This window comes from Mycolicibacterium rutilum (assembly GCF_900108565.1).
In the GTDB taxonomy this organism is placed as follows: domain Bacteria; phylum Actinomycetota; class Actinomycetes; order Mycobacteriales; family Mycobacteriaceae; genus Mycobacterium; species Mycobacterium rutilum.
Window position 1 is genome coordinate 2,999,434 of sequence record NZ_LT629971.1, and the last position, 457,399, is coordinate 3,456,832.

Genomic DNA, 457,399 nt, shown 5'->3' on the forward strand with positions numbered 1-457,399 from the left:
GGCAATTCGTCGAAAGTGCCGTCCTTGGTTTCGCGTTCGCAGATCAGCACCTCGGTGGGCGTGTTCGCGTCGTCGACCTCGAGCACCTCGGCGTTGCCTGCGCCGCGCCGGTCGGTGTTGTCGGCCATGCCCGTCGGCGACGGTGGGTGATACAGCGCGAACACCTCGTCGTGCAGACCGCCGGATTCCAGTGCGCCGGTCAGTTTCACCCACCGCTGCTGTTTGCGCGCCCGCTTGGACGGCAGGTGCCAGTCCGTGACGACGGTCGCGGTCTCGGCGAGGAACACGTCGCTGGTGTCGCCCCATTCGTCGACGGGGTTGTTGAGCCGGTCGAAGTGCGCCCACCAGAACGGCTTGTCCTCGCGCCGGTGATAGCCGCGGGCGGCCGCGATCAGCGCCACCGCGGTCTGCTCGGCGGTGCGCGGTGCCACGCCGTCGCCGGCGAACGCCGCCAGCGTGCGGGCGAGGTCGTCGGCGTCGTCGACCACCTCGGCCGCGGCGACGGGTTGCGGCCCCAGCGGCGGGACGCTGGACTCGATGGCGATCTTGACCAGCCAGTCGCGCAGCCGGTGCGTCGAGCGGCAGTCGTAGCGGTTGTAGTCCTCGACCTGCTTGAGCAACGTTGCGGCGTCGTCATCGCGGCCCTCGGCGCGCAGTTCGCAGAACTGCCCGTACTGGGTGATCGACTCGGTGGCCGTGGTGACCTCGCCCTTGCGCAACTCGTTGCCCATGTAGAGCGGTTCGAGCGACTTGAGGCTGTAGTTCTCGGTGCCGACGCGAATCGTCTTGCGCACCAACGGATAGAGGTCGACCAGCACACCGCTGCGCAGCAGGTCGTCGACCTCGTCCTCGCCGACGCCGTAGCGGCCGGCCAACCGCAGCAGCGCCGTCTTCTCGTAGGGCGCGTAGTGGTAGACGTGCATCTTCGGATACTTCTTGCGGCGCTGCCGGACCAGCTTGAGGAAGTCGACGAGGGCTTGGCGTTCGCCGGCGCGGTCGTGCGCCCACAGCGGGCGGAACGTGCCGCCCGCCTCGAGCACGCCCCACAGGTACTCCAGGCCCCACTCGTGCCCGTTGACCGTCCACAGCGGATCGCCCTCGAAGTCGAAGAACAGGTCGCCCTTGTCGGGGTCGGGCAGCAGGTTCAGCGGTTGCGGGTCGATCACCTCGTACGGCGGCTTGCCGTCGACGCGCGGGCTGGTCTGCAGCCGCGCCTGGGCCGTCAGCGCGGTGACGGTGCGGGCCGGCAATTCGGGCACCGGGCCGTCGTGGCGGGCGAGGTCGGCGACGGTGGTGATGCCGGCGTCGATCAGCCGGGCGCGCTGGCTCACCCGCATCCCCGCCACCAGCAGCAGGTCGTCGGTGGCGCGGACCTGAGCCTCGCACTCGGGGCAGCGGAAACAGGCGCGCACGGATTCGTCGGCCCAGTCGACCGGTGTGCCCGAGGAGAAGTGGTCGTCGAGCAACCGCTGCAGCGCCTCGCGGCGCGGGCGGTACACCGCGAGCAGTTCGTCGATGCGGTAGTTGGCCGTCGCGCCGTCGCCGAGCACCAGCTCGACCTCGTCGGCGACCGGCACGCCGGCGGCGGTGAGGGTGTCGGCGTAGGCGGCCAGCTGCAGCAGCGCCTCGACCTTGACCGAGCGCGCGAGTTTCGTGTCGCGCAATCGGTAGTGGTCGCCGTCGAGGATCAGGAAGTCGGCGAAACCGGCGAACCGGCCGTCGAACATCGCGGCCTGGTAGATCACCGGGGCGCGGCGGTCGATCGCCCGCTTGGTCTGCTCGGCGGCGGCGGTCAACCCGTCGATCGTGTAGGCGGGCCGGCCGATGACGGTGATGTCGGCGGACTCGCGAAGGTTGTCGAGGTGGCGCTGTTCGTGCTCGTCGCCGAGCCCGGCGGTGCGGGCGAGCAGCTCGTCCTCGACGGCAATGGCCGGGCCGCGGCCGAGTTTCGCGTCGAACGAGCGCAGCAGCGCGTACTCGCAGCGGGCGGCGGCCGCGAGGTCGGATGCGCTGTAGACGACACGGGCCCCGTCTTGCTCGGAGGCGACGAACACGCTGCCACTGTAGGTGAGCCCGACGACACCCCATTCGAGGCGCGAACGTGGTGCCTCTCTATTTGTCAAGACGCCTTCTGGATGGTTGTTGGAGGTCGGCCGGTGATGCGTAGTTCATCGGCGTGCATGACTCGCCAGAGGTGGGCGGCGAGGTGTCGTTTGAGTGCGCGCGTGGCGTGGCGTGGTGGCTTTCCTTGGGCGATCTTCTTGTCGTAGAAGGCGCGGCCGGTGCTGGCGGGCATGCGGATCTGGACCATCGCGATGGTGTGGATCGCGCAGTTGAGTTGTCGGTCTCCGTAGCGGGACAGCCGGTGCTGGGAGGAGTCGGCGCTGGCGACTTGCACGGGTGCGGTGCCGGTGTAGTTCGCGTACGCCGCGGCCGAGGCGAACCTGGCGGCCGATCCGGTGCGGCCCAGGATGCGGGCCGCGAGGATGGGTCCGACGCCGTCGATCTGTTGCAACCTGGTGCCGTGCTCCTCGAGCAGGGCGCTCTCCTTGGCGGCGTTGGCGGCGAGTTGGTCGTCGAGACGACGCACGTCGGCGATGAGGTCTTTGGCCAGCTCCAGCCGAACCCGGTCGGTGCCAGTGCGGGGACGAAGTCCACGCAGCGCGGTGGTGGCCTTGGCGGGCGTCAGCGAGGTCGGCACGCCGCCGGCTATCAACTCGCGCAGTAGGGCATGCAACTGGTTGATGGTGCGGGTTCTGTGCTGGGACAGATTGACTCGACGCTCGTCTAGCAGCGCCAGGGAGTCGGTGGTGGTCTCGGAATGAACGGGGCGGGCATCGCCCTGCAGCGCGGCGACACTGGCCGCGGCGGCGGCATCGATGCGGTCGTTCTTGCGCCGGCCGCCGCGGGAGAGTTCCCGTACGCGCGCGGTCGCGGTGGCCGAAACGTCCAAGACGACCTCACCGCGTGCCAGCAGCCACAACGCCAAGTGGTGTCCGAGCCCGTCGGCGTTCTCGATCGCCCAGGTCCGTTCGGGCCAAACCTTCGCCCAGCCGATCAGGCGCTCGTAGTCGGCAACTGATGCCTCGATGCGCAGCGACCCCAGATCGGAGTTGGTGCTCGGGTCCAAGGCGGTGGCGGTGTGTGTCGACTTGTGCGGATCAACACCGATGACGATCATGGAGTGCGGGTTCCCTTCGCTGATGTGGGTGGGGAATCCGCGGCGGACAATCCGACTTCAAGTACCTCGCAAAGCAGCTTGTGGTCATGCATCTCTCGAGTCACGCCGCGAACGCAGACCGGAGGGGTGACACACCACGTTGGAGTCAACCCAAACCTCGGGTGACAGGGTTACCGCGAGTCATTCCCTCCGGTCTGCTACGGCACGCTAGGGGCTGCAATCCCGCTCACCACGCCGTGACACACATATAAGTCGGGTTACCCGCACGCGATCCGCCGCTCGAACGTGACACGAGCCCACACTCGGCACAACGCGGCCAACCCCCGTCATCCCCAACACCGCGCCCGTCCACAACCGGGGCCGTCACGGCCGTCGTGGCGGCGCCTTCTGTGGGAGCTCACGCCGACAGTCGCGGCATGCACACAGAACCCTTGCCGTTCATCGGCACCGAAGCGGTCGCGTCGGGACTGGCGACCAGGCGGACGCTGGTCAGCCGCCACGACATGATCTATCGCAACGTCTACCTGCCGAAGGGTGTCGAGCTGACAGCCGCATTGCGCGCGCAGGCGGCGTGGTTGTGGTCCGCGCGTAACGCCACACTCGCCGGGCTGTCGGCGGCCGCGCTGTACGAAACCCGATGGATCGACGCTACGTTGCCCGCCGAACTGATCCGAGCCGAGACCTGCGACGTCGACGCGATCCTGATCCACCGGGCGAAACTGCGCGACGACGAGGTGGGCGCCGTGCGCGGGATGCCGCTGACGACGCCGGCGCGCACGGCCTTCGACCTCGGGCGCCGACGCGGCCTCGAGCGAGCGGTCGTGCGCGTCGACGCGCTCGCCAACGCCACCGGCCTCAAGGCCTTCGAAGTCGAGGGTCTCGCCGATACCCGTCGCGGCGCCCGCGGCATCGTCCAGTTGCGGCGCGTAATGGACCTGATGGACGGCGGCGCCGAATCGCCGCAGGAGACGCGCACCCGGCTGCTGCTGGTCGCCGCCGGGTTTCCGCGCCCGCGAACGCAGATCCTCGTCGTCGACGCGCATGGGATGTTCGTGGGCCGCGTCGACATGGGCTGGGACGAGGTCAAGGTCGGCGTCGAGTACGACGGCCCGCAGCACTGGGACGATCCCGTTCAATACGCCCGCGATATCGATCGGCTCGCCGAACTGGCCGCCGCGGGATGGCTCATCATCCGGGTCAGCCGAGACCTGTTGCGCTACCGGTCGCACGTCGTCCTCGCTCGTGTGCGCGACGCCATGCGCGCACGGGGGTGGCCGCACGCGGACCGGATCCGGTTGGACGCCCAGATCGGGTGGCTCGATCCGCGCTGACGGCTCGCCGAGTGTGGGCTCGACGCACGCACAGCGCCCCGGAGGCGTGCGGGTAACCCACGTTCGGCCGCCAAAGCCACCAGAGAAGTCACCTACGGGGTGTTGCCGATCAGCTCGACGCCGTTGCCGTTCCACCGGAACTTCACCACGCTGTCGAGCCCGGGCATGCCGTTGGAGTAGCGCAGCGCGATCGTGTCGCCGGTGCTCACGGTTTCGTCGATCCCGTTGAAGCCGTAGGTGTCCGGCACCCCGCTGGGGATGAACTTGCCGAGGTGGAACATCACCGCGCGGGTGTTCGGGTTCTCGGCGTTGGTGTTGGCTCTGACGATGACGACCGACAGCGGCGCGCACTCGTTGTAGTTCCCGGCGACCGGTTCGGGATTCCAGGCCTGATTGCTGCGCGGATCGCGCGGCAACTCGGACACGGCCCTGGCGATCTCGGGGGCCGCGAGGTTGACGGCGCAGGGGTCGGCCACCGCCGCGGCGCTCGGTGGTGCGACGGTCGGCGGCGGTGGGGTTCCCGCGGCGGGCGGCGCCGGCGGCAGCGCGGCGTCGGGAGTCTTGGAGACGGTGGAGTCGCCGGACCCGCACCCGGCGATGAGGATCGCCGCGACCCCGATCACGCTGGAGAACCGAAGGGTGCGTTTCACTCGAGCCACCCTTGCAAATCCGACCCGGCCACGTCGCGCCGACACACCGCGGACGCCCGGCCGAGGCATGTCTTGCGTGCGTGGCGGGTGAGCGGCCCTGCGGGCACTAGACTCGGTTACCGATGACGTCCTCCGAGCCGGACCCTGGCACCGCCGATCTCACCTTTGATGACCTGCAGATACACCCTTCGGTGCTGCAGGCGGTCCGCGACGTCGGTTACGAAACGCCGTCGCCCATCCAGGCCGCGACCATTCCCGCGATGCTGGCCGGCTCCGACGTTGTCGGCCTCGCGCAGACCGGCACCGGCAAGACCGCCGCGTTCGCGATCCCGATCCTGTCCAAGATCGACACCGAGAGCCGGGCCACCCAGGCGCTGGTGCTGGCGCCCACCCGCGAGCTCGCACTGCAGGTCGCCGAGGCGTTCGGCCGCTACGGCGCCAAGCTCCGGGTCAACGTGCTGCCCATCTACGGCGGCTCGTCCTATGTGCCGCAGCTGTCCGGGCTCAAGCGCGGCGCGCAGGTGGTGGTCGGCACCCCCGGCCGCGTGATCGACCACCTCGAGAAGGGCAGCCTGGACCTGTCGCACCTGGACTACCTGGTGCTCGACGAGGCCGACGAGATGCTGCAGATGGGCTTCGCCGAGGACGTCGAGCGCATCCTGGCCGACACCCCCGAATATAAGCAGGTCGCGTTGTTCTCGGCGACCATGCCGCCGGCGATCAAGAAGATCACCGCCAAGTACCTGCACGACCCGGTCGAGGTGAAGGTCAAGTCCAAGACCCAGACCGCCGAGAACATCACCCAGCGCTATTTCCAGGTGTCGTATCCGCGCAAGATGGACGCGCTGACCCGGCTGCTCGAGGTGGAGCAGGGCGACGCGATGATCGTGTTCGTTCGCACCAAGCAGGCCACCGAGGAGGTCGCCGAGAAGCTGCGGGCCCGGGGCTTCGCGGCCGCCGCCATCAACGGCGACATCCCGCAGGCGGTCCGTGAACGCACGATCGCGCAGCTCAAGGACGGGACGATCGACATCCTCGTCGCCACCGACGTCGCCGCCCGCGGCCTCGACGTCGAGCGCATCTCGCATGTGGTGAACTTCGACATCCCGCACGACCCCGAGTCCTATGTGCACCGGATCGGGCGCACCGGACGCGCCGGCCGATCAGGCACCGCGCTGCTGTTCGTGACGCCGCGGGAACGTCATCTGCTCGGCGCGATCGAGCGCGTGACCCGGCAAAAACTCGTCGAATCCGAACTGCCGTCGGTCGAGGACGTCAACGAGAAGCGCGTCGCGAAGTTCCGCGACTCGATCACCGCCGCGCTGGACAAGCCGGGCATCGACCTGTTCCGCACGCTGATCGAGGGTTACGAACGCGACCACGACGTCCCGATGGCCGACATCGCCGCCGCGTTGGCGCTGCAGAGCCGCGACGGCGTCGAGTTCCTGATGACCGAGCCGCCGCCGGAGAAGCGCAAGGAGCGACGCGACAAGCGCGACGACGAGGACCGCGGGCCGCGTAAACCGCGCGAGCGGCGTAGCGATCTCGCGACCTACCGCATCGCGGTCGGCAAGCGGCACAAGGTCGCGCCGGGCGCGATCGTCGGGGCCATCGCCAACGAGGGCGGGCTGCATCGCAGCGACTTCGGCCACATCGCGATCAAGTTGGACTACTCGCTGGTCGAACTGCCGGCGAAGCTGCCGGGCAAGACGCTGAAGGCGTTGGAGAACACCAGGATTCAGGGCCAGCTGATCCACCTCGAACCCGACCGCGGGCCGAAGCCGCATCGGGGGAAGCACAAGTCGAAGTGACGCTGTCCGACCGGGACGTCGACACCGGCGGCGGGTTGGAGTCGGTCACCCCGGGGCGGGTCGCGTCACTGACAGGGATACGCGCGGTCGCCGCGCTGCTGGTGATGGCCACGCACGCGGCCTACACCGTCGGCAAGTACCCGCAGGGCTACGTCGGCCTGGTCTACTCGCGGATGGAGATCGGCGTGCCGATCTTCTTCGTGCTCAGTGGTTTTCTGCTGTTCTCGCCGTGGGTCGACGCCGCCGCGTCTTCTACCGCGGCCCCGTCGGTACGCCGCTACGCGTGGCACCGGGTGCGTCGCATCATGCCCGCCTACGTGGTGACCGTCGTCGCGGCCTACCTCGTCTACCACTTCCGCACCGCGGGCCCGAACCCCGGCCACACGTGGGAGGGGCTGTTCCGCAACCTGACACTGACCCAGATCTACACCGACAACTACCTGTATTCCTTTCTGCACCAGGGCTTGACGCAGATGTGGAGCCTGGCCGTCGAGGTGGCGTTCTACGTCGTGCTGCCGGTGCTGGCGTGGCTGCTGCTGGTGGTGTTGTGCCGGCGCCGGTGGCGGCCGGGCCTGCTGATCGCCGGCCTGCTCGCGTTGGCGGCGCTCACCCCCGGGTGGCTGATCCTGGTGCACACCACCGACTTTCTGACCGACGGTGCGCGGTTGTGGCTGCCGGGCTATCTCGCGTGGTTCATCGGCGGGATGCTGCTTGCCGCGCTCAAACCGCTCGGGGTGCGCGCGTACGCGATGGCGTGTGTGCCGCTCGCGGTCATCTGCTACTTCATCGTCTCGACGCCGATCGCGGGGGAGCCGACCACCTCGCCGGCCGGCATGAGCGAGGCGTTGGTCAAGGCCCTGTTCTACGCGGTGATCGCGACGCTGGCGGTGGCGCCGCTGGCGTTGGCGGACCGCGCGGGCCGGCCCGGCCTCTACAACCGGTTCCTGGCCAGCAGGCCGATGGTCTTCCTCGGCGAGATCTCCTACGAGATCTTCCTGATCCACCTCGTCACGATGGAGTTGGTGATGGTCGAGATCCTGAACTACCCGATCTACACCGGGTCGTTCCTGTGGTTGTTCGTGATCACCTTCGTGGTCACCGTGCCGCTGTCGTGGCTGCTGCACCGGTTCACCCGGGTGCGAAGCCGTTAGGGCCGACCAGCCCCGCACGAGATTAGGGTAGCCTAACCGGAACACGCGACACGGAGGGCAAGCTATGTCGGACAAGAAGCCAACGCGCGGTTTCCAGGGAGCGGTGCTCAAGCTGCTGCGCGCGGGCGACTATCAGCTCACGGTCACCGGCAGGCGCCAGATCAGCCCGCACTATCTGCGGCTGAGCTTCGCCGCCGGCGGCATGCTCGCCGACCGGCCGCTGCACCCGACGATGTGGATCCGCATGTGGTTCGCCGACGGCGACAAGCAGCACCAGCGCGGGTACACGCTCGTCGACCCCAACCCCGCCGCCGACACCGTCGACATCGAGTTCGCGTTGCACGACGGCATCGCGTCGAACTGGGCGCAGCAGGCACAGCCCGGCGACACCATCGAGGCGACCGTGCTCGGCAGCAATTTCACGCTGCCCGCACCCGCGCCGGCCGGATACGTGATCGTCGGCGACACCGCGTCGCTGCCCGCGATCAACTCGCTGCTGACCGCGATCGGCGACGCCCCCGCGCGGGTGTTCCTCGAGGCGGGCTACGACGACGACAAGCAGCTGCCGGTGGCCCGCAGCACCGACGTGGTGTGGGTGGACCGCAAGAACGCCGGCGAGGCGCTGGTGGACGCGGTGCGCGCGGCGTCGTTCGACGCCTCCGATCACTTCGGCTGGGTGGCGTGCGACAACCGCACCACCCGCGCGGTGGCCAAGCTGCTGCGCGAGGACTACAAGATCGCCAAGAAATCCATCAAGGCGCAGGCTTACTGGGTGGCCTGAGTCGTTCGATTAACCGGTGGCCTCGCGGGCACCGGGCAGCACGATCGGCACGACGAACTCCTCGAGCATCGAGCGCTCGTCGTCCTCGTCGTGCCCGGGAAACAGGAACAGCGACGTCATCACCCGCACCAGCCAGCGGGCGCGGTGTGCCACCAGGTCGGGTTCGTCGGGGCCCAGCGAGATCACGAACGCCTCGGTCAGCGCCCTGATCACCTGGGACTGTTCGGCCATCTCCGCGCCGATCGGCCGCTGCGTGGTCGCGAACCACGATGCCAGCGCAGGACTTTGACGCACGTTGCGCAGCGACGCCAGCATGCCCTCGATCAGCCGGTCGCGCGGATCGGTGACGGCGTTGATCTGCTCGGTCATCTCGCGGTAGAGCCGGTAGCTCTCACGGTGCACGTAGGCGGTGTAGAGCGCGTCGCGGTTCTCGAAGTAGCGGTACAGCGTCGCACGCGAACACCCTGCGGCGGAGGCAATCTCGTGCATCCCGACCGTCGCGGCCTCCTTCTGGGCGAACAGCTCGCCCGCGGCGTCGAGGATGCGGTCGGCCGCCACCTCGGTGCGCCGGGCGGCCAGCCAGTCGCCGGCCATCAGGCCTTCACCGTCAGCGGCACCGACAGCGGCCTGCGCACGTAGCTGCCGCCGGACCACACGATGCCGTCCTCGTCGACCTCGAAGTCGGGGATCCGGGTCATCAACTCGGTCAGCGCGACCCGCGACTGCATCCTCGCAGCCGCCGCGCCGAGGCAGTGGTGCGCGCCGTGGCTGAACGTCAGGATGTTGCGGGGCTTGCGGGTCACGTCGAGTTCGCTTGCGTCGTCGCCGAATTGACGTTCGTCGCGGTTGCCGGACCCGTAGAGGAACATCACCCGCCTGCCCTGCGGGATCGTGACGCCGGCGACCGTGACGTCGCGGGTGACGGTGCGGCCGAGCATCTGCACCGGCGAGGTCAGTCGCAGGAACTCGTCGACCGAGTCCGGGATCAGGTCCGGGTTGTCGGCCAGCAACCGGCGCTGGTCGGGTCGCTGGTGCAGCAATTGCACTGAGCCGCCGAGCATTCCGGTGGTGGTGTCGTTACCGCCGGTGACCATCGTGAACGTGAACGCGAGGATCGACAGCACGCCGGCGATGTCGCCGTCGGCGCCGACACCCGCGGCCACCAGGTGCGAGACCGTGTCGTCCTCCGGTTCGACGCGGCGGCGTTCGATCAGCGCGGTGAAGTACGCCATCATCTCACCGAGCTTGTCGCCCAACGTCTCCAGCGCGCCGCCGATGCCACCCTCGGCGGTGTTGGCCGCGACGATCGCGTCGGTCCACCCGTCGAACTGGCCGCGGTCGGACTCCGGCACGCCGAGGTAGTGCGCGACCACCATCGACGGCAGCGGCTTGAACAGTTCGGCGACGATGTCGCCGCCGCCCGCCGCGCGAATCCGCTCGATCCGCTCGACCACGTATTCGCGGACTTTCGGCTCGACGGCCTCGACCTGTCGCGGCGTGAAGCCCCGCGACACCAGCTTGCGGAACTCGGTGTGCACCGGCGGGTCCTGCATGACCATCGGCGGATTGTCCGACAGCCCGATCAGGTCGAGTTCGCCGTAGTTGACCGTCAGCCCCTGCGCAGACGAGAACGTCTCGTGGTCCCGCGCGGCCGCCCAGATGTCGCCGTGCCGCGACATCACGTAGTAATCGTGGTCAGGCCGGTCGTCGGGGATGACGTGGTGGACCGGGTCGTGGTCGCGCAGCGCCTGGTACATCGGCCAGGGATTCGCCCAGGTGTCGGCCTGCGCGAGCTGGAACCGGACCGGAGATCCGTGAGACAGAGCAGCTGTCATGTCTCATTCGTACGACATTTAGCAGAACTGTGTCAATAGCAACTGCCCCGCCCCTCCCGCGAGCAGACGCCAATTCCCCCGGAAACACCCCGAAAAGGGGGTTTTCACGTCTGCTCGGCAGCAGTCAGATCGCCGCGCCCGGGTTGAGGATGTTGTCCGGATCCAGCGCCTGCTTGATCCGCCGGTTGAGTTCCATCGCCTCCGGCCCGATCTGTCCCGCGAGCCAGGGCCGCTTGAGCCGGCCGACGCCGTGCTCGCCGGTGATCGTGCCGCCGAGGCTGACGGCCAGGTCCATGATCTCGCCGAAGGCACGGTGTGCGCGCTCGGTCATCGCCGGGTCGGCGGGGTCGTAGACGATCAGCGGGTGGGTGTTGCCGTCGCCGGCGTGCGCGATCACCGAGATCAGCAACTCGTGGTTGGCCGCGATCTTCTCGATGCCGGCGACCAGGTCTGCCAGCGCGGGCAGCGGCACGCCGACGTCCTCGAGCAGCAGCGACCCCTTCAGTTCCACCGCCGGGATGCAGAACCGGCGGGCCGCGACGAACGCTTCGCCCTCGTCGGGGTCCGACGTCGAAAACACTTCCTTGGCACCGTGTTCGGCGAACACGCCGGCCATGAACTCCGCGTCGTCGGCGCCGGAGTGCCCGCGGTCGTCGGACGCGGCGACCAGCATCGCGGCCGCGCTGCGGTCCAGACCCATCTTCAGCTTGTCCTCGACGGCGTTGATGGCGGCCGAGTCCATGAACTCCAGCATCGACGGCCGGATCTTCGCGGTGATCGCGACGACGGCTCGCGCGGCCGCCTCGACCGACTCGAAGCTCGCCACCACCGTGCACGCACCCGCTTGTGCGGGAAGCAGTTTCAGCGTCGCCTCGGTGACCACGCCGAGCGTGCCCTCGCTGCCGACGAACAACTTCGTCAGCGACAGGCCTGCGACGTCCTTGAGCCGCGGGCCGCCGAGCCGCACCGCCGTGCCGTCGGCGAGCACCACCTGCAGGCCGAGCACATAGTCGGTGGTGACGCCGTACTTCACACAGCACAACCCGCCGGCGTTGGTGGCGACATTGCCGCCGATGCTGCAGATCTCGAACGACGACGGGTCCGGCGGATACCACAGCCCGTACTCGGCGACCGCCTTCTTCACCTCGGCGTTGAGCAGGCCGGGCTGCACGACGGCGGTGCGCGTGACCGGGTCGACGGTGATGTCGCGCATCTTTTCCGTCGTCAACACGATCGCCCCGTCGAGCGCCGACGCGCCACCCGACAGCCCGGTGCCCATCCCGCGCGGCACCACCGCGACCTTGTTCACACTCGCCCACCGCAGCACCGCCTGTACGTGCTGGGTGGTGCGCGGTCGCACCACCGCCAAGGGTGTGCCCGCATTCGGGTCGAACGCACGGTCGTGCCGGTAGGACCCCAGAATGTCGGGATCAGTGACGACGCCGCCGTCGGGCAGCGCGGCGATCAGTTCGTCCAGGGCGGCGCTCACCAAGCCATGGTACGAGCAGGCGCGAAAATGCAGGTGAACGCAAATACCGCGGGTTATAGTTCGGCCGTGATCAGCGGGGATCCGCTGGCGGGACGTGACGGCGAACTGGCAACCATTCGCCGCGCGCTCAGCGGGGGAAACAAGTCCGGCGTCGTGATCGTCGGCGCGGCGGGGGTGGGCAAGACGCGGCTCGCCCGCGAGGTGTTGCACCTCGCCGAGCGCGCCGGTGAGCGCACCAGCTGGATCGTCGGCACCGAGTCGGCGAAGGCGCTGCCGCTCGGCGCGTTCACCGCGTTGATCAACGACGCCGGCGTCGACCCATGGCCGAATATCCGCCACCTCATCAAATCCTTTGTCGCGCAACAACGTCAGGGCCGGATGCTGATCGGCGTCGACGATGCGCACCTGCTCGACGGGTTGTCCGCGCACGTCGTGCACCAGCTCGCGCAGAGCCGCGCCACCAGGCTGCTGGTAACGCTGCGCGCGGGCGCCGAGGAACCCGACGCCATCACCGCGCTGTGGAAGGACGGGCTGCTGGCCCGGCTGGACCTGGCTCCGCTGTCGGTCGACGCGACCCGCGCGATGATCGAGGAGGCGCTCGGCGGGGCGGTCGACGCCCGCAGCGCGCGCCGGTTCTGGAACCTCACCGGCGGCAACGCGCTGTTCCTGCGCCAGCTCGTCCAGGATCAGATCGATGCGGGCCGGATGCGGCTGACGGCCGGGGTGTGGATGTGGGACGACGACGTCGCGGTGTCGCAGAGCATCAGCGACATGGTCGGCAGGCAGGTGCGCGGGCTGACCCCCGAGATCGCGCTCGTCGTCGACACGCTGTCGCAGTGCGAGCCGCTGGCGGTCGACGTGCTGTGCGACCTGGTCGACCGGGCCGACCTGGAAACCGCCGAGCAGATGCGGCTGGTGACCGTCGAACGCAGCGGCGGTGAGCTGGCCGCGCGGCTGGCGCATCCGCTGTTCGGCGAACTGCGGCGCGCCTCGGCCGGGGAGATGTACCTGTCGAAGATCCGGGGCCGGCTGGCCGAGCGGCTCGCCAAGGATCCGGACGCCGACATGCAGGCGACGGTGCGTCGCGGCCTGCTCGCGCTCGAGTCCGACCTGCCGCCCGACGGGCAGCTGTTCTTGCAGTCGGCGCAGCATGCGATGACACTGCTCGACCTCGACCTGGCCGACCGGTTCGCGACCGCGGCCGCCGAGGCCGGTGTGCCCGAGGCCGCGGAGGTCCGCGCGCTGAACCTGCTGCTGCTCGGCCGCGGGGAGCAGACCGAGGAGGTGCTGCGCGAGATCTCGAGCAGCGGTGGCGAGGGTGCGCGTCAGTGGTCGACGCTGCGCGCGACGAATCTGATCTGGATGCTCGGACGCCTCACCGACGCCGCGGCCGTCCTCGACGATTTGGCCGGCGGACCCGAGGCGCCCGCTGACCGGTTCGCGCGCCTGGCGGTCGAGGCCTGTGTGGACGCGGCGTCGGCGCGGTGCGCGACCGCTGCGGACAAGGCGCGCGAGGCACTGGATTCCGGGCAGCTCAGCGACTTTCACGCGATGATGGCGTCGGTGGCGTTGACGATGGCGCTCGGCGCGCTCGGCAGGGCCGACGCCCTCACCCCGGTCGCCGAGTCCGCGCTCGAGCGCGCGATGACGTCGTTTCAGGCGTCGCACATGAGGTTCTGGTACGCCAGCGTGTACGCGCGCGCCTGCCGGCTGACCGGGCACATCGACGAGTGCGTGGCGATGGCGCAGCGGCTGGCCGGATCGGCCCACGAGGTGCCGAGCCTGGCTTACGCCAACCTCGCGTCGCTACTGGGCGGTGCCGAACTGATGCGCGGCGACGTCCGCGCGGCGGTGCAGCTGCTGCACGAAGCGCTCGCCGGTGTGGAAAAGCACGGCGTCACAACGGGTCTGCGGCCGGCAACGTGTTTCGCGCTGGCCGAGGCGCACGCCAAGCTCGGCGAGGCCGAGGCCGCCAAGGAGGCGATCACCGAGGCGCAGTGCAGCGTCCCGCCCGGTTTTCTGTTCATGCAGACCGCGCACAGCATCGCCACCGGGTGGGCGCAGGTCGCCAACGGGTGCGTCGCCGACGCGGTCGCCACCGTGCTCGACGCGGCGGCGCAGGCCCGCGACCGCGACCAGCCCACCCACGAGCTCTGGTGTCTGCAGGTGGCCGCGCAGTGGGGCGACGCCTCCCGCGCGGCGCGGGCGCGCGAACTCGCCGACGAGCTGGACCTGCCGCTGGCCGATGCCGTTGCCCGCCATGCCGAATCGCTGGCCGCCGGTGACGGCGAGCGGCTACTGCTGGCCGCCGACGACTACCGGGCGATCGGCGACCGGGCCGCCGCCGCGGACGCCGCCGCCCAGGCCGCGGTCGCGTTCACCGGTGGACAACAACGCAAACGCGGCCTGTACGCCGCCGCGGTCGCCAAGGAACTGAGCGACGCATGCGGCGGCCTGTGCACCCCCGCGCTGCGGGCCCCGGCCAGCCAGCCGCTGACCGGTCGCCAGCGCGAGATCGTCGAGTTCGTGGTGGCCGGGCTGTCCAACCGCGAGATCGCCACCCGGTTGGTGATGTCGGTGCGCAGCGTCGAAGGCCACATCTACCGCGCGTGTCAGCGGGTCGGCGCGAACTCCCGCGAGGAGCTGGCCGCGATCGCGCGCCGCGGCCCCGGCAGCTGACCCGCCTACGGCGCGAAGGGGTGGTCGAGTTCGCGCAGCGCCGGCAGGAAGATCGACACCACACCGAGCAGCACCATCGGCAACGCCAGCGCGAGGAACGTCACGTGCAGCCCAGCGCTGTCGGCCAGCGGGCCCGCTACGACGAGCCCCAGCGGTCCCGCGGCGTAGGCCAGCGACCCCATCACGCCGACCACCCGGCCCCGCAGATGCTGCGGCGCCCGGGTCTGCATGACGTAGTTGTAGATCGGCGCGATCGGCCCGTAGACCAGGCCGACGACCGCGCTCAGCGCCAGGATCAGCGGCAGCGGAGGCAGGAACGCGATCACCGTCATCGCCCCGCCGAGCGTCAGCACCGCGGCCAGCATGGTGGCGCGTCGACTCAGGTAGTTCGATGACACCGCGTAGCCCAGCGCGCCCACCAGGCCGCCTACGCTCAGCGCCATCAGCACCCAGCCCAGCTGCGCCGGCTCGTCGCGGTCGGCGAAGTACTTCGGGAACAGCACCGATTCCATGGGCATGTACAGCCCGGTCGCTGCCAGGTCGACGATCGCCAGCGTGCGCAGCACCTTGGTGTCCCAGACGAACCGCAGGCCCTCGACGATGCCGGCCCACACCCGCTCCGGTAGCGCATCGCGGGCGGGCACACCCGCGCCTTCGAGCTGCAACACCGCGATCGCCGCGATCGACAACCCGAACGCCGACGCGGTCACCCACATCGTGTTGATCCCGCCCATCGTCGCGATGAGCAGACCGCCGATGCCGGGCCCCACGATGTAGGCGAGGTTGAACACCGCTTCGTAGACGCTGTTGGCGCGGTCCAGCGTCCAGCCGGCCCGCACGGTCGCCTCGGGCAGCATCGTCTCGCGGGCGGTCATGCCCGCCGGGTCGAAGAAGGCGCCCAGCGCCGCGAGCACCGCCAGCACCGCGACGTTGACGGCCTCGGCCCCGAATGTCAGCGCCAGCACCGGCACCGCGGCCACCGACAGCGCCGACAGGGCGTCGGAGATCATCGACACCCGCCGCCGCCCGAGATAGTCGACGGCGGCGCCCGCGATCAGCGTGGCGGCCAACAGCGGCAGCGTGCCCGCCATCGCCACGATCGACGCGTCCACCGCGGATCCGTTGCGCTGCAAGACCAGCCACGGGAACGCCACCAGCGAGATGCCGTTGCCGGCACCGGCCATCAGCGCGGCGAACAGGATCAACAGAAGGGGGCCGCGCCTGCTGTTCGTCATGGGTTATCGCGGCAGAATCTAACAGTGGCCGGGGCCGGCGGACACGCGAATTCTTCGCACCTGCACAGTGGTCGTGTGCAGTTGCCCCATCCGCGAACCGGAGTGCGGTTCGACTCACCGGTACCCGCTGGCGCGGGTTGGCCGGGCGATCCCGCCACCGCGCGCACCGCCGTGGCGGCGACGGCCGCTGCCGTCGTCAGCCTCGCCGAGGCCGCCCGCACGCTCGACGAGCTCGACGCCGAAGTCTCGGTGTGCCGCGCGTGCCCGCGCCTGGTGCAGTGGCGCGAGGAGGTGGCCGTCGTCAAGCGGAAGTCCTATGCCGGTGAACCGTATTGGGGCCGCCCGGCGACGGGCTGGGGCGCGGCGCGGCCGCGGGTGCTGATCGTCGGGTTGGCACCCGCCGCGCACGGCGCCAACCGCACGGGCCGGGTGTTCACCGGTGACCGCTCGGGCGACTTCCTCTACGCCGCGCTGCACCGGGTGGGGCTGGCCAACCAGTCGGTGTGCGTCGACGCCGCGGACGGTCTCGAGCTGCACGACACCCGAGTGGCCGCCGCGGTGCGGTGCGCGCCGCCGGGCAACGCCCCGACGCCGGCGGAGCGCGCCACCTGCGCACCCTGGCTCGACGCGGAGTGGCGGCTCACCAAGCCACACGTGCGGGTGGTCGTCGCGCTCGGCGGGTTCGCCTGGCGGGCGGCGCTGCAGATGCTGCGCTCGGGCGGGGTGACGGTGCCGGTGCCCGCGCCGAAGTTCGGGCACGGCGCCACCGCCGAACTCGACGGCGTCGCGCTGATCGGCTGCTATCACCCGAGCCAGCAGAACACGTTCACCGGGAAGCTGACCCCGCAGATGTTCGACGACGTGTTCGCGCAGGCTAAGGTGCGAGCGTTCGCCGAATAGTCGCGAACAGGGCGTCCGCGAGATCGGTCGACGCGTCGGTGTCGGCCTGCCCGACCGCCCACTCATCGAAGACTTGCAGGATGCGGAACACCAGCTCGGCCTGCAGGTCTTCGGGCAGATCGGTGCGGACGCCGCCGCACCCGCGACCCACCCGCAGCACCTGGCGCACCCAGTCACGCACCGCGTCGAGCACACCGCCGACGGCGGTCTTGGTGGGGGCGGGCAGGTAGAACATCCGCCCCAGGTCCTGGAACCGCTCGTGCTGCCGGGCGACGTTCAGCAGCGACGCGTAATACCGCTCCAGCCGTTCCCAGAAGTCACCGCCCGCGAATTCCTCAGGGGCGACGATCGGGAATTCCGTCTTGACGTCAGCGAGTAGATCGCCGACCACAAATTCGTACAATTCGGCCTTGGAGGACAGCACGTAGTAGAACGAGCTCTTGCTCATCTGGCACCGCTCGATGATGCGGTTCAGCGAAGCCAATTCATAACCAGAGCTGGTGAATTCGCCTACTGCCGCCTCGACGAGGCGACGTCGTCGTTCGGCGGACATCCGCGCCAGTCGTCCTGTGGGCACGGCTCACTCTATCGTGTGGACCGGGTGGTACACAGAATGGTAACGTCGCAATCATGTTCAGTCCGACAAGCCTCGAAATGCAATACGAACAGGCCGCCGCGGACGATTTCCGGATCCTGGTCGTCGGGGCGGGCGTTGCGGGGGTGACCGCCGCCCAACTGCTCCGGCGCGGCGGCCGGCACCCGGTGCTGATCGAACGCGCCGACGGTGTCTCGGCGCAGGGCTACATGCTCGCGCTCATGCCGATGGTGGACCCCGCGCTGGACGCCCTCGGCGTGCGGGAGGCTTATCGAAAAGCCGGCGTCGCGTTGACGCGCTACGCCGTGCACGGCCACACCGGGCGGCGGCTGCGGGTCGACTCCACCGAGACGCTGATGTCCCAGTTCGGTGACTACCGCGGTATCGCCCGTGGTCGCCTCCTCGACGTGCTGGCCGGGCCCCGGTGCCCGGTGACCTACGACGCCGTCGTCACCGGCATGGCTGAAACGGCAGACGGGGTGGACGTGGACATCGCGGTTGGCGGCACCGTGCGGCGGCTCGCCTTCGATCTTGTCGTGATCGCCGACGGGATGCACTCCGCGACAAGGGAGTTGGTCACGAACGGCGTCGAATGGGTCGACACCGGCTGGGGTGGTTGGGTGGTGTGGGCGGCCGAGGACGCCGACAGTGACCTCGGGTCGGAACTGTGGGGTGTCGGCGCCATCGTCGCGATGTACCCGGTGGCAGGCGCGCTCGGCGTTTTCCTCGGCGGCCCGCGCACGGAGACGGAGGCCGGGCCCGGCGCGTTCGTCGCCGCGCTGCGGCGCCGGCTCACGACGGTCGACGTCCGACTGGACCGTGCGATGGCGGCCGTGGCCGCCGATCCCGACCCGTACTACTGGGCGCTGACCGACTGTCGTGCGCCGCGGTGGACGACGGGACGGACCGTCCTGCTCGGCGACGCCGCCGCGGGTTTCCTCCCCACCGCGGGCGTCGGCGCCGGCATGGCGATCGAGTCGGCCTGGGTGCTCAGCCGAGTCCTGCGCCGTGCGGACCGCGGGCGGCTAGGCGAGCTGCTGGCCACCTACGAGAAGGTGCAGAGACCCCGTGTCGAGGCGGCGCAGGACAACTCGCGACGACTGGCCTCGATGATGTTCCGGCGGGGCCGGTTGCCGGCCGTGGCGCGTGAGCTCGCGATGCGGTGCGTCAGCGTCGAACGGGCGCTTCGCCCGATCCAGCAACTGCTGCGCGAGCAACCGGATCCCGACATCGACCTGGCGGGAACGTCCGCGCGAACCGATGCGTTGTGAATGCCATGCGCCTTTCTGTCCTCGACCTCGTACCCGTTCGCACCGACCAGTCCACCGGCGACGCGCTGGCGGCCTCGACGCAGCTGGCGCAGACCGCTGACCGGCTCGGATACACCCGGTACTGGGTCGCCGAGCACCACAACATGCCGTCGGTCGCGGCCACCAGCCCGCCGGTGGTGATCGCGCATCTGGCCGCGCACACCACGCAGCTGCGGCTGGGCTCCGGCGGTGTGATGCTGCCCAACCACGCGCCGCTGGCGGTGGCCGAGCAGTTCGCGTTGCTCGAGGCCGCCCATCCGGGCCGCATCGATCTGGGCATCGGCCGCGCGCCGGGCTCTGACCCGGTGACGTCGATGGCGCTGCGCGGCGCCGCGGGCCGCGACGACCGCGACATCGAGGCGTTCCCGGACTATCTCGACGACGTCGTCGCGCTGATGAGCGCGCGGGGTGTGCGGGTGCCCATCCCGAACCAGCGCTACATCCTCAAGGCCACGCCGGCCGCGGTGACCGAGCCGAAGCTGTGGCTGCTCGGCTCCTCGATGTACTCGGCCCACCTGGCCGCGGCGAAGGGGCTGCCGTACGTGTTCGCCCACCACTTCTCCGGCCAGGGCACCGCGGAGGCGCTGGAGGTCTACCGGTCCGAGTTCCGGCCCAGCGACCTGGCGCCCGAACCGGTGACGTTCCTGACCGTCAACGCCGTCGTCGCCGAAACCAACGCTGAGGCAACGGCTTTGGCGTTGCCCAATCTGCAGATGATGGCGCGGCTGCGGACGGGGCAGCCACTGGGGCCGCTCGACCTGGTCGAGGACGCCGAACGCCAGGAACTCGCTCCGCAGGCGCAGCGGATCGCCGAGGCCGCATTCGGGCGCGCGGTCGTCGGTGACCCGACCGAGGCCGCCGAGCAGGTGCGCGCACTGGCCGCGCAGTTCGGCGTCGACGAAGTCATGATCAACCCGGTCGCCTCCGCGCGCACGGGCACCGATCCGGCGACCGCGCCGGCCCGCGACAAGACGCTGGAACTGCTGGCCAAAGAGCTGTTCTAAGACGGCGTCAGCTTGACCACCGGGATCGTACGGGTGGTCCGCCTCTGGTACTCGATGTAGCGGTCCTTGTTGCCCTTCATGTTGTTGACCAGGCGCCACAGCCGCGGGAAGTCCGGGTCGTCCGGGAACACCGCCTGCGTGGTCACCGGGATGCGTTTCGGCCCGACGTTGATCTCGACGTTCGGGTTGGCCTTGAGGTTGTGGTACCAGCCCGGCGCCGTGGGTTCACCGCCCTTGGACGCCACCACCAGGTAGTCGTCGCCGTCCTGGGCGTAGCTGAGCGTATTGGCGCGCTGGGCACCGGTTTTCGCGCCGACGGTGTGCAGGATGAGCATCGGCGGACCGAACGGGATGGTGTGCCCGATCCGGCCGCCCGTCGCCTTGTGCACCCTGTCGTGCAGCAACAGCATCGGGTATCCGATGTACTTCTCCCACCACGGCATGCCCATGACGTCAGTCTTGCGCAGCGGTGTCGAGTTGCGCCAGCGCTTCCCGCAACAGGCGGCCGGACTCCTCCCGGTCGGGATCGCGACGCAGCAGCATGTTCTTGGCGAACGACAGCTTGTCGCCGCTGCGCCGCGGCAGCACGTGCAGATGGATGTGGAAGACGGTCTGGAATGCGGCCTTGCCATCGTTGATCACGATGTTGTTGCCGTCGGCGTGCAGACCGGAGATGCGTGCGGCCCGCGCGATGCGCTGGCCGATGCGGGTCATCGCGGCGACGGTCTCCGGCGGTGTGTCGGTCAGGTCGACGGTGTGCTTCTTGGGGATGACCAGGGTGTGGCCGCGGCTGAACGGACGGATGTCGAGGAGCGCGAGGTGGTCGTCGTCCTCGTAGATGCGGATGGCCGGCGCCTCTCCGGCGACGATGGCGCAGAAAACACACGACATTCCGCCACCGTAGCGGTCAGGTCGCGACGTTCTCCTTGGCCCACTCGCTCAGCCGTCGTTCCCGTTCCTCGGGCGAGACCTCCTCGACGCGCGTCATCACCGACCACCGCGTGCCGAACGGGTCGACGATGGAGGCGAACCGGTCACCGGTGACGAATGTCTGCACCGGTTCGCGGACGGTGGCCCCGGCCTCCTGTGCCCTGGCGACGACGGCGTCGACGTCGCCGCAGTACAGACCGATCGAGTACGTCGCGGGGCGGGCCGGATCGGGGGCGGCAATCTGATAGGCCTCCGCCGGATCGCCGACCTGCAGGCGTCCGCTGCCGAAGTCGAGTTCGGCGTGCGCGACGGTGCCGCCCGGGCCGTCCATCCGGTCGACGAGTTCGGCACCGAAAACCTCTGTGTAGAAATCGATTGCGGCCGCCGCACCGTCGATGCACAGGAACGGGGTCAGGCTGGTGTAGCCGGTGGGTATCGGTTGTGCGCTCATGGGCCCAGTCTGTTGCGCGCCCCGGCGCCCGGTATTGGAAAAACGCGACGGCGCCGCCCCGGGTAGGGGGCGACGCCGCCGGATTGCACGCGTCAGTTGTTGTTGCCACCCGTGCTGTTGTTGGAGTTGTTGCCGTTGTTGCTCGACGAGTTGTTCGTCGAGTTGTTGTTCGACTGGTTGCCGCCGGCGTTGGCGTTGGCGCTGCTGCGCGCACCGCCGCCGGTCGCGGCGCCGCCGTTGGCCGGGCCGCTGGTGGCCGAACCACTGCTGGTGGCGTTGCCGCCGCGGGTGATGTTGCCGTTGCTGTTGGCGGTGCCGCCGGTGCCGTCGCCGGCGTCCTGGTCGTTGTCGGCCTCGCCTCCGGTGGCCTCTCCGCCGGTGCCCGCCGCGTTGGCCGTGCTGCTGCCACCACCGGCGGTCGTCGAGCCGCCGCCGACGGTCTGCGCGCCGGTTCCGCCGCCGCCGGTGCCTGTGCCGTCGAGCGCACCGACGCCCGCACCGCCGACGCCGAGCTGCACGCCGGCGTCCACCGGGATCGCCACGCCGCCGGTCGAGACCGGTACCGCCGCGCCGGTGCCCCAACCGCCGAGCGCCAGACCGCCCAGCGCCGCACCGAGATTGGACCCGCCGACACCGATGCCGCCGAGCGCGGGGTTCAAGCCCAACGCCGCGCCCGCGACGGGCACGTCCACATCGGCGGCGAGGCTGGTGGCCGCTCCGCCGAGCGCGAGGCCGCCGAGTGTCGGCGCCGCGTTGATCGCGTTGCCGCCCGCGATGACCGGGCTGAGGATCGGCACGTTGAGCTGCCCGTTGGCGATGTTGCCGTTGGCGGCGCCGAACTGATTGGTGACGCCGTTGCCGTTGCTGCCGATCTGCAGGCTGTTGCCGTTGAGGATGCCGCTGAACCAGCCGCAGGCGAATCCCGAGTCGATGCAGTCGTCTTGAGCGGACGCGGTGGCGGCGTTGGCCAGCGCACCGAAGCCGATGGCGCAGCCGGCGATCGCGCTGACCGCCAGGGTGCGACTCAGCCTGCCGGACTCTCGTGACTTGCTAGTGTTCATTTCCGTTGGACTCCTTCACAATTGCTGTTCTTCCTTGGTCAGTGGGTTCGAAAAGGTAGGCAGTGCGACATCGCGCAACACTGCTGTCCGCTGTCACGTCATTGCCACCTCCCACGGCCCCCGTTCCATGACTTCAGTTGGCGGAGCCGTCGCTTCCGCCACCGTCGTTGCCGCCCGTGCTCTCGCCGCCGGGACTGCCGCCGCCGTCGCCGGGCCCGTCACCGTCGGGGGCGGCGCCTGCGCCCGGGCCGGTGGTGCCCGGCCCGTCGCCGCCGGCGGGCCCCCCGCTGCCGGTGCCCGGTCCTTCAGGGCTGGTGCCCTGGTCATCAGTGTTGAGGCGCGAGGTCGAAACGCCGCTCAGATGTGTGCCGGATCCACCTGTGTCGCTGCCGTTTTCGTCGTCGTCATCGGCTCCGGCGCGGCGGTTGGTCGCGCCTTCGTCGAGCGCGAGGCTCGTCGAGGCCGCGGTGGTCGTCTGCGCACTCAGCAACTCTTCGATCGGGTCGGGCGGGTTGGTGGTGGTGGTGCTCGTCGAGCCCGGGCCGATGTTGACCTGGTCGTTGGAGATGTTGCCCGAGCCGACAGAGACCTGATTGGAGTTGCCGTTGCCGTTGGTGCCGCCGACGACGGTGTTGCCGTTGCCCGACACGCCGTTCGAACTGTTGTTGCCGTTGCCGCTGGTGGTGTTGCTCGTCGCGGTGTTGTAGCTGATGTTCCCGCCGCCGAAGCTGAACTGCGGATTCCAGATGTTGGACACGAAGAACCCGAACTGCAGCGTGTTGCCGTTACCGCCGCCGAACAGGAACGTCCCGAACCATCCGCCCAGCGCGACCGTGGTGTGGCTGTAGTTGCCGTTGTTCATCGCGACGTTGGTCACCGCGGTGTTGTTGCTGATGTTGCCGCCGAAGATGCTGAACTGCGGATTGAAGATGTTCCCGGACAGCAGCGAGAACTGAACGGTGTTGCCGTTGCCCATCATTCCGCCGAGCCACGGCAACGGCCCGGAGCCGGTGCTCACCGTGGTGCTGCTGTTGTTGCCGTTGTTGATCGCGACGTTGGACACCGTCGTGTTGTTGCTGATGTTCGCACCGCCGAACAGGCTGAACTGCGGGTTGAAGATGTTGTAGGACAGGATGTTGATCTGGGTGGTGTTGCCGTTGCCGGTCGCGCCAGCAAGGTTGATCTGGGCGGACAACAACTGGTTGACGATGTTGTTGCCCATGTTCATCAGCACGTTGCCGATGGTTTTGTTGTTGCTCGTATTACCGCCGGTGAGGCCCAGCTGCGGGTCGAAGATGTTGCCCTCGAAGATGTTGATCCGAGTCGTGTTGGCCACGCCGTCGACCGTGCGGCCCGGCAGCAGGATCGACAGGGCATCCGCGGTCGGGGTGCTCAGGTCGTAGGCGGCGCCGATGCACATCGCCGCGCCGCCCGCGGCGATCGAACGCGTGAACCAGGACCGCGTCCGGCGGGTCCTGCGGTGGTGTCCCGACCGTTTACGCCGACGCCGGCCAGCGTCACCGAGTTCCGAGTTCATCGACGTCTCCCTCCTCGTCGCAGACTGGCCGTGCTGCTTGGGCAGGACAGTAGAACTTTGCTGATAGCTGTGTCAAGCATCACACTGGCACATTGGTGTCGCAGAAGGCGCATTTTTGGCAAATATACATCGGCGTTGATTCGCGGTCGCCGCAATCCGCGCAGCCGTCTAATGGCATGCTGCTACGTGCGCAGATATCGATACATCGCAGTATGGTCGCGCAGCGCGCGCAAACCAAAAGAATTGACTGCTGCGAAGATCGCAAATATTAGCGGTAACGATATTTCTGACTTGGGCTCTTGTAATTTTCGACCATGCTATTAACTGAAATCGCGGATTGTGCACGTGTGGGTCGCGTTGCGGTCCGTCGACGCGGGCAGCCGTGCGATCACAGCCGGGACGTGGCGTTACGCCGTGCGGAATCTCGCCCGTCGGTCCGCCGGGCGGCGCCGCCACGCCGGACGGTCAATGCGGAGGCGCATTCGCGCGGTTATTCGAGGCGGGCAATTAGACAGGAAGCGAAGCCTTTATCCGCCGACTCGGGCAGCGTCGCTGGCGACGTTGTCGGGGCCGCGTAGGGACGTGCTGCGCCCACGGGTCGAAATGGCCCAACAATGGCCGCTTTCGTAGCCTTTCGACCATGGACCCACACGACGTTTCGGCGGCGCCGATCCGCGGCGTCGTCGGACGCGCCACCAGCGCATCGAAGTTCGACCTGCAGCGGTGGACGCCCTCGGGCGGGTCGGCGACGTACGTGGACAACTTCTGGTCGGTGCGATGGGATCTGCGGGGCGCAGACCCGCACCGCAGCACGGTGATCACGTTCCCCTCGGTGCATCTCACCCGCGAGTGGGGCGACGGCGGCTCACGCCACGGCGCGCCGCTGCCGAACACCCTGGTGCACGGCGTGGTCGAGCGGGTTTTCCACACGACGATCGACGGCGTGGGCGCCGTGGTGGGCGCCAGATTCCGGCCCGGCGGCTTCACCGCGTGCTTCGGCCGCGACGCGTCGACGCTGACCGGTCGGGTGCTTCCGGCAGACGATGAGCTCATCGGTGCCGCAATCGAATTCGACGACGACATCGAATCGGCCGCCGCGACCCTCGATGACCTCATCGCCGCGCACCGCCCGCAGCAGGACCCGACGTACACCGCGCTGACCGCGCTGGTCGACCGGATCCGTGACGACGAGCGGCTGCAGAGGGTGGAACAGGTGATGCAGCTGTCCCCGTGGAGCACGCGCACCACGCAGCGCGTCTTTCGCCGCTACGTCGGCGTACCGGTCAAATGGGTGCTGTGCCGGTACCGGCTGCAGCAGGCGGCGCTGGACATCGAAACCGCGCCCGACATCGACTTCGCCGACCTCGCAGTCCGCCTCGGCTGGTACGACCAGGCGCATTTCATCAACGACTTCCGCGCGATGCTCGGGGAAACTCCCGGCGAATACGCAGCCAGATACCGGCCCTGAGCCGATACGCTGCGGCCGTGGACACCTGCGAGCTCGCGTTCGCCGGCGCCGCCGAGCAGGCGCGCCGACTCGCTGCGGGCGCGATCACGGCGCCGGATCTGCTCGAGTTGTATCTGGACCGCATCGCACGTCTCGACCCGCTGTTGCACGCGTACCGCGTCGTCGTCGCCGAGAGCGCCCGCCGTGAGGCCGCCGCCGCGCAGTCCCGGATCGACGCCGGTGAGCGGCTGCCGCTGCTCGGCGTGCCGATCGCGATCAAGGACAACGTCGACGTCGCCGGCGAGACGACCACATACGGCAGTTCTGCGCACGGCCCGGCGCCGGAGCGCGACGCCGAAGTGGTCCAACGTCTCCGGCAGGCCGGTGCGGTCGTGATCGGCAAGACCACCGTCCCGGAGATGCTGCTGTGGCCGTTCACGGAAACCATCACGTTCGGGGCGACACGTAACCCGTGGAACGTCGACTTCGCGCCGGGCGGTAGCAGCGGCGGAAGCGGTGCGGCGGTGGCCGCGGGGCTGGCGCCGATCGCGTTGGGATCCGACGGCATGGGATCGATCCGGATCCCGGCCACCTGGTGTGGTTTGTTCGGCCTCAAACCGCAACGTGACCGGGTGCCGATGGCGCCGCACGACGACGCCTGGAACGGGCTGAGCGTCAACGGGCCGATCACGCGGACGGTGGAGGACGCCGGCCTGTTCCTGGAGGCGGTGACGGGGGAGTCCGGGTTCGTCGATGCAGCCAAGAACGAACCGCGGCGCCTGCGAATCGCGTTGAGCGACAAGCTCCCTCCGCTGCTGATGGCACGGCTCGGCCGGGTGCAGCGAACCGCACTGGACGAGGCGGGCAGGCTGCTGCGCGATCTCGGCCACGACGTGGTCGTCCGCGATCCCGACTACCCGACGTCGGTGATGTTCGACCAGGCGCTGCCGCGGTACTTCAGAGGGTGCTATGACGACGTTCAGACGCTCGCGCATCCCGAACGCCTCGAAGCCCGCACGCGCAGCTTCGCACGGGTCGGCAAGATGATTTCTGATCGCCGGATGACGGCGATCCGTGCGGCGGAAAGCGTGACGGCCGAACGCATTCAGGCCATCTTCGATGACGTGGACGTCGTGGTGACACCGGGCACGGCCCGCGGCCCTTCGCGCATCGGCGGATATCAGCGCCGCGGGATGCTGTCGACGCTGCTCTCGGTGGCCTCGCGCGTCCCGTATCAGGCGCTGATCAACGTGACCGGGCAACCGGCCGCGGTCGTGCCGTGGGGATTCGACGGCAACGGGGTGCCGACGTCCGTGCAGTTGATCGGCAGGCCCTCCGATGAGGCGACGCTGCTGTCGCTGGCCGGTCAGATCGAGAAGGTCAGGCCGTGGGCGCACCGGCGCCCGCCGGTGTCCTGAACCGTCAGGGGCCCAGCGCTTCGCGCCACACCGCGAGCTTGTCGAGGTAGGGCATCGTTTGCGCCGGACTGGTGGACGGAAGCCGCCGATACGGCAGATTCGGTGCAGAAGCGACGAGACGGGAGAAGTTCCTCTCGGCCGCCGCACCGTTGAACACCACCTTCGCGATGCTCGGGTGTGCGGCGAAGAAGCCCTCGAAGTCGTTGGGCACCATGCTGTTCGGCTCCACCGCCGAATCGAGGCTGCCTTCGCGCCGGCAGGACCGCAGCACGTCCCACACTGCGATGCCGTGCCCGGTCACCGCCGCGCACCGCTCGAGGTACGGCGCGTCGGCGGCGAACCCGAATATCTCGCCGGCGATCCGCCAGAAAGCGTTGCGGGGGTTTCCGTAGTACTGCTGGGAGGCCAGCGACATCACGCTGGGCATATTGCCGAGGATCAACGTGTGCGGCCGAACGCCCACGATCGGCGGCAGTCCGTGCAGCACCGACGAACCCATGATGCGACTATCCCACGCGGTATACGTTGGGCCGATGGCCGACGACCCAGCCGACGACCTCGACATCGAGCAGTCGGGGTTGCTCGACGGGCTGGACGGCGAGGCGCGCGCCCAACGCGCAGCACTGATCCGTTGGCTGCTCGACAAGGGCATCACCGTCGACCAGATCCGCAACGCCTTCCTGCCCATGCTGCTCGGCGCCCGGCAGGCCCTCGGCGACGACGGCGTATACGTGTCGGCCCGCGAAACCAGCGAGAAGATCGGGATGGATCTCGGCCTGCTGCAACGCGTCCAGCGGGCGATGGGCCTGCCCGCCGTCGAGGATCCCGATGCCGCGGTCTACCTGCGTGCCGACGCCGAGGTCGCCACCTTCAGCCAGCAGTTCCTCGAATTCGGCATCGAACCCGAACAGCTCGTGCAGATCACGCGTGTGCTGACCGAGGGGTTGTCGAAGGCTGCGGAAGTCATGCGCTACGCGGCGCTGGCGACGGTGTTCAACCCGGGCGCGTCGGAACTCGAGATCGCCAGGAACGCCGAGGCACTCGTGCACGCTGCGTCCCCGATGCTCGGGCCGATGATCCAGGAGATGCTTCGCCTGCAGTTGCGGCACCTGATGGAGACCGAGGCGATCACCGCGTCCGAACGCGCCGACGGGCAGCGCCTGCCCGGCGCCCGACTGGTCACGATCGCGTTCGCCGACCTCGTCGGCTTCACCCGACTGGGTGAAGCGGTCCCGCCCGAGGATCTGGAGCGGCTGGCTCAGCGGTTGTCCGACCTCGCGTACGAGGTGTCGGTTCCGCCGGTCCGGTTCGTCAAGACCATCGGTGACGAGGTGATGCTGGTCAGCCCCGATCCGGTCCCGCTGCTGGACGCCGTGCTGCGGCTGGTCGAGCAGACCAACGACGACGAGGACTTCCCGCAGTTGCGGGTCGGGGTGGCGACGGGAATGGCGGTCAGCCGCACCGGAGACTGGTTCGGCAGTTCGGTCAACCTCGCCAGCCGCGTCACCGGGGCGGCCCGGCCCGGATCGGTTCTGGTGCCGGAGTCGACGCGAGAAGCCGTCGACGACGAGCGGTTCGCGTTCTCCTTCGCCGGCGCGCGCCGCCTCAAGAACATCAAGTCCGAGGTGAAGCTGTTCAGGGTCCGCCACGCCGACGGCTGAATTACCCTTCACCCATGAGCCGGGTCGTGAAGGTCGTGTGGGTCGGGCTGCTCGCCGGGTGGGCCGCGCTGCTGGGTGCGGGATCCGCGCATGCGCAGCCGCTGCCGCCGGCGTGCGGGTACACCTTGTCACCGCCGCAGGTGGTGCACACCGACGGGGTCGGCCGGGTCACGGCGACGGTGTCGTTCGGCGACTGTTTCGGTCCGTTCCGGCCCGCGATGAGTGTCGCCTGCGTGTACCTGGCCGGGCCCAGCTCGCAGGGACAGTGCACGCAGGCCCGCGGGCCGGGAGCCGCGCAGGTGTTCTTCGAGCCGTATCAGCCTGGCGCCACCTATATCTCGAGCGGGCGGGGCTGCGGCAAGGTGTTCGAGGACGCCCTGGAGCCCAACTGCCAGATGCTCGGTCCGATCAACGCGACGCTGTAGCCGAGAAGCGGCGCAGCCGAAGGCTGTTGCTCACCACGAAGACCGAGCTGAACGCCATCGCGGCGCCGGCGATCATCGGGTTGAGCAGTCCGGCGGCGGCCAGCGGCAGTGCGGCGACGTTGTAGGCGAACGCCCAGAACAGATTGCCCTTGATCGTCGACAATGTCCTGCGTGACAGGCGGATCGCGTCGGGCACCGCGTTGAGGTCGTCGCGCACCAACGTGACGTCGCTGGCTTCGATCGCCACGTCGGTGCCGCTGCCCATCGCCAGACCGAGGTCCGCCTGCGCCAGCGCCGCGGCGTCGTTGACGCCGTCGCCGACCATCGCCACCACCTTGCCGTCGGCCTGCAGACGCTTGACCGCGTCGACCTTGTCCTGCGGCAGCACCTCGGCCACCACGTCGTCGATGCCCACCTGCCCCGCGATGGTGCGTGCCGCCGCCTCGTTGTCGCCGGTGACCATCACCGGGCTCAGCCCGAGCGCGCGCAGGCGGGCGACGGCCTGCGCCGATGTCGGTTTGACGGTGTCGGACACCACCAGGACACCGCGGACCTCGTCATCCCAGCCGACCGCGACCGCTGTCCGGCCCTCCGACTCAGCTTGACGCAGTGCGCCTTCCAGTTGTTCGGGGAAGTCGTAGCCGGACAACAGCCGCCGGCGCCCGACAACGACCTCGCGGCCGTCGACGACGCCGCGCACACCGAGACCGCGTTCGTTGACGAAGTCCTCGACGACGGGCAGCTCGCCGACCTTGTCGCGGGCGCCCTGCACGATGGCCCGCGCGATCGGATGCTCCGACCCGTCCTCGACGGCGCCGGCGGCCCGCAGCACGTCGGCGGCTTCCGTACCGCCGGCGGTTACGACATCGACGAGCGTCATCGTGCCGGTGGTGATCGTGCCGGTCTTGTCCAACACGATGGTGTCGACGCGCCGGGTCGACTCCAGCACCTCGGGGCCCTTGATGAGGATGCCCAGCTGGGCGCCCCGGCCCGTGCCGACCATCAGCGCGGTCGGGGTCGCCAGCCCGAGCGCGCACGGGCACGCGATGATCAGAACCGCGACCGCCGCGGTGAACGCAGCGGCCACGGAACCCCCTGTGCCCAGCCAGAATCCGAGGGTGGCCACCGCGAGCGCGATCACGATCGGCACGAACACACCGGAGATCCGGTCGGCGAGGCGCTGCGCGGGCGCCTTGCCGTTCTGGGCTTCGGCGACGAGGCGCGCCATCTGGGCGATCTGGGTGTCGCTGCCGACGCGGTGGGCGCGCACGACGAGCCGCCCGTCGACGTTGACTGTCGCTCCGACCACCGCGTCTCCGGGTTCGACATCCACGGGCACGGGCTCGCCGGTCAGCATCGACGCGTCGACCGCGGATCGGCCGTCGACGACGACGCCGTCGGTGGCGATCTTCTCGCCGGGCCGGACCACGAACTCGTCGCCGACCACGAGCTGGTCGATCGGAATCCGTTGCTCGACACCGTCTCTGCGGACCATCACATCGCGAGCACCGAGTTCCAGCAGTGCTCGCAGCGCGGCGCCGGCGCGTCGTTTGGACCGCGCCTCGAAGTAGCGCCCGGCGAGGATGAACGTCGTCACCCCCGCGGCCACCTCGAAGTAGACGCTGCCCGAACCGTCGGTGCGCGACAGCGTCAACGAGAACGGATGCGTCATCCCGGGTGTGCCGGCGGTGCCCCAGAACAGCGCGTACACCGACCAACCCAGCGCCGCCAGCGTGCCCATCGAGATCAGCGTGTCCATCGTGGTGCTGCCGTGGCGCAGGTTCGTGAACGCGGCGCGGTGGAACGGCCAAGCGCCCCACACCACGACCGGTGCCGCCAGCGTCAGCGACAGCCACTGCCAGTTGGTGAACTGCAGCGCGGGGATCATCGCCATCGCGATCACCGGGACCGTCAACGCCAGCGAGACGAGCAGCCGCTGCCGCAGCGCCGCGGTGGGATCCGTTGTGGCGTCGTACTCTTCGGAGGTTACGGTGACGGGCAGGTGGGCCTCGTAACCCGCGTCGTGCACCGTGGCCACCAGTGCCTCGGGGGTCACGCCGTCGCCGTACTCCACGCGGGCCTTCTCGGTGGCGAAGTTGACCGTCGCGGTGACCCCGTCGATCTTGTTGAGCTTGCGTTCGATCCGGTTCGCGCACGAGGCGCACGTCATACCGTCGATCGACAGCTCGATGGTGTCAGTGGCCATGTCCGTCTCCGTGCGCGTCTTGGGTGGGCCCATCTTGGTCGGGCGCCGCCGAGCCCGGAACGGTCACCGTGAAGGCGGCGGTGCGGACCGTGTCGCGGTGCTGAAAGTCCAGGAACAGCCGGTAGTCCCCGGCGCTGGGGAAGGCGGTGCGGAATTGGATCGCGGGGCCGCTGCGCTCGGCCATCGGGTGCACGTGCAGATAGCCGAGGTCGGCGGCGCGGATCGCGACGAGATGCCCGTAGGCGCCGAGGTAGGGCTGCAGGTCCTCGACCGGGGCGCCGTCGCGTTCGACAGACAGGGTCAACGTCGACGCAGTGCCGGCGGGCGCGGTACCGCTGAGCGTCACCGAGTAGTCGTCGACTTCGGACACGACGGCCGGCGCGGGCAACGGCTGCGGCCGGTAGTCGCCGGCGACGTGCACGTTGGCGCCCAGCGTCACCGCGGGTCCGCCCGCCGGCACGAAATCGGCGTACACGCGGTAGTCGCCGGCGCGGCGGAAATCGACCGGGACCCGCCAGGTGCCCTGCTCGTCGAGGACCGGGTGCAGGTGCTGGAACACCGCCAGGTCGTTGCTGACCACGATCAGGTGCAGCAGCTTTTCGTGCGTCTCCGCGAAGCGGGTGACCGGCGCACCGTCGGCGCCGAGGATCCGGAACCGGAACGGCGCATTGTCCCGGGCACGCTGCAGCGGCTGTGCGAGGTCCAGCGTGTAGCCGTCCTCGGTCACCTGCAGGCCGCCCGGTTGCTCGGCGGCGGACGCATCGTGCGCAGCGGTCGAATGCCCCGCCGCGTCGCCGTCCGGGCCGAACGCGCGGCCGACCCACACGGACACCGCGAAGACCGCCGCCAGCGCGGCGACGAACGCGGTGATCCGGCTGCCGGTGTTCATCAGCCGGCCAAGCGGTAGCCCGCTTCTTCCACGGCGTTCTGGATGGCGCCGGTTTCGACCGGGGCCACACTGTCAATGGTCACCATGCCGGACGCGACGTCGACGTCGACCGCGGTCACGCCGCTGATCTCGCCGATCTCCTCGCGTACTGAGGCGGCGCAGTGGCCGCAGGTCATTCCGGTGACGGTGACGGTCGTGGTGGTGGTCATGCAGCCCAGCGTACAGATACCCCCTAGGGGTATTCAAGCGGGGTCGGGTCAGACCTTGCGGGCCGCCCCGACGAACAGCGCGCCGCCGGCACGGTGCTCCAGTGTGCCCGTGCCGTGCAGACCGTGGCGGCCCAGCTCGGCGGCGAACTCGTCGGCCTCGAACCGGTTCTCCCGCGGGTGGTCGGTGAGGGCCCGAAACGCCCACCATTCCAAGGCGTGCCGCGTAATCTCCTCGAACAGCAGCAGGCCGCCCGGCCGCAGCACCCGCGCGATCTCGCCGATGGCGCCCTGCCAGTCGGGCACATGGTGGATGATCCCGAAGTCGACCACCGCGTCGACCGATGCCGCCGGCTGAGAGATCGCGTTGACGTCGCCGACCGACAGCGACACCGGGCGTCCGTGCAGCCGCTTGCGGGCCAACTCGACCATCGAGTCGTCGAGATCGAACGCCGTCACCTGCTGCGCGCCGAGCCGGTCGAGGATCACTTCAGCGCCCACCCCGCGGCCGCAGCCGATCTCGAGGACATGTTGACCGGCCAGATCGCCGCCGGCCAGGCGGCGGAACCACGCGGCCTCCCGCCTGTGCTGGTGTGCGGCGCGCAACGGATTGTTCATCATCGCGCGCTCGACTGAGTTGAGTTTCATGGCATCGAACGGTACCCCGGTAGGGTATCCGCCGACAGGGCTACGTCCGGGCGGTCCGCGCCGACGTGGCAGCATCTGCGGGCATGCGTGTTCTCGCCCAACGGGTGACCTCGGCGGCCGTCACGGTGGACGGCGCGATCGTCGGCGCCATCCGTCCCGACGGCCAGGGCCTGCTCGCGCTCGTCGGCGTCACCCACGACGACGACCCCGCCAAGGCGCAGCGGATGGCCGAAAAGCTCTGGCAGCTCAGGATTCTCGACGACGAGAAGTCCGCATCGGATGTGTCGGCGCCGATCCTGGTGGTCAGCCAGTTCACGCTCTACGCCAACACCGCCAAAGGCCGCAGGCCGGCCTGGAACGCCGCCGCGCCGCGCGCCGTCGCCGAGCCGCTGGTGACCGCGTTCGCCGAGGCCCTGCGCGGTCTGGGCGCGCACGTGGAGACCGGGGTGTTCGGCGCGGACATGGAGGTCGAGCTCGTCAACGACGGTCCGGTGACCGTCCTGCTCGAGCTCTGATCACTGCGTCGCGACCGGCGGGGCGCCCTCGGAGGGTTGGACGATCACGAACCCCGGCCCGTAGAACGACACCTGCACCGCCTCCCCGGATCCGCGACCGATCAGCGCGCCGGCCTTGAAGCTCGTCTTGAGCTGGGTCTGCAGGTTCGCCGACCAGGCCACGACCGCGTTGGTGTCGGCGAATGTGGGCGCCTCGGCGGCGTTGAGCACGACCGGCGGTCCGTCAGTGGTCAGCGCCACCCAGCCGGTACCGCGCAGCGTGGTGTTGAACAGCCCGCCGGTGGCGATGCTGCCGCCCTTCACCCGCTCGATGTTCCAGTCCAGGCTCTGAGAGAACGCCAGCACGTTCTTGCCGCTGATCGACAACCCGGAGTTGGTCAGTTGCAGGAGGTGCACGTCGTAGGCGCGGTCGGCGAGGAAGACGTCGCCCTGGCCCTGACACCGCATCAGTGGGAGACCCTCGCCCGTCAGCGCCTTCTTGAGGAACTTCGACGCACCCCCGCCCTCGAATGCGAAGTCGACGTTGCCCTGGTAGGCCACCATCGAGCCTTGCCGGGCCATGAACGGTTCGCCGAGGCGCACGCGCAACAGCTTGGTGTTCTGATTCGCGATCGCCCTGGCTTCCTTCTCGCTGAACCGGCCGTCGACCAGATCACCGGTGATGCCGGCGAAACCGTCACCGGCCGGTTGCGGTTGGGCCTGGTGTGGCGGTGGCCCGGACTGCGGCAGAGCGGTCAGCGGCGCGCGGCCCATCTGCCCTTGGTGTGACACCTGATCCGTCCACTGCGTGCCGTCCCACCAGCGGTACTCGTAGCGGCCCTCGGGGTCGGGTCGCCAGCTTCCGTCGTTCGGTGCTGTCATGGCCTCCAAAGTAGGTCACGAACTGGCATTCTTGGGCCATGGCAAAGGAAATCGACCGGGTGCGCGCCCAGAGCGCCTTCGCGGTTCTCAAACAGCATCCGGGCATGGTGCTCTTCGTCGCCTCACCGGCACTGATCGCGATCGGCTTGGTGTGGTGGTTGGTCAGCCCGACGCTGGCGGTGCTGTTGCTGATCGGCGCGGTGCTGGCCGGCGGGGCGATGCTGTTGGTCCGCCGCTAGTTCCGGTTCTGCGGTGTCGGCCGCACGATGGTGTTCTGACCGGCCGCCAGCCACCACTGGCCGTCGCGACGCACCAGGACGTAGAGCGCCATCTCCGAGAACGGCGCCGGCTGCTCGATGGGAATCGGTGTGCCGTCGGCGTTCAGCGCGGTCCGACGCACCTGCGCGACCGCGACATCGGGCGTCGGCGCGCTGACCGCCACCTTCTCGTAGCGCGACCGGGGCCCGGCGACCGCCGCGGCGAACAACCGCCGGTGGATGGCGTGCAGCGTGTCGTAGCCCGCGACCGTCGCGCCGAAGGGACTGCCCCACAGCACATCATCGGCGAAATGGGCGTTGTAGAGCTCGGCGTCGCCGTCGTCGATGGCGGCCTGCAGTTCGGCGACGAACGCATCGACGGCCGCATGCGCGTCGCGCAGCCACTGGTCATTGTCGGACAGAGTCGGTCGGGTCATGACGGCGACGCTATGACCTCAAGGGCCGTTGAGGTCAAGAACCTGGTCTGCGCGCGGGACTGAACACACCCGCGGCGACGGCGGCCAGTGCCGCATCAGCGGCCCGCGTGGCGTCCCGGGTTGTCAACGGCTTTGTGGCGGTGAGGGACTGGTAGTACAGCGGCGCTGACACCTGACGGATGACGGCTTCGGCGTCGGTTCGCTCCGGCGCTTCACCGCGCACGACCGCGTCGTGGACGCAGTTTGCCCACTCGGCGACCCGGCGGTCGTAGAACACCGCCAGTGCTTGCGCGGTGGCGTCGTCGCTCGCCGCGGCGGCGATGATCGCCCGGAACAGCCGGCCCTCCCGCGGCGCGGACAGGGTCCGGCGCACCAGGGCCGCGTTGGCGCGGAGGTCCCCGCGCAGCGATCCGGTGTCGGCGCGCGGCACCGATCGCTCGGCCATGTCGCACAGCATGTCGGTGATCAGGGCCGGCACGCTGCCCCACCGCCGGTAAACGGTCGACGTGCCGACGCCCGCGCGCTCGGCGACCGCGGGCAGTTCGAGCCCGGCGAGCCCAGCGTCGATCAGCAGGTCCTCGGTGGCGCGCAGGACGGCCGCCCGCACCGCGGCTGTGCGGCCACCGGGGCGAGCCTTCACCATGCGGTCCAGCTTAACAGGAATATCTTCCCATTAAGCGCTGTTGTCCGGAGCGTTCATCCGGCGAGACAAGGGAGCGGTCATGGAATATCGGCACGTCGGCGCATCCGGCCTGAGAGTGTCCGAACTCGGCTTCGGGGCAGCGACTTTCGGCGGTGTCGGCGAGTTTTTCGGAGCGTGGGGGAAGACCGACGTCAACGGTGCCCGGCGCATTGTCGACATGTGCCTGCAGGCCGGCGTCACACTCTTCGACACCGCCGACGTCTACTCCGACGGCGCGTCCGAGGAGGTGCTCGGCGCCGCACTGCGTCCCCACCGCGACGACGTCGTCATCTCGACCAAGGCGGCGCTGCCCACCGGTGACGACGACTCGGGAACATCGCGGACGCGGTTGCTGCGCGCCGTCGACGCGGCGCTGCGCCGGCTGCAGACCGACCGTATCGACCTGTTCCAGCTGCACGGCTTCGACGCCTCGGTGCCGATCGACGAAGTCGTCTCGACGCTGGAAACCCTTGTCGCAGCGGGCAAGGTCCGCTACCTGGGCGCGTCGAACTTCAGTGGGTGGCAGTTGATGAAGTCGCTGGCGGTGGCCGATCGGCGCCAGGCGCCGCGCTACGTCGCACACCAGGTGTACTACTCGCTCGTCGGCCGCGACTACGAGTGGGAGCTGATGCCACTGGCCGCCGCGGAGGGTGTCGGGGCACTCGTCTGGAGTCCGCTGGGCTGGGGGCGGTTGACGGGCAGGATCCGGCGCGGCAGCCCGGTTCCGGACGGCAGCCGACTGCACGCCACGGCCGACGCCGGACCGCCGGTCGACGACGAGCGGCTGTTCTCGATCGTCGAGGTCCTCGACGACATCGCGGCGCGGACCGGCAGATCGGTGCCGCAGGCCGCACTGAACTGGTTGTTGCGCAGGCCCACCGTGGCGTCGGTGATCGTCGGCGCCCGCGACGAGCGCCAACTGGCGGAGAACCTCGGTGCGGTCGGCTGGCGGCTCGACGCCGAACACCTCGCCGCACTCGATGCGGTCAGCCGCGTCGAGGCGCCCTACCCGTATTTCCCGTATCACCGCCAGGAGGGGTTCGCGAGGCTGAGTCCGCCGATGGCGAACACGCTTCCTGCCGTGCGGTAAGGATGTAATCATGTAATCATGAGAAACCATCATCACGGTCGCCGCAGGCACGGCGGCTGGCAGGAAGCGGCACAGCCCGATGCCGGGGACGCGGCCGACTGGTTCGCCGGCCGGCTACCCGACGGCTGGTTCGTCGGCGACCCGATCGTCGTCGTCGACCGCGAGGAGATCACTGTGATCGGGCGACTGCCCGATCCCGAGGGCGGCGAGGAGAGCGAGGCGCGGGCATCCGGGAGGGTGGCGCGGTTCCGCGAGGAGACCCGGTCCGAGCGCATGCGCATCGCCGACGAAGCCGAGGCGCGGTACGGCCGTAAGGTCGCGTGGGGCGTCGAGATCGGCGCGCCGGGTCAGGACGCCGAACGGATCCTGTTCACGCATCTGGCAGTGCCGGTGATGACGCGGCTGCGGCAGCCCGAACGTCAGGTGCTCGACACCCTCGTCGACGCCGGTGTGGCGCGGTCCCGCTCGGACGCGCTGGCGTGGTCGGTGCGGCTGGTCGGCGAGCACGCCGAGGAGTGGCTCGACAAGTTGCGCCAGGCGATGCGCAACGTCGACGATCTGCGCGCCGAGGGTCCGAACCTCTAACCCACGCGTTCGACCCCGACGTAGCCCGAACTCAACGCGGTGGTCTGCGACAGCGGATCGATCGGTCCCGCGTCGATCAGCAGATTGCGGTTGACGCCGTAGGAGATCGGGTCCTGGCCGCCGCGCGGGTCGAAAACCCGTGAGCCCCAACCATGATCGACGATCACGACGCCTTCCCGGGGTGCCTCGCTGACGGTGGCGGGGAGTTCGACGGCGCCGACGGGGGAGAACACCCGGACCAGGTCGCCGTCGCTGACGCCGAGTGCGGCCGCGTCTTTGGGGTGGATGACCACGTCGTTGCCCTTCCCCGCCGGATGCAGCCCGGGCAGGTCGTTGAGCCACGAGTTCATCGAATGCCGGTGCCTGCGGTTGGCCAGCTGGAACGGGTAGTCGACCGGAGGCTGCGCGTGCGGTTCGGCGAGCAGTTCGCGGGCGCGCTCCACGAACTCCGGCGGGGCGGCGTGCACCTTCTTGTCGTCGGTGCGCAACGCCTCGCGGAAGTGCCCGAACTCGCGCGGGCCGAGCACCCAGCCGTGCCGGTGTGCCCGCACGTCGCGCCATTTGATCCTGCGGCCGTTGAACTTTCGTCCGGTCGCGACCACCAGCCGGTCGATCCAGTGCGGCCCGAACTCGACGGCGGGTCGCCGCGTCAGGCGGGCGGCGGCGCGCGTGGCCCTGATGAACCCGTTGAGCCCCTTGGCGCCGAACAGCGGTTTGTTCATCGCGATCGCCAGGTCGGTGAAGATCCGCCACTCCTGCCGCGCACCCGGCGGCGGGTCGACGGCCTTGGCGCCGTACTGCAGATACGGCTCGTCGTGCATGTTGCTGGTGAACGCGAGCAGGTCGTCACGCTCCAACCAGTGGGTCGCGGGCAGCAGCCAGTGCGCGTGCCGGTGGCTTTCGCGCTGCACGAAGTCGATGGCGACCAGCAGGTCGAGTTGGGCCAGTGCGGCGTCGAGCCTGGCCCCGTCCGGTCCGGAGACGACGGGGTTGCCGCAGTTGATCAGCATCGCGCGGATCTGGCCGCGGCCCGGCGTGGTGATCTCGTCGGGCAACTCGGACAGCGCGTGCGCGCCGGCGACCATCTCGCGGCCGGCGAGCCTGCTGTAGTGCGGTTTGGCCTTGACCATCGCCGACATCCGGATGGCGTCGACGTAGCCCGGCTCGTAGCGCCGGCCGCCGGGCCGGTCCATCCGCCCGGTGATCACGTTGAGCACGTGGCCCAGCCATTCGGCGACCGTGCCGGCCAGGTGCAGCGACACCCCGGTCCGGGTGACCACCATCGCCGCCCGCGCCGTCGCGAAGTCGCGGGCCACCCGCTCGATGCGCTCGCGGGCGATGTCGCAACGCGCGGCCAGGTCGTCGAGGTCGGCGTCGGCGACCAGCGACCGCAGATCGTCGACGCCGGTCGCGAGATCGGCGCAGTCCGAGGCGTGTTCGAGACCCTCGTCGAGGATGACCTTGACCATCGCCAGCAGCAGCGCCCAGTCCTGGCCCGGCCGCACCGCCAGGTGTTCGTCGGCCTTTTCGGCGGACTCGGTGCGCAGCGGGTCGACCACGACGATCGTCGCGCCCTGCTTCTGGCGGGCCAGCGCGCGGCGCCATCCGCCGGGCACCGTCTCCAGCCAGTTCCATGCGCTGACCGCCGGGTTCGTGCCGACCAGCAGGAAGTAGTCGCAGTTGTCGACGTCGGAGACCGGCGCCATCAGGATCGAGCCGTACATCGCCTGCGCGACAACGTGCATCGCGTTCTGGTCGACCGAGCCGACGAAGTAGCGGCTGTGGGTCCCGACGGCGTCGAGCCAGCCGTTCATGAAGATGATGTTCGACGACGAGAACCCCGCGGGATTGCCGTAGTACACGCCGACGGCATCCGGTCCGCCCGCCTCGATCGCCGCGGTCATCCGCGCGGCGATGTCCGCGATCGCCTCGTCCCACGTGGCTTCGACGTAGGTGTCGCCGACGCGGCGCATCGGGTTGAGGATGCGGCGGGGATGCTCGACGAGGCGGTTCGCGGTACGGCCCTTGGCGCAGAAGTCCTGCCAGGTGTGCGGGTTCTGCTTGTCGGCGGCGATCTTGGTGACGCGGTTGTTCTCGACGGTCACTTCCAGACCGCAGGACGCCAGGCAGTACCGGCAGAAGGTGTAGACCGTCTCGCTCACGTGGTCATCCTGCCGCACACGAACGCCTGCCTTGTCCGTTTCGCGGGCACTTTTCTGTTACGCCTGGGTCATCGCCCAGTAAGCGCCTCGCTTAGCGAGAAGTTCGGTGTGGCTTCCGCGTTCGACGATCCGGCCGGCGTCCATCACCACGATGACGTCGGCGTCGCGGATCGTCGAGAGCCGGTGCGCGATGATGAAACTCGTTCGGTCCCGGCGCAACTCGGCCATCGCCTGCGCGATCAGCAACTCGGTGCGGGTGTCAACCGAACTGGTCGCCTCGTCGAGGATCAGCAGCCGGGGCCGGGCCAGCACCGCGCGGGCGATCGTGATGAGCTGCTTCTCGCCTGCGCTGATGGCACCGCCGTCGTCGCCGACCACGGTCTGGTAGCCGTCGGGCAGCATGTGCACGAACCGGTCGACGTAAGCGGCCTTCGCGGCGGCGATCACCTCGTCCTCGCCGGCGTCCGGGCGGCCGTAGGCGATGTTGTCGTAGATGGTGCCGCCGAACAGCCAGGTGTCCTGCAGCACCATCCCGATCTGCGACCGCAGCGACTGGCGGCTCACCGTCGAGATGTCCACGCCGTCAACCAGAATCCGGCCGGCGTCGACGTCGTAGAACCGCATCAGCAGGTTCACCAGGGTCGTCTTGCCCGCGCCGGTCGGGCCGACGATCGCCACCGTGCTGCCCGGTTCGGCCACCAGCGACAGGTCCTCGATCACCGGTGTGTCCGGGTGGTAGCCGAAGGTGACGCGCTCGAACTCGACACGCCCGCCAATCTTGCGCGAACGGTGATTACCGCTCGAAATTTCCGCCGATTCTCGCGCGGTAATCACCGTTCGCGCCTCGGGGTCGGGGGTTTCCTCCTCCGCGTCGAGCAGGTCGAAGACCCGTTCGGCGCTGGCCACCCCGGACTGCAGCGTGTTGTACATCCCGGCGACCTGAGTGAGCGGCTGGTTGAACTGGCGAACGTACTGGATGAACGCCTGGATGCTGCCCAGCGTGATCTGCCCGGTGGCCACCTGCAGGCCACCGACGACGGCGACCGCGACGTAACTGAGGTTCCCGATGAACGTGGTGGCCGGCGAGACCAGCCCGGAGAAGAACTGCGCGCCGAAGCTCGCGCGGTAGACCTCGTCGTTGTACTCGCGGAACGCGTCGGTGGCCGCGGCCCGGTGACCGAACGTCTTGACGATCGTGAACCCGCTGTAGGTCTCCTCGATGTGCGCGTTGAGCCGGCCGGTGTTGGCCCACTGCGCGACGAACAACCGCTGCGAGCGACGCGCGATCACCCGCGTCGCCCACAGCGACAACGGCACCGTGACCACGGTCAGCAACGTCAGCAGCGGCGAGATCGTCAACATCATCACCAGGACCGCGAACACCGTCAGCACCGACGTCAACAGTTGACTGATCGTCATCGACAGCGACGTCTGGACGTTGTCGACGTCGTTGGTGACGCGGCTGAGCACCTCGCCGCGCTGCCGGGAGTCGAAGTAGGACAGCGGCATCCGGTACACCTTGTCCTCGACGTCGGCGCGCAACCGCACCATGGTGCGCTGCACCGCGACGTTGAGCAGCCGCGCCTGCAGCCACACCAGCAGCGCGGCGACCAGGTACAGCCCCAGCGCGAGCAGCAGCGTGCGCGCGACGGCGCCGAAGTCGACGCCCTCGCCGGGGACGACGTTCATTCCGCTCAGCAGATCGGCGAAGGTGGTGTCGCCGCGGGCGCGGGCCGCCTCGATCGCCTGCTCCTTGGTCACGCCCGCGGGCAGTTCGCGGCCGATCACCCCGTTGAACAGAAGATCGGTGGCGTGCCCGAGGATTCGCGGACCGATGACGCTGATCGCGATGCCGCAGACCCCGAGCAGGATGACCGCCGCGGTGAGCCCGCGTTCGGGCGTCAACCGTTTGACCAGCCGCAGCGCCGAACCGGTGAAATCCCGCGACCGCTGCGTGGGCCCCTGCACCATGCCGCGGATCGGCGGGCCCGCAGGCGCACTCACCGCGCCACCCCCAGCGACTGCGAGTCGGCGAACTCGGCGTACTGCGGGCAGCGGGCCATCAGGGTGTCGTGCGTGCCGGTGCCGACGACGCGGCCGTCGTCGATGACGACGATCTGATCCGCCCGCATCACCGTCGAAATGCGTTGCGAGACAATGATGACGGTGGAGTCGGCGGAGACGTCGCGCAGCGCTGAGCGGACCTTCGCGTCGGTGTGCACGTCGAGCGCGGAGAACGCGTCATCGAACAGGTACACCGCAGGCCGGCGGATCACGGCGCGCGCGATGGCCAGCCGCTGGCGCTGCCCGCCGGAGAAATTGGCGCCGCCCTGCGCGACGCGCATCGCCAGCCCGTCGGCATGCGCGCGCACGAAGTCGTCGGCCGCCGCGACCCGCAGCGCCTCCCACATCTCGTCGTCGGTCGCGTCGGCCTTCCCGTACCGCAGGTTGTCGGCGACGGTGCCGGAGAACAGGTATCCCCGCTGCGGTACCAGCCCGATCGCCGACCACAGCTGCTCGGGGTCGTAGTCGCGCACGTCGACCCCGTCGACGAGCACCGAACCCGTTGTCGCGTCGTACATCCGGCAGATCAGCGCGATCAGCGTCGACTTCCCCGATCCGGTCGAGCCGACGACGGCCGTCGTCGTACCGGGTCGTGCCGTGAACGAGACATCCTGCAGCACCGGCTGTTCCGCGCCGGGATAGCAGAACGTCGCGTTCTGCAGCTGCACCTGCCCGTCGATCCGGTCGGGACGCACGGGGTGGGCCGGGCTGGTGATCTGCGGGACGGTCGCGAACACCTCACTGATGCGTTCGGCGCACACCGACGCACGCGGGATGATGACCAGGATGAAGGTGGCCAGCAGCACGGCCATCAGGATCTGCATGAAGTAGGCCAGGAACGCGATCAGCGAGCCGACCTGCATCTGCCCGGCGTCGATACGCAGCCCGCCGAACCAGATCAGCGCCACGCTCGAGACGTTGATGACCAGCGTGGTGACCGGCAGCATCAGCGCCTGCCAGCGGCCGGCCTCCAGCGCGGTGTCGGCCAGCGCCTGATTGGCCTGCCCGAAGCGGGCCCGTTCGAACGGCTCCCTGGCGAACGCGCGGATCACCCGCAGCCCGGCGAGTTGTTCGCGCATCACCCGGTTGACGCCGTCGATCAGGCGCTGCATCCGGCGGAAGATCGGCAGCAGGTGGCGCACGATCCAGTAGTTGGCCAGCGCCAGCACCGGCACGCTGACCAGCAGCAGCCACGACAACCCGGCGTCCTGGTGCAGCGCCATCACGATGCCGCCGACCGACATGATCGGCGCGGTGATCAGCATCGTGCAGGTCAGCTGCACGAGCAGCTGGATCTGCTGAACGTCGTTGGTGGTGCGGGTGAGCAGCGAGGGCGCACCGAAGCGCGCGGTGTCCTCGGCGGAGAAGCCGGTGACGTGATGAAAGATCGCCGAGCGCAGGTCCCGGCCGAATCCCATGCCCGCGCGCGACCCGAAGTAGACCGCACCGATCGCGCACACCACCTGCAGGCCGGTCACCGCGAGCATCACGACGCCCAGTTCCACGATGCGGCGCAGGTCGCCGACCGCGACGCCGTCGTCGATGATCGCGGCGTTGACCGTCGGCAGGTACAGCGACGCCAGGGTGCTGATCACCTGAAGCGTGGCCACGATGGCGAGCAGGCCCCGGTAGGGCCGCGCATACTGTCGCAGCAGCGCCCAAAGCATCCCGCTACTGTCGCACACCGGGTCCGGACACCCGCGGTGAGCAACACCCCGGCGGCGCGAAAATCAGCAGGTCAACCGGCATGTCGGTGGTTGACGCTTTGACCTGCCGCTACAGTGCATGGCGTGACCCACAGGATGCGCGCGATCCGCTGCCTGGCCCTCGCGGCCGCGGCGGTCATCCCGCTGGCGGCATGCTCGGAATCCGCGCCGAGCGGCCCGCAGGTACCCGAAGACACGCCCGCGCCGTCGGAGAACATCGCGCACGGCCCGTTCTTCCCGGAGTGTGGTGGGATCAGCGACCAGGAGGTCATCAAGCAGACCGAGGTGCCCGGGCTGGTGAACACCGCCAAGACGTCGGTGGGCTGCCAGTGGCTGGCCGGCGGCAGCATCCTGGGCCCGCACTTCTCCTTCACCTGGTTCCGCGGCAGCCCCATCGGGCGCGAGCGCAAGACCGAGGAACTGTCGCGCACCAGCGTCGAGGACATCACCATCGAGGGACACAGCGGGTTCATCGCCGTCGGCGACGATCCGACGCTGGGCACCAATTTGTGCGAGATCGGCATCCAGTTCGACGACGACTTCATCGAGTGGTCGGTCAGCTATGCGCAGAAGCCGTTCCCGGATGCCTGTGAGGTCGCCAAGGAACTGACCCGTCAATCGATTGTGAACTCCGAATGACCCGCCGCCCGCTCACCCGCCGCCTCAGCGCGGGCATCGTCGCCGCGATGGCGGCGCTCGCGCTGCTCACCGGTTGCACGCAGACGGTCGAGGGCACCGCGGCGAAGTCCGGTTCCGGTGGCCCCGGACCGCGCAACGAGGACTCGCAGCGGCAGTATCCGAACCTGCTCAAAGAGTGCGAGGTGCTCACCGAGGACATCCTCGCCGAGACCGTGGGCGCCGATCCGCTCGACATCCAGAGCACGTTCGTCGGTGCGGTGTGCCGCTGGCAGGCCGCCAACCCGTCGGGCCTGGTCGACATCACCCGGTTCTGGTTCGAGCAGGGCAGCCTCGACAACGAGCGCGAGACCGCCGAGAAACTCAAGTACCAGATCGAGAACCGCTCGGTGGCCGGCATCGAGTCGATCGTGATGAAGCCCAACGACCCCAACGGCGCGTGCGGGGTGGCCAGCGACGCGGCCGGTGTCGTCGGGTGGTGGGTCAATCCGCAGGCGCCCGGGATCGACGCCTGCAAGATGGCGCTCAAGCTGATGGAGTTGACGCTGGCGACGCGCGCCTAGCGCGCCACGTGGAAGGCGACCAGCGCGGCACCGTCGAGTGCCCAACTCTCCCACGGCGTGTCGGCGCGCAGCACCGCGATCGCCGACGTCGGAAACTTCATCGAGATGTCTTCGGCGGCAACGCTGTTGCTGTGCTCCGCGGTGGCCAGACCGAGCGCCACCGCCGACATCGCCGGCTCGTGGCCGATCACCAGTAGCGTCCGGACGTCGCCGTCGAAGTGCCGCTGCGCGCCGTTGATCTCGTCGATCACCGTGCCAGGCGCGGCGTCGTAGAGGCGGTCGAGGTACGCGACGGGCGCGGCGACGCGGGTGCGGGCGAGCGTCTCGCGGGTGCGGGTCGCCGTCGAGCACAGCACCGCGTCGATCTGCGGGATGTGTGCGCGCAGCCAGTCGCCGGCCAACCCCGCCTCGCGCACCCCGCGCGGCGCCAGCGGACGGTCGTGGTCGGCGACGCCGGTCGGGTAGTCCGATTTGGCGTGCCGCAACAGCAGCAGCGTGCGCTCGCTCACCCCAGTAACGGTAGGCCATGCCGTGCGCCTCCCGGGACTTGTCGGAGCCCCGCCCTACACTCGCCATGCCCGGCAAACGAACAAGGGGAAGGGGACCGCTGAGATGCGATTCGTGCACACCGCCGACTGGCAACTCGGCATGACCCGCTACTTCCTCAATGGTGAGGCGCAGCCACGATATTCGGCCGCGCGCCGGGACGCGGTGGCCAAGCTCGGCGAGGTCGCAGCCGAGGCGGGCGCCGAGTTCGTCGTCGTCGCCGGCGACGTCTTCGAGCACAACCAACTCGCGCCGCGCGAAATCAGCCAGTCACTGGAGGCCATGCGCGGCATCGGGGTTCCGGTGTATCTGCTGCCGGGCAACCATGATCCGCTCGACGCGTCGTCGGTGTACACCAGCGCGCTGTTCACCGCGGAGCGCCCCGACAACGTGACGGTGCTCGACCGTCCCGGCGTGTACGCGGTGCGCCCCGGGATCGAACTGGTCGCGGCGCCGTGGACGTCGAAGGCGCCGTCGTCGGACCCGGTCGCCGGTGTGCTCGCCGACCTGCCTGCCGACGGCACCACCCGCGTCGTGGTCGGCCACGGCGCGGTGGACATTCACGTACCCGACAAGGACCGGCCGTCGCTGATCCGGCTCGCGGCGCTGGAGGCCGCGATCGCCCGCGGCGTCGTGCACTATGTGGCCTTGGGCGACAAGCACTCCCGCATGCAGGTCGGCGGGACTGGACGGGTGTGGTATTCCGGCTCGCCGGAAGTCACCAACTACGACGACATCGAGACCGACCCCGGTCACGTGCTGATCGTCGACGTCGACGAGGCGGACCCGGCGCACCCGGTCCGCGTCGAGCCGAAGTCCGTGGGCCGCTGGCGGTTCGTGACGCTGCGCCGCCCGGTCGACGACAGCCGCGACATCGCCGACCTCGACCTCAATCTCGACCTGATGCCGGACAAGGAACGCACGGTCGTGCGTCTCGTGCTGACCGGATCGCTGACGGTCACCGACAAGGCCGCGCTGGATGTCTGCCTGGACCGGTATGCGCGGCTGTTCGCGGCGCTGCGGGTGGACGAGAAGCAGACCGACATCGCGGTGCTGCCGGCCGACGGCGAGTTCGACGACCTCGGCATCGGCGGGTTCGCCGCGACCGCCGTCGACGAGTTGGTCGCCACCGCGCGCACCGACGGCGCCGAGGCCGACGACGCCCGCGCGGCGCTGGCGTTGTTGTTGCGGCTGGCGGATCGGGGTGTCGCATGAAGCTGCACCGGATGGTGCTGACCAACTACCGCGGCATCACGCATCGCGAGATCGAATTCCCCGACCACGGCGTCGTGGTGGTCAGCGGTGCCAACGAGATCGGCAAGTCCTCGATGATCGAGGCGCTCGACCTGCTGCTGCAGGCCAAGGACCGGTCGTCGAAGAAGGAGGTCAAGGAGGTCAAGCCGACGCACGCCGACGTGGGTGCCGAGGTGACCGCCGAGATCTCTACGGGCCCATACCGATTCGTGTACCGCAAGCGGTTCCACAAGCGCTGCGAGACGGAGCTGACGGTGCTGGCGCCGCACCGTGAGCAGCTGACCGGCGACGAGGCGCACGAGCGGGTCCTGACGATGCTCGACGAGACCGTCGACACCTGCCTGTGGCAGGCGCAGCGGGTGCTGCAGTCGTCGCCGACCGCGGTGGTCGACCTGTCCGGTTGCGACGCCCTCTCGCGGGCACTCGACGTGGCCGCCGGTGAGGCCGTCACGCTGTCGGGCGCCGAACCGCTGATCATCGACCGCGTCGAGGAGGAGTACCTGCGGTACTTCACCCGTACCGGCAGGGCGACGGGCGAATGGGCCGCCGCGAACACCCGGTTGCGGGCCGCCGAGGAAGCGGTTGCCGAGGCGGCAGCCGCGGTCGCGCAGGTCGACGAGGCGGTGCGCAGGCACGCCGCGCTGACCGAGGAACTGGCCGAGGTGGCCGCGCAGCGCGAAGCGGCCGCCGCCGCGCTCGAAACCGCTTCGGCGGCAGCGGAAGCGGTGGCCGCCGTGCGTCGCCAGCTCAAGGAAGCCGAACTGGTGGCGGTGGCCGCGCAGGCCAACCAGGACACGTCGCGTGCCGCCGTCGAGGAGCGCCGCCGGTTGCGCGCCGACATCGAGACCCGGGCTGCGGCCATCGAGGAACTCGACGCCGCGGCCGCCGCCGCCGCTGAGGAGCACGCCACCGCCGCCGAGGTGGCCGAGGCCGCCGAAGCCGCAGCCGAGCAGGCGCGAAAAGTGCTCGAGGACAGCCAGACCCGTGTCGAGGCGGCCCGCCACACGGTTCAGCAGTTGGCCGACCGCGACGAGGCCGACCGGATCGCGGCGCGGCTGGCGAAGATCGACGCGACCGACCGGGATCTGGCCCGAGCCGACGGTGAGCTCGCGACGATCACGCTGACCGCCGACGGCATGCGGGCCATCGAGACGACGAGTGCCGCGGTCGATGTCGCGCAGGGGCAGGTGGAATTCGCCGCGGCTCGGCTCGAGCTGATCGCGACCGCCGATGTCGAGGTCCGGGTCGGTGACGAGACCGTCACGCTGGCGGCGGGTCAGACGTGGTCCAAGAACGTCAGCGCCGCAACCGATATCGAGCTCCCGCAGCTGCTGACGGCGCGGCTGGTGCCCGGGACGCCGGCGTCCGACATGCAGGCCAAGCTGGATGCGGCGCAGGAGGCACTGGCGTCGGAGCTTCGCCGGTGCGGCGTCGCCGACGTGGTCGCGGCCCGGGAACTCGACCAGCGGCGCCGCGAGCTGGTGGCGCAGCGGGACCGGCTGCGGGCGACCAGCGAGGCGCTGACGGGCGACGAGTCCGCCGACCGGCTCCGCGCGCGGCTGGCGGAACTGACGGAGGCGCAGCCGCTGGCGGCCGAGTTGTTCGGCGCCGACGCCGACACCGCGCGCGCGGATCTGCAAGCCGCGACGGCCGCCCAGAAGCAGGCGATCGCCGACTGCGAGACGCACCGCAAGGTCGCCGAGGCCGCCGGCAGGCGGCTGACCGAGCGGCAGACCCAGGTGACGGTGCTGCGCGAAAAGCGTGCGGGCGCAACGACCGAACTGACACAGGCACGCGAGCGGCTCGAGGCGCAGCGGGCGGCGGTCAGCGATGACGAGCTGACGGTGAAGGCGCAGGCACACGCCGACGAGGCGGCCCGCGCGAGTGCAGTGGTCACCGCGCTGAGCGAGGAACTGGCCCGCACCGCGCCCGACGCGGTCGCCGCGGCGCTGGGGGAGGCCCAACGCCGGGCGGACGCGCTGGCGGTTCGACACCGCGAGAAGGCCGAGGCGCTGCGCGACGTGGGCACCCAGCTGACGGTGTATGGCACCGAGGGGCGCAAGGGCAGGCTCGACGAGGCCGAGACCGAGCGCGAGCACGCGCTCGCCGAGTACGGGCGCGTGCAGCGCAGGGCCCGGGCGGCTGAGCTGTTGCGGTCGGTGCTCACCCGGCACCGCGACGCCACCCGGATGCGCTACGTCGAACCGTTCCGCGGTGAGGTGCAGCGGTTGGGCCGATTGGTCTTCGGTGAGAGCTTCGAGGTCGAGGTGGACAGCTCGCTGCGGATCTGCAGCCGCACGCTCGCGGGGCGCACGGTGCCCTACGAGTCGCTGTCGGGCGGCGCCAAGGAGCAACTCGGCATCGTCGCGCGGCTGGCCAGCGCTGCGCTGGTGGCCAAGGAGGACAGCGTGCCGGTGGTCATCGACGACGCGCTCGGGTTCACCGACCCCGATCGGCTGGTCAAGATGGGGTCGGTGTTCAACGCGGTCGGCGGCGACGGACAGGTGATCGTGTTGACGTGCAGCCCGCAGCGCTACGCGGCCGTGGACGACGCGCACCACATCGAGCTGGTCGGCTGATCTTCGGCGAGCAGTCGCAAAGTGACCCAATTTTTGTGCTTTTCGGGTCAATTCGCGACTGCTCGGCCATCCCCAACCTCGGATTGATCCACAGATCCGCCCACTGCCCTGGGCGAAAACTGGCGCGTCGAACAGCCTCGACGGCATGTCCATCGATGAAGTCCTCGCTCTGCACCGCGGTCTGGCCACCCGCGAACAACTGTTGTCGACGATGTCGCGCAACAAGCTGGACGCATATGTGCGCAAGGGTGCGCTCGTCCGGGTGTGGCACAACGTCTACGCGTCAGCTGTCCCGGGTCTGAGCGGCCAACTGGCGGGACTCGACCTGATGACCGGCAAGTCGATCGTGGCGTGCATGGCCACCGCGGCCCAGATGTACGGCTTCGATACCGAGGCGGACGACCGGATCCACGTCCTCGATCCGGGTGTCCGCATGCGACCGTCGTCGCGTCTGATGGTGCATCAGCGGACGGGCGCACCCTTGCGCAAGGTCAACGATCGCCTGGTCACCGCACCAGCATGGACCGCGGTGGAGATAGCTCGGGAGTTATGGCGCCCCCGTGCTCTGGCCACGCTGGACGCCGCCCTTCATTGTGGAGCCTGCACGGTCGGTGAGCTGGACGCTGCGATCCGCGAGCAGAAAGGCCGTCGCGGCATCGTGCGGGTGCGGGACTTGTTGGCATACGTCGATGGTCGTTCGGAGTCGCCGATGGAAAGCGAGGCCCGGTTGGTGTTCATCGACGGTGGCCTGCCACGGCCCGAGGTTCAATACGAGATCGTTGACCGATGCGGCGATCTGTGGCGCGTCGATTTCGCCTGGCCCGACGCGATGGTCGTCGCGGAATACGAGAGCATGGAATGGCACGCCAGTCCCGAAGCGCTGCGGCACGATCGTAAGAAGTTCGCTCGGTTGCAGGAATGCGAATACACCGTGGTGCCCATCGTCGTGGATGACGTACGCCGTCGCCCCTCTGATCTCGTGGCCCGGATCTTCTCTCACCTTCACCGAGCCGAGCTGGCAAGTTAGTCCCGCAAGGGGGCCACTTCGGTCCTGCGAGCAGTCGCAAATTGACCTATTTCCCGGCTTTTTCGGGGCGTTTCGCGTCTGCTCGCGGACAGGAAACCTAGACTCCGGCCAATGGAAGCCGACTACATCGTCGTAGGGACCGGTTCGGCGGGTTCGGTGGTCGCGGGCCGGCTGGGCGCCGATCCGGCAGTCCGGGTCGTCGCGCTCGAAGCGGGTCCGCGCGACAAGAGCCAGTTCGTCCGCATTCCCGCCGGGTTCGCCAAGCTGTTCCGCAGCCCGATGGACTGGGACTACCTGACCGAACCGCAGAAAGAGCTCGACGGCCGCGAAATCTACTGGCCACGAGGGAAAATGGTCGGCGGCTCGTCGTCGATGAACGCGATGATGTGGGTCCGTGGCTTCGCCGCCGACTACGACGACTGGGGTGCAGCCGCAGGCGAGCAGTGGAACTACGCGCACCTCGAGCCGTATCTGCGTCGCATCGAGGCCGGGCCGCTGTCGATCACCGCCCAACGCAGCCCGCGCAGCTCGACCGCCAAGTGGCTGGCCGCCGCCGAACAGTGCGGATACCGCATCGAGAAACCGAATCAGGCTGCGCCCGAGGGATTCTGCGAAACCCTCGTCACGCAACGGCGCGGCGCCCGGTGGAGTGCGGCCGACGCCTACCTCAAACCCGCGCTCAAACGCCGCAACGTGACGCTCGAGACCGAGGCGCTCGCGACCAGGATCGTCTTCGACGGCCGCCGCGCCGTCGGCGTCGAGGTGGAGCAGGGCGGCACCCGTCGCATCATCACCGCTCGGCGCGAGGTGGTGCTGTGTGGCGGGGCGATCAACAGCCCGCAGCTGCTCATGCTCTCGGGTATCGGCGACGGCGACCGGCTGGCCGAGCACGGCATCCCCACGCTGGTGCATGCGCCGCAGGTCGGCGCCAACCTCGCCGACCACTTCATCGCCGCGCTCGGCTTCGACGTGCCGAACGACTCGCTGTTCGCCGCCGAGAAGCCGCTGCAGCTGCTGAACTATCTGGTGCGGCGTCGCGGCATGCTCACCTCCAACGTGGGGGAGGCCTACGGTTTCGTGCGCAGCCGCCCCGACCTCGAGCTGCCCGACCTCGAGCTGCTGTTCGCGCCCGCGCCGTTCTTCGAGGAAGGCATCGGCGATCCCTACGACAACCACGCCGTCGTGCTCGGCGCGATCCTGCTCAAGCCGTACAGCACCGGCACCATCGAACTGCGTTCGGCCGATCCGCACGACAAGCCGATCATCGACCCGCGCTACCTCACCGACCCCGGCGGCGCCGACCGCGCCGCGGTGATGGCCGGCCTGCGGATGTGCGCGACGATCGCCAAGGCACCGGCGCTCGAGGGCGTCATCGGCCGGATCGCGCGCCCCCTCGACGCCACCACCCTCGACGACCAGACCCTCGAGCGCGCGCTCGCCACCTTCTCGCACACCCTCTATCACCCCGTCGGCACCTGCCGGATGGGCCGCGACGACGCCAGCGTCGTCGACCCGGAACTGCGGGTCCGCGGCGTCGACGGTCTGCGGGTCGCGGACGCGTCGGTGATGCCGACGATCATCCGCGGCCACACCCACGCGCCGAGCGTGCTGATCGGCGAGAAGGCCGCAGACCTGCTGCTCGGCAGGTAAGTGCAAGATGAACACCATGGCCGATCGGGATCGTGACGAGACCGGGCGCCCCCGCAACACCCGCCCACGCGACGAACTGGGCCGGCCGCTGCCCCGCGGCAGCGCGGGCGTCGCCCGGATCCCCGACGATCTCGACCTGCCGCCTGCCGAATCCCTGGTCTACGCGCAGGACCTCCTCGACAAGGGGATGGCCTTTCACGCGCACGAGGTGCTCGAGGCCGCGTGGAAGAACGGCCCGCCGGACGAACGCGCCCTGTGGCAGGGCCTCGCTCAGCTGGCCGTCGGCGTCACCCACGTGCAGCGCGGCAACACCGCCGGTGCGATCGGGTTGTTGCGCCGCGCGTCGACCCGCCTCGCCGAGGCCCCCGCACAGCACCGCGTCGACATCGCGGGACTGCTCAGATACTCCGCGGCGCTGATCGACGATCTGGCGGCCGGCCGCGACGTCACGCCGGAGCGGCTCAAACCCCGGCTGACCGGCTAGTGTCCTGAGTCATTAATTCCGGTCGAGTTGTTAGACTGGGTTATGCCGACTCCCCATGCCGCCGAGATCGTGTTGACCGATGCTGAGCGAGTAGAGTTGGAGGGTTGGGCGCGGCGACGCCGCAGCGCCGGGGACTTGGCGATGCGCTCACGAATTGTGTTGGCCGCAGCTGATGGCGGTTCCAATACCGAGCTATCGCAACGACTCGGACTTGCGATCACCACGGTGCGGCGGTGGCGTAACCGGTTTGCCGTCGATCGTCTCGACGGTCTGCTCGACGAACCGCGCCCGGGACGGCCACGAGTAGTTGGCGACGAGCGGATCAAGGACCTGATCACCACGACGCTGGAGACCACTCCACCTAATGCCACCCACTGGTCGACGCGATCGATGGCCGAGCACCTGGGATTGAGTCAGTCGATGGTGTCGCGAGTGTGGCGGGCGTTCGGATTGACTCCGCACAAACAGGATTCGTGGAAGTTGTCCAAGGATCCTCAGTTCGTGGACAAGGTGCGCGACGTGGTCGGACTCTACCTCGATCCTCCCGAACGAGCCGTCGTGCTGTGCGTCGACGAGAAGACCCAGATCCAGGCCCTGAACCGGACTCAACCCGTGTTTCCCATGCTGCCGGGGACGCCGGCGCGGGCCAGCCACGACTACGTGCGCCACGGCACATCGACCCTGTACGCCGCTCTTGATCTGGCCACCGGCAAGGTCATCGGCTCACTACACGCGCGTCACCGCGCCCGCGAGTTCCTGGCATTCCTGAAGAAAATCGACGCCGAGGTACCTGACGATCTGGACTGCCATGTCGTACTCGACAACGTCTCAACGCACAAGACACCCGCGGTAAAGCGCTGGCTGACAAACCATCCCAGATTCGTCTTGCACTTCACGCCCACCAGTTCATCTTGGCTGAACTTGGTCGAGCGCTGGTTCGCCGAGTTGACCACCAAGAAACTACGTCGCGGCACTCACACATCAGTGCGCCAGCTCAACACCGACATCCGCGCATGGATCGACACCTGGAACGACAACCCACGCCCCTACGTCTGGACCAAAACCGCCGATCAAATCCTCACCAGCATCGGCAACTACTGCACCAGAATTAATGACTCAGGACACTAGCTGACCGACTGCAGCCGCTGCGGCGGCGCGAACGTCGCATCGCCCAGCCCGAGGTGGTCCCGCAACGTGTCGCCGGTGTACTCGGTGCGGAACAACCCGCGCCGCTGCAGCTCCGGCACCACCGAATCCACGAAATCGTTGAACGTGCCCGGACTTTGGGCCGCCGACACCATGAAACCGTCGGCCTCACCGGCGGTGAACGATGCCTCGATCTGATCGGCGACCTGCTCCGCGGTGCCGACGAACTGCGGCAGCAGCACCCCTTGCGCGTACCACTTGCCGATGTCGCGCAGCGTGAGGTTGTCGCGGTTGGCCACCCGCCGCGCGGTGTCGAACAACCCCTGCGTGCCGGTGACCTGGACGTCCTCGACCGGCGCATCCAGGTCGTAGCGGGAGAAGTCGTGGTCGGTGTGCACTGACAGCGTGATCAGTCCCGAGATCGGGTCGGCGAGCTCGTTGTGGAACGCCTGCTTCTCGCGGGCGATCGACTCCGTTTCGCCGATGAACGGGATGAACGCCGGGAAGATCAGCACCTTGTCCGGATCGCGACCGAAATCCGATGCGCGCGACTTGATGTCGTCGTAGTACGCGCGCCGGCCTTCGGGAGTGGGATCGATCTCGAAGATCGCCTCGGCCCACTTGGCCGCGAAGTCGCGGCCGGTGTTCGACGAGCCGGCCTGGATCAGCACCGGCCTGCCCTGCGGCGAGTGCGGGACGTTGAGCGGCCCGCGCGTCTTGAAGAACTGCCCGTCGTGGTCGACGGCGCGGATCCGTGTCGGATCGGCGAACACGCCGCCCTGCTTGTCCAGCACCAACGCGTCCGGGTCCCAGCTGGACCACAGTTCGAGCGTGGTGCGGACGAACTCGTCGGCCCGCTCGTAGCGGAACTCGTGGTCGAAGTGGTCGTCGTGCCCGAAGTTCTGCGCCTCGCTCTGGGTCAGCGAGGTGACGATGTTCCACGCCACCCGCCCGCGGGTGATGTGATCCAGGCTGGCGAAGATCCGCGCCAACTCGTACGGGTGAAAGAAGGTGGCGGACTTGGTGATCGCCACCCCGAGTTTGGACGTCACCGCGCCGATGCTGGCCGCGACGATCGACGGGTCCAGCGTCGCGGTGGCCTGGGTGCCGCGGCGCAGCGGCTCGGTGATGTCGTCGCCGAAGCGGATCGGCGCCGCGAGCAGGTCGGCGAAGAACACGAAGTCGAACTTGCCGCGCTCGAGGATCCGGCCGATCCGGTGGTAGTAGTCCGGCGTGGTGAACCCGGTGTCGCTGCCGGGATGGCGCCAGGCGGCATGCGAGTGGGTGACCTGCGAGGCGATCTGGAAACCGCCGTGGGTGGGGGTCAGAAGTAGGCGTTCGACGGGACCGGTGTGCCGTGCAGCAGGTGTTCGCCGATCACCTTCGCCTTGTAGACGACGGGGTTGTGCAGGGTGATCGTGCGGATGTTGCGCCAGTGCCGGTCGAGGTTGAGTTTGCGGCTGGCGGCGCTGGCCCCGCCGAGCTCCAGCAGCCTGGTGGCCGCCTCGGGCGCGACGTTGTCGAGGTGCACCTTGACCTTGGCGGCCTTGAGTTGCGCCTCGGTGGCCAGGTCGGCATCCGGTACGCCGTCGACCTCGGAAGCCGTTGCGGCGCCGATGGCTTCGGCGGCGTCGAGCACCGCGGCCCGCGCGACATAGGCCGTGCTGGCCAGGTCGCCGAGCAGCTTCTGGTACAGCGGGTCGTCGCTCGGCCGCTCGGTCACCGCGTGGCTGAAACTCCGCGACCGCGACCGCAGCAGCGCGATCCCGTCGTCGACGACCGACTGCAGAATGCCGGCCACCACCGCGTGGATGAACAACTGCAGCGACGCGTACTGCACGGTCGGCTCGGGTGCGGCGTCGTACGGGGAATCGCTGAGCACCTCGTCGGGCGCCACCGCCACATCGGTGAACACCGTGGTGCCGGTGCCGGTGCGCCGCTGGCCGAAGCCGTCCCAGTCGTCGATCAGCTGCACGCCCTCGCGGTCGGCGGGCACGATGACGGTGGCGACCGAGTCGTGGTCGGTGGTGGCCGTCACGGTGAGGTAGTCGGAGAACAGTGTGCCCGTGCTGTAGTACTTTTCGCCGTTGAGCCGGTACCCATCGGCTGCGTCGGGCAGCAGCCGCGTGTTGAACACCAGGCTGCCCACCGCCAGCGAACCCTTCTCGCTGAACGCATTACCGAAGATCTTGCCCGCGGCGACCTTGTCCAGCCACTGCTGTGACCGCGGGTCCGCGGACAGCCGCAGCCGCTCCTCGACGAACCAGAAGTGTGTGCGGAAGATGTGCGCGACGATGGGGTCGGCGTGCGCGACATCGATGACGCTTGCGAACAGCTGCGGCACCGTGAAGCCGGCCCCGCCGTCGGCCTCGGGGAGCCGCAGCGTGCCGAAGCCGGCTCGCTTCAGCGCCGCGACCTCGTCAAAGGGGTTCTCGTCGTTGAGGTCTCGTTCGCTGGCCCCGGCAGCGATCCGGGCGAGCAGTGCGGTCCATTCCGGTGATCCGGGCAGGACTCGTGTCGGGTGGTCGACGGTTGTCATGGCACCAGTTGTAGCGACGCCGGTGCCGGGAGGCACTGCTTTGACTCACGCCGAACCTAACGCCGGACTCAGGAGTTCATGAACCCGATCTTCGTGTAGTCCGCATCGGCCAGGCCGAACGCGCCGAAGTTCGCCAGCGCGCTTCGCACCGCCACGTTTCCGGTCGACTGGGTCAACGGCAGGCTGAACACCTCGTCGAACAGCAGCTTGTCCAACTCGTTGGCCGACGCGCGGGCCTTGGCCGGATCCAGTTCGCTGACGGTCTGCTCGATCTTCGCGTCGATCTCGGGGCTGCTGATCTTGCCGAAGTTGCTCTCGGCGCCGGTGCGGTAGATCTGCGTCAGGCTCGACAGCGGGAAAGCGTCGCCGCTCCAGGCGAATTGGGCGATGTCGAAGTTGCCCACCGTCACATAGTCGGTGAAGAAACCCGCCGCGGGGCGGATGTCCAGTTCCAGTTTGACGCCGATCTGGGCGAGGTTGTTCTGCGCGATCTGGCCGTACTGCCGGGTGCCGAGCGAGTCGAACAACACGTCGCGGATCACCAATTGGCGGCCGTCCTTCTCGCGGAACTGCCCGTTGAGCCGCCAACCGAGCGCGTCGAGTTCCTGTTTGGCCTTCTCGGGGTCGAACGCGACCGCGCCGCTGTTGTCCTGGTAGCCCTCCTGGCCGGCGACGTAGATGTGGTTGTTCAGCGGTGCCGGGTTGTCGGCGAGGCCGCGCTGGGTGACGTCGGCGATGGTCTTGCGGTCGATGCCCTTGGCGACCGCGCGCCGCAGCGCCGGGTCGGCCAGGATGGAGCCGGGCGCGCCGTTGAACGTGAAGTGGTACCACGCCAGCCCGGGTGCACGCCGGACGGTCACGCCGTCGGTGCGACGGGCGATCTGCATCTCGTCGAGCGTGGCCAGTCCGGTGGCGTCGATGGTGTTGTTCTGCAGCGCCGGGATGCGCGCGGCGTCGTCGAGGACGAGGTAGGTGATGCTGTCCAGCAGCGGCTGCTCACCCCACCATTTCGGGTTGCGGGTCAACGTGATTCGCTTCGCACCGCGGTCGATGTTGGAGACGATGAACGGTCCGGCCGACGGGCCGGGAGCGTTCAGCTGCGCCCGGTTGAACGCTTCGGGCGTCGCCGTCGAGGCCTTGGGCAACAGCATGGTGCTGCCGGCGAACATGCCGCGCCAGTCGGCCCACGGCTTGGCGAACGTGATGACGGCCTGGCGGTCGTCGACACCGCGCTCCACCTTGGCGACGCGGTCGCTGCCGTTGGTGGCGGCGATCGCGAAGTTCTTGTCCTTGCCGCTGGTCGCGTTGATCTGCGACTGCAGGTCCTCCCAGGTGATCGGTGTGCCGTCGCTCCACACCGCCTTGGGGTTGATCGTGTAGGTGACCACCTGCGGGTTGGTGCCGGTCAGTTCGACGCTGGTGAAGTAGTCGGTGTTGACGGTCGCCGACCCGTCGGCGGCGATGCGGAACGCGCGCGGCATCGTCGGCTTCATCAGCGAGTTGTTGTCGCCGGTGTTGCCGTCGATGTGCAGCGAGTTGAAGTTCGGCGGCAGTTCGTTGAGCGCCAGACGCAGGTTGCCGCCCTTCTTCAGGTTCCCGACGTCCTGCGGGTTGATGTCGTTGGTGGTGCCGACCTCTGCGGTCCCGCCGGCGGACGGCGCTTCCTCGGAGCCGCCGGAGCAGGCGGTCAGGGTCAGCGCGGCGATCATGGTCGCCGCGGCCAGGCGTCGGATCTTCATGACTCGGACTTTAGCTGCGCCGCACCTCGGGTTGCGGGACCGCGGCGAGCAACCGCCGGGTGTAGTCGTCGCGCGGGTCGCCGAACACCTGGTCCGCGTCGCCGTGTTCGACGACTTTGCCCTTGTGCATCACGACGACGCGGTGCGCGAGGTGGCGGACCACCGACAGGTCGTGCGAGACGAACAGATAGGACAGGTCGAAGCGCTGCTGCAGATCGAGCAGCAGGTTGATGATGCCCGCCTGGATCGACACGTCCAGCGCCGACACCGGTTCGTCGAGCGCCAGGATCTTCGGTTGCAGCGCCAACGCGCGGGCGATCCCGATCCGCTGCTTCTGGCCGCCGGAGAATTCGGCGGGGTAGCGGGCGGCGTCCCCGCGACCCAACCCGACGATGCCGAGCAGCTCGGCGACCCGGTCGTCGATGCGGCTTTTCTCGAAACCGTTGGCCTGCAACGGCTCTGCAAGCACTTCGAACACCGGCAGCCGCGGGTCGAGCGAGGCCACCGGGTCCTGGAACACCACCTGCAGATCGCCGCGCAGGGCGCGCCGCCCACGCCGGTCCAGCGCGGCCACGTCCTTGCCGAGCACCTCGATCGAGCCGGACTGCGGTGCGGTCAGACCGAGGATCTGATGCAGCGTCGTCGACTTGCCGGAACCGGATTCGCCGACGATGCCCAGCGTGCGGCCGCGGGGCAGGTCGAAGCTGACGCCGTCGACGGCGCGCACCTCTCCGACCCGGCGTCGGAACACCACACCCTTGGTCAGCTGGTAGGTCTTCACCAGGTCGCGGACCTTCAGCACGGCGGGCGCATCGTCGTCGGCCGGCGCGTCGGGCGGCGCGGTGGACACCCCGTAGATGTCGGCGGCGCTGCGGCCGGCGACGTGTTCGGTGCGGATGCAGGCGGCGCGGTGGTTCGGCCCCATCTCGAGCAGGTCGGGTTCGGCGGCCCGGCAGTCGTCGATGGCCAGTGGGCAGCGCGGCGCGAACGGGCACCCGGGCGGCAGCGCGGCCATCGACGGCGGCGCCCCGGGGATCGGCACCAGCCGCGCGCCCTGCGCCGCGTCGAGCCGCGGGACCGAGCCGAGCAGGCCGACGGTGTAGGGCATCCGCCGGTCGGCGTAGAGGGTCGGCACCGGCGCGACCTCCACGGCGCGGCCGGCGTACATCACCAGCGCGCGGTCAGCGAACTCGGCGACGACGCCGAGGTCGTGGGTGATGATCAGCACGCCCGCGCCCGTCACGTCGCGGGCGGTCTTGAGCACTTCGAGGATCTGCGCTTGCACGGTGACGTCGAGCGCGGTGGTCGGCTCGTCGCAGATCAGCAGGTCGGGGTCGTTGGCGATCGCGATGGCGATCACCACCCGCTGGCGTTCTCCGCCGGACAGCTCATGCGGGAAGGACTTGGCGCGGCGCTCGGGCTGCGCGATGCCGACCAGTTCGAGTAGTTCGACGGCGCGTGTGCGGGCCGCCTGCTTGCCGACCCCGCGCTGATGGATCTCGATCGCCTCGGCGATCTGGTCGCCGACGGTGTAGACCGGCGTCAGCGCCGACATCGGGTCCTGGAAGACGGTGCCGATCGCCTTGCCGCGGATCGCCGACATCCGCTGATCGGACAGCCCGACCAGTTCGTCGCCGTGCAGGCGGATGGACCCGGACACGTCGGCGTACTCGGGCAGCAGCCCGACGACGGCCATCGCGCTGGCGGACTTGCCCGCCCCCGACTCGCCGACCAACGCGACGACCTCGCCCTTGTCGACGGTGAAGTTCATGCCGCGCACCGCGTTGACCGGGGCGGCGTCGGTCGGGAACGCGACGGTCAGGTCGCGCACCTCGAGCAGGCTCATCGCGACCGCCTCCGGAGCCGCCGCGCACTGGGGTCCAGCGCGTCGCGCAGACCGTCACCGACGAGGTTGGCGCACAGGATGATCAGCACCAGCACGCCCGCCGGGAACAGGAACAACCACGGAAACGTCGTCGCCGACTTGGTGCCGTCGGCGATCAACGTGCCCAGCGACACGTCGGGCGGCTGGATGCCGAAACCCAGGAAGCTCAGCCCGGTTTCGGCCAGCACCGCGACGCCGACGTTGAGCGCGGTGTCGATGATGATGATCGACGCGACGTTGGGCAGGATGTGGCGGACGATGATGCGCGCGTCGCGCACCCCCATATACCGTGCGGCGGCGACGAATTCGCGGTCCCGCAGGCTCATCGTCATCCCGCGCACGATGCGGGAGCTGACCATCCAGCTGAAGATCGACAGCAGCACGATCATCCAGATGATGTCACCCTTGGTGCGCTGCACCACGATCGAGATCAGCAGGAAGCTCGGCACCACCAGCATCAGGTCGACCAGCCACATCAACACCGGGTCGCGCCAGTCGGTGAAGTAACCGGCGATCGTGCCGACCGTCGCGGCGATGATCGTGGAGATGAACGCGACGCACACCCCGATCAGCAACGATTTCTGCATGCCCCGCAGGGTTTGGGCGAGCAGGTCCTGGCCCAGCGCGTTGGTGCCGAACCAGTGCTGCGGGCTCGGCGGCTGCTGCAGCGCGTAGAAGTCCAGATCGCTGTAGCTGTACGGCAGCAACCCGGGCAGGGCGTAGCACCCCACGAACATCACCAGCAGCAGCGCCAGCGACACCACCGCGGGTTTGTTGCGCACGAAGCGGCGGAACACCAGCGTGCGCCGCGATGCGAAACCCGCGGTGCGGACGCCGGACTGGGCGCTGGTGGCCGACTGGGATTCGGTCATGACATCCGCACTCTCGGGTCCAGGGCGGCATAGACCACGTCGGACAGCAGCCCGGCCAACAGGATCATCACCGCCGACAGCACCGTGATCGCGGCGACGATGTTGATGTCCTGGCTACCGATGCCGGTGATGATCCATTCCCCGACGCCGTGCCAGCCGAAGATCTTCTCGGTGAACACCGCGCCGGTGACCAGCCCGGCGACGCTGTAGGCGAACAGCGTCGCCATCGGGATCAGCGCCGTGCGCAGTCCGTGCTTGAACAGCGCCTGGCGTCGCGTGAGTCCCTTGGCCCGCGCGGTGCGGATGAAGTCCTGCCCGAGCACGTCGAGCATCGCGTTGCGCTGATAGCGGCTGTAGATCGCGATCGAGCCCAGCGCCAGCGTCATCGACGGCAACACCAGATGCTGGACCCGGTCGACGAACTGGTTCCACGCGCCGCCGATCGCGTCGGGCGACGTCTCACCGGTGTACTCGAACAGCCGCACCCCCACCACGTTGTTCACCCCGAGCGCGGCCAGGATGAACAAGTTGGCCAGCACGAACGTCGGCGTGCTGATCACCAGCAGCGACAGCACGGTGACCACCCGGTCGCTGAGCCGGTACTGCCGGATCGCGCCCCACGCCCCGGCGACCACGCCGATCACGGTGCCCACCACCGAGCCGATGACCAGCAGCCGCAGGCTCACCCCGACCCGACGCCACAACTCCTCGCTGACCGGCTGCCCGCCGATCGTGACGCCGAAATCCCCGCGGACCGCGCCGGCCGCCCAGTGCGCGTACTGCTGCAGCACCGGCTGGTCGAGCCCGAGTTCGACGCGCTTGGCGTCGATGACGGCCTGCGGCGGGCGTGGGTTGCGGCTCTCCAGCGTCTCCAACGGATTGAACTGCCACGACGCGAGCAGGAACACCAGGAACGACGCCAGCGCCAGCAACACCAGGTAGTTCGCCAGCCGACGCGCCAGGAACCGCGTCATGCGATGGGTCCACGGCTCGGCTGCATGCGCACAGGTTAGGAGATGTCGGGGCGGACGGCCGGGAAGCGGCCGCCCGACGCGGCGCCGGGCCCGGCCCTGGCGAACTCGCAGCGGCCGTTCAGCGCGTTGCCAGACTCCGGGCGTTTCGTGGAGTGATCAACGGATTCCACCGGTGGCCGCGCCGAGGGGGCGACTGGGCAACCACGATTGGAGTACGAGGACATGGCACGTCACAGGGCAGAACCCACCCCGAGAAAGCCGGTCAGGACCGCCGCGGCGGTGATCGGCGGCTCGGGCCTGATCATCCTCGCGGCGCTGGGCGCGGCGGTCGGAGAGGGCTCCGACGGCGCATCGGTCGCAAAGTCGGACATGACCATCGGCGCGACCAGCACCCAGACCACGCCGTCGAATGTGCCCGCGGTCGGGGTCGCGGTCCCGACCATCAAGGGCCCGGCGCCGCTGCCGTCGGAGGAAGAGTCCGCCAAGTAACCACCGTTTCAGCTGCCGCCCGTTCGGTTACCCAGCAGCGGTACGGGTCGACGAAGACCCCAGAAGCGCTGTTCGATGGTCGGCGCCTCCGCTCGGTGCCGGCCACCTGAGACCGAATGGAGTGGTCACGGTGAATTCGAGCCGAATGAAACTGTTGTCGGCGTCTGTCGGCGCCAGCGCGCTGCTGGCCATGGGCGCATTCTCGGTCGCCTCGACGACCGCCGCGCAGGAGGAAGAGGAGCCGGTGCCGCCCGGCCCGGTGACAACGTCGGAGATCACCACCGGCGAGACCGTCACCGAGACGGCAGCACCCGAGGCGCCGGAGACGACGGCCGCTACGCCGCCGATCACCACGCCGCCCTCGACCATCACGACCGCCGAAGTCGGCTGAACGGGGCAGAGACGATGACAAACATGAAAATGATCGCCGGTGGGGTCGGTGTCGGCGCTGTGATCGCGATGGGCGCGTTGGGCGTGGTCCTCGCCGAGGCTCCGCAGCCGGCGTCGACGCAGATCGTCAGCCAGGACGAGGAACCGACGATGACGCTGCCCGAGACCACCACGTCGACCACCGCGCAGACGGAGGTCGAGACGCCGGTGGCCACCCCCGAGGTGACCGCCGAACCGGCGCCCACGCCGTAAGCGTCAGCGCCGTTCGATACTGACGCTGCTGGCCTGCGCCGTGTCGCCGGTGCGGGTGCCGCGGACCTGCACCTCGTCGTTGACCGCGACCGGTGCGTGGTCCGCGGGCAGCGTGTAGGTCTGGGTGAAGCCGTCGGCGCTGCGGATCGTGATCGACGTCGGTGAGGCCGCGGTGACCGTCCCCGTCTGACTCAGTGCGGTGACGAAGCCGGTCGCCGCGTCGCCGGTGACGAACTCGCCGTGCAACCCCGGGGCGGACATCGCAGCCGGTGGGCCGCCGCCGAACGCGCCGGGCGGGCCGCCGAAACCGGGCCCACCCTGGTGCAACGCCGCGCCGCTGTCGGTGGCGGCGTGGATCGCGGCGCCGCCGACACCGGCGATCACCGCCGCGACACCGACGGCGACGACGGTTTCGCGCCATCCCCAGCGGGGCTTGTCTGGATCAGGTGCTCCCCAGGTCGCTGTCATGGGGTCCACTGTGGACCGCGTCGATGTGTGCGGGCTGTGAGACGGGTCAGCGCTCGATGTGCGCGACGCATTCACAGCCCGCGCATAGAAAGCGCACAGGCTCGGCCCATCACGCCGCGAATAATGGAGTCGTGGCTCCCTCCCAATCTCCCGGCGTGAGCGAGCAGGACTCCGCGCGTGTGGTGATGCGCCGCGCCGACGGCAAGCCGATCCACGTGCTCGTCGTCGACGACGAACCCGTGCTCGCCGAATTGGTGTCGATGGCGCTGCGGTACGAGGGCTGGGAGATCGCCACCGCGGGCGACGGGGCGAGCGCGATCGCGTCGGCCAGGGAGACGCCGCCCGACGTCGTCGTGCTCGACGTGATGCTGCCCGACATGAGCGGGCTCGATGTGCTGCGCCGGCTGCGCGAACAGATCCCCGGACTGCCCCTGCTGCTGCTGACGGCCAAGGACTCGGTGGAGGACCGGATCGCCGGGTTGACCGCAGGCGGCGACGACTACGTCACCAAACCGTTCAGCATCGAAGAGGTGGTGCTGCGCCTGCGGGCGCTGTTGCGGCGGACCGGGGTGGCCAGCGAATCGGGCGGCACCAAGATCGTCGTCGGTGATCTGGTGCTCGACGAGGACAGCCACGAGGTGACCCGTGGGGGAGACCTGATCACGTTGACCGCCACCGAGTTCGAGTTGCTGCGGTTCATGATGCGCAACTCCAAGCGGGTGCTGAGCAAGGCGCAGATCCTCGACCGGGTGTGGAGTTACGACTTCGGCGGCCGTTCCAACATCGTCGAGCTGTACGTGTCGTATCTGCGCAAGAAGATTGACAGCGGCCGCGAGCCGATGATCCACACGTTGCGCGGCGCCGGATATGTCCTCAAACCCGCGCGCTGACGGCCCGCGGATCCGCTCGCCCCGGACGTGGTCGCTGCGGGCACGGCTGCTGGCGTCGCAGATCGTGCTGTTGGCACTGGTGTGCGCGGCCGTCGGCGTCGGTACCGAGCTTGCGCTGCAACACTTTTTGATGAACCAGCTCGACGACCGGTTGGCCGAGACGGTCAAACGCTCGGCGGGCCTGTTCGAGTTCGGGCCGCCGCCGCTGCCGCCGGATTTCGATGCGCCGCCCGGCTTCGAGCGGATGCTGCCGCCCGGTTTCGAGCACCGGCCGCCGCGGCGCGTGATCATCCGCGACGACCTCGGGCCGGGGCCGGCGTTCCTCAACGCGCCCGGGCAGGCCGCCCGCACGGTCGGCGCGGTGGTCTCGCGCGGCAGGACGGTGGACGCCGGTGTGATCACCGCCGATGGCACCCGCAGCGAAATCGACACGGCCGCAGCCGAACAGCTGGCCCGCATCGAACCGACCGACACGCCGGTCACCGTGGAGCTCGACGGGCTCGGCGACTACCGGGTGATCGCTCTGCCCGCGCGGCGGTCCCCGGGTGACGTGATCGTGACCGGGCTGCCCACCTCCGACGTCGACGACACGCTGCTCACCGTCGCGGTCATCTTCTGCATCGTGGGCGCGACGGTGCTGATCGCCGCGACGACGGCCGGGCTGTTCATCATTCGTCGTCAACTCGCCCCGCTGTCACGGGTTTCCGACGCCGCACGCCAGGTGGCCGATCTGGAGTTGGACCGCGGCGAGGTGCGGCTACCCACCCCGATCGTCAAGGTGGACCCCGCCGGCGCGCACACCGAGGTGGGGCAGCTGGGTTCGGCGCTGAACCGCATGCTCGACCGGATCGCGTCGGCGCTGTCGGCCCGGCACGCCAGCGAGACGCGGGTGCGCCAGTTCGTCGCCGACGCCAGCCATGAGCTGCGCACGCCGCTGGCCGCGATCCGCGGCTATACCGAACTCGCGCAACGCAAACGCGACGACGTGCCCGAGGACGTCGCGCACGCGATGAGCCGGGTCGAGTCCGAGACCGAACGGATGACGCAGCTGGTGGAGGACATGTTGCTGTTGGCCCGCCTCGACACCGGGCGGCCGCTCGAGCGCGAGCCGGTCGATCTGTCGCGGTTGATCGTCGACACCGTCAGCGACGCCCACATCGCGGGTCCGGAGCACAAGTGGTCGCTGGATCTTCCCGAGGAGCCGGTCGTCGTGATCGGTGACGAGGCGCGGCTGCACCAGGTGCTCGGCAACCTGCTCGCCAACGCGCGCACGCACACCCCGCCCGGCACCTCGGTGACGACATCGTTGACCGTCGGCGCCGATGGCGCGGTGGTGCTGACGGTCGCCGACGACGGACCCGGCATCCCGGCCTGGCTGCAGCCCGAGATCTTCGAGAGGTTCGCCCGCGGTGACTCGTCGCGGTCCCGCCGCGGCGGCAGCACCGGTCTGGGCCTGGCGATCGTCGCGGCCGTGGTGCGGGCGCACGCCGGGACCATCGAGGTGCACAGCGTTCCCGGCGACACCCGCTTCGTGGTGACGTTGCCGCGATGACCGTCACCATCTCCGGCGAGCAGACGCAAACTGACCCGAAAACCCGCGAAAAGTGGACAGTTCGCGTCTGCTCGCGAGCGGGATTGGTGGTCCTGCTCGCGGCGACCGCCGTGCTGTACGTGTGGAATCTCTCGGCGAGCGGATGGGCCAACGCGTTCTACTCGGCCGCGGTGCAAGCCGGGGCGAGTGACTGGACGGCGATGCTGTTCGGGTCCAGCGACGCGGCCAACGCGATCACCGTCGACAAGACCCCGGCGGCGCTGTGGGTGATGGACGCCTCGGTGCGGCTGTTCGGGCTCAACCCGTGGAGCGTGCTGGTGCCGCAGGCGCTCGAGGGCGTCGCGGCGGTGGCGCTGCTGTATGCGGCGGTCCGGCGGGCGGCCGGCCCGGGCGCCGCTCTGCTGGCCGGAGCCGTCCTGGCGCTGACTCCGGTGGCAGCGTTGATCTTTCGCTTCAACAACCCGGACGCGCTGCTGGTCCTGTTGCTGGTCGCCGCGGCGTACTGCGTGCAACGGGCCTGCGAAGAGGACGCGAGCCGGTGGTGGCTGATCGGTGCGGGCGTCGCGGTCGGCTTCGGTTTCCTGGCCAAGATGATGCAGGCGTTCCTGGTGCTGCCCGGATTCGTCGCCGCCTACGGGATGGCCGGCCACCCGCCGTGGGGCCGGCGGGTGCTCGACCTGCTGGGCGCCGCCGCGGCCGTCGTCGTCTCGGGCGGCTGGTATCTGCTGCTCGTCGAACTGTGGCCGGCGTCGTCGCGGCCCTACATCGGAGGTTCTCAGCACAACAGCATCCTCGAGCTGACGTTGGCCTACAACGGCTTCGGACGCCTCACCGGTGACGAGCCCGGCGGGCTGGGCAACCTCAACCACGACGTCGGCTGGGGCCGATTGTTCGGCGCGGGCATGGGCCTCGACATCGCGTGGCTGTTACCCGCCGCGGTGGTCTGCCTGGCGGCGGGTCTGGTGCTCACCGCGCGGCGGCCGCGGACGGATCCGACGCGGGCGGCTCTGATCCTGTGGGGCGGCTGGCTGATCGTGACCGCGGTGGTGTTCAGTTACGCCAACGGGATCCTGCATTCCTACTACACCGTCGCGCTCGCGCCCGCGTTGGCGGCCTGCGTCGGCATCGGCGCGAACCTGTTGTGGCGCAACCGCTTCGCCCTCGCCGCCCGCACCGCGATGGCCACCACGATGTTGGTCACAGTGCTGCTCGCGGCGGTGCTGCTCGGGCGCAACGCCGACTGGCAGCCATGGCTGCGGTGGGGCGTGGCCGTCGCCGGCGTCGGGGCCGCGGTGCTGCTGCTCGTCGTGCACCGGCTGGCCCGTCCCGTCGTCGGCTCAATCGCGGTGCTCGCGCTCGCCGCGTGTCTGGCGGCACCGACCGCGTATGCGGTCGCGACGGCGGCCGCACCCCACAGCGGCGCCATCCCGTCGGTGGGCCCGGCGCGCCACAGCGGCTTCACAGGCCCGGGCGGATTGCTCGACTCGCCGGAACCGGGCCCCGCGCTCACCGCCGCGCTGGCCCGCGACGCCGACCGCTACACCTGGGCGGCGGCGGTGGTCGGCTCCAACAACGCCGCGGGCTACCAACTGGCCGCCGGCGCGCCGGTGATGGCGGTCGGCGGGTTCAACGGAACCGACCCGGCCCCCACACTCGCCGAGTTCCAGGAGCTCGTCGCGCACCGCCGGATCCACTACTTCATCCGTTCGCACATGATGACCGGCCGCTGGGGCGCGCAGTCCAGCGGCAGCCGCGCGGCCGCCGACATCGCCGAGTACGTCGCGCGCCACTACACGCCGACGGTCATCGACGGCGTCACCGTGTACGACCTCACACCGCCGCCGACGAACTCATAGCTCAGACACAGGTTCGGCCAACGCGGGACACAACCGGCCCGTCGACGATGGGTGCATGACAGACATCGTCCTCGAACGGGAGACCAGCGAGCGGATGCGTTTCGAATCCCGGCCCAGCGCGGCGGTGGCCGCCCGCGAGGCGGGTGTACCGGTGCTCGACGTGGTGGTCCCGGTGTACAACGAACAGGCCGACCTGGGCGCGTCGGTGCACCGGCTGCACCGCCATCTGCAGGAGAACTTCCCGTTCCCCGCGCGCATCACGATCGCCGACAACGCCAGCGACGACGACACGCCGCGGGTGTCTGCCGAACTGGCCGCCGCGCTCAGCGACGTGCGGGTGGTGCGCCTTGACCAGAAGGGCCGCGGTCGGGCGCTGCACACGGTGTGGTCGCAGTCCGACGCGCAGGTGCTGGCGTACATGGACGTCGACCTGTCCACCGACCTCAACGCGTTGGCGCCGCTGGTGGCGTCGCTGATCAGCGGGCACTCCGACCTCGCCATCGGCACCCGATTGGGCCGCGGCGCGCGCGTCGTCCGCGGAACCAAACGCGAGGTGATCTCGCGCTGCTACAACCTGATCCTCAAATCAGCTCTGGCGACCGGCTTTTCGGATGCGCAGTGCGGGTTCAAGGCGATTCGCGCCGACGTCGCACAGCTGCTGCTGCCGCACGTCGCCGACACCGGCTGGTTCTTCGACACCGAACTGCTGGTGCTCGCCGAACGCAGCGGGCTGCGCATCCACGAGGTCCCGGTCGACTGGGTCGACGACCCCGACAGCCGCGTCGACATCGTCGCCACCGCGGTCGCCGACCTCAAGGGCATCGCCCGGCTGCTGCGCGGGTTCGCCGACGGCTCGATTCCGGTGCAGGTCATCGCCGCTCAGCTCGGATCGGCGAGCGAGCCGCCGCGATCGCTGTTCCGCCAGGTCGTGCGGTTCGGCACCGTCGGCGTCTTCTCCACCGCCGCCTACATCGTGCTGTTCATGCTGCTGCAGGGTTGGCTCGGCGCCCAGTTCGCCAACCTGATCGCGCTGCTGGTCACCGCCATCGGCAACACCGCCGCCAACCGGCGGTTCACGTTCGGGATCGGTGGGCTGCGGCACGCGACGCGACATCACGTCGAAGGTCTGCTCGTGTTCGGGGTCGCGCTCGCGATCACCAGCGGAGCGCTCGGGCTGCTGCACGTGTTCGTCGCCGAACCGCACCACCTGGTCGAGCTGACCGTGTTGGTGCTCGCCAATCTGGTGGCCACCGCCGCTCGGTTCGTGTTGTTGCGCGACTGGGTCTTTCACCCGCGCCGGACACGCTGACCTCCAACAGAAGGAACTCCTCGATGACTCTCACCGCCGACGTGCGTCCCGACGTCACCGACGCACCCGCGGCGCCATCCGGCCCGCCTAGCTCCCGCTGGGCGCGCCCGGCGCTGGCCGCGCTGCTGCTGGGCACCGCGGTGCTCTACCTGTGGGGCCTCGGCACCTCCGGATGGGCCAACGACTATTACGCGGCCGCCGCGCAGGCCGGCACCCAGGACTGGAAGGCGTGGCTGTTCGGATCCCTGGACGCGGGCAACGCGATCACCGTCGACAAGCCACCCGCCGCCCTGTGGGCGATGGCGCTGTCCGGGCGGGTGTTCGGCTTCAGCGCGTTCAGCATGCTGTTGCCGCAGGCGCTGATGGGTGTCGGAGCCGTCGCCTTGCTGTACGCGGCGGTGCGCCGGGTCAGCGGTCCGGGCGCGGGGCTGATCGCCGGTGCCGCGCTGGCGCTCACACCCGTTGCGGCGCTGATGTTCCGGTTCAACAACCCCGACGCGTTGCTGGTACTGCTGATGGTGGCCGCCGCGTACTGCGTGGTCCGCGCGACCGAGACCGCGAGCACCCGCTGGATGGCGTTGGCGGGCTGCGCGCTGGGTTTCGCGTTTCTGACCAAGATGCTGCAGGCGTTTCTCGTCGTCCCCGGTCTCGGGCTGGCGTTCCTGGTCGCCGCCCCGGTCGGGATGTGGCGGCGCATCGGCACATTGGCGGTCGGCGCGGCCGCGATGGTGGTGTCGGCCGGGTGGTACATCGCGCTGGTCGAACTCTGGCCGGCCGACTCGCGGCCCTACATCGGCGGCTCGACCGACAACAGCCTGCTGCAGCTTGCGCTCGGCTACAACGGAATCGAGCGGATCGCCGGTCATGGGGGCATGGGACCCGGTCCCGGCGGGGAGCGACCACTGTTCTTCGGCGGCGAACCCGGCATCGGCCGGATGTTCGGTCACTCGATGGGCACGCAGGCCTCCTGGCTGTTGCCGGCCGCGTTGATCGGGCTGCTGGCCGGATTGTGGTTCACCCGCCGGACCGCGCGGACCGCGACGGTGCGAGCCTCGCTGCTGATGTGGGGCGGCTGGCTGGTGGTGACCGGCGCCGTGTTCAGCTTCATGGACGGCACCATCCACCCCTACTACACCGTCGCGCTGGCGCCCGCGATCGCCGCGCTTGTCGGCATCTCGGTGCGGGAACTATGGCGCGGCAGGCAGTTCATCGCGCCGCGTGTGACGCTGGCGGCGATGTCGGCGACGACGGGGATCTGGGCGTTCATCCTGCTGGCCCGTACGCCGGACTGGTGGCCGGCGCTGCGCTGGATCGTGCTGGTGGGCTCGATCGTGGTGGCGTCCGTCCTGGCGGCCGGTGTGCACCGACTCGGGCGGTATGCGGTGGTATCCGCCTGTGCGGCAATGCTGTTCGGCGGCCTGGCGACCGCCGCTTACACGGTGGAGACGGCGGCGGGCAGTCACAACGGGCCGATGGCCGTCGCCGGCCCCCGCGGAGCGGACAGCTTCGGCGGTCCCGGCGCGCAACGGCCGCCCGGCGGCTTCGGCCCGGACGCCGAGAACCCGGCACTGGAGAACCTCCTCAAGGGAGCCGACAACCGCTGGGCCGCCGCGACCATCGCGTCGATGCGCGCGAGCAGCCTGGAACTCAAGACCGGCGCCTCGGTGATGGCGATCGGCGGGTTCTCCGGGCATGACGACTCACCCACGCTCGCGCAGTTCCAGCAGTACGTCGCCGACCACGAAGTGCGCTACTTCATCGTCGGCGGCCACGGCGGCCCACCCGGCCGGGCATCGAGCACCGCGGGCGACATCGCGGCGTGGGTGCAGAAGAACTTCGCCCCCATCGACGTCGGCGGAACCACGGTCTACGACCTCGACGCACCGGTCGGCGCGTGACCGTTCGAGAAAGGAACCCGTCATGACACTCAAGAAACTGATCGCAGGCGTCGTCATCGCCGGCGGCGTGGGCGCGGCGGCGCTCGGCTTGTCCACCGGGGTTGCCGCCGCCGAACCGGGCCACGGCGGCCCGCACGGACCCGGGCCGGCGTTCGTGCACGAGCGGCCCGGCATCCCGTTCGGCGACCGCGGCGGCTACGAACGCGCCGTGCACGACCACCGGCCGTTCCTGTACCAGGGACGATGGGTGAACCCGATCTTCGATCCGGTGCGGGCGGCCTGGGGCTTCTGGCTCGGCCCGGTCTGGATTCCGCTCTGACGATCCCTCATGACGGCCGCCCCGCCTCCCCTCGGCGGGGCGGCCGTCCCTATTCGATCGTCCTGATTTTTGTTGCGGCACAAACGGCACAGGGTTGGCTATGGTCGATCCATGTCCGTGACCGACGAGTACCTGAAGAACAACGAGGAATACGCGAAGACGTTCTCCGGTCCGCTGCCGCTGCCGCCGAGCAAGCACGTCGCGGTGGTGGCGTGCATGGACGCGCGACTCGACATCTACCGGATCCTGGGCCTCGGCGACGGCGAGGCACACGTCATCCGCAACGCGGGCGGCGTCATCACCGACGACGAGATCCGCTCGCTGGCCATCAGCCAGCGGCTGCTCGGCACCAAGGAGATCATCCTCATCCACCACACCGACTGCGGCATGCTGACGTTCACCGACGACGGGTTCAAGCAGCAGATCCAGGACGAGATCGGCATCAAACCCGAATGGGCCGCCGAGTCGTTCATCGACCTCGAGCAGGACGTGCGGCAGTCGCTGCGCCGCATCGAGGCCAGTCCGTTCGTTACCAAGCACGAGTCGCTGCGCGGCTTCATCTTCGACGTCGCGACGGGCCGGCTCACCGAAGTCACTTTGTAAACACTTTCGGCGAGCCTGGGACCGCTGGCGCCCCAGGAGCCACACGCGTCGCAGGTTCCCACGTTTTGCGGCTCACTTCTCGGACTTTGTCTGCACAACGTTGCTCGGTGTGACTCGCCGGGTTACCCGGCGGCGCGCGTTGACATCGTCGACGCCCCAGGTGTCTAATATCGGGTAATGATCGTAAATATGGTCATTTCTACCAACTTTACGAGGATACGATGACCAGCACCGAACAGGCCGCTCAGGCCAACGCGGGCCGCTATGAGCTCAGCCATCTGCGCTCGCTGGAGGCCGAGGCGATCCACATAATCCGGGAGGTGGCCGCGGAGTTCGAGCGCCCCGTGCTGCTGTTCTCCGGCGGCAAGGACTCCATCGTCATGCTGCATCTCGCGCTCAAGGCGTTCCGGCCGGGCCGGCTGCCGTTCCCGGTGATGCACGTCGACACCGGGCACAACTTCGACGAGGTGCTGCAGACCCGCGACGAGCTCGTCGAGGAGGCCGGCGTCCGGCTCGTGGTGGCCAAGGTGCAGGACGACATCGATGCCGGCCGCGTGGTCGAGACGATCCCGTCGCGCAACCCGCTGCAGACCGTGACGTTGTTGCGCGCGATCCGCGAGAACAAGTTCGACGCCGCGTTCGGCGGCGCCCGCCGCGACGAGGAGAAGGCCCGCGCCAAGGAGCGGGTGTTCTCGTTCCGCGACGAGTTCGGCCAGTGGGATCCCAAGGCGCAGCGGCCCGAGCTGTGGAACATCTACAACGGCCGGCACCACAAGGGTGAGCACATCCGGGTGTTCCCGCTGTCGAACTGGACCGAGTTCGACATCTGGTCCTACATCGGCGCCGAGAAGATCAAACTGCCGTCGATCTATTACGCTCACCGGCGCAAGGTGTTCGAGCGCGACGGCATGCTGCTGGCCGTGCACCGCTACCTGCAGCCCCGCAAGGACGAAGAGGTCATCGAGAAGACTGTGCGGTTCCGCACCGTCGGCGACGTGACCTGCACCGGTTGCGTGGAGTCCACTGCGGCAACGGTTTCCGAGGTGATCGCCGAGACCGCGGTGTCGCGGCTCACCGAACGCGGCGCCACCCGCGCCGACGACCGCATCTCCGAGGCCGGCATGGAAGACCGCAAGCGGGAGGGTTACTTCTGATGACCAGCACCTTAGACCGCACGGGCGCCACCACCCGGCCCGGCGCGACCCTGTTGCGCATCGCCACCGCCGGTTCCGTCGACGACGGTAAGTCGACCCTGATCGGTCGGCTGCTGTTCGACTCGAAGGCCGTCATGGAAGACCAGTTGGCTTCTGTGGAGCGCACTTCCAAGGAACGCGGGCACGACTACACCGACCTCGCGCTGGTCACCGACGGGTTGCGCGCCGAACGTGAGCAGGGCATCACGATCGACGTGGCCTACCGCTACTTCGCGACGTCCAAGCGCAAGTTCATCATCGCCGACACCCCCGGCCACATCCAGTACACCCGCAACATGGTCACCGGCACCTCGACGGCCCAGTTGGCGATCGTGCTGGTCGACGCGCGCCACGGCCTGCTCGAGCAGTCCCGACGCCACGCGTTCCTGGCGTCGCTGTTGGGCATTCAGCACATCGTGCTGGCGGTCAACAAGATGGACCTGATCGGCTGGGACCAGGAGCGGTTCGAGAAGATCCGCGAGGACTTCCACGATTTCGCCGCCCGCCTCGACATCCACGACGTCACCACGATCCCGCTGTCGGCGCTCAACGGCGACAATGTCGTCACCAAGTCCGCGAACACGCCGTGGTACGAGGGCCCGCCGCTGCTGAGCCACCTCGAAGAGGTCTACATCGCTGGCGACCGCAACCTCGTCGACGTCCGCTTCCCGGTCCAATACGTGATCCGCCCGCAGACCCTCGAGCACCACGACCACCGCAGCTATGCCGGCACGGTCGCCGGGGGTGTCATGAAGGTCGGCGACGACGTCATCGTGCTGCCGGCGGGCAAGACGTCGCGCATCTCCGCGATTGAAGGTCCATCGGGACCCGTCGAGGTGGCGTTCCCGCCGATGGCCGTCGCGATCAGCCTGGCCGACGACATCGACATCTCCCGTGGTGACCTGATCGCCCGGCCGAACAATCAGCCAAGGGTGACACAGGAATTCGACGCCACCGTCTGCTGGATGGCCGACGAGTCCGCGCTCGAGCCCGGCCGTGACTACCTGATCAAGCACACCACGCGCACCACCCGGGCGCGGGTAACCGCGCTGGACTACCGGCTCGACGTGAACACGCTGCACCGCGACAAGGAAGCCACCGCGCTCAAACTCAATGAGCTGGGCCGGGTCTCGTTGCGCACGCAGCAGCCGCTGTTGCTCGACGAGTACAGCCGTAACGCGGCGACGGGGTCGTTCATTCTGATCGACCCGAACACCAACGGCACGGTCGCCGCTGGGATGATCCTGCCCCAGGTCACCGCGCGGACGTCGAGCCCGAACACCGTGCGCCACGAGTCGCTGTGCAAAGCGGAGGACCGCCTCAGCAAGGGCCGGACCGTGTGGTTCACCGGGCTGTCGGGTTCGGGCAAGTCGTCGGTGGCGATGCTGGTCGAGCAGAAGCTGATCGAAAAGGGTGTGCCCGCTTACGTTCTCGACGGGGACAACCTGCGCCACGGACTCAACGCCGACCTCGGTTTCTCGATGGCCGACCGCGCGGAGAACCAGCGCAGGCTGGCGCACGTCGCGGCGATTCTCGCCGACTCGGGTCAGGTGGTGTTGGTGCCGGCGATCAGCCCGCTCGAAGAGCACCGCGCGCTCGCCCGCAAGGTCACCACCGAGGCGGGTCTGGACTTCTTCGAGGTGTTCTGCGACACCCCGCTGGAGGACTGCGAACGCCGGGATCCCAAGGGCCTCTACGCCAAAGCCCGTGCCGGCGAGATCACGCACTTCACCGGTATCGACAGCCCCTACCAGCGGCCCAAGAAGCCCGATCTGCGGCTGACCCCGGACCGCGACCCCGAGGAACTGGCTGATCTGGTGATCGAGCTGCTGGAAAGCAGGCGGTGAGCGATCACGACGTCGCCGCGCGGCTGGCGACGGACGCGGGAAAGTTGCTTCTGCAGGTCCGCGAGGAGCTGGCCGACGCCACCGCCAACGAGCGAAAGGCCGCCGGCGACAAGCGCTCCCACGACTTCCTGATGGAGGCGTTGGCGGCCGAGCGGCCGGACGACGCGGTGCTGTCCGAGGAGGGCGCCGACGACCCGGTCCGGCTGACGGCCGAGCGGGTGTGGATCGTCGACCCGCTCGACGGCACCCGGGAGTTCTCCGAACTCGGGCGTGAGGACTGGGCCGTGCATGTCGCGCTGTGGCAGAACGGCGAACTGGTCGCCGGGGCGGTGGCACTGCCCGCGCAGGGCGTCACGCTGGCCACCCCGACGGTCGCGCCGCCCCCGCCGCAACCCGGCAGTCCGCGGATCGTGGTGTCGCGCACCCGCCCGCCGGCCATTGCGCTCGCCGTGCGCGACGCGCTGAACGGCGAACTGGTCGAAATGGGTTCTGCGGGAGCCAAAGTCGCCTCGGTCGTGCAGGGCCACTCCGACGTCTACGTGCACGCCGGCGGGCAGTACGAGTGGGACTCGGCGGCGCCGGTCGCCGTCGCCCGCGCCGCGGGCTTGCACACCTCGCGCATCGACGGGTCCCCGCTGCGCTACAACCAGCGCGACTCGAAGCTGCCGGACCTGGTGGTGTGCCGACCGGAGCTGGCCGACGCGGTGCTCGCCGTCACGGCCTGACCGGCGGCTCGTCCCCGATTCCCGGACAGGCTTTCACGATCGCTTGAATCGCGTTGTCCAGACGCGTTTTGGCGCCGAAGTACTCCCTGCTGGGTGCAGCCGAAGCCGGCGCAAGCGTGCTGCGGCTGATCGCCTCCAACGCATCCGCGACCGTGTTCACCTCGGCGCGCAGCGCCGCCGATTCGATGGCGGCCGCACGGGTGCGGATCTCGGCGGCGTCCTCGGCTTCCGCGGCGGCAGCGGCCGGCCGGTCCAACGGCTCGTCGGTGACATCGGCCGGCAGTGTGCTGATCACCTCGCCCATCGCTCCCGCGAGCGGCCGCAGCGCATGCTCCGCCTTCTGGCAGTCGGGGGAGAGGTCCCCGTCCCCTCGCGTTAACAGCACCACGACGACACCGGCGATGACGAGCGCGGCCGCGACGCCGCCGATCAGGTACTTCACTCCTCGAGCCTAAATCGTGTGCGGTCGTATAGGTTTCTGCCATGGCCGAACACCCCACGCTGCGCGCGCTGAGCGGGCTGCCCGCCCAACCCGAGAGCCTCGCCTCCTCGGCGCTGGTCCTGATCGACTGCCAGAACACCTACACGCGCGGCGTCATGGAACTCGACGGCGTGCAGGCCGCGCTCGACGAGGCCGAACGCCTACTCGATCGGGCACGCACGGCCGGCATCCCGATCATCCACATCCAGCACGACGACGGGCCGGGCAGTCCGTTTGACATCCGCGACGACATCGGCGCCATCGTCGACCGCGTCGCGCCCCGCGGTGACGAGCCGGTCGTGGTGAAGAACTACCCGAACTCGTTCGTGGGCACCGACCTCGACGAGCGGCTCAAGGCCGTCGGCGCGCAGAACCTGGTGCTGGCCGGGTTCATGACGCACATGTGCGTCAATTCCACGGCGCGCGGCGCGTTCAACCTCGGCTACGCACCGACGGTGGTCGCCAAGGCGACGGCGACGCGCCCGTTGCCCGACCCCACCGGCGGCGAGCTTTCGGCCGCGGCGGTGCACACGGCCAGCCTGGCCGCGATCGCCGACCTGTTCGCCGTGGTCGTGCCCGACGCCGCCACCATCCCGGACTGACGCCGAAGCGGTGGCACAATCCGTGTCATGCGGATGTCGGCGAAGGCGGAGTACGCCGTTCGCGCGATGGTGCAACTGGCCGTCGCCGATGACGGGGCCCTGATCAAGACAGATGACCTGGCCAAGGCGCAGGGCATTCCGCCGCAGTTCCTCGTCGACATCCTGTCCGTGTTGCGCGCCGATCGCCTGGTCCGCAGCCACCGCGGCCGCGAGGGCGGCTACGAGTTGGGCCGGCCCGCCGAGCAGATCAGCATCGCCGACGTCCTGCGCTCCATCGACGGCCCGTTGGCCAGCGTGCGCGACATCGGGCTCGGCGACCTGCCGTACACGGGCCCGACGACCGCGCTGACCGACGTCTGGCGGGCGCTACGCGCAAGCATGCGATCGGTGCTGGAGGAGACCAGCCTCGCCGACGTCGCCGCGAACGCGTTGCCGCAGCATGTGCGCAAACTCGCCGATGACTACCGCGGGCAGGAGTCCAAGCGCGGTCACTCGCTGAACTAGCGGCTGCCGCGCGCTGCGATCCCGTCGAGCAGCATGCGCAGGCCGCGCTCGAAGTCCTCGGCGACCGGGGTGCGCACCGCAACCTGGGCTAGTGCCGCGATGTGCGGGTAGCTGTCACCGGCCACTGCGCCGATGCGGGTCGCGGCGTCGGGCGCATCGCGGCCGGTGGTCAACGGCCCGGCCAGTTCCGACTGCACCGCGCCGACGACGAAGCCCAACACCGCATGGAAGGCGGCCAGCCGGTCGGTGTCGGACAATCCGCCGCGTTCCAGCGCACCGACCAACGCATCGACAACTGCATATCCGGTCGCCGACGCCGTGCGCCGCGTCAGGACCAATGGGATCGCGGCGGGATGCGCGCGGATGCTGCGCCACATCGCATCGGCCAGCGCATAGACGTCCTCGACCCAGTCCGCGGTCGGTGCCGGCACCTCCATCTCCGCAACCACCGCGGCGACGACGAGTTCCTCCAACTCCGCCTTGTCGCGGACGTAGTTGTAGACCGTCATCGGCCCGGTGCCCAGCACCCCGGCCAACGCCCGCATGCTCAATGCGTCGGCACCGGACGTGTCGACGATTCCCAGCGCCGCGGCGGCGATCTCCTCCGTGGTAAACCGTGCGCGCACCGACCCTCCTTGACAAGTACAGCGTACGTAAAGCAGTGTAACTATACGTACACCGTACTTGTGTGAGGGAGCGTCCCATGACGACAACGATTCCGACCCATCGCGTGGACTTTCACATCGACGGCACGCGATGCGCGGCCTGGCTGACGCTGCCCGACGGCGACGGACCGCATCCGGGGATCGTGCTGGTGCACGGCCTCGGCGCGACGCACGACATGATGCTGGCGCAGTACGAGCAGCATTTCGCCGCCGCAGGCATCGCCACGCTGGCCTTCGACTACCGGCACACCGGTGAGTCGGACGGACAACCGCGCCAACACATCTCGGCGAACCGGCAACGAAATGACGTCATCGCCGCCGCGCGACACCTGGCCGCGCACCCGCAGATCGACGGCCGACGGATCGGGCTGTGGGGCACCAGCCTCGGCGCCATGAACGTCATCCGGGCCGCAGCCGTCCACGACGTGGCCGCCGCCGTGGTGCAGTGCCCGATCGTGCACGGACCGGCGGCCGCCCGCAGTCTCGGGCCGCGCGCGGCGCTGCGGCTTGTTCCCGCGATCACCGACGACCTCCTGCGCCGGATGGCCGGGCGGGCCCGCCGCCACCTCCCCATCGTCGGGCCACCGGACGGCTTCGCCCTGGTCACGGTGGCGGGCGCGGAAGCCGGCTGGAACTCGACGGTGCCGCCCGGCGGGCAGTTCGACAACCGGATCCTGGCCGCCGACGCGGTGACGATGGTGACCACGTCGGCGATCCGGGACGCGCGAAAGGTGAGGGCGCCGTTGCTGGTATGCGTGTGTGACCGGGAAACCCTGATGGACCCGGCGTACGCCGAACTGGTCGCGCGCCGAGCGCCCCGCGGACGCGCCCGCCACTACGCGGCGGACCACTTCGAGATCTACCACCCGCCGCAGGTGACGGCGGCGCTCGCCGACCAGACCGCGTTCCTGCAGGAGCATCTCGATGTCTGCGCGTGAGCGTCTGCGCGACAACGACATCCGCCTGGTCAGCGCGCTGGCCGATCTGCGCCCCGATGAATGGGCGCAGCCGAGCCTGTGCGACGCGTGGACCAATCACGAGGTGCTGGCGCACCTGGTGATCGGCTACCGCACCGGTATCGGTACGTTCGCGGCGACCCTCGTGCGGCACCAGGGTTCGTTCGACCGCGCCAACACCGCGCTGGCCAAAACGTTGGCTCAGCAGGCCGGGCCCGCCGACCTGCTCGACGAGCTGAGCCGCCTGATCGACCGCCCGCGCGGCCTGGGCCGGATCTTCCCGCCGCAGCTGCTGCTCGGCGACCACGTCACGCACGAACTCGACATCCTGTTTCCGCTCGGCCGGCCCCCGGGAACCCGCCGAGATGTGCTGGCCGCGGTGCTCAACACCCAGGTGACGGTGCCCAACCCGTTCGTTCCGGCATTCGCCAACAGCCGCCGAATCCGGTTGCGCGCCACCGACATCGCGTGGACCCACGGCGACGCGGGGCCGGTTGTTCAGGGTTGCGCCGCCGACCTGGTGTCGGTGCTCGGCAACCGGCCGCATGCGCTGCCCCGCTTGACCGGCGACGGTGTCGACGTGCTCGCGGCGAGGGTCAGTCCGCGCCCGAGCCGTACGGCCGGGTGAGGATTTCCAGGTAGTGGCCCGCCGGATCCTGGAAGTACACGCCCCGTCCGCCGTCGTTGTGGTTGATCTCCCCGGGCCTGCTGCCTCGGGGATCCGCCCAGTGCGGCACCCCGCGCTCGGTGATCCGGCCGTAGATGGCGGTGAACTCGTCTTCGGACACCAGGAACGCGTAGTGCTGCGGCCGGATGTCCTCGCCCTCGGCGACCTGCGCGTAATCCAGGCTCACACCGTGGTTGAGCTCGACGGCCAGGAACGGGCCGAACTCTCTGGCAGCGGGCAGACCGAACAACTCGGTGAAAAATCTCGCTGACTCAGCGCGGTCATGAGCCGCGACGATGGTGTGATTGAACGTGATAGCCATGAATTTCCGAGTCAACCACCGCCGCTATCGGACACGCAAGGTCAGCGCACCTCGTCGATGACGACGTCGCCGTTCTCGGAACGGGCCGTGACCGTCGCGTCGGCGGCGGCGCGGTCCGTCGTGCGCGGCACCCGCACCACGGTGGCGCCGCGCTCGGCGCCGGTGTCGGCGTTGACGACGTAGGACCCGCCGGCAGGCAATCCGACGATGACGTCGCCGTCTTCGCTGTTCACGTCGACGGTTCGCGGTGCGGCCTCGGCGAAATCGACCTTGACGTCGCCGCTGACGGTGGTGGCGGTGAACGCCTCGGTCACCGCGATCGGCTTGCGCGCCACCACTTCGCCGTTGACATTGTGGACCTCGACGCGGCGTGCCGACCCGCTCAGCAGCACCGCGCCGTCGTCGGTGCGGGCGATCAGCTGGTCGAGGTCGGCCTGCGCCATCACGACGCCCCTCTTCTGCTCGACGGTGACCGTCAGCCGACGGGCCAGATCCGGCGGCAACACCACGGTGATCTCACCGGCCCGGCTCCACTGCAGGAACTCCGAGGGCTCCCCGGTGATGGTCAACCGAGCCTCGTTGCGGTCGGAGGTCAGCTCCAGCGGATTGGCCCCTGCCCGTGTCGAATTCACCATCCGCAGGTCGGCGCGCGGTTCGGCGGCATCGCGGTCGGTGGTGAGCCGGACCGCCATCGGCACCTCCCCGGTGTCCACCACGAGGGCGCGCACGGACGGTGGCAGCGCCTTCGAATCGGTGATCACCCGGAAGTTGGTGATGCCCCACGCGAGCGCGCTCAGGCCCACGAGGGCCCCCGCCACCAGCGCGGCGGCCGCGACGATGAGCACTGCGCGGAACGCGGTCCGTCCGCCCGGGGAGAGCGGGGGCGGCGGGTTGGTCGGTGCCGGTGGTGGGGGAGCGAGGGTGGTCACGTGGGATTCCTTCCGCGAGTTCAGGATTCGAGGTAGCGCAGGACAGCCAGCACGCGACGGTTCTCGGTGTCGTCGGGAGCCAGGTCGAGCTTCGCGAAGATCGAGGCGATGTGTTTTTCGGCGGAGCCCACCGAGACGTGCAGGGCCGCCGCGATCGCCGAGTTGGTCTTGCCCTCGGCCATCAACTGCAGCACCTCCAGCTCCCGCGGGGTCAGCGCGTCGAGCGCGTTGCGGCGGTGCGAGCGCACGAGGATCTGCGACACCACCTCCGGATCGAGGACGGTCCCGCCGCCGCCGACCACCGTGACGGCGTCCAGGAAGGCGGGCACGTCGGCGACCCGGTCTTTGAGCAGATAGCCGAAACCCCTGGTGTCCGAGGCGATGAGGTCGGCGGCGTAGCGCTCTTCGACGTAGTGCGACAGCACCAGCACCGGCGACTCCGGGTTCTGGCTGCGCAGCAGCGCCGCGGCCCGGATGCCCTCGTCGGTGAAGGTGGGCGGCATCCGCACGTCGAGGATCGCCAGATCGGGGCGCGTCTCGTTGACCAACCGCAGCAGGTTCGTCGCGTCGGGCACACCGGCGACGACCTCGTGGCCGGCGTCGGTGAGGATGCGCTCGATGCCCGCCCGCAACAGCGCGGAGTCCTCGGCGATCACTATGCGCATGGCAGCACCGCGGTCACGACGGTGGGCCCGCTCAACGGGCTGGACACGGTGAACGTGCCGCGGGCGGCGCGCACGCGGTCCTCGAGGCCGCGCAGGCCGGTGGCCTCGTCGTCGGAGGTGATCCGGGCGCCGCCCGCGCCGTTGTCGAACACCGACACCGACAGCTGGTCGGAGGCGTCGTCGTAGCGCACGGTCACAATCGCCTGGGTGGCGCCGGAATGCTTGACGACGTTCGTCAACGCCTCGGCGACAACGAAATACGCGCATGCCTCGACCTCGTCGGGCAGCCGCCGCGGCAGCTGCACATCGAGTGTCGTCGGCACTCCCATGTGCTGCGAACGCTGCACCACCGACGACAGCGCGGCGTCCAGGCCGCGGTCGGACAGGATCGTCGGCGCGATGCCACGCACCACGTTGCGCAGTTCCACCAGGGCGCTCTTGGCGTCCTCGTGCGCCTCGGCGATCAGCGTCTTGGCCGCAGGCAGGTCGGTGTCCAACTTGGTCTGCGCCAACCCGATCGTCATCGCCAGGCTCACCAACCGCGGCTGCACGCTGTCGTGCAGATCGCGTTCGACCCGGTGGCGTTCGGTCTGCGCCGACGACACCGCACCCTCGCGCGCGTCGGCCAGCGCGCTGACCTGATGCTGCAGCGCGGCCGTCGACGACGGCGGCAACAGCCACCGGTCGATCGCCGCGTCGAGTACCGGCGCGACGATCAGGATCGCGGCCGCGGCGGCCACCGCCACCAGCGCCAGCAGCCACGCCACCGGCACGGGCAGGAAACTGAGCCCGGCGTCGTCGTCGCTCTGGTCGATCGCCATCGCCGCCGCCGGCCCGAGCACCGCGAACGCCAGCAGCGCGAACGTGATCCCCACGGCGAGCAGGTCGTAGACCATCCGCAAGTAGTGGTGGGCCAACGCTTTCCAGAACCGGACGCTGCTGACATCCAGCCACAGCTGGTGCAGCCAGCGCTGAAATCCGGTGTAGTGCGACAACCGACGCGGCGGCACCCCGATGCCCATGCCGAACACCGCCTCGCTGCGTAGGCGCTCGAGCCAGTCCACCCCGCGGACCAGATAGACGAACACCACCGACGCGAACGCAAAACCGATCACGCTGGGGATCGAGGAAATCCCGACGACGAACAGCGTCAGCGGGACCCAGAACCACACCGTGGCGATCGCGGCGCCGGTGATCATCGACGCCGTCGGCACCAGACCGAACGGGCGGCGGTGCGGCGGCGCGCTGCGCACGGGAGTCGCAGCGGCCTCCGTGGGAGGGTCGGTGACCGAAACTGTGCCCAAGACCATGCCTTCAACCTATGGATTCGCGGCGGCCCGCGACACACCGTTTCCCCGCCGGTTTGCCGGGGGAAAACCCCCGCGCGGTCAGTCGTCGTCGAGTTCGATGCGCGCCATCGGCGCGGTCGGGGTCTCGGCGACGGCCATCTTGGCGGCCGAGTCGGTGGGGATGACCCCGCGGGCGAGGGCCGCCAGCGCCGCCTCGGTGCCCACGTCGCGTCCGGCCCGCTCGCTCAACAGCCAGCGGACCTCCAGCAGGTCGCAGTAGGCCTGGATTGCTGAACCGGTGTTGCCGATCGCGGCGTGCGCGCGGTGCATCCCCGGGGTGGCGACCTCCATCACCCACAGCCGCGCCGCGGTCGACTCGTCGACGTCGTGGCCGGCCTCACGGCTCAGCAGGCTCTGGTAGGTCCGCAGATCGCCGAGCAGGATCTGGGCCTGCCCCTCACCGACATCGAGTCCGGTCAGCTCGCGCAGGTGCTGTGCGTGATAGCGCCGGTCGCCGACCGCGACCCGCAGCTGCAACTGCTCGGACTCGGTGCTCAACGGTGCCAGCGCGATCTCGTCGACGGCGAAGCCGAGGTCGTTGAGCCTGCGGATGGTGCCCTCGACGTGGTAGCGGTCGGCCAGCGCGAACACCGGTTCGGCGTGCAGGATCGCCCAAAGTTGTTCGTAGCGACCGCGAATGTCGAGGGCCTCTTCGATCATCGTGTCCTCGAGCTCGGAGCGGCCGAGCTGCTCGACGAGGTCGACCATTCCGGCGGCGACGTTTTCCACCAGGATGTCGATGTCGTGTTCGCGCTGGCCGTCCGACAGCGACGGGTGCACCTCGCTGGTCTCGGCGTCGACCAGCGACGCCTGCAGCACCTGGCCGTCGCGGCTGAACAGCGTGTTGGCCAGCGAGCAGTCTCCCCAGAACACGCCGTGGCGGTGCAACTCGACCATCAGGTTGGCCATCGCGTCGAACAACCGGGCGCGGTGCTTGGGCTGATCGGGCGGCAGCCGCTTGAACAACCGCCGGTACTGCCATGACCCGTCGAGATATCGGGTCACGAGGATCGCGGTGTCGAACTGCGGTTGGCGCACCAGCCCGGCGGGCCGCACCGCGGGCAGCCCCATGTCCTCGAGCCTGCGCAGCACCGCGTACTCCTTGTCCGCGATCCGCGGCGGCATGTCCTTGACCGCCCACAGGTGGCCGTCGGCCTCGACGAACTTGACCAGGTGGCGGCTCGGGCCGACGGCGATGTCGCGCAGCGGTACGTCGGGCACGGTCCACTCCGACAGCGGGCGTTCCCACGGCAGGGTCAGCAGTTCGGCCGTGGGTGCGCGCAGCCGAAACTCGGGCACGCCGGTGGGCATGCCGTTCATGCTGCCAGCCGTGCCAGAATCGCGGTCGTGCAACTCGGAATGACGATGCCGGTGATGGAGCCTGATCTCGACGCGGCCACGCTGCAATCCTGGGCGCGGCTCATCGACGGCGGGCCGTTCTCGTCGCTGTGCTGGGGTGAGCGCATCGCGTTCGACAACCCCGACTCGATGACCCTGCTCGGGTCGCTGGCCGCGTGGACCGACCGGGTCCGGTTGGTGACGACGGTTGTGGTGCCGCAACTGCACGATCCGGTGATGCTGGCCAAGGCGCTGGCGACCGGTGACATGCTCAGCGGCGGCCGGCTCACGGTCGGCCTCGGCGTCGGAGGCCGCGAGGAGGACTACCGCGCCGCCGGCGCGGACCCGGCCACCCAGACCATCCGGGGCATGGCCGAACGCGTCGCGGTGATGAAGCGGATCTGGGCCGGTGAGCGGGTCACCGAATCCGTCGTCCCGGTGGGACCGCCACCGGTGCAGGCCGGCGGGCCGCCGCTCCTGGTCGGCACGATCGGGCCCAAGACGCTGCGCAGCGCGGCCGGGTGGGCCGAGGGCCTGGCCGGAACCACGCTCGACCTCGACGTGCAGCGGCAGAACGAACTGTTCGACGTCGCCCGCACCGCGTGGGCCGAGGCGGGCAAGCCCGCACCGCACCTGGCGACGTCGTTCTGGTTCGCGATCGGCCAGGGCGACGAACCGCGCGACCAGGTGCACCGCCACCTGCGCCGCTACATGAACTGGATCCCCGGCGACATCGTGGACGCGATGGCGCCCACCACGGGCTGGGCGGGCACCGAGCGTCAGCTGCTCGACGTGCTGCGCCGCTTCGAGGACATCGGCACCGACGAAATCCACCTGATCCCAACCAGTTCCGACATCGACCAGGTGCGCCGCGTGGCCGACGTCGTCGCAGCCTTCGCGCCGTAACTCAGGTCAGCAGCCGGGCGTTCTCCTCGATGAGCTCGAGGAGCGTGCTCCACGCCGCCTTCGGGGTCCAGTCCTTGCGGAACAATCCCATGTTCGCGGCGTTCGGGTCCGCCTCGTCGTTGTCCTTGATGGTCTGGATGAACGCCGGGCCCGCCCACGACTGGTTGCGCCAGCTGCGCAGGAAGTCGGCGATGTAGGCGGCCTGGCTGTCCTCGGACACCAGGTGCGACGGCTGGCCGTACTCGGTGGCCCAGATCTTCTTGTTGCCATCGCCGTTGGCGACCATCAGCTTGTAGATCTCCTTGGCCTGCCACAGCGGTGCGTTGACCGTCGAGCCACCCTTGGAGAACTGCATGCCGTACAGGTACGGGTGGAAGGCGATGGCGTCGAAATAGCCTGCCGCACCGGCCGCGTACATCTCCTTGATGAACCGCACCGGGCTCATGGTGATGTTCAGGAAGTCGATGACCGAGGCGACGGAACCGGCGAGCACGACCGCGCTCGGGTCGGCGGCCTTGATCACCGGGTATGCGGCCTTGAGCAGTTCGGCGTATTGCGCCGGGTTCGGGCCGGGCGCCCAGAAGCCCCAGTAGTTCGGCTCGTTCCAGATCTCGTAGGCCGAGATCTTGCCCGCATACCGGGCGGCGACCTTGCCGGCGTACTCGGCGAACTCCTCCACCTTGGCCGGTCGGCCCGACAGCAGCGGCACATCTTTCACCGACGCCCACACCGGCGGAGAGTTCAGCACCGCGAGCACCTCGATGTTGCGCGCGGCGGCGCCGTTGACCATCCGGTCCACCGCACCCCAGGTCCACACGTCGTCGAGGAACTCGACGCTCATCCACGGCACCAGGATGCGGATGTTGGTGACACCGGCCTCCTTCAACAGGTCCAGGGCGCGGTCGGTGTCGGCCTGGTTGTAGAAGTACATCTCCTGCGCGGTCACCGCGATCGTCGTGGCACGCTGGTCCATGTTCGACGCCAGCGGCGGCGCGATCTCGACCCGGACGGTCACCGTGGTCTTCAACCCCAGCGCGTCGGTGACGTTGACCGTGAACGTGTCGGTGTCGACGCCGGCGGTCTTGGCGGCGGCGTAGCGGGCGTCGACGTTCGGCACGTAGGTGAACGACCCCGTCGCCGCGTCGACCTTCACCAGTCCCTTGGTCGGACCGGTACCGAGGACGAAGGTCGGCCCGTCGGCGGCGGGCACCGCGGTCACCTTCCCGATCACGGTCCCGATCGCCGCCGTCGGGTTCGACGCCTCGTATCCGTTGCCGGACTGCGCAAGTGCGGGCGTCACCGTCAGGTTGAGCGTGACCGTCGCGGTGCCGCCGTAGCCGTCGGTGACGGTGACGGTGACGGTGTCGACCTTGGCGGCGGCCTTGGCGCCCGCCGCGCCCGCCGCTTGCCGCGCGGCCGCGGTCGGCGCGTAGGTGAAGTTGCCGTTGGCGTCGATCGAGAAGACGCCCTTCTTGCCGGCGGTCGCCGTGTAGGTCAGCTTGTCGGCGTCCCCGTCGGTGAACTTGACCGTGCCGACCACTTCACCGGTCGTCTCGTCCAGCGACGAGTTGACCGTCGGCGCAGCGGGTTTGGCGTTGACCGGGGTGATCGTCACGCTGACCGTCTTCTCGACGACGCCGCCGTGCCCGTCGTCGACCTTGACGGTGAACGTGTCGGCCTTCGCGGTGGCCGGTGCACCGAGTTTGGCGGCGTCGTGGCGGGCCGCAGCGGTCGGGGTGTAGGTGAACTTCCCGGTGACCGCGTCGAGCACCAGCGTGCCCTTGGCCGGCGGGACGGTCGCGGTGTAGGTGCGGGCATCTTTGTCGCCGTCGCTGGCCGTCACGCTGCCGGCGATCGCGCCGGTCGTCGAGTTCGGCTTGCCGACAGACACTTTCACGACCGGTACGGCGTTGGTGGGGGAGATGTCCACGGTGACCGTGGCGAGGCTGGTTGCCCCCCTGCCATCGGCCACGGTCACCGTGAACGAGTCGGTGGTCAGCGCGCCCGCGCCGACGGCGGAGGCGGCGTGCCTGGCCTGGGCGGTGGGGGTGTAGGTGAATGTGCCGTCGGCCTTGACCGTTACCTTGCCCCTCGCCGGGCCGGAGGCCAGGCCGTACTTGAGTGGATCGCCGTCGGGATCCACCGCGCCGACGTGACCGCTGACCGCACCCGTCTTCGTCACCGGTGCGCCCAGTTGTGGTGCACCGGCTTCGGGCGCGCTGTTGATCGGGGGCAGCGCGACGGCGTAGATGCGGCCGGAGCCGGGGTCGGTGACGTAGAGCTTGGTGCCGTCGAGGCTGGCGACGGTCCGTGACGGCAGGGACATCTCGGCCAGCGACGGGCGCGTGCTGACGGTGCCGAGCAGTGCACCCGTTGCCGCATCGAGGGCGGACACCACGCCGGCGGAATCGGTGACCAGCAGCGTGCTGCCGTCCTTGCTGACCGTGACCGCCGCGGGGACACCGCTCACCGAGTGGCTCGCGACGATCGACGTGGTGGCGGTGTCGATCACGTGGACCTTGCCGTCGGCCGCGGTGACGTACAACCGCTTGCCGTCTGCGCCGAGCGCCAACGACCCTGTGCCGTCCGGCAATTCGAGCACGGCCGTCGCGGCCTTCGACGAGGCGCCCAGCACCGCGATCGAGCCGACCCCGTCGGCGTTGCGGCTGACGACGTAGATCCGGTCGTCTGGGCCGACGACGACGTCGGTCGGGCGCGACCCCGCCGGCAGTTTGACCGTCGACGACGAGAACCACTTCAGGTTGATCTTGGTGACCGTGCCGCCGGTGAGGCTGGTCGCATACAGCGTCGAGGCGGACGCATTGACGGTGATCGCGCTGGGGGCGGTGACCTTGAACGTCTTGACCACCTTGCCGTTGGCGGTGTTGATGATCTTGACCGTGTTGCCTTCGGAGCTCGACACGTACAGCCGGCTGCCATCGTGTTTGACGGCGACGCCGTCGGGGGAGGCGCCGACGGCGTAGGTGCGCACGACCGCATTGGTGGTCGTGTCGATCACGGTCACCGTGCCCGCGGCCTTGTTGGTGACGTAGGCGTAGTTACCGGCGACCGCGATGCTGTGGGCGTTGTCGACCGCGCCGAGGTCGGTGGTCTTGGAGATCGGATAGGCGGCCACCGGGATGTCGACGACGGTGGCCACGCTGGTGGTGCCGTCGGTGACGGTGATCGTCATCGCCACGGTGTCCGCCGCGGCGGTGGTGGCGGCGTCGAGGCGCTGCGAGGTCGTCGGCGTGTAGGTGAATTTCGCTGTCGCAGCGTCGAACACGAGCTTGCCCGCGGCGGGTGCGCCGGTCACGGTGTAGGACAGCGAGCCACCGGCGAAGCCGTCGGTGACGATCTGGCCGGTGACGGCCCCGGTGGCCGGCAGCGGCGCGTCCAGCGTGACGCCGACGGTCGGTGCCGCGCTGTCGGACACGGACGTGGTCAGCATCGCCGCCGTCCGCGCGGCCGTGGGTTCGACGGTGGCGTCGAGCTCTCGGCGCGCGGCGGCGAGCAGCAGCCAGCCGAGCGGGTTGGTGGCCGGATCGCCGGGAAACGCCGCGAGGATCCGCGACACCAGCGGTGTGACAAAGGCTTTGACGACCGCGTCGGCGAACGTCGGCGGCTCGGCGGGCGCGCTAGTGGTCGACGGCTGCGCGGCCGTGTCGCCGGTGTCGGCCGAATCGGTGATGACCACGCTCGCCGGCCCCGGCTCCACGACCGTCTCTGCCGCCGGCGCCGTCGACGCCTGCACGGTGTGCGCGGACACATGAGACGCGGGCGTCGTGCTCGTCGCCGGCTCGGTCCGGTCGCTGGTGTCCGACCCTTTGTCGGCCTGCGCGGGTGCGGCGACCTCCGGCAGAACCTCGGCATTCTCGACATCGTCGGCGGTGCCGCCGTGCGTGGAGGTGTTCGCACCACCCGAGCTGGAGACGGTCACGCCGGGCGCGACCTCGACGGTCTGCGAGGTCGGCGATGTCGGGTCGTCGTCCTGGTCCGACGGGGCCGTGTCGTCGCTCGTGGGGGTTCCGGTCGGTGCGGAGTTTTCGGAGGCGGGGCCGTCAGCGTTCGGCGCATCTGCGGCTTGGCTGTCGGTCGGCGACTCCGATTCGGTTGCCGTGGTCTCGGTGTCCGCCCACGCAATTCCGGCGGGCGAGGCGACCGCGAAGCCGACTCCCAACGCGACCGCGAGCGCACCTACTCGCCCGACGTAATTGCTGTATCCCATGCGCCGGGACCCCCATCGTTCAGTGTTAGCTGGGCAATTGCCCGCAAGAACTCCCCCCGCTTGCACTGGGTTCAGCGCACCGGGAATTGACATCAACGTAAATCAAATATGCGCTTGTCGCGGGCGGTTTGCAAATGATCTTGTCCGTGCTGTGAACAGGCGATTTGCGCCGCCGCCGAATGCGTCGGGGACGATCAGTGATGGCAAAACTGTTTGCCGCGGTAATGCGACATAAGCCTGGTTATTGCGCCGGACAAACGCGCCCGTGGCAAACTTCGATCTTGATCTTGCTGATTTCGGTTACTCGACGGAACGAAATGCGGGCCGACGCCGGAATGGCGTTGCCGAGCGGTCCGGGCAGCGGTGTCGGGACACCGACAGGCGCCTCGCTAGTCTCTGACCGTGGCTACGAACTGGTCGCCGAGCCGACTCGGCAATCTGAGCGGACAGCGAATCATCGTCACCGGCGCGACCAACGGCGTGGGCCTGGCGACCGCAACAGCGCTGGCTCGTGCCGGTGCCCATGTGGTGCTCGCGGTGCGCAACCTCGAACTCGGCGCGCAACGCGCGGCCGAAATGGGCGGAGACACCTCGGTGCTCAGACTCGATCTGGCCGATCAGTCGTCGGTGCGGGCGTTCCCGGAGCTGCTCGACGGCGACGTCGACATCCTGATCAACAACGCGGGCGTCGTCGCGCAGAAACGCGCGGAGACCGTCGACGGTTTCGAGAACACCCTCGGCACCAACTTCCTCGGGCCGTTCGCGCTGACCAACCTGCTGTTCCCCCGGGTCCGGTCGCAGATCATCAACGTCGGTTCCGACGCGCACAAGCGGGCCACGATCGACTTCGACGACCCCCACCTGCGCTGGGCCAAGTGGTCGGCGTTCCCGGCGTACGCCCGCTCCAAGCTCGCGGTGATGCTGTGGGGCCTCGAACTGGACCGCCGTCTCCGCGAGGCCGATTCACCGGTGCGCAGTTACCTGACCCACCCCGGCTGGGTGGCCTCCAACTTGTCCAACGTCTCTGAGAAGCCTGTGATGGCAGCGCTTCACACGGTGGTCAAGGCCTCGGCGATCGTGCTCGCCAACGACACCGACGCGGGTGCCGCGCCGACCCTGTACTGCATGACCGAGCCGATCCCGCCCGGCAGCTACGTGGGCATCGACAGCAGGCTGGGCCTGAAGGGCGCTCCGACGCTCAGCGGCAGGGCCGCGGCGGCGTGCGACTACGAGGACGCGCGCCGACTGTGGGAGTTCGCCGAGAAGGAAACGGGCACAAGCCTTCCGCTGTAGCTACAGCTCGCTCGGCGGTTGGTTCAGCCGCTCCTTGTTCTCCTCGATGATGGTCTCGACGACGCCGAGCGCCAGTTTCCTCGACCAGTCCCACCGCCACAGTCCGAGGGACTCCTCGACCGGGTTCTCGATCTCCGGCGGGAGGTCGCGGATGGTGTGGATGAACGCCGGACCCGCGTAATCCAGGTCGCGCCAGGCCTGCAGGAAGTCCGCGATGTAGTAGGCCTGGTTCACTTCGGACTCCACCGATGCCGGCTGACCGTATTCGGTGGCCCAGATTTTCTTGTTGCCGTCGCCGTGCGCGGTCATCAGGGCGCGCATCTCGTCGAGCTGGTTGATCGGTGAGCCCTGCAGCCAGGCGCCCGTCGAGAACGGCGTCGTGTAGTGGTACGGATGGTAGGACAGCGCGTCGAAGTAGCCGGCCGCGCCCGCCTCGTACATCTCCTTCAGGAAGCGCACCGAGTCGGTGGCCCAGTCGCCCTCGTCGAGGATGGCGCCGATCGAACCGGCGATGACCACCGCGTCCGGATCGATCTCCTTGATCACTGGATAGGCGGCCTGCAGCAGCTTGGTGTAGTCGGCGGCGTTCGGCTTCGGCTGCCAGAACATCTGGCCGTTGGGTTCGTTCCAGATCTCGTAGGCCCCCACCTCACCCTTGTACCGGGTCGCCACCATGCCGACGTACTCCGCGTACTCGGCCGGGTCGGCGGGGGAGCCGACGAGCGGATCGGTGCCGGGTGTCACGGCCCACTCCGGCGGATGGTTGAGCACGGCGAGGACCTTGATGCCGCGGTCCCGCGCGCCGTACACTAGTCGGTCGGTGCGGTCCCAGGTCCACACGTCGTCCTCGGGTTCCACCAGGAACCAGGGGATCAGGATCCGGATGGTGTCCACCCCGGATTCCTTCATGAGGTCCAGACCTGTGGCGAGGTCCTCGTCGGAGTACCACCAGAACTCGGGGGTGGCCACGGCCACCGTCGTCGCGCGCTGGTCGATCGCCGACGCCGCCGTGTCCGGCGGAGCGACCGCCACCACGACGGTCGTGGTCGTGGTGCCGCCGTAGCCGTCGCTGACGGTGACGGTGAAGGTGTCGGTTGCGTTGCTCGGCGAAGCTGCTGCCGCGTAACGGGATTCGACGTCCGGCACATAGGTGAACGCGCCTGTCGCCGCGTCGACCTTGACCACACCCCTCGTCGGGCCGGTCTCCACCGTGTAGGTGAGGGCGTCGCGCTCGGGGTCGACGACGGACACGACGCCGGTCACCGTGCCGATCGCCAGCGTCGGATCACTCACCGTCGCAGTGGGGTTCGTCGGGGCCGCGTTGACGTGCCCGTACGGCCGGATCGTCAGGTTGAGCTTGTAAGTCGCCGTACCGCCGTATCCGTCGGTGACGGTGACCGTGACGGTCTCCTGCTTGTTCCATGGTGCGGCCCACGGCGATGACGCGGCCCGGCGCGCGGCGTCGGTCGGCGTGTAGGCGAACCGACCGTCCTCGCCGACGACGAGCGTGCCCGTCTTCGGGGCGGACACGGAGTAGGTCAGCGTGTCGTTGTCGGCGTCGGTCGCGGACAACTTGCCGGTGACGACGCCGCTGTTCGGGTTGGCCCACACGTCGGCCGCCGTGACGCCGGTCGGCTTCGAGTTCAGCGGGCTGACCTTGACGGTCACCGTCACCGGAACGACGCCACCGTGCCCGTCGTCGACGGTGAGGGAGAACGTGTCCTGTGTGGCCGTCGCCGGGGCACCGGTTCTGGCTGCCTCGCGGCGCGCCTCCGCCGTCGGTGTGTACGTGAACGACCCGTTGGGCGCCAGCGTCAGCGTGCCCTTGGCGGGTCCGCTGGTCACCGCGTAGCTCAGCGCATCCTTGTCGCCGTCGCTGGCGGAGATCTTCCCGGTGACCACCCCGGTCGAACTGTTCGGATTGCCAACCGTTTTGGTGACCGTCGGGGTTTTGTTGGTCGCCGAGATGTCGATCTCGACGGTCGAGTAGGCCACGCCGCCGCGGCCGTCGGACACCGCCACGGTGAACGAATCGGTCTTCAGCGACTCGTCGGCGACGGCCGCCGCGTGGCGCGCCGCGGCGGTGGGTGTGTAGGTGAACGTGCCGTCGGTCTTGAGCGTGAGCTTGCCCTTGGTCGGGCCACTGGTGACCGCGTAGGTCAGCGGATCCTTGTCGACGTCGGCGGCCACGATCTTGCCCGTGACGGCGCCCGTCGTCGTGTTGGGTGCGTGCGTGGTCGGGGCAGCGGTGGTGGGGGCGGTGTTCGGGCCGATGAGCGACACCGCGTAGACGGTGCCGGCGTCGGAGTTGGTGATGTACAACTGTCGGCCGTCCGGGGTGGCGGCCATCCTCGACGCCGCTGACAGTGGGTCCACCTCCGGACGGGTCCAGAACATCCGCAGCAGCTCACCGGTTTTCGGTTCCACGGTCAGCACCCAGCCGCGCTGGTTGACCGCGGTGACCATGGTGCCGTCGCGGCTGACGGTCAGGCCGGTGATCGGGTCCTCGCCGATGGTGTTGTACGAGCCGAGCACCGCGCGGGAACCGGTGTCGTAGACGGTCAGTGTGCCGTCGGCCGCGCCGACGTAGAGGCGCTTGTTGTCCGGACTGATCGCGATACTCGTTGGGGAGGCGGGTGATTCGGCGAACGCGCTGGTCTGGGTCGAGAACCAGGCGTACCGCGTTACGGAGACCGAGCCGGTGCCGTCGGGCTTGGTGCCGATGACGTAGGCCGTGGCGCCGTCCGAGCCGACCACCAGGCCGGTCGGCTTTGTCCCGGCGGGTAGCTTCGCGACGGAGTCGATCGAGTTGAACGTCGTGTTGATCCGGGTGAGCGTGCCGGAGTCCGTTGCGACGTACAGCACGTCGCCGCGCGGACTGATCGCCATCGCTTTGGGGGAGGTGACGGCGATGGTCTTGACGACGGCGCCGGTCGCCGTGTTGAGCACGGTGACCGTGTTGTTTTCCGCGCTCGAGACGTACAGGCGGGTGCCGTCGGGCTTGATGGCCAGCGCGTCGGGCGTCGGACCGGCGGCCAGCGTGCCGACGACGGTGTTGTTCACCGTGTCGATGACCGTCACGGTGCCGGCGGCCCGGTTGGTCACGTAGGCGCGCGTCGCGGTGGTGACGACGGCCGTGGAGTCGTTGATGGGGCCGATGTCGGCCAGTTTCGCGATCGGCGCCTCGCCCACCGGGACGTCGATGACCTGCACGACGTTGTTGGTCCCGTCGGAGACCGTCACCGTCATCGCGACCGTGTCGAGCTCGGGTGTGGTGGCGGCCAGGATGCGCTGAGCGGTCGTCGGGGTGTACGTGAACGTCGCGGTCTTGGCGTTGAACGTCACGGTGCCGTCAGCGGGCGCCGACGTGAGCTTGTAGGTGAGCTTGTTGCCCTCGGGGTCAACGGCGACGATCGTGCCGGTGACGGCGCCCGTCGCGGCGGCCGGCGAGTCGAATTCGGTCGATACCGTGGGCGACTGGTTGGCCGCGGCGGCCGCGGTGGTTTCGCCGACGTCCCTGCGGGCGAAGGCCGCGAACAGCCACGCCAGCGGCGACGACGTCGGATTGTCCGACAGCGCACCGAAGAACGCCGAGATCGCCGGCGCCACAAGGGTGTTGAGCGCGGTGAAGATCGAGGGCGGGGGAGTCGGCGCTGGGACGGGCGCCTGTGCTTCTTGATTCTCCTGTTCCTGCTGATCCTCTTGGAGGAGCGTGGCGGCGACGAACTGCTCCGCCGGTGCCTCGACCGGCTGCTCGACGGGTTCGCCGGCCGACCGGAATTGCGAATCAGGCACGTCCGCAGGTGTCGCCGCGGCCGACGGGCCGGAGACCCGGTTGGCGTATGCAGGTTCGGTCGGTTCGGCGTTGAGCGCGTCGTTCTTGTCGTTCTTGTCGACCTTTGCCGCCGGTTCGTCTACCTGCTCAGGCTCGGGATCAGGCTCCACCGTCGGCGGCGTCGCATCGTCCGGGTCCGACTCCACCGCATCGTCGAGTTCCTCGACCGGGTCGGTTTCCGGTTCCGGCTCGGTCGACTCGTCGCCGGCGGCGGCTTCTGGCTTCGTGGGGGAATCGGCCGACTGGTCGGCGGACGGGTTCGAATCCGCCGCGCTGCCGTCCGTCGGCTCCGCCCACACGACGCCGGCAGGCGACCCCACCGCGAACCCGATCCCCAGCGCGACCGCGAGCGCCCCGACTCGACCGATGTAGCCGCTGTATCCCATCCCGTACCCCCATTAGCTCAGTAACGCACGATCGACAATATCTCAGACGATGCGTCAATAACTGAAGCTCAGGGTAAACGGTTCGCGATTGTCGTTAGACGCCGCCTACCTGCGAGAAGTTCACTTACGTGAAGGATCAAGCAAATTTGCCCACGTCAGGCACGTTTCCGCCGGTCGAGGCACTGCGGAAAGTAGCTAAGCGAAGAGGTTAGCGGGTGTGGGTCAGGCGGTGAGCGCGTCGGGCGATTCGGGCAGCACCTGCCCGCCGTCCACCGCGATCGCCTGGCCGGTGAGATACCCGGCCTCGTCGGAGGCGAGGAACGCGGCGAGGTAGCCGATGTCGGCAGGGGTGCCGAGCGCGCCGGCGGGGATCGCGCGCGCCATCCCGGCGAGGTAGTCGTCGCCGAGGTCGGCGAGTCCTTCGGTGAGGATGTTGCCCGGCAGGATCGCGTTGACGGTGATCGCGTGCGGCGCGAGTTCGATCGCGGCGGTGCGCATGAACCCCAACTGCGCCGCCTTCGATGCGCCGTAGTGCGACCAGCCGGGAAACCCGGTGATGGGCCCGGTGATCGACGACGTCAGGACCACGCGGCCCCGGCCCGATGCGATCAGCGCGGGCAGGCAGGACTGCACGGCGAAAACGGTGCCCTTGACGTTGGTGTCGAGTACCTCGGCGAGCTGCTGAGGCGTCATCGAGGCCAGCGGCGCCTCGGGGAAGATGCCGGCGTTGGCGCACAGAACGTCGATGCCACCGAAGGATTCGATGACGGCATCCGCCATCGCGCCGCACGACTCGGGGTCGCTGACGTCGGCCTGGACACCGATCACCTTGCCGTCGCCGAGACCGTCGAGCGCCGCCACCGCGTCGTCGAGGTCGCCGGCCGACCGGGCGGAGATTGCGACGTTCGCACCGGCTTCGACGAAGACCGCGGCGATGCCGCGGCCGATTCCCTTGCTGCCGCCGGTGACGACAACCGACCTACCCGTGAGCGAGAACACGGCTCAAGTGTCGGTCACCGGGCGCGTCTTCGCAGCGCAGCCGTTGTCGGCTCCGGTTGCCGGTCAGGTGTTGAGGCACCAGGATTGCGAAGCCATGGACTCCGGGCAAGCCCGCGCGCTGGCCGATCTTGACGCGATCGGCCAGGGCGCGCTGGTCGCCGCCGGCGAACTCACGGCCACTGAGCTGCTCGAGGCGGCGATCATCCGGCTCGAGGCGTCACGGCCACTCAACGCCGTCATCACCGATCTCTTTGACCGCGGCCGGGACCAGGCCGCGGCGCTGGATGCGTCGGGTTCCGCGCGGCGGGGTGCGTCGGGTCCGTTGGCCGGTGTGCCGTTTCTGCTCAAGGATCTCGGTGCCTCGCTCGCCGGGACACCGGAGGCGATGGGGTCGCGGGCGTTGCGCACCCACGTCGCGACGCAGACCGACTGGGTGGTGGAGCAGTACCTGTCGGCGGGCCTCGTCGTCTTCGGCAAGACGAACACCCCCGAGTGGGGTAACCACTGCACCACGGAGCCTTCGCTTTTCGGCCCGACGGTCAATCCCTGGTCGCCGACGGCCACACCGGGAGGTTCCAGCGGAGGTTCGGCCGCCGCGGTGGCCGCCGGCGTGGTGCCGGCCGCCTCGGGCGGTGACGGCACCGGTTCGATCCGGGTGCCTGCATCGTGTTGCGGGCTGGTCGGGCTCAAACCGCGCCGCGGCCGCAGCTCGTTCGCGCCGGGCGCGGGTCACGGCCTGGAGGGCCTCGTCAACGGGCACGCGCTCACGCGGACGGTGCGCGACAGCGCCGCCCTGCTCGACGTCATCGCGGGCAGCGCTGACGGAGACCCGTATGCCGCCCCGCCGCCACCGCGCACGTACTTGGATGCCGTCGCGGAAAGGCCCACGCGACAACGCATTCTGACGACCACCGCCTCACCGTTCCCCGGGCCGTCGACCGACCCGGCGGTGATCGCCGCCGTCGAGGAGACGGCAGGTCTGCTCGGCGAGCTCGGCCATGCTGTCGACTCCGGCGCTCCCACAGTCGATTCCGATGCGGTGACCGACGCGATCGCGGTGCTGCACACGGTCAGCAATGCCCAACTGCACGCGCTCGCCACCGACCACCTCGGTCGCGAACCGGCCGAGGACGAGTTCGAGGCGAGCACCTGGGTGATGGTGCGCGAGGGCTTCACCACGACGGGGCTGCAGTACGCGCAGGCCATCGCGGCGATCCACGCCCAGACCCGCCGGTTCGCTTCTGGAATGGCCGGTTACGACGTGCTGCTGGTCCCGACGCTGCTGACGGCGCCACCGCCCTACGCGCTGCTGGATCAGCCGCGCGGCACCACGCGGGCGTTCTTCGACGTCGAGTTCGCGACGACGGGGTGGACATCGCTGGCCAATGTCACGGGCCGGGCGGCGATCTCGCTACCGCTGGGGATTACCGATGACGGACTGCCGATCGGTGTGCAGTTGATGGCACGCGACGAGACCGTGCTGCTGCAACTCGCCGCACAATTGGAGGCGGCGGCGCCGTGGGCCGATCGCCGGCCGCCGTCCTGGAGTGGGGCCTAGACCACCACGGCGTTGGCGGGGACGAAGTTGTAGGTCACCGTGTATTCCGTGGCGTCCTCGGGTGTGGTGATGGTGTGGCTCTGCCCCAAACCGTCGGACCACCCGACGTACACGAGTTGCCCGCCGTCGGCTGCCTGCGGCGACGGCGCGCTGACCACGCGCTCGACGCCCACGACCGCGTCCTCGATGACGTGCGAGCCGACATACCGGACACCGTCGACGGTGAACGCCGCATCCGGATGGCTGGCGGTGAACGTCAACTCGACCGTGTTGGGATGAATGTCCTTGAAGGTGGTGGTGGACAGGCCGCTGCTGTCGGTGACCGTCAGCGACACCCGGTAGAAGGTGTTGCCGAGCTGGTCACGGGTGCGGGGGATGGTGACGCTGCCGCTGGTGCCGATGATGTTGTCGCGGAACGGATGTGTGTGCTCGGCATGGTGGAACACGACAGTCCACTTGTATGCCTCCGGCGGCAGGGCACCGTCTTCGAGGTCAAAACCTTCGGCTTCGAAGGTGATGGTGTCGCCGGCGTCGTACTTGGCGGGCAGCGTGTCCTTGATGGTGGCGGTGGGCGCTGTGCTGCCGACGACGACCCGCTGGGTCGCCGTGCTCGTCTTGTCGCCGTCGGTGACCGTCAGCGTCACGTTGTAGGCGGTGTAGGCGCCGGTGGTGTTGGTGAACTTGATCGTCGGGTTCACCTCCTCTGAGGTGCGTCCGTCGCCGAAGGTCCAGCGGTACTGCAGCTGATCACCGTCGGGGTCGGTCGACTGGTCGGCGGAGAAATTCACCGTCAGCTCGCTGCCAGCACCGGAGGTGGGCGAGGCGGTGATGACGGCCGTCGGGCCCCGGTTGCCGCCAGAGGGCCGGATCACCGACAGCTGACCGGGATAGATGTTGAGCTGGTAGATGTTTCCGTCCGGGCTCTGGTCGAGTTTGACGGTGGTGCCGGCCTTGCTGTCGAAGGTCCGCTCGCTGATCAGGCTGGTGAACTCCTGGTCGAACGTCAGCTCCTTGATCCACCCGACCGAGTAGTCGGCGATGTAGACCTTATTGCGGTACTCGTCGGGAAGCGTTGTGCCCGTGTAGACGAGGACGGCGGTGATGGAGCCGGCGTTGGCGGGCGGCGCGGAGTGCGGGTAAGCGTAGATCGGGTTGACGTACTCGCAGTCGTCGCACTCGCCTTCTTCGGACGGCCAGCCGTAGTTGCCGCCGGGGGTGACGACGTTGAGTTCCTCCCACTCTGCTTCACCGACATCGGCGACCAGCAGCTTGCCGTTCGGGGTGAACGTGAACCGGAACGGGTTGCGGAACCCGGTGGCGTAGATCTGCTTGATGGCACCGGGAGTGTTGAAGTACGGGTTGGTGCTCGGGGCTTCGCCGTTGCGGTCGAGGCGCAGGATCTTGCCGTGAATGTTACTCAGGTCCTGCGCGTTATCGCCCTCGGTGTTGTCGCCCACCGCCCAGTACAGGTATTCGCCCTGCGGGTCGAATTGGAGTTCACCGCCGTGGTGGAAGTTGTTACCCAGCTCGGTGGACACCAGCAGTTCCTGCTCGCTCTGGTATCCGAGGGTGTCGGGGTCGAGCCGCAGCTTCGACAGCCGGTCGAAGTTGTCCGCTCCGGTGTAGGCCACGTAGATGGTGTGATAGCCCTCGGCGCCGATCGTCCAGAACTGCGGGTCGACCTCGATGCCGACGAGGCCGCGTTCACCGTCGGCCGTCACGGTCGGCAGGGTGGTCAGGGTGGTGACTGTGCCGTCGGAGGGGTTGTAAACCTTGATGGTGCCGGACTTTTCGGTGATGAAGATACGGTCGACGGTGTCGCTGTCCCCGTCGGCGGGAAGGAACGCGAAGTCCGTCGGCTCGGTGAGGCCGCCGACGACGACCACACGTTCGAGTTCGTCGGGCAGCGAGAAGGATTCCTCGCACTGCGCGAGGAACTGGCCGATCTGAGCCGAGAACTGGCGTCCGAACGGAGAATTGCCGAAGTCAGCGACGGCCTGGGTGATCTGCTGGGTGACGCCGTGGAGGAACTGTGCAACCGGGGTGCGGCTGACGAACTCGACGACACGAGTGGTCTCTCTGCGGGCCCATTCCATCACGGCCGCGATGAGCGGGTTGCCCAGCGGTGACATCGGGCCGCCGGGGCCGGCCGTTCCGCCGCCTCCGGTGAATACCGACATCGCGGCGTTGACGAGCTTGATCGTGCCGCTGATGACGTTGCAGACGCACGTCGTCACGGCGTCGCGGACCTGCCGCACGACCTGGTCGGGCGTGGGCAGCCGGAACGGGACGACCGGAACGTGGGTGACCGAGACGGCCTGTTCTGCTTGGCTTTCGGCGTCGGTGGTACTGCGATGGGTGTTCGCGGCCAGCAGTGTGGTGTCCTGCGTCGCGGTGTCGTCGGCAGTTTCCTCTGGCGCGGGTGAGGTGTCGTCGTTTCTGACGGTGGCTTCGGGGAGCGCCTCGGTCGATGAATCGTCGGTGCTGTCGTCGGTGCTGTCGTTGTCGGTGACCTCGTCGCTGGGTTCCGGTTCCTGCTCGGGCTCTTCGGCTTCCTCGTTCTCGCCGGCCTCTTCGTCTTCGGTTTCGTCCGGGTCGGCGTCTTCCTCAGGCGCGGCGTCGACGTCCTCCTCGCCGCTTGTCGGCGTCTCGGATGGTGATTCGGACTCGGCATCCGGATCGGTGGCGGAGGTGGTGCCCGAGGACGGACCGGGGTCGTTGGAGTTCGTATCGGAGGATTCGGCCCCGGTCGAGGACGTCTGCTCGTCAGCCCACGCGATACCGGGACTGGTGGCGACGGCGCCCGTCACGCCGAGCGCGACAGCAAGTGCCCCCACTCGGCCGATGTATCTGGCGTAACCGGAAATGGCCATGTGCACCCCCATAATTGACTGGCTCGTCACGGCGAAACGATTCGCTGGCTAACTATGGCACTCAAATTCGCAGTGCACGGCAAAACCCGCTGATCTGCATGTTCATCGCATACTCATGGCAATGGCCAAAGTGATATTGAAATTTGCTGAACATCAAGTGCCGGGCGGTTTATCCATTAAAGGACGCCTGGATGGCTTGATGGATGGATTGCAGTGAATGGTCGCGAATGGTGGGCGCCCCGGTTACGCTCGGCGCGTCACCAGCGATCGGGGGTGCGACATGCGAGTCGCCCGGATACTGACTGCGCTTCTTCTTGCGACCGCGACACTCGCAACGGCGCAGCCCGCGGTCGCGCAACCGCTCGACCTGGCCGCGCGGCTCGACCATGTGATCGAGGAGCGGCTCGCCCAGATGGGCGCTCCCGGTGCGGTCGTGAGCCTGTCGATCCCGGGGGAGATCGAGTACCTGAAGGCGTTCGGGGTGGGCGACACCACCACCGGCGCGCCGATGGTGGTCGATGCGCACACCCGCATCGGAAGCGTCACCAAGACCTTCACCGGCACGGCGATTCTGCAACTTGTCGATCAGGGCCGGATCCGTCTGAGTGACCCGATCTCTCAATACGTCGAGGGCGTGCCGTCCGGGGACGTGATCACCTTGGACATGCTGGGCAGGATGCGTAGCGGCTTGGCCAACTACACCGATGTCGATGCGTTCGTCGACCGCCTCTACCGTGAGTCGCCGTTGGGACCGGATGCTTTCGCGACGACGCCGCGCGAGCTCGTCGACCTCGCGTTTGCCCAGCCGATGAACTTCGCGCCGGATTCCGATTACGAGTACTCCAATACCAACACGGTGCTGCTCGGCATGGTGATCGAGAAGGTGTCGGGAGTTCCGCTCGGACAGTTCCTGCAGGACAACATCTTCGGCCCTGCCGGACTCACGCAGACGAGTTATCCGGTCGACGGCTGGCTGCCGGCGCCGTATTCGCACGGGTACAACAAGTCGCCGGCCGAGGCGATCGTCGACACCACGTTGTGGAACCCGTCCTGGGCGGACGCGGCGGGCAAGATCGTGTCGAACGTCTACGACATGCGCATCTGGGCGAAAACGTTGGGCAGCGGCGCGCTGCTGAGACCGGAGACACAGACGCAACGGCTCAGCGGCGGCTCGTCGGTGGTTCCGGGCGTCGACTATGCGTTCGCGATCTTCAACGCCCAGGGCTGGCGGGGCCACAACGGTGACATCCCGGGCTACGCGACGGTCGCGGTCTATCTGCCCGAGCGCGACGCAACGCTGGTGGTGTCTGTGAACTCCGATGTGGCCGAACCACATTCGGCCGGCCAGATCGCCTTTGTCGTGACCGAGCTGGTGACGCCGGAGAACCTCTACGAGCTGGGCCCGCAACCGCCCGAAATGATCGACGAGCCCGACGCCTGACGCGCCTGACCCGCCTGACTACCGATGCGACGCGCACCCGTCGGCGCGCGACCACGCAGGTCGTGAACATCAAAGCTCACGAGTGACGACGTACCACCTCGTGCGGGAAGTGTTCAGCGACGGGCTCTGGCACGGGCTAATCGAACGCGACCTTCGCGTGAGCCGCTGCTCCCATTCTGGCGCGTAGCAGGTGTCATCCCGGCAACCGAGTGCTCATCGAAGAGCGCTTCTATGCGTGATGGGAAATCGATTGACCATCAGTAAGTCACCGCACGCGACTGGCGGCACTCTGACAGAAGGGCGGCCTGACGCATAATCGGCGGTCACCGGGCGTGACATCGGGGCGTCCGAGGTGCTGACTGCGTTGTTGCCTAGAGCGTCAAATCTTCGCTCACCGGACGACGTCCAAACGTTCGTTTATGCCATGCTTCGCGGGGTACGGACCTCGAGATGTCCACTTCGCTTCTGCTGGTCTCGGATCCGGGCGTCCCAGCGGCTTTGGCACAAGACCTCTCCTCGAGCCTGCGGGAGACGTTGGCCGATATCTCGGCATCAGACCGAGAATGGCTGATCTCGGCGCAGGAGGGTACATATCGACTGACCGAGCAGGCGACGTTTGCAGAGGTCATGCAGGGAGTCGACCCAGCAAACCAGCCGCAGGACATCGTGGTGTACCTGACTGACCTGCCCCGTCGTGACGGCACACTTCCGGTGGTGGCTGATATCAGCGTCCCTGGGCGTTTTGGTGTCGTATCCGTGGCGTGCATGGGCGGCCTGTTCATCCGGCGACGAGTGAGAGACACGGTCACGGGAGTCGTGGCCGAAATTGAGGATCAGCCGGATCGGCCAGCGCATGTCGGCAGGCTGAGGAGGACCGAGGACGAGCACAGTGTGCGCTATACGGCGCCGCCCCCGTTCGCGCGGCTGCGTCTACTCATTGGCATGGTCTATGCCAATCGCCCGTGGCGGTTAGCGGCTGGCCTCTCGCGTGTCATGATGGCAACCTTCGCCACTGGCGCGGTGAGTTTGGCGTATCCCACCATCTGGCAGCTCTCCGCGACGATGGGGCCGTGGCGACAAAGTGCGACAACGTTTCTCGCGACGGCGGCGATGGTGGGATGGCTGATCGTTAATCACGAACTATGGGAACGGCCGCGCGGAAGAATCGAACGGGAACGTGCCGCTCTTTACAATGCCTCGACCGTCATCACCTTGACCATCGGTGTAGTAGTCCTGCACCTGTCGTCGTTTGTGCTGCTATTGCTAACCGCGTGGTGGACGCTTCCGCCGACGCTGCTCGGGCAGAATCTCGGCCACGCGGTCGGCCCCTCGGATTATCTGAGGCTGGCATGGCTGGTGGCAGCAGTCGCAACATTGGGCGGTGCACTCGGATCTGGGCTGGAGGATGACAACGCCGTCAAGCAGGCAGCTTACGGAGCACGCCAACAACAGCGGTTTCGGTCCGAGCGCGTCTGAAAGAGGCGGCCAGCGCAGCGATACAGCAGGCCGGGGCACATGGAACTCTTTGTTCGGTCGGTAGGCAGCGTTGGTCTGCACGTGAGTGCCCCCGGCAGGATTCGAACCTGCGGCCTTCTGCTCCGGAGGCAGACGCTCTATCCCCTGAGCTACGGGGGCGCATGCATAACTTGCGCCGATGGGCCTGCACAGCCTAACGCATGGCGGCGACGGTCAACGGATTCGGGGGCTGACCACCCGAGACCATAGGATGGACCCTCGTGACCCCCGCCGATCTGGCCGACCTGCTCAAGACCACCGCTGCCGCGGTGCTGGCCGAGCATGGCCTCGACGCGTCCGCCCTGCCGGAGACGGTCACCGTCGAGCGCCCGCGCAACCCCGACCACGGCGACTACGCCACCAACCTCGCCCTTCAGCTGGGCAAGAAGGTCGGCGCAAACCCCCGTGAGCTGGCCGGATGGCTCGCCGCCGCGCTGGCTGAGCATCCCGGCATCTCCGCCGCCGACGTCGCCGGCCCCGGGTTCGTCAACCTGCGCCTCGAGGCGTCGGCGCAGAACGTCATCGTCACCGACGTGCTGGGCGCCGAGTCCGCCTACGGCCATTCCGACGCGCTGGCCGGGACCAACATCAACCTCGAGTTCGTCTCCGCCAACCCCACCGGCCCCATCCACATCGGCGGCACCCGCTGGGCCGCGGTCGGCGACGCGCTGGGCCGGCTGCTGTCCACCCAGGGTGCGGCCGTCACCCGCGAGTACTACTTCAACGACCACGGCGCCCAGATCGACCGGTTCACCAACTCGCTGATCGCGGCCGCCAAGGGCGAGCCCACCCCCGACGACGGCTACGCCGGCGACTACATCGCCGACATCGCCGCTCAGGTGCTCGCCAAGGACCCCGGCGCGCTCGCCCTGCCCGACGACGAGATGCGCGAGACCTTCCGCGCCATCGGCGTCGATCTGATGTTCACCCACATCAAGCAGTCCCTGCACGAGTTCGGCACCGACTTCGACGTCTACACCCACGAAGACTCGATGCACACCTCCGGGCGCGTCGATGAGGCCATCGCCCAACTGCGCGAGGCCGGCAGCATCTACGAGAAGGACGGCGCCGTCTGGCTGCGCACTACCGACTACGGCGACGACAAGGACCGCGTCGTCATCAAGAGCGACGGCGCACCGGCCTACGTCGCCGCCGACATCGCCTACTACCTCGACAAGCGAGCCCGCGGCTTCGACCTGTGCATCTACATGCTCGGCGCCGACCACCACGGCTACATCGCCCGGCTCAAAGCGGTCGCTTCGGCGCTGGGGGAGGACCCCGCCACTGTCGAGGTGCTCATCGGGCAGATGGTCAACCTGGTCCGCGACGGCCAACCCGTCCGGATGAGCAAGCGCGCCGGCACGGTCATCACCCTCGACGACCTCGTCGACGCGATCGGCGTCGACGCCGCCCGGTACTCGCTGATCCGCTCGTCGGTGGACAGCCCGATCGACATCGACCTCGCGCTGTGGTCCTCGGCGTCCAACGAGAACCCCGTCTACTACGTGCAATACGCCCACGCGCGGCTGTCCGCGCTGGCCCGCAACGCCGCCGACCTCGGCGTCACCGCCGACACCGCGAACCTGCAGCTGCTCACCCACGACAAGGAGGGCACGCTGATCCGCAACATCGGCGAGTTCCCGCGGGTGCTCAAAACCGCTGCGGCACTTCGCGAACCGCACCGCGTGTCGCGCTACCTCGAGGACCTCGCCGGTGACTACCATCGCTTCTACGACTCCTGCCGCGTGCTGCCGCAGGGCGACGAGGCGCCCAACGAACTGCACGGCGCGCGTCTGGCGCTGTGCCAGGCCACCCGCCAGGTGATCGCCAACGGTCTGGGCATCCTCGGCGTCTCCGCACCGGAGCGCATGTGATCGCCCATCCTGCCGGACCCCGGCACGCCGAAGAGGTGCACCACGCCGGTGCTCCGCCGCGCCCGCAGTCGTCCGACGAGGTGCTGCTGCTCGCCCCAAACGTATGGCCCCGCAGCACCGTTCGCGACGACGGCGGCGAGGTGTCGATCGGCGGCGTCAAGGTCTCCGACATCGCCGCCGAGTTCGGCACGCCGACGTTCGTGGTCGACGAGGACGACTTCCGGACGCGCTGCCGCGAGATCGCCGCGGCGTTCGGCGGCGGTGAGAACGTCCGCTACGCCGCCAAGGCGTTCATGTGCAAAGAGGTCGCCCGCTGGATCGCCGAGGAAGGCCTGTCGCTCGATGTGGCCAGCGGCGGCGAGATGGCCGTCGCGCTGGCCGGCGGGTTCCCCGCTGACCGGATCGCGTTGCACGGCAACAACAAATCGATCGACGAGCTGACCGCCGCCGTCAAGGCCGGCATCGAACACGTCGTCGTCGACTCGATGATCGAGATCGAGCGCCTCGATCGGATCGCCGGCGCCGCCGGAGTGGTGCAGGACGTGCTGATCCGCGTCACGGTCGGCGTCGAGGCCCACACCCACGAGTTCATCTCCACCGCCCACGAGGACCAGAAGTTCGGGCTGTCGCTGGCCTCCGGCGCCGCGATGGACGCGGTGCGCCGCGTCTTCGAGGCCGACCATCTGCGGCTGAAGGGTCTGCACAGCCACATCGGCTCGCAGATCTTCGACGTCGCGGGCTTCGAGATCGCCGCGCACCGGGTCATCGGGCTGCTGCGCGACGTCGTCGCCGAGTTCGGCGTCGACAAGACCGCGCAGATGTCGATCGTCGACCTCGGTGGCGGACTGGGCATTTCGTACCTCCCGCAGGACGACCCGCCGCCGATCGCCGACCTGGCGGCCAAGCTCACCAAGATCGTGCGCGACGAGTCCGCCGCCGTCGGCCTGCCCGCCCCGCGCCTGGTCGTCGAACCGGGCCGCGCCATCGCCGGCCCCGGCACGATCACGCTGTACCGCGTCGGCACCGTCAAGGACGTCGCGGTCAGCGCCACCGCGCACCGCCGGTACGTCAGCGTCGACGGCGGGATGAGCGACAACATCCGCACCTCGCTGTACGGCGCCGAATACGACGTACGGCTGATCTCCCGCGTCGCCGACGCCGAGCCGGCGCTCGCGCGTGTCGTCGGAAAGCATTGCGAGAGCGGCGACATCGTCGTGCGCGACACCTGGGTGCCCGACGACATCGAGCCCGGTGACCTGCTGGGCGTCGCGGCCACGGGCGCCTACTGCTATTCGATGTCGAGCCGTTACAACCTGATCGGTCGTCCCGCTGTGGTGGCCGTGCGCGACGGGGAAGCCCGTCTGATCCTGCGCCGGGAGACGGTCGACGATCTGCTGAGTTTGGAAGTGAGGTAGCAATGACGGACAAGCCGATCGGCGTAGCAGTCCTGGGTCTGGGAAACGTCGGCAGCCAGGTCGTGCGCATCATCGAGGAAAGCGCCGACGACCTCGCCGCCCGCATCGGCGCACCGCTGGTGCTGCGCGGTGTCGGTGTGCGTCGTGTCGCCGATGACCGCGGTGTGCCCGTCGGCATGCTGACCGACAACATCGAGGAACTCGTCTCCCGCGACGACGTCGACATCGTCGTCGAGTTGATGGGCCCCGTCGACCCGGCGCGCAAGGCGATCCTGGCCGCCCTCGAGCAGGGCAAGTCGGTGGTGACCGCCAACAAGGCGCTGATGGCGGTGTCGACCGGCGAACTCGCGCAAGCCGCCGAAAACGCCCACGTGGACCTGTATTTCGAGGCTGCCGTCGCCGGCGCGATCCCGGTGATCCGGCCGCTGACCCAGTCGCTGGCCGGCGACAGCGTGGTGCGCGTCGCGGGCATCGTCAACGGCACCACCAACTACATCCTCTCCGAGATGGCCAGCACCGGCGCGGACTACACCAGCGCACTGGCCGACGCCAGCGCGCTCGGATACGCCGAGGCCGACCCGACCGCCGACGTCGAGGGGTACGACGCCGCGGCCAAGGCGGCCATCCTCGCCTCGATCGCGTTCCACACCCGGGTCACCGCCGACGACGTCTACCGCGAAGGCATCACCAAGGTCAGCGCCCCCGACTTCGCTTCGGCCCGCGCGCTCGGCTGCACCATCAAGCTGCTGGCCATCTGCGAGCGGCTCACCAGCGACGAAGGTCAGCAACGGGTTTCGGCGCGCGTCTACCCGGCGCTGGTGCCGCTGGACCACCCGCTGGCCTCGGTCAACGGCGCGTTCAACGCGGTGGTCGTCGAGGCCGAGGCCGCCGGCCGGCTGATGTTCTACGGCCAGGGCGCCGGCGGCGCGCCGACGGCGTCCGCGGTGATGGGCGACCTCGTGATGGCGGCCCGCAACCGGGTCCAGGGCGGCCGTGGTCCGCGCGAGTCCAAGTACGCCAAACTGCCGATCGCGCCGATCGGGTTCATCCCCACCCGCTACTACGTCAACATGAACGTCGCCGACCGCCCCGGCGTGTTGTCCGCCGTGGCAGCCGAGTTCGCCAAGCGTGAGGTCAGCATCGCCGAGGTGCGCCAGGAGGGCATGGTCGACGAGGGCGGTCAGCGCTGCGGCGCCCGCATCGTCGTCGTCACCCATCAAGCCACCGACGCCGCGCTGTCCGAAACCGTGGACGCGCTCGCCGATCTCGATGTGGTGCAGAGCATCAACAGCGTGCTGCGCATGGAAGGAACAAGCGAATGAGCACCCCGTCGCAGATTGTGCACCAGCCCTGGCCCGGGCTGATCGCCGCGTACCGGGACCGGCTGCCGGTCCAGGACAGCTGGACCCCGATCACCCTGCGCGAAGGCGGCACCCCGCTGCTGCCCGCGCCGCGGCTGTCCGAATACACCGGCTGCACCGTGCATCTGAAGGTCGAGGGGCTCAACCCCACCGGGTCGTTCAAGGACCGCGGCATGACGATGGCGGTCACCGAGGCCGTCGCGCACGGCCAGCAGGCGGTGCTGTGCGCCTCGACCGGCAACACCTCGGCCTCGGCCGCGGCCTACGCGGCGCGCGCCGGCATCACCTGCGCGGTGCTGGTGCCGCAGGGCAAGATCGCGATGGGCAAGTTGGCCCAGGCGGTCATGCACGGCGCCAAGATCATTCAGATCGACGGGAACTTCGACGACTGCCTGGAACTGGCACGCAAGCTGACCGCCGACTTCCCGACCGTTTCACTGGTCAACTCGGTCAACCCGTTCCGCATCGAAGGGCAGAAGACCGCCGCGTTCGAGATCGTCGACGCACTCGGGACCGCCCCCGACGTGCACTCGCTGCCGGTGGGCAACGCGGGCAACATCACCGCGTACTGGAAGGGCTACACCGAGTACCACCGCGACGGGCTGTCCGACCGGCTGCCCCGCATGCTGGGCACGCAGGCCGCGGGCGCCGCGCCCCTGGTGCTCGGCGAACCGGTCAGCGATCCCGAGACCATCGCGACCGCGATCCGGATCGGCTCACCCGCGTCGTGGGCGACCGCAGTGGAGGCCCAGCAGCAGTCCAACGGCAAGTTCCTGGCCGCCACCGACGAAGAGATCCTGGCGGCGTATCACCTGGTGGCACGCACCGAGGGCGTCTTCGTCGAACCGGCGTCGGCGGCCAGCATCGCCGGCCTGCTCAAGTCGATCGACGACGGTTGGGTGGCCAAGGGGTCCACGGTGGTGTGCACGGTGACCGGCAACGGGCTCAAGGACCCCGACACCGCGCTGAAGGGCATGCCGCCGGTCATCGCCGTGCCGGTCGATCCGGTCGCCGTCGTCGAGCAGTTGGGCCTGGGCTAGCCGGTGACACACGCACTACCCGTCGGGCTCACCGCGACCTCGGTCGTCGCCGCCTCCAGCGCCAACCTCGGCCCGGGCTTCGACAGCCTCGGGCTCGCCCTGAGCCTCTACGACGAAATCGTCGTCGAGACAACGGAAACCGGCCTGACCGTCGAGGTCGAGGGCGAGGGCGCCGGTCAGGTGCCGCTCGACGCCAGTCACCTGGTCGTCCGGGCCATCGACCGGGGTCTGCAGGCGACCGGCGTCAGCGTCGCGGGCATGACGGTGCGCTGCCGCAACGACATTCCGCACTCGCGGGGCCTCGGGTCGTCCGCCGCGGCGGTGGTCGGCGGACTGGCCGTCGTCAATGGTCTTGTGGCACAAGCGGGTTTGACCGCGCTGACCGAACAACAGCTGATCCAGCTGTCGTCGGAGTTCGAGGGTCACCCCGACAACGCCTCGGCAGCCGTGCTCGGCGGGGGAGTCGTGTCGTGGACCGAAAAAGACGGGTCGGCGACCCGGTACGCCGCCGCGCCGATCCGGGTGCACCCCGACGTCCGACTGTTCTCGGCAGTGCCCCAGCAGCGGTCGTCGACCGCGGAGACCCGTGTGCTGCTCCCCGATACCGTCAGCCACACCGACGCGCGGTTCAACCTGAGCCGCGCGGCGTTGCTGGTTGTGGCGCTCACCGAGCGTCCCGACCTGTTGATGGCGGCCACCGAGGACGTTCTGCACCAGCCTCAGCGCGCCGCGGCGATGCCGGCGTCGGCGGAATACCTGCGGGTATTGCGGCGTTGTGGCATTGCGGCGGTGCTCTCGGGGGCCGGACCAGCCGTACTCGCACTGAGCACGACGCCGGAGTTGCCGGCCGAAGCCCTCGAATTCGCCACCGCCAACGGGTTCACCGTCAGCGAGATGGTCGTCGGGAACGGTGTCCGGTGGACGTCGGGCGTGGCAGTGCGCAGTTGACTTCCGGGCCGAACTGGCATCACAGAAGTCACACGACACGCATGTCTTTCTTGATTCCCGCAGCGATGCGGGATATTCTCGCTTTCGTCCGGCAATCGCAGCGTCTCTACCTGCGCCGACACTAGGACACCACTCATTTCCCTCTGGGGCTACTCGTGGATTGACGGTTCGCCGCACGGCGGCGAGACCCGGCTATCACCTTTGCAGAGGCAATGGTGGCGCCCATGCGTTCAGTGGATCAGCTGATCGCACCGAACCCCCGCATGACTTGTTCTGTGAGGGAAAGAAAGGAACTCCGTGACTGATACGGACCTGATCACGGCTGGGGGCGGCAGCGACAACGGTGCGCTGTCGAACACCGTGAGTCCAGATACAACTTCCGCGGCAGCGGGCGGGGCGGCCGAAACGCCCACCGCTGAGACCGCACCCACCGCCGAGGTCGCATCCGGCGACCGCGCCGCTTCCCTGTCCACCATGGTGCTGCCTGAACTGCGCGCACTGGCCAAGGAGATCGGCGTCGAGGGCGCATCCGGCATGCGCAAGAGCGAACTGGTCGCTGCCATCCGGGAGCGCCGCGGCGACTCCAACGGACGCGGCAAGCAGCCGCGTGCTGCCGCCGAGGCGCCCGCAACCGAGGCGCCCGCCGACCAGCCGGCCGCCGCGGACAACTCGGGCACCGAGCAACCGCCGCGCCGCCAGCGTCGTGGCGCGTCGCGTCCCGCGAGTGCGCCGGACGGGCAGGACTCCGCCGGACAGCCCGCAGCCAACGACAGCGCTGAGAACACCGACACCAAGAACACCGGCGACAAGTCGGAAGGTGCCAAGAACCAGGGCGACCGCAACCAGGGCAACCAGGGCGATCGCAACCAGGGTGACCGCAACCGGGGCGACCGCAACCAGGGCGACAAGCCCGCCAAGTCGGAGAACAAGTCCGACGGCGATCAGCAGCAGTCTGATCAGGGCGGCCAGAACCGCAACGACAACAGCAACGACGACGACGGCGACGGCCGCGGCGGGCGGCGGGGCCGCCGGTTCCGCGACCGCAGGCGCCGCGAGCGTGGCGGCGGTGAGGGCGGCGGTGACCGCGACACCGAGCTGCGCGAGGACGACGTCGTCGTGCCGGTCGCGGGCATCCTCGACGTCCTCGACAACTACGCGTTCGTCCGCACGTCCGGCTACCTGGCCGGCCCGAACGACGTGTACGTCTCGATGAACATGGTGCGCAAGAACGGCCTGCGCCGCGGTGACGCGGTGACCGGCGCCGTGCGGGTGCCCAAGGAGGGCGACGGCGGCGGTCAGAACCCGCGCCAGAAGTTCAACCCGCTGGTGCGCCTCGACACTGTCAACGGCAAGCCCGTCGACGAGGCCAAGAAGCGGCCGGACTTCAACAAGCTCACGCCGCTCTATCCGAATCAGCGGCTGCGTCTGGAGACGTCGCCTGACAAGCTGACGACGCGCGTGATCGACCTGATCATGCCGATCGGCAAGGGTCAGCGCGCGCTGATCGTGTCGCCGCCGAAGGCCGGTAAGACGACGATCATGCAGGACATCGCCAACGCGATCACCACGAACAACCCGGAATGCCACCTGATGGTGGTGCTCGTCGACGAGCGTCCGGAAGAGGTCACCGACATGCAGCGCTCGGTGAAGGGTGAGGTCATCGCCTCGACCTTCGACCGTCCGCCGTCCGACCACACGCAGGCCGCCGAGCTGGCGATCGAGCGGGCCAAGCGCCTGGTCGAGCAGGGCAAGGACGTCGTCGTGCTGCTGGACTCGATCACCCGCCTGGGCCGCGCGTACAACAACGCGTCGCCGGCGTCGGGGCGCATCCTGTCCGGTGGTGTGGACTCGACAGCGCTCTATCCGCCGAAGCGGTTCCTGGGCGCGGCGCGCAACATCGAAGAGGGCGGCTCGCTGACGATCGTCGCCACCGCGATGGTGGAGACCGGATCGACCGGTGACACGGTGATCTTCGAGGAGTTCAAGGGCACCGGCAACGCCGAGCTCAAGCTCGACCGCAAGATCGCCGAGCGTCGGGTGTTCCCGGCCGTCGACGTCAACCCGTCCGGCACCCGCAAGGACGAGCTGCTGCTGTCCACCGACGAGTTCGCGGTCGTGCACAAGCTGCGTCGGGTGCTTTCGGGGCTCGACCCGCACCAGGCCATCGACCTGTTGATGAGCCAGCTGCGTAAGACCAAGAACAACTACGAGTTCCTGGTGCAGGTCTCCAAGACCGCGCCGGGTTCGGCGGACGTCGACTAAACCTTGGCGGTTTCGGTGTAGTTGGTTGCGCTGAGCGCGACTGACTACACCGAAATCACTCATTGGTAGGGGTCGGTGATCTCGCGCAGGGCCAGCAGCGCCTCGCGTAGTTGCTCGAACCTGCGCGTGCCCAGATGCGCTCGCCACTCGTCCTCGAGCTTGGCGATCTCTTCGCCGGCGGCGCGGCACACCGCCATGCCCTTGTCGCTCAACGTGACCAGCCTGGCGCGCGCGTCGTTCGGGTCGGGTGAGCGCACGACATAGCCGCTGCGTTCGAGTTGATCGAGCAGCGCGCCGGCGGTCTGTTTGGTGACGCGCGCCTGCTCGGCGAGGTCGGTCAACCGCATCCCCGTCGAGTTCACGTTGCGCAGGTCCAGGCGCTGCATGAGCCTCGACTGTGCGAGCGTGATGTCGTCGGCACCCGCTGCCACCAACGCCTCCATCACGCGTGCCTCGGCGGCGCGATGACCGATGAACATCAACGTCGCGGTGCTCACCCAGTCGCTCACCCCGTTAACTTTAGTACGGTTCCCTGACTATGTTGTCAGGGAACCTGACTAAATAAGGGGCGGCGATGGACTCCGACACCGTGTGGCGACACATCGACGAGCAGCGCGTGCACCTGGCCGACCTGCTGGACGCGCTCGAACCCGAGCAGTGGTCGACACCGTCGCTGTGCGAGGGGTGGACCGTGCGGGAGGTGGCCGCGCACATCACGCACTCCCAGTTGCCGAAGTCGACGATGGTCCTCGCCCTGGTCCGGTCCGGCTTCCGGTTCAACGCCATGATTCATCGAGCCGCCTTGCAGGACAAGCGATCACCGCGCGAACTCATCGCCGCGCTGCGCGCTATGCCCGGCTCACGGAAACGTCCGCCGGGCACCAGTGAACTCGATCCGCTACTCGACGTGCTCGTGCATACCCAGGACATCGCGGTGCCCCTGGGAATCGACCGGCCCATGCCGGTGGACGCGGCCGTCGCCGCCGCAGGACGCGTGTGGAACAGCGGGTTTCCGTTCAACGCGCAACGACGCCTGCGCGGGGTGCAACTCGCGGCAACAGACGCCGACTTCCGCGTCGGTCAGGGCCGCCTCGTCGAGGCGCCGATCCGCGAGATCCTCATGGCGCTCACCGACCGTCCCACGGCGATTTCGGGGCGCATCCAGTCGCTCAGCGATCGGTAGCGCACCGAAATCACTCGGCGGGGTCGGCGCGCAGACCCGGCATCACGTAGCGGCGCAGATGCCGCAACACGGCGTCGGCGTCGCCGGGGTCGAGCGTGTCGCCAGGCACTGTCGCTATCGAGATCAGCACGCGGGCAAGCCATTCCGACGCCTCGTTGATGTCGGTGTCCGGGTGGATCTCGCCGTTCTCGCGCGCGGCGATCAGGTAGCGCGACCAGAAGTCGGCGAGGTCGGGCACCAGGCCCTGCACGCCGGCGCCGGCGCAGGCGGCGAACTCCTCGGGTTCTTCGATGCGCAGCTTCATCAGCAGGGCGCCCGGGTCGTCGTAGGCCGTGCGGCCGTGCAGGATGCCCGCCGTCAGTTGGCGGTCAAGTCCCTCGACGCGCTCGAGCATCGCGTGCGCCTCCGACCAGAAGGCGTTGTTGAGCCGCACGATCGCCGCGCCCAGCAGCGTCACCTTGTCCGGGAAATGCCGGTACAACCACCCGCGCGACACGCCGGCGACCTCGGCGACCTCCGAGACCGTCGTCGAGCGAATCCCCTTGGCGCGCAAGCAGACTTCCGCCGCGTCGATCAGGCGATCGCGGACGTTTCGGGTGGCCGTGCCGCTCGTCACCAGTGGGCTCCTCGGTTAGTCTCGCCCAAAGTGGGCCGATCGCAGCATTGTGTCATGGTAGACACATCTCGAGATCTGTTCACTGTCGAGAGGTAGCTATGGCGGACACGCTCCAGCAGTTGCTCGGCGAGCGCGCCGACGACGACTCGATCGCCGTGAAGTACGGCGATCGCACCTGGTCGTACCGCGAATACGTGGCCGACGCCCGAGCGCAGGCGGCCGCTCTCATCGCGGCCGCCGATCCGGACCGGCCGCTGCATGTCGGGGTCCTGCTGGGCAACACCCCCGACATGCTCGGCGCGCTCGCGGCGGCGGCGCTCGGCGGCTACGTCCTCTGCGGGATCAACACCACCCGACGCGGCGAGGCGCTGGCGCGCGACATCCTCAAGGTGGACTGTCAGTTCCTGATCACCGACGCCGAGCACCGCCCGCTGCTCGACGGACTCGAGCTGCCGGGCGTGACGGTGTTCGACACCTCCGAGCCCGCGTGGACCCAACTCCTCGCCGGCGCACCCGCGTTCGCACCACACCGGACGGTCGGCGTCGACGACACGTTCATGATGATCTTCACCTCGGGCACGAGCGGTGACCCGAAAGCCGTGCAGGTCGCCAACCTCATGCCGCTGTTCGCCGGCAATGCGCTCGCCGAACGGTTCGAGCTGACCAGCCAGGACACCTGCTACCTGTCGATGCCGATGTTCCACTCGAACGCCGTGGTCGGCGGATGGGCGCCCGCGCTCGTCGCCGGGGCCGCGATGGTCCCGGCGAAGTTCTCGGCGTCGCGTTTCCTGTCCGACATCCGCCGCTACGGCGTGACCTACATGAACTACGTCGGCAAACCGCTGGCCTACGTGCTCGCGACACCCGAACAGCCCGACGACCGGGACAACCCGTTGCGCGTCGCGTTCGGCAACGAGGCCACCGATCGCGACATCGAGGAGTTCGCACGGCGGTTCGACGTCGTCGTCGACGACGGCTTCGGCTCCACCGAGAACGCGGTCATCATCACCCGCACCCCCGACACCCCGAAAGGCTCTATCGGACAGGGGTTTCCGGGCGTGGCGATCTACAACAGCGAGACCGTGACCGAATGTCCGGTCGCCGAGTTTGACGGAAACGGCGCGCTGCTCAACGCCGACGTCGCGGTGGGGGAGCTGGTCAACACCGACGGCAGCGGCCTGTTCCGCGGGTACTACAACGACAGCGACGCCACCGACGAGCGCATGCGGCACGGCATGTACTGGTCGGGCGATCTGGCCTACCGCGACGCCGACGGCTTCATCTACCTGGCGGGGCGTACCGCCGACTGGATGCGTGTCGACGGCGAGAACCTCGCGACCGCTCCCATCGAGCGGATCCTGCTGCGACTACCGGCGATCAACCGCGTCGCGGTGTACCCGGTGCCCGACGAACTGGTCGGCGACCAGGTGATGGCCGCCGCCGTGCTGCGAGACGACGCCGAACTCGACACCGAGACGTTCGAGGAGTTTCTGGCCGCCCAGCGCGATCTGTCGCCGAAGGCCTGGCCGCGCTACGTCTGGCTCGCCGACGATCTGCCCAGCACCGCAACCAACAAAGTCCTCAAGCGCGAGCTGGTCGACCTCGGCACCCGCCCCGACGGCAGGAAACTCTGGCGTCGCGATGGCAGCAAATACCTTCAGGTCGTCGATTAGCGCTATGTAGGATCGCTCCTATGCGCAAGGGGGGAGCACACCGCAGGCGCACGAAGGGCAAGCAAACATTCGTCTGGTCAGCGGTGATCGCGGTAGCAACGGCTACCGCGACCGTGGCGATCGTGCTGCTGCTGGTGCGCACCGACCCCGTTCAGCCCACGAACGCGCCCGTCACGCCGACTCCCGCCTCGACGGCGACCACCTCGACGACGCCGACGACCCCGACCACCCCGCCTGCGCCTGAGCCGCCACCCGTCGAGGCCCCGCCCGTCACACCCCCGTCGGCCGAGCCGCCACCCGCCGCGCCCCCGGTCGTCGAGGCGCCGGCCCCTGCGCCCGTCGTGCAGGCGCCCCCAACACCCTCGGCACCTGCGCCGTCGGTGACCACCGCGCCCGACCGCACACTGACCGAGCTGCCGCCGCCGACGACCAGGGCGCCGATCAGCGTTGCACCCGAAACCCGGGCGCCCTTCCCCAACCAAACGCCCCAGACCGGCGACCGCGAGCGTGGCGGTCTCTTGGGCGGCGGCGGCCTGCTCTGAGCGCACGCCCGAAGGAATACGGGCCTATGCGCTCGCGTTTAGGACACTGGCGGTTGAGCTGGCATAATGGACCGCCGACCCTCGGTTCCGGTTCACGCCCGTCACCTCCATGCCGGAGGGGCGACCCGGGGCCACGATCGAAGAGGAAACCATGAAAACGGGTATTCACCCTGACTACGTCGAGACGACCGTGCACTGCGGCTGCGGCAACACCTTCACCACGCGCAGCACCAAGCAGAGTGGACAGATCCACGTCGAGGTCTGCTCGCAGTGCCATCCCTTCTACACCGGCAAGCAGAAGATCCTCGACAGCGGCGGCCGCGTCGCCCGCTTCGAGAAGCGCTACGGCAAGCGCAAGGCCGGCGACAAGCCTGCCGACAAGTAGCTTCCTCACCGGCGCCCGTTCTGCCGCATCCGCGGCCAGGCCGGGCGTCGGTTTGCGTTCGTAGGAAGTTCATCAGAGGAGGTCGACATGACTGCACCGGCAATCGACGCATTGCTGGCCGAGCACGCTGACCTCGAACGGCAGCTGTCCGACCCGAACCTGCACGCCGACGCCGGGATGGCCCGCAAGGTCGGCAGACGCTTCGCGCAGATCTCGCCGATCGTGTCGACGTATCGCAAGCTGGAGGCCGCGCGCGGCGATCTGGAAGCCGCGCGGGAACTGGCCGCCGACGACGCGTCGTTCGCTGCCGAGGTCGACGAGCTCACCGCGACCGTCGCGCAACTCGACACCCAACTCACCGACCTGCTCGCCCCGCGTGACCCGCACGACGCCGACGACATCGTCATGGAGGTCAAGTCGGGGGAGGGCGGCGAGGAGTCCGCGCTGTTCGCCGCCGACCTGGCGCGGATGTACATCCGCTACGCCGAGCGGCACGGCTGGACCGTGACCGTGCTCGACGAGACGTTCTCCGACCTCGGCGGCTACAAGGACGCCACGCTGTCGATCCGCAGCAAGGGCGACGCCGTCGACGGGGTGTGGGCCCGGCTGAAATTCGAGGGCGGCGTGCACCGCGTGCAGCGCGTCCCGGTCACCGAGTCGCAGGGCCGGGTGCACACCTCGGCCGCCGGCGTTCTGGTCTATCCCGAGCCCGACGAGGTCGAAGAAGTGCAGATCGATGAATCGGACCTGCGCATCGACGTCTACCGGTCGTCGGGCAAGGGCGGGCAGGGCGTCAACACCACCGATTCCGCGGTCCGCATCACCCACCTGCCCACCGGCATCGTCGTCACCTGCCAGAACGAGCGGTCGCAGCTGCAGAACAAGGCGCGCGCCATGCAGGTGCTCGCCGCACGCCTGCAGGCGCTCGCCGAAGAGCAGGCGCAGGCCGACGCGTCCGCCGACCGCGCGAGCCAGATCCGCACCGTCGACCGCAGCGAGCGGATCCGGACCTATAACTTCCCAGAGAACCGGATCGCCGACCACCGGATCAACTTCAAGGCCCACAACCTCGACCAGGTGCTCGACGGCGACCTCGACGACCTGTTCGACGCGCTCGCCGCAGCCGACAAGGAAGCGCGGCTGCAACAGGCATGACCCGACTGAGCCAGTTCATCGACGCTGCGGCGGCGGCGCTGGCCGAAGCGGGTGTGCCTGCACCGCGCGTCGATGCCGAACTGCTGGCCGCCCACGTCGCAGGCGCCGAGCGCGGACGGCTGGCGCTGATCGACGCCGACACCGACTTCCCCGACCGCTACGACGATCTGATCGCCCGGCGCGCTCAGCGAATTCCGTTGCAGCATTTGATCGGTAGCGCGCCGTTCGGTCCCGTCGAGGTGCGGGTCGGCCCCGGAGTGTTCACGCCGCGCCCCGAGACCGAGGCGCTGCTGGAGTGGGCGATGGCCCGGTCGCTGCCCGAGCGTCCGGTGATCGTCGACCTGTGCACCGGCAGCGGCGCGCTCGCGCTCGCGTTGACCCGCCACTTTCCGACCGCCCGGGTGATCGCGGTCGACGACTCGCCGACGGCCCTCGACTACGCGCGCCGCAACCTCGCCGACACCGCCGTCGAACTCGTCGCGGCCGACGTCACCGTCGCCGGCTTGCTGCCCGAACTCGACGGCGCCGTCGACCTCGTCGTCGCCAACCCGCCCTACATTCCCGACGGCGCACGCCTGGAACCCGAAGTCGCCGATCATGATCCGGCCCACGCTCTGTTCGGCGGACCCGACGGGATGCAGGTCATCGACGCGATCACCGTGCTCGCGGCTCGGTGGCTGGTCGACGGTGGCCACTGCGCCATCGAGCACGACGACACCACCTCGCGGCGCACCGTCGAGTCGTTCGCGCGCACAAAGGCATTCGATGACATCACCGCGAGGTGCGACTTCGCCGGCCGCCCGCGGTTCGTGACGGCACGGAGGACGACGTGACCAACCTGTACGACTGTTCCGACGCCGATCAGCGGGCCGCCGGTATCGCCGCGGCGACGAGCGCGCTCAAGGGCGGCCGTCTCGTCGTGCTGCCCACCGACACCGTGTACGGAATCGGCGCCGACGCGTTCGACAGCGACGCCGTCGCGGCGCTGCTGGCCGCCAAGGGCCGCGGCCGCGACATGCCGGTCCCGGTGCTGGTCGGGTCGTGGCACACGATCGAAGGACTCGTCTACAACGTCCCGCAGACGGCGCGCGAGCTCATCCGCGCGTTCTGGCCCGGCGCGCTGAGCCTGGTGGTGCGTCAGGCGCCGTCGCTGCAGTGGGACCTCGGCGACGCCCACAGCACGGTGATGCTGCGCATGCCGCTGCACCCGGTGGCCATCGAGCTGCTGCGCGAGGTCGGCCCGATGGCGGTCTCGAGCGCCAACATCTCCGGTCGGCCCGCCGCGGTCACCGCCGCCGACGCCCGCGAGCAACTCGGTGACATGGTCGAGGTGTACCTCGACGCCGGGCCCTCGCAGCAACAGGCGGCGTCGACCATCGTCGACCTGACCGGCGCGCATCCGCGTGTGCTGCGGCAGGGGCCGATCAGCGCGGAGGCGATCGCCGAGGTGCTCGGCGTCGAACCCGAGTCTTTGACGAGCTGACGTTGAGCGTCGTGCAGTACGGTGCACCGGTGGTCACCGCGGCCGACACCCTGCTCGCGCTCAACGATCGCGGCGCGGGCGTTCCCATCCGCGAACTCGCACTCGTCGGCCTGGCCTCGGCGATCATCACCTACTTCGCGACCGGCTGGGTGCGGGTGCTGGCCCGCCGACTCGGTGCGGTCGCGGTCCCGCGCGACCGCGACGTGCACTCCCAACCCATTCCGCGCATGGGCGGGCTCGCGATGTATATCGGCGTCGCGGTCGGCGTGCTGCTGGCCTCCCAACTACCCGCGCTGACACGTGGGTTCGTCTACTCGACCGGCATGCCCGCGGTGGTGGTCGCCGGCGGCCTGATCATGGCTGTCGGGCTGATCGACGACCGCTGGGGGCTGGACTCGCTGACCAAGTTCGCCGGCCAGATCACCGCCGCCAGCGTGCTCGTCACGATGGGCGTGGCGTGGAGCGTGCTCTACATCCCGATCGGCGGTGTCGGCACCATCGTGCTCGACCAGGTGTCGTCGATCCTGCTGACCCTGGCGCTGACGGTGTCGATCGTCAACGCGATGAACTTCATCGACGGCCTCGACGGCCTCGCCGCCGGACTCGGTCTGATCACCGCGTCGGCGATCTGCATCTTCTCGGTCGGGTTGCTGCGCGACCACGGCGGCGATGTGCTGTTCTATCCGCCCGCGGTGATCTCGGTGGTGCTGGCCGGAGTCTGCCTGGGATTCCTGCCGCACAACTTCCATCCCGCCAAGATCTTCATGGGCGACTCCGGCTCGATGCTGATCGGGCTGATGCTGGCCGCCGCCTCGACCACCGCGGCGGGCCCGATCTCGCAGACCGCCTACGGGGTGCGCGACGTGTTCGCGTTGCTGTCGCCGTTCCTGCTCGTGGTGGCCGTGATGTTCGTGCCCGCGCTCGACACGCTGCTGGCGATCATCCGGCGCACCCGCGCCGGCGTGCATTTCACGACCCCGGACAAGATGCACCTACACCACCGGCTACTGCAGATCGGGCATTCGCACCGGCGGGTGGTGCTGCTGATCTACCTCTGGGTGAGCATCGTCTGCTTCGGTGCGGCCAGCACGATCTTCTTCGACCCGCGCTACAGCGGGGCCGTCATGCTGGCCGCCATCGTGGTCGCCGTCGTCGTGACCTTGATTCCGTTGTTGCGCCGTCGAAACGGTCAGATCGAGGAAATGTACGACAAAAAGTAGTAGACCCTCTTTTGTGCCTCCCACCATGTGTTAAGGTTCAGTCAGAACCCGAAAAAACCTCGCGGGTTGCCGGCCCCCGGGCCGTCGGTAGAAGACCGATAGGCACGGAACAACGACCGACAAAGGGAGCTGCCCCGTGGGTGATTCCAGCGAGCCGATCGCCCTCCGATACGCTTTTGGGCGCACGCACGCAAACCATCGGGCAACTCTCGTGACCGCGGATTGAGGTGAAGTAGTGACGACGCCAGCGCAAGACGCGCCGTTGGTGTTCCCGTCCGTTGCCTTCCGGCCGCTGCGCCTGCTCGTGATCTGCGTGGTGTTCGCCGGACTGGTGACCGGAGTGGCCGCCGTACTGGGCTATCCGATGGTCGGGGTGTTCTTCGGCGTCGGACTCGGATTGGGTTTGCTCAACGCCGTTCTGGTGCAGCGCTCGGTCGACTCGATCACCGCCGAGGCGCACCCGCTCAAACGCAAGATGGCACTGAACTCGGCAACCCGGCTGCTCGTCATGACGGTCATCGGGTTGACCATCGCGTTCATCTTCCGGCCCCAGGGCCTCGGTGTGGTGTTCGGGATGGCCCTGTTCCAGGTACTCCTGGTGCTGTCGACGGCACTGCCGGTGATGAAGAAGCTCAAGGCCGGCGATAACGGACTCGAAGGAGAGGCCCCGCAGCAATGACCGAATCGATCCTCGCCGCCGAATCCGGCATCCAGGTCGGCCACCACACGGAGGCGCACTGGTTCGGGCTGACGGTGAACACCGACACGGTGCTGGCGACGGCCATCGCCGCGGTGATCGTCCTCGGCCTCGCGTTCTTCCTGCGCGCCAAGGTCACCGCGACCGGCGTTCCCAGTGGCGTGCAACTGTTCTGGGAAGCGATCACCGTCCAGACCCGCAACCAGGTCGAGGCCGCGATCGGCATGCGGATCGCGCCGTTCGTGCTGCCGCTGGCGGTCACGCTGTTCGTCTTCATCCTGATCGCCAACTGGCTGTCGGTGCTGCCCGTGCAGTACACCGACTCCCACGGCGCGATCCACGAACTGCTCAAGCCGCCGGCCTCCGACATCAACTTCGTGCTCGCGCTCGCGCTGTTCGTGTTCATCGCCTACCACGCGGCAGGCTTCTGGCGCCGCGGCCCGCTCGGCCACCCGTGGCGGGTGCTCAAGGGCCACGTCACGATCCTGGCGCCGATCAACCTCGTCGAGGAGATCGCCAAGCCGGTCTCGCTGTCGCTGCGACTTTTCGGCAACATCTTCGCCGGCGGCATCCTGGTCGCGCTGATCGCGCTGTTCCCGCCGTACATCATGTGGCTGCCCAACGCGATCTGGAAGAGCTTCGACCTGTTCGTCGGCGCGATCCAGGCCTTCATCTTCGCGCTGCTGACGATCCTGTACTTCAGCCAGTCGATGGAACTCGAAGAAGACCACCACTAGACCCGTAAGAACAAGCAGGACCCACAACCTGGTAGGACCCCTACCAGTTATCAAGGAGGATAAGGAATGGATCCCACTATCGCTGCCGGCGCGCTCATCGGCGGTGGACTCATCATGGCCGGCGGCGCAATCGGCGCCGGTATCGGTGACGGCATCGCGGGTAACGCGCTGATCGCCGGCATCGCTCGCCAGCCCGAGGCGCAGGGCCGACTGTTCACTCCGTTCTTCATCACGGTGGGTCTGGTCGAGGCCGCGTACTTCATCAACTTGGCGTTCATGGCGCTGTTCGTCTTCGCCACCCCGGTTGCTTAATGCCCGTCATGGCTGACCCGAACATCGTTCTGTTGGCGGCTGAGGAAGGCGGCCAGAGCAACTTCCTCATCCCCAACGGCACCTTCTTCTTCGTGCTGCTGATCTTCCTGATCGTGCTCGGCGTGATCGCGAAGTGGGTCGTTCCGCCCATCTCGAAGGTGCTGAACGAGCGCGAGGCCATGGTGAAGCAGACGGTCGAGGACAGCCGCAAGGCGGCAGACCAGTTCTCGGCCGCCGACGCGGACTACGAATCCGAGATGGGCAAGGCACGCACCGAGGCCTCCCGGATTCGTGACGAAGCGCGGACCGAAGGCCGAAAGGTCGTCGAGGACATGCGCGGTCGCGCATCGGAGGAAGCGGCGACGGCGTTGGCGCGGGCCGAAGAGCAACTCAAGCAGCAGTCCGACGCGATCGCCGGCGATCTGCGGGCGTCGGTCGACTCGCTGTCGCAGACGCTGGCCAGCAGGGTGCTCGGTGTCGAGGTGACCACTCGTACCGTGCCCGTCTCATCAGGGCAGGAGCGGTAACTCAAGTGTCGACATTCATCGGTCAGCTCATCGGTTTCGCGCTCATCGTGTTCCTGGTGGTGCGCTTCGTCGTGCCGCCGGTGCGCCGGATGATGGCCAATCAGAAGGAAACGGTCCGTCGGCAACTCGACGAGAGCGCCGAGGCCAAGAAGCGGCTCGACGAGGCCACCAAGGCCCACGAGAAGGCCGTCGAGCGGGCCAAGGCAGAAGCCGGTCGGGTGACCGAGGAGGCGGAGGCCGATTCCAAGCGGATCCTGCAGCAGCTGCGCGACCAGGCCGATGCCGAGGTCGAGCGGATCAAGCAGCAGGGGGCGCAGCAGGTCCAACTGCAGCGCGCCCAGCTGATCCGTCAGCTGCGCGCCGATCTGGGCCGCGAATCGGTCACGCGGGCGGGCGAACTCGTGCGCGAGTTCATCTCCGACCCGCAGGAACAGGCCGCCACGGTGGACCGGTTCCTCGACGAGCTCGACGCGATGGCGCCGTCGGAGGCCGTCGTCGAGGACAGGGCCACCTCGCGTCTGCGCTCGGCCAGCCGCGAATCGCTGTCCGCGCTGGTGAAGAAGTTCGACGACGTGACGTCCGGGCTCAAGCCCGACGACCTGTCCACGCTGGCCGACGAACTCGCGTCGGTGGTCAAACTGCTGTCGCGCGAACACATCCTGACCCGCCACCTCGCGGATCCGTCGGACAACGCGCAGCCCAAGGTGGCCCTGCTCGAACGGCTCATCGGCGGCAAGGTCGGCGATCCCGCGCTCGAGGTGCTCAAGGCGGCGGTGTCGGGTCGCTGGTCGACGAACGAGAACCTGGTCGACGCCGTCGAGCACGTGGCGCGGCTGGCCCTGCTAGTCCGCGCCGAGGGCGAGGACGTCGCCGCCGATGTCGAGGAGCAGCTGTTCCGGTTCGGCCGGGTCCTGGACTCGGAGCCGCGGCTGGCGACGCTGCTCGGTGACTACACGGCGCCCGCCGAGGGTCGCCTGACGCTGCTGAAGAACGTGCTCGGCAGCGGTGCCGGCGTCAACAAGCTGACCGTGCAACTGCTTTCGCAGACCATCGAGCTGTTGCGCGGCGAACGCGCCGACGAGGCGGTGCTCGACCTCGCCGAGCTGGCGGTGGCCCGTCGCGGCGAGGTGGTGGCGCACGTCAGCGCCGCCGCCGAGTTGAGCGACGCGCAGCGCACCCGGCTGACGGAGGTGCTCAGCCGCATCTACGCCCACCCGGTTTCGGTGCAGCTGCACATCAACCCCGAACTGCTCGGCGGACTGAACATCGCCGTCGGCGACGAGGTGATCGACGGCACGCTGTCGTCAAAGCTCGCCGCGGCCGAGACCAAGCTGCCGGACTGACCCACCCACACCAAAGACCCACACCGTAGAAGCAGGAAGACGAAAAGCCATGGCAGAGTTGACCATCTCCGCTGACGACATCCAGGGTGCGATCGAGGAGTACGTCTCCGGTTTCACCGCCGACACCGCGCGCGAGGAAATCGGCACGGTCATCGACGCCGGTGACGGCATCGCGCACGTCGAGGGCCTGCCCTCGGTGATGACCCAGGAACTCCTCGAGTTCCCCGGCGGCGTGCTCGGCGTCGCGCTCAACCTCGACGAGCACAGCGTCGGCGCCGTGATCCTCGGTGACTTCGAGAAGATCGAAGAGGGCCAGCAGGTCAAGCGGACCGGCGAGGTGCTGTCGGTGCCCGTCGGCGACGCGTTCCTCGGCCGGGTCGTCAACCCGCTCGGCCAGCCGATCGACGGCAAGGGCGACATCGAGGCCGAAACCCGACGCGCACTGGAGATCCAGGCGCCGTCGGTGGTGCAGCGCCAGGGTGTCGGCGAGCCGCTGCAGACCGGCATCAAGGCCATCGACGCCATGACGCCGATCGGCCGCGGTCAGCGTCAGCTCATCATCGGCGACCGCAAGACCGGCAAGACCGCGGTCTGCGTGGACACCATCCTCAACCAGCGGAAGAACTGGGAGTCCGGCGACGAGAAGCAGCAGGTGCGCTGCGTTTACGTCGCCATCGGCCAGAAGGGCACCACCATCGCGGCGGTCGCGCGTGCGCTCGAAGAGGGCGGCGCGATGGACTACACCACGATCGTGGCCGCTCCCGCGTCCGATTCGGCCGGCTTCAAATGGCTTGCCCCGTACACCGGTTCGTCGATCGCGCAGCACTGGATGTACAACGGCAAGCACGTGCTTATCGTCTTCGACGACCTGTCCAAGCAGGCCGACGCCTACCGGGCGATCTCGCTGCTGCTGCGCCGCCCGCCGGGCCGCGAGGCCTTCCCGGGCGACGTGTTCTACCTGCACTCGCGGCTGCTGGAGCGTTGCGCCAAGCTTTCCGACGAGCTCGGTGGCGGCTCGCTGACGGGCCTGCCGATCATCGAGACCAAGGCCAACGACATCTCGGCCTACATCCCGACCAACGTCATCTCGATCACCGACGGCCAGTGCTTCCTGGAGTCCGACCTGTTCAACCAGGGCGTGCGCCCCGCGATCAACGTCGGTGTGTCGGTGTCCCGCGTGGGTGGCGCCGCACAGATCAAGGCGATGAAAGAGGTTGCGGGCAGCCTGCGTCTGGACCTGTCGCAGTACCGCGAGCTGGAGTCGTTCGCGGCGTTCGCCTCGGACCTGGACGCGACGTCGAAGGCTCAGCTGGAGCGTGGTGCCCGGCTGGTCGAGCTGCTCAAGCAACCGCAGTACCAGCCGCTGGCGGTCGAGGAGCAGGTCGTCTCGATCTTCCTGGGCACGCAGGGTCACCTGGATTCGGTTCCGGTGGAGGACGTGCAGCGCTTCGAGGCCGAGTACCTCGATCACCTGCGGGCGTCCGACGACGGCATCCTCAGCTCGATCCGCGAGTCGCAGAAGCTCGGTGACGACCTCGCCGAGAAGCTGACCGACTCGATCAACAACTTCAAGAAGGGCTTCGCCGCCTCCGACGGCAGTTCGGTGGTCCCCGACGAGCACGTCGAAGCGTTGGGCGAAGAGGACCTCGAGAAGGAAACGGTGAAGGTCCGCAAGCCCGCTCCGAAGAAGAAGTAGGTACCAATGGCGGCCACACTTCGCGAGTTGCGCGGGCGCATCCGCTCCGCCGGGTCAATCAAGAAGATCACCAAGGCCCAGGAGCTGATCGCGACGTCGCGGATCGGGCGGGCGCAGGCCCGTCTCGATGCGGCGCGCCCGTACGCCTTCGAGATCACGTCGATGCTGACCACCCTGGCCGCCGAGGCCGCGCTGGATCACCCGCTGCTCGTCGAACGCGACGAGCCCAAGCGGGCCGGCGTGCTGGTGATCTCGTCGGACCGTGGCCTTGCCGGCGGCTACAACTCGAACGTTTTCCGGCGAGCCGAGGAGCTGTTCGCGCTCCTGCGCAGCGAGGGCAAGACCCCCATCGTCTACGCGGTGGGACGTAAAGCCCTCAACTACTACCGGTTCCGCAACTGGGAGATCACCGACTCGTGGAACGGCTTCTCCGAGCAGCCGTCCTACGAGAACGCCCAGGAGATCGCGTCGACTCTGGTCGATGCGTTCATGGCGGGCGCTGACGACGAGGGCGACGACCCCGGTGCCGACGGGATTCTCGGCCTCGACGAACTGCACATCGTCTACACCGAGTTCAAATCGATGATGTCGCAGACGCCGGCGGCCCACCGGATCGCCCCGATGGTCGTCGAGTACGTCGGCGAGGAGGAGTCCGGGCCCCGCACGCTGTACTCGTTCGAGCCGGACGCGACAACACTTTTCGACGCGCTTCTGCCGCGCTACCTGGCCACCCGGGTGTACGCGGCGCTGCTGGAGGCGGCGGCCTCGGAGCTGGCTTCGCGCCAGCGCGCGATGAAGTCGGCGACCGACAACGCCGACGACCTCATCAAGGCGCTCACCCTCGAGGCCAACCGGGAGCGGCAGGCCCAGATCACCCAGGAAATCAGCGAGATCGTCGGTGGCGCCAACGCGCTGGCCGACGCCAGTCGTTAATAGGAAGAAGAAGACATGACCGCTACCGCCGAAAAGACCAGCAGCTCAAGCAAGAAGGACACCAACGGCCGGGTGGTCCGCGTGACGGGCCCCGTCGTCGACGTCGAGTTCCCGCGTGGCTCGGTGCCGGAGCTGTTCAACGCCCTGCACGCCGAGGTGACGTTCGAGGAGCTCGCCAAGACGCTGACCCTCGAGGTGGCACAGCACCTGGGTGACAACCTGGTGCGCTGCATCTCGCTGCAGCCGACCGACGGCCTGGTGCGCGGTGTCGACGTGGTCGACACCGGCGCCTCGATCTCGGTGCCGGTTGGCGACGGGGTCAAGGGCCACGTGTGGAACGCGCTGGGCGCCTGCCTCGACGACACCGAGTACGGAAAAGACTTCGACCGCTGGCCGATTCACCGCAAGCCGCCGGCGTTCGACGAGCTCGAGCCGCGCACCGAGATGCTCGAGACCGGCCTGAAGGTCGTCGACCTGCTCACCCCGTACGTGCGTGGCGGCAAGATCGCCCTGTTCGGCGGCGCCGGCGTGGGCAAGACCGTGTTGATCCAGGAGATGATCAACCGTATCGCCCGCAACTTCGGCGGCACTTCGGTTTTCGCCGGCGTGGGTGAGCGCACCCGCGAGGGCAACGACCTGTGGGTCGAGCTCGGTGAGGCCGACGTGCTCAAGGACACCGCGCTGGTATTCGGTCAGATGGACGAGCCGCCCGGCACCCGTATGCGCGTCGCCCTGTCGGCGCTGACGATGGCCGAGTACTTCCGCGACGAGCAGGGCCAGGACGTGCTGCTGTTCATCGACAACATCTTCCGGTTCACCCAGGCCGGTTCCGAGGTGTCGACCCTGCTCGGTCGTATGCCCTCGGCCGTGGGTTACCAGCCGACGCTGGCCGACGAGATGGGTGAGCTGCAGGAGCGGATCACCTCGACCCGCGGCCGGTCCATCACCTCGATGCAGGCCGTGTACGTGCCCGCCGACGACTACACCGACCCGGCGCCGGCGACCACGTTCGCGCACCTCGATGCGACCACGGAGCTGAGCCGTTCGGTGTTCTCGAAGGGCATCTTCCCGGCGGTGGACCCGCTGGCGTCGAGCTCGACGATCCTGGACCCGGCGATCGTGGGCGACGAGCACTACCGCGTCGCGCAGGAAGTCATCCGGATCCTGCAGCGCTACAAGGACCTTCAGGACATCATCGCGATCCTCGGTATCGACGAGCTGTCCGAAGAGGACAAGCAGCTGGTGAACCGGGCGCGTCGTATCGAGCGCTTCCTGTCGCAGAACATGATGGCGGCCGAGCAGTTCACCGGTCAGCCGGGTTCGACCGTGCCGGTCAAGGAGACCATCGAGGCGTTCGACCGGCTCACCAAGGGCGAGTTCGACCACGTGCCCGAGCAGGCCTTCTTCCTCATCGGCGGCCTCGACGACCTGGCCAAGAAGGCGGAGAGCTTCGGCGTGAAGCTCGAGGACGCCAGCTCGGGCGATGGTGAGAAGAAGGATGACTAGCCTTCGGCGGCACCGAAAGGCAGTGTGAGATGGCCGAACTGAACATCGACATCGTCGCGGTCGACCGCAAGATCTGGTCGGGCCAGGGCACGTTCCTGTTCACCCGCACCACGGCGGGGGAGATCGGCATCCTGCCGAATCACATCCCGGTGGTGGCGCAGTTGGTCGACGACGCCATGGTGCGCGTCGAGCGCGAGGGCGAAGACGACCTGCGCATCGCGGTCGACGGCGGGTTCCTCTCGGTCACCGAGGAGAGCGTGACCGTGCTCGCCGAGAGCGCCGAGTTCGATTCGGAGATCAACGAATCGGCCGCGCAGCGTGACTCCGAGTCCGACGATCCGGCGACAGCGGCCAGGGGTCGGGCGAGGCTTCGCGCCCTGGGCAAGATCGACTAGCGGACACGCTCGATGAGCGCGCTCATGTTCCTCATGGTCGCGCTCATCTGCGTGCTGTTGTTCGTCGTCGTCGCGCTGTCGTACCGGCTGTGGAAGTTACGGCAGGTGGGCGGTACCGCGGCGATCCTGCGTGACGTCCCCGCAGTCGGTGGTCACGGCTGGCGCCACGGCGTGATGCGTTATCGCGGCGGAGAAGCCGGCTTCTACCGATTGTCGAGCCTGCGCTGGTGGCCGGACCGTCGGCTCAGTCGGCGCGGGTTGGAGATCGTGTCGCGGCGCGCTCCCCGCGGCGACGAATTCGACATCATGACCGACGAAATCGTCGTCCTGGAAGTCCGCGACACCGGCCCCGACCGCCGACGTGGTTACGAGATCGCGTTGGATCGCGGTGCGCTGACCGCGTTTCTGTCCTGGCTGGAGTCCAGGCCGTCGCCGCGGGCGCGCCGCCGCAGCTTCTAATCTGTTGCCGGACCCAGCCTTTTGGTCTTCGCGCGAGCGCTCATCCGCCGGGTCGCCAGAGCACATCCCCGTCCGGGTTCGCCACCCGCGACAGGATGAACAGCAGATCCGACAGGCGGTTCAGATACTTCGCGGGCAGCACGCTGATCGAATCCCCGTGCGCGTCGACCGCGGCCCATGCGGAGCGTTCCGCACGGCGCGTCGCCGTCCGGGCGACATGCAACAGCGCCGACAGCGGCGTACCGCCGGGCAGGACAAACGAATTGAGGGCGGGCAGCGGTTCGTTGAACTCGTCGCACCACTTCTCTAGCCGATCGATGTAGCTCTGCGTGATCCGCAGCGGGGGATGTTCAGGGTTCTCGACGACGGGCGTGGACAGGTCAGCGCCGGCATCGAAGAGATCGTTCTGAATCTGCTTGAGTACTTTCGAGATTTGCTCGTTCGGCGATCCGAGGGCGATTGCGACGCCCAGAGCGGCGTTCGTCTCGTCGCAGTCGGCGTAGGCGACAAGCCGGGCGTCATTCTTCGAGACCCTGCTGAAATCGCTGAGACCCGTAGTGCCGTCATCACCCGTACGCGTGTAAATCCGGGTCAGATGAACTGCCATAAATAGACCGTACCGGACCGCCTCGGCGAGGAAACTGACATGGCTCGCGGCCGCTGTTTACACTAACCCGCGTGAGCGAGCGATTCGTGGTGACCGGCGGAAACCGGTTATCAGGCGAAGTTGCCGTCGGGGGAGCAAAGAACAGCGTTCTGAAGTTGATGGCCGCGGCGCTCCTGGCGGAGGGCACCAGCACCATCACCAACTGCCCGGACATCCTCGACGTGCCGCTGATGGCGGAGGTCCTGCGGGGGCTCGGGGCCACCGTGGAACTCGACGGTGACATCGTGCGGATCACCTCGCCCGACGAACCCAAGTACGACGCCGACTTTGCTGCGGTGCGTCAGTTCCGCGCCTCGGTATGCGTGCTGGGCCCGCTCGTCGGCCGCTGCAAACGGGCCAAGGTGGCGTTGCCGGGGGGCGACGCGATCGGATCGCGCCCGCTGGACATGCACCAGGCGGGGCTTCGTCAGCTCGGCGCCCGCTGCAACATCGAGCACGGGTGTGTCGTCGCCGAGGCGGACCACCTGCGCGGCGCCGAGATCCAGCTGGAGTTTCCGTCCGTCGGGGCGACCGAGAACATCCTGATGGCGGCGGTGCTGGCCGAGGGTGTGACGACGATCCACAACGCGGCGCGCGAGCCCGACGTCGTGGACCTGTGCGCGATGCTCAATCAGATGGGCGCCCAGATCACCGGGGCGGGCACGTCCACGATGACGATCACCGGGGTCGACCGGCTCTATCCCACCGAGCATCGGGTGATCGGGGACCGCATCGTCGCCGCGACCTGGGGGATCGCCGCCGCGATCACGCGCGGCGACATCTCGGTCACCGGCGTGGACCCGCAACACCTGCAGCTGGTCCTGCACAAATTGCACGACGCCGGCGCGACCGTGACCCAGACCGACGACGGCTTCCGGGTCGCGCAGTACGAGCGCCCGAAGGCGGTCAATGTGGCGACTTTGCCGTTCCCGGGATTCCCGACCGATCTGCAGCCGATGGCGATCGCGCTGGCGTCGATCGCGGACGGTACGTCGATGATCACCGAGAACGTGTTCGAGGCGCGGTTCCGGTTCGTCGAGGAGATGGTGCGGCTGGGTGCCGACGCACGTACCGACGGACACCATGCGGTGGTCCGCGGGATCGCGCAGTTGTCGAGCGCGCCCGTCTGGTCGTCGGACATCCGTGCCGGCGCCGGCCTGGTGCTCGCAGGCCTGGTCGCCGACGGAGACACCGAAGTGCACGACGTGTTCCACATCGACCGCGGCTATCCGCTGTTCGTGGAGAACCTCCAGAGCCTCGGCGCCGAGATCGAGCGCGTGGTCTGATCAGGCCCGCCAACTGGGGCGATGCCGCTTCGGGGGACCCCCTTTGGGTTACGGGTGGGAATGGCGTAGTCTATTGCCAGAAGCCCACGGCCCCAGGCCAATCGGACTGGAGGACGGGGTTTGACGCGGCCCTCCTGATCGGTATAGACTGGCAGGGTTGCCCCAAAACCGGGTGTGTTGTTTGAGAACTCAATAGTGTGTTTGGTGGTTTTTGTTTGTTGTTTTTTGCCATGCCCTGTTTTCCCGTTTGTGGGTGTGGTGTTTTTTGATGCCAGTTTTTGGTGTCTTTTGTTTGTGATCGGATTTTTCTGATTCGAATTCACCTGGCCTTGTTTGGTTGGGTTGTTTTTGTTTGGAGAGTTTGATCCTGGCTCAGGACGAACGCTGGCGGCGTGCTTAACACATGCAAGTCGAACGGAAAGGCCCTTCGGGGTACTCGAGTGGCGAACGGGTGAGTAACACGTGGGTGATCTGCCCTGCACTTTGGGATAAGCCTGGGAAACTGGGTCTAATACCGGATAGGACCACGGTCTGCATGGATTGTGGTGGAAAGCTTTTGCGGTGTGGGATGGGCCCGCGGCCTATCAGCTTGTTGGTGGGGTGATGGCCTACCAAGGCGACGACGGGTAGCCGGCCTGAGAGGGTGACCGGCCACACTGGGACTGAGATACGGCCCAGACTCCTACGGGAGGCAGCAGTGGGGAATATTGCACAATGGGCGCAAGCCTGATGCAGCGACGCCGCGTGAGGGATGACGGCCTTCGGGTTGTAAACCTCTTTCGGTAGGGACGAAGCGCAAGTGACGGTACCTACAGAAGAAGGACCGGCCAACTACGTGCCAGCAGCCGCGGTAATACGTAGGGTCCGAGCGTTGTCCGGAATTACTGGGCGTAAAGAGCTCGTAGGTGGTTTGTCGCGTTGTCCGTGAAAACTCACAGCTCAACTGTGGGCGTGCGGGCGATACGGGCAGACTGGAGTACTGCAGGGGAGACTGGAATTCCTGGTGTAGCGGTGGAATGCGCAGATATCAGGAGGAACACCGGTGGCGAAGGCGGGTCTCTGGGCAGTAACTGACGCTGAGGAGCGAAAGCGTGGGGAGCGAACAGGATTAGATACCCTGGTAGTCCACGCCGTAAACGGTGGGTACTAGGTGTGGGTTTCCTTCCTTGGGATCCGTGCCGTAGCTAACGCATTAAGTACCCCGCCTGGGGAGTACGGCCGCAAGGCTAAAACTCAAAGGAATTGACGGGGGCCCGCACAAGCGGCGGAGCATGTGGATTAATTCGATGCAACGCGAAGAACCTTACCTGGGTTTGACATGCACAGGACGCCGGCAGAGATGTCGGTTCCCTTGTGGCCTGTGTGCAGGTGGTGCATGGCTGTCGTCAGCTCGTGTCGTGAGATGTTGGGTTAAGTCCCGCAACGAGCGCAACCCTTGTCTCATGTTGCCAGCACGTTATGGTGGGGACTCGTGAGAGACTGCCGGGGTCAACTCGGAGGAAGGTGGGGATGACGTCAAGTCATCATGCCCCTTATGTCCAGGGCTTCACACATGCTACAATGGCCGGTACAAAGGGCTGCGATGCCGTGAGGTGGAGCGAATCCTTTCAAAGCCGGTCTCAGTTCGGATCGGGGTCTGCAACTCGACCCCGTGAAGTCGGAGTCGCTAGTAATCGCAGATCAGCAACGCTGCGGTGAATACGTTCCCGGGCCTTGTACACACCGCCCGTCACGTCATGAAAGTCGGTAACACCCGAAGCCGGTGGCCTAACCCCTTGTGGGAGGGAGCCGTCGAAGGTGGGATCGGCGATTGGGACGAAGTCGTAACAAGGTAGCCGTACCGGAAGGTGCGGCTGGATCACCTCCTTTCTAAGGAGCACCAATTTATGTTCCCCCGCCCCCACGCCTGTGGGATCAGTTGCGGTTGGGAGATCAGTGCCGGCGCCTGTAGTGGGTGTCCGGTCGGTGCACGACAAACGTGAGAAGTGGTGTGGGAACACTGCTTTGAGGAACTGCCAGACACACTATTGGGCTTTGAGACAACAGGCCCGTGTTTCCCTGGCCACTGTGTGTGGTGGGAGGTCGTGTTGTTGCCCTGCTTTGGTGGTGGGGTGTGGTGTTTGATTTGTGGATAGTGGTTGCGAGCATCTGAACGCAGGACCCTTGTGTGGGTTGTGCGTTTTGATAATGCAATTTTTTGATTCTTCCGAGAATTTGAACTGTTTTGTGTTGTAAGTGTTTAAGGGCGCATGGTGGATGCCTTGGCACTGAGAGCCGATGAAGGACGTGGGAGGCTGCGATATGCCTCGGGGAGCTGTCAACCGAGCGTGGATCCGAGGATGTCCTAATGGGGAAACCCGGCACGAGTGATGTCGTGTCACCTGTTCCTGAATATATAGGGTGCAGGGGGTAACGCGGGGAAGTGAAACATCTCAGTACCCGTAGGAAGAGAAAACAAGAGTGATTCCGTGAGTAGTGGCGAGCGAAAGCGGAGGATGGCTAAACCGTGTGCATGTGATACCCGGCGGGGGTTGTGTGTGCGGTGTTGTGGGGCGTTTCTTCTCTCATCCGCCGGTGAGGGCGAAAGTGATAAACCGTTGGGTTAGTCGAAGTGGTCTGGGATGGCCTGTCGTAGAGGGTGAGAGCCCCGTAGACGAAAACTTGGCGGCTTTCGTGAAATGTTTTCCCCGAGTAGCAGCGGGCCCGTGGAATCTGCTGTGAATCTGCCGGGACCACCCGGTAAGCCTGAATACTTCTCAGTGACCGATAGCGGATCAGTACCGTGAGGGAATGGTGAAAAGTACCCCGGGAGGGGAGTGAAATAGTACCTGAAACCGTGTGCCTACAATCCGTCAAAGCCCTCGCTTTTGTGTGGGGTGATGGCGTGCCTTTTGAAGAATGAGCCTGCGAGTCAGGGACATGTCGCGAGGTTAACCCGTGTGGGGTAGCCGCAGCGAAAGCGAGTCTGAATAGGGCGTATCACGTCAATAGTGGCGTGTGTAGTGGTGTGTTCTGGACCCGAAGCGGAGTGATCTACCCATGGCCAGGGTGAAGCGCGGGTAAGACCGCGTGGAGGCCCGAACCCACTTAGGTTGAAGACTGAGGGGATGAGCTGTGGGTAGGGGTGAAAGGCCAATCAAACTCCGTGATAGCTGGTTCTCCCCGAAATGCATTTAGGTGCAGCGTCGCATGTTTCTTGTTGGAGGTAGAGCTACTGGATGGCCGATGGGCCCTACTAGGTTACTGACGTCAGCCAAACTCCGAATGCCGACAAGTGAAAGTGTGGCAGTGAGACGGCGGGGGATAAGCTCCGTGCGTCGAGAGGGAAACAGCCCAGATCGCCGGCTAAGGCCCCTAAGCGTGTGCTAAGTGGAAAAGGATGTGCAGTCGCGAAGACAACCAGGAGGTTGGCTTAGAAGCAGCCACCCTTGAAAGAGTGCGTAATAGCTCACTGGTCAAGTGATTGTGCGCCGATAATGTAGCGGGGCTCAAGCACACCGCCGAAGCCGCGGCAATCTATTGGTGACAATAGGTTGGGTAGGGGAGCGTCCTGCATCCGGTGAAGCAGCCGTGTGAACGTGTTGTGGAGGATGTGGGAGTGAGAATGCAGGCATGAGTAGCGATAAGGCAAGTGAGAACCTTGCCCGCCGAAAGACCAAGGGTTCCTGGGCCAGGCCAGTCCGCCCAGGGTGAGTCGGGACCTAAGGCGAGGCCGACAGGCGTAGTCGATGGACAACGGGTTGATATTCCCGTACCCGTGTATGAGCGTCCCTGACGAATCACCGGTACTAACCGCCCAAAACCAGAATCACTGATCCCTTCGGGGTGATGGTTTCTGGGGCTGCGCGGGACCTTCGGTGGTAGTAGTCAAGCGATGGGGTGACGCAGGAAGGTAGCCGTACCAGTCAGTGGTAATACTGGGGCAAACCTGTAGGGAGTCAGATAGGCAAATCCGTCTGACACTTATCCTGAGAGGTGATGCATAGCCGAGTGAGGCGAATTCGGTGATCCTATGCTGTCGAGAAAAGCCTCTAGCGAGCGCATACACGGCCCGTACCCCAAACCAACACAGGTGGTCAGGTAGAGAATACCGAGGCGTACGAGTGAACTATGGTTAAGGAACTCGGCAAAATGCCCCCGTAACTTCGGGAGAAGGGGGACCCCCATACCGTCAACACCTTCGCGGTGGGCAGCGGGAGGGGGTGGCACAAACCAGTGAGAAGCGACTGTTTACTAAAAACACAGGTCCGTGCGAAGTCGCAAGACGATGTATACGGACTGACGCCTGCCCGGTGCTGGAAGGTTAAGAGGACCCGTTAACCCTTCGGGGTGAAGCGGAGAATTTAAGCCCCAGTAAACGGCGGTGGTAACTATAACCATCCTAAGGTAGCGAAATTCCTTGTCGGGTAAGTTCCGACCTGCACGAATGGCGTAACGACTTCTCAGCTGTCTCAACCATAGACTCGGCGAAATTGCATTACGAGTAAAGATGCTCGTTACGCGCGGCAGGACGAAAAGACCCCGGGACCTTCACTACAACTTGGTATTGGTGCTCGATACGGTTTGTGTAGGATAGGTGGGAGACTATGAAGCAGTCACGCCAGTGATTGTGGAGTCGTTGTTGAAATACCACTCTGATCGTATTGGGCCTCTAACCTCGAACCGTATATCCGGTTCAGGGACAGTGCCTGGTGGGTAGTTTAACTGGGGCGGTTGCCTCCTAAAATGTAACGGAGGCGCCCAAAGGTTCCCTCAACCTGGACGGCAATCAGGTGTTGAGTGTAAGTGCACAAGGGAGCTTGACTGCGAGACGTACATGTCAAGCAGGGACGAAAGTCGGGACTAGTGATCCGGCACCCCCGAGTGGAAGGGGTGTCGCTCAACGGATAAAAGGTACCCCGGGGATAACAGGCTGATCTTCCCCAAGAGTCCATATCGACGGGATGGTTTGGCACCTCGATGTCGGCTCGTCGCATCCTGGGGCTGGAGCAGGTCCCAAGGGTTGGGCTGTTCGCCCATTAAAGCGGCACGCGAGCTGGGTTTAGAACGTCGTGAGACAGTTCGGTCTCTATCCGCCGCGCGCGTCAGAAGCTTGAGGAAACCTGTCCCTAGTACGAGAGGACCGGGACGGACGAACCTCTGGTACACCAGTTGTCCCACCAGGGGCACCGCTGGATAGCCACGTTCGGACAGGATAACCGCTGAAAGCATCTAAGCGGGAAACCTCTTCCAAGACCAGGCTTCTCACCCATCAAGTGGGATAAGGCCCCCCGCAGACCACGGGATCGATAGACCAGACCTACACGCACAGCAATGTGTTCAGGGAACTGGCACTAACCGGCCGAAAACTTACACACAAACTCGCAACCACACACTCCACGCGGACCAAACAACCGCACCCCACCACCAAAACACACCACCCACAACACACCGTGGGACACCGATAAAATGAATAGAGTTACGGCGGTCAATAGCGGCAGGGAAACGCCCGGACCCATCCCGAACCCGGAAGCTAAGCCTGCCAGCGCCAATGATACTGCCCAACACGGGTGGAAAAGTAGGACACCGCCGAACACACATTAGCCCTGTGGCCCCCAATTCTGTTGGGGGCCACAGGCATTTGTGCACTCAGTCGAACAACGTCAGCGCCGGCGCGACTCGGCGCTTCTCCATGTCGAGCAGTGCGAGTTTGCGTTCGAGGCCGCCCCCGTAACCGGTCAGACTTCCGTTCGACCCGATCACGCGGTGGCACGGGACGATGATCCCGATCGGGTTGTGGCCGTTGGCCAATCCGACCGCCCGGGACGCGCCGGGCGCGCCGATCTGCCGGGCAATCTCTCCATACGACCGTGTCTCGCCGTAGGGAATCGTCAGCAGCGCCGTCCACACTTTCCTCTGAAACGCCGTGCCGATCATGTCGAGTTCGAGGTCGAACTCCGTGCGGTCGCCGGCGAAGTACGCCTCGAGCTGCTCGACGGCATCGTCGAAAGCTCCGTCGTCGGGCAACCATCCGTCGCGGGACGGCTCATAGGTCTGGTCGACCATCCGCAGGTGCATCAGCCGACCATCCTTGCCCGCCAATGTCAGCTGACCCACCGGGCTGTTCATCGTTCGAAACTGTATGCCTGTCATCACTTCTCCTTCGGGGGCCAGTCGTTGACCGCATGGTCGAGGGCGGTCCAGAGGTGTTGTGTGGCATACGAACGCCACGGTCGCCACCGGGCGCTGCGTTCGGTCAGCGCGCGCGGGTCGTCAGCCAATCCGAGGTGCCTGGCCGCCACCCGCACCCCGAGGTCGGTGACGGGAAACGCGTCGGGGTCGCCGAGGCCACGCATCGCGATCACCTCGGCGGTCCATGGTCCGATCCCAGGCAGTGACTGCAACTGGTTGCGTGCGGCGTCCCAGTCGCAACCCGGGTCGAGAATCACCTCACCGTCGGCGATGGCGCGGATCAACGACGTCAACGAGCGCTGCCGGGCTTTCGGGAACGCCAGGTGCCGGGGGTCGATCTCGGCGAGCTGCTCGATGGCCGGAAAGACGTGCGTCAGACCGCCGTTCGGGTCAGTGACAGCTTGTCCGTACGCCGCCGCGAGGCGTCCGGCGTGGGTGCGGGCCGCCTTCACCGAGACCTGCTGGCCCAGCACCACCCGCACTGCGAGCTCGTGTTCGTCGACGGTTCGCGGGATCCGTTGGCCGGGGGCCTTGGCCACGAGAGCCTTCAAGTCCTGATCCGCGCTGAGCGCGTCCACGACCGCCTCGGGGTCGGCATCGAGATCGAGCAAGCGCCGGCAGCGGGCGATGGCGGTGGCCAGGTCGCGGAAGCCGTCGAGCTGGACACGGCACTGCACATGGTCGGGCTGCGGTGTGAGAGAGACGATTCCACTGCCGTACTGCAACCGCAGTGTGCGACGGTAGGCGCCGCCGCGGACCTCTTCGACGCCGGGAACCGCGCTGGCCGCGAGGTGGCCGAACAATCCCTCGAAAGCGAACGGGGTGCGCACCGGGAGGCGCAGCGCCAGGTCGCCGGCGGCGTCACTGCGGCCGAACTTCGTGCGGGCACGTTGGCGAAGGGCCGTCGGCGTCAGGTCGCATACCGCCCGCACCGTGCCGTTGAACTGTCGGATGCTGGAGAAGCCCGACGCGAACGCCACGTCACTGAACGGCAGATCGGTCGTTTCGATCAGCACACGGGCGGTCTGCGAACGCTGCGCTCTGGCCAGCGCCAGCGGATTGGCCCCGACCTCGGCCTGAAGCAGCCGCTCCAACTGGCGCGTGGTGTACCCGAGCCGGGCGGCGAGCCCGGTGACGCCTTCGCGGTCGACGGTGCCGTCGGCGATCAGGCGCATCGCCCGGGCGACGACGTCGCCGCGGATGTTCCACTCCGGCGACCCCGGCGACGCATCGGGGCGACAGCGTTTGCACGCCCGGAAGCCGGCCTTCTGCGCCGCCGCAGCTGTCGGATAGAACCGCATGTTGCGCGCGAACGGCGGGCGAACCGGACAGCTGGGCCGACAATAGATTCGCGTGGTCAGCACGGCGGTGACGAACCACCCATCGAACCGCGAGTCCTTGGACTGAACGGCCCGGTAGCAGCGCTCGAAATCGTCGTGCACGCATCAACAATTACATGCGACCTCCGACAGCACTGGCGGAAAACCGACATCGTCGTCGGCGAAGCAGGGCCGATGAATTCCACGGCCTGGTGCAGTCTGAAGTGCATGGGCAGACTCATCTATGGCTTCAACGTGTCGGTGGACGGTTACATCGCCGACGCGCAGGGCAACATCGACTGGTCCAATCCGAGCGAGGAACTCCACCAGTACTGGAACGACTTCGAACGCCAGACCGCCCTGTCCTTCTACGGCCGGCGACTCTACGAACTCATGGCCGGCTACTGGCCGACCGCCGACCAGGCTCCGGATGCCGGCCCCTTCGTCGTCGACTATGCCCGCACGTGGCGCGACATGCCCAAGGTCGTGTTCTCGCGCACGCTGGAGTCCGTCTACTGGAACTCTCGGCTGGAACGCCGCGACCCGGTCGAGGTCGTGACGGAACTGAAGGCCGAGACCGACGGCAACTTAGAGGTGGCAGGGGCGACACTGGCCGCGCCGATCGTGCAGGCAGGGCTTGTGGACGAATACCGCATCGTGATCGCGCCGACCGCCGTCGGCGGCGGGACCCCGTTCTTTCCGCCCCTGCCGTCCTGGATCTCGATGCGCCTGTTGGAGAACCGCACCTTTCCGTGCGGCACGGTGCTGCTGCGCTACGAGGCCAAGCGCGACTGACTGTTACCCGAGCGCTTCGAGATGGCGGCGGGCGAGTTGCCCGAGTTGCACGATGCCCTCGGCGATCTGGCGGGCCAGTTCGCTGGCGTCTCCGGGGATCCGGCCCTCGAGATTGCCGGTGCGCAACAGGGTGGCCAGGCCGTGCGACATCGACCATCCGGCGACGACGACGCCGGTGACATCCTGACCGGTGGGCGCATCCAGGCTGGTCCGGGCGCTGCCGTAGAGCAGTGCGAATGCCGCGTTGCGGGCCTCCATGAGCTCGGCATCATCATGGCGGTACAGATCGGGGCGAAACATCACCTCGTAGTGCCCGGGATGCTCGATCGCGAAGACGACGTAGGCGATACCGCCGGCAACGAAGGCGTCGCGTCCGACCGCTGCCGCCCCGATGGCCTTGGCGGCCAGCCGGAATCCTTCTGTCGCGACGGCGGTGAACAGCCCTGACTTGTCGCCGAACTGGTAAGCCAGCGCCGCGTGGGTCACTCCGGCGCGCCGCGCCACCTCCCGCATGCTGACCCCCGCGGCCCCGACCCGTCGCACCTCCCCGATAGCCGCCTCGATCGCCGCCTGCCGCAGGTTGCCGTGGTGATAGGAGCGCGAGTTCGCCACGGTGGGAGCGTAGACCAGAATCTGACCATTGATAAGTTCGACACGATCCGTCAAACTGACCACTGGTAAGTCTGCGGAGAAGGGGTGGTGGAGACGTTCGACGTCGTGATTGTCGGCGCGCGGTGCGCGGGCTCCCCGCTGGCGGCCATGCTCGCGCGGCGAGGCATGAGCGTGTGCCTGGTGGACAAGGCGCGGTTCCCCTCGGAGACGCCGTCGACGCATGTGATCCAGCCCTGCGGTGTCGCTGTTCTCGACCGCATCGGCGCGCTGGACCCGGTGTTGGCCGCCGGCACTGTGCCGATCGATCGCCTCACGCTGGTCAACGAGGGCGTGCGTATCGACGCCGAACTCGATCCCGACGTGTTCGCGCAGCCGGGGATGTGCGTGCGCCGAGTGACCCTCGACGCGGTGCTGGTCGACGCCGCCGCGGCCGCGGGCGCCGACGTGCGGAGCGGCGTCAAGGTGACCGGTCTGCTGACCGATGGCGGGCGGGTCGCCGGCGTCGAGACGGCGACGGGGCCCATCCGCGCGCGTCTGGTCGTCGGCGCGGACGGCCGGCAGTCGCGTGTGGCCGGCGCCGCCGACGCGCACGAGTACCTGGTCACCCCGGCCGGCCGCCTGCCGACCTGGGCCTACTTCGACGGTGTCGCCGAGCGCGAGGGCCGCCTGCGACTGGCGCGCATCGGCGAGTACGGCTTCCTGGCCAGCCCGACCGATTCCGGTCTCTACATGGCCTGTATCGCCCGCGGCGCCAATGCCGTGCGCGATACGACCTTCGATGCCGGCATCGCCCGCTGGCCCGAACTCGCCGACGTCCTGGCCGGTGCCCGACAGGTTGGACCGGTCCGGGTCATGACCAAGTGGCACGGCTACTTTCGTCGCGCCGCGGGACCCGGCTGGGTCCTCGTCGGCGATGCCGGGCACTTCAAGGACTTCACGCCCGCGCAAGGCATCGCCGACGCGCTCCGGCAGGCCGAGCGTCTTGCCGAGACCCTGCCCGACGACTTGACCGACCAACAGGCCGTGGACACAGCCACTCATCGTTACTGGCGGTGGCGTCACCACGATGCGCACGCGATGTACTGGTTCGCCACCGACATGGGCAAGCCCGGACCGCCGACCCCGCTGGTCACCCAGGTGCTTCGCGACATCGCCGCGGACCCGGACGCGACGACGACGCTGCTGCGGGTCCTCAACCACGAGGTCAGCCCCGGGCGGCTGCTCACCCCGCGGCGACTGGTCACCGCTGCCGCGCGAACGCTGCGCGATCGTCCCGACCAGATCGGTGCAACGAGCAAGGAGATCGCGACCGCGATCCGCGATCAGGTGAGCCGAACACGGGCCGGCCGAAACCTCACGCAATCGTTTCGGAAGGCTAACGATTGGGCCGCCCGGCGGCGTCGCGGCCGGCGCGCCGGCCGCGGACGTGGTGGCCTGGAACGCGATGTGGACTCGCACACTTTTCCTCGTTCCCACCGCCGTGACGGCGTGCTCACTGCTCGTCGTGCCTTCCGCCGGCGCCGCCCCGGCAGCCGACGCCCAGGGCTACGTCGACTCGACCGCCCGGTGCGCCCCTCCCAGTGACGTGGTCGTCTTCGGCAGCACGGCGGGCTCGCGGGTGGCGATCTGCGAATCGGCTGACGGCGACTACGAGTATCGCGGGGTTCGGCTTCGCGACGGTGCCCGATTGATCCTGCCCGCAACACAATCCGCCGACGGGTTCACCGCTGAGAACGACGGGATCACCTACACCGTGACCGACAGCGCCCTGACGGTCAGCGACGGTGCGCGCGTCATCCGCGAAGAGCCGATGGTGGACTTTCACGGAACCGAGTCCATCGGCTCGTCGGGCGCGTCCCCGCCACCCGCGTCATCCCCGACGCCCTCGACGCCCTTGCCGCCGCCGCTGCCCGCCGAAGTCGGCGGGAGTTGACCGGATTCTCCGTTGAGGCGCGTTCGCGCGACGGCGGCCGCACCGTCGCCGGTGATCAACCACAGCGTGGTCAGCTGAGCGATCAGCTCGTCGACGGTGATCGCCGCGGTGCCGTCGACGAACGCCAGGATCGCGTCGGCGGTGCCGCCGACCACGAACGCCGGCGCGATCAGTGCCAGCGGGTCGTGTTTGAGCTCCACGCCGTGCACCGCACGCGCATGCTCGATGAGCACCCCGGTCAGGCTGCGCATCACCGCGACCCGGTGCGCCCGCAACCCGGGAGTGGCGGCCACGCCACCCAGCAGGACCTTGGCCCGGCGCGGGTCGTCGACGAGGCTGTGCACCAGCACCTGAACGCCGGCAAACGCTTGCTGCTCAAGGGGTTTGGCCGCCACTTCGGCAACGGCCGCCACCGTCGCGTCCCGCACGGCCGCGGCGACGTCGTCGATCACCGCTTCGGCGACCGCGTCGACCTCGCCGAAACTCTCGTAGAAATAGCGCTTGTTCAGGCCGGCATCGGCGCACAGCCGCTCGACGGTGACGTCTCGCCACTCGTCGCGACCCATGATGTCGAGGGCGGCCTCGAGCAGTCGCGCCCGGCGTTGCTGCTGCCGCTCCGCACCGGAAACACCGCCGTAGCTGCGCGGTGAGGACGAGCCCATCGCTCGATCGTCGCACCATTGACAACGCTTCGACAAAACTGGCACGGTTACGTACCAGATAGTCGACGAAGGGATCGGTCGATGCTCAACCTCCTGGACCCGCCGACCTCACTGACCGAGGCGCGACAACGGCTCCAGGGCATCGGCGCGACGGTCAACGACCGCTGGCCCACCCGCGACCGTCCGCTGGCGGTGCCGCCCGCCGGATCCGGGCTGCGGCCGGTGATGGGCAACTACGGCATGCCCTACCTCGGCCACGTCCTGTCCACCCTCGTCGACCCGCTGGAGTTCGCGCGGCGCCGGTACGCCAGGTACGGCCCGGTGTCGTGGGCCGGCGGCGTGGGTTTCCGCGTCGTCGCGCTGCTGGGACCCGAAGCGCTGGAAGCGGCGTGGGTCAACCGCGACAAGGCGCTGTCGAGCACCCGCGGGTGGCAACCGGTGATCGGTCCGTTCTTCCACCGCGGCATCATGCTGCTGGACTTCGAGGAGCATCGCGACCACCGGCGCATCATGCAGCGGGCGTTCACGCGCACGGCGCTGAACACCTATCTCGCCGACACCGCCGACGGCGTCGACCGCGCGCTCGCGAAATGGCGTGGCGCCGATCGCTTCCCGATGTATCCGTCGATCAAACAGCTGCTGCTGCAACAGGCCGCCGAGGTGTTCGTCGGCACCGAACTCGGGGTGGAGTCCGACCAACGCATCGAGGACTTCCACCACACCGTGCACGGTGGCCAGGCAATCGTCCGCGCGGACGTGCCCGGCGGCACGTGGGCGCGCGGACTGCGGGCCCGCGAACGCCTGGAGCGGTATTTCGGCGACCAGATCGCGCAGCGTCGCCGCGCCGACGGCACCGACCTGTTCTCGATGTTGTGCCGCAGCGAATCCGAAGACGGACAACGCTTCACCGACGCCGACATCGTCAACCACATGATCTTCCTGTTGATGGCCGCCCACGACACCACAGCCATCGCACTGTCGATGCTGGCCTACGAGCTAGGACGAAACACCAAGTGGCAGGACGCTCTTCGCGAGGAGGCGGTCGCCCGACCGATCGAGTCGCCCACCCTTGACGACCTCGAGGACTACCGGATGCTCGACGCCGCGTTCAAGGAAGTGCTGCGGATGTATGCGCCCGCCGGCACGCTGTTCCGTCAGGCCATCCGCGACACCGAAATCTGCGGTCACTTCATCCCGCGCAAGAGCCAGATCGCGATCAGCGTGCACGCCTCGATGCGGCTGTCGGATTGGTGGCCTGACCCCGACACCTTCGACCCGTCCCGGTTCACCGACGCCGCGAACCGGGCGGCGGTCAACCGGTACGCGTTCGCGCCCTTCGGGGGTGGTGCGCACAAGTGCATCGGCCAGCAGTTCGCCGACATGACGGTCAAGACGGTCATGCACAAACTTCTGCGCGGCTTCCGGTGGACGGTGCCCGACGGTTACCGCGTCCCGCTCACCTGGGGGACCGGGCCCACGCCGGCCGACGATCTGCCGATCCACCTGGAACTCCTCGATACGTAGCACGGCCGCCACGGTGGCGCCTATGGTGATCGCACACTTCATTGAAGGAGGACGACGTGGCGGAGTCCGTCGAGACCTTGATGCGGTCCAACCTGCTGGAGGTCTTCAACGAGCGCGATGAAAGCAAGCGGCGCGCCGCCATCGACCGCACCTACGCCGACGACGTCCGCTGGACCGACTCGGACGGCGTCACCACCGGCAAGGAAGCGTTGGAAGCGAAGTGCGTCGCACTGCAAAACGCGCTCGGCGCACAGCAATTCGTCGCTGACGGTCCGGTGCATGAATTGCCCGGCTTCGGTCACCTGGCGTGGCGACTCGTCGACCCCGCCGACGGCGAACCGAGAATGACGGGTTTCGACGTCGCAATCGTCGCCGATGGACTGATCACCGATCTGTTCACCGTGCTGATCCCGCCCACCTCTTGACCGCTCACCCGACGCGCTTTCGGTACGTCACGGTCGACGGCCGGGAGGTCTTCTACCGTGAGGCCGGCCCGCCCGACGCGCCGGCCGTGCTGCTGCTGCACGGCTTCCCGTCATCGTCGCGGATGTGGCAGCCGCTGATCGACCGGCTCGCCGATCGTTGGCACCTGATCGCTCCCGATTATCCTGGCTTCGGGCACAGCGAAGCGCCGCCCACCACCGAGTTCGACTACACCTTCGACCACATCGCCGACATCGTCGAGCTCTTCACCGACCGGCTCGGCCTGGACCGCTACACCCTCGTCATGCAGGACTACGGCGGACCCGTCGGCATGCGCCTCGCGACGCGCGATCCCGAGCGGGTGCGGGCCCTGATCGTGCAGAACGCCGTCTGTCACGAGGACGGCCTCGGTCCGCTGTGGGATACCCGAAAAGCGTTCTGGGCCGACCGATCTCGCTACGAGGCTGAGTTGCGGGAGAACTTCTTCTCCTACCACGCCACCCGCCTGCGCCACGTCGGCCACAGCCCCGACGCAGAGCGCTACGACCCCGATCTGTGGACCGACGAGCTGGCGTTCCTCGACCGGCCCGGACAGCGCGACATCCAAACCGACCTGTTCTACGACTACCGCACCAACGTCGCGAGCTACCCGACCTGGCAGCGATGGCTTCGCGACAACCAGCCGCCCCTGCTCGTCGTGTGGGGCCGCTACGACCCGTCGTTCCAAGCGGCCGAGGCCGACGCGTACCGCCGCGACGTGCCCACCGCCGAGGTCCACGTCATCGACGCCGGGCACTTCGCGCTCGACGAGGCACCCGGGGTCGTCGCCGACTTGTGCCGCGGCTTCCTCGAGCGGAGCGCTACGGACCGAACATGACCGCCACCGCGGTCGCGAGCGACGCCATGGTCTTCTCCCGCTCGTCACCCATTCCGACCAACGCGTCGACCGCCAGTGGGCCGAGGATCTGACTCATTCCGTGGCCTTCGTGGCCGAAGAAGCCCGCCATCTCCAACAGCACCGTGCCGTGGTTGATGCTCCACATGCGTCCCGCGATCGCTGCTTCATCGTCGTCGCGGATGCGCCCGGCCGCGATCATCCGGCGCACCGCGATGAGCAACGCCTCGAACGACACCGCCCACTCCGCGCGGGCGCTGGCGCTGCCGGTGACCGTCAGGTCGGCGTGAAAACGGTTCAACGACTCCGCCGAGGTACCGAACATCAGTTGATAGCGCTGCGGATTGGCGAGCGCGAACTCGCGATAACGCATGCCCAGTACGAAGAAGTCGGCCACCGGATCGTCGGACTCGTCGATGGTCAGCGCACGCGTGAACCGGACGAAGGCCTCGCTGGCGATCGCCTCGATGAGCCCGGACATGCCGCCGAAATGCGTATAGACCGCCATGGTCGACGTGCCGGTCTCCGCGGCGAGCTTGCGGGCGCTCAGTGCGGCCAGGCCGTCGCGCTCGAGGACCTGGATGCCGGCCTCGACCAACTGCTCACGCGGACTACTCATCCTTGCCATCGTGCCATAACAGTGTTATACAGAGGCGGTCATAACACTGTTATGGGGGAGTCGACATGGCGAATCGCTATCTCGAAGGCGCGTTCGCGCCGATCGCCGAGGAGTTCACGCTCACCGACCTCGACGTCACCGGCACCATCCCGCAGCATCTGGACGGGCGCTATCTGCGCAACGGACCCAACCCGGTCGGTGAACTCGACCCCGACCTGTATCACTGGTTCATCGGCGACGGCATGGTGCACGGCATCCGGATCCGCGACGGCAAGGCCGAGTGGTATCGCAACCGGTGGGTCCGCGGCCCCCAGACCGCACGCGCCCTGGGGGAGAAGCCGCCGAGCGGCCACTTCCCGGTGTCCGGGATCGGCGCCAACACCAACGTCATCGGTCACGCGGGCAAGATCCTGGCACTGATCGAATCCGGCGTCACCAACATGGAACTCACCGACGAGCTGGACACCGTCGGCGCCTGCGACTTCGACGGGACACTCGCCGGCGGGTACACCGCGCACCCCAAACGTGACCCCGACACCGGCGAACTGCACGCCGTCTCCTACCACGTGTACGGAGGAAACACGGTGCAGTACTCGGTGATCGGCGTCGACGGCCGGGCACGCCGCGTCGTCGACGTGAAGGTGGCGGGCGCACCGATGATGCACGACTTCTCGCTGACCGAGAACCACGTCGTGTTCTACGACCTGCCGGTCACGCTCGACGCCAACCAGATGGTGCAGATGGGCGTTCCGAAAGCGCTGCGCCTGCCCGCCCGACTCATGTTGTCCGCCTTGATCGGTCGGATCCGCATCCCGGACCCGATCGCCGCGCGGCAACCGATTCGCGGAACCGCCGACCGCCGATACCCGTACTCGTGGAACCCGAAGTACCCCGCCCGCGTCGGTGTGATGCCCCGCGACGGCGACAACTCCGACGTGCGCTGGTTCGACGTCGAACCGTGCTACGTGTTCCATCCGATGAACGCCTACGACGAGGGCGAGACCATCGTGCTGGATGTCGCGCGCCACCCGAAGATGTTCGACCACAATCGGCTCGGACCCGACGAGGGACCGCCGACACTCGATCGCTGGGTCGTCGACCTCGCCGACGGCAAGGTGCGCGAGTCGCGCATCGACGATCGCGGCCAGGAGTTCCCGCGTGTCGACGAACGCCGCGTCGGCAAGCGCCACCGATATGGGTACACGCCGGCGTTCTCCGACGGTGAGGGCAGCGACACTCTGCTCAAGCACGACTTCGTCGGCGCCGGGTCGGCGCAGCGGTCGTTCGGGGACGGGAAGATCGTCGGGGAGTTCGTGTTCGAGCCGTCCTCGCCGGATGCGGCCGAGGACGACGGCGTGTTGATGGGCTACGTCTACGACAAGCGGACCGACCGCAGCGAACTGGCGATCCTCGACGCGCAGACCCTGCAGGACGTCGCGAGTATCAAACTGCCGCACCGCGTGCCCGCTGGGTTCCACGGCAACTGGGTGCCCGCCTAGACTCCCCACATGGCCGAACTGGTGCAGCGGTACCTGGACCAGATTCGCGCCCAACACGCCCACGACCCCGACGGGGCGCTGGCCGACTACATCCCCGAACTCGCCAGGGTGGATCCCGACAGATTCGGCCTGTCGCTGTCATTGGCTGACGGCTATGTTTACGAATCAGGCGACGCTGCACTCGAATTCACGATCCAGTCGGTGTCCAAGCCGTTCACCTACGCACTGGCGCTCGACTGCATCGGCGCGGCCGCCGTCGACGCCAAGATCGGTGTCGAACCGTCCGGTGAGGCGTTCAACGAGATCAGTGTCGACGAGGACACCAAGATCCCGAAGAACCCGATGATCAACGCCGGCGCGATCGCGGCCGTGTCCCTGGTCCCGGGCGCCTCGGCCGATGACCGGTTCAACCGGATCCGCGAGTTCTACTCCGCGTGCGCGGGTCGCGACCTCGCGGTCGACGAGGACGTCTACACCTCGGAGAAGGCCACCGGGGCCCGCAATCGCGCAATCGCCTACATGCTGCAGAGTTTCGGCGTTCTCGACGGCGACCCCGACGAGAGCCTCGACGTCTACTTCCGGCAGTGCTCGATCACGGTGACCACCTCGCCCGGATGGCCGCGACACTGGCCCGCGGAGGTGTCGACCCCGTGCAGGGACGACGGCTGATCGGCCCGTCGGTGGTGCAACGCACCCTCAGCGTGATGGTCACCTGCGGGATGTACGACGCGGCGGGGGACTGGGTGAGCGCAGTCGGCCTGCCCGCGAAAAGTGGTGTGGGCGGAGGCATCACAGCGGTGCTGCCGGGTCAACTCGGAATCGGTGTCTACTCACCGCTTCTGGACGACAAGGGCCACAGCGTGCGCGGTGTGCGGGTGTGTCGCTCGCTGTCGGAGAACCTCGGGCTGCACTTCCTGTCGGTCCCGCGTGAATCGCGCTCGACGATCCGGGCGGCCTACGACGCCGCCCCTGGTGTACGGGTCTACGAGCTGCACGGCGACCTGCTGTTCGCCGGCGCCGAGCGGGTGCTGCGCACGCTGGAGCGCGAATGCGGTGACTTCGATGTGGCCGTGCTGGAGTTGTCGCGCGTCGACGACATCGACGACGCCGCCCGGCGCATGCTCGCCGGTATGCGCGAATCGCTCGGCATCCTGGGCAAGCAGGGTTACGTCGTCGACCCCGACGGTGATCTCGGTGCCGATCCGGATCAGGTGTTCAGCACCGTGGACGAGGCGCTGGCCGCGCACGCCTCAGGCGGGTAGGGCCAGTCGGGTCGGCTCGTCGTGCCCGCGCAGCGTCACCGAGTCACCCAGCGTCCAATGCCCGCGCTCGGACTCGGTGGCGGCCGACACCGCATCCGCGGACGCCAGCAGGTGCCCCGGCGTCTCCTTGGCCAACTCGCACAGCCGCGCGGCTTCGTTGACCGGTTCACCGATCACGGTGTACTCGAAACGTTCTCTGGCGCCGACGTTTCCGGCCACGGCCTCGCCGGCGGCCACCCCGATGCCCGCGTCGAATTCGGGCACTTCCTGGTGGATGCGCCGGGCGATCGCCCGCGCGGCGGCCAGCGCCGAGTCCTCCGGGTTCTCGAGACGCACCGGAGCGCCGAACACCGCGAGCGCACCGTCACCCTCGAACTTGTTGACGAAGCCTTGGTGGTTGTCGACTTCCTCGACGACGACCGCGAAGAACCGGTTGAGCAGGTCGACCACCTCGGTCGCGCGCTTGGCCGTCACCAACTTCGTCGATCCGATGATGTCGACGAAGATCACGGCGACGTGCCGCTCCTCGCCGCCGAGTTTGGGCCGCTGCTTCTCCGCCTCGGCAGCGACGTCCCGCCCGACGTGGCGGCCGAAGATGTCGCGCAGGCGCTCGCGTTCCTTGAGGCCCTGCACCATCGAGTTGAATCCGCGCTGCAGTTCGCCGAGTTCGGTGCCGTCGAAGACGACGAGATCACAGTCCAGGTCGCCCTCTTCGACATGCTTGAGAGCCGAGCGCACGACGCGTACCGGAGTGGCGATGAGCCACGACAGCAGCCACATCAGGATCAAGCCGAAAGCCAGCGCGACCACCGCGATGATCATCACGGCCACCGCGAACTGGGTCGCGGTGAGGTTCCGCAACGCCAGGGCGAAAACCGCCAACAAGAGGATGCCGAGCACAGGCACCCCGGAACTCAGCAGCCAGACGGTCATCGTTCGGCCCATGACGCCATGCGCGAGTCGGCGGGGTGGGCGACCGGCCTCGAGCGCCTGGGCAGCGATCGGTCGGAGAGCGAACTCGGTGATCATGTAGCAGGCGGTCGCCACGATGATGCCCGGAAAGCCCACGGCGAGGAGGAATCGAGGGATGAACGCCGAATTCTGCATGCCGTAGAGCAGGGTCAACAGCGCCGTGCCGATGCCCCAGAGCAGGAGCAGCTTTTGGGCGACCCGCCACGGTGCGAGGAACACGTTGCGCTGGTCGGCTTGGGTCGGAGCTCGTTCCTCGATGGCCCACCGCAGGGAACCGACGGTCCGCGAGGTGATCCACGCCGTACCCAAGACCAGGGCGCTGAGCATGTAGGCAGGGACGACACCCCAGGTCAGCCATCCGGGTGCGTCGGTGAACACACTCGGCACCGGGATCGCGACCCCGTTGAGCAGCAGCGAGACGGCGATGCCGAGGATGTTGGTGAAGAGTATGAAGAACGTCAGGATGACCTGGATGCGGACTCGTCGGCGCCGCTGACTCTCCTCCGGTTTGCCGAGTAACCATGACCCGTACTCCGGGGTGGTGGCCAGCCGACCGCTCTGCCGGGTGACCCTCTCCAGGACGCGGCCCAGCCGATGCGCAACGCTCCGTGTGGCCGTCATCGTGCCTGCAGCCTAATTCGCCGGAGCGGCGCCTAAGGTGGTCGGGTGCGTCTCGTGATCGCCCAGTGCACTGTTGACTACGTCGGACGTCTGACCGCACATCTACCGTCGGCGCGGCGCCTGCTGCTGATCAAGGCCGACGGTTCGGTGAGCGTGCACGCCGACGACCGCGCCTACAAGCCGCTGAACTGGATGAGCCCGCCGTGCCGGCTCACCGAGGACGACTCGGGCCCGATGCCGGTCTGGGTGGTCGAGAACAAGACCGGCGAACAGCTGCGGATCACCGTCGAGGCCATCGAACACGACTCCAGCCACGAACTCGGCGTCGATCCCGGCCTGGTCAAGGACGGCGTCGAGGCCCACCTGCAGGAGCTGCTGGCCGAACACGTCGAGCTGTTGGGCGCCGGGTACACCCTGGTGCGGCGCGAGTACATGACCGCCATCGGGCCCGTCGACCTGCTGTGCCGCGACGAGAACGGCGGATCGGTGGCCGTGGAAATCAAGCGCCGCGGCGAGATCGACGGGGTCGAGCAGCTCACCCGCTACCTCGAACTGCTCAACCGCGACACCCTGCTCGCGCCGGTGGCGGGGATCTTCGCCGCCCAGCAGATCAAGCCGCAGGCCCGCACGCTGGCCACCGATCGCGGCATCCGCTGCGTGACGCTGGATTACGACCAGATGCGCGGGATGGACAACTCCGAGTTCCGGTTGTTCTGATGCCGCGCAGGCGTCGGCCGCACGGTCCACCACCTCGGCTGCCCGCCCCGCGGCGCATCGAGACCGGGCCGGACGGATACGACTACGAGGTGCGTCCGGTTCCCGCGGCGCGTGCGGTCAAGACCTACCGCTGCCCGGGCTGTGATCACGAGATCCGGCCTGGGACAGCACATCTGGTGGTATTCCCGGCGGATATGGGTGAGGGCGCGGTCGACGACCGCCGCCACTGGCACACCCCGTGCTGGACGCACCGGGCCACCCGCGGCCCGACACGCAAGTGGTCCTAGTGTTCGTCGGCGGCCGGCTCGACCAGCTCGACGAGGACGCCGCCGGCGTCCTTGGGGTGGATGAAGTTGATGCGCGAGTTCGCGGTGCCGCGACGCGGCGCGTCGTAGAGCAGGCGGACGCCGTCGGCGCGGAGGCGCTCGCTGAGCGCGTCGATGTCGCTGGTGCGGTACGCCAACTGCTGCAAGCCCGGCCCGCGCTTGTCGATGAACTTCGCGATGGTCGAGGTCTCGTCCAGCGGCGACATCAGCTGGATCTGGGCGCTGCCGACGGCCGCGCCGCGCACGGAGAGCATGGCCTCGCGGACGCCCTGCTCCTCGTTGATCTCCTCGTGCAGCACGATCATGCCGAGGTGGTCGTGGTACCACTTGATGGCGGCGTCGAGGTCCGGCACCGCGATCCCCACGTGGTCGATCGCCGTCACCAGGGCGCTGGCGAGCGCTGGACGTGCGTCTACGTGTTCAGTGGTCATAACGTAACGGTAACCTTGAGACAGATGTTTGCGGAATGTGTCATGGCACACAGTCGTATACCCAGTCCCGAGAGGAAATAATGACGACATCGGTAATCGTTGCCGGAGCACGCACGCCCGTCGGCAAGCTCATGGGGTCGCTGAAGGACTTCTCGGGCAGCGACCTGGGTGCCATCGCGATCAAGGGTGCCCTGGAGAAGGCGAACGTGCCCGCCTCCGCGGTCGAGTACGTGATCATGGGGCAGGTGCTCACCGCCGGTGCGGGCCAGATGCCGGCCCGCCAGGCCGCCGTGGCCGCGGGCATCGGCTGGGATGTGCCGTCGCTGACGATCAACAAGATGTGCCTGTCGGGCATCGACGCGATCGCGCTGGCCGACCAACTGATCCGGGCCGGTGAGTTCGACGTCGTCGTCGCCGGTGGCCAGGAGTCGATGACCCAGGCGCCGCACCTGCTGGTCAACAGCCGGTCGGGTTACAAGTACGGCGACGTCACCGTGCTCGACCACATGGCCTACGACGGGCTGCACGACGTGTTCACCGATCAGCCGATGGGCGCGCTGACCGAGCAGCGCAACGACGTCGACCAGTTCACCCGCGCCGAGCAGGACGAGTTCGCGGCCCGGTCGCACCAGAAGGCCGCCGCGGCGTGGAAGGACGGCGTCTTCGCCGACGAGGTCGTGCCGGTGTCGATCCCGCAGCGCAAGGGCGACCCGCTGGAGTTCAACGAGGACGAGGGCATCCGGGCCAACACCACCGCCGAGTCGCTGGCGGGGCTCAAGCCCGCCTTCCGCAAGGACGGCACCATCACCGCGGGATCGGCCTCGCAGATCTCCGACGGTGCCTGTGCGGTCGTCGTGATGAACAAGGCCAAGGCTGAGGAGCTGGGCTTGACCTGGCTGTGCGAGATCGGTGCCCACGGTGTGGTCGCCGGACCCGACTCGACGCTGCAGTCGCAGCCCGCCAACGCGATCAAGAAAGCCGTTGCACGCGAGGGGATCTCGCTGGACAAGCTCGACGTGCTCGAGATCAACGAGGCGTTCTCCGCGGTGTCGCTGGCTTCGACCAAGGAGTTGGGCGTCGATCCGGAGAAGGTGAACGTCAACGGCGGTGCGATCGCGATCGGTCACCCCATCGGCATGTCCGGTGCGCGCATCACGCTGCACGCCGCCCTGGAGTTGGCCCGTCGCGGTTCGGGCTACGCGGTCGCGGCGCTGTGCGGCGCGGGCGGTCAGGGCGACGCGCTGATCCTGCGTCGGCCGTAGCGTCTACGACGTCACGTAGTAATAAGGCGGTTTTTCGGGCACAATGGCGGCCATGACTAGCGCCTTCGATCTGCGATCCGTCGCCGGCCGGTTCCGTGTGGTCGCCCTGCTGGAAGCGGTCAGCTGGGTGGGACTGCTGATCGGGATGTACTTCAAGTACCTCGGCACGCCGCGCACCGAGATCGGCGTCAAGATCTTCGGTCCGGCGCACGGCGCAGTGTTCGTCGCCTTCGTGGTGGCCGCGTTCCTGGCCGGCATCGCGTTCACCTGGGCGGCCGGCACGTGGCTGCTCGCGATCGTCGCGAGCATCGTGCCGCTGGGCAGTGTGATCTTCCTCATGTGGGCGGACCGCACCGGCCGGATGGGTGAGGCCGCCGCGGTGGCCGCGATGTCGCAACCAGGGCAGCCAGCACCGGAAACGACGTGACAAACTTGAGTGCGTGAGTCGTCCACGCCCTCCCATCGCGGCCTCCATGGCCGGCGCGGTTGATCTGTCAGCCCTCAAGCAGCGTCCGTCAAGTGACGGTGGCGGGTCCGCCCCGCCCGGGGGAGTCGAGGTCACCGAGGCCAACCTCGAGAACGAGGTGCTGGTCCGGTCCAACCAGGTGCCGGTCGTCGTGCTGCTGTGGTCGCCGCGCAGCGAAACCAGCGTCCAGTTGGGTGACGCGCTCGCCGCGCTGGCTGGGTCCGACGGCGGCAAGTGGTCGCTGGCCACGGTGAACGTCGACGCCGCTCCGCGGGTGGCGCAGATGTTCGGCGTGCAGGCGGTGCCGACGGTGGTGGCGCTGGCCGCCGGGCAACCGCTCTCGAGCTTCCAGGGCATGCAGCCGCCAGAGCAGTTGCGCCGCTGGATCGACTCGATACTCAACGCGGTCGCGGGCAAGCTGCCCGGCGCCGGTGACGGCGACGAACCCGAGCAGGTCGATCCCGCGCTCGCCCAAGCGCGTTCGCATCTCGACGCCGGCGAGTTCGACGCCGCCGCCGCGGCGTATCAGGCCATCCTCGACGCGAACCCCAACCACGCCGAGGCCAAGGGCGCGGTGCGCCAGATCGCATTCCTGCAGCGCGCCAGCTCGCGCGCTCCCGGCGCGATCGTCGCCGCCGACGCCGCACCCGACGACATCGAGGTGGCGTTCGCCGCCGCCGACGTCGAGATCCTGCAGCAGCAGATCGGCGCCGCGTTCGATCGGCTGATCGGTCTGATCAAGCGGACCGCGGGCGACGACCGCACCAAGGTGCGCACCCGGTTGATCGAGTTGTTCGACCTGTTCGACCCGGCGGATCCCGAAGTGATCGCGGGCCGCCGCAAGCTGGCCAACGCGCTCTACTGAGTCCCCGGCCGGTTCATCGAAACCGACGAATTGGCGGATTTGCGGCGTGTTTTTCCGCCAATTCGTCGGTCTCGGCGCGATGTGACCCGGCGCTAGTCCTCGGGTGTGTACTCGAACCACAGCGCGGCCAGCGGCGGCAGCACCATGACCGCGGATGCGGGCCGACCGTGCCACGGCTCGTCGGTCGCCTCGACGGCACCGTAGTTGCCGATGCCCGACCCGTTGTAGATGTCGGCATCGGTGTTGAGCACCTCGTGCCAGGTGCCGACGTGCGGCAGACCCAGCCGGTAGCGGCTGTGCTCTGAACCCGAGAAATTGAACACGCACGCGAGGACGGACCCGTCGTCGCCGTAGCGCAGGAAGCTCAGCACGTTGTTGGCCGAGTCGTTGGCGTCGATCCACGAGTAGCCCTCGGGCCGGGTGTCCTGCGACCACAGCGAGCGCCTGCTCTGGTAGATGGCGTTCATGTCGCGCACCATCCGCTGGATACCGGTCGAAAAGCTGTTCTCGTCGAGCTGATACCAGTCGACGCCGCGTTCCTCGGACCACTCGGCGCGCTGGCCGAACTCCTGGCCCATGAACAGCAGCTGCTTGCCGGGGTGCGCCCACTGGTAGGCCAGCAGCCCGCGCAGCCCGGCGGCCTTGCGGTGATCGTCACCGGGCATCCGGCCCCACAGCGTGCCCTTGCCGTGCACGACCTCGTCGTGGCTGATGGGCAGCACGTAGTTCTCGCTGAACGCGTACAGCATCGAGAACGTGATCTCGTGGTGGTGATAGCTGCGGTGGATCGGGTCACGCTTGACGAACTCAAGCGTGTCGTTCATCCAGCCCATGTTCCACTTCATCGAGAAACCAAGGCCGCCAAGGTTCGTCGGCCGCGTCACGCCGGGCCACGAGGTGGACTCCTCGGCGATCGTCACGATGCCGGGCGCGGCCTTGTGCACGGTCGCGTTCATCTCCTGCAGGAACTGCACGGCCTCGAGGTTCTCGCGGCCACCGTAGATGTTCGGTGTCCAGCCGCCCTCGGGCCGCGAATAGTCGAGGTAGAGCATCGAAGCGACCGCGTCGACCCGCAGGCCGTCGATGTGGTACTCCTGCAACCAGTACAGGGCGTTGGCGACCAGGAAGTTGCGCACCTCGGCCCGGCCGAAGTCGAACACGTAGGTGCCCCAGTCCAATTGCTCGCCGCGGCGTGGATCGGAGTGCTCGTAGAGCGCGGTCCCGTCGAAGCGGCCGAGCGCCCACGCGTCCTTGGGGAAGTGGGCGGGCACCCAGTCCATGATCACGCCGATGCCGGCCTGGTGCAGCGTGTCGACCAGGTGCCGGAACTCGTCGGGCGTGCCGAGCCGGGACGTCGGCGCGTAGTACGACGTCACCTGGTAGCCCCAGGAGCCGCCGAACGGATGCTCGGCGACCGGCATCAACTCGACGTGGGTGAAGCCGTTCTCGACGACGTATTCGGTCAACTGCGTGGCCAGTTCGCGGTAGCTCAGCCCGGGCCGCCACGACATCAGGTGCACCTCGAGCGTGCTCATCGGCTCGAACACCGGGTTCTGGGCGGCGCGCTGCGCCATCCAGTCCTGGTCCTCCCAGGTGTACTCGCTCTTGGTCACCTTCGACGCGGTCTTCGGCGGGACCTCGGTCGCGAACGCCATCGGGTCGGCGCGCTCGCTGACCGAGCCGTCGGCGCCGTGGATGCGGAACTTGTAGAGCCCGCCGATCTCGAAGCCGGGCCAGAACACCTCCCACACACCGGTCGAGCCCAGCGCCCGTAGTTGAGCTTCGTTGCCGTCCCAGTGGTTGAACTCGCCGATCAGGCTGACGCCCTTGGCGTTCGGCGCCCACACCGCGAACGACACCCCGTCGACCACACCGTCAGGGGTGGTGTAGCGGCGCGGGTGCGCACCGAGGATCTCCCACAGCCGTTCGTGCCTGCCCTCGGAGAACAGGTGCAGGTCCACCTCGCCGAGCGTGGGCAGAAACCGGTAGGCGTCGGCCACCTTGTGCACCCCGTCGGAGTACTGCACCTCGAGCCGGTAGTCGGCGAGCCCGGTGAACGGCAGCGCGACCGCGAACAACCCGGATTCGATGTGCTGGAACACATGACGCTCACCACCGACGAGCGCGATCACCTCGACCGCGTGTGGCCGGTAGGCGCGGATCACCGTGTGGTCGTCGTACTCGTGAGCACCGAGAATCGAGTGCGGGTCGTGGTGCTCACCGGCCAGCAGTCGGTTGAGGTCGGCGGTGTGCGGCCGCAGATGCGGGCTGCTCGCCTGGGTGGTCTGCGTCATGTTCTCACTCCCTACGCAGCAAATTGAGTCGTTGGTCGGCGGGTACTTGCGGCATGTTGAAGATGTGGGCCACTGCCCGCGCCGGTTCCAGGCGCACGTAATTGGCCTGGCCCCACTGGTATTCGTCCCCGGTGATCTCGTCGCGCACCCAGAACCGGTCGAACGGCTCCATTCCGAGCGCGCCCATGTCGAGCCACGTCGTCCCCTCCTCGGCGCCGAACGGGTTGAGCGTGACCACCACCAGCACCTGGTCACCGGAGACCGGGTCGAACTTGCTGTACGCCAGCAGCGCGTCGTTGTCGACGTGGTGGAACTTGATGGTGCGCAGCTCGTGCAGGGCGGGGTGCACCTTGCGAATCTCGTTGAGCCGGGTCAAGAACGGCTCCAGCGACTCACCGTCGGCCAGCGCGGCGTCGAAGTCGCGCGGGCGCAGTTCGTACTTCTCGGAGTTGAGGTACTCCTCGCTGCCCTCACGCACCGGGCGGTGCTCGTAGAGCTCGAAGCCCGAGTACACCCCCCACGCCGAACTCATCGTCGACGCGAGCACCGCGCGGATCGCGAACATGCCCGGGCCGCCGTGCTGCAGGCTCTCGTGCAGGATGTCGGGGGTGTTGACGAACAGGTTCGGGCACGCGTAGTCGGCGTGCTCGGCGATCTGCTCGCCGAACTCCGTGAGCTCCCACTTGGCGGTGCGCCAGGTGAAATACGAATACGACTGCGTGAAGCCGAGTTTGGCCAGCCCGTAGAGCCGCGCCGGGCGGGTGAACGCCTCGGACAGGAACAGCACGTCGGGGTCTTCGTTCTTCACCTGCCCGATCAGCCAGGCCCAGAAGTTCGGCGGCTTGGTGTGCGGATTGTCGACCCGGAAAATCTTGACGCCGTGGGCGATCCAGTGCCGCACCACGCGCAGCACCTCTTCGTAGAGGCCCGCCGGGTCGTTGTCGAAGTTCAGCGGGTAGATGTCCTGATACTTCTTCGGCGGGTTCTCCGCGTAGGCGATCGTGCCGTCGGGCAGCACGGTGAACCACTCCGGGTGGTCCTTGGCCCACGGATGGTCGGGTGCACACTGCAGCGCGAGGTCGAGCGCTACCTCCATGCCCTCGTCGCGCGCGGCGGCGACGAAGTCGTCGAAGTCGGCGAGGGTGCCCAGATCCGGGTGCACGGCGTCGTGGCCGCCCTCGTCGCTGCCGATCGCCCACGGGGAGCCCACATCGTTGGGGGCCGCGGTCACGCTGTTGTTGCGGCCCTTGCGGTGCACCTTGCCGATCGGATGGATCGGCGGCAGGTAGACGACGTCGAACCCCATCCGCGCGATGCGGGGCAGCGCTTTGGTCGCGGTCGCGAAGGTGCCGTGGACCGGGTTGCCCTTTGCGTCCCAGCCGCCGGTGGAGCGCGGGAAGAACTCGTACCAGGAGCTGAACCGGGCCTGCCGGCGGTCGACCCAGATGCCGTACTGCTCGCCGCGGGTGACCAGCTCACGCAGCGGATAGGCGTCGAGCAACTCGGTGACCTCCAGGGCCAGCGCCGCGCCGGCCCTGGTGAAGGGGTCGCCGGGCTGGCGCAGCTGCGCGGCCGCCTCGATCAGCGGATAGCGGTGCTGGCGGGGGACGCCCGTCGAGGCGCGTTCGAGCAGCTTCGCGCCGACCAGCAGGTCGTTGGACAGCTCGGCTTCGCTCTGCCCGGCGTCGAGTTTGGCGGTGACGTTCTTGCGCCAGGTCGCCAGCGGGTCACCCCACCCGTCGACCCGGAACGTCCACAGGCCGGGGCAGTCGGGGGTGAACGCGCCGTGGAAGACGTCGGGGGTGCGGCCGGTGGACATCGGCAGGTGCTGTGGCTTCCGGCGCGGCGACGCCCCGACCACAGTCTCGATCGGCACCGGCTCGACCGACTTCACCAGGCCGGGCGGATCCGCGGCGAGCTGGGGGTAGCTGGCGCCGTGATAGCGCACGACGAGAGTGGCTGCGACGGCGTCGTGGCCTTCGCGCCAAACGGTGGCGCTGACCGGCACGATCTCGCCGACGACCGCCTTGGCCGGATACCGCCCATGCGATACGACAGGCTGGACGTCGTCGATTCCGATACGACCGGCCACCTACCACTCCTTCATCTGGCGCGGCCACCGGAGTGCGCCGTCGGCGCCGCCGACGTGGCCGCTGTGTCGACTTCACAGTCGCGTTCAATAAGCCTCGTCGCGCCCTATACCCACCGTAATGCTCACCCCAACCCAAAGCGGCCGAAGCAGTCCGACCGCGAGGACTGCGCAGCGCCCGATAGTCAGTAAGGTTGAGTCGCGTGAAAGCTCTCCGCAGGTTCACCGTCCGCGCCCACCTGCCCGACCGGCTCGCCGCGCTCGAACGGCTGTCGATCAATCTGCGGTGGTCGTGGGACCGCCCCACCCAGGACCTGTTCGAGGCGATCGATCCGGAGCTGTGGAAGCGGGTCGGCTGTGATCCTGTCGGCCTTCTCGGCCTGGTCAGCCCCAAACGGCTCGACGAGCTGGCCGCCGACGAATCGTTCCTGCGCCGGCTCGACGGCTTGACCGGCGATCTCGACGACTATCTGAGCCGGCCGCTGTGGTACCAGCAGGAAGTCGAAAACGGCGCGCAGTTGCCCAACGGCATCGCGTACTTCTCGATGGAGTTCGGCGTCGCCGAGTCGCTGCCCAACTACTCGGGCGGGCTGGGCATCCTCGCCGGCGACCACCTCAAGGCCGCCTCCGATCTCGGGCTGCCGCTGATCGCCGTCGGGCTGCTGTACCGCTCGGGGTACTTCCGGCAGTCGCTGACCGCTGACGGCTGGCAGCACGAGAGCTACCCGTCGCTCGATCCGCAGGGCCTGCCGCTGCGGCTGCTGACCGACCGCGGGGGCGACCCGGTGCTGATCTCGGTCGCGATGCCGGGCGACAACCAGTTGCGCGCACGGGTCTGGATCGCCCAGGTCGGCCGGATCCCGCTGCTACTGCTCGACTCCGACGTCCCGGAGAACGACCACGATCTGCGCGGGGTCACCGACCGGCTCTACGGCGGCGACCAGGAGCACCGCATCAAGCAGGAGATCCTCGCCGGTGTCGGCGGCGTTCGGGCGATCCGGGCGTTCACCGAACTGGAGGACAGGCCCTCGCCGGAGGTGTTCCACATGAACGAGGGCCACGCCGGCTTCCTCGGGGTGGAACGCATCCGCGAATTGATCGACGCCGGACTGGATTTCGACACCGCACTGACCGTGGTGCGGTCCTCGACGGTGTTCACCACCCACACCCCGGTGCCCGCCGGCATCGACCGGTTCCCGGTCGAGATGGTCAAACGGTACTTCGGCGGTTCCACCGACGGACCGTCGGGCGCGATGTCGCGGATGCTGCCGGGCCTGCCGCTGGACCGCATCGTCGCGTTCGGCGAGGAGGACGATCCGACCAAATTCAACATGGCGCACATGGGGCTTCGGTTGGCGCAGCGCGCCAACGGCGTCTCCCAGCTGCACGGCCGGGTGAGTCGGGAGATGTTCAACGAACTGTGGCCGGGTTTCGACCCCGCCGAGGTGCCGATCGGTTCGATCACCAACGGTGTGCACGCGCCGACCTGGGCCGCCCCGCAGTGGGTGGAACTGGGCCGCGAACTGCTGGGCAGCGAGGATCTGAGCAGCGCCCGCGAACCCGCCGCCTGGGAGCGCCTGCACCAGGTCGATCCCGGGCACATGTGGTGGATCCGGTCGCAGCTGCGTGAGCAACTGGTGCACGACGTGCGTGCGCGGCTGCGCCGCTCGTGGCTGGAACGTGGCGCGTCGGAAGCCGAACTGGGTTGGATTGCAACGGCATTCGACCCCGATGTGCTGACGATCGGGTTCGCCCGACGGGTGCCGACCTACAAGCGGCTGACCTTGATGCTGCGCGACCCGCAGCGCCTGGAACAGTTGCTGCTCAACCCGGACCGGCCGATCCAGCTGATCGTCGCGGGCAAGTCGCATCCCGCTGACGAGGGTGGCAAGGCGCTGATCCAGCAGGTGGTGCGGTTCGCCGACCGGCCCGAGGTGCGGCACCGCATCGCGTTCTTGCCCGACTACGACATGTCGATGGCGCGGCAGCTGTACTGGGGTTGCGATGTGTGGCTGAACAATCCGCTGCGGCCGCTGGAGGCGTGCGGCACGTCGGGGATGAAGAGCGCGCTCAACGGCGGGCTGAACCTGTCGATCCGCGACGGCTGGTGGGACGAGTGGTTCGACGGCGAAAACGGTTGGGAAATCCCGACCGCCGACGGGTTGGCCGACGAGAACCGCCGCGACGACCTCGAGGCCGCGGCCCTCTACGACCTGCTGGAGAACTCGGTGACACCGAAGTTCTACGACCGCGACGAGCGCGGCGTGCCCACCCGGTGGGTCGAGATGGTGCGCCACACGTTGATCGCGCTCGGACCGAAGGTGCTGGCCTCGCGGATGGTCCGCGACTACACCGAGAAGTACTACGCGCCGGCCGCGCAGTCGGTGCGCCGCACTGTCGAGCCCGCCGGCGACGGCCAACCGTTCGGGGCGGCACGGGATTTGGCGGGTTACCGGCTGCGGGTGCAGGAGTCGTGGCCGAAGGTCCAGATCACCGACGTCGACAGCTACGGACTGCCCGACACCCCGCTGCTGGGCTCGGAGCTCACGCTGACCGCGACGGTGCACCTGGCCGGGCTGCGGCCCGACGAGGTCGTCGTGCAGGCGGTGCTGGGCCGTGTCGACGCCTCCGATGTGCTGGTCGACCCCGCGACCGTCCCGATGACGCACACCGGCACCGCCGACGGCGGCAACGAGATCTTCTCGGCGACCGCGCCGCTGCCGGTTGCCGGTCCTGTCGGTTACACCGTGCGGGTGCTGCCGCATCATCCGCTGCTGGCCGGTGACAACGAGCTCGGCCTCGTCACGCTCGCGTGACATCCGCGCTGAAGGTCGCGCTCGACGGCGGCCCCTACGGGATCACGTCGGGTCCCGACGGCGCGCTGTGGGTGACGCTGGCGCAGGCCGGCGCGATCGCCCGAGTCACCCGCACCGGCGAGACGACGGTGTATCCGCTGGATCCGCAGTGCCGCCCGATGATCATCACGACGGGACCCGACGGAGCCCTGTGGTTCAGCCGCGGCGACAACCGCATCGGGCGGATCACCACGACCGGGGAGACCGGCACGTTCGACCTGCCCGACGGCAGCGATCCCTACGGCATCACCGCGGGCCCGGACGGCGCGCTGTGGTTCACGGCGATGACCTCCGGCGAGATCGGCCGCATCTCGGTCGACGGCGAGATCACCAGTCAGGCCGTGGTCGGCGGGATGCCGTCGATGATCACGACCGGCCCCGACGGGGCGCTGTGGTTCACGCTCAACGGAACCGGCGCCGTCGGCCGCCTGACCGTCGCCGGTGAGCTGACGGTGCGCGGAACCCCCACTGCCGGTTCGGGTCCCGTCGGCATCGCCGCGACCCACGACGACGCGGTGTGGTTCACCGAGATCCGCGCCGAGCGGCTGGGCCGGATCCCGATGCGCGATGCGATCCAGGAGATCGAACTCCCCGGCAAGCCGCATGCGGTGATCGCCGATCCTGACGACGGCGTCTGGGTGACGCTGTGGGGTTCGAGCCAGCTGGCCCGGGTCGGCGGCGACGGGGACATCGTGACGATCGACCTGCCGCGCGACAGCGAACCGCACGGGCTCGCCGTCGACGCCGACGGCGCGGTGTGGGTCGCGCTGGAGTCGGGGTTCGTCCTGCGCATGCCGTCCTGACCGCCCAACCGTCAATTTGGGGACATCTGTCCGGCGGGCAAACGGCTCGCGGTAGGTTCCGAAGCGTTGCTAACGACTGGAGGGCACGTCGGTGACGTTTGGGATTGTGCTGCGACGCGGCATCACAGGGATCGCCATCGCGGGTGTGTTGATCGGCGGGTCGGTCGCACCCGGCGTCGCCGACCCGGAGCCGCAACCCGTGGCGGCCGACGCGCCACCGCCACCGGCGGGAGAGGCGCCACCTCCGCCGCCGCCCGATGGCGCGGTCGCGTCCACCCCGCCCGCGGTCACCGAAACTCCTGACGGCTGGCGCCTCGAACTCGGCGCCAAGGACGAGACCCAGGCCCCGATCCCGCCGCTGACGACGGCGCTGTCGTCGCGGGAGTACGTCGTCGGCGGGACCTACACCGGGTCGGTGACCGGTCCCGGCGACGACGAACCGCCGCACGGCACCCTCGAGGTCGGCTACGAGATCGGCTGCGGTATCGACATGAGCACGTCGAACGGCGTCTCGCTGACCGGCACCGCGGGCATCAACCCGTCAATCGGGCTGATCGGCACCGACTTCATCTCCCCGTTCCCCGACGGCCTGGTGCCGGGGCTCGGCGGCAACATCGGCGGCGGCATCACCGTCGGCCTCAAGCCGGGACTGGTGAACGTGATCCCGGTGACGAAGAAGGAGTACACCGGCGCCGAGCCGTGGGTGATGGTCAGCAATTTCCGGGTCAAGATCGACGGCTGCGTCGGCGAGTCGTTCATCCGGTCGTATGCGTTCCTGAGCAGGTCCACCGAGATGTCGGACGCGATCGTGGCGTGGTACGGCGTCACCAAGAAGGTCTGAGCCGGCTCAGTCGAACCGTTTGAAGCACCGGTCGGCGTCGCCGAGCACCCCGACGCGGAACGCGTCGATCCGGGAGAAGCCCGACGGCACCGACTCGCCGTTGACATCGCTGGCCGCCAGGCCGTTGGTGAGAATGCCCGACACCGCCTCGTCGAGGTCGCCGGCGGTCAGCGCGACGGTGTTGCCGTCGGGTGTGGTCACCGGCTTGGACAACTTGGTGGTGGCGACCCCGGTGAGGCACGCGGTGCGCAGCGCCGCCTCGGCGTTGTCGAGTGCGACGCCGCCGCGCTCCTGCTGGATCGCCTGCACGTACCGCGAGACCAGCACCGAGTAGGCGGTGTTGTCGCCGGCCGCCAGCCCCATCGGGTCGTCGAGGTGTGGAGGGGCGCCGAGTTCGGCGAGTTCGTCGAGCTCGACGGCGATGGTGTTGGTGGCGGGGCAGAACGACACCGGGGGGCTGGGCCGCGCGTCGGCGCAGTCGACCGGTTCGAACGTCAGCTCCGGCGGGTTCGCCGGCGCGAACACGATGTCCATCGCGTCGACGATCGCCCGCACCGACGTCTCGGACACCTCCCAGTCGCCGCTCTCGTCGGCCTCCAGCAGCACGGGCAGGTCGCCGCGGCGCTGCCCGATCTCGCGCATGTCGATCGTCGCGCAGGCCGCGATCCCGTCGGTGAAGCCGAACTGGAACGCCGAGAGGCGCTCGAAAGCCGACCCGTGTTCGTCGACGCCGACTTCGGGGTCGTCCTCGTTGAGCAACGGATCGCGGAACGAGATGACAGCGGCGAGAACGTTGTTCAGGCCCTCACCGGTCGAAAGGGTGAACCGCGGCGAGTTGTCCTCGGCGACCCAGCGCATGTACGCACCCGCCATGCAGTCGGCCTGCTGTTCGGCCACCAGCGTCGGGGTGTCCTCGTCGACCAGACCCGCCTGGAACTGCACGGCATGGCCGTACTCGTGGGCGAGCACCATCGCCACGCCCATCTCCCCGTGGGCGCGCCGCAGGCTCGGCACCAGCTCGCCGCGGTCCCAGCCGATGGTGTTGTCGTCGTGGCAGAAGCCCGCGTTCACCAGCCCGTAGGTGTCGGAGTCGCAGAAGCTGATGCTGTCGAACCCGTTTGCGTCCCAGGAGTACAACGCCTCGACCGGGGTGAACTGGCCGTCGAACACGCCGCTGTAGGAACCCTCCCAGAACTCCTCGATGTCGCTGATCGCCTGGCGGGCCAGTTCGTCATCGTCGCCGCCGTCGGTGCCGGTCACCTCTCGGCTCGGTTCCCTGGCATCGGGCCGCAGGCCGGTCGGCCCGTCGGTGGCGGGCATCCCGGCCACCCGGAACGGGTCGGCGAAAATCGAAACCGGTTTGCCCGCAAGGGTCGTCGAACAGGCGGCGACCAGCGCCACCGAAATCGCCGCGAGGACGGTGCGCGCCAGGTGTCGTCGCCTCATGGACGCAGAATAGAAAACAATCAACCCGCGCGGAGACGTTCGAGCGCCTCGCGGACCCGGGCCGGGTTCGTCGTTGCCCAGAACGGCGGCAGCGACGCCCGCAGGAATCCGCTGTATCGGGCGGTGGCCATGCGCGAGTCGAGCACCGCGACCACCCCGCGGTCGTCGACGCTGCGCAGCAGCCGGCCCGCGCCCTGCGCCAGCAGCAGCGCGGCGTGGCTGGCGGCCACGGCCATGAACCCGTTGCCGCCCCGCGCGGCCACCGCACGCTGACGCGCGGTGAGCAACGGATCGTCGGGGCGCGGGAACGGGATCCGGTCGATCAGCACCAGCGACAGCGACGGGCCCGGCACGTCGACGCCCTGCCACAGCGACAGCGTGCCGAACAGCGACGTCTCCGGGTCGTCGGCGAACTGCCTGACCAGGGCCGAGGTGGTGTCCTCGCCCTGGCACAGCACCGGGGTGTCCAGCCGGTCGCGCATGATCTCGCTGGCGGCCTTGGCCGCGCGCATCGACGAGAACAGCCCGAGCGTCCGGCCGCCGGCGGCGGTGATGAGTTCGGTGATCTCGTCGAGTTGCTCCGCCGATCCGGTACCGTCCCGCCCCGGCGGCGGCAGATGCGCCGCGACGTAGAGGATTCCGGACTTGGCGTGTTCGAACGGCGAGCCGACGTCGATGCCGCGCCAGCGCGCCTCGGTCAGCCCCCAGGCCGCGGCCATCGCGTCGAAATTGCCGCCGATCGTCAGCGTCGCCGAGGTCAGCACCGTGGTCGCGTGCTCGAACAGCCTGGTGCGCAACAGCCCTGACACCGACAGCGGTGCGACCCGCAGCAGCGTGCGCGTCGTCCCGCGGTTCTCCTCGCGGTCCAACCACACCACGTCGGTGCGGTCGGGGATCGCGGGCACGAAGGAGTCGAGGATGCGCGACGCGGTATCGCCGATGTCGGTCAGCGCGGTGACCGCCTCGGTGCGTGCCGAGGCCGCGGCCGGATCGTTGGGGGCGGTGTCGATCGCCGACCGCACCCGGTGCGCGGCGTCGCGGACGGCGGTCAGATAGGTCGCCAACTCGTCATCGAGGATGTCGATGCGGCCGGGATCGGTGTCGTGGATCGCCGACGCCAGTGTCGCGGTCGCCGCCTCGAGGCGCTGCGCGAGTTCGTCGTCGACCAACCGCGCGGAGCGACGGTGCGCCACGGACATCGATGTCGCGGACAACTCGCCGGTCGCCACCGACGTCACCCGGTCGACGAGTTCGTGCGCCTCGTCGACGACGAGCAGCCGGTGCTCGGGCAGCACGGCCGCGTCGGAGATGGCGTCGATGGCCAGCAACGCGTGATTGGTGACGACGACGTCGGCGTGGCCGGCCTTCTCGCGTGCCTTCTCCGCGAAACAGTCGGCGCCGTAGGGGCAGCGCGCCACGCCGATGCACTCGCGCGCCGACACGCTGACCTGGGACCAGGACCGGTCCGGCACCCCAGGCGTCAGCTCATCACGGTCACCGGTGTCGGTGTCCGACGACCAGGCGATCAGCCGCTGCACGTCGCGGCCGAGCGCGCTGGACGCCACCGGGTTGAACAGCTCCTCCTGCGGACGGTCGTCGGGCTCTGATGTCGCTCCGTTGTGAATCTTGTTCAGGCACAGGTAGTTTCCGCGTCCCTTCAGCAGCGCGAACTCCGGTGCGCGGGACAGCGCGTCGGTCAGGGCTTCCGCGAGCCGGGGTAGGTCACGGTCGACGAGTTGGCGTTGCAGCGCGATCGTCGCGGTGGACACCACGACAGGTTCCTCGGCGGCGACGGCGCGCGCGATCGCCGGCACCAGGTAGGCGAGCGACTTGCCGGTGCCGGTGCCGGCCTGCACCGCCAGGTGCTCACCGCTGTCAAAGGCGTGCGCGACGGCTTCGGCCATCTCGATCTGCCCGCTGCGTTCGCTGCCACCCAGGGCCGTGACCGCCGTGGCCAGCAGCTCGGTGACTTCAGGAGTGTCCGACGTGGTGCCCCCTACGCGCCGGGCGGGATCAACCGCGTCGGGATCGCCGGTTCGCCGCGCGACAACGCCAGCCCGTCCCACGGCAAGCTCTTCAGGCCGTCGGCGACGCGCGTGCGCGCGGCGGCGAAGTCCAGGTCGTCGACGGGTTCGCCGCCCGCGACGAGCGGCACCGTCAGCACCCGCGCGTGCAGCCCGGCGGGCGTCTCGGGTCTGCGGCCGTGCGGATGCACGACCTCTTCGACGATCGTGCCGGTCGGTTTGGCCAGTCGCAGCGCCTCTTTGCGGCCGCCGTGGGACTGCTTGCGGGTGCTGCGCTTCTCGACGGGGATGCCATCGACCTCGGCCAGCTTGTAGACCATGCCGGCCGTCGGTGCGCCCGACCCGGTGACCAGTGACGTGCCGACCCCGAAGCTGTCGACGGGTTCGGCGCGCAGCGAGGCGATCGCGAACTCGTCGAGGTCGCCGGACACCACGATCTGGGTCTCGGTGGCGCCGAGGCTGTCGAGTTGGGCGCGGACCTGACGGGCGAGCACGCCCAGGTCGCCGGAGTCGATGCGCACCGCGCCCAACCGGGGTCCCGCCACCTCGACGGCCGCCGCGACGCCGGCGGTGATGTCGTAAGTGTCGACCAGCAGTGTGGTGTCGACGCCGAGCGCGTCGACCTGCGCGCGGAACGCCGCCCGCTCGTCGGGTCCGTCGGCAGTGGTGTGCAGCAGGGTGAACGCGTGCGCGCTGGTGCCCAGCGCGGGCACCCCGTAGCGGCGTTGCGCCTCCAGATTCGACGACCCGGAGAACCCGGCGAGGTAGGCGGCCCGCGCGGCGGCGACCGCGGCCCGTTCGTGCGTGCGGCGCGAACCCATCTCGATCAGCGGCCGGTCCTCGGCGGCGCTGACCATGCGCGCGGCGGCCGAGGCGATCGCGGTGTCGTGGTTGAAGATCGACAGCGCGAGGGTCTCCAGGATGACGCACTCGCCGAATGTGCCGTGCACCGACAGCACCGGGGAGCCGGGGAAGTACAGCTCGCCCTCGGCGTAGCCGTCGATGTCGCCGGTGAACCGGTAGTCGGCCAGATACGCCAGCGTCTCGCGGTCCAGGAAATCCGCCAGCGCGGACAGCGCGTCGTCATCGAATACGAACCGCGCCAACGCATCCACGAATCGCTTCGTGCCCGCCACCACGCCGTAGCGCCGCCCTTCCGGCAGCCGGCGGCCGAACAGCTCGAACGTGGTGCGGCGGTGTGCGGTGCCGTCGCGCAGCGCGGCTGCGAGCATCGTCAGCTCATACTTGTCGGTGTGTAGAGCAGAGGATGCGCCGGTCACACCGCCACCGTAGTAGCTCAGAGCCGGGATTCGGCGTTGGCTATCCTGAACGACATGGTTACGCCGGCGAAGGCTAAACCGGGGACCCGCGAGGAGCGGGACGTCAAGTCCGTCCAGCGCGAGGACGCGGCCACCGACACCCCGTGGGTGACCATCGTGTGGGACGACCCGGTCAATCTGATGACCTACGTGACCTACGTGTTCCAGAAGCTGTTCGGTTACAGCGAGCCGCACGCCACCAAGCTCATGCTGCAGGTCCACAACGAGGGCAAGGCGGTGGTCTCGGCGGGTAGCCGCGAGTCGATGGAGGTCGACGTGTCCAAGCTCCACGCCGCCGGGCTGTGGGCCACCATGCAGCAGGACCGCTGACAGACACGTGCGTAAATGGAAACGGGTCGAAACCGCTGACGGCCCGCGCTTTCGATCGGCCGTCGCCGCGCACGAGGCCGCGTTGCTGCAGAGCCTCGCCCAGTCGCTGATCGGGATGCTCGAGGAGCGTGAATCCTCCGCGCCCGCAGACGAACTCCAGGCGATCACCGGCATGCGCACCGGGAACTCGATCCCGCCGGAAGACGAGACGATGAAGCGCCTGCTGCCGAACTTCTTCCGGCCGCAGACCGAACACCCGGCGGGCTCGACCGCCGCCGAGAGTCTCAACGGCGCGCTGCGCAGCCTGCACGAGCCGACCATCATCAACGCGAAACGTGAAGCCGCGCAGAGGGTTCTGGACACTGTGCCGCGTGACGGCGGCAAGTTCGAATTGTCCGAGGACGACGCGCACGCGTGGGCGGCGGCGGTCAACGACATGCGACTGGCGTTGGGCACCATGCTCGGCATCTCGACCGAGGCTCCCGACGAGCTGCCCGCCGACCATCCGATGGCGGGCCACCTCGACGTCTACCACTGGCTGACCGTGCTGCAGGAGTACCTGGTGCTGGGACTGATGAGGAAGAACCGATGAGCTCCATCACCGACGTGGCCGGCATCCGCGTCGGACAGCACCACCGACTCGACGCCGACGTCACGCTCGGGTCGGGCTGGGCCAGCGGCACCACCGTCGTCCTGACGCCGCCCGGCACCGTCGGCGCCGTCGACGGCAGGGGAGGGGCGCCGGGCACCCGCGAGACCGATCTGCTCGACCCCGCCAACTCGGTGCAGCACGTCGACGCGGTGATGCTGACCGGCGGCAGCGCCTTCGGGCTGGCCGCCGCCGACGGAGTCATGCGCTTCCTCGAGGAACAGGGCCGCGGGGTGGCGCTGGACGGCGGGGTGGTGCCCATCGTGCCGTCGGCGGTCATCTTCGACCTGCCGGTCGGCGGTTGGCAGTGCCGGCCGACCGCGGAGTTCGGCTACGCCGCCGCTGCGAGCGCGGGCACCGACGTGGCCCTCGGCACCGTCGGTGCCGGCACCGGCGCGCGGGCCGGTGTGCTCAAGGGCGGGGTCGGGACCGCGTCGGTGCAGCTGGATTCCGGCGTCACGGTCGGCGCGCTGGTGATCGTCAACTCGGCCGGTGAGATCGCCGACACCGCGACCGGCCTGCCGTGGTCGGCCGATCAGATCGCGGAGTTCGGTCTGACGCGCCCGCCTGCCGATCAGATCGCCGCGTTCGCCGGCCGGCACCTCGAGTACAGCCCGCTCAACACCACGATCGCCGTCGTGGCCACCGACGCCGCGCTGAGCGCCGCCGGCTGCAAACGGGTCGCCGTGGCCGCCCACGACGGGTTGGCGCGCACCATCCGGCCCTGCCACACGCCGATCGACGGCGACACCGTGTTCGCGCTGGCCACCGGCGCGGTCGAGGTGCCGCCGGAGCCGACCACGCCGGCGTCGATGTCGCCGGAGGTGCCGCTGATCACGCAGGTCGGCGCGGCCGCGGCGGACTGCCTGGCCCGCGCGGTGTTGGTCGGGGTGCTGGCCGCCGAGTCGGTGGCAGGAATACCGACGTACCGGGACCTGTTGCCCGGAGCGTTCGAGTAACCGCGAAACTGCATCCACGCAGCCGTTTACTCGATATTTCGCTGCTGGAATACAGTTTCGGGCAGAAAGGGGTAACTGTGTTGGTCATCCGGGCGGATCTGGTCGAGGCGATGGTCGCGCACGCACGCGCCGACCATCCCGACGAGGCGTGCGGGGTGATCGCCGGGCCGGAGGGCTCCGACCGTCCCGAGCGCTTCATCGCGATGACCAACGCCGAGCGGTCGCCGACCTTCTACCGGTTCGACTCCGGCGAGCAACTGAAGGTGTGGCGGTCGATGGACGACGCCGACGAGGTGCCCGTCGTCATCTACCACTCGCACACCGCGACCGAGGCCTACCCCAGCCGCACCGACATTTCCCTGGCCCAAGAACCCGACGCCCACTACGTGCTGGTGTCGACCCGCGACCCCGACGAACACGAACTGCAGAGCTACCGCATCGTCGACGGCGTCGTCACCGAGGAACCCGTCAAGATCGTCGAGCAGTACTAGAAAGGCTTCATCCGATGGCAATCACCGTGTCGATCCCGACCATCCTGCGCACCCACACCGGCGGCGAGAAGCGCGTCACCGCGACCGGCGAAACCCTCGCGGCGGTCATCAGCGACCTGGAGGCCAACTACTCCGGCATCTCGGACCGTCTGATGGACAAGGACAACCCGGGCAAGCTGAACCGGTTCGTCAACATCTACGTCAACGACGAGGACGTGCGGTTCTCCGGCGGGCTGGACACCACGGTGTCCGACGGTGACTCGGTGACCATCCTGCCCGCCGTCGCGGGAGGCTGACCTTGGCGCGCTACGACTCGCTGCTGCGCGCGCTGGGCGACACCCCGCTGGTCGGGCTGCAGCGGTTGTCGCCGCGATGGGAGGACAGCACCGACGCCCCCCACGTGCGGCTGTGGGCCAAGCTCGAGGACCGCAATCCGACCGGCTCCATCAAGGACCGGCCCGCACTGCGGATGATCGAAGAGGCCGAGCGCCAGGGACTGCTGCAGCCGGGCGCGACGATCCTGGAGCCGACGAGTGGCAACACCGGCATCTCGCTGGCGATGGCGGCCCTGCTCAAGGGCTACCAGATGATCTGCGTGATGCCGGAGAACACCTCGATCGAGCGCAGGCAGCTGCTCGAACTCTACGGGGCCCGCATCATCTACTCGCCGGCCGAAGGCGGCTCGAACACCGCGGTCGCGCACGCGAAAGAGCTTGCGCTGCAGAACCCGTCGTGGGTGATGCTCTACCAGTACGGCAACGAGGCGAACTCGCTGTCGCACTACGAGAGCACCGGTCCCGAACTGCTGGCCGATCTGCCCGAGATCACGCACTTCGTCGCGGGCCTGGGCACCACCGGCACCCTGATGGGCACGGGACGCTTTCTGCGCGAACGCAAACCGGACGTGAAGATCGTCGCCGCCGAACCCCGTTACGGCGAAGGGGTGTACGCGCTGCGCAACATCGACGAAGGGTTCATCCCCGAGCTGTACGACCCCGAGGTGCTCACGACGCGGTACTCCGTCGGGTCCTACGACGCGGTGCGGCGCACCCGTGACCTGGTGCAGGTCGAGGGGATCTTCGCCGGTATCTCCACCGGCGCCGTGCTGCACGCGGCGCTGGGCATGGCCGCCAAGGCGGTCAAGGACGGCGAGCAGGCCGACATCGCCTTCGTCGTCGCCGACGCCGGGTGGAAGTATCTGTCGACCGGCGCGTACGCCGGTAGCCTGGATGACGCTGAAGACGCGTTGGAAGGTCAACTATGGGCGTGAGCGGTCCGGGCTATGCCCCCGCATCGCAGCCGAACAAGCGGCCCGCGTGGATGGTCGGCGGGCTGACCGTCCTGAGTTTCGTCGTCCTGCTGTGGGTCATCGAACTGTTCGACTCGCTGTCGAACCACCGGCTCGACGACAGCGGTATCCGCCCGTTGGAGACCGACGGGCTGTGGGGGATCCTGTTCGCCCCGCTGCTGCACTCGAACTGGGACCACCTGATCGCCAACACGGTGCCCGCGCTGGTGCTCGGTTTCCTGATGACGCTGGCCGGCATGTCGCGGTTCATCTACGCGACCGCGATTGTCTGGCTGCTCGGCGGGTTGGGCACCTGGCTGATCGGCAACGTGGGCATGCACTGCCCGTATGTCGGTGTGCGGTGCGAGGCCAACCACATCGGCGCGTCCGGCCTGATCTTCGGGTGGCTGGCGTTCCTGATCGTGTTCGGGTTCTTCACGCGCAAGGCGTGGGAGATCGTCGTCGGGGTGATCGTGCTGCTGGTCTACGGCAGCGTGCTGCTCGGCGTGCTGCCCGGCACGCCGGGGGTGTCGTGGCAGGGCCATCTCAGCGGCGCGGTCGCGGGTGTGATCGCGGCGTACCTGCTGTCGGGGCCGGAACGCAAAGCGCGCGAACGACGCAAGAGCGGGGCGGCCAACCCGTACCTGACGACGTGACGTCGCCGGAGGCCCCGGTCGGGATCTTCGATTCCGGCGTCGGCGGGTTGACCGTCGCCCGCGCGATCATCGACCAACTGCCCGACGAGAACATCGTCTACGTCGGGGACACCGGCAACGGCCCGTACGGTCCGCTGACCATCCCCGAGATCCGCGCGCACGCGCTGGCGATTGGTGACGATCTGGTCAGCCGGGGCGTGAAAGCGCTTGTGATCGCGTGCAATACGGCGTCGTCGGCGTGCCTGCGCGATGCGCGCGAACGGTACTCGCCGGTGCCCGTCGTCGAGGTGATCCTGCCCGCGGTGCGCCGCGCGGTGGCGACCACCCGCACCGGGCGCATCGGCGTCATCGGCACCTCGGCGACCATCGCGTCGGGCGCCTACCAGGACGCGTTCGCCGCGGCGCGTGACACCGAGGTCATCGGCGTGGCCTGCCCCCGGTTCGTCGACTTCGTCGAACGCGGAGTGACCAGCGGGCGCCAGGTGCTCGGGTTGGCCGAGGGCTACCTCGAACCGCTGCAGCGCGCCGAGGTCGACACCGTGGTGCTGGGCTGCACCCACTACCCGATGCTGTCGGGGCTGATCCAGTTGGCGCTGGGGGAGAACGTGACGTTGGTGTCCAGCGCCGAGGAGACCGCCAAGGATCTCCTGCGTGTGCTGACCGAATTGGATTTGCTGCGACCCCACGGCGGTGCGCCCGCTCAGCGCGTGTTCGAGGCGACCGGCGACCCCGAGGCGTTTACCGCGCTCGCCGCGCGCTTCCTCGGCCCCACGCTCGACGGCGTCCGCCCTGTTCAACATCACTCCGGCGCCGCAAGATGATTTCCGTCGCGCAAACCGGCGATGTTTTCGTCACGGGGTTATCGGGCATGGCAAGCTAGTGGGCGTGCGAATCACCGTGCTCGGTTGCTCCGGCAGTGTTGTCGGGCCTGATTCGCCGGCGTCCGGATATCTCGTGTCGGCCCCCGACACCCCGCCGTTGGTGCTCGATTTCGGCGGTGGTGTGCTCGGCGCGCTGCAGCGCCACGCCGACCCCAACGAGGTCCACGTCCTGCTGTCGCATCTGCACGCCGACCACTGCCTCGATCTGCCCGGTCTGTTCGTGTGGCGGCGCTACCACCCGTCGCCGGCCCAGCAGCGCGGCGTGATGTACGGCCCGGCGAACACCTGGGCACGGCTGGGGGCGGCGTCCTCACCCGAGGGCGGCGAGATCGACGACTTCTCCGACATCTTCGAGATCCGCCACTGGGTCGACGGTGAGACCGTCACGATCGGCTCGCTGACCGTGACGCCCAAGCTTGTTTGCCACCCGACCGAGTCCTACGGCATGCGGATCACCGATCCCGACGGCGCCACGCTGGTCTACAGCGGCGACACCGGATACTGCGATCAGCTGATCGACCTGGCCCGCGGGGCGGACGTCTTCCTGTGCGAGGCGTCGTGGACGCATTCACCGGAGCGGCCGCCGAAGCTGCACCTGTCCGGCACCGAGGCCGGACGCGCGGCCGCCGAGGCCGGCGTCGGGGAACTGCTGTTGACCCACATCCCGCCGTGGACGTCGCGCGAGGACGTCATCAGCGAGGCCAAGGCCGAGTTCGACGGGCCCGTGCACGCCGTGGTGTGCAACGAGACGTTCGAGGTCACGCGGGCCGCGTAAGGCCAGCAGCCGGACATCCCGTCGGAGCGAGCCGATAGGGTTGGGCCGTGTCCGCAAGAGAAGACGGTCGCTCCGACGACGAACTGAGGCCGGTCCGCATCACCCGCGGATTCACCACGCACCCGGCAGGGTCGGTGCTGGTGGAGTTCGGCCAGACCCGTGTCATGTGCACGGCCAGCGTCAACGAGGGCGTGCCGCGCTGGCGCAAGGGTTCGGGGCAGGGCTGGCTGACCGCGGAGTACGCGATGTTGCCGGCCGCCACCCACGAGCGCTCCGATCGCGAGTCGGTCAAGGGCCGCGTCGGCGGCCGCACGCAGGAGATCAGCCGGCTGGTCGGCCGCTCTCTGCGGGCGTGTATCGACCTCGGCGCGCTGGGGGAGAACACGATCGCGATCGACTGCGATGTCCTGCAGGCCGACGGCGGAACACGCACGGCCGCGATCACCGGCGCCTACGTGGCGCTCGCCGACGCGGTGACCTACCTCGCCGCGGCGGGCAAGCTGTCCGATCCGCGGCCGTTGTCGTGTGCGATCGCGGCGGTGAGCGTCGGCGTCGTCGACGGCCGCATCCGCGTCGACCTGCCCTATACCGAGGACTCGCGAGCCGAGGTCGACATGAACGTCGTCGCCACCGACACCGGCACGCTCGTCGAGATCCAGGGCACCGGCGAAGGCGCGACATTCCCGCGTTCGACGCTGGACAAGATGCTCGACGCCGCGATGGCGGCCTGCGAGCAGATCTTCGAAATCCAACGCACCGCACTGGAATTGCCGTATCCGGGTGTGCTGCCCGAACCGGCTACCCCGCCGAAGAAGGCGTTCGGCAGCTAACCGGTGTCCTGAAGATCCAGCTCCGGGAGGCACAGCCGGGCCAGCTCGTCGAGCGGGATCTCCAGCACCGCGGCCAACGCGGCCACGGTCGTGAACGCCGGGGTCGCCAGGCGCCCGGTCTCGATCTTGCGCAGGGTCTCCGGCGAGATCGACGCGGCATGGGCGACCTCGGTCGGCTTGCGCTCACCCCGGGCCTCTCGCAGGTAAGCGCCCAGGCGTTTGCCCACCGCACGCTGCTGCGGGGTCAGGGGTGATCGCACCATGGGGGAAAGGATACGGCAGCGCGGTATGAAAATACCGGTCACTCGTTTAGGCTGGTATTTCTATACCGGCACGACGAGACGGCGAAGGAAACGCATGCTGGAGTTGAAGACGCGCTCGGAAGTCGAGGCGATGCGGAACACCGGCGCGTTCATCGCCGAGGTGCTCGACGACCTGCAGGCCCGCGCCCGGGTGGGCACCAACCTGCTCGAGCTCGAACAGCGCGCCCGGCAGATGATCGACGAGCGCGGCGCGGAATCGTGCTACTGGGACTACGCCCCGTCGTTCGGCCGCGGCCCGTTCCGCAACGTCATCTGCCTGTCGGTCAACGACGCGGTGCTGCACGGCCTGCCGCACGACTACGCGCTGCGCGACGGTGACCTGCTGAGCATGGACATGGCGGTCTCGATCGACGGATGGGTGGCCGATTCGGCACGCAGCTTCATCGTCGGCACGCCGCGCGCCGAGGACCAACGGATCATCGAGGCCACCGAACGCGCCTTGGCCGCCGGCATCGCCGCCGCGCGGCCCGGCGGCCGGCTCGGCGACATCTCGGCGGCGATCGGTGCGGTCGCCGCGGACTACGGCTACCCGGTCAACACCGAGTTCGGCGGGCACGGGCTCGGCCGCACGATGCACGAGGACCCGCACGTCCCCAACCTCGGCCGTGCCGGGCGCGGCCTGAAGCTGCAGCCCGGTCTGACGCTCGCGCTCGAGCCGTGGTTCGCTCAGGGCACCGACAAGATCGTCTACGACGCCGACGGCTGGACGATCCGCTCGGCCGACGGATCGCGCACCGCGCACAGCGAGCACACCATCGCGATCACCGACGGTGACGCGCTGGTGCTGACGCGTCGCGCGGCATGAGCCAGTGAGGAGGAGCAGATGACCCGGGTGCTGGTGGCCAGCCGAAACCCGAAGAAGCTGGCCGAATTACGCCGGGTGCTCGACGCCGCGGGTCTCTCCGGACTGACGCTGGTTTCGCTCGACGACGTGCCTGCGTTCGACGAGGCGCCCGAAACGGGGGCCACGTTCGAGGACAACGCGCTCGCCAAGGCGCGCGACGCGCACGCCGCCACCGGGCTGCCCGCGGTCGCCGACGACTCCGGACTCGAGTTGGACGCGCTCAACGGGATGCCGGGCGTGCTGTCGGCGCGGTGGTGCGGCCAGCACGGGCACGACGCCGCCAACACCACGCTGCTGCTGGCGCAGCTGGCCGACGTGCCCGACGAGCGACGGGGCGCGGCGTTCGTGTCGGCGTGCGCTTTGGTGCACGACACGGCCGCGATCGTCGTGCGGGGGGAGTGGCCCGGCAGCATCGCCCGCGAACCGCGCGGCGACGGCGGGTTCGGCTACGACCCGGTGTTCGTGCCCGCCGGGTCGTCGCGCACCGCCGCCGAGCTCAGCCCGCAGGAGAAGGACGCGGCGTCGCACCGGGGCCGGGCGCTGGCCGCGCTGCTGCCCGCGCTGCAGGAGCTGGCCGCGCGCGCGTGAGCGCCATGAGCGACGCAAATTTTGTATAGCCGAACTAATCGGTAGCATCCCCGGGGTGCGTCGCCCCTCCACCGCTCCCGAGCCGACGCGCACCCGGCACCCCGCCGTCCTGGTCGCGGTGCTGGCCGCCGCGGGGATCAGCGTCTCGCTGATGCAGACCTTGATGATCCCGCTGATTCCCGAACTGCCGTCGCTGCTGGGAACCAGCGCGGCCAACGCCTCGTGGACGATCACCGCGACCCTGCTGATGGCCGCGGTCGCCACACCGGTGTTCGGCCGCCTGGGTGACCTGTACGGTCCCAAGCCGATCCTGATCGCGTGCGCGGCACTGCTGACGCTGGGATCGCTGCTGGCGGCCACGACGAGCGCCTTGCTGCCGCTCATCGTCGGCCGGGCCCTGCAAGGTTTCGGGATGCCGATCATCCCGCTCGGGATCAGCGTGTTGCGCGCCGCCGTCCCGCCGGAAAAAGTCGGCGCTGCAATGGGTTTGATGAGTTCGTCGCTCGGTGTGGGTGGGGCGATGGGGCTGCCGCTGTCGGCGGTCATCGCGCAGAACTTCGACTGGCACATGCTGTTCTGGGTGTCGGCGGGTCTGGGTGCCGGGGCGTTGGTGATGTTCGCGTCGCTGGTACCGCACATCCCGGCCAGTTCCTCGGACCGGCTGGACCCGCTCGGGGCTCTGGGACTGGCGGCCGGGCTGGCGGCGCTGCTGCTGGCCATCACCAAGGGTTCGGGCTGGGGCTGGACGAGCGCGGTCACGCTCGGGCTGTTCGCGGCGTCGGCCGTGATCTTCGTGCTGTTCGGGTTCTGGCAGCTGCGCGTGCCGTCCCCGACCGTCGACCTGCGCACGACGATGCGCCGGCCGGTGCTGACGACCAACGCGGCCTCGATCGCCGTGGGGTTCTCGCTGTTCGCGATGTCGCTGATCGCGCCGCAGATCCTGGAACTGCCGATCGCGACCGGATACGGCCTCGGCCAGTCGCTGCTCACCACCGGGCTGTGGATGGCGCCCGGCGGACTGGCCATGATGCTCGCGTCGCCGATGGCCGCGCGGATCGCGGCGGCGCGCGGGCCGCGCTTCACGCTCATCGTGGGATCTGTGACCGTCGCGGGCGGCTACCTGGCGGGCCTGTGGCTGATGAACAGCGCGTGGCAGCTGTGCGTGTTCAACGTCGTGGTCAGCATCGGCGTCGGGTTCGCGTTCTCGTCGCTGCCTGCGCTGATCAACGCCGCAGTGCCGGTGTCGGAGACGGCGGCGGCCAACGGCATCAACGCGCTCGCGCGGTCACTGGGTACGTCGATCTCCAGCGCGGTGATCGGCGCGGTGCTGGCGGCGATGACGATCACCGTCGCCGGTCACGAGGTGCCGTCACTGGCGGGCCTGCGGGCAGCGCTGGTGATCGCCGCGAGCGCGGCCGCCGTCGCCGCGCTCATCGCGCTGGCCATCCCGAAATCGGGCGCGCCGGCCGAGACCGCGGCCGACCTCGCGCTGGCTACAGACCGAAGCGCTCCTTGATCTCCTTCGTCTGCACCTGCTCGACGATGATGCCGACGAGTGGGATCGTGCCGGCCAGCAGGACGCCGACCGTCTTGCCGATCGGCCACCGCACCTTGACCGCGAGGTTGGCGGTGAACAGCAGATAGACGAAGTACACCCAGCCGTGCACCACCGCGATCCAGTTCAGGCCCTCCACGTGGTAGACGTACTTCATCACCATCTCGTAGCACAGGGCGATCAGCCAGATGCCTGTCGTCCACGCGAGTGCGCGGTAGCCGGTGAGCGCCTTGCGGATGGTTTCGCCGGAGGTGATCGACGGTTCGGTCATGGGGCGGGGTGTTCCTTATCTTTCCTCGCGAGCTCGGCCAGGTAGGCGTTGTACTCGCGGAGTGCGGGGTCGTCGACGCCGTCATCGACTCGGGTTGCGGCGGTTGGCTTTTGCGGCAGCAAATCTTGGGGGATCTCGGTGACGGCCGTGCGGTCGACCGGTTGCGGCGGGGCGTCCTCGTAGCGCACGAACTTGTAGTAGGCGTAGACGACGAAGCCCGCGAACATGGGCCACTGCAGCGCGTAGCCGAGATTTTGGAAACTGCCCGAGTTCGACTCGAATCGGGTCCACTGCCACCACGCCAGCGCGAGGCAGCCGGCGGCGCCGAGGATCACCAGCGCGACGAGCGCCGGTCTCCTACGTCGTGTAGTGGACACGGTCCAACGGTACCGCGACCTCGGCGGGCCCGACGAACGGTACGATCGGCACGCTGCGGGCGTGGCGAAATGGCATACGCGCGGTCTTTAGGTGTCCGTGCTCGAAAGAGCGTGGGGGTTCGAGTCCCCCCGCCCGCACAAATCGATCAGTGCTTCGCGAAGTAGCCGACGCCGCTGCTCGGGATCCGCCCGAACCCGGCCTTCAGCAGCGGCGCCAGGACCTTCACCGGAAGCGCCAGCGGGTTTTTGGGCTCGATCGCCACCACCCAGGTGAACCGGGTGTGGTCGCCGTCGGGTTCGACGATGTAGTCCTCGGCGAAGCGCTTGAACACCGGCAGCGTCGACTCGTAGACGTAGAAGGAATGATTGCGGCCGTCGTCCCAGCGAAAATAGCGTTCGCGCATCGTCGCCCCGCCCGGCGCCACCACGTCGCGGGTCGTGCCGACGCCGAAGGGACGCGGCGACGTCCACGTGACGCTCTTGAGCGACGGTCCCCAGGCCGCCAGCGATTCGTCTGAGGTCAGCGACTCCCATACCTGCTCCGGGGTCGCGGCGTAGCGCTTCTCGTACCGGAAGACGTGGGGGGCCGAGGCGAGAAAGTCAGCGTCGGCCGGTTCGAGCGGATACCAGCGCGTCATAACTGCACATCATTGCAGTTGGACGCGCAGGATGCTGCTGCTAGTTGTCCCTGCTCTGGACGGCGAAGCACACCATGCTCAACACGAAGCTCAGCGCTGCGATGGTGCCGGACAGGGCGGCCATCGCCGTGTCGGAGGCGCTCCAACTGGCCAGGAAGACCGCGACCGCGATCACCGAGGTGAAGATCAGGAACAGACCCGTCGTCGCGAGGGCTTCGACGGACTGGTTCTCGGCGGGGGCGAGGGCATGCTCGCGCATCGGGTCTCCTTGTGCTCAACTTTGTTGCGCCCAGGTTGCCCGTTGCTGACGCCGACGAAACCAGGTGCGGCTCAGCTCACATGACGCACGGAGAAACCGTTGCGCTCGGCCAGCGACTGGAGTTGGCGCAGCGCGAACTGCCGGGCCCTGCCGGTGCTCGGGATGAAGATGCCGGCCCACAACCCGACGGCGCCCGGAGTCTGGCAGGCGTCCTGCGCGCACATCCACCGGCGCGGGCACGCGCGGCACAGCTCCTTGGCGCCTTCGTCGGCGCGCGTCATCCACCGGTCCGGGTCCTGGATGCAGGCTCCGAGCGGGGCCTCGTCGGGCGCCATCGGAACCTGGGGCACCAGGCTGACGGCGCCGGTCACCGGACGACGCCCCGTCCGCTGGGCCACCCGATCGTCGAGCGCCATCTGAGTCTCCTTTCGGTTACCAAGGCTCCGATTGCCGACATCCACGACGATACGCATGTATCGCTTTTTAACGATACAGACGTATTGGATATTGTGAGTAGGTGCACATCTTCGACTGCAGGTTTTGATGGTCGCTCCGCGATCCGCGAGTGGCGCCGGAGACGATCAGCGCTCGAGCGCCGACCGGATTCGTGAGGCCGCGCTGAAGTGTTTCGCCGCGCGGGGCACGGCGGCCACCTCACTGCGCCTGGTCGCCTCCGAGGCGGGTGTCTCACTCGGCTTGGTGCAGCACCACTTCGCGACCAAGGCCAACCTGATCAAAGCCGTCGACAATTACGTGCTGTCGGTGATGAACACCTCGCTGGCGCGCCCCATCCCCGACCCGCCCGCGGACTCCATCACCGACGTCGGCAACCGCGTCACCTCGCTGGTCGCCGACGAGCCCGATGTGGTGGCCTACGTCGGCCGAGCGCTGACCGACGGCAGCGCACTCGGTACCGAGTTGTTCGACTCGCTGGCCGCCATCGGCGCCGACCGGTGGCGCAGGCGCGCCGAGCAGGGCCTGACCCGGCCCGATCTCGACCCGATCTGGGGCACGCTCAACCCGTTGGTGCTCGCCTTGGGCGCGTGGATTCTGCGGGCCCACATCCAACGCCATCTCCCGGAACCGTTCGAAACGCCTGCGCAGCTGCAACGGTGGCAGAACGCGACCGACGCCCTGCTGCGCGACGGGCAGATGCGCCACGACACCTGACGGCGGACCTACAGCGGGCCGACCCGCTTGCGGTAGCTGGTCGGGGTCTCCCCGCAGAACTGCGTGAACGCCCGGGTGAACGAGCTGAGGTTGTCGAAGCCGACCGCCGACGCGGTTTCCTGCACCGACTGCCCGGGCGCGGCCAGCAGCGCCATCGCCCGAAGCATGCGTGCGTGCAGAACGTAAGTGCGCCAGGAGATTTCGATCGACTCCTGAAACAGCCGACGCAGCGTGCGCTCGGACACGGACACCGCCCGGCTGACGTCCTCGGCGGTCACCTTGTCGAGATGCTCCTTGGTGTACGCCATCGCCGCCGCCACGATCGGATGCTCGGAACTGGGCAGGCTCAACGGTGCCTCGTGATCGAGCGCCTCGGACACCAGGTTGGCCAGGGTGCGGAAGAACGCGTCGGATGTCTCGTCGCCCTCGGGTCGGTCGATCGGCCAGCGCAGGGCGTAGATCATCATCTCGCGGATCAGGGGAGAGACCGCAAGGATGCGGGCGCGATCGCCGCCGTGGGGGATCAGTTGCGGATCGAACATCACCGCGACGGTCTTGACGTCGGGGTTCATCGTGGCCTGGTGTTCGAGACCGGCGGGGATCCATGCGGCCTGCTGGGGCGGCAGCAGATAGTGGGCGGAGTCGGTCTCCACCTCGACGACACCGCCGATGGCGTACTCGATCTGGTGCACCTCGTGGGAATGCCAGCCGGTGATGAGCCCGTCGCCCTCGTAGAGGTAGCTGCCCGCCAGCGCCCGCCCGCCGCGCCGCAGTTCGATGACCCGCCGAGCGGGCCGTCCCCCGAGCTTGGCCGATTCGGCTAAATGTCTGTCCGATCGCGCAGAGACGGTCACGGGATCTGACGGTACTAGTAGGGGTATGAACGTTGACGACCTGATCCTGGTGAGCATCGACGACCACGTGGTGGAACCGCCCGACATGTTCCTGCGCCACGTGCCCGCCAAGTACAAGGACGAGGCGCCGATCGTGGTCACCGACGACAAGGGCGTCGACCAGTGGATGTATCAGGGCCGGCCGCAGGGGGTCAGCGGGCTCAACGCGGTGGTGTCGTGGCCGGCCGAGGAGTGGGGCCGCGATCCGGCGGGCTTCGCCGAGATGCGTCCGGGCGTGTACGACGTGCACGAGCGCGTCCGGGACATGAACCGCAACGGCATCCTCGCCTCGATGTGCTTCCCGACGTTCACCGGCTTCTCCGCGCGGCACCTCAACATGCACCGCGAGGAGGTGACGCTGGTGATGGTGTCGGCGTACAACGACTGGCACATCGACGAGTGGGCGGGCAGCTACCCCGACCGCTTCATCCCGATCGCCGTCCTGCCGACGTGGAACCCCGAGGCGATGTGCGCCGAGATCCGCCGCGTCGCGGCGAAGGGGTGCCGCGCGGTGACGATGCCCGAACTGCCGCACCTGGAAGGACTTCCGAGCTATCACGACGAGGAATACTGGGGCCCGGTGTTCCGGACGCTGTCCGAGGAGAACGTGGTGATGTGCCTGCACATCGGCACCGGCTTCGGCGCGATCAGCATGGCCCCCAACGCGCCGATCGACAACCTCATCATCCTGGCGACGCAGGTGTCGGCGATGTGCGCGCAGGACCTGCTGTGGGGCCCGGCGATGCGCAACTACCCGGACCTGAAATTCGCGTTCTCCGAGGGTGGTATCGGCTGGATCCCGTTCTACCTCGACCGCAGCGACCGGCACTACACCAACCAGAAGTGGCTGCGCCGCGACTTCGGCGACAAGCTGCCCTCCGACGTGTTCCGCGAGCACTCGCTGGCCTGCTACGTCACCGACAAGACCTCGCTGAAGCTGCGCCACGAGATCGGCATCGACATCATCGCCTGGGAGTGCGACTACCCGCACTCCGACTGCTTCTGGCCCGACGCGCCCGAGCAGGTGCTCGCCGAGCTGAACGCCGCCGGCGCCTCGGACTCCGACATCAACAAGATCACCTGGGAGAACTCCTGCCGGTTCTTCAGCTGGGACCCGTTCAAGCTGACGCCGAAGCAGCAGGCAACCGCGGGTGCGTTGCGCGCCAAGGCAACCGACGTCGACGTCTCGATCCGGCCGCGCAAGGAATGGGCCCGGCTCTACGAGCAGAAGCAGCTCGCCAAGGCGTGAGCTTTCGCGGTTGGTCAGTTTCGCCGAGTTCTACGCCAGGGTCGTTCTCACGCGGATAACACAACCCTGATGTAGAACTCGCGGTGCTGGCCGGCCGCTCACCACACCAGTCCGCGGACCATCTCGGCCGGCGGGATGTCTTCGACGGCGATGATGCCCGCAGGTGCGCGGCAGACCCAGTCGATCACGTTCACCACACGGGCGGCGGTGGACACGCAGCCCGCCTCGGTGACGTCGAGGACCGGATGCGAGAGCAGCGTGTTCATCTCGACCCGCGGCTCACCCTCGACGATGACCTTGTGCACTCCGCTGTGGCCGTCGGGCGGGTACTCCCAGTCCGGTGCGGCCGCCGGCGTGAGCCGCGTGGTGTGCTCGACGGTGACCAGTGCCGTGCCGTCGCGCACCCCTTCGGCGGCGAAGCGCACACCGGCCAGCCCGCCGGGCTCGACGGTCATCATCTTGCACTCGATGCGGCGATCGGTGTACCACGGCTCGAAACGCTGTGTCACATCGTCGAGTTCGGCGCCGAGATGGTGAGCGATGTTGCGGACCAGACCTCCGAACATCGTCGTGATGACCCCAGGCTGGAAGGCCATCGCCGGCTCGTCGTCGGCGGTGGTGCCGAACCCCATCGCCTTGCCGGTGTACTCGTAGTCGTCATAGTTGCCGTAGTCGAACACCTCCTGCACGGTGACCGATTGCGCGCGGGTCGCCAGGCTCAGCGCCGCCAGCACCGCGGTGTCGCCGGAGTATCCCGGGTCGATCCCGTTCACGTACAGCGACGAATCGCCCGCAGCGCAAGCGTTTTCCAACGGCTCACGCAGCCAGTCGTCGATCTGTCGCGGAGTCACCAGCCACACCATCGAGGTGCCGACGACGTTGATCCCGGCGGCGAGAAACCTCGCCATCTGGTCGATCGCCTCCATCGGGCGGGTCTCTCCGAGGGCGGTGTAGACCACGCAGTCCGGCTCGAGTGCGATCAGGGAGTCGATGTCGTCGGTGGCGAGCACGCCCGTCGGCCCGGCCAACCCGCAGAGCTCGGCGGCATCGCGGCCGACCTTGTCCGGGTTGGCCGCGTGCACACCGACCAGTTCGAAATCAGGTCGGCCGATGAGCGCCCGAAGTGAGTGCTGACCGACATTCCCGGTGGAAAACTGGACGACTCTTCGCATTTCACGCCTCGATCAGTAGTCGGGTATGGGCAGCGGCAGGTTGTTCGAGTCGATGCCGCCGTCGACGTGGAAGACCGCGTTGGTCGCGTAGCAATCCTTGGTCGACAGGTAGACGCAGAGCCGGCCGAGGTCCTCGACGTCTCCGAGTCGATGCAGCGGCGTGAGCGAGAGCATCGTGTCCAATGCCCCCGGCATCATGTCGAGGCCGCTTTGCAGTCCCTCGGTGGCGAACGAGCCGAGTGCGATGGCGTTGACGCGGATCTTCGGTGCCAACTCCTGGGCCATCGCCCGGGTGAGCGCTTCGAGTCCACCCTTCGCGACGCAGTAGGCGGTCAGCGCACGGATGCCGAAACGTGCTGAGCCCGAGGAGATATTGACGATGTTGCCGTGCCCAGCCTCGATCATGTGACGGGCGGCGAGCTGACTCATGATGAACGCCGAGGTGACACACCAGTCGAAGGTGTGCCGGAAGTCCTCGTCGGTGATGTCGAGAAACGACCCGAACGTCGAACCACCCACGTTGTTGATCAGGATGTCGATGCGCCCGAAGCGGTCCATGGTCGTATTGACCACGCGTTCACCGTCCGGTCGGCTGATCGCATCGGCCACCAGCGCGAGTCCCTTACCGCCCGAATTCTCGATGCCCTCGATCGTTGCCACGATGTCGGCTTCGGTGCGGGCGGTGCCGACGACGGTGGCGCCCGCTTCCGCGAGGACCCGGGCGATGCCCTGTCCGACACCCTTACCGGCGCCGGTGACGATCGCCACCTGCCCGTCGAGGTTGAACTGCTCCAGCGCCATGCTCACTCCTCACCGAAATTGACTGCAGTCAATCACACGTGTCAATACCCGGGCGGTGTTGCTATCGTCGGGTCATGGCAGTCGTCGACAAACCCTCAGCGCGCGAGGCCAAACGCCTGCAGACGCGGGAGCGGCTGATGGGGGCGGCGATCGCCGAGTTCAAACGGTCCGGAATCGCCGAGGCCGATGTCGGCGCCATCGTCGCCGCCGCCGGCGTGGCGCACGGCACCTTCTTCTTCCACTTCCCGACCAAGCAACATGTGCTGCTCGAGTTGGAGCGCCGCGAGGAAGAGCGGATCGCCAAGCAGCTCGGCCGGTACGCCGACTCGAAACGCAGCCTGCCCGAGATTCTCGCCGAGGCGGTGCGGCTGGTGCTGGGCCTGGAGCGTCGCCTCGGTGCCGTGCTGTTCAAAGACTTTCTGGCACTGCATTTTTCTCAACACCGCCCGGCCGATGAGAGCAACGAGCATCCGGTGATCGTCCGGGTCGCTCAGGAGATCGAGCGTGCCCAGCAGGCTGGCCGGGTGGCCGCCGACGTGAGCCCGATGAACAGCGCGGTGTTCTTCCTGCTCGGCCTCTACGCGTTGTTGACGACCACGCACGATTGGCCCACCCAGAGCGCGATGCTCGACGATTACGTGGCGCGGACCCTGCGAGGCATCGAAGCGCGCTGATTGGTTGACTAAGGTCAGTCACACTGCAAAGCTCAGTCGGGCGAAGCAGGAGGTGACCCGTGACGATTTCCGCGAACTCCATGGCCGGAAGCGGTCTCGACGAGCACATGGAGCGTTCGCGCCAGGTGCAGCGCCAGGCCGACAAGTGGCTGATCTCCGGCAGCGTGCTCATCGGCACCGCGGCGCTGGGAATCTTCGGGCTCCCGCTGTTCCTGCGGGGGGTGTGGATCCTGCGTCAGGCGCAGCGCGAGGGCTTGAGCGTCCGGCCGATGCTGGTGACCCTGCTGGGGTACCTGGTCATCGTCGACGCCGCGATCAACGTGTTCGGGTGGGCGCTGGACACCATCGCCCACCACTCACTTCTTGCACGGGTGCTGCTGAACGGTTGGGGCGCAATGTTCGACGCCGGCTACTTCTGGCACTACAACGAACTGTGGCTCGGCGGGGCGGCGGGGCCGGGCGAGAAAGCGCTCGAGGTCGGACTGATCCTCACGGTCTTCTGCATGCGAATCGCGGCGGGCATCGGGTTCCTGCAGATGAAGCGCTGGGGTCACCAGTGGATGATCATCACCTGCTGGATGGGCGTGGTGATCTGGTGTGTCTACGTGTTCAACATGACGATGTACGCCGACGTTCGCTACTCCGGGGTGATCCTGCCCGTGATCGGCTGGTGGATCTACGACATCTTCTACATCACGCCGTTCCTGGCGATCCCGTATCTGCACTCGGTCAACCGCGAGATCTTTTCCGACTGATAGTTTCAACTGACTGGACTCATTGACTATAGTCAGTAACTGCGCTACAAAGAGCGAACCATGACGGCACAGGCCAACCCGTCGGCGCGGGAAGCGCGTCGGCTGCAGACGCGGCAGCGGATCCTCGGCGCGGCGATCGCCGAGTTCAAGCGCTCCGGTATGGCCGGCGCCGACATCAACGCGATCGCAGCCGCCGCCGGCGTCGCGCATGGCACCTTCTACTTCCATTTCCCGAGTAAGGAACACGTTCTCCTGGAGTTGGAGCGCCGCGAAGAAAGTCGCATCGCGTCCGAGTTCGCCCGATTCCTGCAGCAACGCCACGATTTGGCCACGACGCTGGACGCGCTGGTCGACCTGGTGACCGGCCTGGAGCGGCGCTTCGGACCGCTGCTGTTCAAAGAAATACTGGCGCTGCATTTCTCGCCGACCAGGCCGCACAAGGACGAATGGACCGACCACCCGGTGATCGTGTTGCTGGTGGCTGAGATCGAGCGGGCCCGCGGTGATGGTGAAGTCCATCCGGAGGTCGACGCGTTCTACAGCGCAACGTTCTTCCTGCTCGGCGTCTACGGGGTGCTCACCACCACGGAGAACACCGGCACGCGCGACACGATGCTGCACAAGCTGGTGTCGACCGCCGTGCGCGGGCTGGAGGTGCGGTGAAGCGAACGCACAGTCAACGACACCACGACAAAGGAGGACACCATGTGGGCCTGGATCTGGGAAATACTGCGCTACGTCGGAGCCTGGGGCGGTGCGGGTCTCGTCATCTGGTTCTGGTACTGGATGTTCTCCAGCCTCGGGACGTTCTAGGTTCGCGATGACCGAGCTGTCCGATACACACGCGATGGCGGTCGAACGCACCTGTGCGGTGACGGCCGTCGCGCTCAGCGGGCAGCGCCGCGAAGGCGTGCGGCTGGTCACCGGTGAGCACCGGGTGTTCAGCCTGAGCGCGTCGCTGGACTATGTCCAGGTCCCGTACCCGGTGCTCCAGCGGGACTGGACCCGCCGGACGTTGACGCTCGGCGTGGCGCTGCAGTGTTCACCGTCGAAGGATCGGCTTCTCGGCTACCGCCTCAACGAACTGTCCGCACGCGAGCTCCGTGCGCTGACGCTCGTCGAGGGCCGTGTCGCGCTCGGCTGGATCGCGTCGAACTGGCCCGGTCTGCTCACCGAAGCGCAGAGGTTGTCGACCGATCACGACGCTCTGCCCGCCGACGCCCCGGCCGAGGACATGCTCGACCGCGCGATTGCGTTGGCGCGCACCGGTACCCCGATCTCGGTGCCCGCCGTGTTCGGCAGGCTGCCGCTGGCCTACACCAACCCGCAGGGCCTGTCCGACAAGCTGCGACGCACCTTCGGCAGGATGCCGTGGACCACGACCCAGAAACGGCTGCCGCGGCCATATTCGGTGCCCGTCGGCGGGGACGGCGGCGTGCGCAACCCCAACCTGCCGCCGCCGAGCCGACCCCAGGACAACGACCTCGACGTCACACCCGAACACCGGCCCGGCATCCCGTACCCCGAGTGGAACGCGTGGACGAAGAGCTTCCTGCGCGATCACGTCGCCGTCCTGGAACGCGCCCACCCCAGCGCGGATCGCCGACCCGGCGCCGTATCCGCCGATCTGCGCAAGTGGTTCGAGGAACACACCCACCGCGCGATGAGGAACCGGCTCGAGGATGGTTCGGATCTCGACGTCGAGCAGTACGTCAGCCACTACATCGACCTGACGACCGGTGAGGCGATCGAGCCCCGGATCTTCCGGGAACTCCTGCCCAGCAGCCGCGACGTCACCACCGCTCTACTGCTGGACGGCAGTTCGTCCCTCGGCGTCCACGGCGGCCGCATCTTCAAGCTCGAACTGGCGTGTGCGGATGCCCTGTCGCGCGCCATGACGCACGCACGGGAACGACACGGCATCTTCGTGTTCACCGGCAACACCCGGCACCGCGTCGAGGTGAACTGCCTCAAGGATTTCGCCGACCGGCGGTTCGTGCCGCCGAGCACGCTCGGCCTGTCCGCAGGCGGCTACACGCGGCTCGGCGCACCGCTGCGGCACCTGACGAGCCGGCTGCTGGCCCAGCCGTCCGAACGGCGGCTGCTCATCGTCATCGGTGACGGACTGATCTCCGACGAAGGCTACGAAGGACGCTACGCCTGGGCCGACACCGCGCACGCCGTCGAGGAGGCCGCCGACGCGGGAGTGTCGATCTACTACGTCGGCGTCGGTCCCACCCGGGTCGATCCGCTGCCCGAGGTGTTCGGACCTCAACGGTCGCAACGTATCCGGCGCATCGAAGACCTGCCGCGCGTTCTCGCCCACGTCCACAGGGAGCTGGTATCCGCATGACAACCGACACGTACTACGCGAACGGCAACGAAGTCCAGCTGTTCGAGCAGGCCTACCACCAGCGGCTGCCGGTGATGCTGACCGGGCCGACCGGCTGCGGCAAGACGCGGTTGGTCGAGCACATGGGTGCGCTGCTGCGCCGCCCGGTCGTCACGATCAGCTGTCACGACGACCTGACCAGTTCCGACCTCGTCGGCCGTTTCATGGTGACCGGTGGCGACGTGGTGTGGACCGACGGGCCGCTGACCCGGGCCGTCAAGGCCGGCGCCATCTGCTATCTCGACGAGGTGGTCGAGGCCCGCCACGACTCGCTCGCGGTGCTGCACTCGCTCACCGACCACCGGCGCACGCTCTACCTCGACCGCGCGGGCGAGGTGGTCCAGGCGCCGGAAACCTTCATGCTGGTGTGTTCGTACAACCCGGCCTACCGCAGCTCCCTCAAAGAGCTCAAACCCTCGTTCCGGCAACGCTTCGTGACGCTGCCGATGGCCTACCTGCCGCCGGACCGGGAGGCCGAGGTGATCGTCGCCGAGGCGGGCATCGACCTGGCGGTCGCCCGGCGCCTGGTCGCGTGCGCCACCGCCATCCGCACCGCCGACGAGGCGTTCCACTTCGAGCCGCCCTCCACCCGCGTCCTGGTCACCGCTGCCCACCTGGTCGCTGCGGGCGCGACCGAACTGGACGCCGCCGAAGCCTGCATCCTCGCGCCCCTGTCCACCGACGGCGCCGTCACCGACGGCCTGCGTGAAGTGGCAGTGGCCAGTTTGGCGGGCGCAGACAGCTCGAGCCGACCCTAGAAAGGAAACCCGGACGTGGACCCGAAGGAAAAGCAGCGCAAGCGGGCGCTCATCGTGCTGCAGGTCGTCATCTACGGCTACCTGCTCGCCATGTTCCTCATCCAGCTGTACATGTCGTTCGAACGCGGGTGGTGGTCGTTGTGAGCGCCGGCGTCACCGAGTCGCTGAGCCTCGAGGACCATCACGAGGAGTCCCGGCTTGCGCAACGGCGAGCCGACAAGTGGATGATCGTCGGCGCCGCGCTGATGGGCATGTGGGCGCCCGGTCTCATCGGGTTCCCCATCTTCATGCGGGGCGTTTGGCTGCAGCGGCAGGCCGCGCGCGCCGGGCTGTCGGTGCGCCCGATGATCGTCACGCTGATCGGCTACCTGGTGCTGATCGACGGCATGCTCAACAGCCTCGGCTGGGCCCTGGACCTGGTGGCCAACCACACGCTGGTCAACCGGGTACTGATGATCGGCTGGGGCCACATGTTCGACGCCGCGTACTTCTGGCATTACAACGAGCCCTGGGTCGGTGGCGCCGCGGTGCCCGGCGAGAAGGCCTACGTCGCCGGCCTGATCCTGACCGTGTTCGCCATGCGCTGCGCCGCGGCGATCGGCTTCTTGCAGATGAAGCGGTGGGGTCACCAGTGGATGATCATCACCTGCTGGATGGGCGTGGTGATCTGGTGCGCCTACGTGTTCAACATGACGATGTACGCCGACGCCCGGTACGCCGGCGTGCTGTTCCCGGTCATCGGTTGGTGGCTCTACGACATCTTCTACATCACCCCGTTCCTCGCGATCCCGTACCTGCACACGGTGAACCGCGAAATCTTCTCCGACTGAACAGGTTAAGGAGCACACCATGACATCATCAGCGGACTCGTCGGCCACCGCAGAAAAGGACCCCGCCGAGGACCTGCCCCCGGGCACCACACCGTATTACGCGCGGATGCACAAGTACATCAAGCGGGCGGTGCTCGTCTGCCTGGTCGCGCTGGTCATCGAGGGCGCGTTCACACTGCCGTTCATGGCGGTGTGGTACGGCTACCCGACGCTGAGCCTCACCGAGATCTGCAGCGGGCTGCTCAAGGTCCGCTACTCCGACGACACGCTCGAGTGCAAGGTGCCGTATCCGCCGCTGGGTCCGCCGGAGGGCGCCGAGGGCAAGGACACCGCGCGCGACGAGTGGGGTATCCAGCCCGTCCCGAAGTACGACCGGATCGGTTTCCGTGAGCTGGTGCGCATCCACGAGGAGAGCGAGGCGCGCAAAGCCGCTCAGCAGCAGGCGGATTCGGCTCCGTGAGTCGCAAGACGGCCGAGGAGCACGCGGACAACTGGGATCTTCGCGACCAGGACTTCAACGACAACGACTTCCTCTACGCCGTCTATGACGTGATGCGGCAGAAGTCGGCGTTCGCGCACACCGAGCACCCCTTCCTGAGCGCGACGCCGGGCGGCGCGTGGGTCGCGGTGCGCTACGCGGAGTGCTACCGGATTCTGCAGGACTGGGAGCACTTCTCGAGCAACCCCACACCCGAGGGGGCCGAGCAGCTCGCCGGTGACCTGGTCATCACGCTCGATCCGCCGCGCCAGCAGAAGTTCCGCAAGGTGCTCAACCCCTACTTCTCGCCGGCGCGGATGAGATCGCTGCAACCGCAGATCAGGGCCGAAACCGACCGGCTGATCGACGATTTCGTGCAGGCCGGTCGCGGGGACCTCGCGCAGGTCGCGTGGCGCCAGCCCGGGATCGTGTTCTTCAAGTACCTGCTCGGGATGCCGACCGACGACGTTCCGTTGTGCATCGAGCTGACCGACACCGCGCTCAACGGTGAGACCGAGGAAGCGCGGATGGGTGCCTGGGGCGGGCTGTACCAGCACATCCACGACGCGGTCACGGCGCGGACGTCCGGGTCCGCGCGCGACGACATGATCGACGTCCTGCTCACCGCGGAGATCGACGGAGAGCGACTGCCGTTGGCCGATGTGGTCTCGAACGCGATGCTGCTGGTGCAGGCCGGCCTCGAGACCACCGCCAACGCAATGTCGTTCGCGTTCCACTACCTGGCGTGCCATCCCGCGGAGCGGGACCGGCTGATCGACGAACCGGACCTGGTGCCGCGCGCCGTCGAGGAGTTCATCCGGTTCGCCGGGTCGATCCACGGGATCCCGCGCACAGTCGCCGGTGAGGTCGAGCTCGGCGGGCAGGTCTTCTGCCCCGGCGAGTCGGTGCTGGTGAATTACGCCGCAGCCAACCGTGATCCGGACGTCTTCGCCGATGCCGACCGGTGCGTGCTGGACCGAAGGGAGAACCGGCATCTCGGCTTCGGCGCAGGCGTGCACCGCTGTCTCGGCTCGAACCTGGCCCGGCTGGAGTTCCAGATCGGTCTAAAACAGGTCCTGGCGCGGATGCCGGACTACACGCTGGCGCCCGACGCCGAAGCGGTGTTCCACGGCAGCTCGGTCACCCGCGGGTTCCGGTCGATACCGGTCGTGTTCAACCCCGGTCAACGGTCGGCGGCATGACCTACCGGGTCGTGCAGTGGACGACGGGCAACGTCGGCACGAAGTCGGTGCACGCGATCACCACCAACCCGAACCTCGAACTCGTCGGCTGCTACGCATGGTCGAAGGACAAGGTCGGTGTCGACGTCGGCACGTTGTGCGGCATCGCACCGGTCGGCGTCACCGCCACCGATGATGTCGACGCGCTGCTGGCGCTGCGGCCCGACTGCGTGGTCTACAACCCGATGTTCGCCGACGTCGACGAACTGGTCCGCATCCTGGCCGCCGGCGTCAATGTCGTGACCACATCGGAGTTCATCACCGGCACCGGCTTCGGCGCCGGGCGCGACCGCATCGTCGAGGCGTGCCGCCGCGGTGACTCCACGATCTTCGGCAGCGGCATCAACCCCGGCTTCATCCAGCTGTTCGCGGTCGTCACCGCGGGCATCTCCGACCGGGTCGACCGGATCAGCATCGTCGAATCGTTCGACACCACCATCTACAATTCGCCGGCCACCGAAATCCCCATGGGTTTCGGCTATCCCATCGACCATCCGGACCTCGCCGCGATCACCGAGAAGGGCTCGCGCATCTTCCGGGAGGCCGTGCAGTTGGTCGCCGACGCGGTCGGTGCGCGCCTCGACGACATCCGGTGCGAACCGCGCTACGCGCAGACCACCGAGGATCTCGCGCTGCCGGGCGACTGGACCATCAAGGCGGGCTGCGTCGCCGGGATCGACGTGCGGTGGACCGGCCACGTCGGCGGCCGTGAGATCGTCGAGATCCGCGGGGTGTGGACCAAGGGGCAGACATTGGATCCGGTGTGGTCGACCGACTTCGGCTACACCATCACCGTCGAGGGCCGGCCGACCATCAGGAGCACGCTGAGCTTCGAGCCGCCGCCCGATTTCGCCGGTGAGACTCTGGACGACTACATCATGCTCGGCCTGACCATCACCGCGATGCCCGCGATCACCGCGATACCCGCCGTCGTCGCGGCGCCGCCCGGCATCGCGACCTACACCGATCTGCCGCTGCTGCTGCCCCGAGGAGTGCTCAATGCCTGACAGAACCTACCGGGTGATCCAGTGGATGACCGGCGACGTCGGGCAGGTCGGCATCCGGCACTTCACCGAGAACCCGGTGTACGACCTCGTCGGCGTGCTGGTGCACAGCAAGGACAAGGTCGGCAGGGACGCCGGGGACCTCGCCGGTATCGGACCCACCGGGGTCATCGCCACCGACGACGCCGAGGCGGTCGCCGCGACCGACGCCGACTGCGTCTTCTACACGCCGGTGATCATGGACGTGGACACCGTGTGCCGACTGCTGCGGTCCGGGAAGAACGTCGTCACCACGAGCGGTTTCTTCCATCCGACAGCGCATTTCCGCGACGCCGGTGAGCAGGTCCGCGCCGCGTGCGCGGACGGCGGCGCGTCGTTTCACGCTGCCGGCATCCACCCGGGCTACGCCGGAGACGTCCTGCCGCTCACCCTCGCCCGTGTCGCCAGCCGTGTCGACAAGGTCGAGGTGTGGGAGGTCGTCAACGTGCTGACCGACGCCCCGGTCGACCACATCGACTGGATGGGATTCGGCAAGGACAGGGACAAATTCCTCTCGGAGCCGACCATTCTCGGCCTCGGTGTCCCGTTCTTCGCGCAGTCGATGCAGATGATCGCCGACGGGCTCGGGGTGCACATCGACGAGGTGACCGCGGACCTGCAGGCCGCCACCGCCACCGAGGACATCCCGCACGACGAAGGGGTGCTGCCCCGCGGAACCGTTGCCGCACAACACCACACATGGAGCGCGATGGTGGACGGTGCCCCGCTGATCGTGTACCACGCGATCTACCTGACCGCCGGGCCCGATCAACTCGACCCGCCGTGGGACTGGGGCAGGACGCGGTACCGCATCGTCATCGACGGCGACCCGCCGACCGAGCTGACGATGCACGGGTTGGTGGCCGCCGACGGCACCATGACGCATCCCGGCTACACGTGGACGGCGATGGCGGCCATCAACGCCATCCCCGATGTCTGTGATGCGCCGCCGGGCTGGCTGACCCATCTGGACCTCGGCCTGGTCCAGCCGCGCGGGTTGGTGCGCCGATGACCGCCGACCCGGACCCGCTGCGGTTGCATCACGTCGTGTTCGCGGTGGCGCCGGAGCGTCGCGCGGAGACGGTGGCGTTGTTCGGAGAACTCGGCTTCGCCTTCCAGGAGGCCGAACTGACCGAGCTGGGCGTGCGGGTCCATCTCGACTGGAACCGGGGCATCGAGTTGATCAGCCCGCTGCCCGGGTCGACGGCGACCGTCGCGGCGAAGGTCACCGAGTTCCTCAACCGCAGCGGGGACGGCGTCTACACGGTCGTGGTCCGGGTCCCGGACGCCGCCGCCGCCGAGACCGTCGCCGAGAGATACGGATCGACAGTCCGCTTCCGGCAGGGCTTCTCCGGTGAGGGCTCCTACCTCGAGGAGATCGACCTGTCGGTGCGCGGGCTGCCGCTGACCTTGCTCGCCACCAACGTGTCATGACCGCGGCGACGAAGCCCAGCGTCTTCGACGCCGGACTGCCGGTGCTCGACTACGACATCACGGCCACCCCGCAGGACATCTATCCGCAGTTCCGGGCCGCCCAGCAGCAGGCGCCGATCGCGCTCGGACCGGTCGGGCCCGAGGTGCTGTCCTACGAACTGGCGCGCACGGTGCTCCGCGACCCCCGGTTCGGGATCCCGCCGGGAATTCACCTGTCCGCCCACGGCATCACGTCGGGTCCGCTGTGGGACCGGGTGACGCGCAGCATCCTGAACATGGAAGGTGCTGAGCACCGGCGCCTCCGCGGACTGGTGTCGACGGCGTTCACCCCGCGGGGGACGGCGCGCATGGACCCCACCATCCACACCGTCGTCAACGAACTCGTCGACCGGGTCGCCGGCCAGGGGCGGTGTGAGTTCGTCGCCGACATCGCCCGGCCGTATCCGATCCCGGTGATCTGCGCGTTGCTCGGCGCCCCGCGCGACGACTGGCAACGGTTCTCACGGTGGGCCGAAGACATCTTCAAGATCGTCAGCTTCGACTGCGACCTCGCCGCGGAAGAACCGGTCATCCTGCGGGCATGGGCCGAGTTCGACGATTACATCGACGAAATGATCGCGCACCGACGCGATCACCTCACCGACGATCTGCTGTCCGAGCTCATCCGCGCCGAGGACGACGGCGATCGCCTCGACGCCGGCGAACTGCGCATGTTGGCGTTCAGTGTGCTGATCGCCGGAACCGACACCACGCGAAGCCAACTGGCGGCGTCCATGCAGGTGTTGTGCGATCACCTCGAGCAGTGGGAGCTGCTGCGGGACCAACCCGACCTCGCGATGCGGGCCGTCGAGGAGACCATGCGGCATTCGCCGTCGATGTGCAGCACGGTCCGCAGCGCCCTCGACGATGTCACGATCGGCGAGTACATGTTCCCCGCCGGGACGTTCATCATCGTCAACACGTATGCGGCCAACCGCGATCCGGCGATCTACGACGACCCGGCGCGCTTCGACATCACCCGCGACGAACCCCCACCGATCCTGACGTTCGGCGGTGGGGCGCACTACTGCCTCGGCGCGAACCTGGCGCGACGCGAGCTCGCCGAGGCGCTGAAGATCCTCGCGCACCGGATGCCCCATCCGCGGCGCGTCGGACCCGTGCCGTGGAAGCCGCTGCTGGGCATGAGCGGTCCGACCAGCCTGCCGATCGAGTTCGGCTGATGGGGTACCGGTTCGACTCCGACGTCCTGCATGAGGTTGCGCGGCAGGTCGTCGGGTGGCCGCTGGAGACCGGTGAACTGGTCACCTGCGCCGTCGAGCTGCTCGCCGAGGCGTACCCGGATTCGATCGCGCCGACGGCCGGCCGGTGGGTGGGCAGCAAGGCCGGCGGCATCCTCGGCAAGGTGCGGTTCCTGTACTTCAGTCCGCGGGAGTACCTCGTCATCTTCGGCTCGCCCACCGGAACGCAGGGATTCTCGGGCCGCTACAAGCGGGTACAGATCCACAAGTTCCTGATGGCCGGCCAGATCGACTCCTACGACCTGGAATCCGACGATCTCACCGCCACGACGCTGCGACCCGGCGAGCACACGTGCCTGGAGAAGGGGCAGGCGCGGGGGTTGACGATCCACCCGGGGTCCTGGCACCTCGAGTACGGCCGCGGCGCGGTGGCGACCACGCTGCCGTTCGCGATGGTCGACACCCTGCTGGTGTCACTGGAATTCGAGTCGGTCCGGCGCTCGGGCGTCGAGTTCGCCCGATTGATTCGCCGCCAGGTCGCGGGATCTCGACCACGTTCCCGGTAGGAAGCACGCCGACACAGCCGAGATCACCGACACCGCAACAAGGTAGGCCACGATCGAGTTGCTCGTCTTCGTCGCGGCGTACAACGCGGTCGCGATCGTCGGCGCGAACGCCGACCCGACCACCTGCGACAAGGTGTAGCCGATCGAGACCCCGCTGTAGCGGACATCGGGATCGAACGCCAGGCTGAACAGCGAACCGGTGACACCGGCCGCCGGCGCCATCGCGAACCCGAACACCAGCAGCAGCGCAACCCCGAACAGCAGCGCGCTGCCGGTGTTGATCAACGCGAACACCGGCCAGACCGACAGGCCCATCAGGACCACACCGGCGAGGAACACCGGCTTGCGGCCGAGGCGATCGGACAGCGCGCCGAACATCGGGTAGGTGATCACCGCGACCACCGCCGCGACCGCGACACCGAACAGCGCCTGGGTCCGGTCGATCCCCGCGACGGTCGTGCCGTAGGACACCAGATACGCCACGCAGATGTAGGCGAACACACCCTGGGACAGATAGGCGCCGGCCACCAGAAGGATCTGCCGCCAATGCCTCTGGAACGCCTGCGCGATCGGCATCCGCGCGACCCGCTCCCGCCGGCGCAGCGCGTCGAAATCCGGGCTCTCCGACACGGACAGCCGGATCACCAGTCCGATGACGATCAGCACCGCGCTCGCCAGGAACGGCACCCGCCACCCCCAGCTCAGAAACTGGTCGTCGGACAGCTGCGAAACCGCCCAGAACGCGAGCGTCGCGCACGCGGTGCCCGCGGGAGCGCCCATCTGCGGGAAGGCGCCGTAGAGCCCCTTGCGATCCGTCGAGGCGTGCTCGACCGCCATCAGTGTGGCGCCACCCCACTCGCCGCCGACCGCGAACCCCTGGGCAAGACGCAACAGCGTCAACAGAATCGGCGCGGCCAACCCGATCTGGGCGTAGGTCGGCAGCAGACCCATGAGCACCGTCGCCCCGCCCATGATGAGCAGCGAGCAGACGAGCATCTTCTTGCGTCCGACCCGGTCGCCGAAATGACCGAACACCACGCCGCCGAGGGGGCGTGCGACGAAGCCGACACCGAACGTCGCGAACGACAACAGCAACCCCGTCGCCGGCGACACGGCGGGGAAGAACAGTTTCGGGAACACCAGCGCGGCTGCGGTGCCGTAGATGAGGAAGTCGTAGAACTCGACCGTCGTGCCGATGAAGCTGGCGAGCGCCACCCGCATCGGCGAAACCCGTGATGACACCGTCGACATGCAACAGAGTGTGCCTGATGACCGACGCCGAATGAATGGCTGTGCGCTATGTGCGAACCGTGGTCGCCAACGGCCGTCCGGCGGTCTCGCGCATCGTCAACAGCGTCGCGAGCGTGATCACCGCGGCGGCGATGACGTAGAAGGCCGGCGCGATCTGGTTTTCGGTGCGGTCCACGAGCCACGTCGCGACATACGGCGCCGTCCCACCGAAGATCGCGACCGAGACGTTGTATCCGATCGAGTAACCGCTGGAGCGCACCCGGGTGGCGAACAGCTCGGCGCCGGCCGCCAGCGACGCCGACACGAACACCGACTCGATCGCCGCCAGCGCGGCGTGCGCGGCGACCGCGGCGACCAGCGTTCCCGAATTGAGCAGCAGGAACAGCGGATAGGATCCGACCGCGAACGCGATCGCACCTGCGTACAGCAGCGGCTTGCGGCCGATCCGGTCCGAGAGCGCACCCAGCGGCGGGATGAGGGCTATCGCCACCAGGCAGGCAACCGTGATCGACACGAACGCGTCGATCTTGGTGAAGTTCAGCGTCTCGGTGAAATAGCTTGGCAGATAGGTGAATACCAGATAGAAGCCGACGTTGTGAATGACCACCAGGCCGATGATCTGCAGGATCGGCCGCCAGGATGTGGTGAGCGCGTCGCGCAGCGGCGTCGACGACACCTCGCCTTCCTCGCGCAGCCGCTCGAACTCCGGGGTGTCGGGCAGTCGCAACCGGATGTAGAGACCGACCACGCCGAGCACCCCGGCGATCAGGAACGGGATGCGCCATCCGTAGGAGTTCATCGCGGACTCGGAGAGCGCCGCCTCCAGCCCGGTCACCGTCAGCGACCCGAGCAGGAAGCCGATCACGACCGACCACACCAGGAACGAGACGATGAACCCGCGGTTGCGGTCGGTGGCGTATTCGGCGAGGAAGCAGGCGCCGCTGCCGTACTCGCCGCCGGCGGAGAAGCCCTGTAGACACCGCAGCACGAGCAGCAACACCGGCGCCGCGACGCCGATCGACTCGTAGCTGGGCACCAGGCCGATCGCCAGGGTGGACGCCGACATCAGCAGGATCACCAGCGCCAGCACCCGCTGGCGGCCGATCCGGTCGGCCAACGGGCCGAAGAAGAACCCACCCAGCGGTCGCATGAAGAACGCGGCGGCGAAGATCGCGAAAGTGTTGAGCAGCGCTGCGGTCTCGTCGCCCGGCGGGAAGAACTTGTCGGCGATGTAGGTGGCCAGGAAGCCGTAGATCGCGAAGTCGAACCACTCGACGGTGTTGCCTATCGCCGCGCCGCCGACCGCCGTCCGGACGACGCGGGTGTCCGCGGTGCGCACAGCCATACCGCCGTGTTCCCCGATCGGCGGCGTCTCTAACCAGCCGGAACCGGTGTGAAGATCTCGGTCACGGCGCCGCGGCCCCGCAGGGTTTCCGCGCCGTGCGCCGCCCAGCGCGCCACCTCGCCGTCATTCGCACGGGTGAGCGCCGAGCCCGAGCACAACACGCGGGTCTCGAACTCCTTGGCGCGGTCGGCCAACCGCGCCGCCTCGTTGACCGCGTCGCCGACGACCGTGTATTCGTAGCGGTTCTCGGCGCCGATGTTGCCGGCGAACACCGGCCCCGCCGATACGCCGATGCCGAAGTCGACACCCAGGCGGCGTAACTCGGTCACCAGGACCCGGGCCGTGGCGAGCGCGGCACCGGCGGGGTCGTCCATTCGCAGCGGCGCCCCGAACACCGCCAACGCGGCGTCGCCCTGGAACTTGTTGATGAGCCCGTGCCGCTCGTCGACGGCGGCGACCACGATGCGGAAGAACTCGTTGAGCAGTGCGGCGACCTCGACCGGTTCGCGGCTGGCGGCCAGCCGGGTGGAGCCGACGAGGTCGATGAACAAGACGGCGACGTCGCGCTCGTCGCCGGACAGCGACTCGTTCTCCTCGATCGCCCGGCGCACCACTTCCTCGCCGACGTGCCTGCCGAACAGGTCGCGGAGCCGGTCGCGCTCGCGGAGCCCGGCGACCATGCTGTTGAAACCGCGTTGCAGGCGGCCGATCTCGGACCACTCGTACACGTCGACGGACCGGTCGATGCGACCACGCTCGACGTCCGCCATCGCCTGCACGACGTCCTGCAGCGGGTCCGAGATCGACATCGAGACGAGGATCATCGCGCGCAGGCCCACGACGACGGCGACCAGCGCCAGCACCAGCAGTGCCAACTCGATCGCGGCCGTCTCCCCGGTGAGCCGGCCGGTGTCGCGCAGCACCAGCAGCGCCGCGATGGCAACGCCGGGTAGCGCGGTGCACACGGTCCACATCAGCAGCAGCCGGGCCCGGACACCGGGCGCGGTCAGCCGCGGCGTGGTGGGATCCGGTGCGACACTGGTCAACACCGGTCGCAGCGTGCGCAGCGTGAACAGAAATCCGGTACAGACCGTGGCGATCGCACCGAACAGCATCGCCGAACCGATCACCGCCAACGTGGTGGAACCGGCGTTGATGTTCAGCGGTATCAGCACCGCGGCCGTGAGCACCCACGGCGCCAGCGTGGCCGCGGCCTGGCGCCGCATCATGTTCAGGGTCGACGCACGTTCGGCGGGGGTGGGCTCCCGGCCGGCCTTCAGGAAACGCAGCGGCGGGATCAGGATTGCGACGGCGCTGGCCGCCACGGTCGCGGTGCCGACGGCGAGCAGTGCCGCGGTCGTGACCACGTTGCCCAGCGTGATGACGCTGCGGCCGGCGAGCGAGGCGACGATCACGATGACCTCGCCTGCGGTCAACAGATAGGCGAACGCGAGGCCTGCCGCGTACCGGACGAGCAGGCGGCGTGGCCTCACGCAGTGGACGGTATCAGTCGCTCGCGGGCAGCGGCTTGGCTTCTTTGAGCGACAGGGGAGTGGTGCCGACGCTCAGCGACCCGGCGCCGGCCTTGGTCACCAGAACCTCGGCGCCGTTGTCGTCGACGTAGCGCTTACCCATCGCGGTGCCCTCGGAGAACGCGGGATCCAACTGGGCGTCGGCGGACTTCTCCGCGTCCAGCGGAACCATCGGGACACCACCGGCGCGCAGGTCGTCGAGGCTGTCCGCGGCGCGTACCACGATGACCTGGGTGTCGCAGACCTGGCTCTGCAGTCGGGTGCCGTTCTTGATCATGCTGGGCTCCTTAGGATTTGGCGGCGCTGAACTCGGCGACCAGTTCACGCCGCAGCACCTTGCCGGTCGGACTGGTGGGCAACTCGTCGCGGAACACGACCCGGTCGGGGGTGCGGGAACCGCGAAGCTGGCCCCGGACGTAGTCACGCAGTTCGTCGGGGTCGGGTGTCGCACCGTCGGCAGGCACCACCACCGCGACGATGATCTGCCCCCATTGCGGGTCTTCGGCGCCGAACACCGCGCAGTCGTGCACCGCGGGGTGCTCGACGAGAACTTCCTCGATCTCGGCGGGTGCGATGTTCTCCCCGCCGCGGATGATCGTGTCGTCGGAGCGGCCGCCGATGAACAGGTAGCCGTCCTCGTCGAGCATCGCGACGTCCTTGGTGGGGAACCACCCGTCGGCGTCGAGCACCGAGCCGATCTCGGCGTAGCGGCCCGAGACCTGGTCGCCGCGCACGTACAGTTCACCGGTCTCGCCGGGCCCGAGCACGGCGCCGTCCTCGCTGCGGATCTGCACCTCGATACCCGGAACCGGTTGCCCCACCGAACCCAGCCGACGCAGCACCGCCTCGTCGGACGAAGCGAGCGCTTCCCGGTGGTCGTCGGGGCCGAGCACCGCGATCGTCGAACTCGTCTCGGTCAGGCCGTAGGCGTTGACGAAGCCGACGTCGGGCAATAATCCGAGTGCCTTGCGCACCAACGGAAGTGGCACCTTAGAGCCGCCGTAGGCCAGGCTGCGCAGCGTCGGCAACGGCGTGGATTCCGACTCCAGCGCGCTGACGATGCGGTCGAGCATCGTCGGCACGACGGTCGCCGAGGTCACGCCCTCACCTGAGACCAGCCGGATCCACTCCTTGGCGTCGAACTGCGGCAGGTACACCATCTTGCGGCCGGCGTAGAGGTTCGACAGCGCCGCGCTGACCCCGGCGATGTGGTACGGCGGCACGCAGATCAGGGCGGCGTCGCCGGGTTCGGCCGAGTCGAACTCGACCGTGCCGGTGATGTAGCTGGTGAGGTTGTTGTGGGTCAGCTCAACGGCTTTCGGACGCGAGGTGGTGCCGGAGGTGAACAGCACCACGCCGACGTCCTCGGGGTCGGGGAACTCGGCCGCCGGATCCGCCGTGCGTGCGGCTGCGAGGAACTCGTCGGAACTCATCACCAGCTTGCCCGCCCCGGCGACCATCTCGCGGTACTCCTCGTCGGCGATGACGAGGGGCTGGGGGAGACGGTCGATGAGTTCGCGCAGGCCGTCGGCGCTGAGCCGGTAGTTGAGCGGGGTGACCGGCACCGCGGCACGGGCGGAGGAGAACAGCAGCAGCGGCAGCATGGCGCCGCCCAGGCCGACATAGGCGACGTGCGACGCGCCGGATGCGGCGATGACACCGGCACCACCGTCCGCCAGGGCGCTCAACTCGCCTGTGGTCAGCCGCAATTCGCCTGACACGACGGCGGTGCGGTCCGGGTTGCTCGAGGCCATCTCGAGCAGGAGTGCGATGCTCATGATTTGTCGACGAAGATATCAAGGATGGGGTCGTCCCCACCGCCGTAACGGGACAGGTCGGTGACGCCGGACTCGGCCAGCAGCTGCGAGTCGATGAAGCACTGCCCGTTGACGTCGGCAGCGGGCCGCGACAGGATCAGCGCCGCCGCGTCGCCCATGATCTGCGGGTCGCGTGAACGCTCCATCGCATCGGAGAATCCCGGCGCATTGGCCACCGCGGCGGTGGCGATGTACGTCTCCGGCCACAGGCAGCTGAATCCGATGCCGGCGTCGGCGTATTCGGCCGCCCAGCCCAGCGACAGCAGCGTCATGCCGTATTTGGACAGCGTGTAGGCCGGGTGCGCACCCAGCCAGTGCGGGTTCATGTTCAGCGGGGGAGCCAGGGTGATGACGTGGGCGTCGGTGGACCGGCGCAGGTGCGGCAGCGCGGCCTTGGTCAGCAGGAACGTGCCGCGCACGTTGATGTCCATCATCAGGTCGAACTTCTTGGCCGACAGGTGCTCGGTCGGCTCGGTGGCGATGGCGCTGGCGTTGTTGATGACGATGTCGACGCCGCCGAAGTGCTCCACGGCGGTGTCCACCGCCGTCTGCACGTCCTCTTCGCGGCGCACGTCGCCGACCACCGCGACGCCCTTGCCGCCCGCGGCCTCCACCTCCGCGACGGCGGTGTGCACGGTGCCCGGCAGCTTGGGATGCGGTTCGGCGGTCTTGGCCAGCAGCACGACGTTGGCGCCGCGCCTGGCCGCAGCGAGCGCGATCGCCAGGCCGATACCGCGGCTGCCGCCGGAGACGACGAGCGTGCGGTCAGTGAAGGCGGACATGGACCTCCTTTGGCATGCGACCAGCGTCTCCCGATGCTAGCCGACCCCAGCGCGGGATTGGTATTGGCATTCTCATTTTACGCAAGTGCCATAATCGCTGTGTACCGGGTGTTCGGTGGCGTAGCGAGCACCCGCGCGCCCCTTCCTGGGTGCACGTTTACGGCGTGCGGTATTGGCATTCTCATTTTCTGCAAGTACGTTATCGGTGATGAGCGAGCCAGTGCAGACCCCGTCGGGGATCCCGCTCGAGCCGGTCTACGGGCCGGCGGACCGCGCGGGTGATCCCCCACCTCCGGGCACGTACCCGTTCACCCGCGGCAACTTCGCGTCCGGGTACCGGGGCAAGACCTGGACGTTTCGGCAGTATTCGGGTTTCGGGACGCCCGAGGAGTCCAACAGCCGCTACCGCTATCTGCTCGATCAGGGGGGCACCGGGTTGTCGGTCGCGCTCGACCTGCCGACGCAGTGCGGTTACGACTCCGATGACCCCGAGTTCGGTGAGGAGGTCGGCCGGGTCGGCGTCGCCGTCGACACCCTCGCCGACGCCGAGATCCTGTTCGACGGCATCCCGCTGGACAAGATCAGCACGAGCTTTACGATCAACGGGACCGCGGCGATCCTGCTGGCGTTCTATGTCGCGGCCGCCGAGAAGAAGGGCGTGCCGCGCGAGAAGCTGACCGGCACCATTCAGAACGACATCCTCAAGGAGTACGCCTCCCGGGGCACGTGGATCTGGCCGCCGGAGCCGTCGCTGCGGTTGATCGCCGACACCATCGAGTTCTGCGCGTCTGAGGTGCCCAAGTTCAACGCGATCTCGGTGGCCGGCGCGCACTTCCGCGACGCCGGCGCCAACGCGGTGCAGGAGATGGCGTTCACGCTCGCCGACGGCGTCACCTACTGCGACACCGTCGTCGAGCGCGGCCGGATGACGATCGACAAGTTCGCCCCGCAGATCTCGTTCTTCTTCTACACCCACGGCGACTTCTTCGAGGAGATCGCGAAGTACCGTGCCGGACGGCGGCGCTGGGCGACGATCGTGCGCGAGCGGTACGGCGCCGGCACCGACAAGGCGTCGATGTTCCGCTTCGGGTGCGTGGCCGGTGGCGCGTCGCTGTATGCGCCTCAGGCGCAGAACAACCTGGTTCGGGTTGCCTACGAGGCGATGGCGGCCGTGCTCGGCGGCGTGCAGTCGATGTTCACCGCCGCGTGGGACGAGCCGTTCGCGCTGCCCAGCGAGGAATCGGCGACGCTGGCGTTGCGCACGCAGCAGATCCTGGCCTACGAAACCGGCGTGACCAAGGTCGCCGATCCGCTCGGCGGGTCCTACTTCGTGGAGGCGCTCACCGACGCCACCGAGGAGAAGATCATCGAGATCATGCACGGTCTCGAACAGCACGGCGGCATGGTGCGCTGCATCGAGGACGGCTACCTGCAGGGGCTGATCGCCGACGAGGCGTTCAAGATCCACCAGGAGGTCGAGTCCGGGGCGCGGCCGGTCGTCGGGGTGAACAAGTTCGTCGTCGACGAGCCGCCACCGGACCTGGCCACCTACGAACTCGACGCCGAGGGCCGCGACAAGCAGCTGAAACGGTTGTCCAAGGTCAAGGCCGAACGCGACGGCGTGGCGGTCAAGGAAGCGCTGGCCGCGCTCGCCCGCGCCGCCGAGGGCGACGACAACCTGATGCACAAACTGATCGACTGCGCCAACGCGTACTGCACGGTGGGCGAGATGGTGTCGACCCTCAAGGCCGTGTGGGGCGAGTTCCAGCAGCCGGTGGTGTTCTGATGGCGCGCAAAGGAGCAGAATCGTGACATCCGCTCAGCCGGTCCGCGTCCTGGTCGCCAAGCCCGGCCTCGACGGTCATGACCGCGGCGCCAAGATCGTCGCGCGGACGCTGCGCGACGCGGGGTTCGAGGTGATCTACACCGGCATCCGGCAGCGCATCGAGGACATCGTGTCGATCGCACTGCAGGAAGACGTTGCGCTGGTGGGTCTTTCGATCCTGTCCGGAGCGCATCTGGCGCTGACCGCGCGTACCGTCGAGGCGTTACGCGCCGCCGACGCGGGCGATATCGCGGTGGTCGTCGGCGGCACCATCCCGCAGGGCGACGTCGACAAGCTGCTGTCGGTGGGTGCCGCCGCCGTGTTCCCGACCGGAACCGCGCTGGACACCCTGGTCGAGGAAGTCCGCAAACTGACCGGCGCGACGGTCGCCGACGCATGAGAACGGTGCCGAGTGTGAATCCAGGGCGGGTTTTCCGTCGCTTCATCGCCGTGAGTGCACAGTCGGCGCAGCAGGAATCGAAGGTGGGAAGCTGACATGCGACTCGGTGTGATGATCGGGGCCGAGCGCGGCGACATGGCGCGCAAGGTCGGCAAGCTGGTGTCCGACATCGAGTGGGCCGAGTCCGCGGGGATGGATACCGCGTGGATGCCGCAGGTGCCCAACGACTTCGACTGTCTGACGATGGTCGCACTGATGGCCGCGCACACCTCGAGGATCGAACTCGGCACCGCCGTGGTGCCGCTGCAGGCTCAGCACCCGATCGCGCTTGCACGCCAGGCGCTTTCCGTGCACGCGATGGCCGAGGGCAGGCTGGCGCTGGGCGTCGGTCCGTCGCACCACTGGATCGTGCGCGACATGCTGGGCATCCCCTACGAGAAGCCGGCGGCCTACACCCGCGACTATCTCGAGGTGCTCAACGCGGCGCTGGCCGGGCCCGGCGACGTCGACGTCGAGAACGCCAACTTCACGGTGCACAACCCGACCGTGCTGAGTGCGGAGCGCCCGCTGCCGGTACTGGTCGCGGCGCTGGGACCGGTGATGCTGCAGATCGCGGGCGAGCACGCCGACGGCACGGTGCTGTGGATGGCCGACGAGAAGGCCATCGGCGAGCACATCGCGCCCAAGATCAACAAGGCCGCCGCCGATGCGGGCCGGCCGGCGCCGCGTATCGTCGCGGGGATTCCGGTGTGTCTGTGCGCGAATTCGGAGATCGACGCGGCCAAGGATCGCGCCAACCGCATCCTCGCCGAGGCGGAGACGTCGCCGAACTACCAACGGCTGCTCGACCGCGGCGACGCCCGCAACGTCGGCGATCTGTGTGCGGCGGGCGACGAGGAGTCAATCCTGCGGCGGTTCAAGCAGTTCGCCGACGCCGGTGTCACCGATCTGTCGGTGCGCCTGTTGCCGATCGGTGAGAACCGCGACGAGTTGATCGCCTCCAAGTACCGGACGCGCGAGGTGATCGCCGAACTCGCCAAGGCGGTGCGGTGAGCGCACCGCTGGCCGGCATCCGGATCATCGAGGTCGGGGTCATGCTGGCCGGGCCCTACGCGACGATGCTGCTGGCCGACCTCGGCGCGGAGGTCATCAAGGTCGAACCCCCGGGTGGCGAGATCTCTCGGCAGGTCAGCGACAGCTACTTCGCGAGCCTGAACCGCAACAAGAAGAGCGTCGTGCTGGATCTGCGGTCCGAGGCCGGACGCGAGCGTCTGGGCCAGCTCGTCGCCGAATCCCATGCGCTGCTGGTGAACATGAAGCCGTCAGCGATCAAGAAACTCGGGCTGACCTACGAGTCGCTGCGCCGCTACAACGAACGGATCGTCTGCGTCGCGCTGACCGGGTTCGGGCTCGAGGGCGGGGACGACCCGGCGTTCGACTACGTGATCCAGGCCGCCACCGGCGTCGCCGCGATGACCGGCCATCCCGACGAGCCGCCGACGTTGCCCGGGTATTCGTCGGCCGACAACTCGACCGGTCTGACCGCCGCGCTCGGGTTGCTCGCGCAGATCGTCTCGGGACAGGGCGGGCAGGTCGACGTGTGCCTGCGCGATGTGATGTTCTCGCAGTTGAACTATCGCGCATCGGCCTACCTCAACGACGGTGCCGCACCGCTGCGTTATCCATATGGGGCGCACTTCTATTACGTTCCGGCGCAACTGTTTGGTACGGCGGACGGGTACCTGGCGTTGTTCATCACGCACGACGCCTTCTGGCGCGCGTTCTCGGCCGAGGCGGGCATCGAGGGATTCCCGACGATGGCCGGGCGGGCGGCCCGCCGCGACGAGGTGCTCGAGGTGGTGGCCGCCGCGTTGGCCACCGACAGCGCCGCGGGCTGGGAAGCGCGGCTGCGACCGCTGGGGATCCCGGTGGCCGCGGTGCGCACGCTGCCCGAGGCGCTCGAGCAGACGCCGGAGGTGATCGTCACCGCGGGCGATTTCCGGCTGGTGGGCAGCCCGATCCGGATCGCCGGCTACCAACCGCAGTATCGGCCGGCACCCGCCGTGGACGAGCACGGCGGCACCGAACCGGCCGGGGCTCAGTCGTCGTAGGTGACGCTGATCGTGTCGGTGTCCGGGATGGCCTGGCAGGTAAGGATGTATCCCTCCTCGACCTCGTCCTCGTCGAGTGCGTCGTTGATGCGCATGGTGGCCCGGCCCTCGAGAAGTTTGCCCATGCAGGTGCCGCAGTTGCCTGCCTCGCACGAGAACGGCGGCGAGAGTCCGGCGCGGCGGGCACTTTCCAGCAGTGTCTCGTCGGGCTTGCGCACCACCGACACTTTCTTGCGGTCGAGCACGATCGTCACCTGCCCGCCGGGGGTGGCGTCAGGCGTCGGATCCGCGGTCATGGGCACTCCTGGACACATTGGTTCTGTTCTGATGAGAATAGCATTCTCTTTAAATGATACGATCTTCTCACGCCATCGTGAACCGGCACGGACAGTGAGGACAGGGTGTGAGTGAGGCCGTCGCGCTTGCGTTCGACGAGCGTGAGTACACCCTGGCCGAACTCGATGCCCTGAGCAACGGGATGGCCGCGACGCTCGCGGACCGTGGAGTCTCGGCGGGTGACCGGGTCGCGGTGATGTCGTCGAACCGCCCCGAGTTCGTGATCGCGCTGCAGGCGATCTGGCGTCTCGGCGCCGCCGCGGTATTGATGAGCCCGGCGTGGAAACGGGCCGAGGCCGAGCACGCGATCTCCGTGACCCGCCCGACCCATGCGGTCGGTGATCATCCGGTGCTCGCCGAACTCATGCCGATGCTGTCGCTCGACGATCCGATCACGCCGACGGACCGCACACACGATGCGCCTCGGGCCGACGCCGACGCGCTGTTCGTGTTCAGTTCGGGGACCACGGGAATGCCGAAAGCGGTGCGGCACACGCACGCGTCGTTCGCGGTCGCGGTTCGGCACTGGCGTGCGGCGCTGCACCTGACGCCGGCCGACCGCATGCAGATCATGACGCCGCCGTCGCACATCCTCGGTCTGCTCAACATCGTGATGGCGCTCGACACCGGAACCTGGATCCGGCTGCACCGGCGCTTCGACATCGACCTGATGCTGCGGCACATCGAGAGCGACCGGATCACCATCGAGATGGCCGTCGCACCAATTGCTTTGGCGCTCGCCGGCCATCCGGATCTCGAATCTCACGACCTGTCCTCGCTGCGCTACATCATGTGGTGCGCGACGCCGGTCACCGAGAGCGTCGCCGAGACCGTCGCCGCCAGGACCGGCGTGACATGGGTGACCGCGTACGGCGCCAGTGAACTGCCGGTCATCGCGTGCAACGACCTCGACGGCAAGCACCTGGACACGGTGGGCAAGGCGGTGCCCGGCGTGAGCGTGCGGGTGGTGTCGCTCGAGGACGGCCGGGTGCTCGGCGCCGGCGATGTCGGGGAGATCCAAGTGCGATCGGATTCGGTGATGGCGGGCTATCTTCCGGAGTCGGCCACCCCCGGTGCGTTCCAGGACGGGTGGTACCGGACCGGTGACGTCGGCACGCTCGACGCCGCCGGCTGGCTGCGGATCACCGACCGGTCCAAGGAGATGATCAAGGTGCGGGGGTTCCAGGTCGCGCCCGCCGAGATCGAGGCGGTGCTGCACGGGCATCCCGCGGTCGACGACTGTGCGGTGTTCGGTGTTCCCGACCCGGTCAACGGTGAGGCGATCATCGCGGCGGTCACAACCAACGCGCCGGTGACCGCCGACGAACTGGTGGAGCTGGTCGGTGTCCGGCTGGCGTCGTACAAGCGGCCCGCGCAGGTGGCGTTCGTCCCCGAGATCCCGCGGTTGCCCTCGGGAAAAGTTCTGCGTCGAGTGTTGAAGGAGCGTCTGTGGACGTCCGTCTGACCAGTGAACAACGACAGTTGCGGGAAGCCGCCGCGGCCGTGGCCGACGATCTCGGTCCGGGGTCGGTGGCCGACCTCGACGATGCGAACCGGCTGGCGCGGCTGGAAAAAGCCGTCGACGCCACCGGATTTCGCACCCTGCGTTCGGACGGGGCGTCGGGTGTGGAAGTGGCCATCGTGGCCGAGGAGTTCGCGCGCGGCCTGGTCGATGTGCCGTTCCTGGGGCCGATCCTGGCCGACGACCTGCACTCCCGGTGCGGGCGGGCACCGGCTTCGGCCCCGGAAAGTGAGTCGGTCGATCTGACGCGCAGCCTCGCCGGTGTCGTCGAGTCGCCACCGGAGCTCGCCGAGCTGTCCGATGAGGACGCCGGGCGGTGGCGTGCGCTGGCGCTGACGGTCACGTGCGCCGACCTCGTCGGGGCGGCACGCGGGACGCACACCCTGGCCGTCGAGTACGCCAAGGTGCGCGAGCAGTACGGCGCGACGATCGGGTCGTACCAGGCCGTCGGGCACCTGCTGGCCGAAAGCCTCGCGCTGATCGAAGGTGCGGTGAGCGTGTCCCGGCACGCCGCGTGGGCGGTCGACGAACTGCCGGTCGCCGAGGCGATCGAGGCGGCGCGCGTCGCCAAGATCTACTGCGCGCGAGCCGCTCTGACGGTGTGTGAGACGTCGATTCAGGTGCACGGGGGGATCGGCAACACCTGGGAGTGCCTCGCGCATGTGTATCTGCGGCGCGTGCTGGCCGCGACCGAGACCTGGCCTGTGAAGCTGGAGGAGTTGACCATTGGACTTTCGTGATTCGCCGGAGGAAGCGGCGTTCCGCACCCGGCTGCGCGACTGGCTGACCGAGCAGAAGGGCAAGTTCCCGACCTCGGGCGACGAGTACTGGGCCGCGCAGGGCGCCTGGCACCAGGCGTTGTATCAGGCCGGCTTCTTCGGCACCTCGTGGCCGAAAGAGTACGGCGGACAGGATCTGCCGCCGGTCTACGACGTGATCGTCGACGAAGAGATCGCGAAGGCAGGGGCGCCGGCGCGGCCGAGCCTGGGCTACCTCGTCGTCGGCCTGTCGCACCACGGCAGCGAGGAGCTGCGGCAACGGTTCCTGCCCGGCATGATCAACGGCACCGAGCGCTGGTGCCAGGGCTTCTCCGAACCCGGTGCGGGCTCGGACCTCGCGTCGCTGACCACGACGGCGACGCGCGACGGTGACGAGTACGTCATCCACGGCCACAAGATCTGGACCAGTTATTCCGACGTCGCCGACTGGTGCCTGCTGCTGGCCCGCACCGACAAAGACGTGCCGAAACATAAAGGCATCTCGGCGTTCATCGTGCCGATGCACCAGGACGGTATCGAGCAGCGCCCGTTGAAGATGATCAGCGGTGTCACCAAGGAATTCGGCCAGGTGCTCTTCGACGGAGCACGGGTGTCGGCGGACAACATGGTCGGTGCGCCCGGTGAGGGCTGGAAGCTGGCGATGACGGTGGTCAGCCACGAACGCGAGCCGTCGACGCTCGGGTTCTCCGCGCGCTACGGAAAGCTGGTGCGCCAGCTGTCTTCTCGGGTCGAGGGCTCGCCGCCCGAGGAACTGGCCTGGGCGTGGGTGCAGACCGAGATGCTGCGCCTGCACGTGCGCAGGCGGTTGTCGGAGCAGTTGGACGGGCTGACGCACGGGCCGCAGGGGTCGCTGGACAAGCTGCTGATGACGTGGGTCGAGCAGTCGGTGGGACACGCCGCACTGGCCACCGTCGGCACCGGCGACGACGAGTTGTTCGGCGCCTACATGTACAGCCGCGCCCAGAGCGTCATGGGCGGCACGTCGCAGATTCAGAAGAACATCATCGCCTCGCGCATTCTCGGATTAGGAGTTTGAGTTGTACGACCTGCCACCAGAGATCGACGTTCAAGCCGACGGCGCGCTGCGCATCATCACGCTGAACCGGCCCGACGAGCTCAACGCGGTCAACGACGCGCTTCACGTCGGGCTGGCCAAACTCTGGGATGCGCTCAACGAGGATGCCGACGCGCGGGCGGCGGTGATCACCGGCGCCGGGCGCGCCTTCTCCGCGGGCGGCGACTTCAACTATCTCGACGAGCTGCGCAGCGATGAGGCCCTGCGCCAGAAGACGATCAAACACGGTCGCGACATCGTGATCGGCATGGTCCGCTGCCGCATCCCGGTGGTCGCGGCGGTCAACGGCCCTGCTGTCGGGCTGGGCTGCAGCCTCGCGGCGCTGTCGGATGTGGTGTACATCGCCGAGAGCGCGTTCTTCGCCGACCCGCACGTCACGATCGGGTTGGTCGCCGCCGACGGCGGACCGTTGGTGTGGGGTTCGCAGATCAGCCTGCTGCAGGCCAAGGAGTTCGCCCTCACGGGTGTGCGGATCAAGGCGCAGCGCGCGGTCGAACTCGGGTTGGCCAACCATGTGGTCGAGGATCCGCTGGCCGAGGCCGTCGCGTGTGCGAAGAAGCTCATCGAGCTGCCGCAGCAGGCGGTCGAGGCCACCAAGCGGCTGATGAATCTGCAGTTGGAGAAGTCGGTGCTGGCGTCGCTGGACTACGCCAACCTCGCCGAGTACGTGTCCTTCGGCACGGCCGAGTTCAACGCGATCGTCGACGGCCTGGTGGCCAAGAACAAGTAGGTGGGTGCGCGGCAGATGCCGCGTCGAGATAGCAGCAGTGGTCGTTGGTCCGCGAAAGTCAGGACCAGGAATGCTATTTCGCGCGGAGGGATCAGAAGGTCAGGGACTCGCTGCGCTGGATGGTGCCGGTGACGCCGGCCGCCGTTTGCTCGGCCAGACGCACCGCCGCGATCGCCATCGCCTCCGGTGGTTCGACCATCTCGGGCGGAATCTCCATCCCCGCGCCGCCGGCCTGCCAGCCCTCGGTCAGCACCACGCGCGACGGGCTCAGACAGTTCACGGCGATGTTGTCGCCCTTGAGATCTGCCGCCAACCCGAGATACAACCGCTCGACGGCGGCCTTGGACACCCAGTAGGCGTTCGCGCCGTGATCGATCATCTCGACGCCGGTCGTCGTGATCGCGATCAGCGACCCACCGCCGCGGGCCCGCACGTGCGGGATCACCGCTTTCGTCGCCAGGAACACGCCGGTCGTGTTGACGTTCAGACACAGCTGCCAGCGCTTGAGCGGCGTCGACTCGATCGGCCCGAGCCACAGCACGCCCGCGTTGGCGACCAGGATGTCGATGCCGCCGAACTCGGAAACCGTTGCTGCGACGGCGGATTCGACGGACTCCTCGCTGGTGACGTCGCAGGCGACCGCGATCGCAGACCCGCCGGCGGAGATGATGCCGTCGGCCACCGAGTGGATCGTGCCGGGCACCTTGCCCTCGTGCTCGGAGCGTGCGGCGACCGCGACCGCCGCACCCTGCCGGGCCAATGCCGCCGCGATCGTCGCGCCGATGCCGCGGCTGGCTCCGGCGACGAACGCGACCTTGCCGTCCAGGCTCACGTCACTTCGGGGGGAAGCGCAGCGCCCCGTCGAGGCGGATGATTTCGCCGTTGAGGTAGTCGTTTTCGATGATGCTCTGCGCCAGCTGCGCGTACTCCGTCGACCGGCCCATCCGCTTCGGGAACGGCACCTGCGGACCCCAGTACTGCTCGAGCTGATCGGCCGCCTGACCGTAGGCCGGGGTGTTGATGGTGCCCGGGGCGATGGTGACGACGCGGATGCCCAGCGGTGAGAGGTCACGGGCGGCGTTGAGGGTCATGCCGATGACGCCGCCCTTGGCCGCGGCATAGGGCAGCTGGCCGATCTGGCCCTCGTAACCGGCGATCGAGGCGGTGTTGACGATGACGCCGCGGGCGCCTTCCTCGAGCGGTTCGGTGCGCGCGATTGCCGCCGCGCTCAGCCGCATGATGTTGAACACCGCGGTCAGGTAGTACTTGATCGTCTTCTCGAACGCGTCCATTCCGAGCGGGGAGCCGTCCTTGCCGACCAGCCGCCCGCCGCCCGCCGGGCCGCCGTGGGTGTCGACGCTGATGCGCAGCGGGCCCAGGGCTTCCGCTTCGGCGATGGCCGCCAGCACCGACTCTTCCGACGTGGCGTCGGTCGAGACGTAACGGATGCCGAGCTCGCTCTCCAGTTGCCTGCCCTTGTCGTCGGCCAGATCGGCGACCACGACCTTGGCGCCCGCGCCATGCAGCCGCCGGACCGTGGCCTCGCCGAGGCCGCCCGCGCCACCCACGACGATCGCTGAACTACCTGCGATTTGCATACGATCCCCCTTCTTGCAACTGACGCTCTCGATCTGAGAGAATAACATTCTCATACCGGTCGAGACAGAGATGCGAGGCAATGGGATCGGCGACGGGCATCAAGCCACCGGCTCCGTAGACTGCGCACCAATGACTATCGACGAGCTCCTCGACGCCGCGCGCAACGGTTCTGCGCGGGCGACCGGGCGCTTGTTGAGCTTGGCCGAAAGCCCCCGTCGCAACGAGGTTCTCGACGCGATCGGCCGGGTGGAGCCGCCGCGTGTGGTGGGGGTGACGGGGCCGCCGGGTGCGGGCAAGTCCACAACCGTCGGGGTGCTGGTGGGCGCCTACCGCGAACGGCAGGAACGGGTCGCGGTGCTCGCGGTCGACCCGTCGTCGCCCTACAGCGGGGGAGCGCTGCTCGGCGACCGCATCCGAATGGCGGCTCATATCAACGACCCCGGCGTGCTGATCCGGTCGGTGGCGGCCCGCGGCCATCTCGGCGGTCTGGCCGCGGCGGTGCCGGCGTCGATACAGGTGCTCGCGGCGCTGTCGTACGGGCTGGTGGTGCTCGAGACCGTCGGGGTCGGGCAGTCCGAGATCGAGATCGCCGCGGTGGCCGATCCGACCATCGTCATCCTCAATCCCGGTGCGGGAGATGCCATCCAGGCGGCCAAAGCCGGGCTGCTCGAGGTCGCCGACATCGTGGTGGTCAACAAGGCCGACCGGGACGGCGCCGACCAGACAGTGCGCGATCTGCGTGGGGAGACGTCGGCGCCGATCCTCAAACTTGTTGCCGCGCAGGGTGACGGCATTGCCGAACTGATGGAGGCGATCGAGGCGCACCACCGCGCCGACAGCCCGCACCGACGGGCCGCGCGCGCCCGGGCACAGATCCTGTCGCTGGCGCAGAGCCTGCTGCGCAGCCATCCGGAACTCGACCGGCTCGCCGACGCGGTGGCCGACGGCCGCGACGACGTCTACACCGCCGCCGAGCGCCTCTTCGGTGTTCCGCGGGAGTCGTGACCGCTCGGCAGGTCGAGCATCCGGCGTGACATCAGGATCAGTTGTGCGCGAAGCGTTTCAGCGTCGATATCGGCGACCAGCGGGTGCATGACGGCGACGCTGATCGCGCTCGACAGCATCGCGGCGTGGAGCCGCGCCTCGACACCGGCCTCGGTGCCGAGCAGCGCCGCGTAGAGACGCTCGATGAACCGCTGAAACGGTTCGTGCTCGGCCTGCAACCGGATGATGACCGGGTCGAACTGCAGCACGCTGACCACACCGCGGCGCGAGACGGCCTGGTCGATCATGCGGTCCAGCAGGATCTCGCGCGCCCGCAGTTCGTGTCCCTGAGCCTCGGCCGCTTCCACCGCGTCTTCGAGCCGGCTCAACTCGCGCTCGGTGATCGCGATGACGATCTCTTCCTTGGTCTTGAACTGGCGGTACACCGCCGCCTTGGTCACCCCCATCGCGTCGGCGATCATCTGCAAGGAGGTGCCGCTGACACCGTGCTCCGCGATCAACTTCAGCGCCGCGTCCATCACCCGGGTCTGGGCAGCGGTGCGGGTGATCTCGCTGAACTTCTCTGCGGCCGCCACGAGACGAGGGTAGCCCACCGTTGACCGCCAAGTTGCCGATCGGCTACCGTCCGAGTAGCCGATCGGCAACCAGCTTTGGAGCGGACGATGAAGCGAACTGATGGCGAGTTGATCATGCTGTGGGCGTTGCCTGCGATGGTGATCATCTGGGCGTCCGCGTTTTTCCTGTTTCCCGGCTTCGTGCACCCGATGTCGCCGACCATGTCGGTCGAGGAGGTGGCCGGCTTCTACCGCGACGAAACCGCACGGATTCGTTACAGCATGATCCTGTTCAACTGGTTCGGCGTCGGCCTGATCCCGACGGTGGTCCTGCTCGCGATGCAGGTTCGAAAGATGGCGCACCGCACGCCGATCCTGTCCTATTGCCTGATCGCCTGCGCGGGTGGTCCGCCGACACTGTTCCTGATCGCCAACATGTTCTGGTTGTTGGGATCCTTCCGGCCCGAGCGTTCGCCCGAGCTCACCCAACTGCTCAACGATCTGGCCTGGGTCACCTTCACGGTGCTGGTGCCGTACCTCATCGCGCAGTGTCTGGTGCTGGCCCTGGCGGTCTACTGGGATCATCAGGACAAGCCAGTCTTCCGGCCGTGGGTGGCGCACTTCAACCTGCTCATCGCCCTCGCGCTCATGCCGGCTGCCTTCGGGGCGGTGACGTTCGAAGGCCCGCTGGCGTGGGACGGCGTGCTGTCGTTCTGGGTCAAGAACATCGCGATCGCCGTCTGGATCGCGGTGATGGGAATCGTGCTCGCTCACAACATCCGTCGGCAGGCGGCGGAAGTCCCGGCCGCCGCATGAGCGACCCGACAGCGGAACCGATGACGCCGCCGCGTGATTCACGGCTGCGCCGGCTGGCGTGGAACTTTCGGTACCACCCCAAGCGTGAGTTGTGGTTCGCGTGGTGGGTCATGGTGGTCTTCTATCAGTTGTACGGCGTGCTGTTCTTTCTCGTCACGCGCGTGCAACCGCCGCCGAGCCCCGATTGGGACACCCCGCTGATCGTGCAGTGGTTCGCCGACCGCCATGTCGGTTTGCTCACCGGGTTCGGCGTCGTGTTCCTGATCTCGGGCATGTGCGCGCCGATGAATGCCCTTCTCGCATACTCGATGTGGCGGATGTCGGTCAGCCGCGTCTTCGCCTATTCGTACCTGATCATGTATTCGCTCGCCGCCCTGCCCGGCATGCTGGTGATGGCCATCGCGATGACCGTCGGCGCACTCCGCCCCGACCGTGACCCCGAGTTGATCGTCTGGATGTATGACTTCGCGTTCCTGTCGTTCAGCGGAACGATGGGGGTCTTCCTGGTCGGTTCGGTGGTCTGGCTGGTCGCGATCCTGCTCGACAAGAACAACGTGTTCCCGAAGTGGTTCGCGTACCTCGGGCTGTGCAACGCGCTCACCGAAGTCGTTGTCGCACCGGCCTGGATCTTCCAGCGCGGCGCATTCGCTTGGAACGGTGCGATCGCGTGGTGGATCAACATGGTCGTCTTCATCCTCTACACCGCGGCCTTCATCATGCTGCTGCGCAGGATGATCGAGCGCGAAGATTTCGGCACCGGACCACTGCGCGACCCGTCACCGGCGACCGAACCTCCCGAAACAGTGGCGGCGGTGCGATGACCGGCCTTCTCGGTGCACGGCGCGAGGACACGCCGCAACGTCGAGTGCCCGGTCAGCCGGACATGTGGTTGTTCGTGTTGTTCGAGGCACTGCTGTTCACCGGCTATTTCTCCGTGTACCTGGCCCTGCGCACACAGAACCAGGAACTCTTCCTGCAGTCTCAGGCGGATCTGGATCTGCGGATCGGCGTCCTCAATACCGTTGTCCTGCTGACGAGTTCGTGGGCGATCGCCCGGTGCGTCCGCGCCGCGCGTGACGGTTCCTACCGGTCCGCCCTGATGTTCGCGTATGTGACCGCCGGTCTCGGTGCGACGTTCGTGATCTCGAAGGTGCTCGAATGGATCCTGGAGATCCGCATGGGTAACACGTTCACCAGCGACGAGTTCTTCCAGCACTACTTCTTTCTCACGTCGCTGCACTGCATCCACGTGCTCATCGGCTTCATCGTGTTGGGCGTGGTCGTCTACCAGCTGCGAAGTCCGGCGCGACGCTCGCAGGAGCTCGTGGAAACGGGAGCGACGTACTGGCACACCGTTGACTTCCTGTGGGTGCTGATCTTCGCCATGCTCTACGTCGTGAGGTGATCCGGTGAGCAACACATCCAACAAGAGACTCGTCATCGCCTGGGCGCTGCTGACGTTGCTCACGCTGGTGTACGTCGGGATGGATGAGGCGGTCGATCGGAACGGCACGCTCGAGGCCAGCACCGTGGTCACCGTGAGCGCGATAGCGATCGCGCTGATCAAGGTGCGCATCATCTTCCGGGAGTTCATGGAGGTTCGCCATGCTCCCGTGTGGTTGTGCCGCCTCACCGACAGCTGGGTGGTGCTGGTCGCGGCGTGCCTGCTGGGCAGCTACTTCATCGGACTGGCGGTCGCCGCCGGCTAGGAGACCCGCGCGGAGACCGCCAGGCCGGCTCGGTAGCCGAACACCATTGCCGGGCCGATGGTTCCGCCGGCGCCGCCGTAGGCCTTGCCGGTCGCGCCCGCCATCGCATTGCCCGCGGCGAACAGCCCCGGGATCGCCGACCCGTTGACGTGCAACACCCGTCCGTCGGCGTCGGTGCGGGGCCCGCCCTTGGTGCCCATCGCGCCGATTGACACCGGCACCGCGTAGTACGGCGGCGTGTCGATCGGGCCGAGTGTGCGGGCCGCCGGCGTGGCCGCCTTGTCGTCGCCCCAGTAGCCGTCGTAGGCACTGGACCCGCGGCCGAAGTCGGGATCGGTGTCGTGGCTGACGTTGTCGTTCCACGACTCCAGCGTGCGGGCCAGCCCGTCGGGGTCGATCCCGGTCTTGGCGCCGAGTTCGGCGAGGTCTTTCGACGGTGAGAACCAGTCCGGCGCCGGCCCGTCCGGGTCGATACCGAGGAAGCCGTACTTCTTGAGGTGCAGCGAGTCGAAGACGATCCACGCCGGATCGTTGGCGTATCCGTGCCGCGGATCGAGGTAGTGGAACGGCCCGGCCATCGAGTTGTACTCGCCCGCCTCGTTGAGGAACCGCCTGCCCGCGCGGTTGACGATGATGCTGCGCGGGCGGGTGCGCTCGAGTCGTACGCTGCGGCTGCGGGGCTGGCCCTCGAACGTGTCGCCGGGCAGCTGCACGATCGGCACCCACCACGCCTCGCCCATGTTGGCCAGGTCGGCACCGTGCGCCATCGCCATCCGCAACCCGTCGCCGGTGTTGTTCGGCGGCGAGACCGGTCCGCGCATGGGCCCGCGCAGGTAGGCCTCGACCAGTTTGCGGTCCCATTCGAACCCGCCGGTGCCCAACACCACGCCGCGGCGGGCGCGGACGTTGAAACTCCTGTCGCCCTGCGTGATCCGCACGCCGGTGATACCGAGCGCGTCGGCGTGCAGCTCGACGGCGCGGGCGTTGGTCTGCGGGGTGATGCCGCGGTCCAGCAAGCCCTTGAGCAAACCGGCGATCAGCGCGGTGCCGGCCACACAGTAGTCGCCGGACTCGTCGTCGACGGCGGCGTGGATGCGGGCGCGGGTCTCGGCATCGATGCCGACGTTGCTGAAATCCGCGGGGAACGACGTGATGCGGTCGCGCCAGTCACCGAGCCTGCTCAGGTCGAACGGTTTGGCGTTCAGCGATCGGCCACCCGAGGGCCGCCCGCCCGGCAGCTCGGGTTTGTAGTCCGGGAAACCCGCGGCGATCTCGAAGCGCAGCTCACTGTGCGCCTCAACGTAATCGAGCATCTCGGGGCCGGTGCGCACGAAGGTTTCGACGAGTTCGTCGTCCATGAAACCGAGGGACTGTGCCCGCAGGTAATCCATCGCGTCCTCGACGGTGAGTTCACCGTCGGCCGACCGGTTGTGGGCCGGGATCCAGATGATGCCGCCGGACACCGCGGTCGTTCCGCCGACGGTCGCGGCCTTCTCGTAGATCTGCACCGATGCGCCGTTGGCGGCGGCGGTCAGCGCGGCGGTCAGGCCGGCTCCGCCGCTGCCCAGTACGACCACGTCGACGTCATCATCCCAGTCGGTCACGCGCTGCTCCTCGTTGACTGATCCTCAGCTCAGGATCGCGGATAACTCGTTGGCCGCCTTGATGACCGCCTCCCTGCCGTCCATCACGACGTCCTCGCGGTGCGAGATCAGGTTGATGCAGGTCGGCGGCGCCGGCGGCCGCCTGCGCACGGGCACGGCGAGGCCGTAGGTGTTCGGTTCGACCTCGCCGTGGGTGATCACCCAACCCTGTTGGCGGGTCAGGGGCACCAGGTCGCGTTCACCGGGCCGCGGCGGCATGCTCGCCAGCAACGCGATCCCGGCCGCACCGCGCTCGAGGGGATGGCGGCTGCCCTCGTGGAAGTTCAGTTGATAGAAGACGTTGGTCGGGGCGATCACCGCGATCGCGACCTGCTGGTCACCCTCGGCGACCAGAAGAGACACCGTGCTGCCGAGTTCGTCGGCCAGTCCGCGCAGCGTGGCGAGGCTGAGCTGGCGGACGTTGTTGTCGAAGGACGCGCCGAGCACGGCCAGCGCCGCTGCTGAGCGGTAGCGGCCGTCCTCGCCCTTGGCCACCAACCGGAACTGCGACAGCGTGGACAACAGCCGGTAGGCGATGGTGCGGTGCACGCCGATCTGGTCGGCCACCTGCTGCGCGGTCAACCCGCTGCGCGACGCCGCGACCAGTTGCAACGCGGCCAGCCCCCTCGCCAAGGTCTGCGACCCCGGCGCGCCGCTGACCGGCTCGTCCCGCGAGGGGGATTTGCCCTCTTGAGCGCCCTGACGGGTGCGGCCCGGCGGCATGGTGCCCCTTCCTCGACTTCCCTTGACATTCCGCAGTCACGAGAGTGATGCTCTGACTATAGTGCACGTGGGTGTGCGATAAATGAGCAGAACGCTTACAAAATACGAGAATCAGATTCTCGCCGTCAAGAGAGGGCTGACTGTGTCCGCCGAGTACGAGAGCGTCTGGAGCGACCTGCAGGGCGTCGCCTTCTCGCAGGGTTACCTCGAGGCCGGTGGTGTGCGCACCCGCTATCTGCACGCCGGTGAGACCGACCGGCCGGTGCTGGTGTTCCTGCACGGCTCCGGCGGCCACGCGGAGGCCTACGTCCGGAACCTGGAGTCGCACGCCGAGCATTTCTCGGTGTGGTCGATCGACATGCTCGGGCACGGGTACACCGACAAACCCGGGCACCCGCTGGAAGTGCGTCACTACGTCGACCATCTGATGGCGTTCCTCGACGCGGTGGGTGCGCAACGCGCCCACATCAGCGGCGAGTCGCTGGGCGGATGGGTCGCGGCCCGTGCCGCGGTGGACCACCCCGACCGACTGGATCGCCTGGTGCTCAACACCGCCGGTGGATCACAGGCCGACCCTGAGGTGATGAAGCGGATCATCACGCTGTCGATGGCGGCTGCCGAGAACCCGACCTGGGAGACCGTGCAGGCCCGGATCAAGTGGCTGATGGCCGACAAGACAAAGGATTACGACGACATCGTCGCCAGTCGCCAGCGGGTCTACCGGCAGCCCGGCTTCGTCAACGCGATGCGCGACATCATGGCGCTGCAGGATCCCGAGATCCGGGCCCGTAACCTGCTCGGCCCCGACGAGTACGGTGCGATCACCGCGCCCACCCTGGTGGTGTGGACCAGTGACGACCCGACGGCGGACGTCGCCGAGGGGCGGCGCATCGCATCGATGATCCCCGGTGCGCGGTTCGAGGTGATGCCGGGTTGCGGGCACTGGCCGCAGTTCGAGGATCCCAAGACGTTCAACCGGTTGCACCTGGACTTCCTGCTGGGGCGCCAAAGTGACTGAACAGGTCGACATCCTGATCGTCGGCGCCGGGCCGTCCGGGCTGACATTGGCCAACATCCTTGGGCTGCACGGGGTCCGGACACTGGTCGTGGAGGAACGCGACACGTTGATCGACTACCCGCGCGGCGTCGGCCTCGACGACGAGGCGTTGCGCACCTTCCAGTCGATCGGCCTGGTCGACCGGGTGCTGCCGCACACCGTGCCGAACCAGATCCTGCGGTTCTTCGACGCCAAGCGGAAACTGCTCGCCGAGATGGCACCGCCGGACGCACGGTTCGGCTGGCCCAAGCGCAACGGCTTCGTACAACCGATGGTCGACGCCGAATTGTTCGCCGGGTTACAGCGATTCGACCACGTCGAGGTCCGGTTCGGCTGCCGGATGGAGACCTGCGCCGAGGACGACGACGGGGTGACCGTGCAGTTCGCGACCGGCCAGGACCCGGTGCGGGCGCGGTACGTCGTCGGCTGCGACGGCGGTCGCAGCGCCACCCGGCGGCTGATGGGCGTGTCGTTCGACGGCACCACGTCGTCGACCAGGTGGCTGGTCGTCGACGTCGCCAACGATCCGCTGGGCCACCCGAACAGCGAGGTGGGCGCGGACCCGGCACGGCCGTACGTGTCGATCTCGATCGCCCACGGCATCCGCCGCTTCGAGTTCATGATCCACCCCGACGAGACCGACGAGCAGGCCGACGACCCCGCGTTCGTCAGAAAGATGCTGGCGCAGCGTGTTCCGCATCCCGACCGGGTCGACATGATCCGGCACCGGGTGTACACGCACCATTCACGCATCGCCGGGTCGTTCCGCAAGGGCCGCCTGATGCTGGCCGGCGACGCCGCCCATCTGATGCCGGTGTGGCAGGGGCAGGGCTACAACAGCGGCATCCGCGACGCGGCGAACCTCGGCTGGAAACTGGCCGCGGTGGTCACCGGGCAGGCCGGCGACGCACTGCTGGACACCTACGACCTGGAACGCCGCAAGCATGCCCGCGCGATGATCGACCTGTCGACGATGGTCGGCCGGGTCATCTCGCCGACGAACCGGCGGGTGGCCGCCCTGCGCGACCGTGTCATCCACGCCGCGTCGGTCGTCCCGACCCTGAAGCGCTACATCCTCGAGATGCGGTTCAAGCCGATGCCGCGCTACCAGCAGGGTGCGGTGTTCCACGCCGAACCGAGCGCCGCCGGGGGCGTCTCGCCGACCGGGACGTTGTTCATCCAGCCCCGCGTCGACACCCGGGACCGGCAGAACGTGTTGCTCGACGACGTCCTCGGGCCGGGCTTCGCGGTTCTGTGCTGGAGCAACAACCTGCGTGCCATCCTCGGCGACAACGCCTTTCGCCGATGGAAAGAACTGGGTGCCGAATTCATCGAGGCCCGTCCGATGACCCAGCTGCACTGGCCGGGCCACGACGATCCCGACGTCGTGGTGATCGGTGACAAGACCGGCGCGCTGAAGGCGTGGTTCGACACCTACACCGACTCGGTGCTGTTCCTGCGCCCCGACCGCTGCATCGCCGGCGCCTGCATCGCGCAACGCGCCCCCGAAATGAGCGAAGCACTTTTCGACGTGCTCTGTCTGACCCAGGGAGGAGGCTCCGGTTCTCATGGGCACACTGGCCCTGTGCTGCATGTCGCACAGCCCGCTACTGAACCTTCCGGGACCGTCACCGGAACTCCTTGACGACATCGAGTCGGCGCTGGCCGACACCCGCCGATACGTCGCCGAGTTCGACCCGGACCTGGTCGTGATCTTCTCGCCCGACCACTACAACGGGTTCTTCTACCGGACCATGCCGCCGTTCTGCATCGGCACCGCCGCGCGGGGCGTCGGTGACTACGGCACCTACGCGGGGCCGCTGAATGTGCCCGCCGACATCGCAACCGACTGCGCGCGAGCCGTTCTCGAGTCCGGCATCGACGTGGCGATCTCGGCCAGCATGGACGTCGACCACGGCACGGTGCAGCCTCTGGAGAAGTTGTTCGGCGACGCGACGGCGCGACCGGTCATCCCCGTGTTCATCAACTCCGTCGCCACCCCGCTGGGACCGGTGCGCCGGGTGCGGGCGCTCGGCGCCGCGGTCGGCACCTTCCTGGCCACGCTCGGCAAGCGGGTGCTGATCGTGGGCTCCGGCGGGCTGTCGCACGATCCGCCGGTGCCGACGCTGGCGAGCGCGCCGCCGGCCGCGCTGGACCGGATCGTGCACGGTGTGCCGATGACCACCGAACAGCGACAGGCCCGGCAGACGGCCGTCATGGACGCCGCACGGGCCTTCGCGCACGGCGAGAGCCCGCTGCAGCCGCTCAACCCCGAGTGGGACGCCGCGTTCCTCGAGCTGGTCGACGGCAACCGGCTCGCCGAAGTGGATGGCTGGTCGAACACCTGGATCGAGCAGCAGGCCGGCCATTCCGCGCACGAAGTCAGAACGTGGATAGCCGCTTTCGCGGCGCTGGCCGCGCACGGGCCATACCGGACCACGCAGCGGTTCTACCGGGCGGCTCCCGAGTTGATCGCCGGATTCGCGATCAGGACGGCGGTATTGGATGTCTGAGAAGTTCGACCACACCGTCGACGTGCTCGTCGTCGGCTCCGGCGGCGGCGGCATGACCGCGGCGCTGGCGGCCGACGCGTTCGGGCTCGACGCGCTCGTCGTCGAGAAGTCGGACCACTTCGGCGGTTCCACGGCCCTGTCGGGTGGCGGCATCTGGGTGCCCGGCGCCCCGGCGCAGCGCAAGGAGGGCTACGTCCCGGATCCCGACGGCGTCGTCGAGTATCTGCGGCAGATCACCGGCGGCCTGGTGAGTGAGGCGCGGCTGCGCACGTACGTCGACGCCGCGCCGGAGATGATGGAGTTCCTGGAGCGGCTCAGCCCGTGGTTCGAGTTCGTCTGGAAGCCGGGCTACGCCGACTACTACCCGGAACTGCCGGGCGGCTCCGAGCTCGGCAGCACCATCAACGTGCCGGCCATCGACCTGCGCAAGCTCGGTGACGAGGAGCAGAACCTGCTGCAGCCGCTCGCGCTGGCGCCGAAAGGTATCTGGTTCGCACCCAAGGATCTTCGGCTGTTCTACCAGGTGCGCCAGAACTGGCGCGGCAAAGCTGTGCTGGTCAAGTTGATCTGGCGGATGTTCCGGGCGCGGGTGTTCGGCGACCGGATGGCCGCCATCGGGCAGTCCCTCGCGGCCCGGATGCGGCTGGCGCTCAAACAGCAGAACGTGCCGCTGTGGCTGAGCTCGCCGATGACCGAGCTGATCACCGACGTCGACGGCGCAGTGGTCGGCGCGGTGGTCGAACGCGAGGGCCGCCAGCAGCGCATCGGAGCCCGGCGCGGCGTCGTGCTGGCCTCCGGCGGCTTCGACCACGACATGGAATGGCGCCGCCAGCATCTGCCGCTGCTCGAAAAGGACTGGAGCTTCGGCAATCCGGCGTCGATGGGCGACGGCATCCGGGCGGGGGAGAAGGTCGGCGGATCGACCGAACTGCTCGACGAGGCGTGGTGGTTCCCGGCGATCTGTTGGCCCGACGGGCGGCTGCAGTTCATGCTCAACGAGCGGATGATGCCGTCGCAGTTCGTCGTCAACGGTGAGGGCAAGCGGTTCATCAACGAGGCCGCGCCCTACATGGATTTCGCGCACGCGATGATCGAGGGCCACCAATCCGGCGTCACCCACATCCCGTGCTGGCTGATCACCGACATCGGCTCGTTTCACCGCTACGTCGTCGCGGGCCATCTACCCATCCCGAAAGTGCCGTTCGCGCCGGTGCCCACCGGATGGAAGGTGCCCAAGGCGTGGCTGGAGTCCGGTGTCGTGCACGAGGGTGCCAGCTTCGAGGAGCTGGCGACCAAGATCGGCGTCCCGCCCGCCCAGCTGCGCCAGACTGCCGACCGGTTCAACGAACTCGCGCGCGGCGGCCACGACGACGACTTCAACCGCGGCGACTCGGCCTACGACAACTACTACGGCGACCCCACACTGCCCAACCCGAACCTGCACCCGCTGGGCAAGCCGCCCTACTACGCGTTCCAGATCATCCTCGGTGACCTCGGCACCTCCGGCGGCCTGCGTACCGACGAACACGCCCGGGTGCTGCGCGCCGACGACACCGTCGTCGACGGCCTCTATGCCGTGGGCAACGCGTCGGCGGCGGTGATGGGCCGTAGCTATGCCGGTGCCGGCGCAACCATCGGGCCTGCAATGACTTTCGGCTATGTCGCCGCCAAGCACATCGCCGATCAGCTGTCCGGTTCTGTGGGTCAGGCCGGCACCAGAACCGATACGACATCCGATACACACCGGAAGGTAACCAAATGAAGATCTCGCTGTTCTACGAGTTTCCGCTGCCGAGGCCGTGGAGCGACGACGACGAGCACCAGCTCTTCCAACACGGCCTCGACGAGGTGGAGCTCGCCGACAAGGCCGGGTTCTCGACGGTGTGGCTGACCGAGCATCACTTCCTCGAGGAGTACTGCCACTCCACCGCCCCGGAGATGTTCCTGGCCGCCGCCAGCCAGCGCACCAAGAACATCCGGCTGGGCTTCGGCGTGATGCACCTGCCGCCGCCGATCAACCATCCCGCGCGCATCGCCGAGCGGGTGTCCACGCTGGACCACCTGTCCAACGGGCGAGTCGAATTCGGGACCGGCGAAGGTTCGTCGGTGGCCGAACTGGGCGGGTTCAACATTGATCCCGCCGACAAGCGGACCATGTGGGAGGAGGCCCTGGAGGTCACCATCCGGTGCATGACCGAGACACCGTTCACCGGGTTCAAGGGCGAGCACGTCGAAATGCCGGCCCGCAACGTGATCCCCAAGCCGCTACAGACCCCACATCCGCCGGTCTGGGTGGCCTGCACCCGGCCGTCGTCGGTGCAGATGGCCGCGCAGAAGGCCATCGGCGCCTTGAGTTTCGCCTACACCGGCCCCGAGGCGCTCAAGGAGCGCGTCGACGGCTACTACAAGGAGTTCGAGGAAAAGGGCGCTCCCGTCACCCCGGAGATCAACCCGAACCTGCTGGCGATCGGCGGCGACCTGTCGATGATGGTGGCCAAGACCGACGAGGAGGCGCTCAAGCGGCTCGGAATCGGCGGCGGCTTCTTCTCGTTCGGGATCATGCACTACTACATGACCGGTATGCACACCCCCGGCCGCACCGGCGTCTGGGAGCTTTACGAGCAGGCGGTCAAGGAGGATCCGACGTTGGCCTACGGCCCCGGCCGCGGCGCGATCGGCTCGCCCGACACCGTGCGCGAGTTCCTGCGCGGCTACGAGGCCAGCGGTGTCGACGAGATCATTCTGCTGCTCAACCCGCGCAGCCACGAGGGCACGATGGAGTCGATCGAGATCATGGGCCGCGACATCCTGCCCGAGTTCATCGAGCGCGACGAGAAAGCCCGTGCGGACAAGGCCAAGCGGCTCGAGCCGGTGATCGAGAAGGTCGAGTCGCGCCGGGAGCGTTCGGAGGCACCGATTTTCGACGAGACCTACAGCTTCGGCGGTCTGCCGACCGGCCGCGGCGGCAAGTTCACCGCCGGCGAGATCCCCGAGGCGATGGCCGAGATCAACGAGGGCCGCGTGAAGGCAGCCCAGGCGGAGAAGGCAGCGCGCGAGCAGGCGGGCTGAGTGCCGGTGAGCGAAATCGGCGACCTGTGGCGCTATGACGGGCGTCGCGTCGTGGTCACCGGGTGCGCCTCCGGGATCGGTGCCCACGTCGCACGGCAGGTCGCCGAGCTCGGCGCCGAGGTGATCGGTCTGGACATCAAGGCCCCCGCGGACACGGTCGGGCGGTTCATCGAACTCGACCTGTCCGATCCGGGGTCGATCGATGCGGCCGTCGCGCAGATCGGTGACCGCGTCGACGCGTTGTTCAACATCGCCGGGGTGTCGTCGGGGATCAAGGATCCGCTGCGCGTGGTGCGGATCAACTTCCTGGGCACACGGCATTTCACCGAGGCGCTGGTGCCGAGGATGCCCGCCGGTTCGGCGATCGCCAACGTGTCGTCGCTGGCCGCATCGGCTTACCGGGACAATGCGCCGGTGACCGCCGGGCTGGTGGACACCGAGTCGATCGACGCGGGAATCGAGTGGTGTCGGCGCAATCCCGCGGCGCTCGCCGACGGCGGTGGCTACCGGCTGTCCAAGGAGGCCATCATCCTCTACGGCATGGCTCAGGTGACCGCGTTGGGCGCCAAGGGAATCCGGATCAACTGCACCGCCCCGGGCGTCACCGACACGCCGATCCTCGACCAGCTGCGCAGCGCGTACGGCCAGGAGTTCCTCGACTCCTTCCGCACGCCGCTGGGCCGCGCCGCCCGGCCGGACGAGCAGGCGAGCGTGTTGACCTTCCTCAACGGGCCGGCCGCCAGTTACCTGACCGGACAGGTCATCTGGGTGGACGGCGGAACGATCGGCGAGACGGACCTCGCCGGCTCGGTGACACGACGATGAGAGGCGATCCATGGCCAGCATGAGCGAGTTCCGGCGTGTCGCCGACGAGGTGCGCAACTGGGGCCGCTGGGGTGACGACGACGAACTCGGCACCCTGAACTTCATCACGCCCGAGAAGGTCGCCGAAGCCGCGGCGCTGGTGAAGAAGGGCACCGTGATCTCGCTCGGCGGTGACTTCAGTTCGGGTGGGCCGCAGGGCGCGTTCAAGTTCCGGCCCAACCCGACCCACGTGATGACGGTGGACGGCGGCGACGCCTCGACGCTGGTCCGGTACGGCCCCGAATGGTTACGCAACGCCGTGGCCGCCGACGTCAGCGCGTTCTTCGCCGACAACCCGTTCCGGTTCAACGACGACATGATCGTCATGCCACTGCAGGCGGCCACGCAGTGGGACGCGATCAGCCACGTCTACTACGAGGACAAGCTCTACAACGGCTTTCCCGCGGACTCGGTGACCAGTTTCGGCGCCTTCCACCTGGGGATCGAAAAGGTCGACGGTAAAGGCATCACGTCGCGCGGCGTGCTGCTCGACGTCGTCAAGCACCGCGGCGCGGAGGTCTTCCTCGAACCCGGAAACCCGGTGACGCCCGCCGAACTCGACGACATCGCCAAGGCGCAGGGCGTCGCGATCACCCCCGGCGACATCGTCGTCGTGCACACCGGATGGTGGACCAGGTTCCTGTCCACCGGCGACGGCGCCGAACCGGGCTCGGGGCTCGACTGGAGGTGTGCGTCCTGGCTGCACGACCACGACGTCGCAGCCGTCGCCGCCGACAACCTCATGGTCGAGGACCCCGACCCCGCCAACGGGGTGGAAGGCACCTTCCTGCCGATGCACATGATCTGCCTGCGCGACATGGGGTTGATGTTCGGCGAGTACTGGGATCTGACCGGACTGGCCGCCGACTGCGCGGCCGACGGGGTGTACGAGTTCCAGCTGATCGCCCCGCCGTTGAAAGTCGTTGGCGCGGTGGGCGCGCCGGTCAGCCCGATAGCGATCAAGTAAGGGACACCAGATGACTGCAAGCACCACGACGGGTGGCGTGCCCTTCGTCGTCGGCCTGGGTGGCACGCTGCGTGCCAACTCGTCGACCGAGCGCGCGCTGCGCTACTGCCTGGCCTCGGTCGAGCGGCAGGGCGGACGGACCCGGCTGTTCTCCGGCGAGGACCTCAACCTGCCGATGTACGCCCCGCACTCGCTGGAGCGCACCCCGGCGGCCCTCGAACTGGTCGGGGCGCTGCGCGACGCCGACGCGGTCGTGGTCGGGTCGCCGGGCTACCACGGCGCGATCTCGGGCCTGGTGAAGAACGCGCTCGACTACATCGAGGACCTGCGGGAGGACCCGCGCGTCTACCTCGACAACACGCCGTGGGGATGCATCAGTTGCGCGTACGGCTGGCAGGCCGCCGTCGGCACGCTCGGGCAGCTGCGCTCCATCGGGCACGCCCTGCGCGCATGGCCGACACCGCTGGGGGTGGCGATCAACTCCGCCGACCAGATCTGGGACGACGCAGGCGAACTCACCGACCAGACGACCCGCAACCAGCTCGACATGCTCGCCAACCAGGTGCTGACCTTCGCCAAGGCCGCGTGGGAGAGCGCGTGACCGAACGCAAGACCATTCTCGTCGACGGGTTGACGACCCGCTATCTCGAGGCCGGGCAGGGCGATCCGGTCGTGCTGCTGCACGGCGGCGAGTTCGGTGCGAGCGCCGAGATCGGCTGGGAGCGCAACATCGACGCGCTCGCCGCGCGGTACCGCGTGCTCGCGCTCGACATGCTCGGGTTCGGCGAGTCGGCGAAGGTCATCGACTTCACCGACGGCCGGGGTATGCGCATCCGGCACATCGCGCGGTTCTGCGAGGTCCTCGGGGTCGAGTCCGCGCACTTCGTCGGGAACTCGATGGGGGCGGTCAACCTGTTCGTCGACGCCACCTCGGAATCGCCGCTGCTGCCGGTGCGCAGCCTGGTGACGATCTGCGGCGGCGGCGAGATCCAGCGCAACGAGCACTCCGGCGCGCTCTACGACTACGACGCGACTCCGGACGGTATGCGCCGGATCGTCGAGGCGCTGTTCTACGACCCGTCCTACCCCGCCGACGACGCCTACGTGCAGCGCCGCTACCGCGCCAGCATCGCGCCGGGTGCGTGGGAAGCGTTGGCGGCGGCGCGGTTCCGGCGGCCCGGGCTCGAGGCGCCGCCGTTGCCGTCGAGCAGGCGGGCCTACGACCGCATCGATGTGCCGACGCTGGTCGTCGAGGGCGGCGGTGACAAGCTGCTGCCCGCCGGGTGGGCGGACGAGATCGCCGGCCAGATCCGCGGCGGCCGGTCGGCGGTGATCGATGCGGCCGGCCACTGCCCGCAGATCGAGCAACCCGACGCCGTCAACGAACTACTGCTCGGCTTCTGGGCCGAACTTCACGAAGGAGCGACGACATGACCGGCGAACTCGACGGCAAGGTGGCGGTAGTCACCGGTGGCGCATCGGGTTTGGGCGAAGGCCTGGTGCGACGGTTCGTCGCCGAGGGTGCCCGGGTGGTGGTCGGCGACATCGACGCCGACGCCGGCGCGCAACTCACCGCGGATCTCGGCGACGCCGTCCGGTTCATCGAATCCGACGTCGCCGAGGTGGCGCAGGTGACCCGGCTGGTCACCACCGCCGTCGACGAATTCGGCGGCCTGCACGTCATGGTCAACAACGCGGGCGTGTCGGGCAAGATGTTCGCCAAGTTCCTCGACGACGACCTCGCCGACTTCCACAACGTGATGGCGGTCAACGTGCTCGCGGTGATGGCGGGCACCCGCGACGCGGCGCGACACATGTCCAAGAACGGCGGCGGGTCGATCATCAACCTCACCTCGATCGGCGGCATCCAGGCCGGGGGCGGGGTGATGACCTACCGGGCCTCGAAAGCCGCGGTCATCCAGTTCACCAAGTCCGCCGCAATCGATCTCGCGCACTACGAGGTTCGCGTCAACGCGATCGCGCCGGGCAACATCCGCACCGCGATCGTGCGCAAGTCCGCCTCGGGGGAGGACCTGCAGCGGCTCGAGGAGTTCGAGGCGAAGATCCGCGAGCAGATGCGCAACGACCGGCCGCTGAAGCGCGAGGGCACCGTCGACGACGTCGCCGAGGCCGCGCTGTACTTCGCCGGCGACCGCTCGCGCTACGTCACCGGCACCGTGTTGCCGATCGACGGCGGCACCACCGCGGGCAAGGTCATCGTGCGCAAACCGAAGCCGTGACAGCTTTAAATCAGTCGCTTGACTTAACCGCGGCGTCGCGGTTGACTGTGACGGTGACCACCGCCGCCAGAAGTGTGCGTACCGACCGGGCCAGCATCACGCGGGAGGCCATCCTGGCTGCCGCCGAGCGGCTGTTCGCCGAGCACGGCGTGTATGCGGTGTCGAACCGCCAGGTCAGCGAGGCAGCGGGGCAGGGCAACAACGCCGCGGTCGGCTACCACTTCGGCACCAAGACCGATCTGGTCCGCGCCATCGAACAGAAGCACCGCGGCTCCATCGAGCGGTTGCTCGAGCGGATGGTCGCCGCGACCGGCGAGTCGACTCAACTGCGCGACTGGATCGCCTGCATGGTGTGTTCGCTGACCGAGCACCTCGACCAACTCGGCAACCCGACCTGGTACGCGCGCTTCGCCGCGCAGGCGCTGGCCGATCCCGCCTACCAGAAGATCGTCGTCAAGGACGCGTTGGCGTCCCCGTCGCTGCTGCGCGTGGTCGACGGCATCACCCGCTGCCTGCCCGACCTGCCGATGGCCGTGGTCACCGAGCGAAACATCATGGTGCGCAACCTGATGATGCACACCTGCGCCGACTTCGAGCGGGCCTTCGCCGAGGGCGCCGACATGCCCAGGACGACGTGGAGTTCGGTGGCCTCCGGGCTCATCGACGCGATCGTCGGGCTGTGGGAGGCGCCGATCACGGAGCAGCCGGCGCGATGAAAGTCACCGTCGATCAAGACAAGTGCGTGTCGTCCGGTCAGTGTGTGCTCAACGCCGGCGACGTGTTCGACCAACGTGACGACGACGGCGTCGTCGTCCTGCTCGACGACAGCCCGAGCGAGGACCGCGCCGAGGACGCCCGCAAGGCGGCCGCGGCCTGTCCCGCACTCGCCATCCACATCGAGGATTGAGAGCTCAATGTCCGACACCCTGACCGGCACCCCCGACGTCTCCGCAGAGATTCCCGAGTATCCGATGGAGCGCGACACCCGCTGCCCGTTCGCTCCGCCTCCGCAGATGCTGAAGATGGGCGAGGCCAAACCGCTGTCGCGCGTGCGCATCTGGAACGGCAGCACGCCGTGGCTGATCACCGGCCACGCGGTGGCGCGCGAGCTGTTCGCCGACTCGCGGGTCAGCGTCGACGACCGGATCGAGGGCTTCCCGCACTGGAACGAGCACATGCTCTCCACGGTTTACAAGCGCCCGCGCTCGGTGTTCACCTCGGATGCCGAGGAGCACACCCGGTTCCGCCGGATGCTGTCCAAGCCGTTCACCTTCAAACGGGTCGAAGGCCTGCGCCCGGCCATCCAGCAGGTGACCGACGAGTGCATCGACGCCATCCTGGCCGGCCCGCAGCCCGCCGACATCGTCGCCAAACTCGCGCTGCCGGTGCCCACCCGGGTGATCAGCGACATGCTCGGCGTGCCCTACGAGGACCACGAGTTCTTCCAGCACCACGCCAATGTCGGACTGGCCCGGTACGCCTCGGCGGAGGACGGCCAGAAGGGCGCGATGAGCCTGCACAAGTACCTCATCGACCTCGTCGAGACCAAGATGGCCAACCCCGCCGAGGACGCGGTGTCCGACCTCGCCGAGCGGGTCACCGCCGGCGAGATCAGCGTCAAGGAGGCCGCCCAGCTGGGCACCGGCCTGTTGATCGCGGGCCACGAGACCACTGCCAACATGATCGGCATCGGGGTGCTGGCGCTGCTGGACAACCCGGAACAGGCTGCACAGCTGCGGGATTCGGATGACCCGAAGTTCATCGCGAACGCGGTCGAGGAGCTGATGCGCTACCTGTCGATCATCCAGAACGGGCAGCGCCGCGTTGCGCTCGAGGACATCGAGATCGCCGGCGAGACCATCCGCGCCGGAGAGGGCATCATCCTCGACCTCGCTCCCGCGAACTGGGACGCCGCCGCCTATCCCGAACCCGACAAGCTCGACCTGCACCGCGACGCCGGCCAGCAGCTCGGCTTCGGCTACGGCCGCCATCAGTGCGTCGGCCAGCAGCTCGCCCGTGCCGAACTGCAGATCGTCTTCCACACCCTGCTGCGGCGCATCCCGACGATGCGGCTGGCGGTGCCGATCGAAGAGGTGCCGTTCAAGCATGACCGCCTCGCCTACGGCGTCTACGAACTTCCGGTGACCTGGTAGTCAGGTCCATCCCACAGCCCGATTGGAGTGTCAACGATGTCTACGCCAATGAAAACGCCCGCCCACCCCCCAACAACCACGCTCTACCCACCCGAGGGTTTCGGCGCCCCCAAGCACCGTAAGGGCCACGCATCCAAGGACGGACTTGCTGATCTTCCTAGGGGCACCGAGATCTTCTCCGCCGACAACCACATCTCGGTGGCCGACGACATCTTCTACGACCGCTTCCCCGAGGAGCTCAAGGGCGCCGCGCCGCGCATCTGGTACGAGGACGGCGCCTACATGGTCGGCATGAAGGGCAAGGCCTGGACCGGCGGCGACTTCGGCCGGGTGCTCATGCAGTACGACGACCTCGCGGGCGCGGCGTCGAACAACATCGAGGCGCGGGTGCGCGAGCTCAAAGAGGACGGCATCGACAAGGAACTGGCGTTCCCCAATGCCGTGCTGGCGCTGTTCCATTATCCGGACAAGGCGCTGCGCGAGCGGGTGTTCCGGATCTACAACGAACACATCGCCGATCTGCAGGAGCGCAGCAACGGCCACTTCTACGGCGTCGGGCTGATCAACTGGTGGGACCCCAAGGGCACCAGGAGCACACTGGAGGAGCTGAAGTCGCTCGGGCTCAAGACGTTCCTGCTGCCGCTGAACCCCGGCAAGGACGACGAGGGCAACATCTACGACTACGGCAGCACCGACATGGACGCGGTGTGGGACGAGATCGAAGCGGCCGGCCTGCCGGTCAGCCACCACATCGGCGAGACCCCGCCCAAGACGCCGTGCCAGCACAACAGCGTCGTGGTGGGGATGATGGTCAACGTCGACTCGTTCCGCGAACAGTTCGCCAAGTACGTGTTCTCCGGCATCCTCGACCGCCACCCCGCGCTCAAGATCGGCTGGTTCGAAGGCGGAATCGCCTGGGTGCCAACGGCTCTGCAGGACGCCGAGCACATGCTCGCGTCGTACCGGCACATGTTCAACCACGAACTGCAGCACCCGGTCCGGCACTACTGGGACGACCACATGAACGCTTCGTTCATGGTCGACCCGCTCGGTCTTGAACTCATCGACAAGATCGGCGTGGACAACGTGATGTGGTCGTCGGACTACCCGCACAACGAGTCGACGTTCGGGTACTCGGAGAGGTCGCTCAAGACCGTCGTCGATGCGGTCGGCCCCGAGGACGCCGTCAAGGTCGTCAGCACCAACATCAAGAATTTCCTGGGGATCTCGTGACCACCTTCGCGCCGCAGTCCACTTCCTTCGACATCCCCGAGCTTCCGGACCGCGCCCGGATGTACCGCGAATGCGGTGCCCGGCTTCGCGACTCGATGCGCGACAAGGGCGTCGACGCGCTGGTGCTGATCGGCAACGGCAATGTCGTGTACGCGACCGGCGTCAGCTGGCCGCTGCTCGACGCGGGCCTCTCGCATGTCGAGCGTCCGGTCGCCATCGTGCTGGCCGACGATCCGCACCCGCATTTGTTCATGCCGCTGCGGGAGGGCTCGGCCTCGCAGAGCGAGGTGCCCGACGACCACGTGCACGGGCCGCTGTACCTCGAATTCGACGAGGGTGTCGAGGTTTTGGCGACGGTGCTGGCCGATCTGGTGCCGACGGGCGGCAAGGTGGCCGTCGACGAATTGACCGGTGCGATGCGCCGGGCGTCGGCCAAGCTGTTCCCCGCGGGCCCGCCGTCGGACGCCGCACAGGTGGTGGGGCCGGCCAAGTTGGTCAAGACACCCGACCAGGTGTCGTGTGTGCGCAATGCCTGCCGCATCACCGAAGAGGCGATGGTCGACGTGCAGAAGGCGCTGGCACCCGGGGTGCGCCAGGTCGACCTGTCGGCGGCGTTCGTGCGGCGCGCGTTCGAACTCGGCGCGACCGCCAACATGCTCGAGGCGATCTGGCAGGTGATGCCCACGACCAAGACCAGCGGGTCGGTCTGGACCACCACCGGTGATCTCGCGTTGCCGCTGCTGACCACCGAGCGCGAACTCGAACGCGGGGACGTGCTGTGGACCGACGTCAGCATCACCTACACCGGCTACTGCTCCGACTTCGGCCGCACCTGGCTGGTCGGCGACGAACCGACCGATCGTCAGCAGGCGCAGTTCGACAAATGGCGTGAAATCCTTGCGGCAGTGCTGGCGGTCACCAAGGCCGGCGCGACGTCCGGGGACCTCGCCCGCGCGGCCATCGCCGCGAACGGCGGGACCAAACCGTGGCTGCCGCACTTCTACCTCGGCCACGGCATCGGCACCAACGCCGCCGAGATGCCGATGATCGGAACCGATCTCGGCGAGGAGTTCGACGACAACTTCGTGTTCCCCGCCGGCATGCTGTTGGTGCTCGAACCCGTCGTGTGGGAGGACGGCACCGGCGGCTATCGCAGCGAGGAGATCGTGGTCATCACCGAGGACGGATACCGGTCGATCACCGACTACCCGTACGCGCCCTACGGACAGGATCGGATCTGAATGGCACTCGAAATCCTTCCTGACGCAGCCGATCTGCGTCGGGGACGCCGCGAGCGGGCACTGGCCGAGATGGCCGACCGCGACATCGACATCCTGGTGCTCGGCCGGCAGGCCAACGTGCGGTACGTCACCGGCGCGCCGCAACTCTGGGTCGCGGGCACCCGGCCGTTCGGCCCCATCTGCGAGGTGGTCCGGTCCACCGGCGAGATCCACCTCAACAGCACCTGGGACGAGGGCATCCCCGACGAGATCCCCCACGACCACCTGTACGGGCTGGCGTGGAACCCGATGACCCTCGTCGAGGTGCTCAAGGCGCTGCCGGGCGCGGCCACGGTCAAACGTGTCGGAACAGATTCGCTCACACCGACATTCGCGCAGCTGCTGCCGATGGCCTTCCCGAACGCCGAGATCGTCGACGCCGAACCCGCGCTGCGGGCGGCGCGGCGGATCAAGACGCCCGAGGAGATCGCGGTGCTGCGCGGCGCGCTGGCGGTGGCCGAATCGGCGCTCGACGCCGCACGCGCCGAACTGGCCGCCGGCACCACCGAGCGGTCCCTGCTCGGCGCGCTGATGGAGGCGATGGCCGCCGGCGGTGTCACCACGCCCGCCACCCAGGACGGCGCCTGGGTGACCAGCAAGGAGCATCCGTGGCGGCGGGCCCGGACCGACGGTCGCATCGAGGACGGTGACCTGGTGGCGTTCTCCGCGGGTGCGCTGGCCGACGGCTACGTCGGCGAGGTCGGCCGCACCTGGCCGGTCGGTGAGGTCTCCGGCTCGGCGATACCCGATCTCTACGACCGCTGGAACAGGCTGTGGGACAAGCTGATCGCGGCATGCCGGCCCGGAAACCGCGCGAGCGACCTGCTGGCGGCCTACGAGTCGGCCGGTGAGCCGCTGCCCGCGATGCCCGTCGCGCACGGTCTGGGTCTGGGGTACGACTCGCCCGTCGTCACCCCGGCACTGCGCGCCACGGTGGCCGACGAGGTGCTCGAACCCGGCATGGTGCTCGCAGTCAGCGGCTACGTCTGGCAGCAGGGCGTCGGCGCCGTCTTCAGCCGGGAGGCGGTGCACATCACCGCCGAGGGCCCGGACGTGCTGACGTCGAGCCCGTTCTGGAGTGGTGCGGGCGTCGGAATCGGTTGAGGCCATGTCGGACTCCGGGAGTCGGCCCGCCCCAGAGGAGATCGTCCTCTACGAGAAGGACCCGGCGACCAAGATCGCGACGATCACGTTCAACCGCCCCGAGTACCTGAACGCGCCGACATCCGCTGCGCGGCTACGCTATGCCGACCTGTTGCGCGGGGCGACCGTCGACGACGACGTCAAGGTCGTCGTGATCCGCGGCGTCGGGGAGAACCTGGGCAGCGGGGCCGATCTGCCGGACTTCATGGCCGGCGACGACGCCGCCCGGCTCGCCGAACTGCGGGTCGACGATCCCGAGGTGGCCTATCCGCCGAAGGGGTCGTTCCGGCACGGCGCCACGATGGGGCAGTGGTACGCCAACGCCGCCGCGGGTAACCGGGCGCTGCAGGAACTCAAGAAGATCAGCATCGTGGAAGCCAAGGGCTACTGCTACGGCTGGCACTTCTACCAGTGTGCCGACGCCGATCTGGTGATCTCCAGCGACGACGCGCTGTTCGGGCATCCGTCGTTCCGGTACTTCGGCTGGGGGCCGCGGATGTGGACCTGGGTGATGACCATGGGGCTGCGGCCCTTCCAGGAGATGGTGTTCACCGGACGGCCGTTCACCGCGGCGGAGATGAAGGACTGCAACTTCCTCAACAAGGTGGTGCCGCGCGACCAACTCGAGGCGGAGGTCGCCAAGTACGCCCACGCCTGCGCGCGGAACCGCCCGGTGGACAGCGTCTTTCAGCAGAAGATGTTCTTCGAGGTGGTCAAGCAGTTCCAGGGCGAGTACCTGGGCAGCTTGCTGTCGGCGATGTTCGAGTCGATGGGCGGGGCGGCGCGCCCCGATGGCGGCGACTTCATGCTCGGTGATGCCATCGACGCCGGCCTCGCCGACGCGGTCAACGACAACGACGACAAGTTCCCGCCCGAGTTCCGGTTGAGCAAGGCCAACCGCAGAAAGAAGGAATAGTGCCGGCGCTGGACGACTACACCATCGTTGACCTGTCGAGCGGTATCGCGGGCGCCTACTGCACCAAACTGCTCGCCGACGGCGGCGCCACGGTGATCAAAGTCGAATCGCCGCAGGGTGATCCGCTGCGGTCATGGTCGGCGTCCGGCGCACCGGTCGAACCGGACGGCGACGGCGCACTGTTCAGCTTCCTGGCCTGCTCGAAGCACAGCGTGGTCGTCGACTCCGGCTCGACCGACGATCTGGACATGCTGCGCGGCCTGCTGGCGGCGGCCGATGCGGCGGTGTGGTCGCACGGATCCGCGGTCGCGGAGCTCGACGAGTTCGGTCCGGCCGCGATCGCGGACGCCTACGACCATCTGACCGTCACCTCGATCACGCCGTTCGGTCTGGACGGGCCGTGGGCCGACAAACCGGCCACCGAGTTCACCACGCAGGCGTGGTCGGGCGGGGTGATCGGGCTCGGCCGCGGCGCGCAGGATCGGGCGCCGCTGTTCGTCGCCGGGCAGATCGGGGAGTACCTGGCGGGCGCGTACGCCGCCGTCGCCACGCTGGCGCTGCCCGCCGGGCTCGTCGACCTGTCCATGCTCGAGACCCAGATCCTTTGCCTGACCTACTATTCCGTTCCGTTCTTCGACGCGCTGGGCCGGCCGTTCCGGGACCGCCGGCGGTTGACGATCCCGGGTGTCGCGTCGGCGGCCGACGGGCTGGTGGCGCTGGGCTGCGGTACCGCCCAGCAGTGGTTCGACTTGTGCGCGATGGTCGGCCACGACGAGTGGATCGACGAAGCGTCCGATCTGTCGATCACCGAACAGGCCAACATCCACGCTGAACAGATCTACGAATGGGTGCGGGAGAACCGCGTCGAGGACATCCTCGACCTGTCGTCGGCGTTCCGCATTCCCAATGCGCCGGTCGGCAACGGCGCGACCGTGACGTCCTTCGAGCAGTTCGTCGAGCGCGGCACGTTCGTCAGCAATCCGCGCGACGGGTTCACCCAGCCCGGGCCGCCGTATCGCACGTCGCCGCCGCTGCTGCGCTCGGCGGACCCGACACCACGCCTCGGCGAGCACACCGAGACCTACCGGTCGCGACATAGCATTCCCGGTCGTCGATCGGGCGATGCAACAGCCAGGAATGCTATTTCGGGGGGTCTGCCGGTCGACGGGATCCGCGTCCTGGACATGACGAGCTTCTGGGCGGGGCCGTCGTGCACACATGTGCTGGCGATGCTCGGCGCCGAGGTGATCCACGTGGAGTCCACGGCGCGACCCGACGGCACCCGGTTGATCGCCGGCGTGCCGATCACCGAGGAGCAGTGGTGGGAGCGGTCGCCGATCTTCACGGGCCTCAACACGGGTAAGAAGAGCGTCACGCTGGACATCCGGTCCGAGCGCGGCGTCGAACTGCTGCGCGAGCTGATCACGACCTGCGACGTGATCGTCGAGAACTACACGCCGCGGCTGCTCGAGCAGATCGGGCTGGACTTCGAGGGCGTGCAGCGGCTGCGCCCCGACGCGATCATCCTCCGGATGCCCGGGTTCGGCCTGGACGGGCCGTGGCGGGACAAGCCGGCGTTCGCCTACGTCATCGAGGACTGCTCCGGAATCACCTGGCTCACCGGACATCCCGACCAGAACCCGGTCGAGCCATACTCGGTCGGTGACCCCAACGCGGGGGTGCACGGGCTGACCGCGCTGCTGCTGGCCCTCGAACACCGGCGCAAGACGGGGGAGGGGGTGCGGATCGAGGCCGCGATGGTCGACGCCGCGCTCAACGTCGCCGCCGAGCAGGTCGTCGAATACTCGGCGCACGGCACGCTGCTGCAGCGCCAGGGCAACCGCGGGCCCGCCGCGGCACCCCAGAACCTCTACCGCACCGGTGAACTCGACGAGTTCGGTCGGCCGGACGACTGGGTGGCGATCGCCGTCGCCACCGACGAGCAGTGGGCCGGGCTGGTCGCCGCGCTGGGTGACCCGACGTGGGTGACGCCGGAGCTGGCGAGCGCCGACGGTCGTCGTCGCCACCACGATCTGATCGACGCCCGGCTCGGCGAATGGTGTGCCACCCGCACCGGCGACCAGATCGTCGAAACCCTCTGGGCGGCAGGGGTGCCGGTCGCCAAGGTCATGCAACCGCACCGCGTCGGGGACCTCCCGCAGCTGGCCCACCGCGGGTTCTACGAGCGCGTGAACCACCCCGTCAACCCCGCCGCGCGGCACAGCACGGTGCCGATGCGCATGTCGTCGGTGAGCGCGCCGCTGCACCGCGCGCCCGCACCGCTGCTCGGCGAGCACAACCGCGAGGTGCTGTCGGGCCTCGGGCTGAGCGACGACGAGATCGACGAGCTGGAGAGCCAGGGCATCATCGGGTCGGCACCGGCGGGTCTGACCATCCGCACCACCAAGACTGGTTGACTCAGCCCATGGCCATCGACCCGTCCGACATCCTGCTCACCGACCGCGTCGCGGTGGTCACCGGCGGCGGACGCGGCATCGGCCGCGGGATCGCGCAGGGCCTGGCGGCGTTCGGCGCCTCGGTGGCCATCTGGGAACGCGATCCCGACGCATGCGCGGCCGCCGGCGACAGTTGCGGGGCGCTGGGCATCGTCGCCGATGTGCGCGACGGCGAGCAAGTCGACGCGGCGCTGCAGCGCACCGTCGACGAACTCGGCGAGGTCACGATCCTGGTCAACAACGCGGGCGGGACGTTCTACTCGCCGCTGCTCGACACCTCCGAAAACGGTTGGGACGCACTGTACAAGGCGAATCTCCGGCACGTGCTGTCGTGCACGCAACGGGTGGCTCGGCGACTCGTGCACGCGCGGCTGCCCGGCAGCGTCATCAACGTCACCTCGATCGAAGGCGTGCGGGCCGCCCCCGGATACGCTGCGTACGCGGCCGCGAAAGCCGGCGTCATCAATTACACGCAGACCGCGTCGTTCGAACTGTCGCCGCACGGCATCCGCGTGAACGCACTGGCCCCGGACCTCACCCTGACCGACGGGCTGGTGGAGATGTCCGGCGGCGCGCTGTCGCCCGACACCGCGCCCGGCATCCCGATGGGACGCCCCGGACACGTCGACGAAATCGCCGGTGCTGCGGTCTTTCTCGCGTCCGACATGGCCCGCTACCTCACCGGGCAGACGATTCACATCGACGGCGGCACGCACGCGGCGGGCGGCTGGTATCACCACCCGCAGACCGGGCGGCCGACGCTTGGCCCCTCCTGATCCCGCCGAGAGTACGGTTATTGACGACTCTTCTCGCGTTTTGCGTCAGAAACCGTACTCTCGGCGGAGAAGAAGAGGAATCAGTGGGTCCAGCCCTCGGCGGCCTGCTCCTCGAAGGCGTGGTCGATGCGCTCGAACCGGCGGCGGATCGAACCGCGCGACACGCTGTGCGGAATGACATAGAGGCGGTTGGCGAGGATGCCGTCGGCCATCAGCCGCGCGACCTCCTCGGCGGTGACCTCGGGATCGGTCGACGCGGACGGCAGCTCACCGACCGGGGTGGCCGGGCCGTACTCGTCGCTGCGGACGCGTTCGCTGTTGGCCATCAGGTCGGTCTCGACGATCATCGGGCACAGCACCGAGACCCCGATGCCGTTGGCCCGCACCTCACGCGACAACGTCTCGGCCAGCGCGACGACGCCGTACTTTGCGACGCAGTAGGGCCCGAGGCCGACATTGGGGATCAGCCCGGCGAACGACGCGGTGAACGCGATGTGGCTGGGCTCGTCCTGCGCGATCAGCCGGGGCAGGAACGCCTCGACGCCGTGGATCGGCCCCCACAGGTCGACGTCGATGACGAATCGCCAGTCCTCATGGGAGGTTTCGACGATCGGGCCCGCATAGGCGATGCCCGCGTTGTTGAACACCACGTGCACCGAACCGAACTCGCCGAACGCCTGGTCGGCCAGGGCGGTGACGTCGTCGAGCTTGCGGACGTCGCAGACGACGCCGTGGACGTCGGCGCCCTCGTCGCGCAGCTCCGCCACGGCCGCGTCGAGCGTGACCGAGTTGACGTCGGCGAGCATCAGCCGCGCGCCGCGGCGGGCGAACTCCCTGGCGGTGGCCAACCCGATGCCGCTCGCGCCGCCGGTGATGACCGCCGAGCGCCCTTCATATCCATCCACAGCGGGCAACACTATGCGGTCAGCGAGGTGCTTACGGCCGTTCCCAGGACGGATCGCCCAACTTGTCGCGAATCGCGCCCCACGGGTCGGCGTACTTCCCCGGCGCGTTCCAGTACACGCTGCGGCGCTTCATGAACTCGCGCACCAGCGGGGCCAGCAGCGCACCCGGTATCCGGGCGAACCAGAATTTCGACCGCAGCTCACCCATCATGTCGTCCCACGAATGACGTTGGAACTGCAGCGCCTCCTGGGCCCGCGTGGTGTCCATCCAGTCGGTGACGAACCAGTCGGTGTCGCTGTCGGGGTCGCCGGGACGCCCCGGCGGGATGGCGCCGGGCATGCCGAGCGCCGCCACCAGTGCCGGCGCGAGGTCGCCGTAGCAATGCCGGTGCGACTCGTCGCCGGCGATCAGCAGGATCTCACCCACGACGTCGGCCGTCGTCGCCGCCGCGCAGGCGAACGCGACATCTCGGACATCGACGGTCTGCACCCGGTTGTCGCTGGGCAGGGCGCTCTCGAACAACATGGCGTCGCCGCCCAGCGGCAGCGCGCCGAGATCGGTGCTGAGCACGCCGCCGAACCGCAGCACCACCCAGTCGAGGCTGGAGGATCGGACGATCTCCTCGGCTTCGGCCTTGGTGCCGCTGTAGATGTCGCACGGTCGCATCGGATCGTCGGCGCGCAGCGGCTCCGGGTTGCGGTGCGGATTGCGCGGACCGAACACCGCGTTGCTCGAGGCGTGGACGAACCGCGGCGGGTTCGGCTGCGCCTCGGCGATCCGGACCAGGGTCGCCGTCGCGTCGACGTTGACCTTGCGGGCCAGTTTCGGGGCGCGGTAGATGGCGGGCGCGATGATCGCGGCGAGGTGGATGACGGCGGCCGGTGCGGTCTCGGACACCAGGCGTTCGACCTGACCCGCGTCGGTAAGGTCGGTCCAGCGGTACTCGACGCCGTCGGGCAGCTTGTCGGCCGCCTTGCGGTTGGCCGGGGTGTCGAGGTCGGCGACGATCACGCGGCGCCCGTCTGCCGCGAGCTGGCGCGCGGTGGCCGAACCGACCAGACCGAAACCGCCGGTGACGAGCACCGTGCCGGACATAACTGCTCCTACCTGCGGATATGGTATTCTCTTTTTCGGAGAGTACAGTATTCCGATCAGTGTCGATAGTGGGGGACCTGAAGTGGGAACAGACACACTATGAGCAGCGGCGGGGCGGATAAAGAAGTCGCCAAGTGGGATCCCGGCTTCACCAAGCAGATCATGGACCGGGTCGGACCGGTCATCAAGCGCTACTTTCGCGCCGAGGTCCGGGATCTGGACCGGATGCCCGCCGCCGGTGGCGCGCTGGTGGTGTCCAACCACTCCGGCGGGATGCTGACGCCCGATGTGATGGTGCTCGCGCCGGCCTTCTACAAACGGTTCGGCTTCGATCGGCCGCTCTACACGCTGGCCCACTACGGTGTGTTTCTCGGCAACATCGGCGACTGGCTGCGCCGGTCCGGAGTGATCGAGGCGAGCCGGGAGAACGCCGCGAAGGCGCTTCGCGATGGTTCGGTGGTGCTGGTGTTCCCCGGCGGCGACTACGACTCGTACCGCCCGACGTTCACCGAGAACGTCATCGACTTCAACGGCAGAAAAGGCTACGTCCGCACCGCGATCGAGACCGGCGTGCCGATCGTGCCGGTGGTCTCCATCGGCGCCCAGGAAACGCAGTTGTTCCTGGCCCGCGGCGACTCGATCGCCAGGCGCCTCGGCCTCACCCGCGCCCGCATGGAGATCCTGCCGCTGTCCATCGGTTTCCCGTTCGGCCTGTCGGCCATCTTCCCGCCGAACGTGCCGCTGCCGTCGAAGATCGTCACCCGGGTGCTCGACCCGATCGACATCCGGGCCGAGTTCGGCGAGGACCCCGACGTCGACGCCGTCGACCTCCACGTCAGGGCGGTGATGCAGGCCGCGCTCGACGAATTGGCCCGCGAACGTCGCTTTCCTGTGCTTGGCTGAGCGCTCATGGCCGACAATCTGGGAGTCCTTCAAACGCTTTGGCGCGCAGGCCTGATCGCACCACTGCGCCCGGACAAGTATCTGCGGATGGGCACGGCGGTCCGTCGCGTCGGGATGACCGCGACCGTCGGCTTCGCGATCGCCGCGCAGCGCTGCCCCGACCGGCCCGGGCTCATCGACGAGCGGGGCACGCTGACCTGGAAGCAACTCGACGACCGCTGTGACGCGCTGGCCGCCGGCCTCGCGCGCCTGCCCGGCGGGACCCCGAAAACGGTTGCGGTGATGTGCCGTAACCATCGCGGCTTCATCGAGGCGTTGGTCGCCGCGAACCGGATCGGCTCCGACGTGCTGCTGCTCAACACCTCGTTCGCGGGGCCCGCGCTGGCCGAGGTGGTCGACCGCGAAGGCGCCGACGTCGTCATCTACGACGAGGAGTTCGCCGCGATCGTCGACCGCGCCATGGCCGACAAGCCCGATGCCGTCCGCATCCTGGGCTGGGTCGACGGATCGCCCGAGACACTGACAGTGGACCGCCTGATCGACGAGAACGCCGGCCGGCGCCCGGAACCCAGCCAGCGCAAGAGCGACATCATCCTGCTGACATCGGGCACCACCGGCACCCCGAAGGGCGCCAAGCGGGGCGCGGGCAGCGGCGGGGTGGGCGATCTGAAGGCCGTGCTCGACCGCACCCCGTGGCGGGCGGAAGAACCGATCGTGATCGTCGCGCCGATGTTTCACGCCTGGGGGTTCTCGCAACTGTTGTTCGCCGCGCTGCTCGCGTGCACCATCGTCACCCGGCGCAAGTTCGACCCCGAGGCGACGCTGGCGCTGGTCGATGAGCACCGTGCCACGGGCCTGGCCGTCGTCCCGGTCATGTTCGACCGCATCATGGATCTGCCCGACGACGTCCGGAACCGCTACAGCGGCCGGTCACTTCGCTTCGCGACCGCGTCCGGGTCCCGGATGCGGCCCGACGTGGTGATCAGGTTCATGGACCAATTCGGTGACGTGATCTACAACAACTACAACGCCACCGAGGCCGGGATGATCGCGACCGCCACCCCGGCCGATCTGCGGGCCGCGCCCGATACTGCGGGAACACCGGCCGACGGCACCGAGATTCGCATCCTCGACGCCGAGTTCAACGAGCTGCCCGCCGGCGAGACGGGGAAGATCTTCGTGCGCAGCGGCACCCTGTTCGACGGCTACACCTCCGGGAACACCAAGGACTTCCACGACGGGTTCATGGCCTCGGGGGACATGGGCTACCTGGACACCGCGGGCCGGCTGTTCGTCGTGGGCCGCGACGACGAGATGATCGTCTCCGGTGGCGAGAATGTCTACCCGATCGAGGTCGAGAAGGTGCTCGCGGCCCATCCCGAGGTCGCCGAGGCCACCGTGCTCGGCGTCGACGACGAGCAGTACGGGCAACGCCTCGTCGCCTTCGTGGTGCTCGGCGGCGCGGCTGGCGTCACCCCGGACGACCTCAGACAGCACGTGCGCGACAACCTCGCGAATTACAAGGTGCCGCGGCAGATCACGGTGCTCGACGAACTGCCGCGCGGCAGCACCGGCAAGGTGGTGCGCAAGGACCTGCTCGACCTCGTCGACTAGTTGAGGGCAGGTGCCGGGGCCATCGCGGTGCCCACCGTCGAGAGGCCGGGAAGCCCTGCGGCGCGCCGGATCTCGCTCAGCCCGTGGATCATCGCGTCGGTGGCCTCGTGCACATCGCCGAACGTGGCGTCGTCGGAGAGCACCGAGATGTCCACCTGGTCGACGTAACTCCACACTGTCATGTTGAACGCGCTGCCCGCCGACAGCACCCCGACCGAGTAGATCTCGGTGACCCGGGCGCCGCCGACGTGGCCGTGCTCGCGTGGTCCCGGCACGGTGGAGATCGCGACGTTCATCACTCGGTTATGCGCGGCCCGAGCGGACTGCCACCGGAACAGCGCCGGGGCCAGCGGAGGCGGGAGGTACTCCATCATCTGGCCCTGCAACTTCGGGCCGAGTAGATCGTGCACCTCCTTGGCGCTCGCGGTGGCCCGTGACGTCAACCGGACGCGTTCGAGCGGATCGTCGACGTGCACCGGCAGGGAGACCGCGAGTCCACTGATCTCGTTGCCGGTGACCCGGTCCGGTGACCGGTCGGTCGACACCGGCACGGACGCCAGGATCGGGCGGTCGGCGCGCCCGTCGTAGCGCAGCAGCAGTTCGCGCAGCCCACCCGCCGCGGTGCCGAGCACGATGTCGTTGAACGTGACGCCGAGCGCCTTGGCGGTCTCCTTGACCTCGGCCAGCGCGACCGACGCGGTCGCGAACGTGCGTCCGGGCGAGACGACATGGTTGAGGAAGGTCGGCGGAGTCCGGAACAGCTTCGCCTGCTCGGCTTCCCGGTCCCGCTCGCGGGACCGCCGGCTCACCCGGACGGCACCCCGCACGGCGTCGCGCACCACCCCGGGGATCGCGGCGACGTTCTGCATGTGGTCGCGGCCGGCGGCACGCAACAGCTCACGCGGCGACGGCGCGTCGCAGGTGTCGTAGCCGTCGCGCTCCTCGGTGGACGGCGAGCCCGCCAGATCCATCAGCCTGGCCAGCAGGTTGGCCGAGGCGACACCGTCGGCCAGCGTGTGGTGCACCTTCCCGATCAGCGCGAACCGGTCGTCGGCCATCCCCTCGGCGAAGTGGAACTCCCACAACGGACGGCTGCGGTCCAGTGGGGTGCTCGCGATCCGTCCGATCACCTCGTCGAGTTCGCGCCGGCCACCCGGGCTCGGCACATCCACGCGGCGCAGGTGGTAGTCGAGATCGACCGGGCAGTCCTCCAGCCACATGGGGCGATGCAACCGCCACGGGATGTCGACCAGTGTGTAGCGCAGCGGGTCGAGGAGGTGCAGCCGCCGCGCGACCGTGCGGCGGAACACGTCGAAGGTGAACGGCTCTCCGTGCTCGGCGCGGTAGTCCGCGGCGTGGATGATCGCGACCTTCAGCGTGTGCGTGTGCAGATTCGGCGTCTCGCTGTACAGCAGCATGGCGTCCATGCCGTTGAGTCGCTTCACATCCCACCCCCTGCCGACCCGCTCCGCGCCGAGGGCTCCATCGAACCATCCACACGTCAAGATCGGTGGGTTTCGCGCGAGCGGGCTTACCGCCGGGGGTCAGGTCAGTGCGTTCAGCGCCGCGCGGGTGTCCAGGTCCACGAACGCGGCGGCGTAGCGCTGCGCCAACGCCAGGCTGATGTCAGCGCCCTGCCAGGCGTCGCCGCCCGACAGCGTCGCCATCCAGATGGCCAGCCCGTGTGCCACCGAGGCCCGGTACCGCAGCCAAACCTGCTCGGCGGACGGCAGTTCCGAGGACGGCAGCGTCAACGCGCCGCGGTACTCGTCGAGCAGATCACGCTCGGCGGCCCTGCGGTCCTCGATGGTCAGCGCGCCCTGCAGGAAGTAGCCGAGGTCCAGCGACCAGTTGCCGCGGCGGGCCATCTGCCAGTCCAGGAACCCGACGTCGTCGTCGGGCAGCACATAGGTGTTGCCGATGTGGGGGTCGCCGTGCAGCAGCGTCTGCGGAGAGGTCGTCAGCGTGCCGATGTAGCGGGCCCAGATGTCGACGAACAACTCGGTGCCGCTGAGCCCGAGCACCACCGACGGCACCGTGTCGCCCAGCCGCTCATGCGCGATGTGCAGCGGGGCGTGCTCGAGTCCCTCGAACGCGACGAACGGCTCGAGCCAGTCCAGTCGCGAGGTCGCCGACAGCCGCTGTCCCCAGAACTGGCTGTGCATCCGGGCCAGCCCGCGCACCCCGTTGGCGACCTGCTCGACCGACATCGGCCGAGTCGAGTCCCGCGGGTCCGCGCCCCGCGTCACGACGTCCTCCATGATCAGCACGAAGTTCGAGCCGGGCTCGTCGATCAGCGCGGCGTAGACCGCCGGATGATCCAGCGGCAGTTCGACATCCGAACTGAACAGCCGCGGCTCGTGGAACAGCCCACTGGTCAGGGCCACCAGTTCGGCGTGGTCGGGGTCGACGGCCTTGGCGAACACCGTCGCAGGCCCCGACCCCGCGGCATACGTCAGCGCCAGCCGCGCCCGCCGGTTGGTGCCGTCGTCGCGCAGCGCGACCGTGACACCGTCGACGGTGGCACCCGGGAAGTGCTTCCCGAGCGCCGCCGTCATCCAGCCCGGCGTGATGTCCTCCCAGCTGCGCGGCAGCGACAGCTCGGCAGCGGTCAACGTGCGCCTACTTCAGGCAGCTGCCGCCGTCGACCGGCAGCGTCACGCCGGTGATGTAGCGGCTCTCGTCGGAGGCCAGGAACAGCACGGCGTTCGCGATGTCCTCCGGCTCGACCCACCCGATCGGCAGCGTGTGCATCAGCTGGCCGACGACCTTCATGTCGTCGGGGCCCGGGTTCTCCAGGTCGGGACGGAACAGCCGCATCGTCGGCTCGTTCATGAACAGCGGCGTGTTGACGTTGGTCGGGTGCACCGAGTTGACGCGGATGTTCTGCGCGCCGAGCTCGACGGCGAACGTGCGCATCAGGCCGACCACACCATGCTTGGCGGCGACGTAGTGCCCGGTGTGCGGGTAGGCCTTCAGGCCGCCGACCGAACTGGTCAGGATGATCGACCCGCCGCGGCCGCCTTCGAGGATGTGCGGAACGCCGGCCTTGACGGTCTTCCACACGCCGCCGAGGTTGACGTCGATCATTGCGGTCCAGTCGGTTTCGCTGGTCTTGTCCAGCGTCTGGCCGCCGTTGCCGATGCCGGCGTTGGCGACGATGATGTCGAGGCGGCCGAGCTGCTCGACGCCGGTGTCCACCGCCGCCTTGAGCGCGTCGTAGTCGCGGACGTCGACCTCGGCGGTGTAGATGCGACGGTTGAAGCCCTTCACCAGGTCCGCCGTTTCGGCGAGGTCCTCGGGGGTCGACGCCTCGATCAGCTCGACGGTGTCGATCTTCTTACAGATGTCGACGGCGATGATGTCGGCGCCCTCCTGCGCCAGCCGCACCGCATGCGCGCGGCCCTGACCGCGTGCTGCACCGGTGATGAAAGCGACTTTGCCTTCTACGCGTCCTGCCATGTGTGTCAGTCCTTTTGGTGATTGTCGGATATTTCGATGGTGGTCAAGCGTGGGTGACGAAGGTGGGCATCGACTGCCATCCGCGCACCGCGGTGGTGGGGGACGGCGTGGCGTTGGCCCAGTCGACCTCCCACGCGGGGAACCGCTTGAGGATCTCCTCGAGCGCGATCCTGCCCTCCAGCCGCGCCAGCGCGTTACCCATGCAGAAGTGGGTGCCGGCGCCGAACGTCATGTGGGAGCGCTGTTCTCGGTGGATGTCGAAGACGTCACCGTTGGGCGGGAAACGCCGGTGGTCGCGGTTCGCGGCCCCGACGAGCATCAGCATCGCCGACCCCTCGGGCACTGTCTGGCCGTGGTACTCGACGTCGCGGGTCACGTACCGCCCGATCTGCAGGGCCGGCGGCTCCCAGCGCAGGATCTCTTCGACGGCCTGCGGAATCAGGCTCGGGTCGGCCACCAGTTCGGCCCGCTGATCGGGGTAGTCGGCGAGCGTCTTTCCGGCCCAGCCGATCAACCGTGTGGTGGTCTCGCTCCCTGCCGTCGCGATCACGGTCAGGTACATGAGCAGTTCCTCGCGTCCGAGTCGGCGCACGGTGCCGGTCTCGTCTTCGAACTCGACGTTGAGCAGGTCGGTCATGATGTCGTCCGAGGGATGCTCGGTGCGGTAGTCGATGAACTCGGCGAAGACCTCGCCGGTGGCCATGAGGTCGACGGTCTTGCTCTGCAGGGTCGCCTCGCCGTGGTCGGTCACCCGGCGTTGGTCTTCTTCGGGGATGCCCAGCAACATGCCGATCACGCGCATCGGCATCTGCTCGCCGAGGTCGTTGACGAAGTCGAACGTGTCGGACTCGGTCAGCGGGTCCAGGCAACGGGCGGTGAACTCGCGGATCTGTGGTTCCAGCGCCAGCACCTTGCGTGGCGTGAACACCCGCGACAGCAGGTTGCGGTGGATGTTGTGGATCGGGGGATCCTCGAAAATCAGTGTGCCCGGCGGGATCTCCATCCCGGACTTGATGATCTCGAGCAGCGCGCCGCGGCCGGAGATGAAGGTCTCGTGGTCGATGACGGCCTTGTTGACATCGTCGAAGCGACTCAGCGCGTAGAAGTCGTGCTTCTCGTTGTAGTACAGCGGCGCTTCCTCGCGGATGCGGGCGAACACCGCGTACGGGTCCATGTTCAGTTCGATGTTGTACGGGTCGTAGTACAACTCGTCCGTCGCGGTGTTCTCAGCGCTGATCGTCACGGGTCGCCTCTCGCGGAACCAGGGTCACATAAGACAGAGGGCTGGCATTTGTCTCACAACTCTGGCATTTGGCCCGCTGGGGTGTCAATAAGGGATTCATTTCCGGCAAGGCAAACTCTTCCGGCAGAAGAACCGCATTCTCAAAAGGGTACTCGGAACCGGGAACGTTGTTCTCGCTCAGTTGAGGAGAACGTAATTCTCCGTTACTTGGCGGCGAACCCGTGGGAGCAGAAGTCCCACACCTCGTCGGCGGTGATCGGGTGCGACCCGGCGTCGTCGGCGCCGTTGGACTGCGCCACGAACATCACGGTCTGCATGGTCATGGCCGCCATGCGCTTGGGGTTGATGCCCTCGCGTAGCTGGCCTGCGACGCTGGCCTCTTCCATCAGCTCGGTCAGCAGCGCCAGCAGCGGGGCATGCGCGATCTTGACCTCAGAGGGATGCGACAGCAGCAGGCGCGGGGCGAAGTCGGTGAACAGCGGCCGCTTGGCGGTCGGGTCGGGCCGGGACGACTCGAACAGCAGCTGCACCGCCACCTTGAGCCGCTCGATGGGCTCGTCCTCGGTGGTGGTGGCCGCGCGGATCTGGTCGGCGGACCGGCTCAGGGCGTCTTCGAACAGCGCGAGCAGCAGCTCGTGTTTACCGTCGAACTGCAGGTAGAAGCTGCGCAGCGACTGCCGCGAGCGGTCCACCACCTCTTGGACGGTGAAGTCGGTACTGCCCTTCTCGATGATGATCGCCTGGGCGGCATCGAGGAAGCGCTGCACGCGCTGAGCCGCCCGGAGCTTGGCGGTCTTGATCGATCGCTCGACCGCGCGCTGCTTCCAGGCGGGTTCCTCGCTGGGGCTCGTCACCGGCGGCTCAGACGCAGGCCGAGTGGGGAGAACATGAACTGACTGTACCGGAGAACGCCTTGCCATTGCGGTCCTAGACCCCCTCGCGGCCAACGTGTCAGAGATTGTAACTTTCTCACGATGAGAATAGTATTCTCATTTCCGAGATAACAGTAGTCCTACCAAAAATTTGATCCGCGGGAGTCTCGTGCAGCTGACCTTCGATGCCGACGTCGAGGCGTTCCGCGCGGAGTTCAACAGCTTCCTCGACGAAAATCTTCCCGCCGAGGCGAGTGCCCTCGACCGATCCCGCTCGAGCAGTGACGTTCCGGGCTGGGCGCGCGACTGGCAGCGGCTGATGTTCGACCACGGCTGGCTGTTGCCCGGCTATCCGCCCGAGTTCGGCGGTCGCAACGCCACGATCCTGCAGCAGTACGTCCATCAGCAGGAACTGGCGCGCCGGCGGGTTTACCTGACGTACAACCCGCAGGGCGTCGGCATCATCTCGGCGTCGCTGATCTCGTTCGGCACGCCCGAACAGCAGCGCCGCTGGGCGGTGCCGATTCTTCGCGCCGAGATCACTGCGTCGCTCGGCATGAGCGAACCCGGCGCCGGATCGGACCTGGCGTCGTTGCGCACCAGCGCGGTTCTGGACGGTGACCAGTTCGTCGTCAACGGCCAGAAGGTGTGGACGTCGGGCGCCCATGACGCCGACGTGCTGTTGACTTTCGTTCGCACCGATCCGAAAGCCGCCAAGCACAAGGGCATCAGCGTGCTGATGATCCCGACCGATTCCCCCGGAGTGGTCCGGCGCCCCTTCGCGTCGTTGTGCGACGTCGACGACCTGGACTTCAACGAGGTCTTCTTCAACGACGTGCGGGTGCCCGCGGAGAACCTGGTGGGCCCCCTGAACGAAGGGTGGCGCGTCGCCAACGGCTCGCTCGGACACGAACGAAACATGTTGTGGCTGAGCTACGCGGACCGCCTGGAGGAGTTGGTGGAGGACTTCCGTCCCACCTCCGCCCTCGACCGTGATCGGTACGCCGGACTGGTGATGGACAACCAGGCGCTGCGCCTGCTCGGCTCGGTGGCATTGGCCAGGGCCGCGCGCGGCGAGGAGGATGTGCCCGCGCTGTCGGTGCTCAAACTACTCGGATCGGAGGCGTCGCAGGTCGCGACGGAGTACGCGCTGGCCGCCGCGGGCGTCGATGCGCTGGCCGCACCGAACTTCTCCGGCCCGTACAGCCCGCATCACCTCGACCTGTACCGGTGTGGATGGTTCGAACGCTATGTGCGCACGTTCGGCGGCACCATCGCCGGCGGCACGTCGGAGATCCAACGCAACATCATCGCCCAGCGGCTGCTGGGCCTGCCTCGAAACTAGAAGGGCCGCAACATGTACATCGACTACGAAGTCGCCGACCGGATCGCCACCATCACGTTGAACCGGCCGGAGGCCGCCAACGCGCAGAACCCGGAGCTGCTCGACGAACTCGACGCCGCGTGGACGCGGGCCGCGGAGGACAGCGAGGTGTCGGTGATCGTGTTGCGCGCCAACGGCAAACACTTCTCGGCCGGCCACGACCTGCGCGGAGGCGGGCCCGTCCCGGACAAGATCACGCTGGAGTTCATCATCCAGCACGAGGCCAAACGCTATCTGGAGTACACGCTGCGGTGGCGCAACGTGCCCAAGCCGTCGATCGCCGCGGTACAGGGCCGCTGCATCTCCGGTGGCCTGCTGCTGTGCTGGCCGTGCGACCTGATCATCGCCGCCGACGACGCGCAGTTCTCCGACCCGGTGGTGCTGATGGGCATCGGTGGCGTCGAATACCACGGGCACACCTGGGAATTGGGCCCGCGCAAGGCCAAGGAGATCCTGTTCACGGGCCGCGCGATGACGGCCGACGAGGTGGCCGCGACGGGCATGGTGAACAAGGTCGTGCCGCGCGACCAGCTCGACGCGGAAACCAGGGCGCTGGCCGAACAGATCGCCAAGATGTCGCCGTTCGCGCTGCGGCAGGCCAAGCGCGCGGTGAACCAGACGCTCGACGTGCAGGGCTTCTACGCGGCGATCCAGTCGGTGTTCGACATCCACCAGACCGGACACGGAAACGCGTTGAGCGTCAGCGGATGGCCGGTGCTGGTGAACCTCGACGAGATGAAAGCCAATATCCAGTAGCGCGCAGACTGGCCTAGGGCGTGTCTGATAAATGCGGTAGCCAGAGTGTGATGGCCCGTAGGACTGCTGCGCCCCGGTAGACGATGGCGAGTTTGTCGTAGCGGGTGGCCAGACCACGCCACTGCTTGGTGACGCTGAATCCTCGTTCAACAACGTTGCGGCCCTTGTAGTCCTCGGCGTCGAATGCTGGCGGTCGGCCGCCGTGGGTGCCCCGACGTTTACGGTGGCCGATCTGATCGGACGGTTCGGGAATGACGGCAACGATCCCTCGTCGGCGCAGCCGCTGCCGGGTCGCTCGGCTGGAATAGGCCTTATCTCCGCGCAGGCGATCGGGCCGGGTGCGGGGCCGCCCAGGCCCGCAGCGCTCAACTTTGAGGTGGGCGAGCAAATGCTCCAGGACCGGTCCGTCGCCTGCCTGGCCGGCGCTCACGAGCACCACCAACGGTCGGCCGTGCCCGTCGACGAGGTGATGGATCTTGCTGGTCAACCCGCCGCGCGAGCGACCAATGCCGTGGTCAGGCGGCTCGCTCGCCAGATTTGTGTAATTCGACCCAGCCCCCTGTGTCACGGGTGATGTTCGTGGCATGTCGTCTGCCATGAGGATGGGACCAGTGTGACCTGATTTTTGCCAGGGTGATGGGACCACCTGGATTGCCAGTTATGGGACCACCGGCGCGTCGCGTCGGTGGTCTTTTCATTTGTTCGTTCGATCGCCGTGACGGCTCAAGGTCACGGAGGTCGGCGGGCATGGCTTTTCGGGAGGTCAGTGTGAATGAGATCAGGGAAGTGCTGCGGGTGTGGCTGGGGGTGGTGGGACTGCCGGCGCCGGGGTACCGCAGCATTGCCGCGCATTGCGGCCTGGACCGCAAGACGGTGCGCCGCTACGTCGAGGCCGCCCAGGCGGCGGGTTTGCGTCGCGACGACGACGTCAGCGCGGTCGATGATGCGTTGATCGGGATGGTTGCCGAGGCGGTGCGTCCGGTGCGCCCCGATGGCCACGGGGCGGCGTGGGAGCAGCTGGTGGGCTTCGAAGATCAGATCACCGCCTGGGTGGCCGGCACCGGTGAGCATCGGCCGTTGACGGTCACGAAGATCCACACCCTGTTGGCCCGGCAGGGGTGTGTGGTGCCGTATCGGACGTTGCACCGATTCGCCAGCCAGCGTTGCGGTTTCGGCCGCAAAGACCTCACGGTGCGGGTCGCTGATGGCGATCCCGGAGTGGAGTGCCAGGTCGACTTCGGCTACCTGGGGATGCTCACCGACGCTGCTGACGGGCGCCGCCGCAAGGTGCACGCGCTGATCTTCACCGCGGTGTACTCCCGGCACATGTTCGTGTGGTTGTCGTACTCGCAGACCCTGGCCGCGGTGATCGCAGGCTGCGAGGCGGCCTGGGAGTTCTTCGGCGGGGTGTTCGCCGTGCTGATCCCCGACAATCTCAAGCCGGTGATCGCCGACGCGGACGCGGTCAACCCGCAGTTCAGCCAGGGCTGGCTGGATTACGCCGGGCATAGCGGGTTTCTGACCGACCCCGCCAGGGTGGCCTCGCCGAAAGACAAGCCACGGGTGGAACGCGCCGTGCAGTACGTGCGGCGAAACTTCTGGGACGGAGAAACATTCACCAGTCTGCAGCAGGCGCAGGACGCCGCCACAGCGTGGTGTCGTGACACTGCGGGCACCCGCACCCACGGCACCACCTGCGCACGCCCGCTGGAGGTGTTCACCGACGAAGAGCAGCCCCGGCTGTTGGCGGTGCCGCAGGTCTATGACGTGCCGGTGTTCAAGAGGGTCAAGGTCCACCGCGACTTCCACGCCGAGGTCGCCAAGGCCCTGTATTCGCTGCCCGAATGCTGGATCGGTCAGTACCTGGACGTGCGCGCCGACACCGAGCTGGTGAAGTTCTATCGCCGCGGCGTGCTGGTCAAGGTCCATCCCCGCCAACCGGCCGGTGGGCGCAGCACCGACCCCGCTGATCTGCCCGAACACAAGACCGGCTACGCGCTGCGTGATGTGGCGGCGTTGATCGCCACCTGCGCCTCCCACGGCCCCAACGTCGGGATCTACGCCGAACGCATCCTCGATGACCGGCTGCCCTGGACGAAGATGCGTACCGTCTACCGGCTGCTGGGTCTGGTGCGCCGCTACGGCGCCGACCGGGTCGAACAGGCCTGTTCATTGTCGCTGGATCTCGATGTCGTCTCGGTGAACAAGATCGCCTCCATGCTGGAGCGCGCCACCGAGACCAGCTCCCCGGCCCTGCCGAAAGCGGTCGGTCACACCGCGACCCGCTTCGCCCGTGATCCTTCCGAATTCAACTCCACCCCAACATCATTGACCATCTTTTCCGAGGAGAACCGCTGACATGACTACCACCGCCCGTGGAGCTACCGACCCGATCGGCGCTGATCTGCTCCGACTGCTCAAAGCCCTCAAGCTCGGTGCACTGGCTGACACCCTGCCCGAACGCGCCGCCTTGGCCCGACAACACAAACTCAGCCACATCGGCTTCCTGGAAACACTGCTGGCTGACGAGGTCTCCCGACGCGAATCCCGCTCCGCGGCACTACGAGCGGCCAAAGCCGGACTCGATCCGAGCATGCGGTTTGACACCTGGACCGCCCACGACGACCTGCGCTATGACCGCACCCTGCTCGGTGATCTCACCTCGCTACGGTTCCTCGATGCCGGCCAGTCCGCGATCGTCCTCGGGCCCGTCGGCGTCGGCAAGACCCATCTGGCAACAGCATTGGGCCACATGGCTATTCGCCGCCGCCACACCGTCGTTTTCGGCCGCGCCGACAAACTGTTCACCCGGCTACGCGCCGCCCGCCTGGACCACACCGTCGACGCAGAGATCCGCCGACTGGCCGCCGTCGACGTTCTGATCATCGACGACTTCGCGCTACGCCCCCTCGACGCCACCGAAACCAGCGACTTCTACGAAATCGTCGTCGAGCGCCACCGCGCCAAGACCACCATCATGACGTCGAACCGCGAGCCCGCCGAATGGCTGACCATGACCGCCGACACCCTGCTGGCCCAATCAGCCATCGACCGACTGACCTCCGCCGCGCACACCCTGGTCATCGAAGGACCGTCCTACCGCCAACGAACCCGCCCTCAGCTTGACCCAGACCCCGCCGACAAGCATCCTCAATAACGCGCCACGGTGGTCCCATCCCCCTGGCAATCAGGTGGTCCCATCACCCTGGCAAGCGACATGGCATGTTGGTGAGCGCGGGCGATCGTGGAATCCACCGACACCGCCCAGTCGATGATCCCGGCCTCGTCGGCGGCGGCCAGCAACCGAGCCAGCACCATGTCCCAGGTGCCCTCGGCGCTCAGCCGTCGGTGCCAGGTCCAGATCGTCTGCCACGGTCCGAATACCTCGGGCACGTCTCGCCAGGCGATCCCGCACCGGTATCGATAAATGATCCCCTCGACCATCGAGCGGGCATCCCGAAAAGGCCTGCCCTTCTTACCTGTTCGGACAGGTAGAAGGTCTTCGATCAATGACCATTGAGCATCGGTGAGCAGCTGAAACCGCGACATGCCCTAAGTCTCAACCGAAACACCCGAAACATTTGTCAGACACGCCCTAGAGGTAGGCCAGCCGGGGAGCCGAGCCCCTGGCCCGCAAACCCGCGCCCGCTCGACGGGTCAATTCCCGCGTGTTGCCGAGCAATCCGTCGAGCACCAGCGCCCGCTTCACGTGCACATGCAGATCGTGTTCGGCGGTGAACCCGATACCGCCCAGCACCTGCTGGCAGTGCTTGGCCGCGGTGAGGGCGGCTTTGCCCGCAGCCGCCTTGGCGAGCATCGCGGTCAGGTCGGGGCTCTCGGTTCCCGGCAGGCCCAGCGTCGCCTCGGCACCCTCGATCGCCACCAGCGTCTCCGCCAACCGGTGCCGGATCGCCTGGAACGAAGCGATCGGCTTACCGAACTGCGTACGGTCCAGCGCGTGCTGGCGGGCCAGCGCCAGCATCGCGCGTGCCGTGCCGACCAGCCACCAGCCGACCGCCCGCCGCGCCTCGCCCATCCGCATCAGCTCACCGTCGGGCACCGCGCGCAGCGGCAGCCCGCCGAGCGTCGGCTCGTCGTTGGCCGTGCGCTCCCACACAACCCAGCCGCCGCCGGCGTACGGCATCGGCGGGGTGCCGCCGGGCAGGCCGCCGATGGTCTCGAGTAGCACGTCGTTGAGAACCGAGGCGTGCGAACCGGTTTCGCCCAGCAGCCGGAACACCAGCGGGATCGCGACGTCGGGCATGTCGGCCAGCATCTCGGCCCAGCCCAGTTCGGCCAGGGCGGCGTCGAGTTCGGCGCCCGACGTCGACAGCATGGTCTTGCGGAGCGTGTCTTCGAGCATAGCGATCGATTCGGTGTCCAGACCGGTATCCACGATCACTCCTTCCCGAGGTCGAGCAGCCGGCGGGCGATGATGTTGCGCTGCACCTCGGCGGTGCCGCCGTAGATGCTGGCCGCCCGTGAGTACAGGAACTCGGTGCGCCAGGCGTCGTCCTCGAGTTCGATGTGGCCGGGCAACAGATCGCGGATCGTGTCGAACAGCCGCTGCTCGGCACCGGCCAGCAGCACCTTGTCGATTGACGTGTCCGCGCCCAGCTTGTGTCCCTCCGCCAGCCGGTGCTGGGTCGCCCGGGACCGGCAGCGCAACGTGTGCAGCGCGAGGTACGCCTCGCCGAGGTCCGAATCAGAGGCAGTGCCAAGCCCTTTGACCTCGGTGATCAGCGCGTCGAAGCGGGAGTACAGGTAGGCGATGCGCTGCCAGAAGCACGTGGAGCGCTCGTAGGGCAGCAGGTCCATCGCCAGTTGCCAGCCGTCGCCGACGTTTCCGAGCATGCGGTCCGCGGGCACCACGACATCGTCGAAGTAGACCTCGCAGAACTCGTCGACGTCATGCATCGTCCGCAGCGGTCGCACGGTGACACCGGGGGAGTCGAGGTCGACGAAGAACGCCGTGATCGCCTCGTGGTTCGGCACGTCCGGCCCGCCCGTGCGGGTCAGCAGGATGCACCGCTTCGCATACTGCGCGAAACTCGTCCACACCTTCTGGCCGTTGATCACCCATTCGTCGCCGCGTTGTTCGGCGCGGGTCGTCAGCGACGCCAGGTCGCTGCCGGAGCCCGGCTCCGAGAAGCCCTGGCACCAGGACTCCTCGCCGGACAGCAGTCGCGGCACCATCTCCGCCGCCAGATCCGGTCGCGCGTAGTCGATCATCGTGGGGGTCAGCACGTCGAGCATCGAGTACGGGCCGGGGTGGTCGAGTCCGCGACCGACGACCTCCTCGCCGACGATGGCGCGCAGGATGTCCGGGCCACCCAGCCCGCCCGCCGACTCCGGCCAGCCGTAGCGCATCCAGTCGGCGTCGTAGAGCGCCTTGAGCACGCGCAGGTGCTGCGCCTGATGCGCGTCCAGGGAATTGTCGCCGGGTGGGGGAGTCAGGTCGTTGGCGTCCAGCCATTCCCGCAGGGCCGTGCGGAAAGCGGCGGGCTCGAAGAGATCGCTCATCCGGCCTCGGGCCTCCCGATGGCGTGCGGACGTCCGGAGTCGTGTTCGCCGCTGCGCCGGATGAACGTCATGGCACGGGTTTTCAGCCGCCAGCCGTCCTCGGTGCGCACGTAGGTGTCGTTGTAGTACCCGATGCGCATGTCGTGTTTGGAGTGCTCGATGAAGCAGAGCGGCTGGGTTCCGCTCGCCTTGTCCGGGTCGTCGGGATCCAGGTGCACCAGCGAGGTGCCGGTCATGAACAACCCCTTGGGGGCCGCGTCGACAAGCTCGGGGAAGCGGGCCAGCGTGTACGTCGAGCCGAACGCGCTGTAGGTGCCGTCCGGGGTGAACACCGAGATCAGACCGTCGATGTCGCCCTGGGTGATGGTGACGGCGTATTTCGCCAGCAGTTGCTGGATTTCGACGAGATCCTCGATTCGCTTCGACTCAGTCATGTCGGAAGACCTTACCGCCCTTCATTACGAAGTTGACGTCCCGTGTAACGCTGATATCGGCCAGCGGATCACCGGGGACCGCGATGATGTCGGCGATGGCGCCTTCGGCGATCCGGCCCAGGTCGGGCTTGTCGATCAGATCGGCGGCGACGACGGTCGCCGCGCGCAGCACCGCCGCCGGGGGCAGGCCCCACTCGACCAGCGTCACCAACTCGTCGGCGTTCTTGCCGTGCGGAATGGCGGGCGCGTCGGTGCCGACGGCGATCTTGACGCCGGCCTCGTAGGCCGCCTTGATCGAGGTGCGTGCCTTGGGAAACATCTCGGCGGCCTTGTCCTGCAGTTCCTTTGGCGCCCGCGACACATCCATGGCCTCGGCGAGCCGACGGGTGCTGACCAGGAACCGGTCATTGTCGACCAGCATCTGGATGGCTTCGTCGTCCATGAGGAAGCCGTGCTCGATGCAGTCGATCCCGCATGCGACGGCGTGCTTGACGGCCTCCGCGCCGTGGGTGTGCGCGGCGACCTTCAGGCCGCGGCGATGCGCCTCGTCGACGATGGCCCGCAGTTCCTCGTCCGAATAGTGCTGGGCGCCGGCCTCTCCGGTCAGCGACATCACACCACCGGAGACACACACCTTGATGAGCTGCGCACCGTGCTTGATCTGATAACGCACCGCCTTGCGGATCTCGTCGACGCCGTTGGCGATGCCCTCCTCGACCGTCAGTTCCAGCGCCCCCGGCATGAAGGCGGCGAACATCGTCGGGTCGAGATGGCCGCCGGTCGGGGTGATCGCGTGCCCGGCCGGAATGACCCGCGGGCCGTCGATCCAGCCCGCGTCGATGGCCTTGCCGAGCGCGACGTCGAGCAGATAGCCACCGGTCTTGACGAACAGGCCGAGGTTGCGCACGGTGGTGAACCCGGCGCGCAACGTGCGTCGCGCATTGCCGACCGCCCGCAGCACGCGGGTGGCGGGGTCGTCCTGCACCTGGGACAGGCCGGGGTTCTCACCCCGGCCGCCCATGAGCAGGTTGACCTCCATGTCCATCAGGCCGGGCAGCAGGACGGCGTCACCCAGGTCGATGACCTCGCCTTGGGGCTCCCCGCCCACGCCTGCGATCCGGTCATTCTCGATCCGAACGATGCCGGGCCGGATGATCTCACCGGCGTCGACGTCGACCAGACCCGCGGCCTTGAGGGTGGTCGTGGTCACGCTCAGACCACCGGCTCCTTGATGCAGGTGATGTACGTCGCGCCGCTGTCGAGCACGCGCGGCTGCTTCCACACCTCGATCGGGAACGACACGTTGACGAGCGACTGCATCATGTGGATGAGAGCCTTTGCGTCGTCAGGCATTCCGTCTAAGGGGAACCGGGCGTCGCAGTACTCCATGACGGCCTCGAGGCGTTCCATGCCGGCGTCGTAGAACTCCTGCATCTCCTCCATCGTCGAGGCCAGCCGCTTCTGGTAGCGCTCCTCCTCGGTGGGCAGGCACCAGTCGCTGAACCGCTCCAGATCGGCGAACTCTTCCGGCAACTTAGGCATTGATCGCGTCCTTCTCGCTGGCGGGCGTCGTGGCTTGTCCGTTGTCCGAACCGTTGGTCAGGCCCTTTTCCTTCTTATACGCATTGACGTGGTCCCACGCGGTCTTGTGCAGATGGCGCAGCAGGACCTCCTGGTCGCACAGCGGGAACTCTTTGACCACGCCGGTGTTGATCATCGTCTGCGTGGCCTCGAGGGTGTTGGCGTCCTGGAATGCGTACTCCTTGAACGTCACTGCCGCGAGTTCGTGTGCGAGGCGCTCGCGGGTGTTGGTGGCGGGCACGAAGTACAGGGTGGACTCGAAGATGTGGGTGCCTACATCGGTGGGCCAGTAGTGGTAGGTGAGGTACCAGCCCGGAGCCCACAACAGCAGCGTGAAGTTCGGGAAGAACTCGAACGAGTCCTGCCCCCACGAGTGGTGGCGCGACGGGTTGACCGCCGGCGGAAGCTCTTCGGGCGAAATTCCCTTGATCTTCGGTCGGTCCCACGGACCGAACAGCCCGCTGTGCAGGATCCGCTCGATCGGCTTGACCATGTTCGGGTCCTTGGGCGGGCTCATGCCGCCCCACGACGACACCATCGAGTGCCTGCCCTTGATGTCATAGGCCAATGCCTCGAAGCCGTAGCTCGCCAGCTTCTCGGCCTCCTCCTTGACCGCCTGCTTCATGTGCAGGATCGGCGCGTGGTAGAACTCCACGAACGCGTCGATGAACAGCTTCCAGTTCGAGTTGACCTCGGCGCGATAGGAATACGTCTCGGTCATCTCGTGGAAGGGATAGCCCTCCAAGCCCTTGGCGAAGTCACCGAGGTAGTCGACCAACGGTTCGGCGTCATTGTCGAAGTTGATGAAGATGAAGCCCTCCCACACCTCGCAGCGCACCGGCACCAGGCCGTAGTCGCCCTTGTCGAGGTTGAAGAACTCGCCTTCCTGCTGCACGAACGTCAGGTCGCCCTTGAGGTTGTAGCGCCACGCGTGGTACTTGCAGGTGAACTGGCGGCACGTACCGGAGACCTCTTCGCCGGGATAGTCGTTCCACACCAGCTTGTTTCCGCGGTGGCGGCACATGTTGTAGAACGCGCGCACCTCGTTCTCACCGTCCTTGACGATGATCACGGAGGTGCCGACGCCGGCCGACGGCATCTCGCGGGTGAAGTAGCTGCCCTTCTTGGGTAGCCGCTCGACCCGTCCCACGTTGAGCCAGCACTTACGGAAGATGGCCTGCTGCTCGAGCTTCCACTGCTCGGGGTCGATCGAGTCGGTGTAATCGACCGGCGCCGTGCCGAGTTCGGGCCAGTGCTCGGTCCAGCTGCCCTCTTCGGGTTTGGGGAAGAATGCCACGGTGTCTACCTCTCTGCGTGCGTTTCGGAGTCGGGTTCTACGCCGAAAGTGTTGATGGCCATGGCCAGGGCGCCATAGCAGCCGATGGTGAAGACGAGGTCCATCAGTTGACGTTCCTCGAGGTGTTCGGACAGCGCGGCCCACGTCGCATCGGAGACGGCGGCTGTGCTCTGCAGTTCGTCGACCGCTCGCAGGACCGCTTGATCGAGATCATCGGCCGCCTCGCCGCGTTGCAGCGCGTCGATGTCCTGGTCGGTCAGTCCCTCCTCGCGGCCCATCCTGACGTGGTGGCGCCACTCGTATTCGCAGTTGGTCAGGTGGGCGACCCGCAGGACCGCCAACTCGCGCAACCGCGGCGACAACGTCGACCCGTACAGCAGGTGGAAGTTGAACCGCAGAAACGCCTTCGTCAGCTTGGGGTGGCGAACCAGCGTGGCGAGCAGGTTGCCCGCCAGTTCGGGTTTGCGCCGTTCGGGCGACATGGACGACAACGCCCCATCGACGGCCTCATCCCACTGGTCGGCCGGCAGCGGTGCCACTCGCAAGACCGGGCTCCTTCCATCGCCTCTCCGGTACGAGAATCAGGTTCTCATATTTCGCCAATAGATTTCCATCTTTCCGTCCGATGGTCAACGCAGACGACGGGAGGCCGAGGTCACGAGCATGCGGCCGGAGCCGCAATTGCGCTGCCAGGAGGCCCTAGGGTGGCTTTCGGACATTGATTCTCGTACGGTGAGAAGATAGTTTCCTCACATAGAGAACCCGCGTGGTGGATAGCCTCGGAGGATGCGACGAAAGGAACGGGCATGAACAAAGACGACATGATCCTGATCAGCGTTGATGATCACATCGTCGAGCCGCCCGACATGTTCAAGAATCATCTGCCGAAGAAGTACATCGATGAGGCGCCGCGGTTGGTGCACAACCCGGATGGCAGTGATACGTGGCAGTTCCGGGACACAGTGATCCCCAATGTCGCGCTCAACGCGGTGGCGGGCCGGCCCAAGGAGGAGTACGGCCTGGAGCCGCAGGGGCTCGACGAGATCCGGCCCGGGTGCTGGCAGGTCGATGAGCGGGTCAAGGACATGAACGCCGGCGGCATCTTGGGCTCGATGTGTTTTCCGTCGTTCCCGGGGTTCGCGGGCCGGTTGTTTGCCACCGAGGACCAGGAGTTCTCGCTGGCGCTGGTGAAGGCCTACAACGACTGGCATGTTGAGGAGTGGTGCGGGGCCTATCCGGCGCGGTTCATCCCGATGACGTTGCCGGTGATCTGGGATCCGGTCGAGTGCGCCAAGGAGATCCGGCGCAACGCCGCCCGTGGTGTGCATTCGTTGACGTTCACCGAGAACCCGTCGGCGATGGGTTATCCGAGCTTTCATGATTTCGAGCATTGGAAGCCGATGTGGGATGCGCTGGTCGACACCGAGACCGTGCTCAACGTGCACATCGGCTCGTCGGGGCGGTTGGCGATCACCGCGCCGGATGCGCCGATGGACGTGATGATCACCTTGCAACCGATGAACATCGTGCAGGCGGCGGCCGATTTGTTGTGGTCGCGCCCGATCAAGGAGTACCCGACGCTCAAGATCGCGCTCAGTGAGGGCGGCACCGGGTGGATCCCGTACTTTTTGGAGCGGGTGGATCGCACCTATGAGATGCACTCGACGTGGACCGGTCAGGACTTCAAGGGAAAGCTGCCCAGCGAGGTGTTCCGCGACCACTTCCTGACCTGCTTCATCGCTGATCCGGTCGGGGTGGCCACCCGCAACGCGATCGGGATCGACAACATCTGCTGGGAAGCCGACTACCCGCACAGCGACTCGATGTGGCCCGGGGCCCCCGAACAACTCGACGAGGTGCTCACCGCCAACAACGTGCCCGACGACGAGATCAACAAGATGACCTACGAGAACGCCATGCGCTGGTATCACTGGGACCCGTTCACCCACATCACCCGCGAACAAGCCACCGTCGGCGCCCTACGCAAAGCCGCCGAGGGCCACGACGTCTCCATCCAAGCCCTGTCGAAGAAGGAGAAGACCGGTGCCAGCTTCGCCGACTTCGCCGCCAACGCCAAGGAGCTGACCGGCAACAAGGACTGAACGGTCTGAAAGTATTGGCAGTCCCGGCCTGACCGGGAGGAGCGTTGTCCAGTGCGCCGGTGCGGAAGTCGCGTTCACGCGCCGGCGCACTGCTCTGCGAGACGACGAAAAGAGGAGAACACCGTGGCTGGCGGGATGAGTTTCGAGCTCACTGAGGACCAGGAGCTGATCCGCAAATCCGTGCGGGAGTTGGCGAGCAAGTTCGACGACCACTACTGGATGGAAAAGGACCAGGCGCACGAATTTCCGCAGGAGTTCTACGACGCCATCGCCAAGGGCGGCTGGCTGGGCATGACGATCCCCGAGGAGTACGGCGGCCACGGCCTCGGCATCACCGAGGCGACGCTGCTGCTCGAGGAGATTTCGCGCTCGGGGGCGGCGATGAACGGCGCCAGCGCCATCCACCTGTCGATCTTCGGGATGCAGCCCGTCGTCAAACACGGCTCCGAGGAACTGAAGGCCGCGACCCTGCCCCGGGTCGTCAACGGCGACCTGCACGTCTGTTTCGGGGTGACCGAACCGACGGCGGGGCTGGACACGTCGCGCATCACCACGTTCGCCAAGCGCGAAGGCGACAAGTACCGGGTCAACGGGCGCAAGGTGTGGATCTCCAAAGCCCTGGAGTCCGAGAAGATCCTGTTGCTCACCCGGACCACGCCGTACGACGAGGTCACCAAGAAGACCGACGGCATGACGCTGTTCCTGACCGACCTCGACCGCGACCACGTCGACATCCGGCCGATCAAGAAGATGGGCCGTAACGCGGTCAGCTCCAACGAGGTGTTCATCGACGACCTGATGGTGCCCGTCGAGCACCGGGTGGGCGAAGAGGGCAAGGGCTTCAAATACATTCTCGACGGGCTCAATCCGGAGCGGATGCTGATCGCCGCCGAGGCGTTGGGCATCGGCCGGGTGGCACTGGAGAAGGCCGTCAAGTACGGCAACGAGCGGCACGTTTTCAACCGCCCGATCGGCATGAACCAGGGGCTGCAGTTCCCGCTGGCCGACTCGCTGGCACGGTTGGACGCCGCCGAGTTGGTGCTGCGCAAGGCCACCTGGCTCTACGACAACGGCAAACCGTGTGGGCGCGAAGCGAACACGGCGAAGTACCTGTGCGCCGACGCCGGTTTCGGCGCCGCCGACCGGGCGCTGCAGCTGCACGGCGGCATGGGTTACTCGGAGGAGTACCACGTGTCGCGGTACTTCCGCGAGTCCCGGTTGATGAAGATCGCGCCGGTGAGCCAGGAGATGATCCTCAACTTCCTCGGCGAGCACGTACTCGGACTGCCCCGCAGCTACTGACGATGGAGCAACACCACTGATGGTCAACTACTTCGATCTGTCCGGCCGGTCGGCCCTGGTGACCGGCGCCGCAGGCGGTATCGGCTCGGCGGTGGCGCAGGCGCTGGCCGACGCCGGCGCCGCGGTGCTCGTCACCGACGTCGACAAGGACGCCGCCGCCGCTGTGGCGCAGAGGATCTCGGCCGGCGGCGGTCGCGCCGAGGCCGCTGCGCTCGACGTCGCCGACCGGGACTCCGCCGACGCCGCCGCCGCGCAGGCGGCCGCGCTCGCCGACGGCGCACTGCACATCGTGATCAACAACGCGGGGGTCACCCGGCCGGCGATGTTCGAGAAGACGACGCAGGATTCGTTCCGGCTGCTGTTCGACATCCACGTGATGGGCGCCTTCAACGTCACCCAGGCGGCGTTGCCGCACATCCCGACTGACGGCACCGGCCGCATCGTCAACGTCACCTCGGCCGCGGGCTTGACCGGGACGCTGGGTCAGGTCAACTACTCCGCGGCCAAGGCCGGCATCATCGGGTTCACGAAATCCCTTGCCCGCGAGCTGGCGACCAAGAAGATCATGGTCAACGCGCTGGCTCCGCTGGCCGCGACGCCGATGACCGAGACCATCCGCACCAACGAGAAGTTCTCGGCCAACATGATGAACCGCATCCCGATGAAGCGGTGGGCCGAACCCGAAGAGGTGGCAGGCGCGTTCGTGTTCATGGCGTCGGATGCGGCGTCCTACATCACGGGTCAGGTGCTGCCGGTCGACGGCGGCATGGTGATGTGACAGGGCGGGCCCCGCTGGCGGGGATCACCGTCGTCGCGATGGAGCAGGCGGTCGCCGCGCCGATGTGCACCCGCGTGCTCGCCGACTTCGGCGCCCGGGTGATCAAGATCGAGAACCCCAACGGCGGCGACTTCGCCCGCGACTACGACGACGTCGTCAACGGCCCCGGAGGCCTTGCCGCGCACTTCGTCTGGTGCAACCGCGGCAAGGAATCGGTGACGCTGAACACCAAGGCGCCCGAGGGAATGGAGCTGCTGCACCGGCTGCTCGACCGGGCCGACGCGTTCGTCTCCAACCTCGCGCCGGGTGCGACGGCGCGGATGGGTCTGGCGCCGGCCGATCTCGCCGAGCGCCACCCGAACGTGATCCCCGTCGAGATCGACGGTTACGGACCCGGCGGGCCGATCTCGCACAAGCGCGCCTACGACCTGCTGGTGCAGGCGGAGGCGGGATCGTGTGCGGTGACCGGCTATCCGGGCATGCCGGCCAAACCCGGCCCCGCGATGGCCGACTTCAGCACCGGCCTGTACGCGGCGATCTCGATCCTGGCGCTGCTCATCGGCCGCACTCGCGGCGACGGTGGCGGGCCCGCGCCTTCGGTGGCGCTGAGCCTGTTCGACGTGATGACCGACGTGATGGGTTACCAGCTGACCTACACCCAGCACTCGGGGATCGATCAGGAGCCGCTCGGCGTCGGCTCACCGGCGGTCGCGCCCTACGGCGCCTTCCCGACCCGGGACGGGCAGACGGTGGTGCTAGGGACGACCAACGACCGGGAGTGGCAGCGGGTGGCCCGTGAGATCATCGACCGTCCCGATCTGGCCGACGATTCCCGCTTCGCGACCAACCCCGACCGTTGCCGGCACCGGGAGATCCTCGAGGAAGCCATCGGGTCCTGGTGTGCGCAGCACGATCTCGCCGAGATTCAGAAGATCGCCGACGCCGCCGGCATCGGCAACTCCCGCTACAACGTGCCCAGCGAGGTCGTCGTCCACCCGCACCTGACCGCCCGGGACCGGTGGCGCACCGTCGCCACCCCCAAGGGCGACATCCGCGCGTTGCGGCCGCCGCCGGTGATCACCGGGTTCGACCAGCCGATGGGCGCCATCCCGGGACTGGGGCAGCACACCGACGCCGTCCTCGGTGAACTCGGTTTGGCCGCAGAAGATCTCGCGCGGCTGCGTGCCGACGGGGTGATCGGACCTGCCTACTCATGACCGATGCGCTCCTGACGTCCGACGACAACGGGGTCCGGACGCTGACGCTGAACCGGCCCGAGCGCAAGAACGCGATCGACGCCGCGTTGTGGGAGGAACTCGCCGACGCGCTGCGGTCCGCCGCCCGCGACAGTGCGCTGCGGGCCCTGGTGCTCACCGGCGCGGGCGGGGCGTTCTGCTCGGGCGCCGACATCGGCACCCCCGAAGACATCCACCCGCGGCACAAACTGCGCAGGCTCACCGACGTCGCGCTCGCCCTGCACGAGCTCGCGGTGCCGACCATCGCCAAGGTCACCGGCGTCGCCGTCGGCGCCGGCTGGAACCTCGCGCTCGGCTGCGACTTCGTCGTCGCGACACCACAATCGCGGTTCTGCCAGATCTTCGCCAAGCGGGGCCTGTCGGTGGACCTGGGCGGGTCCTGGCTGCTGCCCAAGCTGGTCGGCCTGCAGCAGGCCAAGCGGCTGGTGCTGCTGGCCGACATGATCGACGCCGAGGAGGCCCGGTCGCTGGGGCTGGTGACATGGGTGAAGCCGGACAACGAGATCGACGGCTTCGTCGCAGATCTGGCCGCCCGACTCGCGGCGGGCCCGCCGGTCGCGCTGGCTCAGAGCAAGGCGTTGCTCAACGACGGCGTCAACGCGACCCTGCGGGAGGCGCTGGCCAACGAGGCACGCGCACAACCGGGTAACTTCGCGACCACAGACTCGGCAGAGGCGTACGCGGCGTTCGCAGAGAAACGGGACGCCGTATTTGATGGTCGGTGGGCGGTTCGGCCCAGATCGGAGAAGGACAATGCGTGAAACCGTGATCGTCGAGGCGGTGCGCACACCGGTCGGCAAGCGCAACGGCGGGCTGTCGGACATGCACGCCGCCGACCTGTCGGCGATCGTGCTGACGGCGCTCGTCGAGCGCGCCGGCATCGACCCCGAGATCGTCGACGACGTGGTGTGGGGATGTGTGTCGCAGGTCGGCGACCAGTCCAGCAACATCGGCCGGTACGCGGTGCTCGCCGCGGGGTGGCCCGAGACGATCCCCGGAACCACGGTCAACCGCGCGTGCGGATCGAGCCAACAGGCCCTCGACTTCGCCGTGCACGCGGTGATGTCGGGTCAGCAGGACGTCGTCGTGGCGGGCGGGGTCGAGGTGATGAGCCGGGTGCCGCTGGGCTCGGCGCGCGCCACCGGTATGCCGTACGGCCCGAAAGTGCTTGAGCGTTACGGAGATTTCTCCTTCAACCAGGGCATCTCGGCGGAGTTGATCGCGCAGAAGTGGGGCTTCTCCCGCACCCGGCTCGATGAGTACTCGGTGCGCTCGCACGAACTGGCCGCCGCCGCCCAGGACAGCGGCGCGTTCGAAACGCAGATCATGCCGGTGTTCACCGACGGCGAGCCCGTCGTCGCCGACGAAGGGGTGCGCCGCGGCAGCACCGTGGAGAAGCTCGCCGGGCTCAAGCCGGCCTTCAAGGACGACGGCGTGATCCACGCGGGCAATTCGTCGCAGATCTCCGACGGCGCCGCGGCGCTGCTGGTGATGACGGCGGAGAACGCGGTGGCGCTGGGCCTGCGCCCGATCGCGCGGTATCGCGCCGGCGCGGTGACCGGTGCCGACCCGGTGCTGATGCTGACCGGGCCGATCCCGGCCACCGAGAAGGTGCTGCACAAGGCGGGCGTCGGCATCGACGAGATCGGCGTCTTCGAGGTCAACGAGGCGTTCGCCCCGGTGCCGCTGGCCTGGCTCGCCGAGACCGGTGCCGACGAAGCCAAACTCAATCCGCTCGGCGGGGCGATCGCGCTCGGCCACCCGCTCGGGGCCTCCGGAGCGGTGCTGATGACCCGCATGCTCAACCACATGCGCGACAACGGAATTCGATTCGGTCTGCAGACGATGTGCGAAGGCGGCGGAACCGCCAACGCGACGCTGGTCGAGCTGATCGCCTGAACCTGGAAGGGCGCTGACGTGCGCAGAGATCTGTTCACCGAGGACCATGAGGCGTTTCGTGAGCTCGCCCGCGACTTCGTCGAAAAGGAGGTCGTCCCGCACTATCCCGACTGGGAGAAGGGCGGGCGGATGCCCCGCGAGGTCTTCAAGCGGATGGGGTCGCTGGGCATGCTGGGCATGGCGATCCCCGAGGAGTACGGCGGTGGCGGCGCCCCCGACTACCGCTACAACGTGGTGCTGCAGGAGGAGGCGGCGCGGGCCCTGGTCACGTTGTCGACCGTGCGCACCCAACTCGAGGTGATCCTGCCGTACTTCCTGCACTACGCGAACGCCGAACAGCGGCAGCGGTGGTTCCCCGGACTGGCCTCCGGCGAGCTGCTGACCGCCGTCGCGATGACCGAGCCCGGCACGGGTTCCGACCTCGCCGGCATGCGCACGACCGCGGTGCGCGGTGTTGATTCAGAAGGCCCCCACTGGATTCTCAACGGCGCCAAGACATTCATCACCGGCGGTATACAAGCCGACCTGGTGATCGTGGTCGCCCGCACCTCCACCGACCCGGACGACCGGCGCAAGGGGTTGACGCTGTTCGTCGTCGAGGACGGCATGCCCGGCTTCACCCGCGGCCGCGAACTCGAGAAGATGGGCTGCAAGGTTCAAGACACCGCCGAGCTGTCGTTCGTCGACGTGCGGGTGCCCGCGGCCAACGTGCTCGGCGAGATCGACGAGGCGTTCGGCTACCTCGGACACAACCTGCCGCAGGAGCGCCTCACCGTCGCGGTGGGTTCGGTGGCGCAGGCGCGTTCGGCGATCGCCGCCGCGATCGACTACACGAAGAACCGCAAGGCATTCGGCACGCCGGTCGCGTCGTTCCAGAACACCAAGTTCGAGTTGGCCGCCTGCTCGACGGAGGTCGAGGCCGCCCAGGCGATGCTCGACCGCGCGGTGGCGTTGCACGTCGAGGGCGAGCTGTCCGGCGCCGACGCCGCCCGCGTCAAGCTGTTCTGCACCGAGATGCAGCAGCGGGTGGTGGACCGTTGCCTGCAGTTGTTCGGCGGCTACGGCTACATGATGGAGTATCCGATCGCGCGGCTCTACACCGATGCGCGGGTGGCCCGGATCTACGCCGGCACCAGCGAGGTGATGAAGGTGATCATCGCGAAGTCGCTCGGGCTATAGCGATTTGGGTGCACTACCGATCGCTGGGCGACTGGTAGCGCACCGAAATCGCTCAGGGGAGTTGCGGTTTGATCTCCTCGATCACCCATTGCGCGTAGTCGAGGTATTCGTCGACGCCGCGCACCGGCGGCAGCGGCACCGCGCTGACCGTCACACCCTGCTGAGCAAGCCAACCCAGCCGGTCGACGATCTCGGCGGCGCTCATCTGAGGCCGGGCGTCGGGGTGGTCCTGAACGGTGTGGCCTTCGCCGACCCGGTTGGTGCCCAGACCGTGTACGACGTCGAACGGTCGGCCGTCGTAGCCCGGCTGAGACTTGAGGAAGTCGAGCCGCTCGGCGATCTTCTCCGGCGGCGTGAGAAACGACCATCAGCCCGACGCGTACTTCGCGGCCCTGCGCAGCGCGGCGTCGGCGTCGCCGCCGATGAAGATCGGCAGGTGCGGACGTTGAATCGGTTTCGGTTCGAACGCGACGTCGTCGAACGAGACGTACTTACCGTCGAACCGCGGCGAGTCGCTGGTCCACAGTTCGACGATCGCCGCCAGATACTCGTCGGCGATGCGGCCGCGCTCCCGGAACGGCACACCGAGCAGTTCGAACTCGCGCTCGAGCCAGCCCACCCCGAACGTCACCATCATCCGGCCGCCGCTCATCCAGTCGGCGGTCGCCAACGCCTTGGCCAACACGATCGGTTGGTGCAGCGGCAGCACCGTGACGCACGAGTTGAGCATGATGCGCTCGGTGGCGCCGGCGAGATACGCCTGGGCCACGGTGGACTGCAGGTAGTGGGGTCCGGACAACTCGACGTGGTCGTGGGGGATGACGAAGTGCTCGGGCACCGCGATCATGTCGTAGCCCCACCGGTCGGCGCACTTGGCCATCCGCGTCTGGTCGGCGCCGGTCACCGACGCCTCCCACGGCTGCATCATCGCCTTGAGCCGCAGCATGTGGGGCAGGTTGAAGACCAGTTTCATGCGGAGGCTCCTGTCTCGTCTGGTGGTTTCGGTGTAGTTGGCGGCGCTGACCGCCACCGGCGACACCGAAATCGCCGAATTTCGCGCTGACCTGCGCTGTGACGGCCGTCTAAACCCAATTTCGCTGAGACGCTTGTCACAGCGGACAAACCTACCTACTGTGTGTTCACTAGGTTGGTTGAACGAAGGAGTTCGGTGTCCGACACTGAGGCCGCGCGTCCGTATGCCACGCTCCTCGCCAAGGGCGAGGACCGCAGGCAGCGCATCCTCGCGGTCGCCGAACGGCTGCTCGCCCGCAACGGCTGGCGCAGCACCTCGCTGGCCCAGATCGCCAAGGAAGCGGGTGTGACGCCCGCGGGTCTGCTGCACCATTTCGAGTCCAAGGAACAGCTGCTCAACGCCGTCCTCGACGCGCGGGATGCCGACGATGCGATCCACGCCGACTACCGCTCCGGAGACCTTGTCACCGAGCTCGGCCGTGTCCCCGAACGCTTCGATCGGGCACCCGAGCTGGTCGGCACCTTCACCGTGCTGCTGGTGGAGAACATCGCGCCCGACGCCCCGCTGCACGACCGACTCGTCAAGCGCTACCGCGACGCGGTGGACATCATCACCGCGATCATCGAGCGCGGTCAGCAAAGCGGCAAGTACCGCTCAGACGTCGACGCGGCCAGCAAGGCCGTCGAGATCCTCGCCTTCACCTATGGAATGGAGACCTTATGGCTACTCGACCCATCGATTCAATTGGCCGAGGTGTTCAAGGGATACGCCGAGTCGCTGGGGCGCGAGCTGTCGCCGCGGAGCTCGACATGAGGTACCGGCTCGACGTCGTGGCGCCGACGGTCGGCGACGCGGTGAAGTACGCCGGCGGCTGGATCTACGACCGCGTGATGGCCGGCTGGGACGTCACAGTGCTCGTCGGCGGCGACGAGGACGTGCGGCCGCTGACGATTCTCGGCGCCGAGACGCTGGAGCTGGAGGCCGTCCTGGCGGACTGGGAAGAACGCCCGCATCCGCAGACCGTCGCCGTCGCAGCCACCATGATCGATCGTGACCCGCGGGTCCTCCAGCACGTGCGCAACGCGCTCGAGCACGGCGGCACCGAGGTGACGCTGTGGGGTGAGCGGGTGCCCGCCGAACTCGACAGCAGCGTCGATTCCGTCGAGCATCACCTGAGCGCGGCGGCTCGCGCCTTCAAGGTCAAGGCCCTTGCGGCGGCGGCTGTTTCGGATGCCACCGAGGTCGGCGCCTGCGAGACCTTCCGCTGCGGCATGATGGTGTCGGTCGCCGCGGACCTGGTGCCTGCGAGCTGACCTCACCGCGCCACCTCAGGTGAGGTCGATGAGCACCTTGCCGATGGCTTTTCCGTCAGCCACGTGTTGCAGCGCGGCCGCGGTCTCGGCGAACGGGTACACCGCGCCGACGTGGGGGCGGACGCGGCCGCCGACGAGATGGTCGCGCAACTCGGACTCGTTGCGCGTGAACTCGTCGGGCGGCACATCCTGAAAATGAAAGCCCAGCACGTGCACACCCTTGACCAGGACCAGGTTCAGCGGGATGCGCGGGATGGTGCCCGATGCGAACCCGACCGTGACGAACCGTCCGCCGCGACGCAGTGACCGCAGCGCCGGTTCGGAGAGCTCGCCGCCGACCGGGTCGATGACCGCATGGGCACCGTCGGGCACCGCTCGCCGGAGGGCGTCGCGCAGATTGCCGGAGCGGTAGTTGATCAGCTGATCGGCACCGTAACCCGCTGCGGCCGAGAGTTTCTTGTCTGACGAAGCGACGGCGGTCACCGATGCGCCGAGCGCGACGCCGAGTTGGACTGCGGCCAGCCCGACTCCGCCGCCGGCGCCCAACACCACGACCGTGTCACCGTTCGCGATCCGCGCCATCGACCGCAGCGCGTGGTAGGCGGTCCGGTACGCGACGCCGAACGCCGCGGCAGTACGGTCATCGACGCCGTCGGGGATGGGCGCGACGGTCGTAGCCGGTACCACGACCTGCTCGGCGAAGGCGCCGCACAGACCCGCGCCCGTGACCCGGCCGCCCACGGCGACACCGTCGACGCCGGCACCGAGTTCGACGATCTCACCGGCGAACTCGCTGCCCGGCACGAACGGCGGCGGCACACTGATCTGGTAGGCGTCGGCGATCAGCAGCACGTCGGGGAAGTTGACCGCCGCCGCGGCCACCCGCACCCGCACCTGACCCGCCGCAGGCTGGGGCGTCGGCCGGTCCTCGATGCGGATCACCCCCGGCGGCCCGTAGGCCGGGCAGATCGCGGCCCGCATCAGCGGTAGTCGCTGGACTCGGCCAGGTCGGCCGCCGAACGCATCAACTCGACGATGATCGGCCCGTACGACAGCAGCTTCTCGTCGTCACCGGCGCGCTGGAACCCCTGCTCGAGCACGATCGCGAGCTTCCACTTCGCCAGCACCAGGTAGTAGTCGAGATCGTCGACCTGGCGTCCCGACACGGACGCGTAGTGCTCGACGACCTTCTCCCGCGACGGCATGTCACGCATGTCGACGTAGCTCATCTCCGATTCGCCTGGCGTATCAGTGTTCTCGGGCCAGCTCTGCACCATCCAGCCCAGGTCGAGCTTCGGATCGCCGACGGTGCCCATCTCCCAGTCGACGATCGCCGCCAACTGCGCGGGCGCACCGTGTCGGTACATCACGTTCGCGAACTGGTAGTCGCCGTGCATCAGTCCGGGGATGAAGTCCAGCGGCCGACGTGCCCGCAGCCATTCGGTCGCGGTGTCCAGCCCGTCGAGCTCGCGGCCCTTGATGCGCTCGAAAAAAGCGGTCCACCGGTCGACCTGACGCTCGTGGAAGCCGTCGGGGCGGCCGAGATCCTGCAGCCCCTTGGCTTTCCAGTCCACCTTCGACAGCAGCGCGATGCCCTCCGCCAGCTGGTAGGACAGCCCGACGCGTGCTTGCGGGTCGGAGTGGAACGGCTCCGGCCACCGCCGGTCCGCCAGTTCCATCGGCGACCACCCGTCGACGAAACCCATGAGGTAGAACGGCCGCCCGAGCACCGACGCGTCCGCACAGACGGCCACGGCTTCGGTGTGCGGCACGTCGGTGCCGTCGAGCGCCTCGATGATGCGCCACTCCCGCAGGATGCCCTTGTCCCGGTCCGGGGGAGCGCCCGGCGGCGGCATGCGCAACACGCAGCTGTGCTCGCCGCGGCGCAATTCGTAGATGACGTTTTGCGTGCCACCCGACAGGAACCGGGTCTGCAGCGGCTCACCCTTGCCAGGCAGCGCGGCCGCATCCATCCAGTCGGCCAGGCGCGCTGTGTCGATTGCTGTTTCGCTCACAGATTGCCGACCTCGTTCTCGAGGTATTCGGCGAACTTGGCCCGGGCCTTGTCGCGTTTGGCCGGTATCCACTCGCTGGGCCAGGTCTCGGGATTGGGTTGGTAGTCCCGCAGCACCTGCTTGGCGACGGTGACCTTGTGTACCTCGGTCGGACCGTCGGCGAGCCCCATCACGGCCGCGCCGGTGACCATGCCGAGGAACGGCATCTCGTTGGTGACGCCCAGCGCGCCGTGCACCTGCATCGCCCGCCAGGCGATGTCGTGCAGCACCGTCGGCATCACGACCTTGACCGCGGCGATGTCCTTGCGCACCTTCTTGTAGTCGTTGTACTTGTCGATCTCCCACGCGGTGTAGAGCACCATCAGCCGGAACTGCAGCAGCTGCGCGTACGAGTCGGCGATGTAGCCCTGGACGAACTGCTTGTCCGAGAGCCGGCTGCCCTGCGTCTCGCGGCTCAACGCCCGCTCGCACATCATGTCCAACGCCTTGCGGGACAACCCGATCGTGCGCATCGCGTGGTGGATGCGGCCGCCGCCGAGGCGGGTCTGGGCGATCGCGAACGCCTGCCCTTCGCCGCCGAGCAGCGCGTCGCCGGGCACCCGCACGTTGTCGTAGTGGATCAGCGCATGCGACCCCTCGCCGTCGGGTTCACCATGCAGGCCGACATTGCGGACGATGTTGACGCCCGGTGTGTCCGTCGGCACCAGGAACATCGACATGCCCTGATAGGCGCTCACATCCGGGTTGGTCACCACCATGACGATCAGGAAGGACGCCGTTGCGGCGTTGGAGGAGAAGAACTTCCATCCGTTGATCACCCAGTCGTCCCCGTCGCGGACCGCGCGGGTGGTGAACAACGTGGGGTCGGCGCCGGCGTGTGGTTCGGTCATCGAGTAGCAGGAGAACAGCTCGCCGTCGAGCAGCGGGCGTAGATAGCGTTGCTTCTGCTGCTCACTGCCGTAGTGGGCTAGGATCTCGGCGTTGCCCGTGTCGGGCGCTTGACATCCGAAGACGATCGGGGCCCACTGGGAGCGGCCGAGGATCTCGTTGAGCAGCGCGAGCTTGAGCTGGCCGTAGCCCTGGCCGCCGAGTTCGGGACCCAGATGTGTCGCCCACAGGCCGCGACGGCGGACCTCCTCCTTGAGCGGGTCGATCACCTTGCGGCGGTTTGCATCCAGCGGTACATACTGCTGGTCCGGAAATGCCAGGTCGAGCGGTTCGACCTCCTCGCGGACGAACTCGTCGGCCCAGTCCAGCTCCTTCTGGTACTCGGGGTCGGTCTCGAAATCCCACGCCATCGTGGTCTCCTTTCACTTGCGCTGAGGGTGGCGTCGCTCCTCGCCGGCCCTGGTATTGAATCCGGTGATCAACGCCGCGATGTCGGAGGCGACGACGTCGGCGAAGGGTCGGTCACCGAAACTGCCTCCGGCCCAATGCCGCACACCCTCGCTGACGTGCATGCCCGCCAGGTGTGAGAGGTGCTCGACGTCGACGTGCGCGCCGAGTTTCCCGTCTTGCTGCGCCCGGGCGAACAATTCGCCGAACATGTCGGCGTCGGTGGTGTCGTCGGGTGATTCGCCCGCGAGGATCCGGTGCTCGTGTCGGTAGCCCTCCAGGATGGTCTGGATGATCAGCTCGCGGGGGTTGCGCGCCATCGAACGTTCGAGGCTGCGCAGCGCCTCGCCGATGACGGCCTCGACGTCGTAGTCGCCGCGCAGCAGCGCGCGAACCTTCTGCTGCGCCGCCCGCGTCGACAGCAGACCGACCTCGAAGAGGATGTCCTCCTTGGCGGGAAAGTAGAAGTAGAACAGCCCGCGCGAAACCCCCGCCGCGCGACAGATGTCGGCGACGGTCGTCTTCGCATACCCGTTGGTGCGCCAGAGGGCCATTGCGGCCTGCACCAGGCTGCGCTTGGTTTCGTGGGAACGGGAGCGCTGATAGGACGCGCGCCGCTGACCACCGTCAGCGAGAGTTCCCTGCTCGGCGCCCGACACTCCCGCACTGTAACAGCGCAACTCACCCTTGCAAATAGTTGACGTTTGTCTAACTATCTAGGGATGGCGGAGGCACTCGACGGTCGGCGCATGCTGGTGGCGGGCGGCCTTGTCATGCTCGGCGCCTGACGAAGCGCCCGGACCGGAGGAGAGACCGGACATGCCCAACCTGCATCACGTCGTGATGAGAAGCCACTCTGCGCAGACGTTCACCGCCTTCCTGACCGAGGTGATGGGGATGCCGGTGCAGTTCCGGATGCACGTGCCCGGCGAGGTGCTCCAGAAAACTCTGGGCTGGCCCCCGTCCGACGGGGCCGAGGTGACGATGCTCGGCACCGGCGACGCCGGGTTGGTCGAGGTGCTCGACGTGCCCGAGCACCTTCGTGACGTGGTGCCCGAGGGGCTGGCCGCGCTGTCGTTCATGGCCGACGACTTCGCGGCCGTCCGCGCCAGAGCGGGCACGTTCGCCGATGACGTGACGATGCTGGACACCGGGGTGCCGGGTGTGGACTTGTTCTTCTGCACGATGGGCGGGGTGCCCATCGAGTTCATGGGAGCCTATGTCCCGGAATCGAACTCCGGTATCAGCGACGCGACGAACTCCTGAGTGCGTCGCCGCGACGCCTGACGCTGCACTGCATCTTTTCCGAGTGGCACCACGCGCACGGCCAGATCGGTGACGCCGGCGTCGCGGTAGCGGCGCAGTCGGGCCCGCACCGCCGACTCATCACCGGCGGCCATGGTGTCACCGACATCGGCGGCGTCGCCGTGCTCCAGCAAGCGCACGTAGTTGGGGGAGAAGTCGGCGTGGCCGAGGACCTCGCTGGCGTAGGCGCGCGCGTCGTCGATGTCGTCGGTGCCGCAGAGGGCGACCGGAACCCCGGCGACGATGCGTACCCCGTCGCGCCCCGCCTTCTCGGCCGCCGCGGTGATACCGGGCGCGATGTAGTCGCCGATCGCGCGTTCATCGGCCATCCACAGGATGGTTCCGCCTGCGCGTTCGCCGGCGATCCGCAGCATCCTCGGGCCGAGCGCGGCGATCAGCACCGGCATTTCGCCGGCGTCGGTGACGTCGATGGGAGCTTTCACGCGGAAGCTGGCGTTGTCGACGTCCACCGCACCGGGGTCGCCGAACGCCGCGTCGAGCACCTCCAGGTAGTCGCGCACCAGCGAGGCGGGGCGGTCGTAGTCCAGGCCGAGTTGGTCGGCGATGATCCAGTGGTGTGACGGGCCCAGCCCCAGCGTGAAGCGCCCGCCGCAGGCGGCCTGCGTGGTCAGCGCCTGCTGGGCCATGATGAGCGGGTGGCGGGTCTGGACAGGCACCACCGCCGTGCCGAGCTCGATGCGTCCGGTGGCGTTGCCCAGCAGTGCGACAGCGGTCATCGCGTCCAGGTAGCCCGGTACCTGCGGCATCCAGAACGATGCGAAACCCTGGTCCTCGGCGGCCTTTCCGTCGGCGACCACACCGCGCAACCGGTCCGCGCGGTCGCGCTCCTTGTCGGAGCCCACCATCAAACCGATGCGCATTCAGCTCCTCCGCTCACGGCACATGCCGGTCCCATTGGTGGGGGACGACCGGGTAGAACGGTGCGGCCAGCAGCGGCTCGACACCGTGCTCCTGCCACCGGTCGCGCAGGTGCGGTACGAGGCGTTCGGCGACGGTGACCGGGTCGTCGTCGAGGAAGCAGTAGGTCAGGGCCTGGCCGGCTGGGGCACTGGCGAGCCGCGGTTCGACGGGCAGGGAGGTGGCCGTCCACACCGCGGCGACGCCGTCGACTGCGGCCAGACCGTCGGCGGGCACGGCCCGGTTCTCCAGCAGGAGGTAGATGCCTTGACTGGGCCACCACGGCACCACATCGGCGCCGACCTTGACGCGTGCGGCCGCGGTCTTGTCGTTCACCGCGTAGACGCCACGCTCGACGGGTGGCAGGAGCGGCAGTTTGCGTCCGGCGTCACCGAGCGCCTTCGACAGTGCGAGAAAGGGTTCCATCCCGCCGACATCGGTGAAGAAGTACGTCATGACATGGTCGATCGCGTCGTAACGACCGCTTCCGGCGGCGCGCGCGGACCGGCATTCCGGGGTCGACACGATCCGCATGGAGGCGCGTACGGCCGACAGCCGGTGTTGTTCGGGACGGTGGTCGAGGGTGTGCCAGCGCAGGTACTCGGCGTCGCTGCCGTCGGGATGGCGGGTGGCCATCGAGACGAACAGCGTCGTGATGTCGCCGCGACCCTCGGCCAGCACCGGCGCGACCTCATCCGACGGGGTGCCCGGTAACAGCATCGACGCCTCCTCTATCTCGAATCCGGTTCGGCCAGCTCGAGTTCCGGGTGACGCGCCTGCACCATCCGCCGAAACCCGTCCCGCCAGCCGACTTTGGTGCGGCCCAGTACCTCGTGCATGTGGGTGACGTCTGGCCACAGCGGTGTGTGCGCCTCGGGGGTGTACTCGAATACCGGTTCCATACCGACGAGTTCGCCCAGGTAGCCGCAGTAGTCCTCGGCGCTGACGGTCTCGCTGCCGGCCCAGTTCACCACCACTGGCGGGGTGGCGGCGACCTCCAGGGCCCGGATGCCCAACTCGACGTAGTCGTCCTCGTAGATCGGGTTGTAGTTGTTGGGCCGATCCGGATGCAGCCGGATCGGCCTGCCGGCCAGGATGGACTCGAGGCGGTCGGCCGGGGCCCCGCCCTCGGGCCCGTACGTCGAGCAGATCCGGATGATCGTCAGCGGAATCCGGTACTGCCGGGCGACCCACGTGCACACGGCCTCGGCGGCCACCTTGGAGAAGCTGTAGTTCGCCCGCAGCGGTACGCCCGGCGGATCGGATTCGGTCAGGGGCCGCTGACCCTGGTAACCGTAGATGGACCCCGTCGAGCAGAAGACGAAACCCTTTGCCGCACGGCAGTGGTGGAGCAGATCACCCGAGCGCTGCGCGTTGGTCTCGAGGCAGTCGGTCCACTGACCCGCTCCGGGATCGACTGCGGCGTGGAAGACGTAGGTGAAGTCGTCGGGCAGCGCCGAGAAGTCGCCGTCGCTCATGTCGAGCGGGACCGGGATGACACCTGCCGCGGTCAACCGGTCCCGGTCGGCCTGTTCGCGCAGTCGCGCGGCGCCCCATACCTCGTTGCGCCGAGCCAGCGCGCGGGCGATCGGAAAGGCGATCTTGCCGGTCGCACCGGTGACGAGGATTTTCTCTGCGTCGAGCATCCACTACTTCATATCGCACCGCGCCGCAAATGTTAAGTACTTGATATGTTGGCTTCGTGCAGCTCACGTTCGACGACGACGTCGAGGCCTTCCGGGCGGAGTTCGTCCGATTCCTCGACGAGAACCTGCCCGCCGAAGCCGAAGCGGCGGCCGAGCGGTCGCGGTCGACCGCGCACGTGCCGGAGTGGGCGCGGCGTTGGCAGCGTCTGCAGTTCGACCACGGCTGGCTGCTGCCCGGCAATCCGCCGGAGTTCGGTGGCCGCAACGCCGGCATCCTCGAACAGTTCGTCCACCGGGAGGAGCTGGCGCGACGCCGGATCTACCACACGTTCAACCCGCAGGGCGTCGGCATCATCGCGGCCTCGCTGCTGTCGTTCGGCACCGACGAGCAGAAGCAGCGCTGGGCGGTGCCCATCCTGCGGGCCGACATCACCGCGTCGCTGGGGATGAGCGAGCCCGGCGCCGGCTCGGATCTGGCGGGGCTGAGCACCCGCGCGGTGCGCGAGGGCGACGAGTTCGTCATCAACGGGCAGAAGGTGTGGACCTCGGGCGCCCATGACGCCGACGTCATCCTCACCTTCGTCCGGACCGACCCGGATGCGCCGAAGCACAAGGGAATCAGCGTGCTGCTGGTCCCCGCCGACAGTCCGGGACTGGTCCGGCGGCCGTTCCCGTCGGTGTACGACCGGGACCACGTGGACTTCAACGAGGTGTTCTTCACCGATGTCCGGGTGCCCGCCGAGAACCTGGTCGGTCCGCTCAACGGCGGATGGCGGGTGGCCAACGGATCGCTCGGGCACGAACGCACGATGATGTGGATGGCGTTCGCCAATCGGCTCGAGCAGCTGCTGGAGGACTTCCGTCCGGTGGGTGCGGTGGACCGCGACCGCTACGCGACCGTGGCGATGGACTTCGAGGCGCTGCGGCTTCTCGGATCGGTGGCCCTCGGCCAGGCGGCGCGCGGCGAGCGCGACATCCCCGGCATCTCGGTGCTGAAGCTGTTCGGATCGGAGGCCGAGCAGCGGGCACTGGGATATGCGCTCGACGCCGCAGGCGTCAACGGCCTGCGCAGTCCCGCGCTGACCGCCCCGGAGAACCCGTACAGCGCGGAGCTTTTCACCGCCGACTGGTTCACCCGTTACATCAGCAGCTACGCGGGCACCATCTCCGGCGGCGCTTCGGAGATCCAGCGCAACATCATCGCGCAGCGGGTGCTCGGCCTGCCCGCCCGCTAGACATCCCTGCGCGCGGGGCCGAGAGCTCGCGCAGTGCGGACCCGAACAGCTCATCCATCCGCGGGCTCAACTCGGCAAGTGTCGCGGCGTTGGCGTGACTGGTCGCGCCGAAGACGCGTTCAAGAGCGTCTTCACCGGTGGTTGCGCCGAGCGAAAGGCACAGGCACGCAACGCCGTCGGCGCGTAGCTCTTCGAGCGCCTTGTGCGCGTCTGCTTCGGCGTAGCGGCCCTCGTAGCCGTCGTCGTACGGATGTCCGTCGGAGAGCACCAGCAGCAACCGGTTCGGCGTGCCGGCCTCGGCCTTGAGAATCTCGCCGGCACCGCGAATGGCCGCGCCGAGCCGGGTGTATCCCGACGGCTGCAACTGGTTGAGCCGAGCGCGGCCGACCGCGGTGAAGCGCTGTCCGAAGGTTTTGATGGCGGGCAGGTGCACGGCGTGCCGGCCCTGGGAGCGAAAGGCGTACACCGCAACCCGGTCACCGAGATCCTCGAGGGTGGCGGCCAGCGTGGCCGCCGACCGTCGCTGCAGGTCGTGCACGCTGCGACCCTCGGGGTCGGAATCGGTGGCCGACCCCGACGCGTCGAGCAGGATCAGCACGCCGAGGTTTCTGGCGATCTTGCGGTGCTCGGTGTAGATGTGCTCCGGCGGCGAGAAGCCCGAGCGCAGGTCGACGGACAGGTCGACGAGCGCTTCGATGTCCAGTTCGTCGCCGTCGGGGCAGCGCCGCAACGCTTTTGGTCCCAGGCCTACCCGTGCCAGTCGGCGGCGCAGGACCTCGTCGGGTGCGACGGTGGCGGCGGTGACATCGGCGGCCACGGTCAGCGGATAGTCGATGACGCGGCACCAGTCCGGCCGGTAGCGTCGCCCGAAGACGTCCCACTCCGGGTGCAGCGCGCCGCCCACCCCGACGGCGGCGCCCGGTCGCTCGTCGTCGCTGAAGTGGATCCGGGTCGGCAGCGGTCGGGCGTTGGCCCCGGCCGCGCGGACCCGCCGCACCGCCTCGGCGGGCAGTTCGCCGCCGGCGGCACTGTCACCGGATGATCGGGACGTGCCGAGCAGCTTGCGCAGAAAATCCGACACCGCCTTCGAATTGAACAGCGGGTTGTCGAACATCTTGAGGATCTTGCTCTCCTCCGACGGACCCTCGTCCTGATCGTCGTCTTCGGGTTCGGCCGACAGGGTCAGGTCGCGATCCGACGCCCGGGAGGTACCCGGTTCGGGGCCGGAGGCCGACAGCGCGCCCGGCCGAATGGCACCGAACCAGGGCGGGGGATCGTCGATTCGTGTTCTGGTGCGCGCAATGTCGAGCGACTCGGCGGCGGACGCCGACGCCGGTGCGCCGCCGGTGCACAGCGTGGCGGCCAGCGGCACCCGCAGCGCCGTTTGCGCGAGTGCCCGGTACCCCTCGATCGCGAGGTAGCGGCGGGCCAGCGCGGGTCGTGCCCGCAGCGGACGGACGAAGTGCGTGTGCAGGCTGCCCGCCCCGATCAGCGCGCTCTGCAGGAGTATTTCGTGTCGGAGGTCTTCGGGTGACGCTCCCGCGGTGGTGAAGATGATTCGACCGTTGGTGTGCGGGGGCTGTCCCGGCGGCGCGGACGCGACGTCGACCGGGCGGCCGGCGACGAAGGTCGCCAGGAGCCGAAATCGTTGCAGGTTGTCGGGGCTCACGGCCGGGGCAGCAGCGCGTCGACGAGCTCGCCGAGCGCCCGCACCACATCGCGGTCGTCGGACAGCGTTTCGACGATTCCTGCCTGCACGGCCCGGCGCACTCCGAGCCCCTCGGCGATCAGGCCGCCGGTCAGGATCAGCATCCGGGTGGACGAGGCCTCACCCAGCGGTGCGCCGTCGATGTTGCGGATCGCGTTGCCGACCGTCACCAGCAGACGTGCCGTCTCGGCGTCGATTCCCGCTTCGTGCGCGACGATCTCGGTCTCCACCTCGGGCGGCGGGAAGTCCAGTTCGATGGCGATGAACCGTTGCCGCGTCGACTCTTTGATGTTCTTGAGTACGCTCTGGTAGCCCGGGTTGTAGGAGATCACGAGCTGGAATCCCGGCGCCGCGGACAGCGTCGTGCCGAGCCGGTCGACCGGCAGTTCGCGGCGGTGGTCGGCGAGCGGGTGGATCACGACGGTGGTGTCCTGGCGCGCCTCGACGATCTCGTCCAGGTAGCAGATCGCGCCCGTGCGCACGGCCCGGGTCAACGGCCCGTCCACCCACACCGTGTCGCCGCCCTTGAGCAGGAACCGGCCGACCAGGTCGGCCGAGGTCATGTCCTCGTGACCGGCGACCGTGATCAGGTCGCGGCCGAGTTCGTGCGCCATCGCCTCGACGAAGCGCGTCTTCCCGCAGCCGGTCGGGCCCTTCAGCAGCACCGGCAGACCGCGCCGGGCCGCGGCGCGGAACACCTCGACCTCGTCGCCGACCGCGACGTAGAACGGTGCAGCGGAATGATTTTCGAGCACGGTCGCGTGGTTGTGGGCCGTCAACCTATTCGCTCCGCTCGTGCGGCACCACCGCAGGCAGTTCCACACCCTCGGGCAGCACCAGTTCACCCTCGGTGTTGATGTAGCCGGAGTGCTTGGTGGGAATGGGCAGCGACGGATCCGGGCACGGCCGGTCGGTGCCGTCGCCGCAGATACCCGAGGTGAAGTAGGACCGCTTCTGCACATCCTCGGGCCACGGGTCGGCATGTGTGGCCATGAACTGCGCGGGGATGATGTAGAAGACGAAGAACGATGCGCTGATCGCGGCGAAGATCGCCAGGAAGCGGACGAACTGCTGCTTGGCGAAACCTCCGCGGATGTTGTCGAGTCCCCGTTCGACGACCGTGCGGCCGCGGTCATCGGTGAAGAACCGCAGGCAGCACAGCGCAGCCTGTACGCCGCCCCACATCAGGCCCTCGTAGATCGGCCACTGGTAGTAGGTGCCCGCGTTGATCGACAGCGATTGGATGGCGCCGGGGAAGGTGTACATCCCCAGCGGCATGAGGATCAGCCCCTCCATCACGAAGTCGAAGACGAACCCCCACGCGAAGGCCACGCCGATGAGCCCCTTGGTGCCGAGGCTGGGCCACCGCTGCTGGGCTTTGCGCATCACCCAGCAGCCGAGAATGGTGCACAGCAGCACGCCGTAGGCGTAGCCGGAAACGTTGATGCCCAACGGTTCTGCCACCTGTGCGCCGGGCTTCTCGGGGGACAGCCACCCCGGCACGTGCGGGGCCCACGACCCCATGTTGAACGCCCAGGCGTTGTACGTGCACCAGGTGTTGATGTAGTTGAGCAGCGGATCCTGGAAGAAGAACAGACCCGTCGAGACCATGATCATGCCGTCCAACGTGATGCGTCGCTCGCGGCGCCACGGCCGGATGATGAACCACCAGATCGCGACCGGGAACAGCACCGGCGAGCCGATCTGCCAGAGCATCAGGGCGACCTTCATGAAGGTCGGCGGATCCGTCGGCCCGGGATCGACGGGCGTGAAGTAGGGGCCGGTGATCCACCGGATCCACACGTAGACCTGCAGGGCAAGGATCAGTCCGCCTGCGGTGGCCCAGATCTTGACCCGGCGCGAGGACTGTGGCGCCTTCTCCTCGAGTGGACCGACCGTGCTCAGCGACTCGGTTGGCCGCTTGTTCGACAGTTCGCTCACCACGCCTCCTCGATCGCGCATCGGCCACGCGACGTCCGTGAATATACCGACCAGTATCTGGATAACTCAATGGTTTCTCAGATTCCTGTGGCAGAATCCCGTCATGGTTGAGCGTTGGACGCGGGAGCGCCGACTCGAGCACACCCGGTCCCTGCTGCTCGACGCCGCGGAGACTGTGTTCGGCGAGAAGGGTTTCACCGCAGCAACTCTCGATGACATCGCCTATGTGGCCGGCTACACCAAGGGTGCGATCTACAAGCATTTCGCCACCAAGGAGGAGCTGTTCCTGGCGGTGAGCGACCGGTACTGGCGGCGCTACTTCGAGAACTTCGCCGAGGTGATGTCGGCGGCCAAACAGGTGGGTGCCCGCGAGCGCGATGACATCGCCCAACGCTGGCGCGAGCTCAGCCGCGACCGCGGTGCCGAGCACGCCGCGCTCGGCCACGAGTTCACGCTGTACCTCCTTCGCAACCCGGACGCGCGGGAACGCTTGGCCGCCAAGCGCACCGAGGTGGCCGAAGCGTTGGCGAAGTTCATCGTCGAAGGCATCGACAGGCTGGGCGGCACGGTGCTGATCCCGCCGCTCACGCTCGCTCAGGTGCTGATCGCCACCAGCGACGCCATCGTGCTCGGCAGCGAACTCGACGATGTCGACCTGTACCGGCCGATCGTCGACATGTACGTCTCGGCGATCAAACTGCCCTGAGTCAGGCGGATTCCAGCCGCGCCTCCGGGCTGGCCGCCGCCGCGCCCGCCCGGCGGGTCAGGTAGTCGATCTGCAGATGGATCGCGTAGAGCACCAGCGGCGGCAGCACGATGAACGGGACGTTCTCGGCGATGAACTTGAACCCGATGCCGTATGCGCCCTGACCGATGTCGGCGAAGCCGGCGCCGACCTCGGCCAGGAAGTACACCGCGGTGCTGGCCATCAACACCGCGCAACCCGCGAAAGCGCCCCACAGGCAACGGATCCGCGACTCCTGCGACAGGTCCGGCTTGATCAGGCGGGTCCACATGACAAAGACGATCACGCCGGTCGTCACACCGACGACCTCGAGCGCGAAGATCCACGGGTTGCCGCTGACGTACCGGGTGTCGGCGAGCGCGTACTGCCACCACAACCATTTCCAGCCGGGATCCGTAGTCGGCGTCCACCAGCCGAGCGGGTGGCCGACCAGGAACATCAACTCGTAGCCGATCTGACTGCACGCGGTGTAGGGCAGATAGAACAGCGTCAGTTCGGCCGCCCTGTCGAGCCGGGTGCGGTTCTCCCCGGGCGCATCCCACAGCAGCACGAGCGGCACCAGGATCACCGGGATGCCGAACAGCAGGTTGGCGACGACGTCCGATGTCAACGTCGGCGCGATCAACCCGAACTGCACGCCGATCGTCATCACCAGGAACACCGCGCCGGTCAGTGCCGCCACAGCGAGGTAGATCCGGGCGCGGTGCGGGGCAACCGGCCGGGCGAAGTTCGGTTCGCGTGTCAGCTCGTGCATCGGTCGTTACGCTCCTTTGCCTGCGGTGGTCGCGGCCGGGTTGGTTTCGGCCGCAACGGAGATCGATTTGAGTTCGGTGTAACCGGCGATGCCCTCGTGACCCAGTTCGCGGCCGTAGCCGCTGGCCTTCACCCCGCCGAACGGCGCGAACGGATCCATCGTGTAGCCCTGGTTGACGCCGAAGGTGCCGGTGCGGATCTGCGCGGCGATGCCGAGACCGCGGCCGGTGTCGGCCGTCCACACCGAGCCGGCCAGGCCGTAGTCGGAGTCGTTGGCGATCGCCACCGCCTCGTGTTCGTCGGCGTAGGGGATCACGGTCAGCACGGGGCCGAAGATCTCCTCGCGCGCGATCGTCATGGTGTTGGTGGCGTCGGCGAACAGGGTGGGACGGACGAACCAGCCGCGGTCGATGCCGTCGGGCATGTCGGTGCCGCCGACGACGGGCCGGGCGCCCTCGGCGACGCCCGCCTCGATGTAGCCGCGCACCCGTTGCTGCTGGCGGCGTGCGACCAGCGGGCCGACCTGAGTGGCGGCATCGGTTGGATCACCGACGACGAGCGAGGACATCTCGGCGGCCAGCGCGTCGACGAAATCCGTTCGCCCGGCTGGTATCAGTATCCGGGTCAGCGCGTTGCAGATCTGCCCGCTGTTGGACAGACTCGCCGAGCGCACGCCCGCGGCGACGGCTGCGGGATCGGCGTCGTCGAGCACGATCGCCGCGGACTTGCCGCCGAGTTCCAGGCTCACGCGCCGCAGGTCGGCCGCACACGCCGCGGCGACCGCCTTGCCCGCGGCAGTGGACCCCGTGAACGACACCTTATCGACGCCGGGGTGCCTGACGAGGTACTCGCCGAGCGACCCGTCACCGGGCAGCACGCTCACCACGCCGGGCGGCAGTTCGGCGTCGGTCAGCATCTCGGCGAGCAGCAGCGCGTCGAGCGGTGACTCGGGCGCCGGTTTGAGCACGACCGCGCATCCGGCCAGCAGCGCCGGGATCAGTTTGGTGGCGATCAAAAACTGCGGCATGTTCCACGGCACGATGGCGGCCACGACGCCGACGGGCTCGCGCCGGATGTGCAGGTCCGCCCCGTACTTGCCGGGCCGCGTCTCTTCCCACGGGTAGGTCTCGGCGAGGTCGCAGAACGCGGTCATCATCATCGCGGGCAGGCCGACCTGCGCGCGCTGCGCAAAGCTGATCGGTGCCCCGATCTCCGCGGTGATCAGGTCGGCCATCTCGCCGCGCCGCTCCGCGTATAGGGCCGCGATTCGCCGCACCGCTGCGACGCGCTCGGCCGGCGACAAGCGCGGCCACGGACCGGAGTCGAACGCCGTGCGCGCCGCTGCGACCGCTCGGTCGACGTCGGCCGGCGCAGCGGCCGCCACCCGGGCCACCGGTTCCTCGGTGTGAGGGGAGATGACCTCGATGCGCTGATCGGTGCTCGGCGCCGACCACTGCCCGCCGATGAACAGCTCATCTCGACGCACCTGTTCGGCTCCCTTCGGCACGACCCCTGCGAGGAGTATCAACTACTTGTGATTGGCCTCGGCAGCATATATCGTCGGCTTGTCAGGCTCCCGCCGAATGCCGAAATGCGCAGACAGGAGAAGCCGGTGGCTCGATTCCCCAAACCGCCCGAAGGAAGCTGGACGCAGCACTATCCCGAGTTGGGAACCGCCCCGGTCTCCTACGAGGATTCGATCGACCCGGCGTTCTACGAGAAGGAACGTCACGCGATCTTCAAGCGGGCGTGGCTGAATGTCGGTCGCGTCGAACAGGTTCCGCGCAAGGGCAGCTACTTCACCAAAGAGCTCAAAGTCGCCAACACCTCGATCATCGTGGTGCGCACCACCTCTGGTGAGATCAAGGCGTTCCACAACATCTGTCGCCATCACGGCAACAAGCTGGTGTGGAACGACATGCCGCTCGAAGAGACCAGCGGGGTGTGCCGACAGTTCACCTGCAAGTACCACGCCTGGCGCTACGACCTCGACGGCAACCTGACGTTCGTCCAGCAGGAGGGCGAGTTCTTCGACCTGGACAAGAGCCGCTACGGCCTGGTCGCGGTGCACTGCGAGGTGTGGGAAGGGTTCATCTTCGTCAACTTCGCCAAGCAGCCGGAACAGTCGCTGCGGGAGTTCCTCGGCCCGATGATCACCGACCTCGAGGGCTACCCTTTCGACAAGATGACCTCGCGCTTCACCTACCGCTCCGAGGTGAAGGCAAACTGGAAGCTGTACATGGACGCGTTCCAGGAGTTCTATCACGCGCCTGTGCTGCATGCGAACCAGTCACCGACGGCATATTCGAAGGCCGCTGCCGAGGCCGGATTCGAGGCGCCGCACTACCGCATCGAGGGTCCCCACCGACTGGTCAGCACGTCGGGTGTGCGCGCGTGGGAGATGGCCGACGAGATGCGCAAGCCGATCGAGGACATCTGCCGCAGCGGGTTGTTCGGGCCCTGGGACAAACCGGATCTGGGCGAGATGCCCGTCGGGCTCAACCCCGCGAAATGCGATCCGTGGGGGCTGGATTCGTTCCAGTTGTTCCCCAACTTCGTGCTGCTGTTCTGGGGGCAGGGCTGGTACATCACGTACCATTACTGGCCGACGTCGCACAACACGCACATCTTCGAGGGCTCGGCGTACTTCCCGCAGCCGCGCACCCCGCGTGAGCGCATCGCGCAGGAACTGGCAGCGGTCTCGTTCAAGGAATACGGGCTGCAGGACGCGAACACGCTGGAGGCCACGCAGTCGATGATCGAATCGCAGGTTCTCGACGAGTTCCTGCTGTGTGACCAGGAGGTGCTGATCCGGCATCTGCACAAGGAGACCGCCGCCTGGGTCGAGGACTACGACCGCAAGAAGGCGGGAGTGTGACGGTGTCTGCTTCAGGGTCTGCCTCAGAGACCGCGGCCAAGTTGCCGCCCGAGTTCGCCGACCTCGAACGGTTCTCCGACTGGTGCCTGGGCACCGAAGCCGAACGCTACGCCAAACGGCTGGACAGTTCGATGCAGGAGATGCAGGCGTTCTACGACGCGATCACCGAGCGCGCCGAGGAGGCGGTCGCCTTCTGCGACAGGTTCTCCCTCGACGACCTGCCCGACGATGTGCTGAACCTGATGCATCTGCTCTACTCGATGATCCAGGTGTCGTTCCCGGTGGAGTGCTGGAAGCAGCCGAAGGTGCCTGACACGGGCGCGACGAAGCTGGACTGCGTCTACGAACCCGTGCCATGACCGCGACGGTGCTGCGCGCTGCGCGGTGGGCCGACGTGGAAGCCGGCGAAGTGCGCTCGCCGGCGGTGGTGGTCGTCGAGGGTAACCGCATCTCCGCGGTGAACCCGACTGCGGCGCTGCCGGATTCGGCCGAGGAGATCGACCTCGGCGATGTCACGCTACTGCCCGGGCTGATGGACATGGAGCTGAACCTGCTCATCGGCGGACCGGGCGGGCCAGAAGGTCTCCCGAGCCCCATGCACGGGGTGCAAGACGATCCGGCGTATCGGACCTTGCGCGGTGCCGTCAACGCCAGGTCCACACTGGAGGCCGGGTTCACCACGGTGCGCAATCTGGGGCTGATGGTGAAGACGGGCGGCTATCTGCTCGACGTCGCGCTGCAGCGGGCGATCGACCAGGGTTGGCACGTCGGTCCGCGGATCTACCCCGCCGGGCACGCGGTCACCCCATACGGCGGGCATCTGGACCCGACCGTGTTCCAGCGGCTGGCGCCGGGCATCATGCCGCTGTCGGTGGCCGAGGGCATCGCCAACGGCGTGGACGACGTGCGCGCCTGCGTGCGCTACCAGATCCGGCACGGCGCCAAGCTGATCAAGGTGTCGGCCTCCGGCGGGGTGATGTCGCACAGCACGGCCCCCGGCGCCCAGCAGTATTCGGACGAGGAGTTCGCGGCGATCGCCGACGAGGCGCACCGGGCTGGCGTGCGCGTCGCCGCGCACGCGGTGGGGGACAAGGCGATCCGCGCATGCATCCGAGCCGGCATCGACTGCATCGAGCACGGCTTTTTGGCAACCGACGAGACGATCCAGATGATGGTCGACCACGGAACCTTCCTCGTGTCGACCACCTACCTGACCGAGGCCATGGCCGTCGACCGGATCGCGCCCGAACTGCGCAAGAAGGCCGAAGAGGTGTTCCCGCAAGCACAGGCCATGCTGCCCAAGGCGATCGCCGCCGGGGTGCGCATCGCCTGCGGCACCGACGCCCCCGCAATCCCGCACGGGCAGAACGCGAAAGAGCTCTGCGCGCTGGTGTCGCGCGGCATGAGCCCGATGCAGGCGATCCGCGCGGCGACCATCGCCAGCGCCGAACTGATCGAGGCCGACGACGAACTCGGCCGGCTGGCACCGGGGTACCTCGCCGACATCATCGCGGTCCCCGGCGACCCGGCACACGACATCGCCACCACGCTGGACGTCAGGTTCGTGATGAAAGACGGCCGGATCTACCGAAACGACGGGGCTCCCCATGACGGATGATCTCGGCATGGAACTGGGCGACAACATCCTGTGGCACCTCAAGCAGGCCTGGTACTTCGCGCTGACGGCGGTCAACGACGCCGTCAGCCAGCACGGGGTCAGCACCGCGCAGATCGGTGTGCTGCGTCAGCTCGCCAACGAGCCCGGACTGTCCGGCGCCGAACTCGCCCGGCGCCTGCTGATCACACCGCAGGGCGTGCAACTCGCGCTCAAGGCGCTCGAACAGCGCGGCTTCGTCGAACGCAAACCTGACCCGCAGCACGCCCGCATCCTCAAGGCCTACCTGACCGACGAGGGCCGCAACGTCGCCACGGCCGTCGTCGGCGACGCGATCGCCGCCCATGAAGCCGTGTTCGGCATACTCACCGCCGAAGAGCAGCGCACGCTGCGCGATCTGTTGGCGCGGGTGGTCGAAAAAGGCACCGGGCACACCCTTTTCGACGACCACATCGGGGACTGAACCGGTCAGCGGTTGTTGAACCCGGTGTGACTGCGGATCAACGGCAACGTCGCGGCCGTCGCGAACCCCGGTGGCGCGGCGCACACTGCGGGCACGGCGTTGAGGATCTGCATCGCCGTCGCGACGTTGGCCGACCGCACATGCTCGGCCATGTCCACGTCGCGGGAGAAGCTGGCCAGAGAGAAGAAGTGGGTCTGCATCGAGGGGTCGCCCTCGATCGTCAGCGTCCAGCCGTGCCGCGGCCGCGGCCAGTGCTTCGGGTACTCACCACCGACCGTCCACAAGGTCTCGATCTCGACGAGTGTCCGGCCGTCGCGTCGACCGGCCCAGTTCCAGCGTTGTCCCGCAGTGGTTCCCGCGCGCAGTATGCGGTCGAAGATCTGGTGGTCGGATTCGGCGGGCACGGCGTCGACGGTGGCGGTGACCTCGTCGATGCCGGCGTGCAGCGCGTCGGCGAGCAGCCAGACCTGCTCGGTGAAGATCGCGCTGTTGAACGCCAGGAACTCGGTGCCGGTCGGGCTGATGTCGGCCACGGGACGGCCGAAGGCCATGTTGTCGAACGTGATCGAGGTGCTGTCGTACACCGACCAGTCCGCCCGCTCCTGCAGGGTGATTTGTTCGATCGTGCGGCTCATGCCGGACAACGCCAGCGGCAGCACCCCGGACAGGTTGCCGGGGTTCAGGCCGCTGCCGTGCACCGTGGTGCCACCGGTCCGGCAGGCTTGAAGCAGCCGCTCGCGATCCTCGGGCGCGGTGCGCTGGGGATGAAACAGGAACGCGGTGGTGACGACGTTCTTTCCGCCGGCCAACAGCGCGCACACGTCGTCGATGCTGGTGTTGCGTGGCGTGTAGAGCACGCAGTCGGCGTCCAGGGCGAGGATCGTATCGACGTCGGTGCTCGCGGCCACGCCGATCGCGCCGCGGCCCACCAGGGTGCCGATGTCGACGCCGGCTTTGTCGGCGGAGTACACACGCGCGCCGACGATTTCGAGGTCGGGCCGATGGTCGATGATCGTCGTGATGAGCTCGGTGCCCACCGCACCCGTGCCCCACGCGATGACGCGGTACCGCCTGTCTGCCTCGGTCACGTGCCCATTCGACCACGCCGGCACTTGATACCAATCACAAGTACTTGATATTGTCGTGCCGATGTCGGAACAAGTCGCCGAGTTCGCGCCGTTGCGGATCAAACGCGTCGTGCGCGAGACCCGCGACGCCGTGTCGCTGGTGCTCGACGTCCCCGAGTACTGCTCGCAGCGGTTCCGCTACCAGGCCGGGCAGTTCCTGACCCTGCGGGTGCAGGTCGGCGCGGACCACCACCAGCGGTGCTACTCGATGTCGTCGTCACCGCATCTCGGTGAGGAGTTGCGCATCACCGTCAAGCGCGATCCCGGCGGCGTGGTCTCCAACTGGCTCAACGACACCGCGGTCGAAGGCGGCGAGATCCACGCCGCCCCGCCCGACGGCCGGTTCGTTCTCGGCGAGAACACCCGTGACATCGTCGCGTTCGCGGGCGGCAGCGGCATCACCCCGATCTTCTCGCTGATCGGGTCGGTGCTCGCCAGTGCGGGCCGGCGGGTGCGGTTGTTCTACGCCAACCGCAGTCCAGAGTCGGTCATCTTCGGTGAAGCGCTGAGTGCGCTCGCCGAGGCGAACCCCGACCGGTTGACGGTGGTGCACCACTTCGACGAGCAGGGCGGCGTGGTCACACCGAGCGCCGTCGAAGCGTTCGTCGACGCCGCGGCCGATGCCGACTACTACATCTGCGGCCCCGGGCCGTTCATGGACACCGTGTCCGACGCGTTGCTCGGCACCGGTGTCGCGCGTGATCGGTTGCATCTGGAGCGGTTCGAGGTGGCACCCGCCTCGGCCGACGTCGTGGAGGCGGCGCAGCAGACCGAAGAGGTCATCATCGAGCTGGACCGCAAGAAGATCACCGCGCCCTATCGGGCAGGCAACACGCTGCTGCAGACTGCGCGCATCGCCGGGCTGCGTGCGCCGTCGTCATGCGAGACCGGTTCCTGCGGAACGTGTATGGCCCGCCTCGAATCGGGGAGCGCGCGGATGCTGAACAACGACGCGCTCGATGACGACGAGGTGGCCGAAGGCTGGGTGCTGACGTGTCAGTCGTTGCCGACGAGCCGCTCGGTCCACGTGGTCTACGAGTGAGGTGGTTGATGTGAAGGAGTCGGGTCGATGAGCCGGGTGGCGGTGGTGACCGGCGGTGCATCGGGGATGGGCGAGGCGACGTGCCACGAACTGGGCAGGCGCGGCCACAAGGTGGCGGTGTTCGACATCAACGGTGAGGCCGCCCAGCGCGTCGCCGAGGAGCTGCGCGCCGAGGGGCTTTCGGCGCTCGGCGTCGCGGTCGACGTCAGCGACCGGCCGGCCGTCGAAGAAGCGTTCGCGAAAGTCCGGTCCGAACTCGGGCCGGTGCACATCCTGGTCACCAGCGCCGGCGCTGTCGACTGGGCGCCGTTCACCGACATCACGCCGCAGGCGTGGCAGCGCCTGGTCGACGTGAACCTGACCGGGACGTTCCACTGCTGCCAGGTGGCGGTACCGGACATGCTGGCCGCCGGGTGGGGCCGCATCGTGATGATCTCGTCGTCCAGCGCGCAGCGGGGTTCACCGAAGATGGCGCACTACGCCGCGTCCAAGGGAGCGCTGCTGTCGCTGACCAAATCCCTTGCCCGCGAGTACGGTCCGGTCGGCATCACGGTGAACAACATCCCCCCGTCGGCCATCGAGACGCCGATGCAGCATGCCGGCCAGGCGGCCGGGCACCTGCCGTCCAACGAGCAGATGGCCGCGACCGTTCCGCTCGGTCACCTCGGCACCGGCGACGACATCGCCGCCGCCGTCGGTTTTCTCTGCTCCGAGGAGGCCGGCTTCATCACCGGTCAGATCCTCGGGGTCAACGGCGGGTCGGTGCTGTGACGACTCCTGGACCCGAACATCAACCACGACACGGAGGTTCGCATGGGGAAGTGGCCTAAACCGGCAGAGGGCAGCTGGACCGAGCACTACCCGGAGCTGGGTACCGGACCGATCTCGTTCCGCGACTCGATCTCGCCGGAGTTCTACGAGCTCGAACGTGAGGCCGTCTTCAAGCGCGCCTGGCTCAACGTCGCCCGTGTCGAGGAGTTGCCGCGGGTGGGCAGCTACCTCACCAAGGAAATCGAGGTGGCCAAGACGTCGGTGATCGTGGTCCGCGGCAAGGACCAGCAGATCCGCGCCTTCTACAACGTCTGCCGCCACCGCGGAAACAAGTTGGTGTGGAACGACTTCCCCGATGAGGAGGTCAAGGGCACCTGCCGGCAATTCACCTGCAAGTACCACGGTTGGCGCTACGACCTCACGGGTGATCTGACGTTCGTCCAGCAGGAGGGCGAGTTCTTCGATCTGGACAGCACCCGCTACGGCCTCAAGCCGGTGCAGTGCGACGTCTGGAACGGGTTCATCTTCATCAACTTCGATCCGGAACCGCGCTGGAGCCTGCGTGAGTTCCTCGGCCCGATGATCACTGCGCTCGACGACTACCCGTTCGAATTGATGACCGAGCGTTACGAATTCGAAGCGCGCAACAACAGCAACTGGAAGATCTTCGCCGACGCCTTCCAGGAGTACTACCACGTGCCGTCGCTGCACTCTCAGCAGGTGCCCAGCGCGGTCCGTCAACCCAACGCGACGTTCGAGTGCGGGCATTTTCAGATCGACGGGCCACACCGGTTGGTGTCGACCGCGGGGACGCGGCGGTGGCTGCTCGACCCGGAGTACATGTACCCGGTCGAGCGCGTCACCCGCAGCGGGCTCGTCGGCCCCTGGCGCACGCCGGAAACCCACCAGTCGGCCGGTCTGAACCCGGGCGGGATCGAACCGTGGGGCATCACGAACTTCCAGATTTTCCCCAACCTGGAGATTCTCATCTATCACGGCTGGTACCTGCTGTACCGGTACTGGCCGACGTCGCACAACACCCATAAGTTCGAGGCCTACAACGCCTTCCACCCCGCCCGGACCGTGCGCGAGCGCATCGAACACGAGGTCGCTTCCGTGGTGCTCAAGGAGTTCGCACTGCAGGACGCCGGGATGCTCGGCGGTACCCAGGCCGCGCTGGAGTACGGCCTGGGCGAGCCGATAGTGGACGACTACCCGCTCAGCGACCAGGAGATCCTGGTGCGGCATCTGCACCACGAGGCCGTCAAGTGGGTCGAGCAGTACAAGGCCGAGCGCAGCCCGGTGGGGGTGTGATGGCCCGCCTGCCGAGTGCCTTCGCCGAATTCGAGCCGTACGCGGAGAAGTGGTGTCTGCCAACCGAAGCGGAACGGTGGGAGACCCGGATGTCGACCCCGATGCCGGAGATCCGGGAGTTCTACGATGCGTTCACGCCGCGGTTCGAGGAAGCGATCGACTACTGCGACAAGTTCCCGCTCGACGAGCTGCCCGACGACGTCCTGAACCTGCTGCACCTGATCTACTCGATGATCATGGTGTCGATGGCCGTCGAGGTCTTCGGTACGCAGAAACCCGCCGACTCCGCCGACGCGGTGATGAACCGCGTCAGCGCGCCGGTGCCATGACCAAGGAGACGACACCATGAGCCTGCTCACCATCAACAAGCTCACCGCATCGGTCGGCGCGGAGGTGACCGACGTCGACTCCGACGCGCTGGCTCACGACGACGCGCTCGGGACGGCCGTGCTGGAAGCGTTGGAGGACAACGGTGTTCTGGTGTTCCCGGAGTTGCGGTCGACCCCGGAGGCCCAGGTGGCGTTCTGCCGGCGACTCGGCGAGATCGACCATTCATCCGACGGGCACCATCCGGTGGCGGGGATCTACCCGGTGACGCTCGACAAGTCGAAGAACGCCTCGGCGGATTATCTGCGCGCCACCTTCGACTGGCACATCGACGGATGCACACCGACCAACGACGAGTGCCCGCAGAAGGCGACGGTGCTGTCGGCCAAGCAGGTCGCCGAGACCGGCGGCGAGACCGAGTTCGCGAATTCCTATGCGGCCTATGAGGCGTTCAGCGACGAGGAGAAGGAACGTTTCGGGGCGCTGCGGGTCGTGCATTCGCTGGAGGCCTCGCAGCGCCGGGTTCACCCGGACCCGTCACCGGAGCTGGTGGCTCGATGGCGGTCGCGGCCGACCCACGAACATCCGCTGGTGTGGACGCACCGCAGCGGCCGCAAGTCGCTGGTGCTCGGGGCGTCGGCGGACTACATCGTCGGCATGGACCTCGACGAGGGGCGCGCGCTGCTCGACGAGCTGCTGGACCGCGCGACCCAGCCGGACCTGGTCTACAGCCACCGCTGGTCCGTCGGGGACACCGTGATCTGGGACAACAACGGCGTGCTGCACCGCGCCGCGCCGTATGATCCCGACTCGCCCCGCGAGATGCTGCGGACCACCGTGCTCGGCGACGAGCCGATCCAATAGCAGCGCTAGGCGACCGCACAGCACGCTCGTTGACGTCGCCGTGCCACTATGGAAATCTGATACCCACATATGAGAATCACATTCTCTCAGCGTGTGAGTTCGTCGAAACGGAGGGCCGCATGGCCGAAGACCTCGCCGAGGACAAGACGAAGGTCGACTTCTTCCGGGACGGGCGTCTGACCGACGACCCGTACCCGTTCTACGAGGCGCTGCGCAACAAATGCCCGGTCAGCCGCGAGGACCACTACGGCGTGACGATGGTGACCGGCTGGCAGGAGGCCGTCGACGTCTACAACGACGCGGAGACGTTCTCGTCGTGCATCTCGGTGACCGGGCCGTTCCCGGGGTTTCCGGTCCCGCTCGAAGGTGACGACGTCACCGATCTGATCGTCGAGCACCGCGACGAGATCCCGTTCAGCGACCAGCTGCCGACGCTGGATCCGCCGACCCACACCAACCACCGCGCCCTGCTGATGCGGCTGATCACACCGAAGCGCCTCAAGGAGAACGAGGACGCGATGTGGCAGCTCGCCGACGACATCCTCGACGACTTCCTCGCGTCGGGGCAGGGCGAGTTCATCAGCGGGTTCGCCGCCCCGTTCACGCTGCGGGTGATCGCCGACCTGCTCGGGGTGCCCGAGGAGGACCGCCCCGAACTGCTCGAGCGCCTGGCCAAAGGCACACACGGCGGCGGGCTGGGCAACGCCGACAAGACACTGACGAAGACGCCGCTGGAGTACCTCTACGACGTCTTCGCCGAGTACGTCGAAGACCGTCGGCGCGAACCGCGCGACGACGTGCTGACCGGGCTGGCCACCGCGACGTTCCCGGACGGGACGGTGCCCGAGGTCGCCGACGTCGTGCGGGTCGCCACCAACGTGTTCTCCGCCGGGCAGGAAACCACCGTGCGACTGTTGAGCACCGCGCTGAAGGTGCTCGGCGACCGCCCCGACATCCAGCGCAAGCTGCGCGAGGACCGCAGCCTGCTGCCGAACTTCATCGAGGAGTGCCTGCGCATCGAGAGCCCGGTCAAGGGCGACTTCCGGTTGTCGCGGGTGCCCACGACCGTCGGCGACCAGGCGCTCAGCGCCGGGTGCACCGTGATGGTGATCAACGGTGCGGCCAACCGCGATCCGCGGCGCTTCGAGGATCCCGACACCTTCGACCCCGAGCGCAAGAACGCCCGCCAGCACCTGGCGTTCGGGCGCGGCATCCACAGCTGCCCGGGTGCACCGCTGGCGCGGGCCGAGACACGCGTCGGGCTGGAGAGGCTGCTGGACCGCACCTCCGACATCCGGATCAGCGAGGCCCATCACGGCCCGGCCGGCGAGCGTCGCTACAACTACATCCCGACCTACATCCTGCGGGGGCTGACCGAGTTGCACATCGAGTTCGACGTCGTGGGTGAGGCCTGATGAAGGTCACGGTCGACGAGGATCGCTGCGCGGGCCACGGCATGTGCCTGACGCTGTGCCCCGAAGTGTTCGAACTCAACGACGACGGCTGGGCCGTCGCCAGCCCCGAAGAAGTGCCTGCGGAACTGGAATCCGCCGCGCGCGACGCGATCGCCAACTGCCCCGAACGCGCGATCCGCGAAATCGACTGACCGACAAGGAGATCGAATGGCCAAGGCGTACATCCTCATCACCGAGGACATCAAGGACCCCGACGGCATGGCCGAGTACGGCAAGCTCGCGAGCCAGACGATGGCCAGCGCGACGCTGCTGGCGTTCGACCAGAAGGCCGAGGTGATCGAGGGCACGTGGCACGGCACGCAGACGGTGCTGCTCGAGTTCGAGTCCGAGGAAGCGGCCAAGCAGTGGTACTACTCCGACGAGTATCAGGCAGCCGCCAAGCTGCGCCAGGCCGCCGCCGACTGCAACGGCGTCATCCTGCACGGCCTGGGCTGACTTCTTCTCGCCGAAACCGACGCTTTGGCGGAAATTCAGTCGCAAAACCCGCCAAAACGTCGGTCTCGGCGCAATTTCAAGCGGAGACCAGCGGGCCGGTCGGTGTCGTCGTGGTGGCGTGCACCAGTAGTTCGGCCAACTCGCGCGGCCGGCTCAGGAACGGCGAGTGCGACGCGTCGATGGTCAGTTGCTCGACGCCCAGCCGGCGGGTCACGGTGTCGGCCAGCCACTGCGGCATCGACCGGTCCTGCAGGCAGCGGATGAAACTGCGCGGCAGATCGGCCGCCCAGAACCGCGGCACCGATACCGGGGTGACGGTGGTGTCGCCGAACCGCTCGGGGCCGAGTCGCTCGAACGCCCAGCGCGCGGTGTCCTCGTCGCAGTCGTGGTAGAAGTACCGCCAGGCACCGTCGAAGTCGGCGAACCACATCGCCCCGTCGTCGTCGAACTTCAGGTAGCTCAACATCTCTCCGACATCGGCGTCGAAATCCTCGCCGAGTTCCTCGTCGTCGCGCATCGCCATGGCCTCGGGATAGGTCCGGCCTTCGCGGGGCAGCGCGGCCGCCAGGTAGACGATGTGACGCACGAGTTCGGGGACGGCGTCAGCGGCCAGCGTCGCATCGAACCCGCCGCCGGAATGCCCCACGAGCACGCTCTTTTCGGTGCCGCCGGAGCGCAGGGCCTCGACGATCGCGTCGCGACGATTGGCCAGTGTCGATTCCTCGTCCACGCGGGCGCCGTGACCGGGCAGGTCGACGGCCACGCTGTCGTGTCCCATCGCGGTCAGCTCGGCGATCGTCGGCTCCCAGCACCAGGCCGCGTGAAAACCCCCGTGTACGAAGACGAACCGCATCGGCTACAGCACGCGCACCGGGACGTGCGACCATCCCGCGACGTTCTGCATCACGACCCGCCGGCAGTCATCCCACAACACCTCGTAGTGCGGGATCAGATCGAGCAGCCGCTCCAGCGCGATCGCCGTCTCCATCCGGGCCAGCGCCGCGCCCAGACAACTGTGCACGCCGTACCCGAAGCCGAGGTTCTGCGCCTCGGTGCGGTTGCGGTCGATGTCGAAGGTGTCCGGGTCGGTGAACGCCTCGGGATCGCGGTGCGCCGACGCCTGCAGCAGGAACACCGGCTTGCCCTCGGGGATCGTCACGCCGTGCAACTCGACGTCACGCATCGACCGTCGCACGTTGTAGTGCACGGGCGGCTCGTAGCGCAGTAACTCCTCGACCGCGGCCGGAATCTTGCTGCGGTCGTCGAGCAGCTTCTGCCACTGTTCGGGATGCCGGGCGAACGTCACCGCGGCGTTGCCGACCAGCTTGGTGACGGTCTCCGCGCCGGCGCCGCCCAGAAGCGTTGCGAAACCGGCGATCTCGAAGTCGTCGAGGGACTCCAGTTCACCGTCCTCGCGGGTGATCTCCGCGGCCACCAGGCGGCTGAACATGTCGTCCTGCGGATTGGCGCGTCGGTCCTGGATCAGCTGGAAGTACAGACCCATCGCTTCGGCGACGGCCTGCATGCCCTCCTCGGACATGTCGATCTGGCCGGGCTCGCGGTGCAGCGACTTGTCCACCCATTCGCGGACCTGCTGGCGGTATTCCTCTGGCACGCCGAGCATCTGGGTGATCACTTCGACCGGGAAGAACGCGGAGAAGTCGGCGACGACGTCGAAGTGCTGCGGGTCGGCCGCCGAGATGTAGCGGTCGATGGTCGCGGTCACCATCGGCCGCATCGCCTCGATCGCGCGCGGCGTGAACACCTTGTTCACCAGGCTGCGCATGTGCCGGTGCTCCGGCGGGTCCATCAGGATGATCATCTTCGCGGGCATCGGCTCATCGGAGCGCACGGTCGCCAGGTCCAGACCGTACGCCGACGAGTACGTGGCGAAGTCCTTGTAGGCCGCCGCGACGTCCTCATGGCGCGACAACGCGTAGAAGTCGTGTTCCTCGTTGTAGTAGACCGGGGCTTCCTCGCGCAGGCGCCGGTAGATCTCCCACGGCCCGTCGAAGTACTCCTTCGAGAACGGATCGAAGACGAGTTCGGCTGTGGTCATGCGTCTTCGATCGAGATGGCCTGGCGGGGGCACTGCCGCACAGCTTCCCGGACCTGGTTCTCGTTCTCCGGTGTCACTTCCTCCTGCAGCACGTGCAGGTAGTCCTGCTCGTCGAGGTCGAACACCTCCGGGATGATGCCCATGCACACCCCGTTGCTCTCACACAGTCCGAAGTCGACAACGATTTTCTTGGTCATGCGCGATCCCGCTCCGCTCCTCGCTGGGTCACCGCAGCACCTTCACCGGGACATGGTGGTAGCCGGCGACGTTCTGCATCGTCACCCGCTGCAGACCGTCGAAATCCACCTCGTAGCGCGGCATGAAGTCCAGCAGGTGTTCCAGCGCGATCGCGCTCTCCATCCGCGCCAGCGCCGCGCCCAGGCAACTGTGGATGCCGTAGCCGAGGCCGAGGTTCTGCGACTGGGTGCGGTCGCGGGTGATGTCGAAGGTCTCGGCGTCGTCGAATGCGCGCGGGTCCCGGTTGGCGGCGGCGCCCATCAGGAACACCGGCTTGTGCGCGGGCACGGTTCCGCTGGGCAGCTCGACGTCCTTGAGGCTGTAGCGCACGTTGTACTGCACGGGGCCGACGTAGCGCAGCAACTCCTCGACCGCGGCCGGGATCAGGCTGCGGTCGTCGAGCAGCATCTGCCACTGCTCGGGGTGCTGGGCGAACACCACGACCGCACTGCCGACCAGCTTGGTGACCGTCTCCGCGCCCGCGCCGCCGAGAAGCGTTGCGAACCCGGTGATCTCGATATCGTCCAGCTGGCGCAGGTTGCCCTCGCCGTCGGGGATCTCCGCGGCGATCAGCCTGCTGATCATGTCGTCCTGCGGGTTCTGCCGCCGCTCCTGCACCAGGCTGTAGTAGTACATGCCGGAGTCGATGTTGGCCTGCATGTTCTTCTCGGACAGCTCGATCTGGCCGGGCAGCCGCTCCAGGCTGGTGTCGATCCAGTGCCGCACCTGCTGGCGGAAGTCCTCGGGCACCCCGGCCATCCGGGTGATCACCTCGACCGGGAACGGGCCCGAGAAGTCCTGCACCACGTCGAAGTTGTCGGGGTCGGCCTTGGACAGGTAGTGCTCGACGGTTTCGATCACGGTCTCGCGCTGCGACTGGATGGCGCGCGGGGTGAAGGCCTTGTTGAGCAGGCTGCGCATGTGCCGGTGGTCGGGCGGGTCCATGAAGATGATCGACTTCTGCGGAACCTCGCCGGATCGCACCATCGCCAGGTCGCACCCGTAGGCCGACGAGAACGACTCGTAATCCTTGAACGCCGCTGCGACGTCGGCGTGCCGGGTCAGCGCGTAGAAGTCCTCTTCTTCGTCGTAGTAGATCGGCGCCTCGTCGCGCATCCGCTGGTAGATCTCGTACGGATTGTCGAAGTACTCCTGCGAAACCGGGTTGAACACGAGCTTGGGCTTGGTCATGATCTCCTCTTTCGCGGCGGGCTGTCGACCGCTTCCGTTACGTGAGGGCGCAATACTGTAACGGCCCTAGTATGCCTCACCAGGTGCCTCCGGGTAAGGGGAATCGCCGCCGTGCATCAGCCGATTCCGGCATCGATGACCTGGTCGAGCAATCCCAGCGTGCTGCCCAGTTCGGCGGCGGTGCGGCGGACCACCTCGACGTCCTTGCCGATGAACTCGCCGACGTCGGCGACGAACGCCCCCACCGAGCCGCGGGCGGCGACGAACTCCCCGACCCGGCTGGCGCCGCTGCCGTGCAGCACCGACGTCAGCAGCTTCGCCTCGTCGACGCCGAGACGGGCGCCCAGGTCGACCGCGGTGCGCAGCAGCCCGATCTGCGCGGCGAACAGGCTGTTGTTGACGAGCTTCACCGCCTGCCCCGCACCCAGCGCGCCGACGTGCAGGATCGGCTCGCCATAGCTCGCCAGCACCGGCCGCACCGTGTCGACCGCGTCGTCGGTGCCGCCGACGAACAGCGTCACCGACCCGGCCGCGATGTTGTGCGGCCCGCCGCTGACCGGCGCGTCGATCACGTCGATGTCGGTGAACTTCGCCGCGATCTCGCGCGCCGTGGCCGGGCTGCCGGTGGTGTGCAGCACCAGCGTCGCTCCCGGTCGCATCGCGGCCGCGACGCCGTCGGCCAGGCAGACCTGCTGGACCTGCTCGTCGGTGAACACGCAGACGATCACGACGTCGGCGCCCTCGGCGACGTCGGTCGCGTGCGGCACGGGGTGGGCGCCGAGGTCGCGCATCGCTGCGCAGCGTTCGTCGGTTCTGCCGAGCACCCGGACCTGATGGCCGTGCTCGACGAGGCGGCGCACCATCGGCGCGCCCATGCGGCCCGCCCCGATGAAGCCGACAGCGGTCACCGGTGCCTTCTGCTCTTCGCGCAAGCGCTCATCGGCGCCTTCTGCTCTTCGCGCAAGCGCTCATCGGCGCCTTCTGCTCTTCGCGCAAGCGCTCATCGGCGCCTTCTGCTCTTCGCGCAAGCGCTCATCGCGGATGCTCCATGTCGGCCAGCGCCGTGTCGGCGACGGTGAACACCGTTCCTTCCGGTACGGACCCGGCCGCGGCGATGCTGGCGGCGTGCCGAACGTCCTTCTGCAGCAGGGCGCCGGCGATCGGGGCGAGGCCCTCGACGGTGCCGCCGAACATCGCGATGCTGCCCAGCGCCTTGCTGGTCGCCGAACCGCCGTTGAGCACCTCGGCGAGCCGGACTCGCGGAATGCCGAGCGCCTCGCCGAGGTCCAGGGTGCTCAGCGCGGCGCCCAGGTTCGCGGTGAACAGCAGGTTGTTGAGGATCTTGGTGACCTGGCCGCTGCCCAGCGGACCGAGGTGCACGATCGGGTCGGCGTACGTCGCGAACACCGGCCGGCAGCGCTCGACGACCTCGTCGTCGCCGCCGATCATGACCAGCAGCTTGCCTTCCTCCACGGCCGGGCCGCCGCCGCTGACCGGCGCATCGATGACCGAGACACCCCGTTCGGCGGCGGTCGCGGCGATCTCCCGGCAGGTGTCGGGATGCACCGTGCTGTGGATGGCGACGATCCCGCCCGGCGCCAGCCCGGCGAGCACCCCGCTGTCCCCGTTGAGCACCTCGCGCACATCGTCGTCGCCGACCACGCACAGGCAGACCAGGTCACTGGCCGCGGCCAACTCGGCGGGCGTGCCCGCGGTCTTGGCGGCCGTGCCGGCGTACGGCTCGAGGCTCGCGGCGCGCCGAGCCCACAGCGTGGTCTCGAACCCGCCCTCGACGATCCGCCGCGCCATCGGGCCGCCCTGGCTGCCCAATCCGATGAATCCGACCCGCATCAATCCGCCTCCACAGTGAGTTGAGCACCCTGCCCGCGCACGCAGTCGCCGACGAACGACAGAACTTTCCGGTGGTAGTCCGCCGCGGCCAGCGACAGCGAGAGATTGTGACCGGCGTTGGGCTGGTCCTCGAGCACGAATCGCGGCGCCGCGGTGAACAACGCGGCGATGTCGGCACGCGCCTCGGGATCGGTGCGCCACACCCGTTCGTGCTCGGCAATCGTGAACTGCACCGGCACTTGCACTTTCGGTGCCAACGCCGGGAAGTCCCGGCGCGGCCAGTTCTTCGTTACCTCGGTCTCGTACGGCGCGCCCGTCGACGAGTTCGTGATGCCGGACAGCACCTCCGGGGGGTAGAGCTCGGCGGGCTGCCACAGCAGATCACGCAGACCCACGGGGCGTTTGGTCGCCGTCGTGGTCTTGATGATGTCGATGGCCGCGTCGGCGTAGCGCAGGCCGGTGCCGGCCAGGGCGAGCCCGAGCACGCCGGCGTCTGCGGCACGGTCGCCGGCGGCCATCCGCACCGCGAGCTCGCAGCCGGCGGAGTGTCCCAGCAGGAAGACGCCTGCGCCGCGCGACTTTTCGCCGAGCACCTTGTCGAGGGCGCCGAAGGCCAGCGCCACCCGCTGGTCCGGGTCGTGCATCGCGTCGGGATAGGGTGCCGAGCTGCCGTACCCGGGCCGGTCCAGCGCCACCACGGTGAGGCCGTGCGCGGGTCCCGTGCGCAGCAGCGACAGCTGCGGGTGACCCGGGCAGTCGAAATACGCTGCGGTGCTGGCGCCGCCGTGGAACGCCACGACGACGGCGGTCGGCTGCTCGGCTTCGGCGACCAGACCCGACATCGGAACTCCGTCGACGAGGACGACGCGGGGTCGCACCGTGACGCCGCGCTCGCTCACGTGTCGGTCCGCATCAGGATCGCCCCGCTGGGGGTCAGGCCGCCGCTGCTGACCACCGCGACGCGGGCGTTGTCGACCTGCCGGTCACCGGCGTCGCCGCGCAACTGCGTGACCGCCTCGTGGATCAGCCCCATGCCGTGGGTGCGGCCGTGGGAGAGCTGGCCGCCGTGGGTGTTCAACGGGATCACACCGTCGCGGGCGATGGCCTTGCCACCGTCGAGGAAGTCCTTCGCCTCGCCGATACCGCAGAAGCCGAGCGCCTCCAACCAGGACAGGCAGTTGAACGTGAAGCCGTCGTAGAGCTCGGCGACGTCGATGTCGCTGGGCCGCAGCGAGGTTCGCGTCCACAGGTGGGCCGCCTGCCCGAGCACCTGCGGTTCGTGGGTCAGCGTGCTCTGGTCCCAGTCGGTGCGCTCGACGATCTGCGTGCCGACCGCCTCGAAGTACACCGGCTTACGGGGCATGTCCTTGGCGGCCTCGACCGCGGACACCACCACCGCGACGGCGCCGTCGCAGGGGACGTCGCAGTCGTAGAGCCCGAAGGGCGTGGTGATCGGGCGGGCATTGAGGTAGTCGTCCATCGTCATCGGGTCGCGGTAGATCGCCGTCGGGTTCAGCGTGGCGTTCGCCCGCTGGTTCAACGCGATCCAGCCCAGCGTCTCCCGTGTGGTGCCGTACCGGTCGAAGTGCCGCTGCGCGTTGAGCGCGAGGGTGTGCGCGGCCGACATCGCGCCGAACGGCATCTGCCAGCTGGTGGTGCGGGCACCGCCGGGCGGTGAGGCCTTGCCCTCCTTCATCAGCTGCTGGAACGTCGCCTCCCACAACGTGCGGAAGCACAGCACGTGGCGCGCCATCCCGGTCGCGACGGCCATCATCGCGGCGATGACCGAGCCGCCGGGACCGAACGTGTCCATGCCGCCGTTGATCCAGGTGGGTCGCAGGCCCAGCGCGCCCTCCAGCGCGGTGACCCCGCCCTCGCCCATGCCGGCCACGTCCAACCCGGGATAGGTGGCGAGACCGTCGATGTCGTCGAAGGTCAGTCCGGCGTCGGCGACGGCCTGCTCGCACGCCTCGATGGTCAGCGACAGCGGCGGCACCATCAGCCGGCGACCCAATCGCGATGCGCCGATCCCGGTGATCGCCGAGCGTTCCTCGAACTTCTCGGTCGTCAGCGGCGGGCTGACGTGGCGCGCGAAGTCCTGCGGCGCGATCTCGTCGTCGGGCAGCGGGGCGCTCTGGCCGTCGGTGCTGGGCCGGAAGACCGGCAGCCACACGTTGTCGAGCTGTTGGAAGGTGACCTCGACCAGCTGGCCCAACTTGAGGTCGTCGGGGTCGCAGTCGATGACGTTGGTGGTCAACCGGACCCGCGGATCCTCGACGATCGCCACCTGCGCGATGACGTATGGCGGGGGCAGATCGGGGAAACCGAACCGGTGGTTGACCGTGAAGGCCGACAGCGTGGCCTTACCCGAGACGTCGCGCACCCCCATGTTGCGGCTGCGGCAGTACCGGCACACCGGCTGCGGGGGATGGATCAGCGAGGCGCAGTCGCGGCACTCCTGGATGCGCAGCACGCCGTCGGCGCCCGCGGTCCAGAAGAACTCGTTGAGGACCGTCAGTTCCGGCAGCGGCCGGGTCACCGCACGAACTCCGAGATCGCCTCGCTGTCCTCGGTTTTGGGATCCGGTTCCGGTGCTTCGTGGGCGTCCTGCGGCGTCGCGGTGTCGGTCGGCGGACGGTGCTCGCCCATGTAGATGATCGCGTGCACGGGGCAGTCGAGCAGGGCACGCATGACGGCGTCGCGGTCCTTTTCGGGCACGGTCCCGTCGCCGATCAGCGACGCGTAGCCCCAGTCGTCGAGCGAGAAGTACTCCGGCGCGTGCTTGGCGCAGATGCCGAACCCGTCGCACAGCGTCCGGTCGAGCCGAATTCGTAAGCCGTCACTCATGATCGGGCCTCCACTTCGTAGGGCCGGATTGCGTCGAACGCGCCGGCCCGGCACGACTCGCAGTTGCCGGCGAGGTGACGCGCCACCACCTGGGGGAACTGGCGCAGCAGGCTGGCCGCGACGTTGGTGGCGCCGTCGAGGGTGCCGCACGCGCCGCGGCCGCGCAGCACCACCGACCACCGCTCCAGACGGGTGAGGTCCTCCTCGGTGGCGGTGCCGTCGCGCAGCGCGGAGGTCACCGCGGCCATCGCGGCGGTCCCGTTGAAGCACGACCCGCACTGCCCGGCGTTCTCGTTGTCGAAGTACGACATCACCGACGCCGCGACGGCGACCGGGCAGTCGTCGGTGAGCAGCGAGAGCGCCCCGCAGCCGAGCCCGCTGCCGAGGCGCCGGATCGACTCGTGGTCGAGCGTCGCGTCGAGGATGTCCGTGTTGACCAGGCCGGCGAAGTAGCCGCCCATCAACACGCCGGTCACGGCTTCGGCGGACACCCCGTGCAGCTTCAGCAGGTCGGTGACCGTTGCGCCGTGGGGGATTTCGTACAGCGCGGCCGGGCGCCCGGCGCCGGTGACGGTGGCCAGGAAGGTGCCGGGCGACATCGGCGTGCCGACGGCGCGGAACTGCTCGGCGCCGTGCTGGTGGATGAACGGCAGGTTGGCCAGTGTCTCGACGTTGCTGACCATGGTGGGCAATCCGCCGACACCCTCCTCGAAGGGCCGGGGCGGCTTGTCGGTCGGCTTGGCCGGCCCGCCGTTGATCCGTCGTACCGCGGCGGTCTCCTCACCGGCGACGTAACCGGCCTCGACGGTGACGACCGCGATCTCGGCGGCTCCGAACGTCTCGGCGGGCACCTCGGCGAGCGCCGCGGTCACCGCGTCGGCGGCGCCGGGATCGGAGACGTAGACGTAGCCGCGCGACGCACCCGCGACCGCGACCGCGAGGCGCAGCCCGTCCAGGACCAGGTGCGGCCGGTTGCGTAGCAGCCAGCGGTCTTTGATCGACGCGGGCTCGCCTTCCTCGCCGTTGGCGACGACGACGGTGTCCGAACCCCTGCGGTGCGCGTCGTGCACGGTGCGCAGCTTGGTGCCGATCGGGAAGGCCGCCCCGCCCCGGCCGAGCAGGCCGGACAGGTCGACCTGGCCGAGGAGTTCCTCGGCGTCGAGCAGCGGCCGGTAGCCGCCTTCCTGGGTGTACTCGGCGTAGGCCTGCGGTCCGGTCTGGCCGGGCCGCAGCAGTCGCGGGGCGCAGTCCGGCCACGCGGCGACGGCGTATTCGGCGGCGGTGGTGGTCATGATCGGTCCTTCCAGGCCCCGGATAGGCTGACGGACATGAGAACTGCGGTGGTCCGCGTCGGCGTCGACAAGGCGGGGGAGCTCACGCCCGCGCAGCTCGGCGACGGCATGGCGCGGCTTCGCGACGCGGCCGGGCTGGCCGGCATCGAGGTGGTCGACAACAACCTGTCGGGGCTTCCGCCGCAACGGCGTGAGGTGGAGCTGCTGATCACCGGCGATGACCCCGCCGAACTCCAGCGGACCGCGATGCAGTTGTGCGCCAACGCCTTCGGCACCACACCGGTGCCCGGTGTGCTGACCTTCATCAGCCGCGGCACCGACGACGACGCGCACGGGGTGCTCGCGGGGCTCGGGCTGACCGGCGAGATCGAACGCGTCGTCGACGAGGACGGCTGGGATGTCGTACACGTGACGCTGCGTAGGGCCGACCTCGAACGGGTCCCCGAATCCCGCGTCCACACCGCGCTGGAGGCGTCGCTCAACTGCGAAGTCCACGTCCGCACGATCTAGCCGTCCAGGAACTTCAGGATCGCGGGCGCCGCCTGCACCCACGTGTCGAACAGGCAGAAGTTCTTTCCGCCGCTGGCGGCGAACTTCTCGCCGGCACGCTCCCAGGCGTCTTCGGGCCACGGCGGATCGATCAGTGTCGAACCCTTGATCAGACAGTGCACTTCGAGTGAGGTGCGCTTGGGGTGGTCCCAGTCGTTCTCACCGCCGCGGATGATCAGCGTCGGGACCGTGATGTTGTCGAACATCTCGTCCTCGACACCGGGGATGGTCTGGCCGGGCTTCGGGACGTAGGCGTTGAGCCAGCGCAGCATCACCTTGAGGAATGCGTCGACGTCGAGCGCGCGCAACCGCGCCTCGTTGTCCGGATTGGCGGCGATGCGCTCCTTCCATTCCGCGACATGGATCACGCCTTCCATGCCCGCTCCCCGCGCCGCGAGAATGCTCGGCACCACGTAGTGCCCACCGAGCACGAATGAGCCGTAGACCCCACCGACGATGTTCCACACCACCAGCTTTCGCACGATCTCGGGGTACAGCATCGTCGTCAGCATCGAGTCGCGGGCGCCGCCCGAACCGCCCAGAATGAAGCACGGTCCGATGTCGAGTCCGGTGATCAGCGCGTGCAACGTCTCGGCGCGCATGTGGGATTCGCTCTTGCCGTAGAACTGGACGTCGGACTTGCCGCAGTTCGGCCGGTCCCACAGCAACACGCGGTAGCCGCCGTCGACCAACGCCTCCGCCAACGGCCGCAGCCCCGGAATGTCCTTGCTGAACCGGCCACCCGGCGTCAGCGCGATGAAATTCCCCTTGTCGCCGAGGATTTCGTAGACGACGCGGCCGCCGTTGTACTCGAAGATCTTCTCGCCGGGCGCGAGCACCGGGCCGGTTCGTTCCGATGTGCTCATGCCTGCACCAACACCTCGTTGCCGACCACCCGCACCGGGTAGGTGCGGATACTCCACTCCGGTTTGACGGCCGTGGTCCCGGTGGCCAGCTCGAAACCCCATTGGTGCCACGGGCAGTAGATGTACTCCAGGTCGCGCACCATCACCGCGTCGCCGGGGACGCTGTCGTCGACGACGGTGCGGCCGCGCGCGCGGCCCGAGCACAGCGGACCACCTTCGTGCGGGCAGTAGTTCGCGATCGCGTAGAAGGTGCCGTTGACGTTGTACACACCGACGCCGTGACGGCCGATCGGCACGAGTTTGTGCTTGCCCGGCGGAATCTCGTCGACCGTGGCCACGACGTGTTCACGCCCCTGTGCCAACCGGGGCGTCTTCTCCTGTTCGGTCATCTACTCAGAACACCCGCACCTGGCCCTCGAGGGCCGGAACCGTCTCGGGCAGATGGTAGGTCGCGATCCCGTTCTTGAACATCACGGCTTCGCGCGCATGCTCGGGCAAGTGCTTGACCAGCCAGCGCGGATCGTCGAACGTCCAGTGCGGGTAGTCCGACGAGTACAGCAGGATCTTCTCGCACTCCATCCACTCGAACGCGCGGGACAATTCGGTCTTGTCCTCGGGATAGTCCAGCGGCTGGGTGGTGAACTTGATGTGGTCCTTGACGTACTCGGACGGCTTGCGCTTGATGTCGAGCCACGACTTGCGGGCCTCGTAGATGGCGTCCATCCGCCACATCAGCGGCAGGATCCACGTGAAAGCGTGCTCCACCAAGACGATCCGCAGCGTCGGGAACCGGTCGAACAGGCCGTCGAAGACCATGCTCATCACCTGGTTCGCGGCCAGCAGCGAGTACGTGACCATGAAATCGTGGTTGTAGCTGGGGAATCCGACCGGCGGGATCGGCAGCTCCTCGTGGTGGCTGCGCGACAGATGGCAGCTGACCGTGATGTCGTTCTTGGTGGCCGCCTCCCAGATCGGGTTGTACTTCGGGTCGCCCCACGCCGGGCGCGGTTCGGCCTTGATCAGGATCTGGCCCATGTACGGATGGCCGGCCCACCGCTCGATCTCGCGGGCCGAGTCCTCCGGCGCCTCGATGGCCACGCAGATGGATCCGCGCCAGCGTTCGTGCCAGTTGTTCTTGCTGTCGAGCCAGTGGTTGGCCTGCCAGTCGTTGAGCGCCACGCTCATCGCGTGGTTGACCTCGGGGAACCGCGCCGGATACGCGGCGGGTTCGAGGATCGCGATGTCGGCGCCGGCCTCCATGATCAGCTGCTTGAACGCCAGGTCCGGATCGCTGCCCGCGAACTCGCCGTCGGCGGGGAAAGTGTCCACCCGCATCGCGTAGGCGTGGGCGTAATCGGGTGCGTCGTAATAGATCTGGTCACCGATGCGACGCGGCAGGAAGTACTTGCTGCGCCACGGCTCCGGGATGTACTGCGCCAGGACCCCGCTCTTGGGCACCGGGTGCACATCGGAGTCCACGCACCGCACCGCGACGCGCTCGGCCGCAGGCTTGCGCTCTGTCACTGTCACCGTCATCGTGGCTCCCTGCTGTTGCGTGCTTCCGCGGTCCCTATCACTGTGCGCCAACCCCCGCCCCGACGTCTATGCCGTAGAGCTCGGCGGCGTTGCGCCAGCAGAGCTTGTCGCGCTGCTCGGCGCTGTACGAGGAGGGCACCGTCAGGTCATTGAGCTGCCAGTGCGGGTAGCTCGACCCGAACATCACCATGTCTTCCTTGCCGGTGAACCCGAACCACTCGCCGGCGTACTCCACGTCGCCGGGCCCGTCCATTGCGCCTTGCACGAAGTAGGTGTGGCCGGGCAGGTAGTCGCTGGGCATCTTCGGCGCCCACGGCGTCTGCTCGAGGTGCGGACGGCCGAAGCAGTCCATCCGCCAGATGAACGGGGTCAGCAGGTCGGCCGCCCCGTCGGCCCAGACGAACTTCAACGTCGGGTTCTTCTCGAAGACGCCTTCGACGATGAGGTTCATCAGGTGGTAGAGGTAGTTGAGCGCCATGAAGCTGACGTAGTTCTCATAGGTGCGCGGGACACCCGACGGGGTCGGGGCGAACTGCACGCCGGCGCCGACCTCGATGTGCACCGCCACCGGCAGGTTCGCGGCGGCGGCCGCCTCCCAGATGGGCCAGTACTGCGGCTTGCCGTACAACTCACGCGACTGCAACGGGACGCCGATCTGCACCACGCGCGGATGGTCGGCGTACTTGGCGATCTCCCGCAGCGCACCGGTGACGTCGTCGGGATTGACCCGGATGGTGCCGCGGAACTTGTCGGCGTGTGCGTTGTCCTCCAACCACCGCGTCACCAGCAACTCGTTGTGCGCGGCCGCGATCGCGGTGCCCAGGTGCCGGTCGGGCATGATGCCGCGGGCCATCGGATGCAGGATCGCCACGTTGACTCCGCGCTCGTCGAACAGGTGCGCGCCGACCAGCTCCGGATCCGACCCCGGGTACCGGCGGTCGGCATCGGTGCCGGGCGCGTACTCCCCGCCAGGCGCGCCGTACCAGTCCATCTCGTAGTCGGGGAAGCCGCGGCTCTTGAACGGTTCGCGAAGGAAGCTGCGGAAGTCCTTGTTCGACTTGCTGAAGATGTGCACGCTGGCATCGATGACGGGCGTACTCGTCCCGTCCGGGTGTTGCATCGCCAAGTCGTCCTCCGATGTCTGCGCAAACCGCCGAACACTCTCAGTGTAAAGCGTTGTTCTTCATTGGCAAGAATCGGCTTCTCAACAAAACGCTTACTTCTGCGCAGGTCAGGGTGTCTGCTGGTCAACTGCACGACACGCGGACACCGAAACGAGGTAGTCAAATCAAGAGAATGCTTTCCCCGGTTGAGAGAATGCTATTCTCATCCCGAACGCGCTGCCCACTACCGTCCCGGGAGGCTTGGTGTTACTGGAGTTCGACGCCGATCAGCGACTCTGGCAGGAAACCGTGCGCGACGCGGTCACCAAGCAGTGCCCGGCGTCGCTGATCCGCGGCATCGCCGAGAACGGGGTCGACCCGACGCCGTTGTGGAAAACCTACGTCGACGCCGGATGGACCGAGCTCGCCGATCCGGAGAACGCCGTCGAGCTGGCGATCGTGCTCGAGGAGCTGGGCCGGGCCACTGATCTGACCCCGTTTCTGGCGACGCTGACCCAGTTCGCGCCGCTGGTCGGCGAGCGCTTCGATCCGCAGCAGGCCGGCACGGCGGTGTACGACGGGGTGTCCGCGCACCGCGACGCCGACGGCTGGCTGCTCACCGGTACGGCCCGCTACGTGCTCGACGGTGACCGCGCCGAACGCCTCGCGGTGGTGACCGATGCGGGCGTGTTCGTCGTCGACGCCGACCAGGTGGTCGCCCGGCGCACCGCGGTGTTCGACCCGGTGCTGCACATCGCCGACGTGTCCCTGGTCGACGTGCACCTGCCCGACACCGCGCGGGTCAAGGTCGACGTCGAACGCGCGCGTCACGTCGCGCTGACCGGGATGGCCGTCGCGACCGTCGGCGCCTGCCAACGCATCCTGGATCTGGTGCTCGAACACGTCAAACAGCGCCAGCAGTTCGGCGTCGCGATCGGCTCGTTCCAGGCCGTCCAGCACAAAGCCGTCGACATGCACGTCGCGACCGAGCGGGCCAGGGCGCTGGCGTATTTCGCCGCGCTGACCATCGCCGCCGACGACCCGCGGCGCCGGCTCGCGGCGGCCATGGCCAAGGCGTCGGCGGGCGAGGCGCAGGCCGTGGTGTTCCGGCACGGTCTGCAGCTGTTCGGGGCCATGGGTTTCACCTGGGAGAACGACCTGCAGTTCGCGCTCAAGCGGGCCAAGGCCGGCGAACTTCTGCTCGGCGGCGCCGCCGAGCACCGCGCTGTCATCGCCGAGGAGTACAGGAGCACCGGTGCAGCTGACTTTTGATTCCGACGTCGAAGAGTTCCGCGCCGAGTTCGCGGCGTTCCTCGACGAGCACCTGCCGTCGGAGGCCCAGACCCTGGAGCGGCCGCGGTCGGTGTCGCACATGCCGCAGTGGGCGCGCGACTGGCAGCGCCTGCTGTTCGACAACGGCTGGCTGCTGCCCGCCCAACCGCCCGAGTTCGGTGGCCGCAACGCCACCGTGGTGCAGCAGTTCGTGCACCTCGACGAGCTGTGCCGGCGCCGCATCTACCACAGCTTCAACCCGCAGGGCGTCAACATCATTGCCGCATCGCTGCTTTCGTTCGGATCCGACGAACAGAAGCACCGCTGGGCGGTGCCTGTGCTCAAGGCGGAGATCACCGCATCGCTGGGCATGAGCGAGCCCAGCGCCGGTTCGGATCTGGCGTCGCTGCGCACCCGCGCGGTGCTGGAGGGCGACGAGTTCGTCGTCAACGGCCAGAAGGTGTGGACGTCGGGCGCGCACGACGCCGACTTCCTGCTGACGTTCGTGCGCACGGATCCGGACGCGCCCAAACACAAGGGCATCAGCGTGCTGATCATCCCGACCGACACCCCTGGCGTGGTGTGCCGCCCGTTCGCCGACATGACCGGTGAGGAGAACCTCGACTTCAACGAGGTGTTCTTCACCGACGCGCGGGTCCCCGCCGAGAACCTCGTCGGCCCGCTCAACGGCGGCTGGGGCGTGGCCAACGGTTCGCTGGGCCATGAACGCACCATGATGTGGCTGGGCTTCGCCGACCGGATCGACAACATGATCGCCGATTTCGAGCCGCGCACCGAACTTCAGCGCGACCAGTACGCCACCACGATCATGGACTATCAGGCGCTGCGGGCGATGGGGTCGGCGGCGCTGGCCCGCGCCGCGCGCGGCGAGATGGACACCGCATCGGTGTCGGTGCTCAAGCTCATGGGTTCGGAAGCCGAGCGGCAGGCCATGGAGAACGCGTTGACGGCCGCGGGCGCCGACGGACTGGTACACCCGTCCACGTCGGGTCCGTACGCGCACATGAACCTCGACCACTACTTCGCCAGCTGGTTCGAGCGGTATGCGCGCAGCTTCGGCGGCACGATCGCCGGCGGCACGTCCGAGATCCAGCGCAACATCATCGCCACCCAGGTGCTCGGACTGCCGCGGCGCTGACACCGGTGGCCGAAACCGTCGAGATCAGCCGGCCGCAGCCGGGAGTCGTTGCGCTGCAGCTGAACCGGCCTCAGCGACTGAACGCGATCAACGAGGTGATGCGCGGCGAGCTCGCCCAGACGCTCGCCGGTCTGGCCGCCGACTCGTCGGTCGACGCCGTCATCCTGACCGGCGCAGGCCGCGGGTTCTGCTCCGGTCTGGACGTGCGCGACTTCGGCCCGGGCATCCCGGCGGCGACCGCCCCGGCCATCGATCGGATGCGGTTTCAGGAATCGATGGCCGCGCTGCCCCAGATGATCCGGGCGCTGCCGCAGCCGGTGATCGCCGCGGTGAACGGGCCATGTGTCGGTGCGGGGCTAGCGTTGTGCCTGGCCGCCGACATCAGGATCTGCGCGGATGCAACGACATTCGGCAACGCCGCGATCCTGCTGGGGCTTTCCGGCGCGGAGATGGGGATGAGTTATCACCTGCCCAGGATCGTGGGCACCAGCGTCGCCGCCGACTGGATGCTGACGGGACGCACGGTGAGCGCCGAGGAGGCCGAGCGGCGGGGTCTGGTCAGCGAGGTCGTCGACGCCGACCGGCTTTTCGAGCGTGCGCTCGAGATCGCGACCACCATCGCCGGGCTGTCCACCCTGGGCGTTCAGCTGACCAAGCGGGCGCTGCAGGCGAACACCGATGCGCCGGATCTGGCGGTCGCGATGGAGTTGGAGAACCGCAACCAGGTGCTCAGCCACGCCACCGAGGATGCCGCGGCGCGGCGCCAGAAGTGGTCCTGAACACCGACGGAAGGACGGGCAGTGGGCTGGGATTTCGCAACCGACCCGGAGTGGGCCGAACAACTGGCGTGGGTGGAGCAGTTCGTCCGCGAGGAGTGCGAGCCCATCGACCTGATCGTCAAGGAGTCCCACGACCTCAACGACCCGGTGCGCCAGGCGCTGATCCCGCCGCTGCAGGAGATCGTCAAGGAGCGCGGGCTGTGGGCCACCCATCTCGGACCGCACCTCGGCGGTCCCGGCTACGGGCAGGTCAAGCTCGCGCTGCTCAACGAGATCCTGGGCCGCTCGGAATGCGCGCCGATCGTGTTCGGTTCGCAGGCACCGGATTCCGGTAACAGCGAGATCCTCGCCCACTACGGCACCCCGGAGCTCAAGGAGCGGTATCTGGAGCCGCTGCTCGACAACCGCATCGTGTCGTGCTTCTCGATGACTGAACCGCACGGCGGCGCCGACCCGAAGGTCTTCACGACCACCGCCACCGAGGACGGCGACCACTGGGTCATCAACGGCGAGAAATGGTACTCGTCGTTCGCGTCGATGGCGTCGGTCATCATCGTGATGGCGATGACCGACCCGGACGCGCCGCCATACCAACGGTATTCGATGTTCGTCGTGCCCGGGGACACGCCAGGGATCAACGTGCTGCGCGACGTCGGGCTCGGCTATCAGCCGCTGGGCGGTGGCGGCCGCGAAGGCTACGTCCGCTACGAGAACGTCCGCGTGCCCGCCGATCACATGCTGGGACCCCGCGGCGGTGCGTTCGTCGTCGCGCAGACCCGGCTCGGCGGCGGCCGCATCCACCACGCCATGCGCACCGTCGGCCTGGTCCGGCGCATCTTCGACATGCTCACCGAGCGGGCGGTGTCGCGCTACACCCAGGGCTCGGTGCTGGCCGACAAACAGATGGTGCAGGAGATGATCGCCGACTCCTGGATGGAGATCGAGGCGTTCCGGCTGCTGACCCTGCAAACCGCCTGGAAGATCGACAAGTTCAACGACTACAAGGCGGTGCGCGCAGACATCTCGGCGGTCAAGGCGATGATGCAGAAGGTGTTGCACGACGTGTCCGCGCGGGCGCTGCAGCTGCACGGGTCGTTGGGCACCTCCCACGAGATGCCGTTCGTGCAGTACCTGACGGAGTCGTTCGTGCTCGGGTTGGCCGACGGCCCGACCGAGGTGCACAAAGTGACGCTGGCGCGGCTGCTGCTCAAGGACGTCGAACCGGCGCCGGACGTGTTCCCGTCGCAGCATCTGCTGCGGCTGCGCGCCGCCGCCGAGGCCAAGTTCGCCGACAAACTCGCGGGCATTCCGCGCAGCTGACACCGGGAGGCCCACAATGACGTGTGAGGGCAAGGTCGCGCTGGTGACCGGCAGCAGCAGGGGACTGGGCAAGGCGATCGCGCAGCGCCTGGCGCGCGAGGGCGCCACGGTCGCGCTGACCGCCCGCACCCTCGAACCCGACCCGAAATATCAAGGGTCGTTGCGGGAGACGGTCGAGGAGATCGAGACCCTAGGTGGTGCCGCGATCGCGGTGGCGGGCGACCTGTCCGACAGCGCCGAACGCGAGCGGTTGTTCGCCGAGGTGGTCGAGCGGGTGGGCGCACCGGACATCCTCGTCAACAACGCCGCCGTCACATTCTTGCGGCCCCTCGACACGTTCCCTGAGCGGCGGGTGCGGCTGATGATGGAGATGCACGTGGTGGCGCCGCTGCACCTCACCCAGTTGGCGGTGCCCGCCATGCGCGAACGTGGCCGCGGGTGGGTGCTCAACCTGACCTCGGTCGGCGGTGACCTGCCGCAGGGCCCGCCGTTCGCCGAGTTCGACCGCAGCGCCGGGTTCGGGATCTACGGCACCGTGAAGGCCGCGCTGAATCGGCTGACGAAAAGCCTTGCCGCCGAACTGTTCGACGACGGTATCGCGGTCAACGCCGCCGCCCCGTCCAACCCGGTGGCCACGCCCGGCGCCGGCAGCCTCGACCTGGCCAAGACCGACACCGAGGACATCGGGCTGATCAGCGAGACCGCATACCTGCTGTGTACCGGCGACCCGAAGACTCTGACCGGCCGGATCGCCCACACACAGCCCTTCCTGCGCGAGGTCGGGCGGCTGTGACGCGCGAGTGTGGGATTGTGTCACGCCAGGGGGCGGTTTCGTGTGACGGTAACCCACGTTCGGCGCACGAAGGAGGGGTGGTCGAGTGAGAGTGCAGCCGGCCGCCTACCTGCGCACCACGCTGCCGTTGGACCTGTCGGTGCTCGACGACCTCGACAGCGGGCGCTACCACTCGATCTGGCTGCCCGATCACATGGTCAGCTTCTGGCCCGATTCGATCTGGACACCCGAATTCACGGACCTGGCAACGGTTTCGCCGTCACCGCACCGGCACCTGGACGGGATGGCCGTCGCCGCGGCCGCGGCGGTGCTCACCAGGAACGTGCCGCTGGCGACCAGCGTCGTCGACACCGTGCGCCGCCACCCGTCGCTGCTCGCGCAGAGCGCGCTCACCATCGACCACCTCTCGCGCGGACGGTTCATCCTCGGCCTCGGCAGCGGCGAAACCGAGAACACGGTGCCCTACGGCTTCGACTTCTCCACGCCGGTCAGCCGATTCGAGGAGGCGCTGCAGGTGATCCGGCTGCTCTGGGACAGCGACGGCCCGGTCGACTTCGACGGCCGCTTCTACCGGCTGCACCGTGCCCGCCTGGACACCGAACCCTACGACGGGCGCTTCCCGCCGATCTGGATCGGCGGCAGCGGGCCGCGCACCCTCGACATCGTGGGCCGCTACGCCGACGGGTGGTGGCCGACCGGTGCTTGGTCACCCGACGACTACGCCGAAAAGCTCGCCGCGGTGCGGCTTTCCGCGGAGAAGGCGGGCCGCGACCCCGCGGCGATCACGCCGTGTTTCATCCAGGTGTGCCTGGTGGGCCGCGACGACGCCGCGCTGGCCGAGATTCTCGACGCCCCGCTGGTCAAGTCGTTTCTGCTGCAGGTTTCGGCCGAGGTGCTGCGCAAGGCGGGCTTCGAGCATCCGATGGGGTCGGACTGGCGCGGATACCAGGACATCGATCCCGCAGTGCTCACCCGCGAACGGATCGTCGCCTTCCTCGACCGGGTCCAACCGGAGATGGTCCTGGCCATGGTCCCGCACGGCACACCGCGACAACTCGCGCGTGTCATCAAGGACTACGTCGACGCGGGGCTGCGCGTACCGAAGATCATGGACTACGGCGCCATGGCGGGCCTGCGGTACACCGCCCAATCCGCCGCCAACGTGCGGGAAGTGGAGGACGAACTGATGGCCCTGTGCGGAGACATCCGGTGAGCGCGCAACTGGTGGCGCGTGACCTGCTCGAGCGCGCCGAGACCGAAACCGGGTGCACCGATTACGGCGATCCCACGCTGGCGGAACGGTTCTCTCTGGTGATCGACCACCTCAACGGGGTCGGAATGGACGCCGACGGTAGGCAGCGCGCCGCCGAGGTGTGCCACTGGCTGCTCACCTCGCGGCTGCAGTTCATCGCCGATCGGCACCGCTATCCGGTCGCCGAGGAAGTGATCGAGCAGCCGATGTTCGTCACCGGCGAGCCCCGGTCGGGCACCACGCTGATGCATGCGCTGATGTCGGTCGACCCCGACGCCCGCGCGCTGCGCTTCTGGGAGGTGATGTACCCCTCGCCACCGCCCGGCGCCGTCGATGGCGACGGCGACGACCCGCGTCGCGCACAAGCCGACGCGGACTGGCGCGAGATCAACGCCAAGCTGCCGAAGTGGTTGCACAGCCACCCGTACAACGACATGCTCGGCGACGGCCTGCCCGAAGACGAACGCACCTGGGCGTTCGACTTCCGGGTGCTCACCCCGACCGCGTGGTGGCGGGTCCCGATGCAGACGGTCGTCGGCGGCCTGCCTGTCGACGCCGCCGCGCAGTACCGGATCCACAAGTCGATGCTGCAACAGCTGCAGTACCGGCGGCCGCGCAAACAATGGGTGCTCAAGGGATTCCACGGGTTTCGGCTCAAGGAACTCTTCGACGCCTATCCGGACGCGACGCTGCTGTGGCTGCACCGGGACCCGGTCCAGGTGGCGGCGTCGCGCACCATGATGATGGCCGACATCCTCGAGGGCATCGTCGGGCCTGTCGACCTGCGTGCCGCCGCGAAGATGCACCTGGCGTTGACCCGCGAGAGCATCGCGAACACGATGAGCAACCCGCTGGTCGACGACCCCCGCATCCTGCACGTGCGCTACACCGACTTCATCGGCGATCAGGTCGGCACCGTCCGCCGCTACTACGAGTTCCGCGGCAGGCAACTGAGCGCCGAGGCCGAAGAAGCGATGCGCGCCTACCTCGCCGCCAACCCGGGTGACCGGCACGGCAAGTTCCGTTATTCCACGTCGCTGCTGACCGACATCGGCGAGGATCTGACCGCACTGCACGACGAGTTCCGCCCGTTCCGCGAGCGGTTCGGCGTCGAGATCGAGAAGCGAGCGTGAGAGAGGGCATGAGGTGACCGACGAGCGGCTGTCGGTGCACAGCGTCACCTTCTTCGGCGAGCCGATGACCGCGCTGCAGGGGCACTGGCAAGCACTCGGGGTGCGGCGCCTGAGCCTCATCGACGAACAGCTGTTCACCGGTGCTGTGCCGCAATTGGTTTCGGGTGGCCGGTACTCGGTGGAGTCCGTCTATCACCTGTTCGACACACCGGAAGCGCTGCTGCGGGTGATCGACGCGGCGACGTCGGTCGGGGCGCGGGTGGTCTACATGTTGACCGGTGGCCGCGGCGACCTCACCTGGGCGCACGCGGCCGAGCGGTTCTGCGAGTCCGTCGCGCCGTGTGCGCGCGCCGCCGAATCGGCCGGAGTGGCGCTGGCGATCGAGAACGCCTCGGCCCTGTACGCGGACATCCACATCGCGCACAGCCTGCGCGACACCATCACGTTGGCCGAGATGGCCGGCCTCGGGATCTGCATCGACCTGTTCCACTGCTGGGCGGAGGCCGACCTGCCCGCGCTGGTGCACCGGGCGCTGCCCCGGACCGAGCTGATCCAGCTGAGCGACTACGTCCTCGGCGACCGCGCACTGCCGGCCCGTGCGGTGCCCGGCGACGGCGCGATCCCCATCGAGGCCTTCGTCGCCTCGGTGCTCGGCGCCGGATACCGGCACGGCTTCGACCTGGAACTGATCGGCCCGCGCATCGACCGGGAGGGCCGGTTGCCTGCGGCGCGTCGCGCCTGCGCGATCATGTCGGCCATGCTCAACGGACTCAACGGACTCGACGGCTAGGGCTCGGCGATGGCATTCGGAGACGGACCCGACGACGCGGCACTGAGATCGGCGTGGGACACGTTCTGCGACAAGCTCAAAGACGCCGGCTCGCGGGTGTTCAAGGATCACAACCCGGCGTCGGGTGTGCAGCGGGTCGACGGTTTCCGGTTCCTCACCCAGAACCTGGGCCAGGCGTTCGACCTCGCGCTGGAAACCCGCGACACCCGCTACCCGGCGATCCACACGTTCTGCCACCCCACCCGCAAACTCGGCGGTGACTGCGCCGACTTCCTGTACCAGCAGGCGTGGATCGACGGGTCCTCGACGTATCGGATCACCGGTGACCGCGGCACCGCGGCGTTTTTCAACATCACGGTGCAGGGGCCGCGGCCGGTCGGCCCGGGCGTGTTGCACGAGCCGTTCGGTGATGTGCCGGAGGCGAATCTGTCGGGCACCCAGCTGCGCATCGACGATGACGGCGGCTTCGAGATCTACGTCGGCGGCCCGCGACGGGAACCGAACTGGCTACCGACCACCGCAGGCTCACGAAAACTGTTCATCCGCCAGGGTTTCGACCGGTGGGACGAGGTGCCTGCAAGGATGCGCATCGAACGGGTCGACATGACGACCCCGCGCCCGCTGCCCACACCGGCGGACATGACGGCGGCGATCGAGTGGGCGGGCGACTTCCTCACCGCGATGATGAGCGACTGGCCCGAGTACCCGTTCACCCACGGCGGTGTCGACCCCGAGCACCTGAACCGGTTCCCCGACGTCGCGGCGACCGGCGCGGACGCGAAACGTGGTCGCGCAGCGGCCAACATGCATTGGCGGCTCGCCGGCGACGAGGCGCTCATCATCGAGTTCGAGGCTCACGACGGCTTGTGGATGCTCACGAACATGGGGGCGTTCTTCACCAGCATGGATTACCTGTATCGACCGGTCAGCTACACCCCGAGTCGCACCGCCGTCGACGCGGACGGCGTCGTGCGCCTGGTGCTGTCGCACGACGATCCCGGCTACCACAACTGGATCGACACGCAGGGCTTCGAACGCGGCAACCTCACCTACCGGCACATGCTCGACGGGGAACCGGTTCCGCTGCGCACCCGGTTGGTCAAGCGCGCCGAACTCGCCGACGCGTTGCCGCCGGACACCGCGACGGTGACACCGCAACAGCGCGCCGAGCAGATGTGGCAACGCTTCACCGGGGTCCGGCGCCGGTACGCCGGCTGATGATCAGAGTCGTTGCAGGGCGAAGGTCCAGAACTGCATGCCGGGCGGCCCGTTGAAACATCCCACGTCGTAATGGGATTCGATGGTGCCGCCGAGCGAGATCTCGTCCCACGAGTACGTCTCGCGGGTCGGCAGGTTGTAGCCGGGGCAGCGCAGGCCGTCCGGCACATCGACGGTCATCGTGTAGCGCCCGTTGACGAGCTGGGCGGCGCCCTCGTAATAGGCGTAGAACTTCAGCCGCGGCCGTGCGCTGACGTGCACGCAGTCCGGTTGCTTGTCGGGGAAGCAGTTCGTGATGAACCAGACCCAGGACGCCCGGTCGTACCGGTTGGTGAGCAGGTCGTAGTTGCCCAGCTTCATCATCGCGTTTGCCGGTGCCGGCGTGGCGATCCCGCCGGCCAGCACGAGTGCGGCCAGCACAGCGGTGAGCTTGGTGAGCATGGTCCGCGTCATCTCGGGCCTTCCTGTCGCCTACCGAACTGCCATCAAAGCACTCCACCGCGCGGTTGCGTCGCCGTTCAGTCGATGACGGCGGCTTCCTTGCGTTCGGTGATCGGCCGGGCCAGTTCCTGCTCGTCGCAGATGCGTTGCAACTTCTCCAGCGTCTCGTCGAGCCCCGGCCCGAGCGGCTCGCTCGGGGTGAACGTCGCAGGCAGGTTGCGCATGCCCTGGATCACCCCGATGGTGTCGTAGTGCACGGTGCCCTCGGGGTCGCAGACGTAGTCGGGCATCCGGTCCAGCACCGCGGTCAGCATCGACTTGAACACCGTGCGCGCGACGTTGGAGCCGACGCAGCGGTGCACGCCGATACCGAAGCTGAAGTGCCGGTTGCCTTTCCGGTCCATGACGATCTCGTTGGGCTTCTCGAACACCGCGGGGTCGCGGTTGGCCATCGCCCAGGACAGCCAGAGCCGCTCGTACTGCTTGAACTGCTGGCCCTCGACCTCGACGTCCTCGGCGAACGTGCGACCGTCGCCGGGCGCCGGGGTGAAGAACCGCAGGAACTCCTCGGTGGCGGGATGCAGCAGCGTGTCGCGATCGCGGCTGAGGCGGTCGCGTTCGTCGGGATGCTCACCGAGCCATTCCAGCGCGTGGGCGGTCAGCGCGGTGGTGGTGTCGAACCCGCCGCCGATGATCAGGCCCAGGTTGCCCAGGATCTCCATGTCCGGCGCGGGTTCGCCGTCGATGCGCAACTGCAGCAACGCGTTCACCAACCCGGGCCGGGGATTCTCCCGGATCTCCATCATGTTGTTGATGAGATCGATGCCCATCTCGCGGTGCTGCTCGTTGATCTTCTCGCGCTCGGGTGCGTGTTCGGGCGTGTAGACCGAGGCGTGCGTGGGCTCGCTGTAGACGTTCCACTTCTTGAGGTCGATGCCCATCATCGCCAGGGTGAACACGGCGGGCACCACGTTGGCGAGATGCTCGACGAAATCGATGCGCCCCGAGGCGATGTGCTCATCGAGCGCGGCGCGGGTGATCTCGTTGACGAACGGCTCCCAGCGTTTGATCGCCGCTGGTGACAGATACGGGTTCAGCGCACCGCGATACGCGCTGTGTTCGGGTTCGTCCATCTCGAGGATGCCGCCGCGCACCACGGTCGCTCGGCTGGCCTTCGGGATCGTGATGCCCTGGAACGGCGTCTCACCGCTGATGTCGTGATGGTTGGACACCGCGGGGCAGCGGGCGAGTTCGAAGACGTGCTTGCTGTCGGCGGCGACCCAGTGCCCGTTGTAGGTGTCGGTCCACGCCATCGGGCAGCGGGCGTGCATCTCCTCGGTGATCTTCTCGAACTGCAGCCGGTACTCGGGGGTGTGCCGGTCGAAGTGATACCGGTTCTTCTTGCGGTCGTCGTCGGTCGCGACATCGCTCTCGATGGTCACGGCGTGTCTCCTAATCGCTTTCGGTGGCCTGCAAGCCTGGCGAAGGGCCCGGCGTCATTCGATGACGATGGCCTGTTCGGGGCATGAGTGGGCGGCCTCCCGGACCACGTCCTCCTGGTCGGGGGGCACCACCTCGTTCACCGGCGACGCGTGGCCGTCCACATCGTCGAGTTCGAACGAATCGGGCGCGATCATCGCGCACAGGGTGTGTCCCTGGCAGCGCGTTCCGTCAACCGAAACCTTCACCGTCGCAGTTCCTTCCGCTCAGTTGTGGTAGTCGTACCACTTCAGGTACCCGCCGGCGTCGACCCGCAGCTGCGCGCCGGTGACGAACCGCGCCTCATCGGAGGCCAGCCACAGCACCGCATTGCTGATGTCCACCGGCTCCACCCACGGCACCTTCATCGCCTGCTGCACGTAGAACACCGGTTCGGCGTCCTTGAGCTCGGGGTTCTCCAGATCGGGCCGGAACGAGCGGTACATCGGCTCGCTCTGCAGCATGTTGGTGTTGCAGTTGGTCGGATGCACGACGTTGGCCCGAATCCCGCGTGGCGCAAGCTCGGTGGCGAGATCGTGGACGAAGGCCGACAGGGCGCGCTTGGAGTGGACATAGGCCATACCGCCGGGGTCGTTGCCCGGGTTGTCCTTCTGATGGGTGTCCATCAGGGCCGCGGTGGACCCCGTGGCGATGATCGACGCGCCCTCCTTGAGGTGCAGCAGCGAGACCTGGATGGCGTTGATGGTGCCGATCAGGTTGGTGTTGATCACGTCGATCCACGCCTGCAGCGGCGGTTGGCCTTTCATGCCCGCCACACCGGCCTGCGCGACCACGATGTCGAGCCCGCCGAGTTGGGCGATGCCGTCCTCGAGTGCGGCCTTCAGTTGCGAGGCCTCCCGCACGTCGGCCTTCGCGGTGACGACGCGCTGACCCGTCTTCTCGATGAACGCGGCGGTCTCTTCGAGATCCTCCGGCGTGGCCATCGGGTAGCCGATGGTGTCGATGTTCTCGCAGAGGTCGACCGCGATGATGTCGGCGCCCTCCTCGGCGAGCCGCAGCGCATGACTACGTCCCTGTCCGCGCGCCGCGCCGGTGACGAATGCGACCTTTCCCTGTACGCGTCCCACTGAAGAATCCTTTCCTTAGCACTCGCTGCCGACATGCGATTCGTCTTGCCTGATCAGGTGTTTCGGCCGCCGTTGACGCCCAAGATCTGTCCGGTGATGTAGCTGGCCTCCTCGGAGACCAGGAAGGCGCAGGCGGCCGCGATGTCCTCGGGCCTGCCGATGCGCCGCACCGGTGTGGACTCGATGCTCTGCTGCACCTTCAGATAGCCGCGCTCCTCGGACTTGCGCAGCATCGGGGTGTCGATGAAGCCCGGCGGCACCGCGTTGACCGTGATGCCGCTGGGGCCGTATTCCAGGGCAAGCGATTTGGTCAGCCCGTTGACGGCGGACTTCGCCGCGACATAGGGCGACATATACGGCTGGCCCGAGTGGGTGCTCGACGACGAGATGTTCACGATGCGGCCCCAACCCGTTTCGACCATGTCGGGCAACACCGCTTGGATGCAGTGGAAGACGCCGTTGAGATTGACGTCGATCACGCGCTGCCAATCGTCGAACGTCAGGTCGGCGAAGCGCTTGAACTTCTCCAGGCCGGCGGCGTTCACCAAAACGGTGACCGGCCCGAGTTGAGCGCGGATCGCGGCCAGTGCTTCCTCGACACCGGCACGGTCGGTGACGTCGGCCGTGTAGGCGAATTCGTCCTCCGAAGGGGCGATGTCGATGGTGGCGACGTGCATCCCGTCAGCGCGCAGGCGTTGCACGACGGCCAGTCCGATACCGGAACCACCTCCGGTGACGACGGCGTTCTTCATCGCTGCAGCTGGCCTCCACGCATCAAGAATCATCCTTCCGATTATGAGAACCGTACTCTCGTGCTGTGCAACTCCGCAAGACAACGCGGCGCGGCGGTTCGCATCGATGAGACGATCGACGGACGATTGTTGCACCGTTATCCGCAGGCAGCGGCGATTCCGTTCATTTTCTTGAGTTCTCTCAAGGCGAATGTATGATTCGCCAAGGATGAGAATGAAGTTTCCATCACAGGGCAACTTCAGGCTCCGCAACTGAGGAGGATGATGCAGGAAGCGACCACCATCTCGAGTGAGGAAGCCCAGCCCGCCGCCGACCCCTCGAGCGTGGATCGCCGGCTCCTGATCGACGGTCGGCTCGTCGAGACTGCCGCGACGTTCGCCTCCCTCAACCCCGCCACCGGCGAGGTGCTCGGATATGCGCCCGACGCCACGGTCAGCGACGCGCAAGCCGCCGTGGCCGCCGCCCGCCGGGCGTTCGACGAGACGGACTGGGACACCAACACCGAGTTGCGGATCCGCTGCCTCGAGCAGTTCCACCGGGCGCTCGTCGAGCACCGCGACGAACTGGCCGCGCTGACCATCGCCGAGGTCGGCGCGACCGAGGCGCTGTGCCAGGGTGCCCAACTCGATCAGCCGATCGAGATCGTCCGCTACTACGCCGAGCTGCTGAAGACCTATCCGATGACCGAGGACCTCGGCAACATCGAGAGCCGCGGTATGCAGCACCACCGCTGGGTGGAGAAGGAAGCCGCGGGCGTGGTGGCCGCAATCATCGCCTACAACTACCCCAATCAGCTCGCGCTCGCGAAGCTGGCGCCCGCGCTGGCCGCGGGGTGCACGCTGATCCTCAAGTCCGCGCCCGACACCCCGCTGGTCACGCTGGCGCTGGGTGAACTGATCGCCAACCACACCGACATCCCGGCCGGCGTGGTCAATGTGCTCAGCGGCGCCGACCCCGAGGTCGGTGCGGTCCTGACCACCAGCGCCGACGTCGACATGGTGACGTTCACCGGGTCGACGCCCACCGGGCGGCGCATCATGGCCGCGGCCAGCGAAACCCTCAAGAAGGTGTTCCTGGAACTGGGCGGCAAGTCCGCGGCGATCGTGCTCGACGATGCGGACTTCAACACCGCGGCGCTGTTCAGCGCATTCTCGATGGTCACCCACGCCGGTCAGGGCTGCGCACTGACGTCGCGGCTGCTGGTACCGCGCAAACACCACGACGAGATCGTCGAACTGGTCAAGAACAACTTCGGGCTGGTGCGCTACGGCAACCCGGCCGACCAGGGCACCTACATGGGGCCGCTGATCAGCGAGAAACAGCGCGACAAGGTCGACGGCATGGTCAAGCGGGCCGTCGAGGCCGGCGCCACGCTGGTCACCGGCGGCGAGAAGGTCGATCCCGGCTACTTCTATACGCCGACGCTGCTGACCGACGTCGACCCCGACAGCGAGATCGCCCAGGAAGAGGTGTTCGGGCCGGTGCTGGTCGTGATCGCCTACGACGACGATGACGACGCGGTGCGGATCGCGAACAACTCGATCTACGGCCTCTCGGGTGCGGTGTTCGGCAGCCAGGACCGGGCGCTGGCGGTGGCGCGGCGCATCCGCACCGGCACGTTCTCCATCAACGGCGGCAACTACTTCAGCCCGGACAGCCCGTTCGGCGGCTACAAGCAGTCCGGCATCGGCCGTGAGATGGGCACCGCCGGGCTCGAGGAATTTCTGGAATCCAAGACTTTTGCGACGGTGGTGAGCTGATGAGTGGGCCGCTTGACGGTATTCGTGTCCTCGAGGTGGCGATGTACGGCTTCGTGCCGTCGGCGGGCGCGGTGCTGCGCGAATGGGGTGCCGACGTCATCAAGGTCGAACACGCGGTCACCGGCGACCCGCAGCGCGGTCTGCGCCAGACCGGGCTGCTGCGCGTCGAGGGCGATCCGAACCCCAACATCGAGCACGCCAACCGGGGCAAGCGCAGCATCGGCCTGGACATGTCGGTGCCCGAGGGGCGCGAGATACTGATGGTGTTGGCAAAAAAGGCCGACGTGTTCCTCACCAGCTTCCTGCCGGGCCACCGGCAGCGGTTCGGCATCGACGTCGACGACATCCGCGCCGTCAACCCGAAGATCATCTACGCCAGGGGCAGCGCGCTCGGCCCCCGCGGCGAGGAATCGGTCAAGGGCGGCTACGACATGACCGCGTTCTGGTGCCGCGCCGGCACCGCCGCCACGATCACCCCGCCGGGCACGCCGGGCATGGTCGGCCCACCCGGGCCGGCCTACGGCGACACCATCTCCGGGACGAACCTCGCCGGCGGCATCGCGGCCGCGCTGTTAAAGCGGGAACGCACCGGCGAGCCGTCGGTGGTCGACGTGTCGCTGCTCGGCAGCGGGCTGTGGTCGCTCGGGCACACGGTCGCGCTGACCAAGCATCTGGGCCAGCGCATGGAGGCCTTCCCGCCGGGTGTGCACGGCTCGCCGATCAACCCGCTCGTCGGGCTGTACCCGACCGCCGACGACCGCTACATCTCGTTCGTGATGATGCAGCCGACCAAGTTCTGGGCCGATGTCTGCAAGCACATGGGACTCGACGAACTCGCCGACGACCCGCGATTCGCCACCGCGGAGTCGATCGCGGAGAACACCGAGGCGGCCGCGGAGATCCTCAAGGAGACCATGGCCAAGCGTCCGCTCGCCGAGTGGAGCGAGCGGTTCGCGACACTGCTCGGGCCCTGGGCGCCGGTGCAGGACACGCTGCAGGCGGTCGAGGACGCCCAGATCCGCGCCAATGAGTACCTAGTCCAAGCGGGCGAACTCGAATTGGTCGCGAATCCGGTGCAGTTTGACGTCAGCGCACCCGAAACGGGTCCGGCGCCGGGGTTTGCTGAGCAAACTGACGACATCCTGCAGGAACTCGGCTTGGATTGGGACCGCATCATCGAGCTCAAGACGGCCGGCGCCGTCACCTAGGTTCGAAAGAGAGTCCCATGCCCCACGTCGCGTCGATCGGCACCTACCTGCCGTGTTGGGGTGCGCCCCGACACCGGGTGGCCGGTGACGACGAGGACGCGATCACGCTCGCGGTCGAAGCAGGCCGCGCCGCGCTGGTTGCCAGCGGCGCGGTCGAGCGCGTGGTTCTGGTCAGCCGCGATCTGCCGTTGCTGGACAGCAGCAACGCCGCGGTGCTGCTGGCCGGCCTGGGACTCGATCCCGAACTGGAGGTCGACGAGCGCCTCGGCGGTGCGCCTGCCACCCTGGACGCGGTCAGTTCGGCGCGGCCGAGGACGTTGATCATCGGGACCGATCTCGACCCCGCCGGGGCGGCGGCGATCCTGACCGCCGAACGCGGACTGCAGGTCCGCACCGCGGCGCGGGTGGCGCGCAGCCTGCCCGTGCGTACCCGCAAGGCGACCGGCGACGTGCACGACTACGGCGATCCGCGGTTGCTGCACGAGCGGGGACTCATCGCGTCGCTGGAAGCGGCCTGGCTGGACACGCCGGTGGCGGTGGCCGGCGTCGACCACGCGCGCGCCGCCGAACTGACGATCGGGGACCCGCCCGCGCTGCCGACCACGGGTGCGAGCGCCAGCCTGTTCGCGTTGGCCGGTCTGGCCGAGCGGCAGACGACAGGGCCGCTGGTGGCCGTCGAGCAGGCCAGCCTGTCCGGGCTCAACGTCACCGGCGGGGTGGCCGAGCTGCTGCGGCGCGAGCCGCCCGCCCGGCCGCTGCCCGACGGCAAATACGTGGCCGACGCCGAGATCCCGATCTCGCTGGCGGCCTACGAGCGCGCGTTCGAGGCGAAGGTGCGCTGGGAGGCCGGGCGGTTCGGCGACTCCGGCGAGCTGGACTTCCCCCCGCGCTACCGGTTGGCCGCCAACGGCGCGCTGTCCACCGGATACGAACTGATTCCGTTGCCGCGCAACGGAACCGTATACACCGAGACCACCGTGCACATGCCGGTGCCGGGTCTGCGCACTCCATACTCGCTGGTGATCGTCGAACTCGACGGAGTCGGCGTGCGCGCGCTGGTCAAGGTGACCGGCGCGGAACCGGGCACCGTCGACATCGGCACCAGGGGACGGCTGGCGCTGCGGCGGGTCGCGGTGCGCTCCGGCGTGCCTGACTACGGCTACATGTTCGAGCCGGAAGCGGTGGCGGCGTGAGACGCGTGGCCGTTGTCGGGGCCGGAATGACGGCGTTCGGCGAGCATTTCGCGCTGGGTCTGAAAGACCTGCTGCCGATGGCCTTCTCCGAATGCGCGGCCAGCGTGGACAAGGGACTCGACAAGAGCGATCTGCAGGGTGCCTGGTTCGGCGCGATGGGAACCGCCGACGGCTTTCCGGCAGGTATCCTCGCCGACTCCCTCGGCCTGCCGGATCTGCCCGTCACCCGTGTCGAGAACTCCTGCGCCACAGGCAATGATGCGATCCGCAACGCGCTGTTCGGGGTGGCTTCCGGGGCCTTCGACGTCGCGCTGGTGATGGGTGCCGACAAGCTCCGCGACACCACCTCGCGCGACATGCTCTGGGAGTGGGAGGCGATGGCGCGCGACTACCCGCTCGGGGTCGTCTCGCCGGCCGGGTTCGCGCTGCACGTGCGCCGGTACCTACACGAATCACCCGCGACGCGTGAGCACCTGGCGATGATCGCGGTGAAGAACCACCGGCACGGTGTGCAGAATACGAAGGCACGCTTGCGTTTCGAGATCACCGTCGAACAAGCGCTCGCGGCGCCGATCGTCGTCACCCCGTTCGGGCTCTATGACTGCGCGCCGCAGAGCGACGGCGCCGCCGCGCTCGTGCTGGCCGCCGAAGAGGTGGTCGACCGGTTCACCGATCGGCCGGTCTGGATCCGCGGCGTCGGCCTGGGCCTGGACTCGGTGATGCATCAGCACAAGTCGGACATGACGACGATGCCGGCCACCGTGCGCGCCGCCAAGCAGGCTTTCTCCATGGCGGGGCTGACGCCGTCGGATGTGGACGTCGCCGAAGTTCACGATTTCTTCACGGGCATCGAGCTGATCAGCTATGAAGATCTGGGATTCGCCGAGCGGTTCGGGGGCCACAAACTCGTCGAAGCGGAAGTCACGACGATCGGTGGGGGGCTGCCCGTGAACCCGAGTGGCGGGTTGAAGGCCAAGGGGCATCCGCCGGGCGCCACCGGCGTCGCGCAATGCGTCGAACTGTTCGCACAGCTCCGCGGTGAGGCCGTGAACCAGGTGGATGGCGCACGGATTGGCCTGGCGCACAATATCGGCGGACCGACAGCTGTTGCGGCGGTGACCATCCTGGAGGGAGTCGGTAATGGCGCAAGCTAGCGGGCCGGAGCGGTGGTCGGCTGGTTTGCCGCCGTTGCGGAATCTGGCGGGTCCGATGCAGGCGGTCGGTGCGTTGTTCGCGATGTCGGCTGATGCGGTGCGGTATGTGTTCGCGCGGCCGTTTCAGTGGCGGGAGTTTTTGGAGCAGTGCTGGTTTATTGCGCGGGTGTCGTTGGCGCCGACGTTGTTGGTGGCGATTCCGTTCACGGTGTTGGTGTCGTTCACGCTCAATATTTTGTTGCGGGAGTTGGGTGCTGCGGATTTGTCGGGGGCGGGTGCGGCGTTTGGTGCGGTGACGCAGGTGGGTCCGATCGTGACGGTGTTGATCGTGGCTGGTGCGGGGTCGACGGCGATGTGTGCCGATTTGGGGTCGCGCACGATCCGTGAGGAGATCGACGCGATGGAGGTGTTGGGGATCAACCCGGTGCAGCGGTTGGTGACGCCGCGGATGTTGGCCTCGGGGTTGGTGGCGTTGTTGCTCAACAGTTTGGTGGTGATCATCGGGATTTTGGGGGGTTATTCGTTTTCGGTGTTCATCCAGGATGTCAATCCGGGGGCGTTCGCGGCGGGGATCACGTTGTTGACCGGGGTGCCCGAGGTGGTGATCTCGTGTGTGAAGGCGGCGTTGTTCGGGTTGATCGCGGGTCTGGTGGCGTGTTTTCGGGGGTTGACGATCAGCGGGGGTGGGGCCAAGGCGGTGGGTAACGCGGTCAACGAGACGGTGGTGTATGCGTTCATGGCGTTGTTCGTGATCAACGTGGTCGTCACCGCGATCGGCATCAGGATGACGGCGGGTTAGCGGGAGCGATCGATGGGGACTTTGGCAGTTCTGCGCAGCACCTATCCGCGGCTCACGCGTGGGGCGCGCCGGCCGGTGGATCTGCTCAGCCGGATCGGCGACCACATGCTGTTCTACCTGCGTGCGCTGGCGGGGGTGCCGCACGCGGCGATGCACTTCCGCAAGGAGATCATCCGGTTGATCGCCGAGATCTCGATGGGTGCGGGGACGTTGGCGATGATCGGCGGCACGGTCGCCATCGTCGGGTTCTTGACGTTGGCGGCCGGTGGCACGCTGGCGGTGCAAGGCTATAGCTCTCTTGGTGATATCGGTATCGAGGCGCTGACGGGGTTTTTGGCCGCGTTCATCAACGTGCGCATCGCCGCGCCGGTGGTGGCCGGGATCGGGCTGGCCGCCACGTTCGGTGCCGGGGTGACCGCGCAGCTGGGTGCGATGCGCATCAACGAGGAGATCGACGCGCTGGAATCGATGGCGATCCGGCCGGTGGAGTATCTGGTTTCCACGCGCATCGTGGCCGGGATGGTGGCGATCACCCCGCTGTACTCGATCGCGGTGATCTTGTCGTTCGTGGCGTCGCAGTTCACCACGGTGGTGCTGTTCGGCCAGTCCGGCGGCCTCTATGACCACTACTTCGACACGTTCCTCAACCCGATCGACCTGCTGTGGTCGTTTTTGCAGGCCGTGCTGATGGCGATCACCATCCTGTTGATCCACACCTACTTCGGCTACTTCGCCTCCGGCGGACCCTCCGGCGTCGGGGTCGCGGTCGGCAACGCGGTCCGCACCTCCCTGGTCGTCGTCGTATCGGTGACCCTGCTGGTGTCGCTGTCCATCTACGGTTCCAACGGCAACTTCAACCTCTCGGGATAACTGGCAGATGAACAGCAATGTGGTTCGCCCGCTGACGGGTCTGGGGCTGGTCGTGACCATCGGCCTGATCGTCGCCCTGGCCATCAGCCTGTTCCGGGGCGACTGGGCCGACACCGTCCCGGTGACGGTGATCTCCGACCGGGCCGGTCTGGTGATGAACCCCGACGCCAAGGTCAGAATGCGCGGTGTCCAGGTGGGACAGGTGGAGTCGATCAAGGAGCGCCCGGACGGCACCGCCGAACTCAACCTCGCAATGGATCGCGGTGCGCTGCACCTCATCCCGGACAACGTCTCGGTCGACATCACGTCGTCGACGGTCTTCGGTGCCAAGTTCGTCCAGATGAAGTCGCCGCAGAATCCGTCGGCCCAGACACTGCGGGCCGGCCAGGTGATCCAGAGCCAGCACGTCACGGTCGAGGTGAACACTGTGTTCCAGCAGCTCGTCCAGGTGCTGGACAAGATCGACCCGGCCAAGCTGAACCAGACCCTCGGCGCCATCGCCACCGCATTCAACGGCCGAGGCGAACAGTTCGGCAAGACGCTGGTCGACTTCAACGAGTTGCTCGCCAAGATCGAACCGAGCCTGCCCAATCTGGCGCACGACATCGAGGCCGCGGTGCCGACGTTCAGCGCCTACGGCGACGCCGCCCCGGACCTCATGTCGACGATCCGCAGCACGACCGAGGTAGGTAACTCGATCGTCGACCAGCAGCATGAGCTCGACGAATTCCTGGTCAGCGCAATCGGTTTGGCAGACCTCGGTAACGAAGTGATCGGCGGAAACAAGGACGCGCTCGCCGAGGTCACCCACCTGCTGGTGCCGACCGTCGAACTGCTCAGCACGTATCGCAAGTCGCTGTGGTGCGGCATCGGAGGGCTGGTGCCGTTCTCCAAGTCGGCTCCGCAGTACTCCGGGATCATCGTGAACGCGGGCCTGACGCTCGGCGTCGAGCGCTACCGCTACCCGGGGGACCTGCCGAAGGTCGCCGCCAAGAGCGGCGGCGCCGACTTCTGCGATGAGCTCGGACTGCCCGAGATGCCACCCGAATTCGTTCCGCCGATGATCGTCGGTGACGTCGGCAGCGACCCGAACAAGTACGGCAACGCAGGCATCCTGCTCAACTCCGAGGGCCTCAAGAACTGGCTGTTCGGACCGCTCGACGGGCCGCCGCGCAACACCGCGCAGATCGGGATGCCGGGATGACGCGCTCAACGGGAACCCTGATCAAGTTCACCATCTTCGGGTTGGTGATGGCCGTGTTGACCGCCTTCCTGTTCGTCGTCTTCAGCGAGACGAGAACCGGTTCTACGGAAGGGTATTCGGCGGTCTTCGAGGACGCCTCGAGGTTGAAGGAAGGCGACAGCGTCCGCATCGCCGGGATCCGGGTGGGCACCGTCAAAGGCGTTTCGCTGCAAGCCGACCGGAAGGTGCTGGTCGAGTTCGACGCCGACACCAAGACGAAGCTGACCACCGGCACCAAGGCCGCGATCCGCTACCTCAACCTGGTCGGGGACCGCTACCTGGAGTTGATCGACACCCCGGACTCGGTGAAGATACTGCCCGCCGGCGCCCAGATACCCGTCGAGCGGACCGCTCCCGCACTGGACCTCGACCTGCTGCTCGGCGGACTCAAACCCGTCATCCAGGGGCTCAACCCCGAGGATGTCAACGGGCTCACCACCTCGCTGGTCCAGATACTGCAGGGACAGGGCGGCACCCTCGAATCACTGCTGTCCAAGTCGTCGTCGTTCACGAACTCACTGGCCGACAGCAACCAGGTCATCGAGCAGCTGATCGACAATCTGCGCACGGTGCTCGACACCCTGTCCCAGGACGGTGAGGAGTTCTCCGGCGCGATCGACCGGTTGGATCAACTGGTCAAGGGACTGGCCGAGGACCGCGACCCCATCGGCACCGCGATCGACGCGCTCGACAACGGAACCACCTCGCTGGCTGATCTTCTCAGCCGCGGCCGGGCACCGCTGAACAACACCGTCGACCAGTTGGCGCGGCTCGCCCCGCTGGTCAACACCGACCTCGAGCGGCTGGACGCCACCATCCAGCGCCTGCCCGAGATCTACCGCAAGCTGGCGCGCGTCGGGTCCTACGGGGCGTTCTTCCCGTACTACATCTGCGGTGTGTCGTTCCGTGCCAGCGATCTCGAGGGCCGCACCGTGGTGTTCCCGTGGATCAGGCAAGAAACGGGAAGGTGCGTGGACGAGTAATGCTGAAATACCGTGGCGCCCAATTGATGCGGGCCGGTTTCATCGGCGTCGTCCTGATCATCTTGGTGATCACCGTCGGGCTTCAACCCGAGCGGCTGCTGTCCTGGGCCACCGCGCTGCGGTACCAGGCGCTGTTCACCGAAGCCGGCGGGATCACCGTCGGTAACGACGTGACGGTGTCGGGTATCAAGGTCGGCTCGGTGTCGTCGGTGGAACTCGTGAACGGCGATGCGTTGGTGGGTTTCACGATCGACGGCAAGTACGCGCTCGGCTCCGACACCACCGCGCACATCCGCACCGGCACGCTGCTCGGCGAGCGGGTGCTGGCGCTGGAATCCGAGGGCAGCGGCACGCTGGACCGTAGCGAGACGATCCCGACATCGCGGACGTCGTCGCCGTACTCGTTGACCGACGCGGTCAGCGAGCTGACTGCCAACACCGCCGCCACCGACACCGGCAGCTTGAACCAGTCGTTGGACACGCTGGCGACCACGCTCGATCAGGTTGCGCCGCAACTGGGCCCGACGTTCGATGGCTTGTCCCGGCTGTCGACATCGCTGAACAACCGCAACGAGAGCCTCGCCGAACTGCTGCGGACCGCGGGCGACGTGACCGGGATTTTCGCCGAGCGAAGCCAACAGGTCAACACGTTGATCCTCAACGCCAACGACTTGGTAGCGGTGCTCAACGAGCGGCGTTACGCGATCACCAGCTTGCTGGACGCGACGTCGGCGGTGTCGCAGCACCTCACCGGCCTGGTCGCCGATAACGAGGCAGAGCTGGCACCCGCATTGGAGCACCTGAACACCGTCACCGCGATGCTCGTGAAGAACCGCGACAACCTGGCCAAGATGCTGCCGGGCGCGGCCAAGTACTACCTCACCCAGGGCGAGATCGTGGCCAACGGTGCCTACTACAACGCGCTGGTGCCCAACCTGGTGTTCGGCCAGATCCTGCAGCCGTTCCTCGATTACGCGTTCGGGTTCCGGCGCGGCATGGACGCCGGCCAGCCGCCGGACCAGGCCGGGCCGCGCGCCGAACTGCCCTTCCCTGTCAACGGCATTCCGCAGCCAGGAGACCTTCCCAATGATGGCAACCCGTAAGCCGCTGGTGGCCGGCACGGCGATCCTGCTGGCCATCGGTCTGGTCGCCGGCGCAGCGATCCTGGTGCGCCAGGTGTTCTTCGGGCCGACCACGATCACCGCGTACTTCCCGACCGCCAGCGCGATCTACCCGGGCGACGAGGTCCGGGTCTCCGGGGTGCAGGTCGGCACGATCGAAACGATCGCACCGGAGGGGACCCAGACCAAGATGGTGCTCAAGGTCGACCGCGGGGTACCGGTGCCGGCCGACGCCAAGGCCGTCATCGTCGCGCAGAACCTGGTGGCCGCGCGCTACGTGCAGCTCACCCCGGCCTACCGCAAGGGTGACGGGCCCACCATGGCCGACGGCGCGGTGATTCCCAGCGACCGGACCGCGGTACCGGTCGAGTGGGACGAGGTGAAGAGTCAACTGCTCCGCCTGTCAGACGAATTGGGCCCGAAGACTGGCGTGTCCGACACCTCGGTATCGCGGTTCATCGACAGCGCCGCGAACGCGATGGGCGGCAACGGCGAGAAGCTCCGGCAGACGCTGGCTCAACTGTCCGGCGTGGCAAGGATCTTCGCCGAAGGCAGCGGCAACATCGTTGACATCATCAAGAACCTTCAGGTGTTCGTCTCAGCGCTGCGCGACAGCAAAGAGCAGATCGTGCTGTTCCAGAACCGGCTGGCGACCCTGACCAGCGTCATCAACGACAGCAGGTCCGATCTGGACGCGGCGCTGACCCACGTGTCGACGGCGGTCGGTGAAGTGCAGCGCTTCGTCGCGGGCAGCCGCGAACAGACCACCGAGCAGGTGCAGCGGCTGGCGGATCTGACGCAGATCCTCGTCGACCACCGCATGGCGCTCGAAAACGTCCTGCACATCACGCCGAACGCGATCGCGAACTTCCAGAACATCTACTACCCCAACGGGGGGTCGGTGACCGGCGCCTTCTCACTGGTCAACTTCAACAATCCGGTGCAGATGTTCTGCGGCATGATCGGCGCCGTCGCCAACACGACGGCCCCCGAGACCGCGAAGCTTTGTGCGCAGTATCTCGGACCGGTGCTGCGTCTGCTCAACGTCAACAACATTCCCTTGCCGATCAACGCGTATCTGCGGCCCGCGGTCAACCCGGACCGGATCATCTACACCGATCCCGCGCTCGCGCCGGGTGGAGCCGGGCCCAACGACCCGCCGGAACCGCCGCCGTCGGTGTCGGCCTACACCGGTGCCGGCGACGTCCCGCCGCCCCCGGGTTGGGGGCCCAAGCCGCCAGGGCCGCCGGGACTGTACAAGCCCGACGACGCGCCGGCGATCCCGTCACCCGCGCTGTTCCCCGGCGCGCCGATCCCCGGTCCGCCTAACGTGATCAGCAACCTGCCCGCGCAGCCACAGACCGTCGAGGGACTGCTGCTGCCGCCGACGCCGGCGCCCGCTCCGGCGGACCCCAACGCACCGCTGCTGCCTGCCGAGGGGGCGCCACCAGCATGATCCGTGACCACGTGACGAGGTTGGCGGTCGCCGGTATGAGCCTGGCCGTGACGCTGACCGGATGTTCGTTCCAAGGCGTGAACTCACTGCCGCTGCCCGGCGCGGTCGGCCGTGGGCCCGACGCCGCGATCTACCACGTTCAGGTCGCCAATGTCGCGACCTTGGAAGCAAATTCGCCGGTTCTCATCGACGACGTCGTGGTGGGCAGTGTCCGAAAGATGACCGTGGACAACTGGCATGCCGACGTCGAGATATCGGTGAAGCCAGATGTGGCCGTTCCCGGCAACGCGGTGGCGACGGTCGGCCAGACCAGCCTGCTCGGGTCGATGCATCTGGCGCTCAACCCGCCGCTGGGCGAGAAGCCCGACGGCCGACTGCAACCGGGCGCCACCATCCCACTGAGCGACTCGTCGACCTACCCGTCGACCGAACGCACCCTGTCGTCGCTGGCGACCGTGGTCAACGGCGGGGGGCTGGGTCAGATCGGCGACATCATCCACAACTTCAACACCGCGCTGTCCGGTCGCGAACCGCAGATCCGGGAACTGCTCACGCGGCTGGACAACTTCGTCGGCGTGCTCGATACCCAGCGTGACAACATCATCGCCTCCATCGATCAGCTCAATCGCGTCGCGGGCACCTTCGCCGGTCAGCGCGAGGACATCAACCGCGCACTGCGCGACATCCCGCCGGCGTTGGAGGTGCTCATCAAGGAGCGGCCGAGGTTGACCACCGCGTTGACCAAGCTCGGCCAATTCGGTGATACGGCAGCGGATCTGGTCAACACGGCCGGCGACGACCTGGTCAAGGATCTGGAGAACCTCGGGCCGGTACTCGGGGCGCTCGCCGACATCGGCCCTGACCTCAACCTCGCGCTGTTGTGGGCGACGGCGTTCCCGTACGGTCCGACGTTCGCCGACCGGATCACCCGCGGTGACTACATCAACCTGTTCGCGACGTTCGACCTGACCTACCCGCGGCTGAAGAAAACGTTGCTGCTGGGCACGCGCTGGGGTGATGAGAACGCGAGATTGATTCCGGCGCCCGGCGATCCGTACTTCCTGAACTACTCGTACAACCCGATGACCCTGGGGGTGGCGCCACCGCCGGCCACCGCACCGCCGACTGACGGTCCGCCGTCGGGCACGGCGCCCGCGGCGCCCATACAGGCGGCTACCGGACCGCTGCTGCCCGTCGCACCGCCGCCGCCCGCCGCCCCGTGGTTGCCGCAGCCCGCGGCCATCAGCCCGTCGCAGATCTTCGCGGGACCGTACGGACCGGAAGCACCGGCGGCGGCCCAACCGACCCCGGGAGGCGGTGGCTGATGCTCACCCGCTTTGTACGGAATCAGCTGATCATCTTCACGATCGCTTCGATCGTCGGTGTGACGGTGATGTTGTTCGCCTACATGCAGGTGCCGACGTTGCTGGGCATCGGCAGGCTCAAGGTCACCCTGGAGTTGCCGGCCGCCGGCGGGTTGTACCGCTTCGGCAACGTCACCTACCGCGGCGTCCAGATCGGAAAGGTCACCGAGGTCAACCTGACCGAGACCGGCGCAGAGGCGACGCTGTCGCTCGACACCTCGCCCAAGATCCCCGCCGACCTGCAGGCCGAGGTGCGCAGTGTGTCGGCCGTCGGCGAGCAGTACGTCGATTTGCGCCCGCGCACCGACTCCGGGCCGTACCTGCAGGACGGATCGCGGATCCCGGTCGCGGACACCACGATTCCGCAGGAGGTCGGGCCGGTTCTGGAAGGGATCAACAAGCTCGTCGGTAGCATCCCCGAGGACCGGATCTCCGACCTGCTCGACGAGTCGTTCAAGGCGTTCAACGGTGCTGGGCCGGACTTCCAGTCCCTGATGGACTCGGCCGCCAGGGTCAGCGCCGACGCCAACGGTGTCTCCGACCAGACCCGCGCGCTGATCGACGACAGCGGACCGCTGCTCGATTCGCAGGCTGAAACCGCGGATTCGATTCGGACGTGGGCGAGGAGCCTGGCCGGCGTGACCGGACAACTCCAGCAGAATGATCCGCAGATCCGGACTCTGTTGCAGCAGGGCCCGGGGTTCGCGCAAGAGGTTTCGACCCTCCTCAACGAGCTCAAGCCGACGCTGCCGATCCTGCTGGCCAACCTGACCACCGTCGGTCAGGTGCTGCTGAAGTACAACCCGTCGCTCGAGCAGCTGCTAGTGATCTTCCCCGGCATCATCGCCGCGCAGCAGTCATTCGGTCTTCCGCAGAACAACCCCACCGGCCTGCCGACCGGTGACTTCGCGATCACCATCAACGACCCGCCGCCGTGCACGGTCGGGTTCCTTCCGCCATCAAGCTGGCGATCCCCTGAAGACATGACCTCGATCGACACCCCCGACGGGCTGTACTGCAAATTGCCACAGGATTCCCCGATCGCGGTCCGCGGCGCGCGCAACTATCCCTGCATGGGGCATCCGGGCAAGCGTGCGCCGACCGTCGAGCTCTGCAACGACCCCAAAGGCTATGTGCCGCTTGCCATGCGCCAGCACACGCTGGGCGCCTACCCGATCGATCCGAACCTGATCTCGCAGGGCATCCCGCCGGACGATCGGACCGACTTCTCCGAGCGGCTCTACGCACCCGTGGAGGGGACGCCGCTGCCGCCGGGCGCCGCACCGTCGGGCACGCCACCGGGCATGCCGCCGCCGCCACCGCCTGTGGCCGGTGCCCCCGCGGCCGACCAGGCGCCGCCGTCGGTCGCGCCTGCGCCCGTCGCCCCGCCGCCTCCGCCAGGCAACTCCCTCAACGGCGCGCCGATTCCGGCGCCACCGGGCGGAAACGGTGCGTTGCCGGTAGCGCCGAGCGCCCACGGCACCAGCGGATCCGGCGGACCCTCCGTGGCCGTGACACATTACAACCCGCAGACCGGGGGTTACATGACCCCCGAGGGGGCGTTGGAGCGCACGAATCTGCCGAGTAGCGAACCGAAGTCGTGGAAGGACCTGCTACCGACGTAGGCGGTGACCCGTTCTGCGGTCACGCCGGCCGCAGACCGGGGGTCGGCCAGGTCAGACCCGCTCCATCCGGACCGGCATCTCGATCACCACCGGCTGATTGCGTCCGCAGGCGCCGCTGGGCGCCTTGGTGTTGTCGCGGCCCATGAGGAAGTTCGTGTTCTTGACGTTGCGCTCGTTTCGGGCCGGGTCGAAGCCCGAGAGAATGAACTTCTGGTGACCGGGCGCGAAACTGCCGTCGGGGCAAGGCAACCAGTTCGGAATGTCGTGGTCGACGTACCAGTAATCCTTCAGGCGGATCGTCGCGGTCCAGCCGCGGTCGCTCTTGACCTCACCGATGCACTCGATCGGGCTGACACACTGCGTGCTCACGGTCCACGTCTGGACGACGGTCTGCTGGTCGATGAAGACGTCGGCGCCGCCGGGCGCCATGCCCACCTTCGCCCACTCGCCGTCGGACAAAACGCGGTAGGTGCCGTTGAGCGCGACGCCAAAGTCGTTCGCGTGTGCCGGGGTTGCAGTGCCCAGACCTGCCAGCAAGGTGATTGCCGCGGCGCCCGCGGCCAGCCCAACTCCACGCATGTGCAGAGTTTATCGTGGCCGGTAGCTGTGCTCTTCGAAAGGGAGAATTTCGTTCTGGCGGTATGGAACAATGGCCCGGTGCGAAGCCTCGCCGCAGTGTTCGCTGCTGCTCTGATGTCCGGTGTGTGGCTGATCGGTGCGCCGCCGGCGGGCGCGCAACCCCCGTTGCCGCCACTGCCGCCGCCGGGGTCCGAGTGCCACCACCCGAACTGCACTCCCGGAATCCAGCCGAACATCGTGCTGGGGTCGTACTGCAACAACACCACCTATTACGTGTTCGGGGTGACGTCGTGGGGACGGCTGGTGTTCTGCGGATCGCCGCGGCGCTACGAGCCGCGGTGGTTCCGGCCGCCGGAGATGCACGGCATCAAGCTCGAGAACGATCTGTGCCCTGCCATGGAGGGCGAAGTCGCTCAGGCACCCGACGGCCTGTTTTTGACCTGTGTGGCCAAGGACGGTCGGTCCTACTGGGAACGCGGCGACCTGTAATCCGCCGCTCGGGCAACGAGATGCACACAGATCGCCGAAACCGCGCGGAATGCGATCTCCCCGCAGTTTCGACGATTGAGGATCAGCCGATCGGCTTGAACTCGATGTTGATCTCGGTGAGCCCGCGCAGGATGAACGTCGGCTCGTAGACGTACTGGCGGGAGTCGATCGGGCCGTGCTTCTCCTCGCTGACCGTGATGTCGCCCAGCCGGTCCAGCAGGCGCTCGATCGACACCCGGCCCTCAACGCGCGCCAGCGGGGCGCCGGGGCACGAATGGATGCCGCGGCTGAACGCGATGTGCTCGCGCACGTTCTTGCGGTCCAGCTGGAATTCGTGGGGGTTGTCGAAGCGGTTGGGATCGCGGTTGGCCGCGCCGGGGCTGACCATCACCGTGGTACCCGCCGGCACCGGAGTCTCGCCGAGAGTCGTTGTCTTGCGGGCCATTCGGAACACGCTCTTGACCGGGCTGTCCATCCGTAGGCACTCCTCGACGAAGACCGGGATGAGGCTGCGGTCGTCGCGCAGCTGCTGCTGGATGTCGGGCCGGTCAGACAGCACCCGCATCGCGGAGCCGAGCAGCTTGGCGGTGGTTTCCTGGCCGGCGGCGAACAGGAACGTCGCGGTGCGCACCACGTCGACCACCTCGGGCGTCGAACCGTCCGGGTACTTCGCGGTCGCGATCGAGGTCAGCACGTCGTCGCGTGGGTTCTCGCGCCGCTCTTCGATGTAGCTCGCGAACTTCTCGTCAGCCCACGCAAGCGGGTTGGTGGCGATCACCTCGTGGTCGAGCCCGCCGATGTTGGTGCCCGGCCGCTCGGCGCCGAACGCCTCGCGGAAGTCCTCGTGATCGGATTCGGGGACACCCAGCAGGTCGGCAACCACCAACAGCGAGAACGGCTTTGCGTACGCGGCGAGGAACTCACACTTGCCGTCGGCGATGAACTCGTCGATGTGGCGGTCGGCGAGGCGCCACATGAAGTCCTCGTTCTCCTTGAGCCGCTTGGGCGTCAGCAACCGGGCCAGGATGGACCGCGCGTCGGTGTGCTGCGGCGGGTCCATCGTCACCATGTGCTCGAACATCGGGATCTCGGTGCGGTGCTTCTCCAGCTGCTCGCAGATGTCGTCGCCCTCGGGGGTGAACGGCATCGGCGTGAACGGGCCCATCACCGCGACGCACGACGAGAAGTTCTCGCTGTCTTTGTAGACGCTGTTGGCGGCCTCCCACCCCGTCACCGCGAGTACGCCGTTGGTGATCGGACAGCACACCGGATCCTTTGCCCGGATGTGGTCGTAGTAGGGGTGCGGGTCGGGAACCAGGGAGGGGTCGGTGAAGTAGTCAACCGAATCGAAATCTGTGGTCATGGTCTGTTCGCCCTCCAGGGTCGACGCTTACCTGCGTGGTGATGAGCGGACGCCGCCGCTCGCGGGAACACATTGGCTGAATATGCTGAGCACTTGCTTAGCATGGGGTTAAGGTCAGGGTCAAGATCGCGCGACGGGTCGCCACTACGATCGGCGTGTCGGAACGGGCGGGAAAGTGAAGTGAAGCCATGACGAGCGCTTCCGGGTCGGCGCGACGCATCGGGGCGCCGGATGCGAAGAACCGCGGCGTGCTGCTCGACGCGGCCGAACAACTCCTCCTCGAAGAGGGGTACGCCGCGGTCACCTCGCGCCGCATCGCAGAGAAGGCCGGCTTGAAACCCCAACTCGTGCATTACTACTTCCGGACCATGGAGGACTTGTTCCTGGCGGTGTTCCGGCGGATGGCCGAAGCGGGTCTGGAGGTGCTCACCGAAGCGCTGGCGTCGCCGCAGCCGCTGTGGGCGCTGTGGCGGTTCAGCACCCAGCCCGAGGCCACCCGGCTGACGATGGAGTTCATGGGGCTGGCCAACCACCGCAAGGCGCTGCGCAGCGAGATCGTCTACTACGCCGAACGGTTCCGTGAGGAGCAGAACAAGGCGATCGCCGCGGCGCTCAAGCGGTACGGCGTCGAGTCCACCGATGTGCCGCCGGTCGTCTGGACCGTGTTCGCGACCAGCGTGTCGCAGAGCCTGGTGGTCGAGCGGGCGCTCGGCATGTCGACGGGTCACGCCGAGACGTTCGCGTTCTGCGAGGCGTGGATTCGCCGGCTGGAGGGAGACCCGCTTCCGGCGGGCAGTGCGAAATAGGCCGGCAGTCACCAGCTTCGGATCGAACAGAGCGCACCCTTCGGGCCCTGGTTCGTGGCCACGACCACCCCGTCCACCGCAAGCACGCAGTGGATGTTCGGTTTTGCCTCGCCAGGACCGCTGGTCGCGGTGACCATCGCCCACTGATCGGGATCGGCCAGTTGCACGTCGAGATTCCACTGCTGATCCGGCCCGATCTGCGCCTTGGCCTTCGGGCTGAACGAGTACGGATTGTGGCTGTAGGCAGCCCAGTTCGGCGGGTCGACGTCGCGGTAGTAGATGTCGACGTAGAACGGCTGCTCGGCGAACACGGTGTACTTCACATTGCGCAGCGGCGGCGGAGGCGGCCCCTGGGCGGCCGACGGGGCGGCCAGGGGGGTGACCACAGCCAACACGCCGCCGGCCGTCACGGCGGCAGCGAGTAACGTCGTCGTGACCCGGTGGCGGGAGGTGCGCGGGAAGATCATTTCCGAATTTTAGAACGTTGTTTCCCGGACAGGACCTGATTCAGCAACCGCATCTACCGCGACAGGATCGTCGCCGACGCGGTGCCAGGCGCCCCGTACACCTGCGCGAGCCCGACCTTCGGCTCGCCGGGCACCTGGCGGTCGCCTGCCTCCCCGCGCAACTGGCGGACCAGCTCGTGGACCTGGCGCAGCCCGGAGGCGCCGATGGGCTCGCCGTTGGCGATGAGGCCGCCGTCGGTGTTGACGGGCAGCGAGCCGTGGATCTCGGTGGCGCCGTCGGCGAGCAGCTTCTCCTGTTCGCCGTCCGCGCACAGACCGGTCTCGGCCATGTGGATCACCTCGGCGCCGGCGTCGGTGTCCTGCAGCTGCGCGATGTCGACGTCCTCGGGTCCGATCCCGGCCGCCTCGTATGCGGCCTTGGCCGCATACACGGTCGGGGAGGCGTCCTCGTCGAGCGGCGCGGAGGTCGCGTGGACCTCGTAGGCGCCGAACCGGCGGGTGCGGATCTCGGAGGCCCGCACGTAGACCGGCTTGTCGGTGAACCGATGCGCGATGTCGCCGCGGCACATGATGACCGCGGCCGCGCCCTCGTCGGGTGCGCAGAACATGTACTGCGTCAGCGGGTAGTTCAGCACTGTCGAGTTGAGGATCTCGTCGACCGAGATCTCCTTGCGCCGAAAGGCGTTCGGGTTCAGCGCACCGTTGCGGAAGTTCTTGTTCGCCACCCGCGCGAGCGTCTCCTGCGAGATGCCGTGCTTGTGGATGTAGTGGTTGGCCTTCATCCCGAAGAACTTCGTCGTGACGAACTGGCCGTTCTCCGCGTACCACTGGGGCAGCGCCAACTTGGCGGGGTCGTCGGTGAAGGCGCCACGCGGGTGCTTGTCCAGACCGATCGCGATGCCGATGTCGTACTTGCCGAGCCGGATCGTGTCGGCGGTCTGCTGGATCGCCGACGCGGCGGTGGCGCAGGCGTTGAAGACGTTGGTGAACGTGATCCCGGTGAGCCCGACGAGCCGGGTGACGGCGTCGGGGTTGGACACCTCGTAGCTGCCGCCGAAGCCGAACTGGATGTCCTTCCACTCCACGTTCGCGTCGGTGAGCGCGGCCTGGATGGCCTCGGCGCCCATCTCCATGGCGGTCTTGTCGAACCGGCCGAACGGGTGCAGGCCCACACCGATGATCGCGACTGAATTGTCCGCGGTGCTCATTGTCGTGGTCCTTCCTAGACCGGCTGGAACGCGAAGGTGACGACCTCTTTGCCCTCGTCGTCAGTGGTGAACGGGATCATCGTCAGCTCGACCTCCTGGCCGAACTGCAGCTTGGCCGGGTCGTTCTCGGTCAGCCGTCCTTCGACCCGGATCACGTCCCCGAGTTGCACCAACCCGACGCCGAAGGGCACGAAGTCCTTGCCGGTCGGCCCCTTGTACGGCGCGCCGGGCGGAAACCCCTGCGTGGTCCAGGCGATGAGGGTGCCGCGGCGCGGGAGCAGCACCTCCGACATCTCACCGGCGCTGCATTTCGGGCAGCGCTGCTGGACGGGAAACGTGGTGGCATCGCACTTGGCGCACTTGCTGCCGATGAGCTGCGGGTCCTCATCGGGCCAGGTCGAGATTTCCGGTGCGAGCGCAATCTGAGTCGACACGCGGTTGACGATAACCGGAAATGACGTTCTCGTCTAGAGAGAACCAGGGGTCGTCAGAGGGGTTCCCGGCTGTTAGCCTCCGGATGTGGACGCTGACAAGACGCAGATCTCTGAGGTGCTCATCCGGTACGCGACCGGCATCGACGCCAAGGACTGGGCGCTGTTTCGCACCTGCTGGACCGACGAGGTCGACATCGACTACGGCGATCTGGGGACCTTCACCGACGCGGACGCGTTCACCGATCTGATGCAGCAGATCCACGGCGGAATGGGCCAGACGTATCACCGGATCTCCAACATCGCGGTCGACCTCGACGGTGACCGGGCGACGGCGCGGTCCTACGTGCACGCGGTGCTGATGGCGGTTCCCGGCGACTCCAACAGTTGGATCGACGCACTCGGCCACTACGACGACGCCCTCGTCCGCACTGCAGACGGTTGGCGAATCAGCAAGCGCACCACGAACATCGCGCGCGTGCTGAGCGCGGCCGGCGTCGCGCCGTGACCGTCTCCGGCGACTCGTCGTTCGCGGCACGCTACGGGCCCTGGGCCGTGATCGCCGGCGCGTCGGAGGGCATCGGCGCCGCCCTCGCCGACCAACTCGGTGCACTCGGACTGAACGTGGTGCTGATCGCGCGCAACGCTGCCCTGCTCGACGAAGTCGCCGCCGGCGTCCGCGAGCGGCACGGTGTGCAGACGCGGGCAGTCGCCCAGGACTTGACGGCCGCCGACGCGGCCACCGCAATCGCCGGGGCCACAGATGGCCTCGACGTCGGGCTGCTGGTCTACAACGCGGGCGCCTCGGATCGCACCACTCCGTTCCTGCACAACGACATCGACTACTCGCTGCATCAGGTGGCGCTGGACTGCATCGCCCCGATGGCGCTGGCCCGTCATTTCGGCCCACCGATGTGCGACCGCGGCCGCGGCGGCATCGTGATCGTCGCGTCGCTGGCCTGCCTGGCGGGCTCGGCCACCCTCGCGGTGTACTCGGCGGTCAAGGCGTTTCAGCACACCTTCGCCGAGGGCTTGTGGGCCGAGTTGCGTCCGCACGGTGTCGACGTGTGCTGCACCCCGCTCGGCATGACGTACACGCCGGCGCTGGCGCGGATGGGTGTCGAGTACGACCCGCAGACGCAGATGCTCTCCGAGGACGTGGCCGCCGAGATCATCGCCAATGTCGGCAACGGGCCCACCTACGTCGTCGGCGAGCACAACCGCGCCGTGGCGGAGCAGGTGTGGACGGTCGACCGGCGCACCCTCGTGGAGATGATCAGCGCCGCCTCAACACAATTCGCCGAGAGCAGGAAACACTGATGCGCGCGGTGGTGTTGCGCGGCGGCGAGTTGCACGTGCGCGAGACCGCCGACCCGGTGCCCGGCCCGGGGGAGCTGCTGATCAAACCGCTGTCGGCGGCGATCTGCGCGTCGGACGTGCACTACATGGATCACCCGAACTCCGCCCCGCGATTCGTCTGGGACGCCGACCGCGACACGGTGATGGGCCACGAGTTCATCGGCGAGGTCGTCGGCCACGGTCCCGACTGCTCCGACGAGTTCCCTGTCGGCAGCCGGGTCACCAGCATGCCGATCCTGATCAGGGCCGGACAGGAGCCGTTGGTGATCGGGCACCACCCCGACGCACACGGCGCGTTCGGCGAGCTCATGGTCGTCTCGGAGATGATGTCGCGGCGGGTCCCCGACGGTGTGCCCGACGACGCGGTGGCGCTGGTCGACGCGTTCGCTGTCGGCGAGTTCTACGTCCGGTGCTCAGGGGTCAAATCCGGTGAGCTGCCACTGGTTCTCGGCGCAGGCGCCATCGGCCTGTCGACGGTGGCTGCGCTGCGGGCGCGCGGCGTCAGCCCGATCGTGGTGTCGGACTACAGCGACGAGCGGCTGGCCTATGCCGCCACGTTCGGCGCCGACGTGCTCGTCAACCCCGCCCACCGCGACCCCTACGAGGCGTGGCAGGATACGTTCCGCGCGAACAACTTCCAGACCACCCAGGTGATCTTCGAATGCGTCGGCAAGAACGGCTTGCTGCAGTCGGTGGTCGACTCCTGCGAGTTCCTGGCCCGGGTGCACGCGGCGGGCGGCTGGTACGACGCAGGCGCCATCGACTGCACCGCCGCGACGCACAAGGGTGTGACGATCCAGTTCGGCGGCGGGCCGCACCCCCAGGATTGGTACGGCACGCTCGCCGCGGTCACCGAGGGCCGACTCGACCCGGTGCCCAGCATCGGGGCGACGATTGGGCTCGACGAGGTGCCCGCCGCGATCGATCAGGTCCGCAAGGGGCAGGGGCCGCCCCGAATCGTCGTGCGTCCGAACGGATCGTGATGATGCTGCCCGGCCCGATCCGCCAGATCGGATACGTCGTGACCGACATCGACCGGGCCATCGCGAGTTGGCTCCAACTCGGGGTCGGCCCGTGGTTCGTCATGCGCGACCTGACGCTGACCGCCCAGTACCGCGGCCATCCGTGCGAGGTGACCCAGTCGCTGGCCCTGAGCAACAGCGGGGAACTGCAGATCGAACTGATCCAGCAGCAGAGCACCGGGCCGAGCGTGTTCACCGAGTTCCTCAATTCGAAAGGCGAGGGATTCCATCAATTCGCCTACTGGGCCGACGATTTCGACGCGACACTCGCTGCCTTGACCCAGGCCGGGTGGGCCGTCGTGTGGCGCGGCGGCGAGGACGTCGGCACCCGCTTCGCCTACGTCGAGCCGCCCGCAGGCACGGCGCCCGTCGCACAGGTCATCGAGATCATGGAGCTGACCGAGATCACGCGCGGCATGGCGGATTTCGTCAGAGACGCCGCCGCGAACTGGGACGGGACCGACCCGGTCCGCGTCCTCGGCGGGTAACTTTCTCCCGGCGAGCAGTCGCGAAATGTCCTATTTTCGGTGGTTTTCCGGTCATTTCGCGACTGCTCGAGAGAGGAAAACGAGGTGCCCTGCTACTTGGCGCGGTTCATCGCCTTGTCGGCGGCCGCCCAATGCTCGTCGGACACCCACAACCGCGCGAACGCCGCGACCGCCTCGTCGGTCGACGCGCCCTTCATCACCCGCTTGATCTCGCCCGCCGCGCGGTGGGCGAGCTTGCGCGCGATGGCGCGCCAGTCGTCGTCGAACGTCTCGCGGGGTAGCACCCGATCGATCAGCCCGAGCCGCTCGGCCTCGGCGGCGCTCAGGATCTGGCCGGTGCCGGCCAGCAGCAGGGCCTGGCTGTAGCCAACCAGCGGCACCAGTCGCTCCGCGCCGCCCCACGCGGGCATGATCTCGAGCGCCACCTGGTTGAAGCCGATCTTGATGTCGGACGCCGCCAGCCGGATGTCGGCCGCGGTCGCGAACTCCGCGCCGCCGCCGAGCGCATGGCCGTTGAGTACCGCGACCGTCACACCGGGGAACGCCACGATGCGGTCGCAGACCGCGCGCATCTGCCGCGCCATCGCGGCCGCATCCTCCTCGGTGCGCAGCGCGGCCAGCTGTTTGAGGTCACCGCCGGACACGAACGCACGGTCGCCCGCGCCCTTGACCACGAGCGCCGTCGCCCCCTGCGCACCGTCGAGGGCAGCGTCGAGCTGCTCCATGGTCTCGGGAGCAATCGCGTTGCGGGCCTGCGGGCGGTCGATGGTGATGACCGCCAAGCCGTCGTCCAACTCGAGGTCCACCATCAGAGGTTCTCCATTTGCGGTATTGGCATTCTCGGATTGAGAGAATAGCATCGCCTCGAGTCGGAGCTGCCGCCCAAGTGTGGGGAGTCCATGCGCACCATTCCTGTCGAGCTGACCAGACGCTACGAGGAGCAGGGGTGGTGGACGCCCGACACGCTCGGTGAGCTGCTGGCCCGCCACCTCGCGGCCAACCCGGACACCGGGTTCTGGGTGCACTCCCAAACCCGGCCGTACGCCGGCACTTTCGCCGATGTCGAACACCGGGCCCGTCGGCTGGCGGCAGGGTTGAGGCGCCGCGGGGTGGGGCCGGGCGACGTGGTCGCCCTGCAGCTGCCGAACTGGATGGAAGCGGCGGTCACCTTCTGGGCGACGACCTTTCTCGGTGCGGTCGTCGTACCGATCGTGCATTTCTACGGGCGGAAAGAACTCGCCCACATCCTGTCGACCGCACGGCCCAAGGTGTTCGTCACCGCCCGCGAATTCGGGCGGATGCGGTTCGAACCCGATCTGGCCGCCGCCGTCCCGATCGTCGGCCTGGTCGGCGAAGACTTCGAGGACCTTCTCGACGCCGAGCCGATGACCGGAACTCTGGCCGCCGATCCGTCGGGCCCGGCGTTGATCGCGTTCACCTCCGGCACCACCAACAACCCCAAAGGTGTTGTGCACAGCCATCAGACGCTGGGCTTCGAAACCCGCCAGTTGCTGGAGAACTATCCGAAGGACCGCGGCCGGCAACTGACGGCCACACCGATCGGTCACTTCATCGGGATGGTCGGTGCGTTCCTGATCCCGGTGCTCGAGGGTGCGCCGATCGACCTGTGCGACGTGTGGGACCCGGGCCGGGTACTCAAACTCATGGAGACCGAGGGCATGTCGATCGGCGGCGGGCCGCCGTACTTCGTCACCAGCCTGCTCGACCACCCCGACTGCACCGAAGCGCACCGGTCACTGTTCACCACCGTCGGGCTCGGCGGATCGACCGTGCCGGCCGCGGTGACCCGGCGTCTCGCCGACATGGGCTTCTTCGTCTTCCGGTCCTACGGCAGCACCGAGCATCCGTCGATCACCGGCTCGCGCCCGACCGCGCCGGAGGACAAGCGCCTCTACACCGACGGTGACCCCCGGCCCGGTGTCGAGATCAAATTGAGCGAGGAGGGCGAGATCCTCTCCCGCGGACCGGATCTGTGCCTGGGCTACACCGATGACGAGCTCACCCGGCGGGCATTCGACGACGACGGGTGGTACCACACCGGGGACATCGGCGTACTCGACGAGGACGGATACCTGACGATCACCGACCGCAAGGCCGACGTGATCATCCGCGGCGGCGAGAACATCTCGGCGCTCGAGGTCGAAGAGGTGCTGCTGACCATGCCCAGTGTTGCCGAAGCCGTCGTGGTGGCCGCGCCCGACGACCGACTCGGCGAGCGGACGGCCGCGGTGCTGCGCATCCGCGGCGGCCATCAGATGCCGACGCTCGACGACGTGCGCGCGCACTTTCGGCGGGCGGGCGTGGCGATCCAGAAGTGGCCCGAGGAGCTGCACGAGGTGCCCGACGGGCAGGACTATCCGCGCACCGCCAGCGGCAAGGTGCAGAAGTTCCGGGTCCGCGAAATGGTGCGCCAAGCCGCCGTTGGTTAGCGGGGGTGCATTGCGCAGCCGCCATCTGTGAGAATAGGATTCTCCCGAGAAGAAAAGGAGTGTTCCATGGGGCAACTTTCACACCGGGTTGACATCCCGTTTCCGCTGTTCGATGCGGACAACCACCTCTACGAGCCGCCGGAGGCGATGACCAAGTACCTCCCGAAGGAGTACAAGGACATCGTCCAGTACGTGGAGATCAACGGGCGGACCAAGATCGCGATCAAGGGTCAGATCAGCAACTACATCCCGAACCCGACGTTCTCCGTGGTCGCCAAGCCGGGCGCCTGGGAGGAGTACTTCAAGTTCGGCAACCCGGACGGAAAGAGCAAGCGCGAGCTCTTCGGTGAGCCGATGCGCTCGATCCCGGCGTTCTTCGAGCCCGCGCCGCGCCTGGAGCTGATGAACGAACTCGGCGTCGACCGCTCGCTGATGTTCCCGACGCTGGCCAGCCTCATCGAGGAGCGGCTGCGCGACGATCCGGTCGCCATCCACGTCATCATCCACTCGCTCAACGAGTGGCTGCACGAGGTCTGGGGCTTCAACTACCAGAACCGCATCTTCACCACCCCGGTGATCACGCTGCCGATCGTCGAGAAGGCGATCGAGGAGCTGGAGTGGGCCGTCGCGCGCGGCGCCCGTGCCATCCTCATCCGCCCGGCCCCGGTGCCCGGCTTCCGTGGCCCCCGGTCGTTCGCGCTGCCCGAGTTCGACCCGTTCTGGGAGCGAGTGGTGCATCACGACATCTTCGTGGGCATGCACTCGTCGGACAGCGGTTACTCGCGCTACACCTCGGAGTGGGACGGCGTGGCCCAGGAGATGCTGCCGTTCCAGACCAACGCCATGAACATCCTCAACGAGTGGCGCCCGATCCAGGATGCCGTGGCGTCCTGGGTGATCCACGGTGCGCTGTTCCGGCACCCGAAGCTCAAGGTGGGCATCGTCGAGGCCGGTTCGAAGTGGATGTTCCCGCTGCTCGACTCGATGGCCGAGGTGTACAAGAAGGCTCCGGAAGCCTTCCTGGGCAACCCGATCGAGGAGATCAAGAACCGCATCTACGTCAGCCCGTTCTACGAGGAGGGCATCGACGACCTGATCAACCTCATCGGTGTGGACCAGGTGCTCTACGGCTCCGACTGGCCGCATCCGGAGGGCCTGGCCGAGCCGACGCACTACGTGACCGCGCTCGAACACCTCTCGGTCGAGGATCAGGCCAAGATCATGGGCGGCAACCTGGGTCGTCTCGTCACGGTGTGACGCACGGTTGGCAGACCATCCCCGAGATGGTCTTGAGCGCGGCGGACCGCTTCGGCGACGCAGAAGCGGTCGTCGACGGTCCGCTGCGCTTGTCCTTCACCGAGCTGGTGCATCGAATCCGGTGCGCCGCAGGTGCATTCGCCGACTCCGGTGTCGGCAAGGGGGATCGGGTCGCGATCTGGGCGCCGAACTCGGCGGAGTGGATCGTCGCGGCGTTCGGCCTGATGACCGCGGGCGGCGTGCTGGTGCCGGTCAACACGCGATTCAAGCCCGAGGAGGCCGGCGACGTCATCACCCGCAGCGGTGCGAAGGCCGTGCTGGTGCAGAAGGACTTCCTCGGCCTGGACTATTCGGTGGGAACCGACGTGCCGGTCATCGACCTGAAGTCCGGATTCCTGTCCGCCGGTTCGCCTTTCGAGTGCGCGATCGACGGCACCGACATCGCCGACGTCATCTTCACCTCGGGCACCACCGGCAGGCCCAAGGGCGCGATGATGAACCATCTTCAGACGCTGCGGGCGTACGAGGAGTGGGCGACGCTGGCGGATCTGCGCCGCGGCGACCGCTATCTGATGATCAATCCGTACTTCCACACGTTCGGGCTCAAGGCCGGGCTCGTCGCGTCGTTCCTGCGGGGCGCGACGATGCTGCCGGTGGCTGCCTTCGATGTCGACACCGTCGTGGAAACCATTGAGCGCGAACGCATCACGATGCTTCCCGGTCCGCCGACGCTGTATCACTCGCTTCTGACCGTGTCCGACAAGAGCCGGCTGGCCAGCCTGCGCGCGGGAGTGACCGGCGCGGCCGACATCCCGGTCGAGCTGATCCGGCGCATCCGCGACGAGCTGCCGTTCCAGACTCTGATGACCGGCTACGGGCTCACCGAGGCCGGCAACGTCACGCTGTCGCGGCCCGGCGACAGCCCCGAAGACGTCGCGACGACCGCGGGCCTGCCGTGCGAGGACGTCGAGGTGCGCATCGCCGACGACGGTGAGGTGCTGGTGCGGGGCTACAACGTCATGCAGGGCTACCTCGACGATCCCCGCGCGACAGCCGAGGCCATCGACGCCGACGGCTACCTGCACACCGGTGATCTCGGTGAGTTCACGGCCACGGGCCGCCTTCGTATCGTCGGGCGCAAGAAGGACATGTTCATCGTCGGCGGATTCAACGCCTACCCCGCCGAGATCGAGGGCTTCCTGCTCGAGCATCCCGAGGTGGCGCAGGCGGCGGTGATCGGGGTCCCCGACGAGCGGTTGGGGCAGGTCGGCAAGGCGTTCGTCGTCCGTAAGGACGGGCAGGTCACGCTGACCGGAGAGGCCCTCATATCGTGGAGCCGCGACAGAATGGCGGGGTACAAGGTGCCGCGCTATGTAGAGTTCCTCGACGAGTTGCCGTTGAACGCCACCGGCAAAGTGATGAAGGACCGCCTTCAGGACAATCTGCGCTGAGCAGTCGCACAGTGCGTAAATAGCATTTCCGCAGTACATCGATGTTTGCCGGGCCCTGCGGACGCGGGTATCGTCGCAGCGATACTCAAAAATGGATAATGGCATTCTCATAGAGTTGTGCAGATAACGAACAAGGAGGTCGCTGTGCCGTCTTTCAGGCGCCGCGCGTCGGTGGTGGACGCGGACAGCGTCGCCGCGCCGCCGCAGCAGGATCCTGAGCGGTCGGACGCGGACGAAGCACTGCGCCTCGCGGAAGAGGCGGAGGCCGAGGCGGCCGAGGCGGAGGCCCGCGCGGCGGCCGCTCGTGCGCGCGCCAAGGCGATCCGCCTCCGCAAGCAGGCCGAGGAGGCTCAGGAAGCTCAGCAGGCCGGATCCGATGCCGCTACCGAAAGCGCTGAAGTCGCCGAGAGCGCTGAGGCCACCGAGAGCGCTGAGGCCGCCGAAAGCGCTGAAGTCGCCGAGACGACGGAAGCCGACGACGACGCCGCCACCGACAGTGCCGCGGCCCCGGTGAGCACGCGGCGCCGGCGGCTGCCGCGGATCCCGTGGAAGATCGTCGCTGTCGTACTCGCAGTGCTGCTGATCCTTGGCTTCGCCGGTGCGAGCGGGTACATGGTCTGGCAGCACCGCCTTGCCGAGCAGGACCGGCAGCACACCGCCGAGTACTCGGCGGCCGCGCGGCAGAGCGTCGTCACGCTGATGTCCCTGGACTTCAACAAGGCGCAGGAGGACGTCCAGCGCATCATCGACAACACGACCGGCCAGTTCCGCGAGGACTTCGAGGCGCAGGCCGAGGACTTCGCCAAGGTTGCGAAGGACTCGAAGGTCGTCACCGAGGTCACGGTCAACGTGGCCGCCGTGAAATCGATGACGGACACGACCGCCACCGCGATCGTGTCGGCCACCTCGCGCGTCACCAACGCCGCCGGCGCCAACCAGGAACCGCGGTCCTGGCGGCTGCTGGTCGATCTGGTCCGCGAGGGCGACCAGATCAAGATGTCGAAAGTCGAGTTCGTACCGTGAACACCGAATCCAGCACCGACGAGGTCGAGGTCGCCGAACCGGAGTCGACCGCGGTCGAACTCGAAGCCGACACCGACGAGAAGCCGAAACAAACCGCGAAGAAGGGGATCGGCAGATATGTCGGCGCCGCCCTGCTGACCGTGGCGCTGGTGGCGTCGGCGGGGGTTGCGGCGTGGCTGTACTTTTTCCAGTTCCGCACCGACCTGCAGACCAACGCCGACGCCCAGAAGGTTGCGCTCGACGCGGCGACCACCGGGACCACCGCGCTGCTGTCCTACTCGCCGGACACGCTGGAGCAGGATTTCGCCGCGGCCAAGTCGAGGCTCACCGGCGACTTCCTGGACTACTATACCCAGTTCACCGAGCAGATCGTCACACCGGCGGCCAAGCAGAAGCAGGTCAAGACCAGCGCGGCCGTGGTACAGGCCGGCGTCGCCGAGATGCAACCCGACTCGGCGGTGGTGCTGGTGTTCGTCAACCAGACCACCACCAGCAAGGAGAACCCCGACGGCGCCTTCGCGGCGAGCGCGGTCAAGGTGGGGTTGACCAAGATCGACGACCGCTGGCTGATCAACGCTTTCGACCCCGTCTAGCGGACCGGGGTGGTGATGGCACCGACACCGCTGCTGCCGGCGATCGTTCCGGTGCCGACAGAGGCGGCCGACGCCGCGCGATATCTGCTCGACGGCCGCGCGACCCTGCTGCGCGTCGTCCGAGACCTGCTGGAGTCCGTCTCGGACCCGACCGCCGTCGTCGTGGTCAGCGCGCCGTCATCGGTCCGTGCCATCGGTGACCTGCTCGCCGCCGACGGTCTCGGCGCGATACCGGTGGTGGCCGCCGACGCACCGGCCGACCGGATGCGGTGCCTGGCGGCCGGGTTCGAATACGTTGCCGCGCAGCCGGTTTCGCCTCGCTACCTTCTCGTGCACGACGTCCGGCAGCCGTTGACCTCGGCTGCTGTCCGCGAGCGGGTGGTCGCCGAACTGGTCGGCGGTGCGGCCGTCGTGCTGCCGCTGCTACCCGTCACCGACAGCGTCAAGGCCGTCGACGCCTCGGATGCGGTCACCGCGACGCTGGACCGCTCGACGCTTCGGGCCGTGCAGTATCCGCGCGGCTTCGCCGCCGACGCGCTGGCCCGGCTCGTCGCCTCCGGCGAGGCGGACGAACTGACGGCCGCGACCCGGAGCGCCATGCCGATCACCACGGTCGAGGGCGACGCCGACGGGTTCATCGCCGATCTGCCGCGCGACGCCGCCTTCGTCGAGGCCGTCATGGCGAGTCGTCGCGGCTGACGCCGTGCATCAAAAGGTGTTCGGCGATCGCGATGTCGCGGGCGAAGGTCACCTTGATGTTGTGCAGTTCGCCCGGAAACGTGTGCACCGCAACGTCGGTGAACGTCTCGACGCACGACGAGGTGTCGGTGCCCTCGAAGTCGTCGGCATCGGCACGGCGGTAAGCCTGCAGCAGCGGCGCCGCCCGGAAGGCCTGCGGCGTCTGGACCCGGACGAGCTGCCGTTGAGTCGGCGCCGCGAGGTCGGTCGTGAGCACCCCGGACAGCGGCACTGCCGGTATGGCGCCGCCGAACTCGCGCGCCACCGACAGCGCGCGCTCGAACATGGCCGGACCGGCCACCGGCCGCGCCGCGTCGTGGATGAGCACCACGTCGACCGATCCCGAGTCGATGTCGGCGGCCAGATGGCGTAACACGTTGAGCTCTGAGCCGTGCCTGCTGTACCCGCCCGCAACGAATTCGACGTGGACCCCGGGCAGTTCGGCACTCACCATGTCGCGGGCGAGTCGTTCCTCACCGGCCCGGTACACCAGCACGATGCGGTCCACCGCGGGCACCCGGGTCAGGGTGTCCAGCGACCACGCCACCATCGGCCGGCCGCCCACCGGCAGATAGGCCTTGTTGCTGTCGGCGCCGACCCGCGTGCCCATGCCCGCGGCCAGCACCACCGCCACGGCGCCCGTCGTCGTCACCGTCGTATCTTGGCATCCGCCTCGTCGAGGCCGAACGGTCAATCCTCGGCGTGGCGGTCGTGGTCCCACCGCTCGAGCCGCCGCTGCGTGTCGTACAGACAGAGCCCCAGCAGCGGTACGGCGATGAGCAGACAGATCATCAGCATGTTCATCGGCGCCCCTCCTCGGGCTCACCGCGGGTACCGGCGGCCGCGTGCCGCGCGTGCGGCCCCAGCAGGCGGGAGTAGGACGGACCCGGTTTGTCGGCGCCGTGACCCAGTGCCTCGAACGCGGCCGCCCGCAGGGCGTGGTAGCGCTCGCGTTCGGCCTTGACCCACGGCTCGCTCGACTTGTCGAGCAGCTCACCGGCGCGCAGCAGCGGGAGCAGGTCGGCCACCAGGTGTGCGTCGAAGCCGCCTTCGAGCACGTCGTCGATCAACGCGGTCGCGTCGTACCAGTCCACCGAGACATCGGGACTCAGCTGGAGGTACTGCGGATCGACGCACAGCAGCGGCCCGGCGCCGAGTGGACGCAGCCGCCAGGCCGCCGAGCGCAGGCTCGCGACCGCCTTGCGGGTCTGCGCGTGTGGCCAGAGGGTGGCACACACCCACAGCCGGTGCACGGGCTTGCGTTTCAGCGTGACCAGGGTGATCAGGCGCCGGCACGCGGGCGGCAGGTCGATCCGGTCGTCGCCGTGGTACACGGCGAAGCCACCGAGCAGGTGCACTGAATACCGGTCCATGGGTTGATCGTCGGGCCACCGCGGTCCGGCGTCGTGAGTAGTGCACTACTCCTTTTGCCGCCGTGTGCGGTGCAATGTAGCGATGAGCGACACTCTCGAGCCGGCGGCCACCACGCATCGGATACGCCGGATGTCCGGCCGTGATCCGCACGAGCCGCACCGCGTGGCCACCCCGTTGGAACTGCTGTTCGATCTCACGTTCGTGATCGCGTTCGGCATCGCCGCCAACGAGTTCACCCACCTGCTCATCGAGAACCACGTCGGCGCGGGGCTGCTCGGGTTCTCGCTGGCGACGTTCGCGGTGTGCTGGGCATGGATCAACTTCAGCTGGTTCGCGTCGGCCTATGACACCGACGACTGGGTCTACCGGGTGATGACGATGCTGCAGATGGTCGGCGTCATCGTGATGGCGCTCGGTTTTCCGCCGATGTTCGCCTCCGTCGCGCATGGCGCGCACGTCGACAACCGGGTGATGGTCGCCGGATACGTGGTGATGCGCATTGCGTTGGTGGGGCAGTGGTTACGCGCGGCCGCGCAGGATCCCGCGCATCGGCGGGCCTGCCTGACCTACGCCGCGGCGATCACCTTCGCGCAGGCGCTGTGGATCGTCAGCATCTTCGTCGACACCTCGGTGCCGGTGACGTTCGTGATCGTCGCCGTGCTGATCGGCATCGAGACGCTGGGCCCGCTGTTGGCCGAGACCCGTCGCGGCGGCACCCCGTGGCACGCCCATCACATCGCGGAACGCTATGGGCTGCTGACGATCATCGCGCTCGGTGAAGGTGTGGTCGGCACCGTCGCGACGCTGACCGCGGTGATCGGCGAGCAGGGCTGGACATTCGACGCGGTGTTCGTGGTGGTGGCAGGCGTCGGGTTGACGTTCGGCATGTGGTGGACGTATTTCACGCTGCCGCAGGCGGAGTTGTTGCACGCGCAGCGCGAACGGTCGTTCTGGTTCGGTTACGTCCCGATCGTCACGCTCGCCGCGATCGTGGCGACCGGGGCGGGACTGCACGCGGCGGCCTACTACATCGAGCACCACTCGGCGCTGTCGTCGGTCGAGACGGTGTTGACGGTCGCGGTGCCCGTCGGGATCTACACGGCTTCTGTGTATCTGCTGTACGCGGTGATGCTGCGCACCGCGGAGGTGCTGCACCTGCTGTTGATCGTGCTCACCGTCGCGGTGCTCGCGGTGGCGGTTTGGCTGGCAGCATCGGGGATTTCGATGGCCAACTGCCTGCTGGTGGTGACGCTGGCGCCGGTGGTGTCGGTCTCGCCCACGAACTCATCGGGCACCGCCACACCGAGAGTGCGTTGGCCAAGACCCTCCATGGTGAGGACACGAGCGTCGTTTAGCGACCACAGGCACGGGTAACTCAGCTACGGCGGCGACCACTCGCCGCCTTCTGTTCGACGAGGAGTTCGACGATGCCGAAGACCACCAAGAGCGGCAGCGCCCGCAAGAGCGAACTGCCCAGCACACTGCAGAAGTCAGACGCGAAGGCCCAGCGCACATTCGCCAAGGCGCATGACGCCGCCGCCGAGGAGTACGGCGAGGGTGAACGCGCCCACCGGGTCGCCTACAGCGCGCTCAAGCACAGCTATGAGAAGGTCGGCGACCACTGGGAGTCGAAGTCGCAGAAGGGTCCGTCGGATTCGCGGGCGCGCAGCGGCGGCCCGAACGCCAAGGGCGACACCGCCGAGGGCGTCGACGCCAATGCCTCAAAGAAGCACCTCATGGAAGTCGCTCGGCGCCTGGATATCTCGGGACGGTCCACGATGAACAAGAGCGAACTCGTTTCGGCCATCAAGAAGGCCAACCGCCGCGTCTCCGCGCGTAACCGCTAGCTGCCCGGGAGGGCGTTGACGCCCTCGAGCAGCATCCTGTCCTGCCGGTCCCGTTCGGCGGCCATCAGCTTGCGGGTCTTGCGGCGGGTGATGAGGATGCCCAGCACCGCGAACGCCCAGATCGCGTACTGCACTGTCCAGGCGACCCGGAACGAGTCGAACGAGATCTCACCCGCGGCGTCGAGGATCACACCCATCGCCTGCATGACGAGCAGCGAGGCGATGAAACCGCCCATGTTGACCAGCCCGGAGGCGGTGCCCAGGGTGGCGCTCGGATTGAAGGTACGCGCGAAGTCGAAGCCGACCATGGATCCGGGACCGCCGACCGAGATCACCACGATCAGGACCACCAGCAGCCACAGCGGCGCGCGGCCCGGCAGCGCCAGCACGACGGTCCACACCAGCGCGTTGCTCCCGATGATGGCGAGCACCAACCGCGACCGGCGGTGTGGTCGTCTGCCGGTGAAGATGCCGATGAGTACACCGGCGGAGATCGCGGCCACCACCGACACGGTCAGCAGCGTGCCGGCCAGCCCCGCCGACAGCCCTTGGGCCCGGGTCAGGTACGGCACGCCCCACATCAACGCGAAGGCGGTGACGGAGAACTGCGTGCCCATGTGGGTGAAGAACCCGAGCCGGGTGCCGGGCCGCAGCCACACGGTCTTGACGCTTCTCAGCGTCTCGCCCACCGAGATCGTCTCGGCCTCGACCGCGTTGCCGTTCGGAGTGTTCTTGACCAGCACCAGCGTCAGCAGCATCGACAGCACGCCGAGCGCGGCGACCGACACGTAGGCCGTGCTCCAGCCCAGCGCACCGAGCAGCGCGAAGAACGGGATCGCCGAGAGCACCTGACCGAGCTGCCCGCAGATGCCCGTCAGCTGGGTCACCAACGGGACCTGGCGGGGTTGGAACCAGTGCGGCACCAGCCGCAGCACCGAGATGAACGTGAAGGCGTCGCCGAGTCCGAGCACCGCTCGGGCACCGATCGCGGTCGGCAGCGACTCGGTGAACGCGAGCGCGAACTGACCGGACGCCATCAACGCACCGCCGGCCAGGATCAAGGTCTTGGAGCCGAACCGGTCCAGCAGCAGCCCCGCGGGAACTTGCGCTGCCGCGTAGACGATGACCTGGAGCACGACGAACGTCGACAGCACGCTCGGACTGGCGTGGAACCGTTCGGCCGCCTCCAGGCCGGAGACACCCAGCGTGGTGCGGTCCAACACCGCGACGATGTAGGCGAACAGTCCGGTGGCCCAGACAATCCAGGGACGCACACCGGACCTTTCTCGCGTGGTGTTCCTCAGACGGTTGACCCTTCCATGGTTCCGCAGACCGACCGGTCGGCGCCAATCACTTTCCGGTGACCTCGCTCACCGGATGCGACGGGTGGGCTAAGGAGTTGGCTGGACAGGCGCGGCTTGGCGCAGGTGCGCTAGCGGGTTCGGTTATCGCCGCAGCTGGTGACGTTTGCGATGAATAGCTAGCAAAGTGATCATTTGGTCATCACACTTCGCTCGCAAACTCCGTAGCGAAGCTACAGTGGTCGCATGAATCGTCGTGACGCCGCGGCGACCCGCACCCCGAGAGAAGCCGGGGTGCTCGACGTTGGCTGAGTACCGTCTCGACGAGCTGGCCCGGATCTCCGGGGTCAGCACCCGCAACATCCGTGCCTACCGGGAGCGCGGGCTGCTCGATCCGCCGCGCCGGGTCGGCCGGTCGGCCTACTACGACGACTACCACCTCTCGCAGTTGCGCACGATCAACCAATTGCACCGCCGTGGGTTCAACACGGCGCACATCGCCGAGTTCTTCACGAGCCTGCGCCAGGGCGCCGACCTCGCCGACATCCTCGGCATCCAGCGCGCCGTGCTCGGCGTCCGCTCCGAGGAGGCCGAACCGGCCGACACCGGCTCATCCGGTTCGCTCGACATCGACCCCGACAGCGACGAGGCGCGGCGGTTGCTCGACCACGGACTGGCAAGCATGGTCGACGGCGCACTCGTGCTGAGCGACCCCGCGGTGCGGGCGGTGGTGGCGCGTTCGCCGGATCACTTCGTGTATGTGAAGGCACTGCTGCAGATCTTCGAGGCGACGCGGGCCGCGATCGAGGGGCTGGCGGGCGGGTTCGTGCGGTCGCTCGACGAATGCGTGGCGGCCCGGTTCGGCGAGAACTACGCGCCCAAGCCCGAGGAGATGGACGAGCTCAGCCAGATCGTGCGGGACTACCGCGACCTGTGGACCGGCGTCGTGTCCAACCAACTGGACCGGGCGCTGCACCAGCAGATGGCCACGGCCGGCTCCGAGTACACCGCGGGCATCCTGCTGGGCGGGCGACGCGAACCCGAATCGCAGTAGCTCAACTCCGGATCTGGCGCCACCGCTGCTGCCACTCGGGGTAGGCCGTGCAGTCGTCGCCGCTGCCGTCGACGCACTCCTGCTGCGGTGTCGTCCAGTAGTGGATCCGCGCGGCGAAGTCCTCGTCGGTGGCGTGGTAGAGGTCGCAGAAATCCGGGTCGGTGGTGTGTGCGCATGCTTCTTGATTCGCCGGTGCCTCGCCGAAGAACTCGGCCACCTCGGCGTTGACCTCCGGGGAGGCGATCCAGTCCATCCACTTGTACATACAGTTCGGGTGCGCGGCCCGCGACGAGATCATCCAGGTGTCCGACCATCCCGTCGCGCCTTCCTTCGGCAGCACGGTGTTGACCTGAACCCGGTTGCCCGCGCCGATCGTGTTCGCGATCACCTGCCAGGTCGTGCCGATCACCGATGCGCCGGACTCGAAGGCCTGCACCTCTTTCGTGTAGTCCGACCAGTATTCGCCGATGTTCTCGCGCTGCTTTTCGAGCAGGGCGACCGCGGCGTCCAGTTGCTCCGGGGTCAGCGAGTAGGGATCGTCGATGCCCAATTCCGGTTTCGTCTTGGACAGGTACAGCGCGGCGTCGGCGATGTAGATGGGGGAGTCGTAGGCGGTGACCCGGCCCTTGTACCGGCCGGCGTCGTCGAACACCGCGGACCAGGAATCGGGGGCGTCGCGGACGACCTCGATGTTGTACATCAGCAGGTTGGCGCCCCAGCCGTGCGGGATGCCGTACATCTGCCCGTCCACCGAGTTCCACGGCTGGTTCTTGAGGAACGACGAGATCGACTCGTAGTTGGGCACCAGCGCGGTGTTCACCGGTGCCACGTCGCCGGCGTAGATGAGCCGCAGCGTGGCGTCGCCGGACGCCGAGACCCCGTCGTACCGGCCGCTGCGCATCAACTCGACCATTTCGTCGGAGGTGTCGCCGAGCGTGACGTTGACCTGGCAGCCGGTCTGCTGCTCGAACGGCGTGACCCAGTCCGCGGTGGCGTCGTTGGTGCCGTCCTCGACGTAGCCGGCCCACGCCACCAACTCGAGGCGGCCTTCGCCGGGGCCGACGGCGTCCAGCGGCGCGATCGGGGGTGGGCTCTGACCGTCGCCGCTCTGTCCCGCCCCGGTCGAGCACGCCGTCGCCGTCGATCCCAGCAGCGCCGCGCACCCGAGGACAGCGAGGGCACGGGCGCCGCGCGAAGGCATGGTCCGATCGTAAAGACAGCCGGTCGCGCCCACGGGCCGCCGCGGGTCAGTTCGCTCGGCAATCTCGGACGGTCCGGGAAATTTGATGCAGCTGTGACCAGTGGCGTCAGCGTGAATACTGTGGCCTCTGTCGTATTCTGTGGCTCGTGTCAATTTCACGGCGCGCGGTGCTCAAGGGTGTCGTCGCGGCACCCGCCGCGCTGGCCGTCGGCACCGGCCTGCAGGCACTGGCCGCCGCGACCGCGCCCGCGACCGGGTCGGCAGCGCCGCTGGGCATCCTGCTGGACTACGCGGCCGGCGTCATCAAGGCCAGCGACATCCGGGCTGCGGGCGCGCTGGGCGCGATCCGGTACGTCTCCGACCGTCGGCCCGGCGGCGCCTGGATGCTGGGCAAGCCGATTCAGCTGCCCGAGGCGCGCGATCTGTACCAGAACGGGCTCAAGATCGTGTCCTGCTACCAGTACGGCAAGCAGGACACCGCCGACTGGCTGGGCGGTCAGAACGCCGGCGTCGCGCATGCCAAACGCGGCTGGCAGCTACACGTCGCCGCGGGCGGCTCCTACGGCGCCCCGATCTACGCCTCCATCGACGACGACCCCACCTACGAGCAGTACAAGCAGCAGGTCGCGCCGTATCTGAAGGGCTGGGAGGCGGTGCTGGGCAAGCAGCGTGTCGGCGTATACGCGAACTCAAAGACGATCGAGTGGGCGGTGCAGGACGGCATCGGCACGTACTTCTGGCAGCACAACTGGGGTTCACCCGGCAAGGTCGCCCACGCGGCCGCGCACCTGCATCAGGTCGAGATCGACAAGCGCTCCGTCGGCGGCGTCGGGGTGGACATCAACCACATCCTCAAACCCGGCTTCGGGCAGTGGGACTAAACCTTACCGATCAGTAAGTCAGCACAGCAAACTTTTGGCGGTGGCCGGTGCCCGCGAGAAGACAACGACGGGCCAGTTGTCTCGTCGTGGCGGCGCAACTCCGCTGGTGAGACCCGTGCAGAAATTTTACATAACGATTCGATAACAATACTGCCTTGATCAGGGCACTTCTGCCTACTCGACCGTAACCACCTGCATGCAGGACGTTTGTCCCGAATGCGTTCTGCGGCGGTTGAACCGCGTGTTACGCAACGGATGGTTACCCGAGCGTAGAACTCGTCAGTAACCATTTCGGTGGCCAAAAAGGGGTCTCCTCTTATGACACTCTTAGTACGGCTGGAGTGCACGGAAGGCGGTGCACGCGAGTGTTGCGGACCGCCCGAGCCGGACCAGTCGGGATTCGACGCCGAATCGCAGGCGCCGGCAGGGACGCCGGTCGCCGTGGAGCTTCCAACACAGCCGACGACCACAGCCGACGAACGACGAGCAGGACGCGGGACGAGGAGATACAGGACGTGACGATCAACGAGCAGCACCGGGTGTCCACCGACCGCAGCACGGATACCGCGATCGCCGGTACCTCCGCCCTCGTCGACCGGCTCAACGCCGGTGAGCCGTATGCCGTGGCGTTCGGCGGCCAGGGCGGCTCGTGGTTGGAGAACCTCGAGGAACTGGTCAGCTCGGCAGGCATCGAGTCCGAGCTGAGCGAGGTGGTCGGTGAGGCGGCGCTGCTGCTCGAACCCGTCGCGCGTGAGCTCGTCGTCGTCCGGCCCATCGGGTTCGAACCGCTGCAGTGGGTGCGCGCGCTGGCCGCCGACGAACCGCTGCCCGCGACCAAGCAACTGATCACCGCGGCGATCTCCGGACCCGGCATCCTGCTGGCCCAGATGGCCGCCATCCGCGCCGTGGCCCGCCAGGGACTCGATCTCTACGACACGCCGCCGGTCGCCATGGCCGGCCACTCGCAGGGCATCATGGCCTGCGAGTCGCTGCGGTCCCGGGGCGCCAAGGACGCCGAGCTGCTGGCGCTGCTGCAACTGATCGGCGCGGCCGGCTCGCTGGTCTCGCGCCGCCGCGGCATGGTGGGACGCGGCGACAAGTCACCGATGGTGTCGGTGACCAACGTCGACCCCGACCGCATCGCCGAGGTGCTCGAGGAGTTCTCCCAGGACGTCCGCACGGTGTTGCCGCCGGTGCTGTCCATCCGCAACGGGCGGCGGTCCGTCGTGATCACCGGTACGCCCGAACAGCTCGGTCGGTTCGAGCTCTACTGCGCGAAGATCACCGAGAAGGAAGAGGCCGAACGCAAGAACAAGCTGCGCGGCGGCGCGGTGTTCAGCCCCGTCTTCCACGCCGTCCAGGTCGAGGTCGGCTTCCACACGCCGCGCCTGGCCGACGGTGTCGAGGTGGTCGACGGTTGGGCCGCGCGGTGCGGCATCGACGCCGACCTCGCCCACGAGATGACCGAGGCGATCTTCGTGCGCCCGATCGACTGGGTGTCGGAGGTCGAGCGCCTGCACGCGGCCGGCGCGAAGTGGATCGTCGACCTCGGCCCGAGCGACACGGTGACGCGCCTGACCGCGCCGGTCATCCGCGGCCTCGGGGTGGGCATCGTGCCCGCCGCCACCCGGGCGGGCCAGCGCAACCTGTTCACCGTCGGCGCCGAGCCGGACGTCCCGCCGGCATGGTCGTCGTTCGCGCCCAAGGCAATCGAGCTGCCCGACGGTTCGGTCAAGGTGTCGACCAAGTTCACCCGGCTGACCGGGCGCTCGCCGATCCTGCTGGCCGGCATGACGCCGACGACCGTCGACGCCAAGATCGTCGCCGCCGCCGCGAACGCCGGGCACTGGGCCGAGCTCGCCGGCGGCGGCCAGGTCACCGAGGAGATCTTCGAGAACCGCATCGCCGAACTCACCACGCTGCTCGAGCCGGGCCGCGCGGTGCAGTTCAACTCCCTGTTCCTCGACCCCTATCTGTGGAAGCTGCAGCTGGGCGGCAAGCGGCTGGTGCAGCGCGCGCGGCAGTCGGGCGCGCCGATCGACGGTGTTGTGGTGTCGGCGGGCATCCCCGAACTCGAGGAAGCCGTCGAGCTCATCGAGGAACTCAACACCGTCGGCATCAGCCACGTGGTGTTCAAGCCGGGCACCGTCGACCAGATCAAGTCGGTCATCAAGATCGCCGCCGAGGTGCCCGACAAGGACGTCATCGTCCACATCGAGGGTGGCCGCGCCGGCGGGCACCACTCGTGGGAGGACCTCGACGACCTGCTGCTGACGACCTACGGCGACCTGCGCAAGCTGCCGAACATCACGGTCTGCGTCGGCGGCGGCATCGGCACGCCCGAGCGGGCCGCCGAGTACCTGTCCGGCCGCTGGGCCACGCCGTACGGCTTCCCGGAGATGCCGGTCGACGGCATCCTCGTCGGCACCGCGGCGATGGCGACGCTGGAGGCCACGACGTCACCGGCGGTCAAGCAGATGCTGGTCGAGACGACCGGCACCGACAACTGGATCAGCGCCGGAAAAGCAACGGGCGGAATGGCTTCCAGCCGCAGCCAGCTCGGCGCGGACATCCACGAGATCGACAACGCCGCGTCGCGCTGCGGCCGGCTTCTCGACGAGGTGGCCGGCGACGGTGACGCCGTGGCGGCCCGCCGCGACGAGATCATCGCCGCGATGGCCACCACCTGCAAGCCGTACTTCGGCGACCTCGGCGACCTGACCTACCGGCAGTGGCTGCAGCGCTACGTCGAGTTGGCCATCGGCGACGGCGACAGCACCGCCGACACCAAACTGCCCAACAGCCCGTGGCTGGCCGACACCTGGCGCGAGCGCTTCGAGGAGATGCTGCACCGCGCCGAGGCCCGGTTGCATCCCAAGGATTCCGGCCCGATCCCGACGCTGTTCGCCGACGCGGCGCTGCTCGACGACCCGGACCGGGCGATCGAAATCCTGCTGGCCCGTTACCCCGAAGCCGAGACGCTGCGGCTGCACCCGGCCGACGTGCCGTGGTTCATCACGCTGTGCAAAAAGCCGGGCAAGCCGGTCAACTTCGTCCCGGTCATCGACAAGGACGTGCGCCGGTGGTGGCGCAGCGACTCGCTGTGGCAGGCGCACGACGCCCGCTACACCGCCGATCAGGTGTGCATCATCCCCGGCACCCAGGCGGTCGCCGGGATCACCCGCGTCGACGAGCCGGTCGGTGAACTGCTCGACCGCTTCGAGCAGGCCGCGATCGACGAGGTGCTGGCCAAGGACGGCCTGCCGGTGCCGGTGGTGTCGCGCCGTCAGGCCCGCGCCGACATCACGGGTCCCCTTGCGGTGGTGCTGGATTCGCCCGACGTGCTGTGGGCCGGCCGCACCGCGATCAACCCGGTGCACCGCATCGGCGGGCCCAGCGAGTGGCAGGTCAACGAGAACCGTGCCGCCACCCATCCGTCGACCGGTGCGCGGCTGGAGCTCAGCGGTGACCGCGTCACGCTGAGCGTGCCGCTGTCGGACATCTGGATCGACATCCCGTTCACGCTGCCGTCGTGCACCGTCAACGGCGGAATGCCGGTCGTGACCGTGCAGGACGCCTCGACCGCGATGCGGTCCGTGCTGGCGATCGCCGCCGGCGTCGACGGCCCCGATGCCCTTCCGCCCGTTGAGGACAACACCGCGACCGTCACCGTCGACTGGAACCCCGAGCAGGTCGCCGACCACACCGGGGTGACCGCGACGTTCGGCGCACCGCTGGCGCCTGGGCTGACCCTGGTGCCCGACGCCCTCGTCGGTCATTGCTGGCCCGCGGTGTTCGCCGCGATCGGCGCGGCGGTCACCGAGGACGGGTTCCCCGTCGTCGAGGGCCTGCTGAGCCTGGTGCACCTGGACCACGCCGCCCACCTGCTGCAGCAGATGCCGAAGGTCAAGGCCGAATTGACCGTCACCGCAACGGTTTCGGCGGCGACCGACACCGAGTACGGGCGCGTCGTGCCCGTGTCGGTGACGATCAGCGATGCCGACGGGACACCGCTGGCGACGCTGGAGGAGCGGTTCGCGATCCGCGGCCGCACCGGCGCGGCCGAGCTGGCCGACCCGCCGCGGGCCGGGGGCGCGATCACCGACAACGCCACCGACACCCCGCGGCGCCGCCGCCGCGACGTCACGGTCACCGCGCCGACCGACATGAGCGCGTTCGCCGTGGTGTCGGGCGACCACAACCCGATCCACACCGACCGCGCGGCCGCGCTGCTGGCCGGGCTGAAAACGCCTATCGTGCACGGCATGTGGCTTTCGGCGGCCGCGCAGCACGTCGTCGCCGCGACCGACGGCAAGCCCGCCCCGCCGGCCCGGGTGGTCGGCTGGACGTCCCGCTTCCTCGGGATGGTGCTGCCCGGCGATGACATCGACTTCCGCGTCGACCGCGTCGGAATCGACCGCGGCGCAGAGATCGTCGAGATCAGCGCGAAGGTCGCTGGCGAACTCGTGATGTCGGCGACCGCCCAGCTGGCGGCGCCCAAGACCGTCTACGCGTTCCCCGGCCAGGGCATCCAGCACAAGGGCATGGGCATGGAGGTCCGCGCCCGGTCGAAGGCTGCCCGCAAGGTGTGGGACACCGCCGACAAGTTCACCCGCGAGACGCTGGGCTTCTCGGTGCTGCATGTGGTGCGCGACAACCCGACCAGCCTGATCGCCAGCGGTGTGCACTACCACCACCCCGACGGCGTGCTGTTCCTGACGCAGTTCACCCAGGTCGCGATGGCGACCGTGGCCGCCGCGCAGGTCGCCGAGATGCGCGAGCAGGGGGCGTTCGTCGAGGGCGCCATCGCCTGCGGCCACTCCGTCGGCGAATACACCGCGCTGGCGTGTGTGTCCGGCGTGTACCAGCTCGAGGCGCTGCTCGAGGTGGTCTTCCACCGCGGCAGCAAGATGCACGACATCGTGCCGCGCGACCACCTCGGCCGGTCGAACTACCGGCTGGCCGCGATCCGGCCGTCGCAGATCGATCTCGACGACGCCGACGTCAAGGGCTTCGTCGCCGAGATCTCCGAGCGCACCGGTGAATTCCTGGAGATCGTGAACTTCAACCTGCGCGGCTCGCAGTACGCGATCGCGGGCACGGTGCGCGGGCTCGAAGCGCTCGAGGACGAGGTCGAGCGGCGCCGGGAGATCACCGGCGGCAAGCGGTCGTTCATCCTGGTGCCCGGTATCGACGTGCCGTTCCACTCCTCGGTGCTGCGCGTCGGTGTCGCCGACTTCCGGCGCTCGCTGGAGCGTGTGATGCCGCGCGACGCCGATCCGGACCTGTTGATCGGCAAGTACATTCCGAACCTGGTGCCGCGGCCGTTCACGCTCGACCGCGACTTCGTGCAGGAGATCCGCGATCTGGTGCCTGCCGAGCCGCTCGACGAGATCCTCGCCGATTACGACACCTGGCGGAACGAGAAGCCGCGCGAGCTGTGCCGCAAGATCGTCATCGAACTGCTCGCGTGGCAGTTCGCCAGCCCGGTGCGCTGGATCGAGACGCAGGACCTGCTCTTCATCGAGGAGGCCGCAGGCGGTCTCGGCATCGAACGGTTCGTCGAGATCGGCGTGAAGTCCGCACCCACCGTCGCCGGGTTGGCGGCCAACACCCTCAAGCTGCCCGAATACTCGCACAGCACAACCGAAGTGCTGAACTCCGAGCGCGACGCCGCGGTGCTGTTCGCCACCGACACCGATCCGGAGCCTGAGCTCGACGACGAACCGGCGCCCGCGCCGGCCGCCGAAGCCGCAGCGCCCGCCGAGCCGGCCGCACCGGCCGCTCCGGCACCGGCACCTGCGGCACCCGCAGGCGGTCCCCGTCCCGACGATCTGACCTTCGATGCCGCCGACGCCACGATGGCGCTCATCGCGCTGTCGGCGAAGATGCGCATCGATCAGATCGAGGCACTGGACTCCATCGAGTCGATCACCGACGGCGCGTCCTCACGACGCAACCAGCTGCTGGTCGACCTGGGTTCGGAGCTGAACCTCGGCGCGATCGACGGTGCGGCCGAGGCCGACCTGGCCGGGCTGAAGGGTCAGGTCACGAAGCTGGCCAGGACCTACAAGCCGTTCGGGCCGGTGCTCTCGGACGCGATCAACGACCAGCTGCGCACGGTGCTCGGACCGTCGGGCAAGCGGCCCGCCTACATCGCCGAACGGGTCACCAAGACCTGGGAACTCGGTGAGGGCTGGGTCAAGCACGTCACCGTCGAGGTGGCGCTCGGCACCCGCGAGGGCACGAGCGTGCGCGGCGGCGAGCTCGGCGGGCTGCATGACGGCGCGCTGGCCGACGCGGCGACCGTGGACCGGGTCATCGACGGCGCGGTCACCGCGGTGGCGGGCCGGCGCGGCGTCTCGGTGTCGCTGCCGTCCTCGGCGTCCGGCGGTGGCGGCGTGGTCGATTCGGCCGCGCTGACCGAGTTCGCCGAACAGGTCACCGGCCGCAACGGTGTGCTGGCGGCCGCGGCGCGCACGATTCTGGGCCAGCTGGGTCTCGAGACCCCGGTGCCCGTGCCCGAGGCGACCGACGCCGAGCTCATCGACCTGGTCACCGCCGAACTCGGTTCGGATTGGCCGCGTTTGGTGGCGCCGGTGTTCGACGGCCGTAAGGCGGTGCTGTTCGACGACCGCTGGGCCAGCGCGCGTGAGGATCTCGCGCGGCTGTGGCTGCTCGACGAGGGTGAGATCGACGCGGACTGGGCGCGGCTGTCGGAGCGCTTCGAAGGCGCCGGCCACGTCGTCGGCACCCAGGCCACCTGGTGGCAGGGCAAGGCGCTGGCCGCGGGCCGCAACGTGCACGCGTCGCTCTACGGCCGTGCCGCGGCGGGTGCGGAGAACCCCGGCAAGGGCCGCTACAGCGACGAGATCGCGGTGGTCACCGGTGCATCGAAGGGGTCGATCGCCGCCTCGGTGGTGGCCAAGCTGCTCGACGGCGGCGCGACGGTGATCGCGACGACCTCGAAGCTCGACGACTCCCGGCTGGCGTTCTACCGCACGCTCTACCGCGACAGCGCCCGCTTCGGCGCCAAGCTGTGGGTGGTGCCCGCCAACATGGCGTCCTACACCGACATCGACGCGCTGGTGCAGTGGGTCGGCTCCGAGCAGACCGAAAGCCTAGGGCCGCAGTCGATTCACTTGAAGGACGCGCAGACCCCGACGCTGCTGTTCCCGTTCGCGGCGCCGCGGGTGGCCGGCGATCTGTCGGAGGCCGGGTCGCGTGCCGAGATGGAGATGAAGGTGCTGCTGTGGGCGGTGCAGCGGTTGATCGCCGGGCTGTCGCACATCGGCGCCGAGCGTGACATCGCCGCGCGGCTGCACGTCGTGCTGCCCGGTTCGCCGAACCGCGGCATGTTCGGCGGTGACGGCGCCTACGGTGAGGCCAAGTCGGCGCTCGACGCGCTGGTCACCCGGTGGAAGGCCGAATCGTCGTGGGCGCAACGGGTTTCGCTGGCGCACGCGCTGATCGGTTGGACCAAGGGCACCGGCCTGATGGGACACAACGACGTGATCGTCGGCGCGGTGGAAGAGGCGGGTGTCACCACCTACACCACCGAAGAGATGGCCGACATGCTGCTGGCGCTGTGCGACATCGAGTCCAAGGTCGCCGCGGCGCGTGAACCGCTGCAGGTCGACCTGACCGGCGGACTGGCCGAGGTCGAACTCGACCTGACCGCGCTGGCCGCTCAGGCCCGCGACGAGATGGTGACCGAGAGCGCCGTCGAGGAGGACGACGAGGAGGGCACCGTGCGTGCGCTGCCGTCGCCGCCGCGAGGCTACAAGTCGGCGCCGCCGCCGCAGTGGGACGACCTCGACGTCGACCCGGCCGACCTGGTGGTCATCGTCGGTGGCGCCGAGATCGGGCCGTACGGTTCGTCGCGCACCCGCTTCGAGATGGAGGTCGACAACGAACTGTCGGCGGCCGGTGTGCTCGAATTGGCGTGGACTACCGGCCTGGTCAAGTGGGAGGACGATCCGACCCCGGGCTGGTACGACACCGCCTCCGGTGACCTCGTCGACGAGGGGGAGCTGGTCGAGCGCTACCACGACGCCGTCGTGGAGCGGGTCGGCATCCGCGAGTGGGTGGACGACGGCGCGATCGACCCGGATCACGCCTCGCCGCTGCTGGTTTCGGTGTTCCTGGACAAGGACTTCACCTTCGTGGTGTCGTCGGAGGCCGACGCCCGCGCGTTCGTGCAGTTCGACCCCGAGCACACGGTCATCGCGCCGGTGCCCGACAGCAGCGACTGGCAGGTGACCCGCAAGGCGGGCACCGAGATCCGGGTGCCGCGCAAGGTGAAACTGTCGCGGACCGTCGGTGCGCAGATCCCGACGGGATTCGATCCGACCGTGTACGGCATCAGCCAGGACATGGCCAACTCGATCGACCGGGTGGCGATGTGGAACCTGTGCGCGACCGTGGATGCGTTCCTGTCCGCGGGGTTCACCCCGGCCGAGTTGATGCGCTGGGTGCACCCGAGCCTGGTGGCCAGCACGCAGGGCACCGGCATGGGCGGCCTGACGTCGATGCAGACGATGTACCACGGCAACCTGCTGGGCCGGAACAAGCCGAACGACATCCTGCAGGAGGTGCTGCCGAACGTCTTCGCCGGCCACGTCGTCCAGTCCTACATCGGCAGCTACGGATCGATGATCCATCCGGTCGCCGCGTGCGCGACGGCCGCGGTCTCGGTCGAGGAGGGCATGGACAAGATCCGGCTCGGCAAGGCCGATTTCGTGGTCGCGGGCGGCTACGACGACCTGACGCTGGAGGCGATCATCGGGTTCGGTGACATGGCGGCCACCGCCGACACCGAGACGATGCGCGCCAAGGGCATCAGCGACTCGAAGTTCTCCCGGGCCAACGACCGGCGCCGACTGGGCTTCGTGGAGTCGCAGGGCGGCGGCACGCTGCTGCTGGCCCGCGGCGACCTGGCCGTGCAGATGGGCCTTCCGGTGCTGGCCGTCGTGGCGTACGCGTCGTCGTTCGGCGACGGTGTGCACACCTCGATCCCGGCGCCCGGCCTCGGCGCGCTGGGCGCGGGCCGCGGTGGACGCCAGTCGCAGCTGGCGCGGTCGCTGGCCAAGCTCGGCGTGGGAGCCGACGACATCGCGGTGGTGTCCAAGCACGACACCTCCACGCTGGCCAACGATCCCAACGAGACGGAACTGCATGAGCGGCTGGCGGATTCGCTGGGCCGTTCGGAGGGCGCCCCGCTGTTCGTGGTGTCGCAGAAGAGCCTCACCGGCCACGCCAAGGGTGGCGCCGCGGCGTTCCAGATCATGGGCATGTGCCAGATGCTGCGCGACGGCGTGATCCCGCCGAACCGGAGCCTGGACTGCGTCGACGACGAACTCGCCGGCGCGGCGCACCTGGTCTGGCTGCGCGACACCCTGCGGCTCGGCGAGAAGTTCCCGCTCAAGGCGGGCCTGGTCACCAGCCTCGGGTTCGGTCACGTGTCGGGTCTGGTCGCGCTGGTGCATCCGCAGGCCTTCCTGGCCGCGCTGAGCCCGCAGGAGCGTGCCGACTACCAGCAGCGCGCCGGTGCGCGGGTGCTGGCCGGTCAGCACCGGCTGGCGTCGGCGATCGCCGGTGGGCGGCCGCTGTACGAGAAGCCGGCGGACCGCCGCTTCGGCCATGATGCGCCGGAGAAGCGGCAGGAGGCCGAGATGCTGGTCAGCGCGGGATCGCGGCTCGGTGATGACGACGTGTATGTGGCTGGGCAGCCCTGAGATAGCGTTGCGCGCATGGCGATAGTCGGGGTCGGGATCGACCTGGTCTCGATACCCGACTTCGCCGAGCAGGTCGACCAGCCCGGCACGGTGTTCGCCGAGACGTTCACGCCGGGGGAGCGCCGCGACGCCGCGGACAAGAGTTCGTCGGCGGCGCGGCATCTGGCGGCGCGCTGGGCGGCCAAGGAGGCCGTCATCAAGGCGTGGTCGGGTTCGCGGTTCGCCAAACGGCCGATGCTGCCCGAGGCCATCCACCGCGACATCGAGGTCATCACCGACATGTGGGGCCGGCCGAAAGTCCGACTGTCCGGGGCGATCGCCGAGCACCTGCGCGATGTGACCATCCACTTGTCGTTGACCCACGAGAAGGACACCGCCGCCGCGGTCGCCATCCTCGAGGAACGCTGAACTGCACGCTCGTAGCGCCTCAGCGCGACGAAACCGATGCCGCTAGCCTCGACGCCATGAGTGATCTGGTGCAGCGGGTGCAAGAGGTGCTGCCGTCCGTGCGGCGCGATCTGGAGGACCTCGTGCGCATCGAGTCGGTGTGGGCCGACCCGGCGCGGCGCGGCGAGGTGCAGCGCAGCGCCGACGCGGTGACGAAACTGTTGACCGAGGCCGGGTTCGGCGATGTGCAGATCGTCAGCGAGGGCGGCGCACCGGCGGTGATCGCCCGCCACCCGGCGCCGCCCGGCGCGCCGACGGTGCTGCTCTACGCCCACCACGACGTGCAACCCGAGGGTGACCCGACGCAATGGGCGACGCCGCCGTTCGAGCCCACCGAACGGGACGGACGGCTCTACGGCAGGGGCACCGCCGACGACAAGGCAGGCATCGCAACGCATTTGGCGGCGTTCCGCGCCCACGACGGCAACCCGCCCGTCGGCGTCACGGTGTTCGTCGAAGGTGAGGAGGAGTCCGGCTCACCGTCGCTGTCGCGGCTGCTGGCCGCGCATCGCGACACGCTGGCCTCCGACGTGATCGTCATCGCCGACTCCGACAACTGGAGCACCGAGGTGCCGTCGCTGACCGTGACGTTGCGCGGGCTGGCCGACTGCGTCGTCGAAGTGGCCACCCTCCACCACGGGTTGCACTCCGGGCTGTGGGGCGGGGTGGTGCCCGATGCGCTCAGCGTGCTGGTGCGGTTGTTGGCCAGCCTGCACGATGACGACGGCAACGTCGCCGTTGCCGGACTGCACGAAGCCGGCGCCGCCGATGTCGACTATCCGCCCGAGCGGGTCCGCGAGGAGACCGGTCTGCTGGACGGCGTGTCCGAAATCGGTTCAGGGACGGTGCCGCAACGTTTGTGGGCCAAACCGGCGATCACCGTGATCGGCATCGACACCACCCCGATCGACAAGTCGTCGAACACGCTGACCCCGCGGGCGCGGGCCAAGGTCAGCATGCGGGTCGCTCCCGGCGGTGACGCGGCCGAGCACCTGGCCGCGCTGACGCGCCACCTCGAAGAACACACGCCCTGGGGCGCGCACGTCACCGTCATCCCTGGCGATCTCGGACAGCCGTACGCGATCGACGCCACCGGTCCGGTGTATGACGCGGCCCGCGAGGCCTTCCGGACGGCGTGGGGAGCGGAACCCGTGGACACCGGCGTCGGCGGGTCGATCCCGTTCATCGCCGAGTTCGCGGCCGCGTTCCCGTCGGCCAAGATTCTGGTCACCGGCGTGGAAGACCCTGCGACACAGGCGCACAGCGTCAACGAGAGCCTGCATCTCGGGGTGCTGGAACGCGCCGCGATCTCCGAAGCCCTGCTGCTGGCGAACCTGGCGTCAGAGCGACAGGTCGCGCCGTAGCTTGGCGACGTGCCCGGTGGCGCGCACGTTGTACTGCGCGACCTCGATCTTGCCCTTCTCGTCGACGACGAACGTGGACCGGATGACACCCTGAACGGTCTTGCCGTACATCGTCTTTTCGCCGTACGCACCCCACTCGGTGAGGACTTTGCGGTCCGGATCCGACAGCAGCGGGAAGGTCAGCTGCTCCTTGTCGCGGAACTTGGCGAGCTTCTCGGGCTTGTCCGGTGAGATCCCGACGACGTCGAAGCCGGCACCGTCGAGGTCGCGTAGGTTGTCGCGGAAATCGCAGGCCTGCTTCGTGCAGCCCGGCGTCGACGCGGCCGGATAGAAGTAGACGATCACCTTGCGGCCCTTGTAGTCGGACAGCTTCACGGTGTTCCCGTCGGCGTCGGGCAGGCTGAACGCTGGGGCTTTGTCGCCGACCTCGAGTCGCGGAGTCTGTGGCACGCGTGGGCATCCCTTCTGTCGACCGGTGCGCTGCAACGAGCGCGGGCTGCTCTAGGGTAGATCGGCAGGCCCCGTCCGGGGAGCAGCGACTGACAGCGGCATGGAGGCGCACGTGGCGGACCGCGATCCCGAGACCATCAAGCGGGACATCGATCAGGCGCGCGAGCAGCTTGCCGTGACGGTGGACACCCTTGCCGAGCGTGCCAATCCCAGCCGGCTGGCCGACGACGCCAAGGCCGCGGCCCTGCGATTCGTCACCAAACCGGCGGTCGCCGCGTCGCTGGCAGGCGTCGGAGCGCTGGCATTCATCCTGGTTGTTCGCCGAATCCGGCAGCGCTGACCCGCAGGTCAGCGTTCACAAAAAGGTCAGCGACGACGCGCTGAGCGGAACCAGTCGGCCAACGAGAATCCCGGGGGATTGGCGACCCGGCCGAGCCTGCTGCAGGTGTACACCGCGACGGGACTCTGTGCAGTGACATCGTCGGACGCACCAGCGCCCGATGCACTCCCTGCGGATGGTCCACCGATCGGCGACATCAGCTAAGTCCTCGTTTCCCTGCGGCCGCGACCCGTTCGATACGGGCGGTTGGCGTTCTAGCTAATCAAACCCTAGCAGACGTACCCACGCTCCCGCAGTTCGAAACGTCAGATTCTGCTTAGCGAGAATTGCGTGCGTCTCTGTGTATATGCTGGCTGACGCCTACATAAGCGTTGTTATGGCGATTGCGAGCCGGTCGGTCGTTCGCAAAACTAAAAACATCATAGTAATTTACGACACAGTAAGTGGCAACCAATCGATGCTTTGCGGTCGGTCGAGAGAGATCGCGCTGCCGGCTACCGCCGCACAAAAGCAAGACGCGACCGTGGCGGCCGCCACGATCGCGTCTTGCTTCGAACCTGAGTGCGCCGTCAGGGTTTCGAACCCCGGACCCGCTGATTAAGAGTCAGCTGCTCTACCAACTGAGCTAACGGCGCGCGTGTGAGACAATAACAGGCCTTGTGGGGGAGGGTGAAATCCCGTGCCCAGGCGGCCTGCCGGGGCGCTTCGGGCGGCACTGTCGCCGTCGCTCCCGCAGTGAAGTTTGCCCCTAGACTGGTGCACACAACAATCGATTTTTCATCTGCGAGGTGGAGTTAGTTATGTGGCGAGTCCGCTCAGTGGCCCGTCCGCGTCGCCGTGCCTGGCTGATCGCCGGTGCGCTGATCCCTGCTGTTTTGCTCGGGGTGACTGCTTGCGGCGGCAACAGCACGCCCGCGCAGCCACAAGTCATCGCCGACAAGGGCACCCCGTTCGGGGACCTGCTCGTTCCGAAGCTCATCGCGTCCGTGACCGATGGCGCCGTCGGTGTCAGCGTCGACTCCCCGGTCACCGTCAGCGCCGAGGACGGCGTGCTGGGCGCGGTCAGCATGCGCAACGAGGACGGCAAGACCATCGAGGGCGCGTTGAGCCCGGACGGTCTGACGTGGTCGACCACCGAACCGCTCGGCTACAACAAGCGCTACACGCTGACCGCGGAGTCGCTGGGCCTCGGCGGGGCCACCAGCCGGCAGATGTCGTTCGAGACCCACTCGCCGGAGAACCTGACCATGCCTTACGTCCTGCCCAACGAGGGTGAGGTCGTCGGCGTGGGACAGCCGATCGCGATCCGGTTCGACGAGAACATCCCGAACCGGGTCGCCGCGCAGAAGGCCATCAAGGTCAAGACCACCCCGGAGGTCGAAGGCGCGTTCTACTGGCTGAACAACCGCGAGGTGCGGTGGCGGCCTGCGGCGTACTGGAAGCCGGGCACCAAGGTCGAGGTCGCGGTCAACACCTACGGCGTCGACCTCGGCGACGGCCTGTTCGGCCAGGAGGACGTCAAGACGACGTTCACAGTCGGCGACGAGGTCATCACCCGGGTCGACGACAACACCAAGACCCTCACGGTCACCCGCAACGGTGAGGTGATCAAGACCATGCCGGTGTCGATGGGTAAGAACAGCACGCCCACCAACAACGGCGTCTACATCGTCGGCGACCGCCTCTCGCACATGGTGATGGACTCGTCGACCTACGGCGTTCCGGTCAACTCGCCCAACGGATATCGCACCGAGGTCGACTGGGCCACCCAGATCTCCTACAGCGGCATCTACGTCCACGCCGCGCCGTGGTCGGTGGGCAGCCAGGGCTCGAGCAACGTCAGCCACGGGTGCATCAACGTCAGCACGAGCAACGGCAAGTGGTTCCACGACAACGCCAAGCGCGGCGACATCGTCGAGATCGTCAACACCGTCGGGTCGACGCTGCCGGGCACCGACGGGCTCGGTGACTGGAACATCCCGTGGGAGCAGTGGAAAGCGGGCAACGCCAACCTCTGACGCGGTCGGCGTCTCACGCATCAAAAAGGGTCAGGGAGCGGATGAACCGCTCCCTGACCCGTTTGGGTGGCTGACGGGACTCGAACCCGCGACAGCCAGGATCACAACCTGGTGCTCTACCAACTGAACTACAGCCACCATTGCCGCATGCGATGCGGCGACGTCGATACTAACCGCTCGGACGCTGTGCAGCCGAATCGATATCCTTCGCGTCGCCGTTCGGCGGGCCGAGTTCCTCGGCGACAGCCGCAATATCGCTGGTCGACGGTCCGGGCTGCGGCACGAACGCGGTGCGCCGGTAGTACTGCAGTTCGCGGATCGACTCGTGGATGTCGGCGAGCGCGCGGTGGGCCAGGCCCTTCTCGGGCTGACCGAAGTAGATCCGCGGATACCAGCGCCGGCACAGTTCCTTGATCGAGCTGACGTCGATCATCCGGTAGTGCAGGAAGTCGTCGAGCTTGGGCATGTCACGGGCGATGAAACCGCGGTCGGTGGCGATCGAGTTGCCGGCCAGCGGCGCCGTCTTGGCCTGCTTGACGTGCCCGCGGATGTAGTCGAGCACCATCTCCTCGGCCTCGGGCACGGTGATCGCCGAGGCCCGCACCTCCTCGATCAGTCCCGACCGGGTGTGCATGTCGGTGACCACTGGAATCATCGACGACAACGCCTCGTCGTCGGTGTGGATCACGACGTCGAGGCCCTCGCCGAGGATGTTGAGGTCGGCGTCGGTCACCAGCACCGCAATCTCGATGAGCCGGTCGGTCTTGAGGTCCAGCCCGGTCATCTCGCAGTCAATCCACACCAGTTCGTCACGCACGACGCTCACAGTAAGCCTTGCGGCCCTGGGTGGCCCGCTGCACCCGCCCGTACGGTATGCCGCGCGCGTTAGGGTGCCAGCCATGACCAGTGAGCCGACCGTCACGCCCGCACAGCAGATCGCCGCAGGTTATGCCGCTGAAGGCGCCGCCCTGGAGCTCGGGTCCGTCGTCGTCGACGGGGCCTGTGACCCGGGCGCGCAAGTCCGGATCCCGTTGGCGACGGTCAACCGCCACGGCCTGGTCGCGGGCGCCACCGGCACCGGCAAGACCAAATCGCTGCAGGTGCTCGCCGAACAACTCTCAGCAGCCGGGGTGCCGGTCGTGATGGCCGATGTCAAGGGCGACCTGTCCGGGCTGTCGCGGCCCGCCGAGACCAGCGCGAACACCGAGGCCCGGGCGAAAGACACCGGCGATGCCGACTGGACCCCCACGGCCTATCCCGTCGAATTCCTGTCGCTGGGGACCGGCGGCATCGGCGTGCCGGTGCGGGCGACGATCTCCAGCTTCGGGCCCATCCTGCTGTCGAAGGTGCTCGGGCTGAACGCCACCCAGGAGTCGACCCTCGGGCTGATCTTCCACTGGGCCGACCAGAAGGGCCTGTCGCTGCTCGACCTCAAAGACCTGCGTGCGGTGATCCAGTACCTCACCAGCGATGAGGGCAAGCCCGAACTCAAGGCGCTCGGCGCGGTGTCGACCACCACGGCCGGGGTGATCCTGCGCGCGCTGGTCAACCTCGAAGCCGAGGGCGGCGACACGTTCTTCGGCGAACCCGAACTCGAACCCGAGGATCTGTTGCGCGTCGATGAGCAGGGCCGCGGCATCATCACGCTGCTCGAACTCGGCAGCCAGGGCGCCCGGCCGGTGATGTTCTCCACGTTCCTGATGTGGGTGCTGGCCGACCTGTTCACCTCGCTGCCGGAGGTCGGCGACCTCGACAAGCCGAAGCTCGTGTTCTTCTTCGACGAGGCACACCTGCTGTTCTCCAACGCGTCCAAGGCGTTTCTCGAACAGGTCGAGCAGACGGTCAAGCTGATCCGGTCGAAGGGCGTCGGCGTCTTCTTCTGCACCCAACTGCCCACCGACGTCCCGAACGACGTGCTGTCACAACTGGGTGCGCGCATTCAGCACGCGCTGCGCGCGTTCACCCCCGACGACGAGAAGGCGCTGACGAAGACGGTGCGCACCTACCCGAAAACCGATGTGTACGACCTGAAGTCGGCGCTGACGTCGTTGGGGATCGGTGAGGCCGTCGTCACCGTGCTCTCGGAGAAGGGTGCGCCGACGCCGGTGGCGTGGACGCGGATGCGTGCGCCGCGGTCCTTGATGGACACCATCGGACCCGATGCGATCACCGCCGCCGCGAAAGCCAGTCCGCTGCAGGCGGAATACGGCCAGACCATCGACCGCGAATCGGCCTACGAACGGCTCAACGCGAAACTCGCGCCGCCCGCCGAAACCGTCCCGGTGCCTCAGCAGGATGACGCGTTGCCGCCGCCGCTGCCGCCCGTCGCCGGTGAGGTGCGCGCCCGCGACACCGCCGAACCGGGAATGCTCGAGAAGGTCGTCAACAGCCCGGCGTTCAAGAGCGCGATGCGCTCGGCGGGCACGGTGATCGGCCGCGAGATCACCCGCAGCATCTTTGGCACCGGAACCCGTCGCCGCCGCCGGCGTCGCTAGCCCCTTCGCGCCGAAATAGCATTCCCGGCTGTCGATCGGCCAATTGAGCGACCAGGAATGCTATTTCGCGGAGACGGCCGGTCTAGCCGCCGCCGAGTTTCTTGTACACCGCACCGACGATTGGCGTCACGATCGCGCGCGGCGTGTAGCCCGCCGCCACCGACATCGCCTTCGACGTCACACCCGGCACGACGCGCATCTTGTTGCGCTCCAGCGCGTCCAGCGACTGCTTGGCGGTGTACTCGGTGGAGATCCACAAAAAGTCGGGGATCAGCTTCTCCACCAGCGACTGCTCGTCCTCCGACGGCAGCGTCTCGCGCACCGGCCCTGGCGCCAGCAGCGTCACGTGCACGCCGACCTTCTTGAGCTCACCGCGCAGCGACTCGCTGAACGTGTTGACGAACGCCTTGCTCGCGGCATAGGTCGCATTGTTCGGGATCGGCGAATTACCTGCTGCCGAACCGGAAATCAGGATGCCGCCGCCCTTGCGCTCCACCATGCCGGGCAGCACCGCGAGCACCAGGTCGTGCACACCGTGAACGTTCAACTGCACCTGGGCCTTCTCGTCGGCCGGGTCGAGCGAGGCCACCGGCCCGAACGTCGCGGTGCCGGCGTTGGCGCACAGGATCGAGATGTTCCGGGTCGCGAGCTCGTCGCACAGCTTGGTCCGGTCCGTCGGGTCGGCCAGGTCGACGGGCCGCACCTCGACCGTCACGCCGTACTGCGCGGTGAGCCGGTCGGCCAACGCGCGGAGCACCTCTTCGCGGCGCGCGGTGACGATCAGATGGTGTCCGCGGGCGGCGAGTTCGACGGCCAGTGCCTCACCGATGTTCTGCGACGCGCCGGTGACGACGGCGCGGGCGTCGGCGCTGGGAGCGGGTACTGACATGGGCCGGACTATATCGTGGGCGGACCATGAGCGAGCCACCCGATTCGAGCCAGCCGTCCGTGCGGACCGGGGGCCGCAAACAGATCGTCGCGTGGGCGCTGTGGGACTTCGGTGCGACGGGCCTGAACGCGATGGTCGTGACGTTCGTGTTCTCGGTGTATCTCACCAGCGCCGTCGGCGACGACCTGCCGGGCAGCGCATCACCGGCCAGCTGGCTGGGATGGGCGCTGGGGTTGGCGGGCCTGGTGGTCGCGGTGCTGGCCCCCGTCACCGGCGTCTGGGTCGACGCGCCGTGGCGGCGGCGACGGGTGCTGGCGGTGCTGACCGGTCTCGCAGTGGTGTTGACCGCGGCCATGAGCCAGATCCGCGACGACTATCACTACCTCATTCCCGGGCTGCTGCTGTTGGCCGCCGCGTCGGCGTGCAACGAACTGGCCACGGTGCCCTACAACGCCATGCTGCGCCAGTTGTCCACCCCGCAGACGTCGGGCCAGATCTCCGGAATGGGTTTGGGGCTGGGCTATCTCGGCAGTGTCGTGCTGTTGCTCGTCGGCTATTTCGGGTTCATCGCGGGCGACGGTGAGACGCGCGGGCTGCTCGGCTTCGCGGCCGCCGACGGCCAGAACATCCGCGCGGTGATGGTGCTGACGGCGGTGTGGTTCGGGCTGTTCGCGCTGCCTGTGCTCATCACGGTGCCACCCGTGCCGCGCGATGTCGCGCCGGCGCGCGCCGGTCTCGGCTTCTTCGGCGGATACCGGGTGCTGTGGTCGGAAATCGTCAGCGAATGGCGCCGCGACCACCACGTCGTCTACTACCTGATCGCCAGCGCGGTGTTCCGCGACGGGCTCACGGGGATCTTCGCGTTCGGCGCCGTGCTCGGCGTCAACGTGTACGGCATCTCCGGTGCCGACGTGCTGCTGTTCGGCGTGAGCGCCAGCACGATCGCGGCTATCGGCGCGGTCATCGGCGGCCTGCTCGACGACAGGTTCGGCGCCAAACCCGTCATCGTGGTGTCGCTGGTCGCGATGATCGCCGTCGGCATCACCTTGATGGCGCTCGACGGTCCGCTGGCGTTCTGGGCGTGCGGGCTGGCGCTGTGCCTGTTCATCGGCCCCACCCTCTCGGCGGCCCGCACCCTGATGCTGCGGTTGTCCGCCGACGGCAAGGAAGGCGTGGCCTTCGGGCTCTACACCACCACCGGCCGCGCGGTGTCCTACCTGGCGCCGGTGCTGTTCTCGGTGTTCATCGCGATCTTCGGCACCGACCGCGCCGGGATGGGCGGGCTGCTCGTGGTGCTGGCCGCCGGACTGCTCGCGATGCTGGCGGTCCGGGTGCCCCGGCGGTGACTGTCGCTAGCGGCTGCCGGTGCAGATGGTCAGCCCCGCGCCGGTGCGCTGCTGGACCAGCGCGCCGTCGACCGTGATCGAGCAGTTCACCTCGCGGCCCACGTTGATGATGCTGACGCTGGCCGACGCGGCGGCGGGCTCGGACAGTTGCACTTCCTTGCTCCACGGCAGCAGCACGTTGAACTCGGTCTGCAGCAGACCGCCGCTGTCGACATAGGTGATGTTGATCGCGCGTCCGGTGCCGCTGACGACGTAGACGACGGTCTCGGTGACGCCCGGCGTGGTGCGGCCCGGCGTCGACGGCACCGTGGGCACGGTCGGCCTCGACGGCAGGGTCGGCAGCGGCAGCCGCGGGACGGTGGTCGGCGTCCGCGAGGTCGTCGGCGGGGCCGTGGTGAAGCTGGGCTCCTGCATCGGCGGCGGTGCGACGACGGTCTGCTGACGCGAACTGTTGACGATGACCAGCGCGATCACCAGCCCGATGACGGTGAGCACCGCGACGCCGGCCAGGATCCACAGCCACCGCGGCGACTTCGGCTCGTCGGGGGGCTCGTTGGGCTCGCCCGGCGGGTACGGCGGCGACCCGAACTGGCCGGAGTACTGGCCGCTTGCGTACGGGTCGTAGCCGTACTGCGAGTACGGCGGCAACTGCTGCGTCGGCGCGGGGCCGGGCGGCTGATAGGTGGGGCCGTAGGCCTGGCTGGCGTAGGCGGGGTCGCTGTATCCGGAATAGTCGCCGGAATAGGGGTAACCCGCTTCGTCGCGCCTTTGCTCGTCGCGGCCTCGGCCTGGTGTGTCGGTCATACCCACCTCATGGCTGCGAGGGTACCTGGGCACCTGCTCAACAGAGCGGATGCGCCGCCGACCTGCGACAGCGTGCGCTCGACGCCGACACCGGACCGCCGGTCGCGAGCGGTCGGCGCGGCATGCACAATTGGACCGGTGGGAGAGCAGGTCCGTCGGGTATACGGCGCGTCGATGTCGCCGGACGCGACCGCGTTCGCCCACCTCGTCGACGACGGCGGTTTCCCGCGGGCGGTCCAGCGCTTCCTGCGCGGCTGGCGGGCCAGCTCATCGCGCGACGTCGAACTTCCCGTCGACGGCCCGGTCACCCGGGTGCTGCATTCGGCCGACGGGCACTGGCTGGCGTGCGAGGTCGCGCCCGACGGCAGCACCCGAACCCAGATATGGGTCGTCACAACCGATCCTGACGACCGCGACGCGCGCCGCATCGACTCGTGGCTGGACGCATCGTCGGAAGGCACTGCGGAACTGATCAATTGGGACGGGGCACTGGTGGCCGCGATCCTGACCGGTGACGACGGGGTCGGCACCTCGGTGCTGATCGACCCGGCCACCGGCGGCACGGTGGTGCTCGACCGGCGCTCCGGTGGCCGACTCGTCGACGCATGGGCGGGGTCGGCGCTGGTGCGCGTCGGCCCGCGCGGCTACCGCGACCTCATCATGCTGCGTGGGCGGACCGAAACCGCATTGCTGCCTTACGATCCCGGGTCGACCACCGACACCGGTGTCATCCTCGACGACCACCAGCCTCGGCGGTTGCGCGCCGGCCTGGAGGGGGAGACCACCAAGCTGTACCACCCGGCCGGAACACTCGAACCCGGCAGCGCCGACGGCTATGTGCGCGCGCTGATCCGCAGCGAGAACGGCACCGAGCACGCACGGCTTCTCGAGGTCACCACCACGGCCGACGGTGTCGCGTACCAGGTCATCGCCGAGCGGCCGGGCTGCGAACTCGACGAGTTCACCGTTAGTGACGACCTGTCGACGGTGGCGATCCTGTGGAACATCCACGGCGCCAGCGAACTTCAGATCCTCGAGCTGGCGGACATGACCCTGCAGCCGCCCATCCCGCTGCCGGGTATGGTGGCCAGCCAGTTGAGCATCAGCGCCGGTGGCTCGATGCTGGCGATGACGGTCGAGGGGCCCTCGATCCCGCCGACGGTCGAACTGGTCGACCCCCGCACCCGGGAATGGGAGCCCGTCGACCGCGAACCCAGCACCGGGCCCGTCGCCGCCGATCCCACGCTGGAGACCGTCGTCGCCCGCGACGGGCTCGAGTTCACCGGGTGGCTGTTCCGCCCGCGCGACGGGGTGCCGGTGATCGGCGCGATGCTCTTCCTGCACGGTGGGCCCGAGGGTCAGGGTCGGCCCGGCTACAACGAGTTCTTCCCGGCGCTGCTCGAAGAGGGCATCAGCGTGTTCCTGCCGAACGTCCGCGGTTCCGGCGGATTCGGGCGGAGCTTCATGCACGCCGACGACAAGGAACGGCGGTTCGCGGCCATCGACGACGTGGCAGACGCGGTGGCGTACCTCGTCGACAACGGTGTCGCGCCCGCCGACCGCATCGCCTGTTGCGGATGGTCGTACGGCGGCTACCTGACGCAGGCGGCGCTGACCTTCCACCCGGACCGGTTCGCCGCCGGCATCAGCATCTGCGGCATGAGCGATCTGAACACCTGGTACCGCAACACCGAGCCGTGGATCGCCGCGGCCGCATATCCGAAGTACGGTCACCCGATCGGGGACCGCGATCTGCTCGAACAGCTATCGCCGCTGCAGCGCGCCGACGCCATGACCGCACCCCTGCTGCTGGTGCACGGCGCCAACGACACCAACGTCCCGCCCAGCGAATCACAGCAGATGTTCGACACTCTCACAGCGCTTAACCGGAAAGTCGAACTGTTGATGTTCGACGACGACGGCCACGAGATCGACAAGCGCGAGAACCGCGCCGTGCTGGTCAAAGCCATGCGTGAGTGGCTGATTGCCGCCTTCGCCCCTGGCGCCCAGTCGTGATCGAATTGTCGCCGTAGCCAGGTTTGGACAAATTGTCCGCCGGGTAAACACGCTGCGCACGCGCCAGTTCACGCTGACAAAGGAGGCGCAGCATGCGAGGTGGCGGAATCCTCGGCGTCATAGTGCTTATCTGGTTGTTGATCGGTGTGGTCGCCGCCTATCAGCGCGGTTACTTCTCGAGTAACGAAACCAATTGTGCGACAGCGGGAAGCATCGCGCTGACGGTGGTCGTCGGACCGTTGAACTACGCGGGTGTCAACCCAAAGGTGGAGAACTGCAATCTGCCTGAACCCAGCCAGTAACCCACTGGCTGTTGATGATTCACTAGAAATGGAGAGATTATGATCATCCTCGGATTGATCCTCGCCGTGATCGGCTACTTCACCGTTCCGGCAATCATGTACATCGGCATCGTGCTGATGGTCATCGGAGCCGTGTTCTGGATCCTCGGGTCGGTCGGACGGCCCGTCGGTGGCAGGCGCGCCTGGTACTAACGCCTCGGCGCCGAACCGGCCGAGGTCAACGCCGCAACCGTCATGCTCTTCAAGACGGCGCGCGGGTTGGCCTCGGCCGTTTTCGTGGTTGCGGGTTTGAGTGCGTGCGGCGTGGAGTTCATCAGCCCGAACGCCGCGTGTGCCATCACCCGGGCGTCGGCCTCACTCAGTGACCGGTTCACCCGACGGAGCACCTCGACCCAGATCTCGACATACTGGCGCTGCGCCTTGCGGACCTGACGCTTGGCCGCCGGCGGCAGGTTCGCCAGATCGCGGTCCTGGATCCGGATCAGGTCCGACTCGCCCAGCGCGAAGTCCAGGTGAAACTCGACCAGCCCGTCCAGCGCGGTGTCGGGATCCGCTGTCGCGGCGACGACCTCGGTGGCACCGGCCAGCAGCCGGGTGCTGATCCCGACGAGCAACTCGACGAGCAGCGCCTCTTTGTTGGGGAAGTGGCGATAGATCGCCGGCCCGCTGACGCCTGCGGCGGCGCCGATGTCCTCCAGCCGCACCGCCAGGTAACCCCGCTCGGCGACCAACCTCTCGGCCGCCGCGATCAACTGGGACCGACGGTCGGACTTCGCGCGGCTGCGCCGGGTGCTCGCAGGTACAGCGGACACGAGCGCCTCCCGCCGCTGGTGGACATTCCGGTTAATCGTGACTAACATCCTACGAGTTAGTCGTCATTAACTCAACTGAACGGGTCACCGATGACACCGCGGGCGTCATACCGCGAGGAGCACCTCGCGCTGGTCAGCGAGTTGCGCGCGAAACTTGCCGCCGCGGCATTGGGTGGGCCGGAGCGCGCCCGCGAGCGCCACGTCAGCCGCGGCAAGCTGTTACCCCGAGACCGGGTGGACAGCCTGCTGGATCCGGGCAGCCCGTTTCTGGAGCTGACCCCGCTGGCGGCCGACGGCATGTACGACCACGAATGCCCGGGCGCCGGGATCATCACCGGGATCGGCCGGGTCTCCGGGCGCGAATGCGTGATCGTCGCCAACGACGCGACCGTCAAGGGCGGCACCTACTATCCGGTCACCGTCAAAAAGCACCTGCGCGCCCAGGAGGTGGCCGGGCAGAACCGGTTGCCGTGCATCTATCTCGTCGACTCCGGCGGCGCCTTCCTGCCCCGCCAGGACGAGGTGTTCCCCGACCGGGATCACTTCGGCCGCATCTTCTACAACCAGGCCACCCTGTCGGCGCAGGGCATCCCGCAGATCGCCGCGGTGCTCGGGTCGTGCACTGCCGGCGGCGCCTACGTCCCGGCGATGAGCGACGAGGCGGTCATCGTGCGCAACCAGGGCACGATCTTCCTCGGTGGCCCGCCGCTGGTGAAGGCGGCCACCGGTGAGGTGGTGACCGCAGAAGAGCTCGGCGGCGGCGACCTGCACTCGAAAACTTCCGGTGTGACAGACCATCTGGCCCACGACGACCGCGACGCGCTGCGGATCGTGCGGCGCATCGTCGGCACTCTCGGGCCGCGCACACCGTTGCCATGGGACGTGTCGCCGACGGTCGAACCGGTCGCCGATCAAAGCGAGCTCTACGACGTCGTCCCCATCGATTCCCGGGTGCCCTACGACGTGCACGAGGTCATCACCCGCGTCGTCGACGGCGGCGAGTTCGCCGAGTTCAAGGCCGAGTACGGCAACACGCTGGTGACCGGGTTCGCCCGCATCCACGGCCACCCGGTCGGAATCATCGCCAACAACGGTGTGTTGTTCGGCGAATCCGCGCTCAAGGGCGCGCATTTCATCGAACTGTGCGACAAGCGGTCCACTCCGCTGGTCTTTCTGCAGAACATCTCCGGGTTCATGGTCGGCCGCGACTACGAGGCCGGCGGCATCGCCAAGCACGGCGCGAAGATGGTGACCGCGGTGGCGTGCGCGCGGGTTCCGAAGCTGACCGTGGTGATCGGCGGATCCTACGGTGCGGGCAACTATTCGATGTGCGGGCGGGCGTATTCACCACGCTTCCTGTGGATGTGGCCCAACGCGCGGATCTCGGTGATGGGCGGCGAGCAGGCCGCGTCGGTGTTGGCGACCGTGCGTGGCGACATGACCGCCGAGGAGGAAGAGCAGTTTAAGGCACCGATCCGCGCCCAGTACGAGCACCAGGGCAACCCGTACTACTCGACCGCCCGGCTGTGGGACGACGGCGTGATCGACCCGGCAGACACCAGAACCGTTCTCGGACTGGCACTCTCCGTGGTCGGGCAGGCGCCCCTCGAACCGGTTTCCTACGGCGTGTTCCGGATGTGATGACATGACCTTCGACACTGTCCTGGTCGCCAACCGTGGCGAGATTGCGGTGCGAGTCATCCGCACGCTGCGGCAGATGGGTGTCCGTTCGGTCGCGGTGTTCAGCACCGCCGACGCCGGCGCCCGCCACGTCGCCGAGGCCGATGTCGCGGTGCACATCGGTCCGGCCGCCGCCCGCGAGAGCTACCTCAATATCGACGCTGTGTTGTCGGCGGCCCGTCGCACGGGCGCTCAGGCAGTGCATCCCGGTTACGGGTTCCTCTCGGAGAACGCCCAATTCGCCGCGGCACTCGAGGCGGCCGGCATCACGTTCATCGGCCCGCCGGTCGGCGCGATCGAAACCATGGGTGACAAGATCGCCGCCAAGGCTGCCGTGTCGGCGTTCGGGGTGCCGGTGGTGCCGGGCATCTCCCGGCCGGGACTCACCGACGACGACCTGATCGCCGGCGCCGCCGAGGTCGGTTTCCCGGTGCTGGTGAAACCGTCGGCAGGGGGCGGCGGCAAGGGCATGCGGGTGGTTCACGACGCGGCCGAACTGCCCGCCGCGCTGGTCTCGGCGCGCCGGGAGGCGGGCGCCGCGTTCGGCGACGACACGCTGTTCCTCGAACGTTTCGTGCTCAATCCGCGGCACATCGAAGTCCAGGTCCTCGCCGACGCGCACGGCAACGTGGTGCACCTGGGTGAGCGCGAATGCAGCCTGCAGCGGCGGCATCAGAAAGTCATCGAGGAGGCGCCGTCGCCGCTGCTGGACGCGGCGACCCGCGCGCGGATCGGCGCCGCGGCGTGCGACACCGCGCGCAGCGTCGACTACACCGGGGCAGGCACGGTCGAGTTCATCGTCTCCGCCGACCGGCCCGACGAGTTCTTCTTCATGGAGATGAACACCCGCCTGCAGGTCGAGCATCCCGTCACCGAAATGGTCACCGGCATCGACCTCGTCGAGCAGCAGGTGCGCATCGCCGCGGGCGAGAAGCTCTGCGTCGCACAGGACGACGTCACGCTCACCGGGCACGCCGTCGAGGCCCGCGTCTACGCCGAGGACCCCGCCCGCGGCTTCCTGCCCACCGGCGGTCCGGTGCTCGACCTCGCCGAACCGGCGGACGTTCGGGTCGACTCGGGGCTGGCGCGCGGTTCGGTGATCGGCAGTGACTACGACCCGATGTTGTCGAAGGTCATCGCCTACGCCGACGACCGTGCCGGTGCTCTGCGCGCGCTGGACCGTGCGCTGGCCGGCACCGCGGTCCTCGGCGTCACCACCAATGTCGAGTTCCTGCGGTTCCTGCTCGCCGATCCCGATGTCGTCGCGGGCCGACTCGACACCGGGCTGCTGGACCGTCGCAGCCCCGACTTCGAGTCCGCACCAGCCACTGACGCCGAACTGGTCGCGGCCGCGGCGTACAAGTGGCTGAGCGCCTGGCCCGTGCCGGCGAGCGATCTGTGGGCCACGCCGTCGGGCTGGCGGATGGGCCGGCACGCCCCGACCACCTACCGGCTGCGCTCGGGCGAGCGGACCGACCACGTCCACCTGAGCGGGACACCGCAGCATGCCACCGCGGTTATCGAGGACGGCGAAAGCCGTTCGCTCTCAGCGGTGTTGACCGGCAACCGGCTCTCGGTGGTCTACGACGAGGTGCAGGTCGACTACCTCGTCGCCGCCGACGACGGCCGGATCTGGCTGGCCGGCGGGGGCCGCACCGTCGCGGTCGAGGAGGTCCGCGAGGCACCGGTGCGTCCCGACGACGCGCACAGCGGCGACGCCGAACTGACCAGCCCGATGCCCGGTTCGGTCGTCGCGCTCGGCGTCGCCGACGGACAGCGCGTCGCGGCCGGGACCGTAGTGGTGACGGTCGAGGCCATGAAGATGGAACACGCGTTGGCCGCCCCGGTCGACGGTGTCGTGGAACTGCTTGTCGCCGAAGGCGATCAGGTCAAGGTCGGGCAACCGCTGGCGAAGGTCATCGCGGACTTGACCGTCGAGAAGGAAGAGTCATGAGCGAACTGTTGTCCACCGGGAGCCTGCCGGACCACTACGAGCAACTGGCCAAGACGGTCCGCGACTTCGCCCAGAGCGTGGTGGCGCCCGTCGCGGCCAAACACGACGAGGAGCATTCGTTCCCGTACGAGGTCGTCGCGGGCATGGCCGACATGGGTCTGTTCGGCCTGCCGTTCCCCGAGGAGTACGGCGGGATGGGCGGTGACTACTTCGCGCTGTGCCTGGCGCTCGAGGAACTCGGCAAGGTCGACCAGAGCGTGGCCATCACGCTGGAGGCGGGCGTGTCGCTGGGCGCGATGCCGGTGTACCGCTTCGGCACCGAGGCGCAGAAGCAGGAGTGGCTGCCACTGCTGGCCAGCGGCAAGGCGCTGGGCGCGTTCGGGCTCACCGAGGCCGGCGGCGGCAGCGACGCCGGCGCGACGAAGACCACCGCGAAACTCGACGACGGCCACTGGGTGATCAACGGTTCCAAGCAGTTCATCACCAACTCAGGTACCGACATCACGAAGTTGGTGACGGTGACGGCGGTGGCAGGTGAGAAACCGGACGGCCACAAAGAGATTTCGTCGATCCTGGTGCCGGTGCCCACCGACGGCTTCACCGCCGAACCGGCGTACAGCAAGGTCGGCTGGAACGCGTCGGACACCCACCCGCTGAGCTTCGACGACGTCCGCGTGCCGGAGGAGAACCTGCTCGGCGAGCGCGGCAGGGGATACGCGAACTTCCTGCGCATCCTCGACGAGGGCCGCATCGCGATCGCGGCGCTGTCGGTCGGCGCCGCCCAGGGATGTGTCGACGAATCGGTCAAGTACGCCAAGGAACGCGAGGCGTTCGGTGCGGCGATCGGCAGCTATCAGGCCATCGCTTTCAAGATCGCGCGGATGGAGGCCCGTGCGCATGTCGCCCGCACCGCCTACTACGACGCCGCCGCGTTGATGCTGGCCGGCAAACCGTTCAAGAAGGCGGCGTCGATCGCCAAGATGGTGGCCAGCGAGGCCGCGATGGACAACGCGCGCGACGCCACCCAGATCTTCGGCGGCTACGGCTTCATGAACGAGTACTCGGTCGCGCGGCACTACCGCGACAGCAAGATTCTCGAAATCGGTGAGGGCACAACCGAAGTGCAGTTGCTGCTGATCGGGCGGGAGCTGGGCTTGTGAGCGAGAAGAAGATCGTCGAACAGCGCGGGCTGTGGTTCGAGGAGTTCGAGACCGGTGTGCTGTACCTGCACCGGCCGGGCCGGACCATCACCGAGGCCGACAACGTGCTGTTCACCACGCTGACGATGAACACCCAGGCGTTGCACCTGGACGCCGCGTTCGCCGACGCGCTGCCGCCGTTCAACGCCCGGCTGGTCAACTCGATGTTCACGCTGTCCACGCTGGTCGGGTTGTCGGTGGCGCAATTGACGCAGGGCACCATCGTCGGCAACCTCGGCTTCGGTGAAATCGCGTTCCCGAAGCCACTTTTCCACGGCGACACGCTCTACGCGGAGTCCGAGGTGCTCGACAAGCGCGAGTCCAAGAGCCGGCCGGGGGAAGGCATCGTCACGTTCTCCCACGTCGGCCGCAATCAGCACGGCGACATCGTGGCCACCGCGTCCCGCAAGACGATGGTGCGCAAACGCCCGGAGGGAGAAGCATAGTGGCGGTGACGGCATCGGGTCCGGCGTGGCTGTTCTGCCCCGCGGACCGTCCCGAGCGGTTCGAAAAGGCCGCTGCGGCAGCCGATGTGGTGATCCTCGACCTGGAGGACGGCGTCGCCGCCAAGGACCGTGAGGCCGCCCGCGCGGCGTTGCTCGACACGCGTCTCGACCCGGCCCGCACCGTCGTCCGCGTCAACCCCAGCACGACACCGGACCATCAACTCGACCTCGCGGCGCTGGCCAAGACCGACTACACCACGGTCATGCTCGCCAAGACCGAGGATCCGCAACAGGTGCGCGACCTCGCCCCGCTGGACGTCGTCGTGCTGATCGAGACGCCGCTCGGCGCGCTCGCCGTCGCCGACCTGGCCCGCATGGACAACGCCGTCGCGCTGATGTGGGGCGCCGAGGATCTGTTCGCGGTGACCGGCGGCACGGCCAACCGCTACCCCGACGGCAGCTACCGCGAGGTGGCTCGGCACGTGCGGTCGCAAACCCTGCTGGCGGCCAAGGCCCACGGCCGGCTGGCGCTGGACTCGGTGTACCTCGACATCAAGGACCTCGACGGGCTGCGCGACGAGGTCGACGACGCCGTCGCGGTGGGCTTCGACGTCAAGGTCGCGATCCATCCTTCGCAGGTCGCGGTGATCCGCGACGGTTACCGACCAACCGCCGAGCAGGTGCAGTGGGCCCGACACGTCCTGGAAGCGGCCCGTGATGCCCGGGGTGTTTTCCAGTTCGAAGGCATAATGGTGGATGCCCCAGTGCTACGGCGAGCCGAGCGCATCGTCGCGCTAGCGCCCCACCCCGGCGACTAGCCGACACCCCCACACCCGGGGGACCTGCTCCGATTGCCTCCGCACTGAGCACCTCAGTCGCCTGACGGCGCGATCCGCCGTCAGTGACCCTAGGAGGCGGTATGGCAGGGCCTGTTCAGACACCCTTCGAGACGTCCGCTGCGACGCTCGACGTCGCGATGGAGCCCATCGGGCTGGTCGCCCCGGACGGGACGCCGACCCCCGAGACCCGATACCGCCGCGACCTACCCCCCGAGACACTGGCCTGGCTCTACGAGTCGATGGTCGTGACCCGCGACCTCGACGGCGAACTGGTCAATCTGCAGCGTCAGGGCGAACTGGCCCTGTTCGCCTCCTGCCGCGGCCAGGAAGCCGCCCAGATCGGCGCCGCGGCGTGCCTGCGCAAGACCGACTGGCTGTTCCCGCAGTACCGCGAGATCGGGGCGTTCCTGCTGCGCGGCATCACCCCCGCCCAGCTCAGCGCCGTGTGGCGCGGCAAATGGCACGGCGGTCTCGGTTTCACCGACAAGTGCGTCGCCCCGATCGCCATTCCGATCGGCACCCACGGGCTGCACGCGGTCGGCGCCGCGATGGCCGCCCAGCAGCTGGGCGAGGACTCGGTGACGCTGGCGTTCCTCGGTGACGGCGCGACCAGTGAAGGCGACGTGCACGAGGCGCTGAACTTCGCGGCGGTGTACCGGGCGCCGTGCGTGTTCTTCGTGCAGAACAACCAGTGGGCGATCTCGGTGCCCGTCAGCAGGCAGCAGGCAGGACCGTCGATCGCGCACCGCGCCACCGGATATGGCATGCCGGGCGTGCGGGTCGACGGCAACGACGTGCTGGCGTGCTTCGCGGTGACCGCGGAGGCGGCGCAGCGGGCGCGCGACGGCGGCGGTCCGACGCTGATCGAGGCGATCACCTACCGGATGGGCCCGCACACCACCTCCGACGACCCAACCCGCTACCGCGACGACCAGGAAGTCGAGCAGTGGGCGGCGCGCGACCCGATCGCGCGGTACCGCACCTATCTCACATCGGTGGGCGTGTGGACCGAGCGGCTCGAGGACCGCGTGCGCGCCAGATCCAAACGGTTGCGCGCCGAACTGCGCGACGCCGTCGTCGGCGCCGAGGACTTCGATGTCACCGAGATGTTCGACGCGGTCTATCACGACATCACGCCCGACCTGAGGGCCCAACGCGAGCAGTTGACGGCCGAACTGGCGAAGGAGGCGTGAGATGACGCAGATCATCGACCGGCCGACGCGATACGGCGAGGACGAACCCCGCGGTCCGGTGCTGACACCCGTGCCGGAGCTGCCGACACTGACCATGGTGCAGGCGATCAACCGGGCGTTGCACGACGCGATGGCCTCCGACGACCGGGTGCTGGTGTTCGGTGAGGACGTCGCCACCCTGGGTGGGGTCTTCCGGGTGACCGAAGGGCTCGCCGACACCTTCGGCGCCACACGCTGTTTCGACACGCCGCTGGCCGAGTCCGGCATCGTCGGGTTGGCGATCGGGATGGCGATCCGCGGCCTGATCCCCGTCCCCGAGATCCAGTTCGACGGGTTCGCCGCGCCGGCCTTCGACCAGATCGTCAGCCACCTGGCCAAGTACCGGATGCGCACCCGCGGCGACGTCGACATGCCGGTGACCATCCGCATCCCGTCGTTCGGCGGGATCGGCGCGGTCGAGCACCATTCGGAGTCGACCGAGTCGTACTGGCTGCACACCGCCGGGCTCAAGGTGGTGGTGCCGTCGACGCCGTCGGATGCGTACTGGCTGCTGCGCCAATCGATTGCGAGCCGCGACCCGGTCGTCTACCTCGAACCCAAGCGCAGGTACTGGGCACGCGAACCCGTCGACACCACGACGCCGGGTCTGCCGCTGGGCCGCGCCGCGATCCGCCACCCCGGCTCCGACGTCACGGTGGTGACCTACGGCCCGCTGGTCGCGACCGCCGTGAGCGCCGCGGAACTCGCTGCCGAACAGCGCGATTGGAGCATCGAGGTGCTCGACCTGCGGACGCTCAACCCGCTCGATTTCGACACGGTGGCCGAATCGGTGCGCCGCACCGGACGGGTCGTGGTGATGCACGAAGGTCCGCGCACCCTCGGATTCGGTGCCGAACTCGCGGCCCGGATTCAGGAGGAGTTGTTCTACGACCTGGAGGCGCCGGTGTTGCGCGCCACCGGGTTCGACACGCCCTATCCGCCTGCGCGGCTCGAGAAGCTGTGGCTTCCGGGAGTCGACCGGCTCCTCGACTGTGTCGAACGGACGTTGGAGCAGCCATGACCGCGATGGAGTTCCTGGTGCCCGACCTCGGTGAGGGTCTGGAGGACGCGACGATCACCGGATGGGCCGTCGCCGTCGGTGACGAGGTCGAGCTCAACCAGACGCTGTGCACCGTCGAGACCAACAAGGCCGAAGTCGAGATCCCCAGCCCGTACGCCGGCCGAATCCTCGAACTCGGTGGGCGAGAAGGGCAGACGCTGCCCGTCGGCACGCTGCTGGCCCGGATCGAGACCGAAGCCGAACGACCGGCCGAGAAGCGCAAACCCGTACTGGTCGGATACGGCGCGGACGACGCGATGGACACCAGCCGCCGCACGGCGGCGCCGCCGTCGCACCGCGTCCGCGCCAAGCCGCCCGTGCGGAAACTGGCCGCCGAACTCGGCGTCGACCTGGCGGGTGTGGCAGGGTCGGGACCCGACGGCGTGGTCACCCGCGACGACGTGCTCGCGGTCGCCGGCCGTTTCGCGCCGGCCCCGGACATGGTGGCGGTCCGCGGTGTGCAGGCCGAGATGGCGCGGCGAATGACATTGTCACGCAGGGAAATTCCGGACGCACACACGAGTGTTCAGGTGGACGGTTCGGGCTTGTTGCGGCTGCGGGACCGGCTGCGTGACCGCGCCGACGAGAACTCGCCGGTCACGCCGTTCGTGCTGACTCTGCGGTTGCTGACGATCGCGCTGACCCGTCACCCGACGCTGAACGCCACCTGGGTCGAGACCACCGACGGACCGCAGATCCACCTGCATTCCGCGGTGCATCTCGGCTTCGGGGTGGCTGCGCCGCGCGGTCTGCTGGTGCCGGTGATCAGCGACGCCCACAACCTGACCACCCGCGAACTGGCCGCCACCGTGGCGCGGCTGATCGGCGACGCGCGGGCAGGCGCGCTCAAACCGACCGAACTGCAGGGATCGACGTTCACCGTCTCCAACTTCGGCGCGCTCGGCCTGGACGACGGCGTGCCGGTGATCAACTATCCGGAGGCGGCGATCCTCGGCATCGGCTCGCTCAAGCCGCGGGCCGTCGTCGTCGACGACGCGGTCGTGGCCCGTCCGACGATGACGCTGACGTGCGCTTTTGACCACCGCATCGCCGACGGCGCGCAGGTGGCCGTGTTCCTGTGCGAGCTGCGCGACTTGATCGAGACACCCGAGACGGCGCTGCTCGACCTGTAGTCGGCACAATCGGAGCCATGGCGGCGACTGGTGTGTGTCCCTGCGGTAGTGGGATCGACTACCGCGCCTGTTGCGAACCGCTGCACGACGGTGTGCGGCCGGCGTCGACCGCGGAGGAGCTGATGCGGTCGCGCTATGCCGCGTTCGCAAAAGGTCTCGCCGACTACCTGTTTCGGACCTGGCATCCGCGGACCCGGCCGCCGGAGGTGAGCGTCGATCCGCAGATGGCGTGGCGCGGACTCGCGATCAGCGATGTCGTCGCCGGCGGCCCGGACGACGACCGCGGCGAAGTGGAGTTCGTGGCACGCTACGTCAAGGCGGGGCAGGTCGGCGCCGTGCATGAGCGGAGCCGCTTCGAACGCCGCGCCGGCCGCTGGTTCTACGTCGACGCGCTCTGAGTCACTTGCGCTGCGCGGCGGCCAGCCGCTGCTGGAACTCGGGGGACAGGATCGAGGAGGCCTGCGGGCCGAGTTCGGTGTCGACGGCGATGCGGTGCTGATCGGAGTCGACGACGCCGGGGTTGGCGGTCGCCCGCATCGATGCCTTGGTCGCGACGACCACGTCGCGGGGCGCGCCGGCCGGGCCCGCGGCCAGCGTCCGCGCCGCGGCCACCGGATCGTCGGCCACTTCGAGCGCCAGCCCGTACCGCACGGCCGCCTCGGCGTCGAACCGCATCCCGAACAGCAGCGAGGCGCGCGCCGCCTGCGGTCCCACCGCGCGCTGCAGCATCCACGTGGCCCCGCCGCCGGGGTGGATGCCCAGCTTCTGGAAGCGCGGGTCGAACAGCGCAGCCGGTCCCGCGATGCGCACGTCGGCGGCCAGCGCCAGGTTCAGTCCCGCGCCGACAGCGGCGCCGTTGACCGCCGCGATCGTCGGCAGCGTGCAGTTGGCCACCGCCAAGAAGCCGTCGTAGATCTTGCGCAGCCCGTCCTCGGCGGCCGAGCCCAGCGCGCTCAGATCGGCGCCCGCGCAGAACGCCTTGCCCGCGCCGGTGACGATGACCGCGTGCACATCGGGATTCGCCTCGGCGGCGTCGACGGCGTCGCGCAGCGCGGCCGACATCTCGAACGTGACCGCGTTGCGGCGGTCCGGGTCGTTGACGGTGAGAACGGCGATGCGGTCCTCGACATGGACCAGTACCGGATCAGACACCCGCTCAGCCTAGTGACCGGTGCTCAGCCGGCGACGGTCAGCGTGACGTTGTGCAGCGCGACGGCGACATCGCTGGGAAGGATGTCGACGAAGGTCGGCGCGTTGCGGTCGGCGGGCGCCGAGGCGATCACGTTGGCGGGATAACTCGGGCTGCACGGGAAGTTGTGGCAGCGGTACCAGAAACCCGGCGCGCTCTGATACGGCGCCATGCTCGGCGCCTGGTCGACCCGGTAGCGGCCGGGCTCGATCGACGCCGTCGTCCACCCCGGACGGGGGTTGGTGCTGACGCTGAACACGCCGTTGCTGCCGAAACTGGGCGGGCCCGCCTGCGCGGGTGCGGCCACCACACCGGCCAGCGCGACGCCCACCGCGATGGTCGCGACCGTGTCACGCCTGAGGTTCACGACGACGAGTGTATCGAGCGGGGACTCCAGCGAAGCAGATATCGGTAGTACAGCGCCCGCCGGATTGTCGCGCCCGGCAGGACGGCGTCGGCCCCGCGGCGAATCTCGTCGAGGGAGTGGTCGGGATCGGCGACGCGCACACCGATATCGGGTGTCTCACCGTGCCACCAGGATCCGAGCCGCACGACAGGCAGACACAGCAGCGCCCACAGGTAGTCGGTGACCGATCGGTTCGCCGACAATCCGACCACGGCGATCTCTCCTGACGGCCGAAGCATGCTGCGCGCCTTCGCCAATGACGCGTGCAAATCCATGTGGTGCAGGCTGGCGACGAAGGTGATCAGATCGAAGCGCCGACCGGCGGGGTCGTAGCGGTCGAATGTCGTGTGCGCCAGCGTGACATCGTCGTCGGACAACCGGATCCCGGCGCGGTGAATCGCCTCCCGGTCCGGATCGATCGCGGTGACCGACCGCGACACCGGCGCCAGCCGCTGGGCGAGCAGGCCGTCGCCGCACCCGACGTCGAGCACGTCACCGCGGTGGCGGGCGGCGATGTCGACGAGCCACGGGTGGTAGGCCGTGTTGTGGTTCCAGTACTCGCGGGTCACGCGGCGGTGTCGGCGCCGCCCGCGGTCTCGGTGGCGTCGCCGGCGTCGCCGGCGTCGCCGGCGCCCGCCGGGTCAGTGTCGGCGTCGGTGGGCGCGGGATCGACCGTCGTGGTCGAATCATCCTGTGATGCAGCGTCTTTGATCTCGCCGTCGGCGGGGTCATCCCCGACGTGCCCGCCGACCTGACCGGGTTCGGCCTTCTCGCTGGTGCGCACGACGTTGAGGGCCGGTCGGCGCGTCTGCTCTGAGGTCTCGCCCTCGGCGGCATCGAGCGCGGTCTGCTCGGTGGCATCGGGCTCGTCGGTGCCCTCCGCGACTCCGGTGTCTCCGGTCTCCCCGGTCGGCTCGGACTCGGGTTGCTGCGGCGTTTTCGGCGTTTTCGGCGCGGAGACCGCGGCCAGGCCCTGCTGGATCGCAGCGGGTACCTTGGCCAGCGTCGCCAGGAACTCGCCGGGCGACGGAAACAGTCGGGCGGGCCGATAGGCGCTCGGGTCCTTCGGAATCGGGTTGCCGCCGTAGTACGCGGAGTCGACGATCAGCTTCAGCAGCGGGCCGGTCAGATCGGCGAGCTGGTTGCCGAACACGTCGCGGATCAACCGCGTCAGCGGCAGTTCCTCGGTGGTGTAGGTGACGTAGGTGGTGTTCGCCCGCGTCGTGACGTAGGCGGTGATCCGGTCCTCGGGCGACGCACAGCGCGCATCGGGGCAGTCGAGCACCGCGCCGCTCACCGTGACCGCACAGGTGTTGGCGTTGCATGACACCGACGGCGTGCCGTCGACGTTGACCGGCAGGTCGATCGTGGACTGGTTGCGGTGCGAGTAGAGGTAGGACACCAGCGCGTTGACCGCCGCGACCGGGTTGAGCACGTCGGCGGGCGCGTTCGAGTTGTAGTCGTACTGGTAGCCGATGTTGACCGCAGCCCTCGCGGGCACGTCGCTGGGCGTCGGGATGGGGTTGACGCCGATCAGCGCGAACCAGGGATATCGGGTGCCGAACCCGCCGTCGGGCCGCGCGACGTCGTTGTCGAAGATCAGGACGGTCTGGTCGAGGTCCGTCCGATCCGCAAGAGCCAGCAAACTCGCGTTCGCGGCACCCCAGCCCGAGGCGAGGATCGCGTTGGGCTCATCGGGGTTGGCGTCGAGGGCCTGCTGGATTCCCAGCGGGCCGGTGCGGAAGTCGACGAAGACTATGTCGTCGCCGTTGGGGCCGGTGTAGATCGGGTCGTTGAACTTACCGCCGAAGAAGTTCTGGACGCCCGCTCCGGTTGGGTTGGTGGAACTGCCGACGACGATCAATGCGCTCAGGTCGACCAGCGGTGCCGAGATCGAGGCCGGCTGGGTGGCGGCGACGCCGACGACGGCGGTCGCGACTCCTGCCGCCGCGATGGTCGTCGCGAACCTGCGTGGCTTACGGGACCCGCCCATCCCTCTCCCTTTCCGACGCTCGCGCGCAGCAAACGTGTATCTGCGGGCGATGGTACGCGAGGTCAGCGACCGGCCGGGTCGGCGTCGCTAGAACTTCGCGATGAGAGCGGCGGCGCGGACGTCGGCGCCGACGGTGAGTGCGATGTGCACGGCCGCGTCGCGCCGGGACCACCGGATCGTGACGTCCTCGCCGTAGCGGATCGGCCTGCGGTACTCCACGACGGCGCGGTAGGGGGCCCGGCACAGATCGGGCACGTGCGCGGCCACCTCGTGGATCGCGTGCCAGTAGGCGGTGTTGGTGACGTGTTCGAAGATGTCGATGTCGGTGCGCCGCAGGGGAAAGGGGGTGCGCTCGTCGGCGTCGTCGAGGTCGGCCAGCCAGGGCCGCCACTTGAGCCGGAGCTCGTCGGTGGTGGTGGAGAACCGGGCGATCAGGCTGTCGGAGGCGCGCTGCGGCGTCAGCGTCTTGCTGTTGATCGCGATCCAGAAGCCTTCGGTCTCGATCCGACCGCCGTCGTTGCCGACCAGGTCGACGCGCATCGTGCACCACCGGGTCGACAGCGCCGAACACCATCGGCTGAACGCGATGTCGTTCGGGAACTCGATGGGCTCGATGACGTCGATGACGGTGCGCTGGACCAGCCAGTGCGGGTGGTCCTCGGCTTCCCCGGCGTCGACGAGATTCTGTGCCCCGACCTCTTGGATGTAGCGCGCGACGCTGTCCAGGCGCAGGTGCAGCTCGCCGTCGATGTCGGCGGTCGCGACCGGCCAGGCGGTCCGGTAGATGTATCCGGAGTCCGGTTGCGGGCTCAGCCGGCGGTCGACGTCGTTGGTTGGCATCGGGTCATGTGTACCGTGCCGCGTCGCCGTGGGGCGATCCGGGATCAGCTGCCTGCGACATCCTCGAGGCAGGGCAGATCGGGATCGTCGGCCAGCACGCACCACACACCGACCGCGGTGTCGCCGCCGAGACCGGCGGGCGCCGCTGGATCGGTCGGAGGTTGGGGATCGGGATCGGTGCTGGGGCCGCCGGTTCCGCCACCACCCGTCCCGCCGCCGGTGCCACCACCAGTGCCACCGCCCGGATCACCACCGCCGGGGTTGCCGCCGCCCGGGTTGCCGTTGCCAGGACCGCCGGGGTTGCCGCCGTTTCCGCGGCCGTTGTTGCCCTGGCCGTGGTTACCGTTGTCGCCATTGTTCGTGCCGGGCGCCGCCAGCGCGATGCCTCCCGGTGCCAAAAGCAGCAGGGACGTCGCCATCAGGACACCCACGGCGGCCCGCATTCTGCGCGTTCTTCGTTTGGTCGCCATCTCGGGCCCCCTCCACGCACGCGACGTCGAGTACGTTGCTGTGTCGGCGAGAGTACGTTGCTGGAAAGGCGCTTCGGCGTACTTTCACAAGATCCATGTGGCCGACCCGTCGCCTGGAAAAGCGAGATCCGCATCGTGGCAGATCATGGCGCTCGGGTTTGCGAAATATGGTGCGAGTTGCTTGCCGATAACTTTGCTATCGCAACGACCGGCTGTGCACGGCATGCGCTTAGGGCGCACGAATCGGCGCTGAGCGCCCCCGGCAGGGTTCGAACCTGCGACCAGCCGCTTAGAAGGCGGCTGCTCTATCCACTGAGCTACGGAGGCAGCGAACAAACCCTAACAATTGCTGTCAGCAGACGTCGGCGCCACTGAATACCTTTGATATCGATGGCGCAACACCACACGAAAGACAAGGGCGATTTAGGCATCGCCAAGGCCCACGCCGACTTGGTCGGTCAGGGTTTTATCGTGCTATTTCCAGCGACGGAGCACGCGCCGTTCGACCTGGTGGCCTATGCAGCTGGCGCATTTCATCGACTCCAGGTGAAGTACCGGACTGCTCAAGCCGGCGCGGTGAAAGTCAACTTCCGCTCGACATGGGCAGATCGAAATGGGACTCACGTGAAGCCGGTCGATAAGGATGCGTTCGATGTGGTCGTTATCTACTGTCCTGACACTGACGAATGTTATTACGTCAGACCCGGCGAACATGGGTCGTCAGTGACGCTCAGAGTGGCGCCGAGCAAGAACGGGCAGCGGGCGCGGGTGCTCGACGCATGGGCGTATCGCAAACTGTCGCGCACTGGGTCCGATTCCGGTTCAGGACCACTTGCCTTCGGGCATGTCTCAGCTATTAAAGCCGTCTCGCGCCTACGAGCAGCGGACTAGCGTGGTGGCCACACCAGTAACAGCGAGCCGTCACGGTGAAGGAGGAAGCGACGCCCCATGAGCGTGCCGGAACTCGACGCTGCAGGACTGCCCGAGGAACTCAGCCCGCTCGACCAGATCCTGCACCGCGGTGAGGCCAACCCGCGCACCCGCTCGGGGATCATGACGATGGAGATCCTGGACTGCGCGCCGGGCTGGGACACCTTCCGCGCGAAGTTCGATTACGCGACGCGCCGGGTGCTGCGACTGCGGCAGAAGGTCGTGATGCCGACGCTGCCGACGGTGGCGCCGCGCTGGGTCGTCGACCCCGACTTCAACCTGGACTTCCATCTCCGGCGAGTGCGCGCCCCCGAGCCCGGGACGTTCCGGCAGGTGCTCGACTTCGCGGAGGTGGCCGCCCAGTCGCCGCTGGATATCTCGCGGCCGCTGTGGACCGCCACGCTCGTCGAAGGACTGCAAGGCGATCGGGCCGCGCTCGTCGTCCATCTCAGCCACGCGGTCACCGACGGCGTCGGCGGCGTCGAGATGTTCGCCAACCTCTACGACCTGGAACGCGACCCGCCGCCGCAACCCGCTCCGCCGCTGCCCATTCCGCAGGACCTTTCGCCCAATGACCTGATGCGCCAGGGCATCAACCGGTTGCCCGGTACCATCGCCGGGCGGCTGCGCGGGGCGGTGTTCGGCGCCGCCCACGTCGCCGGTGAGGTGATCCGCGACCCGATCTCGCGGCTCGGCAGCGTGGTGGAGTACGCGATGTCGGGGGCGCGGGTGGTCGGTCCCGTCGCCGATCCTTCTCCGGTGTTGCGCCGCCGCAGCCTGTCATCGCGCAGCGAGGCGATCGACATCGAGTTCGGCGCCCTGCACCGCGCCGCGAAGACCGCCGGCGGATCGATCAACGACGCCTATCTCGCGGGGCTCTGCGGCGCGCTGCGGCTCTATCACGAGGCTCAGGGCGTGCCGATCGACGCGCTGCCGATGGCGGTGCCGGTGAACCTGCGCTCCGAGGCGGACCCGGCGGGCGGAAACCGGTTCGCGGGTGTGAATCTCGCGGCGCCGATCGGTCTATCCGACCCCGAGGTACGCATCCGCAACATCCGCTCGCAGATGACCACCAAACGCGAGGAGCGGGCCATCGACATGGTCGGCGCGATCGCACCGCTGGTGGGCCTGCTGCCTGATACCGTGCTCGAGTCGATGGCCGGCTCCATCGTCAACTCCGACGTGCAGGCCAGCAACGTCCCGGTCTACGCGGGCGACACGTACATCGCCGGTGCAAAGGTGTTGCGTCAGTACGGACTCGGACCGCTGCCGGGGGTCGCGATGATGGTGGTGCTGGTGTCGCGGTCGGGGTACTGCACGATCACCTCCCGCTATGACCGCGCGGCTATCACCGACCAGGAACTGTGGGCGCGGTGTCTGCTGGCCGGGTTCGACGAGGTGCTCGCCCTCGGGGGAGAGGGCCGCGCCGAACCCGCCTCGTTCGACACCGACCCGGCTTCACCCGACCCGTCACCCAATGGGAGTGCAGCGCAATGACTTCACCGAACGGCCAACCCGCGCAGCGCACGATGCGGCTGCCAGGCTCGGTCGCCGAGATCCTCGGCAGCCCGGAGGGCCCCGGGGTCGGAGCATTCTTCGATCTCGACGGCACCCTGGTCGCCGGGTTCACCGGCGTGGTGATGACCCAGGATCGGTTCCGCCGTCGGCAGATGTCGATGGGCGAGTTCATCGGCATGGTGCAGGCCGGTCTCAACCATCAGCTCGGCCGCTCGGAGTTCGAAGACCTGATCGGCAAGGGCGCCCGGATGCTGCGGGGCAACTCGCTGGCCGACGTCGACGAACTCGCCGAGCGGTTGTTCGTGCAGAAGATCGTCGGCCGCATCTATCCCGAGATGCGAGAGTTGGTGCGCGCGCACATGGCTCGCGGCCACACCGTTGTGCTGAGTTCCTCGGCGCTCACCGTGCAGGTCGAGCCGGTCGCGCGGTTCCTGGGCATCGAGAACGTGCTGAGCAACAAGTTCGAGACCGACGATGACGGGCTGCTCACCGGGGAGGTGCTGCGGCCGATCATCTGGGGGCCGGGCAAGGCCAGGGCGGTGCAGAAGTTCGCCGCCGAGCACGGCGTGGACCTGGCGAAGAGCTACTTCTACGCCGACGGCGACGAGGACGTCGCGCTGATGTATCTCGTCGGCAACCCCCGCCCGACCAATCCGGGGGGCAAGCTCGCGGCCGTCGCCGCCAAACGCGGATGGCCCGTGCTGCGGTTCACCAGTCGCAGTGGCGCCAGCCCGATTTCGCAGCTGCGCACGGCGGCGGGCATCGCTTCGATGGGGCCCATCGCGGCCGGGGCTTTAGGGCTGGGTCTGCTCACCCGCAGCAAGCGCACCGGTGTCAACTTCTTCACCTCCGCGTTCGGCCGCACCCTGATGACCACGATCGGCATCAACATCAACGTGCTGGGCGAGGAGAACCTGACCAAACAGCGGCCCGCGGTGTTCCTGTTCAACCACCGCAACCAGGCCGACCCGCTGATCGCCGGGCGACTGGTCGAGACCAACTTCACCTCCGTCGGCAAGAAGGAATTGGAGAAGGATCCGATCGTCGGCACGCTCGGCAAGATCATGGATGCCGCGTTCATCGACCGCGAGAATCCGCAGAAAGCGGTCGAGGGGCTGAAGAAGGTCGAGGACCTGGCGCGCAAGGGGCTGTCGATCCTGATCGCGCCCGAAGGCACCCGACTCGACACCACCGAGGTGGGGCCGTTCAAGAAGGGGCCGTTCCGCATCGCGATGTCGGCGGGAATTCCTATCGTGCCCATCGTGATTCGCAACGCCGAAGTCATCGCCGCCCGCGATTCGAGCACCTTCAACCCCGGCACCGTCGACGTGGTGGTCTATCCGCCGATACCCGTCGACGACTGGACACACGACAACCTCGAGGACCGCATCGCCGAGGTGCGCGAGCTCTACCTCGACACGTTGAAGGACTGGCCGCACGACGAGCTGCCGACGCCGCCGCTCTACACGCGCAGCGCGCCGAAGAAGGCAGGGAAGAAGGCGCCGGCGAAGAAGGCGGCCAATAAGACGCCAGCCAAGAAGACGCCGGCCAAAAAGACCACCGCCAAGAAGGCCGCCAAGAAGACGCCGGCCAAGAACTCGGAAAGCGCTGCGCGGAAGGGCCGTTCGTGAAGACCCTCGGTGACCACTACGCGCCGTTCACGCCCACGGGGGACGCGCTGGTACTCGCCTCGGCGTCGTCGCCGGCCGAACGTGAACTGCTCGACGACTGGCTGGACCGGCAGCGCCGCCAGAACCCGGGCTCCAAGATCGACGTGCTGCTGCTGCCGGGTGACGACGATCCGCCGCCGGGCGTGCTCGCCCAACTGGTATCCGAACTCGAAGCCGGCGAGGACAGGTCCGTCGTGCCGGTGCGGGTGTTCTGGGTGCCGGGCGGACTGCCGACGCGCTCCAAGGTGGTGTCCCTGCTGTCGGGGCGTGACACCTACCGCCCACCGGAAATCCTGCAACGACGGATCCTGCGCCGCGACCAGTCCCGGGCGCGGGTCGTCGCCGGTGAACCCGCCAAGGTCTCCGAGCTGCGCCAGCAGTGGGCCGACACCACCGTCGCCGAAAACCCCCGCGAATTCGCACGATTCGTCATCCGCCGGGCGATCCTCGCGATCGAACGAGTCGAACTGCGGCTGCTCGGGCCGGAGTACAAGTCCCCGCGGCTGATCAAGCCGGAACTCCTGGCGTCGGCGCGGTTCCGCGAAGGGCTGCAGCGTATCCCCGGTGCCGACCTCGAGGCCGCGGGCGAGATGCTCGACGAGCTGTCGACCGGCTGGAGCCGGTTCTCGGTCGATCTGATCCCGTCGCTCGGCCGGGCGATCTTCAGCCGCGGCTTCGACCCGAACATCGACTACGACCGCGACGAAGTCGAGGCGATGCGCCGCAACCTGGAGAACCATCCGGCGGTCCTGCTGTTCTCGCACCGGTCCTACCTCGACGGCGTCATCGTGCCGGTGGCCATGCAGGAGAACCGGTTACCGCCGGTGCACACGTTCGCCGGGATCAACCTGTCGTTCGGGTTCATGGGCCCCCTGATGCGCCACTCCGGGGTGATCTTCCTGCGGCGCAAGCTCGACGACCCGGTGTACAAATACGTGCTGCGCCAGTTCGTCGGCTACATCGTCGAGAAGCGGTTCAACCTCAGCTGGTCGATCGAGGGAACCCGGTCGCGCACCGGAAAGATGTTGCCGCCCAAGCTCGGCCTGCTCGCCTACGTCGCCGACGCGTACCTCGACGGCCGCAGCGAGGACATCCTGCTGCAGCCGGTGTCGATCAGCTTCGACCAACTCCACGAGACCGCCGAGTACGCCGCCTACGCCAGGGGAGGGGAGAAGACCCCCGAAAGCCTGTCGTGGATGTACAACTTCATCAAGGCTCAGGGCGAACGTAACTACGGCAAGATCTACGTCCGCTTCCCCGAGGCGGTGTCGATGCGCGAGTACCTCGGCGTCCCGCACGGCCCGATGTCCACCGACGACGACGCCAAACGCCTGGCGCTGCAGAAGATGGCGTTCGAGGTGTCGTGGCGCATCCTGCGTGCCACGCCGGTCAACGCCAGCGCGCTTGTCTCGGCGCTGCTGCTCACCACCCGCGGCATCGCGCTGACCCTCGACCAGGTCCACCACTCGCTGCAGCCCTCGCTGGACTACCTGGAGCGCAAGCAGACGCCGATGACGAACAGCGCCTTGCGGTTACGGACCCCCGAAGGGGTCCGCTCGGCGCTCGACGCACTGTCCAACCGCCACCCGGTCACGTGCGTCGAGGGCGGTCGCGAGCCGGTGTGGCGGATCGCACCCGAGGACGAGCACGAAGCGGCGTTCTACCGCAACACCCTCATCGACGCGTTCCTGGAGACCTCGCTGGTCGAGTTGGCCCTCGTGCACGCAGGCCGCGCGGAAACCGACCGGCTCAACGCGTTCTGGACGCAGGTGATGCGACTGCGCGACCTGCTCAAGTTCGACTTCTATTTCGCCGACTCGGCGGCGTTCCGCGAACACGTCGCCGAAGAGCTGTCCTGGCAGGACGATTGGGAAGCTCAGGTGAACGCGGGCGAGGAACAGGTGGACGCCCTGTTGCGGGTGAAGTCGCCGCTGCTGGCCGGCGCCATGCTGCGGCCGTTCTTCGAGGCCTACTCGATCGTCGCCGATGTGCTGCGCGACGCGCCCGCCGAGATCGACGAGAAGGAACTCACCCGCCGCGCGCTCGGGCTGGGCAACCAGTACGTCGCGCAGAACCGGGTGCGCAGCAACGAGTCGGTGTCGGCGCTGCTGTTCGCGACCGCCCGCCAGGTGGTCGCCGACCAGCACCTGCTGGAACCGGCCGCCGATCTGCAGGAGCGCCGCCTGGCCTTCCGCGACGAGCTGCGCGCCATCCTGCGCGACATGGACAAGGTGGAGCGGATCTCGCTCAAGCAGTTCATGGCCCGTGAGGCCGCCCGCCGGAAGGTGCGCCTCGACTCCTGACGCCGAGCGCACGGATTCGGGCGATCCCGGCACACGCCATACGCTGGATGACATGACGACGGCGGCGACGGGCGTGCGCAGCAGCGCAGTGTGGCCCGTGCTCGTCGGCGTCGCGGTGCTGGCCGGTGCGGTCGCCGCCGGCATCGGGGCGCTGTCGCTGGCCGACGCGCTGACCGCCACCGGCTTGCCGAACCCCGGCCCGGTCACCACCTACGGGCTGCCGTTCGTGCGGGCAGCCGGCGAGATCGCCGCCGTCGTGGCGGTCGGCTCGTTCCTGTTCGCGGCGTTCCTGACCCCGCCGCAGGCCACCGGGGTGCTCGACGCCGGCGGCTACCGCGCGCTGCGGCTCGGCACCGGGGCGTCGGCCGTGTGGACCGTGTGCGCGGCGCTGCTGGTCCCGTTGACGGTCTCCGACGTCTCCGGGCAACCGCTCCTCGACAACCTCAACCCGATGCAGATCTGGTCGGCGGCCGGTCTCGTCGAGACCGCGAGTGCATGGCGCTGGACTGCGTTTCTGGCCGCGGCGGTCACCGTGGCCAGCCTGCCGGTGCTGCGCTGGTCGTGGACGCCGGTCCTGCTGGCCGGCGGGTTGACGACGCTCATGCCGCTGGCGCTGACGGGCCACTCGTCGACCGGCGGCGACCATGACCTGGCGACCAACAGCCTGGTGTTCCACCTGGTGGCCGGGTCGCTGTGGGCCGGCGGGCTGCTCGCGCTGCTGGTGCACGTCTGGCGTCGCGGCGCGCACGCCGACCTGGCGGCACGGCGGTTCTCGGCGATCGCGCTGTGGTGTTTCGTGGTGATGGCCGTCAGCGGTGTGCTCAACGCGCTGGCCCGGATGCAACCGGCCGACCTGCTGCGCACCTCGTACGGGCTGCTGGTCGTCGCCAAGGTCGTCGCGCTGGCCCTGCTGGCTGTGGTCGGCTGGCGTCAGCGGCGGTCCGGTCTGGCCGCGCTGCGCGCCGATCCCGAGGCCCGTGGCCCCCTGATCCGGCTGGCGTTGGTCGAGGCGGTGCTGTTCGGGGCGACGTTCGGGATCGCGGTCGGACTGGGCCGCACCCCGCCGCCCCCACCACCGCGGCTGCCCAGCCCGGTCGAGGTGGCGATCGGCTACGACATCGCCGGGCCGCCCACCGTCGCGCGGCTGCTGTTCGACTGGCGCTTTGACCTGGTGTTCGGCACCGCGGCGATCGTGTTCGCCATCGTCTACCTGGTCGGGGTGCGCCGGTTGCGCCGCCGCGGCGACGCCTGGCCCGTCGGCAGGACGGTCGGCTGGTTGTGCGGTTGCGCGGCGCTGCTGATCGCGACGTCGTCCGGGCTCGGCCGCTACATGCCCGCCATGTTCTCGATGCACATGATCGCCCACATGATGCTGTCGATGCTGGTGCCGGTCCTGCTGGTGCTCGGGGCGCCGATGACGCTCGCGCTGCGGGTGCTGCCCGCGGCCGGGCGCGGTGATCCGCCGGGCGCGCGGGAGTGGCTGCTGGCCGGACTGCACTCGCGGGTGTCGCGGTTCCTGACCAACCCGATCGTCGCGACGGTGATCTTCGTCGCGGGCTTCTACGGCCTGTACTTCGGCGGGCTGTTCGACGCCGCCGTCGACAACCACGCCGCGCACGTGCTGATGAACCTGCACTTCCTGCTCAGCGGCTACCTCTTCTACTGGGTGGTGATCGGGATCGACCCGGCGCCACGCCAGCTCCCGCAGCTCGGCAAGCTCGCGATGGTGTTCGCCTCGCTGCCTTTGCACGCGTTCTTCGGCGTGGTGCTGATGGGCATGAAGACGGTCCTCGGTGAGCCGTTCTACCGGTCGCTGCAGCTGGACTGGCACACCGATCTGCTGTCCGATCAGCGCACCGGCGGCGGAATTGCTTGGGCGGCAGGAGAATTCCCACTGCTGCTGGTGATGTGCGCGCTGCTGATCCAGTGGCGGCGCAGCGACCAACGCACCGCGACGCGGTTGGACCGCGCCGCCGACCGCGACGACGACGCCGATCTGGCCGCCTACAACGCGATGCTGGCCGAACTGGCGCGCCGCGACGCCCGATAGCGGGGGCTGGGCGGGGCTAGGCTGTGCGGGCTGTGCGCCGAGACCGACGCTTTGGTCGGTTTCCGCCCGCCGAATCGACCATTACGTCGGTTTCGAGGAGCGTGGAGCCAGACCACCCGTCGCGGGCGTCCAACCAGGTGTGGAGATTCCCTTCGTCGGTAGCGACGCCGTAGCGGCCGGCCGCCTCACCAGAGCCCACCTGCGCAGTCACTATCGGCCGCTGTACCGCGGTATCTACGTCCCGCGACACCACAGAGCGTCGCTGCGCGAGAGGATCACCGGCGTGGCGCTCGCCTCGCCGTCAGCGGTCATCGCCGGGGTAGCCGCCTCCGCGATGCACGGCGCGAAATGGGTCGACGACGATGTCCCCGTTGAACTGGTCGCGGCGGTCCGGCGCCAGCGCGGGCTGATCGTCCGCGACGAGACCTTGGCCGACGACGAAGTCACCACGGTCGCGGGCATCCGGGTCACCACGCCGGCCCGGACCGCGTTCGACCTGGGTCGGCATCAGTCACGGGGCAGGGCCGTCGCACGCATGGACGCGTTGATGAATGCCCGACCGTTCGCTCCCGAGGACGTCGCGCTGCTGGCGAAACGTCATCGCGGGGTGCGTGGTCTGCGACGGCTGCGAGTGGCGCTGCCGCTCGTCGACGGCGGCGCCGAGTCGCCGAGAGAAACGTGGCTGCGGCTCCTCTTCATCGACGCGGGGCTACCCTGTCCCACAACGCAATACGTCGTTCGCGACGAGTTCGGTCGCTATGTCCGGCGCATCGACATGGTCTGGGAGGACTTCAAGGTCGGCGCGGAATACGACGGAGGACAACACCTCACCAGTCGGCGACAGTACGTCCTCGACGTCCAGGTCAGACGCACGTTGCAGCGGCTCCGCTGGCACGTCGTCCACGTCATCAAAGAGGATGCCAAGGCCGACGTCATCGCGCAGGTGCGAAATGCGTTGTTGTCGCGGGGTTGGCGGCCGTAGGCGCGCTGTCCGCCTGCTCGAGACCGACGTATTGGTCGATTGCGAGCGGTGAAATCGACCAAAACGTCGGTCTCGGCGATCGGGCGATCAGCGCATCCCCAACACCGCATTCATCCACAGGGCACGCGCCGCCGCCCGCTGGCGAGCCGATCGGTGTCGGCGCCCGGGCGCTCAATGGCGGTGTCACCGACGAGCCGGGACACCCGGGTCGTCGCAAAGAAACCAGTTGGAAGGACACAGCATGTTCGAGACACCGTTCACCATCGTCGGCAACATCGTCACCGACCCGATCCACCGCCGCGTCGGAGACCAGGAGATGGTCCGGTTCCGCGTCGCGAGCAACTCGCGCCGCCGCACCGCCGAGGGAACATGGGAGCCCGGCAATTCGTTGTTCGTCACGGTCAACTGCTGGGGGCGGGTGGTGGCCGGGACCAGCGCGGCGCTGGTCAAAGGCGACCCGGTGATCGTCGTCGGGCATGTCTACACCAGCGAGTACGACGACCGCGACGGCAACCGGCGCTCCTCGGTGGAGGTGCGCGCCACTTCCGTCGGCCCCGATCTGGCCCGGTGCGGGGCGCGCCTCGACCGGGTCAAACAGCAGACCGACCAGCGTTCGGCGGATCCCGACGGCGATTCCGCGGACGGCGGCGACGACGATGCAGACCAGCCCGACGAGGCGCTGCCTCTGACGGCGTAGCGGCCGCCCGGCGCGCGCAGCCCTCGAACCCGTCGGCTGCTCGCGCCGGGATGGCTCACTGCCCACCGCCCGGGCGGCCCCGCCTACGATGGTCCGCGAGTATTACCCAGATTTCGATCTTGAAAGGCACATCACGGCATGGCCGAATTCATCTATTCGATGCGGAAGGTCCGCAAGGCGCACGGGGACAAGGTGATCCTCGATGACGTCAGCCTGAACTTCCTTCCGGGCGCCAAGATCGGCGTGGTCGGACCCAACGGGGCCGGCAAGTCGAGCGTCTTGCGGATCATGGCCGGATTGGACCAGCCCAACAACGGCGACGCGCTGCTGCAACCCGGCGCGACGGTCGGCATCCTGCAGCAGGAGCCGCCGCTGAACGAGGACAAGACGGTCCGCGAGAACGTCGAAGAGGGCGTCCCCATCAAGGCCAAGCTCAACCGGTACAACGAGGTCGCCGAGCTGATGGCCACCGATTACACCGACGAGCTGATGGAAGAGATGGGCAAGCTCCAGGAGGAGCTCGACGCGGCCGACGCGTGGGACATCGACAGCCAGCTCGAGCAGGCCATGGACGCGCTGCGCTGCCCGCCGCCCGACGAGCCGGTCACCCACCTGTCCGGCGGTGAGCGCCGCCGCGTGGCGCTGTGCAAGCTGCTGCTGTCCAAACCCGACCTGCTGCTGCTCGACGAGCCCACCAACCACCTCGACGCCGAGAGCGTGCAGTGGCTCGAGCAGCACCTCGCCGAGTACAAGGGCGCGATCCTCGCCGTCACCCACGACCGGTACTTCCTCGACAACGTGGCCGAGTGGATCCTGGAACTCGACCGGGGCCGCGCCTACCCGTACGAGGGCAACTACTCGACCTATCTGGAGAAGAAGGCCGAGCGGGTGGCGGTGCAGGGCCGCAAGGACGCCAAGCTGCAGAAGCGGCTGCAGGAGGAACTCGCCTGGGTCCGCTCGGGCGCCAAGGCGCGGCAGGCCAAGAGCAAGGCCCGGCTGCAGCGCTACGAGGAGATGGCCGCCGAGGCGGAAAAGACCCGCAAGCTCGACTTCGAGGAGATCCAGATCCCGACGCCGCCGCGGCTGGGCAGCGTCGTGGTCGAGGTCGAACACCTCGACAAGGGTTTCAACGGCCGCACCCTGATCAAGGACCTGTCGTTCACGCTGCCGCGCAACGGCATCGTCGGCGTCATCGGCCCCAACGGTGTCGGTAAGACGACCCTGTTCAAGACCATCGTCGGTCTCGAGCAACCGGACAGTGGCACCGTGAAGGTCGGCGAGACGGTCAAGCTCAGCTACGTCGATCAGACCCGCGCCGGCATCGACCCGAAAAAGAATGTATGGGAGGTCGTTTCCGACGGCCTGGACTACATCGAGGTCGGCCAGAACGAGATCCCGTCGCGCGCCTACGTGTCCGCGTTCGGGTTCAAGGGCCCGGATCAGCAGAAGCCCGCGGGCGTGCTGTCCGGCGGTGAGCGCAACCGGCTGAACCTGGCGCTGACCCTCAAGGAGGGCGGCAACCTGATCCTGCTCGACGAGCCCACCAACGACCTGGACGTCGAGACGTTGTCGTCGCTGGAGAACGCCCTGGAAAGCTTCCCCGGCTGCGCTGTCGTCATCTCCCACGACCGGTGGTTCCTCGACCGCACCTGCACGCACATCCTGGCGTGGGAGGGCGACGAGGACAACGAGGCCAAGTGGTTCTGGTTCGAGGGCAACTTCGGTGCCTACGAAGAGAACAAGGTCGAACGGCTCGGCGCCGAAGCGGCCCGCCCGCACCGGGTGACCCACCGCAAGCTCACCCGCGACTGATCCGGCGGGGTCGGCGGCCAAGCGCGCGCCGGACTACTAAGGTCATCTGGCGTGCGGGGCCGTCCGCCCAGCGGGGCGGACGGCCACATCCAACGGCGGGTGGTCCGTGCCAACAGGTCAGGAGCGTCGCATGGCGGTGAATCCGGGGGATAGCGGGGGACCGGCGGGCGCCGAGACCGGGCACCGCGAGTCGCCGGCACTCGACGACCAGACGACGGCGCGGCTGGCTCGCGCGTATCTGGAGACCTACCGCGGCCCGCACGCCGACGCGCCGGCCGCGGACGCGGCGGTGACGATGCCGGTGACGGCGACCGCGCGTCAGATCGTCTCGCCGAACCTCATCGCCGCCCATCACCGGCTGGGCCGCTTCCGGCCGTTCGGCGACACCCGCGTCGAGGTCTACCCGTCCGACGATCCGGCGGGCATCGGCCCGGCGCTGCAGATCGTCACCGACAACACCGCGATGGTGATGGACTCGGTCACGGTGCTGCTGCACCGGTTCGGCGTCGCCTACACCGCGATCATGAACCCGGTGCTGCGGGTGCACCGCGCGCGGGCCGGTGAACTGCTCGACGTCGCACCCGTCGCCGACGCCGCCGGGTCCCGCACCGGCGTCGACGAGGCCTGGATCCACGTCCAGCTCGCCGCGACCGTCGACCCCAAGGCGCTCGCCCAGGTGGCGCAGATGCTGCCCAGCGTGCTCGCCGACGCGCGCCACGTCGCGCTCGACGCGCCTGCGCTCGGGTCGACGCTGCGCGGGCTGGCCCAGGAACTGGCGTCCGACGGTGCGCGGTTCCCGGGCCAGGACCGCGACGACGTCGCCGCGCTGCTGCGCTGGTTGGCCGACGGGCATTTCGTGCTGCTGGGCTACCAGCGGTGCCCGATCCGCGACGGCCACTCGTCGGTCGATCCGGCGAGCCGGCTGGGCGTGCTGCGGCTGCGTCAGGACGTGCTGCCGCCGCTGACCGAGGACGGCGAGCTGCTCACGCTGGCGCAGGCGACCATCCCGAGCTACCTGCGCTACGGCGCCTACCCCTACATCGTCGTCGTCCGCGAACAGCACGGGCCCACCGTGGTCGAGCACCGGTTCGTCGGGTTGTTCACCGTCGCCGCGATGAACGCCAACGTCCTTGAGATCCCGTTGATCTCGCGCAGGGTGAACGAGGCGCTGTCGCTGTCGCGCCGCGACCCCAGCCATCCCGGGCAGCTGCTGCTCGACATCATCCAGACCATTCCGCGCTCGGAGCTGTTCGCGCTGTCGGCCCGCAGCATCCTGGACATGGTCAAGGCGGTCGTCGACCTCGGATCACGCCGACGCACCCTGCTGTTCATGCGCGCCGATTCGCTCGCGCACTTCGTGTCGTGCCTGGTCTACCTCCCGCGTGACCGCTACACCACCGCGGTGCGGCTCGAAATGCAGGACATCCTCGTGCGCGAACTCGGCGGCGTCAGCATCGAGTACACCGCGCGTGTCAGCGAATCCCCCTGGGCGGTGGTCCATTTCTCGGTGCGGATGCCCGACGGGATCAACGCCCGCGACATCGACACGTCACTGGAGAACGAGACGCGGATCCAGGATCTGCTCACCGAGGCGGCCAGGACCTGGGGTGACCGGCTGATCGGGGCGGTCAAGACCGGTTCGATCGATCAGCGTGCGGCGCAGCACTATTCGGTAGCGTTCTCCGAGGCCTACAAACAGGCGGTCGCGCCGCTGGACGCGATCGGCGACATCGCGATCATCGACGAACTGGACGACGGCGCCATCAAACCCGTCCTCTCCGACACCGAGGAGGGCACCGCCCAGCTCACCCTGTATCTGGGTGGGCGTTCGGCGTCGCTGAGCGACCTGCTGCCGATGCTGCAGTCGATGGGTGTCGTGGTGCTCGAGGAGCGGCCGTTCACGGTGGAGCGGCCCGACGGGCTCACGGTCTGGATCTACCAGTTCAAAATCTCGCCGCACAAGTCGATCCCGCGCATCGAGTCCGAGGCCGAACGCGCCGACACCGCGGCACGGTTCGCCGACGCGGTGACCGCGATCTGGCAGGGCCGCGCCGAGATCGACCGGTTCAACGAGCTGGTGATGCGCGCCGGACTCAACTGGCAACAGGTGTCGGTGCTCCGCAGCTACGCAAAGTACCTGCGGCAGGCCGGTTTTCCGTACAGCCAGTCGCACATCGAAGGCGTCATCAACGACAACGCCAAGACAGCGCGGTCGCTCGTCGAGCTGTTCGAGGCGCTGTTCCGGCCCGACACCGAGCAGGACGGCGCACCGAAGCGCCGCGACGCCCAGGCGGCCGCGGCGGCGGTGACCGCCGACATCGACGCGTTGGTCAGCCTGGACACCGACCGGGTGCTGCGGGCCTTCGCGTCGATGATCCAGGCGACGCTGCGCACCAACTACTTCGTCGCCCGACCGGAATCGGCCCGCCAGCAGAACGTGCTGTCCTACAAGCTCGACCCGGGCCTGATCGACGAATTGCCGCTGCCCAGACCGAAATTCGAGATCTTCGTGTACTCACCGCGGGTCGAGGGCGTGCATCTCCGCTTCGGCTACGTCGCGCGTGGCGGGCTGCGCTGGTCGGACCGCCGCGAGGATTTCCGCACCGAGATACTCGGCCTGGTCAAGGCGCAGGCCGTCAAGAACGCGGTAATCGTGCCCGTCGGCGCCAAGGGCGGCTTCGTCGTCAAGCAGCCGCCGACGCCCACCGGCGACGCCGCCGCCGACCGCGACGCCCAGCGCGCCGAGGGGGTGGCCTGCTACCAGCTGTTCATCGCCGGCCTGCTCGACGTCACCGACAACGTGGACAAGGCCACCGGGCAGGTCGTCGCACCGCCCGACGTGGTGCGCCGCGACGGCGACGACGCCTACCTCGTGGTCGCCGCCGACAAGGGCACCGCGACGTTCTCCGACATCGCCAACGAGGTCGCCAAGTCCTACGGGTTCTGGCTCGGCGACGCGTTCGCCTCGGGCGGTTCGGTCGGCTACGACCACAAGGCCATGGGCATCACCGCCCGCGGCGCCTGGGAGTCGGTCAAACGGCACTTCCGCGAGATGGGCGTCGACACCCAGTCCGAGGACTTCACTGTGGTCGGGGTCGGCGACATGAGCGGCGACGTCTTCGGCAACGGCATGCTGCTGTCCCAACACATCCGGCTGCTCGCCGCGTTCGACCACCGGCACATCTTCATCGACCCCGATCCCGACGCCGCCCGCTCGTGGGAGGAACGCAAGCGCCTGTTCGAGCTGCCGCGGTCCAGCTGGGAGGACTACGACACGTCGCTGATCAGCGAGGGCGGCGGCGTCTACAGCCGGGAGCACAAGTCGATCCCGATCAGCCCGCAGGCCCGCGCGGCGCTGGGCATCGACGACGGCGTCGACGAGTTGACCCCACCGAACCTGATCAAGGCGATCCTCAAGGCGCCCGCCGACCTGCTGTTCAACGGCGGCATCGGCACCTACATCAAGGCCGAGACCGAATCCGACGCCGACGTCGGCGACCGCGCCAACGACCCGGTGCGGGTCAACGGAAACCAGTTGCGCGTCAAGGTGGTTGGCGAAGGTGGCAACCTCGGGGTCACCGCGCTGGGGCGCATCGAGTTCGACCTCGCCGGCGGCCGCATCAACACCGACGCGCTGGACAACTCCGCGGGCGTCGACTGCTCCGACCACGAGGTCAACATCAAGATCCTGATCGACTCGCTGGTCACCGCCGGCAAGGTCAGCGCCGAGGAGCGCACCGACCTGCTGCTGTCGATGACCGACGAAGTCGGCCGGCTGGTGCTCAAGGACAACGAGGACCAGAACGACCTGATGGGCACCAGCCGCGCGAACGCGGACAGCCTGCTGCCGGTGCACTCGCGGATGATCAAGGCCTTCGTCGCCGACCGCGGCCTCAACCGCGAACTGGAGGCGCTGCCCTCGGAGAAGGAGATCCGCCGCCGCACCGACGCCGGAATCGGTTTGACCTCACCGGAACTGGCCACGCTGATGGCGCACGTGAAGCTGGCGCTGAAGGCCGACGTGCTGGCCAGTGACCTGCCCGACCAGGAGGCGTTCGCGTCGCGGCTGCCGTGGTACTTCCCGGAGAAGCTGCGCGAACCGTTCGGCGCGGAGATCCGGGCGCACCAACTGCGCCGCGAGATCGTCACCACCATGCTCGTCAACGACCTCGTCGACACCAGCGGGATCACCTACGCCTACCGGGTCAGCGAGGACGTCGGGGTGGGCCCCGTCGACGCGGTCCGCAGCTTCGCCGCGGCCAACGCGATCTTCCGGATCAGCGACGTGTGGCGCGCCATCCGCTCCGCCGGCGACACCGGTGTCTCCGTCGCGGTCACCGACCGCATGACCCTGGATCTTCGGCGGCTGGTCGACCGGGCCGGCCGGTGGCTCCTCAACTACCGCCCGCAGCCGCTGGCGGTGGGCGCCGAGATCAACCGGTTCGGTGCCAAGGTGGCGGCGCTGACGCCCCGGATGTCGGAATGGCTGCGCGGCGACGACGAGGCGATCGTGGCCAAGGAAGCCGACGACTTCGCCTCCCACGGAGTCCCCAAGGACCTGGCGTACATGGTCGCGACCGGCCTGTACCAGTTCAGCCTGCTCGACATCATCGACATCGGCGACATCGTCGACCGCGAACCCGATGAGGTCGCGGACACGTACTTCGCGCTGATGGACTACCTCAACACCGACACCCTGCTGACGGCGGTGTCGCGGCTCGAACGTGACGACCGCTGGCACTCGTTGGCGCGGTTGGCGATTCGCGACGACATCTACGGTTCGCTGCGGGCGCTGTGCCTGGACGTGCTGGCCGTCGGTGAGCCCGAGGAGACCGGTGAGGAGAAGATCGCAGAGTGGGAGACGACGAACGGGTCGCGGGTCGACCGTGCCCGCCGCACCCTCAGCGAGATTCATGAGAGCGGCCAGCACGACCTGGCCACGCTGTCGGTGGCGGCGCGCCAGATCCGCAGCATGACACGAACGAGTGGAACGGGGACTTCACGGTGACGATCGGTTTCGTCGCGCCGGTACATGTCCGGTGGTCGGACATCGACATGTACCAGCACATCAACCACGCCACGATGGTGACGCTGCTGGAGGAGGCGCGGATCCCGTTCCTGCGTGAGCCGTTCGGGCCGGAGATCGAGACCATCGGCCTGCTCATCGCCGATGTGAACATCTCGTACAAAGCCCAACTGCGGCTGATCGATTCGCCGCTGCAGGTCACCATGTGGTCCAAGCGGGTACGCGCTGTCGACTTCACCGTCGGCTACGAGGTCCGCTCGGTCGGCGCACCGGCCGACTCGAAGCCGGCGGTGATCGCCGAGACCCAGCTGGCCGCCGTGCACATCAAGGAGCAACGGCTGCAACGGCTTTCCGAGCAGCAGCGGGAGTATCTGCAGCGATATCAGCGATGACGAATCCGGACCGCGGTGTGTGGCCGGCCGACGGCGCCCACCGGGAAGACCTCGCGACGTTCACCGAACGCGCGCTGCGGCTCGACGAGGCTGCGGTGATCCGGCTGCGCCAGCGCGGCGAGGGAGCGGTGGTCGCCTGGGTGGCCACCGGTTTCGACGTGCTGGCCAGCCGCGTGGTCGAGGGCCGGGTCAATCCGCCGGACCTGTCGGCAGGCGCCGACGCGCTTGCCGCGGGTCTGCGCGCGATGGACCGCACCGGTTACGTCGATCCGGGATTCTCGATGGACTCCGCGTGGCGCGGCGCGCTGCCGCCGGAGACGGGCTTCGTGCATCTGGACGACGTACCGGCCCGCGTGGTGCTCGACCTGGCGCAGCGCGGCGGTGCACTGGTCAAAGAGCACTCCGGCGGGCACGGTCCGCCGGTGTCGCTGCTGGATCAGGAGGTCATGGAGGTCAGCTCGGGTGCCGACACGGTCGGTATCCCGATGCGGTGTGTGTTCGCCTTGACCGCAATGGGTTTCCTGCCGCAGACCGGTTCGGCCGTCGCCGCCGACGAGATGGTGCGCGTGCGGGCGCTGCCGACGTGGCTGCGCATCGACGCCCGGTTCGGTTCGGTGTACCGGCGCCGCGGCAACCCGCTGGCGGTGCTGCGGTAACTCGCCGCCCGGTGGACCGGCGCGAACTAGACCAGCCAGGCCGCGGTGTCGGGCGGCAGTGTGCCGTCGAGAACGGGGCCGCTGGCCAGCAGTACCTCGCCCTCGGGCAGCGGGATCGGCACGGCGCCGGCATTGAGCACACATACGAGCCCGCCGCTGCGGTGGAACACCAGGACGTCGGTGGGGGAGTCGAGCCACTCCACCGCCGAGCCGCTGAATTCCTCACGCGCACGCCGTAACCCGATGGCCCGACGGTAGAACGCGAGCGTCGATGCCGGATCCGCGAGTTGCTTCTCCACCGTCAACGCCGCCCACTCCGGCGGCATCGGCAACCACGTGTCGGGGTGGTCGGAGAACCCGAACGGGGGAGTCTCGCCGGACCACGGCATCGGGATGCGGCAACCGTCGCGGCCCCGGCGGGTATGCCCGGAGCGCTCCCACACCGGATCCTGCAGCGCCTCGTCGGGCAGGTCGTCGACGTTGGGCAGTCCGAGTTCCTCACCGTTGTAGAGGAACACCGCGCCCGGCAGCGCCAGCATGACCAGAGCCATCGCCCTGGCGCGTGCCAGGCCCGCCGTGCCGCCGCCGTAGCGAGTCGGGGGCCGCTCCACGTCGTGGTTGGCCAGCGTCCAGGTGGGGACGGCATCCACGAGATCGACTGCGGCCAACGAGTTCTCGATGGCCGAACGAATGTCGCGCGCATCGAAGTCGGCGCGCACGAGCCGAAAGTTGAAACCCAGGTGCAGCTCGTCGGGCCGCACGTAGCGGGAGAACTGCTCGCTGTCGTAGACCCAGACCTCGCCGATCGCGACGGCGCAGGGGTAGTCGTCGAACACGCGGCGGATAGCCCGGTGGATGTCGTGCACGCCGTCGTGGTTGAACCGCGGATCGTCGTCCATCTCGGCGAGCAGCATCTCGGGCTTGGCGGTCGGCATGTCGGGCAGTCCCGGCGGCTTGGCCATCCCGTGCGCGACGTCGATACGGAACCCGTCGACGCCGCGGTCGAGCCAGAACCGCAGCGTGGTCTCGAGGTCGGCGAACACCTCGGGGTTGTCCCAGTTCAGGTCGGGTTGCTCGGCGTCGAACAGGTGCAGGTACCACTGTCCCGGGGAGCCGTCGGGCTCGGTGACGCGGGTCCACGCCGGGCCGCCGAAGATCGACAGCCAGTTGTTGGGTGGGCGGCTTCCGTCGGGCCCTGCGCCGTCCCGGAAGATGTAGCGCTCGCGCTCGGCGGATCCCGGCGCCGCCGCCAGCGCAGCCTGAAACCACGGATGCGCCGAACTGGTGTGGTTGGGCACCAGGTCCATCGTCACCTTGATGCCGCGAGCGTGGGCGGCCTCGACGAGACGGTCCATCGCGGCCAGATCGCCGAACAGCGGGTCGATGTCGCGCGGATCGGCCACGTCGTAGCCGTGGTCGGCCATCGGCGACACCATCACCGGGTTGAGCCAGATCGCGTCGACGCCGAGCGACTCGAGGTAGTCGAGTCCGGCGCTCACGCCGTCGAGATCACCGACGCCATCGGAGTCGCTGTCCCGAAACGACCTTGGATACACCTGGTAGAACAGCGCGTGCGACCACCAGCGGCTGTCCATCAGAACGTCGAGTTCACCATCGAGTGGGCCGCCATCTCCAGGTAGTCCAGCAGCGCCTGTCGGTGCGCGTCGTCGAGCGTGTCCGAGTCGATGGACGCCACGGCGGTGTGCATGCAGCGCAACCAGGCGTCGCGCTCGATGAAGCCGATGCGAAACGGCGCGTGCCGCATCCGCAGCCGCGGGTGCCCGCGCTGGTCGGAGTAGGTTCGCGGACCGCCCCAGTACTGCTCGAGGAACATCCGCAGGCGCACCTCGGCGGGCCCGAGATCCTCTTCGGGGTAGAGCGGACGCAGGATCTCGTCGTCGCGAACCAGCTCGTAGAACCGCGCCACAATCGCCCGGAACGTCTCGTGGCCACCGACGTCGTCGTAGAACGATCCCTGTGGCTGTGTCACGCCCCCCATTGTTCCTTGTTGCTGGAACAGCCAGGTCAGCCGGTCGTTACACCGGATGTTCACCGGACTGACCTGCGAACACGCTAAGAATTGTCGTGCGATTCACAGCAATCCGTGGTGAACTGTCTCCTCGGAGGACGTATGGCGCATCGCAAGAAAGGCCCGTCCACGAGGGCTGGCCACCGGAGCCACGGTGTCGCGCCCGCCCTGACCGGGCCGGTGGGACCTTCCGCGCCGACACGCGTCCTGCACAGCATCGACACCCACCCACCCAGTACCGCCGACGCGTCGATCTGGGGTCGGCGCCGCGTGCTGCTGCTGAACTCCACCTACGAGCCGTTGACCGCTCTGCCCATGCGGCGGGCGGTCGTCATGCTGATGTGCGGAAAAGCGGACGTCGTCCATGACGATCCGACCGGCCCGGTGATCCATTCGGCGACCCGTTCGATCGTGGTGCCCTCGGTCATCCGGCTGCGGTCCTACGTCCGGGTGCCCTACCGCGCGCGCATCCCGATGACCCGCGCCGCGCTGATGCACCGCGACCGGTTCCGCTGCGCCTACTGCGGCTCGAAGGCCGACACCGTCGACCACGTGGTGCCGCGCAGCCGCGGCGGCGACCACTCCTGGGAGAACTGCGTGGCGGCGTGCTCGCCGTGCAATCACCGCAAGGCCGACCGACTGCTCGGCGAACTGGGCTGGACGCTGCGGACGGTGCCGGTCCCGCCGAAGGGTCAGCACTGGCGATTGCTGTCGAGTGTCAAGGAACTGGATCCGTCATGGGTCCGATATCTAGGCGAAGGCGCGGCGTAATCGGGCCTGGTATACGGTTTGCGACGTGAGCACCGCACTGAGTCATGCCCTCATGGGAGGCATTCCGCTGGCCCTCACGTTCGTGCTGATCGTGCTGATCTGGGGCGTCGGCAAGAACCGCAAGGGACCGCACCCGGAGACCTACAAGCTGTCCGAGCCGTGGACGCACGCGCCGATTCTGTGGGCGTCCGACGAGCCGACCGAGCACGCCCACAACACCGGGCGCAGCCTGGTGGCCGACACCGCTGTGCACAGCGACGACGCGGGCGAGCAGAGTTCTCACGTGACGATTGGAGGCGGCGCAAGTGGCAAGTGGTGAGCTCACGACGGTCGACCCGGCCAACCTGCCCGTCGGATGGGCCCTGACCTCCAGCGGCCGCCTGTCCGGCGTCACCGAGCCCGGTGAGCTGTCGGTCCGCTATCCGTTCCCGATGAAGGACCTGGTGTTCCTCGACGACGCGCTCAAGTACGGTTCGCGCGCGGCCAAGGCCCGGTTCGCGGTCTACATCGGCGACCTCGGCGCGGACACCGCCGCGACGGCGCGCGAGATCCTGGCCAAGGTGCCGACACCCAGCAACGCGGTGCTGTTGGCGGTCTCGCCGGACCAGCGCGCGATCGAGGTCGTCTACGGCGCCGACGTGAAGGGCCGCGGCATCGAGGAGGCCGCCCCATTGGGCGTCTCGGCGGCCGCGGCGTCGTTCAAGGACGGCAACCTGATGGACGGCCTGATCAGCGCGGTGCGGGTGATGAGCGCCGGAGTCGTTCCGGCCTGACCCGCGTCAGGGAGCGTCGGCGGCCAGCGCGGCCCGGATCTCGACGTAGCGCTCCAGGAACCGTCGCTCATCGAGCCGTTTGCGGCGCAGCCATCCGGTGACCTCGTCGTTGCATTTGCTGGTGTTGCACGACGCGCACGCCGGTACGACGTTGTCGATGGTGTAGCGGCCGCCGCGGCTGATGGCCATGACGCAGTCGCGCTGCAGCGGCCGGTCGGTCGCCCCGCAGTAGGCGCAGCCCTGCCAAGCGGCCTTGAGTGACTCCCACTGCGCTGTCGTCAGGTCGTTGTCGACGGCGCCGAGGCGCCGCTGACGTCTGCGGGCAGCCCTGGCCCGGCGTGATCTGCTGACTGCCACCTCGGCAGCCTACGAGCGTCGAGCGTGCACAAAGCGCTGATATATCGCGGCGTGTCGTCGCGCCAGGGGAGGGCCGCCCCCTCAGGGGCTAGCTCGCGTCGAACGCCCTCGCTTTGAGGGCACGCTCGACGCCCGCGCGGCCCTCGAGCACCAGCCGGCGCAGCGGCGGCGGCACATCGCCGTCGGCCAGGAACGCGTCGGCCGCGGCGAGCCCCGACTCGCTGATGTCCCACGCGGGGTACAACCCGATCACCACGGTCTGGGCGACCTCACTGGACCGTCGCTGCCACACCCCCGCGATCGACGCGAAGTACTTGGCGCGGAACAACTTCAGCAGATCCTGCTGACCGGGCTGCACGAAGCCGCCGATGATCGACCGCGCGGTGATGTTGGCCAGCGTGTCGTCCTCGATGACCTGTTCCCAGGCCGCCTCCTTCACCGCGGGCTGCGGTCGCGCCGCCGACGCCGCCGCGGCCTGCCGCCGACCCGCCGCGGTCGGGTCGTTCTTGGCCTCGGCGTCGATCAGCGGGGTGTCGGTGCCGTCGGCGTCGACGACACCGGCGCGGGCCAGCGCGGTCACGACGCGCCAGCGCAGGTCGGTGTCGATCACCAGCCCCGGCAGATTCACCGCGGCGGGCTCGTTGTCGAGCAGCGTCGAGAGCACCGCGACGTGATTCGGCGAGAGCACCGACGTGCACAGCGCATTGACGAAGGCCAGCTGATGATCCGAGCCCGGCTGCGATTCGCGCGCCAGGTCGAGCAGCGCGTCGCCGAACGCCGGCCAACCGTTCTCGGCCGCCCACTGCGGGTCGGCATAGGAGTTCAGCGCGGTCTGCGCCTGCAACAGAAGCCGTTGCAGCACACCGACTTCGGTCTCGGCGTGCAGGCCGCTGATCACCAGGGCGACGAAGTCGCGGGCCTTGAGTTCGGCGTCGCGGGTCATCTCCCACGCCGCCGACCACGCCAGCGTGCGGGGCAGCGGCTCGGCGATGTCGGCGATCCGCGACAGCAGCGTCTGCAGTGACCCGGAATCCAGGCGCAGCGAGCAGTAGGTGAGGTCGTCGTCGTTGACCAGGATCAGCTTGCCGCGCGGAACACCCTGCAGCGCAGGAACATCGGTGCTGGGACCCTCGACGTCGAGCTCCTCGCGGTGCACGCGCACCAGCTTGCCGGAGGCGTCGTCGTCGTAGATCCCGACCGCCAGCCGGTGCACGCGGGTCTCGCCGGCGCCGGGCGCCGCCCCGCTCTGCTCGATCGCGAACCGGGTGAACCGCCCGTCGGCGTCGACGTCGAAGGACGGCCGCAGCGTGTTGAGGCCGGTCGTCTTGAGCCACTGCCTGCCCCACCCGGACAGGTCGCGGCCCGACGCCTTCTCCAACGCGCCGAGCAGATCACCGAAGGTCGCGTTGGCGAACGCGTGGTCGCGGAAGTAATCGCGCAGGCCCGACAGGAACTCCTCCTCGCCGACGTAGGCGACGAGCTGCTTGAGCACCGATGCGCCCTTGGCGTAGGTGATCCCGTCGAAGTTCACCTCGACGGCGGCCAGGTCCGGGATGTCGGCGGCCACCGGATGCGTCGACGGCAGCTGGTCCTGCCGGTAGGCCCACGACTTCTCGACATTGGCGAACGTCGTCCACGCCTCGGTGTACTCCGTCGCCTCGGCCTGGCACAGCACGGAGGCGAACGTCGCGAAGGATTCGTTGAGCCACAGGTCATCCCACCACTGCATGGTGACCAGGTCGCCGAACCACATGTGCTCCATCTCGTGCAGCACGGTCTCGGCGCGCCGTTCGTAGGACGCGCGGGTGACCTTGCTACGGAAGACGTAGTCCTCCAAAAACGTCACCGCGCCCGCGTTCTCCATCGCGCCGGCGTTGAACTCCGGAACGAACAGCTGGTCGTACTTGCCGAACGCGTAGGGCACGCCGAAGTTGTTGTGGTAGAAGCCGAATCCTTGTTTGGTCTCGGTGAACAGCCGCTCGGCGTCCATGTACTCGGCCAGCGACTTGCGGCAGAACAGCCCGAGCGGGATGTCGCCGTGGTCGTCGCTGTAGACGTCGTCCCAACGGGCGTACGGGCCGGCGATCAGTGCCACCAGGTAGGTGCTCATCCGGGGCGTCGCGGCGAACGTGTGCCGCTTGGCGGCCCCGGCGTCCTCGACGGTGACGGTAGCGCCGTTGGAGACGACTTCCCAGTGCGACGGCGCGGTGACGGTGACGTCGAAGGCGGCCTTGAGGTCGGGCTGGTCGAAGCACGCGAACATGCGCTTGGCGTCGGCGGTCTCGAACTGTGAATACAGGTACACCTCGTCGTCGACCGGGTCGACGAACCGGTGCAGCCCCTCGCCGGTGTTGGAGTAGCGGCAGTCCGCCTCAACGACGACGACGTTGCGCTCGGCCAGCCCGGACAGCGGGATGCCGGTGGACTCGTCGTAGCCCGACACGTCGATCTCGCGGCCGTTGAGCGTGGCGCTGTGGACGGTGTCGGCGGCGATGTCGATGTAGGTGTCGGCGCCGGGCAGCGCGTCGAACTCCACGGTCGTCGTCGACCGGAAGGTGCGCTCACCGGGCTTGCCGTCGCCGTCGGTCAGGTCGAGCACGATGCGGTAGCTGTCGACGGTGACCAGGGCGGCGCGTTCGGCGGCTTGGTCGCGGGTCAGGTTGGGAAGTGCCACCCGACCAACCTATAGGCCCGACGCGTTACAGGCCCGGGATAGCCCTGGCCGCGGGAAGCCAGTCCAGCACTGTGCCGTTGCCGACCGACGACACCATCTGCGGGCAGTACATCGAGATCGCGATCCCGGTGAAGAACGCGGCCATGTCCGGCGGGATGCCGTTGTCGGTCACCCGCGAGTAGACCTTCGCGAGGTTCTTGCCGGGTTCGACGAGCATCGGGCAGACCGACTCGCCGAGGCGGACCGTGTCCACCGGATTGTTGAACGCCACCCCCGCATTGGTGAGGGCCGCGAGGAAGGTGTCGTCGAGCGGATCGGCCTGCGCCGGTCCCGCGGTGGCGAGGGTCGCTGCCGCGATACCGGCTGCACATGCGACCGCGCTGAGTGAGCGATTAAGGGGTGTATTCACTTCGGTAACGATTCTTCACTTTGGTCACATCCGGAACACGGTTCGATCTCCGTTTACACATTGAGGCGTTTCTTATTTTGCGAACCGCCCGCCGCGACGCTAATGGCCGGCCCGCGTGGAAATTGCGGGAGCAAACTCCGACGCGGGAATCCGGGCCGCGATTATGGGGAAACCCCTGATTCCTTGGGGCCGATTTCTCCCTACCGTCATAGGCAGGTCGCTTAATGGGACGGGAGACCGCCAATGAACCGCGCGCCGAGGTATGCGCGACACGTCAGCCGCATCGGCGCGCTGGCGGTCGTCCTCGGCGTGGGCGCTGCCGCGATCACCTCACCGCAGCCGGTGTCCGCCGACCCCACGCCGTCGCCCGGTCCGTCCTCTCCGGAGGTCCCGGGCGTCGAGGCGCAGCAGGAGCCGTCCGCCCCCACTCCCGGCCCGGCCGTCACCGAGGGGCCTGGACCAGAGCCCGAGGGGATCGAGCCCGACAAGCCGGAGCAGTCCGGCGACCAGCACACCGTCATCGTCGGCGATTCGCCCTCAGTCACCTATTCGTCCTCCGGCGGCGCGCTGACGTCGGGCACCGATGAGGAGGACGACGCCGTCGCGCCGTTGGACGCTCCCGCCCCGGCGCCGCCGAGCCCGGTCGCGACGCCGACATCGGTTCCCACCCCTGTCGAGGCTCCGCCCTCGCCGGTGCAACGCCTGACGGCGGTGGCAACCGCGCTCGGCGCTCGGCTCGACAAGGCGCCGCTGTCCACCGGCGATCCCGGCGCCGCCGATCCGCAGCCCGACACCGCGGGGGTGAACGTGCTGCCCGCGGTCGGAGCGCCGGGCGCAGGCAAAGCCGGCGACGTTGCGGCACACCGGCGGCTGTCGACCGTCGTCCTCACCCCGGCGTATCCCGACGCCGTGACCGAGACGGTCGCGCGGCGCTCCGACGGTGAGCCACCCGACGCGGGGGTCTTCGCCGTGCCCACCGCGTCGTCCTCGGCCGGGCTCAGGGCGCTGCCCGGCTCGCTGATCAACGTGGCGTCGGGTTTCCTGACCGCGGCGCTGAGCCCGTTCGTGGTGCCGCGCCCCGAACTGCCCGCCGACCCGCCGACGCTGTGGTTGCTGCTGGCCTGGGTGCGGCGACAGTTCACCGGCCAGGCGACCGCCGTCTCCTGCGCGGCGCCCGACGCCGACCGCAGGCTCGGGTCGGTCAAGCTGACGCTCGACGAGGCGCGACCGCTGCACGCCGCGGGCACGTCGATGGCCGACGGCGCCACCCGCAGCTTCCTCGAGGACCTGGTGGCGTTGTTCACCCGGCTCGTCCAGGGCGGGCTGGCGGTCGACGCCGACACGCCCTACACCGTCGACAGTGTCGACCGCCGGTCCGGTGCGGTCACCGGGTCGGTCCATGTCGACGGCCCCGACACCGCACCCTTGACGTTCGCGATGTTCGACCCGCCGGCCACCGGCGCCGCGACGGTCGACCCGCTCACCGGCAAGTGGACGTTCACGCCGACGCCACCGTCGCGGGTGCAGGCCTTCGCGATCTCCGGGGCGGCCGAGGTCACGTTCGCGGTCATCGCGAGCCTGGGGCGGGCGGCTACCGCGCCGATCGTCGTGTCCGCACCGGTGCAGGGCGCCGAGTCCGCGGCCTATCCGGCGCTTCCGGGAGTCCCGGTGCGCGGAGTTCGGCTCGCCCCCAACGACATCGGGTTCCAGGTCATCGTCCGGCACAACCCGCTCGCCGCGACCTACGAGACCGCGGTGGCGATCATCGACCCGGCGAACCCGGCGGCCACCGTCACCGTCCCGGTGACCGGTGCGCTCAGCCGCTTCGCGTTCGCCCCCGACCACACCGCCTACAGCACCACGGTCGTCGCGCAGGACCCGTCCGATCGAGACGTGTACGCGGTGACGGCGATCAAGGCCTCAGGGGAGAGCGTCACGATCCCGATCGCCGGCATCCCGGTCGGCGACCTGGTGTTCGGGCCCGACGGGCGCGCCTATCAGACCTCCTACCGGCATGACGCGACCACCGACACCTACGTCACCACGGTGACGGTCGTGAGCGCCGACGGACATCACGTCGACGCGTCGATCGACGGGCACCCCGCCGGGTTCGGCTTCGGCGCTGACGGCGCGGTGTATCAGGTGACCGAACTGCGCCCCTTCGCGCTCGACGAGGCCGGCAACGAGACCACCGTGGCCGCGATCGATCCGGCGGGCGCGACGACGACGCTCGCATCCATCCCCGGCGCCGCGCTGGAGTTCGCGCAGGCCCCCGACGGGGCGGTCGTGCAGACCACCCGGGCCGCCGGACCGCACGGCTTCGACTACACCTTGACCCGCATTCCCGCGAATGGGGCTGAGCCGCAATCGTTCCCGCTGTCCGGAGCGATCGTCGGGTCGGTGGCGTTCACGCCGGCCGGCGCGACGATGGTGACCGTCAGGACTCCCGCCGGCTCCGACGTGCCCGGCGAGGTCGTCGTGGTCGGTCCGACTGGTGCGCTCACCGCGATCGCGCTGCCCGCGCGGCCCCGCGGCGGCATCGAACTGGCCGCCGACGGCACCGCACGCCAGAGCTTGCGCAGCGGCGACGTCGCGGTGATCGACCCGGACACCCCGCGCCTGGTGGACGTCCTCACCGCTGCGCACACCGCCTCCGTCGCCGGCCCCGACGGCACCGTCTACGCCCACCACGACAACGGCCCGGCGCGCAGCGTCGTCGAACTGACCCGGCGCGACGGCACCACGACGGCCATCGAGGCCGACGGCGCTCTGTTCACCAGCGCCCGCGGAAGCAACGCGTACTCGGTGATGCAGGGTGTGCGGTTCGCCCCCGACGGCACGCCGTACCTGTTCACCGGCACCCGCGAAGCCGCGCCGTTCAACCCGTTCTTCGGCGACTACGACGGGCTGACGGTCACCGTCATCGACCCGGCGACCGCGACCGCGACCCCGCTGCCCGTCGCCGGCGGCGACAACGGCTTCCTGAAGTTCGTGTCCGACAGCGCATTCGCCTACTTCGCGCCGATCGCCGAGAAATCCGGGGTGACGACGGCGGTGACGTTCGTCGACCTGGCCGCCGCGCGAGCCGACACCGTGCACATCGACGGCTACTTCACCGACTACGCCGTCGGCGACGACGGCACCTCCTACGTCGTGACCAACACCGACTTCGATCCGGTCAGCGCCACCACGGGACGGGCCTACGCGATGACCGTGGCCTCCGCCGACGGGTCGATGTGGACGACCAGCCCGATCGACGGGACGCCCTACGAGGCGATGGTCACCGGACCCGACGGCACCGTGTACCAGGTCGTCGAGAACACCGACGGGCTCTCGACCGGGGTGATCGTCTCGCACCCTGGCAGCCTCACCTTCGTGCGCATCGACCTCGACGGCTACCCGCAGAGCCCGGTCGTGTTCGACTCGGCGGGCACCGGGTACGTCACCACCGGCACCGTCGACCCGGGCGACGGCGAGCTGCGCACCGTGGTCACCGTGGTCGCCGTCCCGACCGGCGCCGCGGTCGCACCCGCGAAAGTCGCGACGCTCGCCTGACGGATTCGGGAACAGCCGGCTGCCAGAGACGGTTGTCACAATGGACCTCTGTCCACCCGCGCCCGGAAGGATCCGCAATGCCCGAGAAGTCTGTCGCCGATTTCTGGTTCGACCCGCTGTGCCCCTGGTGCTGGATCACCTCCCGCTGGATCCTCGAGGTGCAGAAGGTCCGCGACATCGACGTGAACTTCCGGGTGATGAGCCTGGCCGTGCTCAACGAGGGCCGCGACCTGCCCGAGCAGTACCAGGAGGCGATGAAGAAGGCGTGGGGGCCCGTGCGCGTCGCGATCGCCGCCGAGCAGTCCAAGGGCCGCGAAGTCCTCGAGCCGCTCTACACCGCGATGGGCACCCGCATCCACAACAACGGTGTCGAGGACTTCGACGTCGTGATCAAGGAATCGCTGGCCGAGGTGGGCCTGCCCGCCGAGCTGGCCGAGGCCGCCACCACCGACAAGTACGACGAGGCGCTGCGCAAGAGCCACCACGAGGGCATGGACGCCGTCGGTGAGGACGTCGGCACCCCGACCATCCACGTCAACGGCGTCGCGTTCTTCGGACCCGTGCTGTCGAAGATCCCGCGCGGCGAGGAGGCCGGCAAGTTGTGGGATGCGTCGGTGACGTTCGCGTCGTATCCGCATTTCTGGGAGCTCAAGCGCACGCGCACGGAGTCGCCGCAGTTCGACTGATCGACCCCGCGGGGACGCGCGGGCGCGTCTGCCACAATGACCGCCATGCGCGTCTACCTGGGAGCCGATCACGCCGGCTTCGACCTCAAGCAGGCCGTCATCGAGCACCTGCGCAGCAACGGCCACGAACCCGTCGACTGCGGGGCCTTCGTCAACGACCCCGACGACGACTACCCGGCGTTCTGCATCGCCGCCGCGGAGAAGACCGTCGCCGACCCGGGCAGCCTCGGCATCGTGCTGGGCGGCTCGGGCAACGGTGAGCAGATCGCGGCGAACAAGGTGCCCGGCGCGCGGTGCGCGCTGGCGTGGAGCGTCGAGACCGCGAAACTGGCCCGCGAGCACAACAACGCGCAGCTGATCGGCCTCGGCGGGCGCATGCACAGCATCGAGGTGGCGCTCGCGATCATCGATGCGTTCCTGAGTACGCCGTGGTCGGAGGCCGAACGGCACCAGCGCCGCATCGACATCCTGTCCGAGTACGAACGCACCCACGTCGCACCGCCCGTGCCCGGCGCTTAGGCATGCCCGAGGGCCACACGCTGCACCGGCTGGCGCGGCTGCATCAGCGCCGCTTCGGGCGCGCGCCGGTGATGGTGTCCAGCCCGCAGGGCCGCTTCGTCGACGGCGCCGCCGCGGTCGACGGCCGCGTGCTGAAGAAGGCCACCGCCTGGGGTAAGCACCTGTTCCACCACTACGTGGGCGGTCGGGTGGTGCACGTGCACCTCGGGCTGTACGGCACCTTCACCGAACTCCCGCTGCCGATGCCGCTGCCCGTCGGGCAGGTCCGGATGCGGATGATCGGCGCCGAGTACGGCACCGACCTGCGCGGGCCGACGGTCTGCGAGGTGCTCGCCGAACCCGAGATCGGCGACGTGATCGGCCGGCTGGGCCCCGACCCGCTGCGCCGCGACGCCGACCCGTCGCTGGCGTGGACACGAATCAGCAAGTCGCGTAGACCGATCGGCGCGCTGCTGATGGACCAGTCGGTGATCGCCGGGGTCGGCAACGTGTACCGCAACGAACTGCTCTACCGCCACCACATCGATCCGCACCGTCCCGGCATCCGCATCGACGAGGACGAGTTCGACGCGCTGTGGACCGATCTCGTCGCGTTGATGGGTGTCGGGTTGCGCCGCGGCAAGATTCACACCATCCGCCGCGAGGACGACCACGGCCCACCGGCCTACGCCCCCGGCCGGCCCCGCACCTACGTCTACCGGCGCGCCGGCGAGCCGTGCCGCATCTGCGGCACCGAGATCCGCACCGAGGTGATGGAGGGCCGCAACCTGTTCTGGTGTCCGACCGAACAGGTCTAGCCCCTTAGGCGTCGATCCTGCGCTGAGGGCGTGGTTTCGGCGCTGATCCGCGCCCAGGCCGCAGGGTCAACGAGAAGTGGCGCGGGTTTGACGCGACAATCGGCGGGTGGAATTGATACTCGTCGTCGTCGGCGCGATCCTGGTCACCGCCGTCGCGCACCGGCGCGGACTGGAACCCGCGCTGATCATCGTCGTAATCGGCAGCATGGTGTCATTTTTGCCGGACTTCGAACCGCCGGAACTGGACTCGCACATCCTGCTGACGGTCGTGCTGCCGCCGCTGCTGTACTCGGCGGCGCTGAACTTCTCGTTCCCGACGTTCCTGCGCAACATCCGCCCGATCCTCGGCCTCGGCGTGGGCCTGGTCGTGGTGAGCGCGTTCGCGGTCGCGGCGGTGTCGGCGTGGCTGGTGATCGTGCCGTTGACGTTCGCGACCGCCCTCGTGCTCGGCGCGATCGTCGCTCCGCCCGACGCGGTGACCGCGGTGGCGGTCGGACGCAAACTCGGTCTGCCCAAACGCGTGATGGCGATCCTGACGGGGGAGAGCCTGATCAACGACGCCGCGGCGCTGACGCTGTTCTCGATCGCCGTCGTACAGGTCGCCGGTGGGCACACGTTCATCGAGAACCCGTTCCTGCTGTTCGGTTACAGCGCGGTGGTCGGCCCGATCGTGGGCGCGCTGCTCGGCTACGTCACGCTGTGGATCCGCCGGCGGCTGGCCAACCCCGGGCTGGAGACGGTGCAGGGCCTGGTGGTGCCGTTCGCGGCGTTCATCACCGCCGAGGAACTGCACGCGTCCGGGGTGCTGGCGGTCGTGGTCGCCGGGTTCGTGGTCGGCAACGGCACGCTCGGCGCCGGATACCAGACCCGGCTGCAGGAACGCTACGTGTGGAACTCCGTCGACGTGCTGCTCGAGGCCTTCGTGTTCGCCTACATCGGACTGCATCTGCGATTCGTGCTCGAAGACCTGCGCGAGGCGCACGAATCGCTGGGCGAGGTCGCGATCGCCTCGCTGGTGGTGCTGGTCATCGTGCTGGTGATCCGGCCGCTGTCGGTGTTCGCGATCTTCGGGCGCAACAAGCTGTCCCAGCACGTCGAGAACCGGTTGAGTGTGCCGGTGCCCGACGGCGGCCGCGGCGCGTTGGGCACCAAGCGGCGCAACAAACCGGCGGGCAAGTGGCGCTCGCGCATCGACCGGCGGTCGCTGTCGTGGCGGGAGAACGTGGTGGTGTCGTGGACCGGGATGCGCGGGGTGGTCACGTTGGCCGCGGCCGCGGCGATACCGGCGACGACGGTCACCGGCGAACCGTTCCCCGAACGCGCCACGATCCAGGCGATCGCGTTCGTCGTCAGCGTCGGCACGCTGCTGATCCAGGGCTGGACGCTGCCGGTTCTCATTCGGCGACTGAACCTTTCGCGGTTCTCCGACGATCACTCCGCCGACCGAGCCGAGGAGATCAAGGCCGAACGGGTGGTGCACGAGGCGGCCGATCAGGTGCTGACCGAGTTCCGGGCCAACCCGCCGAAGAACCTCAACCCGCGGGTCGTCGCCGAGATCGAGGCGATCATCGCCCGGCACTCACAGGACGCCGACGAGATGCCCGACCCCGAGGCGCACACCAAGCGCTCGGAGGTGTTCTCGGCGCTGTACCGCGACGTGCTGGCCAGTCAACGGGCGGCGTTGATCGCCGAACGCGACGCCGGGCGCATCGAGGACGAGGCGGTGCGCGCGATGCTCGAGCGACTCGACCTGCAGGAGGCGGGCGTGTCGGCGCGGCTGGAGAGCCGGCTGTAGACCGTCAGAAGCCGCCGAAGTCGCCGAAATCGCCGCCGCCCCAGTCGCTTCCGCCGCCGTCCCAGCCGCCGCCGTCCCAACCGCCGGTGTCGCCGCCGAAGTCGCCGCCGTCCTGGCCCTGGTCGAAGCCCTGGTCATAGCCTTGCGCGAAACCCTGCTCGTAGCCGCTGCCATGCATGCCGGAGAACAGCGCGTCGAACAGCAGCACCGAGCCCAGGCCCCACGCGCCGGCGACCAGTGCGGGCTTCCACCACGGTTCGGAGTACCAGCCGGCGGGCACCGGCCGGCCGGCCACCCTGCCGCCGGGGTAGTAGTTCGGGGTGCGTTGGGAGGGCGCGGGCGAGGCCTCGATCTCGCGGCCCTCGAACTCGACCTTCCGGTCTTCGGTCACCGTGCCCGCCGAGCGCTGACCCGCCAGCGTCTCGAGTTCCGGTCCGGGATCCATGCCCATCGCGACGCGGGCGGCGCGCACGTAGTAGAGGCCCTCCAACGCGCTTTCCTTGGCCAGCAGCGCCTGCTTGGCGGTGGCGGCCTGCTCGATCTGTGAGCCGGCGGCGGTGTAGCGCTCGGACGCATCGGCCAGCGCCTGCTTCGACGCGTCGTCGGTGCCGGTCAGGTTGATCACCTGGCCGCCGAGCCGCTCGATCACGCGGCGGGCGTCGGCCTTGGCGTCTTCCAGCGACGCCGCCTTGCGCCGGTCCGAGGCCCTCAGCGACGCGTACACGAGGACCCCGAGCGCGACGATGACCAGGACGACAAGCACGAGCAGGACGCCGTTCATGGTTCACAGCGTACCGACAGGAACGGCGCGGAGCGGGGGTCGCGACGAGCCGTCTATTACGCCGACAGCGGAGCCGACGGATCGCACGAAACCGTCCGTACCCAGGCGGATGCGCTCATAAGGTGAGGGCCACTGGCAGCGACGGAGGGACGGTCCATGTCGTATCGCATCGGGGGGCTGGCGGTCGCTCTCGGCATCGGGTCGGCGGTGGTCGTCGGGCACGGCGTTGCGGCAGCGGATCCTGCGGATGCGGGCGCGGCATCGGACACCTCGACGACGAGCGCAGCCGAGTCGACCACCGACGAGTCCTCGGAGTCAAAACCCACCGAGGCGCCGAAGGACGACGAAAAGACCCCGGCCGCAGAGGATTCCGAGGAGTCCGACGAGGCCAAAGACGACGATGCCGACGACACCGCGAAGCCGGCCAAGAAGCGGTCCAACAAGATTCGGGCAGCCGAACGCGACACCGAGTCCGACGCGCCGTCACGGGCCACCGCCACCGTCAACGCCACGCGCGTCGAGCGCACCGAAACCGAACCGAAGACCACGGTCGTCGATGCGCCCCGCGCGGTCGCCGACGTCGCCAGCGCACCGGCCGACGATGCGCCGGTGGTGACGATCAGCGCGGTCACCGCGCCCGTCGAGCAACCCCGCCCCAAGGATCCGCCACCGGATCCCGTCGAGGTGGCGACCGTCGCGGTGTCGCAGGCGGTCAACGCGCTGTTCGGCTCCACCGGGGAGGACACGCCGTCGCCGATGGAGTCGGCCGCGGCGTGGACGATGGCCGCGGCGGCGCGGCGCGAACTGGCCGATCCGACAACGGAATCCGACGAGCCCGCCACCCGGACCACCACCGCGCTGACCGATGCCGCGACACCGCAGGTGATCGCGATCCCGCAAACGCCGCCGCTGGAGTTCCTGCAACACATCCCGGTCATCGGGCCCGTGTTCGTCACTCCGTTGGTCGCGGCGATCCATCAGATCCCGGTCGTCGGCGATGTGCTGCACCCGTTCATCGGCTACCCGCTACGGCCGGGCGGGCCGGCGCCTCGTGACGTCAAGGTGATCTCGGCCGACGGCACCGCGATCTACGTCCACTTCATGCCGGCGCGTGGCCTCAGCGCCGGCGATAAGGCGCCGACCATCCTCAACGGGCCCGGCCTCGGCCTGCCCGGCGCGACCAACATCGACGGCACGATCCTCGACGACATCATGGTCGACACGTTCGGCATCATCGGCGTGGGCGCGCTGCGGGACGCCGGCTACAACGTCGTCACGTGGGATCCGCGCGGCGAGTGGAACTCCGGTGGGCGCCTCGAGCTCAACGCCGCCGAGTTCGAGGGCCGCGACATGTCGGCGATCATCGACTGGGTCGCCACCCAACCCGAGGCGCTGCTCGATACGCCCGGCGACCCGCGGCTCGGCATGACCGGGGTCTCCTACGGCGGCGGCATCCAGTTGGTCACCGCGGCCAACGACCACCGGGTCGACGCGATCGTGCCGACCATCACCTACCACAGCTTCAACACCTCGCTGTACAAGGCGGAGGCGTTCAAGACCAGCTGGGCGACGCTGCTGACGGGGGTGCTGGCGCTGACCATGGCGCGCACGAACCCGCGGATCCTGCCCGCCGCGATCTACGGCGGGCTGACCGGGATGATGCTGCCTGCCGACGAGGACCTGCTGACCTCACGCAACCCGCTCATCGAAAACATCACGGTGCCAACGCTTTTGATCCAGGGCACTGTCGACACGGTGTTCTCGGCGCAGGAGGCCGACGCCACCGCGCAGATCCTGATGGCCAACGGGGTGCCGACCAAGGTGGTGTGGTTCTGCGGCGGGCACGGGGTGTGCGCGAACAATTTCTTCGACATGCGCGACGGGCAGGTGATCGAGCAGCGGACGCTGCAGTGGCTCGACCGCTACGTCAAGAATGTCGCCGGGACGCCGACCGGCCCGCAGTTCGAGTGGGTGGACCAGCGTGGGCAGTGGTTCTCGTCTGACGAATATCCGGTCAAGAAGGGCACGCCGATCGTGGCGACCGCCGGCGCGGCCACGCTTCCGCTGATCCCGTATCTGGGCGGGTCGGGGATCCCGTTCGTGCCGTATGCGCTCAAGGCGTTCAACGCGGTCAACGTCGCGCTCCCCAAGGCCACCGAGACGACGTACGTGGTGGGCGCGCCGGAACTCACGCTGACGTATTCGGGCACCGGGACCAGCCGCCACGTCTACGCGCAGCTGGTCGACAACACGACGGGGCTGGTGCTGGGCAGCCTGATCACTCCGGTGCCGGTCACACTCGACGGCAAGACACACACGGTCACCGTGTCGCTGGAGCCGGTGGCGCACACGTTGCGGCCCGACGAATCGGTCACCCTGCAGCTGGTGTCGAGTTCGGGCACGTATGAGCGGATCCTGCCGTCGCTGGGCGTGCTCAACATCGAGGGCGTCGGGGTCTCGCTGCCGACCGCGGACGCCGCCGTGGTCTCCTCGCCGACGACGGTGCAGGTCACCACCGCGGCGTGAAGATGAAAAAGGTGCCGACTCTGTGATCGGTAGGACGGTTCCGGGCGTCTGACCGCCGACGTCGCGGCGGCAGGCTTCGGCCTGTCGACTGGGATCGCGCAGGCCGATCCGTCCGGCCGCCACGTGTGATGTCCCGGCCAGCCGATGACCTATCCGACGGGCCCCGGCTTCGAAAGCAGTGGGACATGAACATCTGCCACACCTGGTACTGGGTCAAGATGGGCTTCGGCAACGTCCCGTCTTCGGCCGGCGGCATGTCGAACGTGTTCGCGGTGAGAAACCGCCGCCCGGGTCGCTGATGGACTGCGGCCGTGACCTGTTCGGCTTCCCGATCCGTTGCTGAAGCGGACCAGAAACAGAGGCGCCCGGCCGGGAAATCGGCCGGGCGCATCTGGTCTTGTGGAGCGGGCGACGGTGATCGAACTCGCGTAATTAGTTCTCGCCGGTCGCAAATCGGGCCCAAATCTCAAGAGCTAGTGAACTTGTGCAGTCAGCGCGACTGCCGAACGGGTCCAAGGTCACTTGAAGAACACGGGATCGCCGAAGCTAGTTGTGACAGTCCAAAGTCCATCCGCGCCGGCTGGGACCTGCACGCACGCATTTCCCTCAGCGACACCGCCACTGTAGAGTTCGCCGATTTGATTGAGCGGGTTGGGAATAACGCCGCAGTCATCGCTGTAGGTGCGGTTATCGGCACCGACGAATTTCACCGACACCAGCATGGGATGCCCTGATTCCGAACCTGTGTAGGTGGCACGAATCGGCACCATCCAAAACTCCATGCCGGGGTCGGGCGGATCATTGAACTGGTTTTCGGCTTCGATCAGGCTCCAAGCCTCCCGAGGCTGGCCAAGCACAACAGTCCAATCCTTATTGCTAACAGGCTCACCGATTCGAAGTGGGTCCGTCCGACTTCCCGGCTTTGAAGCAGATTCATCATTAGCGGGGCGGTCGACGGTAGGGGGAGGCCCTCCCGCCGAGAGGTCGGATTCGTTGAATGCGTCTTCGAAGGAATTCGCGACCACGGCGAAAAAAACGACCACGCCGACGATGACGCCGACGATGGAAAGACAGATCGCGGCGATGCTGGTGCCCTTGTCCTTGCCTGATAAGCACACACCGACGACGCCCAGGACGAAGGCCACGGGCAGAAGTACCCATCCGACGATGAGCGCGCCGGGGATGCAGGCAAATATGAATCCAAGGATTCCAGCAATCAAGGCGATGATGCCGACGACATTTCGCTCCGTCGGAACCGGTGGCTGTTGGACGGGATATCCCTGTCCCTGCGGTGGATATGGGTACGTCACTTGATCCCCTCCAATTTGATCCTCACTCGGGCCCCATCCGTTAGATTACGACGGCACTGCCGGGAGGCGGTAGCAAATTACCAGAGGCGCAGTTCTGCATATTCATGCACCATAGCTGGTCGCTAACTTTCGCCAGTCGCACGGTAGGTAGTGGCAGCAACCACCGTCATATTCGCAGTTCAGCAGCGTGAAAGTCCAAGTGAGTCGTTTGCGTCGTTCGGTCTACGGCCGCCCGCTCGCTTAGGGGAGCACTTTTATGCGACTGTGCTGCATAAATAGACGCCCGCTCCGCAACCAAAGGCAACACTCCTCGCGAGTAACCCTCAGGCGTCCCGGCTGGCGACCTTGGCCGGCTGCCGACCGAGAACGCGGAGGAGCGGCTGGTGCTCGACGGGTCGCAGCCGTACCGCCACGCTCCGTCCTACGATTTTTGGAACCGCGGCTGTTCATGTTCGAACATCGAATGCGCGACGGTTACGGACCGCACGGGGCGTCGAACAAGCGTTCGCCGACTAAACCGCTGGTCGGCGTTAATGGAGCGGGCGACGGGAATCGAACCCGCGTAGCTAGTTTGGAAGACTAGGGCTCTACCATTGAGCTACGCCCGCGTGTACAGCAAGAGCAGATCGTACCGGCGGCACCCGAATCAAATCCAATTAAAAGCTTCGCGTGTCCAGCCCGTAGTATCTCGCGTGGTCGTTCCGTGTTTCCGGGGCGGCCACGCAAGACGGGGTGTAGCGCAGCTTGGTAGCGCATCCGCTTTGGGAGCGGAAGGCCGCAGGTTCAAATCCTGTCACCCCGACTGCACTGCTGACCACCGAAAACACCTGAGGAGCAAGATCGTGAAGAGCACCGTCGAGAAGTTGAGCCCCACCCGGGTTCGCATCAACGTGGAGGTGCCCTTCACTGAGCTCGAACCCGACTTCGACCGCGCCTTCAAGCAGCTGGCCAAGCAGGTCCGGCTGCCCGGCTTCCGCCCCGGCAAGGCCCCCCGCAAGCTGCTCGAGGCCCGCTTCGGCCGCGAGGCCATGCTCGACCAGGTCGTCAGCGAGGCCGTGCCCGGCCGCTACAGCGAGGCCGTCACCACCTCGGAGGTCCAGCCGCTGGGCCAGCCCGAGATCGAGATCACCAAGAAGGAATACGGCGAGGACCTGACCTTCACCGCCGAGGTCGACATCCGCCCCGAGATCGAGCTGCCCGAGCTCTCCGAGCTCACGGTCACTGTCGACGCGATCGAGGTGACCGACGAGGAGGTCGACGCCGAGCTGCAGTCGCTGCGCGCCCGCTTCGGCACCCTCAAGGGCGTCGAGCGCCCCGCGCAGGAAGGCGACTTCGTCTCCATCGACCTGTCGGCCACCGTCGACGGCAAGGATCTGCCGGAGGCCGCCACCGAAGGCCTGTCGCACGAGGTCGGCTCCGGTCAGCTCGTCGAGGGCCTCGACGACGCGATCGTCGGCCTCAAGGAGGGCGAGACCAAAACCTTCACCACCAAGCTGGCCGCCGGTGAGCACGCCGGCGAGGACGCCGAGGTGACCGTCACCGTCAAGTCGGTCAAGGAGCGCGAGCTGCCCGAGCCCGACGACGACTTCGCCCAGCTGGCAAGCGAATTCGACACCATCGACGAACTCAAGGAATCGCTCGTCGAGCAGGTGCGCCGCGTCAAGCGGGTGCAGCAGGCCGAGCAGATCCGCGACAAGGTCCTCGAGACGCTGCTCGAGCAGGTCGAGGTGCCGCTGCCCGAGAAGGTCGTGCAGGCCCAGATCGACGACACGCTGCACAACGCGATCCACAGCCTCGACCACGACGAGACCCGCTTCGCCGAGGTGCTCGAGGCTCAGGGCAGCAGCCGTGAGCAGTTCGACACCGACAACCGCACCAACGCCGAGAAGGCCATCAAGACCCAGCTGCTGGTCGACGCGATCGCCGACAAGCTCGACGTTCAGGTCGGCCAGAACGACCTGACCGAGCGCCTGGTGCTGATGTCGCAGCAGTACGGCATGCAGCCCCAGCAGCTGCTGCAGACGCTGCAGCAGAACAACCAGCTGCCCGCACTCTTCGCCGACGTGCGCCGCGGCCTGGCCGTCGCCGTCGTCGTCGAGGGCGCCACCGTCACCGACTCCGAGGGCAACGTCGTCGACACCACCGAGTTCTTCGGCCGGGCCGGGGCCCAGACCGAGGGCGCCGAAGGCGACGTCGAAGCAGCTGCCGATGAGGCCGCCGACGAGGCACCGGCCGCCGACGAGGCCGAAGAATCCGCCGACGCCAAGTGACGCTGTGAGCGAACGCGCCCCGTCTGGGGAGTGCTCGCCGTCGCAGGTTGGTTAGTGTCGTTGAGTATCAAGCTCTTGAAGAAAGCAGGTATCCAGTCGTGACCCACATGCGTGGCGCCTCGCAAGGCCTCAACCTGGTCGACTCGGTCTATGAGCGGTTGCTGGCGGAGCGGATCATCTTCCTGGGCTCACAGGTCGATGACGACATCGCGAACAAGCTCTGCGCCCAGATTCTGCTGCTGTCGGCGGAGGACCCCACCAAGGACATCCACCTCTACATCAACTCGCCCGGCGGCTCGATCAGCGCCGGCATGGCGATCTACGACACGATGGTGCTCGCCCCGTGCGACGTCGCGACCTACGCCATGGGCATGGCCGCCTCCATGGGTGAGTTCCTGCTCGCGGCCGGCACCAAGGGCAAGCGCTACGCGTTGCCCCACGCCCGCATCCTGATGCACCAGCCCCTCGGCGGCATCACCGGCGGCGCGGCGGACATCGCCATCCAGGCCGAGCAGTTCGCGTCGATCAAGAAGGAGATGTTCCGGCTGAACGCCGAGTTCACCGGGCAGTCCATCGAGCGCATCGAGGCCGACTCCGACCGCGACCGCTGGTTCACGGCGCAGGAAGCCCTCGAATACGGCTTCGTCGACCACATCATCACCAGCGCCAGCATCAACGGCTCAGGACCAGGAGCAGGACTAGACAAATGACCGATCACATCCATCCGTCTTTGGACCCCCGCCTGCAGCCTCAGGCCCGCTACATCCTGCCGTCGTTCATCGAGCACTCGAGCTTCGGCGTCAAGGAATCCAACCCGTACAACAAGCTGTTCGAGGAACGCATCATCTTCCTCGGCGTGCAGGTCGACGACGCCTCGGCGAACGACATCATGGCCCAGCTGCTGGTGCTGGAGTCGCTCGATCCCGACCGCGACATCACCATGTACATCAACTCGCCGGGCGGCTCGTTCACCTCGCTGATGGCGATCTACGACACCATGCAGTACGTCCGCGCCGACATCCAGACCGTGTGCCTGGGCCAGGCCGCGTCGGCGGCCGCGGTGCTGCTGGCCGCCGGCACCCCCGGCAAGCGGATGGCGCTGCCCAACGCCCGCGTGCTGATCCACCAACCCGCGCTGTCCGGGGTCATCCAGGGTCAGTTCTCCGACCTGGAGATCCAGGCCAAGGAGATCGAGCGGATGCGCACGCTGATGGAGACCACGCTGGCGCACCACACCGGCAAGACGCCGGAGCAAATCCGCAAGGACACCGACCGCGACAAGATCCTCACGGCCGAGGAGGCCAAGGAGTACGGCGTGATCGACACCGTCTTGGAGTACCGGAAGCTGTCGGCTCAGACGGCCTGAGCCCGCAGCGAGCGCTCGGTTGTTGACGCCTCCACTCGCGAAACGCGTGCAACTACCGTGCGCTCGGCGAGTGGTTACTGCGGCTCGTCATTCGCGACCCCCGGTATCGTGGGGTCAGCGAACACTCGGCGCGGCACCTGATCGACTCCTGCCGAACGCCTCTCGGTCTCATCACGGCGGCGACACGCCAGAGACACGGCGGCGCGTCCGGAGGGGTCCGAGGGTTGCCAGGCGCTATGTTGGCGCGAACACAGATGAATACCACCGACGCGATTCGGCTCTATCGGTCGCCTCGCGCCGGAAACAACGGGTAGCGTCGGATTAACGCCCGAGGCGGCTCGCAAGCTTGACATAGAACGACCCCGACAGGAAGTAGGGACCTCACCACCATGGCGCGCATCGGAGACGGCGGTGACCTGCTGAAGTGCTCGTTCTGCGGCAAGAGCCAAAAGCAGGTGAAGAAGCTCATCGCCGGTCCCGGCGTGTACATCTGCGACGAGTGCATCGACCTCTGCAACGAGATCATCGAGGAGGAACTCGCCGACGCTGACGACGTCAAGCTCGACGAGTTGCCCAAGCCCGCCGAGATCCGTGAATTCCTCGAGGGCTACGTCATCGGCCAGGACACCGCCAAGCGGACGCTGGCCGTCGCCGTCTACAACCACTACAAGCGCATCCAGGCGGGGGAGAAGAGCCGCGACTCGCGCGCCGAGCCCGTCGAGCTGGCCAAGTCGAACATCCTGATGCTCGGCCCGACCGGCTGCGGCAAGACCTACCTGGCGCAGACGCTGGCCAAGATGCTCAACGTCCCGTTCGCGATCGCCGACGCCACCGCGCTGACCGAGGCTGGCTACGTCGGCGAGGACGTCGAGAACATCCTGCTCAAGCTGATCCAGGCCGCCGACTACGACGTCAAGCGCGCCGAGACCGGGATCATCTACATCGACGAGGTCGACAAGATCGCCCGCAAGAGCGAGAACCCGTCGATCACCCGCGACGTCTCCGGCGAAGGCGTGCAGCAGGCGCTGCTGAAGATCCTCGAGGGCACGCAGGCCTCGGTTCCTCCGCAGGGCGGCCGCAAGCACCCGCACCAGGAGTTCATCCAGATCGACACCACCAACGTGCTGTTCATCGTCGCGGGCGCGTTCGCCGGGCTGGAGAAGATCGTCTCCGACCGCGTCGGCAAGCGCGGCCTGGGCTTCGGCGCCGAGGTGCACTCCAAGGCCGAGATCGACACCCAGGATCACTTCGCCGAGGTGATGCCCGAAGACCTGATCAAGTTCGGTCTGATCCCGGAGTTCATCGGCCGCCTGCCGGTCGTCGCCTCGGTGACCAACCTGGACAAGGACTCGCTGGTGCAGATCCTGTCCCAGCCGAAGAACGCGTTGGTCAAGCAGTACACCCGGCTCTTCGAGATGGACGGCGTCGAGCTGGAATTCACCACCGACGCGCTCGAGGCCATCGCCGATCAGGCCATCCACCGTGGCACGGGCGCCCGCGGGCTGCGCGCCATCATGGAGGAAGTGCTGCTGCCGGTGATGTACGACATCCCCAGCCGCGACGACGTCGCCAAGGTCGTCGTCACCAAGGAGACCGTCGAGGACAACGTCCTGCCCACCATCGTGCCGCGCAAGCCGTCGCGTCCGGAACGTCGCGACAAGAGCGCCTAGGACACTCCTCGCCCGTCGCCGTATCGGGCGGACGCCCGAACGGATCGGCGCAGCCGCTCATCGCTGCACCGCCGCACGCTCGCTGACCACCTCGTCGATGAGCGCGGCGATCTCGGCCACCCCGTCGCGCCGGGCGAACGCCGTCTCCAGCGCCCGCGCCCCGCGCCGATACCGGTCGTTGTTGATCACCTCGCGCACCGCGGCGCGCACCGCGCCGGCGCTCGGGGTGCCGGTCTTCAGATTGATCCCCGCACCCGCCCACGCGACGCGAGCGGCGACCTCCGGCTTGTCCTCGGTCTCGCCCGCGACGACGAGCGGCACCCCGCACGCCAACGCCCGCTGGACCGCGCCGTAGCCGCCGTTGGTCACCATCACGTCGACCTTCGGCAGCAGCGCCTCGTGCGGGAGGTATTCGGCGACAAAGGTATTCGCCGGCAGCGGGGAGCGCAGCTGTGATACCGGCCTGCCCCCGGTGGTGGCGACCACGGTGACGTCCTCGTCGGCGAGCGCCGCGATCGTCGGTTCCAGCAGCCGGCCCAGGTCGGCATTGTCGATCGTGCCTTGCGTGACGTGCACGACGGGCCGGTCGTCGTCGAGCAGCGACCACCACGGCGGCGGCCGGAAACCGGCGGGCGCGCTCGGGTGCACTGCCCCGACGTAACGGACGTGCGCGGGCATATCGCTTCGCGGATAGTCGAATTCGGGCACGGTCGGGGCGATGACGCGGTCGGCCAGCAGCAGGGAGTCGAACAGGAACATCGGCAGCGGCCGGCTGTTCAGGTCGCTCAGCAACAGGTTGGTCACCTTCTGTGATTCGCGCAGCAGCACCTTGTGCGACAGCGCGGTCAGTGCCCGGTTGCGCAACCGGCCCAACCCCGACGAGGAGGGCGCCCGTCCGAGTCCGAACGGCGCGGTGTCGCAGCTGCTGATCATCAGCGGCGTGGTGGAGTACGTGAGCACCGGCGGCCGGGCGTGCTGATCGCCCAGCAGGAACGGCAGGATGCCGAAGAAACCGGCGTCGGCGAGCACGGCGTCGTAGTTCGTCTGCGACATCAGCCTCGCCAGCGTGCGGGTCTGATGCGGCATCGGCTGCAGGAACAGGCGAACGACGTCGAAGTTCACCCGCTTGATCCCCGAGGTGTCGGTGCGCCCGGGCAGATCGATGTCGAGGCGGGTCGGGTCGAAGTCGGCCTCCGGTGGGACCGCGGCCGCGACGGCGCCCGCGGCGCGGATCCGCTCGGCGTGCTCGGCGGAGGTCAGCACGGTGACACGGTCACCGCGGGCGACGAGTCCCTCTGCGACGTGCAGCAGCGGACCGATGTGGCCCACGGGGGACAGGGCGGCGATGAGGATCTCTGGCATGCGGACGATGCTGCTCGGCCGCCGGCGACGAAGCTTGGAGGTTTCGTGGAGATCGGGTGGAGATCAGCGGGACGTCGCATCTTGTGGGATCGATGTCGCGTCCGCCCCGCACCGCACAGGCCCCGCGCGGCACAGACTGGCCACATCGTCCTCACGACAAGGAGTTACATGATGACTGGTCACGTAGTCGACACCATCGCCGGGATCGAGATCCCCGACACCCCGCTGGTCAAGGAGATCACCGAATACATCCGCGACACCGAAGACGATCTGCTGTTCCACCATTCGCGGCGGGTGTTCCTGTTCGGTGCGCTGCAGGGCAGGCGCCGTGGGCTGGTGCCCGACCTCGAGTTGCTCTACGCGGGAGCGATGTTCCACGACGTCGGCCTCACCGAGCGCTACCGCACCTCGGCGTTGCGCTTCGAGGTCGACGGCGCCAACGCGGCCCGCGACTTCCTGCTCGCCCGCGGCGTCCGCGTCGACGACGCCCGCAAGGTGTGGTTGGGCATCGCCTTGCACACCACTCCCGGGGTCCCGGAGTTCCTCGACCCCGAAATCGCCTTGGTGACAGCCGGAGTCGAGACCGACGTGCTCGGGTTCGGTCGGGAGAACCTGTCCGACGAGGAACTGACGGCGGTCACCGCCGTGCATCCGCGTCCCCAGTTCAAGCAGCAGATTTTGCAGGCCTTCGCCGACGGCGTGCAGCACCGGCCGGAAAGCACGTTCGGCACGGTCAACGCCGACGTGCTCGAGCACTTCGACGAGTCGTTCGTGCGAGCCGACTTCGTCGACATCATCAAGAACAACGCCTGGCCCGAATAGCGTCAGCTGCGCGACGCGGTGCGGAACCGCTCGCGGTAGGCCTTGGGTGAGACGCCGAGATTTTCGACGAACACCCGTCGCAGCGTCTCGGCGCTGCCGAAGCCGGCCACCCGGGCGGTCTCGCCGACGGTGCGGCCGGCGTCGAGTGCGGCGCGCGCCGCGTCGAGCCGCACCATTTCGACATATCGGGCGGGGGTCGTGCCGAGCTCGGTGTGGAACAGCCGCGTCAGTTGGCGGGTGCTCAACGACGCCCGCGCGGCAAGGGTTTTCACGCTGTGGTCGGCGGCCGGATCGGCGGCGATCGCGTCGGTGGCCGCACGTAGGGCGGACTGCGGCGGCGGTTCGGCCTCGACGAGCACCGAGAACTGCGACTGCCCGCCCGCGCGTTTGAGATAGACCACCAGCGACCGTGCTACCTCCCGCACCAGATCGGCGCCATGGTCGAGTTCGACGAGCGCCAGCGCCAGGTCGATGCCCGAAGACACACCGGCCGAGGTGAAAACGTCGCCGTCGCGCACGAAGATCGCGTCGGGCTCGACCTGGATGTTAGGGAACGCGCGGGCCAGCAGTCGCGCGTGCCGCCAGTGGGTGGTGGCGCGACGGCCGTCGAGCAGGCCGGCCTGAGCGAGGATGAAGGCGCCTGTACAGATGGACGCCAACCGCCGGGTCCGCGCCGGCATCGATCTGACCGCGTCGACGAGCGCCGGATCGATGCCCTGCCCGACCAGATTGTCGCCGCCGGTGACGATCACGGTGTCGGCTCCGTCGATGTCCGAAAGTCGCTGATTGACGGCCAGTTTCGTGTCCACCGACGTCGTCACATCCGCCCCGTCGACCGACGCCATGGTGATGTCGTAGGCGGCGCCGAACCGGTTCGCCTCGGCGAACACCTCGGCCGCGCCGGCCGCGTCCAACAGTTTCATGCCGTCGAAGACCACGAACGCCACCGCGCGTCGACGGTCCTGCGTCTGCGCCACCCAGCCATTGTGTCGGTTTCTGTGGGGAAAGTGACAGCCGAGCCATGGCTGCGCGGGTGTTGGCGAGCAGACACTGGTGACAGCGGACCTGAACCGCAGACAGTGAGGAGACGCCATGCGGCGAGTTCTGATCACCGGTGCGTCGAAAGGGATCGGTCGCGCCGTGGCCGATCGACTGGCCGACGCCGGCCACCAGCCGATCGGACTCGCCCGCACCGCGCCGCCCGATTTCCCGGGCCCCTTCTATCCGGTCGACCTCGCCGACCGGGCGGCCACCGCGGCTGCGCTCGAGCAGATCGTCACCGACGGTGCGGTCGATGCCGTCGTCAACAACGCCGGCTTCGCCCGGTTCGGCACGATCGGCGAGATCGACCTCGACGACCTCTACAGCACCTACGACCTCAACGTGCGGGCCGCGGTGCAGGTGGTGCAGGCCGTCCTGCAGGGGATGCGCGCCGCGGGGTGGGGACGCATCGTCATCGTCAGCAGCCTGACGACCCTCGGCACACCTGAGCGCACGCCGTACGCGGCGGCGAAGGCGGCGCTGGAGACCTGCACCCGGATCTGGGCCAAGGAGTTGGCGTCTACCGGTATCACGGTGAACGCGGTCGCGCCCGGCCCCACCGAGACCGAGATGTACCGGGAGCGCAGCCCGGTCGGCTCCGAGCGCGAGGGCCGGTTGTTGCAGAACATCCCCATGGGGCGGGTCGGCGCGCCCCGCGAGATCGCGCACGCCATCTGTTCCCTGCTCGACGAGGATGCCGGCTACATCACCGGTCAGATCGTGCGCGTCGACGGCGGCGGCAGCGTCAGCGGATGACCCGGTCGGGCCGGGTGTAGACGTTCATCGACTCACCGCGCAGGAACGCTACCAGGGTCAGCCCCGACTCGCTGGCCAGATCCGCGGCCAGCGACGACGGCGCCGACACCGCCGCCAGGATCGGGATGCCCGCCATCACCGCCTTCTGCGTGAGCTCGAACGACGCCCGCCCGCTGACCAGCAGCACGGTTCCGGTCAGCGGAATCCGCCGCTGCTCGACCGCCCACCCGATGACCTTGTCGACGGCGTTGTGCCTGCCGATGTCTTCACGCACGACCAGTGTGGCGCCCTCGGAGTCGAACAGCGCGGCGCCGTGCAGGCCGCCGGTGCTGGCGAACACCTTCTGCGCGGCGCGCAGCCGGCCCGGCAGCGCCGAGAGCGTGTCGGCGGCCACGGTCGTAGGGTCGTCGCCCGGCGCGTGCCTGCTGATCAAGCGCACCGCCTCCAACGACGCCTTGCCGCACACCCCGCACGACGACGTGGTGTAGAAGTTGCGGGTCACGTCGACCTCGGGCATCGGGACACCGGGGGCGAGCGTCACGTCGAGCACGTTGTAGGTGTTGAGGTTGTCGGGCCCCGTGCCCTTGCAGTACCGGGCGGCCAGCACGTCGTCGCGGCCGCCGATCACCCCCTCGGTGAGCAGGAACCCCTGCGCCAACTCGATGTCGGAGCCCGGCGTGCGCATCGTCACGGTGATCGGTGTGCCGTTGACCCGGATCTCCAGCGGCTCCTCGACCACCAAGGTCTCCGGCCGGGCCACCGCGTCGTCGGCGGTCACATGCTGCACTCGTCGCCGCGCCGTGACCCTGCCCATGCGACCAGCCTAGGTGCGTCCGCTCGCTAACGGTTTCATCACTGTTCATCCCGATGCGGGATGCGTCACAGGGCGGCGCCGCCTCCGCGTCGGCACAATGGACACCGTGCAACACGATTCACTCCTGAGACGCCATACCCCGGTCTGGCGTGACCCGCTGTCGGCCGGCTGGCGTGCGCATCGCGGCCTGCTGCTGCTGCGGCTGAGGTGGCACGAGCGGCGCGCCGAGGGCCCCGCCGGCCGGTGAGCCGCGTCGGCCCCCCCCCGCAGTGCTAGCTGACCGCTACTGAGCGGTAACCATTTCCTTAGATTTTTTGTCTCGTGCACGTGACGAACAACACAGTTTTGTCTCATCGCGGTTGCGCGCACAATTGCTGAGCTGCGTATTCGCCGCACCGATGGTGGCGCGCCGATGGTAGGTCTGGTGAAGGGCTACCTAAGAGAAGTGCAATAATCGGTACTGGCAGTGACATAAAAACTTTGGTGGGTGTTTTCCGACGACGCGCCGCGTTGGCCGCGACCGGGATGACCCCGCCGGATCACCCGCATCGACGAGGAAGGCAGGCGAGTGGGGACGAACGGCAACGGTGCCAGTCCGGGCACTCGGCAGAAGCTCGAAAAGGTCGTCATCCGCTTCGCCGGCGACTCCGGCGACGGTATGCAGCTCACCGGTGACCGGTTCACCTCCGAGGCCGCCTTGTTCGGCAACGACCTTGCGACCCAACCGAATTACCCCGCCGAGATCCGCGCACCCCAGGGCACGCTGCCCGGGGTGTCGTCGTTCCAGATCCAGATCGCCGACTACGACATCCTGACCGCCGGCGACCGCCCCGACGTGCTGGTGGCGATGAATCCCGCCGCGCTCAAGGCAAACGTCTCCGACCTGCCGCGCGGCGGCCTGATCATCGCCAACTCCGACGAGTTCACCAAGCGCAACCTGGCCAAGGTCGGCTACGAGGCCAACCCGCTGGAGAACGACGAGCTCTCCGACTACGTCGTGCAGGCCGTGCCGATGACCACGCTGACGCTGGGCGCCGTCGAGGCCATCGGCGCCTCCAAGAAGGACGGCCAGCGCGCCAAGAACATGTTCGCTCTCGGGCTGCTGTCGTGGATGTACGGCCGCGAGCTCGAGCACAGCGAGTCGTTCATCCGCGAGAAGTTCGCCCGCAAGCCCGACGTCGCCGAGGCCAACGTCCTCGCGCTGAAGGCCGGCTGGAACTACGGCGAGACCACCGAGGCGTTCGCCAGCACCTACGAGGTGGCGCCGGCCAAACTCAAGACCGGTGAGTACCGCCAGATCTCGGGCAACACCGCGCTCGCCTATGGCATCGTCGCGGCCGGCGTCCTGGCCGACCTGCAGGTGGTGCTGGGCACCTACCCGATCACCCCGGCGTCGGACATCCTGCACGAGCTGTCCAAGCACAAGAACTTCAACGTGCTCACGTTCCAGGCCGAGGACGAGATCGCCGGCATCGGCGCGGCCATCGGCGCCTCCTACGGCGGCGCGCTCGGCGTCACCAGCACCTCAGGTCCGGGCATCTCCCTGAAGTCCGAGGCGATCGGTCTGGCCGTGATGACCGAGCTGCCGCTCATCGTCATCGACGTCCAGCGCGGCGGCCCGTCGACGGGTCTGCCCACCAAGACCGAGCAGGCCGACCTGCTGCAGGTGCTCTACGGCCGCAACGGCGAGTCGCCGGTCGCGGTGCTGGCGCCGCGGTCCCCGTCGGACTGCTTCGACGTCGCGGTGGAGGCGGCCCGGATCGCGATCACCTATCACACCCCGGTGGTCATCCTGTCCGACGGCGCGATCGCGAACGGCTCTGAGCCGTGGCGCATTCCGGACGTCACCAGCTATCCGGCGATCAAGCACACCTTCGCCAAGGAGGGTGAGCCGTTCCAGCCGTACGCCCGCGACCCCGAGACGCTGGCGCGCCAGTTCGCGATTCCCGGCACGCCCGGACTCGAACACCGCATCGGCGGGCTGGAGTCGGCCAACGGCTCGGGCAACATCTCCTATGAGCCCAAGAACCACGACCTGATGGTCCGGTTGCGCCAGGCCAAGATCGACGGCATCGCGGTGCCCGACCTGGAGGTCGACGATCCCACCGGTGACGCCGAGCTGCTGATGCTTGGCTGGGGTAGCAGCTACGGCCCGATCGGTGAGGCGTGCCGGCGGGCGCGCCGCAAGGGGCTGAAGGTCGCCCAGGCGCATCTGCGCAACCTCAACCCGTTCCCGGCCAACCTCGGCGAGGTGCTGCGGCGCTACCCGAAGGTGGTGTGCCCGGAGATGAACCTGGGACAGTTGGCGCTGTTGCTGCGCGGCAAGTACCTGGTCGACGTGCAGTCGGTGACCAAGGTGGAAGGTATGGCGTTCCTGGCCGACGAGGTCGAGGGCATCATCGATGCCGCGCTGGATGGGACGCTGGGAGAGAAGGAAATCGACAAGGCCAAGTTCGCACGACTGGCGGCGGCTACCGTCGAGGTCGGTGTGACGCGTGTGGGAGCTGTTTGATGACTGACCTGATCGGAAGTGATCTCGGGTTGACGCCGGGCACCAGCCGGGTGCCGGCGACCGACCAACCGCAGAAGTCCAAGGACTTCACCAGTGACCAGGAGGTCCGGTGGTGCCCGGGCTGCGGTGACTACGTCATCCTCAACACCATCCGCAACTTCCTGCCGGAGCTGGGGCTGCGCCGCGAGAACATCGCGTTCGTCAGCGGTATCGGCTGCTCCAGCCGCTTCCCGTACTACCTGGAGACCTACGGTTTCCACTCGATCCACGGCCGCGCCCCGACCATCGCCACCGGGCTGGCCCTGGCGCGTGAGGACCTGTCGGTCTGGGTGGTCACCGGCGACGGCGACTCGCTCTCGATCGGCGGCAACCACCTGATCCACGCGCTGCGCCGCAACGTCAACATCACGATCCTGCTGTTCAACAACCGGATCTACGGGCTGACCAAGGGCCAGTACTCGCCGACGTCGGAGGTCGGCAAGGTCACCAAGTCGACGCCGATGGGCTCGCTGGACTACCCGTTCAACCCGGTGTCGCTGGCGCTCGGCGCCGACGCGACGTTCGTCGGGCGTGCGCTGGACTCCGACCGCAAGGGGCTGACCGAGGTGCTCAAGGCCGCGGCCGCCCACCGCGGCGCCGCGCTCGTCGAGATCCTGCAGGACTGCCCGATCTTCAACGACGGCTCCTTCGACGCCCTGCGCAAGGAAGGCGCCGAGGAGCGGCTGATCAATCTCGCCCACGGCGAGCCGATCACGTTCGGCGCCGACGCCGAGTACTGCGTCATCAAGTCCGGATACGGCCTGGAGATCGCCAAGACCGCCGACGTGTCGGCCGACGAGATCGTCGTGCACAACGCGAACCTCGACGACCCGGCGTACGCGTTCGCGCTGTCGCGGCTGTCCGAGCAGAACCTCGAGCACATGGTGATGGGCATCTTCCGGCAGGTGGACAAGCCCACCTACGACGACGCCGCCCGCGACCAGATCACCGCGGCCCGCGAAGCCAAGGCACACGACACGGCAGCACTTCAGTCGCTGCTTCGGGGCAAAGACACCTGGACCGTCGACTAACCTCACGGTCATGACGACCACCGTTCCGCTGGCCGGAATCATCTTGGCGGGCGGGGCGTCCCGCCGCATGGGCCGCGACAAGGCCACCCTGCCGTACGGAGACACGACGCTCGTCGAGCGGATGGTCGATGTCTTGAAGCCGCGCTGCGCGCCGATCTTCGTGGTCGCCGCTCCCGGGCAGGCGCTGCCGACGCTGGACGCGGAGATCCTGCGCGACGAGGTCCGCGGAGTGGGCCCCCTGCTGGCCACCGGACGCGGCCTGCGGGCGGCCGCCGAGGCCGGCGCGGAACTGGCATTCGTGGCCGCGGTCGACATGCCGCTGCTCTCCGCCGACCTGATCGACGAACTCGCGGGCCCGGCCGTACGGTTGGGCGCAGCCGTCGTGTTGCCCTGGGACGGCCGCGACCACTACCTGGCCGGCGTCTACCGAACCTCGCTCGCCGGGCGCGTCGACGCACTGGTCGCCGCGGGCGAGCGCAGCATGCGGGCGCTCGTCGACCGGGTCGACACCCAGCGGATCGTGATGCCCGAGCAGGACGGGCTGACCAACCTCAACACCGCGGCTGATCTGGCGGCGCTGCCGCGACCGCAAATGGCCTAGCAAATTCGCTTCCCTATTCGACGGGTAATAATCATTCTTGCCGGTCGAATTACCGCCAGTGAATTCATGCGCAAATAGCCGTGATAAACCACGGGATGGCGGCTTTTTCCCGTTCGGCCGTTACAGGGCCGCGTTCGGTGCGTCGCCGCCGAACTGGCTGCGCGCCAGTGACTCTGAGTCCTACCGGGGCTGATATGGCGGCAATTTCGATGCCAGGGCCGCGTTTTATCGTCGCGAACGGCACAAATGTGGTGCATCGCCGCCGGCCGGGAGGGCGTTGGTTGCCCGACGACGCGGCGGGTACCTCCGGCTCGGAGTGTGCGGCGTTGTGCAGACTGTTCGGATGATGCTGTGGGACAACAACGTTAGAACTAGCGACCGGATGGCGATGCCATCGGCCCGGTGCTGCGGTGATGCGTAAAACCGTTGGCGGCCAAGGTGATTCGTCCATCGACGTGATGCGGCCGGACAGCGAACCGCTGCTTGAGAGATCGCTGTGAAACAGCCAGTTCTGCGGTAGCACTGCGCGATTCGCGGTGTACGGACAGGTATGGATCGCCCGCTAAACGTGCTCCACCTCACAAAATGTTCGTGAGATGGCTCACGAAGACACGCGGATGCTCGCCAATCTCCAGCCGCGTCAAAGCGGGTGGTGACCTGCGGCAACGAAAGAACATCGCGACCGTGATCAGTTCGTGATCTGGACGCGACACGGCGCCGGGCCGATATGACTTTCGCCCAGCCGGTTTGTACGGTCCGAAAGAGCTCTTAACCGGAGCAAATAATTTCAAACCACGAACCTGCGTGTGAGTGGAGCCGGAGAGGCGTTCGAACCTCCCGCGGCCGCCGGCCCGAGTGCCGGCGAGGCATGTCTGGCCTTCCGCTGCCGCACCTGACCGAGACGGTGCGGCCCAAACCCTCTGCTGTAGGCATCTTCGCCCGCGCCCTGCGTGTGGGTGCTGGTTGGCGCGCGCTTGGCGAAAGGAAAGCAGTTGAAGAACATCCGCAAGACGTTCGGTTTCGCGACCTTTGCCGGTGCGATCGCGCTCGCACCGATGGCGCTGGCCACCGGAACCGCCAATGCGGACAGCGGTGTGAACTGGGATGCCGTCGCGGCCTGCGAGTCGGGTGGCAACTGGTCCATCAACACCGGTAACGGCTACTACGGCGGCCTGCAGTTCACCATGGGCACCTGGCGGTCCAACGGTGGCAGCGGCTCGCCCCACAACGCGAGCCGGGAAGAGCAGATCCGCGTGGCGGAGAACGTGCTGCAGTCGCAGGGCATCGGCGCCTGGCCGACCTGCGGCGGCCGCGGCTGACACGCGCTCGTCGACTTCGAAGTGGCGGTGCCGGAATCCTCCGGCGCCGCCACTTCTTTCTCAGAGGGCTCTTACACCAGTTAAGTAACGACTAAAACTTTTGACCCTTGCGTAACAGGTGAGCTTCATCACCCGACACACCGGATAACCGCGCGGGAGAGCAGCCAGTTCTTCAGATGCGGGCCTTGTGTCAAACGGTCGGGGAAGGACCGCAGTGATGAAGATTCGGAATGCCGTTACGAAGAGCGTCTGGGCAATCGTGATCGCCGGAGCGCTGGCCATCGTGCCGATGGTGCTGGGGTCGTCGCTGGCGACCGCCGACGCGGACTCGGTGAACTGGGACGCCATCGCCCAGTGCGAGTCGGGTGGCAACTGGGCGACCAACAGCGGTAACGGCCACTACGGCGGCCTGCAGTTCAAGCCGGCCACCTGGTCGGCCAATGGCGGTGTCGGCAACCCGGCGACCGCGTCGCGCGCCGAGCAGATCCGCGTCGCCGAGAACGTGCTGCGCACCCAGGGCCTGAAGGCCTGGCCGAAGTGCGGACCGCGCGGGGCCACCCCCGCCGTGTGGACCACCCCGTCGGCGCCGGCCAAGACGCCTGCCGCGGCGACCGGCTGCGCGGCCATGCCGTCCAGCGGCCTGTTCGGCTTCGTGAACCCGCGTCAGATGTGCTCGGCGCTGCTCAATCCGATCGGCGCGCTCACCGGCGCACGCTGAACGCGTTGCCCTGCGGGTCGACGCGGGTGCCGATGTCCGACCGCACGCTCCACTCCCATCGGTTGGGCGCCGCCCGCTCGTCATCGACCCGGACGAACTTCCAGATGAGGTCGTCCCAGCCGGCTGGGTGATGAAGCCAGCGTGGCGTGCCGTCGGGCCCGGGCCGGACCTCGGCCCCCACCACCGCCGCCCACCAGGCGGCCAGCTCCTCCGGTCGGTCGCTGTCGGTGCACACCGCGAACATGCGGGCCGGCGCCGCGGCAGCGCCGGGTCGCGGGGCGGGGAAGGCGCAGAACTCGTTGTCCTCGATGTCGGCGAGCGTTGTCCACCCGCTGTGCTCGGCGAGCACCCGGGCGCCCAGGTCAAGCAGCCGGGTGACGTCGTCGACGTAGAGGTCCGGGTGCACCCGGTTCTTCACCGTCTTGGGCGCCCGCTGCGGCCGGAACGTCAGCAGCCGGCGTCGGTCATCGCTGCCCAGCGCCGCGTCCCAGAACGCGGCCAGCGCCTGCGCGTCGACCGCATCGACCACGAGCGGGCCCAGCGCCACACTCATCCGGCGCGCAGCTCGCGGTCGGTCGGCGGCCGATACGCCGAGCGTGCTGCCACCGAGGCCAGGTGACGGGTCAGCAGTGTCTCGGGTCCCAGCACCGTCGCCCTGCTGGCCAAGGTGCTCAGCAGCGGTGGCAGGTTCACCACGCGGCCGATCGTCCGGGACTCGCGGACCAACCCGTCCACCCTCGGCCTGCGGAACGCCGCGAAGCGTGCGAACGCCGTCGCCAGGTCGTCGGCGCCGTCGACGAACCGGGCCAGGATCGCGGCGTCCTCGAGGCCCTGGCATCCGCCCTGTCCGAGGTGTGGGCGCATCGGGTGGGCGGCGTCGCCGACCAGCACGATCGGGCCCCTCGACCACTGACGCGCCGGATCGCGGTCGTAGAGATCGTTGCGCAGCACCGCGTCGGGATCCGTGGAGGCCAGGATCTCGGGAACCGGCTCGACCCATGACGCGAACCGCGTCTTCAAGTGGGCCAGCTCGCCCTGCGGGCACGTCGACCCCTCGGGCACGCGTTCGGTGGCGAACCAGTAGGTGTGCTCGGCGCCGAGCGGCACCAGGCCGAACTCGACGGCGGGTCCGAACACCTCGCCCGCGACGCGCTCGTCGACCCGGCAGTGGGCCACCCCGCGCCACGCCGTGTAGCCCACATACCGGTTGTGCAGCGGTCCGTTGAGGTGGCGGGCCACTGTCGAATGGGTGCCGTCGGCGCCGACGACGGCGTCGGGCGCAAGAACGGTCCCGTCGGCGAGCGTCACCCGCACACCGTCGCCGGTGAGCGCGAGCGCCTCCGCCGATACGCCGTTACGTACGGTGCCGTCGGCGAGCGCGCCGGCCAGGATCGCGGTCAGCGCCGAGCGTCGGATGATCACCAGCGGTTCGCCGAGCGCTTTGACCATCCGCTCGGGCGCCGGTCTGCGCAGCCAGCTGCCGTCCCGCCAGCGGGCCGCGCCCGCGGTGACCCGGCCACCCGCGGCGCGCACCGGGTCGCCGAGGCCGATGTCGTCGAGCGCCGCCAACGCGTTGGGCCAGATGCTGATCCCGGCACCCGACGACGTGTCGGTGCGCTCCTCGAGGAGCGTGACGTCGTGTCCCCGCTGCTGCAGCGCGACGGCGCTCGCCAGTCCGGCGATGCCCGCGCCGATCACCAGGATCTGCTTCGGCATCCGTCGAAACTAGCGCGTCGACGGCGGCCGGGATCAGAGGTCGAAGATCAACAGCGTGCTGCTCGCGGTGGCCACCACCGCACCCGAGGCGTCGGTCACCACGCCCTCGGCGAAGCCGATCCTCGAACCCGACTTCACGACCGTTCCGGTCGCGGTGAGCGGCCCGGAGTCGAGCCGGACCGCTTTGAGGTAGTTCACCTTGATCTCCACCGACGTGTAGCCCTTGCCCTGCGGCAGCGTGCTGTGCACCGCGCAGCCGGTCACCGAGTCCAGCAGAGTGCAGATCAATCCGCCGTGGATCGCGCCGATCGGGTTGTACGCGGATTCGTCGGTGGTGCAGGTGAATTCGACGCGGCCGGGTTCGACGTCGACGATGTCGAACTGCATCAGCCCGCCGATCGGCGCCGGCGGGAGTTCCCCGGTGGCCATCGCCCGTAGGTAATCGATGCCCGCCATGCTCAGCCCCTTGGCCGTGGCGGGGCCGGGGGAGTGCCAGGTCACCACGCGGGAGCGCTGCGGACCCCAGTCCTCGCGGTCGGTGGGCGTCGTCATCTCGAGGGTCATCGGTTCTCCTTGGCTCGGGCGGACTCGCTCAGCGGCGGATATCGGCGCGGACGGTCGGGGTCGGTCGGTGACACGGCGTGCACCTCGCCCCACGTCAGCAGCGCTTGCAGGACGGGGACCAACGCGCGGCCCGAGTCGGACAAACCGTACGCGTGGCGCGGCGGGTTGTCCTGATACGGCGTCCGGACGACGACGCCGGCCGCCTCCAGTGCCTTCAGGCGGGCAGCGATGCGGTCGCGCGGCGCCCCGGTTCCACGCACGATGTCACCGAAATGCGTGGCGCCGAGAGCGATTTCGCGTACCACGAGCAGCGCCCAGCGCTCGCCCACCAACTCCAGGGCCGCCGCGATCGGACACGGGCGGCCCGGCAACGTCGCCAACGGCACCGCGGTCATGACACCGAGCCTGCCAGAAGTCAGTTTGAAATTCAAACTCACTCGGAGATCGGCGCCGTGTGTTACCAACAGGGCATGACCGCCGCGAACTCCTCGCCGTTCCACGATCTTGACGAGTACCTCGCGCTCCCGCGCGTCTCGGGGCTGGCGCTCTCGCCGGACGGCGGCCGCCTGGTGACCACCGTCGCCGAACTCAACGACAAGCGAACCGAATACGTCACCGCGATCTGGGAGCTCGACCCGGCCGGCGAGCAGCCAGCGCGCCGGTTGACGCGGGGCGCGAAGGGCGAATCGACGCCCGCCTTCACCGCCGACGGCGACCTGCTGTTCGTCGCCGTGCGGCCCACCCCCGACGACGACAAGCCGCCCGCGGCGCTGTGGCGGCTGCCGGCCGCGGGCGGTGAGGCGGCGGCCGCCTTGACGCTCGCCGGCGGGGTCGAGGCGGTGCGGACGGCCCGTGACGCCGACGTCGCCGTGGTGCGGTCGTCGCTGCTGCCGTCGGCACGTGACCTCGACGACGACCGTCGCCTGCGGGATCTGCGTAAGGACAACAAGATCACCGCGATCCTGCACACCGGCTACCCGATCCGGTACTGGGACTCCGACCTCGGCCCGGCAGAACCGCATCTGCTCGGAATGGACCTGGCAGACGACGGCGCCGACGTACGCGACCTCACCGCGGCTCCCGGCGGTGCGCTGCGCGAATCGGACTTCGACGTCAGCGCCGACGGACGGTTCGCGGTGACCACGTGGCAGCGTCCGGCACCGGGCGCGTCGCGGCACTCGGTGCTTATGCGCATCGACCTCGACACCGGTGACCGCACCGTGCTCGTCGAGGAACCCGACGCCGATGTGTGGGGCCCGGCGATCGCCCCGGACGGCTCGGGCGTCGTCTACATCCGCGAGACGTTCTCCACTCCGCAGATCGCTCCGCGAATGACGCTGGGCTACTTGCGTTTCGGCGAGGAGCCGATGGTGCTCGCCGACGGGTGGGACAGGTGGCCGGCGTCGGCGGCGTGGCTGCGCGACGGGTCGGCGGTGATCGTGACCGCCGACCAGGACGGCCGGCGCCCGGTGTTCCGGGTCGATCTCGCCGACGGTGCGGTGACCCAGCTGACGTTCGACGACCACTGCTACACCGACGTCCTCACTGCGCCGGACGGGGTGCTGTTCGCGCTGCGCAGCTCGTATGCGGCGCCGCCGCACCCGGTGCGCGTCG

The 457,399-nt window shown here is 68.2% G+C and carries 428 protein-coding genes, 7 tRNA genes, 3 rRNA genes and 3 pseudogenes (2 of these 441 running past the window's edge); 273 read left to right on the forward strand and 168 right to left on the reverse strand.

Going from position 1 to position 457,399, the window contains the following annotated elements; translation table 11 throughout:
• Together BLW81_RS14690 and BLW81_RS14695 are read right to left on the reverse strand one after the other, a co-directional pair.
• On the reverse strand, positions 1-2,054 hold the 5' portion of the coding sequence (locus BLW81_RS14690) for a TM0106 family RecB-like putative nuclease (protein WP_083407795.1). 1,363 nt of this gene lie to the left of the window's left edge; only the first 2,054 of its 3,417 coding nucleotides appear in the window; it begins with the start codon at positions 2,052-2,054; its stop codon lies off the left edge, out of view.
• A gap of 65 nt (positions 2,055-2,119) precedes the next feature.
• Entirely contained in the window at positions 2,120-3,181 is a 1,062-nt protein-coding gene (locus BLW81_RS14695) for an IS110 family RNA-guided transposase (protein ID WP_083407796.1), read from the reverse strand.
• A 416-nt stretch (positions 3,182-3,597) separates the two neighbouring features.
• On the opposite strand from BLW81_RS14695, the gene BLW81_RS14700 reads away from it, so the two are divergent.
• The gene (locus tag BLW81_RS14700; RefSeq protein ID WP_083407797.1) at positions 3,598-4,512 is read left to right on the forward strand and encodes an endonuclease domain-containing protein; all 915 of its coding nucleotides are present in this window, start codon (positions 3,598-3,600) and stop codon (positions 4,510-4,512) included.
• A 92-nt stretch (positions 4,513-4,604) separates the two neighbouring features.
• Here the strand turns inward: BLW81_RS14700 and BLW81_RS14705 are convergent, their stop codons facing one another.
• On the reverse strand, positions 4,605-5,162 hold the full coding sequence (locus BLW81_RS14705) for an LppP/LprE family lipoprotein (RefSeq protein ID WP_235632008.1): 558 nt from the start codon (positions 5,160-5,162) through the stop codon (positions 4,605-4,607).
• Between the two features lie 122 nt (positions 5,163-5,284).
• Here BLW81_RS14705 and BLW81_RS14710 point away from each other — a divergent pair, with 122 nt between their 5' ends.
• The 3 genes from BLW81_RS14710 to BLW81_RS14720 all read left to right on the forward strand — a co-directional run bounded on the left by BLW81_RS14710 (position 5,285) and on the right by BLW81_RS14720 (position 8,905).
• Entirely contained in the window at positions 5,285-6,973 is a 1,689-nt protein-coding gene (locus BLW81_RS14710) for a DEAD/DEAH box helicase (RefSeq protein ID WP_083407799.1), read from the forward strand.
• Positions 6,970-8,124, forward strand: a complete 1,155-nt coding sequence (locus BLW81_RS14715; RefSeq protein ID WP_083407800.1) for an acyltransferase family protein — start codon at positions 6,970-6,972, stop codon at positions 8,122-8,124. The genes BLW81_RS14710 and BLW81_RS14715 overlap by 4 nt, the downstream gene beginning before the upstream one ends.
• Before the next feature lie 64 nt (positions 8,125-8,188).
• Positions 8,189-8,905: a siderophore-interacting protein gene (locus BLW81_RS14720; RefSeq protein ID WP_083407801.1), complete on the forward strand. Its 717-nt coding sequence runs from the start codon at positions 8,189-8,191 to the stop codon at positions 8,903-8,905.
• Between the two features lie 9 nt (positions 8,906-8,914).
• Here BLW81_RS14720 and BLW81_RS14725 read toward each other — a convergent pair whose 3' ends face one another.
• The 3 genes from BLW81_RS14725 to BLW81_RS14735 form a co-directional block, all read right to left on the reverse strand.
• On the reverse strand, positions 8,915-9,499 hold the full coding sequence (locus BLW81_RS14725) for a TetR/AcrR family transcriptional regulator (RefSeq protein ID WP_083410553.1): 585 nt from the start codon (positions 9,497-9,499) through the stop codon (positions 8,915-8,917).
• Positions 9,499-10,740 (reverse strand): cytochrome P450, encoded by a 1,242-nt coding sequence (locus BLW81_RS14730; RefSeq protein ID WP_083407802.1) that lies wholly within the window; start codon positions 10,738-10,740, stop codon positions 9,499-9,501. The genes BLW81_RS14725 and BLW81_RS14730 overlap by 1 nt, the downstream gene beginning before the upstream one ends.
• 124 nt (positions 10,741-10,864) lie before the next feature.
• Positions 10,865-12,232, reverse strand: a complete 1,368-nt coding sequence (locus tag BLW81_RS14735) for an FAD-binding oxidoreductase (protein ID WP_083407803.1) — start codon at positions 12,230-12,232, stop codon at positions 10,865-10,867.
• A 63-nt stretch (positions 12,233-12,295) separates the two neighbouring features.
• On the opposite strand from BLW81_RS14735, the gene BLW81_RS14740 reads away from it, so the two are divergent.
• On the forward strand, positions 12,296-14,908 hold the full coding sequence (locus tag BLW81_RS14740; protein ID WP_083407804.1) for a LuxR C-terminal-related transcriptional regulator: 2,613 nt from the start codon (positions 12,296-12,298) through the stop codon (positions 14,906-14,908).
• Positions 14,909-14,913: 5 nt separating this feature from the next.
• On the opposite strand, the gene BLW81_RS14745 is transcribed toward BLW81_RS14740, so the two are convergent.
• Positions 14,914-16,143 (reverse strand): multidrug efflux MFS transporter Tap, encoded by a 1,230-nt coding sequence (locus BLW81_RS14745; protein WP_083407805.1) that lies wholly within the window; start codon positions 16,141-16,143, stop codon positions 14,914-14,916.
• Between the two features lie 75 nt (positions 16,144-16,218).
• Here BLW81_RS14745 and BLW81_RS14750 point away from each other — a divergent pair, with 75 nt between their 5' ends.
• Complete coding sequence (locus tag BLW81_RS14750; RefSeq protein WP_083407806.1) at positions 16,219-17,043, forward strand: uracil-DNA glycosylase; 825 nt, start codon at positions 16,219-16,221, stop codon at positions 17,041-17,043.
• On the opposite strand, the gene BLW81_RS14755 is transcribed toward BLW81_RS14750, so the two are convergent.
• On the reverse strand, positions 17,018-17,620 hold the full coding sequence (locus BLW81_RS14755) for a TetR/AcrR family transcriptional regulator (RefSeq protein ID WP_157897701.1): 603 nt from the start codon (positions 17,618-17,620) through the stop codon (positions 17,018-17,020). The genes BLW81_RS14750 and BLW81_RS14755 overlap by 26 nt on opposite strands.
• Before the next feature lie 53 nt (positions 17,621-17,673).
• On the opposite strand from BLW81_RS14755, the gene BLW81_RS14760 reads away from it, so the two are divergent.
• On the forward strand, positions 17,674-18,909 hold the full coding sequence (locus BLW81_RS14760; RefSeq protein ID WP_083407808.1) for an FAD-dependent oxidoreductase: 1,236 nt from the start codon (positions 17,674-17,676) through the stop codon (positions 18,907-18,909).
• A 5-nt stretch (positions 18,910-18,914) separates the two neighbouring features.
• Complete coding sequence (locus BLW81_RS14765) at positions 18,915-19,952, forward strand: LLM class flavin-dependent oxidoreductase (RefSeq protein ID WP_083410554.1); 1,038 nt, start codon at positions 18,915-18,917, stop codon at positions 19,950-19,952.
• Here BLW81_RS14765 and BLW81_RS14770 read toward each other — a convergent pair.
• From BLW81_RS14770 to BLW81_RS29715, 5 genes are all read right to left on the reverse strand, one after another.
• Complete coding sequence (locus BLW81_RS14770) at positions 19,949-20,395, reverse strand: nitroreductase family deazaflavin-dependent oxidoreductase (RefSeq protein WP_083410555.1); 447 nt, start codon at positions 20,393-20,395, stop codon at positions 19,949-19,951. The two genes, BLW81_RS14765 and BLW81_RS14770, sit on opposite strands and share 4 nt — an antisense overlap.
• A 10-nt stretch (positions 20,396-20,405) precedes the next feature.
• The gene (locus BLW81_RS14775) at positions 20,406-20,843 is read right to left on the reverse strand and encodes an HIT family protein (protein WP_083407809.1); all 438 of its coding nucleotides are present in this window, start codon (positions 20,841-20,843) and stop codon (positions 20,406-20,408) included.
• Positions 20,844-20,859: 16 nt separating this feature from the next.
• Positions 20,860-21,333 carry a VOC family protein gene (locus BLW81_RS14780; RefSeq protein ID WP_083407810.1) on the reverse strand — a complete coding sequence of 158 codons (474 nt, stop codon included), beginning with the start codon at positions 21,331-21,333 and terminating at the stop codon, positions 20,860-20,862.
• A gap of 92 nt (positions 21,334-21,425) precedes the next feature.
• Positions 21,426-22,394 carry a hypothetical protein gene (locus BLW81_RS14785; RefSeq protein WP_083407811.1) on the reverse strand — a complete coding sequence of 323 codons (969 nt, stop codon included), beginning with the start codon at positions 22,392-22,394 and terminating at the stop codon, positions 21,426-21,428.
• Between the two features lie 133 nt (positions 22,395-22,527).
• Positions 22,528-23,931 (reverse strand): hypothetical protein, encoded by a 1,404-nt coding sequence (locus BLW81_RS29715; protein WP_197680319.1) that lies wholly within the window; start codon positions 23,929-23,931, stop codon positions 22,528-22,530.
• 640 nt (positions 23,932-24,571) lie between these two features.
• On the opposite strand from BLW81_RS29715, the gene BLW81_RS14795 reads away from it, so the two are divergent.
• Both BLW81_RS14795 and BLW81_RS14800 read left to right on the forward strand, forming a co-directional pair.
• Positions 24,572-25,399 carry an AraC family transcriptional regulator gene (locus tag BLW81_RS14795; RefSeq protein ID WP_083407813.1) on the forward strand — a complete coding sequence of 276 codons (828 nt, stop codon included), beginning with the start codon at positions 24,572-24,574 and terminating at the stop codon, positions 25,397-25,399.
• A 17-nt stretch (positions 25,400-25,416) separates the two neighbouring features.
• Complete coding sequence (locus BLW81_RS14800; protein ID WP_083407814.1) at positions 25,417-26,796, forward strand: amidase; 1,380 nt, start codon at positions 25,417-25,419, stop codon at positions 26,794-26,796.
• A 4-nt stretch (positions 26,797-26,800) separates the two neighbouring features.
• Here BLW81_RS14800 and BLW81_RS14805 read toward each other — a convergent pair whose 3' ends face one another.
• The gene (locus BLW81_RS14805; RefSeq protein ID WP_083407815.1) at positions 26,801-27,295 is read right to left on the reverse strand and encodes a DNA-deoxyinosine glycosylase; all 495 of its coding nucleotides are present in this window, start codon (positions 27,293-27,295) and stop codon (positions 26,801-26,803) included.
• Between the two features lie 34 nt (positions 27,296-27,329).
• Here BLW81_RS14805 and BLW81_RS14810 point away from each other — a divergent pair, with 34 nt between their 5' ends.
• Positions 27,330-28,457: an adenylate/guanylate cyclase domain-containing protein gene (locus BLW81_RS14810; RefSeq protein ID WP_083407816.1), complete on the forward strand. Its 1,128-nt coding sequence runs from the start codon at positions 27,330-27,332 to the stop codon at positions 28,455-28,457.
• A gap of 14 nt (positions 28,458-28,471) precedes the next feature.
• On the forward strand, positions 28,472-28,882 hold the full coding sequence (locus tag BLW81_RS14815) for a hypothetical protein (protein ID WP_083407817.1): 411 nt from the start codon (positions 28,472-28,474) through the stop codon (positions 28,880-28,882).
• Here BLW81_RS14815 and BLW81_RS14820 read toward each other — a convergent pair.
• From BLW81_RS14820 to BLW81_RS14835, 4 genes are read right to left on the reverse strand one after another with little or no spacing between them, the layout of a single operon-like run.
• The gene (locus BLW81_RS14820) at positions 28,866-31,088 is read right to left on the reverse strand and encodes a heavy metal translocating P-type ATPase (RefSeq protein WP_083410556.1); all 2,223 of its coding nucleotides are present in this window, start codon (positions 31,086-31,088) and stop codon (positions 28,866-28,868) included. The genes BLW81_RS14815 and BLW81_RS14820 overlap by 17 nt on opposite strands.
• The gene (locus BLW81_RS14825) at positions 31,078-31,977 is read right to left on the reverse strand and encodes a DUF8832 domain-containing protein (RefSeq protein ID WP_083407818.1); all 900 of its coding nucleotides are present in this window, start codon (positions 31,975-31,977) and stop codon (positions 31,078-31,080) included. The genes BLW81_RS14820 and BLW81_RS14825 overlap by 11 nt, the downstream gene beginning before the upstream one ends.
• Positions 31,977-32,186 (reverse strand): heavy-metal-associated domain-containing protein, encoded by a 210-nt coding sequence (locus BLW81_RS14830; RefSeq protein WP_083407819.1) that lies wholly within the window; start codon positions 32,184-32,186, stop codon positions 31,977-31,979. The genes BLW81_RS14825 and BLW81_RS14830 overlap by 1 nt, the downstream gene beginning before the upstream one ends.
• Positions 32,187-32,234: 48 nt before the next feature.
• Positions 32,235-32,831 (reverse strand): class I SAM-dependent methyltransferase, encoded by a 597-nt coding sequence (locus BLW81_RS14835; protein WP_083407820.1) that lies wholly within the window; start codon positions 32,829-32,831, stop codon positions 32,235-32,237.
• 83 nt (positions 32,832-32,914) lie between these two features.
• Between BLW81_RS14835 and dtd the strand changes: the two genes are divergently transcribed.
• Positions 32,915-33,346 carry a D-aminoacyl-tRNA deacylase gene (gene dtd / locus BLW81_RS14840; protein WP_083407821.1) on the forward strand — a complete coding sequence of 144 codons (432 nt, stop codon included), beginning with the start codon at positions 32,915-32,917 and terminating at the stop codon, positions 33,344-33,346.
• Here the strand turns inward: dtd and BLW81_RS14845 are convergent, their stop codons facing one another.
• Positions 33,347-34,207, reverse strand: coding sequence for an AIM24 family protein (locus BLW81_RS14845; RefSeq protein ID WP_083407822.1), 861 nt, complete (start codon positions 34,205-34,207; stop codon positions 33,347-33,349).
• A gap of 38 nt (positions 34,208-34,245) precedes the next feature.
• Here BLW81_RS14845 and BLW81_RS14850 point away from each other — a divergent pair, with 38 nt between their 5' ends.
• Complete coding sequence (locus tag BLW81_RS14850; protein WP_083407823.1) at positions 34,246-34,446, forward strand: hypothetical protein; 201 nt, start codon at positions 34,246-34,248, stop codon at positions 34,444-34,446.
• On the opposite strand, the gene BLW81_RS14855 is transcribed toward BLW81_RS14850, so the two are convergent.
• Complete coding sequence (locus BLW81_RS14855; RefSeq protein WP_083407824.1) at positions 34,443-34,901, reverse strand: SgcJ/EcaC family oxidoreductase; 459 nt, start codon at positions 34,899-34,901, stop codon at positions 34,443-34,445. The two genes, BLW81_RS14850 and BLW81_RS14855, sit on opposite strands and share 4 nt — an antisense overlap.
• 34 nt (positions 34,902-34,935) lie before the next feature.
• Positions 34,936-35,544, reverse strand: coding sequence for a TetR/AcrR family transcriptional regulator (locus BLW81_RS14860; protein WP_083407825.1), 609 nt, complete (start codon positions 35,542-35,544; stop codon positions 34,936-34,938).
• 79 nt (positions 35,545-35,623) lie between these two features.
• On the opposite strand from BLW81_RS14860, the gene BLW81_RS14865 reads away from it, so the two are divergent.
• Positions 35,624-36,673 carry an aldo/keto reductase gene (locus BLW81_RS14865; protein ID WP_083407826.1) on the forward strand — a complete coding sequence of 350 codons (1,050 nt, stop codon included), beginning with the start codon at positions 35,624-35,626 and terminating at the stop codon, positions 36,671-36,673.
• Between the two features lie 18 nt (positions 36,674-36,691).
• On the forward strand, positions 36,692-37,258 hold the full coding sequence (locus tag BLW81_RS14870) for an ATP-binding transcription factor AbmR (RefSeq protein ID WP_083407827.1): 567 nt from the start codon (positions 36,692-36,694) through the stop codon (positions 37,256-37,258).
• Here the strand turns inward: BLW81_RS14870 and BLW81_RS14875 are convergent.
• From BLW81_RS14875 to BLW81_RS14885, 3 genes are read right to left on the reverse strand one after another with little or no spacing between them, the layout of a single operon-like run.
• Positions 37,255-39,420 carry a molybdopterin-containing oxidoreductase family protein gene (locus BLW81_RS14875; protein WP_083410557.1) on the reverse strand — a complete coding sequence of 722 codons (2,166 nt, stop codon included), beginning with the start codon at positions 39,418-39,420 and terminating at the stop codon, positions 37,255-37,257. The two genes, BLW81_RS14870 and BLW81_RS14875, sit on opposite strands and share 4 nt — an antisense overlap.
• Before the next feature lie 57 nt (positions 39,421-39,477).
• Complete coding sequence (locus BLW81_RS14880; RefSeq protein WP_083407828.1) at positions 39,478-41,391, reverse strand: ABC transporter ATP-binding protein; 1,914 nt, start codon at positions 41,389-41,391, stop codon at positions 39,478-39,480.
• 29 nt (positions 41,392-41,420) lie between these two features.
• Positions 41,421-43,151: an ABC transporter ATP-binding protein gene (locus BLW81_RS14885; RefSeq protein ID WP_083407829.1), complete on the reverse strand. Its 1,731-nt coding sequence runs from the start codon at positions 43,149-43,151 to the stop codon at positions 41,421-41,423.
• 135 nt (positions 43,152-43,286) lie between these two features.
• On the opposite strand from BLW81_RS14885, the gene BLW81_RS14890 reads away from it, so the two are divergent.
• A complete protein-coding gene (locus BLW81_RS14890; RefSeq protein WP_173839724.1) occupies positions 43,287-43,829 on the forward strand; it encodes a DUF3558 domain-containing protein in 543 nt (180 codons plus the stop codon).
• On the forward strand, positions 43,826-44,389 hold the full coding sequence (locus BLW81_RS14895; protein ID WP_083407831.1) for a DUF3558 domain-containing protein: 564 nt from the start codon (positions 43,826-43,828) through the stop codon (positions 44,387-44,389). Before BLW81_RS14890 ends, BLW81_RS14895 begins: the two co-directional genes overlap by 4 nt.
• Here BLW81_RS14895 and BLW81_RS14900 read toward each other — a convergent pair.
• A complete protein-coding gene (locus tag BLW81_RS14900; protein WP_083407832.1) occupies positions 44,386-44,898 on the reverse strand; it encodes a SixA phosphatase family protein in 513 nt (170 codons plus the stop codon). The two genes, BLW81_RS14895 and BLW81_RS14900, sit on opposite strands and share 4 nt — an antisense overlap.
• Before the next feature lie 103 nt (positions 44,899-45,001).
• Between BLW81_RS14900 and BLW81_RS14905 the strand changes: the two genes are divergently transcribed.
• The 6 genes from BLW81_RS14905 (at position 45,002) to BLW81_RS14930 (ending at position 53,057) form a co-directional block, all read left to right on the forward strand.
• The gene (locus BLW81_RS14905; RefSeq protein ID WP_083407833.1) at positions 45,002-46,150 is read left to right on the forward strand and encodes a metallophosphoesterase family protein; all 1,149 of its coding nucleotides are present in this window, start codon (positions 45,002-45,004) and stop codon (positions 46,148-46,150) included.
• Positions 46,147-48,768 (forward strand): AAA family ATPase, encoded by a 2,622-nt coding sequence (locus BLW81_RS14910; protein ID WP_083407834.1) that lies wholly within the window; start codon positions 46,147-46,149, stop codon positions 48,766-48,768. The genes BLW81_RS14905 and BLW81_RS14910 overlap by 4 nt, the downstream gene beginning before the upstream one ends.
• Before the next feature lie 145 nt (positions 48,769-48,913).
• Positions 48,914-49,795, forward strand: coding sequence for a type IV toxin-antitoxin system AbiEi family antitoxin domain-containing protein (locus BLW81_RS14915; RefSeq protein WP_083407835.1), 882 nt, complete (start codon positions 48,914-48,916; stop codon positions 49,793-49,795).
• A 111-nt stretch (positions 49,796-49,906) separates the two neighbouring features.
• Complete coding sequence (locus BLW81_RS14920) at positions 49,907-51,445, forward strand: GMC family oxidoreductase (RefSeq protein WP_083407836.1); 1,539 nt, start codon at positions 49,907-49,909, stop codon at positions 51,443-51,445.
• Positions 51,446-51,461: 16 nt separating this feature from the next.
• Complete coding sequence (locus BLW81_RS14925; protein ID WP_083410558.1) at positions 51,462-51,929, forward strand: DUF309 domain-containing protein; 468 nt, start codon at positions 51,462-51,464, stop codon at positions 51,927-51,929.
• Between the two features lie 42 nt (positions 51,930-51,971).
• On the forward strand, positions 51,972-53,057 hold the full coding sequence (locus BLW81_RS14930; RefSeq protein WP_059167163.1) for an IS630 family transposase: 1,086 nt from the start codon (positions 51,972-51,974) through the stop codon (positions 53,055-53,057).
• Here BLW81_RS14930 and BLW81_RS14935 read toward each other — a convergent pair.
• From BLW81_RS14935 to BLW81_RS14960, 6 genes are all read right to left on the reverse strand, one after another.
• On the reverse strand, positions 53,054-54,403 hold the full coding sequence (locus tag BLW81_RS14935) for an LLM class flavin-dependent oxidoreductase (RefSeq protein ID WP_083407837.1): 1,350 nt from the start codon (positions 54,401-54,403) through the stop codon (positions 53,054-53,056). The two genes, BLW81_RS14930 and BLW81_RS14935, sit on opposite strands and share 4 nt — an antisense overlap.
• Positions 54,400-55,614 carry an acyl-CoA dehydrogenase family protein gene (locus BLW81_RS14940; protein WP_083407838.1) on the reverse strand — a complete coding sequence of 405 codons (1,215 nt, stop codon included), beginning with the start codon at positions 55,612-55,614 and terminating at the stop codon, positions 54,400-54,402. Before BLW81_RS14940 ends, BLW81_RS14935 begins: the two co-directional genes overlap by 4 nt.
• Positions 55,615-55,682: 68 nt before the next feature.
• Positions 55,683-57,353, reverse strand: coding sequence for an oligopeptide ABC transporter substrate-binding protein OppA (locus BLW81_RS14945; protein ID WP_083407839.1), 1,671 nt, complete (start codon positions 57,351-57,353; stop codon positions 55,683-55,685).
• Positions 57,354-57,363: 10 nt separating this feature from the next.
• Positions 57,364-59,199 (reverse strand): oligopeptide ABC transporter ATP-binding protein OppD, encoded by a 1,836-nt coding sequence (locus BLW81_RS14950; protein WP_083407840.1) that lies wholly within the window; start codon positions 59,197-59,199, stop codon positions 57,364-57,366.
• The gene (locus tag BLW81_RS14955) at positions 59,196-60,110 is read right to left on the reverse strand and encodes an oligopeptide ABC transporter permease OppC (RefSeq protein ID WP_083407841.1); all 915 of its coding nucleotides are present in this window, start codon (positions 60,108-60,110) and stop codon (positions 59,196-59,198) included. Before BLW81_RS14955 ends, BLW81_RS14950 begins: the two co-directional genes overlap by 4 nt.
• A complete protein-coding gene (locus tag BLW81_RS14960) occupies positions 60,107-61,084 on the reverse strand; it encodes an oligopeptide ABC transporter permease OppB (protein WP_083407842.1) in 978 nt (325 codons plus the stop codon). The genes BLW81_RS14955 and BLW81_RS14960 overlap by 4 nt, the downstream gene beginning before the upstream one ends.
• A 222-nt stretch (positions 61,085-61,306) precedes the next feature.
• Here BLW81_RS14960 and BLW81_RS14965 point away from each other — a divergent pair, with 222 nt between their 5' ends.
• The 3 genes from BLW81_RS14965 (at position 61,307) to BLW81_RS14975 (ending at position 62,215) form a co-directional block, all read left to right on the forward strand.
• Positions 61,307-61,573, forward strand: a complete 267-nt coding sequence (locus BLW81_RS14965) for a hypothetical protein (protein ID WP_083410559.1) — start codon at positions 61,307-61,309, stop codon at positions 61,571-61,573.
• Between the two features lie 130 nt (positions 61,574-61,703).
• Positions 61,704-61,964: a hypothetical protein gene (locus tag BLW81_RS14970; protein WP_235632009.1), complete on the forward strand. Its 261-nt coding sequence runs from the start codon at positions 61,704-61,706 to the stop codon at positions 61,962-61,964.
• A 14-nt stretch (positions 61,965-61,978) separates the two neighbouring features.
• Positions 61,979-62,215 carry a hypothetical protein gene (locus BLW81_RS14975; RefSeq protein ID WP_083407844.1) on the forward strand — a complete coding sequence of 79 codons (237 nt, stop codon included), beginning with the start codon at positions 61,979-61,981 and terminating at the stop codon, positions 62,213-62,215.
• Between the two features lie 3 nt (positions 62,216-62,218).
• Here BLW81_RS14975 and BLW81_RS14980 read toward each other — a convergent pair whose 3' ends face one another.
• Positions 62,219-62,683 carry a hypothetical protein gene (locus BLW81_RS14980; protein WP_083407845.1) on the reverse strand — a complete coding sequence of 155 codons (465 nt, stop codon included), beginning with the start codon at positions 62,681-62,683 and terminating at the stop codon, positions 62,219-62,221.
• Between the two features lie 185 nt (positions 62,684-62,868).
• Between BLW81_RS14980 and BLW81_RS14985 the strand changes: the two genes are divergently transcribed.
• The 10 genes from BLW81_RS14985 to BLW81_RS15030 all read left to right on the forward strand — a co-directional run bounded on the left by BLW81_RS14985 (position 62,869) and on the right by BLW81_RS15030 (position 74,875).
• Positions 62,869-63,573 (forward strand): response regulator transcription factor, encoded by a 705-nt coding sequence (locus BLW81_RS14985; protein ID WP_069414899.1) that lies wholly within the window; start codon positions 62,869-62,871, stop codon positions 63,571-63,573.
• Positions 63,551-65,125 (forward strand): sensor histidine kinase, encoded by a 1,575-nt coding sequence (locus BLW81_RS14990; protein ID WP_083407846.1) that lies wholly within the window; start codon positions 63,551-63,553, stop codon positions 65,123-65,125. Before BLW81_RS14985 ends, BLW81_RS14990 begins: the two co-directional genes overlap by 23 nt.
• Entirely contained in the window at positions 65,122-66,981 is a 1,860-nt protein-coding gene (locus BLW81_RS14995) for an ArnT family glycosyltransferase (RefSeq protein ID WP_083407847.1), read from the forward strand. Before BLW81_RS14990 ends, BLW81_RS14995 begins: the two co-directional genes overlap by 4 nt.
• Before the next feature lie 55 nt (positions 66,982-67,036).
• Positions 67,037-68,290 carry a bifunctional glycosyltransferase family 2/GtrA family protein gene (locus BLW81_RS15000; protein WP_083407848.1) on the forward strand — a complete coding sequence of 418 codons (1,254 nt, stop codon included), beginning with the start codon at positions 67,037-67,039 and terminating at the stop codon, positions 68,288-68,290.
• A gap of 23 nt (positions 68,291-68,313) precedes the next feature.
• Positions 68,314-70,188 carry an ArnT family glycosyltransferase gene (locus BLW81_RS15005; RefSeq protein WP_083407849.1) on the forward strand — a complete coding sequence of 625 codons (1,875 nt, stop codon included), beginning with the start codon at positions 68,314-68,316 and terminating at the stop codon, positions 70,186-70,188.
• 22 nt (positions 70,189-70,210) lie between these two features.
• Positions 70,211-70,507 carry a hypothetical protein gene (locus BLW81_RS15010; protein WP_083407850.1) on the forward strand — a complete coding sequence of 99 codons (297 nt, stop codon included), beginning with the start codon at positions 70,211-70,213 and terminating at the stop codon, positions 70,505-70,507.
• A 111-nt stretch (positions 70,508-70,618) separates the two neighbouring features.
• Positions 70,619-71,110 (forward strand): beta-class carbonic anhydrase, encoded by a 492-nt coding sequence (locus tag BLW81_RS15015; protein ID WP_083407851.1) that lies wholly within the window; start codon positions 70,619-70,621, stop codon positions 71,108-71,110.
• A 221-nt stretch (positions 71,111-71,331) separates the two neighbouring features.
• A complete protein-coding gene (cysD, locus tag BLW81_RS15020; RefSeq protein ID WP_083407852.1) occupies positions 71,332-72,264 on the forward strand; it encodes a sulfate adenylyltransferase subunit CysD in 933 nt (310 codons plus the stop codon).
• Complete coding sequence (cysN, locus tag BLW81_RS15025) at positions 72,264-74,150, forward strand: sulfate adenylyltransferase subunit CysN (protein ID WP_083407853.1); 1,887 nt, start codon at positions 72,264-72,266, stop codon at positions 74,148-74,150. Before cysD ends, cysN begins: the two co-directional genes overlap by 1 nt.
• Positions 74,147-74,875 (forward strand): 3'(2'),5'-bisphosphate nucleotidase CysQ, encoded by a 729-nt coding sequence (locus BLW81_RS15030; protein WP_083407854.1) that lies wholly within the window; start codon positions 74,147-74,149, stop codon positions 74,873-74,875. Before cysN ends, BLW81_RS15030 begins: the two co-directional genes overlap by 4 nt.
• On the opposite strand, the gene BLW81_RS15035 is transcribed toward BLW81_RS15030, so the two are convergent.
• The gene (locus BLW81_RS15035; RefSeq protein WP_083407855.1) at positions 74,865-75,317 is read right to left on the reverse strand and encodes a hypothetical protein; all 453 of its coding nucleotides are present in this window, start codon (positions 75,315-75,317) and stop codon (positions 74,865-74,867) included. The genes BLW81_RS15030 and BLW81_RS15035 overlap by 11 nt on opposite strands.
• A 41-nt stretch (positions 75,318-75,358) precedes the next feature.
• Between BLW81_RS15035 and BLW81_RS15040 the strand changes: the two genes are divergently transcribed.
• Together BLW81_RS15040 and BLW81_RS15045 are read left to right on the forward strand one after the other, a co-directional pair.
• Entirely contained in the window at positions 75,359-75,958 is a 600-nt protein-coding gene (locus BLW81_RS15040) for a cysteine hydrolase family protein (protein ID WP_083407856.1), read from the forward strand.
• Positions 75,959-75,985: 27 nt separating this feature from the next.
• Positions 75,986-76,462 (forward strand): Rrf2 family transcriptional regulator, encoded by a 477-nt coding sequence (locus BLW81_RS15045; RefSeq protein ID WP_083407857.1) that lies wholly within the window; start codon positions 75,986-75,988, stop codon positions 76,460-76,462.
• Here the strand turns inward: BLW81_RS15045 and BLW81_RS15050 are convergent.
• Entirely contained in the window at positions 76,459-77,088 is a 630-nt protein-coding gene (locus tag BLW81_RS15050; RefSeq protein ID WP_083407858.1) for a TetR/AcrR family transcriptional regulator C-terminal domain-containing protein, read from the reverse strand. The two genes, BLW81_RS15045 and BLW81_RS15050, sit on opposite strands and share 4 nt — an antisense overlap.
• Before the next feature lie 77 nt (positions 77,089-77,165).
• Between BLW81_RS15050 and BLW81_RS15055 the strand changes: the two genes are divergently transcribed.
• Together BLW81_RS15055 and BLW81_RS15060 are read left to right on the forward strand one after the other, a co-directional pair.
• On the forward strand, positions 77,166-78,065 hold the full coding sequence (locus tag BLW81_RS15055; protein WP_083407859.1) for an alpha/beta hydrolase: 900 nt from the start codon (positions 77,166-77,168) through the stop codon (positions 78,063-78,065).
• The gene (locus BLW81_RS15060) at positions 78,052-78,711 is read left to right on the forward strand and encodes a maleylpyruvate isomerase family mycothiol-dependent enzyme (protein WP_083407860.1); all 660 of its coding nucleotides are present in this window, start codon (positions 78,052-78,054) and stop codon (positions 78,709-78,711) included. Before BLW81_RS15055 ends, BLW81_RS15060 begins: the two co-directional genes overlap by 14 nt.
• On the opposite strand, the gene BLW81_RS15065 is transcribed toward BLW81_RS15060, so the two are convergent.
• From BLW81_RS15065 to BLW81_RS15085, 5 genes are all read right to left on the reverse strand, one after another.
• A complete protein-coding gene (locus BLW81_RS15065; RefSeq protein WP_083407861.1) occupies positions 78,680-79,072 on the reverse strand; it encodes a VOC family protein in 393 nt (130 codons plus the stop codon). The genes BLW81_RS15060 and BLW81_RS15065 overlap by 32 nt on opposite strands.
• Before the next feature lie 41 nt (positions 79,073-79,113).
• On the reverse strand, positions 79,114-80,001 hold the full coding sequence (locus tag BLW81_RS15070; RefSeq protein ID WP_083407862.1) for a DUF4097 family beta strand repeat-containing protein: 888 nt from the start codon (positions 79,999-80,001) through the stop codon (positions 79,114-79,116).
• Between the two features lie 20 nt (positions 80,002-80,021).
• On the reverse strand, positions 80,022-80,666 hold the full coding sequence (locus tag BLW81_RS15075; RefSeq protein WP_083407863.1) for a response regulator transcription factor: 645 nt from the start codon (positions 80,664-80,666) through the stop codon (positions 80,022-80,024).
• Positions 80,657-81,976, reverse strand: a complete 1,320-nt coding sequence (locus BLW81_RS15080; RefSeq protein ID WP_083407864.1) for a sensor histidine kinase — start codon at positions 81,974-81,976, stop codon at positions 80,657-80,659. Before BLW81_RS15080 ends, BLW81_RS15075 begins: the two co-directional genes overlap by 10 nt.
• Positions 81,977-82,054: 78 nt before the next feature.
• Positions 82,055-83,326, reverse strand: coding sequence for a DUF4032 domain-containing protein (locus BLW81_RS15085; protein ID WP_083410560.1), 1,272 nt, complete (start codon positions 83,324-83,326; stop codon positions 82,055-82,057).
• Between the two features lie 48 nt (positions 83,327-83,374).
• Between BLW81_RS15085 and BLW81_RS15090 the strand changes: the two genes are divergently transcribed.
• Positions 83,375-84,259, forward strand: a complete 885-nt coding sequence (locus BLW81_RS15090; RefSeq protein WP_083407865.1) for an LLM class flavin-dependent oxidoreductase — start codon at positions 83,375-83,377, stop codon at positions 84,257-84,259.
• A 1-nt stretch (position 84,260) separates the two neighbouring features.
• On the opposite strand, the gene BLW81_RS15095 is transcribed toward BLW81_RS15090, so the two are convergent.
• On the reverse strand, positions 84,261-88,487 hold the full coding sequence (locus tag BLW81_RS15095) for a cadherin-like domain-containing protein (protein ID WP_157897702.1): 4,227 nt from the start codon (positions 88,485-88,487) through the stop codon (positions 84,261-84,263).
• 402 nt (positions 88,488-88,889) lie between these two features.
• Here BLW81_RS15095 and BLW81_RS15105 point away from each other — a divergent pair, with 402 nt between their 5' ends.
• Positions 88,890-89,780 carry an SDR family NAD(P)-dependent oxidoreductase gene (locus BLW81_RS15105; RefSeq protein ID WP_083407868.1) on the forward strand — a complete coding sequence of 297 codons (891 nt, stop codon included), beginning with the start codon at positions 88,890-88,892 and terminating at the stop codon, positions 89,778-89,780.
• On the opposite strand, the gene BLW81_RS15110 is transcribed toward BLW81_RS15105, so the two are convergent.
• Both BLW81_RS15110 and fabG read right to left on the reverse strand, forming a co-directional pair.
• Positions 89,781-94,001 (reverse strand): cadherin-like domain-containing protein, encoded by a 4,221-nt coding sequence (locus tag BLW81_RS15110; protein WP_083407869.1) that lies wholly within the window; start codon positions 93,999-94,001, stop codon positions 89,781-89,783.
• A gap of 222 nt (positions 94,002-94,223) precedes the next feature.
• Positions 94,224-95,000 (reverse strand): 3-oxoacyl-ACP reductase FabG, encoded by a 777-nt coding sequence (fabG, locus tag BLW81_RS15115; protein WP_083407870.1) that lies wholly within the window; start codon positions 94,998-95,000, stop codon positions 94,224-94,226.
• Between the two features lie 94 nt (positions 95,001-95,094).
• Here fabG and BLW81_RS15120 point away from each other — a divergent pair, with 94 nt between their 5' ends.
• On the forward strand, positions 95,095-96,558 hold the full coding sequence (locus BLW81_RS15120) for an amidase (protein ID WP_083410561.1): 1,464 nt from the start codon (positions 95,095-95,097) through the stop codon (positions 96,556-96,558).
• Here BLW81_RS15120 and BLW81_RS15125 read toward each other — a convergent pair.
• Entirely contained in the window at positions 96,555-99,431 is a 2,877-nt protein-coding gene (locus tag BLW81_RS15125) for a PQQ-dependent sugar dehydrogenase (RefSeq protein ID WP_235632010.1), read from the reverse strand. The genes BLW81_RS15120 and BLW81_RS15125 overlap by 4 nt on opposite strands.
• A gap of 280 nt (positions 99,432-99,711) precedes the next feature.
• Here BLW81_RS15125 and BLW81_RS15130 point away from each other — a divergent pair, with 280 nt between their 5' ends.
• Positions 99,712-100,872 (forward strand): serine hydrolase domain-containing protein, encoded by a 1,161-nt coding sequence (locus BLW81_RS15130; RefSeq protein ID WP_083407872.1) that lies wholly within the window; start codon positions 99,712-99,714, stop codon positions 100,870-100,872.
• A gap of 450 nt (positions 100,873-101,322) precedes the next feature.
• Positions 101,323-102,348 carry a hypothetical protein gene (locus BLW81_RS15135; RefSeq protein WP_083407873.1) on the forward strand — a complete coding sequence of 342 codons (1,026 nt, stop codon included), beginning with the start codon at positions 101,323-101,325 and terminating at the stop codon, positions 102,346-102,348.
• Positions 102,349-102,434: 86 nt separating this feature from the next.
• Here BLW81_RS15135 and BLW81_RS15140 read toward each other — a convergent pair.
• Positions 102,435-102,507: transfer RNA gene (locus BLW81_RS15140), tRNA-Arg, on the reverse strand.
• A 101-nt stretch (positions 102,508-102,608) separates the two neighbouring features.
• Here BLW81_RS15140 and argS point away from each other — a divergent pair.
• The 6 genes from argS (at position 102,609) to rho (ending at position 111,287) form a co-directional block, all read left to right on the forward strand.
• Positions 102,609-104,261: an arginine--tRNA ligase gene (gene argS, locus BLW81_RS15145; RefSeq protein WP_083407874.1), complete on the forward strand. Its 1,653-nt coding sequence runs from the start codon at positions 102,609-102,611 to the stop codon at positions 104,259-104,261.
• Positions 104,258-105,676, forward strand: a complete 1,419-nt coding sequence (lysA, locus tag BLW81_RS15150; RefSeq protein WP_083407875.1) for a diaminopimelate decarboxylase — start codon at positions 104,258-104,260, stop codon at positions 105,674-105,676. The genes argS and lysA overlap by 4 nt, the downstream gene beginning before the upstream one ends.
• Positions 105,677-105,678: 2 nt before the next feature.
• Positions 105,679-106,998 carry a homoserine dehydrogenase gene (locus BLW81_RS15155; protein WP_083407876.1) on the forward strand — a complete coding sequence of 440 codons (1,320 nt, stop codon included), beginning with the start codon at positions 105,679-105,681 and terminating at the stop codon, positions 106,996-106,998.
• The gene (thrC, locus tag BLW81_RS15160) at positions 106,995-108,077 is read left to right on the forward strand and encodes a threonine synthase (RefSeq protein WP_083407877.1); all 1,083 of its coding nucleotides are present in this window, start codon (positions 106,995-106,997) and stop codon (positions 108,075-108,077) included. Before BLW81_RS15155 ends, thrC begins: the two co-directional genes overlap by 4 nt.
• Positions 108,078-108,080: 3 nt before the next feature.
• A complete protein-coding gene (gene thrB, locus BLW81_RS15165) occupies positions 108,081-109,025 on the forward strand; it encodes a homoserine kinase (protein ID WP_083407878.1) in 945 nt (314 codons plus the stop codon).
• 297 nt (positions 109,026-109,322) lie between these two features.
• Positions 109,323-111,287 (forward strand): transcription termination factor Rho, encoded by a 1,965-nt coding sequence (gene rho / locus BLW81_RS15170; protein ID WP_083407879.1) that lies wholly within the window; start codon positions 109,323-109,325, stop codon positions 111,285-111,287.
• A 59-nt stretch (positions 111,288-111,346) separates the two neighbouring features.
• Here the strand turns inward: rho and BLW81_RS15175 are convergent, their stop codons facing one another.
• Positions 111,347-111,766, reverse strand: coding sequence for a MarR family winged helix-turn-helix transcriptional regulator (locus tag BLW81_RS15175; protein ID WP_173839725.1), 420 nt, complete (start codon positions 111,764-111,766; stop codon positions 111,347-111,349).
• Positions 111,767-111,861: 95 nt separating this feature from the next.
• Here BLW81_RS15175 and BLW81_RS15180 point away from each other — a divergent pair, with 95 nt between their 5' ends.
• On the forward strand, positions 111,862-112,470 hold the full coding sequence (locus BLW81_RS15180; protein WP_083407881.1) for a maleylpyruvate isomerase family mycothiol-dependent enzyme: 609 nt from the start codon (positions 111,862-111,864) through the stop codon (positions 112,468-112,470).
• 10 nt (positions 112,471-112,480) lie between these two features.
• Here BLW81_RS15180 and BLW81_RS15185 read toward each other — a convergent pair whose 3' ends face one another.
• Positions 112,481-113,086 (reverse strand): TetR/AcrR family transcriptional regulator, encoded by a 606-nt coding sequence (locus BLW81_RS15185; RefSeq protein WP_083407882.1) that lies wholly within the window; start codon positions 113,084-113,086, stop codon positions 112,481-112,483.
• A gap of 98 nt (positions 113,087-113,184) precedes the next feature.
• Between BLW81_RS15185 and fadD1 the strand changes: the two genes are divergently transcribed.
• The 17 genes from fadD1 to BLW81_RS15270 all read left to right on the forward strand — a co-directional run bounded on the left by fadD1 (position 113,185) and on the right by BLW81_RS15270 (position 128,149).
• Entirely contained in the window at positions 113,185-114,759 is a 1,575-nt protein-coding gene (fadD1, locus tag BLW81_RS15190) for a fatty-acid--CoA ligase FadD1 (protein ID WP_083407883.1), read from the forward strand.
• 20 nt (positions 114,760-114,779) lie between these two features.
• Positions 114,780-115,301 carry a hypothetical protein gene (locus BLW81_RS29395; protein WP_157897703.1) on the forward strand — a complete coding sequence of 174 codons (522 nt, stop codon included), beginning with the start codon at positions 114,780-114,782 and terminating at the stop codon, positions 115,299-115,301.
• Between the two features lie 151 nt (positions 115,302-115,452).
• A complete protein-coding gene (rpmE, locus tag BLW81_RS15200) occupies positions 115,453-115,686 on the forward strand; it encodes a 50S ribosomal protein L31 (RefSeq protein WP_083407885.1) in 234 nt (77 codons plus the stop codon).
• Between the two features lie 87 nt (positions 115,687-115,773).
• A complete protein-coding gene (prfA, locus tag BLW81_RS15205) occupies positions 115,774-116,841 on the forward strand; it encodes a peptide chain release factor 1 (protein ID WP_083407886.1) in 1,068 nt (355 codons plus the stop codon).
• Complete coding sequence (prmC, locus tag BLW81_RS15210; protein ID WP_083407887.1) at positions 116,838-117,674, forward strand: peptide chain release factor N(5)-glutamine methyltransferase; 837 nt, start codon at positions 116,838-116,840, stop codon at positions 117,672-117,674. The genes prfA and prmC overlap by 4 nt, the downstream gene beginning before the upstream one ends.
• Complete coding sequence (locus tag BLW81_RS15215) at positions 117,671-118,324, forward strand: L-threonylcarbamoyladenylate synthase (RefSeq protein WP_083407888.1); 654 nt, start codon at positions 117,671-117,673, stop codon at positions 118,322-118,324. The genes prmC and BLW81_RS15215 overlap by 4 nt, the downstream gene beginning before the upstream one ends.
• A 2-nt stretch (positions 118,325-118,326) precedes the next feature.
• Positions 118,327-119,544 (forward strand): glycosyltransferase family 4 protein, encoded by a 1,218-nt coding sequence (locus BLW81_RS15220; protein WP_197680320.1) that lies wholly within the window; start codon positions 118,327-118,329, stop codon positions 119,542-119,544.
• 235 nt (positions 119,545-119,779) lie between these two features.
• Positions 119,780-120,223 carry an ATP synthase subunit I gene (locus tag BLW81_RS15225; protein WP_083407889.1) on the forward strand — a complete coding sequence of 148 codons (444 nt, stop codon included), beginning with the start codon at positions 119,780-119,782 and terminating at the stop codon, positions 120,221-120,223.
• The gene (gene atpB / locus BLW81_RS15230) at positions 120,220-120,978 is read left to right on the forward strand and encodes a F0F1 ATP synthase subunit A (RefSeq protein ID WP_083407890.1); all 759 of its coding nucleotides are present in this window, start codon (positions 120,220-120,222) and stop codon (positions 120,976-120,978) included. The genes BLW81_RS15225 and atpB overlap by 4 nt, the downstream gene beginning before the upstream one ends.
• A 66-nt stretch (positions 120,979-121,044) precedes the next feature.
• Positions 121,045-121,290, forward strand: a complete 246-nt coding sequence (locus BLW81_RS15235) for a F0F1 ATP synthase subunit C (RefSeq protein ID WP_011561261.1) — start codon at positions 121,045-121,047, stop codon at positions 121,288-121,290.
• A gap of 8 nt (positions 121,291-121,298) precedes the next feature.
• The gene (locus BLW81_RS15240) at positions 121,299-121,817 is read left to right on the forward strand and encodes a F0F1 ATP synthase subunit B (protein WP_083410563.1); all 519 of its coding nucleotides are present in this window, start codon (positions 121,299-121,301) and stop codon (positions 121,815-121,817) included.
• A gap of 5 nt (positions 121,818-121,822) precedes the next feature.
• Positions 121,823-123,160 (forward strand): F0F1 ATP synthase subunit B/delta, encoded by a 1,338-nt coding sequence (locus BLW81_RS15245; RefSeq protein ID WP_083407891.1) that lies wholly within the window; start codon positions 121,823-121,825, stop codon positions 123,158-123,160.
• Between the two features lie 49 nt (positions 123,161-123,209).
• Positions 123,210-124,856, forward strand: coding sequence for a F0F1 ATP synthase subunit alpha (gene atpA / locus BLW81_RS15250; RefSeq protein ID WP_083407892.1), 1,647 nt, complete (start codon positions 123,210-123,212; stop codon positions 124,854-124,856).
• A gap of 6 nt (positions 124,857-124,862) precedes the next feature.
• A complete protein-coding gene (locus BLW81_RS15255; RefSeq protein WP_083407893.1) occupies positions 124,863-125,789 on the forward strand; it encodes a F0F1 ATP synthase subunit gamma in 927 nt (308 codons plus the stop codon).
• 15 nt (positions 125,790-125,804) lie between these two features.
• A complete protein-coding gene (gene atpD / locus BLW81_RS15260; protein WP_083407894.1) occupies positions 125,805-127,295 on the forward strand; it encodes a F0F1 ATP synthase subunit beta in 1,491 nt (496 codons plus the stop codon).
• 29 nt (positions 127,296-127,324) lie between these two features.
• The gene (locus BLW81_RS15265) at positions 127,325-127,690 is read left to right on the forward strand and encodes a F0F1 ATP synthase subunit epsilon (RefSeq protein WP_083407895.1); all 366 of its coding nucleotides are present in this window, start codon (positions 127,325-127,327) and stop codon (positions 127,688-127,690) included.
• Positions 127,691-127,702: 12 nt separating this feature from the next.
• Positions 127,703-128,149, forward strand: coding sequence for a DUF2550 domain-containing protein (locus BLW81_RS15270; protein WP_083407896.1), 447 nt, complete (start codon positions 127,703-127,705; stop codon positions 128,147-128,149).
• 40 nt (positions 128,150-128,189) lie between these two features.
• Here BLW81_RS15270 and BLW81_RS15275 read toward each other — a convergent pair whose 3' ends face one another.
• Positions 128,190-128,756 carry a cob(I)yrinic acid a,c-diamide adenosyltransferase gene (locus BLW81_RS15275; RefSeq protein ID WP_083407897.1) on the reverse strand — a complete coding sequence of 189 codons (567 nt, stop codon included), beginning with the start codon at positions 128,754-128,756 and terminating at the stop codon, positions 128,190-128,192.
• A 71-nt stretch (positions 128,757-128,827) separates the two neighbouring features.
• Here BLW81_RS15275 and murA point away from each other — a divergent pair, with 71 nt between their 5' ends.
• From murA to rrf, 4 genes are all read left to right on the forward strand, one after another.
• Positions 128,828-130,081: a UDP-N-acetylglucosamine 1-carboxyvinyltransferase gene (murA, locus tag BLW81_RS15280; RefSeq protein WP_083407898.1), complete on the forward strand. Its 1,254-nt coding sequence runs from the start codon at positions 128,828-128,830 to the stop codon at positions 130,079-130,081.
• Positions 130,082-130,430: 349 nt separating this feature from the next.
• Positions 130,431-131,950, forward strand: a 16S ribosomal RNA gene (locus BLW81_RS15285).
• 360 nt (positions 131,951-132,310) lie between these two features.
• Positions 132,311-135,438: ribosomal RNA gene (locus BLW81_RS15290) — 23S ribosomal RNA — on the forward strand.
• A 102-nt stretch (positions 135,439-135,540) separates the two neighbouring features.
• Positions 135,541-135,655 (forward strand): 5S ribosomal RNA (rrf, locus tag BLW81_RS15295).
• Together the 16S, 23S and 5S rRNA genes form the textbook arrangement of a ribosomal RNA operon.
• Before the next feature lie 54 nt (positions 135,656-135,709).
• Here rrf and BLW81_RS15300 read toward each other — a convergent pair.
• Positions 135,710-136,213, reverse strand: coding sequence for a methylated-DNA--[protein]-cysteine S-methyltransferase (locus tag BLW81_RS15300; protein ID WP_083410564.1), 504 nt, complete (start codon positions 136,211-136,213; stop codon positions 135,710-135,712).
• Positions 136,213-137,694: a DNA-3-methyladenine glycosylase 2 family protein gene (locus tag BLW81_RS15305; protein ID WP_083407899.1), complete on the reverse strand. Its 1,482-nt coding sequence runs from the start codon at positions 137,692-137,694 to the stop codon at positions 136,213-136,215. The genes BLW81_RS15300 and BLW81_RS15305 overlap by 1 nt, the downstream gene beginning before the upstream one ends.
• A gap of 105 nt (positions 137,695-137,799) precedes the next feature.
• On the opposite strand from BLW81_RS15305, the gene BLW81_RS15310 reads away from it, so the two are divergent.
• Positions 137,800-138,366: a dihydrofolate reductase family protein gene (locus BLW81_RS15310; protein ID WP_083407900.1), complete on the forward strand. Its 567-nt coding sequence runs from the start codon at positions 137,800-137,802 to the stop codon at positions 138,364-138,366.
• Between the two features lie 3 nt (positions 138,367-138,369).
• Here the strand turns inward: BLW81_RS15310 and BLW81_RS15315 are convergent, their stop codons facing one another.
• Complete coding sequence (locus tag BLW81_RS15315) at positions 138,370-138,978, reverse strand: TetR/AcrR family transcriptional regulator (protein WP_083410565.1); 609 nt, start codon at positions 138,976-138,978, stop codon at positions 138,370-138,372.
• An 87-nt stretch (positions 138,979-139,065) separates the two neighbouring features.
• On the opposite strand from BLW81_RS15315, the gene BLW81_RS15320 reads away from it, so the two are divergent.
• Positions 139,066-140,562 carry an FAD-dependent oxidoreductase gene (locus tag BLW81_RS15320; RefSeq protein ID WP_157897705.1) on the forward strand — a complete coding sequence of 499 codons (1,497 nt, stop codon included), beginning with the start codon at positions 139,066-139,068 and terminating at the stop codon, positions 140,560-140,562.
• Positions 140,483-140,911 carry a hypothetical protein gene (locus tag BLW81_RS29980; RefSeq protein WP_235632011.1) on the forward strand — a complete coding sequence of 143 codons (429 nt, stop codon included), beginning with the start codon at positions 140,483-140,485 and terminating at the stop codon, positions 140,909-140,911. The genes BLW81_RS15320 and BLW81_RS29980 overlap by 80 nt, the downstream gene beginning before the upstream one ends.
• Here BLW81_RS29980 and BLW81_RS15330 read toward each other — a convergent pair.
• Complete coding sequence (locus BLW81_RS15330; protein ID WP_322788745.1) at positions 140,800-141,573, reverse strand: TetR/AcrR family transcriptional regulator; 774 nt, start codon at positions 141,571-141,573, stop codon at positions 140,800-140,802. The two genes, BLW81_RS29980 and BLW81_RS15330, sit on opposite strands and share 112 nt — an antisense overlap.
• Positions 141,574-141,654: 81 nt before the next feature.
• Here BLW81_RS15330 and BLW81_RS15335 point away from each other — a divergent pair, with 81 nt between their 5' ends.
• Genes BLW81_RS15335 through BLW81_RS15345 form a run of 3 tightly spaced genes read left to right on the forward strand, consistent with a single transcriptional unit; the run spans position 141,655 to position 144,397 of the window.
• Positions 141,655-143,097, forward strand: coding sequence for a cytochrome P450 (locus tag BLW81_RS15335; RefSeq protein WP_083407902.1), 1,443 nt, complete (start codon positions 141,655-141,657; stop codon positions 143,095-143,097).
• A gap of 56 nt (positions 143,098-143,153) precedes the next feature.
• Positions 143,154-143,522, forward strand: coding sequence for a nuclear transport factor 2 family protein (locus tag BLW81_RS15340; RefSeq protein WP_157897706.1), 369 nt, complete (start codon positions 143,154-143,156; stop codon positions 143,520-143,522).
• Positions 143,519-144,397: an alpha/beta fold hydrolase gene (locus BLW81_RS15345; RefSeq protein WP_157897707.1), complete on the forward strand. Its 879-nt coding sequence runs from the start codon at positions 143,519-143,521 to the stop codon at positions 144,395-144,397. Before BLW81_RS15340 ends, BLW81_RS15345 begins: the two co-directional genes overlap by 4 nt.
• Here BLW81_RS15345 and BLW81_RS15350 read toward each other — a convergent pair.
• Positions 144,381-145,034, reverse strand: coding sequence for a TetR/AcrR family transcriptional regulator (locus BLW81_RS15350; protein ID WP_083407904.1), 654 nt, complete (start codon positions 145,032-145,034; stop codon positions 144,381-144,383). The two genes, BLW81_RS15345 and BLW81_RS15350, sit on opposite strands and share 17 nt — an antisense overlap.
• Positions 145,035-145,099: 65 nt before the next feature.
• Between BLW81_RS15350 and BLW81_RS15355 the strand changes: the two genes are divergently transcribed.
• Positions 145,100-146,533 (forward strand): carotenoid oxygenase family protein, encoded by a 1,434-nt coding sequence (locus BLW81_RS15355; protein ID WP_083407905.1) that lies wholly within the window; start codon positions 145,100-145,102, stop codon positions 146,531-146,533.
• Between the two features lie 9 nt (positions 146,534-146,542).
• A pseudogene (gene glsA / locus BLW81_RS15360) lies at positions 146,543-147,795 on the forward strand (glutaminase A).
• On the opposite strand, the gene BLW81_RS15365 reads toward glsA, so the two are convergent.
• Positions 147,784-149,388 (reverse strand): adenylate/guanylate cyclase domain-containing protein, encoded by a 1,605-nt coding sequence (locus tag BLW81_RS15365; RefSeq protein ID WP_083407906.1) that lies wholly within the window; start codon positions 149,386-149,388, stop codon positions 147,784-147,786. The pseudogene glsA and the gene BLW81_RS15365 overlap by 12 nt on opposite strands.
• A gap of 45 nt (positions 149,389-149,433) precedes the next feature.
• Here BLW81_RS15365 and nucS point away from each other — a divergent pair, with 45 nt between their 5' ends.
• Both nucS and BLW81_RS15375 read left to right on the forward strand, forming a co-directional pair.
• Entirely contained in the window at positions 149,434-150,105 is a 672-nt protein-coding gene (gene nucS / locus BLW81_RS15370; RefSeq protein WP_083407907.1) for an endonuclease NucS, read from the forward strand.
• A complete protein-coding gene (locus BLW81_RS15375) occupies positions 150,105-150,392 on the forward strand; it encodes an Rv1322 family protein (RefSeq protein WP_083407908.1) in 288 nt (95 codons plus the stop codon). The genes nucS and BLW81_RS15375 overlap by 1 nt, the downstream gene beginning before the upstream one ends.
• Here the strand turns inward: BLW81_RS15375 and mce are convergent.
• Positions 150,389-150,862, reverse strand: a complete 474-nt coding sequence (gene mce, locus BLW81_RS15380; protein ID WP_083407909.1) for a methylmalonyl-CoA epimerase — start codon at positions 150,860-150,862, stop codon at positions 150,389-150,391. The two genes, BLW81_RS15375 and mce, sit on opposite strands and share 4 nt — an antisense overlap.
• 80 nt (positions 150,863-150,942) lie before the next feature.
• Here mce and BLW81_RS15385 point away from each other — a divergent pair, with 80 nt between their 5' ends.
• From BLW81_RS15385 to BLW81_RS15395, 3 genes are read left to right on the forward strand one after another with little or no spacing between them, the layout of a single operon-like run.
• Positions 150,943-152,124: an acetyl-CoA C-acetyltransferase gene (locus BLW81_RS15385; protein ID WP_083407910.1), complete on the forward strand. Its 1,182-nt coding sequence runs from the start codon at positions 150,943-150,945 to the stop codon at positions 152,122-152,124.
• A gap of 43 nt (positions 152,125-152,167) precedes the next feature.
• The gene (locus tag BLW81_RS15390; RefSeq protein WP_157897708.1) at positions 152,168-152,551 is read left to right on the forward strand and encodes a DUF3817 domain-containing protein; all 384 of its coding nucleotides are present in this window, start codon (positions 152,168-152,170) and stop codon (positions 152,549-152,551) included.
• Between the two features lie 13 nt (positions 152,552-152,564).
• A complete protein-coding gene (locus BLW81_RS15395; protein ID WP_197680321.1) occupies positions 152,565-153,455 on the forward strand; it encodes a tetratricopeptide repeat protein in 891 nt (296 codons plus the stop codon).
• A gap of 92 nt (positions 153,456-153,547) precedes the next feature.
• Here the strand turns inward: BLW81_RS15395 and glgB are convergent, their stop codons facing one another.
• Complete coding sequence (gene glgB / locus BLW81_RS15400) at positions 153,548-155,749, reverse strand: 1,4-alpha-glucan branching protein GlgB (protein WP_083407912.1); 2,202 nt, start codon at positions 155,747-155,749, stop codon at positions 153,548-153,550.
• A gap of 4 nt (positions 155,750-155,753) precedes the next feature.
• Positions 155,754-157,841, reverse strand: a complete 2,088-nt coding sequence (locus tag BLW81_RS15405) for an alpha-1,4-glucan--maltose-1-phosphate maltosyltransferase (RefSeq protein ID WP_083407913.1) — start codon at positions 157,839-157,841, stop codon at positions 155,754-155,756.
• A gap of 200 nt (positions 157,842-158,041) precedes the next feature.
• Here BLW81_RS15405 and BLW81_RS15410 point away from each other — a divergent pair, with 200 nt between their 5' ends.
• The 3 genes from BLW81_RS15410 (at position 158,042) to BLW81_RS15420 (ending at position 162,337) form a co-directional block, all read left to right on the forward strand.
• Positions 158,042-160,654 (forward strand): glycosyltransferase family 1 protein, encoded by a 2,613-nt coding sequence (locus BLW81_RS15410; RefSeq protein ID WP_083407914.1) that lies wholly within the window; start codon positions 158,042-158,044, stop codon positions 160,652-160,654.
• Entirely contained in the window at positions 160,651-161,496 is an 846-nt protein-coding gene (locus tag BLW81_RS15415) for a virginiamycin B lyase family protein (protein WP_083407915.1), read from the forward strand. The genes BLW81_RS15410 and BLW81_RS15415 overlap by 4 nt, the downstream gene beginning before the upstream one ends.
• A gap of 91 nt (positions 161,497-161,587) precedes the next feature.
• A complete protein-coding gene (locus BLW81_RS15420) occupies positions 161,588-162,337 on the forward strand; it encodes an MspA family porin (protein ID WP_235632012.1) in 750 nt (249 codons plus the stop codon).
• Positions 162,338-162,343: 6 nt separating this feature from the next.
• Here the strand turns inward: BLW81_RS15420 and BLW81_RS15425 are convergent, their stop codons facing one another.
• Genes BLW81_RS15425 through BLW81_RS15435 form a run of 3 tightly spaced genes read right to left on the reverse strand, consistent with a single transcriptional unit; the run spans position 162,344 to position 167,087 of the window.
• On the reverse strand, positions 162,344-163,783 hold the full coding sequence (locus BLW81_RS15425) for a neutral zinc metallopeptidase (protein ID WP_083407917.1): 1,440 nt from the start codon (positions 163,781-163,783) through the stop codon (positions 162,344-162,346).
• 20 nt (positions 163,784-163,803) lie between these two features.
• Positions 163,804-165,744: an ATP-dependent DNA helicase gene (locus BLW81_RS15430; RefSeq protein WP_197680386.1), complete on the reverse strand. Its 1,941-nt coding sequence runs from the start codon at positions 165,742-165,744 to the stop codon at positions 163,804-163,806.
• A 35-nt stretch (positions 165,745-165,779) separates the two neighbouring features.
• Positions 165,780-167,087, reverse strand: coding sequence for a nicotinate phosphoribosyltransferase (locus BLW81_RS15435; protein WP_083407919.1), 1,308 nt, complete (start codon positions 167,085-167,087; stop codon positions 165,780-165,782).
• 54 nt (positions 167,088-167,141) lie between these two features.
• On the opposite strand from BLW81_RS15435, the gene clpS reads away from it, so the two are divergent.
• From clpS to rph, 10 genes are all read left to right on the forward strand, one after another.
• Positions 167,142-167,456, forward strand: coding sequence for an ATP-dependent Clp protease adapter ClpS (gene clpS / locus BLW81_RS15440; protein ID WP_083407920.1), 315 nt, complete (start codon positions 167,142-167,144; stop codon positions 167,454-167,456).
• 7 nt (positions 167,457-167,463) lie between these two features.
• The gene (gene aosR / locus BLW81_RS15445; protein ID WP_083407921.1) at positions 167,464-168,048 is read left to right on the forward strand and encodes an oxidative stress transcriptional regulator AosR; all 585 of its coding nucleotides are present in this window, start codon (positions 167,464-167,466) and stop codon (positions 168,046-168,048) included.
• Complete coding sequence (locus tag BLW81_RS15450) at positions 168,045-169,064, forward strand: P1 family peptidase (protein ID WP_083407922.1); 1,020 nt, start codon at positions 168,045-168,047, stop codon at positions 169,062-169,064. The genes aosR and BLW81_RS15450 overlap by 4 nt, the downstream gene beginning before the upstream one ends.
• Positions 169,065-169,141: 77 nt before the next feature.
• The gene (locus tag BLW81_RS15455; RefSeq protein ID WP_083407923.1) at positions 169,142-169,555 is read left to right on the forward strand and encodes a M67 family metallopeptidase; all 414 of its coding nucleotides are present in this window, start codon (positions 169,142-169,144) and stop codon (positions 169,553-169,555) included.
• A 14-nt stretch (positions 169,556-169,569) separates the two neighbouring features.
• Positions 169,570-169,851: a MoaD/ThiS family protein gene (locus BLW81_RS15460; protein ID WP_083407924.1), complete on the forward strand. Its 282-nt coding sequence runs from the start codon at positions 169,570-169,572 to the stop codon at positions 169,849-169,851.
• A 2-nt stretch (positions 169,852-169,853) separates the two neighbouring features.
• A complete protein-coding gene (locus tag BLW81_RS15465) occupies positions 169,854-170,825 on the forward strand; it encodes a cysteine synthase (protein WP_083407925.1) in 972 nt (323 codons plus the stop codon).
• Positions 170,816-171,499: a rhomboid family intramembrane serine protease gene (locus BLW81_RS15470; RefSeq protein WP_083407926.1), complete on the forward strand. Its 684-nt coding sequence runs from the start codon at positions 170,816-170,818 to the stop codon at positions 171,497-171,499. The genes BLW81_RS15465 and BLW81_RS15470 overlap by 10 nt, the downstream gene beginning before the upstream one ends.
• Positions 171,496-172,320 carry a glutamate racemase gene (gene murI, locus BLW81_RS15475; RefSeq protein ID WP_083407927.1) on the forward strand — a complete coding sequence of 275 codons (825 nt, stop codon included), beginning with the start codon at positions 171,496-171,498 and terminating at the stop codon, positions 172,318-172,320. Before BLW81_RS15470 ends, murI begins: the two co-directional genes overlap by 4 nt.
• A 58-nt stretch (positions 172,321-172,378) precedes the next feature.
• Positions 172,379-173,155: a cyclic nucleotide-degrading phosphodiesterase gene (locus BLW81_RS15480; RefSeq protein WP_083407928.1), complete on the forward strand. Its 777-nt coding sequence runs from the start codon at positions 172,379-172,381 to the stop codon at positions 173,153-173,155.
• A gap of 47 nt (positions 173,156-173,202) precedes the next feature.
• Positions 173,203-173,985, forward strand: a complete 783-nt coding sequence (gene rph / locus BLW81_RS15485) for a ribonuclease PH (protein WP_083407929.1) — start codon at positions 173,203-173,205, stop codon at positions 173,983-173,985.
• Here rph and BLW81_RS15490 read toward each other — a convergent pair.
• Entirely contained in the window at positions 173,982-174,248 is a 267-nt protein-coding gene (locus BLW81_RS15490; RefSeq protein WP_083407930.1) for a helix-turn-helix domain-containing protein, read from the reverse strand. The two genes, rph and BLW81_RS15490, sit on opposite strands and share 4 nt — an antisense overlap.
• A 94-nt stretch (positions 174,249-174,342) precedes the next feature.
• Here BLW81_RS15490 and map point away from each other — a divergent pair, with 94 nt between their 5' ends.
• The 3 genes from map to BLW81_RS15505 are packed head-to-tail and all read left to right on the forward strand — an operon-like array spanning position 174,343 to position 177,256.
• A complete protein-coding gene (map, locus tag BLW81_RS15495; RefSeq protein ID WP_083407931.1) occupies positions 174,343-175,113 on the forward strand; it encodes a type I methionyl aminopeptidase in 771 nt (256 codons plus the stop codon).
• A gap of 18 nt (positions 175,114-175,131) precedes the next feature.
• The gene (gene rdgB, locus BLW81_RS15500; protein ID WP_083407932.1) at positions 175,132-175,740 is read left to right on the forward strand and encodes an RdgB/HAM1 family non-canonical purine NTP pyrophosphatase; all 609 of its coding nucleotides are present in this window, start codon (positions 175,132-175,134) and stop codon (positions 175,738-175,740) included.
• Positions 175,741-175,795: 55 nt separating this feature from the next.
• Positions 175,796-177,256 carry an MFS transporter gene (locus tag BLW81_RS15505; protein ID WP_083407933.1) on the forward strand — a complete coding sequence of 487 codons (1,461 nt, stop codon included), beginning with the start codon at positions 175,796-175,798 and terminating at the stop codon, positions 177,254-177,256.
• On the opposite strand, the gene BLW81_RS15510 is transcribed toward BLW81_RS15505, so the two are convergent.
• Positions 177,234-177,566 (reverse strand): DUF3817 domain-containing protein, encoded by a 333-nt coding sequence (locus BLW81_RS15510; protein ID WP_083407934.1) that lies wholly within the window; start codon positions 177,564-177,566, stop codon positions 177,234-177,236. The genes BLW81_RS15505 and BLW81_RS15510 overlap by 23 nt on opposite strands.
• Positions 177,563-177,943, reverse strand: coding sequence for a hypothetical protein (locus tag BLW81_RS15515; RefSeq protein ID WP_083407935.1), 381 nt, complete (start codon positions 177,941-177,943; stop codon positions 177,563-177,565). The genes BLW81_RS15510 and BLW81_RS15515 overlap by 4 nt, the downstream gene beginning before the upstream one ends.
• Before the next feature lie 55 nt (positions 177,944-177,998).
• Here BLW81_RS15515 and BLW81_RS15520 point away from each other — a divergent pair.
• Positions 177,999-178,081 (forward strand) — tRNA-Leu (locus BLW81_RS15520).
• 8 nt (positions 178,082-178,089) lie between these two features.
• Here BLW81_RS15520 and BLW81_RS15525 read toward each other — a convergent pair.
• The 3 genes from BLW81_RS15525 to BLW81_RS15535 form a co-directional block, all read right to left on the reverse strand.
• Positions 178,090-178,581 (reverse strand): SRPBCC family protein, encoded by a 492-nt coding sequence (locus BLW81_RS15525; RefSeq protein ID WP_083407936.1) that lies wholly within the window; start codon positions 178,579-178,581, stop codon positions 178,090-178,092.
• A 40-nt stretch (positions 178,582-178,621) separates the two neighbouring features.
• Positions 178,622-178,840 carry a hypothetical protein gene (locus BLW81_RS15530; RefSeq protein ID WP_083407937.1) on the reverse strand — a complete coding sequence of 73 codons (219 nt, stop codon included), beginning with the start codon at positions 178,838-178,840 and terminating at the stop codon, positions 178,622-178,624.
• 71 nt (positions 178,841-178,911) lie between these two features.
• Positions 178,912-179,175: a WhiB family transcriptional regulator gene (locus BLW81_RS15535; RefSeq protein ID WP_162277424.1), complete on the reverse strand. Its 264-nt coding sequence runs from the start codon at positions 179,173-179,175 to the stop codon at positions 178,912-178,914.
• 208 nt (positions 179,176-179,383) lie between these two features.
• On the opposite strand from BLW81_RS15535, the gene BLW81_RS15540 reads away from it, so the two are divergent.
• Positions 179,384-180,010 (forward strand): TetR/AcrR family transcriptional regulator, encoded by a 627-nt coding sequence (locus BLW81_RS15540; protein ID WP_083407938.1) that lies wholly within the window; start codon positions 179,384-179,386, stop codon positions 180,008-180,010.
• 8 nt (positions 180,011-180,018) lie between these two features.
• Here BLW81_RS15540 and BLW81_RS15545 read toward each other — a convergent pair whose 3' ends face one another.
• Complete coding sequence (locus tag BLW81_RS15545; RefSeq protein ID WP_083407939.1) at positions 180,019-180,864, reverse strand: AraC family transcriptional regulator; 846 nt, start codon at positions 180,862-180,864, stop codon at positions 180,019-180,021.
• A 25-nt stretch (positions 180,865-180,889) separates the two neighbouring features.
• Between BLW81_RS15545 and BLW81_RS15550 the strand changes: the two genes are divergently transcribed.
• On the forward strand, positions 180,890-182,152 hold the full coding sequence (locus tag BLW81_RS15550; protein WP_083407940.1) for an amidohydrolase family protein: 1,263 nt from the start codon (positions 180,890-180,892) through the stop codon (positions 182,150-182,152).
• A 98-nt stretch (positions 182,153-182,250) separates the two neighbouring features.
• Here the strand turns inward: BLW81_RS15550 and BLW81_RS15555 are convergent, their stop codons facing one another.
• Together BLW81_RS15555 and BLW81_RS15560 are read right to left on the reverse strand one after the other, a co-directional pair.
• Positions 182,251-183,324: an NAD(P)H-dependent amine dehydrogenase family protein gene (locus BLW81_RS15555; protein WP_083407941.1), complete on the reverse strand. Its 1,074-nt coding sequence runs from the start codon at positions 183,322-183,324 to the stop codon at positions 182,251-182,253.
• A gap of 12 nt (positions 183,325-183,336) precedes the next feature.
• Positions 183,337-184,125, reverse strand: a complete 789-nt coding sequence (locus BLW81_RS15560; RefSeq protein ID WP_083407942.1) for an SDR family NAD(P)-dependent oxidoreductase — start codon at positions 184,123-184,125, stop codon at positions 183,337-183,339.
• Positions 184,126-184,199: 74 nt separating this feature from the next.
• On the opposite strand from BLW81_RS15560, the gene BLW81_RS15565 reads away from it, so the two are divergent.
• From BLW81_RS15565 to BLW81_RS15625, 14 genes are all read left to right on the forward strand, one after another.
• Positions 184,200-184,799: a TetR family transcriptional regulator gene (locus BLW81_RS15565; protein ID WP_083407943.1), complete on the forward strand. Its 600-nt coding sequence runs from the start codon at positions 184,200-184,202 to the stop codon at positions 184,797-184,799.
• A gap of 107 nt (positions 184,800-184,906) precedes the next feature.
• Positions 184,907-185,554 (forward strand): hypothetical protein, encoded by a 648-nt coding sequence (locus BLW81_RS15570; RefSeq protein ID WP_083410569.1) that lies wholly within the window; start codon positions 184,907-184,909, stop codon positions 185,552-185,554.
• Positions 185,555-185,614: 60 nt separating this feature from the next.
• The gene (locus tag BLW81_RS15575) at positions 185,615-186,217 is read left to right on the forward strand and encodes a TetR family transcriptional regulator (RefSeq protein WP_083407944.1); all 603 of its coding nucleotides are present in this window, start codon (positions 185,615-185,617) and stop codon (positions 186,215-186,217) included.
• A gap of 157 nt (positions 186,218-186,374) precedes the next feature.
• On the forward strand, positions 186,375-187,907 hold the full coding sequence (locus BLW81_RS15580; RefSeq protein WP_083407945.1) for a nitric oxide reductase activation protein NorD: 1,533 nt from the start codon (positions 186,375-186,377) through the stop codon (positions 187,905-187,907).
• The gene (locus BLW81_RS15585) at positions 187,904-188,704 is read left to right on the forward strand and encodes a CbbQ/NirQ/NorQ/GpvN family protein (RefSeq protein ID WP_083407946.1); all 801 of its coding nucleotides are present in this window, start codon (positions 187,904-187,906) and stop codon (positions 188,702-188,704) included. The genes BLW81_RS15580 and BLW81_RS15585 overlap by 4 nt, the downstream gene beginning before the upstream one ends.
• Positions 188,705-188,719: 15 nt before the next feature.
• Positions 188,720-188,848, forward strand: coding sequence for a hypothetical protein (locus tag BLW81_RS30165; protein ID WP_268875561.1), 129 nt, complete (start codon positions 188,720-188,722; stop codon positions 188,846-188,848).
• A complete protein-coding gene (locus BLW81_RS15590; protein ID WP_173839630.1) occupies positions 188,845-189,534 on the forward strand; it encodes a hypothetical protein in 690 nt (229 codons plus the stop codon). Before BLW81_RS30165 ends, BLW81_RS15590 begins: the two co-directional genes overlap by 4 nt.
• Positions 189,535-189,553: 19 nt before the next feature.
• Positions 189,554-189,994, forward strand: coding sequence for a hypothetical protein (locus BLW81_RS15595; RefSeq protein WP_083407947.1), 441 nt, complete (start codon positions 189,554-189,556; stop codon positions 189,992-189,994).
• Positions 189,991-191,214 (forward strand): cytochrome P450, encoded by a 1,224-nt coding sequence (locus BLW81_RS15600; RefSeq protein ID WP_083407948.1) that lies wholly within the window; start codon positions 189,991-189,993, stop codon positions 191,212-191,214. The genes BLW81_RS15595 and BLW81_RS15600 overlap by 4 nt, the downstream gene beginning before the upstream one ends.
• A complete protein-coding gene (locus tag BLW81_RS15605) occupies positions 191,211-192,260 on the forward strand; it encodes an NAD(P)H-dependent amine dehydrogenase family protein (RefSeq protein ID WP_083407949.1) in 1,050 nt (349 codons plus the stop codon). Before BLW81_RS15600 ends, BLW81_RS15605 begins: the two co-directional genes overlap by 4 nt.
• Entirely contained in the window at positions 192,253-193,308 is a 1,056-nt protein-coding gene (locus BLW81_RS15610) for an NAD(P)H-dependent amine dehydrogenase family protein (RefSeq protein ID WP_083407950.1), read from the forward strand. Before BLW81_RS15605 ends, BLW81_RS15610 begins: the two co-directional genes overlap by 8 nt.
• On the forward strand, positions 193,305-193,730 hold the full coding sequence (locus BLW81_RS15615) for a VOC family protein (protein ID WP_083407951.1): 426 nt from the start codon (positions 193,305-193,307) through the stop codon (positions 193,728-193,730). The genes BLW81_RS15610 and BLW81_RS15615 overlap by 4 nt, the downstream gene beginning before the upstream one ends.
• Entirely contained in the window at positions 193,727-194,950 is a 1,224-nt protein-coding gene (locus BLW81_RS15620; protein WP_083407952.1) for a cytochrome P450, read from the forward strand. The genes BLW81_RS15615 and BLW81_RS15620 overlap by 4 nt, the downstream gene beginning before the upstream one ends.
• On the forward strand, positions 194,950-195,534 hold the full coding sequence (locus tag BLW81_RS15625) for an isomerase (protein ID WP_083407953.1): 585 nt from the start codon (positions 194,950-194,952) through the stop codon (positions 195,532-195,534). Before BLW81_RS15620 ends, BLW81_RS15625 begins: the two co-directional genes overlap by 1 nt.
• On the opposite strand, the gene BLW81_RS15630 is transcribed toward BLW81_RS15625, so the two are convergent.
• The 6 genes from BLW81_RS15630 to BLW81_RS15655 are packed head-to-tail and all read right to left on the reverse strand — an operon-like array spanning position 195,442 to position 202,261.
• Positions 195,442-196,785, reverse strand: coding sequence for an MFS transporter (locus BLW81_RS15630; protein WP_235632013.1), 1,344 nt, complete (start codon positions 196,783-196,785; stop codon positions 195,442-195,444). The genes BLW81_RS15625 and BLW81_RS15630 overlap by 93 nt on opposite strands.
• A 46-nt stretch (positions 196,786-196,831) precedes the next feature.
• Positions 196,832-198,130 (reverse strand): MFS transporter, encoded by a 1,299-nt coding sequence (locus BLW81_RS15635; RefSeq protein WP_083407955.1) that lies wholly within the window; start codon positions 198,128-198,130, stop codon positions 196,832-196,834.
• A gap of 29 nt (positions 198,131-198,159) precedes the next feature.
• Positions 198,160-199,623 (reverse strand): adenylate/guanylate cyclase domain-containing protein, encoded by a 1,464-nt coding sequence (locus tag BLW81_RS15640; RefSeq protein WP_083407956.1) that lies wholly within the window; start codon positions 199,621-199,623, stop codon positions 198,160-198,162.
• A 13-nt stretch (positions 199,624-199,636) separates the two neighbouring features.
• Positions 199,637-199,939 carry a hypothetical protein gene (locus BLW81_RS15645; RefSeq protein WP_083407957.1) on the reverse strand — a complete coding sequence of 101 codons (303 nt, stop codon included), beginning with the start codon at positions 199,937-199,939 and terminating at the stop codon, positions 199,637-199,639.
• 10 nt (positions 199,940-199,949) lie between these two features.
• Positions 199,950-201,440 (reverse strand): class I adenylate-forming enzyme family protein, encoded by a 1,491-nt coding sequence (locus tag BLW81_RS15650; protein ID WP_083407958.1) that lies wholly within the window; start codon positions 201,438-201,440, stop codon positions 199,950-199,952.
• Positions 201,437-202,261, reverse strand: coding sequence for an SDR family oxidoreductase (locus BLW81_RS15655; protein WP_083407959.1), 825 nt, complete (start codon positions 202,259-202,261; stop codon positions 201,437-201,439). The genes BLW81_RS15650 and BLW81_RS15655 overlap by 4 nt, the downstream gene beginning before the upstream one ends.
• Before the next feature lie 208 nt (positions 202,262-202,469).
• Between BLW81_RS15655 and BLW81_RS15660 the strand changes: the two genes are divergently transcribed.
• From BLW81_RS15660 to BLW81_RS15675, 4 genes are all read left to right on the forward strand, one after another.
• On the forward strand, positions 202,470-204,047 hold the full coding sequence (locus BLW81_RS15660) for a methylmalonyl-CoA mutase family protein (RefSeq protein WP_083407960.1): 1,578 nt from the start codon (positions 202,470-202,472) through the stop codon (positions 204,045-204,047).
• 22 nt (positions 204,048-204,069) lie between these two features.
• Positions 204,070-204,486, forward strand: coding sequence for a cobalamin B12-binding domain-containing protein (locus BLW81_RS15665; RefSeq protein WP_083407961.1), 417 nt, complete (start codon positions 204,070-204,072; stop codon positions 204,484-204,486).
• Positions 204,487-204,582: 96 nt separating this feature from the next.
• Complete coding sequence (locus tag BLW81_RS15670) at positions 204,583-205,539, forward strand: LLM class F420-dependent oxidoreductase (protein ID WP_083407962.1); 957 nt, start codon at positions 204,583-204,585, stop codon at positions 205,537-205,539.
• Complete coding sequence (locus BLW81_RS15675) at positions 205,536-206,597, forward strand: CaiB/BaiF CoA transferase family protein (RefSeq protein ID WP_083407963.1); 1,062 nt, start codon at positions 205,536-205,538, stop codon at positions 206,595-206,597. Before BLW81_RS15670 ends, BLW81_RS15675 begins: the two co-directional genes overlap by 4 nt.
• On the opposite strand, the gene BLW81_RS15680 is transcribed toward BLW81_RS15675, so the two are convergent.
• Positions 206,585-206,893, reverse strand: coding sequence for a 2Fe-2S iron-sulfur cluster-binding protein (locus BLW81_RS15680; protein ID WP_083407964.1), 309 nt, complete (start codon positions 206,891-206,893; stop codon positions 206,585-206,587). The two genes, BLW81_RS15675 and BLW81_RS15680, sit on opposite strands and share 13 nt — an antisense overlap.
• Positions 206,894-207,000: 107 nt before the next feature.
• Here BLW81_RS15680 and BLW81_RS15685 point away from each other — a divergent pair, with 107 nt between their 5' ends.
• From BLW81_RS15685 to BLW81_RS15700, 4 genes are read left to right on the forward strand one after another with little or no spacing between them, the layout of a single operon-like run.
• On the forward strand, positions 207,001-208,398 hold the full coding sequence (locus BLW81_RS15685; RefSeq protein ID WP_083407965.1) for a class I adenylate-forming enzyme family protein: 1,398 nt from the start codon (positions 207,001-207,003) through the stop codon (positions 208,396-208,398).
• On the forward strand, positions 208,383-209,195 hold the full coding sequence (locus BLW81_RS15690; RefSeq protein ID WP_083407966.1) for an acyl-CoA dehydrogenase family protein: 813 nt from the start codon (positions 208,383-208,385) through the stop codon (positions 209,193-209,195). Before BLW81_RS15685 ends, BLW81_RS15690 begins: the two co-directional genes overlap by 16 nt.
• Positions 209,182-210,270 carry an acyl-CoA dehydrogenase family protein gene (locus tag BLW81_RS15695; protein ID WP_083407967.1) on the forward strand — a complete coding sequence of 363 codons (1,089 nt, stop codon included), beginning with the start codon at positions 209,182-209,184 and terminating at the stop codon, positions 210,268-210,270. The genes BLW81_RS15690 and BLW81_RS15695 overlap by 14 nt, the downstream gene beginning before the upstream one ends.
• A gap of 1 nt (position 210,271) precedes the next feature.
• Positions 210,272-211,039 (forward strand): enoyl-CoA hydratase/isomerase family protein, encoded by a 768-nt coding sequence (locus BLW81_RS15700; RefSeq protein ID WP_083407968.1) that lies wholly within the window; start codon positions 210,272-210,274, stop codon positions 211,037-211,039.
• A gap of 91 nt (positions 211,040-211,130) precedes the next feature.
• On the opposite strand, the gene BLW81_RS15705 is transcribed toward BLW81_RS15700, so the two are convergent.
• Positions 211,131-211,871, reverse strand: coding sequence for an SDR family NAD(P)-dependent oxidoreductase (locus tag BLW81_RS15705; protein ID WP_083407969.1), 741 nt, complete (start codon positions 211,869-211,871; stop codon positions 211,131-211,133).
• 1 nt (position 211,872) lies between these two features.
• Positions 211,873-212,637, reverse strand: a complete 765-nt coding sequence (locus BLW81_RS15710) for an SDR family NAD(P)-dependent oxidoreductase (RefSeq protein ID WP_083407970.1) — start codon at positions 212,635-212,637, stop codon at positions 211,873-211,875.
• A gap of 130 nt (positions 212,638-212,767) precedes the next feature.
• Here BLW81_RS15710 and BLW81_RS15715 point away from each other — a divergent pair, with 130 nt between their 5' ends.
• On the forward strand, positions 212,768-213,643 hold the full coding sequence (locus BLW81_RS15715) for an ArgK/MeaB family GTPase (protein WP_083407971.1): 876 nt from the start codon (positions 212,768-212,770) through the stop codon (positions 213,641-213,643).
• On the opposite strand, the gene BLW81_RS15720 is transcribed toward BLW81_RS15715, so the two are convergent.
• On the reverse strand, positions 213,598-214,161 hold the full coding sequence (locus tag BLW81_RS15720; RefSeq protein ID WP_083410571.1) for a TetR/AcrR family transcriptional regulator: 564 nt from the start codon (positions 214,159-214,161) through the stop codon (positions 213,598-213,600). The genes BLW81_RS15715 and BLW81_RS15720 overlap by 46 nt on opposite strands.
• Before the next feature lie 144 nt (positions 214,162-214,305).
• On the opposite strand from BLW81_RS15720, the gene BLW81_RS15725 reads away from it, so the two are divergent.
• Genes BLW81_RS15725 through BLW81_RS15740 form a run of 4 tightly spaced genes read left to right on the forward strand, consistent with a single transcriptional unit; the run spans position 214,306 to position 216,722 of the window.
• Positions 214,306-215,013: a hypothetical protein gene (locus tag BLW81_RS15725; protein ID WP_083407972.1), complete on the forward strand. Its 708-nt coding sequence runs from the start codon at positions 214,306-214,308 to the stop codon at positions 215,011-215,013.
• Positions 215,010-215,834, forward strand: a complete 825-nt coding sequence (locus BLW81_RS15730) for a hypothetical protein (protein ID WP_083407973.1) — start codon at positions 215,010-215,012, stop codon at positions 215,832-215,834. The genes BLW81_RS15725 and BLW81_RS15730 overlap by 4 nt, the downstream gene beginning before the upstream one ends.
• Positions 215,831-216,418: a cytochrome c oxidase subunit 3 gene (locus BLW81_RS15735; protein ID WP_083407974.1), complete on the forward strand. Its 588-nt coding sequence runs from the start codon at positions 215,831-215,833 to the stop codon at positions 216,416-216,418. Before BLW81_RS15730 ends, BLW81_RS15735 begins: the two co-directional genes overlap by 4 nt.
• Positions 216,419-216,422: 4 nt before the next feature.
• Entirely contained in the window at positions 216,423-216,722 is a 300-nt protein-coding gene (locus BLW81_RS15740; protein ID WP_083407975.1) for a cytochrome C oxidase subunit IV family protein, read from the forward strand.
• Here BLW81_RS15740 and BLW81_RS15745 read toward each other — a convergent pair.
• Positions 216,719-218,326: an FAD-dependent oxidoreductase gene (locus tag BLW81_RS15745; RefSeq protein WP_083407976.1), complete on the reverse strand. Its 1,608-nt coding sequence runs from the start codon at positions 218,324-218,326 to the stop codon at positions 216,719-216,721. The two genes, BLW81_RS15740 and BLW81_RS15745, sit on opposite strands and share 4 nt — an antisense overlap.
• A gap of 24 nt (positions 218,327-218,350) precedes the next feature.
• The gene (locus tag BLW81_RS15750; RefSeq protein WP_083407977.1) at positions 218,351-219,088 is read right to left on the reverse strand and encodes an IclR family transcriptional regulator; all 738 of its coding nucleotides are present in this window, start codon (positions 219,086-219,088) and stop codon (positions 218,351-218,353) included.
• A gap of 142 nt (positions 219,089-219,230) precedes the next feature.
• On the opposite strand from BLW81_RS15750, the gene BLW81_RS15755 reads away from it, so the two are divergent.
• From BLW81_RS15755 to BLW81_RS15845, 19 genes are read left to right on the forward strand one after another with little or no spacing between them, the layout of a single operon-like run.
• Positions 219,231-220,106: an alpha/beta fold hydrolase gene (locus BLW81_RS15755; RefSeq protein WP_157897709.1), complete on the forward strand. Its 876-nt coding sequence runs from the start codon at positions 219,231-219,233 to the stop codon at positions 220,104-220,106.
• Complete coding sequence (locus BLW81_RS15760; RefSeq protein ID WP_083407978.1) at positions 220,099-221,790, forward strand: bifunctional 3-(3-hydroxy-phenyl)propionate/3-hydroxycinnamic acid hydroxylase; 1,692 nt, start codon at positions 220,099-220,101, stop codon at positions 221,788-221,790. The genes BLW81_RS15755 and BLW81_RS15760 overlap by 8 nt, the downstream gene beginning before the upstream one ends.
• Positions 221,714-222,658 carry a 3-carboxyethylcatechol 2,3-dioxygenase gene (locus BLW81_RS15765; protein ID WP_083410573.1) on the forward strand — a complete coding sequence of 315 codons (945 nt, stop codon included), beginning with the start codon at positions 221,714-221,716 and terminating at the stop codon, positions 222,656-222,658. Before BLW81_RS15760 ends, BLW81_RS15765 begins: the two co-directional genes overlap by 77 nt.
• Positions 222,651-224,420 (forward strand): FAD-binding protein, encoded by a 1,770-nt coding sequence (locus BLW81_RS15770; RefSeq protein WP_083407979.1) that lies wholly within the window; start codon positions 222,651-222,653, stop codon positions 224,418-224,420. The genes BLW81_RS15765 and BLW81_RS15770 overlap by 8 nt, the downstream gene beginning before the upstream one ends.
• Complete coding sequence (locus BLW81_RS15775) at positions 224,417-225,727, forward strand: LLM class flavin-dependent oxidoreductase (protein WP_083407980.1); 1,311 nt, start codon at positions 224,417-224,419, stop codon at positions 225,725-225,727. Before BLW81_RS15770 ends, BLW81_RS15775 begins: the two co-directional genes overlap by 4 nt.
• 6 nt (positions 225,728-225,733) lie before the next feature.
• Complete coding sequence (locus tag BLW81_RS15780; protein WP_083410574.1) at positions 225,734-226,552, forward strand: coniferyl-alcohol dehydrogenase; 819 nt, start codon at positions 225,734-225,736, stop codon at positions 226,550-226,552.
• Between the two features lie 10 nt (positions 226,553-226,562).
• Positions 226,563-227,558 carry a cyclase family protein gene (locus BLW81_RS15785; protein ID WP_083407981.1) on the forward strand — a complete coding sequence of 332 codons (996 nt, stop codon included), beginning with the start codon at positions 226,563-226,565 and terminating at the stop codon, positions 227,556-227,558.
• A gap of 10 nt (positions 227,559-227,568) precedes the next feature.
• Positions 227,569-228,159, forward strand: a complete 591-nt coding sequence (locus BLW81_RS29985) for an NADPH-dependent FMN reductase (protein WP_083407982.1) — start codon at positions 227,569-227,571, stop codon at positions 228,157-228,159.
• Positions 228,156-228,992 (forward strand): alpha/beta fold hydrolase, encoded by an 837-nt coding sequence (locus BLW81_RS15795; RefSeq protein WP_235632014.1) that lies wholly within the window; start codon positions 228,156-228,158, stop codon positions 228,990-228,992. The genes BLW81_RS29985 and BLW81_RS15795 overlap by 4 nt, the downstream gene beginning before the upstream one ends.
• Positions 228,989-229,798, forward strand: coding sequence for an SDR family NAD(P)-dependent oxidoreductase (locus BLW81_RS15800; protein WP_083407984.1), 810 nt, complete (start codon positions 228,989-228,991; stop codon positions 229,796-229,798). The genes BLW81_RS15795 and BLW81_RS15800 overlap by 4 nt, the downstream gene beginning before the upstream one ends.
• 53 nt (positions 229,799-229,851) lie before the next feature.
• A complete protein-coding gene (locus BLW81_RS15805; protein ID WP_235632015.1) occupies positions 229,852-230,514 on the forward strand; it encodes a TetR/AcrR family transcriptional regulator in 663 nt (220 codons plus the stop codon).
• A complete protein-coding gene (locus BLW81_RS15810) occupies positions 230,511-230,705 on the forward strand; it encodes a ferredoxin (RefSeq protein WP_083410575.1) in 195 nt (64 codons plus the stop codon). Before BLW81_RS15805 ends, BLW81_RS15810 begins: the two co-directional genes overlap by 4 nt.
• A 7-nt stretch (positions 230,706-230,712) precedes the next feature.
• Positions 230,713-231,951 carry a cytochrome P450 gene (locus tag BLW81_RS15815; RefSeq protein ID WP_083407986.1) on the forward strand — a complete coding sequence of 413 codons (1,239 nt, stop codon included), beginning with the start codon at positions 230,713-230,715 and terminating at the stop codon, positions 231,949-231,951.
• Between the two features lie 36 nt (positions 231,952-231,987).
• Positions 231,988-233,184, forward strand: a complete 1,197-nt coding sequence (locus tag BLW81_RS15820) for an amidohydrolase family protein (protein ID WP_083407987.1) — start codon at positions 231,988-231,990, stop codon at positions 233,182-233,184.
• 59 nt (positions 233,185-233,243) lie between these two features.
• Positions 233,244-234,425, forward strand: coding sequence for a M24 family metallopeptidase (locus BLW81_RS15825; RefSeq protein WP_173839726.1), 1,182 nt, complete (start codon positions 233,244-233,246; stop codon positions 234,423-234,425).
• On the forward strand, positions 234,426-235,568 hold the full coding sequence (locus BLW81_RS15830; RefSeq protein ID WP_083407989.1) for a M24 family metallopeptidase: 1,143 nt from the start codon (positions 234,426-234,428) through the stop codon (positions 235,566-235,568). It abuts the gene before it with no gap.
• Between the two features lie 4 nt (positions 235,569-235,572).
• Positions 235,573-236,523, forward strand: a complete 951-nt coding sequence (locus tag BLW81_RS15835; protein ID WP_083410576.1) for an enoyl-CoA hydratase/isomerase family protein — start codon at positions 235,573-235,575, stop codon at positions 236,521-236,523.
• Positions 236,520-238,940 (forward strand): CaiB/BaiF CoA-transferase family protein, encoded by a 2,421-nt coding sequence (locus BLW81_RS15840; RefSeq protein WP_083407990.1) that lies wholly within the window; start codon positions 236,520-236,522, stop codon positions 238,938-238,940. The genes BLW81_RS15835 and BLW81_RS15840 overlap by 4 nt, the downstream gene beginning before the upstream one ends.
• Before the next feature lie 8 nt (positions 238,941-238,948).
• A complete protein-coding gene (locus tag BLW81_RS15845; protein ID WP_083407991.1) occupies positions 238,949-239,755 on the forward strand; it encodes an SDR family NAD(P)-dependent oxidoreductase in 807 nt (268 codons plus the stop codon).
• Positions 239,756-239,835: 80 nt separating this feature from the next.
• Here BLW81_RS15845 and BLW81_RS15850 read toward each other — a convergent pair whose 3' ends face one another.
• Together BLW81_RS15850 and BLW81_RS15855 are read right to left on the reverse strand one after the other, a co-directional pair.
• Positions 239,836-240,660, reverse strand: a complete 825-nt coding sequence (locus tag BLW81_RS15850) for an SDR family NAD(P)-dependent oxidoreductase (RefSeq protein WP_083407992.1) — start codon at positions 240,658-240,660, stop codon at positions 239,836-239,838.
• Positions 240,661-240,691: 31 nt separating this feature from the next.
• Entirely contained in the window at positions 240,692-241,756 is a 1,065-nt protein-coding gene (locus BLW81_RS15855; protein ID WP_083407993.1) for an NAD-dependent epimerase/dehydratase family protein, read from the reverse strand.
• A gap of 99 nt (positions 241,757-241,855) precedes the next feature.
• Between BLW81_RS15855 and BLW81_RS15860 the strand changes: the two genes are divergently transcribed.
• Complete coding sequence (locus tag BLW81_RS15860) at positions 241,856-242,659, forward strand: lysophospholipid acyltransferase family protein (protein ID WP_083407994.1); 804 nt, start codon at positions 241,856-241,858, stop codon at positions 242,657-242,659.
• A gap of 6 nt (positions 242,660-242,665) precedes the next feature.
• Positions 242,666-244,273, forward strand: a complete 1,608-nt coding sequence (gene fadD12 / locus BLW81_RS15865) for an acyl-CoA ligase FadD12 (RefSeq protein WP_083407995.1) — start codon at positions 242,666-242,668, stop codon at positions 244,271-244,273.
• Here the strand turns inward: fadD12 and BLW81_RS15870 are convergent.
• The 5 genes from BLW81_RS15870 to BLW81_RS15890 all read right to left on the reverse strand — a co-directional run bounded on the left by BLW81_RS15870 (position 244,270) and on the right by BLW81_RS15890 (position 249,898).
• Positions 244,270-245,718, reverse strand: a complete 1,449-nt coding sequence (locus tag BLW81_RS15870) for a WS/DGAT/MGAT family O-acyltransferase (RefSeq protein ID WP_083407996.1) — start codon at positions 245,716-245,718, stop codon at positions 244,270-244,272. The two genes, fadD12 and BLW81_RS15870, sit on opposite strands and share 4 nt — an antisense overlap.
• 99 nt (positions 245,719-245,817) lie before the next feature.
• Positions 245,818-246,888, reverse strand: coding sequence for a phosphotransferase (locus BLW81_RS15875; RefSeq protein ID WP_083407997.1), 1,071 nt, complete (start codon positions 246,886-246,888; stop codon positions 245,818-245,820).
• A gap of 7 nt (positions 246,889-246,895) precedes the next feature.
• A complete protein-coding gene (locus BLW81_RS15880; protein ID WP_083407998.1) occupies positions 246,896-247,735 on the reverse strand; it encodes a mycofactocin-coupled SDR family oxidoreductase in 840 nt (279 codons plus the stop codon).
• A 43-nt stretch (positions 247,736-247,778) separates the two neighbouring features.
• Complete coding sequence (locus BLW81_RS15885) at positions 247,779-248,909, reverse strand: cytochrome P450 (protein WP_407662344.1); 1,131 nt, start codon at positions 248,907-248,909, stop codon at positions 247,779-247,781.
• Positions 248,910-249,181: 272 nt separating this feature from the next.
• A complete protein-coding gene (locus BLW81_RS15890) occupies positions 249,182-249,898 on the reverse strand; it encodes a TetR/AcrR family transcriptional regulator (RefSeq protein WP_083408000.1) in 717 nt (238 codons plus the stop codon).
• Positions 249,899-250,019: 121 nt separating this feature from the next.
• Here BLW81_RS15890 and BLW81_RS15895 point away from each other — a divergent pair, with 121 nt between their 5' ends.
• A complete protein-coding gene (locus tag BLW81_RS15895; protein WP_083408001.1) occupies positions 250,020-251,195 on the forward strand; it encodes an acyl-CoA dehydrogenase family protein in 1,176 nt (391 codons plus the stop codon).
• A gap of 12 nt (positions 251,196-251,207) precedes the next feature.
• Positions 251,208-251,990: an enoyl-CoA hydratase gene (locus BLW81_RS15900; RefSeq protein ID WP_083408002.1), complete on the forward strand. Its 783-nt coding sequence runs from the start codon at positions 251,208-251,210 to the stop codon at positions 251,988-251,990.
• A gap of 13 nt (positions 251,991-252,003) precedes the next feature.
• Here the strand turns inward: BLW81_RS15900 and BLW81_RS15905 are convergent, their stop codons facing one another.
• A complete protein-coding gene (locus tag BLW81_RS15905; protein ID WP_173839632.1) occupies positions 252,004-252,588 on the reverse strand; it encodes an IS5 family transposase in 585 nt (194 codons plus the stop codon).
• 149 nt (positions 252,589-252,737) lie between these two features.
• Here BLW81_RS15905 and istA point away from each other — a divergent pair, with 149 nt between their 5' ends.
• Together istA and istB are read left to right on the forward strand one after the other, a co-directional pair.
• Positions 252,738-254,348 carry an IS21 family transposase gene (gene istA / locus BLW81_RS15910; protein WP_083406450.1) on the forward strand — a complete coding sequence of 537 codons (1,611 nt, stop codon included), beginning with the start codon at positions 252,738-252,740 and terminating at the stop codon, positions 254,346-254,348.
• Between the two features lies 1 nt (position 254,349).
• Entirely contained in the window at positions 254,350-255,147 is a 798-nt protein-coding gene (istB, locus tag BLW81_RS15915; RefSeq protein ID WP_044482876.1) for an IS21-like element helper ATPase IstB, read from the forward strand.
• Here the strand turns inward: istB and BLW81_RS15920 are convergent.
• Genes BLW81_RS15920 through BLW81_RS15955 form a run of 8 tightly spaced genes read right to left on the reverse strand, consistent with a single transcriptional unit; the run spans position 255,141 to position 261,370 of the window.
• Entirely contained in the window at positions 255,141-255,539 is a 399-nt protein-coding gene (locus BLW81_RS15920) for an IS5 family transposase (RefSeq protein WP_083408003.1), read from the reverse strand. The genes istB and BLW81_RS15920 overlap by 7 nt on opposite strands.
• A 46-nt stretch (positions 255,540-255,585) precedes the next feature.
• Positions 255,586-256,353 (reverse strand): acyl-CoA dehydrogenase family protein, encoded by a 768-nt coding sequence (locus BLW81_RS15925; RefSeq protein ID WP_083410577.1) that lies wholly within the window; start codon positions 256,351-256,353, stop codon positions 255,586-255,588.
• Between the two features lie 35 nt (positions 256,354-256,388).
• Positions 256,389-257,513, reverse strand: a complete 1,125-nt coding sequence (locus tag BLW81_RS15930; RefSeq protein WP_083408004.1) for an acyl-CoA dehydrogenase family protein — start codon at positions 257,511-257,513, stop codon at positions 256,389-256,391.
• Positions 257,510-257,947: a nuclear transport factor 2 family protein gene (locus tag BLW81_RS15935; protein ID WP_083408005.1), complete on the reverse strand. Its 438-nt coding sequence runs from the start codon at positions 257,945-257,947 to the stop codon at positions 257,510-257,512. Before BLW81_RS15935 ends, BLW81_RS15930 begins: the two co-directional genes overlap by 4 nt.
• Positions 257,940-259,157, reverse strand: coding sequence for a metal-dependent hydrolase family protein (locus BLW81_RS15940; protein WP_083408006.1), 1,218 nt, complete (start codon positions 259,155-259,157; stop codon positions 257,940-257,942). Before BLW81_RS15940 ends, BLW81_RS15935 begins: the two co-directional genes overlap by 8 nt.
• A gap of 2 nt (positions 259,158-259,159) precedes the next feature.
• A complete protein-coding gene (locus tag BLW81_RS15945; RefSeq protein ID WP_083408007.1) occupies positions 259,160-259,489 on the reverse strand; it encodes a hypothetical protein in 330 nt (109 codons plus the stop codon).
• Complete coding sequence (locus BLW81_RS15950) at positions 259,482-260,825, reverse strand: aromatic ring-hydroxylating oxygenase subunit alpha (RefSeq protein WP_083408008.1); 1,344 nt, start codon at positions 260,823-260,825, stop codon at positions 259,482-259,484. The genes BLW81_RS15945 and BLW81_RS15950 overlap by 8 nt, the downstream gene beginning before the upstream one ends.
• 5 nt (positions 260,826-260,830) lie before the next feature.
• On the reverse strand, positions 260,831-261,370 hold the full coding sequence (locus BLW81_RS15955; protein WP_083408009.1) for a carboxymuconolactone decarboxylase family protein: 540 nt from the start codon (positions 261,368-261,370) through the stop codon (positions 260,831-260,833).
• Positions 261,371-261,631: 261 nt separating this feature from the next.
• Between BLW81_RS15955 and BLW81_RS15960 the strand changes: the two genes are divergently transcribed.
• From BLW81_RS15960 to BLW81_RS15990, 7 genes are all read left to right on the forward strand, one after another.
• Positions 261,632-262,927, forward strand: coding sequence for an amidohydrolase family protein (locus BLW81_RS15960; protein ID WP_083408010.1), 1,296 nt, complete (start codon positions 261,632-261,634; stop codon positions 262,925-262,927).
• A gap of 135 nt (positions 262,928-263,062) precedes the next feature.
• Positions 263,063-264,229 carry an acyl-CoA dehydrogenase family protein gene (locus BLW81_RS15965; protein ID WP_083408011.1) on the forward strand — a complete coding sequence of 389 codons (1,167 nt, stop codon included), beginning with the start codon at positions 263,063-263,065 and terminating at the stop codon, positions 264,227-264,229.
• 19 nt (positions 264,230-264,248) lie between these two features.
• Entirely contained in the window at positions 264,249-265,007 is a 759-nt protein-coding gene (locus BLW81_RS15970) for an SDR family oxidoreductase (protein WP_083408012.1), read from the forward strand.
• Positions 265,004-266,224, forward strand: a complete 1,221-nt coding sequence (locus BLW81_RS15975; protein WP_083408013.1) for a CaiB/BaiF CoA transferase family protein — start codon at positions 265,004-265,006, stop codon at positions 266,222-266,224. The genes BLW81_RS15970 and BLW81_RS15975 overlap by 4 nt, the downstream gene beginning before the upstream one ends.
• Positions 266,221-267,024: an enoyl-CoA hydratase/isomerase family protein gene (locus tag BLW81_RS15980; RefSeq protein WP_083408014.1), complete on the forward strand. Its 804-nt coding sequence runs from the start codon at positions 266,221-266,223 to the stop codon at positions 267,022-267,024. The genes BLW81_RS15975 and BLW81_RS15980 overlap by 4 nt, the downstream gene beginning before the upstream one ends.
• Positions 267,017-268,162, forward strand: a complete 1,146-nt coding sequence (locus tag BLW81_RS15985; protein WP_083408015.1) for a thiolase family protein — start codon at positions 267,017-267,019, stop codon at positions 268,160-268,162. The genes BLW81_RS15980 and BLW81_RS15985 overlap by 8 nt, the downstream gene beginning before the upstream one ends.
• Positions 268,163-268,180: 18 nt before the next feature.
• Positions 268,181-269,341, forward strand: a complete 1,161-nt coding sequence (locus BLW81_RS15990; RefSeq protein WP_083408016.1) for an acyl-CoA dehydrogenase family protein — start codon at positions 268,181-268,183, stop codon at positions 269,339-269,341.
• A 52-nt stretch (positions 269,342-269,393) separates the two neighbouring features.
• Here the strand turns inward: BLW81_RS15990 and BLW81_RS15995 are convergent.
• A pseudogene (locus BLW81_RS15995) lies at positions 269,394-270,314 on the reverse strand (TIGR03619 family F420-dependent LLM class oxidoreductase).
• A gap of 195 nt (positions 270,315-270,509) precedes the next feature.
• On the opposite strand from BLW81_RS15995, the gene BLW81_RS16000 reads away from it, so the two are divergent.
• Positions 270,510-271,127: a TetR/AcrR family transcriptional regulator gene (locus tag BLW81_RS16000; protein ID WP_083408017.1), complete on the forward strand. Its 618-nt coding sequence runs from the start codon at positions 270,510-270,512 to the stop codon at positions 271,125-271,127.
• Positions 271,124-271,627, forward strand: a complete 504-nt coding sequence (locus BLW81_RS16005; protein ID WP_083408018.1) for a hypothetical protein — start codon at positions 271,124-271,126, stop codon at positions 271,625-271,627. The genes BLW81_RS16000 and BLW81_RS16005 overlap by 4 nt, the downstream gene beginning before the upstream one ends.
• Positions 271,628-271,642: 15 nt before the next feature.
• Here BLW81_RS16005 and BLW81_RS16010 read toward each other — a convergent pair whose 3' ends face one another.
• Genes BLW81_RS16010 through BLW81_RS16025 form a run of 4 tightly spaced genes read right to left on the reverse strand, consistent with a single transcriptional unit; the run spans position 271,643 to position 275,543 of the window.
• A complete protein-coding gene (locus tag BLW81_RS16010) occupies positions 271,643-272,608 on the reverse strand; it encodes an NADPH:quinone oxidoreductase family protein (protein ID WP_083408019.1) in 966 nt (321 codons plus the stop codon).
• Positions 272,608-273,600 (reverse strand): phosphotransferase family protein, encoded by a 993-nt coding sequence (locus BLW81_RS16015; protein ID WP_173839728.1) that lies wholly within the window; start codon positions 273,598-273,600, stop codon positions 272,608-272,610. The genes BLW81_RS16010 and BLW81_RS16015 overlap by 1 nt, the downstream gene beginning before the upstream one ends.
• Positions 273,601-273,638: 38 nt before the next feature.
• On the reverse strand, positions 273,639-274,940 hold the full coding sequence (locus BLW81_RS16020) for an acyl-CoA dehydrogenase family protein (RefSeq protein ID WP_083408021.1): 1,302 nt from the start codon (positions 274,938-274,940) through the stop codon (positions 273,639-273,641).
• Between the two features lie 12 nt (positions 274,941-274,952).
• Positions 274,953-275,543: a TetR/AcrR family transcriptional regulator gene (locus tag BLW81_RS16025; protein ID WP_083410578.1), complete on the reverse strand. Its 591-nt coding sequence runs from the start codon at positions 275,541-275,543 to the stop codon at positions 274,953-274,955.
• A gap of 253 nt (positions 275,544-275,796) precedes the next feature.
• Here BLW81_RS16025 and BLW81_RS16030 point away from each other — a divergent pair, with 253 nt between their 5' ends.
• Positions 275,797-276,243, forward strand: a complete 447-nt coding sequence (locus BLW81_RS16030) for a VOC family protein (RefSeq protein WP_083408022.1) — start codon at positions 275,797-275,799, stop codon at positions 276,241-276,243.
• Here BLW81_RS16030 and BLW81_RS16035 read toward each other — a convergent pair.
• The 3 genes from BLW81_RS16035 to BLW81_RS16045 are packed head-to-tail and all read right to left on the reverse strand — an operon-like array spanning position 276,195 to position 278,846.
• Positions 276,195-277,163, reverse strand: a complete 969-nt coding sequence (locus BLW81_RS16035) for an LLM class F420-dependent oxidoreductase (protein WP_083408023.1) — start codon at positions 277,161-277,163, stop codon at positions 276,195-276,197. The two genes, BLW81_RS16030 and BLW81_RS16035, sit on opposite strands and share 49 nt — an antisense overlap.
• A gap of 13 nt (positions 277,164-277,176) precedes the next feature.
• Entirely contained in the window at positions 277,177-277,920 is a 744-nt protein-coding gene (locus tag BLW81_RS16040; RefSeq protein WP_083408024.1) for a hypothetical protein, read from the reverse strand.
• Between the two features lie 11 nt (positions 277,921-277,931).
• Entirely contained in the window at positions 277,932-278,846 is a 915-nt protein-coding gene (locus tag BLW81_RS16045) for an NAD-dependent epimerase/dehydratase family protein (RefSeq protein ID WP_083408025.1), read from the reverse strand.
• Between the two features lie 56 nt (positions 278,847-278,902).
• On the opposite strand from BLW81_RS16045, the gene BLW81_RS16050 reads away from it, so the two are divergent.
• Positions 278,903-280,081 carry an acyl-CoA dehydrogenase family protein gene (locus BLW81_RS16050; protein WP_083408026.1) on the forward strand — a complete coding sequence of 393 codons (1,179 nt, stop codon included), beginning with the start codon at positions 278,903-278,905 and terminating at the stop codon, positions 280,079-280,081.
• Here BLW81_RS16050 and BLW81_RS16055 read toward each other — a convergent pair.
• Genes BLW81_RS16055 through BLW81_RS16065 form a run of 3 tightly spaced genes read right to left on the reverse strand, consistent with a single transcriptional unit; the run spans position 280,044 to position 283,730 of the window.
• Positions 280,044-281,750 (reverse strand): nitric oxide reductase activation protein NorD, encoded by a 1,707-nt coding sequence (locus BLW81_RS16055; protein ID WP_235632018.1) that lies wholly within the window; start codon positions 281,748-281,750, stop codon positions 280,044-280,046. The two genes, BLW81_RS16050 and BLW81_RS16055, sit on opposite strands and share 38 nt — an antisense overlap.
• Positions 281,747-282,568, reverse strand: a complete 822-nt coding sequence (locus BLW81_RS16060) for a CbbQ/NirQ/NorQ/GpvN family protein (protein WP_083408027.1) — start codon at positions 282,566-282,568, stop codon at positions 281,747-281,749. The genes BLW81_RS16055 and BLW81_RS16060 overlap by 4 nt, the downstream gene beginning before the upstream one ends.
• Before the next feature lies 1 nt (position 282,569).
• The gene (locus BLW81_RS16065; protein ID WP_083410580.1) at positions 282,570-283,730 is read right to left on the reverse strand and encodes a spirocyclase AveC family protein; all 1,161 of its coding nucleotides are present in this window, start codon (positions 283,728-283,730) and stop codon (positions 282,570-282,572) included.
• Between the two features lie 103 nt (positions 283,731-283,833).
• Between BLW81_RS16065 and BLW81_RS16070 the strand changes: the two genes are divergently transcribed.
• Positions 283,834-284,436 carry a TetR/AcrR family transcriptional regulator gene (locus BLW81_RS16070; protein ID WP_083408028.1) on the forward strand — a complete coding sequence of 201 codons (603 nt, stop codon included), beginning with the start codon at positions 283,834-283,836 and terminating at the stop codon, positions 284,434-284,436.
• A 1-nt stretch (position 284,437) separates the two neighbouring features.
• On the opposite strand, the gene BLW81_RS16075 is transcribed toward BLW81_RS16070, so the two are convergent.
• Complete coding sequence (locus BLW81_RS16075; protein WP_083408029.1) at positions 284,438-285,229, reverse strand: emopamil-binding protein; 792 nt, start codon at positions 285,227-285,229, stop codon at positions 284,438-284,440.
• 6 nt (positions 285,230-285,235) lie between these two features.
• A complete protein-coding gene (locus BLW81_RS16080; RefSeq protein WP_083410581.1) occupies positions 285,236-286,714 on the reverse strand; it encodes an aldehyde dehydrogenase in 1,479 nt (492 codons plus the stop codon).
• Positions 286,715-286,840: 126 nt separating this feature from the next.
• Between BLW81_RS16080 and BLW81_RS16085 the strand changes: the two genes are divergently transcribed.
• From BLW81_RS16085 to BLW81_RS16100, 4 genes are read left to right on the forward strand one after another with little or no spacing between them, the layout of a single operon-like run.
• A complete protein-coding gene (locus BLW81_RS16085; RefSeq protein WP_083410582.1) occupies positions 286,841-288,106 on the forward strand; it encodes an aromatic ring-hydroxylating oxygenase subunit alpha in 1,266 nt (421 codons plus the stop codon).
• Between the two features lie 2 nt (positions 288,107-288,108).
• Positions 288,109-288,465 (forward strand): hypothetical protein, encoded by a 357-nt coding sequence (locus BLW81_RS16090; protein WP_157897710.1) that lies wholly within the window; start codon positions 288,109-288,111, stop codon positions 288,463-288,465.
• Positions 288,462-289,724 carry a metal-dependent hydrolase family protein gene (locus BLW81_RS16095; RefSeq protein WP_083408031.1) on the forward strand — a complete coding sequence of 421 codons (1,263 nt, stop codon included), beginning with the start codon at positions 288,462-288,464 and terminating at the stop codon, positions 289,722-289,724. The genes BLW81_RS16090 and BLW81_RS16095 overlap by 4 nt, the downstream gene beginning before the upstream one ends.
• Positions 289,725-289,731: 7 nt before the next feature.
• On the forward strand, positions 289,732-290,184 hold the full coding sequence (locus BLW81_RS16100; protein ID WP_083410583.1) for a MarR family winged helix-turn-helix transcriptional regulator: 453 nt from the start codon (positions 289,732-289,734) through the stop codon (positions 290,182-290,184).
• A gap of 5 nt (positions 290,185-290,189) precedes the next feature.
• Here the strand turns inward: BLW81_RS16100 and BLW81_RS16105 are convergent, their stop codons facing one another.
• Positions 290,190-291,221, reverse strand: coding sequence for an NAD(P)H-dependent amine dehydrogenase family protein (locus BLW81_RS16105; protein WP_407662345.1), 1,032 nt, complete (start codon positions 291,219-291,221; stop codon positions 290,190-290,192).
• 112 nt (positions 291,222-291,333) lie between these two features.
• Here BLW81_RS16105 and BLW81_RS16110 point away from each other — a divergent pair, with 112 nt between their 5' ends.
• From BLW81_RS16110 to BLW81_RS16145, 8 genes are all read left to right on the forward strand, one after another.
• Complete coding sequence (locus BLW81_RS16110; RefSeq protein ID WP_083410584.1) at positions 291,334-292,353, forward strand: ferredoxin--NADP reductase; 1,020 nt, start codon at positions 291,334-291,336, stop codon at positions 292,351-292,353.
• A gap of 27 nt (positions 292,354-292,380) precedes the next feature.
• Positions 292,381-293,124 (forward strand): SDR family NAD(P)-dependent oxidoreductase, encoded by a 744-nt coding sequence (locus BLW81_RS16115; RefSeq protein WP_083408033.1) that lies wholly within the window; start codon positions 292,381-292,383, stop codon positions 293,122-293,124.
• Between the two features lie 42 nt (positions 293,125-293,166).
• The gene (locus BLW81_RS16120; protein ID WP_083408034.1) at positions 293,167-294,438 is read left to right on the forward strand and encodes an aromatic ring-hydroxylating oxygenase subunit alpha; all 1,272 of its coding nucleotides are present in this window, start codon (positions 293,167-293,169) and stop codon (positions 294,436-294,438) included.
• The gene (locus tag BLW81_RS16125; RefSeq protein ID WP_083410585.1) at positions 294,438-294,767 is read left to right on the forward strand and encodes a hypothetical protein; all 330 of its coding nucleotides are present in this window, start codon (positions 294,438-294,440) and stop codon (positions 294,765-294,767) included. The genes BLW81_RS16120 and BLW81_RS16125 overlap by 1 nt, the downstream gene beginning before the upstream one ends.
• A gap of 16 nt (positions 294,768-294,783) precedes the next feature.
• On the forward strand, positions 294,784-295,629 hold the full coding sequence (locus tag BLW81_RS16130; protein WP_083408035.1) for a TauD/TfdA dioxygenase family protein: 846 nt from the start codon (positions 294,784-294,786) through the stop codon (positions 295,627-295,629).
• Between the two features lie 119 nt (positions 295,630-295,748).
• Positions 295,749-297,044 (forward strand): cytochrome P450, encoded by a 1,296-nt coding sequence (locus BLW81_RS16135; RefSeq protein WP_083408036.1) that lies wholly within the window; start codon positions 295,749-295,751, stop codon positions 297,042-297,044.
• Positions 297,044-297,235, forward strand: a complete 192-nt coding sequence (locus BLW81_RS16140) for a ferredoxin (RefSeq protein WP_064424476.1) — start codon at positions 297,044-297,046, stop codon at positions 297,233-297,235. Before BLW81_RS16135 ends, BLW81_RS16140 begins: the two co-directional genes overlap by 1 nt.
• Before the next feature lie 16 nt (positions 297,236-297,251).
• A complete protein-coding gene (locus BLW81_RS16145) occupies positions 297,252-297,539 on the forward strand; it encodes a DUF1330 domain-containing protein (RefSeq protein WP_083408037.1) in 288 nt (95 codons plus the stop codon).
• A gap of 76 nt (positions 297,540-297,615) precedes the next feature.
• Here the strand turns inward: BLW81_RS16145 and BLW81_RS16150 are convergent, their stop codons facing one another.
• The 10 genes from BLW81_RS16150 to BLW81_RS16195 all read right to left on the reverse strand — a co-directional run bounded on the left by BLW81_RS16150 (position 297,616) and on the right by BLW81_RS16195 (position 307,016).
• Complete coding sequence (locus BLW81_RS16150) at positions 297,616-298,392, reverse strand: alpha/beta fold hydrolase (RefSeq protein ID WP_083408038.1); 777 nt, start codon at positions 298,390-298,392, stop codon at positions 297,616-297,618.
• 3 nt (positions 298,393-298,395) lie between these two features.
• Positions 298,396-299,598: a cytochrome P450 gene (locus tag BLW81_RS16155; RefSeq protein ID WP_083408039.1), complete on the reverse strand. Its 1,203-nt coding sequence runs from the start codon at positions 299,596-299,598 to the stop codon at positions 298,396-298,398.
• The gene (locus BLW81_RS16160) at positions 299,595-299,795 is read right to left on the reverse strand and encodes a ferredoxin (protein WP_083408040.1); all 201 of its coding nucleotides are present in this window, start codon (positions 299,793-299,795) and stop codon (positions 299,595-299,597) included. Before BLW81_RS16160 ends, BLW81_RS16155 begins: the two co-directional genes overlap by 4 nt.
• A gap of 28 nt (positions 299,796-299,823) precedes the next feature.
• Positions 299,824-301,026 (reverse strand): cytochrome P450, encoded by a 1,203-nt coding sequence (locus tag BLW81_RS16165; RefSeq protein WP_083408041.1) that lies wholly within the window; start codon positions 301,024-301,026, stop codon positions 299,824-299,826.
• Positions 301,027-301,142: 116 nt separating this feature from the next.
• Positions 301,143-301,934 carry an NAD(P)-dependent oxidoreductase gene (locus tag BLW81_RS16170; RefSeq protein WP_083410586.1) on the reverse strand — a complete coding sequence of 264 codons (792 nt, stop codon included), beginning with the start codon at positions 301,932-301,934 and terminating at the stop codon, positions 301,143-301,145.
• Positions 301,935-302,058: 124 nt separating this feature from the next.
• The gene (locus BLW81_RS16175; RefSeq protein WP_083408042.1) at positions 302,059-302,877 is read right to left on the reverse strand and encodes an NAD(P)-dependent oxidoreductase; all 819 of its coding nucleotides are present in this window, start codon (positions 302,875-302,877) and stop codon (positions 302,059-302,061) included.
• Positions 302,877-303,719 carry an alpha/beta fold hydrolase gene (locus BLW81_RS16180; RefSeq protein WP_083410587.1) on the reverse strand — a complete coding sequence of 281 codons (843 nt, stop codon included), beginning with the start codon at positions 303,717-303,719 and terminating at the stop codon, positions 302,877-302,879. Before BLW81_RS16180 ends, BLW81_RS16175 begins: the two co-directional genes overlap by 1 nt.
• A gap of 53 nt (positions 303,720-303,772) precedes the next feature.
• Positions 303,773-305,416 carry a thiolase C-terminal domain-containing protein gene (locus BLW81_RS16185; RefSeq protein WP_083408043.1) on the reverse strand — a complete coding sequence of 548 codons (1,644 nt, stop codon included), beginning with the start codon at positions 305,414-305,416 and terminating at the stop codon, positions 303,773-303,775.
• Entirely contained in the window at positions 305,413-305,724 is a 312-nt protein-coding gene (locus BLW81_RS16190) for a ferredoxin (RefSeq protein WP_083408044.1), read from the reverse strand. Before BLW81_RS16190 ends, BLW81_RS16185 begins: the two co-directional genes overlap by 4 nt.
• A complete protein-coding gene (locus BLW81_RS16195; RefSeq protein WP_083408045.1) occupies positions 305,721-307,016 on the reverse strand; it encodes an NADH-ubiquinone oxidoreductase-F iron-sulfur binding region domain-containing protein in 1,296 nt (431 codons plus the stop codon). Before BLW81_RS16195 ends, BLW81_RS16190 begins: the two co-directional genes overlap by 4 nt.
• A gap of 36 nt (positions 307,017-307,052) precedes the next feature.
• On the opposite strand from BLW81_RS16195, the gene BLW81_RS16200 reads away from it, so the two are divergent.
• Positions 307,053-307,526, forward strand: coding sequence for a hypothetical protein (locus BLW81_RS16200; protein WP_083408046.1), 474 nt, complete (start codon positions 307,053-307,055; stop codon positions 307,524-307,526).
• Here the strand turns inward: BLW81_RS16200 and BLW81_RS16205 are convergent.
• From BLW81_RS16205 to BLW81_RS16220, 4 genes are read right to left on the reverse strand one after another with little or no spacing between them, the layout of a single operon-like run.
• Positions 307,523-308,431, reverse strand: coding sequence for an alpha/beta fold hydrolase (locus BLW81_RS16205; protein ID WP_083408047.1), 909 nt, complete (start codon positions 308,429-308,431; stop codon positions 307,523-307,525). The two genes, BLW81_RS16200 and BLW81_RS16205, sit on opposite strands and share 4 nt — an antisense overlap.
• Positions 308,428-308,820, reverse strand: a complete 393-nt coding sequence (locus BLW81_RS16210; RefSeq protein ID WP_083408048.1) for a Rieske (2Fe-2S) protein — start codon at positions 308,818-308,820, stop codon at positions 308,428-308,430. The genes BLW81_RS16205 and BLW81_RS16210 overlap by 4 nt, the downstream gene beginning before the upstream one ends.
• Before the next feature lie 4 nt (positions 308,821-308,824).
• Positions 308,825-309,967, reverse strand: coding sequence for an amidohydrolase family protein (locus tag BLW81_RS16215; protein WP_083408049.1), 1,143 nt, complete (start codon positions 309,965-309,967; stop codon positions 308,825-308,827).
• Between the two features lie 37 nt (positions 309,968-310,004).
• Positions 310,005-311,087, reverse strand: coding sequence for an amidohydrolase family protein (locus BLW81_RS16220; protein WP_083408050.1), 1,083 nt, complete (start codon positions 311,085-311,087; stop codon positions 310,005-310,007).
• 247 nt (positions 311,088-311,334) lie between these two features.
• Between BLW81_RS16220 and BLW81_RS16225 the strand changes: the two genes are divergently transcribed.
• The 9 genes from BLW81_RS16225 (at position 311,335) to BLW81_RS16265 (ending at position 320,786) form a co-directional block, all read left to right on the forward strand.
• Positions 311,335-312,342 (forward strand): acyl-CoA dehydrogenase family protein, encoded by a 1,008-nt coding sequence (locus tag BLW81_RS16225; protein WP_083408051.1) that lies wholly within the window; start codon positions 311,335-311,337, stop codon positions 312,340-312,342.
• Complete coding sequence (locus BLW81_RS16230) at positions 312,326-313,501, forward strand: acyl-CoA dehydrogenase family protein (RefSeq protein WP_083408052.1); 1,176 nt, start codon at positions 312,326-312,328, stop codon at positions 313,499-313,501. Before BLW81_RS16225 ends, BLW81_RS16230 begins: the two co-directional genes overlap by 17 nt.
• A gap of 5 nt (positions 313,502-313,506) precedes the next feature.
• The gene (locus BLW81_RS16235) at positions 313,507-314,280 is read left to right on the forward strand and encodes an enoyl-CoA hydratase/isomerase family protein (protein ID WP_083408053.1); all 774 of its coding nucleotides are present in this window, start codon (positions 313,507-313,509) and stop codon (positions 314,278-314,280) included.
• Positions 314,281-314,301: 21 nt separating this feature from the next.
• Entirely contained in the window at positions 314,302-315,600 is a 1,299-nt protein-coding gene (locus BLW81_RS16240) for an acyl-CoA dehydrogenase family protein (protein WP_083408054.1), read from the forward strand.
• A gap of 16 nt (positions 315,601-315,616) precedes the next feature.
• On the forward strand, positions 315,617-316,393 hold the full coding sequence (locus BLW81_RS16245) for an SDR family NAD(P)-dependent oxidoreductase (protein WP_083408055.1): 777 nt from the start codon (positions 315,617-315,619) through the stop codon (positions 316,391-316,393).
• Positions 316,394-316,478: 85 nt separating this feature from the next.
• Entirely contained in the window at positions 316,479-317,606 is a 1,128-nt protein-coding gene (locus BLW81_RS16250; protein WP_083408056.1) for an LLM class flavin-dependent oxidoreductase, read from the forward strand.
• Positions 317,603-318,778: a sulfotransferase family protein gene (locus tag BLW81_RS16255; RefSeq protein ID WP_083408057.1), complete on the forward strand. Its 1,176-nt coding sequence runs from the start codon at positions 317,603-317,605 to the stop codon at positions 318,776-318,778. Before BLW81_RS16250 ends, BLW81_RS16255 begins: the two co-directional genes overlap by 4 nt.
• A 64-nt stretch (positions 318,779-318,842) precedes the next feature.
• Positions 318,843-319,568: a sugar phosphate isomerase/epimerase family protein gene (locus BLW81_RS16260; RefSeq protein ID WP_083410588.1), complete on the forward strand. Its 726-nt coding sequence runs from the start codon at positions 318,843-318,845 to the stop codon at positions 319,566-319,568.
• Positions 319,569-319,577: 9 nt separating this feature from the next.
• On the forward strand, positions 319,578-320,786 hold the full coding sequence (locus tag BLW81_RS16265; protein ID WP_083408058.1) for a DUF1214 domain-containing protein: 1,209 nt from the start codon (positions 319,578-319,580) through the stop codon (positions 320,784-320,786).
• A gap of 3 nt (positions 320,787-320,789) precedes the next feature.
• On the opposite strand, the gene BLW81_RS16270 is transcribed toward BLW81_RS16265, so the two are convergent.
• From BLW81_RS16270 to BLW81_RS16290, 5 genes are all read right to left on the reverse strand, one after another.
• Complete coding sequence (locus tag BLW81_RS16270; protein ID WP_083410589.1) at positions 320,790-321,227, reverse strand: hypothetical protein; 438 nt, start codon at positions 321,225-321,227, stop codon at positions 320,790-320,792.
• A gap of 77 nt (positions 321,228-321,304) precedes the next feature.
• Positions 321,305-322,669, reverse strand: coding sequence for a cytochrome P450 (locus tag BLW81_RS16275; protein WP_083408059.1), 1,365 nt, complete (start codon positions 322,667-322,669; stop codon positions 321,305-321,307).
• A gap of 54 nt (positions 322,670-322,723) precedes the next feature.
• Entirely contained in the window at positions 322,724-322,915 is a 192-nt protein-coding gene (locus BLW81_RS16280) for a ferredoxin (RefSeq protein ID WP_083408060.1), read from the reverse strand.
• Positions 322,916-322,933: 18 nt separating this feature from the next.
• Positions 322,934-323,794, reverse strand: a complete 861-nt coding sequence (locus BLW81_RS16285) for a mycofactocin-coupled SDR family oxidoreductase (RefSeq protein ID WP_083408061.1) — start codon at positions 323,792-323,794, stop codon at positions 322,934-322,936.
• Between the two features lie 53 nt (positions 323,795-323,847).
• Positions 323,848-324,546, reverse strand: a complete 699-nt coding sequence (locus tag BLW81_RS16290; protein WP_083408062.1) for an SDR family NAD(P)-dependent oxidoreductase — start codon at positions 324,544-324,546, stop codon at positions 323,848-323,850.
• A 264-nt stretch (positions 324,547-324,810) separates the two neighbouring features.
• Between BLW81_RS16290 and BLW81_RS16295 the strand changes: the two genes are divergently transcribed.
• From BLW81_RS16295 to BLW81_RS16350, 12 genes are read left to right on the forward strand one after another with little or no spacing between them, the layout of a single operon-like run.
• Positions 324,811-326,307 (forward strand): aldehyde dehydrogenase family protein, encoded by a 1,497-nt coding sequence (locus BLW81_RS16295; RefSeq protein ID WP_083410590.1) that lies wholly within the window; start codon positions 324,811-324,813, stop codon positions 326,305-326,307.
• Positions 326,307-327,515 carry a CaiB/BaiF CoA transferase family protein gene (locus tag BLW81_RS16300; RefSeq protein WP_083408063.1) on the forward strand — a complete coding sequence of 403 codons (1,209 nt, stop codon included), beginning with the start codon at positions 326,307-326,309 and terminating at the stop codon, positions 327,513-327,515. The genes BLW81_RS16295 and BLW81_RS16300 overlap by 1 nt, the downstream gene beginning before the upstream one ends.
• 17 nt (positions 327,516-327,532) lie before the next feature.
• Positions 327,533-328,708 carry an OB-fold domain-containing protein gene (locus BLW81_RS16305; protein WP_083408064.1) on the forward strand — a complete coding sequence of 392 codons (1,176 nt, stop codon included), beginning with the start codon at positions 327,533-327,535 and terminating at the stop codon, positions 328,706-328,708.
• Positions 328,705-329,862: a thiolase C-terminal domain-containing protein gene (locus tag BLW81_RS16310; RefSeq protein WP_083408065.1), complete on the forward strand. Its 1,158-nt coding sequence runs from the start codon at positions 328,705-328,707 to the stop codon at positions 329,860-329,862. The genes BLW81_RS16305 and BLW81_RS16310 overlap by 4 nt, the downstream gene beginning before the upstream one ends.
• The gene (locus BLW81_RS16315) at positions 329,849-330,661 is read left to right on the forward strand and encodes an MlaE family ABC transporter permease (protein ID WP_083408066.1); all 813 of its coding nucleotides are present in this window, start codon (positions 329,849-329,851) and stop codon (positions 330,659-330,661) included. Before BLW81_RS16310 ends, BLW81_RS16315 begins: the two co-directional genes overlap by 14 nt.
• Before the next feature lie 12 nt (positions 330,662-330,673).
• Positions 330,674-331,531, forward strand: a complete 858-nt coding sequence (locus tag BLW81_RS16320) for an MlaE family ABC transporter permease (RefSeq protein WP_083408067.1) — start codon at positions 330,674-330,676, stop codon at positions 331,529-331,531.
• Positions 331,532-331,538: 7 nt separating this feature from the next.
• Positions 331,539-332,735 carry an MCE family protein gene (locus tag BLW81_RS16325; protein ID WP_083408068.1) on the forward strand — a complete coding sequence of 399 codons (1,197 nt, stop codon included), beginning with the start codon at positions 331,539-331,541 and terminating at the stop codon, positions 332,733-332,735.
• Positions 332,732-333,757, forward strand: a complete 1,026-nt coding sequence (locus BLW81_RS16330) for an MCE family protein (RefSeq protein ID WP_083408069.1) — start codon at positions 332,732-332,734, stop codon at positions 333,755-333,757. The genes BLW81_RS16325 and BLW81_RS16330 overlap by 4 nt, the downstream gene beginning before the upstream one ends.
• On the forward strand, positions 333,757-334,860 hold the full coding sequence (locus BLW81_RS16335; RefSeq protein WP_083408070.1) for an MCE family protein: 1,104 nt from the start codon (positions 333,757-333,759) through the stop codon (positions 334,858-334,860). Before BLW81_RS16330 ends, BLW81_RS16335 begins: the two co-directional genes overlap by 1 nt.
• Positions 334,844-336,334, forward strand: a complete 1,491-nt coding sequence (locus BLW81_RS16340; RefSeq protein WP_083408071.1) for an MCE family protein — start codon at positions 334,844-334,846, stop codon at positions 336,332-336,334. Before BLW81_RS16335 ends, BLW81_RS16340 begins: the two co-directional genes overlap by 17 nt.
• The gene (locus tag BLW81_RS16345; RefSeq protein WP_083408072.1) at positions 336,331-337,659 is read left to right on the forward strand and encodes an MCE family protein; all 1,329 of its coding nucleotides are present in this window, start codon (positions 336,331-336,333) and stop codon (positions 337,657-337,659) included. Before BLW81_RS16340 ends, BLW81_RS16345 begins: the two co-directional genes overlap by 4 nt.
• Positions 337,659-339,323: an MCE family protein gene (locus BLW81_RS16350; RefSeq protein WP_083408073.1), complete on the forward strand. Its 1,665-nt coding sequence runs from the start codon at positions 337,659-337,661 to the stop codon at positions 339,321-339,323. Before BLW81_RS16345 ends, BLW81_RS16350 begins: the two co-directional genes overlap by 1 nt.
• A gap of 51 nt (positions 339,324-339,374) precedes the next feature.
• On the opposite strand, the gene BLW81_RS16355 is transcribed toward BLW81_RS16350, so the two are convergent.
• Positions 339,375-339,902, reverse strand: a complete 528-nt coding sequence (locus tag BLW81_RS16355; RefSeq protein ID WP_083408074.1) for an Rv2253/PknI dimerization domain-containing protein — start codon at positions 339,900-339,902, stop codon at positions 339,375-339,377.
• Positions 339,903-339,980: 78 nt separating this feature from the next.
• Here BLW81_RS16355 and BLW81_RS16360 point away from each other — a divergent pair, with 78 nt between their 5' ends.
• Positions 339,981-340,391 carry a hypothetical protein gene (locus BLW81_RS16360; protein WP_083408075.1) on the forward strand — a complete coding sequence of 137 codons (411 nt, stop codon included), beginning with the start codon at positions 339,981-339,983 and terminating at the stop codon, positions 340,389-340,391.
• Between the two features lie 82 nt (positions 340,392-340,473).
• On the opposite strand, the gene BLW81_RS16365 is transcribed toward BLW81_RS16360, so the two are convergent.
• Positions 340,474-341,754, reverse strand: coding sequence for a cytochrome P450 (locus BLW81_RS16365; RefSeq protein ID WP_083408076.1), 1,281 nt, complete (start codon positions 341,752-341,754; stop codon positions 340,474-340,476).
• A 188-nt stretch (positions 341,755-341,942) separates the two neighbouring features.
• Between BLW81_RS16365 and BLW81_RS16370 the strand changes: the two genes are divergently transcribed.
• Positions 341,943-342,560, forward strand: a complete 618-nt coding sequence (locus tag BLW81_RS16370) for a TetR/AcrR family transcriptional regulator (protein WP_083408077.1) — start codon at positions 341,943-341,945, stop codon at positions 342,558-342,560.
• A gap of 8 nt (positions 342,561-342,568) precedes the next feature.
• On the opposite strand, the gene BLW81_RS16375 is transcribed toward BLW81_RS16370, so the two are convergent.
• Genes BLW81_RS16375 through BLW81_RS16385 form a run of 3 tightly spaced genes read right to left on the reverse strand, consistent with a single transcriptional unit; the run spans position 342,569 to position 344,681 of the window.
• A complete protein-coding gene (locus BLW81_RS16375) occupies positions 342,569-343,027 on the reverse strand; it encodes an Rv2576c family protein (protein ID WP_083408078.1) in 459 nt (152 codons plus the stop codon).
• A 53-nt stretch (positions 343,028-343,080) separates the two neighbouring features.
• On the reverse strand, positions 343,081-344,235 hold the full coding sequence (locus BLW81_RS16380; RefSeq protein ID WP_083408079.1) for a thiolase family protein: 1,155 nt from the start codon (positions 344,233-344,235) through the stop codon (positions 343,081-343,083).
• A gap of 14 nt (positions 344,236-344,249) precedes the next feature.
• Entirely contained in the window at positions 344,250-344,681 is a 432-nt protein-coding gene (locus tag BLW81_RS16385; protein ID WP_083408080.1) for a Zn-ribbon domain-containing OB-fold protein, read from the reverse strand.
• A 73-nt stretch (positions 344,682-344,754) separates the two neighbouring features.
• On the opposite strand from BLW81_RS16385, the gene BLW81_RS16390 reads away from it, so the two are divergent.
• Genes BLW81_RS16390 through BLW81_RS16405 form a run of 4 tightly spaced genes read left to right on the forward strand, consistent with a single transcriptional unit; the run spans position 344,755 to position 347,535 of the window.
• Positions 344,755-345,174 (forward strand): nuclear transport factor 2 family protein, encoded by a 420-nt coding sequence (locus BLW81_RS16390; protein WP_083408081.1) that lies wholly within the window; start codon positions 344,755-344,757, stop codon positions 345,172-345,174.
• Entirely contained in the window at positions 345,171-345,986 is an 816-nt protein-coding gene (locus tag BLW81_RS16395; RefSeq protein ID WP_083408082.1) for an SDR family NAD(P)-dependent oxidoreductase, read from the forward strand. The genes BLW81_RS16390 and BLW81_RS16395 overlap by 4 nt, the downstream gene beginning before the upstream one ends.
• A complete protein-coding gene (locus BLW81_RS16400) occupies positions 345,986-347,008 on the forward strand; it encodes a zinc-binding dehydrogenase (protein WP_173839634.1) in 1,023 nt (340 codons plus the stop codon). Before BLW81_RS16395 ends, BLW81_RS16400 begins: the two co-directional genes overlap by 1 nt.
• Complete coding sequence (locus tag BLW81_RS16405) at positions 347,008-347,535, forward strand: VOC family protein (RefSeq protein WP_083408083.1); 528 nt, start codon at positions 347,008-347,010, stop codon at positions 347,533-347,535. Before BLW81_RS16400 ends, BLW81_RS16405 begins: the two co-directional genes overlap by 1 nt.
• Before the next feature lie 92 nt (positions 347,536-347,627).
• Here BLW81_RS16405 and BLW81_RS16410 read toward each other — a convergent pair whose 3' ends face one another.
• The gene (locus tag BLW81_RS16410) at positions 347,628-348,344 is read right to left on the reverse strand and encodes an enoyl-CoA hydratase/isomerase family protein (protein ID WP_083408084.1); all 717 of its coding nucleotides are present in this window, start codon (positions 348,342-348,344) and stop codon (positions 347,628-347,630) included.
• A 90-nt stretch (positions 348,345-348,434) separates the two neighbouring features.
• On the opposite strand from BLW81_RS16410, the gene BLW81_RS16415 reads away from it, so the two are divergent.
• The 6 genes from BLW81_RS16415 (at position 348,435) to BLW81_RS16440 (ending at position 355,008) form a co-directional block, all read left to right on the forward strand.
• Positions 348,435-349,985 carry an AMP-binding protein gene (locus BLW81_RS16415; RefSeq protein WP_083408085.1) on the forward strand — a complete coding sequence of 517 codons (1,551 nt, stop codon included), beginning with the start codon at positions 348,435-348,437 and terminating at the stop codon, positions 349,983-349,985.
• 66 nt (positions 349,986-350,051) lie between these two features.
• The gene (locus BLW81_RS16420; protein ID WP_083408086.1) at positions 350,052-351,242 is read left to right on the forward strand and encodes an amidohydrolase family protein; all 1,191 of its coding nucleotides are present in this window, start codon (positions 350,052-350,054) and stop codon (positions 351,240-351,242) included.
• A complete protein-coding gene (locus tag BLW81_RS16425; RefSeq protein WP_083408087.1) occupies positions 351,239-352,693 on the forward strand; it encodes a FadD3 family acyl-CoA ligase in 1,455 nt (484 codons plus the stop codon). The genes BLW81_RS16420 and BLW81_RS16425 overlap by 4 nt, the downstream gene beginning before the upstream one ends.
• Before the next feature lie 144 nt (positions 352,694-352,837).
• Positions 352,838-353,716 (forward strand): Rv1363c family protein, encoded by an 879-nt coding sequence (locus tag BLW81_RS16430; RefSeq protein WP_083410592.1) that lies wholly within the window; start codon positions 352,838-352,840, stop codon positions 353,714-353,716.
• Complete coding sequence (locus tag BLW81_RS16435) at positions 353,713-354,309, forward strand: hypothetical protein (RefSeq protein WP_083408088.1); 597 nt, start codon at positions 353,713-353,715, stop codon at positions 354,307-354,309. The genes BLW81_RS16430 and BLW81_RS16435 overlap by 4 nt, the downstream gene beginning before the upstream one ends.
• Positions 354,310-354,324: 15 nt before the next feature.
• The gene (locus BLW81_RS16440) at positions 354,325-355,008 is read left to right on the forward strand and encodes an IspD/TarI family cytidylyltransferase (protein WP_157897712.1); all 684 of its coding nucleotides are present in this window, start codon (positions 354,325-354,327) and stop codon (positions 355,006-355,008) included.
• Here the strand turns inward: BLW81_RS16440 and BLW81_RS16445 are convergent.
• Together BLW81_RS16445 and BLW81_RS16450 are read right to left on the reverse strand one after the other, a co-directional pair.
• Positions 354,986-355,657, reverse strand: a complete 672-nt coding sequence (locus BLW81_RS16445; RefSeq protein WP_235632331.1) for an IspD/TarI family cytidylyltransferase — start codon at positions 355,655-355,657, stop codon at positions 354,986-354,988. The two genes, BLW81_RS16440 and BLW81_RS16445, sit on opposite strands and share 23 nt — an antisense overlap.
• A gap of 190 nt (positions 355,658-355,847) precedes the next feature.
• Positions 355,848-356,420, reverse strand: coding sequence for an AfsR/SARP family transcriptional regulator (locus tag BLW81_RS16450; protein WP_083408090.1), 573 nt, complete (start codon positions 356,418-356,420; stop codon positions 355,848-355,850).
• A 130-nt stretch (positions 356,421-356,550) separates the two neighbouring features.
• Between BLW81_RS16450 and BLW81_RS16455 the strand changes: the two are divergent.
• Positions 356,551-357,776, forward strand: a pseudogene (locus tag BLW81_RS16455) (low temperature requirement protein A).
• Between the two features lie 72 nt (positions 357,777-357,848).
• Complete coding sequence (locus BLW81_RS16460) at positions 357,849-358,268, forward strand: ChaB family protein (protein WP_083408091.1); 420 nt, start codon at positions 357,849-357,851, stop codon at positions 358,266-358,268.
• On the opposite strand, the gene BLW81_RS16465 is transcribed toward BLW81_RS16460, so the two are convergent.
• Positions 358,265-359,542 carry an MFS transporter gene (locus BLW81_RS16465; protein WP_083408092.1) on the reverse strand — a complete coding sequence of 426 codons (1,278 nt, stop codon included), beginning with the start codon at positions 359,540-359,542 and terminating at the stop codon, positions 358,265-358,267. The genes BLW81_RS16460 and BLW81_RS16465 overlap by 4 nt on opposite strands.
• A gap of 331 nt (positions 359,543-359,873) precedes the next feature.
• Between BLW81_RS16465 and BLW81_RS16470 the strand changes: the two genes are divergently transcribed.
• Positions 359,874-360,623 (forward strand): MerR family transcriptional regulator, encoded by a 750-nt coding sequence (locus tag BLW81_RS16470; RefSeq protein WP_083408093.1) that lies wholly within the window; start codon positions 359,874-359,876, stop codon positions 360,621-360,623.
• Between the two features lies 1 nt (position 360,624).
• Here BLW81_RS16470 and BLW81_RS16475 read toward each other — a convergent pair whose 3' ends face one another.
• On the reverse strand, positions 360,625-361,824 hold the full coding sequence (locus BLW81_RS16475) for an ABC transporter substrate-binding protein (protein WP_083408094.1): 1,200 nt from the start codon (positions 361,822-361,824) through the stop codon (positions 360,625-360,627).
• 146 nt (positions 361,825-361,970) lie between these two features.
• On the opposite strand from BLW81_RS16475, the gene BLW81_RS16480 reads away from it, so the two are divergent.
• From BLW81_RS16480 to BLW81_RS16495, 4 genes are all read left to right on the forward strand, one after another.
• Positions 361,971-362,705 carry a DUF1906 domain-containing protein gene (locus BLW81_RS16480; protein WP_083408095.1) on the forward strand — a complete coding sequence of 245 codons (735 nt, stop codon included), beginning with the start codon at positions 361,971-361,973 and terminating at the stop codon, positions 362,703-362,705.
• A 515-nt stretch (positions 362,706-363,220) separates the two neighbouring features.
• A complete protein-coding gene (locus BLW81_RS16485; RefSeq protein ID WP_083408096.1) occupies positions 363,221-372,442 on the forward strand; it encodes a type I polyketide synthase in 9,222 nt (3,073 codons plus the stop codon).
• 15 nt (positions 372,443-372,457) lie between these two features.
• Positions 372,458-372,850, forward strand: coding sequence for a holo-ACP synthase AcpS (gene acpS, locus BLW81_RS16490; RefSeq protein ID WP_083408097.1), 393 nt, complete (start codon positions 372,458-372,460; stop codon positions 372,848-372,850).
• A 56-nt stretch (positions 372,851-372,906) separates the two neighbouring features.
• Positions 372,907-374,253, forward strand: a complete 1,347-nt coding sequence (locus BLW81_RS16495; RefSeq protein WP_083408098.1) for a dipeptidase — start codon at positions 372,907-372,909, stop codon at positions 374,251-374,253.
• On the opposite strand, the gene bcp is transcribed toward BLW81_RS16495, so the two are convergent.
• Positions 374,230-374,703, reverse strand: a complete 474-nt coding sequence (gene bcp / locus BLW81_RS16500) for a thioredoxin-dependent thiol peroxidase (protein WP_083408099.1) — start codon at positions 374,701-374,703, stop codon at positions 374,230-374,232. The two genes, BLW81_RS16495 and bcp, sit on opposite strands and share 24 nt — an antisense overlap.
• A 112-nt stretch (positions 374,704-374,815) precedes the next feature.
• On the opposite strand from bcp, the gene BLW81_RS16505 reads away from it, so the two are divergent.
• A complete protein-coding gene (locus tag BLW81_RS16505) occupies positions 374,816-375,043 on the forward strand; it encodes a DUF3618 domain-containing protein (protein WP_083410594.1) in 228 nt (75 codons plus the stop codon).
• A 562-nt stretch (positions 375,044-375,605) separates the two neighbouring features.
• Here the strand turns inward: BLW81_RS16505 and BLW81_RS16510 are convergent.
• Positions 375,606-375,678: transfer RNA gene (locus BLW81_RS16510), tRNA-Lys, on the reverse strand.
• Positions 375,679-375,843: 165 nt separating this feature from the next.
• Here BLW81_RS16510 and BLW81_RS16515 point away from each other — a divergent pair.
• Entirely contained in the window at positions 375,844-377,061 is a 1,218-nt protein-coding gene (locus BLW81_RS16515; protein WP_083408100.1) for a L,D-transpeptidase, read from the forward strand.
• A gap of 65 nt (positions 377,062-377,126) precedes the next feature.
• Here BLW81_RS16515 and BLW81_RS16520 read toward each other — a convergent pair.
• Positions 377,127-377,199: transfer RNA gene (locus BLW81_RS16520), tRNA-His, on the reverse strand.
• Between the two features lie 31 nt (positions 377,200-377,230).
• On the reverse strand, positions 377,231-377,878 hold the full coding sequence (orn, locus tag BLW81_RS16525; RefSeq protein WP_083408101.1) for an oligoribonuclease: 648 nt from the start codon (positions 377,876-377,878) through the stop codon (positions 377,231-377,233).
• Positions 377,879-377,960: 82 nt separating this feature from the next.
• Between orn and BLW81_RS16530 the strand changes: the two genes are divergently transcribed.
• The gene (locus tag BLW81_RS16530) at positions 377,961-379,556 is read left to right on the forward strand and encodes a helicase HerA-like domain-containing protein (RefSeq protein WP_083408102.1); all 1,596 of its coding nucleotides are present in this window, start codon (positions 377,961-377,963) and stop codon (positions 379,554-379,556) included.
• An 82-nt stretch (positions 379,557-379,638) separates the two neighbouring features.
• Here BLW81_RS16530 and cmrA read toward each other — a convergent pair whose 3' ends face one another.
• Positions 379,639-380,445 (reverse strand): mycolate reductase, encoded by an 807-nt coding sequence (cmrA, locus tag BLW81_RS16535; RefSeq protein WP_083408103.1) that lies wholly within the window; start codon positions 380,443-380,445, stop codon positions 379,639-379,641.
• A gap of 26 nt (positions 380,446-380,471) precedes the next feature.
• Between cmrA and BLW81_RS16540 the strand changes: the two genes are divergently transcribed.
• Complete coding sequence (locus tag BLW81_RS16540) at positions 380,472-381,791, forward strand: MFS transporter (RefSeq protein ID WP_083408104.1); 1,320 nt, start codon at positions 380,472-380,474, stop codon at positions 381,789-381,791.
• A 6-nt stretch (positions 381,792-381,797) separates the two neighbouring features.
• Here BLW81_RS16540 and BLW81_RS16545 read toward each other — a convergent pair whose 3' ends face one another.
• Complete coding sequence (locus tag BLW81_RS16545) at positions 381,798-382,595, reverse strand: MmpS family transport accessory protein (RefSeq protein ID WP_083408105.1); 798 nt, start codon at positions 382,593-382,595, stop codon at positions 381,798-381,800.
• 174 nt (positions 382,596-382,769) lie between these two features.
• On the opposite strand from BLW81_RS16545, the gene BLW81_RS16550 reads away from it, so the two are divergent.
• From BLW81_RS16550 to BLW81_RS29630, 3 genes are all read left to right on the forward strand, one after another.
• Entirely contained in the window at positions 382,770-384,611 is a 1,842-nt protein-coding gene (locus BLW81_RS16550; protein WP_083408106.1) for an alpha/beta hydrolase family protein, read from the forward strand.
• A 92-nt stretch (positions 384,612-384,703) separates the two neighbouring features.
• Positions 384,704-384,913 carry a hypothetical protein gene (locus tag BLW81_RS16555; RefSeq protein ID WP_083408107.1) on the forward strand — a complete coding sequence of 70 codons (210 nt, stop codon included), beginning with the start codon at positions 384,704-384,706 and terminating at the stop codon, positions 384,911-384,913.
• A gap of 39 nt (positions 384,914-384,952) precedes the next feature.
• Positions 384,953-385,105 (forward strand): hypothetical protein, encoded by a 153-nt coding sequence (locus BLW81_RS29630; protein WP_165614560.1) that lies wholly within the window; start codon positions 384,953-384,955, stop codon positions 385,103-385,105.
• Here BLW81_RS29630 and BLW81_RS16560 read toward each other — a convergent pair.
• A complete protein-coding gene (locus BLW81_RS16560) occupies positions 385,102-385,725 on the reverse strand; it encodes an SACE_7040 family transcriptional regulator (protein ID WP_322788746.1) in 624 nt (207 codons plus the stop codon). The genes BLW81_RS29630 and BLW81_RS16560 overlap by 4 nt on opposite strands.
• A gap of 90 nt (positions 385,726-385,815) precedes the next feature.
• On the opposite strand from BLW81_RS16560, the gene BLW81_RS16565 reads away from it, so the two are divergent.
• The 9 genes from BLW81_RS16565 (at position 385,816) to BLW81_RS16605 (ending at position 395,666) form a co-directional block, all read left to right on the forward strand.
• Positions 385,816-387,366: a carboxyl transferase domain-containing protein gene (locus BLW81_RS16565; protein ID WP_083408109.1), complete on the forward strand. Its 1,551-nt coding sequence runs from the start codon at positions 385,816-385,818 to the stop codon at positions 387,364-387,366.
• Between the two features lie 4 nt (positions 387,367-387,370).
• Positions 387,371-389,359 carry an acetyl/propionyl/methylcrotonyl-CoA carboxylase subunit alpha gene (locus BLW81_RS16570; RefSeq protein WP_083408110.1) on the forward strand — a complete coding sequence of 663 codons (1,989 nt, stop codon included), beginning with the start codon at positions 387,371-387,373 and terminating at the stop codon, positions 389,357-389,359.
• Positions 389,356-390,519, forward strand: coding sequence for an acyl-CoA dehydrogenase family protein (locus BLW81_RS16575; RefSeq protein WP_083408111.1), 1,164 nt, complete (start codon positions 389,356-389,358; stop codon positions 390,517-390,519). The genes BLW81_RS16570 and BLW81_RS16575 overlap by 4 nt, the downstream gene beginning before the upstream one ends.
• A complete protein-coding gene (locus tag BLW81_RS16580; RefSeq protein WP_083408112.1) occupies positions 390,516-391,004 on the forward strand; it encodes a MaoC family dehydratase in 489 nt (162 codons plus the stop codon). Before BLW81_RS16575 ends, BLW81_RS16580 begins: the two co-directional genes overlap by 4 nt.
• The gene (locus BLW81_RS16585) at positions 391,004-391,822 is read left to right on the forward strand and encodes an HpcH/HpaI aldolase/citrate lyase family protein (RefSeq protein ID WP_083408113.1); all 819 of its coding nucleotides are present in this window, start codon (positions 391,004-391,006) and stop codon (positions 391,820-391,822) included. The genes BLW81_RS16580 and BLW81_RS16585 overlap by 1 nt, the downstream gene beginning before the upstream one ends.
• Positions 391,823-391,923: 101 nt before the next feature.
• A complete protein-coding gene (gene pdhA, locus BLW81_RS16590; RefSeq protein WP_083408114.1) occupies positions 391,924-393,036 on the forward strand; it encodes a pyruvate dehydrogenase (acetyl-transferring) E1 component subunit alpha in 1,113 nt (370 codons plus the stop codon).
• 1 nt (position 393,037) lies between these two features.
• Positions 393,038-394,096 carry an alpha-ketoacid dehydrogenase subunit beta gene (locus BLW81_RS16595; RefSeq protein ID WP_083408115.1) on the forward strand — a complete coding sequence of 353 codons (1,059 nt, stop codon included), beginning with the start codon at positions 393,038-393,040 and terminating at the stop codon, positions 394,094-394,096.
• Complete coding sequence (locus BLW81_RS16600) at positions 394,093-395,268, forward strand: dihydrolipoamide acetyltransferase family protein (RefSeq protein WP_083408116.1); 1,176 nt, start codon at positions 394,093-394,095, stop codon at positions 395,266-395,268. Before BLW81_RS16595 ends, BLW81_RS16600 begins: the two co-directional genes overlap by 4 nt.
• Before the next feature lie 17 nt (positions 395,269-395,285).
• Positions 395,286-395,666, forward strand: a complete 381-nt coding sequence (locus tag BLW81_RS16605; RefSeq protein ID WP_083408117.1) for a YchJ family protein — start codon at positions 395,286-395,288, stop codon at positions 395,664-395,666.
• 1 nt (position 395,667) lies between these two features.
• On the opposite strand, the gene BLW81_RS16610 is transcribed toward BLW81_RS16605, so the two are convergent.
• The 7 genes from BLW81_RS16610 to BLW81_RS16640 form a co-directional block, all read right to left on the reverse strand.
• Positions 395,668-396,420 (reverse strand): enoyl-CoA hydratase, encoded by a 753-nt coding sequence (locus BLW81_RS16610; RefSeq protein WP_083408118.1) that lies wholly within the window; start codon positions 396,418-396,420, stop codon positions 395,668-395,670.
• 23 nt (positions 396,421-396,443) lie between these two features.
• Positions 396,444-396,824, reverse strand: coding sequence for a hypothetical protein (locus tag BLW81_RS16615; RefSeq protein ID WP_407662267.1), 381 nt, complete (start codon positions 396,822-396,824; stop codon positions 396,444-396,446).
• Positions 396,821-397,432 (reverse strand): class I SAM-dependent methyltransferase, encoded by a 612-nt coding sequence (locus tag BLW81_RS16620; RefSeq protein ID WP_083408119.1) that lies wholly within the window; start codon positions 397,430-397,432, stop codon positions 396,821-396,823. Before BLW81_RS16620 ends, BLW81_RS16615 begins: the two co-directional genes overlap by 4 nt.
• Positions 397,429-398,856, reverse strand: coding sequence for a PE-PPE domain-containing protein (locus BLW81_RS16625; RefSeq protein ID WP_083408120.1), 1,428 nt, complete (start codon positions 398,854-398,856; stop codon positions 397,429-397,431). The genes BLW81_RS16620 and BLW81_RS16625 overlap by 4 nt, the downstream gene beginning before the upstream one ends.
• 87 nt (positions 398,857-398,943) lie before the next feature.
• The gene (locus tag BLW81_RS16630) at positions 398,944-399,696 is read right to left on the reverse strand and encodes an acyl-[acyl-carrier-protein] thioesterase (protein WP_083408121.1); all 753 of its coding nucleotides are present in this window, start codon (positions 399,694-399,696) and stop codon (positions 398,944-398,946) included.
• A gap of 44 nt (positions 399,697-399,740) precedes the next feature.
• On the reverse strand, positions 399,741-400,115 hold the full coding sequence (locus BLW81_RS16635; protein ID WP_157897713.1) for a hypothetical protein: 375 nt from the start codon (positions 400,113-400,115) through the stop codon (positions 399,741-399,743).
• 305 nt (positions 400,116-400,420) lie between these two features.
• A tRNA-Arg gene (locus BLW81_RS16640) sits at positions 400,421-400,493 on the reverse strand.
• A 63-nt stretch (positions 400,494-400,556) separates the two neighbouring features.
• On the opposite strand from BLW81_RS16640, the gene BLW81_RS16645 reads away from it, so the two are divergent.
• The 11 genes from BLW81_RS16645 (at position 400,557) to BLW81_RS16695 (ending at position 418,202) form a co-directional block, all read left to right on the forward strand.
• Positions 400,557-401,057, forward strand: a complete 501-nt coding sequence (locus BLW81_RS16645; RefSeq protein ID WP_157897714.1) for a group I intron-associated PD-(D/E)XK endonuclease — start codon at positions 400,557-400,559, stop codon at positions 401,055-401,057.
• A gap of 57 nt (positions 401,058-401,114) precedes the next feature.
• A complete protein-coding gene (locus BLW81_RS16650) occupies positions 401,115-402,593 on the forward strand; it encodes a wax ester/triacylglycerol synthase family O-acyltransferase (protein ID WP_083408123.1) in 1,479 nt (492 codons plus the stop codon).
• Entirely contained in the window at positions 402,590-404,245 is a 1,656-nt protein-coding gene (locus tag BLW81_RS16655) for an HAD-IB family hydrolase/lysophospholipid acyltransferase family protein (protein ID WP_083408124.1), read from the forward strand. Before BLW81_RS16650 ends, BLW81_RS16655 begins: the two co-directional genes overlap by 4 nt.
• A complete protein-coding gene (locus BLW81_RS16660) occupies positions 404,242-406,587 on the forward strand; it encodes a glycerol-3-phosphate 1-O-acyltransferase (protein ID WP_083408125.1) in 2,346 nt (781 codons plus the stop codon). Before BLW81_RS16655 ends, BLW81_RS16660 begins: the two co-directional genes overlap by 4 nt.
• Positions 406,588-406,639: 52 nt before the next feature.
• Positions 406,640-408,637 carry a bifunctional copper resistance protein CopD/cytochrome c oxidase assembly protein gene (locus tag BLW81_RS16665; protein WP_083408126.1) on the forward strand — a complete coding sequence of 666 codons (1,998 nt, stop codon included), beginning with the start codon at positions 406,640-406,642 and terminating at the stop codon, positions 408,635-408,637.
• Between the two features lie 139 nt (positions 408,638-408,776).
• Positions 408,777-409,619: a type IV toxin-antitoxin system AbiEi family antitoxin gene (locus BLW81_RS16670; protein WP_083408127.1), complete on the forward strand. Its 843-nt coding sequence runs from the start codon at positions 408,777-408,779 to the stop codon at positions 409,617-409,619.
• Between the two features lie 241 nt (positions 409,620-409,860).
• On the forward strand, positions 409,861-410,316 hold the full coding sequence (locus tag BLW81_RS16675; protein WP_083408128.1) for a single-stranded DNA-binding protein: 456 nt from the start codon (positions 409,861-409,863) through the stop codon (positions 410,314-410,316).
• A 138-nt stretch (positions 410,317-410,454) separates the two neighbouring features.
• A complete protein-coding gene (gene ettA, locus BLW81_RS16680) occupies positions 410,455-412,128 on the forward strand; it encodes an energy-dependent translational throttle protein EttA (RefSeq protein ID WP_083408129.1) in 1,674 nt (557 codons plus the stop codon).
• A gap of 130 nt (positions 412,129-412,258) precedes the next feature.
• Positions 412,259-417,136 carry an NAD-glutamate dehydrogenase gene (locus BLW81_RS16685; RefSeq protein WP_083408130.1) on the forward strand — a complete coding sequence of 1,626 codons (4,878 nt, stop codon included), beginning with the start codon at positions 412,259-412,261 and terminating at the stop codon, positions 417,134-417,136.
• 47 nt (positions 417,137-417,183) lie between these two features.
• Complete coding sequence (locus BLW81_RS16690) at positions 417,184-417,546, forward strand: acyl-CoA thioesterase (protein ID WP_407662346.1); 363 nt, start codon at positions 417,184-417,186, stop codon at positions 417,544-417,546.
• The gene (locus tag BLW81_RS16695) at positions 417,543-418,202 is read left to right on the forward strand and encodes a DUF8185 domain-containing protein (protein WP_083408132.1); all 660 of its coding nucleotides are present in this window, start codon (positions 417,543-417,545) and stop codon (positions 418,200-418,202) included. The genes BLW81_RS16690 and BLW81_RS16695 overlap by 4 nt, the downstream gene beginning before the upstream one ends.
• A 26-nt stretch (positions 418,203-418,228) precedes the next feature.
• Here BLW81_RS16695 and BLW81_RS16700 read toward each other — a convergent pair whose 3' ends face one another.
• Together BLW81_RS16700 and BLW81_RS16705 are read right to left on the reverse strand one after the other, a co-directional pair.
• On the reverse strand, positions 418,229-419,797 hold the full coding sequence (locus tag BLW81_RS16700) for a glycoside hydrolase family 13 protein (RefSeq protein WP_083408133.1): 1,569 nt from the start codon (positions 419,795-419,797) through the stop codon (positions 418,229-418,231).
• Complete coding sequence (locus tag BLW81_RS16705; protein WP_083410596.1) at positions 419,797-420,192, reverse strand: globin; 396 nt, start codon at positions 420,190-420,192, stop codon at positions 419,797-419,799. Before BLW81_RS16705 ends, BLW81_RS16700 begins: the two co-directional genes overlap by 1 nt.
• 141 nt (positions 420,193-420,333) lie before the next feature.
• On the opposite strand from BLW81_RS16705, the gene BLW81_RS16710 reads away from it, so the two are divergent.
• The 3 genes from BLW81_RS16710 to BLW81_RS16720 are packed head-to-tail and all read left to right on the forward strand — an operon-like array spanning position 420,334 to position 421,775.
• On the forward strand, positions 420,334-421,002 hold the full coding sequence (locus BLW81_RS16710; RefSeq protein WP_083408134.1) for an HNH endonuclease: 669 nt from the start codon (positions 420,334-420,336) through the stop codon (positions 421,000-421,002).
• 52 nt (positions 421,003-421,054) lie between these two features.
• Entirely contained in the window at positions 421,055-421,321 is a 267-nt protein-coding gene (gene ctaJ / locus BLW81_RS16715) for an aa3-type cytochrome oxidase subunit CtaJ (RefSeq protein WP_083408135.1), read from the forward strand.
• Positions 421,308-421,775 carry a DUF5130 domain-containing protein gene (locus BLW81_RS16720; protein ID WP_083408136.1) on the forward strand — a complete coding sequence of 156 codons (468 nt, stop codon included), beginning with the start codon at positions 421,308-421,310 and terminating at the stop codon, positions 421,773-421,775. The genes ctaJ and BLW81_RS16720 overlap by 14 nt, the downstream gene beginning before the upstream one ends.
• A gap of 6 nt (positions 421,776-421,781) precedes the next feature.
• On the opposite strand, the gene BLW81_RS16725 is transcribed toward BLW81_RS16720, so the two are convergent.
• The 3 genes from BLW81_RS16725 to BLW81_RS16735 all read right to left on the reverse strand — a co-directional run bounded on the left by BLW81_RS16725 (position 421,782) and on the right by BLW81_RS16735 (position 425,215).
• Positions 421,782-422,132 carry an HNH endonuclease gene (locus BLW81_RS16725; protein ID WP_083408137.1) on the reverse strand — a complete coding sequence of 117 codons (351 nt, stop codon included), beginning with the start codon at positions 422,130-422,132 and terminating at the stop codon, positions 421,782-421,784.
• 88 nt (positions 422,133-422,220) lie between these two features.
• Positions 422,221-424,806, reverse strand: coding sequence for an aminopeptidase N (pepN, locus tag BLW81_RS16730; protein ID WP_083408138.1), 2,586 nt, complete (start codon positions 424,804-424,806; stop codon positions 422,221-422,223).
• Positions 424,807-424,831: 25 nt separating this feature from the next.
• Entirely contained in the window at positions 424,832-425,215 is a 384-nt protein-coding gene (locus BLW81_RS16735) for a DUF732 domain-containing protein (protein WP_083408139.1), read from the reverse strand.
• A gap of 243 nt (positions 425,216-425,458) precedes the next feature.
• On the opposite strand from BLW81_RS16735, the gene BLW81_RS16740 reads away from it, so the two are divergent.
• From BLW81_RS16740 to BLW81_RS16760, 5 genes are all read left to right on the forward strand, one after another.
• On the forward strand, positions 425,459-428,770 hold the full coding sequence (locus tag BLW81_RS16740) for a hypothetical protein (RefSeq protein ID WP_083408140.1): 3,312 nt from the start codon (positions 425,459-425,461) through the stop codon (positions 428,768-428,770).
• 77 nt (positions 428,771-428,847) lie between these two features.
• Positions 428,848-429,456 (forward strand): DsbA family oxidoreductase, encoded by a 609-nt coding sequence (locus BLW81_RS16745; protein ID WP_083408141.1) that lies wholly within the window; start codon positions 428,848-428,850, stop codon positions 429,454-429,456.
• A gap of 45 nt (positions 429,457-429,501) precedes the next feature.
• A complete protein-coding gene (locus BLW81_RS16750) occupies positions 429,502-429,975 on the forward strand; it encodes a ribose-5-phosphate isomerase (protein WP_197680322.1) in 474 nt (157 codons plus the stop codon).
• Positions 429,976-429,977: 2 nt separating this feature from the next.
• Entirely contained in the window at positions 429,978-430,772 is a 795-nt protein-coding gene (locus BLW81_RS16755) for an Fpg/Nei family DNA glycosylase (RefSeq protein WP_083408143.1), read from the forward strand.
• A gap of 106 nt (positions 430,773-430,878) precedes the next feature.
• A complete protein-coding gene (locus tag BLW81_RS16760; protein WP_083408144.1) occupies positions 430,879-432,567 on the forward strand; it encodes a cation:proton antiporter in 1,689 nt (562 codons plus the stop codon).
• 4 nt (positions 432,568-432,571) lie between these two features.
• On the opposite strand, the gene BLW81_RS16765 is transcribed toward BLW81_RS16760, so the two are convergent.
• Positions 432,572-433,348 carry a hypothetical protein gene (locus BLW81_RS16765; protein WP_083408145.1) on the reverse strand — a complete coding sequence of 259 codons (777 nt, stop codon included), beginning with the start codon at positions 433,346-433,348 and terminating at the stop codon, positions 432,572-432,574.
• Positions 433,349-433,504: 156 nt separating this feature from the next.
• Between BLW81_RS16765 and BLW81_RS16770 the strand changes: the two genes are divergently transcribed.
• Positions 433,505-435,874, forward strand: coding sequence for a S15 peptidase family protein (locus tag BLW81_RS16770; protein WP_235632020.1), 2,370 nt, complete (start codon positions 433,505-433,507; stop codon positions 435,872-435,874).
• Between the two features lie 518 nt (positions 435,875-436,392).
• Here the strand turns inward: BLW81_RS16770 and BLW81_RS16775 are convergent.
• The gene (locus BLW81_RS16775) at positions 436,393-437,184 is read right to left on the reverse strand and encodes a hypothetical protein (protein ID WP_157897715.1); all 792 of its coding nucleotides are present in this window, start codon (positions 437,182-437,184) and stop codon (positions 436,393-436,395) included.
• Between the two features lie 534 nt (positions 437,185-437,718).
• Positions 437,719-437,792, reverse strand: a tRNA-Gly gene (locus BLW81_RS16780).
• A 120-nt stretch (positions 437,793-437,912) separates the two neighbouring features.
• Here BLW81_RS16780 and BLW81_RS16785 point away from each other — a divergent pair.
• From BLW81_RS16785 to clpX, 5 genes are all read left to right on the forward strand, one after another.
• Positions 437,913-437,986, forward strand: a tRNA-Pro gene (locus BLW81_RS16785).
• A 40-nt stretch (positions 437,987-438,026) separates the two neighbouring features.
• Positions 438,027-439,454 (forward strand): trigger factor, encoded by a 1,428-nt coding sequence (gene tig, locus BLW81_RS16790; RefSeq protein WP_157897716.1) that lies wholly within the window; start codon positions 438,027-438,029, stop codon positions 439,452-439,454.
• A 47-nt stretch (positions 439,455-439,501) separates the two neighbouring features.
• Positions 439,502-440,164 (forward strand): ATP-dependent Clp protease proteolytic subunit, encoded by a 663-nt coding sequence (locus BLW81_RS16795; RefSeq protein WP_268875563.1) that lies wholly within the window; start codon positions 439,502-439,504, stop codon positions 440,162-440,164.
• Positions 440,161-440,820, forward strand: coding sequence for an ATP-dependent Clp protease proteolytic subunit (locus BLW81_RS16800; protein WP_083408149.1), 660 nt, complete (start codon positions 440,161-440,163; stop codon positions 440,818-440,820). The genes BLW81_RS16795 and BLW81_RS16800 overlap by 4 nt, the downstream gene beginning before the upstream one ends.
• A gap of 389 nt (positions 440,821-441,209) precedes the next feature.
• Complete coding sequence (gene clpX, locus BLW81_RS16805; protein ID WP_083408150.1) at positions 441,210-442,490, forward strand: ATP-dependent Clp protease ATP-binding subunit ClpX; 1,281 nt, start codon at positions 441,210-441,212, stop codon at positions 442,488-442,490.
• A gap of 57 nt (positions 442,491-442,547) precedes the next feature.
• On the opposite strand, the gene BLW81_RS16810 is transcribed toward clpX, so the two are convergent.
• Positions 442,548-443,852, reverse strand: coding sequence for a nucleotide disphospho-sugar-binding domain-containing protein (locus BLW81_RS16810; RefSeq protein WP_083408151.1), 1,305 nt, complete (start codon positions 443,850-443,852; stop codon positions 442,548-442,550).
• A gap of 171 nt (positions 443,853-444,023) precedes the next feature.
• Between BLW81_RS16810 and BLW81_RS16815 the strand changes: the two genes are divergently transcribed.
• On the forward strand, positions 444,024-444,674 hold the full coding sequence (locus BLW81_RS16815) for an HD domain-containing protein (protein WP_083410598.1): 651 nt from the start codon (positions 444,024-444,026) through the stop codon (positions 444,672-444,674).
• Between the two features lie 2 nt (positions 444,675-444,676).
• Here the strand turns inward: BLW81_RS16815 and BLW81_RS16820 are convergent, their stop codons facing one another.
• Complete coding sequence (locus BLW81_RS16820; protein ID WP_268875564.1) at positions 444,677-445,651, reverse strand: GlxA family transcriptional regulator; 975 nt, start codon at positions 445,649-445,651, stop codon at positions 444,677-444,679.
• Positions 445,652-445,766: 115 nt separating this feature from the next.
• Here BLW81_RS16820 and BLW81_RS16825 point away from each other — a divergent pair, with 115 nt between their 5' ends.
• A complete protein-coding gene (locus tag BLW81_RS16825; protein ID WP_083408153.1) occupies positions 445,767-446,471 on the forward strand; it encodes an SDR family oxidoreductase in 705 nt (234 codons plus the stop codon).
• Here BLW81_RS16825 and fdhD read toward each other — a convergent pair.
• Positions 446,461-447,285 carry a formate dehydrogenase accessory sulfurtransferase FdhD gene (gene fdhD / locus BLW81_RS16830; protein WP_083408154.1) on the reverse strand — a complete coding sequence of 275 codons (825 nt, stop codon included), beginning with the start codon at positions 447,283-447,285 and terminating at the stop codon, positions 446,461-446,463. The genes BLW81_RS16825 and fdhD overlap by 11 nt on opposite strands.
• Positions 447,286-447,391: 106 nt before the next feature.
• On the opposite strand from fdhD, the gene BLW81_RS29400 reads away from it, so the two are divergent.
• From BLW81_RS29400 to BLW81_RS16855, 6 genes are all read left to right on the forward strand, one after another.
• A complete protein-coding gene (locus BLW81_RS29400) occupies positions 447,392-447,532 on the forward strand; it encodes a hypothetical protein (protein ID WP_157897718.1) in 141 nt (46 codons plus the stop codon).
• A 321-nt stretch (positions 447,533-447,853) separates the two neighbouring features.
• Positions 447,854-449,797 carry a 2-oxoacid:acceptor oxidoreductase subunit alpha gene (locus tag BLW81_RS16835; RefSeq protein ID WP_083408155.1) on the forward strand — a complete coding sequence of 648 codons (1,944 nt, stop codon included), beginning with the start codon at positions 447,854-447,856 and terminating at the stop codon, positions 449,795-449,797.
• The gene (locus tag BLW81_RS16840) at positions 449,797-450,867 is read left to right on the forward strand and encodes a 2-oxoacid:ferredoxin oxidoreductase subunit beta (RefSeq protein ID WP_083408156.1); all 1,071 of its coding nucleotides are present in this window, start codon (positions 449,797-449,799) and stop codon (positions 450,865-450,867) included. The genes BLW81_RS16835 and BLW81_RS16840 overlap by 1 nt, the downstream gene beginning before the upstream one ends.
• 10 nt (positions 450,868-450,877) lie before the next feature.
• Positions 450,878-451,468 (forward strand): molybdenum cofactor guanylyltransferase, encoded by a 591-nt coding sequence (gene mobA / locus BLW81_RS16845; RefSeq protein ID WP_083408157.1) that lies wholly within the window; start codon positions 450,878-450,880, stop codon positions 451,466-451,468.
• 992 nt (positions 451,469-452,460) lie between these two features.
• Positions 452,461-452,787, forward strand: coding sequence for a transglycosylase family protein (locus tag BLW81_RS16850; protein ID WP_083410599.1), 327 nt, complete (start codon positions 452,461-452,463; stop codon positions 452,785-452,787).
• Between the two features lie 217 nt (positions 452,788-453,004).
• Positions 453,005-453,505: a transglycosylase family protein gene (locus tag BLW81_RS16855; protein WP_083408158.1), complete on the forward strand. Its 501-nt coding sequence runs from the start codon at positions 453,005-453,007 to the stop codon at positions 453,503-453,505.
• On the opposite strand, the gene BLW81_RS16860 is transcribed toward BLW81_RS16855, so the two are convergent.
• From BLW81_RS16860 to BLW81_RS16875, 4 genes are read right to left on the reverse strand one after another with little or no spacing between them, the layout of a single operon-like run.
• Complete coding sequence (locus tag BLW81_RS16860) at positions 453,489-454,058, reverse strand: VOC family protein (RefSeq protein WP_083408159.1); 570 nt, start codon at positions 454,056-454,058, stop codon at positions 453,489-453,491. The genes BLW81_RS16855 and BLW81_RS16860 overlap by 17 nt on opposite strands.
• Positions 454,055-455,221, reverse strand: coding sequence for an FAD-dependent oxidoreductase (locus tag BLW81_RS16865; RefSeq protein WP_083408160.1), 1,167 nt, complete (start codon positions 455,219-455,221; stop codon positions 454,055-454,057). The genes BLW81_RS16860 and BLW81_RS16865 overlap by 4 nt, the downstream gene beginning before the upstream one ends.
• Before the next feature lie 33 nt (positions 455,222-455,254).
• Positions 455,255-455,785, reverse strand: a complete 531-nt coding sequence (locus BLW81_RS16870) for a PaaI family thioesterase (RefSeq protein WP_083408161.1) — start codon at positions 455,783-455,785, stop codon at positions 455,255-455,257.
• Complete coding sequence (locus tag BLW81_RS16875; RefSeq protein ID WP_083408162.1) at positions 455,782-456,180, reverse strand: winged helix-turn-helix transcriptional regulator; 399 nt, start codon at positions 456,178-456,180, stop codon at positions 455,782-455,784. Before BLW81_RS16875 ends, BLW81_RS16870 begins: the two co-directional genes overlap by 4 nt.
• A gap of 75 nt (positions 456,181-456,255) precedes the next feature.
• Between BLW81_RS16875 and BLW81_RS16880 the strand changes: the two genes are divergently transcribed.
• On the forward strand, positions 456,256-457,399 hold the 5' portion of the coding sequence (locus tag BLW81_RS16880; protein WP_083408163.1) for a S9 family peptidase. It continues 857 nt past the right edge of the window; 1,144 of the gene's 2,001 nt are visible here — the first part of the coding sequence; it begins with the start codon at positions 456,256-456,258; the stop codon falls past the right edge of the window.

Excerpts from the sequence above, each read along its gene's own strand:
- BLW81_RS14695 (WP_083407796.1), bottom strand. The coding sequence starts at position 3,181 with ATGATCGTCATCGGTGTTGATCCGCACAAGTCGACACACACCGCCACC.
- BLW81_RS14700 (WP_083407797.1), top strand. The coding sequence starts at position 3,598 with ATGCACACAGAACCCTTGCCGTTCATCGGCACCGAAGCGGTCGCGTCG.
- BLW81_RS14710 (WP_083407799.1), top strand. The coding sequence starts at position 5,285 with ATGACGTCCTCCGAGCCGGACCCTGGCACCGCCGATCTCACCTTTGAT.
- BLW81_RS14720 (WP_083407801.1), top strand. The coding sequence starts at position 8,189 with ATGTCGGACAAGAAGCCAACGCGCGGTTTCCAGGGAGCGGTGCTCAAG.
- BLW81_RS14725 (WP_083410553.1), bottom strand. The coding sequence starts at position 9,499 with ATGGCCGGCGACTGGCTGGCCGCCCGGCGCACCGAGGTGGCGGCCGAC.
- BLW81_RS14730 (WP_083407802.1), bottom strand. The coding sequence starts at position 10,740 with ATGACAGCTGCTCTGTCTCACGGATCTCCGGTCCGGTTCCAGCTCGCG.
- BLW81_RS14745 (WP_083407805.1), bottom strand. The coding sequence starts at position 16,143 with ATGACGAACAGCAGGCGCGGCCCCCTTCTGTTGATCCTGTTCGCCGCG.
- BLW81_RS14760 (WP_083407808.1), top strand. The coding sequence starts at position 17,674 with ATGTTCAGTCCGACAAGCCTCGAAATGCAATACGAACAGGCCGCCGCG.
- BLW81_RS14765 (WP_083410554.1), top strand. The coding sequence starts at position 18,915 with ATGCGCCTTTCTGTCCTCGACCTCGTACCCGTTCGCACCGACCAGTCC.
- BLW81_RS14770 (WP_083410555.1), bottom strand. The coding sequence starts at position 20,395 with ATGCCGTGGTGGGAGAAGTACATCGGATACCCGATGCTGTTGCTGCAC.
- BLW81_RS14775 (WP_083407809.1), bottom strand. The coding sequence starts at position 20,843 with ATGTCGTGTGTTTTCTGCGCCATCGTCGCCGGAGAGGCGCCGGCCATC.
- BLW81_RS14780 (WP_083407810.1), bottom strand. The coding sequence starts at position 21,333 with ATGAGCGCACAACCGATACCCACCGGCTACACCAGCCTGACCCCGTTC.
- BLW81_RS14785 (WP_083407811.1), bottom strand. The coding sequence starts at position 22,394 with ATGAACACTAGCAAGTCACGAGAGTCCGGCAGGCTGAGTCGCACCCTG.
- BLW81_RS29715 (WP_197680319.1), bottom strand. The coding sequence starts at position 23,931 with ATGAACTCGGAACTCGGTGACGCTGGCCGGCGTCGGCGTAAACGGTCG.
- BLW81_RS14795 (WP_083407813.1), top strand. The coding sequence starts at position 24,572 with ATGGACCCACACGACGTTTCGGCGGCGCCGATCCGCGGCGTCGTCGGA.
- BLW81_RS14805 (WP_083407815.1), bottom strand. The coding sequence starts at position 27,295 with ATGGGTTCGTCGGTGCTGCACGGACTGCCGCCGATCGTGGGCGTTCGG.
- BLW81_RS14810 (WP_083407816.1), top strand. The coding sequence starts at position 27,330 with ATGGCCGACGACCCAGCCGACGACCTCGACATCGAGCAGTCGGGGTTG.
- BLW81_RS14815 (WP_083407817.1), top strand. The coding sequence starts at position 28,472 with ATGAGCCGGGTCGTGAAGGTCGTGTGGGTCGGGCTGCTCGCCGGGTGG.
- BLW81_RS14820 (WP_083410556.1), bottom strand. The coding sequence starts at position 31,088 with ATGGCCACTGACACCATCGAGCTGTCGATCGACGGTATGACGTGCGCC.
- BLW81_RS14825 (WP_083407818.1), bottom strand. The coding sequence starts at position 31,977 with ATGAACACCGGCAGCCGGATCACCGCGTTCGTCGCCGCGCTGGCGGCG.
- BLW81_RS14830 (WP_083407819.1), bottom strand. The coding sequence starts at position 32,186 with ATGACCACCACCACGACCGTCACCGTCACCGGAATGACCTGCGGCCAC.
- BLW81_RS14835 (WP_083407820.1), bottom strand. The coding sequence starts at position 32,831 with ATGAAACTCAACTCAGTCGAGCGCGCGATGATGAACAATCCGTTGCGC.
- dtd (WP_083407821.1), top strand. The coding sequence starts at position 32,915 with ATGCGTGTTCTCGCCCAACGGGTGACCTCGGCGGCCGTCACGGTGGAC.
- BLW81_RS14845 (WP_083407822.1), bottom strand. The coding sequence starts at position 34,207 with ATGACAGCACCGAACGACGGAAGCTGGCGACCCGACCCCGAGGGCCGC.
- BLW81_RS14850 (WP_083407823.1), top strand. The coding sequence starts at position 34,246 with ATGGCAAAGGAAATCGACCGGGTGCGCGCCCAGAGCGCCTTCGCGGTT.
- BLW81_RS14855 (WP_083407824.1), bottom strand. The coding sequence starts at position 34,901 with ATGACCCGACCGACTCTGTCCGACAATGACCAGTGGCTGCGCGACGCG.
- BLW81_RS14860 (WP_083407825.1), bottom strand. The coding sequence starts at position 35,544 with ATGGTGAAGGCTCGCCCCGGTGGCCGCACAGCCGCGGTGCGGGCGGCC.
- BLW81_RS14865 (WP_083407826.1), top strand. The coding sequence starts at position 35,624 with ATGGAATATCGGCACGTCGGCGCATCCGGCCTGAGAGTGTCCGAACTC.
- BLW81_RS14870 (WP_083407827.1), top strand. The coding sequence starts at position 36,692 with ATGAGAAACCATCATCACGGTCGCCGCAGGCACGGCGGCTGGCAGGAA.
- BLW81_RS14880 (WP_083407828.1), bottom strand. The coding sequence starts at position 41,391 with ATGGTGCAGGGGCCCACGCAGCGGTCGCGGGATTTCACCGGTTCGGCG.
- BLW81_RS14885 (WP_083407829.1), bottom strand. The coding sequence starts at position 43,151 with ATGCTTTGGGCGCTGCTGCGACAGTATGCGCGGCCCTACCGGGGCCTG.
- BLW81_RS14890 (WP_173839724.1), top strand. The coding sequence starts at position 43,287 with ATGCGCGCGATCCGCTGCCTGGCCCTCGCGGCCGCGGCGGTCATCCCG.
- BLW81_RS14895 (WP_083407831.1), top strand. The coding sequence starts at position 43,826 with ATGACCCGCCGCCCGCTCACCCGCCGCCTCAGCGCGGGCATCGTCGCC.
- BLW81_RS14905 (WP_083407833.1), top strand. The coding sequence starts at position 45,002 with ATGCGATTCGTGCACACCGCCGACTGGCAACTCGGCATGACCCGCTAC.
- BLW81_RS14910 (WP_083407834.1), top strand. The coding sequence starts at position 46,147 with ATGAAGCTGCACCGGATGGTGCTGACCAACTACCGCGGCATCACGCAT.
- BLW81_RS14915 (WP_083407835.1), top strand. The coding sequence starts at position 48,914 with ATGTCCATCGATGAAGTCCTCGCTCTGCACCGCGGTCTGGCCACCCGC.
- BLW81_RS14920 (WP_083407836.1), top strand. The coding sequence starts at position 49,907 with ATGGAAGCCGACTACATCGTCGTAGGGACCGGTTCGGCGGGTTCGGTG.
- BLW81_RS14925 (WP_083410558.1), top strand. The coding sequence starts at position 51,462 with ATGGCCGATCGGGATCGTGACGAGACCGGGCGCCCCCGCAACACCCGC.
- BLW81_RS14930 (WP_059167163.1), top strand. The coding sequence starts at position 51,972 with ATGCCGACTCCCCATGCCGCCGAGATCGTGTTGACCGATGCTGAGCGA.
- BLW81_RS14940 (WP_083407838.1), bottom strand. The coding sequence starts at position 55,614 with ATGACAACCGTCGACCACCCGACACGAGTCCTGCCCGGATCACCGGAA.
- BLW81_RS14945 (WP_083407839.1), bottom strand. The coding sequence starts at position 57,353 with ATGAAGATCCGACGCCTGGCCGCGGCGACCATGATCGCCGCGCTGACC.
- BLW81_RS14950 (WP_083407840.1), bottom strand. The coding sequence starts at position 59,199 with ATGAGCCTGCTCGAGGTGCGCGACCTGACCGTCGCGTTCCCGACCGAC.
- BLW81_RS14955 (WP_083407841.1), bottom strand. The coding sequence starts at position 60,110 with ATGACCGAATCCCAGTCGGCCACCAGCGCCCAGTCCGGCGTCCGCACC.
- BLW81_RS14960 (WP_083407842.1), bottom strand. The coding sequence starts at position 61,084 with ATGACGCGGTTCCTGGCGCGTCGGCTGGCGAACTACCTGGTGTTGCTG.
- BLW81_RS14965 (WP_083410559.1), top strand. The coding sequence starts at position 61,307 with ATGGCACGTCACAGGGCAGAACCCACCCCGAGAAAGCCGGTCAGGACC.
- BLW81_RS14975 (WP_083407844.1), top strand. The coding sequence starts at position 61,979 with ATGACAAACATGAAAATGATCGCCGGTGGGGTCGGTGTCGGCGCTGTG.
- BLW81_RS14980 (WP_083407845.1), bottom strand. The coding sequence starts at position 62,683 with ATGACAGCGACCTGGGGAGCACCTGATCCAGACAAGCCCCGCTGGGGA.
- BLW81_RS14985 (WP_069414899.1), top strand. The coding sequence starts at position 62,869 with ATGCGCCGCGCCGACGGCAAGCCGATCCACGTGCTCGTCGTCGACGAC.
- BLW81_RS14990 (WP_083407846.1), top strand. The coding sequence starts at position 63,551 with ATGTCCTCAAACCCGCGCGCTGACGGCCCGCGGATCCGCTCGCCCCGG.
- BLW81_RS14995 (WP_083407847.1), top strand. The coding sequence starts at position 65,122 with ATGACCGTCACCATCTCCGGCGAGCAGACGCAAACTGACCCGAAAACC.
- BLW81_RS15000 (WP_083407848.1), top strand. The coding sequence starts at position 67,037 with ATGACAGACATCGTCCTCGAACGGGAGACCAGCGAGCGGATGCGTTTC.
- BLW81_RS15005 (WP_083407849.1), top strand. The coding sequence starts at position 68,314 with ATGACTCTCACCGCCGACGTGCGTCCCGACGTCACCGACGCACCCGCG.
- BLW81_RS15010 (WP_083407850.1), top strand. The coding sequence starts at position 70,211 with ATGACACTCAAGAAACTGATCGCAGGCGTCGTCATCGCCGGCGGCGTG.
- BLW81_RS15015 (WP_083407851.1), top strand. The coding sequence starts at position 70,619 with ATGTCCGTGACCGACGAGTACCTGAAGAACAACGAGGAATACGCGAAG.
- cysD (WP_083407852.1), top strand. The coding sequence starts at position 71,332 with ATGACCAGCACCGAACAGGCCGCTCAGGCCAACGCGGGCCGCTATGAG.
- cysN (WP_083407853.1), top strand. The coding sequence starts at position 72,264 with ATGACCAGCACCTTAGACCGCACGGGCGCCACCACCCGGCCCGGCGCG.
- BLW81_RS15040 (WP_083407856.1), top strand. The coding sequence starts at position 75,359 with ATGGCCGAACACCCCACGCTGCGCGCGCTGAGCGGGCTGCCCGCCCAA.
- BLW81_RS15045 (WP_083407857.1), top strand. The coding sequence starts at position 75,986 with ATGCGGATGTCGGCGAAGGCGGAGTACGCCGTTCGCGCGATGGTGCAA.
- BLW81_RS15055 (WP_083407859.1), top strand. The coding sequence starts at position 77,166 with ATGACGACAACGATTCCGACCCATCGCGTGGACTTTCACATCGACGGC.
- BLW81_RS15060 (WP_083407860.1), top strand. The coding sequence starts at position 78,052 with ATGTCTGCGCGTGAGCGTCTGCGCGACAACGACATCCGCCTGGTCAGC.
- BLW81_RS15065 (WP_083407861.1), bottom strand. The coding sequence starts at position 79,072 with ATGGCTATCACGTTCAATCACACCATCGTCGCGGCTCATGACCGCGCT.
- BLW81_RS15075 (WP_083407863.1), bottom strand. The coding sequence starts at position 80,666 with ATGCGCATAGTGATCGCCGAGGACTCCGCGCTGTTGCGGGCGGGCATC.
- BLW81_RS15080 (WP_083407864.1), bottom strand. The coding sequence starts at position 81,976 with ATGGTCTTGGGCACAGTTTCGGTCACCGACCCTCCCACGGAGGCCGCT.
- BLW81_RS15085 (WP_083410560.1), bottom strand. The coding sequence starts at position 83,326 with ATGCCCACCGGCGTGCCCGAGTTTCGGCTGCGCGCACCCACGGCCGAA.
- BLW81_RS15090 (WP_083407865.1), top strand. The coding sequence starts at position 83,375 with ATGACGATGCCGGTGATGGAGCCTGATCTCGACGCGGCCACGCTGCAA.
- BLW81_RS15095 (WP_157897702.1), bottom strand. The coding sequence starts at position 88,487 with ATGGGATACAGCAATTACGTCGGGCGAGTAGGTGCGCTCGCGGTCGCG.
- BLW81_RS15110 (WP_083407869.1), bottom strand. The coding sequence starts at position 94,001 with ATGGGATACAGCGGCTACATCGGTCGAGTCGGGGCGCTCGCGGTCGCG.
- BLW81_RS15120 (WP_083410561.1), top strand. The coding sequence starts at position 95,095 with ATGGACTCCGGGCAAGCCCGCGCGCTGGCCGATCTTGACGCGATCGGC.
- BLW81_RS15125 (WP_235632010.1), bottom strand. The coding sequence starts at position 99,431 with ATGGCCATTTCCGGTTACGCCAGATACATCGGCCGAGTGGGGGCACTT.
- BLW81_RS15130 (WP_083407872.1), top strand. The coding sequence starts at position 99,712 with ATGCGAGTCGCCCGGATACTGACTGCGCTTCTTCTTGCGACCGCGACA.
- BLW81_RS15135 (WP_083407873.1), top strand. The coding sequence starts at position 101,323 with ATGTCCACTTCGCTTCTGCTGGTCTCGGATCCGGGCGTCCCAGCGGCT.
- BLW81_RS15155 (WP_083407876.1), top strand. The coding sequence starts at position 105,679 with ATGACGGACAAGCCGATCGGCGTAGCAGTCCTGGGTCTGGGAAACGTC.
- thrC (WP_083407877.1), top strand. The coding sequence starts at position 106,995 with ATGAGCACCCCGTCGCAGATTGTGCACCAGCCCTGGCCCGGGCTGATC.
- BLW81_RS15175 (WP_173839725.1), bottom strand. The coding sequence starts at position 111,766 with ATGTTCATCGGTCATCGCGCCGCCGAGGCACGCGTGATGGAGGCGTTG.
- BLW81_RS15180 (WP_083407881.1), top strand. The coding sequence starts at position 111,862 with ATGGACTCCGACACCGTGTGGCGACACATCGACGAGCAGCGCGTGCAC.
- fadD1 (WP_083407883.1), top strand. The coding sequence starts at position 113,185 with ATGGCGGACACGCTCCAGCAGTTGCTCGGCGAGCGCGCCGACGACGAC.
- BLW81_RS29395 (WP_157897703.1), top strand. The coding sequence starts at position 114,780 with ATGCGCAAGGGGGGAGCACACCGCAGGCGCACGAAGGGCAAGCAAACA.
- rpmE (WP_083407885.1), top strand. The coding sequence starts at position 115,453 with ATGAAAACGGGTATTCACCCTGACTACGTCGAGACGACCGTGCACTGC.
- prfA (WP_083407886.1), top strand. The coding sequence starts at position 115,774 with ATGACTGCACCGGCAATCGACGCATTGCTGGCCGAGCACGCTGACCTC.
- prmC (WP_083407887.1), top strand. The coding sequence starts at position 116,838 with ATGACCCGACTGAGCCAGTTCATCGACGCTGCGGCGGCGGCGCTGGCC.
- atpB (WP_083407890.1), top strand. The coding sequence starts at position 120,220 with ATGACCGAATCGATCCTCGCCGCCGAATCCGGCATCCAGGTCGGCCAC.
- BLW81_RS15235 (WP_011561261.1), top strand. The coding sequence starts at position 121,045 with ATGGATCCCACTATCGCTGCCGGCGCGCTCATCGGCGGTGGACTCATC.
- BLW81_RS15240 (WP_083410563.1), top strand. The coding sequence starts at position 121,299 with ATGGCTGACCCGAACATCGTTCTGTTGGCGGCTGAGGAAGGCGGCCAG.
- atpA (WP_083407892.1), top strand. The coding sequence starts at position 123,210 with ATGGCAGAGTTGACCATCTCCGCTGACGACATCCAGGGTGCGATCGAG.
- BLW81_RS15255 (WP_083407893.1), top strand. The coding sequence starts at position 124,863 with ATGGCGGCCACACTTCGCGAGTTGCGCGGGCGCATCCGCTCCGCCGGG.
- atpD (WP_083407894.1), top strand. The coding sequence starts at position 125,805 with ATGACCGCTACCGCCGAAAAGACCAGCAGCTCAAGCAAGAAGGACACC.
- BLW81_RS15265 (WP_083407895.1), top strand. The coding sequence starts at position 127,325 with ATGGCCGAACTGAACATCGACATCGTCGCGGTCGACCGCAAGATCTGG.
- BLW81_RS15270 (WP_083407896.1), top strand. The coding sequence starts at position 127,703 with ATGAGCGCGCTCATGTTCCTCATGGTCGCGCTCATCTGCGTGCTGTTG.
- BLW81_RS15275 (WP_083407897.1), bottom strand. The coding sequence starts at position 128,756 with ATGGCAGTTCATCTGACCCGGATTTACACGCGTACGGGTGATGACGGC.
- BLW81_RS15300 (WP_083410564.1), bottom strand. The coding sequence starts at position 136,213 with ATGACAGGCATACAGTTTCGAACGATGAACAGCCCGGTGGGTCAGCTG.
- BLW81_RS15310 (WP_083407900.1), top strand. The coding sequence starts at position 137,800 with ATGGGCAGACTCATCTATGGCTTCAACGTGTCGGTGGACGGTTACATC.
- BLW81_RS15330 (WP_322788745.1), bottom strand. The coding sequence starts at position 141,573 with ATGGGCTCGTCCTCACCGCGCAGCTACGGCGGTGTTTCCGGTGCGGAG.
- BLW81_RS15335 (WP_083407902.1), top strand. The coding sequence starts at position 141,655 with ATGCTCAACCTCCTGGACCCGCCGACCTCACTGACCGAGGCGCGACAA.
- BLW81_RS15350 (WP_083407904.1), bottom strand. The coding sequence starts at position 145,034 with ATGAGTAGTCCGCGTGAGCAGTTGGTCGAGGCCGGCATCCAGGTCCTC.
- BLW81_RS15355 (WP_083407905.1), top strand. The coding sequence starts at position 145,100 with ATGGCGAATCGCTATCTCGAAGGCGCGTTCGCGCCGATCGCCGAGGAG.
- BLW81_RS15365 (WP_083407906.1), bottom strand. The coding sequence starts at position 149,388 with ATGACGGCCACACGGAGCGTTGCGCATCGGCTGGGCCGCGTCCTGGAG.
- BLW81_RS15375 (WP_083407908.1), top strand. The coding sequence starts at position 150,105 with ATGCCGCGCAGGCGTCGGCCGCACGGTCCACCACCTCGGCTGCCCGCC.
- mce (WP_083407909.1), bottom strand. The coding sequence starts at position 150,862 with ATGACCACTGAACACGTAGACGCACGTCCAGCGCTCGCCAGCGCCCTG.
- BLW81_RS15385 (WP_083407910.1), top strand. The coding sequence starts at position 150,943 with ATGACGACATCGGTAATCGTTGCCGGAGCACGCACGCCCGTCGGCAAG.
- BLW81_RS15390 (WP_157897708.1), top strand. The coding sequence starts at position 152,168 with ATGGCGGCCATGACTAGCGCCTTCGATCTGCGATCCGTCGCCGGCCGG.
- glgB (WP_083407912.1), bottom strand. The coding sequence starts at position 155,749 with ATGACGCAGACCACCCAGGCGAGCAGCCCGCATCTGCGGCCGCACACC.
- BLW81_RS15425 (WP_083407917.1), bottom strand. The coding sequence starts at position 163,783 with ATGAGGCGACGACACCTGGCGCGCACCGTCCTCGCGGCGATTTCGGTG.
- clpS (WP_083407920.1), top strand. The coding sequence starts at position 167,142 with ATGGTTACGCCGGCGAAGGCTAAACCGGGGACCCGCGAGGAGCGGGAC.
- BLW81_RS15450 (WP_083407922.1), top strand. The coding sequence starts at position 168,045 with ATGAGCTCCATCACCGACGTGGCCGGCATCCGCGTCGGACAGCACCAC.
- BLW81_RS15460 (WP_083407924.1), top strand. The coding sequence starts at position 169,570 with ATGGCAATCACCGTGTCGATCCCGACCATCCTGCGCACCCACACCGGC.
- BLW81_RS15470 (WP_083407926.1), top strand. The coding sequence starts at position 170,816 with ATGGGCGTGAGCGGTCCGGGCTATGCCCCCGCATCGCAGCCGAACAAG.
- BLW81_RS15490 (WP_083407930.1), bottom strand. The coding sequence starts at position 174,248 with ATGGTGCGATCACCCCTGACCCCGCAGCAGCGTGCGGTGGGCAAACGC.
- map (WP_083407931.1), top strand. The coding sequence starts at position 174,343 with ATGCTGGAGTTGAAGACGCGCTCGGAAGTCGAGGCGATGCGGAACACC.
- rdgB (WP_083407932.1), top strand. The coding sequence starts at position 175,132 with ATGACCCGGGTGCTGGTGGCCAGCCGAAACCCGAAGAAGCTGGCCGAA.
- BLW81_RS15510 (WP_083407934.1), bottom strand. The coding sequence starts at position 177,566 with ATGACCGAACCGTCGATCACCTCCGGCGAAACCATCCGCAAGGCGCTC.
- BLW81_RS15525 (WP_083407936.1), bottom strand. The coding sequence starts at position 178,581 with ATGACGCGCTGGTATCCGCTCGAACCGGCCGACGCTGACTTTCTCGCC.
- BLW81_RS15530 (WP_083407937.1), bottom strand. The coding sequence starts at position 178,840 with ATGCGCGAGCATGCCCTCGCCCCCGCCGAGAACCAGTCCGTCGAAGCC.
- BLW81_RS15535 (WP_162277424.1), bottom strand. The coding sequence starts at position 179,175 with ATGGCGCCCGACGAGGCCCCGCTCGGAGCCTGCATCCAGGACCCGGAC.
- BLW81_RS15540 (WP_083407938.1), top strand. The coding sequence starts at position 179,384 with ATGGTCGCTCCGCGATCCGCGAGTGGCGCCGGAGACGATCAGCGCTCG.
- BLW81_RS15550 (WP_083407940.1), top strand. The coding sequence starts at position 180,890 with ATGAACGTTGACGACCTGATCCTGGTGAGCATCGACGACCACGTGGTG.
- BLW81_RS15555 (WP_083407941.1), bottom strand. The coding sequence starts at position 183,324 with ATGCGAAGAGTCGTCCAGTTTTCCACCGGGAATGTCGGTCAGCACTCA.
- BLW81_RS15560 (WP_083407942.1), bottom strand. The coding sequence starts at position 184,125 with ATGGCGCTGGAGCAGTTCAACCTCGACGGGCAGGTGGCGATCGTCACC.
- BLW81_RS15565 (WP_083407943.1), top strand. The coding sequence starts at position 184,200 with ATGGCAGTCGTCGACAAACCCTCAGCGCGCGAGGCCAAACGCCTGCAG.
- BLW81_RS15570 (WP_083410569.1), top strand. The coding sequence starts at position 184,907 with ATGGAGCGTTCGCGCCAGGTGCAGCGCCAGGCCGACAAGTGGCTGATC.
- BLW81_RS15575 (WP_083407944.1), top strand. The coding sequence starts at position 185,615 with ATGACGGCACAGGCCAACCCGTCGGCGCGGGAAGCGCGTCGGCTGCAG.
- BLW81_RS15580 (WP_083407945.1), top strand. The coding sequence starts at position 186,375 with ATGACCGAGCTGTCCGATACACACGCGATGGCGGTCGAACGCACCTGT.
- BLW81_RS15585 (WP_083407946.1), top strand. The coding sequence starts at position 187,904 with ATGACAACCGACACGTACTACGCGAACGGCAACGAAGTCCAGCTGTTC.
- BLW81_RS15595 (WP_083407947.1), top strand. The coding sequence starts at position 189,554 with ATGACATCATCAGCGGACTCGTCGGCCACCGCAGAAAAGGACCCCGCC.
- BLW81_RS15605 (WP_083407949.1), top strand. The coding sequence starts at position 191,211 with ATGACCTACCGGGTCGTGCAGTGGACGACGGGCAACGTCGGCACGAAG.
- BLW81_RS15610 (WP_083407950.1), top strand. The coding sequence starts at position 192,253 with ATGCCTGACAGAACCTACCGGGTGATCCAGTGGATGACCGGCGACGTC.
- BLW81_RS15615 (WP_083407951.1), top strand. The coding sequence starts at position 193,305 with ATGACCGCCGACCCGGACCCGCTGCGGTTGCATCACGTCGTGTTCGCG.
- BLW81_RS15620 (WP_083407952.1), top strand. The coding sequence starts at position 193,727 with ATGACCGCGGCGACGAAGCCCAGCGTCTTCGACGCCGGACTGCCGGTG.
- BLW81_RS15625 (WP_083407953.1), top strand. The coding sequence starts at position 194,950 with ATGGGGTACCGGTTCGACTCCGACGTCCTGCATGAGGTTGCGCGGCAG.
- BLW81_RS15630 (WP_235632013.1), bottom strand. The coding sequence starts at position 196,785 with ATGTCGACGGTGTCATCACGGGTTTCGCCGATGCGGGTGGCGCTCGCC.
- BLW81_RS15635 (WP_083407955.1), bottom strand. The coding sequence starts at position 198,130 with ATGGCTGTGCGCACCGCGGACACCCGCGTCGTCCGGACGGCGGTCGGC.
- BLW81_RS15645 (WP_083407957.1), bottom strand. The coding sequence starts at position 199,939 with ATGATCAAGAACGGCACCCGACTGCAGAGCCAGGTCTGCGACACCCAG.
- BLW81_RS15650 (WP_083407958.1), bottom strand. The coding sequence starts at position 201,440 with ATGAGCATCGCACTCCTGCTCGAGATGGCCTCGAGCAACCCGGACCGC.
- BLW81_RS15655 (WP_083407959.1), bottom strand. The coding sequence starts at position 202,261 with ATGTCCGCCTTCACTGACCGCACGCTCGTCGTCTCCGGCGGCAGCCGC.
- BLW81_RS15660 (WP_083407960.1), top strand. The coding sequence starts at position 202,470 with ATGAGCGAGCCAGTGCAGACCCCGTCGGGGATCCCGCTCGAGCCGGTC.
- BLW81_RS15670 (WP_083407962.1), top strand. The coding sequence starts at position 204,583 with ATGCGACTCGGTGTGATGATCGGGGCCGAGCGCGGCGACATGGCGCGC.
- BLW81_RS15680 (WP_083407964.1), bottom strand. The coding sequence starts at position 206,893 with ATGACCGCGGATCCGACGCCTGACGCCACCCCCGGCGGGCAGGTGACG.
- BLW81_RS15710 (WP_083407970.1), bottom strand. The coding sequence starts at position 212,637 with ATGCAAATCGCAGGTAGTTCAGCGATCGTCGTGGGTGGCGCGGGCGGC.
- BLW81_RS15715 (WP_083407971.1), top strand. The coding sequence starts at position 212,768 with ATGACTATCGACGAGCTCCTCGACGCCGCGCGCAACGGTTCTGCGCGG.
- BLW81_RS15720 (WP_083410571.1), bottom strand. The coding sequence starts at position 214,161 with ATGGACGCGGCGCTGAAGTTGATCGCGGAGCACGGTGTCAGCGGCACC.
- BLW81_RS15725 (WP_083407972.1), top strand. The coding sequence starts at position 214,306 with ATGAAGCGAACTGATGGCGAGTTGATCATGCTGTGGGCGTTGCCTGCG.
- BLW81_RS15730 (WP_083407973.1), top strand. The coding sequence starts at position 215,010 with ATGAGCGACCCGACAGCGGAACCGATGACGCCGCCGCGTGATTCACGG.
- BLW81_RS15735 (WP_083407974.1), top strand. The coding sequence starts at position 215,831 with ATGACCGGCCTTCTCGGTGCACGGCGCGAGGACACGCCGCAACGTCGA.
- BLW81_RS15750 (WP_083407977.1), bottom strand. The coding sequence starts at position 219,088 with ATGCCGCCGGGCCGCACCCGTCAGGGCGCTCAAGAGGGCAAATCCCCC.
- BLW81_RS15765 (WP_083410573.1), top strand. The coding sequence starts at position 221,714 with ATGGGCACACTGGCCCTGTGCTGCATGTCGCACAGCCCGCTACTGAAC.
- BLW81_RS15770 (WP_083407979.1), top strand. The coding sequence starts at position 222,651 with ATGTCTGAGAAGTTCGACCACACCGTCGACGTGCTCGTCGTCGGCTCC.
- BLW81_RS15775 (WP_083407980.1), top strand. The coding sequence starts at position 224,417 with ATGAAGATCTCGCTGTTCTACGAGTTTCCGCTGCCGAGGCCGTGGAGC.
- BLW81_RS15785 (WP_083407981.1), top strand. The coding sequence starts at position 226,563 with ATGGCCAGCATGAGCGAGTTCCGGCGTGTCGCCGACGAGGTGCGCAAC.
- BLW81_RS29985 (WP_083407982.1), top strand. The coding sequence starts at position 227,569 with ATGACTGCAAGCACCACGACGGGTGGCGTGCCCTTCGTCGTCGGCCTG.
- BLW81_RS15800 (WP_083407984.1), top strand. The coding sequence starts at position 228,989 with ATGACCGGCGAACTCGACGGCAAGGTGGCGGTAGTCACCGGTGGCGCA.
- BLW81_RS15810 (WP_083410575.1), top strand. The coding sequence starts at position 230,511 with ATGAAAGTCACCGTCGATCAAGACAAGTGCGTGTCGTCCGGTCAGTGT.
- BLW81_RS15815 (WP_083407986.1), top strand. The coding sequence starts at position 230,713 with ATGTCCGACACCCTGACCGGCACCCCCGACGTCTCCGCAGAGATTCCC.
- BLW81_RS15820 (WP_083407987.1), top strand. The coding sequence starts at position 231,988 with ATGTCTACGCCAATGAAAACGCCCGCCCACCCCCCAACAACCACGCTC.
- BLW81_RS15825 (WP_173839726.1), top strand. The coding sequence starts at position 233,244 with ATGTACCGCGAATGCGGTGCCCGGCTTCGCGACTCGATGCGCGACAAG.
- BLW81_RS15830 (WP_083407989.1), top strand. The coding sequence starts at position 234,426 with ATGGCACTCGAAATCCTTCCTGACGCAGCCGATCTGCGTCGGGGACGC.
- BLW81_RS15835 (WP_083410576.1), top strand. The coding sequence starts at position 235,573 with ATGTCGGACTCCGGGAGTCGGCCCGCCCCAGAGGAGATCGTCCTCTAC.
- BLW81_RS15845 (WP_083407991.1), top strand. The coding sequence starts at position 238,949 with ATGGCCATCGACCCGTCCGACATCCTGCTCACCGACCGCGTCGCGGTG.
- BLW81_RS15855 (WP_083407993.1), bottom strand. The coding sequence starts at position 241,756 with ATGTCCGGCACGGTGCTCGTCACCGGCGGTTTCGGTCTGGTCGGTTCG.
- BLW81_RS15860 (WP_083407994.1), top strand. The coding sequence starts at position 241,856 with ATGAGCAGCGGCGGGGCGGATAAAGAAGTCGCCAAGTGGGATCCCGGC.
- fadD12 (WP_083407995.1), top strand. The coding sequence starts at position 242,666 with ATGGCCGACAATCTGGGAGTCCTTCAAACGCTTTGGCGCGCAGGCCTG.
- BLW81_RS15880 (WP_083407998.1), bottom strand. The coding sequence starts at position 247,735 with ATGGCAGGACGCGTAGAAGGCAAAGTCGCTTTCATCACCGGTGCAGCA.
- BLW81_RS15885 (WP_407662344.1), bottom strand. The coding sequence starts at position 248,909 with ATGGACCCGTACGCGGTGTTCGCCCGCATCCGCGAGGAAGCGCCGCTG.
- BLW81_RS15890 (WP_083408000.1), bottom strand. The coding sequence starts at position 249,898 with ATGGCAAGGCGTTCTCCGGTACAGTCAGTTCATGTTCTCCCCACTCGG.
- BLW81_RS15900 (WP_083408002.1), top strand. The coding sequence starts at position 251,208 with ATGTACATCGACTACGAAGTCGCCGACCGGATCGCCACCATCACGTTG.
- BLW81_RS15905 (WP_173839632.1), bottom strand. The coding sequence starts at position 252,588 with ATGGCAGACGACATGCCACGAACATCACCCGTGACACAGGGGGCTGGG.
- istA (WP_083406450.1), top strand. The coding sequence starts at position 252,738 with ATGGCTTTTCGGGAGGTCAGTGTGAATGAGATCAGGGAAGTGCTGCGG.
- istB (WP_044482876.1), top strand. The coding sequence starts at position 254,350 with ATGACTACCACCGCCCGTGGAGCTACCGACCCGATCGGCGCTGATCTG.
- BLW81_RS15920 (WP_083408003.1), bottom strand. The coding sequence starts at position 255,539 with ATGTCGCGGTTTCAGCTGCTCACCGATGCTCAATGGTCATTGATCGAA.
- BLW81_RS15925 (WP_083410577.1), bottom strand. The coding sequence starts at position 256,353 with ATGCTCGAAGACACGCTCCGCAAGACCATGCTGTCGACGTCGGGCGCC.
- BLW81_RS15930 (WP_083408004.1), bottom strand. The coding sequence starts at position 257,513 with ATGAGCGATCTCTTCGAGCCCGCCGCTTTCCGCACGGCCCTGCGGGAA.
- BLW81_RS15935 (WP_083408005.1), bottom strand. The coding sequence starts at position 257,947 with ATGACTGAGTCGAAGCGAATCGAGGATCTCGTCGAAATCCAGCAACTG.
- BLW81_RS15945 (WP_083408007.1), bottom strand. The coding sequence starts at position 259,489 with ATGCCTAAGTTGCCGGAAGAGTTCGCCGATCTGGAGCGGTTCAGCGAC.
- BLW81_RS15960 (WP_083408010.1), top strand. The coding sequence starts at position 261,632 with ATGAACAAAGACGACATGATCCTGATCAGCGTTGATGATCACATCGTC.
- BLW81_RS15965 (WP_083408011.1), top strand. The coding sequence starts at position 263,063 with ATGAGTTTCGAGCTCACTGAGGACCAGGAGCTGATCCGCAAATCCGTG.
- BLW81_RS15970 (WP_083408012.1), top strand. The coding sequence starts at position 264,249 with ATGGTCAACTACTTCGATCTGTCCGGCCGGTCGGCCCTGGTGACCGGC.
- BLW81_RS15980 (WP_083408014.1), top strand. The coding sequence starts at position 266,221 with ATGACCGATGCGCTCCTGACGTCCGACGACAACGGGGTCCGGACGCTG.
- BLW81_RS15985 (WP_083408015.1), top strand. The coding sequence starts at position 267,017 with ATGCGTGAAACCGTGATCGTCGAGGCGGTGCGCACACCGGTCGGCAAG.
- BLW81_RS16005 (WP_083408018.1), top strand. The coding sequence starts at position 271,124 with ATGAGGTACCGGCTCGACGTCGTGGCGCCGACGGTCGGCGACGCGGTG.
- BLW81_RS16010 (WP_083408019.1), bottom strand. The coding sequence starts at position 272,608 with ATGCGGGCCGCGATCTGCCCGGCCTACGGGCCGCCGGGGGTGATCCGC.
- BLW81_RS16015 (WP_173839728.1), bottom strand. The coding sequence starts at position 273,600 with ATGGATGCGGCCGCGCTGCCTGGCAAGGGTGAGCCGCTGCAGACCCGG.
- BLW81_RS16020 (WP_083408021.1), bottom strand. The coding sequence starts at position 274,940 with ATGGCGTGGGATTTCGAGACCGACCCCGAGTACCAGAAGGAGCTGGAC.
- BLW81_RS16030 (WP_083408022.1), top strand. The coding sequence starts at position 275,797 with ATGCCCAACCTGCATCACGTCGTGATGAGAAGCCACTCTGCGCAGACG.
- BLW81_RS16035 (WP_083408023.1), bottom strand. The coding sequence starts at position 277,163 with ATGCGCATCGGTTTGATGGTGGGCTCCGACAAGGAGCGCGACCGCGCG.
- BLW81_RS16040 (WP_083408024.1), bottom strand. The coding sequence starts at position 277,920 with ATGCTGTTACCGGGCACCCCGTCGGATGAGGTCGCGCCGGTGCTGGCC.
- BLW81_RS16045 (WP_083408025.1), bottom strand. The coding sequence starts at position 278,846 with ATGCTCGACGCAGAGAAAATCCTCGTCACCGGTGCGACCGGCAAGATC.
- BLW81_RS16070 (WP_083408028.1), top strand. The coding sequence starts at position 283,834 with ATGGTTGAGCGTTGGACGCGGGAGCGCCGACTCGAGCACACCCGGTCC.
- BLW81_RS16075 (WP_083408029.1), bottom strand. The coding sequence starts at position 285,229 with ATGCACGAGCTGACACGCGAACCGAACTTCGCCCGGCCGGTTGCCCCG.
- BLW81_RS16095 (WP_083408031.1), top strand. The coding sequence starts at position 288,462 with ATGACCGCGACGGTGCTGCGCGCTGCGCGGTGGGCCGACGTGGAAGCC.
- BLW81_RS16100 (WP_083410583.1), top strand. The coding sequence starts at position 289,732 with ATGGAACTGGGCGACAACATCCTGTGGCACCTCAAGCAGGCCTGGTAC.
- BLW81_RS16110 (WP_083410584.1), top strand. The coding sequence starts at position 291,334 with ATGTCGGAACAAGTCGCCGAGTTCGCGCCGTTGCGGATCAAACGCGTC.
- BLW81_RS16115 (WP_083408033.1), top strand. The coding sequence starts at position 292,381 with ATGAGCCGGGTGGCGGTGGTGACCGGCGGTGCATCGGGGATGGGCGAG.
- BLW81_RS16120 (WP_083408034.1), top strand. The coding sequence starts at position 293,167 with ATGGGGAAGTGGCCTAAACCGGCAGAGGGCAGCTGGACCGAGCACTAC.
- BLW81_RS16125 (WP_083410585.1), top strand. The coding sequence starts at position 294,438 with ATGGCCCGCCTGCCGAGTGCCTTCGCCGAATTCGAGCCGTACGCGGAG.
- BLW81_RS16130 (WP_083408035.1), top strand. The coding sequence starts at position 294,784 with ATGAGCCTGCTCACCATCAACAAGCTCACCGCATCGGTCGGCGCGGAG.
- BLW81_RS16135 (WP_083408036.1), top strand. The coding sequence starts at position 295,749 with ATGGCCGAAGACCTCGCCGAGGACAAGACGAAGGTCGACTTCTTCCGG.
- BLW81_RS16140 (WP_064424476.1), top strand. The coding sequence starts at position 297,044 with ATGAAGGTCACGGTCGACGAGGATCGCTGCGCGGGCCACGGCATGTGC.
- BLW81_RS16145 (WP_083408037.1), top strand. The coding sequence starts at position 297,252 with ATGGCCAAGGCGTACATCCTCATCACCGAGGACATCAAGGACCCCGAC.
- BLW81_RS16150 (WP_083408038.1), bottom strand. The coding sequence starts at position 298,392 with ATGCGGTTCGTCTTCGTACACGGGGGTTTTCACGCGGCCTGGTGCTGG.
- BLW81_RS16155 (WP_083408039.1), bottom strand. The coding sequence starts at position 299,598 with ATGACCACAGCCGAACTCGTCTTCGATCCGTTCTCGAAGGAGTACTTC.
- BLW81_RS16160 (WP_083408040.1), bottom strand. The coding sequence starts at position 299,795 with ATGACCAAGAAAATCGTTGTCGACTTCGGACTGTGTGAGAGCAACGGG.
- BLW81_RS16165 (WP_083408041.1), bottom strand. The coding sequence starts at position 301,026 with ATGACCAAGCCCAAGCTCGTGTTCAACCCGGTTTCGCAGGAGTACTTC.
- BLW81_RS16175 (WP_083408042.1), bottom strand. The coding sequence starts at position 302,877 with ATGCGGGTCGGATTCATCGGATTGGGCAGCCAGGGCGGCCCGATGGCG.
- BLW81_RS16180 (WP_083410587.1), bottom strand. The coding sequence starts at position 303,719 with ATGTCGGGTCTGGTCGCCGAAGCCGAGCAGCCGACCGCCGTCGTCGTG.
- BLW81_RS16190 (WP_083408044.1), bottom strand. The coding sequence starts at position 305,724 with ATGAGTGACGGCTTACGAATTCGGCTCGACCGGACGCTGTGCGACGGG.
- BLW81_RS16195 (WP_083408045.1), bottom strand. The coding sequence starts at position 307,016 with ATGACCACCACCGCCGCCGAATACGCCGTCGCCGCGTGGCCGGACTGC.
- BLW81_RS16200 (WP_083408046.1), top strand. The coding sequence starts at position 307,053 with ATGAGAACTGCGGTGGTCCGCGTCGGCGTCGACAAGGCGGGGGAGCTC.
- BLW81_RS16205 (WP_083408047.1), bottom strand. The coding sequence starts at position 308,431 with ATGAGCACATCGGAACGAACCGGCCCGGTGCTCGCGCCCGGCGAGAAG.
- BLW81_RS16210 (WP_083408048.1), bottom strand. The coding sequence starts at position 308,820 with ATGACCGAACAGGAGAAGACGCCCCGGTTGGCACAGGGGCGTGAACAC.
- BLW81_RS16215 (WP_083408049.1), bottom strand. The coding sequence starts at position 309,967 with ATGACGGTGACAGTGACAGAGCGCAAGCCTGCGGCCGAGCGCGTCGCG.
- BLW81_RS16220 (WP_083408050.1), bottom strand. The coding sequence starts at position 311,087 with ATGCAACACCCGGACGGGACGAGTACGCCCGTCATCGATGCCAGCGTG.
- BLW81_RS16245 (WP_083408055.1), top strand. The coding sequence starts at position 315,617 with ATGACGTGTGAGGGCAAGGTCGCGCTGGTGACCGGCAGCAGCAGGGGA.
- BLW81_RS16260 (WP_083410588.1), top strand. The coding sequence starts at position 318,843 with ATGACCGCGCTGCAGGGGCACTGGCAAGCACTCGGGGTGCGGCGCCTG.
- BLW81_RS16265 (WP_083408058.1), top strand. The coding sequence starts at position 319,578 with ATGGCATTCGGAGACGGACCCGACGACGCGGCACTGAGATCGGCGTGG.
- BLW81_RS16270 (WP_083410589.1), bottom strand. The coding sequence starts at position 321,227 with ATGCTCACCAAGCTCACCGCTGTGCTGGCCGCACTCGTGCTGGCCGGC.
- BLW81_RS16290 (WP_083408062.1), bottom strand. The coding sequence starts at position 324,546 with ATGAAGAACGCCGTCGTCACCGGAGGTGGTTCCGGTATCGGACTGGCC.
- BLW81_RS16295 (WP_083410590.1), top strand. The coding sequence starts at position 324,811 with ATGCAGGAAGCGACCACCATCTCGAGTGAGGAAGCCCAGCCCGCCGCC.
- BLW81_RS16300 (WP_083408063.1), top strand. The coding sequence starts at position 326,307 with ATGAGTGGGCCGCTTGACGGTATTCGTGTCCTCGAGGTGGCGATGTAC.
- BLW81_RS16305 (WP_083408064.1), top strand. The coding sequence starts at position 327,533 with ATGCCCCACGTCGCGTCGATCGGCACCTACCTGCCGTGTTGGGGTGCG.
- BLW81_RS16315 (WP_083408066.1), top strand. The coding sequence starts at position 329,849 with ATGGCGCAAGCTAGCGGGCCGGAGCGGTGGTCGGCTGGTTTGCCGCCG.
- BLW81_RS16320 (WP_083408067.1), top strand. The coding sequence starts at position 330,674 with ATGGGGACTTTGGCAGTTCTGCGCAGCACCTATCCGCGGCTCACGCGT.
- BLW81_RS16325 (WP_083408068.1), top strand. The coding sequence starts at position 331,539 with ATGAACAGCAATGTGGTTCGCCCGCTGACGGGTCTGGGGCTGGTCGTG.
- BLW81_RS16330 (WP_083408069.1), top strand. The coding sequence starts at position 332,732 with ATGACGCGCTCAACGGGAACCCTGATCAAGTTCACCATCTTCGGGTTG.
- BLW81_RS16335 (WP_083408070.1), top strand. The coding sequence starts at position 333,757 with ATGCTGAAATACCGTGGCGCCCAATTGATGCGGGCCGGTTTCATCGGC.
- BLW81_RS16340 (WP_083408071.1), top strand. The coding sequence starts at position 334,844 with ATGATGGCAACCCGTAAGCCGCTGGTGGCCGGCACGGCGATCCTGCTG.
- BLW81_RS16345 (WP_083408072.1), top strand. The coding sequence starts at position 336,331 with ATGATCCGTGACCACGTGACGAGGTTGGCGGTCGCCGGTATGAGCCTG.
- BLW81_RS16350 (WP_083408073.1), top strand. The coding sequence starts at position 337,659 with ATGCTCACCCGCTTTGTACGGAATCAGCTGATCATCTTCACGATCGCT.
- BLW81_RS16355 (WP_083408074.1), bottom strand. The coding sequence starts at position 339,902 with ATGCGTGGAGTTGGGCTGGCCGCGGGCGCCGCGGCAATCACCTTGCTG.
- BLW81_RS16365 (WP_083408076.1), bottom strand. The coding sequence starts at position 341,754 with ATGACCACAGATTTCGATTCGGTTGACTACTTCACCGACCCCTCCCTG.
- BLW81_RS16370 (WP_083408077.1), top strand. The coding sequence starts at position 341,943 with ATGACGAGCGCTTCCGGGTCGGCGCGACGCATCGGGGCGCCGGATGCG.
- BLW81_RS16375 (WP_083408078.1), bottom strand. The coding sequence starts at position 343,027 with ATGATCTTCCCGCGCACCTCCCGCCACCGGGTCACGACGACGTTACTC.
- BLW81_RS16380 (WP_083408079.1), bottom strand. The coding sequence starts at position 344,235 with ATGAGCACCGCGGACAATTCAGTCGCGATCATCGGTGTGGGCCTGCAC.
- BLW81_RS16400 (WP_173839634.1), top strand. The coding sequence starts at position 345,986 with ATGCGCGCGGTGGTGTTGCGCGGCGGCGAGTTGCACGTGCGCGAGACC.
- BLW81_RS16405 (WP_083408083.1), top strand. The coding sequence starts at position 347,008 with ATGATGCTGCCCGGCCCGATCCGCCAGATCGGATACGTCGTGACCGAC.
- BLW81_RS16410 (WP_083408084.1), bottom strand. The coding sequence starts at position 348,344 with ATGGTGGACCTCGAGTTGGACGACGGCTTGGCGGTCATCACCATCGAC.
- BLW81_RS16415 (WP_083408085.1), top strand. The coding sequence starts at position 348,435 with ATGCGCACCATTCCTGTCGAGCTGACCAGACGCTACGAGGAGCAGGGG.
- BLW81_RS16420 (WP_083408086.1), top strand. The coding sequence starts at position 350,052 with ATGGGGCAACTTTCACACCGGGTTGACATCCCGTTTCCGCTGTTCGAT.
- BLW81_RS16440 (WP_157897712.1), top strand. The coding sequence starts at position 354,325 with ATGGCACCGACACCGCTGCTGCCGGCGATCGTTCCGGTGCCGACAGAG.
- BLW81_RS16445 (WP_235632331.1), bottom strand. The coding sequence starts at position 355,657 with ATGGGCACGCGGGTCGGCGCCGACAGCAACAAGGCCTATCTGCCGGTG.
- BLW81_RS16450 (WP_083408090.1), bottom strand. The coding sequence starts at position 356,420 with ATGGACCGGTATTCAGTGCACCTGCTCGGTGGCTTCGCCGTGTACCAC.
- BLW81_RS16460 (WP_083408091.1), top strand. The coding sequence starts at position 357,849 with ATGCCGAAGACCACCAAGAGCGGCAGCGCCCGCAAGAGCGAACTGCCC.
- BLW81_RS16475 (WP_083408094.1), bottom strand. The coding sequence starts at position 361,824 with ATGCCTTCGCGCGGCGCCCGTGCCCTCGCTGTCCTCGGGTGCGCGGCG.
- acpS (WP_083408097.1), top strand. The coding sequence starts at position 372,458 with ATGGCGATAGTCGGGGTCGGGATCGACCTGGTCTCGATACCCGACTTC.
- BLW81_RS16495 (WP_083408098.1), top strand. The coding sequence starts at position 372,907 with ATGAGTGATCTGGTGCAGCGGGTGCAAGAGGTGCTGCCGTCCGTGCGG.
- BLW81_RS16515 (WP_083408100.1), top strand. The coding sequence starts at position 375,844 with ATGTGGCGAGTCCGCTCAGTGGCCCGTCCGCGTCGCCGTGCCTGGCTG.
- BLW81_RS16530 (WP_083408102.1), top strand. The coding sequence starts at position 377,961 with ATGACCAGTGAGCCGACCGTCACGCCCGCACAGCAGATCGCCGCAGGT.
- cmrA (WP_083408103.1), bottom strand. The coding sequence starts at position 380,445 with ATGTCAGTACCCGCTCCCAGCGCCGACGCCCGCGCCGTCGTCACCGGC.
- BLW81_RS16540 (WP_083408104.1), top strand. The coding sequence starts at position 380,472 with ATGAGCGAGCCACCCGATTCGAGCCAGCCGTCCGTGCGGACCGGGGGC.
- BLW81_RS16545 (WP_083408105.1), bottom strand. The coding sequence starts at position 382,595 with ATGACCGACACACCAGGCCGAGGCCGCGACGAGCAAAGGCGCGACGAA.
- BLW81_RS16550 (WP_083408106.1), top strand. The coding sequence starts at position 382,770 with ATGTCGCCGGACGCGACCGCGTTCGCCCACCTCGTCGACGACGGCGGT.
- BLW81_RS16555 (WP_083408107.1), top strand. The coding sequence starts at position 384,704 with ATGCGAGGTGGCGGAATCCTCGGCGTCATAGTGCTTATCTGGTTGTTG.
- BLW81_RS29630 (WP_165614560.1), top strand. The coding sequence starts at position 384,953 with ATGATCATCCTCGGATTGATCCTCGCCGTGATCGGCTACTTCACCGTT.
- BLW81_RS16565 (WP_083408109.1), top strand. The coding sequence starts at position 385,816 with ATGACACCGCGGGCGTCATACCGCGAGGAGCACCTCGCGCTGGTCAGC.
- BLW81_RS16570 (WP_083408110.1), top strand. The coding sequence starts at position 387,371 with ATGACCTTCGACACTGTCCTGGTCGCCAACCGTGGCGAGATTGCGGTG.
- BLW81_RS16575 (WP_083408111.1), top strand. The coding sequence starts at position 389,356 with ATGAGCGAACTGTTGTCCACCGGGAGCCTGCCGGACCACTACGAGCAA.
- pdhA (WP_083408114.1), top strand. The coding sequence starts at position 391,924 with ATGGCAGGGCCTGTTCAGACACCCTTCGAGACGTCCGCTGCGACGCTC.
- BLW81_RS16595 (WP_083408115.1), top strand. The coding sequence starts at position 393,038 with ATGACGCAGATCATCGACCGGCCGACGCGATACGGCGAGGACGAACCC.
- BLW81_RS16600 (WP_083408116.1), top strand. The coding sequence starts at position 394,093 with ATGACCGCGATGGAGTTCCTGGTGCCCGACCTCGGTGAGGGTCTGGAG.
- BLW81_RS16605 (WP_083408117.1), top strand. The coding sequence starts at position 395,286 with ATGGCGGCGACTGGTGTGTGTCCCTGCGGTAGTGGGATCGACTACCGC.
- BLW81_RS16625 (WP_083408120.1), bottom strand. The coding sequence starts at position 398,856 with ATGGGCGGGTCCCGTAAGCCACGCAGGTTCGCGACGACCATCGCGGCG.
- BLW81_RS16630 (WP_083408121.1), bottom strand. The coding sequence starts at position 399,696 with ATGCCAACCAACGACGTCGACCGCCGGCTGAGCCCGCAACCGGACTCC.
- BLW81_RS16635 (WP_157897713.1), bottom strand. The coding sequence starts at position 400,115 with ATGGCGACGTCCCTGCTGCTTTTGGCACCGGGAGGCATCGCGCTGGCG.
- BLW81_RS16645 (WP_157897714.1), top strand. The coding sequence starts at position 400,557 with ATGGCGCAACACCACACGAAAGACAAGGGCGATTTAGGCATCGCCAAG.
- BLW81_RS16650 (WP_083408123.1), top strand. The coding sequence starts at position 401,115 with ATGAGCGTGCCGGAACTCGACGCTGCAGGACTGCCCGAGGAACTCAGC.
- BLW81_RS16655 (WP_083408124.1), top strand. The coding sequence starts at position 402,590 with ATGACTTCACCGAACGGCCAACCCGCGCAGCGCACGATGCGGCTGCCA.
- BLW81_RS16665 (WP_083408126.1), top strand. The coding sequence starts at position 406,640 with ATGACGACGGCGGCGACGGGCGTGCGCAGCAGCGCAGTGTGGCCCGTG.
- BLW81_RS16675 (WP_083408128.1), top strand. The coding sequence starts at position 409,861 with ATGTTCGAGACACCGTTCACCATCGTCGGCAACATCGTCACCGACCCG.
- ettA (WP_083408129.1), top strand. The coding sequence starts at position 410,455 with ATGGCCGAATTCATCTATTCGATGCGGAAGGTCCGCAAGGCGCACGGG.
- BLW81_RS16685 (WP_083408130.1), top strand. The coding sequence starts at position 412,259 with ATGGCGGTGAATCCGGGGGATAGCGGGGGACCGGCGGGCGCCGAGACC.
- BLW81_RS16690 (WP_407662346.1), top strand. The coding sequence starts at position 417,184 with ATGTACCAGCACATCAACCACGCCACGATGGTGACGCTGCTGGAGGAG.
- BLW81_RS16695 (WP_083408132.1), top strand. The coding sequence starts at position 417,543 with ATGACGAATCCGGACCGCGGTGTGTGGCCGGCCGACGGCGCCCACCGG.
- BLW81_RS16700 (WP_083408133.1), bottom strand. The coding sequence starts at position 419,797 with ATGGACAGCCGCTGGTGGTCGCACGCGCTGTTCTACCAGGTGTATCCA.
- BLW81_RS16710 (WP_083408134.1), top strand. The coding sequence starts at position 420,334 with ATGGCGCATCGCAAGAAAGGCCCGTCCACGAGGGCTGGCCACCGGAGC.
- ctaJ (WP_083408135.1), top strand. The coding sequence starts at position 421,055 with ATGGGAGGCATTCCGCTGGCCCTCACGTTCGTGCTGATCGTGCTGATC.
- BLW81_RS16740 (WP_083408140.1), top strand. The coding sequence starts at position 425,459 with ATGAACCGCGCGCCGAGGTATGCGCGACACGTCAGCCGCATCGGCGCG.
- BLW81_RS16745 (WP_083408141.1), top strand. The coding sequence starts at position 428,848 with ATGCCCGAGAAGTCTGTCGCCGATTTCTGGTTCGACCCGCTGTGCCCC.
- BLW81_RS16750 (WP_197680322.1), top strand. The coding sequence starts at position 429,502 with ATGCGCGTCTACCTGGGAGCCGATCACGCCGGCTTCGACCTCAAGCAG.
- BLW81_RS16755 (WP_083408143.1), top strand. The coding sequence starts at position 429,978 with ATGCCCGAGGGCCACACGCTGCACCGGCTGGCGCGGCTGCATCAGCGC.
- BLW81_RS16765 (WP_083408145.1), bottom strand. The coding sequence starts at position 433,348 with ATGAACGGCGTCCTGCTCGTGCTTGTCGTCCTGGTCATCGTCGCGCTC.
- BLW81_RS16770 (WP_235632020.1), top strand. The coding sequence starts at position 433,505 with ATGTCGTATCGCATCGGGGGGCTGGCGGTCGCTCTCGGCATCGGGTCG.
- BLW81_RS16800 (WP_083408149.1), top strand. The coding sequence starts at position 440,161 with ATGACCGATCACATCCATCCGTCTTTGGACCCCCGCCTGCAGCCTCAG.
- clpX (WP_083408150.1), top strand. The coding sequence starts at position 441,210 with ATGGCGCGCATCGGAGACGGCGGTGACCTGCTGAAGTGCTCGTTCTGC.
- BLW81_RS16810 (WP_083408151.1), bottom strand. The coding sequence starts at position 443,852 with ATGCCAGAGATCCTCATCGCCGCCCTGTCCCCCGTGGGCCACATCGGT.
- BLW81_RS16815 (WP_083410598.1), top strand. The coding sequence starts at position 444,024 with ATGACTGGTCACGTAGTCGACACCATCGCCGGGATCGAGATCCCCGAC.
- BLW81_RS16825 (WP_083408153.1), top strand. The coding sequence starts at position 445,767 with ATGCGGCGAGTTCTGATCACCGGTGCGTCGAAAGGGATCGGTCGCGCC.
- fdhD (WP_083408154.1), bottom strand. The coding sequence starts at position 447,285 with ATGGGCAGGGTCACGGCGCGGCGACGAGTGCAGCATGTGACCGCCGAC.
- BLW81_RS16840 (WP_083408156.1), top strand. The coding sequence starts at position 449,797 with ATGACTGACCTGATCGGAAGTGATCTCGGGTTGACGCCGGGCACCAGC.
- mobA (WP_083408157.1), top strand. The coding sequence starts at position 450,878 with ATGACGACCACCGTTCCGCTGGCCGGAATCATCTTGGCGGGCGGGGCG.
- BLW81_RS16855 (WP_083408158.1), top strand. The coding sequence starts at position 453,005 with ATGAAGATTCGGAATGCCGTTACGAAGAGCGTCTGGGCAATCGTGATC.
- BLW81_RS16860 (WP_083408159.1), bottom strand. The coding sequence starts at position 454,058 with ATGAGTGTGGCGCTGGGCCCGCTCGTGGTCGATGCGGTCGACGCGCAG.
- BLW81_RS16865 (WP_083408160.1), bottom strand. The coding sequence starts at position 455,221 with ATGCCGAAGCAGATCCTGGTGATCGGCGCGGGCATCGCCGGACTGGCG.
- BLW81_RS16870 (WP_083408161.1), bottom strand. The coding sequence starts at position 455,785 with ATGACCCTCGAGATGACGACGCCCACCGACCGCGAGGACTGGGGTCCG.
- BLW81_RS16875 (WP_083408162.1), bottom strand. The coding sequence starts at position 456,180 with ATGACCGCGGTGCCGTTGGCGACGTTGCCGGGCCGCCCGTGTCCGATC.